Source organism: Rhodococcus spelaei, from assembly GCF_006704125.1.
In the GTDB taxonomy this organism is placed as follows: domain Bacteria; phylum Actinomycetota; class Actinomycetes; order Mycobacteriales; family Mycobacteriaceae; genus Rhodococcus_G; species Rhodococcus_G spelaei.
This window is the reverse complement of the sequence record NZ_VIGH01000003.1, coordinates 114782-568355: the sequence shown is the minus strand read 5'-3', so window position 1 is coordinate 568355 and position 453574 is coordinate 114782. Positions and strand designations below refer to the sequence as shown.

The 453574-nt window shown below is 69.1% G+C and carries 429 protein-coding genes, 7 tRNA genes, 1 other RNA gene, 4 pseudogenes and 3 riboswitches (1 of these 444 only partly in view); of the genes and pseudogenes, 178 read left to right on the top strand and 263 right to left on the bottom strand.

The genetic code is table 11. The features are described 5' to 3' along the window. Positions 1-129: 129 nt before the first annotated feature. From FK531_RS09400 to nadA, 4 genes are all read right to left on the bottom strand, one after another. The gene (locus FK531_RS09400; protein WP_142098096.1) at positions 130-543 is read right to left on the bottom strand and encodes a VOC family protein; all 414 of its coding nucleotides are present in this window, start codon (positions 541-543) and stop codon (positions 130-132) included. Between the two features lie 127 nt (positions 544-670). Further along, complete coding sequence (nadC, locus tag FK531_RS09395; RefSeq protein WP_435531033.1) at positions 671-1537, bottom strand: carboxylating nicotinate-nucleotide diphosphorylase; 867 nt, start codon at positions 1535-1537, stop codon at positions 671-673. After that, positions 1534-3123 (bottom strand): L-aspartate oxidase, encoded by a 1590-nt coding sequence (locus tag FK531_RS09390; protein ID WP_142098090.1) that lies wholly within the window; start codon positions 3121-3123, stop codon positions 1534-1536. The genes nadC and FK531_RS09390 overlap by 4 nt, the downstream gene beginning before the upstream one ends. Continuing rightward, on the bottom strand, positions 3123-4154 hold the full coding sequence (nadA, locus tag FK531_RS09385) for a quinolinate synthase NadA (protein WP_142098087.1): 1032 nt from the start codon (positions 4152-4154) through the stop codon (positions 3123-3125). Before nadA ends, FK531_RS09390 begins: the two co-directional genes overlap by 1 nt. A gap of 96 nt (positions 4155-4250) precedes the next feature. On the opposite strand from nadA, the gene FK531_RS09380 reads away from it, so the two are divergent. Beyond that, a complete protein-coding gene (locus tag FK531_RS09380) occupies positions 4251-4958 on the top strand; it encodes an NUDIX hydrolase (RefSeq protein WP_142098084.1) in 708 nt (235 codons plus the stop codon). Positions 4959-4979: 21 nt separating this feature from the next. Here FK531_RS09380 and FK531_RS09375 read toward each other — a convergent pair whose 3' ends face one another. Continuing rightward, entirely contained in the window at positions 4980-5576 is a 597-nt protein-coding gene (locus tag FK531_RS09375; protein WP_142098081.1) for a TetR/AcrR family transcriptional regulator, read from the bottom strand. 127 nt (positions 5577-5703) lie between these two features. Between FK531_RS09375 and FK531_RS09370 the strand changes: the two genes are divergently transcribed. Further along, positions 5704-6516 (top strand): SDR family NAD(P)-dependent oxidoreductase, encoded by an 813-nt coding sequence (locus FK531_RS09370; RefSeq protein ID WP_142098078.1) that lies wholly within the window; start codon positions 5704-5706, stop codon positions 6514-6516. On the opposite strand, the gene FK531_RS09365 is transcribed toward FK531_RS09370, so the two are convergent. The 3 genes from FK531_RS09365 to bioB are packed head-to-tail and all read right to left on the bottom strand — an operon-like array spanning position 6475 to position 8346. Further along, entirely contained in the window at positions 6475-7053 is a 579-nt protein-coding gene (locus FK531_RS09365; protein ID WP_246098039.1) for a DUF2567 domain-containing protein, read from the bottom strand. The genes FK531_RS09370 and FK531_RS09365 overlap by 42 nt on opposite strands. A gap of 17 nt (positions 7054-7070) precedes the next feature. After that, the gene (gene bsaP, locus FK531_RS09360; protein WP_246098037.1) at positions 7071-7322 is read right to left on the bottom strand and encodes a biotin synthase auxiliary protein BsaP; all 252 of its coding nucleotides are present in this window, start codon (positions 7320-7322) and stop codon (positions 7071-7073) included. Positions 7323-7332: 10 nt separating this feature from the next. Further along, positions 7333-8346: a biotin synthase BioB gene (gene bioB, locus FK531_RS09355; protein ID WP_142098075.1), complete on the bottom strand. Its 1014-nt coding sequence runs from the start codon at positions 8344-8346 to the stop codon at positions 7333-7335. A gap of 128 nt (positions 8347-8474) precedes the next feature. On the opposite strand from bioB, the gene FK531_RS09350 reads away from it, so the two are divergent. The 3 genes from FK531_RS09350 (at position 8475) to FK531_RS09340 (ending at position 11129) form a co-directional block, all read left to right on the top strand. Next, positions 8475-9059: a TetR/AcrR family transcriptional regulator C-terminal domain-containing protein gene (locus FK531_RS09350; protein WP_142098072.1), complete on the top strand. Its 585-nt coding sequence runs from the start codon at positions 8475-8477 to the stop codon at positions 9057-9059. Positions 9060-9171: 112 nt separating this feature from the next. Continuing rightward, positions 9172-10290 (top strand): lipase family protein, encoded by a 1119-nt coding sequence (locus tag FK531_RS09345; RefSeq protein WP_142098070.1) that lies wholly within the window; start codon positions 9172-9174, stop codon positions 10288-10290. Positions 10291-10343: 53 nt separating this feature from the next. Continuing rightward, a complete protein-coding gene (locus tag FK531_RS09340) occupies positions 10344-11129 on the top strand; it encodes a lipase family protein (protein ID WP_181762875.1) in 786 nt (261 codons plus the stop codon). Between the two features lie 20 nt (positions 11130-11149). On the opposite strand, the gene FK531_RS09335 is transcribed toward FK531_RS09340, so the two are convergent. Genes FK531_RS09335 through FK531_RS09320 form a run of 4 tightly spaced genes read right to left on the bottom strand, consistent with a single transcriptional unit; the run spans position 11150 to position 14954 of the window. After that, the gene (locus tag FK531_RS09335; RefSeq protein ID WP_142098065.1) at positions 11150-11902 is read right to left on the bottom strand and encodes a succinate dehydrogenase/fumarate reductase iron-sulfur subunit; all 753 of its coding nucleotides are present in this window, start codon (positions 11900-11902) and stop codon (positions 11150-11152) included. Next, on the bottom strand, positions 11899-13833 hold the full coding sequence (locus FK531_RS09330) for a fumarate reductase/succinate dehydrogenase flavoprotein subunit (RefSeq protein ID WP_142098062.1): 1935 nt from the start codon (positions 13831-13833) through the stop codon (positions 11899-11901). The genes FK531_RS09335 and FK531_RS09330 overlap by 4 nt, the downstream gene beginning before the upstream one ends. Before the next feature lie 18 nt (positions 13834-13851). Next, on the bottom strand, positions 13852-14670 hold the full coding sequence (sdhC, locus tag FK531_RS09325; RefSeq protein WP_142098059.1) for a succinate dehydrogenase subunit SdhC: 819 nt from the start codon (positions 14668-14670) through the stop codon (positions 13852-13854). Then, positions 14667-14954 (bottom strand): Rv0250c family protein, encoded by a 288-nt coding sequence (locus tag FK531_RS09320; RefSeq protein ID WP_142098056.1) that lies wholly within the window; start codon positions 14952-14954, stop codon positions 14667-14669. Before FK531_RS09320 ends, sdhC begins: the two co-directional genes overlap by 4 nt. A gap of 105 nt (positions 14955-15059) precedes the next feature. Between FK531_RS09320 and FK531_RS09315 the strand changes: the two genes are divergently transcribed. After that, positions 15060-16319 (top strand): cytochrome P450, encoded by a 1260-nt coding sequence (locus FK531_RS09315; RefSeq protein ID WP_290367616.1) that lies wholly within the window; start codon positions 15060-15062, stop codon positions 16317-16319. A 5-nt stretch (positions 16320-16324) separates the two neighbouring features. On the opposite strand, the gene FK531_RS09310 is transcribed toward FK531_RS09315, so the two are convergent. The 5 genes from FK531_RS09310 to FK531_RS09290 form a co-directional block, all read right to left on the bottom strand. Beyond that, the gene (locus FK531_RS09310) at positions 16325-17716 is read right to left on the bottom strand and encodes an FAD-dependent oxidoreductase (RefSeq protein ID WP_142098053.1); all 1392 of its coding nucleotides are present in this window, start codon (positions 17714-17716) and stop codon (positions 16325-16327) included. Between the two features lie 13 nt (positions 17717-17729). Further along, the gene (locus tag FK531_RS09305; protein ID WP_142098050.1) at positions 17730-18617 is read right to left on the bottom strand and encodes an AurF N-oxygenase family protein; all 888 of its coding nucleotides are present in this window, start codon (positions 18615-18617) and stop codon (positions 17730-17732) included. A gap of 395 nt (positions 18618-19012) precedes the next feature. Then, positions 19013-19729 carry a dethiobiotin synthase gene (gene bioD, locus FK531_RS09300; RefSeq protein ID WP_142098047.1) on the bottom strand — a complete coding sequence of 239 codons (717 nt, stop codon included), beginning with the start codon at positions 19727-19729 and terminating at the stop codon, positions 19013-19015. Continuing rightward, the gene (locus FK531_RS09295) at positions 19726-20865 is read right to left on the bottom strand and encodes an 8-amino-7-oxononanoate synthase (RefSeq protein ID WP_142098044.1); all 1140 of its coding nucleotides are present in this window, start codon (positions 20863-20865) and stop codon (positions 19726-19728) included. Before FK531_RS09295 ends, bioD begins: the two co-directional genes overlap by 4 nt. Positions 20866-20940: 75 nt before the next feature. Then, complete coding sequence (locus FK531_RS09290; protein WP_142098042.1) at positions 20941-22227, bottom strand: adenosylmethionine--8-amino-7-oxononanoate transaminase; 1287 nt, start codon at positions 22225-22227, stop codon at positions 20941-20943. An 81-nt stretch (positions 22228-22308) separates the two neighbouring features. Here FK531_RS09290 and FK531_RS09285 point away from each other — a divergent pair, with 81 nt between their 5' ends. The 4 genes from FK531_RS09285 to FK531_RS09270 all read left to right on the top strand — a co-directional run bounded on the left by FK531_RS09285 (position 22309) and on the right by FK531_RS09270 (position 28010). Beyond that, positions 22309-22581, top strand: a complete 273-nt coding sequence (locus FK531_RS09285; protein WP_142098040.1) for a putative quinol monooxygenase — start codon at positions 22309-22311, stop codon at positions 22579-22581. A 54-nt stretch (positions 22582-22635) separates the two neighbouring features. Beyond that, on the top strand, positions 22636-24756 hold the full coding sequence (glgX, locus tag FK531_RS09280; protein ID WP_142098037.1) for a glycogen debranching protein GlgX: 2121 nt from the start codon (positions 22636-22638) through the stop codon (positions 24754-24756). A gap of 2 nt (positions 24757-24758) precedes the next feature. Further along, on the top strand, positions 24759-27098 hold the full coding sequence (gene treY / locus FK531_RS09275) for a malto-oligosyltrehalose synthase (RefSeq protein WP_142098034.1): 2340 nt from the start codon (positions 24759-24761) through the stop codon (positions 27096-27098). 102 nt (positions 27099-27200) lie between these two features. Continuing rightward, a complete protein-coding gene (locus FK531_RS09270) occupies positions 27201-28010 on the top strand; it encodes a mycofactocin-coupled SDR family oxidoreductase (RefSeq protein ID WP_142098031.1) in 810 nt (269 codons plus the stop codon). A gap of 105 nt (positions 28011-28115) precedes the next feature. Here FK531_RS09270 and FK531_RS09265 read toward each other — a convergent pair whose 3' ends face one another. Beyond that, positions 28116-30728 (bottom strand): helix-turn-helix transcriptional regulator, encoded by a 2613-nt coding sequence (locus FK531_RS09265; protein ID WP_142098028.1) that lies wholly within the window; start codon positions 30726-30728, stop codon positions 28116-28118. A gap of 277 nt (positions 30729-31005) precedes the next feature. Next, the gene (locus FK531_RS09260) at positions 31006-32010 is read right to left on the bottom strand and encodes an alpha/beta hydrolase (protein ID WP_142098025.1); all 1005 of its coding nucleotides are present in this window, start codon (positions 32008-32010) and stop codon (positions 31006-31008) included. Positions 32011-32222: 212 nt separating this feature from the next. Between FK531_RS09260 and FK531_RS09255 the strand changes: the two genes are divergently transcribed. After that, positions 32223-33512, top strand: coding sequence for a hypothetical protein (locus FK531_RS09255; protein WP_142098022.1), 1290 nt, complete (start codon positions 32223-32225; stop codon positions 33510-33512). Positions 33513-33759: 247 nt separating this feature from the next. After that, positions 33760-33963 carry a hypothetical protein gene (locus FK531_RS09250; protein WP_142098019.1) on the top strand — a complete coding sequence of 68 codons (204 nt, stop codon included), beginning with the start codon at positions 33760-33762 and terminating at the stop codon, positions 33961-33963. Between the two features lie 555 nt (positions 33964-34518). Here the strand turns inward: FK531_RS09250 and FK531_RS09245 are convergent. After that, entirely contained in the window at positions 34519-35097 is a 579-nt protein-coding gene (locus FK531_RS09245) for a hypothetical protein (RefSeq protein WP_142098016.1), read from the bottom strand. A gap of 961 nt (positions 35098-36058) precedes the next feature. Here FK531_RS09245 and FK531_RS09235 point away from each other — a divergent pair. From FK531_RS09235 to FK531_RS09225, 3 genes are read left to right on the top strand one after another with little or no spacing between them, the layout of a single operon-like run. Beyond that, positions 36059-36478, top strand: a complete 420-nt coding sequence (locus FK531_RS09235; protein WP_142098279.1) for a hypothetical protein — start codon at positions 36059-36061, stop codon at positions 36476-36478. Beyond that, positions 36475-37314 carry a hypothetical protein gene (locus tag FK531_RS09230; RefSeq protein ID WP_142098013.1) on the top strand — a complete coding sequence of 280 codons (840 nt, stop codon included), beginning with the start codon at positions 36475-36477 and terminating at the stop codon, positions 37312-37314. The genes FK531_RS09235 and FK531_RS09230 overlap by 4 nt, the downstream gene beginning before the upstream one ends. After that, on the top strand, positions 37311-39185 hold the full coding sequence (locus FK531_RS09225) for a serine/threonine-protein kinase (protein WP_142098010.1): 1875 nt from the start codon (positions 37311-37313) through the stop codon (positions 39183-39185). Before FK531_RS09230 ends, FK531_RS09225 begins: the two co-directional genes overlap by 4 nt. Before the next feature lie 15 nt (positions 39186-39200). On the opposite strand, the gene FK531_RS09220 is transcribed toward FK531_RS09225, so the two are convergent. Both FK531_RS09220 and FK531_RS09215 read right to left on the bottom strand, forming a co-directional pair. Continuing rightward, positions 39201-39824: an FHA domain-containing protein gene (locus FK531_RS09220; protein ID WP_142098007.1), complete on the bottom strand. Its 624-nt coding sequence runs from the start codon at positions 39822-39824 to the stop codon at positions 39201-39203. A 605-nt stretch (positions 39825-40429) separates the two neighbouring features. Beyond that, complete coding sequence (locus tag FK531_RS09215) at positions 40430-41227, bottom strand: hypothetical protein (protein WP_142098004.1); 798 nt, start codon at positions 41225-41227, stop codon at positions 40430-40432. 627 nt (positions 41228-41854) lie between these two features. On the opposite strand from FK531_RS09215, the gene FK531_RS09210 reads away from it, so the two are divergent. Then, on the top strand, positions 41855-42385 hold the full coding sequence (locus FK531_RS09210; RefSeq protein WP_142098000.1) for a hypothetical protein: 531 nt from the start codon (positions 41855-41857) through the stop codon (positions 42383-42385). A 276-nt stretch (positions 42386-42661) separates the two neighbouring features. Next, on the top strand, positions 42662-43066 hold the full coding sequence (locus tag FK531_RS09205) for a hypothetical protein (RefSeq protein ID WP_142097997.1): 405 nt from the start codon (positions 42662-42664) through the stop codon (positions 43064-43066). A gap of 56 nt (positions 43067-43122) precedes the next feature. On the opposite strand, the gene FK531_RS09200 is transcribed toward FK531_RS09205, so the two are convergent. The 6 genes from FK531_RS09200 to FK531_RS09175 all read right to left on the bottom strand — a co-directional run bounded on the left by FK531_RS09200 (position 43123) and on the right by FK531_RS09175 (position 47676). Then, entirely contained in the window at positions 43123-43806 is a 684-nt protein-coding gene (locus FK531_RS09200) for a hypothetical protein (RefSeq protein ID WP_142097994.1), read from the bottom strand. 253 nt (positions 43807-44059) lie between these two features. Further along, positions 44060-45016, bottom strand: coding sequence for an alpha/beta fold hydrolase (locus FK531_RS09195; RefSeq protein WP_246098034.1), 957 nt, complete (start codon positions 45014-45016; stop codon positions 44060-44062). A gap of 267 nt (positions 45017-45283) precedes the next feature. Continuing rightward, on the bottom strand, positions 45284-45718 hold the full coding sequence (locus tag FK531_RS09190; RefSeq protein ID WP_142097991.1) for a hypothetical protein: 435 nt from the start codon (positions 45716-45718) through the stop codon (positions 45284-45286). 58 nt (positions 45719-45776) lie between these two features. After that, positions 45777-46379 (bottom strand): DUF8020 domain-containing protein, encoded by a 603-nt coding sequence (locus FK531_RS09185; RefSeq protein WP_494338128.1) that lies wholly within the window; start codon positions 46377-46379, stop codon positions 45777-45779. 248 nt (positions 46380-46627) lie between these two features. Next, positions 46628-46903, bottom strand: coding sequence for a protease inhibitor I42 family protein (locus FK531_RS09180; RefSeq protein WP_181762874.1), 276 nt, complete (start codon positions 46901-46903; stop codon positions 46628-46630). Beyond that, positions 46900-47676: a C1 family peptidase gene (locus tag FK531_RS09175; protein WP_142097982.1), complete on the bottom strand. Its 777-nt coding sequence runs from the start codon at positions 47674-47676 to the stop codon at positions 46900-46902. The genes FK531_RS09180 and FK531_RS09175 overlap by 4 nt, the downstream gene beginning before the upstream one ends. 297 nt (positions 47677-47973) lie before the next feature. Here FK531_RS09175 and FK531_RS09170 point away from each other — a divergent pair, with 297 nt between their 5' ends. The 3 genes from FK531_RS09170 (at position 47974) to treZ (ending at position 52575) form a co-directional block, all read left to right on the top strand. After that, positions 47974-48735, top strand: coding sequence for an adenylate/guanylate cyclase domain-containing protein (locus tag FK531_RS09170; RefSeq protein ID WP_142097979.1), 762 nt, complete (start codon positions 47974-47976; stop codon positions 48733-48735). A 74-nt stretch (positions 48736-48809) separates the two neighbouring features. Continuing rightward, the gene (locus FK531_RS09165) at positions 48810-50666 is read left to right on the top strand and encodes an HNH endonuclease signature motif containing protein (RefSeq protein ID WP_142097976.1); all 1857 of its coding nucleotides are present in this window, start codon (positions 48810-48812) and stop codon (positions 50664-50666) included. A 160-nt stretch (positions 50667-50826) separates the two neighbouring features. Further along, positions 50827-52575 carry a malto-oligosyltrehalose trehalohydrolase gene (gene treZ, locus FK531_RS09160; protein ID WP_142097973.1) on the top strand — a complete coding sequence of 583 codons (1749 nt, stop codon included), beginning with the start codon at positions 50827-50829 and terminating at the stop codon, positions 52573-52575. Here treZ and FK531_RS09155 read toward each other — a convergent pair. Next, a complete protein-coding gene (locus tag FK531_RS09155) occupies positions 52572-54101 on the bottom strand; it encodes an MFS transporter (RefSeq protein ID WP_142097970.1) in 1530 nt (509 codons plus the stop codon). The two genes, treZ and FK531_RS09155, sit on opposite strands and share 4 nt — an antisense overlap. A gap of 117 nt (positions 54102-54218) precedes the next feature. On the opposite strand from FK531_RS09155, the gene FK531_RS09150 reads away from it, so the two are divergent. Next, positions 54219-54824 carry a TetR/AcrR family transcriptional regulator gene (locus tag FK531_RS09150; RefSeq protein ID WP_246098032.1) on the top strand — a complete coding sequence of 202 codons (606 nt, stop codon included), beginning with the start codon at positions 54219-54221 and terminating at the stop codon, positions 54822-54824. Here the strand turns inward: FK531_RS09150 and FK531_RS09145 are convergent. From FK531_RS09145 to FK531_RS09115, 7 genes are read right to left on the bottom strand one after another with little or no spacing between them, the layout of a single operon-like run. Continuing rightward, the gene (locus FK531_RS09145; protein WP_142097964.1) at positions 54821-55276 is read right to left on the bottom strand and encodes a hypothetical protein; all 456 of its coding nucleotides are present in this window, start codon (positions 55274-55276) and stop codon (positions 54821-54823) included. The two genes, FK531_RS09150 and FK531_RS09145, sit on opposite strands and share 4 nt — an antisense overlap. A 4-nt stretch (positions 55277-55280) precedes the next feature. Further along, positions 55281-56837: an APC family permease gene (locus tag FK531_RS09140; protein ID WP_142097961.1), complete on the bottom strand. Its 1557-nt coding sequence runs from the start codon at positions 56835-56837 to the stop codon at positions 55281-55283. Then, complete coding sequence (locus tag FK531_RS09135) at positions 56830-57714, bottom strand: universal stress protein (protein WP_142097958.1); 885 nt, start codon at positions 57712-57714, stop codon at positions 56830-56832. The genes FK531_RS09140 and FK531_RS09135 overlap by 8 nt, the downstream gene beginning before the upstream one ends. A gap of 50 nt (positions 57715-57764) precedes the next feature. Further along, positions 57765-59222: an NAD-dependent succinate-semialdehyde dehydrogenase gene (locus FK531_RS09130; protein ID WP_142097955.1), complete on the bottom strand. Its 1458-nt coding sequence runs from the start codon at positions 59220-59222 to the stop codon at positions 57765-57767. Further along, entirely contained in the window at positions 59215-61194 is a 1980-nt protein-coding gene (locus FK531_RS09125; RefSeq protein ID WP_142097952.1) for a primary-amine oxidase, read from the bottom strand. The genes FK531_RS09130 and FK531_RS09125 overlap by 8 nt, the downstream gene beginning before the upstream one ends. After that, complete coding sequence (gabT, locus tag FK531_RS09120) at positions 61187-62542, bottom strand: 4-aminobutyrate--2-oxoglutarate transaminase (protein ID WP_142097949.1); 1356 nt, start codon at positions 62540-62542, stop codon at positions 61187-61189. Before gabT ends, FK531_RS09125 begins: the two co-directional genes overlap by 8 nt. Positions 62543-62592: 50 nt before the next feature. Next, positions 62593-64023, bottom strand: a complete 1431-nt coding sequence (locus FK531_RS09115) for a gamma-aminobutyraldehyde dehydrogenase (protein ID WP_142097946.1) — start codon at positions 64021-64023, stop codon at positions 62593-62595. Positions 64024-64228: 205 nt separating this feature from the next. Between FK531_RS09115 and FK531_RS09110 the strand changes: the two genes are divergently transcribed. Continuing rightward, positions 64229-65758 carry a PucR family transcriptional regulator gene (locus FK531_RS09110; protein ID WP_142097942.1) on the top strand — a complete coding sequence of 510 codons (1530 nt, stop codon included), beginning with the start codon at positions 64229-64231 and terminating at the stop codon, positions 65756-65758. A gap of 10 nt (positions 65759-65768) precedes the next feature. On the opposite strand, the gene FK531_RS09105 is transcribed toward FK531_RS09110, so the two are convergent. From FK531_RS09105 to FK531_RS09090, 4 genes are all read right to left on the bottom strand, one after another. After that, positions 65769-68816, bottom strand: a complete 3048-nt coding sequence (locus FK531_RS09105) for an NAD-glutamate dehydrogenase domain-containing protein (protein ID WP_142097939.1) — start codon at positions 68814-68816, stop codon at positions 65769-65771. Between the two features lie 122 nt (positions 68817-68938). Then, a complete protein-coding gene (gene ilvA, locus FK531_RS09100) occupies positions 68939-70279 on the bottom strand; it encodes a threonine ammonia-lyase IlvA (RefSeq protein WP_435531032.1) in 1341 nt (446 codons plus the stop codon). A 60-nt stretch (positions 70280-70339) separates the two neighbouring features. Continuing rightward, positions 70340-72115 (bottom strand): pyruvate dehydrogenase, encoded by a 1776-nt coding sequence (locus FK531_RS09095; RefSeq protein WP_142097933.1) that lies wholly within the window; start codon positions 72113-72115, stop codon positions 70340-70342. A 49-nt stretch (positions 72116-72164) separates the two neighbouring features. Next, the gene (locus tag FK531_RS09090) at positions 72165-72599 is read right to left on the bottom strand and encodes a nitroreductase family deazaflavin-dependent oxidoreductase (RefSeq protein WP_142097931.1); all 435 of its coding nucleotides are present in this window, start codon (positions 72597-72599) and stop codon (positions 72165-72167) included. A gap of 112 nt (positions 72600-72711) precedes the next feature. Between FK531_RS09090 and FK531_RS09085 the strand changes: the two genes are divergently transcribed. Further along, positions 72712-72957 carry a hypothetical protein gene (locus tag FK531_RS09085; RefSeq protein ID WP_142097928.1) on the top strand — a complete coding sequence of 82 codons (246 nt, stop codon included), beginning with the start codon at positions 72712-72714 and terminating at the stop codon, positions 72955-72957. Positions 72958-73048: 91 nt separating this feature from the next. Further along, the gene (locus FK531_RS09080; RefSeq protein ID WP_142097925.1) at positions 73049-73432 is read left to right on the top strand and encodes a CD225/dispanin family protein; all 384 of its coding nucleotides are present in this window, start codon (positions 73049-73051) and stop codon (positions 73430-73432) included. 45 nt (positions 73433-73477) lie between these two features. Here the strand turns inward: FK531_RS09080 and dnaE are convergent, their stop codons facing one another. The 5 genes from dnaE to lspA all read right to left on the bottom strand — a co-directional run bounded on the left by dnaE (position 73478) and on the right by lspA (position 80250). Beyond that, positions 73478-77017 carry a DNA polymerase III subunit alpha gene (gene dnaE / locus FK531_RS09075; protein WP_142097923.1) on the bottom strand — a complete coding sequence of 1180 codons (3540 nt, stop codon included), beginning with the start codon at positions 77015-77017 and terminating at the stop codon, positions 73478-73480. A 136-nt stretch (positions 77018-77153) separates the two neighbouring features. Continuing rightward, positions 77154-78083: an EamA family transporter RarD gene (gene rarD / locus FK531_RS09070; RefSeq protein WP_435531039.1), complete on the bottom strand. Its 930-nt coding sequence runs from the start codon at positions 78081-78083 to the stop codon at positions 77154-77156. Positions 78084-78105: 22 nt separating this feature from the next. Beyond that, complete coding sequence (locus FK531_RS09065) at positions 78106-78765, bottom strand: hypothetical protein (protein WP_246098030.1); 660 nt, start codon at positions 78763-78765, stop codon at positions 78106-78108. Further along, positions 78758-79684, bottom strand: a complete 927-nt coding sequence (locus tag FK531_RS09060; RefSeq protein WP_142097920.1) for an RluA family pseudouridine synthase — start codon at positions 79682-79684, stop codon at positions 78758-78760. Before FK531_RS09060 ends, FK531_RS09065 begins: the two co-directional genes overlap by 8 nt. Beyond that, positions 79684-80250 carry a signal peptidase II gene (gene lspA, locus FK531_RS09055; protein WP_220126939.1) on the bottom strand — a complete coding sequence of 189 codons (567 nt, stop codon included), beginning with the start codon at positions 80248-80250 and terminating at the stop codon, positions 79684-79686. Before lspA ends, FK531_RS09060 begins: the two co-directional genes overlap by 1 nt. 157 nt (positions 80251-80407) lie before the next feature. Here lspA and FK531_RS09050 point away from each other — a divergent pair, with 157 nt between their 5' ends. Continuing rightward, entirely contained in the window at positions 80408-81370 is a 963-nt protein-coding gene (locus FK531_RS09050) for a hypothetical protein (protein WP_435531031.1), read from the top strand. Positions 81371-81480: 110 nt separating this feature from the next. Beyond that, the gene (locus FK531_RS09045) at positions 81481-82110 is read left to right on the top strand and encodes a sensor domain-containing protein (RefSeq protein WP_246098028.1); all 630 of its coding nucleotides are present in this window, start codon (positions 81481-81483) and stop codon (positions 82108-82110) included. An 87-nt stretch (positions 82111-82197) separates the two neighbouring features. Here the strand turns inward: FK531_RS09045 and FK531_RS09040 are convergent, their stop codons facing one another. The 25 genes from FK531_RS09040 to FK531_RS08920 form a co-directional block, all read right to left on the bottom strand. Then, positions 82198-82686, bottom strand: coding sequence for a WKL family lipoprotein (locus tag FK531_RS09040; RefSeq protein ID WP_142097911.1), 489 nt, complete (start codon positions 82684-82686; stop codon positions 82198-82200). A gap of 176 nt (positions 82687-82862) precedes the next feature. Further along, positions 82863-84182, bottom strand: coding sequence for a DNA polymerase IV (locus FK531_RS09035; RefSeq protein WP_494338130.1), 1320 nt, complete (start codon positions 84180-84182; stop codon positions 82863-82865). Positions 84183-84229: 47 nt separating this feature from the next. After that, positions 84230-84565, bottom strand: a complete 336-nt coding sequence (locus tag FK531_RS09030; protein WP_142097908.1) for a TfoX/Sxy family protein — start codon at positions 84563-84565, stop codon at positions 84230-84232. A gap of 40 nt (positions 84566-84605) precedes the next feature. Beyond that, positions 84606-87821: an isoleucine--tRNA ligase gene (ileS, locus tag FK531_RS09025; protein ID WP_142097905.1), complete on the bottom strand. Its 3216-nt coding sequence runs from the start codon at positions 87819-87821 to the stop codon at positions 84606-84608. Between the two features lie 290 nt (positions 87822-88111). Beyond that, on the bottom strand, positions 88112-88312 hold the full coding sequence (locus FK531_RS09020; RefSeq protein WP_142097902.1) for a hypothetical protein: 201 nt from the start codon (positions 88310-88312) through the stop codon (positions 88112-88114). A 50-nt stretch (positions 88313-88362) separates the two neighbouring features. Then, the gene (wag31, locus tag FK531_RS09015; protein ID WP_142097899.1) at positions 88363-89196 is read right to left on the bottom strand and encodes a DivIVA-like cell division protein Wag31; all 834 of its coding nucleotides are present in this window, start codon (positions 89194-89196) and stop codon (positions 88363-88365) included. Positions 89197-89342: 146 nt separating this feature from the next. After that, a complete protein-coding gene (locus FK531_RS09010) occupies positions 89343-89630 on the bottom strand; it encodes a YggT family protein (protein WP_142097896.1) in 288 nt (95 codons plus the stop codon). Positions 89631-89735: 105 nt separating this feature from the next. Then, positions 89736-90362: a cell division protein SepF gene (locus FK531_RS09005; protein WP_142097893.1), complete on the bottom strand. Its 627-nt coding sequence runs from the start codon at positions 90360-90362 to the stop codon at positions 89736-89738. 45 nt (positions 90363-90407) lie between these two features. Continuing rightward, the gene (locus tag FK531_RS09000) at positions 90408-91130 is read right to left on the bottom strand and encodes a YggS family pyridoxal phosphate-dependent enzyme (RefSeq protein ID WP_142097891.1); all 723 of its coding nucleotides are present in this window, start codon (positions 91128-91130) and stop codon (positions 90408-90410) included. Further along, positions 91123-91878 carry a peptidoglycan editing factor PgeF gene (gene pgeF / locus FK531_RS08995; protein WP_142098262.1) on the bottom strand — a complete coding sequence of 252 codons (756 nt, stop codon included), beginning with the start codon at positions 91876-91878 and terminating at the stop codon, positions 91123-91125. The genes FK531_RS09000 and pgeF overlap by 8 nt, the downstream gene beginning before the upstream one ends. 2 nt (positions 91879-91880) lie before the next feature. Next, on the bottom strand, positions 91881-93131 hold the full coding sequence (gene ftsZ, locus FK531_RS08990; RefSeq protein WP_142097889.1) for a cell division protein FtsZ: 1251 nt from the start codon (positions 93129-93131) through the stop codon (positions 91881-91883). Between the two features lie 304 nt (positions 93132-93435). Further along, positions 93436-94359, bottom strand: coding sequence for a cell division protein FtsQ/DivIB (locus FK531_RS08985; RefSeq protein WP_142097886.1), 924 nt, complete (start codon positions 94357-94359; stop codon positions 93436-93438). Further along, positions 94356-95855, bottom strand: a complete 1500-nt coding sequence (murC, locus tag FK531_RS08980; protein ID WP_142097883.1) for a UDP-N-acetylmuramate--L-alanine ligase — start codon at positions 95853-95855, stop codon at positions 94356-94358. Before murC ends, FK531_RS08985 begins: the two co-directional genes overlap by 4 nt. Further along, positions 95852-96994, bottom strand: a complete 1143-nt coding sequence (gene murG, locus FK531_RS08975; RefSeq protein ID WP_142098259.1) for an undecaprenyldiphospho-muramoylpentapeptide beta-N-acetylglucosaminyltransferase — start codon at positions 96992-96994, stop codon at positions 95852-95854. Before murG ends, murC begins: the two co-directional genes overlap by 4 nt. A 107-nt stretch (positions 96995-97101) precedes the next feature. After that, positions 97102-98622, bottom strand: a complete 1521-nt coding sequence (gene ftsW, locus FK531_RS08970; protein WP_142097880.1) for a putative lipid II flippase FtsW — start codon at positions 98620-98622, stop codon at positions 97102-97104. Further along, a complete protein-coding gene (gene murD / locus FK531_RS08965; RefSeq protein ID WP_246098026.1) occupies positions 98619-100142 on the bottom strand; it encodes a UDP-N-acetylmuramoyl-L-alanine--D-glutamate ligase in 1524 nt (507 codons plus the stop codon). Before murD ends, ftsW begins: the two co-directional genes overlap by 4 nt. Before the next feature lie 4 nt (positions 100143-100146). Then, positions 100147-101226, bottom strand: coding sequence for a phospho-N-acetylmuramoyl-pentapeptide-transferase (mraY, locus tag FK531_RS08960; protein WP_142097877.1), 1080 nt, complete (start codon positions 101224-101226; stop codon positions 100147-100149). Then, complete coding sequence (locus FK531_RS08955; protein ID WP_142097875.1) at positions 101223-102734, bottom strand: UDP-N-acetylmuramoyl-tripeptide--D-alanyl-D-alanine ligase; 1512 nt, start codon at positions 102732-102734, stop codon at positions 101223-101225. Before FK531_RS08955 ends, mraY begins: the two co-directional genes overlap by 4 nt. Continuing rightward, the gene (locus FK531_RS08950) at positions 102731-104317 is read right to left on the bottom strand and encodes a UDP-N-acetylmuramoyl-L-alanyl-D-glutamate--2,6-diaminopimelate ligase (protein WP_142097872.1); all 1587 of its coding nucleotides are present in this window, start codon (positions 104315-104317) and stop codon (positions 102731-102733) included. Before FK531_RS08950 ends, FK531_RS08955 begins: the two co-directional genes overlap by 4 nt. A 110-nt stretch (positions 104318-104427) precedes the next feature. Then, complete coding sequence (locus FK531_RS08945; protein ID WP_246098063.1) at positions 104428-106266, bottom strand: peptidoglycan D,D-transpeptidase FtsI family protein; 1839 nt, start codon at positions 106264-106266, stop codon at positions 104428-104430. A gap of 29 nt (positions 106267-106295) precedes the next feature. Continuing rightward, positions 106296-107048 (bottom strand): cell division protein FtsL, encoded by a 753-nt coding sequence (gene ftsL / locus FK531_RS08940; RefSeq protein ID WP_246098024.1) that lies wholly within the window; start codon positions 107046-107048, stop codon positions 106296-106298. Continuing rightward, the gene (gene rsmH, locus FK531_RS08935; protein ID WP_142098251.1) at positions 107045-108061 is read right to left on the bottom strand and encodes a 16S rRNA (cytosine(1402)-N(4))-methyltransferase RsmH; all 1017 of its coding nucleotides are present in this window, start codon (positions 108059-108061) and stop codon (positions 107045-107047) included. The genes ftsL and rsmH overlap by 4 nt, the downstream gene beginning before the upstream one ends. Before the next feature lie 170 nt (positions 108062-108231). After that, positions 108232-108663: a division/cell wall cluster transcriptional repressor MraZ gene (mraZ, locus tag FK531_RS08930; RefSeq protein WP_142097867.1), complete on the bottom strand. Its 432-nt coding sequence runs from the start codon at positions 108661-108663 to the stop codon at positions 108232-108234. Between the two features lie 500 nt (positions 108664-109163). After that, positions 109164-109586: an SCO2097 family morphological protein gene (locus FK531_RS08925; protein WP_142097865.1), complete on the bottom strand. Its 423-nt coding sequence runs from the start codon at positions 109584-109586 to the stop codon at positions 109164-109166. A gap of 169 nt (positions 109587-109755) precedes the next feature. After that, a complete protein-coding gene (locus FK531_RS08920; protein WP_142097862.1) occupies positions 109756-110154 on the bottom strand; it encodes an SAV_6107 family HEPN domain-containing protein in 399 nt (132 codons plus the stop codon). A gap of 153 nt (positions 110155-110307) precedes the next feature. On the opposite strand from FK531_RS08920, the gene FK531_RS08915 reads away from it, so the two are divergent. From FK531_RS08915 to FK531_RS08895, 5 genes are read left to right on the top strand one after another with little or no spacing between them, the layout of a single operon-like run. Beyond that, positions 110308-110922: a GNAT family N-acetyltransferase gene (locus tag FK531_RS08915; RefSeq protein WP_246098022.1), complete on the top strand. Its 615-nt coding sequence runs from the start codon at positions 110308-110310 to the stop codon at positions 110920-110922. A gap of 31 nt (positions 110923-110953) precedes the next feature. Next, positions 110954-112531, top strand: coding sequence for a phytoene desaturase family protein (locus FK531_RS08910; RefSeq protein WP_142097853.1), 1578 nt, complete (start codon positions 110954-110956; stop codon positions 112529-112531). Beyond that, on the top strand, positions 112528-113355 hold the full coding sequence (locus FK531_RS08905; RefSeq protein WP_142097827.1) for a carotenoid biosynthesis protein: 828 nt from the start codon (positions 112528-112530) through the stop codon (positions 113353-113355). The genes FK531_RS08910 and FK531_RS08905 overlap by 4 nt, the downstream gene beginning before the upstream one ends. A 31-nt stretch (positions 113356-113386) precedes the next feature. Then, positions 113387-114106 (top strand): LppM family (lipo)protein, encoded by a 720-nt coding sequence (locus FK531_RS08900; protein WP_142097825.1) that lies wholly within the window; start codon positions 113387-113389, stop codon positions 114104-114106. After that, positions 114103-115254: a glycosyltransferase family 2 protein gene (locus FK531_RS08895; RefSeq protein ID WP_246098020.1), complete on the top strand. Its 1152-nt coding sequence runs from the start codon at positions 114103-114105 to the stop codon at positions 115252-115254. The genes FK531_RS08900 and FK531_RS08895 overlap by 4 nt, the downstream gene beginning before the upstream one ends. A gap of 49 nt (positions 115255-115303) precedes the next feature. On the opposite strand, the gene FK531_RS08890 is transcribed toward FK531_RS08895, so the two are convergent. Continuing rightward, positions 115304-116227, bottom strand: a complete 924-nt coding sequence (locus FK531_RS08890; RefSeq protein WP_142098245.1) for a methylenetetrahydrofolate reductase — start codon at positions 116225-116227, stop codon at positions 115304-115306. Positions 116228-116329: 102 nt separating this feature from the next. Here FK531_RS08890 and FK531_RS08885 point away from each other — a divergent pair, with 102 nt between their 5' ends. From FK531_RS08885 to FK531_RS08870, 4 genes are all read left to right on the top strand, one after another. After that, positions 116330-117418 (top strand): polyprenyl synthetase family protein, encoded by a 1089-nt coding sequence (locus FK531_RS08885; RefSeq protein ID WP_142097822.1) that lies wholly within the window; start codon positions 116330-116332, stop codon positions 117416-117418. Then, positions 117418-118953, top strand: a complete 1536-nt coding sequence (crtI, locus tag FK531_RS08880; RefSeq protein WP_142097819.1) for a phytoene desaturase family protein — start codon at positions 117418-117420, stop codon at positions 118951-118953. Before FK531_RS08885 ends, crtI begins: the two co-directional genes overlap by 1 nt. Positions 118954-119137: 184 nt before the next feature. Beyond that, complete coding sequence (locus FK531_RS08875) at positions 119138-120724, top strand: alpha-(1->6)-mannopyranosyltransferase A (RefSeq protein WP_142097816.1); 1587 nt, start codon at positions 119138-119140, stop codon at positions 120722-120724. Position 120725: 1 nt separating this feature from the next. Then, positions 120726-121700: a phytoene/squalene synthase family protein gene (locus FK531_RS08870; RefSeq protein ID WP_142097813.1), complete on the top strand. Its 975-nt coding sequence runs from the start codon at positions 120726-120728 to the stop codon at positions 121698-121700. Here the strand turns inward: FK531_RS08870 and FK531_RS08865 are convergent. Then, positions 121697-122584, bottom strand: a complete 888-nt coding sequence (locus FK531_RS08865; RefSeq protein ID WP_142097810.1) for an SDR family oxidoreductase — start codon at positions 122582-122584, stop codon at positions 121697-121699. The genes FK531_RS08870 and FK531_RS08865 overlap by 4 nt on opposite strands. A gap of 108 nt (positions 122585-122692) precedes the next feature. Continuing rightward, complete coding sequence (locus FK531_RS08860) at positions 122693-123061, bottom strand: Rv2175c family DNA-binding protein (protein ID WP_142097808.1); 369 nt, start codon at positions 123059-123061, stop codon at positions 122693-122695. Between the two features lie 89 nt (positions 123062-123150). On the opposite strand from FK531_RS08860, the gene FK531_RS08855 reads away from it, so the two are divergent. Both FK531_RS08855 and FK531_RS08850 read left to right on the top strand, forming a co-directional pair. Continuing rightward, positions 123151-125202, top strand: a complete 2052-nt coding sequence (locus FK531_RS08855) for a Stk1 family PASTA domain-containing Ser/Thr kinase (protein ID WP_246098019.1) — start codon at positions 123151-123153, stop codon at positions 125200-125202. Between the two features lie 135 nt (positions 125203-125337). Then, positions 125338-125748, top strand: a complete 411-nt coding sequence (locus FK531_RS08850) for a hypothetical protein (protein ID WP_142097802.1) — start codon at positions 125338-125340, stop codon at positions 125746-125748. Positions 125749-125763: 15 nt separating this feature from the next. On the opposite strand, the gene FK531_RS08845 is transcribed toward FK531_RS08850, so the two are convergent. From FK531_RS08845 to FK531_RS08835, 3 genes are all read right to left on the bottom strand, one after another. Next, positions 125764-126522, bottom strand: a complete 759-nt coding sequence (locus FK531_RS08845) for a VOC family protein (protein WP_142097799.1) — start codon at positions 126520-126522, stop codon at positions 125764-125766. 186 nt (positions 126523-126708) lie between these two features. After that, positions 126709-128094, bottom strand: a complete 1386-nt coding sequence (locus tag FK531_RS08840; RefSeq protein WP_142097797.1) for a class II 3-deoxy-7-phosphoheptulonate synthase — start codon at positions 128092-128094, stop codon at positions 126709-126711. A gap of 76 nt (positions 128095-128170) precedes the next feature. Continuing rightward, positions 128171-128662, bottom strand: a complete 492-nt coding sequence (locus FK531_RS08835; RefSeq protein ID WP_142097794.1) for a polyadenylate-specific 3'-exoribonuclease AS — start codon at positions 128660-128662, stop codon at positions 128171-128173. Between the two features lie 78 nt (positions 128663-128740). Here FK531_RS08835 and FK531_RS08830 point away from each other — a divergent pair, with 78 nt between their 5' ends. Further along, positions 128741-130072, top strand: a complete 1332-nt coding sequence (locus FK531_RS08830) for a glycosyltransferase 87 family protein (RefSeq protein ID WP_246098017.1) — start codon at positions 128741-128743, stop codon at positions 130070-130072. A 20-nt stretch (positions 130073-130092) separates the two neighbouring features. Here the strand turns inward: FK531_RS08830 and FK531_RS08825 are convergent, their stop codons facing one another. The 6 genes from FK531_RS08825 to FK531_RS08800 all read right to left on the bottom strand — a co-directional run bounded on the left by FK531_RS08825 (position 130093) and on the right by FK531_RS08800 (position 134463). Beyond that, positions 130093-130881 carry a lysophospholipid acyltransferase family protein gene (locus tag FK531_RS08825; RefSeq protein WP_142097791.1) on the bottom strand — a complete coding sequence of 263 codons (789 nt, stop codon included), beginning with the start codon at positions 130879-130881 and terminating at the stop codon, positions 130093-130095. An 82-nt stretch (positions 130882-130963) separates the two neighbouring features. Continuing rightward, positions 130964-131932 (bottom strand): ROK family protein, encoded by a 969-nt coding sequence (locus FK531_RS08820; RefSeq protein WP_142097789.1) that lies wholly within the window; start codon positions 131930-131932, stop codon positions 130964-130966. A 2-nt stretch (positions 131933-131934) separates the two neighbouring features. Further along, a complete protein-coding gene (locus FK531_RS08815; protein WP_142097786.1) occupies positions 131935-132324 on the bottom strand; it encodes a hypothetical protein in 390 nt (129 codons plus the stop codon). Next, positions 132321-133544 carry an ArsA family ATPase gene (locus tag FK531_RS08810; RefSeq protein WP_142097784.1) on the bottom strand — a complete coding sequence of 408 codons (1224 nt, stop codon included), beginning with the start codon at positions 133542-133544 and terminating at the stop codon, positions 132321-132323. Before FK531_RS08810 ends, FK531_RS08815 begins: the two co-directional genes overlap by 4 nt. Before the next feature lie 29 nt (positions 133545-133573). Beyond that, positions 133574-134011, bottom strand: a complete 438-nt coding sequence (locus FK531_RS08805; RefSeq protein WP_142097781.1) for an SRPBCC family protein — start codon at positions 134009-134011, stop codon at positions 133574-133576. Between the two features lie 53 nt (positions 134012-134064). Next, a complete protein-coding gene (locus tag FK531_RS08800) occupies positions 134065-134463 on the bottom strand; it encodes a polyketide cyclase / dehydrase and lipid transport (protein ID WP_142097778.1) in 399 nt (132 codons plus the stop codon). A 114-nt stretch (positions 134464-134577) separates the two neighbouring features. Between FK531_RS08800 and FK531_RS08795 the strand changes: the two genes are divergently transcribed. Next, positions 134578-136383: an AMP-dependent synthetase/ligase gene (locus FK531_RS08795; RefSeq protein ID WP_142097775.1), complete on the top strand. Its 1806-nt coding sequence runs from the start codon at positions 134578-134580 to the stop codon at positions 136381-136383. 69 nt (positions 136384-136452) lie between these two features. Here FK531_RS08795 and FK531_RS08790 read toward each other — a convergent pair whose 3' ends face one another. The 4 genes from FK531_RS08790 to FK531_RS08775 all read right to left on the bottom strand — a co-directional run bounded on the left by FK531_RS08790 (position 136453) and on the right by FK531_RS08775 (position 140932). Then, the gene (locus FK531_RS08790; RefSeq protein WP_142097773.1) at positions 136453-137580 is read right to left on the bottom strand and encodes a glycosyltransferase family 4 protein; all 1128 of its coding nucleotides are present in this window, start codon (positions 137578-137580) and stop codon (positions 136453-136455) included. A 48-nt stretch (positions 137581-137628) separates the two neighbouring features. After that, positions 137629-138930 carry a hypothetical protein gene (locus FK531_RS08785; RefSeq protein WP_435531038.1) on the bottom strand — a complete coding sequence of 434 codons (1302 nt, stop codon included), beginning with the start codon at positions 138928-138930 and terminating at the stop codon, positions 137629-137631. Between the two features lie 62 nt (positions 138931-138992). Then, a complete protein-coding gene (locus tag FK531_RS08780) occupies positions 138993-140045 on the bottom strand; it encodes a C40 family peptidase (RefSeq protein WP_220126934.1) in 1053 nt (350 codons plus the stop codon). Positions 140046-140392: 347 nt separating this feature from the next. Next, positions 140393-140932, bottom strand: a complete 540-nt coding sequence (locus FK531_RS08775; RefSeq protein ID WP_142098237.1) for an NlpC/P60 family protein — start codon at positions 140930-140932, stop codon at positions 140393-140395. Positions 140933-140971: 39 nt separating this feature from the next. Continuing rightward, positions 140972-141134: riboswitch (cyclic di-AMP (ydaO/yuaA leader) on the bottom strand. 546 nt (positions 141135-141680) lie between these two features. Between FK531_RS08775 and FK531_RS08765 the strand changes: the two genes are divergently transcribed. Further along, a complete protein-coding gene (locus FK531_RS08765) occupies positions 141681-143381 on the top strand; it encodes a DEDD exonuclease domain-containing protein (RefSeq protein ID WP_142097768.1) in 1701 nt (566 codons plus the stop codon). Positions 143382-143474: 93 nt separating this feature from the next. Continuing rightward, positions 143475-143750 carry an Lrp/AsnC family transcriptional regulator gene (locus tag FK531_RS08760; RefSeq protein ID WP_142097766.1) on the top strand — a complete coding sequence of 92 codons (276 nt, stop codon included), beginning with the start codon at positions 143475-143477 and terminating at the stop codon, positions 143748-143750. Positions 143751-143828: 78 nt separating this feature from the next. Here FK531_RS08760 and trpD read toward each other — a convergent pair whose 3' ends face one another. Together trpD and FK531_RS08750 are read right to left on the bottom strand one after the other, a co-directional pair. Continuing rightward, positions 143829-144863 carry an anthranilate phosphoribosyltransferase gene (gene trpD, locus FK531_RS08755; protein WP_142097763.1) on the bottom strand — a complete coding sequence of 345 codons (1035 nt, stop codon included), beginning with the start codon at positions 144861-144863 and terminating at the stop codon, positions 143829-143831. Between the two features lie 44 nt (positions 144864-144907). Next, positions 144908-145369 (bottom strand): hypothetical protein, encoded by a 462-nt coding sequence (locus FK531_RS08750; RefSeq protein ID WP_142097761.1) that lies wholly within the window; start codon positions 145367-145369, stop codon positions 144908-144910. Positions 145370-145496: 127 nt separating this feature from the next. On the opposite strand from FK531_RS08750, the gene ctaE reads away from it, so the two are divergent. The 5 genes from ctaE (at position 145497) to FK531_RS08725 (ending at position 151635) form a co-directional block, all read left to right on the top strand. Further along, positions 145497-146108, top strand: a complete 612-nt coding sequence (gene ctaE, locus FK531_RS08745) for an aa3-type cytochrome oxidase subunit III (protein WP_142097759.1) — start codon at positions 145497-145499, stop codon at positions 146106-146108. Between the two features lie 63 nt (positions 146109-146171). Next, a complete protein-coding gene (gene qcrC, locus FK531_RS08740) occupies positions 146172-147023 on the top strand; it encodes a cytochrome bc1 complex diheme cytochrome c subunit (protein ID WP_142097756.1) in 852 nt (283 codons plus the stop codon). Beyond that, positions 147020-148156, top strand: coding sequence for a cytochrome bc1 complex Rieske iron-sulfur subunit (gene qcrA, locus FK531_RS08735; RefSeq protein WP_142097753.1), 1137 nt, complete (start codon positions 147020-147022; stop codon positions 148154-148156). The genes qcrC and qcrA overlap by 4 nt, the downstream gene beginning before the upstream one ends. Continuing rightward, the gene (gene qcrB / locus FK531_RS08730; protein ID WP_142097751.1) at positions 148153-149841 is read left to right on the top strand and encodes a cytochrome bc1 complex cytochrome b subunit; all 1689 of its coding nucleotides are present in this window, start codon (positions 148153-148155) and stop codon (positions 149839-149841) included. Before qcrA ends, qcrB begins: the two co-directional genes overlap by 4 nt. Before the next feature lie 237 nt (positions 149842-150078). After that, complete coding sequence (locus FK531_RS08725; RefSeq protein WP_142097748.1) at positions 150079-151635, top strand: acetolactate synthase large subunit; 1557 nt, start codon at positions 150079-150081, stop codon at positions 151633-151635. Between the two features lie 93 nt (positions 151636-151728). Here FK531_RS08725 and FK531_RS08720 read toward each other — a convergent pair whose 3' ends face one another. Continuing rightward, on the bottom strand, positions 151729-152145 hold the full coding sequence (locus tag FK531_RS08720; protein ID WP_142097745.1) for a cytochrome c oxidase subunit 4: 417 nt from the start codon (positions 152143-152145) through the stop codon (positions 151729-151731). A gap of 49 nt (positions 152146-152194) precedes the next feature. Continuing rightward, positions 152195-153265: an aa3-type cytochrome oxidase subunit II gene (gene ctaC, locus FK531_RS08715; RefSeq protein WP_142097743.1), complete on the bottom strand. Its 1071-nt coding sequence runs from the start codon at positions 153263-153265 to the stop codon at positions 152195-152197. Positions 153266-153482: 217 nt separating this feature from the next. Between ctaC and asnB the strand changes: the two genes are divergently transcribed. Then, positions 153483-155408 (top strand): asparagine synthase (glutamine-hydrolyzing), encoded by a 1926-nt coding sequence (gene asnB / locus FK531_RS08710; RefSeq protein WP_142098234.1) that lies wholly within the window; start codon positions 153483-153485, stop codon positions 155406-155408. Between the two features lie 70 nt (positions 155409-155478). Here asnB and FK531_RS08705 read toward each other — a convergent pair whose 3' ends face one another. The 3 genes from FK531_RS08705 to FK531_RS08695 all read right to left on the bottom strand — a co-directional run bounded on the left by FK531_RS08705 (position 155479) and on the right by FK531_RS08695 (position 158151). Further along, entirely contained in the window at positions 155479-156444 is a 966-nt protein-coding gene (locus tag FK531_RS08705) for a carbohydrate kinase family protein (RefSeq protein ID WP_142097741.1), read from the bottom strand. Positions 156445-156574: 130 nt separating this feature from the next. Then, positions 156575-156928, bottom strand: coding sequence for a HesB/IscA family protein (locus FK531_RS08700; RefSeq protein ID WP_142097738.1), 354 nt, complete (start codon positions 156926-156928; stop codon positions 156575-156577). A 140-nt stretch (positions 156929-157068) separates the two neighbouring features. Further along, positions 157069-158151: a glycerate kinase family protein gene (locus tag FK531_RS08695; RefSeq protein ID WP_142097735.1), complete on the bottom strand. Its 1083-nt coding sequence runs from the start codon at positions 158149-158151 to the stop codon at positions 157069-157071. An 82-nt stretch (positions 158152-158233) separates the two neighbouring features. Between FK531_RS08695 and FK531_RS08690 the strand changes: the two genes are divergently transcribed. From FK531_RS08690 to FK531_RS08675, 4 genes are all read left to right on the top strand, one after another. After that, entirely contained in the window at positions 158234-158890 is a 657-nt protein-coding gene (locus tag FK531_RS08690; RefSeq protein ID WP_142097732.1) for a DUF3043 domain-containing protein, read from the top strand. Positions 158891-158982: 92 nt separating this feature from the next. Continuing rightward, positions 158983-159528: a bifunctional adenosylcobinamide kinase/adenosylcobinamide-phosphate guanylyltransferase gene (locus FK531_RS08685; RefSeq protein ID WP_435531030.1), complete on the top strand. Its 546-nt coding sequence runs from the start codon at positions 158983-158985 to the stop codon at positions 159526-159528. Between the two features lie 32 nt (positions 159529-159560). Beyond that, positions 159561-160646 carry a nicotinate-nucleotide--dimethylbenzimidazole phosphoribosyltransferase gene (cobT, locus tag FK531_RS08680; RefSeq protein ID WP_142097730.1) on the top strand — a complete coding sequence of 362 codons (1086 nt, stop codon included), beginning with the start codon at positions 159561-159563 and terminating at the stop codon, positions 160644-160646. Positions 160647-160648: 2 nt separating this feature from the next. Further along, entirely contained in the window at positions 160649-161419 is a 771-nt protein-coding gene (locus FK531_RS08675; protein WP_142097727.1) for an adenosylcobinamide-GDP ribazoletransferase, read from the top strand. Between the two features lie 89 nt (positions 161420-161508). On the opposite strand, the gene FK531_RS08670 is transcribed toward FK531_RS08675, so the two are convergent. Further along, a complete protein-coding gene (locus FK531_RS08670; protein WP_142097724.1) occupies positions 161509-162612 on the bottom strand; it encodes a branched-chain amino acid aminotransferase in 1104 nt (367 codons plus the stop codon). Positions 162613-162695: 83 nt separating this feature from the next. Then, positions 162696-163796 (bottom strand): glycine cleavage system aminomethyltransferase GcvT, encoded by a 1101-nt coding sequence (gene gcvT / locus FK531_RS08665; RefSeq protein ID WP_142097721.1) that lies wholly within the window; start codon positions 163794-163796, stop codon positions 162696-162698. Between the two features lie 161 nt (positions 163797-163957). Here gcvT and FK531_RS08660 point away from each other — a divergent pair, with 161 nt between their 5' ends. Beyond that, positions 163958-165472: a leucyl aminopeptidase gene (locus tag FK531_RS08660; RefSeq protein WP_142097718.1), complete on the top strand. Its 1515-nt coding sequence runs from the start codon at positions 163958-163960 to the stop codon at positions 165470-165472. A gap of 61 nt (positions 165473-165533) precedes the next feature. Here FK531_RS08660 and FK531_RS08655 read toward each other — a convergent pair whose 3' ends face one another. Beyond that, entirely contained in the window at positions 165534-165863 is a 330-nt protein-coding gene (locus tag FK531_RS08655; RefSeq protein WP_142097715.1) for an oxidoreductase, read from the bottom strand. A 277-nt stretch (positions 165864-166140) separates the two neighbouring features. Here FK531_RS08655 and sucB point away from each other — a divergent pair, with 277 nt between their 5' ends. The 5 genes from sucB to FK531_RS08630 all read left to right on the top strand — a co-directional run bounded on the left by sucB (position 166141) and on the right by FK531_RS08630 (position 171597). Continuing rightward, positions 166141-167868 (top strand): 2-oxoglutarate dehydrogenase, E2 component, dihydrolipoamide succinyltransferase, encoded by a 1728-nt coding sequence (gene sucB / locus FK531_RS08650; RefSeq protein ID WP_142097712.1) that lies wholly within the window; start codon positions 166141-166143, stop codon positions 167866-167868. Between the two features lie 139 nt (positions 167869-168007). Continuing rightward, positions 168008-168898 carry a TIGR01777 family oxidoreductase gene (locus FK531_RS08645; protein ID WP_142097709.1) on the top strand — a complete coding sequence of 297 codons (891 nt, stop codon included), beginning with the start codon at positions 168008-168010 and terminating at the stop codon, positions 168896-168898. 47 nt (positions 168899-168945) lie between these two features. After that, complete coding sequence (gene lipB / locus FK531_RS08640) at positions 168946-169725, top strand: lipoyl(octanoyl) transferase LipB (protein WP_142097706.1); 780 nt, start codon at positions 168946-168948, stop codon at positions 169723-169725. A 63-nt stretch (positions 169726-169788) separates the two neighbouring features. Next, positions 169789-170802 (top strand): lipoyl synthase, encoded by a 1014-nt coding sequence (lipA, locus tag FK531_RS08635; protein ID WP_142097703.1) that lies wholly within the window; start codon positions 169789-169791, stop codon positions 170800-170802. 54 nt (positions 170803-170856) lie between these two features. Beyond that, complete coding sequence (locus FK531_RS08630) at positions 170857-171597, top strand: DUF4191 domain-containing protein (RefSeq protein ID WP_142097700.1); 741 nt, start codon at positions 170857-170859, stop codon at positions 171595-171597. A gap of 84 nt (positions 171598-171681) precedes the next feature. Here the strand turns inward: FK531_RS08630 and FK531_RS08625 are convergent, their stop codons facing one another. Next, positions 171682-172155, bottom strand: coding sequence for an RDD family protein (locus tag FK531_RS08625; RefSeq protein ID WP_142097697.1), 474 nt, complete (start codon positions 172153-172155; stop codon positions 171682-171684). A gap of 191 nt (positions 172156-172346) precedes the next feature. Here FK531_RS08625 and glnA (FK531_RS08620) point away from each other — a divergent pair, with 191 nt between their 5' ends. The 5 genes from glnA (FK531_RS08620) (at position 172347) to FK531_RS08600 (ending at position 177653) form a co-directional block, all read left to right on the top strand. Further along, positions 172347-173783, top strand: coding sequence for a type I glutamate--ammonia ligase (glnA, locus tag FK531_RS08620; RefSeq protein WP_142097694.1), 1437 nt, complete (start codon positions 172347-172349; stop codon positions 173781-173783). Positions 173784-173972: 189 nt separating this feature from the next. Then, positions 173973-174626: an ABC transporter permease gene (locus tag FK531_RS08615; RefSeq protein WP_142097691.1), complete on the top strand. Its 654-nt coding sequence runs from the start codon at positions 173973-173975 to the stop codon at positions 174624-174626. Continuing rightward, entirely contained in the window at positions 174623-175897 is a 1275-nt protein-coding gene (locus FK531_RS08610; protein ID WP_142097688.1) for an ABC transporter ATP-binding protein, read from the top strand. Before FK531_RS08615 ends, FK531_RS08610 begins: the two co-directional genes overlap by 4 nt. Further along, positions 175894-176655: an ABC transporter permease gene (locus FK531_RS08605; RefSeq protein WP_142097685.1), complete on the top strand. Its 762-nt coding sequence runs from the start codon at positions 175894-175896 to the stop codon at positions 176653-176655. Before FK531_RS08610 ends, FK531_RS08605 begins: the two co-directional genes overlap by 4 nt. 44 nt (positions 176656-176699) lie before the next feature. Further along, positions 176700-177653, top strand: coding sequence for a glycine betaine ABC transporter substrate-binding protein (locus FK531_RS08600; RefSeq protein WP_246098057.1), 954 nt, complete (start codon positions 176700-176702; stop codon positions 177651-177653). 19 nt (positions 177654-177672) lie between these two features. Here the strand turns inward: FK531_RS08600 and FK531_RS08595 are convergent, their stop codons facing one another. From FK531_RS08595 to FK531_RS08580, 4 genes are all read right to left on the bottom strand, one after another. Then, entirely contained in the window at positions 177673-178221 is a 549-nt protein-coding gene (locus FK531_RS08595) for a C40 family peptidase (protein WP_142097680.1), read from the bottom strand. A gap of 191 nt (positions 178222-178412) precedes the next feature. After that, entirely contained in the window at positions 178413-181430 is a 3018-nt protein-coding gene (locus tag FK531_RS08590) for a bifunctional [glutamine synthetase] adenylyltransferase/[glutamine synthetase]-adenylyl-L-tyrosine phosphorylase (RefSeq protein ID WP_142097677.1), read from the bottom strand. A 7-nt stretch (positions 181431-181437) separates the two neighbouring features. Then, positions 181438-182778, bottom strand: coding sequence for a type I glutamate--ammonia ligase (glnA, locus tag FK531_RS08585; protein WP_142097674.1), 1341 nt, complete (start codon positions 182776-182778; stop codon positions 181438-181440). A gap of 55 nt (positions 182779-182833) precedes the next feature. Next, complete coding sequence (locus tag FK531_RS08580; protein WP_142097671.1) at positions 182834-184417, bottom strand: alpha/beta hydrolase; 1584 nt, start codon at positions 184415-184417, stop codon at positions 182834-182836. Positions 184418-184576: 159 nt separating this feature from the next. On the opposite strand from FK531_RS08580, the gene FK531_RS08575 reads away from it, so the two are divergent. The 5 genes from FK531_RS08575 to FK531_RS08555 all read left to right on the top strand — a co-directional run bounded on the left by FK531_RS08575 (position 184577) and on the right by FK531_RS08555 (position 188923). Further along, entirely contained in the window at positions 184577-185470 is an 894-nt protein-coding gene (locus tag FK531_RS08575; protein ID WP_142097668.1) for a type IV toxin-antitoxin system AbiEi family antitoxin domain-containing protein, read from the top strand. Between the two features lie 154 nt (positions 185471-185624). After that, positions 185625-186476 (top strand): 3-methyl-2-oxobutanoate hydroxymethyltransferase, encoded by an 852-nt coding sequence (gene panB, locus FK531_RS08570; RefSeq protein ID WP_142097665.1) that lies wholly within the window; start codon positions 185625-185627, stop codon positions 186474-186476. Between the two features lie 116 nt (positions 186477-186592). Next, positions 186593-187027 carry a hypothetical protein gene (locus FK531_RS08565; RefSeq protein WP_142097662.1) on the top strand — a complete coding sequence of 145 codons (435 nt, stop codon included), beginning with the start codon at positions 186593-186595 and terminating at the stop codon, positions 187025-187027. Positions 187028-187032: 5 nt separating this feature from the next. Next, the gene (gene pip, locus FK531_RS08560; RefSeq protein ID WP_435531029.1) at positions 187033-187992 is read left to right on the top strand and encodes a prolyl aminopeptidase; all 960 of its coding nucleotides are present in this window, start codon (positions 187033-187035) and stop codon (positions 187990-187992) included. Positions 187993-188038: 46 nt separating this feature from the next. Beyond that, positions 188039-188923 (top strand): CHAD domain-containing protein, encoded by an 885-nt coding sequence (locus FK531_RS08555; protein WP_142097659.1) that lies wholly within the window; start codon positions 188039-188041, stop codon positions 188921-188923. Here the strand turns inward: FK531_RS08555 and FK531_RS08550 are convergent. Both FK531_RS08550 and FK531_RS08545 read right to left on the bottom strand, forming a co-directional pair. Next, positions 188898-190319 (bottom strand): RNB domain-containing ribonuclease, encoded by a 1422-nt coding sequence (locus FK531_RS08550; RefSeq protein ID WP_142098225.1) that lies wholly within the window; start codon positions 190317-190319, stop codon positions 188898-188900. The two genes, FK531_RS08555 and FK531_RS08550, sit on opposite strands and share 26 nt — an antisense overlap. 29 nt (positions 190320-190348) lie before the next feature. Further along, entirely contained in the window at positions 190349-190534 is a 186-nt protein-coding gene (locus FK531_RS08545; protein ID WP_142097656.1) for a hypothetical protein, read from the bottom strand. A 439-nt stretch (positions 190535-190973) separates the two neighbouring features. Between FK531_RS08545 and FK531_RS08540 the strand changes: the two genes are divergently transcribed. Continuing rightward, positions 190974-191462 carry a DUF2231 domain-containing protein gene (locus FK531_RS08540; protein ID WP_142097653.1) on the top strand — a complete coding sequence of 163 codons (489 nt, stop codon included), beginning with the start codon at positions 190974-190976 and terminating at the stop codon, positions 191460-191462. A gap of 40 nt (positions 191463-191502) precedes the next feature. Here FK531_RS08540 and rnpB read toward each other — a convergent pair. Continuing rightward, positions 191503-191933: RNase P RNA component class A (gene rnpB / locus FK531_RS08535), an RNA gene on the bottom strand. Positions 191934-191975: 42 nt separating this feature from the next. Between rnpB and FK531_RS08530 the strand changes: the two genes are divergently transcribed. Beyond that, a complete protein-coding gene (locus FK531_RS08530) occupies positions 191976-192503 on the top strand; it encodes a DUF1697 domain-containing protein (RefSeq protein WP_142097651.1) in 528 nt (175 codons plus the stop codon). Positions 192504-192530: 27 nt separating this feature from the next. Beyond that, positions 192531-193772: an SLC13 family permease gene (locus FK531_RS08525; RefSeq protein WP_142097648.1), complete on the top strand. Its 1242-nt coding sequence runs from the start codon at positions 192531-192533 to the stop codon at positions 193770-193772. Between the two features lie 64 nt (positions 193773-193836). Here the strand turns inward: FK531_RS08525 and FK531_RS08520 are convergent, their stop codons facing one another. The 5 genes from FK531_RS08520 to cobC form a co-directional block, all read right to left on the bottom strand. Next, positions 193837-195282 (bottom strand): dicarboxylate/amino acid:cation symporter, encoded by a 1446-nt coding sequence (locus FK531_RS08520; protein ID WP_142097645.1) that lies wholly within the window; start codon positions 195280-195282, stop codon positions 193837-193839. A 277-nt stretch (positions 195283-195559) separates the two neighbouring features. Further along, positions 195560-196672, bottom strand: coding sequence for a bifunctional RNase H/acid phosphatase (locus FK531_RS08515; RefSeq protein WP_142097642.1), 1113 nt, complete (start codon positions 196670-196672; stop codon positions 195560-195562). Beyond that, complete coding sequence (locus tag FK531_RS08510; RefSeq protein WP_142097639.1) at positions 196669-197406, bottom strand: zinc ribbon domain-containing protein; 738 nt, start codon at positions 197404-197406, stop codon at positions 196669-196671. Before FK531_RS08510 ends, FK531_RS08515 begins: the two co-directional genes overlap by 4 nt. Positions 197407-197545: 139 nt before the next feature. After that, on the bottom strand, positions 197546-198676 hold the full coding sequence (locus FK531_RS08505) for a Nif3-like dinuclear metal center hexameric protein (protein WP_142097636.1): 1131 nt from the start codon (positions 198674-198676) through the stop codon (positions 197546-197548). Continuing rightward, positions 198673-199698: an Rv2231c family histidinol phosphate aminotransferase CobC gene (gene cobC / locus FK531_RS08500; RefSeq protein ID WP_142097633.1), complete on the bottom strand. Its 1026-nt coding sequence runs from the start codon at positions 199696-199698 to the stop codon at positions 198673-198675. Before cobC ends, FK531_RS08505 begins: the two co-directional genes overlap by 4 nt. 71 nt (positions 199699-199769) lie before the next feature. Here cobC and FK531_RS08495 point away from each other — a divergent pair, with 71 nt between their 5' ends. From FK531_RS08495 to FK531_RS08485, 3 genes are read left to right on the top strand one after another with little or no spacing between them, the layout of a single operon-like run. Continuing rightward, a complete protein-coding gene (locus FK531_RS08495; protein WP_142097631.1) occupies positions 199770-200465 on the top strand; it encodes an HAD hydrolase-like protein in 696 nt (231 codons plus the stop codon). A 7-nt stretch (positions 200466-200472) separates the two neighbouring features. Next, a complete protein-coding gene (locus FK531_RS08490; protein WP_142097628.1) occupies positions 200473-200946 on the top strand; it encodes a low molecular weight protein-tyrosine-phosphatase in 474 nt (157 codons plus the stop codon). A gap of 35 nt (positions 200947-200981) precedes the next feature. After that, positions 200982-201917, top strand: coding sequence for an SURF1 family cytochrome oxidase biogenesis protein (locus FK531_RS08485; protein ID WP_142097626.1), 936 nt, complete (start codon positions 200982-200984; stop codon positions 201915-201917). On the opposite strand, the gene FK531_RS08480 is transcribed toward FK531_RS08485, so the two are convergent. From FK531_RS08480 to FK531_RS08460, 5 genes are all read right to left on the bottom strand, one after another. Then, positions 201846-202832 (bottom strand): cobalamin biosynthesis protein, encoded by a 987-nt coding sequence (locus FK531_RS08480; protein ID WP_246098010.1) that lies wholly within the window; start codon positions 202830-202832, stop codon positions 201846-201848. The two genes, FK531_RS08485 and FK531_RS08480, sit on opposite strands and share 72 nt — an antisense overlap. 148 nt (positions 202833-202980) lie before the next feature. Next, positions 202981-203742: an ABC transporter permease gene (locus FK531_RS08475; RefSeq protein ID WP_142097621.1), complete on the bottom strand. Its 762-nt coding sequence runs from the start codon at positions 203740-203742 to the stop codon at positions 202981-202983. Next, positions 203742-204551 carry an ABC transporter ATP-binding protein gene (locus FK531_RS08470; RefSeq protein ID WP_142097618.1) on the bottom strand — a complete coding sequence of 270 codons (810 nt, stop codon included), beginning with the start codon at positions 204549-204551 and terminating at the stop codon, positions 203742-203744. Before FK531_RS08470 ends, FK531_RS08475 begins: the two co-directional genes overlap by 1 nt. Continuing rightward, on the bottom strand, positions 204548-204916 hold the full coding sequence (locus tag FK531_RS08465) for a DUF1048 domain-containing protein (RefSeq protein WP_142097615.1): 369 nt from the start codon (positions 204914-204916) through the stop codon (positions 204548-204550). The genes FK531_RS08470 and FK531_RS08465 overlap by 4 nt, the downstream gene beginning before the upstream one ends. A 2-nt stretch (positions 204917-204918) precedes the next feature. Continuing rightward, positions 204919-205248 carry a PadR family transcriptional regulator gene (locus FK531_RS08460; RefSeq protein WP_142097612.1) on the bottom strand — a complete coding sequence of 110 codons (330 nt, stop codon included), beginning with the start codon at positions 205246-205248 and terminating at the stop codon, positions 204919-204921. Between the two features lie 248 nt (positions 205249-205496). On the opposite strand from FK531_RS08460, the gene FK531_RS08455 reads away from it, so the two are divergent. After that, positions 205497-205847: a hypothetical protein gene (locus tag FK531_RS08455; protein WP_142097610.1), complete on the top strand. Its 351-nt coding sequence runs from the start codon at positions 205497-205499 to the stop codon at positions 205845-205847. Here FK531_RS08455 and FK531_RS08450 read toward each other — a convergent pair. Continuing rightward, the gene (locus FK531_RS08450) at positions 205810-206331 is read right to left on the bottom strand and encodes an acyltransferase (RefSeq protein WP_142097608.1); all 522 of its coding nucleotides are present in this window, start codon (positions 206329-206331) and stop codon (positions 205810-205812) included. The genes FK531_RS08455 and FK531_RS08450 overlap by 38 nt on opposite strands. Positions 206332-206440: 109 nt before the next feature. On the opposite strand from FK531_RS08450, the gene FK531_RS08445 reads away from it, so the two are divergent. Then, positions 206441-207262: an alpha/beta hydrolase gene (locus FK531_RS08445; RefSeq protein WP_246098008.1), complete on the top strand. Its 822-nt coding sequence runs from the start codon at positions 206441-206443 to the stop codon at positions 207260-207262. Positions 207263-207267: 5 nt separating this feature from the next. On the opposite strand, the gene FK531_RS22315 is transcribed toward FK531_RS08445, so the two are convergent. After that, complete coding sequence (locus tag FK531_RS22315) at positions 207268-207429, bottom strand: hypothetical protein (RefSeq protein ID WP_181762869.1); 162 nt, start codon at positions 207427-207429, stop codon at positions 207268-207270. 199 nt (positions 207430-207628) lie between these two features. On the opposite strand from FK531_RS22315, the gene FK531_RS08440 reads away from it, so the two are divergent. Next, positions 207629-207934, top strand: a complete 306-nt coding sequence (locus FK531_RS08440) for a type II toxin-antitoxin system Phd/YefM family antitoxin (protein ID WP_142097602.1) — start codon at positions 207629-207631, stop codon at positions 207932-207934. 209 nt (positions 207935-208143) lie between these two features. Here the strand turns inward: FK531_RS08440 and FK531_RS08435 are convergent. The 3 genes from FK531_RS08435 to FK531_RS08425 form a co-directional block, all read right to left on the bottom strand. Further along, a tRNA-Val gene (locus tag FK531_RS08435) sits at positions 208144-208218 on the bottom strand. A 34-nt stretch (positions 208219-208252) separates the two neighbouring features. Beyond that, the gene (locus FK531_RS08430) at positions 208253-208717 is read right to left on the bottom strand and encodes a peroxiredoxin (protein ID WP_142097599.1); all 465 of its coding nucleotides are present in this window, start codon (positions 208715-208717) and stop codon (positions 208253-208255) included. A gap of 25 nt (positions 208718-208742) precedes the next feature. After that, positions 208743-209165 (bottom strand): DUF3052 domain-containing protein, encoded by a 423-nt coding sequence (locus FK531_RS08425; protein ID WP_142098222.1) that lies wholly within the window; start codon positions 209163-209165, stop codon positions 208743-208745. Between the two features lie 279 nt (positions 209166-209444). Between FK531_RS08425 and aceE the strand changes: the two genes are divergently transcribed. The 6 genes from aceE to FK531_RS08395 all read left to right on the top strand — a co-directional run bounded on the left by aceE (position 209445) and on the right by FK531_RS08395 (position 217972). Next, positions 209445-212264, top strand: a complete 2820-nt coding sequence (gene aceE, locus FK531_RS08420; protein ID WP_142097596.1) for a pyruvate dehydrogenase (acetyl-transferring), homodimeric type — start codon at positions 209445-209447, stop codon at positions 212262-212264. Positions 212265-212373: 109 nt separating this feature from the next. Further along, positions 212374-213723: a PucR family transcriptional regulator gene (locus FK531_RS08415; protein ID WP_142097593.1), complete on the top strand. Its 1350-nt coding sequence runs from the start codon at positions 212374-212376 to the stop codon at positions 213721-213723. Between the two features lie 128 nt (positions 213724-213851). Next, positions 213852-214760, top strand: a complete 909-nt coding sequence (locus FK531_RS08410; protein ID WP_142097590.1) for an ACP S-malonyltransferase — start codon at positions 213852-213854, stop codon at positions 214758-214760. A 118-nt stretch (positions 214761-214878) separates the two neighbouring features. Beyond that, a complete protein-coding gene (gene acpM, locus FK531_RS08405; protein WP_142097587.1) occupies positions 214879-215187 on the top strand; it encodes a meromycolate extension acyl carrier protein AcpM in 309 nt (102 codons plus the stop codon). Beyond that, a complete protein-coding gene (locus FK531_RS08400) occupies positions 215184-216434 on the top strand; it encodes a KasA/KasB family beta-ketoacyl-ACP synthase (RefSeq protein ID WP_142097584.1) in 1251 nt (416 codons plus the stop codon). Before acpM ends, FK531_RS08400 begins: the two co-directional genes overlap by 4 nt. Positions 216435-216538: 104 nt before the next feature. Then, positions 216539-217972 (top strand): acyl-CoA carboxylase subunit beta, encoded by a 1434-nt coding sequence (locus FK531_RS08395; protein ID WP_142097582.1) that lies wholly within the window; start codon positions 216539-216541, stop codon positions 217970-217972. Between the two features lie 76 nt (positions 217973-218048). On the opposite strand, the gene FK531_RS08390 is transcribed toward FK531_RS08395, so the two are convergent. Continuing rightward, positions 218049-218249 carry a cold-shock protein gene (locus FK531_RS08390; protein WP_142097579.1) on the bottom strand — a complete coding sequence of 67 codons (201 nt, stop codon included), beginning with the start codon at positions 218247-218249 and terminating at the stop codon, positions 218049-218051. Between the two features lie 244 nt (positions 218250-218493). After that, a complete protein-coding gene (locus tag FK531_RS08385) occupies positions 218494-219126 on the bottom strand; it encodes an NAD(P)-dependent oxidoreductase (protein WP_181762868.1) in 633 nt (210 codons plus the stop codon). A gap of 98 nt (positions 219127-219224) precedes the next feature. Between FK531_RS08385 and FK531_RS08380 the strand changes: the two genes are divergently transcribed. Further along, entirely contained in the window at positions 219225-219596 is a 372-nt protein-coding gene (locus tag FK531_RS08380) for a winged helix-turn-helix transcriptional regulator (protein ID WP_246098006.1), read from the top strand. 8 nt (positions 219597-219604) lie between these two features. Here the strand turns inward: FK531_RS08380 and FK531_RS08375 are convergent, their stop codons facing one another. The 3 genes from FK531_RS08375 to FK531_RS08365 form a co-directional block, all read right to left on the bottom strand. Then, positions 219605-220126 (bottom strand): DUF3145 domain-containing protein, encoded by a 522-nt coding sequence (locus tag FK531_RS08375; protein ID WP_142097576.1) that lies wholly within the window; start codon positions 220124-220126, stop codon positions 219605-219607. A 137-nt stretch (positions 220127-220263) separates the two neighbouring features. After that, positions 220264-221073, bottom strand: coding sequence for a serine hydrolase domain-containing protein (locus tag FK531_RS08370; protein WP_142097574.1), 810 nt, complete (start codon positions 221071-221073; stop codon positions 220264-220266). A gap of 83 nt (positions 221074-221156) precedes the next feature. Next, positions 221157-222284, bottom strand: a complete 1128-nt coding sequence (locus tag FK531_RS08365) for an NDMA-dependent alcohol dehydrogenase (protein WP_142097571.1) — start codon at positions 222282-222284, stop codon at positions 221157-221159. 390 nt (positions 222285-222674) lie between these two features. Between FK531_RS08365 and FK531_RS08360 the strand changes: the two genes are divergently transcribed. Then, positions 222675-223748: a ParB/Srx family N-terminal domain-containing protein gene (locus FK531_RS08360; RefSeq protein WP_142097568.1), complete on the top strand. Its 1074-nt coding sequence runs from the start codon at positions 222675-222677 to the stop codon at positions 223746-223748. Positions 223749-223838: 90 nt separating this feature from the next. Here FK531_RS08360 and FK531_RS08355 read toward each other — a convergent pair. Both FK531_RS08355 and FK531_RS08350 read right to left on the bottom strand, forming a co-directional pair. Further along, positions 223839-223912: transfer RNA gene (locus tag FK531_RS08355), tRNA-Ile, on the bottom strand. Between the two features lie 311 nt (positions 223913-224223). Then, positions 224224-224296 (bottom strand) — tRNA-Asn (locus tag FK531_RS08350). A gap of 136 nt (positions 224297-224432) precedes the next feature. Here FK531_RS08350 and FK531_RS08345 point away from each other — a divergent pair. After that, on the top strand, positions 224433-224672 hold the full coding sequence (locus tag FK531_RS08345) for a hypothetical protein (RefSeq protein WP_142097565.1): 240 nt from the start codon (positions 224433-224435) through the stop codon (positions 224670-224672). A 16-nt stretch (positions 224673-224688) separates the two neighbouring features. Here FK531_RS08345 and dnaG read toward each other — a convergent pair whose 3' ends face one another. Beyond that, positions 224689-226596 (bottom strand): DNA primase, encoded by a 1908-nt coding sequence (gene dnaG / locus FK531_RS08340; RefSeq protein WP_142097562.1) that lies wholly within the window; start codon positions 226594-226596, stop codon positions 224689-224691. A gap of 68 nt (positions 226597-226664) precedes the next feature. Here dnaG and FK531_RS08335 point away from each other — a divergent pair, with 68 nt between their 5' ends. Continuing rightward, on the top strand, positions 226665-227849 hold the full coding sequence (locus FK531_RS08335; protein ID WP_181762867.1) for a dipeptidase: 1185 nt from the start codon (positions 226665-226667) through the stop codon (positions 227847-227849). A 67-nt stretch (positions 227850-227916) separates the two neighbouring features. Here FK531_RS08335 and FK531_RS08330 read toward each other — a convergent pair whose 3' ends face one another. The 6 genes from FK531_RS08330 to FK531_RS08305 form a co-directional block, all read right to left on the bottom strand. Next, entirely contained in the window at positions 227917-229188 is a 1272-nt protein-coding gene (locus FK531_RS08330; RefSeq protein ID WP_142097559.1) for a deoxyguanosinetriphosphate triphosphohydrolase, read from the bottom strand. Then, positions 229185-229862, bottom strand: coding sequence for a YdcF family protein (locus FK531_RS08325; RefSeq protein WP_142097556.1), 678 nt, complete (start codon positions 229860-229862; stop codon positions 229185-229187). Before FK531_RS08325 ends, FK531_RS08330 begins: the two co-directional genes overlap by 4 nt. A gap of 73 nt (positions 229863-229935) precedes the next feature. After that, complete coding sequence (locus FK531_RS08320) at positions 229936-230550, bottom strand: response regulator transcription factor (protein ID WP_142097553.1); 615 nt, start codon at positions 230548-230550, stop codon at positions 229936-229938. After that, positions 230547-231692 carry a sensor histidine kinase gene (locus tag FK531_RS08315; RefSeq protein WP_246098004.1) on the bottom strand — a complete coding sequence of 382 codons (1146 nt, stop codon included), beginning with the start codon at positions 231690-231692 and terminating at the stop codon, positions 230547-230549. Before FK531_RS08315 ends, FK531_RS08320 begins: the two co-directional genes overlap by 4 nt. 20 nt (positions 231693-231712) lie before the next feature. Beyond that, positions 231713-232498 carry an ABC transporter permease gene (locus FK531_RS08310; protein WP_142097546.1) on the bottom strand — a complete coding sequence of 262 codons (786 nt, stop codon included), beginning with the start codon at positions 232496-232498 and terminating at the stop codon, positions 231713-231715. Positions 232499-232500: 2 nt separating this feature from the next. Then, entirely contained in the window at positions 232501-233421 is a 921-nt protein-coding gene (locus FK531_RS08305) for an ABC transporter ATP-binding protein (RefSeq protein WP_142097543.1), read from the bottom strand. Between the two features lie 132 nt (positions 233422-233553). Here FK531_RS08305 and FK531_RS08300 point away from each other — a divergent pair, with 132 nt between their 5' ends. Further along, entirely contained in the window at positions 233554-235584 is a 2031-nt protein-coding gene (locus tag FK531_RS08300) for a TPM domain-containing protein (RefSeq protein ID WP_142097540.1), read from the top strand. Then, positions 235585-236325, top strand: coding sequence for an ABC transporter permease (locus FK531_RS08295; RefSeq protein ID WP_142097537.1), 741 nt, complete (start codon positions 235585-235587; stop codon positions 236323-236325). 62 nt (positions 236326-236387) lie between these two features. Here the strand turns inward: FK531_RS08295 and FK531_RS08290 are convergent, their stop codons facing one another. After that, on the bottom strand, positions 236388-237779 hold the full coding sequence (locus FK531_RS08290; protein WP_142097534.1) for a glycine--tRNA ligase: 1392 nt from the start codon (positions 237777-237779) through the stop codon (positions 236388-236390). Between the two features lie 189 nt (positions 237780-237968). Here FK531_RS08290 and FK531_RS08285 point away from each other — a divergent pair, with 189 nt between their 5' ends. Genes FK531_RS08285 through FK531_RS08275 form a run of 3 tightly spaced genes read left to right on the top strand, consistent with a single transcriptional unit; the run spans position 237969 to position 239552 of the window. Beyond that, on the top strand, positions 237969-238337 hold the full coding sequence (locus FK531_RS08285) for an ArsR/SmtB family transcription factor (RefSeq protein ID WP_435531028.1): 369 nt from the start codon (positions 237969-237971) through the stop codon (positions 238335-238337). A 2-nt stretch (positions 238338-238339) separates the two neighbouring features. Beyond that, the gene (locus FK531_RS08280) at positions 238340-238786 is read left to right on the top strand and encodes a Fur family transcriptional regulator (protein WP_142097532.1); all 447 of its coding nucleotides are present in this window, start codon (positions 238340-238342) and stop codon (positions 238784-238786) included. 31 nt (positions 238787-238817) lie between these two features. After that, on the top strand, positions 238818-239552 hold the full coding sequence (locus tag FK531_RS08275; RefSeq protein ID WP_142097529.1) for a Clp protease N-terminal domain-containing protein: 735 nt from the start codon (positions 238818-238820) through the stop codon (positions 239550-239552). Here the strand turns inward: FK531_RS08275 and FK531_RS08270 are convergent. From FK531_RS08270 to FK531_RS08250, 5 genes are all read right to left on the bottom strand, one after another. Further along, complete coding sequence (locus FK531_RS08270; RefSeq protein WP_142097526.1) at positions 239549-240952, bottom strand: aldehyde dehydrogenase family protein; 1404 nt, start codon at positions 240950-240952, stop codon at positions 239549-239551. The genes FK531_RS08275 and FK531_RS08270 overlap by 4 nt on opposite strands. Before the next feature lie 78 nt (positions 240953-241030). Next, positions 241031-241432 carry a hypothetical protein gene (locus FK531_RS08265; RefSeq protein WP_142097524.1) on the bottom strand — a complete coding sequence of 134 codons (402 nt, stop codon included), beginning with the start codon at positions 241430-241432 and terminating at the stop codon, positions 241031-241033. A gap of 28 nt (positions 241433-241460) precedes the next feature. Further along, positions 241461-242267: an isoprenyl transferase gene (locus FK531_RS08260; protein WP_142097521.1), complete on the bottom strand. Its 807-nt coding sequence runs from the start codon at positions 242265-242267 to the stop codon at positions 241461-241463. Beyond that, positions 242224-243033, bottom strand: coding sequence for a DNA repair protein RecO (recO, locus tag FK531_RS08255; RefSeq protein WP_142097518.1), 810 nt, complete (start codon positions 243031-243033; stop codon positions 242224-242226). The genes FK531_RS08260 and recO overlap by 44 nt, the downstream gene beginning before the upstream one ends. A gap of 98 nt (positions 243034-243131) precedes the next feature. After that, positions 243132-244532 (bottom strand): NAD(P)-binding protein, encoded by a 1401-nt coding sequence (locus FK531_RS08250; RefSeq protein ID WP_142097515.1) that lies wholly within the window; start codon positions 244530-244532, stop codon positions 243132-243134. A gap of 147 nt (positions 244533-244679) precedes the next feature. Here FK531_RS08250 and FK531_RS08245 point away from each other — a divergent pair, with 147 nt between their 5' ends. From FK531_RS08245 to FK531_RS08235, 3 genes are all read left to right on the top strand, one after another. Beyond that, positions 244680-246095: an amidase gene (locus FK531_RS08245; RefSeq protein ID WP_142097513.1), complete on the top strand. Its 1416-nt coding sequence runs from the start codon at positions 244680-244682 to the stop codon at positions 246093-246095. An 85-nt stretch (positions 246096-246180) separates the two neighbouring features. After that, complete coding sequence (locus tag FK531_RS08240; RefSeq protein ID WP_142097510.1) at positions 246181-246717, top strand: TetR/AcrR family transcriptional regulator; 537 nt, start codon at positions 246181-246183, stop codon at positions 246715-246717. Positions 246718-246763: 46 nt separating this feature from the next. Beyond that, positions 246764-247498 (top strand): polyprenol monophosphomannose synthase, encoded by a 735-nt coding sequence (locus tag FK531_RS08235; protein ID WP_142097508.1) that lies wholly within the window; start codon positions 246764-246766, stop codon positions 247496-247498. Positions 247499-247509: 11 nt separating this feature from the next. On the opposite strand, the gene era is transcribed toward FK531_RS08235, so the two are convergent. The 5 genes from era to FK531_RS08210 form a co-directional block, all read right to left on the bottom strand. After that, positions 247510-248430 (bottom strand): GTPase Era, encoded by a 921-nt coding sequence (gene era, locus FK531_RS08230; protein WP_142097505.1) that lies wholly within the window; start codon positions 248428-248430, stop codon positions 247510-247512. Then, the gene (locus FK531_RS08225) at positions 248420-249757 is read right to left on the bottom strand and encodes a hemolysin family protein (RefSeq protein ID WP_142097502.1); all 1338 of its coding nucleotides are present in this window, start codon (positions 249755-249757) and stop codon (positions 248420-248422) included. Before FK531_RS08225 ends, era begins: the two co-directional genes overlap by 11 nt. After that, on the bottom strand, positions 249754-250296 hold the full coding sequence (ybeY, locus tag FK531_RS08220) for an rRNA maturation RNase YbeY (protein ID WP_142097500.1): 543 nt from the start codon (positions 250294-250296) through the stop codon (positions 249754-249756). Before ybeY ends, FK531_RS08225 begins: the two co-directional genes overlap by 4 nt. Before the next feature lie 47 nt (positions 250297-250343). After that, positions 250344-251345, bottom strand: a complete 1002-nt coding sequence (locus FK531_RS08215) for a PhoH family protein (protein WP_246098051.1) — start codon at positions 251343-251345, stop codon at positions 250344-250346. A gap of 172 nt (positions 251346-251517) precedes the next feature. Next, the gene (locus FK531_RS08210) at positions 251518-252240 is read right to left on the bottom strand and encodes a TetR family transcriptional regulator (protein ID WP_142097497.1); all 723 of its coding nucleotides are present in this window, start codon (positions 252238-252240) and stop codon (positions 251518-251520) included. A 3-nt stretch (positions 252241-252243) separates the two neighbouring features. On the opposite strand from FK531_RS08210, the gene FK531_RS08205 reads away from it, so the two are divergent. Continuing rightward, positions 252244-253209 carry an aldo/keto reductase gene (locus FK531_RS08205; RefSeq protein WP_142097495.1) on the top strand — a complete coding sequence of 322 codons (966 nt, stop codon included), beginning with the start codon at positions 252244-252246 and terminating at the stop codon, positions 253207-253209. A gap of 60 nt (positions 253210-253269) precedes the next feature. Here FK531_RS08205 and FK531_RS08200 read toward each other — a convergent pair whose 3' ends face one another. Next, positions 253270-253911, bottom strand: a complete 642-nt coding sequence (locus tag FK531_RS08200; protein ID WP_142097492.1) for a TetR/AcrR family transcriptional regulator — start codon at positions 253909-253911, stop codon at positions 253270-253272. Between the two features lie 123 nt (positions 253912-254034). On the opposite strand from FK531_RS08200, the gene FK531_RS08195 reads away from it, so the two are divergent. Then, positions 254035-255615: an MFS transporter gene (locus FK531_RS08195; protein ID WP_142097490.1), complete on the top strand. Its 1581-nt coding sequence runs from the start codon at positions 254035-254037 to the stop codon at positions 255613-255615. A 5-nt stretch (positions 255616-255620) separates the two neighbouring features. Here FK531_RS08195 and FK531_RS22985 read toward each other — a convergent pair whose 3' ends face one another. Together FK531_RS22985 and FK531_RS08185 are read right to left on the bottom strand one after the other, a co-directional pair. Then, the gene (locus FK531_RS22985) at positions 255621-255923 is read right to left on the bottom strand and encodes a SpoIIAA family protein (protein WP_354003509.1); all 303 of its coding nucleotides are present in this window, start codon (positions 255921-255923) and stop codon (positions 255621-255623) included. Then, positions 255850-256401 (bottom strand): TetR-like C-terminal domain-containing protein, encoded by a 552-nt coding sequence (locus FK531_RS08185; RefSeq protein ID WP_246098002.1) that lies wholly within the window; start codon positions 256399-256401, stop codon positions 255850-255852. The genes FK531_RS22985 and FK531_RS08185 overlap by 74 nt, the downstream gene beginning before the upstream one ends. 254 nt (positions 256402-256655) lie before the next feature. Between FK531_RS08185 and FK531_RS08180 the strand changes: the two genes are divergently transcribed. From FK531_RS08180 to FK531_RS22310, 4 genes are all read left to right on the top strand, one after another. Beyond that, the gene (locus FK531_RS08180; protein ID WP_142097485.1) at positions 256656-257906 is read left to right on the top strand and encodes an NAD(P)/FAD-dependent oxidoreductase; all 1251 of its coding nucleotides are present in this window, start codon (positions 256656-256658) and stop codon (positions 257904-257906) included. 37 nt (positions 257907-257943) lie between these two features. Further along, the gene (locus FK531_RS08175) at positions 257944-258357 is read left to right on the top strand and encodes a RidA family protein (RefSeq protein WP_181762865.1); all 414 of its coding nucleotides are present in this window, start codon (positions 257944-257946) and stop codon (positions 258355-258357) included. Positions 258358-258622: 265 nt separating this feature from the next. Next, positions 258623-260101, top strand: a complete 1479-nt coding sequence (locus tag FK531_RS08170; protein ID WP_142097479.1) for an MFS transporter — start codon at positions 258623-258625, stop codon at positions 260099-260101. Positions 260102-260226: 125 nt separating this feature from the next. After that, a complete protein-coding gene (locus FK531_RS22310; RefSeq protein WP_181762864.1) occupies positions 260227-260364 on the top strand; it encodes a hypothetical protein in 138 nt (45 codons plus the stop codon). Positions 260365-260444: 80 nt separating this feature from the next. On the opposite strand, the gene FK531_RS08165 is transcribed toward FK531_RS22310, so the two are convergent. From FK531_RS08165 to hrcA, 4 genes are all read right to left on the bottom strand, one after another. Continuing rightward, a complete protein-coding gene (locus FK531_RS08165; RefSeq protein WP_142097476.1) occupies positions 260445-261215 on the bottom strand; it encodes an alpha/beta hydrolase family protein in 771 nt (256 codons plus the stop codon). 2 nt (positions 261216-261217) lie between these two features. Then, the gene (locus tag FK531_RS08160) at positions 261218-261979 is read right to left on the bottom strand and encodes a 16S rRNA (uracil(1498)-N(3))-methyltransferase (RefSeq protein ID WP_142097473.1); all 762 of its coding nucleotides are present in this window, start codon (positions 261977-261979) and stop codon (positions 261218-261220) included. 14 nt (positions 261980-261993) lie between these two features. Then, complete coding sequence (gene dnaJ / locus FK531_RS08155; protein ID WP_142097470.1) at positions 261994-263148, bottom strand: molecular chaperone DnaJ; 1155 nt, start codon at positions 263146-263148, stop codon at positions 261994-261996. Between the two features lie 102 nt (positions 263149-263250). Then, positions 263251-264276, bottom strand: coding sequence for a heat-inducible transcriptional repressor HrcA (gene hrcA, locus FK531_RS08150; protein ID WP_142097468.1), 1026 nt, complete (start codon positions 264274-264276; stop codon positions 263251-263253). A gap of 144 nt (positions 264277-264420) precedes the next feature. Here hrcA and FK531_RS08145 point away from each other — a divergent pair, with 144 nt between their 5' ends. From FK531_RS08145 to FK531_RS08135, 3 genes are all read left to right on the top strand, one after another. Beyond that, positions 264421-264726 (top strand): type II toxin-antitoxin system VapB family antitoxin, encoded by a 306-nt coding sequence (locus FK531_RS08145; RefSeq protein ID WP_142097465.1) that lies wholly within the window; start codon positions 264421-264423, stop codon positions 264724-264726. Then, on the top strand, positions 264723-265148 hold the full coding sequence (locus FK531_RS08140) for a hypothetical protein (protein WP_142097463.1): 426 nt from the start codon (positions 264723-264725) through the stop codon (positions 265146-265148). The genes FK531_RS08145 and FK531_RS08140 overlap by 4 nt, the downstream gene beginning before the upstream one ends. A gap of 147 nt (positions 265149-265295) precedes the next feature. Next, on the top strand, positions 265296-265601 hold the full coding sequence (locus FK531_RS08135) for a hypothetical protein (RefSeq protein WP_142097460.1): 306 nt from the start codon (positions 265296-265298) through the stop codon (positions 265599-265601). 88 nt (positions 265602-265689) lie between these two features. Here FK531_RS08135 and hemW read toward each other — a convergent pair whose 3' ends face one another. Beyond that, positions 265690-266919, bottom strand: coding sequence for a radical SAM family heme chaperone HemW (gene hemW / locus FK531_RS08130; protein ID WP_142098206.1), 1230 nt, complete (start codon positions 266917-266919; stop codon positions 265690-265692). A gap of 143 nt (positions 266920-267062) precedes the next feature. On the opposite strand from hemW, the gene FK531_RS22980 reads away from it, so the two are divergent. From FK531_RS22980 to FK531_RS08100, 7 genes are all read left to right on the top strand, one after another. Continuing rightward, a complete protein-coding gene (locus tag FK531_RS22980) occupies positions 267063-267152 on the top strand; it encodes an Ms4527A family Cys-rich leader peptide (RefSeq protein WP_354003508.1) in 90 nt (29 codons plus the stop codon). A gap of 123 nt (positions 267153-267275) precedes the next feature. Then, positions 267276-268979, top strand: a complete 1704-nt coding sequence (locus FK531_RS08125) for a nitrite/sulfite reductase (protein WP_142097459.1) — start codon at positions 267276-267278, stop codon at positions 268977-268979. Beyond that, positions 268976-269695, top strand: a complete 720-nt coding sequence (locus FK531_RS08120; RefSeq protein ID WP_181762863.1) for a phosphoadenylyl-sulfate reductase — start codon at positions 268976-268978, stop codon at positions 269693-269695. Before FK531_RS08125 ends, FK531_RS08120 begins: the two co-directional genes overlap by 4 nt. After that, entirely contained in the window at positions 269692-270627 is a 936-nt protein-coding gene (cysD, locus tag FK531_RS08115; protein ID WP_142097456.1) for a sulfate adenylyltransferase subunit CysD, read from the top strand. The genes FK531_RS08120 and cysD overlap by 4 nt, the downstream gene beginning before the upstream one ends. 1 nt (position 270628) lies before the next feature. Next, complete coding sequence (locus FK531_RS08110; RefSeq protein WP_142097454.1) at positions 270629-271912, top strand: sulfate adenylyltransferase subunit 1; 1284 nt, start codon at positions 270629-270631, stop codon at positions 271910-271912. 4 nt (positions 271913-271916) lie between these two features. Then, complete coding sequence (locus FK531_RS08105) at positions 271917-272675, top strand: sirohydrochlorin chelatase (protein WP_142097451.1); 759 nt, start codon at positions 271917-271919, stop codon at positions 272673-272675. Between the two features lie 205 nt (positions 272676-272880). After that, the gene (locus FK531_RS08100) at positions 272881-273486 is read left to right on the top strand and encodes a DUF998 domain-containing protein (RefSeq protein WP_435531027.1); all 606 of its coding nucleotides are present in this window, start codon (positions 272881-272883) and stop codon (positions 273484-273486) included. Between the two features lie 9 nt (positions 273487-273495). Here the strand turns inward: FK531_RS08100 and FK531_RS08095 are convergent, their stop codons facing one another. The 6 genes from FK531_RS08095 to FK531_RS08070 all read right to left on the bottom strand — a co-directional run bounded on the left by FK531_RS08095 (position 273496) and on the right by FK531_RS08070 (position 278021). Next, complete coding sequence (locus FK531_RS08095; protein WP_142097450.1) at positions 273496-274488, bottom strand: sulfate/molybdate ABC transporter ATP-binding protein; 993 nt, start codon at positions 274486-274488, stop codon at positions 273496-273498. 19 nt (positions 274489-274507) lie between these two features. Beyond that, positions 274508-275284 carry a sulfate ABC transporter permease subunit CysW gene (gene cysW, locus FK531_RS08090; RefSeq protein WP_142098197.1) on the bottom strand — a complete coding sequence of 259 codons (777 nt, stop codon included), beginning with the start codon at positions 275282-275284 and terminating at the stop codon, positions 274508-274510. A 26-nt stretch (positions 275285-275310) separates the two neighbouring features. Further along, complete coding sequence (gene cysT / locus FK531_RS08085; RefSeq protein ID WP_290367617.1) at positions 275311-276165, bottom strand: sulfate ABC transporter permease subunit CysT; 855 nt, start codon at positions 276163-276165, stop codon at positions 275311-275313. Positions 276166-276226: 61 nt separating this feature from the next. Next, positions 276227-277279, bottom strand: a complete 1053-nt coding sequence (locus FK531_RS08080; RefSeq protein ID WP_142097443.1) for a sulfate ABC transporter substrate-binding protein — start codon at positions 277277-277279, stop codon at positions 276227-276229. A gap of 171 nt (positions 277280-277450) precedes the next feature. Further along, positions 277451-277540 (bottom strand): Ms4533A family Cys-rich leader peptide, encoded by a 90-nt coding sequence (locus tag FK531_RS22975; RefSeq protein ID WP_354003507.1) that lies wholly within the window; start codon positions 277538-277540, stop codon positions 277451-277453. Positions 277541-277808: 268 nt separating this feature from the next. After that, positions 277809-278021 carry a hypothetical protein gene (locus FK531_RS08070; protein WP_142097437.1) on the bottom strand — a complete coding sequence of 71 codons (213 nt, stop codon included), beginning with the start codon at positions 278019-278021 and terminating at the stop codon, positions 277809-277811. 66 nt (positions 278022-278087) lie between these two features. Between FK531_RS08070 and FK531_RS08065 the strand changes: the two genes are divergently transcribed. Beyond that, a complete protein-coding gene (locus FK531_RS08065) occupies positions 278088-280064 on the top strand; it encodes a glycoside hydrolase family 15 protein (RefSeq protein WP_246098000.1) in 1977 nt (658 codons plus the stop codon). Between the two features lie 15 nt (positions 280065-280079). On the opposite strand, the gene FK531_RS08060 is transcribed toward FK531_RS08065, so the two are convergent. The 7 genes from FK531_RS08060 to lepA all read right to left on the bottom strand — a co-directional run bounded on the left by FK531_RS08060 (position 280080) and on the right by lepA (position 289327). After that, positions 280080-280874, bottom strand: a complete 795-nt coding sequence (locus FK531_RS08060; RefSeq protein WP_142097434.1) for an IucA/IucC family C-terminal-domain containing protein — start codon at positions 280872-280874, stop codon at positions 280080-280082. Beyond that, a complete protein-coding gene (locus FK531_RS08055; RefSeq protein WP_142097431.1) occupies positions 280871-281629 on the bottom strand; it encodes an ABC transporter ATP-binding protein in 759 nt (252 codons plus the stop codon). Before FK531_RS08055 ends, FK531_RS08060 begins: the two co-directional genes overlap by 4 nt. Further along, positions 281616-283403 (bottom strand): dipeptide/oligopeptide/nickel ABC transporter permease/ATP-binding protein, encoded by a 1788-nt coding sequence (locus tag FK531_RS08050; RefSeq protein WP_142097428.1) that lies wholly within the window; start codon positions 283401-283403, stop codon positions 281616-281618. The genes FK531_RS08055 and FK531_RS08050 overlap by 14 nt, the downstream gene beginning before the upstream one ends. After that, on the bottom strand, positions 283400-284353 hold the full coding sequence (gene nikB, locus FK531_RS08045; protein ID WP_142097425.1) for a nickel ABC transporter permease: 954 nt from the start codon (positions 284351-284353) through the stop codon (positions 283400-283402). The genes FK531_RS08050 and nikB overlap by 4 nt, the downstream gene beginning before the upstream one ends. A gap of 6 nt (positions 284354-284359) precedes the next feature. Then, entirely contained in the window at positions 284360-285778 is a 1419-nt protein-coding gene (locus FK531_RS08040; protein ID WP_181762862.1) for an ABC transporter substrate-binding protein, read from the bottom strand. 426 nt (positions 285779-286204) lie between these two features. Further along, a riboswitch (cobalamin riboswitch) is annotated at positions 286205-286389 on the bottom strand. A gap of 44 nt (positions 286390-286433) precedes the next feature. Next, positions 286434-287363 (bottom strand): NAD(P)H-dependent flavin oxidoreductase, encoded by a 930-nt coding sequence (locus FK531_RS08035; protein ID WP_142097418.1) that lies wholly within the window; start codon positions 287361-287363, stop codon positions 286434-286436. A gap of 80 nt (positions 287364-287443) precedes the next feature. Further along, on the bottom strand, positions 287444-289327 hold the full coding sequence (lepA, locus tag FK531_RS08030; protein WP_290367612.1) for a translation elongation factor 4: 1884 nt from the start codon (positions 289325-289327) through the stop codon (positions 287444-287446). A gap of 95 nt (positions 289328-289422) precedes the next feature. On the opposite strand from lepA, the gene FK531_RS08025 reads away from it, so the two are divergent. Next, positions 289423-289983, top strand: a complete 561-nt coding sequence (locus FK531_RS08025; RefSeq protein ID WP_142097415.1) for a type II toxin-antitoxin system PemK/MazF family toxin — start codon at positions 289423-289425, stop codon at positions 289981-289983. Positions 289984-289992: 9 nt separating this feature from the next. On the opposite strand, the gene FK531_RS08020 is transcribed toward FK531_RS08025, so the two are convergent. Together FK531_RS08020 and FK531_RS08015 are read right to left on the bottom strand one after the other, a co-directional pair. Beyond that, a complete protein-coding gene (locus FK531_RS08020; RefSeq protein ID WP_142097412.1) occupies positions 289993-290406 on the bottom strand; it encodes a DUF3224 domain-containing protein in 414 nt (137 codons plus the stop codon). 135 nt (positions 290407-290541) lie between these two features. After that, on the bottom strand, positions 290542-291315 hold the full coding sequence (locus FK531_RS08015; RefSeq protein ID WP_142097409.1) for an aquaporin: 774 nt from the start codon (positions 291313-291315) through the stop codon (positions 290542-290544). 305 nt (positions 291316-291620) lie between these two features. On the opposite strand from FK531_RS08015, the gene rpsT reads away from it, so the two are divergent. Beyond that, a complete protein-coding gene (gene rpsT, locus FK531_RS08010; RefSeq protein WP_142097406.1) occupies positions 291621-291881 on the top strand; it encodes a 30S ribosomal protein S20 in 261 nt (86 codons plus the stop codon). Positions 291882-291958: 77 nt separating this feature from the next. On the opposite strand, the gene holA is transcribed toward rpsT, so the two are convergent. The 11 genes from holA to FK531_RS07955 all read right to left on the bottom strand — a co-directional run bounded on the left by holA (position 291959) and on the right by FK531_RS07955 (position 303365). Then, a complete protein-coding gene (gene holA, locus FK531_RS08005) occupies positions 291959-292927 on the bottom strand; it encodes a DNA polymerase III subunit delta (RefSeq protein WP_142097403.1) in 969 nt (322 codons plus the stop codon). Continuing rightward, positions 292924-295275, bottom strand: a complete 2352-nt coding sequence (locus FK531_RS08000) for a DNA internalization-related competence protein ComEC/Rec2 (RefSeq protein WP_142097400.1) — start codon at positions 295273-295275, stop codon at positions 292924-292926. Before FK531_RS08000 ends, holA begins: the two co-directional genes overlap by 4 nt. Then, a complete protein-coding gene (locus tag FK531_RS07995; RefSeq protein WP_142097397.1) occupies positions 295275-296111 on the bottom strand; it encodes a ComEA family DNA-binding protein in 837 nt (278 codons plus the stop codon). Before FK531_RS07995 ends, FK531_RS08000 begins: the two co-directional genes overlap by 1 nt. A 125-nt stretch (positions 296112-296236) precedes the next feature. Further along, positions 296237-297094, bottom strand: coding sequence for a DegV family protein (locus FK531_RS07990; RefSeq protein WP_142097394.1), 858 nt, complete (start codon positions 297092-297094; stop codon positions 296237-296239). 5 nt (positions 297095-297099) lie between these two features. After that, positions 297100-297885 (bottom strand): diglucosylglycerate octanoyltransferase, encoded by a 786-nt coding sequence (gene octT, locus FK531_RS07985; RefSeq protein WP_142097391.1) that lies wholly within the window; start codon positions 297883-297885, stop codon positions 297100-297102. Further along, the gene (locus FK531_RS07980) at positions 297875-298456 is read right to left on the bottom strand and encodes a histidine phosphatase family protein (protein WP_246098047.1); all 582 of its coding nucleotides are present in this window, start codon (positions 298454-298456) and stop codon (positions 297875-297877) included. Before FK531_RS07980 ends, octT begins: the two co-directional genes overlap by 11 nt. Positions 298457-298527: 71 nt before the next feature. Then, on the bottom strand, positions 298528-298947 hold the full coding sequence (gene rsfS / locus FK531_RS07975; protein ID WP_142097386.1) for a ribosome silencing factor: 420 nt from the start codon (positions 298945-298947) through the stop codon (positions 298528-298530). Beyond that, positions 298948-299670: a nicotinate-nucleotide adenylyltransferase gene (gene nadD, locus FK531_RS07970; RefSeq protein ID WP_290367611.1), complete on the bottom strand. Its 723-nt coding sequence runs from the start codon at positions 299668-299670 to the stop codon at positions 298948-298950. A 36-nt stretch (positions 299671-299706) separates the two neighbouring features. Further along, the gene (locus FK531_RS07965; RefSeq protein WP_142097383.1) at positions 299707-301143 is read right to left on the bottom strand and encodes a vWA domain-containing protein; all 1437 of its coding nucleotides are present in this window, start codon (positions 301141-301143) and stop codon (positions 299707-299709) included. A gap of 8 nt (positions 301144-301151) precedes the next feature. Beyond that, positions 301152-302033 (bottom strand): AAA family ATPase, encoded by an 882-nt coding sequence (locus FK531_RS07960; protein ID WP_142097380.1) that lies wholly within the window; start codon positions 302031-302033, stop codon positions 301152-301154. A 39-nt stretch (positions 302034-302072) separates the two neighbouring features. Next, positions 302073-303365, bottom strand: coding sequence for a glutamate-5-semialdehyde dehydrogenase (locus FK531_RS07955; RefSeq protein ID WP_142097378.1), 1293 nt, complete (start codon positions 303363-303365; stop codon positions 302073-302075). Positions 303366-303464: 99 nt separating this feature from the next. Here FK531_RS07955 and FK531_RS07950 point away from each other — a divergent pair, with 99 nt between their 5' ends. Beyond that, positions 303465-304871 (top strand): amino acid permease, encoded by a 1407-nt coding sequence (locus tag FK531_RS07950; RefSeq protein WP_142097375.1) that lies wholly within the window; start codon positions 303465-303467, stop codon positions 304869-304871. Positions 304872-304890: 19 nt separating this feature from the next. Here FK531_RS07950 and FK531_RS07945 read toward each other — a convergent pair whose 3' ends face one another. Continuing rightward, positions 304891-305325, bottom strand: coding sequence for a hypothetical protein (locus tag FK531_RS07945; protein ID WP_142097372.1), 435 nt, complete (start codon positions 305323-305325; stop codon positions 304891-304893). Between the two features lie 85 nt (positions 305326-305410). Here FK531_RS07945 and FK531_RS07940 point away from each other — a divergent pair, with 85 nt between their 5' ends. The 4 genes from FK531_RS07940 to FK531_RS07925 all read left to right on the top strand — a co-directional run bounded on the left by FK531_RS07940 (position 305411) and on the right by FK531_RS07925 (position 309587). Further along, positions 305411-306097 carry a helix-turn-helix transcriptional regulator gene (locus FK531_RS07940; protein WP_142097370.1) on the top strand — a complete coding sequence of 229 codons (687 nt, stop codon included), beginning with the start codon at positions 305411-305413 and terminating at the stop codon, positions 306095-306097. Positions 306098-306107: 10 nt separating this feature from the next. After that, positions 306108-306980: a ribokinase gene (locus tag FK531_RS07935; RefSeq protein ID WP_142097367.1), complete on the top strand. Its 873-nt coding sequence runs from the start codon at positions 306108-306110 to the stop codon at positions 306978-306980. A 101-nt stretch (positions 306981-307081) separates the two neighbouring features. Further along, positions 307082-308872, top strand: coding sequence for an AMP-dependent synthetase/ligase (locus tag FK531_RS07930; protein WP_142097364.1), 1791 nt, complete (start codon positions 307082-307084; stop codon positions 308870-308872). Between the two features lie 268 nt (positions 308873-309140). After that, a complete protein-coding gene (locus FK531_RS07925; protein WP_142097361.1) occupies positions 309141-309587 on the top strand; it encodes a pyridoxamine 5'-phosphate oxidase family protein in 447 nt (148 codons plus the stop codon). A 52-nt stretch (positions 309588-309639) separates the two neighbouring features. On the opposite strand, the gene FK531_RS07920 is transcribed toward FK531_RS07925, so the two are convergent. Both FK531_RS07920 and FK531_RS07915 read right to left on the bottom strand, forming a co-directional pair. After that, positions 309640-309981 carry a hypothetical protein gene (locus FK531_RS07920; RefSeq protein WP_142097358.1) on the bottom strand — a complete coding sequence of 114 codons (342 nt, stop codon included), beginning with the start codon at positions 309979-309981 and terminating at the stop codon, positions 309640-309642. 222 nt (positions 309982-310203) lie between these two features. Next, entirely contained in the window at positions 310204-311445 is a 1242-nt protein-coding gene (locus FK531_RS07915) for an amidohydrolase (RefSeq protein ID WP_142097356.1), read from the bottom strand. Between the two features lie 65 nt (positions 311446-311510). Between FK531_RS07915 and FK531_RS07910 the strand changes: the two genes are divergently transcribed. The 5 genes from FK531_RS07910 to FK531_RS07890 all read left to right on the top strand — a co-directional run bounded on the left by FK531_RS07910 (position 311511) and on the right by FK531_RS07890 (position 316939). Further along, entirely contained in the window at positions 311511-313616 is a 2106-nt protein-coding gene (locus FK531_RS07910) for a RecQ family ATP-dependent DNA helicase (protein ID WP_142097353.1), read from the top strand. A gap of 121 nt (positions 313617-313737) precedes the next feature. After that, the gene (ectA, locus tag FK531_RS07905) at positions 313738-314256 is read left to right on the top strand and encodes a diaminobutyrate acetyltransferase (RefSeq protein WP_142097350.1); all 519 of its coding nucleotides are present in this window, start codon (positions 313738-313740) and stop codon (positions 314254-314256) included. Positions 314257-314303: 47 nt separating this feature from the next. After that, positions 314304-315581 (top strand): diaminobutyrate--2-oxoglutarate transaminase, encoded by a 1278-nt coding sequence (gene ectB, locus FK531_RS07900; protein ID WP_142097347.1) that lies wholly within the window; start codon positions 314304-314306, stop codon positions 315579-315581. Positions 315582-315594: 13 nt separating this feature from the next. Beyond that, positions 315595-315993 carry an ectoine synthase gene (locus tag FK531_RS07895; protein WP_142097344.1) on the top strand — a complete coding sequence of 133 codons (399 nt, stop codon included), beginning with the start codon at positions 315595-315597 and terminating at the stop codon, positions 315991-315993. A 70-nt stretch (positions 315994-316063) separates the two neighbouring features. Next, positions 316064-316939, top strand: a complete 876-nt coding sequence (locus FK531_RS07890; RefSeq protein ID WP_142098185.1) for a D-isomer specific 2-hydroxyacid dehydrogenase family protein — start codon at positions 316064-316066, stop codon at positions 316937-316939. Positions 316940-316967: 28 nt separating this feature from the next. On the opposite strand, the gene FK531_RS22305 is transcribed toward FK531_RS07890, so the two are convergent. Beyond that, on the bottom strand, positions 316968-317138 hold the full coding sequence (locus tag FK531_RS22305) for a hypothetical protein (protein WP_181762861.1): 171 nt from the start codon (positions 317136-317138) through the stop codon (positions 316968-316970). A gap of 83 nt (positions 317139-317221) precedes the next feature. Here FK531_RS22305 and FK531_RS22300 point away from each other — a divergent pair, with 83 nt between their 5' ends. Continuing rightward, positions 317222-317389: a hypothetical protein gene (locus FK531_RS22300; RefSeq protein ID WP_181762860.1), complete on the top strand. Its 168-nt coding sequence runs from the start codon at positions 317222-317224 to the stop codon at positions 317387-317389. A gap of 72 nt (positions 317390-317461) precedes the next feature. Next, on the top strand, positions 317462-318328 hold the full coding sequence (locus tag FK531_RS07885) for an NAD-dependent protein deacetylase (protein ID WP_142097341.1): 867 nt from the start codon (positions 317462-317464) through the stop codon (positions 318326-318328). 36 nt (positions 318329-318364) lie between these two features. Here FK531_RS07885 and proB read toward each other — a convergent pair whose 3' ends face one another. The 10 genes from proB to FK531_RS07835 form a co-directional block, all read right to left on the bottom strand. Continuing rightward, positions 318365-319474, bottom strand: a complete 1110-nt coding sequence (gene proB, locus FK531_RS07880; protein WP_142097339.1) for a glutamate 5-kinase — start codon at positions 319472-319474, stop codon at positions 318365-318367. Then, on the bottom strand, positions 319471-320931 hold the full coding sequence (gene obgE / locus FK531_RS07875; protein ID WP_142097337.1) for a GTPase ObgE: 1461 nt from the start codon (positions 320929-320931) through the stop codon (positions 319471-319473). The genes proB and obgE overlap by 4 nt, the downstream gene beginning before the upstream one ends. Positions 320932-321065: 134 nt before the next feature. Next, positions 321066-321329: a 50S ribosomal protein L27 gene (gene rpmA / locus FK531_RS07870; RefSeq protein WP_142097335.1), complete on the bottom strand. Its 264-nt coding sequence runs from the start codon at positions 321327-321329 to the stop codon at positions 321066-321068. Positions 321330-321360: 31 nt separating this feature from the next. Continuing rightward, complete coding sequence (gene rplU / locus FK531_RS07865) at positions 321361-321672, bottom strand: 50S ribosomal protein L21 (RefSeq protein ID WP_142097333.1); 312 nt, start codon at positions 321670-321672, stop codon at positions 321361-321363. A 200-nt stretch (positions 321673-321872) separates the two neighbouring features. Then, positions 321873-324896 carry a translation initiation factor IF-2 N-terminal domain-containing protein gene (locus FK531_RS07860; protein WP_142097330.1) on the bottom strand — a complete coding sequence of 1008 codons (3024 nt, stop codon included), beginning with the start codon at positions 324894-324896 and terminating at the stop codon, positions 321873-321875. 414 nt (positions 324897-325310) lie between these two features. Further along, positions 325311-325730 (bottom strand): nucleoside-diphosphate kinase, encoded by a 420-nt coding sequence (gene ndk / locus FK531_RS07855; RefSeq protein ID WP_142097327.1) that lies wholly within the window; start codon positions 325728-325730, stop codon positions 325311-325313. 19 nt (positions 325731-325749) lie between these two features. Beyond that, positions 325750-326163 (bottom strand): DUF4233 domain-containing protein, encoded by a 414-nt coding sequence (locus tag FK531_RS07850; RefSeq protein ID WP_142097324.1) that lies wholly within the window; start codon positions 326161-326163, stop codon positions 325750-325752. After that, on the bottom strand, positions 326160-327596 hold the full coding sequence (folC, locus tag FK531_RS07845) for a bifunctional tetrahydrofolate synthase/dihydrofolate synthase (RefSeq protein ID WP_435531026.1): 1437 nt from the start codon (positions 327594-327596) through the stop codon (positions 326160-326162). Before folC ends, FK531_RS07850 begins: the two co-directional genes overlap by 4 nt. Continuing rightward, positions 327593-330277 carry a valine--tRNA ligase gene (locus FK531_RS07840; protein WP_142097322.1) on the bottom strand — a complete coding sequence of 895 codons (2685 nt, stop codon included), beginning with the start codon at positions 330275-330277 and terminating at the stop codon, positions 327593-327595. The genes folC and FK531_RS07840 overlap by 4 nt, the downstream gene beginning before the upstream one ends. 31 nt (positions 330278-330308) lie before the next feature. Further along, positions 330309-331169, bottom strand: a complete 861-nt coding sequence (locus FK531_RS07835) for an alpha/beta hydrolase family protein (protein WP_142097319.1) — start codon at positions 331167-331169, stop codon at positions 330309-330311. A gap of 42 nt (positions 331170-331211) precedes the next feature. On the opposite strand from FK531_RS07835, the gene FK531_RS07830 reads away from it, so the two are divergent. The 3 genes from FK531_RS07830 (at position 331212) to FK531_RS07820 (ending at position 332411) form a co-directional block, all read left to right on the top strand. Then, positions 331212-331538 carry a DMT family transporter gene (locus FK531_RS07830; RefSeq protein ID WP_220126932.1) on the top strand — a complete coding sequence of 109 codons (327 nt, stop codon included), beginning with the start codon at positions 331212-331214 and terminating at the stop codon, positions 331536-331538. Beyond that, complete coding sequence (locus tag FK531_RS07825; RefSeq protein ID WP_142097316.1) at positions 331535-331933, top strand: DMT family transporter; 399 nt, start codon at positions 331535-331537, stop codon at positions 331931-331933. Before FK531_RS07830 ends, FK531_RS07825 begins: the two co-directional genes overlap by 4 nt. Positions 331934-332027: 94 nt before the next feature. After that, positions 332028-332411, top strand: a complete 384-nt coding sequence (locus tag FK531_RS07820) for a hypothetical protein (RefSeq protein ID WP_181762859.1) — start codon at positions 332028-332030, stop codon at positions 332409-332411. A gap of 41 nt (positions 332412-332452) precedes the next feature. Here FK531_RS07820 and FK531_RS07815 read toward each other — a convergent pair whose 3' ends face one another. Next, positions 332453-333244 (bottom strand): SDR family oxidoreductase, encoded by a 792-nt coding sequence (locus FK531_RS07815; RefSeq protein ID WP_220126938.1) that lies wholly within the window; start codon positions 333242-333244, stop codon positions 332453-332455. Between the two features lie 127 nt (positions 333245-333371). Between FK531_RS07815 and FK531_RS07810 the strand changes: the two genes are divergently transcribed. Beyond that, positions 333372-334250 carry an alpha/beta fold hydrolase gene (locus FK531_RS07810; protein ID WP_181762858.1) on the top strand — a complete coding sequence of 293 codons (879 nt, stop codon included), beginning with the start codon at positions 333372-333374 and terminating at the stop codon, positions 334248-334250. Positions 334251-334291: 41 nt separating this feature from the next. Here the strand turns inward: FK531_RS07810 and FK531_RS07805 are convergent, their stop codons facing one another. Further along, a complete protein-coding gene (locus FK531_RS07805) occupies positions 334292-335299 on the bottom strand; it encodes an iron-siderophore ABC transporter substrate-binding protein (RefSeq protein ID WP_142097307.1) in 1008 nt (335 codons plus the stop codon). A 108-nt stretch (positions 335300-335407) separates the two neighbouring features. Between FK531_RS07805 and FK531_RS07800 the strand changes: the two genes are divergently transcribed. The 4 genes from FK531_RS07800 to FK531_RS07785 all read left to right on the top strand — a co-directional run bounded on the left by FK531_RS07800 (position 335408) and on the right by FK531_RS07785 (position 341316). After that, a complete protein-coding gene (locus tag FK531_RS07800; RefSeq protein WP_142097304.1) occupies positions 335408-337720 on the top strand; it encodes an FdhF/YdeP family oxidoreductase in 2313 nt (770 codons plus the stop codon). After that, positions 337720-338544, top strand: a complete 825-nt coding sequence (gene fdhD / locus FK531_RS07795) for a formate dehydrogenase accessory sulfurtransferase FdhD (RefSeq protein WP_142097301.1) — start codon at positions 337720-337722, stop codon at positions 338542-338544. The genes FK531_RS07800 and fdhD overlap by 1 nt, the downstream gene beginning before the upstream one ends. 147 nt (positions 338545-338691) lie before the next feature. Next, positions 338692-339393: a hypothetical protein gene (locus FK531_RS07790; RefSeq protein WP_142097299.1), complete on the top strand. Its 702-nt coding sequence runs from the start codon at positions 338692-338694 to the stop codon at positions 339391-339393. 93 nt (positions 339394-339486) lie between these two features. Continuing rightward, positions 339487-341316, top strand: coding sequence for an HNH endonuclease signature motif containing protein (locus tag FK531_RS07785; protein WP_142097296.1), 1830 nt, complete (start codon positions 339487-339489; stop codon positions 341314-341316). 25 nt (positions 341317-341341) lie between these two features. Here FK531_RS07785 and FK531_RS07780 read toward each other — a convergent pair whose 3' ends face one another. The 4 genes and pseudogenes from FK531_RS07780 to FK531_RS22970 all read right to left on the bottom strand — a co-directional run. After that, the gene (locus FK531_RS07780) at positions 341342-341971 is read right to left on the bottom strand and encodes an MBL fold metallo-hydrolase (protein WP_142097293.1); all 630 of its coding nucleotides are present in this window, start codon (positions 341969-341971) and stop codon (positions 341342-341344) included. Continuing rightward, the gene (locus tag FK531_RS07775) at positions 341968-343053 is read right to left on the bottom strand and encodes an S-(hydroxymethyl)mycothiol dehydrogenase (protein ID WP_142097290.1); all 1086 of its coding nucleotides are present in this window, start codon (positions 343051-343053) and stop codon (positions 341968-341970) included. The genes FK531_RS07780 and FK531_RS07775 overlap by 4 nt, the downstream gene beginning before the upstream one ends. Positions 343054-343190: 137 nt before the next feature. Then, positions 343191-344465: a LuxR C-terminal-related transcriptional regulator gene (locus FK531_RS07770; RefSeq protein ID WP_435531025.1), complete on the bottom strand. Its 1275-nt coding sequence runs from the start codon at positions 344463-344465 to the stop codon at positions 343191-343193. Between the two features lie 58 nt (positions 344466-344523). Beyond that, positions 344524-344702: pseudogene (locus tag FK531_RS22970) on the bottom strand (CoA-transferase); the annotation flags it as partial. On the opposite strand from FK531_RS22970, the gene FK531_RS07765 reads away from it, so the two are divergent. The 5 genes and pseudogenes from FK531_RS07765 (at position 344676) to FK531_RS07745 (ending at position 347652) form a co-directional block, all read left to right on the top strand. Next, a complete protein-coding gene (locus FK531_RS07765; RefSeq protein ID WP_181762857.1) occupies positions 344676-345053 on the top strand; it encodes a peptidase associated/transthyretin-like domain-containing protein in 378 nt (125 codons plus the stop codon). The pseudogene FK531_RS22970 and the gene FK531_RS07765 overlap by 27 nt on opposite strands. 104 nt (positions 345054-345157) lie before the next feature. Next, positions 345158-346336 carry a bifunctional 3-oxoadipate enol-lactonase/4-carboxymuconolactone decarboxylase PcaDC gene (gene pcaDC / locus FK531_RS07760; protein ID WP_142097280.1) on the top strand — a complete coding sequence of 393 codons (1179 nt, stop codon included), beginning with the start codon at positions 345158-345160 and terminating at the stop codon, positions 346334-346336. Beyond that, a pseudogene (locus FK531_RS07755) lies at positions 346333-346629 on the top strand (helix-turn-helix domain-containing protein); the annotation flags it as partial. The gene pcaDC and the pseudogene FK531_RS07755, both read left to right, overlap by 4 nt. A gap of 8 nt (positions 346630-346637) precedes the next feature. Then, a pseudogene (locus FK531_RS07750) lies at positions 346638-346831 on the top strand (acetyl-CoA C-acyltransferase); the annotation flags it as partial. A 161-nt stretch (positions 346832-346992) separates the two neighbouring features. Next, entirely contained in the window at positions 346993-347652 is a 660-nt protein-coding gene (locus tag FK531_RS07745; protein ID WP_142097277.1) for a TetR/AcrR family transcriptional regulator, read from the top strand. Positions 347653-347739: 87 nt separating this feature from the next. On the opposite strand, the gene clpX is transcribed toward FK531_RS07745, so the two are convergent. The 5 genes from clpX to FK531_RS07720 form a co-directional block, all read right to left on the bottom strand. After that, positions 347740-349017, bottom strand: a complete 1278-nt coding sequence (gene clpX, locus FK531_RS07740) for an ATP-dependent Clp protease ATP-binding subunit ClpX (protein ID WP_142097274.1) — start codon at positions 349015-349017, stop codon at positions 347740-347742. A 216-nt stretch (positions 349018-349233) separates the two neighbouring features. Then, the gene (locus FK531_RS07735; RefSeq protein ID WP_142097271.1) at positions 349234-349896 is read right to left on the bottom strand and encodes an ATP-dependent Clp protease proteolytic subunit; all 663 of its coding nucleotides are present in this window, start codon (positions 349894-349896) and stop codon (positions 349234-349236) included. 41 nt (positions 349897-349937) lie between these two features. Then, a complete protein-coding gene (locus FK531_RS07730; RefSeq protein WP_142097268.1) occupies positions 349938-350528 on the bottom strand; it encodes an ATP-dependent Clp protease proteolytic subunit in 591 nt (196 codons plus the stop codon). Between the two features lie 147 nt (positions 350529-350675). Continuing rightward, positions 350676-352031, bottom strand: coding sequence for a trigger factor (gene tig / locus FK531_RS07725; protein WP_142097265.1), 1356 nt, complete (start codon positions 352029-352031; stop codon positions 350676-350678). Positions 352032-352109: 78 nt separating this feature from the next. Continuing rightward, positions 352110-352186: transfer RNA gene (locus FK531_RS07720), tRNA-Pro, on the bottom strand. Between the two features lie 154 nt (positions 352187-352340). Here FK531_RS07720 and FK531_RS07715 point away from each other — a divergent pair. After that, a tRNA-Gly gene (locus FK531_RS07715) sits at positions 352341-352414 on the top strand. Between the two features lie 140 nt (positions 352415-352554). After that, positions 352555-353691 carry a nitronate monooxygenase gene (locus FK531_RS07710; protein ID WP_142097262.1) on the top strand — a complete coding sequence of 379 codons (1137 nt, stop codon included), beginning with the start codon at positions 352555-352557 and terminating at the stop codon, positions 353689-353691. Here the strand turns inward: FK531_RS07710 and dinB are convergent. Beyond that, a complete protein-coding gene (dinB, locus tag FK531_RS07705) occupies positions 353688-354929 on the bottom strand; it encodes a DNA polymerase IV (protein WP_142097260.1) in 1242 nt (413 codons plus the stop codon). The two genes, FK531_RS07710 and dinB, sit on opposite strands and share 4 nt — an antisense overlap. A 100-nt stretch (positions 354930-355029) precedes the next feature. On the opposite strand from dinB, the gene FK531_RS07700 reads away from it, so the two are divergent. After that, complete coding sequence (locus FK531_RS07700) at positions 355030-355842, top strand: GA module-containing protein (RefSeq protein WP_142097257.1); 813 nt, start codon at positions 355030-355032, stop codon at positions 355840-355842. A gap of 71 nt (positions 355843-355913) precedes the next feature. On the opposite strand, the gene FK531_RS07695 is transcribed toward FK531_RS07700, so the two are convergent. Together FK531_RS07695 and FK531_RS07690 are read right to left on the bottom strand one after the other, a co-directional pair. Further along, positions 355914-356711 (bottom strand): Fpg/Nei family DNA glycosylase, encoded by a 798-nt coding sequence (locus FK531_RS07695; RefSeq protein WP_142097255.1) that lies wholly within the window; start codon positions 356709-356711, stop codon positions 355914-355916. Continuing rightward, positions 356712-357185, bottom strand: a complete 474-nt coding sequence (locus FK531_RS07690) for a ribose-5-phosphate isomerase (protein ID WP_142097252.1) — start codon at positions 357183-357185, stop codon at positions 356712-356714. A gap of 70 nt (positions 357186-357255) precedes the next feature. Here FK531_RS07690 and FK531_RS07685 point away from each other — a divergent pair, with 70 nt between their 5' ends. Next, entirely contained in the window at positions 357256-358137 is an 882-nt protein-coding gene (locus FK531_RS07685; protein ID WP_435531024.1) for a M48 family metallopeptidase, read from the top strand. A gap of 1 nt (position 358138) precedes the next feature. On the opposite strand, the gene FK531_RS07680 is transcribed toward FK531_RS07685, so the two are convergent. Together FK531_RS07680 and FK531_RS07675 are read right to left on the bottom strand one after the other, a co-directional pair. Continuing rightward, on the bottom strand, positions 358139-358339 hold the full coding sequence (locus FK531_RS07680) for a hypothetical protein (protein ID WP_142097249.1): 201 nt from the start codon (positions 358337-358339) through the stop codon (positions 358139-358141). Between the two features lie 43 nt (positions 358340-358382). Continuing rightward, a complete protein-coding gene (locus tag FK531_RS07675) occupies positions 358383-359000 on the bottom strand; it encodes a DsbA family oxidoreductase (RefSeq protein WP_142097246.1) in 618 nt (205 codons plus the stop codon). Positions 359001-359144: 144 nt separating this feature from the next. Here FK531_RS07675 and FK531_RS07670 point away from each other — a divergent pair, with 144 nt between their 5' ends. Continuing rightward, positions 359145-360380 (top strand): NAD(P)/FAD-dependent oxidoreductase, encoded by a 1236-nt coding sequence (locus tag FK531_RS07670; RefSeq protein ID WP_142097243.1) that lies wholly within the window; start codon positions 359145-359147, stop codon positions 360378-360380. A 75-nt stretch (positions 360381-360455) separates the two neighbouring features. After that, positions 360456-363035, top strand: coding sequence for an aminopeptidase N (gene pepN, locus FK531_RS07665; protein ID WP_142097240.1), 2580 nt, complete (start codon positions 360456-360458; stop codon positions 363033-363035). 86 nt (positions 363036-363121) lie between these two features. On the opposite strand, the gene FK531_RS07660 is transcribed toward pepN, so the two are convergent. From FK531_RS07660 to FK531_RS07650, 3 genes are all read right to left on the bottom strand, one after another. After that, positions 363122-363592 carry a DUF5130 domain-containing protein gene (locus tag FK531_RS07660; protein ID WP_142097237.1) on the bottom strand — a complete coding sequence of 157 codons (471 nt, stop codon included), beginning with the start codon at positions 363590-363592 and terminating at the stop codon, positions 363122-363124. Further along, the gene (gene ctaJ, locus FK531_RS07655) at positions 363579-363839 is read right to left on the bottom strand and encodes an aa3-type cytochrome oxidase subunit CtaJ (protein ID WP_142097234.1); all 261 of its coding nucleotides are present in this window, start codon (positions 363837-363839) and stop codon (positions 363579-363581) included. Before ctaJ ends, FK531_RS07660 begins: the two co-directional genes overlap by 14 nt. 71 nt (positions 363840-363910) lie before the next feature. Further along, on the bottom strand, positions 363911-364570 hold the full coding sequence (locus FK531_RS07650; RefSeq protein ID WP_142097231.1) for an HNH endonuclease: 660 nt from the start codon (positions 364568-364570) through the stop codon (positions 363911-363913). 177 nt (positions 364571-364747) lie between these two features. Here FK531_RS07650 and FK531_RS07645 point away from each other — a divergent pair, with 177 nt between their 5' ends. Both FK531_RS07645 and FK531_RS07640 read left to right on the top strand, forming a co-directional pair. Continuing rightward, positions 364748-365143 carry a globin gene (locus FK531_RS07645; RefSeq protein WP_142097228.1) on the top strand — a complete coding sequence of 132 codons (396 nt, stop codon included), beginning with the start codon at positions 364748-364750 and terminating at the stop codon, positions 365141-365143. A 54-nt stretch (positions 365144-365197) separates the two neighbouring features. Continuing rightward, entirely contained in the window at positions 365198-366829 is a 1632-nt protein-coding gene (locus FK531_RS07640) for a glycoside hydrolase family 13 protein (protein WP_142097225.1), read from the top strand. A 25-nt stretch (positions 366830-366854) separates the two neighbouring features. Here the strand turns inward: FK531_RS07640 and FK531_RS07635 are convergent, their stop codons facing one another. The 11 genes from FK531_RS07635 to FK531_RS07590 form a co-directional block, all read right to left on the bottom strand. Beyond that, positions 366855-367508 carry a DUF8185 domain-containing protein gene (locus FK531_RS07635; protein ID WP_142097222.1) on the bottom strand — a complete coding sequence of 218 codons (654 nt, stop codon included), beginning with the start codon at positions 367506-367508 and terminating at the stop codon, positions 366855-366857. Further along, positions 367501-367950, bottom strand: coding sequence for an acyl-CoA thioesterase (locus tag FK531_RS07630; protein ID WP_290367609.1), 450 nt, complete (start codon positions 367948-367950; stop codon positions 367501-367503). Before FK531_RS07630 ends, FK531_RS07635 begins: the two co-directional genes overlap by 8 nt. After that, positions 367947-372854 (bottom strand): NAD-glutamate dehydrogenase, encoded by a 4908-nt coding sequence (locus FK531_RS07625; RefSeq protein ID WP_142097219.1) that lies wholly within the window; start codon positions 372852-372854, stop codon positions 367947-367949. The genes FK531_RS07630 and FK531_RS07625 overlap by 4 nt, the downstream gene beginning before the upstream one ends. Before the next feature lie 116 nt (positions 372855-372970). Beyond that, positions 372971-373393 (bottom strand): acyl-CoA thioesterase, encoded by a 423-nt coding sequence (locus FK531_RS07620; RefSeq protein WP_142097215.1) that lies wholly within the window; start codon positions 373391-373393, stop codon positions 372971-372973. A gap of 4 nt (positions 373394-373397) precedes the next feature. Further along, the gene (ettA, locus tag FK531_RS07615) at positions 373398-375077 is read right to left on the bottom strand and encodes an energy-dependent translational throttle protein EttA (protein WP_142097212.1); all 1680 of its coding nucleotides are present in this window, start codon (positions 375075-375077) and stop codon (positions 373398-373400) included. Positions 375078-375151: 74 nt separating this feature from the next. Continuing rightward, on the bottom strand, positions 375152-375283 hold the full coding sequence (locus FK531_RS22870; RefSeq protein ID WP_290367608.1) for a hypothetical protein: 132 nt from the start codon (positions 375281-375283) through the stop codon (positions 375152-375154). A 58-nt stretch (positions 375284-375341) separates the two neighbouring features. Next, the gene (locus FK531_RS07610; protein WP_435531037.1) at positions 375342-376484 is read right to left on the bottom strand and encodes a lipase family protein; all 1143 of its coding nucleotides are present in this window, start codon (positions 376482-376484) and stop codon (positions 375342-375344) included. A 118-nt stretch (positions 376485-376602) separates the two neighbouring features. Further along, positions 376603-377745: a lipase family protein gene (locus FK531_RS07605; protein ID WP_246097996.1), complete on the bottom strand. Its 1143-nt coding sequence runs from the start codon at positions 377743-377745 to the stop codon at positions 376603-376605. Positions 377746-377796: 51 nt separating this feature from the next. Then, positions 377797-378927 carry an alpha/beta hydrolase family protein gene (locus FK531_RS07600; RefSeq protein WP_142097209.1) on the bottom strand — a complete coding sequence of 377 codons (1131 nt, stop codon included), beginning with the start codon at positions 378925-378927 and terminating at the stop codon, positions 377797-377799. Positions 378928-379012: 85 nt separating this feature from the next. Continuing rightward, on the bottom strand, positions 379013-379507 hold the full coding sequence (locus FK531_RS07595) for a single-stranded DNA-binding protein (RefSeq protein WP_142097206.1): 495 nt from the start codon (positions 379505-379507) through the stop codon (positions 379013-379015). Positions 379508-379673: 166 nt separating this feature from the next. After that, positions 379674-380327 (bottom strand): TetR/AcrR family transcriptional regulator, encoded by a 654-nt coding sequence (locus FK531_RS07590; RefSeq protein WP_142097203.1) that lies wholly within the window; start codon positions 380325-380327, stop codon positions 379674-379676. Positions 380328-380522: 195 nt separating this feature from the next. Between FK531_RS07590 and FK531_RS07585 the strand changes: the two genes are divergently transcribed. Next, positions 380523-381467 carry an oxygenase MpaB family protein gene (locus tag FK531_RS07585; RefSeq protein ID WP_142098165.1) on the top strand — a complete coding sequence of 315 codons (945 nt, stop codon included), beginning with the start codon at positions 380523-380525 and terminating at the stop codon, positions 381465-381467. On the opposite strand, the gene FK531_RS07580 is transcribed toward FK531_RS07585, so the two are convergent. Next, the gene (locus FK531_RS07580; protein WP_142097200.1) at positions 381461-383488 is read right to left on the bottom strand and encodes a bifunctional copper resistance protein CopD/cytochrome c oxidase assembly protein; all 2028 of its coding nucleotides are present in this window, start codon (positions 383486-383488) and stop codon (positions 381461-381463) included. The two genes, FK531_RS07585 and FK531_RS07580, sit on opposite strands and share 7 nt — an antisense overlap. Before the next feature lie 123 nt (positions 383489-383611). Between FK531_RS07580 and FK531_RS07575 the strand changes: the two genes are divergently transcribed. Further along, positions 383612-383688 (top strand) — tRNA-Arg (locus tag FK531_RS07575). On the opposite strand, the gene FK531_RS07570 is transcribed toward FK531_RS07575, so the two are convergent. The 12 genes from FK531_RS07570 to FK531_RS07515 all read right to left on the bottom strand — a co-directional run bounded on the left by FK531_RS07570 (position 383654) and on the right by FK531_RS07515 (position 393113). Then, positions 383654-385360, bottom strand: coding sequence for a recombinase family protein (locus FK531_RS07570; protein ID WP_142097198.1), 1707 nt, complete (start codon positions 385358-385360; stop codon positions 383654-383656). The two genes, FK531_RS07575 and FK531_RS07570, sit on opposite strands and share 35 nt — an antisense overlap. Beyond that, complete coding sequence (locus FK531_RS07565) at positions 385357-385989, bottom strand: ImmA/IrrE family metallo-endopeptidase (RefSeq protein ID WP_142097195.1); 633 nt, start codon at positions 385987-385989, stop codon at positions 385357-385359. Before FK531_RS07565 ends, FK531_RS07570 begins: the two co-directional genes overlap by 4 nt. Positions 385990-386030: 41 nt before the next feature. Next, positions 386031-386411, bottom strand: a complete 381-nt coding sequence (locus FK531_RS07560) for a helix-turn-helix domain-containing protein (protein ID WP_142097192.1) — start codon at positions 386409-386411, stop codon at positions 386031-386033. 119 nt (positions 386412-386530) lie between these two features. Continuing rightward, on the bottom strand, positions 386531-387136 hold the full coding sequence (locus FK531_RS07555; protein ID WP_142097190.1) for an antirestriction protein ArdA: 606 nt from the start codon (positions 387134-387136) through the stop codon (positions 386531-386533). A gap of 146 nt (positions 387137-387282) precedes the next feature. Next, entirely contained in the window at positions 387283-387627 is a 345-nt protein-coding gene (locus FK531_RS07550) for a hypothetical protein (protein WP_142097187.1), read from the bottom strand. An 80-nt stretch (positions 387628-387707) separates the two neighbouring features. After that, positions 387708-388730, bottom strand: a complete 1023-nt coding sequence (locus FK531_RS07545) for a DNA-methyltransferase (protein ID WP_142097185.1) — start codon at positions 388728-388730, stop codon at positions 387708-387710. Further along, on the bottom strand, positions 388727-389497 hold the full coding sequence (locus FK531_RS07540) for a replication-relaxation family protein (RefSeq protein ID WP_181762856.1): 771 nt from the start codon (positions 389495-389497) through the stop codon (positions 388727-388729). Before FK531_RS07540 ends, FK531_RS07545 begins: the two co-directional genes overlap by 4 nt. Before the next feature lie 197 nt (positions 389498-389694). Continuing rightward, positions 389695-391857, bottom strand: coding sequence for a type IV secretory system conjugative DNA transfer family protein (locus FK531_RS07535; RefSeq protein ID WP_142097180.1), 2163 nt, complete (start codon positions 391855-391857; stop codon positions 389695-389697). Continuing rightward, the gene (locus FK531_RS07530; protein WP_142097177.1) at positions 391850-392062 is read right to left on the bottom strand and encodes a hypothetical protein; all 213 of its coding nucleotides are present in this window, start codon (positions 392060-392062) and stop codon (positions 391850-391852) included. The genes FK531_RS07535 and FK531_RS07530 overlap by 8 nt, the downstream gene beginning before the upstream one ends. Positions 392063-392231: 169 nt before the next feature. After that, entirely contained in the window at positions 392232-392429 is a 198-nt protein-coding gene (locus tag FK531_RS07525) for a hypothetical protein (RefSeq protein ID WP_142097174.1), read from the bottom strand. Beyond that, positions 392426-392716 (bottom strand): hypothetical protein, encoded by a 291-nt coding sequence (locus FK531_RS07520; RefSeq protein ID WP_142097171.1) that lies wholly within the window; start codon positions 392714-392716, stop codon positions 392426-392428. Before FK531_RS07520 ends, FK531_RS07525 begins: the two co-directional genes overlap by 4 nt. An 88-nt stretch (positions 392717-392804) precedes the next feature. After that, a complete protein-coding gene (locus FK531_RS07515) occupies positions 392805-393113 on the bottom strand; it encodes a hypothetical protein (protein ID WP_142097168.1) in 309 nt (102 codons plus the stop codon). Positions 393114-393243: 130 nt separating this feature from the next. Here FK531_RS07515 and FK531_RS07510 point away from each other — a divergent pair, with 130 nt between their 5' ends. The 9 genes from FK531_RS07510 to FK531_RS07470 all read left to right on the top strand — a co-directional run bounded on the left by FK531_RS07510 (position 393244) and on the right by FK531_RS07470 (position 405122). Continuing rightward, entirely contained in the window at positions 393244-393918 is a 675-nt protein-coding gene (locus FK531_RS07510) for an NBR1-Ig-like domain-containing protein (RefSeq protein WP_142097165.1), read from the top strand. 201 nt (positions 393919-394119) lie between these two features. Continuing rightward, positions 394120-396552, top strand: a complete 2433-nt coding sequence (locus FK531_RS07505) for a type I restriction-modification system subunit M (RefSeq protein ID WP_220126931.1) — start codon at positions 394120-394122, stop codon at positions 396550-396552. Continuing rightward, positions 396549-397754, top strand: coding sequence for a restriction endonuclease subunit S (locus tag FK531_RS07500; protein WP_142097158.1), 1206 nt, complete (start codon positions 396549-396551; stop codon positions 397752-397754). Before FK531_RS07505 ends, FK531_RS07500 begins: the two co-directional genes overlap by 4 nt. Next, on the top strand, positions 397751-398695 hold the full coding sequence (locus FK531_RS07495) for a GIY-YIG nuclease family protein (protein WP_142097155.1): 945 nt from the start codon (positions 397751-397753) through the stop codon (positions 398693-398695). The genes FK531_RS07500 and FK531_RS07495 overlap by 4 nt, the downstream gene beginning before the upstream one ends. Next, positions 398688-401774 (top strand): type I restriction endonuclease subunit R, encoded by a 3087-nt coding sequence (locus FK531_RS07490; protein WP_142097153.1) that lies wholly within the window; start codon positions 398688-398690, stop codon positions 401772-401774. Before FK531_RS07495 ends, FK531_RS07490 begins: the two co-directional genes overlap by 8 nt. Next, positions 401761-402483, top strand: coding sequence for a M48 family metallopeptidase (locus FK531_RS07485; RefSeq protein ID WP_142097150.1), 723 nt, complete (start codon positions 401761-401763; stop codon positions 402481-402483). The genes FK531_RS07490 and FK531_RS07485 overlap by 14 nt, the downstream gene beginning before the upstream one ends. After that, positions 402480-403304 (top strand): SMODS domain-containing nucleotidyltransferase, encoded by an 825-nt coding sequence (locus FK531_RS07480; RefSeq protein ID WP_142097147.1) that lies wholly within the window; start codon positions 402480-402482, stop codon positions 403302-403304. The genes FK531_RS07485 and FK531_RS07480 overlap by 4 nt, the downstream gene beginning before the upstream one ends. 16 nt (positions 403305-403320) lie before the next feature. Then, the gene (locus FK531_RS07475; RefSeq protein ID WP_142097144.1) at positions 403321-404256 is read left to right on the top strand and encodes an S-4TM family putative pore-forming effector; all 936 of its coding nucleotides are present in this window, start codon (positions 403321-403323) and stop codon (positions 404254-404256) included. Continuing rightward, positions 404253-405122 carry a nucleotidyltransferase domain-containing protein gene (locus FK531_RS07470; RefSeq protein ID WP_290367607.1) on the top strand — a complete coding sequence of 290 codons (870 nt, stop codon included), beginning with the start codon at positions 404253-404255 and terminating at the stop codon, positions 405120-405122. Before FK531_RS07475 ends, FK531_RS07470 begins: the two co-directional genes overlap by 4 nt. Positions 405123-405139: 17 nt before the next feature. Here FK531_RS07470 and FK531_RS23055 read toward each other — a convergent pair whose 3' ends face one another. The 3 genes from FK531_RS23055 to FK531_RS07460 form a co-directional block, all read right to left on the bottom strand. After that, positions 405140-405601: a helix-turn-helix domain-containing protein gene (locus FK531_RS23055; RefSeq protein ID WP_435531036.1), complete on the bottom strand. Its 462-nt coding sequence runs from the start codon at positions 405599-405601 to the stop codon at positions 405140-405142. A 141-nt stretch (positions 405602-405742) separates the two neighbouring features. Beyond that, a complete protein-coding gene (locus tag FK531_RS07465) occupies positions 405743-406696 on the bottom strand; it encodes an esterase/lipase family protein (RefSeq protein ID WP_142097138.1) in 954 nt (317 codons plus the stop codon). A gap of 81 nt (positions 406697-406777) precedes the next feature. After that, positions 406778-407254 (bottom strand): SRPBCC domain-containing protein, encoded by a 477-nt coding sequence (locus FK531_RS07460; RefSeq protein WP_142097135.1) that lies wholly within the window; start codon positions 407252-407254, stop codon positions 406778-406780. 16 nt (positions 407255-407270) lie between these two features. Here FK531_RS07460 and FK531_RS07455 point away from each other — a divergent pair, with 16 nt between their 5' ends. Further along, complete coding sequence (locus tag FK531_RS07455) at positions 407271-407597, top strand: ArsR/SmtB family transcription factor (protein ID WP_142097132.1); 327 nt, start codon at positions 407271-407273, stop codon at positions 407595-407597. Positions 407598-408405: 808 nt separating this feature from the next. Here FK531_RS07455 and FK531_RS07450 read toward each other — a convergent pair. Continuing rightward, a complete protein-coding gene (locus tag FK531_RS07450) occupies positions 408406-410112 on the bottom strand; it encodes a sulfatase family protein (RefSeq protein WP_142097130.1) in 1707 nt (568 codons plus the stop codon). Positions 410113-410608: 496 nt separating this feature from the next. Between FK531_RS07450 and FK531_RS22295 the strand changes: the two genes are divergently transcribed. Further along, on the top strand, positions 410609-411151 hold the full coding sequence (locus tag FK531_RS22295; RefSeq protein ID WP_181762855.1) for a hypothetical protein: 543 nt from the start codon (positions 410609-410611) through the stop codon (positions 411149-411151). Between the two features lie 18 nt (positions 411152-411169). Here FK531_RS22295 and FK531_RS22290 read toward each other — a convergent pair whose 3' ends face one another. Together FK531_RS22290 and FK531_RS07440 are read right to left on the bottom strand one after the other, a co-directional pair. After that, the gene (locus FK531_RS22290; RefSeq protein WP_181762854.1) at positions 411170-411337 is read right to left on the bottom strand and encodes a hypothetical protein; all 168 of its coding nucleotides are present in this window, start codon (positions 411335-411337) and stop codon (positions 411170-411172) included. 54 nt (positions 411338-411391) lie between these two features. Then, positions 411392-412927, bottom strand: a complete 1536-nt coding sequence (locus tag FK531_RS07440; RefSeq protein ID WP_142097127.1) for an FUSC family protein — start codon at positions 412925-412927, stop codon at positions 411392-411394. Between the two features lie 50 nt (positions 412928-412977). On the opposite strand from FK531_RS07440, the gene FK531_RS07435 reads away from it, so the two are divergent. Further along, complete coding sequence (locus tag FK531_RS07435) at positions 412978-413490, top strand: MarR family winged helix-turn-helix transcriptional regulator (RefSeq protein ID WP_142097124.1); 513 nt, start codon at positions 412978-412980, stop codon at positions 413488-413490. A gap of 70 nt (positions 413491-413560) precedes the next feature. On the opposite strand, the gene FK531_RS07430 is transcribed toward FK531_RS07435, so the two are convergent. The 3 genes from FK531_RS07430 to FK531_RS07420 are packed head-to-tail and all read right to left on the bottom strand — an operon-like array spanning position 413561 to position 416081. After that, complete coding sequence (locus tag FK531_RS07430; RefSeq protein WP_142097122.1) at positions 413561-413815, bottom strand: hypothetical protein; 255 nt, start codon at positions 413813-413815, stop codon at positions 413561-413563. Between the two features lie 14 nt (positions 413816-413829). Beyond that, positions 413830-415002, bottom strand: coding sequence for a fatty acid desaturase family protein (locus FK531_RS07425; RefSeq protein ID WP_142097120.1), 1173 nt, complete (start codon positions 415000-415002; stop codon positions 413830-413832). A gap of 41 nt (positions 415003-415043) precedes the next feature. After that, entirely contained in the window at positions 415044-416081 is a 1038-nt protein-coding gene (locus tag FK531_RS07420; RefSeq protein WP_142098162.1) for a ferredoxin reductase, read from the bottom strand. Between the two features lie 229 nt (positions 416082-416310). Here FK531_RS07420 and FK531_RS07415 point away from each other — a divergent pair, with 229 nt between their 5' ends. After that, positions 416311-416949, top strand: a complete 639-nt coding sequence (locus FK531_RS07415; protein ID WP_142097117.1) for a TetR family transcriptional regulator — start codon at positions 416311-416313, stop codon at positions 416947-416949. A gap of 64 nt (positions 416950-417013) precedes the next feature. On the opposite strand, the pseudogene FK531_RS07410 reads toward FK531_RS07415, so the two are convergent. Both FK531_RS07410 and FK531_RS07405 read right to left on the bottom strand, forming a co-directional pair. After that, positions 417014-417703, bottom strand: a pseudogene (locus FK531_RS07410) (HNH endonuclease family protein); the annotation flags it as partial. Positions 417704-417857: 154 nt separating this feature from the next. After that, a complete protein-coding gene (locus FK531_RS07405; protein ID WP_142097114.1) occupies positions 417858-418358 on the bottom strand; it encodes an anthrone oxygenase family protein in 501 nt (166 codons plus the stop codon). A gap of 201 nt (positions 418359-418559) precedes the next feature. Here FK531_RS07405 and FK531_RS07400 point away from each other — a divergent pair, with 201 nt between their 5' ends. After that, a complete protein-coding gene (locus FK531_RS07400; RefSeq protein ID WP_142097111.1) occupies positions 418560-419501 on the top strand; it encodes an AraC family transcriptional regulator in 942 nt (313 codons plus the stop codon). Between the two features lie 5 nt (positions 419502-419506). Here FK531_RS07400 and FK531_RS07395 read toward each other — a convergent pair whose 3' ends face one another. Further along, entirely contained in the window at positions 419507-420469 is a 963-nt protein-coding gene (locus tag FK531_RS07395; RefSeq protein ID WP_246097993.1) for an endonuclease/exonuclease/phosphatase family protein, read from the bottom strand. Between the two features lie 63 nt (positions 420470-420532). Next, positions 420533-421765, bottom strand: coding sequence for a PucR family transcriptional regulator (locus FK531_RS07390; RefSeq protein WP_220126930.1), 1233 nt, complete (start codon positions 421763-421765; stop codon positions 420533-420535). A 241-nt stretch (positions 421766-422006) separates the two neighbouring features. Here FK531_RS07390 and FK531_RS07385 point away from each other — a divergent pair, with 241 nt between their 5' ends. Next, on the top strand, positions 422007-422855 hold the full coding sequence (locus FK531_RS07385; protein WP_142097105.1) for an alpha/beta fold hydrolase: 849 nt from the start codon (positions 422007-422009) through the stop codon (positions 422853-422855). Beyond that, positions 422852-423433: a TM7S3/TM198-like domain-containing protein gene (locus FK531_RS07380; RefSeq protein ID WP_142097101.1), complete on the top strand. Its 582-nt coding sequence runs from the start codon at positions 422852-422854 to the stop codon at positions 423431-423433. The genes FK531_RS07385 and FK531_RS07380 overlap by 4 nt, the downstream gene beginning before the upstream one ends. On the opposite strand, the gene FK531_RS07375 is transcribed toward FK531_RS07380, so the two are convergent. Continuing rightward, a complete protein-coding gene (locus FK531_RS07375) occupies positions 423406-424782 on the bottom strand; it encodes an MFS transporter (protein WP_142097098.1) in 1377 nt (458 codons plus the stop codon). The two genes, FK531_RS07380 and FK531_RS07375, sit on opposite strands and share 28 nt — an antisense overlap. A 146-nt stretch (positions 424783-424928) precedes the next feature. Here FK531_RS07375 and FK531_RS07370 point away from each other — a divergent pair, with 146 nt between their 5' ends. Next, the gene (locus FK531_RS07370) at positions 424929-425852 is read left to right on the top strand and encodes a GDSL-type esterase/lipase family protein (RefSeq protein ID WP_142097095.1); all 924 of its coding nucleotides are present in this window, start codon (positions 424929-424931) and stop codon (positions 425850-425852) included. A gap of 46 nt (positions 425853-425898) precedes the next feature. Here FK531_RS07370 and FK531_RS07365 read toward each other — a convergent pair whose 3' ends face one another. Further along, positions 425899-426801, bottom strand: coding sequence for a hypothetical protein (locus tag FK531_RS07365; protein WP_246097991.1), 903 nt, complete (start codon positions 426799-426801; stop codon positions 425899-425901). A 130-nt stretch (positions 426802-426931) separates the two neighbouring features. On the opposite strand from FK531_RS07365, the gene FK531_RS07360 reads away from it, so the two are divergent. The 5 genes from FK531_RS07360 (at position 426932) to FK531_RS07340 (ending at position 433682) form a co-directional block, all read left to right on the top strand. Further along, positions 426932-427459, top strand: coding sequence for a PadR family transcriptional regulator (locus tag FK531_RS07360; RefSeq protein ID WP_142097092.1), 528 nt, complete (start codon positions 426932-426934; stop codon positions 427457-427459). A 163-nt stretch (positions 427460-427622) separates the two neighbouring features. After that, positions 427623-429629 (top strand): NADPH-dependent 2,4-dienoyl-CoA reductase, encoded by a 2007-nt coding sequence (locus FK531_RS07355; protein WP_181762879.1) that lies wholly within the window; start codon positions 427623-427625, stop codon positions 429627-429629. Positions 429630-429676: 47 nt separating this feature from the next. Then, positions 429677-430480 (top strand): mycolate reductase, encoded by an 804-nt coding sequence (gene cmrA / locus FK531_RS07350; RefSeq protein WP_142097087.1) that lies wholly within the window; start codon positions 429677-429679, stop codon positions 430478-430480. A gap of 110 nt (positions 430481-430590) precedes the next feature. After that, positions 430591-431934 (top strand): diaminopimelate decarboxylase, encoded by a 1344-nt coding sequence (gene lysA / locus FK531_RS07345; protein WP_142097084.1) that lies wholly within the window; start codon positions 430591-430593, stop codon positions 431932-431934. A 104-nt stretch (positions 431935-432038) separates the two neighbouring features. Beyond that, positions 432039-433682, top strand: a complete 1644-nt coding sequence (locus FK531_RS07340; RefSeq protein WP_142097082.1) for an AMP-binding protein — start codon at positions 432039-432041, stop codon at positions 433680-433682. A 62-nt stretch (positions 433683-433744) separates the two neighbouring features. On the opposite strand, the gene FK531_RS07335 is transcribed toward FK531_RS07340, so the two are convergent. Next, positions 433745-435559, bottom strand: a complete 1815-nt coding sequence (locus FK531_RS07335; RefSeq protein ID WP_142097079.1) for a helicase HerA-like domain-containing protein — start codon at positions 435557-435559, stop codon at positions 433745-433747. Positions 435560-435643: 84 nt separating this feature from the next. Here FK531_RS07335 and orn point away from each other — a divergent pair, with 84 nt between their 5' ends. After that, positions 435644-436243 (top strand): oligoribonuclease, encoded by a 600-nt coding sequence (gene orn, locus FK531_RS07330; protein WP_142097076.1) that lies wholly within the window; start codon positions 435644-435646, stop codon positions 436241-436243. Between the two features lie 92 nt (positions 436244-436335). Next, a tRNA-His gene (locus tag FK531_RS07325) sits at positions 436336-436408 on the top strand. Between the two features lie 149 nt (positions 436409-436557). On the opposite strand, the gene FK531_RS07320 is transcribed toward FK531_RS07325, so the two are convergent. Beyond that, positions 436558-437514 carry an electron transfer flavoprotein subunit alpha/FixB family protein gene (locus FK531_RS07320; RefSeq protein WP_142097073.1) on the bottom strand — a complete coding sequence of 319 codons (957 nt, stop codon included), beginning with the start codon at positions 437512-437514 and terminating at the stop codon, positions 436558-436560. A gap of 47 nt (positions 437515-437561) precedes the next feature. Further along, positions 437562-438362 (bottom strand): electron transfer flavoprotein subunit beta/FixA family protein, encoded by an 801-nt coding sequence (locus FK531_RS07315; protein WP_142097070.1) that lies wholly within the window; start codon positions 438360-438362, stop codon positions 437562-437564. Between the two features lie 179 nt (positions 438363-438541). On the opposite strand from FK531_RS07315, the gene FK531_RS07310 reads away from it, so the two are divergent. From FK531_RS07310 to FK531_RS07300, 3 genes are read left to right on the top strand one after another with little or no spacing between them, the layout of a single operon-like run. Beyond that, entirely contained in the window at positions 438542-439372 is an 831-nt protein-coding gene (locus FK531_RS07310) for a class I SAM-dependent methyltransferase (RefSeq protein ID WP_435531035.1), read from the top strand. Between the two features lie 23 nt (positions 439373-439395). Then, complete coding sequence (locus FK531_RS07305) at positions 439396-440922, top strand: 1,4-alpha-glucan branching protein domain-containing protein (protein WP_142098148.1); 1527 nt, start codon at positions 439396-439398, stop codon at positions 440920-440922. Positions 440923-440936: 14 nt separating this feature from the next. Next, the gene (locus FK531_RS07300) at positions 440937-442181 is read left to right on the top strand and encodes a glycosyltransferase family 4 protein (RefSeq protein WP_142097067.1); all 1245 of its coding nucleotides are present in this window, start codon (positions 440937-440939) and stop codon (positions 442179-442181) included. Between the two features lie 70 nt (positions 442182-442251). On the opposite strand, the gene FK531_RS07295 is transcribed toward FK531_RS07300, so the two are convergent. After that, on the bottom strand, positions 442252-442995 hold the full coding sequence (locus FK531_RS07295; RefSeq protein WP_142097064.1) for an acyltransferase: 744 nt from the start codon (positions 442993-442995) through the stop codon (positions 442252-442254). An 18-nt stretch (positions 442996-443013) separates the two neighbouring features. Beyond that, positions 443014-443256: a hypothetical protein gene (locus FK531_RS07290; protein WP_142097061.1), complete on the bottom strand. Its 243-nt coding sequence runs from the start codon at positions 443254-443256 to the stop codon at positions 443014-443016. A 354-nt stretch (positions 443257-443610) separates the two neighbouring features. On the opposite strand from FK531_RS07290, the gene FK531_RS07285 reads away from it, so the two are divergent. Next, positions 443611-444912 (top strand): outer membrane protein assembly factor BamB, encoded by a 1302-nt coding sequence (locus FK531_RS07285; protein WP_142097058.1) that lies wholly within the window; start codon positions 443611-443613, stop codon positions 444910-444912. On the opposite strand, the gene FK531_RS07280 is transcribed toward FK531_RS07285, so the two are convergent. The 8 genes from FK531_RS07280 to FK531_RS07245 all read right to left on the bottom strand — a co-directional run bounded on the left by FK531_RS07280 (position 444902) and on the right by FK531_RS07245 (position 452301). Next, positions 444902-446065, bottom strand: a complete 1164-nt coding sequence (locus FK531_RS07280; protein WP_142097055.1) for a THUMP-like domain-containing protein — start codon at positions 446063-446065, stop codon at positions 444902-444904. The genes FK531_RS07285 and FK531_RS07280 overlap by 11 nt on opposite strands. 9 nt (positions 446066-446074) lie before the next feature. After that, positions 446075-447055: a class I SAM-dependent methyltransferase gene (locus FK531_RS07275; protein ID WP_142097052.1), complete on the bottom strand. Its 981-nt coding sequence runs from the start codon at positions 447053-447055 to the stop codon at positions 446075-446077. A 64-nt stretch (positions 447056-447119) separates the two neighbouring features. Further along, positions 447120-447899, bottom strand: a complete 780-nt coding sequence (locus FK531_RS07270; protein WP_142097049.1) for an enoyl-CoA hydratase/isomerase family protein — start codon at positions 447897-447899, stop codon at positions 447120-447122. 9 nt (positions 447900-447908) lie between these two features. Continuing rightward, entirely contained in the window at positions 447909-448718 is an 810-nt protein-coding gene (locus FK531_RS07265; RefSeq protein ID WP_142097046.1) for an NUDIX hydrolase, read from the bottom strand. A gap of 59 nt (positions 448719-448777) precedes the next feature. Continuing rightward, the gene (locus FK531_RS07260) at positions 448778-449608 is read right to left on the bottom strand and encodes an ABC transporter ATP-binding protein (RefSeq protein WP_142097042.1); all 831 of its coding nucleotides are present in this window, start codon (positions 449606-449608) and stop codon (positions 448778-448780) included. 109 nt (positions 449609-449717) lie between these two features. Next, positions 449718-450356: a TenA family protein gene (locus FK531_RS07255; protein WP_142097039.1), complete on the bottom strand. Its 639-nt coding sequence runs from the start codon at positions 450354-450356 to the stop codon at positions 449718-449720. Further along, a complete protein-coding gene (locus FK531_RS07250) occupies positions 450353-450958 on the bottom strand; it encodes a TenA family protein (protein WP_142097036.1) in 606 nt (201 codons plus the stop codon). The genes FK531_RS07255 and FK531_RS07250 overlap by 4 nt, the downstream gene beginning before the upstream one ends. Beyond that, on the bottom strand, positions 450955-452301 hold the full coding sequence (locus FK531_RS07245; protein WP_142097033.1) for a purine-cytosine permease family protein: 1347 nt from the start codon (positions 452299-452301) through the stop codon (positions 450955-450957). The genes FK531_RS07250 and FK531_RS07245 overlap by 4 nt, the downstream gene beginning before the upstream one ends. After that, positions 452293-452403, bottom strand: a riboswitch (TPP riboswitch). (Overlaps the previous gene by 9 nt.) Before the next feature lie 171 nt (positions 452404-452574). On the opposite strand from FK531_RS07245, the gene FK531_RS07240 reads away from it, so the two are divergent. Both FK531_RS07240 and FK531_RS07235 read left to right on the top strand, forming a co-directional pair. Continuing rightward, positions 452575-453396, top strand: coding sequence for an ABC transporter permease (locus tag FK531_RS07240; RefSeq protein WP_142097030.1), 822 nt, complete (start codon positions 452575-452577; stop codon positions 453394-453396). 32 nt (positions 453397-453428) lie between these two features. After that, a protein-coding gene (locus FK531_RS07235) for an ABC transporter ATP-binding protein (RefSeq protein ID WP_142097027.1) crosses the window boundary here: on the top strand, positions 453429-453574 show its 5' end (the start). 586 nt of this gene lie beyond the right edge of the window; 146 of the gene's 732 nt are visible here — the first part of the coding sequence; the start codon lies at positions 453429-453431; its stop codon lies beyond the right edge, outside the window.

The following is a 453574-nucleotide window of genomic DNA, read 5'->3' as shown; positions in this document are numbered from 1 at the left end:
AGGTCTCCTGTCGGTGTAGTGGGTGTCTAAGCAGCTCCACTTCACGACAGGAGACCTTCGCTGTTCAACGACCAGCTACAGCGTGTCGTCGCAATCTCTCAACCAACCTGCCTGGGCAGTACATCTAGCTCAGCCCTGTTGCGCGCCGATGTTGACCATCCAGCCGATGCCGAACTTGTCGGTGCACATACCGAATTCGTCGCCCCACATCTGCTTCTCGAGCGGCACCGCGACCGCGCCGCCGTCGGTGAGCTTCGCCCAGTAGCCCCGCAGTTCGTCGGCGTCGTCGCCGCTCAGGCTCACCGCGATGTTGGTGCCCGGATTGTGTTCCATGCCAGGCGGTGTGTCGGCGCCCATCAGCGTGAAGCCCGCCGGTGTCTCCAGCATGCCGTGCATGATCAGGTCGGCGCCGGGTCCGTCCTTGTCGCCGAACTCCCCGAAGGTACTCAGGGTGAGGGTGCCGCCGAGGACGTCCTTGTAGAACTCCATCGCCTGGCGGGCGTTGTCAGTGAAGCTGATGTACGGGTTGAGACGAGAGGACATGGGAACTCCTTCAGCCTGTGGCCAACGTTCAGTCCCTTGCAGACTATCCCGCCCGTTCGGCTCCGCCGACTGTGCGCGGCGTTCACCCCAGGCGGGGTGAACCGCGCGCACGGGCGGCGCAGCCGCCTCACATGTCCAGGCCGAGGTCCAGCACCGTCACCGAGTGGGTCAGCGCGCCCACCGCCAGGTAGTCGACGCCGGTACGCGCGTAGTCGGCGGCGACGTCGATCGTCAGTCCACCGGAGGACTCGAGCCTGGTCTGCGGCGACCGCGCGTTGCGACGCTGCACCGCCGACTGCGTCTCCCAGAGTTCGAAGTTGTCGAGCAGCACAAGTTCGACGTTCTCGGCGAGCACGTCGTCGAGCTGGGCCAGGCTGTCGACCTCGACCTCGCACTCGATGTCCGGGGCGACGGCCCGCACCGCGTTCAGAGCCGCGACCACCGAGCCGGCGGCGGCCACGTGGTTGTCCTTGATCAGCGCCGCGTCGCCGAGGCCCATCCGGTGGTTGACGCCGCCGCCCATCCGGACCGCGTACTTCTGCAGCGCCCGCAGTCCGGGCAGCGTCTTGCGACTGTCGCGGATCTTGCACTGCGTACCATCCACGGCCGCAACCCATTCCGCGGTCGCGGTGGCGATCCCGGACAGGTGGCAGACCAGGTTCAGCATGGTCCGCTCGGCAGTGAGCAGGTCCCGGGTCGGTGCCGTCACCGTCAGCACCGAGTCGCCGGAACGCACTGCCGCGCCGTCCTCGACCCGCCCGAGCACCTCGTAGTTGCCGGCGCCGACGACCTCGTCGAGCACCAGCAGGCCCACGTCGAGTCCGGCGATCACCCCGGCACTGCGCGAGACCACCGAGGCCTTCGCGACGGCCCCGGCGGGAACCGTGGCCACCGAGGTGATGTCGGGCCCGTACCGCAGGTCCTCGTCCAACGCCACCCGCACCAGCGTGGTGATCTCGTCGCGGTCCAGGCCGTCGGCCAGCGTGCTCATCATGCTCCTGTCACCAGTTCGGGTAGGTCGAGTGCGCCGTCGGCGTCCATCCGCATCACGATGCTGCGGCGTTGCACCTCCGAGGTCTGCGGGAAGTCGCTGCGGGTGTGGCACCCGCGACTCTCGGTCCGCGCCCGCGCCGCCAGCACCAGCGCCGAGGCGGACACTGTGAGCGCGGCATCCTCCAGGTCGGCGACCGACGACGCGATCACCACCGGGGCCTCGTCGAGTTCGGCTGCCGCCGTCGACAATCCGTCGCCGTCTCGTACCACCGATGCGTGCGCGGTCATCAGTGCCTGCACATGCGAACGGTCGGCGCGCGGCAACGCAGGCAGGGTCGCCTCGGCGACCTCGACGCGTCGCTGCGCACGCTCGGCGGCCGCGGTCCCGGCCCGCTCCCCCACGACGAGGCCCTCGAGCAGGCTGTTCGAGGCCAACCGGTTAGCGCCGTGCAGTCCGGTCCGCGCGACCTCGCCCGCCGCCAGCAGTCCCGGCACGGCGGTACGGCCGTGTACGTCGGTCACCACGCCGCCGCACGCGTAATGTGCCGCGGGCGCAACGGGAATCAGCTGTCGCGCCGGGTCGATGCCCGCCGCCAGGCAGGACGCGGTGACGGTCGGGAAGCGCGCAGCGAAGCCGTCGATCGCGCGGGCGTCCAGGTACACGTGGTCGGTGCCGAGGGTGCGGATGCGGTCGGCGATCGCCCGCGAGACCACGTCGCGCGGGGCGAGATCACCCATCGGGTGCACCCCCGCCGTCACCGAATCTCCGTTGCCGTCCACCAGGATCGCGCCCTCGCCGCGGACGGCCTCGCTGATCAGTGGGCGGCGGCCGACGCCGCCGGGGCTGAACAGGACGGTCGGGTGGAACTGTACGAACTCCACGTCCGCGACGGTCGCGCCCGCCTGCAACGCCAAGGCGACACCGTCGGCGGTCGCGCCGGGCGGGTTGGTGCTGCACGCGTACAACTGCCCGAGTCCACCGGTGGCCAACAGCACGGAGGGGGCGTGGATGACGCCGACTCCCTTGTCGGACAGCACGATCAGTCCGGTGACGCCGTCCGCGTCGGTGACGACACGCGCCGCGGCCGCCCCGAACAGCACCGGCATGCCTGCCGCGCCGAGCGCGCGCTGGACCTCGGCGCCGGTGGCGTCGCCACCGGCATGGATGATCCGGCGGGTGCTGTGCCCGCCCTCGCGGGTACGCGAGACCGCACCGTCGCGCCCGAGGTCGAACACCGCCCCCAGGTCGGTGAGCGCGGCGACCGCGGCCGGACCGCCCGCGACGATGGAACGGACCGCGTCCTCGTCGCACAGGCCGGCGCCTGCCGCGCAGGTGTCCGTGACGTGCGAGTCCACCGAGTCCGTGCGCAGGTCCCCGACCACCGCGATGCCGCCCTGGGCGTACTGGGTCGCGGTATCGGTGGGCCCGCCCTTGCTGACGGTGAGCACCTTCAGTCCCCGCAGCGAGGCAGTGCGGGCGGCGGTCAGTCCGGCGACGCCGCCGCCCACGACGACCAGGTCGGCGTACGCCTCCCAGGCCACAGCGGCAAGTCCCCCCGTCGCTGCGCTCGCCCCGGGCCCGGTCATTACTCGCCGCCGCCCGGGTTGCCGATCTCGATCATCCGCTGCACGGACTTGCGGGCGCGGTCGGCGACCGCATCGTCGACGTGCACCTCGTCCTTGCCCTCGACCAGGCACCGCAGCAGCGCGGCCGGGGTGATCATCTTCATGTACGGGCAGGACGCGCGGTCGTTGACGGCCTGGAAGTCGATCTCCGGCGCGGCCTTGCGCAGCTGGTGCAGCATGCCGACCTCGGTAGCGACGAGCACCTGCTTCGCGTTGCTGGCGCGGGCTGCGTCGAGCATGCCGCCGGTCGAGAGGATCTTCACCTTGTCGTCGTCGACGATGCCCTCGCCCGCCAGGTACAGCGCCGAGGTCGCGCAACCGCACTCCGGGTGGACGTACAGCTCCGCGCCGGGGTGCGCCTTCGACTGGGCGGTCAGTTCGTCACCGTTGATGCCGGCGTGCACGTGGCACTCGCCCGCCCAGATCTGCATGTTCGTCCGGCCCGTGACCCGCTTGACGTGCGCGCCGAGGAACTGGTCCGGCAGGAACAGCACCTCACGGTCGGGGTCGATCGAGTTGACCACGTCGACCGCGTTCGAGGAGGTGCAGCAGATGTCCGTCAGGCCCTTCACCTCGGCGGTGGTGTTGACGTACGAGACCACCACCGCGTCGGGGTAGTCGGCCTTCCAGGCGCGCAGGTCCTCGGCGGTGATGGAGTCGGCGAGCGAGCAGCCGGCCCGCTCGTCGGGGATCAGGACCGTCTTGTTCGGGCTGAGAATCTTCGCGGTCTCGGCCATGAAGTGGACGCCGCAGAACACGATGGTGCCCTCGGGGGCCTCGGCCGCGATCCGGGACAGTGCCAGCGAGTCGCCGACGTGGTCGGCGACGTCCTGGATGGCGGGCAGCTGGTAGTTGTGCGCCAGCAGCGTCGCGCCGCGTTCCTTCGCCAGCCGCCGGACCTCGGCAGCCCATTCGGGGCCGGCCTCGATTCCGGTGTAGCCACCGGGACCGTCGATGATCTGACCTGCACCTGCCCACAACGTTGATGTCATGGCCGTTCTCCTTCACCGCGAACCAGGTTCGCTGTAAATGCCGGGCGGGCTGGCCCGGATTTCCGTTCAAGGGGTTTTCGACTTACGATCGAAAACGTGCCCCATCGTAACACTCTCCACGAAGTGCTCACCGCGGTGTTCCAGGTTCGCACCGTTCCCGCAGGTGACAACCGTGAGGACGGCGAAGAGCTCTGCGTGCTGTTGTGGCAGCGCGCACTCGATCCGCAGCGAGGCGCCTGGGCGCTGCCGGGCGGAATCCTGCGCGACGACGAGGACCTCACCACCTCGGCGCGGCGCCAGTTGGCCGAGAAGGTCGACGTGCGCGAGGTCGCGCACCTCGAGCAGCTGTCGGTGTTCAGCGACCCCCAGCGGGTGCCGGGCGTGCGGCTGATCGCCTCGACCTTCCTCGGACTGGTCCCGCTCGACGCCGACCCCGACCTGCCCGCGGACACCGCCTGGCACCCGGTGTCCGCACTACCGCCGACCGCCTTCGACCACGGCGTCGTCGTCGAGCACGCCCGCACTCGACTGGCCGCCAAGCTCTCGTACACCAACATCGCCTTCGCCCTCGCCCCCGACGAGTTCGCCATGTCCACCCTGCGCGAGATCTACTGCGCGGCCCTGGGCTACCAGGTCGACGCGACCAACCTGCAACGGGTCCTCGGCCGCCGCGGCGTGCTCACCGCGACCGGCACCACCGCGCCGTCCGGCAAGTCCGGCGGCCGTCCGCCCGCGCTGTACCGGTTCGCCGAGTCGCGGCTGCGCGTCACCGACGAGTTCGCCGCGCTGCGTCCACCGACCTGAGCACCCGCGGCCCGAGGGCCGTCAGGCCTGGGCCAGACCGCGCCAGAACAGGTCCGAGGCGGCCGTGACCACCTCGTCGACCGGGGCACCGTCGAGCATGCCGCCCGCCGCGAGGGTCGCGATGCCGTGAAACGCCGCGAACGCGACGAGGGCGATCCTGTCGGCATCGCCCGGCCCGATGTCACCGGCCGCCTGCGCCTCGGTGACGATCCGAACCGTCAGGTCCATCGACTCGTGGCCCGCGGCGAGCAACTGCTCGGTGGCACCCGGCGCGTGCTTGGTCCCGTACATCAGTGCCAGCAGGGCGGGATGCGCCAACGCGAACGTGACGTACGCGTCCGCCAGCGCAACGAAGCGAGCGCGCGCGTCCGGCCGCGCGCCGGCGACCGCCTCCGCCAGCGTCCCAGTCAGCCGGTGGAAGCCCGACTCCGCCAGCGCATCCAGCAGAGCTCGCCGGTCCCGGAAGTGCTTGCTCGGTGCCGCGTGACTGACGCCGGCCTCGCGGGCGAGTTTGCGCAACGAGAGCCCGTCCACGCCTTCTCTCTCGAGGGTGTTCTCGGCGCTGGCGAGCAGCACCTGACGGAGGCTGCCGTGGTGGTACGGCTGGTCGGCGAGCATGCCGCCAGGATAGCAAAATGTTGTCGTTGACTACATTGGTGACAGTGACTACATTTGAGCACGCTCGGGCCTCGCCACGAGCTCCTGAATCCAGTGACCGAAATTCCGTCAACCCCGAGGAGCAGACATGTCCATCGACGTAGCCGGTACGACCGTCCTCGTCACCGGAGCCAGCGCCGGCCTCGGCGCCGAGTTCGCCCGACGTTTCGCCGAGCGGGGCGCCGACCTGGTCCTCGTCGCCCGGCGGGCGGATCGACTCGAACAGCTCGCGGACGAGCTGCGCGGCGCCCACGGCGTCACCGTCACGGTCCTGCCGGCAGACCTCGCCGTCACGGGCGCCGCGACCCGACTGCGAGACGAGCTCACCGAGCGCGGCATCCGGGTCGGCTCGCTGGTCAACAACGCCGGATTCGGTACCCACGGGGACTTCGCGTCCGCGGACCTCGGGCGGCTCGGCTCCGAGATCCAGCTCAACGTGAACAGTCTCGTCGACATGACGCACACCTTCATGTCCGACCTGCTCGACGGCGGCGGCGCGCTCGTCAACGTCGCGAGCACGGCCGCGTTCCAGCCGACCCCCGGGATGGCCGTCTACGGGGCAACCAAGGCGTTCGTACTCAGCTTCACCGAGGCACTGTGGGCCGAGGCGCGTGGCACGAGGCTGACTGTCCTGGCCGTGTGCCCCGGGGCCACCCGGACCGAGTTCTTCGACGTGGTCGGCACCGAGGACGCGGCGGTGGGCCGCATGCAGACGGCCCAGCAGGTGGTCGCGACCACGTTCCGCGCGCTCGACCGCCGCAGCTCGCCGCCCAGCGTCGTCTCCGGCTTCGCGAACTGGGTGACCTCGCTGAGTACCCGTCTGGCCACCCGACGCCTCGGCGTCATGGCGTCGGCGCGGCTACTCGGTGACGTGCGCCTGCGGGCTTCCGTCGATCGCTGATGCAGAGTCGGGGCCGGCGGCAGCGGGAGCGGGCGTGACACCGAGATCGTCGCGCGGGTTCAGCGAGACGAGCAGCAGGTACACCAGGGCCGCCGCGAAGGGCTGCAGGATCAACGCCATCGGGGTGCCGATTCCCGGTGTCGCGGGCACGATCTGTCCCACCGTGACGTCGGTGACCTCGGGGAACCGCAGCCTGGCCACCCCCAGCCCGACCAGTGCGGCAGCGGCCGTCCCGACCATCGACCCGATCAGCAGTCCGGCCAGCACCACCGCGCCGCGGACCGACCGCCACAGCCAGACCGCGACCGCCGAGAGCACGCCGAGGATCAACCCCAGGCACAGGAACAGCGCGACCGCGTCGAACTGGTGGTTGCTCTCGGAGGTCAGTGACGTCGCGCGACCCCCGGAGAGCACCAGGAAGTGCTGCGCCGGAACGAGCATGCCCCAGCCGATGCCACCGATCGCGCTGGCGAGGACCACCGCGACGACGATCCGCGCGGCGGCCCTGACCTCCGACGGGTCGAGCTTCGGCCTCACGATCCGGGCCCGCACGGTCACCTCAGGCCGAGTGCGGTCGAGTCGGTCACACCGTGCCGCGAACACTTCGCCCACCAGCCGTCGGGGCTGACCTGCACGATCATCCGACGACCGCACTCCTCGCAGAATCGCGGCGGTTCGAGGCCGAGCAGGGCAGCGGCGGGGACGGCGTCGTCGACGCCGGGCACGACGCGGCGGCCGGTGAACGGGTTGTAGCGTTCCGGGAAGTCGACGACCTCGGAACGGTTCAGCTCGTGCGGAATCGTCACGTGGTCAACCCTAGATGGTGTCGTTGAGGGCCTTGATCGGCATCTGCAGCTCACCGAGCAGATCCAGGTCCGCTTCGGCAGGCCTGCCCAACGTGGTGAGGTAGTTGCCGACGATGACGGCGTTGATGCCGCCGAGGATGCCCTGCTTCGCGCCGAGGTCGCCGAGGGTGATCTCGCGGCCGCCGGCGAAGCGCAGGATGGTGCGCGGCAGCGCGAGCCGGAACGCCGCGACGGCCCGCAGTGCGTCGGAGGCCGGCAGCACCTCGAGGTCACCGAAGGGGGTCCCCGGGCGCGGATTGAGGAAGTTCAGCGGCACCTCGTCGGGCTCGAGTTCGGCCAGGTTCGCGGCGAACTCCGCGCGCTGTTCGAGGGTCTCGCCCATGCCGAGGATGCCGCCGCAGCAGACCTCCATGCCGGCCTCGCGGACCATCTTCAGCGTGCCCCACCGCTCCTCCCAGGTGTGCGTGGTGACCACGTTCGGGAAGTGCGACTTGGAGGTCTCGAGGTTGTGGTTGTAGCGGTGCACACCCATCGCGGCGAGCTGGTCGACCTGCTCCTGGGTGAGCATGCCGAGCGAGCAGGCGATCTGGATGTCGACCTCGTTGCGGATCGCCTCGATACCGGCCGCGACCTGTGCGAGCAGCTTCTCGTCGGGCCCGCGGACGGCGGCGACGATGCAGAACTCGGTGGCGCCGGACTTGGCCGTCTGCTTGGCGGCCTCGACGAGGCTCGGGATGTCGAGCCAGGCGGCCCGGACCGGGGAGGCGAACAGCCCGGACTGCGAACAGAAGTGGCAGTCCTCGGGGCAGCCGCCGGTCTTGAGGCTGATGATGCCCTCGACCTCGACCTCGGGTCCGCACCACTTCATCCGGACGTCGTGCGCGAGGCCGAGCAGTTCCTCGAGGTTCTCGTCGGGCAGTTGCAGCACCTGCAGGGTCTGCTCCTGCGTCAGGCCCTCGCCGCGCTCGAGGACCTGCTCCCGCGCGAGCGCGAGAATGTCGGTGCGGACGGGGGCCTGGGTCACTTCGAACTCCTCGGGCTGACGGACACGCTGAACAAAGACTTGAACACCGTACAAGTTGAACGGCGTTCAGGTTAGGTTCGTGGTGAAATGGTGTCAACAACCGACGACCGGCAGGGAGAACGAGCACAGTGCAACTGCGACGGGGTGACGTCCTCGACGGCGCGATCGCGATTCTCGACGAGTACGGCCTCGGCGACCTCACCATGCGCAGACTCGCAACCTCGCTCGGCGTCCAGCCCGGGGCGCTGTACTGGCACTTCCCCAACAAGCAGACGCTGCTCGCCGCGATCACCGACGCGATGCTCGCCGGCGTCTCGGCCCCGATGGCGGACCGTGGCTGGGACACCCGCCTGCGGACGCTCGCGCATCGGATCCGTGACGCCCTGCTCGCGCATCGCGACGGCGCCGAGCTCGCGGCGGCGTCGTACTCGGCACGACTGGCCACCAACGACGCCCACGACACCCTCGCGCAGTCCTGCGCGGAGGCCGGACTGCCCCGCGACGAATCCGAGCTCGCGGCCGACACCCTGCTCTACTACATCCTCGGCCAGACCATGGACGAGCAGTCCCGGATGCAGATGGACTCACACGGCGCGCTCGCCGAGGAGGCCTCACCGCTATACGACATCACCAGCGGCACAGCACGATTCGACTACGGCCTGAGCCTGTTCGTCGACGGCGTCCGCAGCAGGCTGCAAGCCGTCGTCGACTGATCCGACGTCGATCCCGCACGGATCGCAGCCTCCGAACCGGGAAGACGTCCCAGCCGAACATCACCGTGCGCTTCGCGAGGTCTCGCGGGTCGAGAGCTGACACAATGACGTGATGGTCGCCTCGCTGCGAGCGTGCGCCGCCGTGGTGGTCGCCGCGGCGGCGATCACCCTGGCCGCACCCGCCGCCGCGACCGGCACCTCCGCGGCCGATCCCGTCGTCGCGTCCCGTCCGCTGCCGCAATCGTCCTGGATTCCCGGCGCGGCAAGCGGCACGGCCCTCACCTACCGCACTCTCGGACCGCGCAGCGCGCCCGCGACCAGCACGGGTGCGGTGTTCCTGCCGCCGGGCACTCCCCCTCCCGGCGGGTGGCCGGTCATCTCCTGGGCGCACGGCGCGGTCGGGATCGCGGACGCGTGCGCGCCGACGGTCACCGGGAAGATCGGCGGCCCCTACCTCGGCCGGTGGCTGGCTCAGGGGTACGCGATCGTCGCAACCGACTACGTCGGTCTCGGCACCGAGGGTGTGCACCCGTATCTGGACGGGATGTCGGAGGCGCACGCGGTCGTCGACATTGTCCGGGCCGCCCGGGTGGTCGAGCCCAGTCTGTCGAATCGCTGGGTGGCCCTGGGCCAGTCGCAGGGCGGACAGGCGGCGATGGTCACCGCGACGATCGCAACGTCGTACGCGCCGGAACTCGACTACCGCGGCACCATCGCGCTCGGAGTGCCGTCGAACATCGAAAACCTTGCGCCGCTGGGTGGTCCACTGTTCCCGCCGTTGCCGCTGACCGGTACGACGACGTTCATCGCCTACATGCTGGCGGGCCTGCGCGCGGCCCGGCCGGACGTCGACGTGGACGCCTACCTGAGCCCGCGGGGACGTCAGGTGCTCGCCCAGGCCGAGCAGCTCTGCTACGAGGAGGCGGACGCCGCGTTCGGCTCCACCTCGATAGGCGCGCTGTTCTCCCGGCAGCTGGACGGCCCGATCCTGGCCGCGGTCCGGAAGATGCTCGAGATCCCCACCCGGGGCTACGACCGGCCACTGTTCCTCGGCCAGGGCCTACTCGACACCATCGTGCCCGCGCCGCTGACCTTGAAACTGGCCGCGGACCTGGCCGCGGCCGGGCAGCGGTTCACCTTCCGGGTGTACCCGAAGGGACACCTCGAGACGATGCTCGCATCGGAACCCGAGGCCAACGCGTTCGTGCAGCACCTGTTCGCGCCGACATGAACGGATCGTCAGCAATCACACCGTGTTTCACCGAACCCAGCAAGGAGGCCGTCATGCCACTCGTCCCGACCGACCCGACGTCCGCAGTGGTCCTGGGGCCGTTCGTCGCGGCCGCCTTCGACCAGTTCAACAGCCACCAGGACGAACTCAACCCGGCGACGATCCCGCTGCCCGCGGGGTACACCCTGGTGCGCAACATCCAGATGAGCGACATCCTGGGGGGTGCGGGCACGCCGAGGTTCTTCGGATACCTCGCGGCCGGGCCGACGATGCAGGTGGTCGCGCTTCGTGGCACCGACACTCTCACCGAGTGGTTCGACGACGTGCAGTGGGATCTCGTGCCGTTCACCCCGGTCGCGAACGGCGGCAACGTCGCCCAGGGGTTCTTCGACATCTACACGACGATGACGACGATGACGCCCGGCAACGCCGCAACCACGCCCGGGATCGCCGGGTTCACCGCCGCAGTCGATCCCGCTGTGCCGCTGGTCGTCACCGGCCACAGCCTTGGTGGACCGCTGACAACCATGCTTGTTGCGGACCTGACCGCAAACTCGGCGCTCAAGCCGCAGGCGTGGTCGTTCGCGTCACCGAAGGTCGGCGACGCCGCGTTCGCCGCCCGGTACGGCGCGCTGAGCACGGTGTCGTGGCGGTTCTACAACACCGTCGACCTGGCGACTCACATCCCGTTCGGTGAAGACTACGAGCACGTCAACACCGGGTACGGACTCAACTCGCTGACCTACGCCAAGTGGAGCGTCGGCTGCGCGCACGCGCTGAACACCTACCTGCACGGTCTGGACCCGTCCATCGCTCTCGACCCCGGCTGCGTGCCCTGAGACGCCGCACCGCGAGACCTTCAGCGGCCCCGACGGAACAGCTTGTTGCCCAACCACACCACCGGGTCGTAGCGCCGATCCACCACCCGCTCCTTCATCGGGATGAGCGCGTTGTCGGTGATGTGGATGTTCTCCGGGCAGACCTCGGTGCAGCACTTGGTGATGTTGCACAGCCCCAACCCGTGCTCGGTCTGGGCCGCCTCACGCCGGTCCGCCACGTCGAGTGGGTGCATCTCCAGCTCGGCGATCCGCATCAGGTAGCGCGGACCGGCGAAGGCCTGCTTGTTCTCCTCGTGGTCGCGCACCACGTGACAGGTGTTCTGGCACAGGAAGCACTCGATGCACTTGCGGAACTCCTGCGAACGTTCGACGTCCACCTGCGCCATCCGGTACTCCCCCGGCGCCAGACCCGGTGGCGGCGTGAACGACTGGACCTCGCGGGCCTTCGTGTAGTTGAAGGACACGTCGGTCACCAGGTCGCGGATCACCGGGAACGAGCGCATCGGCGTCACGGTGATGACCTCGGCCTCGGTGAACGTCGACATCCGGGTCATGCACATCAGTCGCGGCCTGCCGTTGACCTCGGCCGAACACGATCCGCACTTGCCGGCCTTGCAGTTCCACCGCACCGCGAGGTCCGTGGCCTGGGTCGCCTGCAGGCGGTGGATGATGTCGAGCACCACCTCGCCCTCGTTCACCTCCACCGAATAGTCCTGCAGGTCGCCGCCGTCGGCGTCGCCGCGCCACACCCGGAACGCTCCCTGGTAGCTCATCGCGGGTCTCCCTTCCCCGGGTGCTCAGCCAGCTCGGCGTCCGTGTAGTACTTGGACAGTTCGCCGAAATCGAAGAGCGAGAACAGGTCCGGTCGCATCGGCTGCTGCGGCTCCGGCGCGACGGTGACGTCCGGGACCGCCCGACCACCGGAGTCCGCGCCGCCGACCACACTGCAGACCAGAAGCGTGTTCCGCCACGGCGCTTCCATCGCCGGATGGTCGTCGCGGGTGTGTCCGCCGCGGCTCTCGGTGCGCAGCAGCGCCGCCTTCGCGACGCATTCGCTGACCAGCACCATGTTTCGCAGGTCCAGCGCCAGGTGCCAGCCGGGGTTGAACTGCCGATGCCCCTCGACGGTGACGGAGGAGATCCGGTGGCGGATGTCCTCGAGCTTGTCCAGCGCGAGCCGGATCTCGCTGTCGGTGCGGATGATCCCGACCAGGTCGTTCATCGACTGCTGCAGCTCGGTGTGCAGGGTGTACGGGTTCTCCCCGACCGACCCGACCTCGGGTGGATCGAACGGCGCCAGCGCCATCGCCGCGGCGGCGTCGACGTCGGCCGCCGAGACCGCCGGACGGCGATCGAGGGATTCGACGTAGGTGGCGGCACCGAGGCCCGCGCGGCGGCCGAACACGAGCAGGTCCGACAGGGAGTTGCCGCCGAGCCGGTTCGATCCGTGCATCCCACCGGAGCACTCGCCTGCCGCGAAAAGTCCGGGCACGCTGGACGACCCGGTGTCCGGGTCCACCTCGATGCCGCCCATCACGTAGTGGCAGGTCGGCCCGACCTCCATCTGCTCCTTCGTGATGTCGACGTCCGCGAGCTCGAGGAACTGGTGGTGCATCGACGGCAGCCGGCGCACGATCTCGTCGGCCGGCATGCGGGAGGCGATGTCCAGGTAGACGCCGCCGTGCGGCGTGGACCGACCGGCCTTGACCTCCGAGTTGATCGCCCGCGCCACCTCGTCACGCGGCAGCAGGTCCGGAGTGCGGCGCGCGCTCTCGTTGTCCTGCAACCACTTGTCGGCCTCCTCCTCGGTCTCCGCGTACTGCCCCTTGAAGACCGACGGGATGTAGTCGAACATGAACCGCGCGCCGTCGGAATTCTTGAGCACGCCGCCGTCGCCGCGCACGCCCTCGGTGACGAGGATCCCCTTCACGCTCGGCGGCCACACCATCCCGGTCGGATGGAACTGCACGAACTCCATGTTGATCAGGTTCGCCCCGGCCCGCAGCGCCAGCGCGTGCCCGTCGCCGGTGTACTCCCACGAGTTCGACGTCACCTTCCACGTCTTGCCGATGCCACCCGTGGCCATCACGACCGCGGGCGCCTCGAAGATCGCGAACCGGCCGGACTCGCGCCAGTAGCCGAACGCGCCGGCGATCTTCCCGTCCTCACGCAGCAACTCGGTGATCGTGCACTCGGCGAACACCTTGATCCGCGCCTCGTAGTCACCTGTCTGCGCGAAGTCCTCCTGTTGCAGCGAGACGATCTTCTGCTGCATCGTCCGGATCAGTTCGAGACCGGTGCGGTCGCCGACGTGCGCGAGCCGCGGATAGGTGTGGCCGCCGAAGTTGCGCTGGCTGATCCGGCCGTCCGCGGTGCGGTCGAACAGCGCGCCGTAGGTCTCGAGTTCCCACACGCGGTCCGGCGCCTCCCGGGCGTGCAGTTCGGCCATCCGCCAGTTGTTGAGGAACTTCCCGCCGCGCATGGTGTCCTGGAAGTGCACCTGCCAGGAGTCCTTGGAGTTCGCGTTGCCCATCGCCGCGGCGCACCCGCCCTCGGCCATCACGGTGTGTGCCTTGCCGAACAGCGACTTGCAGACCACCGCGACCCGCAGCCCACGCTGGCGGGCCTCGATGACCGCTCGCAGACCGGCGCCGCCGGCCCCGATCACCACCACGTCGTAAGCGTGCCGTTCGACCTCGGCCACGGGCGATCCCCCTTCGAGTCAGTTCACGAATCGCAGGTCAGAGATGGTGCCGCTGGCGACGAGCATGATGTAGAAGTCGGTGATCATCAGCGTCGCGAGCGTCGTCCAGGCCAACTGCATGTGCCGGGTGTTGAGTGTGCTCACCCAGGTCCACAGCCGGTATCGCAGAGGGTGCGCGGAGAAGTGCTTGAGCCGGCCGCCGGTGACGTGCCGGCAGGAGTGACAGGAAAGTGTGTACGCCCACAGCAGGATCACGTTGACGGTGATGACAATGTTGCCGAGACCGAAGCCGAAGCCACCCGACGACCCGTGGAAGGCCATCACCGCGTCGTAGGTGTTGACCACCGACACGATCAGCGCGACGTAGAAGAAGTAGCGGTGCGCGTTCTGGACGATCAGCGGGAGCCGGGTCTCGCCGGTGTAGGACCCGTGGGGTTCGGCGACCGCGCAGGCGGGCGGTGCCAGCCAGATCGAGCGGTAGTAGGCCTTGCGGTAGTAGTAGCAGGTGAGCCGGAATCCGAGCAGGAACGGCAGCACCAGGAACCCGAGCGGAATCCACATCGGCAGCGCGCCGACCCAGGTGCCGAGGTGGCTCGAGCCCGGGACGCAGGAGTCGCTGATGCAGGGCGAGTAGAACGGCGTCAGGTAGTGGTACTGGTCGACCCAGTAGGCGGACCGGACGAACGACCGGACGGTCGCGTACACCACGAACGTCGCGAGGCCGAGCGTGGTGAGCAGCGGCGGCAGCCACCAGCGGTCCGTCCGCAGCGTGCGCGCGGAGATCGCCGCACGAGCGGGCGAACGGACCCCGGAGTTCGGTCTGGCCGGGGCACTCACCGGTGCTCGTGCGGGTGTCCGCCGACGCCCTCGTCGTCGGCGCCCAGCCAGAGCGTCTGGTCGTACGGGCCCTCGGGCACCGCGACCCGCTCGGCCTCCGACGGGGTGCGCGACATCCGCGGCGGCGACTCGTCGAGCTCGCCCGCGTCGATGCCGAGACGCTCCACATCGTTGGCGAGACGGCGGACCGCCGATGCGTCACCGTAGACGGTGCGCAGTGAGCCGACGCACTGGCGCAGGTGGCCGATCGTGCGGTGCAGCTCCATCATTTCGCTGGTGGACATCAGAACCTCCGAGCACAGATGATGTGATACTGCTCACGTTACGGTATTCATGCTGCGCTCGGAGCAGATCAGGATGCGCCGGGCGTGCGACCCGAAGGGGACGCGATGACGTCGCTGCACCACACGGACCTGCCCGCGGGATTCGACTTCACCGACCCCGACCTCTACGTCACCGGGGTCCCGCACGCGCAGCTCGCGGCGCTGCGACGGAACTGCCCGGTGTGGTGGAATCCGCAGCCACCCGGCATCGGAGGCTTCCCCGACGAGGGGTACTGGGTGGTCACCCGCCACGCCGACGTCCGCGAGATATCCCGCGACAGCGGGCTGTTCTCGAGTTGGCGCAGCGGCGCCCTGGTCCGCCTGCGGGACAACGTCGACCGGGAGACGTTCGAGATGCAGCGGCTGATCATGCTCAACAAGGATGCGCCCGAACACACCAAGCTGCGCAAACTGGTGGCTCGCGGTTTCACTCCCCGCGCGATCGAGAACCTGCGCGGAGCGCTCACCGACCGAGCCGAGCGAATCGTCGCCGAGGCTGCGGCCACCGGAACCGGCGGGGACTTCGTCACCCAGATCGCCGCCGAACTGCCACTGCAGGCAATCGCCGAACTCATCGGGGTTCCGCAGGAGGACCGCGGCAAGCTGTTCGACTGGTCCAACGACATGATCGGTGACGACGACCCCGAATACGACCTGGATCCGCTGGAAGCGGTCTCGCAGCTACTCGGCTACGCCTACGGGATGGCGGACGAGCGCCGACGCTGCCCCGCCGACGACATCGTGACGACGCTGATCCAGGCCGATGTGGACGGCGACGCGCTCACCCCGGAGGAGTTCGGATTCTTCGTGCTGCTGCTGGCAGTAGCCGGCAACGAGACCACCCGAAATGCCATCACCCACGGCATGATCGCGTTCCTCGACAACCCCGACCAGTGGGAGCTGTTCAAGCGCGAGCGACCCGCCACCACCGCCGACGAGATCGTCCGCTGGGCGACCCCGGTGACCGCGTTCCAGCGCACCGCGACAGCCGGCACCGTCCTCGGCGGGCAGCAGATCCGCGCGGGCGACCGGCTCGCCATGTTCTACGGATCCGCGAACTTCGACGAGGAGGTGTTCGACAATCCGACCGCCTTCGACATCACTCGGGATCCCAACCCGCACTTGGGATTCGGCGGATCGGGCGCACACTACTGCCTCGGCGCGAACCTGGCGCGGATGGAGATCGACCTGATCTTCGGCGCCATCGCGGACCACCTCCCGGACATCACCCGACTCGGCGATCCGCAGCGGCTGCGGTCGGGCTGGCTCAACGGCATCAAGCACTTCCCGGTCGGATATTCGGGCGGATGCCCGGTGCCGCACTGAGCTGGTCACACCCGAGCGCGCAGGTCCGCGGCGAGTTGGGTCACGGTTTCGGCCGCGCACGTGCGGTTGTCGCCGACGCCACCGGACGCGCCCCGTTTCGCCCAGCCGACGACGTACAGTCCCTCGAGCGGTTCACCTGTGTCCTGCGAGATCACCTGTCCTCGTCGGTTGGGCACGACGCCGCGATTGTCGAGTGGGACGCCGTCGATCCGTTTGGTGGTGAACCCGGTGGCGCAGATCGCGGAGTTCGTGTGGAACGTCCGACCGGCGGTCGTGGTCACCGCGACAGCGCCATGGTCTGTCGTCGCGAGGTCGGCCACTTCCTGCCCGAACGACAGGACGATGCGCAGGGGGCCTGCCGGATCAGTCGGCAGTGCCTGCCTGCCGCGGACTTCGGTGGAAGGCAGGCGCGACAGCGCGCGTGACAGCGAGTTGTCCGCGCCGGCGCGGGGCGCGCTACCGGTGCCGTCGATCAGCACCTCGGCGTGCTCGAGGTCGAGAAGCTCGTGGAACGCGGACGGAGTGAACGACGCGCAGTCCGGGGCCGACCGCGACAGGACCACCAGTTCACCGACCCGTTCGCTCGCGGAAGCCCGGTGGCGGGTCTTCGCAACCCATCGGACGACATCGAAGGCGACATTTCCCGCGCCGATCACGACGCACGCGGGTCCGGAGGGCGCCGGCACATGGAAACCGGACCCGCAGTTCTCGGCGACCAGGATGTCGATGGCCTGGTAGATACCGCCACTCGCGATGGAACCGCCGACTCGGCGCGGCTGCGAGGCTCCGCAGGCGAGTACAACGGCGTCGAACCTCGTCCGGAGTTCGTCGATCGGCAGGTCCACGCCGACTTCGGTGTCGGGAACGATCGTGACGCGGTCGTCGCGAAAGGGTACGTCGAACAGTCGGATCATCTCGCGCACGCCGACGTGGTCGAGAGACACCCCCCGATGCAGCAGGCCCCCGATGGTGTCGTACTGCTCGTAGACGGTGACGCGGATCGACGTCGATCGCCGTAGCAGCTCGCGAACGGTGTACATCGCCGCCGGCCCCGACCCCACGACGGCGACCTCGAGCCGGTCGGTCGGGCCCGCCAGCGGCAGTTCGAAGACGACCCGCGGCCGTGCCCGCGGCACCGCGGGCACCTGCGCGAAGAACTCCCTGTTGCGGGTGGCGTAAGGGCGCTCGGTCAAGGTCAACGCGTGCTCGGGTTTGACGGCCGAGGCCGGGCAGGCCTCGACGCACGCAGTGCAGTCGATGCACGAGTCGGGGTCGATGAAGAGCGTCTCTGCGGAGGCGAAGCCGTCCTCACCCGGGGCCGGGTGGATGCAGTTCTGCGGGCACACCCGCACACACGAGGCGTCCTTGCAGCAATTGCCCAAGATGACGTGGGTCACGACAGACTCCTGCTCAGAGAAGGTTTGACTTTCGGTAGATCCATCGAGCGCCGAAATTCAAGAGTCCTTCTCTGCTCAGGAATTCGATGAACGGCTCCGCGGCCTTCCGGAACATCATCCGGTGGTGTTCGTTTGAACCGATGGTCGACTTGACGACGTCCCAGTCGAGTCCGAGGTCGTCGTACACCCGGCGATTGATCAGACTCTTCGCGATGAGGTGCGTTCCCACCGCGATGATCAGGGTGCTCATGCATCGCCTGAAGCGGGAGAGTCCGATCAATCGATCACGGATCTTTCGACGTGCATACGCCATGTGCCGAGACTCCTCGACTACGTGGATGTAGGCGGCACGACGAATGGGTGCCGCGACGTCGTCGCTGGTCATCCAGTCACGTTGCATGACGTCGAAGATCTCTTCACCGGCGAGGACGACTCCGTACGCCACTTCCTCCCAGACGATGTGTCGGAACAACCAGCCGAAGATGTCCAGCATGCGGTCGCGCGGATAGAACCGCGATCCGATGCTTTCGACGGCATTCGCGAACATCAGCGAGTGCAGGTTCTCGTCCGCACATTCGTTGAAAAGGAATTTGATGTCAGGTCGTGCCGGATTCGCACTGTGACTTGCCCTCAGCAATGCCACCTGCAAACCCACCTCCAGCCAGATACCGACGCCCAGGAATTGCGCCACTTCGCTCCGGGTGAGTCGAATACGCTCCGATTCGGACATCCCGTCCCACATCGGGGTACCGAAAAGGGGTGACCATTGCGGCGTCATGCCGTGACGTTCGTCGTCGCCAGGTTCAGGCTGGTAGACCAGTGGACTCCGCGAATCGAAGGACAGCCGCTTGGCAGATTCCAGAAGGGTGTCGAATATTGCGTCGCTTTCGGAAGCTGTCATCCTTCCTCACTCCTCGATTCGGCTGTAATCGCATATTTCGATTCGACCACTGTGTCGATATGGATACTCGGGTTCCGGCCCGCTGTTCGTGCGAGCATGAGACCACATGTCCGGGTGCCGTCGCGGCGGTGTCTCGAACACCGGGATGGGATTCTCTTTACTGTCACATTCACGCGGGCCGAGCATTGCCCGAATCATACGGGCATTCCTGCGGGGTGGCGCATGAACACTCTGCGCCGAATATCAGCGGACCGCACCGAATTTACTGTTACCGGCCGTGAACATGAATTAGATAGAACCCGATAATGCAATTCTTGCCTGGCGGAGGCCCGCTTGTGCGCCGCGCGGACAGCGACGGCCGGCGCCGACCGACAGCCGTGTGAGGCTCCGGCCTGTCAGCGGTCCGTCTCGCCGGAAGGCTCCGCCGCCTCGAACCAGCACTGGACCGCGGTGTCGAACCAGTGCACCGCCTCGGCGGTGAAGGCGGTCCGGTCGAGCCGACCCGAACCCTCCGGGATACGCCCCAGCACCCGGATTCCGGTGACGTCCGCGAGATCATCGAGGTTGCACCGCATCGCGAGGTCCGGCTCCGCCGGCCACGACCCGATCACCGTTCCGGCGCACCGGACCCCGGCCTGCCGGGCGGCGGCGACGGTCAGCGCGCTGTGATTGAGCGTGCCGAGTCCGGCGGCGGCGACCAGCAGCATCGGGGCACAGAGGTCGGCGGCGACGTCGGCGAGGGTGAACCCACCGACGCCCAGTCGCACCAGCAGACCGCCGGCCCCCTCGACGAGGGTCAGGTCGTGGGTGGCGTCCAACTCCCGGACCGCGGCGACCACGTCGGCGATACCGAGCAACGGCATCCCGGCCCGCCGCGCGGCGGTGTCGGGTGCGAGCGGCTCCGGATACCGAGCCAGTTCGACGACGGTCGTGACACCCGAAAGCCGTTGCACCTCGGCCAGATCGCCCGACTCACCGGTGGCGACGCCGGTCTGCGCGGGCTTGCAGACTGCAACGGAGAGACCCTCGGCGAGCGCACAAGCCGCAATCGCCGCTGTGGTCACGGTCTTGCCGACGTCGGTGGACGTGCCGGTGACGCAGAGGATGCTCACGCGTGTGCCGCCGCGAGCACATCGGTCAGCACGGACTCGATCACGCTCATGTCGGAGTCGTCGAGGTTCGCGCGCGAGGTCAGCCGCAGCCGCGAAGTGCCCTCGGGCACTGACGGCGGACGGAAACAGCCGACGTGCAGTCCGCGTTCGCGGCAGGCTTGGGCGGCGTCGTACGCGACCTGCGGGTCCCCCAGGATCACCGACACCACCGCGGACTGCGGCTCGGCCGCGCCGGTGATCCGGGCGAGATCGCGGGCGCGGCCGAGCACCGCGACAGCCCGCTCCGGTTCGCGGCGCAGCACTGTCAGTGCGCCACGGGCCGCGCCGACCGCGGCCGGCGCGAGCCCGGTGTCGAAGATGAACGTGCGGGCCGCGTCGATCAGGTGGGCGCGGACCCGCTCGTCGCCGAGCACCACACCACCTTGGGAGGCAAGCGATTTCGACAGCGTCGCGGTGACCACGACGTCGGGTTGCCCGGCGAGACCGGCCTCCTGCACCAGCCCGCGACCGCCGTCGCCGCGGACCCCGATGCCATGTGCCTCGTCGACGAGCAGCAGCGCGCCGTGCTCGCGACACACTCGATGCAGCGCTCGCAGCGGCGCGAGGTCGCCGTCGGCGCTGAACACCGAGTCGGTCAGCACCAGCGCGCGGGGCTCGGTGCGGGAGGCGAGTGCGGCGCCGACCGCCTCGACATCCGCATGTGGGGTGATCACGACGCGCGAACGCGAGAGCCGACAGGCGTCGACGAGCGAGGCATGGCAGCCGGCGTCGGAGACGATCAGTGCGTCGCGGCCTCCCAGCGCTGTGACTGCACCGAGGTTGGCGGCATAGCCGCTGGCGAACACGAGTCCGGATTCGGCGCCGACGAAGCCGGCGAGCTCACGTTCGAGGAGTTCGTGTTCGGTGGTGGTGCCGGTGACCAGCCGCGAGCCGGTGGCGCCGCCGCCCCAGCGACGCAGCGCGGTCGCGGCGGCGTCGAGGACCTCGGGGTGCCGGACGAGGCCGAGGTAGTCGTTGGACGCGAGGTCGACGAGCGCCGAGCCGGGGGTGCGCGAGCGCAACGTGCGCCGCAGACCGGCCGCGCGGCGCGCGTCGGCGATGTCGTCGAGCCAGCTCAGTGCGTCATGGTGTCCCACGACTGTGCACCATACGCGGTTACTTGAACGGTGTTCAAGGATGGGCCGCGCCGGTGGGTGCACCCGCCACCTCGGTCAACCTTGACTGCGAGCGGCCGCGACCATCCCGGCGCCGATCGCCCGGACGTCCTGCGGCGTGCAGACGTACGGGGGCATGGCGTAGATCAGCTTCCCGAACGGACGTAGCCACACCCCCGCGTCGACCGCGGCGTCGGTCGCCGACCGCATGTCCACCGGCTCGGCCATCTCGACCACGCCGATCCCGCCGAGCACCCGCACGTCCGCGACCCCGGGCAGCTCGCGCGCCGGGGCCAACGACTCCCGCAGGCCGTCACCGACCGCTGCGACCTCCGACCGCCAGTCCCGCGAGAGCAGCAGTTCCACCGCGGCGACTGCGACAGCGCACGCCAACGGGTTCGCCATGAACGTCGGCCCGTGCATCAGGCCGCCGGCCTCGCCCGCGCTGATCGCCGACGCCACCGCCGTGGTGCACAGCGCGGCGGCGAGCGTCATGTATCCACCGGTCAACGCCTTGCCGACGCACATGACGTCGGGCGTGACTCCGGCGTGGTCGGCGGCGAAGAGCTCCCCGGTGCGGCCGAATCCGGTGGCGATCTCGTCGAAGACGAGCAGCAGATCGTGCTCGTCGGCGAGGCGCCGCAGCTCGCTCAGGTAGCGCGGGTCGTGGAACCGCATGCCGCCGGCGCCCTGCACGACCGGTTCGACGATGATCGCGGCGAGCTCGTGTCGGTGCGCGAGCAGGACGCGCTCGAACTCCGCGACGTACGCCGCGTCGTACTCGGCCGGCGGAATCGGCGCGAAGACCTGCCGGGCCAGCACGTCGGTCCACAGCGCGTGCATGCCGCCGTCCGGGTCGCACACGCCCATCGGCGCGAAGGTGTCGCCGTGGTAACCGCCGCGCCAGGTCAGCAGCCGGGTGCGCTCGGGCCGGCCGACCGCCCGCTGGTACTGCAGGCACATCTTGACCGCGACCTCGACGGACACCGAGCCGGAGTCGGCGAGGAACACCTTGTCGAGACCTGGCGGAGTGATCCGCACCAGCAGCTCGGCGAGCCGGGCGGCGGGTTCGTGCGTCAGGCCGCCGAACATGACGTGGCTCATCTTGGCCATCTGCTCGGCGGCCGCGGCGTCGAGCACCGGGTGCCGGTAGCCGTGCACCGCGGCCCACCAGGACGCCATGCCGTCGATCAGCTCCCGGCCGTCGGCGAGGGTGAGCCGAGTGCCGCGGGCGCTCTCGACGACCAGCGGCTCGGTGGACGCCGGGAATGCGCCGTACGGATGCCAGAGGTGCGCGGCGTCGATGGCGGCGATGCGGTCGGACGAGTAGCGGTCGGTGCTCACGCGGCCGACGATAGCGACCAGCGATGAATCTGCGGGGGCCGGGAGGTCTACCTGTGGACACCGACTCGACGAGGAGAACAGATGATCATCGTTGCGGGACCCCTGTACGTCGACCCGGCGCGGCGCACCGCCTACCTCGACGGGTGCACCGAGGTCGTCGGCCTGGCCCGGCAGGCCGACGGTTGCCGGGACTTCGCCGTGTCGCCGGACCTGGTCGACCCGAGCCGGATCAACGTGTTCGAATGCTGGGAGTCCGAAGAACAGCTGCAGCGCTTCCGCGGGTCCGGCCCCGATGCGGGCCAGCAGGAGTCGATCGTGAGCGCCGACGTCCGCGAGTATCCGGTCAACGGGTGAGCCTCCGCCCGATCCGGCAGGAAGCGCGCCCACCCGACCACTACTGTCGAGCACATGGCAGAGCCCGCGCACGACCCGGACCGGCGCCCTGCGCCCACGGTGTGGCCCGGCAGTGCCTACCCGCTCGGCGCCACCTACGACGGCGCGGGCACCAACTTCTCACTGTTCTCCGAGGTCGCCGACGCCGTGGACCTGTGCCTGATCGACCGCGACGGCAGCGAGGTCCGGGTACCGCTGACCGAGGTGGACGGGCACGTGTGGCACGCCTACCTGCCGACGGTGGTGCCGGGACAGCGCTACGGCTACCGGGTGCACGGACCTTTCGAACCGGAGACAGGGCATCGTTGTGACCCGAGCAAGCTCCTGCTGGATCCCTACGGCAAGGCCTTCGACGGCTCCTTCGACGGTGACCGGTCGCTGACCACGTTCGGCGCGGACTCCCTGGGCCACACCATGACCACCGTGGTGATCAACCCGTTCTTCGACTGGGCATCCGACCGGGCACCGAAGCGGCCGTACCACGAGACGGTGATCTACGAGGCGCACGTCAAGGGCATGACGGCCACCCATCCCGGTGTCCCGGAAGAACTTCGGGGCACCTACGCCGGCCTCGCACACCCGGCGGTCATCGACCACCTGACCGCGCTCGGCGTCACCGCGATCGAGCTGATGCCGGTGCACCAGTTCCTGCACGACCAGATCCTGATCGACCAGGGACTGCGAAACTACTGGGGCTACAACACCTTCGGCTTCCTGGCACCGCACGGCGAGTACTCCTCGGCGGCGAAGGCGAGCGGCGCGGTCGCCGAGTTCAAGGCGATGGTGCGGTCCTTCCACGCCGCCGGGATCGAGGTGATCCTCGACGTCGTCTACAACCACACCGCGGAGGGCAACCACCACGGCCCGACCATCTGCTTCCGCGGCATCGACAACGCCGCCTACTACCGGCTCGACGACGACGATCCCGAGCTCTACAGGGACTACACGGGCACCGGCAACAGTCTCAACGCCCGGCACCCGCACACGCTGCAGCTGATCATGGACTCGCTGCGGTACTGGGTGACCGAGATGCACGTGGACGGTTTCCGTTTCGACCTGGCGTCCACCCTGGCCCGCGAACTGCACGACGTGGACCGGCTGTCCGCGTTCTTCGACCTCGTCCAGCAGGACCCGGTGGTCAGTCAGGTCAAGCTGATCGCCGAGCCGTGGGACGTCGGCGAAGGCGGCTACCAGGTCGGCAACTTCCCCGGTCTGTGGACCGAGTGGAACGGCAAGTACCGCGACACCGTGCGCGACTACTGGCGTGGGCAACCGGCGACGTTGGGTGAGTTCGCATCCCGGCTGACCGGATCGTCGGACCTGTACGAGTCCACCGGTCGCCGCCCCAGCGCGAGCATCAATTTCGTGACCGCCCACGACGGCTTCACGCTGACCGACCTGGTGTCCTACGACGAGAAACACAACCAGGCGAACGGCGAGGACAACAAGGACGGCGAGAGCCACAACCGGTCCTGGAACTGCGGAGTGGAAGGCCCCACCGACGACCCCGCGATCCTCGAGCTGCGCGCCCGGCAGCGTCGCAACATCCTCGGCACCCTGATGCTCAGCCAGGGCACCCCGATGCTCGCGCACGGCGACGAGATCGGGCGAACCCAGCTGGGCAACAACAATGTGTACTGCCAGGATTCGCCGCTGTCGTGGATGGACTGGTCGATGGTGGAGTCCAACGCGGACCTGCTCGAATTCACCCGGCGCGCCATCGCGCTGCGCACCGCCCATCCGGTGTTCCGGCGACGGCGATTCTTCGAGGGCAAGCCGACCCGGTCCGGCGAGCAGGCCCGCGACATCGCCTGGCTCACCCCCGCCGGGGTGGAGATGACCCCGGAGGACTGGGGCAGCGGGTTCGGCAAGTCGCTGGCCGCCTTCCTCAACGGCGACGCCATCGCCGAACCGAACGGTCGGGGCGAGCGCGTCGTGGACGACTCGTTCCTGCTGTGCTTCAACGCCCACGACCAGTCACTCGAATTCACCGTCCCCGCCGACGGTACCGACGCGCACTGGATGGCGGTGCTCGACACGGCAAGTCCCACCGGACTGTCCGACGCCGTGGTCGGCGGTGGAGCGAGCCTGAAGGTCGAGGCCCGGTCGCTGACCGTGCTCAGACGGGTGAGCTGAGCGTGCAGCCGATCACCGGGACGTACCGGCTGCAACTGCGGGCGGACGCGCTGACCCTGAACGACGCGTGCGAGATCGCCGACTACCTCGACGACCTCGGCGTCTCGCACCTGTATCTGTCCCCCGTGCTGACCGCGGCCGAGGGCTCCGTGCACGGCTACGACGTCACCGATCCGACCACTCTCGCACCGGGTCTCGGTGGCCGGAAGGCACTGGTGTCGTTGGTGACCGAGCTGCGCCGGCGCGGGATGGGCATCGTGGTGGACCTGGTCCCCAACCACGTCGGCGTGGCCGACGCGTGGCAGAACCGCTGGTGGTGGGACGTGCTGACGCACGGCCGCGACTCCGAGTACGCCCGATACTTCGACATCGACTGGGAACGGGGACGATTCGCCCTGCCCGTGCTCGGCGACGACGGCCTCGCCGCCGTGACGATCGACGACGACGGGCCCGAGCCGAGGCTCGCCTACCACGAGCACCGCTTTCCCATCGCACCGGGCACGGAGGCATTCGACCCGCGGAGGGTCCACGGCCGTCAGCCGTACGAGCTGGTGCACTGGCGGTCCGGCCGGGTGGGCTACCGACGCTTCTTCACCGTGAATTCCCTTGCCGCACTGCGCCAGGAGGACCCGACGGTGTTCGCGGCCACCCACCGTGAGCCGGCGTCCTGGTTCGCCGAGGACCTCGTCGACGGGGTGCGGGTCGACCACCCCGACGGACTGGCCGACCCCGCCGACTACCTGGCGCGGCTGCGCGGATTGCTCGGCCCGGACCGCTGGCTCGTGATCGAGAAGGTCCTCGCCCCCGGAGAACCGCTCGATCCGGCGCTGCCGGTGGACGGAACCACCGGCTACGACGCGCTCGCCGAGTACGGCGGCGTGTTCGTCGACCCGTCCGGCGCGGAGGAGCTCGGTCGCCTGCATGCCGAAGGCACCGGCGACAGCGGCGACGCGCGGGCGCTCGCGCGGAGCGAACACGAACTGAAGGGCGCGGTGCTGCGCGGTGCGCTCGCGCCGGAGGTGCGCCGGCTCGTCGGCGCGGTGCGCCGCGAGAGCGCGGCCGCGATGCGCGGCGAGGGCGCGGCCGCGCTCAGCGACGAGGCGCTGACCCGCGCGGTGGTCGCGACCGTGACCGAGGTGCCCGTCTACCGCACCGACTACGGTCCGCTGGCCGGGACGCTCGGCGCGGCGGTCGCGCGTGCGGCGGAGTCCGATCCGACTCTCGCCGAGCCTCTTTCGGCGGTGGTCGCGGCCGTCCTCACCGGCGGCGAGGCCGCCGTTCGACTGCAGCAGGTGTGTGGAGCGGCGATGGCCAAGGCTGTCGAGGACCGGCTGTTCTACCGGACTGCGCGACTGGTGTCGCTGCAGGAGGTCGGCGGCGATCCGGGGTCGTTCGCCCTGCCCGTCGCGCAGTTTCACCTGGCGCAGGCCGAGCGCGCACGTCGGTGGCCCGCAGCCATGACGACGCTGTCCACCCACGACACCAAGCGTGGGGAGGATGTTCGCGCCCGGATCGGCGTGCTCTCGCAGGTCCCGGCGACCTGGTCGGCGTCGGTCGGCGAGTGGGAGTCCACGACCCCGAGCCCGGACAGGGCGACCGGATTGTTCCTGTGGCAGAACATGTTCGGCGTGTGGCCTACCCACGGCAGTCCCGATGCCGACGTCCGACGCCGTCTGCACGACTACGCGACGAAGGCGATTCGCGAGGCCGGCGTGCACACCTCGTGGGAGCGGGTCGACGCGGACTTCGAGGCGCGGGTCCACGAGTGGCTGGACGCCGTGTTCGACGGTCCGGTCGCGGCGTCGATGTCGACGTTGGTCGACCGCCTCGCGCCGCACGGGCGGATCGTCGCCCTCGGCCAGAAGCTGCTGCAGCTCACCGGCCCCGGCATCCCCGACGTGTACCAGGGCACCGAACTGTGGGAGGACTCGCTGGTCGACCCGGACAACCGCCGGATCGTCGACTTCGACCGGCGCCGGCGACTGCTCGCGGAACTCGGGCCGGGCGCGACCGGTGAGGCCGCGAAACTACTCGTCACCCGGGAGGCGCTGCGCCTGCGCCGGGAGCGGCCGGATTGCTTCGTCGGCGGGTCGTACCGGCCGATCCTCGCCGGGGACTCGGCGTCCGGGCACCTGCTCGGCTTCGCCCGCGGCGGCGAGGTGATCGCGTTGGCGACCAGGCTGAGCGTACAACTGACGGCGGCCGGCGGCTGGACCGACACGACGGTGACGCTGCCAGCCGGCACCTGGACCGATACCCTCACGGGGACGTCCCACACCGGGGAGGTCCGGGTTGGCACGATGCTCGACGCGTTGCCGGTAGCACTGCTCGTGCGCGCGTGACCAGCCGCGTTCCGATCAGCGAGACATTCCGGCACGCGATGACGAAACAACGCCTACCGTGACGGGGAACACATCGTCGAAGCACTCGGAGGATCTCGGCACATGAGCAATCGGTTCGAAGGCAAGGTCGCATTCATCACCGGCGCAGCGCGCGGTCAGGGCAGGGCGGAGGCGGTCAAGTTCGCCCAGGAAGGCGCGAACATCATCGCGCTCGACGCCTGCATCGACTTCGCCTCGACGTCGTACGCCGGCGCCACCGAGGAGGACTTCGCCGAGACGGTCCGCCTCGTCGAGGAGCAGGGCCGCAAGATCGTCGCCACCAAGGCCGACGTGCGCGACTTCGCCGCGGTGACCGCGGCGCTCGACGCGGGCATCGAGGCGTTCGGCCGGCTCGACGTCGTGGTGGCGAACGCGGGCATCTGCTCGGCCGCCCTGTCCTGGGAGATCACGCCCGAGCAGTGGCAGGAGACCATCGACGTCAACCTGACCGGCGTCTTCTACACCTGCAAGGCCGCCATCCCGAAGCTGATCGAGCAGGGCGAGGGCGGCTCCATCGTCGTCACCAGCTCGGTCTCGGCCCTCAAGGGCGCCCCGTTCGTCGGTCACTACGTCGCCACCAAGGCCGGTATTGCCGGCCTCACCCGGACGATGGCGAACGAGCTGGGCATGCACAAGATCCGCGTCAACAGCGTGCATCCGTACGGCGTCAACACCGGCATGATCATGTCCGACATGCTTCCACTGCTGGAAAAGTTCTCCGACACCCTGGCGCCTGCGTTCATGGCCTCGCTGCCCTACGGCTTCAGCGAGCCGGAGGACGTCGCGAACGTGGTCGCATTCCTCAGTTCCGAAGAGGCGCACCACATCACCGGCATCAACATGCCGATCGACCTGGGCAACGCCGCCCGCTGACCCACCTGATCTCCGACGCCGCTCGCCCACTCTGCTCGCCGGGCGAGCGGCGGCTTTCGGTTTCGCTCTTGCCCCGCAACCACCAGCGACCCACCCTGGCAGCGATCACACGCCCAACACTGCGCGGGCGAGTTCGTCACGTGTGGAAAGTCCGAGCTTGTGCCCCGCCCGGTAGACGTGCCCCTCGACGGTGCGCACCGACATCACCAGTCGCTCGGCGATCTGCTGGTTCGTCAGTCCCTGCGCGACGAGGGTGGCGATCTCGCGTTGTCGACCGGTGAGCGGGAGCGGACAATCCACCACCGCCAGGGCCGGCGTGCGGGCGCCACCACACTCCACAGCCAGGCGACGGGCATGGGCTGCGGAGGCGAGAGCCGATCCGCGACACCCGCGGCGACCGTGTGCCTCGGCTGCGTGTGCCGCCGCATCGATGGCCACCAGCTTGTCGCCTATTCGCTCGAAGGTCGCCGCGACATGGTCCAGCGACCGGCCGTCGCCCGCCGCTGACGCGCGGGCGTACTCGGCTGCCGCGGGCGCACGGGGTCCGTCAACCGAACGGGCCAGGCAATCCAACCTGTCGCCGCAACCCCTGTCGCCGAGTCGCACCGCCGTGAGCAAGGCAAGGACTTCGAAGCTGGGTTCACCGAGCGCCACAGCACGATTCGCCGCGCTGTACGCGGACATGATCGCTTCGGTACTCTGCCCGCGCGCGGCAAGCACCCAGCCCCGCACCCGACACAACTCTGGGTCCAGGAAGGTGTAGGCGGGGTGCCGAAGATCCTCGGCCTCGGCCAGTACCTCGACGGCAGCTTCGGTGTCACCGCTGGCGACGAGGGCTTGAGCAAGAGTGAGTCGGCATGCGTACGCCATCCCAAGCGCCCCGTGACCGCCGAGTCCGGCCCGTGCCTCACGCAGCGCACGCACCGCAGCGTGCAGATCACCGCAGCGCAACGCAACCCGACCGCTGACGAAGATCGCCTTGAGGCGCGTCGGGGCGGGCGCGTTGGACGACTCCGCGAGAGCGAGCTCTGCCAGATTCATTGCTTCACAGAGGTACCCAGCGTCGACCAACGCGTTCACGTGCTGCAGCCGCAGGCTGACCTTCGAGATGGCGGTGCAGTGCGTGGACGCCGCGGCCGCGTACCCACGCTCGGCAATGGAGCCGACGCAGTCGGTCTTCCCGAGCAGCCCCAGAGCACCGATCAGTGCATAACATGATTGCAGCACAACAGAACTCGACGGTCTGGTGCAATCGAGAGCTCGCTCCGCCTGCCGAACGGCAACCGCCGGCCGACCCAGGCAGAAGTCCATGTCCGCGGAAAGCGAGACCAGCGCCCGCCGCGCGTCGGGATCTGCGATGGCCGCCAACGCCTCGTCCACCGCTCGCTGTGCCTCGCCGACGCGCCCAAGATCCCAGAACAGATTGACCACCTGCGGTATCGACACCCGCAGACGCTGATCGTCGGTGGCCGCACGGCGGCGCAATGCCGTCAGCTCGGTGGCCGCCTCCGTTCCCCGCCCCGAGCTGCTCAGCGCCCGGGCCCACAGCAGCCGCGCCTCGAAGCCACCCTCCGACTCCCCGCAGGCGTGCGCGAGCCGCTCGCACAGGTCTGCATCCCCGAGCGCGAGGGCGATCTGAGCGCCCGCGGTGAGCAGCTGCACGTCGGGAGGCAGGTCCGACTCGCTGGCCAGTACCGCCCGGCGAAGGACCATTTGGGCATCTCGTCCCTCGCGGCCGGCCAACGCGGTCGCGACCCGGCCACGCAGCCGCCGAGCCTGCACGGTTCCGATTCGCGCGCGTCGCACCTCTCCGTAAAGGGGGTGCGCCAATCTCGCCTGCAGATCCGGTGCGTCCACCGTGACCAACGCTCGAACCTCGGCCCGCTCGACCGACTGCGAGCTGGTCAGCTCGTCCATTACCGCCATGTCCAGCGGTTCCCCGACGGCAAGGAGATCCACCACCTCACCCAGCTGCGGGTCGAGGTCACCCATCTGCGCCTCGACGAGGTCCGCCAACGCCGCGGAGACGCCCGGATCTCCAGACCAACGCCAGATCCCCAACTCGCGGCGCAATCTGCCGGCGGTACGCTCCGCGTCGACCAGGTGACGTAGGAACAGTGTCGTACCCGCGGTCAGGCTCCACAATCGCTGGGCGCTGGCCCTGTCGACGGCGCCGCCCAGAACGACCTCGAGAAGGCCCGCTGTCTCCGCCTCGGAGAGTGACTGCATTTCGAGCCGGTCGAGGTAGCCGTCCTTCCACAATGCGGTGACCGCATCGGGCGCAGGTTCGCCGGTCCGAACGGTGATCACCACCGGTGCCATCGCATCGAGAACGATCTGGTGCACGACCAGCGCCGACGTCGCATCGAGCAGGTGCGCGTCGTCGACCCCGATCACCACCCGGCTCCCGCCGGGACCGCTCGCCAGTGTCCGGCTGGCCCGCGACAGCATCCGGCCGGGCTCTCCGGTGGTATCCCCGAGGTATCGGCTCAGCGCACCGAGCGGCACTGCACGGGCGGAGTGGGTGGCGACCACCCATCGCACGGTCGCACCCTGTCGTGCGGCCGCGGCCAGCGCGTCTCTGGCCAGTCGGGTCTTGCCCACGCCCGGCGCGCCGGCAAGTACCACGCCGGATCCCCGTCGATGAATACCGCCGAGCGCCTTCCCGACGAACGCCAGCTCGTCGTCCCTGCCGACGAGCGGCCATCGCTCGGACATCACAGCCTCACCAAATCTCTACCATCCCCGGCAGTTGCGCCACGACAATCGTGGGTGTGTTCGACCACCGGACCGCCCTCCGCATCGGTGTCACCTCGACTCTGTGGATTGCGGGACCTACTGATTAGGCGACGACGGCGACTGCCCGGACAAGGACTCGGTCCACCCAGCGGACTGGCGGTGCAAGCCGGATCCGGTGTACCGAGCCGCCCTGACGACCAGACCCGCGGTGGCGATCGGCAGCGTCGCGGAAATAGACAAGCGCGACACCCCACCCTCACGCCCCCAGCGCGGCCGCGATCACCGGCCAGGACCTGTGCAACTCGTCCTGCCAGTACCCCCACGAATGGGTGCCCGTCGGTGGAAAGTCGACGGTCACCGGAATGCCAAGTGTGGCCAGCCGGCCCACCATCAGATGCGTACAGGCATTCGTCGCGGCCTCGATCACCCCGCCGACCACGTCCTGATCCCCCAGCATGGTCGGGTTGCCGTTGATCCGTGGGTCCGTGAGGGTGTCGTATGGTCCCGGCAGTCCATTCCCGCTGGACAGGTAGAGCGTCACCCCGCGCAGGCGCTCTGCGTTGACATACGGATCGTTGTTCACCCAACCGGGACCACCGACCGGACCCCACATGTTGGTGATGTCTCCCCCGCCCCGCTCGACGACCAAGCGCACGAATTCCTGTCCCACCGGATCGCTGGTCGACGCGCATCCGCTGTAAGCAGCGACCGCACGATAGAGCCCCGGCGCGTCGATCGCGAGGTTGAGCACCGACGTCCCGGCCATCGACAGGCCTGCGATCGCGTTGACCCCGTTGGCGTGCAGGGCCGAATCGACCACGGGCGGAAGCTCTTTGGTCAGGAAGGTCGTCCATTCGTTGCGACCGAGCACCGGATCGACCCGCTGCCAGTCGGTGTAGTAGCTGAACGCTCCCGCGTCCGGGATCACCACGTTGACATTCTTGTCCGCGAAGAAGGACTCCACGTCGGTGCGCTGCCGCCAGTTCGCCGAGTCCTCCCCGCCGCCCGACCCGTTGAGCAAATACAAAGTGGGGCGGCCTGCGCCGCCACCGGCGGCGGTGAGTACGTCGACGGGGATCGTGCGCTTCATCGACGGTGAGTAGACGGACAGCGTCCGCTCGGCCCCGACTGCGAGGGGATCCGACGGCCCGGCACCGGCCGAGGGACTTGTTACCGCGGGCTCGGCGGCAGCCGTTGGCCCCGCGACCGTCACGACGGCGAGCGCCGCTGCCACCAGTGAGGTGGCCAGAGTGCGCTTCATGGCACGTCACTCCTCACCCGTCACGCTTGGCTGCTGGATCCGACTGTGTCCACCCTCCGCCGTGCGGGTGCGGGCCGCGTGCGTAGTCGACTACCTCACTTCACATGGGGGTCGCCGGATCCGATCGGGGCAACCCATAGGGCTGCAACTCTCCGCCCGCGGGTGGGAAATTCCAACACACGGTGGGGTTTCCGTGCTCCCTCACGCTGGCGATGCTGATCGAACGCACCCACCCTACGAATCGAGAACCCGACATGCATCAATCGCGCCGCACCCCGGCCACCACGCGCTTCCATTCCACGTCATCGCCGTCGCGACTGACCGACTGCTTCGAACTGAAGTTGACCAGTCCATTGATCGACCCTGACTGTTCGTGGGGGCACGTGGCCGCCGTCGCCAAGGTCTCGCCGAATCACGGCAGCAACCTTCCCTACGCACTCGCCGAAATCCGGGTCGCCGATCCCTATGTCGACGCCGATCCGGCGACGCATCGGACCGTCAACGCCTATATCGCCGGCATCGAGGACCGACTTCGCCTTGACGGGTTCGATCCCACCGTCGACCGCGTCGAGGCGATGGATTCGAGTGAATGGAACCCGTACACGAAGGCGTGGTTGAGGAGTAAGCCGGTCGAGGGACTTGCCGTGTGGCGGACCATGGTTCCGAGTGCCGAGGCATTGCTGTACCTGACAAACCCCCAAGTCGGCACCGTCATCAGCAATCGGCGGGGGGACACCGCGACGATTTCGCCGGAGACGGTCGCACACTTCCGGTTCGGCGACGACGCCATCGGCATTCGCGACCGGGGCGTGGCGATGGGCTATCTTCTGGCCGACCACTTTGCACAGCAAGGAGGATCTGCCCCACTCGACGTGCTGAGTCTGGCGAGCGGCACCGCCGACCCCGTCATCGGCGCGGCCCAACGGGCTGTGGAGCTGACGGGCAGAGCGATCCGCTTGACGGTCGCCGATATCGATGGACGGGCCCTGTCCATGGTGCGGAACAACGCCGTGCGACAGGGCTTCGGTGGTGCCGTCCGCACCATCCGTACGAACATCCTCGATCCGGCCCTTCCGGATGTGCTCGAACGCGACACCGGGGTCGCTCATTTCGACCTGGTCGAGAACATGGGTTTCGAGGAGTACCTCCCAGAGGACGGCGACGAACTGGGTGCGTTCAGGGGACGCGGGTTGCCGCAGGCGAGCGCGTTCACTCGCCGCGCATTCGACCTGGTCAAGCCGGGCGGCGCGTTACTGTCGGGAAACATGGTCCTGGACAGGACCCAGTCAGATTTCGTGTTCGGGGTGGTGGACTGGCCGCTGATCAACGCCCGGTCGGAGGCATCCATCATGCGGGTGTACGAACGAGCCGGTCTACTCGGGGATCCGACCGTGAAGATCGAAATGTTCCGCGTCCGTAATGCGAGCGCGGGTACGCATCTGTACAACATCGTCAAGGCGACGAAGCCGGATACCTCCACCCGGCCTGCACGCGTCCCGTGACATCGGGGACGCGGGCCGCATTCGGGTAGTCGACTACTCACCCGGGTTCTCGTCGCGGCGGTGAAGATTGATTCATTCGAGGAAGTGCACCCGATACCCAGTGCGATTGTCAGGTTGCGGCGGACCGCGGCTCGGGTCGCGAAATGTGTTCGGCCAAGTGAGGAATGCCATGACCTCCCCGCCCCCGACAACGCGCCGACCGCGCCGCTGACCGGCATGACCTTCGTTCGCCCCCAAGGAGTTCGACATGATCGCGGCAAACGAGCAGCGGGCAAGAGCGCTCGAGCGGCTTCCTGTCACCTACTCGCTCGCACTGCGATTGCGCGACGCTGGTCTGTCGCGGGAGCTGATCGCCGAGTGCCTCAGGATCGAGCCAGAGGCGGTGGGCCCGATGATGACCATCGCGGAGGCGAAATTGGCAGCGATCCTGGACGAGTCCGGACCGAGGTGATGCTTTCGCCTACCGTTCCGACCAGCTCACACCAGTCTGATCGATGGATAGATCGGAGAGGACACCATGAGCATCATCCGGAGAATTCGCCCCGCCGTCGCGTTGCTCCTGCTCGCCGGTGCGGCGGCCCTTGCCGCACCGACAACAGCGAATGCAGGCACGGTCTTCCCGGACCCGGCGGCGGATGCGGCACGGTCGCGCCCAGAACGTTGGCGGCGCTCGGATTTGTCGGGGTTCAGGACCCTTCCGTCACCGCGACGACGACGAACAACCTGTCCTACAGTTGGATCAGTCTCGCCGCACCCTTCACCGGAGCGAGCTCATTCACCGTGTTTCCCGGGTCAGGGCTGACGAACACCGTCGCCGCGCCTAACGCCGCGGGCCTCGGCATCCTGTCGGGGTCGTACACCAGCGGCACGACGGTCTGAACGCTCACTACGGCCGTCGTCGTCCAGCCCTGACCCGAGGCAGGCTCGCCCCGGGTCCCCCGCCCCTCGGAAGAAGCACGAGGGTGGCCGGGCCCATCGGGCCCGGCCACCCTCGCCGTCGGTGTGGTCACCTCCGGAGTGGACCCTTGACCGTGATGGGAAGTCGCACACCGGATTCCTGGCCGACGAGGGCCGCGAAGTACGCGAGTGCCCCGGTGGCCACCAGCGCGGCGAACACGCCGAACGACGGACCGGCGGACACCGCGGAACCGATGAGCCCGCGACCGGATCCGAGCGTGACGGTGTCGAGCACCGCGAGCAGCGTCACCACGAAGGACCCGAGCGCGCTGTAGACGAGGACGACCGGCATCTTCGGGTGCGATGCGATCACCTTGAACGCCGACAAGCCGTACGTGGCGCCAACGCCGAGTGCCGCGAGCAGCCCGATCCACCAGAACCGATGCCAGCCGTTCACCGAGTCGGACGTGTCGTAGCCCATCACCGAGACCGACATCGACCACCACGGCAGGAAGCCCGCAATTGTCGTCATCAGCGCGGCGCCCAGCAGGCCCCAGCCTGCCATCGACACGTCCTTCATCGCCTTGCCTGGGGTCACCGCTCGTCCCGGTCCGCCCGCCCCTTGCGGAGGGGGCGGTGGCGGCACGTAATAGCGGTTCTGGTCGGGGGTTCCGTCGGGTGTGGACATGATGACGCCTTTCTGGTTCGTGTGGACTGCGTTCCCGGTACAGCCTCGATTCGAGGTGCCAGTTCATGGTCGTGCGCAGGCTCGATCACGCATACCGACCCCGGGGCTGAATGGACGCACACCCGCAGGCATGGATTCGGCCCCGGAGGTAGCGGCGATCCTCGTCTCGTTCCCCGAGCAAGCCGATTGGAGTAGCGGACTACTCGTGTGCGGCGACGGTGCGAGCACCACGATTGGAGGGCCGGGACACACGGCACGCAGATGCCCCCACACCACGGATGGTCGATTTCCTACGTGGGGGTGAAGGTGTCCACCCCGCGGGCGGCTGGCCGCTGCCTCGACCCTAGGTCCACGCTGGTTGAGTTCACAACGGACACAAGGTCGTTCGTCCAGCTGGCCGACCGACCGGAGCTGAGGAAGGGAGATCGGGACGATGCGCCAGTCCTCGCGTTCGCGCCGAGCAGCTGCGATCGGCTGCCTCGCGGCCGCGCTCGCCGGTGTCGGCGGCGTGACCGTGTCGGCTGTGTCGCCTGGGCACGCGGCGGGTTTGTGCATTGGCGCGGAGTGCGCCCCGTCGATCCCGATCAGTAACTGCGGATTTGTTGATGTCTGCCCGCCCCCACCCCCGCCACCGCCACCGCCGCGCAACCCCTGTCTAGCCAACCCCTCCCTCTGCCAACCGCCACCCCCTCCGCCGCCGCCGCCGCCCCGAGACCCCTGCCAAGCCAACCCCTCCCTCTGCCAACCGCCGCCACCTCCACCTCCACCTCCGCCTCCGCCTCCGCCTCCGCCCGAGGTTCCGCCAGCACCGCCCGAGAATCCTGCTCCGGTGCCTGTCCCACCTGCGCCCGTACCCGTTCCTGTACCCGCGCCCGAGGCCCCGCCGCCCACCGGCCCGGCACCCGCCCCTGCCAGCGAGCCTGCCCCGCGACAGCCGGCCGCTCCCCCGCTCCCGCCGGCAGTGAATACACCCCCGCCCCAGCCCAGCCCGGCGCCCGCGTCACCCCAGGCGCCCACCAAGGACCTGTCACTGAGCAGTCCCGCGGTCGATCCCGGCGGTGAGGTGACCGCGATCGGCGAAGGGTGCCCGGCCGGCTCGAACGTCGCGCTCACCCTGCAGGGCCAGCCCGTCGGCCACACCGTCGCCGACGGGGCAGGCGGATTCCAGGCGCCCGTGGCCGTCGGTTCGGTCGACGTCGGGCGCTACCAGGTCGCGGCGAACTGCGGGCCCATCCTCCTGGCCTCGCTCGACGTCGTGCAGGCCAGCCAGGTCAGCACCGACACGTCCACGGTGACGGTGATCGTCTTCTTCCTCTTGATCGGCATGTTGATCTATCGGCGGAGGCTGCTGCCGCCGCCCTCACCCCGGGAGCGCTCATGAAGCACTGGTGCCTGGCGGTCCTGACCGCCCTCGCGTTCGCCCTGACGTTCGCAGGCCCCGCGCACGCCGAGCCCGCGCCCGGTTCGGTCCAGCTCTCCGCAAGAATCAACGACCAAGGCGCGGGCGACGCCACCGCCGCGCAACCGGTACGACTGGACCCGTCCCACCCGGCGCACTTCTCCCTGACCGTCAGCAACGGCACGGCGGCGCCGGTTCTGCTGCGCCGCATCGACTTCGCCGGCCACGTCGTCGGGCTGTCGTTCTACTCGTACTCGACCGCGATCAACCTGTCGGTCGCGCCCGCCGCGACCGAGACCGTGAGCTACGCGCTGGACATGTCCGGACTCGACGGCCAGGCAACCGGCCTCATCGGCAGCACCCTGACCGCCGTCGACGACCAGGGGCACGTCGCGGCAACCCTGTCCACGGTTGTCGATGTGCGGGGTTCACTGCTCTCGGTGTACGGCCTGTTCGGACTGGCGCTGTTGATCCTGACCGCGCTCGCGATCGCCGACTCGGCACTGGCGATCGCCCGGCATCGCCTGTCCCCCAACCGGTGGCGGCGCGGCACCCGACTGCTCACCCCGGGCATCGGCATCGGGCTGGTACTGGTCTTCACCGGGTCGGTCGCTCGGTGGTGGGTACCGAACTCCACCCACTGGCTACTCGCCGCAGCCCTGTTCGCAGTCGTCTTCTTCTTCATCGGCTACCTCTCGCCGACCCCGGATCGCGACGACGAACTCGACGCCGACGAACTCGCGAGCGAGCCAGGTTCCGAGGGCACCGCCGACATCGTCACCACTGCGCTTCCCACCCAGGACAGGGAGCGACGATGAGCATCGAGACCGAACAGGTTCGGTTGGCGCTGCCGGCCTACGAGGTCGGCGACGAACTGGGGCACGGCGGCTGCGGGGTGGTGCTCTCCGGCCGTCACCGGCGGCTCGGCCGCCCGGTGGCGATCAAAGAGTTGCCGTCCCAGTTCGCGTCGGACGTCGATGTCCAGCGGCGATTCGCCGCCGAGGCGAGGTTGCTCGCCTCGATAGATCACCCACACGTAGTGCCGGTGTACGACTTCGTCGAACACGACGGGCTGTGTCTGCTGGTGATGGAGTACCTCCCCGGAGGCACGGTGTGGAGCCGGTTCACCCACGACGGGTTCGACGCGCACGCCGCGGTCGCGGTGGCCCTCGCGTGCGCCTCAGGTTTGCGGGCCGCCCACGAGCACGGCATCCTGCACCGCGACGTCAAACCCGAGAACGTGATGTTCGCGGCGACCGGCGCGCTGAAGATGACCGACTTCGGCATCGCGAAGGTCGTGGGCGGCGAGGAGACGCTCGCGACCCGCACCGGCGACGTGCTCGGCACCCCCGCGTACATCGCCCCCGAACAGGCCCGCGGCGAGCCGCTCTCGCCCGCCACCGACGTCTACGCGTTGACCACGATGCTCTACGAACTGCTCGCAGGCACGCTGCCCTTTCCGAGGGGTGAGGGCAGCATGGCGATGCTGTTCATGCATGCATACGAGTCCCCGACCCCGATCGGCGAGGCCGCACCGACGATTCCCGATTCGGTGGCCTCGGTCGTCATGCGTGGGCTCGCGACCGACCCCAACGACCGGTTCGCCTCCGCGGAGTCGTTCGGCGTCGCGCTCGCCGAGGCCGCCGCCGAGTGCTGGGGCCCGGACTGGCTCGCCGCGTCCGGCATTCCGGTTATGGGCGCGGACACGATCGTCACCGCGGCCGGGGCCACCCTCGGCGGCCCCACCACCACCCGCGCGGCCACCGCAGCCGCCTCCGATCCGACCCGACCGGCGCCCCCGACCGGCTTCCCAGGTCCCACGGTGCGTCCCGACGTACCGACCGTGCGACCGTCCGTCACCGTGCACACCCGGGGTGTCCAGCTCGCCGACGCCCAGGTCGAGGAGCTCGTCCCGGTCCGTTCGCTGGTCGACGTCAAGTCCCCTCGGGTGCCGTTCGCGCTGGCCGCGGGCCTCGCCCTGCTCGCGGTGCTGATCGCGCTTCTCGGCTTGGGCTCTCCGTCGACCGGAGGATCGCTAGCTCCGGGCACGACAACGATCGCGGGCGTCGACCCGACCACGGGCGGCGCAGTGCCCATCGACCTGTCGCAACCCGTGCCGGTGACGACCACCGGCGACGGCCTCGCGGACACCGCGCAGGTCACCCTGCGGGTGCTGGGCGCGACCGTCGGCCGCCAGAGTGCCCCGATCGTCTGGTCCGGCGGCACCGGCGTCGCGGCGGTACCGCCGCCAGTCAACCGGTACCTGCTGGCCGGGCGGATGAGCGGCGAGTTGACCCTGCTGCACGCGGGTGCCCCCGTCGCGAACTCCCAGTTCGCCGTGCGGACAACGCAATCGGCGAGCACCACGGCGGTCGGCGTGGGGTTCGTCGTCGTGCTGCTGTTCGCCGCGGCGTACATCGAGTCCTTCGTGCGCTCGCTTCGGCGCGGGCGCCGTCGCTACTCGGCGTCCGCCGGGACGATCGCCGGTGCGGCACTGCTCGGTGTCGTGCTGGTCGGCGCCGCCTGGGTGCTGGCCGGCCGCGTTCCGACGATTCCCACCCTGATCATGTGCATGCTGCTCGCCGGCGGAGCCGGGGCTTCGGCCGCAATTGCGGAGTGGCGCATCGGAACCCGGCGACGGTACCGGCGACCGCACGCACCGCAACGCCAACCCGTGCAGGCCTCGTGAGCGGCCACCGCCGGATCACAGGTCCCGGTCGGTGACGATGCCGGTCTGCATCGCGCGCTCGACCAGCCGCACCCGCTTCTGATTCGGCGGCAATTGCTCCACACCGAACTTGGTGAACAGCTCACGCATGTGGGACTTGATCGTGTCGACGCTGAGGAACAGTTCCTCAGCGATCTGTTGATTCCCAGGGGGACTGGCGAAGGCGGCGCTGTGCTTGTACGGCCGGCACAGGCTGCACAGCACGGCGTGCTGGATCTCGGTAAGCGACCGTCTGGTGATCACGGCCCCGGAGGAGACCCGCGTCGCCCTCGACGCGGACATGTCGACGCTCTGGAAGGTGAACAGTGTCGAGCCGATCCGGATTCGATCGCCGGGCCGCAACAGCAGTCGCCCGGCGAGGCGATCACCGTTGACGAAGGTGCCGTTGCGCGACAACCCGTCGTCGACGACCACCCAGTGCCCGCCCACCTTGTCGACGGTGGCGTGCAACTGGGAGACCTCCGCGTCGCCGGTGAGCGCGATGTCCGAGTGTGGCGAGCGCCCGATGGTCACGTGGCTCAGCCCGTCGGACAGGGCCAGTCGTCTCGGGATCCCGTCGGCGTCGGTGTAGCTCAGGCGCGGGTCGTCATCGGAGCTCATGTCAACCTCCCGGGGAGTCTTTCCATCGTCCCGCGACGCGTTGCGGCAGGCAAGGGTGCCAATCGGTTGTTCGACAACACGACCACGCGGCCACCAAGGGAGCAAAGAATCCTCCCTCGGTGGCCGCGTGGCAACCTGTTGATCGAAACCGACCCCGGTGGGGATCAATCCGCGGCGCCTGGAAATCCGATCGGGATTCCGGCAGCGTTGACACCACCAGGACCGACCGCCACGCTGGGAATCGTCAGGCAGCCGACAGTGGGTCCCTCGGCATGCACGCCATGGAGGCTGACGCCCGGCCCCGGAATCGAAGGATCGGTCGGATTGGGACAGGACGCTGCCGACGGCGGAGACAACTGCCCAACGGGTGAAAGGGCCGCTGGATCGACTCCTGCACCGCCGGCAACCGCCGACGCAATTCCTGCTCCACCACAGATGGCGCAAGTGGCTATGGCCGCAGTGAACGTGGCACGCTTCAGTAGATTTGACATGTGTGACTCCTTGAGTTGGCGAAATGCTTCGTGACGGCAGGGCGACCTGCCGCAGGCGACGGGCCGGTGATCCAGCTGTGTGGGAACTCATCGGCCCGTCGGCGCGCATGACGATCAGTGCGGGCAGAAGACGGTAACGCCGGCGACGCAGAGCTGGTAGCCATTGTCGGTGAGGTTGCCGCCGTTGCCATTGCTGACGTCGCCTCCATTTCCGTTGCCGGTCAGGCTGATTCCCGGTCCGCCGATCCCGGGGTCGAACCAGCCTCCGCCCCCGGTGGTGTCGGCCGATGCGATTCCGGCCCCGGCTCCGAGTGCGAATGCAGCGATGGCGAATGCGGTGACGGTGCGCTTGATGGTGTTCGACATTTCAGTTACCTCCGAGTGGTGGGTTTGTCTTTCTGACCATTCAAGATTCGCGGAATCGCGCGGCTCCAAACAGGGGTCCAGCGGTGGAGCATCGGTAGCCACCGGTGGTATGTCCCTCATCCCGGGGTGTGGGACACCGGATACGTCGTCGACATTCGACCAGAATCTTCCTGCCCGCCGATCGCAGCGGAGACGGCCAAGGGGTGCAGAGCCGAGAGCCAGGGAGTATTCGCCTTCCAATTGCGGCGAACTGCCGGTGAACTCGCCGAGTTCACCGGCGCTGATCCATTGGTTGAGGCCGATCCGGCGACGCAAGCCGAAGCGGTATTCGACGGCTGACGGAGAAGCAAGCGCGTGGCCGGACTTGCGCTGTGGCCCAGCAGGGGTTCCGTGGCCGAGTCGTGGCGCAGTGAGAATCCTCTGGACGGCATCGGCGGCAACCGTTGCTCCAGTGGCCGCCGATGCCGAACGACACGGCGCCACACCTTCTTCCGGTTCGCCTGCGACGCAATCGGAATCAACGACTTCGGCGTAGCGATGAGCCACCTAATTGTCCGGTCACCGTCGGTCGACGCAGCGACTGGCTCCATCAATGCGGGCAGTCCTACCCTCTGAACCCCGTGAAGGCGAGCCCCCCTTCGGTCGAAAACTGGTACTCCACTGAGGACGCGGGACACCCGCAGGGTATCTACTCCCGGCAGCGCATCTGACGAACTCTGGCCAATGCAGGCATTCCCGAACTGCAACGCAACCACTCAATTATCAAGGGACACCACAATGATCACTCAACTCTGCAAGCCAATCGTGCACTGCTGCTCGTCGGAGCTACAGCCTTCGTTGGGCCCCTATCTCCCGAGCCGACCGAGCCTCCCGATCCGGGCAGCACCTGGGTCTGCGCGCAGCACTACACCCGCAACTGCGACACCGGAGTGCCCGCCCCGACCGGTCCGCGGCAGTGGTACGAGAACTGCGATCCCCTGTATCAGGTCAGGCGATTGCGCCGACTCCCCTGTCGACAGGCCGCCCTTCTCCGACACCAAGTCGGGTAGCGCACTACTCGAACCTGCACCGCCAATGAGCCCGATGATTGACGCAAGGCAGAGCCACGCACGCGCGGGTGTCGCACCTGAAATGCATGCACCACAGACGATCTAACCAGCGAAAGGTAAACCAATGTTCAACAGCAAGGTCCAGAATCGACACTCGCATAGCGGGTCGACGAAGGTGAAGGCCTTTGGGGCGGCCGCGACTTTCGCGCTGGCGCCAATCGCGATGTTGGCGATCGGCACCGGCACGGCATCCGCCGATATGCAGGGCAGACAACCCGCAGTTACGGTCAACCCTGACAATACGGTCATCGTGACCTGTACGGACACAGGCTACGGGACTCCAGACACCAGTTTTCAGGTCGTGGTCTGGGACCCGAATCAAGTATGGGGTGTAACCAATCAACCCGCTGGGGTTCCAACACGCCGGATTGGACCGCTTGCGCCGGGCCAGGAACATGCCTGGTGCAGTGGGGATCAATCGGGTAACGATTCGCAGACTGTGTACTTCTCAGTACCCGCCAACAGCTCGACCAATCCGGGCGCCAACAACCCGGGCGCCAACAACCCCGGCCCCAGCAACCCCGGCACGTCAAACCAAGCCACGACGGTCATCAATCAGATTCTCGGCATGCTCGGCATGCCGCAGAGCGCCTGATCCGCTTCGGAGGCCATCGCTCTGGAGGTGAACGCTCACCGTCAACGAAGGGACAGACGCCGACGGATCAGCGCTTCCGCTCCGTCGCGTCGGTTCCGCATACCGCCAGTAACGCAGTCCCGACAGGACTTCAGAAGAAGCGCGGCTGAATTCGGTGCCTAGCTAACTTCCGATGCCCTGACCGCGATCAATTGCTCGCCTGGACGTGGCAGTCATGAACCGCATCCGGCATCGGCGCCGACCGCGGCACTCATTACGATTCGAGGAGTATTGATCATGATCAAGAACACCGGTCAGGCAACCGGCGGTTTGGCGGTAGCGACGATCGCTGCAATTGCACTGGTTGGCACCGGAATCGCGCATGCTGACAACTCTTTCGGTCCGACGAGCAACTCCTGTCCAATCAGCGCGGGCGCCCAAGCACCGGTCGGACAGCCTGCGGGGATCTTCGTCGCCGATCCATTCGCCCTGCTACCCCCGCCGCAGCGCACCGACAATCTTGACCTCAGCCCGCTAATGGGGAGCAGCGCCGGCAGCGGCAAGGTGCAGATTCTGCCGGGGCAGGGAGTACTGCTACCCACACACGGCATGGGCGTGGGCATCCTGAAAGGCAGCTACTGGCGCGGGGTGACCGGTCCCACGACCGAATGCGCGGTCGCAGGCACATTCATCGTCAACTGAATTCACGGGTCGTGCAACTTCACCGGAATACCTATCGGGTGACCGTGCACGACGGCTCACGCAGCCCCTACGAAGGAGGCGGCGGCAACCGTGTGTGTGCTCAGCGGTCCGTTGGCGTCGCCTACCTGGACAGTCCAGCCGTCCACCCCCTTGGTGATCCCCTGCGAAGTGCCGGAAGGGCCCCACACAGCAACAAAGTCATTGCCGCGCATTGGGCAGGAGTAGTAACCGAAGTAGTCCGGGTGCGCGGCCGGCCGCCCCCACGATCCTCCGACACGGGCGCGGCACTGGAGGCCGTTGTCGAGTTCGAGTGCGATCGGGGTCGGATTTGCGGGCATCGGTTTATCCGCAATCGGCCCGCCCGTGCGGTACATCGTCAACCTCGTCGAGAATGGGTCGGTCAGGCACAGGATGTCGCTGCTCCCGGCGGTCGGCCAGCACGCGTCCCCGGCCAACGCCGAAGCACCACAGTCGTAGACGCCCGCCGAAACCGTGTGAGGCGAGGGGCCGGCGCACCCGTCCGCGCTCTCGTTCGCGTGCGACCTGTCGATGGTCCACCCCGGCGCCGTGACGCCCGCCGCGTTCACCGGCCGCAGCACGACAATCCTGGTCGCACCAGATCCACCACCCTGTGACAGCATTCCCGCGGACCGGGAGGCCGCTGTGGCCGGTCCCGACGCCAGGGCCAACAGCGGGACGCTCGCCGCGACCGCGGCGGCAATACGAATCGATGACTTCATGGCTCGCTCATCTCCTGGATCCCTTGGGGTGGTTGACAACAATCATCCCGGGCCAGGGCGGATCCGACGCGGGTAGTGAAGTACCCCAATCACGATTCCGGGCGAACCTACGACCAGTCGCAACGCAGCATCGACAGCGTGGCGAGTCCAATACCCCGCTGACGTCAACCCGGCACGATTGCCGGGCCGGCCGGCTACACCGTCCAGATGGACTACTTCCTGATCGGAACCACGAACGCCGCGGCGGGGATCTTCAACGTACCCGCGCAACGCAGAGTGCGTCGTCGACGGGGGCGAACTTCGCGTCCTCGCGCACCCTCGACACCAGTCGGGCGATCGCTGCGGCCACCACCTGCGGGCACTCCAGCAGTGGCAGGTGTCCCGCGCCGTCGACCCGAACCAGCTCGGCGAGCGGCAACTGTTCCGCCAGATCCTCCGAATGATGCTGTGGCGTAACACGGTCGGCAGACCCGTACAACACAAGAGCGGGAATGCTCGCGAGCAGGGGAAGCGCCCGGCGTTCATCGAGGCTTGCCAGCGCAGGGAGAAATCCGGCGACGGTGCGCGCAGGCGTCCGACCGAGCATCGAGCCCGCGCCCGCCGCCATGGCGACGGTGCCGGTCCGCGACCCGCCCCTGGCAACCGTCGCGCTCAGCTTCCGCGCCCCACCGATCACCGCGTCCACCATCGACGGCGACCACCGCACGCCAAGGCGCAGCGCGGCGCTCAGTGGACTGCGCAGCGCGCGGCCGAGTCCCGATTCCGCCACACCCGAGGCCGCGGTGGAGAGCAGACCGATCCCCGCCACCGTCGATCCGAGCTGACGCGGATGCTGGCGGGCCCACGCCATCGCCACCATCCCGCCCATGGAGTGCCCCACCAAAACGATGCGCGTGTGCGTCCCGAGGGAGCGGATCACGGCGTCGAGATCACTGCCGAGCTGGTCGATGGTGTAGGTCTCGTTGCCGCCCTCCCCCGACCGACCGTGCCCCCGCTGGTCGTAGAACACAACTTGGGTCTGGGCACCCAGCACGGAGCCGAGGCGGAGGCGGATCCACGATTCCATGCGCAGGCAGAAGCCGTGGATGCAGATCACCGTCAGCGGCGCATCGGCGGAGCCGAAGGTCCGAACTGCCAGTGGCACACCATCATCGGCGGTCACCGTCATCCGGCGTCCCCTGCGATTCGCGGCGGCTCGGGTGCTCGACATGGCCATCACTTCCCTCGACTGATCCTCGATTTCGCGGTCACCTACAAATCTGGCGGACACGAATACGATCGACGAGGGACCCCGGGATTGGTTCTGTCTGAGGGAGGGTGGACAACACTCACCCCGTGGTGTCGGTAACACACAGCGAGCCGACTGCCACAAATCGGAGTTTCCACTCCGTCGCAATCGGCCCGCCCGGACTATCCGCATGCATCCACCGCGAGGTGCCTCGTCTGCACTATTCAGGGTCGATGCACGTCACGCACATCAAACGACCACTGTCGCAACACCCCCGTTGATCCAGCAGCTCCCACCTGACGACAGTTGCATCGTGACGGTATCTCCTGCAACTACGCCGGGCATCGTGAATGTACTGCCGGTCACCGTCGCAACCTGTCCGTGAACGCTCGCACTACCGGCCTGGCTGAGAGCGGTATCTGTCCAATTGACCGTCGCACCTGTGAGCGAGACAGCGCCAAATGACGAAGTAAGCGTGACGGTAGGCGTGCCCGCGGTGTTCGCCGTCAGCCCGAATGGCATGCTCAGAACTGACGGAAATGGGCAGAGTCCCAGGCCTGCCTGGGGCGTGAACGGTCCGGGGGTCGACGCATGCGCCACCGGCGACACCAACAGTGCAACGGCGCTGGCGCCTGACACAGCGATCATTGCCGAGGCAATGCGGATCTTCTTCTTGGTGAACATTGGTTCGTCCCTTCGTCGATCGCCACGGCCACCATTGCTGTTCAGTTCGGCGTGCCTTCTAGAACGTCGACATGAACGCGTCGACCGCGGGCTGGAAGTTCGGGTTGAACATCGAAATACCCACGTATGCACCGATTGCGGCGGCGGTTAGCGGAACAACACAACCCACCACGGTGATACAGATTGGTCCCGCGATCGCACCGGCTACGGCCGCGCCCATCCATCCGCCGGCCGCCCATCCGACCTCTGCCTGGTACACGAGATTGCGGTACGCCTCGTCGCGCGTGGGCTTGTCGACGTTGCGCGTCCCCGGCTCGACCGACATCGGCACCGTGTCGGGCGTCAGCGTGAGTTGACCGCCGCCGTTTTCGATGTCAGGAGTGAGTCGATACACATCGCCGTTGGCCGGGTACAACAGCGGAAGGCTCACCAGCGTGGTGCCCGTATCGTTGACCACGTCGACCGACCAACCCGACGGGTCGACCTTGAACGCAGCACCGTCGAGGGTGGCCCGCGCGGAACGGCCGTCCGGCGCCACACCGATGTGATAGTTCACGATCGCGCCGGGCGGGGGCGCTGGATCGGCAAACGACGTCCCACCGCCGATTCCCAGCGCTGCGACAGTGAGCACCGAGGCGGCGGCAGCTCTCTGGAGCTTCATCAGAATTCCTTTCGAGACAGATCCGACCGCGTTGGCATCCGTGCGGATGAGCGGAGTGGGATCACCGATACAGCGGATCGTGTGCCGAGCACCGCTCCCCCAACCGGTCCCCGGTCACCTTCCGACACATTCATCGTTCGCCGCAGGACGTGACCCGTCATGCGTAGTCGACTACCTCAACGTCGAAATCGGGCAATCTCGATGGCGCCGGCTCGCCCGTATCCCGGCCTGACCCCACGCCACCGCCGTCAACTCACCTCGACGTCTACGACTCGAGAATCGACAGCAGTCGCCTCCCACGACCGCTCGAGGGTGAAGGTGAGGGAAAACCTGCCGGCCACCGCGGCTCTCAGCTCGAAGTGCTGGATTCCCCCGGCGCCGAGACGGGCGTTCGACGCCGGGGTGAAATCGGCGTCGACCAGTTCGATGCCGTCCGGCAGTTCCCGAAGCCGCCATCGATAGCCGGATACCGGCGTCGAGTCCAGATCGACACGGAAGGCCCCACCCACCGTCGCGCGGATCACTGTGTGGCAGCAGACACGGTGCGGATCGTCCAGAAGTCACTGGAGAGTCCGGGCGAGAGGAGATACGCATACGGCATGGTGGCGTAACCCTTCTGGCCCCAGCCGGGACCCCAGGAGTTGCGGATCAGGAACTGCGACGTGGAGTCGTCGTACCCGACCGCCACCACGCAGTGACCGCCCAAGACCTGCTCGCCCGCGCCCGGCATCGGGACTTCACCGGTCGTCGCGACCTGTCCCGACTCGAAGCTCTCGTACACGGTGAAGCCGAAGACGATCGGGTATCCGGCCGCGAGGCAGCCCTTCATCTGCGGCAGCGTTCGAGCCACCCGGGAGTAGCCGATTGCGCGGAACTTCGCGGCGTCGGCGTAGCACGAGTCCGGAGGTTTGGTCGCGAATGCCTCTACGTTGTACGGCCATTCGGTTTCGGGACACGCTCCGTCCGAGTTGACGGTCTTGATGCCGTCACGAATCTGCGCACCGGCATCCTGGTTCACGGTCCCTTCCAGCGCTCGTTCGTTGTAGTAGATGAACAGCCGCGACGGCGTGCTCTGGTCGGGCAGCTTCTGCTTCATCGCGTCGAACTGCAAGGCCGCCGCGATCCCGTTTCCGGTGCAGCTGCCCAGTTGCCCCTGGTCGTACACCGGTGGGCAGTCCGTGGACAGGTCGACCTTCGCAGGCATCTCACCGAGGATCGCCGGGGGCGCCGCGTACACGTGATCGCGTTGGTCGGGCAGGTCCGGCAGCCATCCGTATCGAGCAATTCTCCGCGTCATGACCAACAACCTCCTCCGCATGGGGCAGGCCCTGGCGGGCCCCACGACCGCCACGCGACACGACGAACGCTATGGCGCCCGCGCGTGCCCGTCGCGAGTACTCGACTACCCGATTGCCGCGACATGGTCGTGTCCGGACCCGCGGCACATTCCAGGCCCACTACGCAGCGACAGGAGGTGAGCCGGGAGCGAAATGCGTAGTGGACTACTGGCTACTTCCGGGCGACCACGGCCCAGGATTTGAGCTGTGAGCGCACCGGGACGGCCGGTCGCCCGCACGGGAAGGAAGTAGGAGCAATGTTCAGCGACGAGCGGCCCCACACGAAGGCCGGCGCCTCGATCACCTCAGCTCCCGATGCCGCTCACGAGGCGGCACGGTTCACCGAGATCGTGCGTGGGTTGGCCGAGCGCGAGCGCCTGCACGACCTGCTCTGCCGCCACGTCGGCCGCGACGTCGCCCGCCGGGCACTCGAATACGATGCGCTACCCGAGCGCAATGGGCTGGCCGGCGGCGAGGTCGTCGAGGCGGCGGTGCTGTTCATCGACCTCGTCGGCTCGACGACACTGGCGGCGACCCGCCCGCCGAACGAGGTGGCGACCGTACTCAACGAGTTCTTCCGGGTCGTGGTCACCGCCGTCGAGGGCCACCACGGCTTCGTCAACAAGTTCGAGGGCGATGCGGCCCTGGCGATCTTCGGCGCACCGCGGCCGGTCGCCGACCCGGCAGGCCTCGCGCTGGCGACCGCCCGGAGCCTGCGGCACACCCTCGGCGCACTGCACTCGATCGACTTCGGCATCGGAGTCTCGTTCGGCGAGGTCTTCGCAGGCAACATCGGAGCCGAAGAACGCTACGAGTACACCGTCATCGGCGACCCGGTGAACGAGGCCGCGCGGCTGACCGGTGTCGCGAAGACCTGCGAGACCCGGACCTCCGCGTCGGGGCACGCCGTCGACGCCGCGGCCGAGGTCGAGTCCCGACACTGGACGACGAGACGCAGCATCACACTGCGGGGCCGCACGGAGCCGACCGTCCTCGCCGAGCCCGTCGAGCACAAATAGATCCGGCGCTCAGTTCAGCAGGGCATCGGGGACAGTGCGGAAAGTTGTCGGACCCCACACATACAATCGCAAGTATGTTCGATACGACGATCAGATCCCACGCAGAGGCGGAGACCGCATCGCTGGTGGCCGACGTCGCCGCACTGACCGGCGTGGCCTGGTCAGGCCGGTCGGAGAACATGTTCGCGGCGAGGAAGGTGCTCGCGGCAGGCCGCTTGTGGGAATCGTGGATCGAGCGGGACGTGCGGTTGGGATCGGGGGCGATCGTCGACTGCGGTAACGGGGCGATCGCGGAACTGTCGGTGCGGCTGGGATGTTCGAAGACAGTCGCCGAGTCGCACGCGTCGCTGGGGATGGACCTCCGGCTGCGGCTGCCGGAAACTCGGACGTTGTTCGAGGCGGGATTCCTCGACCTGGCTCGGGTCCGAGTGATCGCGCGGGAGACGACGGGGCTGTCGCCGGAGACGGTGGCGGCAATCGAGCCGGAGATCGTCTCGGCGGCGGAGCAGTTGACGCCGGGCCCCCTGGCCGCCGAGATCGGCCGACTGGTCGCCGAGCGGTCCCCGGCCGAGGCAGCACAGCACCGGGCCGACGCGGTCGAGTACGGTCGACGGATCGTCAAGCGCAGCCGTGGGAATCTGTCGACGATCGAGGTGTCCGTATCGCCGGAGGAGGGCGAGGCGTTCATGCAGTTGGTCGCCGAGTTCGCGGCCACGGTCTGCCCACACGACAAACGCGGCAAGCAGTGCCGGCTGGTGGATCCGCTGATGGGCCTCGTGCACGGGGAGCCGTATCTCGAATGCACCTGTGGCCGCGACGATTGCGCGGCCGCGGGCCGGGCGGGACTACCGAGTCGACGGGCACCGCTGACGCAAATCACCATGGACGTCGCGACGCTACTCGGGTTGCTCTCGAAGCCGGCGTACCTGCACGGTCATGGGCTGTTGGACCCGGAGCTGGCGCGGCAGCTGGCCGCGGACGGGACGTGGCAGGCGATGCTGACGGAGGTCCTCGACCTGGCCGAGCAGCTCGGCCTCGTCGTCGATGACGAGGCCAGAGCGGCCGACGCGGTCGAGAACGACCAATTCCGCGATACCGAGACTGCTCGCGCAGAGAGGTCGACCGAACCGCAGGCGCCGAATGAACCGCCCGCGCAACCGCCATCCGTGACCTCACCGCTGCCGCCACGGTTCTGCCTGCGGTCGTATCTGGCACGCGGGGCCCGCCGAAGTGCCGGATACGTACCCGAATTCGGATCACTACCCGGGCTCGGTTCCCCGCCATCGACAACGACACGCCCGAACCCGGCAGCACCAATCGACGAAACACCTACCACCGCACCAACACCAACACCAACACCCACAGGCACAGGCACAGGCACATCGACAGTACAACTACGCCCGGCAAGCGCCGGCACCGTCGCCAAGGCGATCCTTGCCGCGATCGAGGCCGACCCGACGTTGGCCCTTGGCGCCCATCCCGACGGGCACGGCGGACTGGCCGCACCACCCGATGGCGCCCTGACCTATCGACCCGACGCCGCCACGGCCGCACTGGTACGCGCCCGCGACCAGCACTGCCGGTTCCCGGGTTGCACCCGCCCGGCCGCGCAGTGCCAACTCGATCACATCGTCGAATACCGATCCCACGAACCACTTTCCGGCGGTTGGACGATCGTCACTAACCTCGAGTGCCTGTGCCAGTTCCACCACCAGCTGAAGACCCTCGGATTCTGGGACGTCACCGCACTCGCCGGGCATGCGCTGCTCTGGACCTCGTCCACCGGAGCCACCGCCGTCACCCTGCCGGCGGGGGCACATCACGGGAACCACACCCTCGCCACCCCTGCTCCGGTCGTGACGGGACGGCGCGGCTCCCCGCCGACGACCCGACAACGCGCGCCGGCGCACCCGGACCCGCCGCCGTTCTGAGAGCCACAACGGTCACCTCCGCCGCCCGAACCGGCCGGGGTCGGCTGCGCCTCTCCGAGCCGTGCGGCATGCTGGAACCGTGACCGATTCTGGCGCAGTGACCACCGCGCACCCAGGGACCACCGCGCACCCAGGGACCACCGCACACCCAGAAACCACGGTGCGCCCGTTCGAAGTCTGGGCGCCGCTTCCGAACCGGGTTCAGCTTCACCTGGACGGGAACCTGCATTCCATGACCCGCGGCGACGACGGCTGGTGGCGCACCGACGCGCCCGCCGTCCCGGGCAGCCGCTACGGATTCGTCCTCGACGACGACCCGACCGTGCTGCCCGACCCGCGCTCGCCGCGTCAGCCCGACGGTGTCCACTCCCCCTCGCAACTGCACGGTCTCGACCCCGACGCGTGGACGGACCGGAACTGGTCCGGACGTCAGCTCGCCGGCAGCGTGATCTACGAACTGCACGTCGGCGCTTTCACCCCCGACGGGACCTTCGACGCTGCGATCGCGCACCTCGATCACCTCGTCGACCTCGGCGTCGGGTTCATCGAGCTGATGCCGGTCAACGGGTTCAACGGCGACCACAACTGGGGCTATGACGGCGTTCTCTGGTACACCGTGCACGAGCCGTACGGCGGACCGGATGGCCTGCAACGCCTCGTCGACGCCTGCCACCGCCGCGGCATCGGCGTCATCCTGGACGTCGTCTACAACCACCTCGGACCGTCCGGGAACTACCTCGACCGCTACGGGCCGTACCTGTCCGAGACCACCAACCCGTGGGGCCGCGGAGTCAACATCTCCGGACCGTCCTCGGGCGAGGTGCGCCGCTACATCATCGACAACGCGTTGCGCTGGCTGGGCGAGTTCCACATCGACGGACTGCGCCTGGACGCGGTGCACGCCCTCGATGACCGCACTGCGACCCACCTGCTCGAGGACCTGGCCGTGGCAACGCAGACGCTCTCCACTCACCTGCGCCGGCCGCTCACACTGATCGCGGAGTCCGACCTCAACGACCCGACGCTGATCGCGCCGAGGTCGGCGGGTGGCTACGGACTCGACGCGCAGTGGAACGACGACATCCACCACGCGGTGCACGCCGCCGTGTCGGGTGAACGTCAGGGCTACTACGGCGATTTCGGGTCGCTGCAATGCCTCGCGAGCACCCTGCGGCAGGGCTTCTTCCACGCGGGCACCTACTCCAGCTTCCGGGGGCGCACCCACGGCCGACCACTCGACGTGCGACGCACGCCGGCGAGCGCCCTACTCGCCTACACCTGCACCCACGACCAGGTGGGAAACCGGGCCGACGGCCAGCGCCCCGGCCACTACCTGTCCGCGGGACAGCTCGCGGTCAAGGCCGCCCTGGTGCTCGGATCCCCTTACACGCCAATGCTGTTCATGGGCGAGGAGTGGGGCGCGAGCACCCCGTTCCAGTTCTTCACCTCGCATCCCGAACCGGAACTGGCCCGGGCGACCGCAGTGGGCAGGCGCGCCGAGTTCGCCGAGCACGGCTGGGACAGCGAGGCGGTCCCCGATCCGCAGGACCCGCAGACCTTCCTGCGGTCCAAACTGAACTGGGACGAGGTGCCCGAGCCCGATCACCGGCGCCTGCTCGACCTCTACCGCGCACTGATCGCGTTGCGGGGCGAGCGGGCCGAGCTCACCGATCCGTGGCTCGAACACCTCGGCGTGGACTACGACGAGGGCGAACGCTGGATCGTGCTGCACCGCGGCGACATCCGACTCGCGTGCAACCTCGGCCCCGACCCGGTGACGGTCCCGGTCGGCGGGCGCCCACTCCTGTGGTGGGACCCGCCGACCCAGGCCGAGGCCGGTGCGGCGACCGTCGTCCCCGGCCACTCGTTCGTGGTCCTGGAGGCGAATCCGGCCCGAACGGCGAACTAGCGGGTGCGCATCATCCGGTGGACGAGAACCGCGTTGGCCACCAGGATGATCGCCGTCGCGACGGCCGCGACATGCATGCCGCCGACGAAGGCGTGCTGAGCCGATTCCAGCAGTGCGGATCCGACCGACTCCGACGACGACTGCGCCACCGCGACCGCGCCACCCAGCGTGTCCTGGGCGACGTGACTCTCCTCGCCGCTCAGGGCCGACACGTCGAGCCCTGTACGGAAGATCGCCAGCACGACGCTGCCGAGGATCGCGACGCCGAGGGCGATACCGAGCTCGTATGCAGTCTCGGACACCGCCGACGCGGCGCCCGCTCGCTCCGGCTCGACCGCGCTGACCACCAGGTCGGAGGTCAAGGTGATGGCGATGCCGATGCCCGCGCCGACGAACGTGAAGCCGAGTACGAACAACCCGGCGCCGCCGTCCGCGCGGAGCCCGATCAGCATCGCGGCACCGATGGCCGAGGCCACCAGCCCCGCACTCAACACCGTGCCCGCGCTCCACCGCCGGACGAGCCAGGCCGCCAGCAGCGGCGTGATCATGCTCATCACCATCCCCGGCAGCATCAACAGCCCGGCCCGCAGCGGGGCGTTGCCCAGCACCAGCTGCAGGTACTGCGAACCGAAGAAGAGCACACCGGCGAGGGCGAACACCCCGAGCAGGTTGGTCAGCACCGCGGTCGAGAACGACCGGTTCCCGAACAGGCTCAGGTCGATCATCGGATGCTCGAGGCTGCGCTGACGGCGGACGAAGGCACACGCCGCCCCGGCGCCGACCAATGCCACGACGGTCAGCGTCAGGCTCGGCCCGTGCACCACCGATTCCTTGAGCGCGTACACAAGAGGAACCATCGCGAGCATGGACAGGCCCGAGCTCACCAGATCGAAGCGGCCCGGGTTCGGGTCCTTCGCCTCCCGGATCACCATGGGCCCGAAGACGAGCAGCACCAGCATCACCGGGATCGCGATGAGGAACACCGAACCCCACCAGAAGTGTTCGAGCAGCCAGCCGCCGACCAGTGGACCGGCCGCGGCGCCGCCGCCGGCCATCGCACCCCAGACGCCGATCGCCGCCGTGCGCTGGCGCGGGTTGACGAAGGTGGTGCGGATCAGACCGAGCGTCGCCGGCATCAGCGTCGCACCCGTGACGCCCTGCAACGCACGCGCCGCGATCAGCATCTCGGGGTTGACGGAGAACGCCGCGAGCACCGAGGCGAGACCGAACCCGGCGGCGCCGATCAGCAACAACCGTCGTCGACCGATGCGGTCGCCGAGGGTGCCCATCGTCACCAGCAGGCCGGCGAGTACGAACGAGTACACGTCGATGATCCACAGCAGCTGCGTGCTGCTCGGCGCGAGGTCCTCGCTGACGAACGGCAGTGCCAGGTCGAGCACGGTGGCGTCGATGGAGATCAGGAGGACGGCGAGGGCCAGCACAACCAGGCCCACCCAGTCGCGCGCGCTCGCCCGCACGGTCGTCGGATCGAAGGTCGGTTCGGTTCGGTCTGCGGTGACAGACACGGTCTCCCCCAAGTGGTCGAAGCATGAATTCAGTCAATGCGGCCTACTGAACCGTCCAGCCGGTACAGTGCCCCGACCAGGTTAACAGTTAACCGTCCAGCCGGTACAGTGATTTCTGTGACAGACACAAGCCGTGACAGGAGCCCCGTTGCGACCGAGCCTCCCGCGGCAAGTACCCGCGACCGGATCCTCGACGCCCTCGAGCGACTTCTGCTCGGGCGCGGACTCTCCCAGGTCACCCTCGAATCGGTGGCCGCGGAAGCCGGCGTCTCCAAGGGCGGCCTGCTCTACCACTTCCGCAGCAAGGACGCACTGCTCGCCGGGATGGTCCGCCGACTCGGCGAACGCTCCGATCAGCAACTCCAGGAGGCGGGAACCTCGGTCGCCGAGTGGTACCTGCAGACGATGAACGTCGGCACGACCAACGAGCTCGCCCTGTTCCAATCCACCATCGCCGCCTTGCGGTCGGTCGACGGTCAGCAGGGCGAGGTGCAGCAGGCGGTCATCGAGATGATGCGGACGTGGGACGACGGCCTGCGCGCCGAGTTCGACGACCCGGTCCAGGCCGAGATCGTCCGGCTCGCGGGCGACGGCATCTACCTCGCCGCCCTGATGGGCCTGCCGCAGCCCGATCCCGAACTGCACCGGCAGGTGGTCGACCGGCTACTGGGCCGCATGCCTGCTCGGTCCCCCGGACTCCCGGACGAGGGCGACTCGGTCTAGACGGAACCGTCGAGCTGACCTTCGCGGCGCCCGACCGCCGTAGCCGCTGCACCCGCGAAGAGGAGCGCCTCCGCGACCAGGACGGCGACCATCGACATGGTCATCAGCCCACCGAGGTCGACCCGCTGATCGGCCACGGCGCTCGGGGCGTCGACCATCCCGGATCCGCCGTGATGATGCATCGACGTGCCGTTCCCCAACAACGGCATGACGGCCATCAGACCGACGTGCACGGCGAGCATCGCCGCGCCGCCGGCCGCCGCGACCGTCCACGCGCGCACTGTCGGCGTCCGCCAGAGATGCCCGGCACAGTTCAGGCACCAGCCGGCCATCACCCCGAGAACCGTTGCCGTCACAAGGGACTGACCGAGCAGCAACACCGCCAGCACCAGGTGCGCGCCCGCCGCAACGCCACTGGTCGCCGCGGCCACCCGACCTGCGAGCTCCGCCATCCGCTCAACCGCGCGTCACGGCGGCGACGTCTTCCTCGCCGGCGAGCGCCGGGGTGTCCCGGGTCAGGGTCCGGCCGAGGAAGAAGTCCGGCTGCCTGATCCGCATCACGATCATCAGCACCGCACCGAGCAGTAGCACGCCGAAGCCCATGAAGAACACCAGCCCGATGCCGCCGATGGACGCACCACTGCCGTTGTCCGGATTCATGGACTCACCGATCGAGATGACGAACACCGCGGCCAGCATGAGTCCACCGAGGAGTGGGAACAAGAACTTGAACACGACATTGCGTGCACTGGTGAACAACTCGCGACGGAAGTACCAGACGCAGGCGAAGGCCGTGATGCCGTAGTACCAGCAGATCATGATGCCGAGCGCGGCGATGGTGTCGAGCAACGTCCGCTCCGAGAGCAGCGTGACGACCGTGTAGAACACCCCGGTGACCACGCCGGCCACCACCGTCGCGTAGGTCGGGACCAGGAATCGCGGATTCACCTCGGCGAGCTTCTTCGGGAACGCGCGGTACGCACCCATCGCCAGCATGGTGCGCGCGGCGGGCAGGAACGTCGTCTGCAGGCTCGCCGCCGACGACGCCAGCACGGCGAGGAAGAGCAGCAGCCCCGCCCAGTGGCCCAGCACCGGCTCGGCCAGCGCACCGAACACGTTCTCCGAGTTGTCGGGGTTGCCGAGGCCGAGGCCGTCCTCCCCGACACCCGCGTACATCATCACCGCGACCGCGACGAGCAGGTAGGTGATCAGGATCGACACCACGCACAGCAGGCCCGCCCGGCCCGGAGTCTTCTTGGGATCCTTGGCCTCCTCCCCCAGCGTCAGACAGGTGTCCCAGCCCCAGAACGCGAAGATCGACCCGGTCAGACCCACCACGAAGGCGCCGATGGCGAGACCGCTGAACGGGTTGAACCACGACAGGCTGAAGCTGAGGTTCGCCGGCGCGGATCCGTTCGCCACGTGCACGAAGGCGGTGATCACGAAGGCGAGCAGCACCACCATCTGGAATCCGACGAGGACGAACTGAATCCGCTCACTGGTGGTGATACCGCGGCCCGAGATCCACGTGGCTATCGCAAGGAAGGCCAGTGTGGTGACGATGTTGACCGCCTTGTTCCCGGCGAGGTCGGCGATCGACGGAGTGTCGAACACCCGGGCCAGGAACAGGTAGAAGAACTGCACCGCGATCGCGGCCAGGTTGGACAGCACGATGATGGTCGCCATCACCATCCCCCACCCGCACATCCAGCCGACATACGGCCCGAATGCCTTGGTGGACCAGGTGAAGGACGCCCCACAGTCGGGTGACTCGGAATTGAGCTCCCGGTACGCGTAGGCGGTGAGGAACATCGGGATGAATCCCGCGATGAAGATCGCGGGCATCTTCAGTCCCACCGCGGCCACGATCAGGCCGATGCTGGCGGTGAGTGTGTAACCGGGTGCCACACAGGAGATCCCGATGATCGCGCCCGAGAGGGTGCCGACCTTGCCTGTCGCGAGCCCCTTCGAGATGAGGCCGCCGGTCGCTGCGCGTTCCGCGTCGTCAGTCATTGTCGGAGAACTCCTCTTTCGGAACTACGATCATGGGGACCGGAACAACGCGAAGCATCTTGGCCGCCGTCGAACCGAGGAAGAGGTGACGCGGGCGCGCGAGCCGGCTCGAGCCGACCATCATCACGTCGCCGTCCACCCATTCCAGCTTGCTCACCGCGGACTCGACGGTGGTCCCGTCCGCAACCTGCGACTCCACGGAGATACCCTCCGGCAGAGCGGACTTCGCGGACTCGAGCACCGCGCCCGCGTGCGCGAGGCTGCGTTCACGCGCCGCGGCCTGGGTGTCGGACCGCCGACGCGTGGACGCGTCCAGCGGCACCAGCGACACCAACCGGAGCGGTGCCTGGGTCAACTCGGTGACCCGCACCGCCTCCTGCAGCAGCACCTCGGCGCCCGGCCGGGTACCGAGTGCACAGGTCACCTGACCGATCCGCTTCGCGGCCGAGTGCCGCATCCCCCTCGGCGCCAAAGCCATCGGCAGGTGGGCGCAGTGCAGGAGTTCACCGGTGACCGACCCGATCGAGTGCCGGCCGAGCAGCCCGTCCCCCGCCGCCCCGATGACGATCAACGAGGCGTCCAGTTCGCGGGCAGCGTCGAGCAGGCCCTGCGCGAAGGACTCGTGGTACCGCAGATGCGTACGTGCCACCACATCGTCCGGGACCGTGGCGCGGGCCTCGATCAGCCATTCCACTGCCTGATCGGCGAGCAGGTCCTCGTACGCGGACTCGGTCGGAATCCGCACACCCACGGGCTCCTCCGGCGGGAGGACGAGGCAGATGTCGATCTCGGCGCCGAGGCTGCGGGCGAGCAGGACTGCGAGCGCGAGACCGTCGGCACCACTGGGGGTCGCGAGATAACCAACTACCAAACGCATGTCGGCCAACCTTCGTTGAGCGTAGGGGCGAAGTGGTCCCGATCGGACAACTACAGGGTCAGTGCCACGTACTTGGTCTCGAGGTACTCCTCGATGCCCTCGGTGCCGCCCTCACTGCCGAGGCCGGACTGCTTGACGCCGCCGAACGGGGCGGCCGGGTCCGAGATCACACCGCGGTTCACCCCGACCATCCCGGACTCGAGAGCCTGCGACACCCGCATCGCCCGGTCCAGACTCTGCGTGTAGATGTAGGCGGCCAGGCCGAACTCGGTGCCGTTCGCGGCGGCGATCGCCTCGTCCTCGGTGTCGAAGCCGGTGATCGCGGCGACCGGTCCGAAGATCTCCTCGGCGACGATCCGCGAGTCCGCGGGCACATTGTCGAGGACGGTCGGCTGGTAGAAGTAGCCCGGCCCGTCCACGACGCCGCCCCCGGTCCGCACCCGCGCTCCCGCCGCGATCGCATCGTCCACCAGCGCGGCGACGCTGCCCCGCTGACGTTCGTTGATCAGCGGACCGATCTGGGTGCCGTCCTCGTAGCCGGCGCCCACGGTCATCGCGGCGATCCGCTCGGTGAGCTTCGCGGTGAACTCCTCACGCACCGAATTCGCCACGATCAACCGGTTGGCCGCGGTGCAGGCCTCGCCGCCGTTGCGCATCTTCGCGGCCATCGCGCCGTCCACCGCGGCGTCGACGTCGGCATCGTCGAACACCACGAACGGCGCGTTGCCACCGAGCTCCATCGACGTGCGCAGCACCTGCTGGGCAGACTGTTCGATCAGGAGTTTGCCGACGCGGGTCGATCCGGTGAAGGTGACCTTGCGCAACCGCGGATCGGCGAGCAGCGGCGCCGTCACCGAGGCGGCGTCCGACGCGGGCAGCACCGAGAGCACCCCGGCCGGCAGCCCGGCCTCCGCGAAGATCTCGGCGAGCAGCAGCATCGTCAGCGGGGTGTCCTCCGCCGGCTTGACGATCATCGTGCAGCCCGCGGCGAGCGCGGGCCCGATCTTCCTGGTGCCCATGGCCAGTGGGAAGTTCCACGGCGTGATTGCCAGGCAGGGCCCGACCGGCGCCTTGGTCACCAGGATCCGGCCGTTGCCGGAGGGCGCCGTCGCGTACCGACCCTGGATCCGCACCGCCTCCTCGCTGAACCAACGCAGGAACTCGGCGCCGTAGGCCACCTCGCCGCGGCTCTCCGCCAGCGCCTTGCCCATCTCCAGGGTCATCAGCAGTGCCAGGTCCTCGGCCCGCGCGGTGGCGAGTTCCCATGCCGCGCGCAGGATGTCCGAACGCTTGCGCGGCGCGGTCGCAGCCCACTCCTGCTGGACCCGGCATGCCGAGTCCAGCGCGCGGAGCGCGTCCTTGCCGGTCGCGTCCGCGACGTCGGCCAGCTTCTCGCCGGTCGCGGGGTTGAGCACGGCGAAGGTGCCGCCGTCGATCGGGTCGACCGGCCCGCCGTCGATCCACAGCCCGGTCGGCACTGTGGCGAGGAGTTCGTCGAAGTTACTCATGATCGTCCTTTGCGTGACACGGATCGGATACATGACAGGCCTTCGTCGGAGTCGGGGCGACGTCCAGCGAGGGGTTGCGGTCGAAGAAGCCGACCGGTTTGAGCCAGAAGTTGACCGTGTCCGCCGGCATCACCGGCCAGTCCTCGGGCCGGGTGATGTGGTGGATGCCGAAGACGTACCACACGACCACGTCGGTGTTCTCGATGTTGCGGTTGGCCTTGGTCCACTCGGGAAGGCCGTGGTCGGCACTGCTCTGGTTGACGAATTCGCCTGCGGGCCAGCGCTCGTCCTCGGCGTTGGGCGTCACCCACACGGTGTGTCCGATCGCCTGACTGCGCTGGAAGATCGGGGAGGCGGGGTCGAACATCGACGGGATCGCCCCGCCGGGCACCAGCTTGTACGCGGGCGCGGTGCCCAGTCCGTTGGTGGTGTTGTCGTTGACCACCTTCCAGGCGCGCTGGGTCTGCCAGTCGAAGTCCTGTTTGCCCTCGTCCTCGGTGCGCAGTGGAGTGCTGATCTGACGCAATGAGAGGCCGTAGGGATTGTCCGGACCCATCGGGACCATCTCGGTCTCGCTGGCGTAGACGGTGTTCTCGGTGCCGTCCACGTCGAGGTCCATCCGGGCGACCAGGAAGTGCTGGTGGTACGGCGCGTAGGTGCGCCGGTCGACGAGTGTGCCGTGCGGGTGCGCGGCACCCTCGTCGAAGTGGCTGACCACCATGATTCCCGTTGCCCGGACCTCACATTCGATGTTGCCGTCCTGGTAGAAGCGCCAGTACGTGAGGTACTCGTAGTTGGCGACGGTGACGTGGAACGAGACCGTCAGCCGCCGCATCCGGCGCACCTCGGCGCCGTCGTGGTCCACGTGCTTCCACAGGACCGCGTTGTCCTCCTCGTGGATGCAGATCGCGTTCTTGATCGTGTACGGCTCGCCCTTGCTGTTGTGCAGCGTGGCGTCCAGGTAGCGGATCTCGCCGAGGCAGTCGCAGCCCAGCTCGAGCGAGGTGGTCATGAACCCGATGCCCCACTCGCCGATGTCGAACGCGGTGCGCCGGTAGTGGTCGTCGCAGTGGTCGCGGTAGGGCACGATCATCTCGGCGAAGGACAGCCGGTTCGCGATCGAGCGCCGACGGCCGTTGTCGTTGTAGGACACCGCGTGCAGAGTCATGCCCTCGCGGTAGTTGAACCCGACCCGCAGCGACCAGTTCTGCCACTCGAGCTTGTTGCCCTCCAGCGTGAACGACGGCCCGTCGGGCTGGGTGATCTCCAACGGCTTCAACGGTTCCCGGGTGCTGGCATTGCGGATCCGCTCGGGGATGTGCCGCGGGACGTACTCCCCCATGATCTCGGGACGGTCGACACGGAAGGTGTCCTCGATCTCGAGCAGCTCCATGCTGTTGACGTCGATCACGCAGTGGAAGCCGTTGACCGGTCCCGCATACGGGTTCGCGCCGTCGGCCGCCTTGACCCAGGTGTCGGACCAGCCGAGCCTGCGGCCCTTGTACTTCTCCGGGATCACCGCGTCGCCGTAGGTCCAGGTGTCCATGAACACCTTCGACATGTCGGTGATGCCCCGCTCGGCGAGCGCGGCAATGACGTCCGGGTGGCCCCGCAGGACCTCGTCGCACTCCTCCCACTCGTCGACGGTGAAGTTCGCCTGCACGCCGGGAATGTGCTTCCAGGACACCACCGAGTCCGAGGTCAGCGAGACCAGCGCCTTGTACGTCTTGTTCTCGGCGCGCTCGAAACACACCACGTGCGCGCGCCGGTCCGGCACCGCCCCGTCGGCGTCGAACGCGGCGACGGCGGCCTTGCTCGGTTCGGCGAGCTCGATCGACGCGTACCGCCAGCCCGGGCCGACCCCGTGCTCGCGGGACAGGACGGTCGCGACCTTGGTGAACTCCGCGGCGACGAGCGGGTCGAGCGGGTGGAAGGTAGCCGGCGCCGGAGGCGTCGTCGAAGTATCAGCCACGGGTACTCCCTGCCAGAGTGCGGATGGTGGCCTCGACGACGTCGAGCGCGTCGCCGAGGAGTTCGTCGCCGATCACCAGCGGCGGCAGCAGCCGAATCACGTTGCCGTAGGTGCCGCAGGTGAGCAGGATGACGCCCTGCTCGAGCGCCCTGGCCGCGATCGCCTTGGTGATGTCGGGGTCCGGTTCGGTGCCGCCCGCCTTGACGAACTCCATGGCCAGCATGGCGCCGCGGCCGCGAACGTCGCCGATGACGTCGAGATCGGCGGCCAGTGCGCGCAGCCGACCGAGGGCGACGTCGCCGATGTGGCGGGCGCGGGCGGGCAGGTCGAACTCGCGCATGGTGTCGATCGCGGCGAGGGCGGCGGCGCAGGCGACCGGGTTGCCGCCGTAGGTGCCGCCGAGGCCACCGGGGTGTACCGCGTCGAGCAGTTCCGCCCGGCCGGTGATGGCGGCCAGCGGCATGCCGCCGGCGATGCCCTTGGCCATGGTGACGATGTCCGGGACGATGCCCTCGTCCTCGCTGGCGAACCAGGCGCCGGTGCGGGCGAAGCCGGTCTGCACCTCGTCCGCGATGAACACGACGCCGTGCTCGCGTGCCCATCCGACCAGGGTCGGCAGGAATCCCCGTGCGGGCACGATGAATCCGCCCTCACCCTGGATCGGCTCGATGATGATCGCGGCCACGCTGTCGGCGCCGAGCTGCTTCTCGATCTGGCTGATCACCCGGCGCGCCGCCTGCTCGCCGGTGAGGCCGGCTTCGTCGCGGAACGGATACGACATCGGCATCCGGTAGATCTCCGGGGCGAACGGGCCGAAATGCGCCTTGTACGGCATCGACTTGGCGGTCAGCGCCATCGTCAGGTTGGTCCGGCCGTGGTAGGCGTGGTCGAACGCGACGACGGCGTCGCGACCGGTGGCCAGCCGGGCCACCTTGACCGCGTTCTCCACCGCCTCGGCGCCCGAGTTGAACAGTACCGACCGCTTCTCGTGGTCGCCCGGGGTCAGCGCGGCGAGCTCCTCGGCCACCCGCACGTAGCTCTCGTACGGCGTGACCATGAAGCAGGTGTGGGTGAAGTGCGCCGCCTGCTCCGCAACCGCCTGCGCGACAGCGGGATTGGAGGCACCGACGCTGGTCACCGCAATGCCGGCACCGAGGTCGACGAGGGAGTTGCCGTCCACGTCGACGACCACGCCGCCGTCCGCGTCGGCGGCGTAGACGGGCACGCTCGACCCGACCCCGGCCGCCACCGCGGCCTTGCGCCGTGCGGTCAGCGCCTGCGAACGCGGGCCGGGCAACTCGGTGACGAGAGCCCGCGTCTGCGGGAGGCGGTACTGAAGTTCACTCATTGGTTCTTCCCTCGAATGTGAAGTAGGCGTGCCGTAGTCGTCGCACGCGGTCAGTCGTGCGAGCTCATGACGTGCTTGATGCGGGTGTAGTCCTCCACCCCGTACGCGGACAGGTCCTTGCCGTATCCCGAGTACTTGAACCCCCCGTGCGGCATCTCCGCGACCAGCGGGATGTGGCAGTTGACCCAGACCGCGCCGAAGTCGAGTGCGGCCGACAGCCGCTGCACGGTCCCGTGATCGGTGGTCCACACGCTCGAGGCGAGGCCGAAACGCACGTCGTTCGCCAGTTCGACGGCCTGTTCCTCGTCGCTGAACGACTGCACCGTCAGCACCGGCCCGAAGGTCTCCTCCTGCACGATGTCGTCGTCCTGGCGCACCCCCGTCACGATCGTCGGTTCCAGGAAGAACCCCTTGTCCCCGATCCGCTTCCCCCCGGTGACGACGGTCGCGTGCGGCGGCAGCGCGGCGATCTTGCCGGTCACGGCAGCGAAGTGGTTGACGTTGTTGAGGGGGCCGTAGAAGGTGTCGGGGTCGTCGGGCAGCCCGGTCTTGAGGGTCTTCGCCTTGGCGACCAAGGCGTCGACGAGTTCGTCGTGGATCGACTCGTGCACCAGCACCCGCGTCACCGCGGTGCAGTCCTGGCCGGCGTTGAAGAAGGCGGCCTCCGCGATCCCGTCGGCAGCCTTGGCGATGTCGACGTCGCCGAACACGACCGCCGGCGCCTTCCCACCGAGCTCGAGGTGCGCACGCTTGAGCTGCTTGGCGGCCGACACCGCCACCGCGATGCCCGCCCGGACCGAGCCGGTGATCGAGACCAGCCCGATCGCCGGATGCTCGACGAGGGTTGCACCGGTACCGCCGTTCCCCAGCACCACGTTCAGCACGCCGTCCGGCAGGATCCCCTTGCTCAGGCGCGCGAGCACCAGGGTGCTCTCGGGCGTGGTGTCGCTCGGCTTGAGCACGATGGTGTTTCCCGCCGCGAGCGCCGGCCCGATCTTCCAGATCGCCATCATGAACGGGTAGTTCCAGGGCGTGACCTGGCCGACGATGCCGATCGGCTCGCGGCGGACGTACGAGGTGAATCCCTCCATGTACTCGCCCGCCGACTTGCCCTCGAGCATCCGCGCGGCGCCCGCGAAGAAACGGAGTTGGTCGGCGCCGACCTTCACCTCCTCCGCCGCGATGACCGCCTTGGGCTGCCCGGTGTTACGGCTCTGGGCCTCGACCAACTCGTCGCTGTGTGCCTCGATCGCATCCGCCAGCGCGAGCAACGCGGACTGCCGCACGCCGGGCGTGGTCTTGCCCCACGTCGTGAATGCCTTCTTGGCGGCGTCGACCGCCGCGTCGATGTCCGCCTTCGTCGAGATCGGCGACCTCGCCACGACAGTCTCGTCGACCGGATTGATCACCTCGATCGTCTCCGTCGCGGACGACGGAACGAATTCGCCGTTGACGAAGTTCTCGAGCAACTCGATTCCCATGGATTCCCATTCCTCCTACGGCGATGGCGGGCACAGCAGCGTTCGCTCTGACGGGTTGTGACAAGTGTGCGCCACGTCACTCACCTCGACACGTGCCAAAATGGTGCGTGCGGGACTGTTCATCGCACCGTTTCGTCGAGGGTCGGTCCGCTGCGACGCTGACACGGTTGCGCTGACGCCCGGCAGGGCGAGATCAGGAGGAGCGATGGCGGTCCCGGTGCGGTGGATCCTGGCCCAGCGTGAACTGGCACTCGAGTTGAAAGCAGGCGCCACCGGACTCGACCGCGAGGTGACACTCGCCCTGACGACGGAACTGCCCGAACCGTTCCAGTGGCTCTCCGGTGGCGAGTTCGTCCTCACGACCGGACTCCGCCTGCCGCTGACCAGGTCCGGGAGGGCCCGCTACCTTGCCAGACTGCACGAATCCGGTGTAGCGGCAGTCGGTTTCGGCACCGGCCTCACCCATCCCACGGTGCCGGAGGACATGGTCGCGGCCGCGGACGGTCTGGGCCTTCCCCTGCTCGAGGTACCCCTTGCCACGCCGTTCAACGCGGTCACCAAGCGCATCATGGGCAGGCTTGCGGAACTGCAGTACGAGGCCGTGTTGCGGGCGTCCCGCGCCCAGCCCCGCATGACCAGAGCGGTGGTCCAGGGCGGCGCCGCCGCGATCCTGCGTGAACTCGCCGGGGCCACCGGCGCGACGGCCGTGCTCCTCGACCGGCGGGGACGATCCGTCGCGTCGCATCCGGCGCGGGTCGACGAGGCGACCGCCGCCGAGATCCAGACCGTGCTCACGACGCTGACCGGCCCCGCGTCGTCGGGGGTCTCACTCGGCAGGTCCGGCTCCTCCATCACGGTGCAGCGCATCGGCGTGGGGACCGCAACGCATGGTCACCTGGCACTGCTGAGCCCGGCGCCGCTCAGCAGCGTCGACCAGATTCTCCTCGGCCACGCCAATTCCCTTCTCGCCCTCGACTACGAGAAACCGCAGCGACTACTCGCCGCGCAGAACCGGCTCAACGGCTTCGCGCTCGCCCTGGTGCTAGCCGAAGCCGGGGACACCTCACCGGCCCGCTCCCTCCTCGGCCCCGCCGCCGACGACCGCGACGCGGTCCGCGCGCTCACCGTGATGTGCGAACACCCTAGTGCCGTCGCCAAGGTCGCCGACGCCGTCGAGCGGGCGATGCGGGAAGCCGATCGACCGCTGTTCATGACCGTTCGCGAGACCGACCTCGCCGTCCTGCTGCGCGGCTCGGACACTCCCGACACCGCCCGTGCGCTGCTGCGCGGGTTGTCCAAGCCAGTCCTGAGGTCCCTCCGGGTAGGCGTGAGCACCCCCCTGCCGCTGGCCGAGGCGGGCGCCGCGGTCGGGCAGTCCCGCCGTGCCGCCTCGGCCGCGGAATCGGGCGGGACACCGCTCGAGTTCTCGGCGCTCGCCGGCAACGCGCTGCTCGCCACGCCGGCGTCCCGGCAGGTGCTCGACGACCTGGCCCGGGACACCGTCGCCGACCTCGCCGAGCACGACCGCCGGCACGGTACCGAGCTCGTGGTCTCGCTGCGGGCATACCTCGAGGCCAACGGTCACTGGGAGTCCGCCGCAACGAATCTCGGTGTGCACCGGCACACCCTGCGTAGCCGGATGGCCCGCGTCGAGGCCCTGCTCGACTGCAGGCTCGACGTGGCCCGAGTGCGGGCGGAACTGCTGCTCGCGACCATCGCCTGGCAGTCGAAGTAGGCGGCGGGCGCTACGCGGCGGCGTGGATCGCGCGGCCGAGTTCGGCGTTGACCACGCACACGTGCGCGAGCTCCACCCGGTCGAACCCGCGCAGCTCGTCGACCAGCGCACGCACCCGACCGGCGCGCGCGGCGTCCACCGGACCGCCGTTGGCGAGCTCTTCCCGCAGCAGCCCGTGCCACCGCGCCGTGAGGTCGTCGCGGGCCGCGCCGGCGGCACGCGACTCCCAGTACTCCCGACCGACCTCGAGGTTCTCGGTGAGCCAGTCCAGTCCGAGCCGGCGTCCGAGTTCGCGGTGCGCCTGCGCGACGAGCGGCACCGGCAGCGCGAACCTTTCGGCGGTGACGGACAACGGCAGCGCCTCCCCGAGCGTCCGCAGCGCCGCGAGGTCCGCGTCGAGCACCCCCGACGGTCCCGGTAGGGCGCGCCGCAGTTCGGCGATCCCGGCGGCGAACCTGGTCACAGGCGCGCCCGATGCGCCGACCCGCAGCAGCCAGGACACCGCCCCCTCGATCACTTCCTGCACGCCCGCCAGCAGGCGGAACCGGGCGGCGGGCGCGACGTCGCGAAGATCCACCACCGACTCCCACAGCTCGTCGACGCCGAGCACCTCCGAGACCGCTGCATAACCGCGCACGATCTCCGCGGTACTCGCACCCAGTCGCTCCTCGAGTCGCCGGATCATCCCGGGACCGACGCGGTCCACCAGCTCACCGGCGAGCCGGACCGCGACGATGTCCCGCGCGAGTCGATGCCCGGCGATCTCGACGGGCACCCGGTCCCGGACCAGCTGCGGGAAGTAGCGCGACAGCGTCGCGGAGAAGTCCCCGTCGTCAATCATCTTGGAGGACAACAGCTCCCGTCGCACCAGGTTCTTCGACTGGGCCAGCAGCACCGCGATCTCGGGCCGGGTCAGCCCCGATCCCTGCCGGGCCCGCGCGGCCAGCTCGGAGCGTGTCGGCAACGCCTCGGCGGTCCTGCTGATGCCGGCCTCCGACTCGAGGTTGGCGATCAGGCGGTCGTGGCGACTGAGCAGGAAGGGTGCATGCGCCTCGGCGAGACTGATGGCGAGCGTCTGGCGCCGGGCATCCGCGAGGACCGCGTCGGCCACGTCGTCGGTCACGGCGGCGAGCAGCGTGTCCCGCTCGGCGGCGTCCAGGCTCCCCGCGCGCACCGCCGCGTCCAGCGCGACCTTGATGTTCACCTCGAGGTCCGAAGTGCAGACACCGGCCGCGTTGTCGATGAAGTCGGCGTTGATCCGACCGCCCCGTCGCGCGAACTCGACCCGCGCCGCCTGGGTGAATCCGAGATTGCCGCCCTCTCCGACGACCCGGCACCGCACTTCGTCGGCGTCCACCCGCACCGAGTGATTGTGCGGGTCGGCGGCGTCCGGATCGGACTGCGCCGACGCCTTGACGTAGGTACCGATGCCGCCGTTCCAGAGCAGGTCCACCTCGGTGCGCAGCAGGGCCCGCACCACCTCGCTCGGCGGCAGTTCGGTCGCGTCGACGCCGAGTCGCCGCCGGACCTGCGGGGACAACGGGACCGACTTCGCCGAACGCGACCACACCCCGCCGCCGGCCGAGATCGCGGCCCGGTCGTAGTCGTCCCAGGATCCGCCCGCGATCGTCGCCAACCGGGACCGCTCGAGGTAGGACTGCTCGGCGTCGGGTTCCGGATCGAGGAAGATGTGCCGGTGGTCGAACGCCCCGACCAGTCGAATCTTTCTCGACAGCAGCATCCCGTTGCCGAAGACGTCGCCGGACATGTCCCCGATGCCGACGGCGGTGAACTCGTCAGTGTCGACGTCGAGGCCCGCCTCCTCGAAGTGTCGGCGCACCGAGACCCAGGCGCCGCGCGCGGTGATGCCCATCCCCTTGTGGTCGTAGCCCGCCGAGCCGCCGGACGCGAACGCGTCGCCGAGCCAGAATCCGCGTGCCCGCGCGACCTCGTTGGCGGTGTCGGAGAACCGTGCAGTGCCCTTGTCCGCGGCGACGACCAGGTACGGGTCGGGACCGTCGTAGGCCACGGTCTCCGGGTCGGACGACACCGCCGAGTCCAGCATGTTGTCGGTGACGTCGAGCAATCCGTTCACGAACGTCACGTAGGCCTCGCGCGGAGAGGTCGCGGCGCCGCGGACCACGAAGGCTCCCTTCGCGCCGACCGGGACGATCAGCGCGTTCTTCACCGTCTGCGTCTTCATCAGTCCGAGGACCTCGGTCCGGTAGTCGTCGGCACGGTCGGACAGCCGCAGCCCGCCCCGCGCTACGGCGCCGCCGCGCACGTGGGAGCCCTCGACGACGGTCGAGTGGACGAAGATCTCCCGGTAGGGCACCACCGGCGTGCTGATGGACAGCAGCGACGGGTCGAGCTTGAAGGACGCGTACGCCTTGTGCCCCGATCCGTCCCCGGTCGGTGACTGAAACCAGTTGGTGCGCACCGTTGCCGAGACGAACGATGCCATGGCGCGCAGCACCAGGTCCTCGTCGAGGGTGGTCGCGGCCGCGACCGCATCGGCGACCCTGCCCGCGGCGGCCGACGCTGTCGCCTCCCGGTCGTCGACGCCGGGAGCGAACCGGGCTTCGAAGTGCGCGACGAGGGCACGAACGAATCCGGTGTGCGAGCGCAGAATTGCCACCAGGCTCGGCTCGGACACGCGCAGGCCGACCTGGCCGAGGTAACGGCCCGCCGCCCGAACCAGGGCCGCCTGACGCCACGACAATCCGGCGGCCGCCACCAGACCGGTGAAGCCGTCGAACTCCGTCTCGCCGCGACATCCGGCCTCGAACGCTCCCTCGACCAGCCTCGCCGCATTCTCACCGAGCACGAAATCCGTTGCCTCGAAACCGAAACGGTGCACCGAGGCTGCGCCTCCGTCCATCACGCGGTCCGGCAGCCTGTCGTGCGAGGCGACCCGGAAGCCGAGATGACCGAAGGTCGACACCAGGTCGGCCAGAACCGGCTCGGCCCCGGGCCACACGACGACCGCGCTCCGTCCCTCCCCCGAGTCGGCGGTGTCGAAGTGCAGTGTCGGCTCGAATTCGGTCGGTTCGGTCATGCTGGCTCCTCGCCCGTCGTCACACACCTGATCTCGAGGAGTGTGCCGCGGGTCACGCCGAGGGCACACCCGACGAAGCGGTGGGCGGACAGGTGGGAGGGGACGCCGTTCCGGCAGTTGCCCTACGTGAGGTAGCGGTATGCAGGCGAACCCGGCTCGAGCTGCTCGACGTTCATCCCCGAGTCGGCCATCCGCTCGAGCAGCGCGGGCAGCCCGGCGGCCGAGCCCAACTCGATACCGACCAGCGCGGCGCCGATCTCTCGGTTGTTGCGCTTGACGTACTCGAAGAGGGTGATGTCGTCGTCGGGCCCGAGCACCTCGCCGAGGAAGCGGCGCAACGCGCCCGGCTCCTGAGGGAAGTCCACCAGGAAGTAGTGCTTGAGCCCGAGGTGCACCAGCGAACGCTCGAGGATCTCACCGTATCGCGAGACGTCGTTGTTGCCGCCCGAGATCAGGCACACCACAGTCGAATCCGGCCGCACCTTCACCAACTCGAGTGCAGCCACCGACAGTGCACCCGACGGCTCGGCGATGATGCCCTCGTTCTGGTACAGCTCGAGCAGCGCCGTGCAGACCGCGCCCTCGTCGGCGTGGATCATCGCGAACGTGCCCGCACCGGCCCCCGAACGCGGCTCGGCCACCAGCGGCAGCGAGCCGTGCGAGACCACGTCGGCCCCGAGCGCTGACATCACCTCGAACGGCAGGTCGCCGATCCGGCGGACGGCCGTGCCGTCGACGAAGGGGTCGATCTCGGGGAGGGTGACCGGCGCCCCCGCGACCAGGGCCGCGGTCATGGACGCCGCACCGCTCGGCTCGACGCCGACGATCGCGGTGCTCGGCGAGCGCTCGTGCAGGTAGGTGGCGATGCCGGCGATCAGCCCACCGCCGCCGACCGGGACGATGACGGTGCCGGGCTGCTCGCCGAGCTGGTCGAGGATCTCGGCGGCGATGGTGCCCTGGCCGGCTGCGGTGCGCGGATCGTCGAACGGCGGCACCATCACGGCGCCGGTGCGGCGCGCGTCGGCGGCGGCTGCCGCGGCCGCCGCGTCGTAGGTCTCGCCCGTCGCGATCAGCTCGACGAACGTGCCGCCGTGCGCCCGGATCCGGTCACGCTTCTGCCGCGGGGTGTTCGTGGGCACGTAAATGCGGCCGCTGATGCCCATCGTGCGGCACGCGAACGCGACGCCCTGGGCGTGGTTGCCGGCACTCGCGCAGACCACACCGGAGGCGCGTTCCTCGTCGGTGAGCTGCACGATCAGGTTGTAGGCGCCGCGCAGCTTGAACGAGCGCACCACCTGCAGGTCCTCGCGCTTGAGGTAGACCTTCGCGCCCGTCGCCGCCGACAGTCGCGCGCTGAACTGCAGCGGGGTCGCCTCGATGACGTCGGAAATTCGCGCCGCGGCAGCATCGATTTCGCGCGCGTCGAGCGGCAGCGCGGCCTTCAGGTCAGCGAGTTCCGGCATGTTGGACACCCCCGTAATGCTGCCACTCGACCGGTCGACGCGACCAATCGGCCCGGGCGCTCACCCGCGCGGGTCGAACTGGGACGGGCGCGGGATGTTGCGCAGGTTCGACTTCGCCATCTTGACCGCCTCACCCACCCCACCGTTCATCACCATCTTGGACATTGCCAGGGCGAACCCCTTGACCTGTCCACCGGTGATCGTCGGCGGCAGCGACAGCGCCATCGGGTCGGTCACCAGGTCCACCAGCGCCGGACCGTCGTGGTCGAAGGCCGCCCGCAGCCCGGTCTCGATGTCGGCGGGGTCCGCTATCCGGCGCGCGAAGATCCCGAGCGCCGAAGCGACGGCCGCGTAGTCGACGGCGGGCACGTCCACCCCGAAGTCGGGCAGACCGTCGACGAGCATCTCCAGTTTGACCATGCCGAGGGTGGAGTTGTTGAACACCACGATCTTGACCGGGAGCCGGTACGCCGCGACCGTCACCAACTCGCCCAGCAGCATCGCCAGCCCACCGTCTCCGGACACCGAGACCACCTGTCGGCCCGGCGACGCGACCTGGGCGCCGATCGCATGCGGCAGGGCGTTGGCCATCGATCCGTGCAGTGCGGAGGAGAGGAATCGGCGCGAGCCGTTCGGAGTGACGTAGCGCGCCGTCCACACATTGCACATGCCGGTGTCCGCGGCGAACACCGCATCCTCGGCGGCGACGTCGTCGAGGATCGACGCCGCGTACTCCGGGTGGATGGGCGCGCGCTGCTTGACGTCGCCGGTGTAGGCGCCGACCACCTTCTCCATCAGGGTGCGATGCCGGGCGAGTTCGCCCTCGAGGAAGGCCCGATCGGGTTTGCGCCGGACCAACGGGGCGAGCGCACGCAGGGTGCTCAGGGTGTCGCCGTGCACGGCCAGGTCGAGGGTCGTGCGTCTGCCGAGCTTCTCCGCGGCGACGTCGATCTGCGCGGTCGGCACGTCGGAGGGCAGGAACTGGTCGTACGGGAAGTCGGTGCCGACCAGCAGCAGCAGGTCCGCGCCGCGCATGCCGTCGTGCGCGGCGCCGTAGCCGAGCAGTCCGGTCATCCCGACGTCGAACGGGTTGTCGTACTGGATCCATTCCTTGCCGCGGAGGGTGTGGCCCATCGGCGCGCCGACCGTCTCGGCCAGCGCGATGAGCTCGTCGCGGGCGCCGCGGACGCCTGCTCCGGCGAAGATCGCGACCCGCTCGGCCGAATTGATCGCGTCGGCGAGCGCGCGGACGTCCTGCTCTGCGGGCACCACAGCGGGCGGCCGGGTCCGCACCGGCGTCGGCGCTGTCCCCTCGGCCGGGCAGTCCGCGATGTCACCGGGCAGCGTGACGACCGCGACGCCGGAGCGCGCGACGGCGTGCTGCATCGCCGAGTGCACCACCCGCGGCGCCTGCGCCGGGGTGCTGATCAGCTCCGAGTACTGCGCGCACTCGACGAACAGGCGGTCGGGATGGGTCTCCTGGAAGTACCCGCTGCCGATCTGCGCGCTCGGGATGTGCGAGGCGATCGCCAGCACCGGCGCCCCGGACCGGTTGGCGTCGTAGAGGCCGTTGATCAGGTGCAGGTTGCCGGGGCCGCAGGATCCCGCGCAGACCGCGAGCTCCCCGGTCACCTGCGCGTCGGCAGCCGCGGCGAACGCGGCGGCCTCCTCGTGCCGGACGTGGATCCAGTCGATCCCGCCGGCGGCAGCGCCCCCGGACCGGCGGACCGCGTCGACGACCGGGTTGAGGCTGTCGCCGACGATGCCGTAGATGCGGCGCACCCCCGCCCCGACGAGTTGGGCGACGAGCTGGGTGGCCACCGTTGTCGGCGCCATGGCGACCTCCGGAGGGTCGGCGGGTACCCGGGCTACTACGTGGCCACCACTACTGCGCGGTCAGCACGAACACCGGGATCTGACGGTCCGTCTTGAGCTGGTAGTTCGCGTAGTCGGGCCACGCCGCAACGGCACGCTCCCACCACACCGCCTTCTCCTCGCCGGTCACCTCACGGGCGGTCATGTCCTGCTTGACCGGGCCGTCCTGAAGTTCGACGTGCGGGTCCGCGATGACGTTGTGGTACCAGACCGGATGCTTCGGCGCGCCGCCGAGCGAGGCCACCACGGCGTACTCGCCATTGTGCTCGACCCGCATCAACGGGCTCTTGCGGAGCTTGCCCGACTTGGCACCCCTCGTGGTGAGGATGACGACGGGTTTGCCCTGCATCACCGTCCCCTCCGTGCCACCGGACCGCTCGTACAGATCGACCTGGTCGGCGGCCCACGTACTCGGACTCGGTTCGTACTCACCGGCGAGAGGCATGGTCGTCAGTCAACACCACGGCGCCGACACCTGCAGCCCGACGCACTGATCCAGCCGCCCGGAAGACAATTGTTCGGTGGACCGAAACTGAATCTGCTTGTACCCTGAACTGATGACGACCGCCGGATACTCCCCCGCACAGCCGCGCCGCGGCAGGTCGCGGTCCGGCGCGACCGTCGAGATCGCGGGCACCCGCTGGCCTCTGTACAAACTCGAGGCACTTGTCGTCGGCCTGCTGACGTTCCTCGTGGTGCTCGCGCTCGCCCAGGCACTGCAACCGGCGGTCCTCGCGGCCGCGGCCGTCACCGTCACCGTGTGGTGGGCGCGCCGCCTGTACTGGAGCAACAGCAGTAGTTAGCGCGCATCACTCTCAGCCGATCCACAGCGACGGCTCGTAGCCTGGTGAGTGGAATCCTCACCCCTGGAGCCCTCACCCCTGGAGCGCTGCCATGACTTCTCCGACCGACGATTCACCCAGCACAGGATCTGCCCCGTCCGCACCGACCCCGCCGCCGGGTCCGACCGGCCCGCCCGCCTACCCCGCCAGGCCGCCGAGCAATGCCGGCTGGGCGGTGGCGTCCCTACTCTTCTTCTGGCCGCTGGCGTTCTCCGCCTTCACCCACGCCTTCGAGGTGTATCCGCTGTGGGCCGGCGGTGACCCGCGGGCCGCACAAGACGCGTCGGACCGGGTACGCCGGCTCGGACAGTTGTCGCTGTGGCTCTTCGGCGCACTGCTGGTGCTGTTCGCGATCGTCTACACCATCGTTGCCCTCGTCGTCATCACACACGGCGGCGACGACGAGATGTTCCGGCACCACCGCATGCGGATGTGAGTGCCGCCGCACCCCGTCCACGACAGCAACTACCCGCGAAATCCGCTACCCGCCAAGGCAACTCGGGCCGAGTAGCGCCTTCAGGTCGCCCATCAGTGCCGAGGACGGCTCCACCCGGAGGCTGTCGTCGAGCTTGAGCATGGTGATCCGGGTGCCGCTGATCAAGCGCAGGTGCACGTCCGAGGTGCCCGGGTGCCGGGTCAGCACCTGCTTGAGCGCCCCCACCTTGTCCGGGGTGCACAGCCGGGTCGGCAGGCTCACCGCGATCGGCTTCGCCACCCCGACCGCCGAGAGGTCGGGCACGGCGAGGTCGTTGCCGATCAGCGACATGCGGTCGTCGCGGATCGAGACCCGCGCCTTGACCAGCACGATCGAGTCCTCGGAGATGTCCATCCCGTACACCGCATAGGCCTGCGGGAAGAACAGCACCTCGATCCCGCCGACGAGGTCCTCGAGCTGGATGATGGCCCAGGTCAGGCCGTTCTTGTTGATCCGACGGTCCACCGAGGCGACGATGCCGCCGATGGTCACCTGGGCGCCGTCCTTGACCTCGCCCTCGAGGATCGACGCGATCGAGGTGTCGGACTGCTGCCGCAGGATGTGCTCGACACCGTTGAGCGGATGCCCGGACACGTAGAGCCCCAACATCTCTCGCTCGAGCGCCAGGCGGTGCTTGGTGTCCCACTCCTCGTCCGGGACCCGGATCGCGAACACCGACGACAGCGACTCGTCGCCGCCGCCCGCGTCGCCGAACAGGTCGAACTGGCCGACGGCCTCGGCCTTCTTGGTACCCAGCACCGACTCGATGGCGTCGGTGTGGATCAGGAACAGGCCCTTGCGGGGATGGTCGAGGGAGTCGAACGCCCCCGACTTGATCAGCGACTCGGTGACCTTCTTGTTGCAGGCGAGCACGTCGATCTTGTTCAGGTAGTCGGAGAAGTCGGTGAACTTCCCCTTCTCGGTGCGCGCCTTGATGATCGACGCGACCACGTTGGCGCCGACGTTGCGCACCGCACCCATGCCGAAGCGGATGTCGCTGCCGACCGAGGCGAAGTTGACCGCAGACTCGTTGACGTCCGGCGGCAGCACGGTGATGCCCATCTTCCGGCAGTCCGCGAGGTAGACCGCCGACTTGTCCTTGTCGTCGCCGACCGAGGTGAGCAGGCCGGCCATGTACTCGGCCGGGTAGTTGGCCTTGAGGTAGGCCGTCCAGTACGAGACCAGCCCGTAGCCGGCGGAGTGCGACTTGTTGAACGCGTAGCCGGCGAACGGGAGCACTGTGTCCCACAGCGCGGTGATCGCGGGCTGGGAGAAGCCGTTGTCCAGCATGCCCTGCTGGAAGCCGCCGTAGGCCTCCTCGAGGATCTCCTTCTTCTTCTTGCCCATCGCCCGGCGCAGCAGGTCGGCCTGACCCAGCGAGTACCCGGCCACCTTCTGCGCCAGGTGCATGATCTGCTCCTGATAGATGATCAGCCCGTACGTCTCCGAGAGGATCTCCGCCAGCGGCTCTTCCAGCTCGGGATGGATCGGGCTGACGTCCTCCAACCCGTTCTTGCGCTTGGCGTAGGAGGTGTGCGCGTCCACACCCATCGGGCCCGGGCGGTAGAGCGCCAGTGCGGCGACGATGTCACCGAAACCGGTGGGCTGCATCAGCTTCAGCAGTTCGCGCATGCCGCCGCCGTCGAGCTGGAACACACCCAGGGTGTCGCCCCGCGACAGCAGCTCGAACGTGGCTGGATCGTCCATCGGCAGCGAGTCGAGGTCGAGGTCGATGCCCCGGTTCGTCTTGATGTTCTCCAGCGTGTCGCCGATGACCGTCAGGTTCCGCAGCCCCAGGAAGTCCATCTTCAGCAGGCCGATGGCCTCACACGACGGGTAGTCCCAGCCGGTGATGATCGCGCCGTCCTGGGCCCGCTTCCACACCGGGATCGCATCGGTCAACGGCTCCGACGACATGATCACCGCACAGGCGTGCACGCCCGCGTTGCGGATCAGACCTTCGAGACCCTTCGCGGTCTGGTAGATCTTCGCGACGTCGGGATTCGAGTCGATGAGCGTCCGAACCTCGACGGCCTCCTTGTACCGCTCGTGCTCGGGGTCGGTGATGCCGGCGACCGAGATGTCCTTGGCCATGATCGGCGGCGGCAGCGCCTTGGTGATCTGGTCGGCGATCGCGAACCCGGGCTGACCGAACTGCACCCGGGCCGAGTCCTTGATCGCGGCCTTCGTCTTGATCGTGCCGAACGTGATGACCTGAGCGACGCGGTCACTGCCCCACTTCTCGGTGGCGTAGCGGACCATCTCGCCGCGGCGACGGTCGTCGAAGTCGATGTCGATGTCGGGCATCGAGATGCGTTCGGGGTTGAGGAACCGCTCGAACAGCAGCCCGTACGGAATCGGGTCGATGTTGGTGATGCCCATCGCGTAGGCCACCAGCGAACCAGCGGCCGATCCACGACCGGGACCGACCCAGATGCCGACCTCCTTGGCGTGGTTGATCAGGTCACCGACCACCAGGAAGTAGGCCGGGAAGCCCATCTCGTTGATGACGCCGATCTCGTAGTCAGCTCGTTCGAGGTACTGCTGCGGCGGGCCGTCGGGGAACCGCCGGTCCAGGCCGCGCATGACCTCGTGCCGCAGGAAGCTCTGCTGGGTGTGACCCTCCGGAACCGGGAAGATCGGCATCCGGTCCCGGTGCTCCCACACCTCGTCGTAAGGCTGGACGCGCTCGGCGATCAGCAGCGTCGAGTCACACGCCCCCGGCACCTCGTCGTCCCAGATCGCGCGCATCTCCTCCGCGGACTTGAGGTAGTAGCCGTCGCCGTCGAACTTGAACCGGGTCGGGTCACTGAGCGTCTTGCCGGTCTGGATGCACAGCAGCGCCTCGTGGTTCTCGGCTGCGTCCTTGGTGACGTAGTGGCAGTCGTTCGTCGCCAGCGGCGGGATGCCCAGCTTGCGGCCGATGTCGAGCAGACCCTCACGCACCCGCCGCTCGATGGACAGCCCGTGGTCCATCAACTCGAGGAAGAAGTTGTCCTTGCCCCAGATCTCCTGCCACTTCGCGGCGGCCTCGAGAGCCTCACGGTCGTGGCCCAGCCGCAGCCGGGTCTGCACCTCGCCGGACGGGCAGCCGGTCGTGGCGATGATGCCCTCGTGGTGCTCGGCGATGATCTCCTCGTCCATCCGGGCCCACTTGCCGAGCTGACCCTCGACGGACGCCCGCGAGGACAACTTGAACAGGTTCCGCACGCCGGTCGCGTTCTCCGCGACCATCGTCATGTGGGTGTACGCGCCGCTACCGGAGACGTCGTCCGACTTCTGGCTGCGATCACCCCACAGCACACGTTTGGTGTTGAAGCGGGACTCCGGCGCGATGTACGCCTCGATGCCGATGATCGGTTTGACGCCGTGCTTGCGCGCCTCGTTGTAGAACTCGCTGGCGCCGAACATGTTGCCGTGGTCGGTCATGCCGACGGCCGTCATCCCCAGTCGCTGAGCCTCTTTGAACATCGGGCCGACCTTCGCCGCGCCGTCGAGCATCGAGTACTCGGTGTGATTGTGCAGATGAACGAACGAGTCAGCCACGCGCGCCTCTCCGTGCTCGGTTTCACCGGTCGCGTCGACCGGGAGGACTGGGGTGCCCCGAGTGTAGGCGGTGCCCCCGACAGCACCGGGCATGCGCGCCGAGGTGGGCGCGAACTGGCGCGTGGTATGCCCGAGCTCAGCGCGCCGGGACCAGGACCGCGCGCCTGGTCCGTCGCACCCGACGGACGGCGTCGCCGGTGAAGACGACCAGCGCCAGCCAGATCAGCGCGAAACCCAACCAGCGCGAGGCGGGCATGTCCTCGTGCAGCACCGCCACGCCCCACGCCATCTGCAACGAAGGCGTCAAGTATTGGATGATCCCCAGCGTGACCAGCGGCACCCGCTGGGCCGCCGCACCGAAGAGCAGCAGCGGCGCCGCGGTCACCACGCCGGCCGCCATCAGCAGCACGGTGTGCCCGGCGCCGTGGCCGAGGAAGGTGCCGGCCCCGGTGACGGCGAGGAAGATCACGTACCCGATCGCGAACGGGGCGGTGACCAGTCCCTCCGCGGTGAGGCTGGTGACCGGGTCCAGCGGGACCACCTTCTTGATCAGCCCGTAGGTACCGAAGGACAGCGCCAGCGTCAGCGCGATGTAGGGCGGGCGGCCGTAGTCCACGGTGAGTACCAGCACCGCGACCGCGGCCAGGGCCAGTGCGCCCGCCTGCCAGCGGTTGACCCGCTCCCGGAAGATCACCATGCCCAGGAGCACGCTGACGAGCGGGTTCACGAAGTAGCCGAGCGCGGTCTCGACCACCCTGCCCGACGTCACGCCGTAGATGTAGACACCCCAGTTGATCGAGATCATCGTTGCCGCCGCGGCGACCAGGAGCATCGATCGCGGTGTCAGCGACCGCAACCGCACGATCCGGCGGGTCGCCAACCCGACCGCCAGCATCAGCACCAGGGTCCAGAGCATCCGGTGCGCCAGGATCTCCACCGCCCCCGCCGGGGCGAGCAGGCCGAAGAAGATCGGGAACATTCCCCACATCAGGTGCGCGCCGACACCGGCGGCGACGCCGACCTCTGCGTCGGAGCGGCGGGACCACCTCGACGCGTCGACGCTCACTGCTCGGGCCACTCGGCGAATTTCACTGTGCGGGTACCTCGCCGTCGTCCGGTCCGGGCGCCGCCGTCTGCGTTTGCTCGGGAAGCAGCGGGTTGACCGCGAACCGGCCGAACACCGCGTCCGGCGGCAGCGCCTCGACGGCCCGCACTCCGGGCGTACCGGCGAGCGCGCGCAGTCGGTCGAGGTCGCCACGCACCGTCAGTCCCACCACGCACGCGCAGTCCTGCGCGAGCCGCGTGGCCGACACCGCGTCTATCTGCGCCTGGCGGTCCCATTCGCCGGTGCTGCCCTGCGACCGGTCGGCCGCGACCGCGGGTGCCCGCAGAACGGACTCCTCGCCGGCGACGTCCACGACGATCAGCGGTGTCTGCACCCGGTCGAGCGGGACCCGGAACAGGACCTGCGAGACGCGCACTCCGTCGGCCAACGTGTAGGCCTGCCGTGCGGTGGTCTCGGGCGCGAGCGACACCAGCGCCCAGCGCGGGTCCCCGGACTCCGGTTCGGCCAGGCTCGCCCGCGCACGGTCGAGGTACTGGGCGACCTCCTCGCCCGAGTCCGGGCCGAGGCGGTCGGTCGCGATGGACGACGGTCGCGGCGGCGTGAGGACTCCCAGCACGACGACGAGCACGACCAGGGCGACGACGCAGGCAGCTGCTGCTACCAGGCCGGCCCGCTCACGCACTCCTGAGGACCTCGAGTGCGTGTTGCAGGTCCTTCGGGTACTCGCTGGTGATCTCGATCCAGCGACCGTCCGCGGGATGCGCGAAACCGAGCGAGCGGGCGTGCAGCCACTGCCGCTCGAGGCCGAGGCGTTCCGCGAGCCGGGGGTCGGCGCCGTAGGTCAGGTCGCCGCAGCACGGGTGGCGCAGTGCCGCGAAGTGCACCCGGATCTGGTGGGTGCGGCCGGTCTCGAGATGGATGTCGAGCAGGCTCGCCGCCTGGAACGCCTCCACCGTGTCGTAGTGCGTGATGGACGGCTTGCCGTCGGCGGTGACCGCGAACTTCCAGTCGTTGCTGCGGTGCCGCCCGATCGGCGCGTCGATGGTGCCGCTGCTCGGGTCGGGGTGACCCTGTACCAGTGCGTGGTAGCGCTTGTCGATGGTGCGCTGCTTGAACGCCCGCTTGAGCACCGTGTACGCGCGCTCGCTGGTCGCGACCACCATCACCCCGGAGGTCCCGACGTCGAGCCGGTGCACGATGCCCTGCCGCTCGTGGGCGCCGGAGGTCGAGATGCGGTACCCGGCCGCGGCCAGTCCCCCGACCACCGTCGGTCCGGTCCACCCGACGCTCGCGTGCGCGGCCACCCCGACCGGCTTGTCGACCGCCACGATGTCGTCGTCGGCGTAGAGGATGTCCATGCCCTCGACCGGCTGGGCCTCGACCGTCAGCGGTCGGGCCGGCTCGGGCAGTTCGACCTCGAGCCATGCGCCGGACGGCAGCCGGTCGGACTTGCCGACCGCGGACCCGTCGACCAGCACGGCGCCCTCGTCGGCGAGCGAGGCGACCGCGGTGCGGGACAGTCCGAGCAGGCGCGCGAGTCCGGCGTCGACCCGCATGCCTTCGAGTCCGTCCGGCACCGGCATCGACCGTGTCTCGCGCATCAGGAGTTCCCCTCGGTGTTCTGGTCGGTGCCGGTGTCGTCTGTGTTGTCGGTGTTGGTGGTGTCGGTTGTAATGGTGCTGCCGTCGGAGTCTGACTCGTTGCCACGGGTGCCGTCCGGGTTGAACCCGAACAGGGTCAGCACGACCAGCAGCACCGCGCCGCACACGATTGACGAGTCGGCGACGTTGAACACCGGCCACCAGCCCACCGACACGAAGTCGACGACGTGCCCCTGCAGCGGGCCGGGGGCCCGGAAGATGCGGTCGATCAGGTTGCCCAGCGCGCCGCCGAGGACGAGCCCGAGACCGAGCGCCCACCACGGCGAGCGCAGCGTCCGGCCGATCTTGATCACGCCGATCACGACGCCGATCGCGACGAGTGTCAGCAGCCAGGTCATGCCGGTGGCCATCGAGAACGCGGCGCCCGGATTGCGGATCAGGTTGAGGGTGACGACGTCGCCGATGATCCGGATCGGCTTGCCCGGGTCGATGAACCGCACGACCGCGATCTTGGTGGCCAGGTCCAATCCGAGGATCACCACGGCGATCGAAATCAGCAGTCGCATCCGTAGCGGTGCCGCGCCGGACACCTCGCCCGGTGCGAACTTCTCGGCCTTATCCGCTTCACTCACACCGCCATCATCCCTTATCGCGGCGTTGTCGAACGCAGCCCACCCGAGCCGTGGCTAACCTGGTCGGGTGCCAGTGTTCTCGAATCGGTCCGTGCCCTCGCCCGCCGCGCGTACCGCGCTCGCCGTCACCGCTGCGCGTACCGCGTCTCTGGTCGCCGCGGGGCTCGCCGCCCTCACCCTCGTGTCGGCCTGCGGCAGCGGCGACGACTCCGCTCCCACGACCACCACGACGGCCGCGTCCAACGAGACGACCGTCCCGGTCTCCGCCGTCACGACACAGGTTCTCGACCCCGGGGTGGAGCCGCGGGAGAAGGTGACGTTCCACCCGGCGACGAACGTGCCGCAGCACGTGTTGCTGACGACCACCTCGAAGGTGTACCAGCAGATCGACGACCAGGCGCAGCAGGACTTCTCCACCCCCGATCTCGGCATGCCGCTGACCGCGACGGTCAACGGCGGTCAGCACGATCCCGCGTCTGCGGTCGACCTGACCCTCGGCACCCTCACGACTCCCGACGCCCGGTTGCAGGACGCGCTGAAGGTCTCGGACGGGTCGAAGGCCGGCCTGACGATCACCCCGTCCGGCTCCGTGACGGCGCTGCGCATCACCCCGGCACCCGACTCCAAGGACATTGCCCGCTCCGCTATCGAGCAGGCGTTCTACCAGGCCGTGTACCGGACGGTCGCGTTCCCGGACGCCGAGATCGGCGTCGGCGCGGTCTGGACCGTCGCGCAGCAGGTGACGAGCGGGATCGCGCTGAACCAGGTCACCACCGCGACGCTCAAGGCACGCGACGGCGACCGGCTCACCGTCGAGGTCTCCGTCAACCAGACGCCTGCCTCGAAGGTCTGGGATCTGCCCGGCGAGGCGGGCACCCTCAACATCGACACCTACGTGATGGCGGGCACCGGCACCCTGGTCCTCGACCTGTCCTCGCCGCTGCCGGTCGACGGCACCGTCAACGTCGGGGGCGAGCAGACGTACAGCGACCCGAACAGCACCACACGGTTGCGCCAGGCGACCTCGAGCCAGGTCAAGTGGGCCTCCCGGTGACACGGCGACGTGCCGCAGGCGCGGGCGTCCTCGTGCTGACTGCTCTCGCCATGACTGCGTGCGGGGGCGCCGGCGAGGCAGAACCGGCCGCGTCGGCACCAGTGGTCACCGTGACCGCCCCCGCTACTCCGAACGCCGGACCCGTCGCCGACGCCGCCCGACTGCAGGCCGCCCTGCTCACCGCCGCGGACCTCCCGGCCGGTTTCGTCGCACTCCCCGACCCGGTCCGCGACCTGGGCCTGCCTCCCGCGACCGCCGCGGCCGGCGCCGACAAGTCGAGCACCACGCCGCAGGCGTGTGCCGAGGTGTTGCGCGAGGTGGCCGACCAGTCCCCCGGCTCCCTCACTCGGGCGGCGGTCCGCTTCGGCGGCCCGAGCTTCACCAGCATCGACACCGATGCGGCGAGCTTCCCGGCTACCGGTGCGTCGCAGGCCTTCACGCGCATCCAATCGACGCTGACGCAGTGCACCGAGTACCGCGGCACCGACGCCGACGGGGTGCAGGTCGGCTACCGGCTCGGCGGCCTCGACCAGTCGAAGGTCGGCGACGCCTCGACCGCGGTCCGGCTGACCACCGCCAGTGACGGCGTGACGATGACCTCGGACGTGGTGATCGCGATGGTCGGGTCGACCGTGCTGCAGGTGGTCGCGTCCGGACAGCAGCCGGTCGAGCCGGAGGTGCTGACCGGCCTGGCCAGCACCGCGGTCGACCGGATCCGCGGCGCCGTCGTCGCGGGCTGACCCGGGACCACCCGGAACGCCGAATGCCGGCGCCCCGCAAGGGACACCGGCATTCGGTCGAGGTGAGCGGAGTCCGCTCGGGGTGGATCAGGCGCAGGCGGGCGAGGTGAGGTTCGCCAGCTTGACGATGTTGCAGGCGTACTCCTTCGAGAGGACCCAGTGGCCGTTCTCGACGACGAAGTTCGCGGTGCCCGGGTTGACCTGGCCGCCAATGTTCATGTTCACGGTGGCGGTCAGGGTGCCGTCGCCGTTGTCGAGGATCGGGTCGACGATCGTGACGGTGGCGTTGGACTGCTTGGCGGCCGCGGCGACCTGGTCGAACAGGCCGGGATCGGCGGCACCGTCCTGCACGAGGGTGATCTTCTCGGCGACCGGGGTGGCCGGGTCGAGGCCCTTGACCAGCATCGCGTTGAGCTCGGCGGCGGTCGGCACCGGCGGGGTGCTGACCGAGGTGGTGGCGGCCGCGGTGGTCTTCTTGGTGGTGGTGGAGCTGGCGGTGTTGTCGCTGGAGCTGCAGGCGCCCAGCGCGAACACGGCCGCCACAGCGGCACCGGCGACGAGGGTCTTACGGAGCATCAATTGCTTGTCCTTCTCTTCGGATGAACTACTTCTGACGATCTTCCGGGGCGCTCGTTTCTACCCCAGAGCGATTCGGGTTGCTCTGCTCGGGTCGCGCGGGGCGGGTGTGGCGCAGGCCGGTCCCCCCACGGACGCCTGTCACGATAGTTAACAGGAAGAAAATAAGGGCTTCCTTAACGAAGACTGTCGGCGGGATCGGCGAGCGTCAACCCCGCGTCGGACTCCGAAAAGGTGCGCGCCTGGCCCGGTCCGGTCGACCGGGTTTCGAACCGGACGGTGACCACACCGTGCCCGCAGCCCTGTACCCAGCCGTGACCGAGCTCCGCGTGCGCGACGTCCTGGCCCGGACGCCACCGCGAACCCGCGTCCGTTGTCGGGGTCGGCGCGGCGACCTGAACCGACTGCGCTGGCGCCGCTGTGTCGAGAGTCACAGCCTCGTCGGTGGGTGCGCCGTGGTCCAGATCCGGGAACAGCGAGCCCTGCGCGGTCGAGGAGAGCCCGCCGAGCGAGACCCCGACCAGTCGCACCGGACCCAGCTCGAGGGGGTCGATCACCTGCCGCTGAGCGGTGGCCACCAGCGTCTGCCGGTCCGCGGTGGCGTAGGGCAGCGTCGCCGAGCGGGTCACGATGGACATGTCGGACTTCTTCAGCTTGAGCACGACCGTGCGGGCCGCGCGGCCGTCGCGGAGCAGTCGGGCATGCGCGCTGGACCCGGTCCGTTCGACCGCCGCACGCAACTGGTCCAGGGTCACCAGGTCGGCCGCGAAGGTGGTCTCCGCGCTGACCTGTTTGGCGTCCGCACGCTCGGCGACCGGACGGTCGTCGATGCCGCGGGCGAGCCGATGCAGCCCCGGCCCCAGCGTCGCCCCGAGCACCGAGACGACCTCGGTCTCCGACGTCGCGGCCAGGCCGCCGATGGTCTCGATGCCCAGGCGACGCAGCCGCTCCTCGGCGACCGGCCCGATCCCCCACAGCTTGCGCACCGGCAGCGCCTCGAACAGTGGTGCCTGCTCGTCCGGGGTCACCACCCGGACTCCGTCCGGCTTGGCCAGGCCCGAGGCGATCTTCGCGATCTGTTTGCCCGAGCCCGCCCCGATCGACGCGACCAGGCCCGTCTCGACGTATACCAGCGCCCGGAGTTCCTCGGCGAACGCCCGGACGGTCCCGGCATCGGCGCCCGCCAGTTCGGCCGGCTCGCCGAACGCCTCGTCCATCGACAGCATCTCCAGCACAGGCATTTTCGTGCGCAAGGCATCGAACACCGTCTTGCTCAGCGCGGAGTACAGGCCGCCACGCGGCGGCAGCACCACCGCCCCGACCCCGACCATCCGCCGGGCCTGGTGCATCGGCATCGCGGAGCGGGCCCCGAACGCTCTGGCCTCGTAGCTGGCGCCGGCGACCACCCCGCGGCCACCGAGGCCGCCGACGAGGACCGGCCGCCCGCGCAGCGTCGGCCGGGTCAGCTGCTCGACGGACGCGAAGAACGCGTCCATGTCGAGGTGCAGCACCCAGCGCGTACCGCGAATCCGGTGGTGGTCGCTCACTGCTTCCGTGCTCTGGACTTCCTCGGCTTCGGCGCCGGTAGGACGTCCGCGGTGCGCTGGATGAACTCCTGCAACCAGTCGACGTCGTCGATCCGTTCCTCGGGTACCGCGTGATAGTCCTTGGCGTCCGGGTAGGGCCGGCCCAGCGGAAGGTCGGCGGCGTACTCGGCAGAGATGTCGGACACCTTGACGAGAAGCGTGTCGTCGCAGACGAAGCCGACCACCTTGCCGTCGCAGTACACGGCGTACTCACCGAACATCGACCGGGCGCGCACGTCCAGGGGCTCGAGCTGCCCCAGGACGTACGCGACCGTCTCCTTGCTGGTGCTCATGACAGCAACCTACGCCGCCGCACCGACAGTTCGGCTCCGCTCAGGCCTTCGCCACGCTCGCCCGCACGCCCTCGCCGAGCTCGACCGCGTCGGCACCGGCCACGCCCAACTCCAGTGAGGTGGCCAGGATCTCGCCGGCGATCAGGTCGCGATGGAGCCGCGCCCAGTCGACCCGTTCGGCAGGCACTTCGAGCGTCACCACGATCCGATCGGAGACGTCCAGGCCGGCCGCGCGGCGGGCGTCCTGCAGCTCGCGGATCCGGTCCTTGGCCCAGCCCTCGGCCTCGAGCTCCTCGGTGACCTGGGAGTTCAGCACGACCAGGCCGGCATTGGCGGGCAATGCCGCGGTCGACTCCGGTTCGGCGGCGACCAGGCGCTGTGTGTACTCCTCCGGCAGCAGCGCGATGCCCGCAGCGCTCACGACGCCGTCGGTCTCGGTCCAGTCGCCGGCCTTGACGGCCTTGATCACGGTCTGCACGTTCTTCCCGAGCCGGGGGCCGGCAGCGCGGGCGTTGACGACGAGCTCGAACCGGCCGTGCACGTCGACGTCCTCGGTCAGGTCGACCTTCCGGACGTTGACCTCGTCGGCGATGATGCCGAGGAACGGGCGCAGCCTCTCGGCGCCCGCGGCCGCGACGGTGACCTCCGGCAGCGGCAGCCGCACCCGCAGGTTCTGTGCCTTGCGCAGGCCGAGGACCGCGCCGCAGACGGAGCGCACCTCGTCCATCGACTCGACCAGTTCGGCATCGGCCGGCAGCTCGTCGGCGCCCACCCAGTCGGTCAGGTGCACGGACCGGCCACCGGTCAGCCCGCGCCAGATCACCTCGGTGGCCAGCGGCAGCAGCGGCGCGCCCAGTCGGCACACCACCTCGAGCACCGTGTGCAGTGTGTCGATCGCGTCGCGGTCCTCGTCCCAGAACCGCGAACGCGACCGGCGCACATACCAGTTCGTCAAGGCGTCGCAGAAGGTGCGCAGCTCGTCGCAGGCACCCGCGATGTCGTTGACGTCGAGCGCCTCGGTGATCGCGTCCCGGGTGGCCGCCAACTTCGCCAGGATGTACCGGTCCAGCACGTTCGGCGAGTCGGTACGCCAGGTACCGGGCTTCGAAGCGTACAGCTGCAGGAAGCTCCACGCGTTCCACATCGGCAGCAGGGCCTGGCGCACACCCTCCCGGATGCCCTGCTCGGTGACGACCAGGTTGCCGCCGCGCAGGATCGGCGAGGACATCAGGAACCAGCGCATGGCGTCGGAGCCGTCGCGGTCGAAGACCTCCTTGACGTCCGGGTAGTTGCCCTTGGACTTGCTCATCTTCAGGCCGTCGTCGCCGAGAACGATGCCATGGGCGGCAACGGTTTTGAAGGCCGGACGATCGAAGAGCGCGGTCGCGAGCACGTGCAGCGTGTAGAACCAGCCGCGGGTCTGGCCGTTGTACTCGACGATGAAGTCGCCGGGGTTACGCGCCTCCTGACCATTACCGCCGTCGAACCACTCCCGGTTCTCGAACGGGTAGTGCACCTGGGCGTACGGCATCGAGCCGGACTCGAACCAGCAGTCCAGCACCTCGGGAACGCGCCGCATCATCGACTTGCCGGTCGGGTCGTCCGGGTTCGGCCGCACCAGGTCGTCGATCATCGGCCGGTGCAGGTCGGTCGGCCGCACCCCGAAGTCCGCCTCGAGCTGATCCAGCGAACCGTAGACGTCCAGCCGCGGGTAGGCCGGGTCGTCGGAGCTCCACACCGGGATCGGGCTGCCCCAGTAGCGGTTTCGGCTGATGTTCCAGTCGCGGGCACCCTCGAGCCACTTGCCGAACTGGCCGTCCTTGATGTGCTCGGGCACCCAGGTGATCTCCTGGTTCAGCTCGACCATCCGGTCGCGGAACTTGGTCACGGCGACGAACCACGACGGCACAGCCATGTAGATCAGCGGCTGTCCGGACCGCCAGCTGTGCGGGTACGAGTGCTCGATCGTCTCGTGCCGCAACAGTTTTCCGGCGGCCTTGAGGTCCTTGATGATCACCGGGTTGGCGTCGAAGACCTGCAGGCCCTCGTACGGCGGGACCATCGACGTGAACTTTCCGCCCGGGTCGAGCGGCTGCACGATCTCGATGCCGTTGGCCGTGGCGACATCCATGTCCTCCTCACCGAAAGCCGGTGCGAGGTGGACGATTCCGGTGCCGGAGTCGGTGGTGACGTAGTCGGCGGAAAGCACCCGGTGCGCGTTGGCGTGACCCTTGTCGGGGCCGTGGAAGAAGTCGAACGGCGGCTCGTAGGACAGTCCGACCAGGTCGGCGCCCATGTACTCGCCGAGCACCTCGGGGGTCTCCCCGAGCTCGCGGGCATAGTGGCCGACCCGGGCCGCGGCGAGCACGTAGCGCTTGCCATCGAGACCCTTGACCTGCACGTAGTCGACCTCGGGGTGCACCGCGACCGCCAGGTTGGACGGCAGCGTCCACGGCGTGGTGGTCCAGATCAGGGCGTTCGCGCCGTCCAGGTCGGCGAGCCCGGGGGCAGGAGCGGAGCCTGCGGAGTGACCCGAAGGCACTGTGAGCACCATGTCGACCGTGACGGCCGGGTCCTGGCGCATCTTGTAGGCGTCGTCGAGCCGGGTCTCCTGGTTCGACAGCGGGGTCTGCTCGTACCAGCTGTACGGCAGTACCCGGAAGCCCTGATAGATCAGACCCTTGTCGTAGAGCTCCTTGAACGCCCACATGACGGACTCCATGAAGTCCAGATCCAGGGTCTTGTAGTCGTTGTCGAAGTCCACCCAGCGGGCCTGCCGGGTCACGTAGTCGCGCCACTCGTCGGTGTAGCGGAGTACGGACTGCTTGCAGTACGCGTTGAACTCGGCGAGACCCATCGCGTCGATCTGCGACTTGTCCTTGATCCCGAGCTGCTTCTCCGCCTCGAGTTCGGCGGGCAGGCCGTGGCAGTCCCAGCCGAAGCGCCGCTCGACCTTCTTGCCGCGCATGGTCTGGTAGCGCGGGATCAGGTCCTTGACGTAGCCGGTGAGCAGGTGGCCGTAGTGCGGCAACCCGTTCGCGAAGGGCGGGCCGTCGTAGAAGACGAACTCGTCGGCATCGGCGCGGTTCTCGACGGATGCGTGGAAGGTGTCGTCGGCATCCCACGCGGCGAGCACACGCTGCTCGAGTTCCGGGAAGTTGATGCTGGCGCCGGCCTTGCCACCGCCGAGGTCCACGCGTGGATAGGTGGCGCTCACGTCGGCTGCGCCGTTCGTCGACTCGGTCAACTCCGTCATCTCCCTCGTGCCTGCTGTTCGGCACGGGGACGACGTGGGCGCCTGTGCGCCTGGCCGCGGTACCACCCCGCTTGCCCACCGGAGACGGGTATCCGTCGGCGGACCTCTCACACGGGCTGTGACGGGCCCACCCGTTCGGTTCTAGTGAGCGTGCGTGCACGCCGTTCTTCCGAAGACTCCCCGGTGATGGCCGGATCGATGCCTGGACCCGATTCTAGTCGGACCCGTCAAATCACCCCGAAACGGGGCAACCGCAACGACCGAACTCGAAGTTCGGTCGTTGCGGGTGGTCAGGTGGAGCTGTGTCGGCCGCGGCTCTGCGAGTCCTCGTCGGACGCCGTACCGCCACGCAGCGACCCGACGAGCAGCAACACCGCACCGATCACACAAACCACGATGCATCCCCAGGCCCACACAACCGAGCCTGTCATCAGGGCGAGCACTAGTAGGGCGAACCCCACCGCCGCCATCGCGAGCGTCAGGACCAGCACGACAATCCCCTGAGGTGGACCGGATCGAGCACGGACCTAGCGGAACCCGATCAGTTGCTTCCCTTGGCGAAGGACTGGCCGACGCCGGGCTTGGACTCGCCACCGAAGGCGTCCTGGCCACCGTCGACCGGGACAGCCGAACCGCGCTGCTCGAGCTCCTCGAGCTGCGACTCCAGGTAGGACTTCAGCCGCACCCGGTACTCGCGCTCGAACGTCTTGAGCTGCTCGATCCGACCCTCCAGCACGCTGCGCTGCTGATTGATGGTGGCCATGATCTCGGTGTGCTTCTTCTCGGCGTCGGCCTGCAGCGCGTCCGCCTTCTCCTTCGCCTGACGCAGCTGCGTCTCGGACCGGGTCTGGGCGTCGGAGAGAAGGGCCTCGGACTTCTGCCGGGCGTCGGCGATCATCGACTCCGAGCGGGTGCGCGCGTCGCTCACCAGCTGCTCGGAGTTGGTGCGCGCGGTGGTGACGAGCTGCTCGGACTCGGTCTTCGCGTCGCCCGTGAGACGGTCGGCCATCTCCTGCGCCAGACCCAGGATCTTGGCGGCCTGCAGGTTCGCTTCCTCGGTGCTGCCGGTACGGGCCACGGGAGCAGCAGCGACGGGGGCCGCGACGGGCGCGGGCGCCACCGGCTTGGGCGGCTCGACGACGCGGGCCGGCTCGGGGGCCGCACCCGCGGGGCGGGGAGCCTTCTTCGCATCCGCGAGCTCCTGGTCGAGCTCACCCACGCGCTGGCGGAGGTCCGCGTTCTCCTCGATCAGTCGCGTCAGCTCCTGCTCGACGAGGTCGAGAAACGCGTCTACCTCGTCCTCGTTGTAGCCCCGCTTACCGATAGGCGGCTTGCTGAACGCGACGTTGTGAACATCAGCTGGTGTCAGCGGCATGGAAGGATCCCTTCACGCATCTGTTGGCGGTCTAGCAAGCATTCAGTTATAGCGCATCCAGTGCTGCTCCACGCATTCGCACTGTAACTGGCGTCCATTCTGTCACACCAGACCCGGAGGTTGCGCCACAAGCTGATTCGTGCGCGTCATACTGCAAGCCTCTGAACGACCTGCATCAGGATGAACACGACGAAGAGCAAGACCATGATTGAAAGATCCAACCGAACTCCACCGAGCGATACCGATGGAATAAGTCGCCGCAGCAACTTGATCGGAGGATCCGTGACCGTAAATATGGCTTCGAGAATGACGACCACAAAACCGGTGGGCCGCCAATCCCTCGCGAATGTCCGGATGAACTCGACGATGATTCGTCCGATGATCAGCAACCAGAAAACGAACAGCACGAAGTAGATCACCGCGAACAAGGGCACGCCACCACTCTGCCTGACACATCGGGAGCAATCAAAACCAGGTGCGGCCGGGAACCCCCGACCGCACCTGTCCGGACCCGCCCGAGGCGAGCCCCCGACGACTCGTTATTTCTGATTGTAGAAGCCGTTCTCGGCGATCCGGCGGCGCTCCTCAGCCGACACGTCGATGTCCGCGGGTGAGAGCAGGAACACCTTCGTCGCCACCTTGTCGAACGAACCGCGCAGCGCGAACGCGAGGCCGGCGGCGAAGTCCACCAGTCGCTTGGCGTCGGCATTGCTCATCTCGACGAGATCCATGATGACGGGCGTTCCGTCACGGAACCGCTCACCGATGATGCGCGCCTCGCCGTAGTCGCGCGGACGCAGCGTGGTGATCTTCGACAGCGGTCCCCCCTCGTCGAAGACCGGGGCACGCCTGCTCTCGATGCGAGACTCGGTGCGCGCGTCGACCGCGAGCGCGCCACGAGTGGACGTGACACGCGGTGCGGGTCCCGCGGAAACTCCCGGACGGGCGCTGCGGGAGGGCAGCGGCTCCATCCGTCGCGGTGCGGGCTGCCGCTCGATGTCGTCGAGTCCGCGGTCCGGGTAGCCGTCGTCCTCGTAGCCGCCGTCGAGACCGTCCTCGTACCGGCCACCGCGCGGCGAACGACGCGGCTCCTCGAGATAGTCGTCTTCGTAATCCTCGAGCGGGACCATGCCGAAGTAAGCCTTGAACTTGTGCAGAGTGCTCATCGATCGACCTTCCTTGGCGTGGCGGCGAATCGGTCGGGACGCCGATCAATCCGAGGTTATCGGCCGCGAGCCCAACAACGCGGTTCCGACACGCACGCAGGTGGATCCGTGTCGGACGGCACTCTCGAGGTCGCCGGTCATGCCAGCCGACAGCGTGGTCGCGTCCGGATGCTCGTGCAGCAGCTCCCGATGCAGGCCGGACAGCGTCTCGAAGGCCGCGTCGGGATCGGCACCGAGCGGGGGCACCGCCATCAGTCCGGCCAGTGCCAGCCCCCCCGCGGTCGCGGTGTGGCGCGCCAACTCGGGCAACTCGGCGGGCGGCACCCCGCCGCGTCCGGGGTCCGCGTCGAGGCTGACCTGGAGCAGTACCCGCAGCGGCTCGGTTCGTGCACCGTCCGAGAGGGCCGCGACGGCGCCCTTCGACAGCGCCTCCACCAACCGGCCACTGTCGACCGAGTGGACGGTATGGGCCCACCCCGCGACAGCGCGGGCCTTGTTGCGCTGCAGGCTGCCGATCATGTGCCAGCGGACGCCGGGCAGGTCGTCGAGCTCGCGCACCTTCGCCGACGCCTCCTGCTCGCGGGACTCGCCGAAATCGCGACAGCCCAGTGAGTACAGGATCCGCGCGTCGGACGCCGGGAAGTACTTGGTCACCGGGAGCAGTTGCACCTCGGCCGGCTCCCTGCCCGCGTCGACGCAGGCACGCGACAGTCGGGCCCGGACCTCGCCGAGTGCGGTCGCGATCTGCGCGGCGCGGTCGTCACTCACCGTCGATCGGCTCCATCCACACAGCGCCCGCGATCCGGCCGGTCGTCCCCGACCGCCGGTAGCTGAACAGGGTGCGGTCCTCGATCGTGCAGCGCGGGTCCTCGGCGATGCCACCGACGCCAGCCTCGGCCAACTGTCGGCGCAGGCCGGCCCGCAGGTCGAGACCCGGGGTGCCGCGCACGGTCGTGGTCGCGCTGCCGGGCAGGTGCGCCTCGACGTCGGCCCGCATCGCCGCGGGCACCTCGTACTGGCGTCCGCTGGCGGCAGGACCGAAGAAGGCACCGATCCGCTCCACGGCGGCACCCTTGGCGACCATCGCGTCGAGCACCCGAGGCACGATGCCGATCCGGGCGCCGACCCGACCCGCGTGCACCGCGGCGATCACCCCGGCCACGTCGTCGGAGAGCAACAGCGGCACACAGTCAGCGGTCAGAACCACCAACGCCAGGTTCGGAACGTCCGTGACCAGCGCATCGGTCGCCTCGACGGGCCCGTCGACCGGGCCGTCGACGACGGTGACGTTGCGGCTGTGGATCTGTTCCATCCACACCAGACGCTCGAACGGCAACCCGATACCGGCCGCGAGCCGACGCCGGTTGGCGTCGACCGCGGCCGGGTCGTCGCCGACGTGGTCACCGAGGTTGAACGAGTCGTAGGGGGCCGCCGAGACGCCGCCGGTCCGCGAGGTGACGACCCGGCGGACCCGAACGCGGGCAGGAGTCGAGCCTGCGGAACGACCTGAGCGCACCGTCACCGACGCATGAAGTCGGGCACGTCCACCTCGTCCTCGCCTTCCTCGGTCGGGACCGGAACGGCCCGAGTCGAGGCGCCGACCGGGATCGGCGGCAGGCTGGAGGCGCCCGTGTCCCGAGCCTCGCGACGGTCGCGGGTCTCGGCGCTGTGCTGGGGCGCACGCTGCTGCGGGGCCGCTGCCGGCGCCGCGGCGGATTCCTCGGGCGAACCGGCGGGCGGGCGTCCGATCTCCCCCGCCCGACCGACACCGATGTTTCCGCGGCCCGCGTTGGGCGCGGGCTCGACCGCCCGGCGCACCGGGGCGCCGCCGTCGAAGCCGGCGGCGATGACGGTCACCCGGACCTCGTCACCGAGCGAGTCGTCGATCACGGTGCCGAAGATGATGTTGGCGTCGATGTGCGCGGCCTCCTGCACGAGCGAGGCCGCCTCGTTGATCTCGAACAGACCCAGGTCGGATCCGCCCGCGATCGAGAGCAGCACGCCCCGCGCGCCTTCCATCGAGGCCTCGAGCAGCGGCGAGTTGATCGCCGACTCGGCCGCCTTGATGGCCCGACCCTCACCACGGGAGGAACCGATGCCCATCAGGGCGCTGCCCGCACCGGACATGACGCCCTTGACGTCCGCGAAGTCGACGTTGATCAGACCCGGAGTGGTGATCAGGTCGGTGATGCCCTGCACGCCGTTGAGCAGCACCTCGTCTGCGGAGCGGAACGCATCCATCAGGCTGACCGCGGCGTCGCCGAGCTGGAGCAGCCGGTCGTTCGGGATGACGATGAGGGTGTCGCAGGACTCGCGCAGCGCCTGGATGCCACTGTCGGCCTGGCCGCCACGACGCTTGCCCTCGAAGGAGAACGGGCGCGTGACGACGCCGACGGTCAGGGCACCGAGCTTGCGCGCGATGCTGGCGACGACGGGCGCGCCGCCGGTGCCGGTGCCACCGCCCTCGCCTGCGGTGACGAAGACCATGTCGGCACCCTTGAGCACCTCTTCGATCTCGTCCTTGTGGTCCTCGGCGGCCTTTCGGCCGACCTCCGGATCGGCGCCTGCGCCGAGACCGCGGGTCAGTTCACGTCCGACGTCGAGCTTGACGTCGGCGTCGCTCATCAGCAGCGCCTGGGCGTCGGTGTTGACGGCGATGAACTCGACTCCCTTGAGTCCCTGCTCGATCATGCGGTTGACCGCATTTACGCCGCCGCCGCCGATGCCGACGACCTTGATAACGGCGAGGTAGTTGTGCGGGGGCGTCATGGGCTCTCGCCTTCCGTGTGTGTGAATTCGCACTGGGTGTTGCTAGCGGTACTGATGTTGCTAGCAGTACTGACGTTGCTTGTCGTACTGACGTTACTGGTGCTGCTGAGGTTACTGATGATGCTGGTGCAATCTGCGTGGCGCTTGTGCAAATTGTGACCGTGTCGGGTCGAATCCCTAAACCCTCAACCTCAACCATAGGCTTACAGTTATGTCAAGTAGCTGACTGAGGCGAAACGCTATGCATGCGGACCACGATCCGCCAGCAGGCGCGCCGACGAGCGCGGCGATTTGTCGCGAGCCGTCACCGAATTGTCGGCAGGTCCGGACTCGACACGTCGTAGACCTTGCCCGGCTGACTCAGCAACGGCGGAGCAATTGCCGCCTTGCGCGCCGAATTCGCCGCACTCCCCCAGATCAGTTGCCGGTCGTCGGTCAACGCCAGCCGAATGTCGTCCAACGACCCGACCGCTACCTCGGTCACCTGCCCACGCAACTCCGGCGGCAGTGCCGTGACAGCCGCCAACGCGTCGACCGTGGCCGGATCGTCGCGGCCCGGATGCTCCGTCTTCAGTCGCGGCACTCCCGGCGGCGCCGGCTCGATGGCGTAGGCCACCCCGGACGCATCCATCAGGTGCGTGCCCTCCGGAGCGTCGTAGAACACCGCGGGGGCCCGCTCCACGACCGTCACCCGGACGGTCGACGGGTAGGCGCGCTCGACCCGCGCGTGGTCGACCTTCGCGATCGAGGCCACCCGCTGCGCCGCCGCACCGGTGTCGATGCGCAACAACGGCTTTCCGACCGGGACGGCCAGCGCCGACAGGATCTCGTCGCTGGAGACACCGACGTTGCCGACCACGGTGATCTTGCGGGCGGACAACACCGGCGTGAACCATGCCGCGACGCCGAGCCCGACGACGACCACGACGGCGAGCGCCGTCAGCAGGATCGGCTTGCGGTTCCGTACGCGGCGGACCTTCGGGCGACGCGTCCGGCGCGACTTCTTCGGCGCCGGGCCGGCTTTCGCGGCCGAATCCGCCGGTCGGCGCTGATCCTGGCGCCCGTCCCGGTCCCGCTCGGCACCCTGACCGGGCTCGTCGACTCGGGCCTCGCGTGCCTGATCCGGCCGCGCCTGCCGCCGCGTCCCGGGCCGCGCGGACCGCTCGGCCCCGGCCCGTCCCGGCCGACCGGCGCGCTCGGAACGCCCCGAGCGCCGGTCCGCGCTCACGACGACTCCCCGGCCCGCCCCGAACCGGTCCGCGACCGTGCCACCGCCGGCGAGGCGGCCAGCGCGCCGAGAATCTCCTTGCCCAGCATCGTCACGTCGCCGGCGCCCATCGTGATCACGATGTCGCCGGAGCGCGCCAGCGAGGCCACCTGACGCGGCGCGACCGACAGGTCCGGCTGGTAGTGCACCGGCCGCGAGACCGCCTGCGCGACAAGCGCGCCGCTCACGCCGGGCAGTGGCTCCTCGCGGGCGCCGTAGACGTCGAGCACGACCACCTCGTCGGCGAGGTCGAGTGCGGCGCCGAACTCGGTCGCGAACGCCGCGGTCCGTGAGTACAGGTGCGGCTGGAAGGCCACGATCACGCGGCCGCCACCGGCGCGAACCAGTTCGCGTGCGGCGCCGAGCACGGCCCGCACCTCCGTCGGGTGATGGGCGTAGTCGTCGAACACCCGCACGCCGTTCTCGCGGCCGGTGTACTGGAAGCGGCGGTGCACCCCGCCGAATCCGCCGATGCCCTCGAAGATTTCGTCGACCGACGCACCCACCTCGCGGGCGGCCAGGATCGCGCCGAGCGCGTTGAGTGCCATGTGCCTGCCAGGGACGGCCAGTCGCAGTGTGCGCGAACCGCTTTCGCCGGACAACTGGACCTCGGCGACACCACCGACATCGCGGGCCTCCCAGCTGAGCAGGCGCGCACCGAGTTCGACGCCACCTCCCGCCGAGCCACCGGTCGCGTCACCGCTGCCGTAGCCGAGAACCCGGATCGGCAGCCCGCGCGCCGCGACCCGCTCGGCCAGGGCCGCCGACCCCGGGTCGTCGAGGCAGACCACCAGCAACCCGCCGGGCGCGATCCGCTCGGCGAAGTCGTCGAAGACCTGGACGTACGCCTCGGTCGTGCCGAAGTAGTCCAGGTGGTCGGCCTCGACGTTCGTCACGATCACGACGTTCGGGTCGTACTGCAGCAGTGAGCCGTCGCTCTCGTCGGCCTCCGCGACGAAGACGTCCCCGGAGCCGTGGTGCGCGTTGGTGCCTGCCTCGTTGAGTTCGCCACCGACCGCGAAGGAGGGGTCCACACCGCAGTGCTGCAGCGCGACCACCAGCATCGACGTGGTCGAGGTCTTGCCGTGGGTACCCGCGACCAGAAGCGTGCGGTGACCGCGCATCAGCGACGCCAGCACCGCCGGTCGCAGGATGACCGGGATGCCGCGGGCCGCGGCGGCGACCAGTTCGGGGTTGTCCTTCGGGATCGCGGCGTGGGTGGTGACCACCACCGTCGGCCCGCCGGGCAGGAGGTCGAGGGCGCCGCCGTCGTGTCCGATGCGTACCTGTGCGCCGCGGGCCCGCAGCGCGAGCACCGTCCGGCTCTCCTTGGCGTCGGACCCGGACACCTGCCCGCCGCGCGCCAACAGGATTCGCGCGATGCCCGACATGCCCGCACCGCCGATACCGACCATGTGCACGCGTTGCAGGTGTTCGGGCAGATCGGTCTCGTTCATCGTTGTCCCCCAGCCTTGTCGGTCGGCCCGGCGTTCTCCGCCGCCCGGGCCACCTCGAGCACGATCGCGGCGACCGTGTCCGCTGCGTCCCGGTGCCCGGCACCCGCGGCGGCCGCGCTCATCGCGGCGAGCCGGTCGGGATCGGTGAGCAACGGGATCACGGTGTCTGCCACGTACTTCGGCGTCAGGTCGGCGTCCGCCACCAGCATGCCGCCACCCGCGGCGACCACCGGCCGGGCGTTGAGTTCCTGCTCCCCGTTGCCGTGCGGCAGCGGGACGTAGACGGCGGGCAGCCCGACTGCGGACACCTCCGCGACGGTCATCGCCCCGGACCGGCAGACGGTCGCGTCGGCGGCCGCGTAGGCCAGGTCCATCCGGGACAGGTATGGCACCGCGACGTACGGCGCCGCCGCGTTGGACTGCTCCACGTCGAGGGTGTTCTTGGGACCGTGTGCGTGCAGCACCGAGACACCTGCTGCGGCAAGCGCTTCCGCGGCACCGGAGATTGCCTCGTTGAGGGACCGCGCGCCCTGTGAGCCACCGGTCACGAGCAGCACCGGGCCGTCGGCGGGCAGTCCGAAGTGTGCGCGGGCCTCGGCGCGCAGCGCGGTGCGGTCGAGTCCGGTGATCGAGGCTCGGACCGGGATGCCGACGATCTCGGCATCCTTCGCGACGCCGGAGCCGGGCACCGCCGCGAGCACCCGTGTTGCGAGCCGCGCTCCGATCTTGTTCGCGATGCCCGCGCTCGCGTTGGCCTCGTGCACCACCACCGGAACGGCACGGCGCCGGCGCAGGACTCCCCGTCCCGCCGCGAGGTACGCGGGCAGCGCCACGTAGCCGCCGAACCCGACGATCACGTCGGCCTCGGCGCGGTCGAGGACCTCGCGGGTGCGGCGGACGGAGGCGCGCACCCGGCCGGGCAGGCGCAGCAGGTCCATCGTGGGTTTGCGCGGTAGCGGCACCGGCGGGATGAGTTCGAGCGGGTAGCCCCGCTCCGGCACGAGGGTCGTCTCGAGGCCGCGCGCGGTGCCGAGCGCGGTCACGGTGACGGTGGGGTCCAGCCGGCGCAGCGCGTCGGCGACCGCCAGCGCGGGTTCGATGTGGCCTGCGGTGCCGCCGCCGGCGACGACGACGGACAGCGATCCTGAGCGGGGTGACGTGACGGGTGGTGTCCCCGAGGCGGGTGAAGCGACGGGTGGTGTCCCCGAGGCGGGCGAAGCGACGGGTGGTGTGTCTGATGTGCCGCTCACCTACGAAATCCTCGCTCTCCTGTGCGGCCGCTCGACCGTCGTGTCCGCTCGTCCGATGGTAGTGCCTGCCTGCCGCGGGCATCGCCGCGCCGAGGGTCGGCCGGACGGCCACGGGCCGGGGCCTGCCGGCGCGGTGCTTCGGCGAGCCTGCGCTGCGCCGCCCGCTCCTGCGCGGCACGCTGCTGGGCCGCCCGCTGCTGGGCCGCCCGCTTCTGCGCGGCCTTGGCCTGCGCCGCCCGGCGGGCCGCCTCGGCGCGCTCCGGCGAGTACTGCTCCGGCTTGGGCAGTCGCAGCAGCCTGGCGAAGCGTCCGTCCTGACCGGCGTGCAGCGCGGCCACGGCCTCCGGCTCGTGCCGCGCGGCGTTCGCGATGATGCCGAACATCAGCAGGGTGATCGCGATCGAACTGCCGCCCGCGGAGACCAGCGGCAGCTGCAGTCCGGTGACGGGCAGCAGGCCGATGACGTAGCCGATGTTGATCATGGCCTGAGCCAGGATCCAGGTGGTCGCGGTGGCGGTCAGCAGTCGCAGGAAGGGGTCGATCGAGCGCATCGCGATGCGCAGTCCCGCGAAGACGAACAGCGCCAGCAGGATGATCACCGCCAGGCAGCCGATGAACCCGAGTTCCTCGCCGATAATCGCGAAGATGAAGTCGTTGTGCGCGTTCGGCAGGTAGCTCCACTTGGCCCGGGACTGTCCGAGGCCGCGCCCGAACAGCCCGCCGTCGGCGAGTGAGAACTTCGCCTGCCTGCCCTGGTACCCGATGCCCTGCGGGTCGTCGCCCGGGTTGAGGAACGCCTTCACTCGCGCGGACCGGTAGCCGGCGGTGAACGCCAGCACCACAGCGATCGCACCGCCGGTGGTGATGATGCCGAGGAACAGCTTCAGCGGCAGACCGGCGAACCACAGCAGGGCGGCGAGGATGATGCCGAGCGCGATCGTGGTCGACAGGTTCGGCTGCATCACCACCAGCGCGAAGGCGATCAACGCGGCCGGCACCAGCGGGATGACGAGTTCCTTCAGGCTCGCGTGCTCGGCGCGTCGGGACGCGAGCAGGTGCGCACCCCAGATGACCAGCGCGACCTTCGCCAGCTCGGACGGCTGGAACGACAGTCCACCGAACTCGAACCAGCGTCGGGCGCCACCGGACTCCTTGCCGATGCCGGGTATCAGCACCAGCACCAGCATCACCAGCGAAGCGACGTAGCCGGGCAGGGCGAGCTTGCGCATCAGTCGCACGGGCATCCGCAGCGCCACGTAGAACAGCACCGCACCCAGCGCCGCGAAGATCACCTGGGTGGCGAACATGCCGTAGGCGGAACCGGTGTCCGCGTACGCCTCCACGCTGGAGGCGGACAACACCATCACCAGGCCGAGCACCGTCAACAGGATGGCGATGGTGACGATCAGGTGGAACGACGCCAGCGGCCGGGCCAGCCAGGCACCGAATCGGGTGCGCGGGCCGGTCGAGGTCTTCGACGCCCTCGACCGAGCGCGCGGACCCGCTGGGGTCTTCATCCGGCGTCCTTCGGTCGCTGCGCAGGCTCCGCTCCGGCGTCCTTCGGTCGCTGCGCAGGCTCCGCTCCGGCATCCCCGGGCCGGTCGAGGGCGCGTACCGCATCAGCGAAACTGCGGCCGCGGTGGCCGTAGTCGGCGAACATGTCGAGCGAGGCGGCCGCCGGCGCGAGCAGCACGGTGTCCCCCGGGCCGGCCAGCGCGGCCGCGGCCTCGACCGCGCGCGCCATCACGGCGTCGGGCGCGTCGGTCGTGGTCACCCGATCATCGTGCCCCCGGTCGACGCGGACGACGGGGACCTGCGGCGCGTGTCGGGCCAGCGCGGCTGCGATCTGCGCCGCATCGCGGCCCAGCAGCACCGCCCCGACCAGTCGGTCCGCGACCTCCGCGACCAACTCGTCCACGCTCGCACCCTTGAGCAGTCCGCCGGCCACCCAGACCACCCGCGGATGCGCGAGGATCGACACTCGCGCCGCGTGTGGGTTGGTCGCCTTGGAGTCGTCGATGTACGCGACGCCGCCGACCTCGGCGACCAGCGCGGCCCGGTGCGGGCCCACCTGGTAGCGGCGCAGACCGTCCCGCACCGCGGCCGGGGACACCCCGATCGACCGGGCGAGCGCGGCCGCGGCCAGCGCGTCCATCAGTCCGGCGGGTCCGGGCGGGGTGATCTCCTCGGTCAGCGCGAGGGTCTCGTCGGTGGCGAACGCCCGATCCACGAGGCGGTCGCCGTCGATGCCGAATTCGCCGGTCGTCGGGACCCCGAGGCGGAATCCGACGGTGCGGCCGACGCCGCTGCGCCCGGCCAGGCCCGCGGCGACCGGGTCGTCCAGGCCGAGCACGGCGACCTCCCCGGTCAGCGCCCGCGCCTTGGCGTCGACATAGCCCTGCATGCCGCCGTGCCAGTCCAGGTGGTCCTCGGCGATGTTGAGCACCGCGCCCGCCGCCGGGTGCACGGACGGCGCCCAGTGCAGTTGGAAACTGGACAGTTCGACGGCCAGCACGTCGTTGCGGGTACCCGGTGTCTCCCTCGTCCCGGCGCGGAGCGCGTCGGTGATCGGGAGGCCGATGTTGCCGCACGCCACCGCGGGAATCCCGGCAGCGCGCAGGATCGACTCGAGCATCGAGGTGGTGGTGGTCTTGCCGTTCGTCCCGGTCACCACCAGCCAGCGGCGGGCGGGTCCGTAGAACTCGGCGAGGTCGAGCCGCCAGGCGAACTCGACGTCCCCCCAGATCGGGATGCCGGCCCCGGCCGCGGCGGCGAGCACCGGGGCGTCCGGGCGCCACCCCGGGCTGGTGACTACCAGCGAGAAGCGGGCGATGTCCGCGACCGCCTGGTCGGGCGTGCACACCCCGACCCCGTGTTCGGCTGCGGCCGCGTCGAGCAGGCCCTGGTCGCCGTCCGCGAGGGTCACCTCGGCGCCGAGGTCCCGCAGCGGCGCGATCAGTGCCAGGCCGGACACCCGTGCACCGGTGACCAGCACGCCGCGCCCGGCCAGGCGGCTGATGTCGTCGGGAAGTGCCACTGCGTCAGTCCCCGACGACGGCGAGGTACTCGCTGTAGAACAGCGCGAGGCCGACCGCGGAGGCGATGGCCGCGAGTAGCCAGAATCTGATGATCACCGTGGTTTCCGCCCAGCCACCGAGTTCGAAGTGGTGGTGGAACGGTGCCATCCGGAACACCCGCCTGCGGCTGGAGCGGAACACCGCGACCTGCACGACCACCGACGCGGCCTCCGCGACGAACAGCGCGCCGACGACGACCATCAGCAGTTCGGTGCGGGTTGTGATGGACAGGCCGGCGAGCAGGCCGCCGAGCGCGAGGGAACCGGTGTCGCCCATGAAGATCTTCGCGGGCGCCGCGTTCCACCACAGGAAGCCGATGCACGCGCCGGCCGCGGCAGCACAGATCAGTGCCAGGTCGAGCGGGTCGCGCACGTCGTAGCAACCCTTGCCGGGGTTCGTCTCGCACGCGTTGCGGTACTGCCAGAAGGTGATGACGGTGTAGGCGCCGAGCACCAGCGTCATCGACCCGGCAGCGAGCCCGTCGAGACCGTCGGTCAGGTTCACCGCGTTCGACCACGCGCTCACCAGCAGGTACACGAACAGGATGAACACGACCGAGCCCATCGTGACGGTCGTGATGTCCCGCACGTAGGACAGGTGCGTGCTGCCCGGGGTCAGGCCGGTGGCGCCGCGGAACTGCAGGGCGAGGATGCCGAACAGCACCGCCGCCACGAGCTGACCGACCAGCTTCGCGGTCTTGTTCAGCCCGAGGTTGCGCTGCTTGCGGATCTTGATGAAGTCGTCGAGGAAGCCGACACCGCCGAGGACGGTGGTCAGACCGAGCACCAGCAGCGTCGAGGCGCGCGGACCGTCGGCGTCGTACCCGATGCCGACCAGGTGCGAACCCCAGTAGCCGGCCCAGATGCCCGCGATGATCGCGACGCCACCCATCGTCGGGGTGCCGCGCTTGGCCTGGTGGCTGGCCGGACCCTCGACACGGATCTCCTGGCCGAAACCCTGACGCGAGAACAGCTTGATCAGGACGGGGGTCAGCAGGATGGACACCGCCAGCGCGATGCCTCCCGCGAAGAGGATCTGTCTCACCGGTCACCCTCCAGGTCTTCCGCCAGCAGCGCATCCGCCACGGTCCACAACCCCACCGACTGCGAGGCCTTCACGAGCACGATGTCGTCACCGCTCACCTCGGCCCGCAGCACCGCGAGGGCCGCCTCGGCATCGGGCACGAGCATCGACTCCTCGCCCCACGAGCCTTCCATGACGGCGCCCTGATGCATGCCGCGCAGCGGCCGATCGGTACCGACCACGATCAGCCGGGTCACGTCGAGGCGCACCACGAGCCGTCCGATGCCATCGTGCTCGATCACAGATTCTGGCCCGAGCTCGGCCATTTCCCCGAGTACCGCCCACGTCCGGCGCGGCGCGCCCGCACCGGAACGGCTCATGGTGACCAGGGCTTTGAGCGCGGCCCGCATCGAGTCGGGGTTCGCGTTGTACGAGTCGTTGATCACCGTGACGCCGTCCGCGCGGGTGCGCACGTCCATCCGCTTGGCGGAGACCGCACGCGCCTGCGTCAGCGCGGTCGCGACCTGCTCGAGGCTCGCGCCGCACTCGAGCGCGACCGCGGCGGCCGCGAGCGCGTTGCCGACCTGGTGTTCGCCGTGCACGCCGAGCCGGACGTCCACCGACCCGTCGGCGGTGACCAGGGTGAAGGCGGCGCGGGCCTCCTCGTCGAGCGCGACGTTCACGGCGCGGACGTCGGCGGTGCCCGACTGCCCGACCAGCACGACCCGCGCCCGGGTACGCGACGCCATCGCCGCGACCAGCGGGTCGTCGGCGTTGAGGACGGCGACACCGCCCCGGTCCGCGGGCGGAAGTGCTTCGGCCAGTTCGCCCTTCGCCAGGGCGATCGCCTCCCGGGAGCCGAATTCGCCGAGGTGCGCGGTGCCGACGTTGAGGATCACGCCGATCCGCGGTAGCACCGTCTCGGCGAGCGCGGCGATGTGCCCGACGCCGCGGGCCGACAGCTCGAGCACCAGGTAGTCGGTGCCGGCGTCGGCGCGCAGCGCGGTCCAGGGATGGCCGAGTTCGTTGTTGAAGGAGCCCGGCGGCGCGACGACCGACCCGAGCGGACTCAGCACCGCGGCGAGCAGGTCCTTGGTCGAGGTCTTCCCCGACGAACCGGTCACGCCGACGACAGTCAGTCCCCGCCCGTCCGCGTCCGCGTTCGCGAGCTCGTCGGTGCTCGCGCGCGCCAACTTCGCCAGCGCCGCCAACACCGCGGCGCCGGAACCGTCGGTGTCGTGTTCGAGGGCCATCGCGTTCGTCTCGGCGGGCGGCAGTGGGGTCACCACGATCGCGGGCACGCCCACCGGTCGGGCGGCAAGCACCGCGACCGCACCCGCCGCGACGGCCGCCGCGGCATGCTCGTGCCCGTCGACGCGCGCACCGGGGAGCGCGAGGAACAGTCCCCCGGGACCGATCTTGCGGGAGTCGAACTCGACGGTCCCGCTGACGACGGCGTCCGGGTCCGGCACGTCGTGCAGGGTGCCGCCGACGATCTCGGCGATCCGGGCGAGGCTCATCGGGATCACTGTGTCGTTCCCCCCAGCCGCTCGTCGATGGCCTCCGCGAGGACCTCACGGTCGTCGAATGGGTACTTCACCCCGTTGATCTCCTGCCCGATCTCGTGTCCCTTGCCTGCGACGAGGACGACGTCCCCGGCCGCTGCCCACCGCACCGCGTCGGCGATGGCCGCCGCGCGGTCCGCGAACTCGCGGACCTCGGCCCGCTGGTCCGCGGGCACGCCGAGCGCGCCTTCGCGCACCGCGGCCCGGATGGTCGCCGGGTCCTCGGTGCGCGGATTGTCGTCGGTGACCACGACGAGGTCGGCGCCGCGCGCGCTCGCCTCGCCCATCATCGGCCGCTTGCCGTGGTCGCGGTCTCCGCCGGCTCCGACAACCACGGCGATCCTGCCCCGGGTCTGTCCGCGCAGGGTTGCGATCACCGCCTCGAGGGCCGCCGGCTTGTGCGCGTAGTCGACCACCGCGAGGAAGTCCTGCCCGCGCTCGACGCGCTGTACCCGGCCCGGCACGTCGACCGACCCGATGCCGTCGACGGCGCGCTCGAGGTCCACCCCGCAGGCCTGCAACGTGGCAAGGGCGAGCAGCGCGTTGGCCACGTTGTAGCGGCCCGGCAGTCGCAGTCCGACGCGGCGGACGGCCCCGTCCGGACCGGTCGCGACGAACTGCTGCGAACCGTCGTCGGTGGCGTCGATCTCGGCGACCGTCCAGTCGGCGGGCCCGGTGGTCGACACCGTGGTCGCGCGCTCGGCGAGGGCTGCCATCCGCGCGCCCCACTCGTCGTCCACACAGACCACCGCGCGGTCCGCGTGGACGGTCGAGTCCGGCGCGAACAGCCGGGCCTTGGCGCCGAAGTAGTCGTCGAGGTCGGCGTGGAAGTCCAGGTGGTCCTGGGAGAGATTGGTGAAGGCGCCGATCGCGAAGTGGGTGCCGTCGACGCGGCCGAGCGCGAGCGCGTGACTGGAGACCTCCATCACCACGGTGTCGATGCCTCGTTCGAGCATCGCCGCGAACAGCGCGTGCAGTTGCGGCGCCTCGGGCGTGGTCAACGCGCTGGGCACCCGGCGACCGTCGATGCGTGTCTCGATGGTTCCGACCAGTCCGGCGCGGCGACCCGCGGCGGTCAGGCCCGCCTCCACGAGGTACGAGGTGGTGGTCTTGCCGGAGGTGCCGGTGATCCCGACGACCTGCAGTCGCTCGGAGGGGTTGCCGTAGATCGTCGCGGACGCGGCGCCGAGCACGGCCCGCGGGTTCGGGTGCACCAGGACCGGCACCGGGCCGGCGTGGGCTGCCTCGATCACCGCGAGGCCCGCCTCGTCGGTGAGCACCGCGGTAGCGCCGCGCTCGAGCGCGGTGCCCGCGAACTCGGCGCCGTGTGCCCGCGCTCCCGGCAGTGCCGCGAACAGGTCACCCGGTTCGATGCCCTGGGCGCGCAGTTCCACCCCGGTCACGGTCGGGCGCTCGGACGGGTCCCCGATCCAGCGGAGGTCGGCGCCGATCAGCTCGGCCAGCGCCGCGACCTCGGTGGTCGGCGGATGCGCTGGTCGCAGGCCACCCGGCCCGTTCGAGTGCTGCGGAGCGGTGATCCCATGCACGGGCAGGTGACTCCTCTCGAGAATTGACGTTCGATGGCGGTGCACGCCACGGTCGCAAGCCGACGTGTCAGGTTACCGGCGGACGGTCCCAGGCGGAGACTCGGCGTGGATCAGTCCGCCTGCAACACCAGGCGGCGGCCGGGATCCGCGGACAGCGGCACCTTGTCCCGCTGCAGCATCCAGGACGCAATGCTGTGGAACAGCGGGGCCGCGGACATGCCGCCGGTGCCGTCGGCGCTGCGTTGTGGCGCGTCGAGCATGATGCCGATCACGAACCGGGGGTTGTCGGCGGGCGCGATGCCGGCGAAGGTGATCCAGTAGTTCGAGTTCGAGTAGCACTTGCAGGCGGGGTCCACCTGCTGCGCGGTCCCGGTCTTACCGCTGACCTGGTAACCCTCGACGCCCGCGGAGACGCCGGTGCCCTGCTGGTAGCCCATCGGGTCGCGCTGGATCACGGCCCGGAACATGTCCCGGACGGTAGCGGCGGTCTGCGCGCTGACCACCTGGACACCGTCGGGACGGTCCGCCTCGGTGCGGTTGCCGTCGGCGTCGACGGTGGCCCGCACGATCCGCGGCGGAATCCGGACACCGTCGTTGGCGATCGCCTGGTACATGCCGGTCATCTGCAGCAACGTCATCGAGAGACCCTGTCCGATAGGCAGGTTCGCGAAGGTACCGCCGGACCACTGGTCGCGGCTGGGCACGTCGCCCGCACTCTCTCCGGGTAGTCCGACATCCGAACGCTGGCCCAACCCGAAGCGCGAGAGCATGTCCGCGTACCGGTCCTCCCCGACCCGCTGAGCGAGCATCAGGGTGCCGACGTTGGACGACTTCCCGAACACACCGGTGGTGGTGTACGGGGCCACTCCGTGGGCCCAGGCATCCCGAACACTGACGCCCGCCATCTGGATCGACCCCGGAACCTGCAGCACCTCATCGGGTTTGGTCAACCCGTACTCGATCGCGGCGGAAGCGGTGACGATCTTGTTCACCGATCCCGGCTCGAACGGGGTGCTGACCGACAGGTTCCCCATCTCGGCCTTGCCGTTGTTGCCCACGCCGATCGCCGGGTTGAAGGTGTTGTCGTTGGACATCGCGAGCACCTCGCCGGTGTGCGAGTCGAGGACCACTGCGGAGGCGTTCTTCGCACCGGACAGGTCCTTGGCCTGCTGCACCTGCTGCTGCACGTAGTACTGCAGGTCGGAGTCGATGGTCAGCTCCACACCGGACCCGTTGACGGCCGGTTGCTTGTCGCGCCAACTGCCCGGGATGACTGCGCCGTCGGAACCGCGGTCGTAGGTCTGCGAACCGTCGGTACCTGCCAGAGTCGAGTCCATCGAGTCCTCGAGACCGAGCAGTCCGTGACCGTTCCAGCCGGTCGCGCCGACCAGGTTCGCGGCCAGCGCGCCGCCGGGGTACTCACGGATGTCCTGCCGCTCGAGGCCCACCTCGGGGAAGTCGTCGACGATCTTCGCCGCCACGTTCGGGTCGACGCTGCGCGCCAGGTACTCGAACGTCTCCTTGCTCTTCAGCTTGGCGAGCACGTCCTTCTCCGGCGCGCTGTCGCCGAGCTTGTCGTGAATGCCCTTGGCGATGGCGGCGAGTCGCTCGTCGACCTTCGGATCCTTGCCGGCCTTCTTCGCCGCCTCCTCGATCTCCTTACGCACCTTCGGCGGCTGGAAGGTCAGCGCCTTCGCCTCCATGGTGAACGCGATCGGGTTGCCACGACGGTCGGTGATCGACCCGCGCGTCGCGGGGTCGATCATCGTGGTGGAACGCTGATTGGCGGCTTCCGCGGACAGCGACGGCGCCTGGACGCCCATGATCCACAACAGCTGGAGCACCGCGATGCCGAGCGCGACGAACATGACGATACGACCCGTTCGGTACCGGAACCGGAACGACGAGGTGTCGTCGGGCCGGGCGGCACCGCGCGGGGCCTGGCGGATACGGGGTGGAGCAGCGGAGGGACCTCGCGTCACCGCTGACCGCCCGCGCTACCTGCCTGTCCTGACGTCGTGCGGGCCTGGTTCATGGGAACCAATTGTTCACCCTGCGGGAGCAGTTGCGGCTGATTGGCTGCCAGCGGCGTGCCGGGCCGCGTCGCGACCGCCGTCGGGGCGGCACCCCGGGGCGTCTGCGCAGCTGCGGCCGGGTTGGCCACCTGGAGACCGGTGTTCGCCGCGGTGTTGCCGGGCTGCTTGTTCAGCGGCGGCACCGGGGCACCCTGCGCCGGGGTCGGCTTGCCGACGACCTGGACGCCGCCGTGGTCGTCGACGACCAGTCGCGCGACGTCCTTGGCCGGGATCATGCCGAGGTCGGCCGCCTTGCGCGCGAGTTCCGGTGCCGAGGTCGCGACCTGGTAGTCGCGCTCGAGCGCGGCGCGCTGCTCGATCAGGCTCTGGTTGTGCGCCTTCGCCGCGCTCAACTTGTACGAGTCCTCCGCGGCACGCGTGGTCAGCAGCAGGGTGACGGCCAGTCCGACCGACAGCAGCCCGATGATGCTGGCGACGAACGGGATTCGCGCCTTGAACGAGCCACGCTTGACCACCTCGGCAGCTGTCCCGGTGGAGGCGCGCTGGCTGCGCTTGGCGTAGGCGCGCTGTGCGGCAGTCTTCTTCGTGGACTTGGCGGGAGCATTCGAACGGGACGGGATGGTCGCGGGCGCGCGGCCGTGCACCTTCGGCCGAACGGTCGTGGCACTGCTGCGATCACGCACGGGAACTGTCATGCCGTCACCCTCCTCGAAATCCGTTCAGCGCTCCGCAGTCGGACCGGTGCCGACCGCGGGTTGTCCTCGATCTCCTGCTCGCTCGCCCGTTCCGCGCCGCGGGTGAGCAGTTCGAACTCCGGTCCCATTCCGGGCAACTCCACCGGAAGCCCTTCCGGGCTACGGGATTTGGTGCGCGGGGTCAACTCCTGCTTGACCAGGCGGTCCTCGAGCGACTGGTACGACATGAACACCACCCGCCCCCCGACCGCGAGAGCGTCCAGGGCCGCCGGGATCGCGGCGCGCAGCGAGTCGAGTTCACCGTTGACCTCCACCCGCAGCGCCTGGAAGGTGCGCTTGGCAGGGTGACCGCCGGTACGGCGGGTGGCCGCCGGAATCGCCGCGTAGAGCACCTCGACCAGCTGGGCGCTCGTGGTGAACGGTTCGATCTGCCTGCGCCGCAGTACCTCCGAGGCGATTCGCCCCGCGAAGCGCTCCTCGCCGTAGGTGCTCAGCACGCGGGCGAGTTCGCCGTGGCTGTATGTGTTGAGGATGTCCGCCGCAGTCAGACCCTTGGTCGGGTCCATCCGCATGTCGAGTGGGGCGTCCACCGAGTACGCGAACCCACGGTCGGCCTCGTCCAACTGCATCGAGGAGACGCCGAGGTCGAACAGGATTCCGTGCACCGACTCGACCTGGTCGAGTCCCGCCAGTTCGAGCGCGTCGACAATGCCGTCATACCTGGTGTGCACCAACGTGACCCGGTCCCCGAACGGGGCGAGCCGGGCGCCGGCGATCTCGAGTGCCGCCGGGTCCCGGTCGAGTCCGATGAGCTGCAGGCCCGGGTAGGTCCGGAGAAAGTGTTCGGAGTGGCCGCCGAGACCGAGCGTCGCGTCGATCATCACCGCGCCGTCCGCGTCCGGCGACTCACGGGTGAGGGCGGGGCCGAGAAGTTCGTCGGCCCGGCCGAGCAGGACCGGGATGTGGCCGAACTCGCCGGAGGAGGGGGACGGGTTGACCTCGTCGTCCACGATTGCTACCTCCGGGTTTCGGTCCTGGCTGCGGGTGCTGACGGTCCTGGGAGGGGAAGTGGGGGCGAATGCCTCGAGGTCCCTGTCCGATGGGCCGGACCTGGCGCTGGGGAAGTGCGTCAGGGCCGGCGTCGGGCAGAGGCCTCGCGGCACTCGCCGAAGCGGTGGGTGCGCTAGAGGATCTCGCTCAGTGGCTCGGATCTTGCTTGGGAGTAGCTCTCTTCGTTCTCCTCCGAGTAGGTCTGCCACGCCCCCGCGTCCCAGATCTCGAGGAAGTCGACCGATCCGATCACCACGCACTCCTTGGACAACCCGGCGTAGCGCCGATGGTCCGCGGAGAGGGTGATCCGTCCCTGGGCGTCGGGATGCTGCTCGTCGGCGCCGGCCGCGAGTCCGCGAACGAAGGCCCGGGCTTCCGGGTTGCTCCGCGATGCGGCTGCGGCTCGTCGCGCGAGTGCGGCGAACTCTTCTCGGGGATACACCGCGAGGCTGTGGTCCTGCCCTTTCGTGACCATCAACCCTCCCGCCAGTGCATCGCGAAACTTCGCAGGCAACGTCAGTCGCCCCTTGTCGTCGAGCTTCGGCGTGTAGGTACCGAGAAACACTCGACACCTCCCACTGCGTATCCCGAACTTCGATGAGTCGAACTTCGAACGCCCTATGCCCTCAGCGGTCACCTTGCTCCCCGCTGCGCACCACGTTACCCCACTTTGCCCCACTTTCAAGGCCAACAGGCCGCCAAGTTCGGCCTGTCGCAGGTGAATCCGCAGTTCACAGCGGTGGCGCGCAGTGGGGGAAAAGTTGTGTGGCTTCGGCCACGGCGGCCGTGCTCGACCGTCGACCGGCCAGGTTGGCCGCAAAACTCCCAGGTCAACCGGAGGCTCGGCGACCCGGACACGCGACCGCGGGGCATCGAGGGGGGAATGTGGGGAGCGGAGGGATTCTCGCGAGCGAGGAGGTGCGCGGGAGCACTGGATGCACTGGATGCACTGGATGCACTGGATGCACTGTGCCCGAAACAAAGAAATGGCGCGGCACCTGTCGGTGCCGCGCCGATCGAACCGTAGCTACCACGACCCGCCCCGACGGACGGGGCCGAAGCGACCTATTCCTGCTCGAACCTTCTCTTGAACCGATCTTCCATGCGCGACGAGAACCCACCGCCGGCCTTGCGGCCGCCCGAGGGCTTGCCTGCGCCCGAACCCGATGCGGGACCGGACTTCTCGTCTCGCACTGCCGCGTGGCCCTTCTTGGTTCCTCCCATGAGGAACAGGACCCCGGCTCCAAACATCACAAGGAAGCCGAGCAGGCTGACGATCAGGAGCGCGTCCGCCTTCGCCGCAAGCGGAATGCCCGCGACAAGTAGGACGAGCCCGAGAACGAAGAGGGCCCCCGCCTGCAGCCGTCGCTTGCTCGAGGCGGCTCGCATTCGGCCTCCCCTCACAGAGGAGGCGAACTTGGGGTCTTCGGCGTAGAGAGCGCTCTCGATCTGATCGAGCATCCGCTGCTCGTGCTCGGAGAGTGGCACGGTACCTCCCCCGGCACTGAAATGGTGGCGGCCGTTTCGTTGGGTCGAAACGACCGGTTGCCGACGATCGCGGCTACCTGTCGTCAATGATACGAGTACGCGGGACGGCGTACCACCTAGTCCAACAACGAGTTGAGAACCAATTTCTCGACCGGCCGCAATCCCGCTGCTAGGCAGACCTCCCCACGATCACCACGGGCGCCATGTCGAGACGGTTCTCACCCCCCAGATGATCCTCGACCGCGGTGAGGAAACGGGACACCTCACGATGGAAACGATCCGCCTCGGCCGCGGTGACGGTGCGGGAGATACCGGCCTCGATCGCCGCCCTCGTCGCGGAATGGCCCGCGAAGAACTCGGCCCACGCCGCGAACGTCGGTTCCACCTTCGCCAACTGGACCCAGGCACTGCGCGAGCCCGATCTCGAACGACGACCGGCGAGCGCCGCACCCGCGCCCCGCAGCGCCGCCAGGTAGGCGGCCCGGAACCGATCGGAGGGATCACGCGCGCCCGCCGCCTCAGCCAGCAGCGAGTCCGCCCGATCGAGCAAGTTCACTCGTAGTGCCATCTTCCGCACACCTCCCGCATGCACAGGGTTGGCCTTAGGCTCGGCAATCCGGAGAAGCCCGCTTCCCTCGCGCTTCGCCGGATTGCCGACATCGAACATTCGTTCGATGTATTCAATATAGCTGCACCCACCGACACGTCGTCAAGAGAGAGGGTGAGTCCGGTCGACACCAACGCCGCGCCACGACTGGTCGAACTGTCCGCCCACGAACTGCGCCGCCGCCTCGACGAGGCTCTCGCCATCTATGTCGAGGCGATGGGCTATCCGAGGGGCACCGAGTTCCACCGCGCACCGATGTGGACCGAGCACACCTCGCGGCCCGGCTGGCGCGCCGTCGCGGCCCTGTCCCCTGCCGCACCCGGTCAGCACGAACGGATGGTCGGCATCGCCTACGGCTACCGCGGCGCCGCCCATCAGTGGTGGCATCAGCAGGTGCGCGACGGCATGAGCCGCTCCGGCGCCGACGACCAGCAGATCCACGAGGTTCTCGGCGACTACTTCGAGCTCACCGAACTGCACGTCTCCCCCGGCGCCCAGGGCCACGGCACCGGCGAGGCGATGCTGCTCGCACTGCTCGCCGGCCGGCCCGAGCGAGGCGTGCTGCTGTCGACGCCGGAGGTGCCCGAGGAGGACAACCGCGCGTGGCGGCTCTACCGCAGACTCGGATTCACCGACGTGGTACGCCATTTCACCTTCACCGGCGACAGCCGGGCGTTCGCCGTGCTCGGCCGCCCCCTGCCGCTCGACCACCACAGCCTGCCTCGATAGCGGTGTCGGAGCGCCGCGCTAGCCTGACCTGATGATCGACGCGGTAGTGGTGGGTTCCGGGCACAATGCGCTGGTCTCGGCGTGCTACCTGGCCCGGGCCGGCTGGTCGGTGGAGGTGCTCGAACGCGACACCGTCCTCGGCGGCGCGGTCTCGACCGTCGAACGCTTCCCCGGCCACCAGGTCGACCGGGGATCCTCGGCGCACATCATGATCCGGCACACCGGCATCGTCGAGGACCTCGAACTCGCCGACCACGGACTGCGCTACCTGGACTGCGACCCCTGGGCATTCGCCCCCGCACCCGCCGGGTCGGGACGGCCCGGCATCGTCTTCCACCGCGACCTCGACCGGACCTGCCGGTCCGTCGCCGAGTCCTGCGGCGCGGCCGACGCACACGCCTACCGTCGCTTCGTGGCGGACTGGGGGCCGCGCTCCGCCTCGGTCATGCGGTCCTTCGGCGGCCCGCCGACCGGCGGCCGACTGGTCCGCTCGTTCTGGGGCCTGGACACCGGTGCCGGCGCGGCAGCACTGTCCCGCGAGTTCCTGTCCTCGGGGGATGCCTTGTTGGACAACTACTTCGACGACGAACACCTGAAGGCTGCGCTGGCCTGGTTCGGCGCCCAGTCCGGACCGCCGATGTCCGAGCCGGGCACCGCACCGATGGTCGGGTTCGCCGCACTGATGCACACCCTGCCGCCGGGTCGTGCGGTCGGCGGCAGCGGGTCACTGACGCGGGCGCTGGCGTCCCGACTGGCCGCCGACGGCGGGACCGTCCGGCTCGGCGACGCGGCGGTCGAACTGCGTCGCGACTCCGGCGGCTGGACCACCCGCACCGCGTCCGGCCGCGAGGTGCGCTCCCGGGTGGTCGTCGCCGGCTGTCACATCCTGACCACCCTGGACCTGCTCGACCGCGGCGGCCACGACCGCGGCCAGATCGACGACTGGCGGCGCCGGATCCGGGTCGGGCCCGGAATCGGGATGGTCGTGCGCCTGGCCACCGACGCCCTGCCCGAGTATCCGAGCGCCCCAGACGGCGAGACTGTCACCTCGGGTCTGCAGCTGCTGGTCTCCGACCGCGCCCAGCTGCGCCTCGCACACGGCTCGGCGCTCGCCGGCGAGTTGCCGCCCACTCCGGCGGTACTCGCGATGAGCTTCAGCGGAATCGACCCGAGCCTGAGTCCGCCCGGCGAGCACCAGGTGACACTGTGGTCCCAGTGGCACCCCTACGCACTCAGCGGCGGGCGACGCTGGGCCGACCTGGCCGAGGCGGAGGGCGATCGCGTGGTGGCCGAGATCGAGCGGCTCGCACCGGGATTCACCGCGTCCGTGCGCCATCGCCTGGTCCAGTCCCCCGTCGACATCGAGTCGGAGATGGGCCTGATCGGCGGCAACGTCATGCACGTGGAGATGTCGCTGGACCAGATGTTCATGTGGCGTCCACTGCCCGAACTGTCCGGGCACAGAGTGCCCGGCGCCACGGGGCTGTACCTGACCGGCGCGTCCACCCACCCCGGCGGCGGCGTCTCCGGCGCGAGCGGGCGCAGTGCGGCATCAGTGGCGTTGTCCGACGCACGATTCGGGCGGCTGCGGCGCATACTGCACCGATGACCGGCCGCGCGGTTCCCGCCGCACTGGCAGCCCTCGCCGTCGCCGCGCAGATCGCCTACCCGCTCGTCGCGGGCACCGCACGGGACGACGTGACCGTCGTCGTGGTGCTGGCTCTCGCGGCCGCGGCGCTGGCGCACGCCTGGACCGTTCGGGGCGCACGCTGGACGATCGCCCTGCTGGCCGTCACCGCGGGGCTCGGTCTGGCATCCGAGTTGGTCGGCACCGCAACCGGATTCCCGTTCGGCTGCTACGACTACGCGGTCGGCAGGCTCGGCCCCGCCGTCGCCGGCGTGCCGCTGGTGGTGCCGCTGGCCTGGACCGCGGGCAGCTACCCGGTGTGGTGCGCGGTCACCCACCTGGTCGGCCGGGACCGCCCCGGCCCGCGCATCGCGCTCACCGCGGTCGGGATCGTCGGCTGGGACCTGTTCCTGGACCCGCAGATGGTCGTCGACGGCCAGTGGCGATGGTGCTCACCGCACACCGGGCTGCCCGGACTGGGCGAGATCCCGTGGACCAACTACGTCGGCTGGCTGCTGGTCGCGATCGCGATGGCCGCGGCCCTCGCCTCCGTCGACGCGCGACTGGCCGTTCGTGAGCCGACCGTCGCGGACGACGCGGTACCGCTGGCACTGTTCCTGTGGACGTGGCTCGGCTCCGCGCTGGCGCATGCGGTGTTCCTGGGACCGCAGCTGCGGTGGTCGGCCGTGTACGGGCTGGTCGGGATGGGCGTGGTCGGTGTTCCGCTGCTCGGGCGGCTACTGCGGCGGGCCGGGCCCCGCGCGCGCGACACCCCTTCCCGGCGCGCCGCGGACCCTACCGCCTGACACCGCGAGGGCGGGCTGGCACCATGTCGATGTGCAGCCGCCCCTCACTCGCGCCCGACCACGGTCCCGCGCACGCCTGTTCGCCCTGTCCGCGCTCCTGCTGATCTGCGTCCCGCTGCTCAGCGGATGTCTGCGGGTCCAGGTGTCGATGGGGGTGTCCTCCGACGACCGGGTGTCCGGCCAGATCGTGGCCGCCACCGTGCCCGCCAACGACAAGGACACGGGCCCGCAGCTGACCGCGCCGAACTCGCTGGCCAACAAGATCCGGGTGCAGGAGTACAAGCAGGACGGCTATGTCGGCAGTCAGGCGTTCTTCAGCAACCTGACCTTCGGTGAGGTGCAGCAACTCGGCTCGATGTCCGGGCAGGTCGGCAGTGCCGTGCAGTTGAACTTCCAGCGCTCCGGCGACGTGGTCGTCCTCGACGGCAAGGCCGACCTCAAGTCCGTCCCCGACGGCAGCGACGTCCAGTTCAGTGTCGCGTTCCCGGCGCGCGTCGCGACCACCAACGGCACCCGCGACGGCGATTCCATCGTCACGTGGAAGCTGCCGCCCGGCGAGGTCACCGCCATGCGCGCGGAGGTCCGCTACGCCGATCCGAACACCCGCAGTTTCGCCGGCTGGGCAGGCATCGTGACCGGGGTGGCCCTCGGCGTCGCCGTGATCGTCGGCGCCATGGCCTACCTCGGCCGCAACCGCTCGCCACGCTTCGAGCACCCCGACGCAGCGGGCAAGGACAAGCAGAAGGTGTGAGTCGGCTGCTGCGGGTGCTGGTCCGGTCCGGGGCGGTCCTGTCCGGGTCCGGCGTGGCGATCGCGGCGCTCAACGCCCGCACGCTTCCGCGCCTGGACCGGCGGGCCGCGGCGACGACCGAACCGGTCACCGTCTGCATTCCCGCCCGCAACGAGGCCGCCGCCGCGCCTGCGTTGATCGCAGACCTGCGCGCCCAACGCGGCGTCGCCGACCTGCGCGTGCTGATCCTCGACGACGACTCCACGGACGGCACCGGCGCGGCGGTGCACGACGCGATCGACGGCGACGCCCGCTTCGCCGTGCACCGCCGCGACGGGGATCCGCCACCCGGTTGGGTGGGCAAGCCCGCCGCCTGCGCCCGGCTCGCCGAACTGTCCACCGCCCGCGACGGCGTGCTGGTGTTCCTCGACGCCGACGTGCGGCTGGCACCGGAAGCGCTCGCCGCGTCGGTCGTCGAACTGCGACGGTCGGGCGCGGACCTGTTGTGCCCGTGGCCCTTCCAGGTGGCGGTCAGCGCGGCTGAGCGCGTCCTGCAACCGCTGCTGTGCTGGTCGTGGTTCGCCACCGCCCCGGTGCCGGTCGCCAATCGCAGCGCCCGCCCCTCGATGGCGATTGCCTGCGGGCAGTTCCTGGTGTTCGACGCGGCCGGGTACCGGGCGGTCGGCGGTCACCGGGCCGTGGCCGGCAGCGTGGTCGAGGACCTGGACCTGGCTCGGGCACTGCGACGGTCCGGCGGGCGGACCGTGGTCGTCGCTGCGGGCGACCTGGCGCACTGCCGGATGTACGACGGGGCGCTGCAGGCGCGCGCCGGTCACGGCCGATGGTTGTGGACCGCATTCGGGTCACCGGCAGGCGCGAGCGCGGTGCTCGCCGCGGCGCTGGCGGCGTACCTCGTGCCGCCGTTGGCCGCGGTGTTCGGCCGGGGCCGTGTCCGCCGGTGGGGGCTGGCCGGGTACGGGTGCGCGGTCACCTCCCGACTGCTGGCCCGGCGCACCGAGTCCGGCGGCAGGCTCACCGCCCGCGACGGTGTGGACGCGCTCGCTCACCCCCTGTCGGTGGTGGCGCTGACCGCGCTGACCGCGGACTCGCACCTGCGCCACCGCCGCGGCGGCCACACCTGGAAGGGCAGGCGGCTGCGCCACCTGTGAGTCCTTCCGGCCCCCACACGGGCCAGAAGGACTCACGGGCGCGGAGCGCCTAGTGCACCGTCGCGGCCATGCCGAGGTTGGTCAGCACCTCGCTGGTCGCGCGCGCGAAGTTGAGCGTGATGAAGTGCAGGCAGGGGGCACCCTCCGCAATCAACCGCTCACTCATCTCGGTGGCAACCTCGATGCCGATCTCACGGACCGCGGCGCGGTTCTCCTCCGGACCGTCGCCGGCGGCGCGGGTGAGCCGTTCCTCGAGAACGGGGGGCAGCTTCGATCCCGACAGTTCGAGGCTGCGGCGCGCCGACCGCAGCGAGGTGATCGGCATGATCTCCGGGATGATCGGCTTGGCGCCCTGCTCGGCGTCGAACTTCGCGACCCGGTCCCGCAGCCGCAGGTAGTCCTCGACGTCGAAGAACATCTGGGTGATCGAGTACTCGGCGCCCGCCCGCAGCTTCGAGACCAGGTACTTCGTGTCGTGTTCGAGGTCGGGCGCGCGGTAGTGCCCCTCCGGGAACGACGCCACCCCGACGTGGAAGTCGCCCATGTCCCGCACCAGCCGGACCAGGTCCTCGGCGTACTCCACGCCGTCGGGATGCTTGACCCATTCGCCGAGTGGGTCACCGGGCGGGTCGCCGCGCAGCACCAGGATGTTGCTGATGCCGCGGTCGGCATAGGCGCCGCACATCGCACGCAGTTCGTCGATGCTGTGGCCGACCGCCGTCAGGTGCGCGACCGGAAGCAGCGTGGTGTCCTCGGCGAGCTGTCCGGTGACCCGGACGGTGCGGTCCCGCGTCGACCCGCCCGCGCCGTACGTCATGGACACGAAGGCCGGACCGAGCCGCTCGAACGCGCGGACCGCGCGCCACAGCCGCGCCTCGGCGTCGGCGTCACGCGGCGGAGAGAACTCCACCGAGAACGGGATTCGACCGTTGCTCGCACCGATCCGGTCCACGATGGACGGGGTGTGGGTCACCCAGCCCTCGCTCGAGCGTCCCCTGACGCCATCAAAAGTCACCGGTCAATCATAGTGGCGGCCGTCCGGGTCGATCCCCGGCGGACTACTAGGGTGTCGGTCATGAGTACCCCTCCCGACCCGATGACCTCGGTACCCCCGGCCGTCGAGTCGGCTCTGCGTGAGTTCTTCGCCAGCCGCCGCCCCGGCACCGACGCCGTCGGCGGGACGTTCACCGACGCGGTCGCGGCCCTGGAGGCCTTCGTGCTGCGCGGCGGCAAGCGGGTACGACCGGCATTCGCCTGGACCGGCTGGCTCGGCGCGGGCGGCGACCCCGCGGGACCCGACGCGGCGGCGGTGCTGCGCGCCTGCTCGGCGCTGGAGCTGGTGCAGGCCTGCGCCCTCGTGCACGACGACATCATCGACTCGTCTCGGACCCGGCGCGGCTTCCCGACCGTGCACGTCGAGTTCGCGGACCGGCACCGCGCCGGCCGGTGGTCGGGCGAGCCGGGCCGGTTCGGTGAGTCGATCGCGATCCTGCTCGGCGACCTCGCGCTGGCCTGGGCGGACGACATGGTCCGCGAGTCCGGGGTCGACGCGGCCGCGCAGACCCGGCTCGGGCCGGTGTGGTCCGCGATGCGCACCGAGGTCCTCGGCGGGCAGTACCTGGATGTCAGCACCGAGGTCACCGCCGACGAGTCGGTCGCCGCGGCGCTGCGCGTCAACCGGTACAAGACGGCGGCGTACACGATCGAGCGTCCCCTGCACCTGGGTGCGGCGCTGGCCGGCGCCGACGACGACCTGATCGCGGCCTACCGCGAGTTCGGCACCGACATCGGCATCGTCTTCCAGCTGCGCGACGACCTGCTCGGCGTGTTCGGCGATCCGGAGGTCACCGGCAAGCCGTCGGGCGACGACCTGCGCGAAGGCAAGCGGACCGTGCTGTTCGCCGAGGCACTGTTGCGGGCCGACGAGAGCGACCGCGGCACCGCGGACGTGCTGCGCCGCAGCATCGGCACCGACCTCTCCGACGAGCAGGTGCACCGGCTGCGCACGATCATCACCGACCTGGGTGCGGTCGACGCGGTGGAGCGTCGCATCGACGAGCTGACCTCCTCGGGCCTGCGGGCGCTGGAGTCCTCGTCGGCGACCGCGGAGGCCAAGGCCAGCCTGCGGGCGTTGGCGATGGCCGTCGCCCGCCGCGACGCCTGATGCGGGTCGTTTCCGGGCGCACCGACCGGGTGGTGGTCGTCGGCGCGGGGCTGTCCGGGCTCGCGGCGGCGCTGCACCTGCGCGGGTCCGGCCGCGAGGTGACGGTGCTCGAGCGAGATCCCACGGTGGGTGGCCGGGTGGGCATCCACACCGGTCCGGGTTACGAGATCGACAGTGGCGCAACGGTTCTGACGATGCCCGAGCTGGTGTCGGAGGCGCTCGCCGCGGTCGGCGCGGACTTCGAGAGCGTCGAGCCGCCGCTGCGACTGCGACAACTCGAACCGGCCTATCACGCACGGTTCGCCGACGGCACCGCGCTCGAGGTGCACTCCGACGCCGAGTCCATGGCCGCGGAGGTCGCCCGGGTCTGCGGGCCCGCGGAGGCGACGCGGTACCGCAGACTGCGGGCCTGGCTGGCGCGGCTGTACGCCGCCGAGTTCGACCGCTTCATCGACGCGAACTTCGACTCCGCCCTGGACCTGGTCTCCTCGCGTCCGGCGTTGGCCGACGTGAGCACCCTGGTCCGGATCGGCGGGTTCGGCAGGCTGGGGCCGAAGGTCGCCCGTTTCGTGCGGGACCCGCGCCTGCAGCGGGTGTTCACGTTCCAGTCGCTGTACGCCGGTACCAGTCCGGCGACGGCGCTGGGCATCTACGGGGTGATCGCACACATGGACACCTCGATGGGGGTCTACTTCCCCGACGGCGGGATGCGCACGATCGCCGAGGCGATGGCGAGCGCGTTCACCGCGGCCGGCGGCGTGCTGCGACTCGACAGCGAGGTCACCCGCATCGAGTACGACGGCGATCGCGCCCGACGGGTGCACACCGCCGACGGCGTGAGCCACGAGGTGGACGCCGTCGTACTCACCGCCGACCTCGGCGGTGCGCAGTCACTGCTACCGCCGCCGCGCCTCCCGCGCAGGCCCGTGCGGCACTCGCCGTCCGCAGTGGTCGCGCACGGCACGATCCCCGTCGAGGTGACCCGACGGTGGACCGGCAGCGGCCACCACACCATCGACTTCGGCGCCGAGTGGGAGCGCACCTTCGCCGAGATCACCGCTCGCGGCGGTCGCGGCCGGCTGATGAGCGACCCCTCGCTGCTGCTGACCCGACCGGCGTGCACCGACGAGAACCTGCTGCTGACCCGCGACGGACAGTCGCACGAACCGCTGTCGGTGCTCGCGCCCTGCCCGAACCTCGACAGCGCGCCGCTGGACTGGTCGGCGCTCGGCGGCCCGTACGTCCGGGAACTGCTCGCCGAGCTCGAGCGGCGCGGCTACACCGGCATTGCCGAGCACTTCCGGGTCGATCTCGTCGACACCCCGCAGACCTGGGCGGACCGCGGCATGTCCGCAGGCACCCCGTTCGCGGCCGCGCACACCTTCGCCCAGACCGGACCGTTCCGGCGCGGCAACCTCGACACCGGCGCGTCGAACGTCGTGCTGGCGGGCTGCGGTACCACCCCGGGTGTCGGCGTCCCGACCGTCCTCGTTTCGGGCAAGCTCGCCGCGCAGCGGATCAGCGGCAGTCGCTGAGGGTGTCACCCCGCCGAACGGCAGGTGAACTGTGTGAAGGCACGCCCGACAGGCACCGCTGATCACGCCGTTTCCCGGGCCCGAGCGCCGAGCTACTAAACTGGGCCACCGTCCACACCTGCCGCGGCCGTTCCGGACGTCCGCGGCGGCCGCGCCGCGCAACCTTGGGGGAAGATCCGCACCGATGACGTCCCCCACTCCCGCTGCCGACGGACGCCCGGCAACCACCGGTGGCCGGCCGCGCGCGATCGCGGACTTCCTGCGCTGCGACGCCGGGCACGCCGCCGTCCTCGGCTTCATCGGCGCGGTGATGATCACCTTCGGCGGATTCGGGTCCGGGGCGGTGCGTCGACAGGATCCGCTGCTCGAGGACCTGCACCTGTCGTGGTTGCGGTTCGGCCACGGGCTCGTCCTGTCCACCGCGATCGTCTGGATCGGTGTGCTGCTCATGATCGCGGCCTGGGTGCGCCTCGGCCGCGCCGTGCTGGCCGACGACGTGACTGTCGGCGAACTGCGCTGGACCGTCCCGGCCTGGACCGCGCCGATGCTGCTCGCCGTCCCGATGTTCAGTCGCGACGCGTTCTCCTACCTGGCCCAGGGCGCACTGCTGCGCGACGGCTACGACCCGTACGCGGTCGGTCCGGTCGCCAACCCCGGTGTCCTGCTCGACAACGTCAGCAACGTGTGGACCACCACGACCGCCCCGTACGGCCCGATCTCCCTGCTGCTCGGCCAGGGCATCACCACGATCACCGGCGACAACGTGATCGCCGGGACGATGCTGCTGCGCCTGACCATGCTGCCGGGCCTGGCCCTGATGATGTGGGCGCTGCCGCGGCTGGCCCGCCAGCTCGGCGGCAACCCCGCGGTCGCGCTGTGGCTGGCGGTGCTCAACCCCCTGATCCTGATCCACCTCATCGGCGGCGTGCACAACGAGATGCTGATGGTCGGCCTGATGGTCGCCGGCATCACGCTGGTACTCGACCGGCATCACGTCGCGGGCATCGCCTTGGTCGCGCTCGGTGTCGCCGTCAAGGCGATGGCCGGGGTGGCGCTGCCGTTCCTGGTCTGGATCTGGATGATCCACGAGCGTGACCGCGCGAGGGACGAGGGCCGCGAACCCCCGTCGCCGCTGGCACTGTTCGCCAGGACCGCGGGCGCCGGGGTCGGGGTGTTCGCCGCGATCTTCGCGGCGGCCTCGCTGATCGCCGGGGTCGGCCTCGGCTGGCTCACCGCGCTGTCCGGTTCCGCGAAAATCATCAACTGGCTCTCGCTGCCGACGATCATGGCGCACGCCGTGACGGTCGGGACGTCCTGGTTCACCGGTCTCCGGCTGGGACCGGTACTCGAGGTGACCCGGGCGATCTGTGCGGTCGCGATGGTGGTCATCCTGGTCGCCGTCTGGTGGCGGTTCCGCAAGACGCCGCGACAGGCCGTGCTCGGCATCCTGGTCGCGCTCGTGGTCATCGTGGTGCTCTCCCCCGCCGCGCTGCCCTGGTACTACTCGTGGCCGCTGGCGATCGCCGCCGGTTTCGCCATGTCCACGACGACGTTGGTGATCCTGGTCGGATTGTCGACCTGGCTGATGCTGGTGTTCCAGCCGGACGGCTCGATCGGCCTGTACACGCTGCCGCACGTGCTGCTCGCGACGTTCGCCGCGGTCGTGGCAGCGCGGTCGCTGGTCACGGTGGACCCGCTGCGGATCCGGTCCGTCAGTTCCACCGCGGCAGCCGACGCACCGGTGTCCGACCTGGCCACCGTCCGGGACTGACATGACCGCGCTGCACGACGCCGGGCCAGGGGCGGACCTGGCGGGCGGCGACCCGGCCGACAGCGACCTGGCCGGGGCCTACCGGTACTGCCGACAGCTGGCCGCCGAGCACGGCAAGAGCTACTACCTCGCGACCCGCCTGCTGCCCGAGCAGCGTCGCCCGGCGGTCCACGCCCTGTACGGATTCGCCCGGACGGTGGACGACCTGGTCGACGTCGAGGCGGGGGCCGGTCGCCCGGCCGCGGACTGCCTGGCCGAGCTCGACCGGATCGAGTCCGAACTGCTGGCCGCCGTCGCCGGGGCGCCGCGGACGGGCACCCGCGCGGTGGTGCTGGCCGTCGCAGACACCATCGGCCGCTACTCGATCCACCTCGACCATTTCACGGACTTCCTCGCGTCGATGCGGATGGACCTGCCCGGAGCGCCCGACTACCGCGCTGTCTACGCCACGATGGGCGAGCTACGCGGGTACATGCACGGTTCGGCGGCCGCCATCGGATTGCAGATGCTGCCCGTCCTCGGCACCGTCACCGCGGTCGCGGAGGCCGAACCCGCAGCCGCGGCGCTGGGTGAGGCGTTCCAGCTCACCAACTTCATCCGCGACGTCGGCGAGGACCTGCGGCGCGGCAGGGTCTACCTCCCGGCCGACGAACTGTCGGCGTTCGGTGTCGATCCCGACCTGCTGCGCGACTGCCAGGGCGCCGGGACGTCGGATCCGCGGATCGAGCGCGCGCTGGCCCATTTCGTGGCCGTCAACCGCGACTACTACCGGCGTGCTCGGCCCGGGCTGGCGATGCTCGAACCCCGGGTGCGGCCCGGGATGACCGCGGCCTTCGAGCTGTACTCGGCCATCCTCGGCGAGGTCGAGGACGGCGGGTATCGGGTGCTCGACCGGCGCGCGGTGGTGGCGCCGCGGCGACGGGTCGCGCTCGCGGCGCCGCGGCTGCTGGGTTCGCTCGTGGCCGCTGTCCGCTAGCGCTTCGGGTCGGCTTCGTCGAGCGCCTGCATGCGGGCGCTGACCGACCGGCCGAGACCCGCGACCTCCGCGTCCATCTCGGGCAGCAACGTCCCGGCGTTGTTGCGGATGTCGCGTTCGGCGAGCGTGGTCTGCATGAGCGGCTTCAGCCAGCGGGCCACGCCGACCCAGCCGGGCACGTTGATTCGCTTCGCGCGGCGCTCGATGCCCCGCTCGAAACCGCGCCCGCACACCTCGACACTCGTCGTCTTGCCGAGCGGCCCCGGCAGCGCGGCGAGCATCTTCCTGAACGCGGGCAGGTCGGCCTTCGCGTCCTGGACCATCGGGGTGTCGATCCAGGACATGTGTGCCGAGCCCACGTCGACGCCGAGGTGCGCGACCTCGAGGCGCAGCGAGTTCGCGAAGTGCTCGACCCCAGCCTTGGACGCGCAGTACGGGGCCAGCCCCGGCGCGGCCGCGTACGCCGCGGCCGACGAGACGATCAGGACGTAGCCCCGACGTTCGACGATCGACGGCAGTGCCGCCCGCACCGTGTGGAAAACGCCGACGACGTTGACGTCGATCAGGCGCCGGAACGCCGCCGGGTCGACGGCCAGGACGCTGCCGTAGCTGGCAATGCCCGCGTTGGCCATCACGATGTCGATGCCGCCGAATCGCTCGATCCCCTGCGCCACCGCGGACTCCATGGCCGGCAGGTCCCGCACGTCGGCCACGACGGGAAGCGCGTCAGGTCCGAGTTCCGCGGCCATCGCCTCGAGCGGCGCAGCGTCCAGGTCCACCAGGACCAGTCGTGCGCCGCGCCGGTGCACCCGCCGGGCGACCTCCGCGCCGACCCCACGCGCGCCACCGGTGATCAGGACGACCTTGCCCGACAGACTGGTCATGACTGTCGAGCCTAGTTCGCGCGGGCCGGGCCCGACCGGGAATCGGCGTGGCGACCTGGGCGCAAAATCGCCGACCTGGGTCAGTCGGAAAACCCGACCTGGGTCAGGTCAGAAGGCCATCGCCTGGGCTCGGCGGACCACCTCACGCGCGAGGTCGCCGTGCAGGGCGGCCGCCGGGGTGCCCGGCAGCGTCTCGTCCTCGGTGAACAGCCAGCGCAGGATGTCCTCGTCGCTGTACCCGCCGTCACGCAGGACCACCAGCAGTCCGGGCAGGAACCGGACGACCTCACCCTCCTCGACGAAGAAGGCCTCGGGGACGCCGAGCACGCCCGACCGGCGGACCGCGATCAGTTCGCCGTCGCGGAGCATCTGGTGCACGCGCGTGACGGCCACGCCGAGCAGCTTGGCCACGTCGGGCAGCTGCCACAGCTCCACGGAGGGGTCGAGGACGTCGTCGCTATAAGGGATGGCACTCACACCGCTAACGGTATCGGGTGCCGCCGCGGGTCCGTGCCGCTGGCTACCATCGATGCGTACATTGTCGACGGGAAATGGGGTATCTGCGGGTGGGGCCAGGAGATCAGCGACTGATCGGCACACTGCTCGAGCGCCGCTATCGGGTGGACTCCCCGATCGCACGCGGCGGCATGTCGATGGTGTACCGCGGGATGGACCTGCGGCTGGACCGTCCCGTCGCGATCAAGGTGATGGATCCGAAGTTCGCTCAGGATCCGCAGTTCGTGGCCCGGTTCGAGTTCGAGGCGCGGGCGGTGGCCCGGCTCAGCCACCCCGGCCTCGTCGCGGTGTACGACCAGGGCGTCGACGGCGAGCACGCCTTCCTGGTGATGGAACTGGTCGCCGGCGGCACGCTGCGCGAGCTGCTGCGCGAGCGCGGACCGATGCCACCGCACGCCGCCGCCGCCGTCACCGGTCCGGTGCTCGACGCGCTGGCCGTCGCGCATCGCGCGGGACTCGTCCATCGGGACATCAAGCCGGAGAACATCCTGATCTCGGACACGGGCGAGGTGAAGATCGCCGACTTCGGTCTGGTGCGCGCCGTGGCCGGGTCGAACGCGACGTCGAGCAGCGTGATCCTCGGCACCGCGGCGTACCTGTCGCCGGAACAGGTCACCACCGGCAACGCCGACGCGCGCAGCGACGTCTACGCGACGGGCGTGCTGCTGTTCGAAATGCTCACCGGGCGAACGCCGTTCACCGGCGACACCTCGCTGTCCATCGCGTACCAGCGGATCAACGCCGACGTGCCCAGCCCGGGTTCGGTGATCCCCGGAGTGCCCGAGGAGTTCGACCAACTGGTCCTCGACGCGACCGCACGCAATCCCGACGAGCGCTTCTCGAACGCCGGCGACATGTCCGCGGCGCTGCGGTCGGTGAGCCACCAGTTGCAGCTCCCGGCGTACCGCGTGCCCGCCCCGCGCCGCTCGGCACAGCATCTCAGTGCGGCGATGCAGGTGGCAGGCGCCGTCGCCCCCGAGTCGCGTCCCGCCGCCCCGACCGCGGTCGATGCCGCCGCCCCCACCGAGGTGACCGCGGCGCCCGCGACGGTGGCGCTGAGCGCGCATCCGGCGGTCGAACACGCGGCGCCACAGCACACGAAGGTCGTCACCGCCGCGACGCCGCGCTCCGACGACCCGAACGAGCCACCCGCCGAGGCGACACGGGTCCACCGCCACGACGGGGCGCAGTACGACTACCCGGACATCGAGACGCAGCGGCACCGGTCGCGGCGAGCGATGCTGGTGTGGCTGACGGTGATCGTGGTGCTGGCACTGGCGGTCGGGTTCGGCGGCTGGTGGATGGGGTCCGGCCGGTACTCGGCGGTGCCCGCGGTCAACGGGATGGACAGGGCGACCGCGGCGTCCACGATGGCCGCGGCGGGCCTCGACTCCGAGGTCCGCGGCCAGTACTCGAACACCGCTCCGGTGGACGCCCTGCTGGGCACCGACCCGGCCGCGGGCTCTCGGGTGGCCCGCAACGGGTCGGTCGCGCTGCTGGTGTCCCTCGGCCGCCCGGCGGTCCCCGCCCTGACCGCGGGCGAGGATCGCAGCCGGGTCGAGCAGGAGTTGAAGGACCGCACCTTCGTGCCGGTGGACGGCGGCGAGGCCTTCAGCACGAACGCCCCGACGGGCGCGGTCGCCGCGCTCGACCCCGGACCGGGCACGGTGCTCGATGTCGGGTCGCAGGTGCGGGTCGTGCGGAGCAAGGGCTCGCCGCCCGTGCAGATCCCCGACCTGCGCGGCAAGACGGTCGACCAGGCCCGAGCGACGCTGGACGGACTCGGCATCGCGGTGTCCGGCACCGAGGAGGTCTTCGACTCGGGCGTCGACGCCGGCGAGGTGGTCGGGACCGACCCCACAGCGGGCCGCACCGTCGGGGCGGGCTCGACGGTGAAGCTGACCGTCTCGACCGCGGTGAAACTGCCCTCGATGCTCGGGCGCACGGTCGGGTCGGCTCGCGACGAGCTGACCAAACTGGGACTCGACGTGCAGGTCAAGCAGGCGGTCGAGACGGACCGGTCGCTGGTCCTGACGCAATCGCCGGGGGCAGGCGAACGGGTCCGGCCCGGCAGCAAGGTCACGCTGAAGGCATTGCCGTAGCCGGCACCGGGCGCTGAAGCGTGATCGCGGTGCACCAGTGTCGATAACGGCGAGCGGGATGATCGCGATGATCACACCAGCGGGTCTCGTGCCGCCCAGGTATCCGAACCCGCGACCGGAGGAGATGAGGAAATGATGCGCACTTCCGCTCGCCGCACTGCCCAGCTCGCCGCAACCACCACCCTCGCCGCCGCCGCGATCCTCGCTGGGTCCGGCATCGCCTCGGCCGACGAGTGGCCGCCGATCCCGGACTATCCGTCTCCGTCGGTGCCGTTCGACAACACCAACTTCCTGACGCCGGACAATCCCGAGTACTGGAATCCCTTCGTCGCGAAGGACCGGCTCACCTCGCCGTACGGAACGAGCACCCGCATCGTCTGCACCTCGTTCCACGGGGTGCTGACGGGATGCTGGCAGGCCGACCGGGCCGGCAACCCGCATCAACTCGTGCGGCTGCCGGCGGACTTCCCGAACGTCTCCGGATCGTCCATGCCCGGCGGAGGCCCCGGCCACTACGTCTACCCGGTGTGGAACACCGGTAGCTGACAGCGGGCCGCCGGATCAGGACTTCGGCGTGTACACCGCGAACGCTCCGCCCTGCGGATCGGTCAGCAGCGCGAACCTGCCGGTGTCCGGGATGTCGGTGCCCGGCACGTGTACCTGCGCACCGAGAGAGGTCGCCCTCGTCACCGCGGCATCGACGTCGTCGACCCCGAAGTACAGCGCCCAGTGCGGCGGAATCCCGTCCGGGAAGTCGTCGCCCATCGCCATCATCCCGCCGAAGTCCTTGCCGTCCACTCCGAACTGGGTGTAGGCGTCGCCGGCGTTGACCGTCCAGCCGAACACGCTCGTGTAGAACGCCTGCGCCGCGGCGGTGTCCCGGGTGCGCAGCTCGATCCAGCACAGCGCCCCGGTCTCGTTCAGCCGCCCCGCACCCTGGAATGCACGTCCCTGCCAGATCGAGATCACCGCACCGGCCGGGTCGGCCAGGACGGCGAACCGCCCGAGGTCGAACACGTCCATCGGTTCGGCGATCAGCACACCGCCGGCCTCCGTGGCCGCGCGCACGGTCGCGTCGACATCGGCGACCGCGATGGATGCGGTCCACGCGACCGGCTGCCCCTCCTGGTACAGCGGGGTCACCGCGGCGACCGGATCGTCGTCCAGCAGCATCATCGTGTAGCCGCCCGCCTCGGTGTTCGGTTCGGCCTCCGGCTGCCAACCGAGCAGCCCGCCGTAGAACGATCCGGCGGCGTCGATGTCGGTGGTCCCGAGCTCGGCCCAACAGGGCGCGCCGAGCTGCGTTTCGGTGATCTTCATTGCGATTCCCTCACTGACGGTGGTCGGGTGTCGAACGGTCAGATGTGACAGTGATCACCGTGACGCTATCGCCGGGCACCGACAGGTTCGACCCGAGCGGCGAAGTCGTCCGAGATGTCCGGGACGCAGCCCGACGGCCCGCCCCCGGAGTGGGGGCGGGCCGTCGGGCGAGCGGGTCGGGCGGGCTCAGCCGCGCAGCATCTCCGCGACCAGGAACGCCAGCTCGAGCGACTGCTGGGTGTTCAGCCGGGGGTCGCAGGCGGTCTCGTACCGACCCGACAGGTCCAGGTCCGAGATGTCCTGCGCGCCGCCGAGGCACTCGGTGACGTTCTCGCCGGTGAGCTCCACGTGGATGCCGCCCGGGTGGGTGCCCAGGCCGTTGTGCACCTCGAAGAAGCCCTGCACCTCGTCGACGATCCGGTCGAAGTGGCGGGTCTTGTAGCCGGTGGACGCCTCGTGGGTGTTGCCGTGCATCGGGTCGCACTGCCAGATCACCTGGTGACCGGTGGCCTGGACCTTCTCGATGATCGCGGGCAGCAGATCGCGCACCTTGCCGTTGCCCATCCGCGAGATCAGCGTGAGCCGGCCCGGCTTGTTGGTCGGGTCGAGCCGCTCGACGTACTCGACGGCCATCTCCGGCGTGGTGCTCGGACCGATCTTGAGGCCGATCGGGTTCGACACCAGTTCGGCGAACGCGATGTGTGCGCCGTCGAGCTGACGGGTGCGGTCGCCGATCCAGAGGAAATGCGCCGACAGGTCGTAGAGCTTGGGGTGGTCGTCGTCGTTGTCGAGGCGCAGCATCGCGCGCTCGTAGTCGAGCACCAGCGCCTCGTGGCTGGCGAAGATCTTCGCCTGGTGCAGCGTGGGGTCGGTGACGCCGCACGCGCTCATGAACCGCAGGCCGTGGTCGATCTCCTTGGCCAGCGACTCGTAGCGGGCGCCCGCCGGCGAGGACGCGACGAACTCGCGGTTCCAGTCGTGCACCTTGTGCAGGTCCGCCATGCCCGCGCCGGTGAGGGCGCGCACCAGGTTCATCGCGGCGCTGGCGTTGGCGTACGCGCGCACCAGCCGGGACGGGTCGTGCTCGCGCACGGCCGCGTCGGCGACCAGCGAGTTCACCATGTCACCGCGGTACGACTTCAGCCCGAGGGAGTCGACGTCCGCCGAGCGCGGCTTGGCGTACTGGCCGGCGATCCGCGCGACCTTGACCACGGGCAGGCTCGCACCGTAGGTCAGGACGACCGCCATCTGCAGCAGGGTGCGGATGTTGCCCTTGATGTGCGGCTCGGTGTTGTCGGCGAACGTCTCCGCGCAGTCACCGCCCTGCAGCAGGAATGCCTCGCCGCGCGCGACGTCGGCGAGGTTGGCCTGGAGCTGCTCCACCTCGCTCGCGACGGTGATCGGCGGCACGCTCTCGAGCACGGTGCGCATCGCCGCGGCCTGGTCCTCCGGCCAGGACGGCTGCTGAGCGGCGGGCTTGCTCAGCGCATCGTCCAGCTTCTGACGCATCGCTGCGGGCAGCGGCGGAAGTTCGGGCAAGCGGTCGATCGGCACGTCGACAGTCCAGTTCACCCGTACAGGATATTCGTTAACCGGATCGCGGGGCGCAAAGGGTGCGATTCGACTGGCCGAATCGACCGTTCGACTGTCAGCGAAGCGCCAGCGCGACGCGCACGGCCTCGAACTTGACCAGGTTGTGGCGGGCGTCCGCGAGCGCGTCGTGCGCATCGCCGGGGGCCGCGGGCAGCGCCGGACGCCCCGCGTCCTCCCAGTACTGCTTGAGTTCCCGGGTGAACCGCGGCAGCGACTGCGGCAGCGCGGTCATGTCGCCCCACAGCTGACACAACGCAACGTGGTCGTAGGCGGCCACCCAGGCCCACAGTTCGGGGGTGATGCCCGGCCTCGGGATCAGGAACTTCAGCAGGTCGTTGCGGATCTGCTCGCGGGACCGCCACAGCGGCGACGACTGCGGCGGCAGCTTCGGCAGCACGTTCGCCCGCACCCACTTTCCGGCCCGGGTGGGGTCGAACTCGGTGGAGACGGCGTAGAACTCCCGACCGTCCTCGGCGGCCACACCGATCGACACCAGGTCGATTGTGCGACCATCCTCGATGAACTCGCAGTCGTAGAAGTAGCGCACGGGGGCAGAGTAGTGCGCCCGGCACACCGGTGCGGCGACCGCCCCCGACCCTCGACCGCCCGACCGTAAGGATGACTGGTGCAGACTCCCCCCGACGCTGGGACCGACGCTGCCCGCACCGCCGACGAACCCGGCGCCCGGTCGACGGGCATCACGACGGTCGGTGTGCTGGCCCGGGTCGCCGTGCTCGTCGCGGTCGTCGCGGGGGTGGCGTACAACCTGGTGGGCTTCCCCCGACTGCGCGAGCTCGGCAGCTTCTACCGGATCGACCTCGACGTGTACCGAATCGGCGGCACCGCGTTCGCGCACGGCGTGCCGCTGTACGGCCAGCTGCCCGCGACCGCGTTGGGCAACCCGTTGCCGTTCACCTATCCCCCGCTCGCCGCGATCGTGTTCAGCCCTTTCTCCGCGATGACCCTCGACCAGGCGAGCGTCGCGCTGACCACCGTGTCGCTGGTCGCCCTCCTCGCGACGGTGGTGCTGACGCTGCGCTCCCTCGGGCTGGTCGACACCGCCGTGACCTGGTGGACGGCGGGAGCGGTGTTCGCGGGGGCCCTGATCCTCGAACCGGTGTACTCGACCTTCGACTACGGCCAGGTCAACATCGTGTTGATGGCGCTCGTCGTCGCCGACTGCCTGCTGCCGAAGACGCCGTGGCCGCGCGGACTGCTGGTCGGCCTGGTCGCCGCCGTCAAGCTGACCCCCGCGGTGTTCGTGCTGTACTTCCTGCTGCGCAAGGACATTCGGGCCACCGTGTGGACGGCGGTCGGGTTCCTCGGCGGCACCGCCGTCGGGTTCGCCGTCACCTTCTCGGACTCGAAGCAGTACTGGACCGACACGCTCATCGACTCGAACCGGATCGGCAAGCCCGCCTACCCCGGCAACCAGTCGATCACCGGAATGCTCGCGCGACTCGGGCTCGACGCGTCGGTGCGGACTCCGGTGTGGGCGCTGTGCTGCGTACTCGCCCTCGTGGTGACGGTGATCGCGGTGCGACGCGCGTTCGCGTCGCGGCAGCCCGCGCTCGCGCTCACCGCGACCGCCCTCTTCGGCCTGCTGGCCTCGCCGGTGTCCTGGTCACACCACTGGGTGTGGGTCGTGCCGATCCTGATGATCTTCGGGCACCTTGCCCTGGGTCGGACCCCGCAGGACCCCTGGCGGCGAGCAGTGTGGGCGGGCTGGACGATCGGTGGAGTCGCCCTGATGGTGATCGCGCCGCACTGGCGATTGTCGCCCGGCCGCAGCAGTGGCCTCGACTGGCCGCTGTGGGACCAGTTCCTCGCGTCGTCGTACGTGTGGTGGGGGCTCGCGACCCTCGCCCTGATCGCGGTGATCCGGATCGCGCCGGCACCCTCCGGGCAGGCGAGGACCGTCGACGACGAGAACCTGACGCCGGTCCCGGTCGGCTGACTCGCGACGGGCCGGCGAGCTCAGCTGGCCTGGGTGTCGGGAAGCTGGTCGTCGCCACCGGTACCGGAATCGCGGTCGGCGACGGGAGATTCGGCGGGTTCGACGGGCGTGGACGAGGGCGATGCCGCGACGCCGGCCGGCTTGTCCTTGACGGTTGCGGCGTAGATGTCGACGTACTCGCGGCCGGTGAGCTTCATCAGGGCGTACATCACCTCGTCGGTGACGGCCCGCTCGACGAATCGGTTGCCCGCCATGCCGTTGAAGCGGGAGAAGTCCAGGGGTTCGCCGATCTTCACCACGATCTTCGTCGGCCGAGGCCACCTGGATCCGATCGGGTTGAGCTTGTCGGTGCCGACCATCGCCACCGGAATCACCGGAACGCCGGCCTGCAACGCCAGCCGGGCCATGCCGGTCTTGCCCTTGTACAGCCGCCCGTCCGGCGAGCGGGTGCCCTCGGGGTAGATGCCGAGCAGATTGCCCTCCCCCAGCACCCGCAGACCGGCAGTCAGCGCATCACTGGCCGCGTCGGCGCCGGTCCGGTCGATCGGCACCTGACCGACCGCGGAGAAGAACCACTTCTGGAATCGGCCCTTGAATCCGGTGCCGGTGAAGTACTCGCTCTTGGCGAGGAAGGTGATCATCCGCGGGGCCATCAGCGGCAGGTAGAACGAATCCATCACGGCCTGGTGGTTGCTCGCCAGGATCGCGGGCCCCTTGACCGGAAGATGCTCCGCCCCTTCGATGCTCGGGCGGCCGAGGGCGAACAGGATCGGTCCGAGAAGAACGTATTTGAACAGCCAGTACCACATGGCGCCTTCCCGAAGTCAGCCGTGCTCACACCATATTTTCGTGTCCGATGACTGTACCGAACCGGCAGCGGCGGTGCGCGCGTCAGTCCAGCGCGACGCGGGCCAGTTCGGCGGCGCCGATCATCGCCGCCGCCTCCCCGAGCTGGGTGCGCCTGATCCGGGCCCGCGGCCGGTGCCGCGCACCGGTCGACAGCCGCGTGTAGTGCTCGCGCGCGTCGTCGAGGTAGAGCCCGGCCGAACTCGCCACGCCACCCGCGATCACCACCAGGTCCGGATCGAAGACGTCCCCGACCATCGCGAGACCGACGCCCAGCCACTGCGCGAAGTCGGCCATGGTGCGCAGCGCCAGCTTGTCGCCGTCCTGGGCCGCTCCGGCGACCCGCCGTCCGGTCAGCGAGCCCGGATCGCGAGCGACCTCGGACGCGAGGACGGTCGACTCGTCCGGGTTGGCGGCCAGCATCTCGATCGCCGTCTGCACCAATGCCGTTCCGCTGCAGTACCGTTCCCAGCATCCGCGCTTGCCGCACGCGCAGGCCCGGCCGTCCGGCACCACCTGCAGGTGACCGAGTTCGGGTGCGACTCCGTGGCTGCCGCGATAGAGCGCGCCGTCGATCATCAGTGCCGCACCGATTCCGGTGCCGATCGCGACCGTGACCACGTTGCCGCCCCCGGACGCGGCGCCGAAGCGGTGCTCCGCCCAGGCGGCCGCGTTCGCGTCGTGTTCGAGGATCACCGGCAGCCCGATCCGGTCGGACAGTTCGCTCGCCACCGGCACATCCGCCCACGGCAGGTGCGGCGCGAACCGGAGCCGGGAGCGGTCCCGGTTGACGAAGCCGGCCACCGCGAGCCCGACCGCACCGATGCGGTGCCGGTCCACCAGCTCGCGCACGGTCCGGTCCAGAGCCTCGTCGAGTGGCCCCGCGGACTGCGGGGTCGGCGCCTGGGCCGAGTCGAGCACCTGCCCGTCCGCGTCGACCACCGAGGCCCGGATGCTGGTTCCGCCGACGTCGATCCCGATCGTCAGTGCCGAGGTGCCCGCGCGAGTGCCCATGGTCAGGGATTCTCCTCGACCTGCACGGTGATCGGGACGAATGCGCGCGGTCGGTCCGTCGGCGCGCCGCCCGGACCGGCCCCACCCGGTCCGTCGTCGCCCGGACCGGGGTGCGAGCCGTGTTCGTCGAGCAGGGCCCGGACCAGCGCGAGCAGGACCGAGGCCTGCGACGCCAGCATGGTGACCAGGTCGTGCTGCTCGCCCCGGGCCAGCGCTGCCAGTGCGCAGACCGGGCACCAGGCGCACCCGTAGGGACCGGGCTCGCCGTCCGCGGGGTCGGCCGCGTTCGCCGCCGCCTCTGCTGCCCGGTCGAGCATCGGTTCGAGCCGTTCGAGGGCGAGATGGGTCAGCGCGCGCAACTCCGCGATCAGGTCCGCGTGGTCGCCGCTCACGTCGGCCACACCCCGGGGTCGGGGCGGAAGCGCACCACCAGGTCGCCGCCCTCGAAGCCGGCGCTGTCGGTGACGCACCGCCGCAGCACGGATGCGAGCGTGACCCGGCGGCGAACACCCGCCGCACCGATGAGCAGGTCGTCCTCGACCCGGCCGACGGTCAGCGTCGACGGATCGACCAGCGGCAGCGGCAGGCGAAGCGCATACACCGACTCCACTCCCACCCCCGATTCCAGTACGACAGTCGGAGCCGCCGCAGCCTCGCCTGCGGGCAACGGTTCGCTCGCACCCGGGAAGAGTGCGTCGGCCAGCGCGGCGAGAGGGGTCAACCCTACCGGCTCGCTGCCGCAATCCATCCCGACGAGCACCGGAACGTCACCGAGTGCGTCACGCAACCCGTCGACGGCGGCCCGCTGATCGGCGCACCGGTCCGCGTACCACCGCAGGACGGGATGCTCGAAACCCCCGGACGGCTGCGAATCATACAGCGGCAGAACATTGTTCACGATGACGCCGTCGAGACGCAGGCCGAGCAGTGCCAGCGCGGTCACGGTCCGGCGCGCCTCCGCCGCCGCGACCGACTGCGCGGTGACAACCAGCCGCACGCCGGTCCTGGTGCCGTCGGCCAACAGTGCACGGATCGGCACGGTCGAGTCGAGGAGGCGGTCGACCAGCAGCGCCGCGAGCAGCTGCCACTGCGCCGCACCCGCACCCGACATCACCCGGCGGTGCCGGGGCCAGATCCGTTCGACCGCATCGGAAACCAGCTCGGGAACGGTGAGCAGGCGCAGCGCGTCCGCGGTCGCCGGGCAGTCCACGAGCACCACGTCCCAGTCCCCGGACCCGGCCAGCCGGGTCACCTCGGCGAGACCGACGAGTTCCTGCGCCCCCGGCAGTCCCGTCAGCTCCTCGGGGTCCGGCAGCGTGAGTGGCGACCCGTGCTCGTGGTCGCCGCCGGCCGGCACCATCGCGGACAGCGCGGCCAGCCGGTGTTCCAGCAACGCCAGCGTGTCGAGTTCGAGCACCTCGACGCCCTCGGTTGCCTCGCTCACGGTGTCCGCACCACCGGGACGCCATGGCAGTCCGAACACCTCGCGCAGTGAATGGGCCTGGTCGAGCGACACGACCAGAACTCGCATCCCCTTGCACGCCAGCGCGATTGCGGTGGCCGCCGCGATCGTCGACTTGCCGACGCCGCCCTTGCCGACGATCAGCTGCACCCGGGGGTACGCGTCGGAGTCGAGCGCGGTCAGCCCTCGACCCGCTTCTTCAGTTCCTTGAGCGCGGTGTCGGTGATGGCCTTCTCTGCCTTGCGCTTGAACAGGCCGATCATCGGGATGTTCAGGTCCACCGTCAGCTCGTAGGTCACCACCGTCGAGCCGTCGGGTGTCGGCTCGAGACTGTAGGAGCCGGACTGCGCCTTCTGGATCTCGCCGGAGAGCAGTTCCCAGGTCACCGAGCGGCCGTCCGCGGCCCAGTCGAACTCGAGCACGTAGGTGTCCTTGACCATGCCCGCGTCGAGCACGAACCGCACCTGCTTCGCGCGCCCGCGCGGGCCGGTCGAGAGCACCTCGACCGACTTCGCCGCAGCCACCCATTCGGGGTACGCGTCGTAGTCGGCGATCACGTCCATCACCCGATCGGGCGGTGCGGCGACGGTGATCGACATCTTGGTCTTGTCGGCCATACGGCGAACGCTTCCTTTCCGACGGCCCGCGTTCACGGGCCGCGTAGTGCGTACTACCCCGCGACGGCGGCGGGCGACTCGCCCGCGGCCCGGCCCGCCTCGAGGGACTTCTTGGCTTCGAAGGTCACGTCCTTGCCCGCCACGCGACGCGCGCGGTTGGCGGCCGCGAGATCCATCTTCGCCAGGTCGGCAGGACCCACGCCCGTCGGTTCGGCGTGCAGGAAGTAGTGCACGATGGTCCCGTCCAGGACCGGCTCCAGCCAGACTTCCATGGTTCCGGTCAGCGCACCGGTGACGGTCCAGCGAATCCCCTTGTCGGCGCGGTCTTCCCGCACGGCGACCTGGAGATCCGGCCACCAGCGCCGCCATTTGGACGGGGCGCCGAGCCACTCTGCGACCCGCGCCGGGGCCGCCGCGATGAAGGTCTGGTCCGCGACCTGAATGCTGCTCACCCGGTTAGCTTCACATACGCGGTGCGCTGGGCGTGGCGCAGGTCGCATCCGCAGGCGTTACAGTGGAGCCGAGTAGAAACCTACTCGTCAGTATCCTCAGTGTCGGAGGCCTTCGTGCGTGAGTTCAGCGTTCCCTCAACTTTCACCGTTCCCGAGGACGCATCCGCTGTCGACGCGGTCTACACCCACGCCGCACAGCGACCCGACCTCGTCGTATTCAAGCGCCTGGTCGGGTCCACCTGGACGAACGTCACCGCCCGCGACTTCGCGGCCGAGGTCACCAAGGTCGCCAAGGGTCTGATCGCGCTGGGCGTGCAGCCCGGTGACCGCGTCGCGCTGATGTCGGCCACCCGCTACGAGTGGCCGCTGATCGACTTCGCGATCTGGTCCGCGGGCGGTGTCACCGTGCCGATCTACGAGACCTCCTCCGCCGAGCAGGTCCGCTGGATCCTCGAGGACTCCGCCGCCGTCGGACTCGTGGTCGAGAACGACGCCCACGTCGAGACCGTCGGTCAGGTCGCCGCCGAGTCGCCTGCCCTGCGCAAGGTCCTGCAGATCGAGGGCGGCGACGGCGCCGGAGCGGTCGCCGAACTCGTCGCACTCGGCGCCGAGATCACCGACGAGCAGGTCCGCACGCGCGCCGACGCCCTGTCTGCCGCCGATCCGGCCACCCTCATCTACACCTCGGGCACCACCGGACGCCCCAAGGGCTGCCAGCTCACCCACTCGAACCTGATCGCCGAGTCCCGCGGCATCACCACCTCCGGCTTCGGCTCACTGCTGCAGCCCGGTCGCCGCACCCTGATGTTCCTGCCGATGGCGCACGTCCTGGCCCGTGCCGTCAGCCTCGCCGCGTTCGACGCCGGCGCCACCGTCGGGCACACCGCCGACATCAAGAACCTCGTCGCGACCTTCGGGGTGTTCAAGCCGGACTTCATCCTGTCGGTGCCGCGGGTGTTCGAGAAGGTCTACAACACCGCCCGGCAGAAGGCACACGGCGACGGCAAGGGCAAGATCTTCGACGCCGCCACCGAGGTCGCCGTGCAGTGGAGCCAGGCGCAGGACACCGGCGGCGCCGGGCTGATCCTGAACGTCAAGCACGCCGTGTTCGACAAGCTGGTCTACGGCAAGCTCCGGGCCGCGCTCGGCGGACAGTGCCAGCTGGCCATCTCCGGCGGCGCACCCCTCGGCGCCCGGCTCGGACACTTCTTCCGCGGCATGGGCGTGACGATCTACGAGGGTTACGGGCTGACCGAGACTTCGGCCGCGGTCGCGGTGAACACCCCCGGCCACCAGAAGATCGGCACCGTGGGCAAGCCGCTGGCGGGCAACGCCGTTCGCATCGGCGAGGACGGCGAGATCCTGTTGTCCGGCCCGGTGGTCTTCAGCGAGTACTGGCGTAACGAGGCGGCAAGCAAGGACGCGGTCGAGGACGGCTGGTTCCACACCGGCGACCTGGGATCGGTCGACACCGAGGGCTACATCACCATCACCGGCCGCAAGAAGGAAATCATCGTCACCGCCGGCGGCAAGAACGTCGCCCCGGCCGGCCTCGAGGACCACCTGCGCGCCCACCCGCTGATCAGCCAGGCCCTGGTCGTCGGCGACCAGAAGCCGTTCATCGGCGCCCTGATCACGGTCGACCCGGAGGCATGGCCGGGTTGGAAGGAGCGCAACGGCAAGTCCGCCGACGCGACCGTCGCCGACCTGCTCGCCGACGCGGACCTCGTCGCCGAGGTCGACGCGGCGATCGCGGAGGCCAACAAGCTGGTCTCGCACGCCGAGTCGATCAAGAAGTACCGCATCCTGCCGGTGGACTTCTCCGAGGAGACCGGCGAGCTGACGCCGACGATGAAGCTCAAGCGCAACGTCATCCACCAGAGCTTCGCCGCGGACATCGACGCCATCTACGCCAAGTAGGGCGGCTCCGCCGCCTGTGAGTCCTTTCGGTCCCCTGGCGGGCCGGAAGGACTCACAGGCGCGAAGCGCCTAATGCAGCAGTCCGGACAGCTTGGCGGCCAGCGCGTCCCAGCGCCACTGCTCCGAAACCCACTGCCGCCCAGCGGCGCCCATGGCGGCCGCCCTGTCACGGTCGGCCAGAACCGAGACCACCGACTCGGCGACGGCGGCAACCTTCCGCCCGTCGACCACGTGCCCGGTCTCCCCCTCGCGCACCGTTTCCGGCGCGCCGCCGGAGTCGCCCGCGATCACCGGAACCCCTGTTGCCGACGCCTCGAGGAACACGATCCCGAGGCCTTCCACGTCCAGGCCCGCCCCGCGGGTGCGGCACGGCATGGCGAACACGTCCGCGATGGTGTGGTGGGCGGCCAGTTCCGCCGACGGTGCGGTCCCGGTGAACACGACGTGCTCCTCGACGCCGTGCTCGCGCGCCAGCGTCCGCAGCGCGCCCTCGTACGGTCCACCCCCGACGATCACCAGCACGGCGCCGTCGATCGAGCGACGGATCTGCGGCAGCGCCTTGATCAGCACGTCCTGACCCTTGCGCGGCACGAGCCGGGACAGGCACAGGATCGTCGGCCGGTCCCCCAGCCCGTAGCGGGCCCGCAGTTCCGCCCGGGCCGCCGGATCCGGCCGGAAGACCTCGGTGTCGACCCCGGGCGGCAGGTGCTCGAGCGCGGCGTTCGCACCGAAGGCGGCCGAGAACCGGCGCCGGGTGTACTTGCTGACGTAGGTCACCGTGTCGGTGGTGTCGCCGATCCGGCGCAGCGACTGCCGGGCGCCCGGCAGCATCGACCAGCCGACCTCGTGGCCGTGGGTGCTCGCGACGATCCGCTCCGCGCCGGCGCGGCGCACGGTCGGGGCGAGCAGCGCCAGCGGAGCCGCGGCGCCGAACCAGACGCTGTCGCACTCGCGCGAGCGCACCAGCTTGGCGGCCCGCCGGGCGACCAGCGGGGTCGGCAGCATCAGCGTGGTCGGATGCCGGACGACCTCGAACGGCTGGCGGGCGTCGAACTTCGTGTGACTGTCACCGCGCCAGCGCGGGGCGTAGACCACCAACTCGTCCGACGGCAGCGCGTTCGCGAACGACTGCAGGTAGGACTGGATACCTCCCGGCCGAGGCGGAAAGTCATTCGTCACCAACAGGGTTCGACGCATGTGTCCACCGTAGGGGTAGCCCGCCCGCGGCCCACCCACAGGGTCACGTCACTGCAGGTGCGCAACCATCCACGAGCCCCACTGTCCGACCAGCTCGCGCTGCGACAGTCCCAGGACCGTACCGAGGCGCTCGTCGAGCCCGGCCGAGTCGACCGGTCCGGCGGCCAGCGCATGGTAGAGCTCACGCAACCGATCCTCACCGAACCGCTCCGCGACGAAGGCATTGACCGACCACGCCAGCTCGTAGGCCACCAGCGAACGTTCGCCGCCCGCGGCGAAGTCCGCATCCGACGGCAACCGCGCCGGCGGGCCGTGCACCGCGACCGCGGCGGCGACGGTCGGTGCGCCCGCCGCGACGGTGATGCCCGATCCGCGGTGACCCGAGTAGTCGGCGAAACCCTCGAGCATCCACAGCGGCGAGCCGTCGATGGTGACCGCGCGCGACGCGATGTGGGTCAGCTCGTGCCGCAGCACCGACCTCCGGGTGTCCGCGGTGAGCCGCTCCGCCGAGGCCGGACTGAACACGACCCGCTGCCCGGTCACGACGGTCGACCCGGGCACGACCGCGTCCGACACCGCGACCGCGGCGATGTCGGAGCCGCTGTGCCCCGAGCCCGCCTGCTCGGTGAACTCGTCCTGGCTCGACGAGACCATGACCACCGTGCGACGCGACCACTGCTCGCCCCACAGGTCGGTCACCGCCGGCACCGCGGTCCGCAGCTCCCCGGCGAGCGAGTCGACCCACTGCTCCTGGTCCGGGTGGCCGAGCACCACCGAGGTGTGCGAGTCCGTGTCCACCCTGCGCGCAATCACCGGACCGAAATCCCAAGGCCCCCGCCAGGTCTGGCGACCGTACTCGGGCAGCGGACGATCCGAGACCAGCTTCCAGTCGTCGCCGCGACGGGCGACCACCAGCGAGACCGGCTTACGGGTCGGCCCGGGGTCGGCGCCGTCGATCGCGTACCGCAGGTACACCGGCGGCGCCCACACGTCGGTCGCACCCAGCTGCTCGGCGAGGTCCGTCGGCACGGGCGTCTCCGGGTCGCCGCCGATCTCGTAACCCCAGTCCGACAGCGGTACGCCGGACAGGTTGTGCATGCGCGCGATCTCGGCGTCGCGAAATCCCGGCAGCGCACGCTGGTCGAACAGCGCGGCCAGAGCCGCGGCGTCGCCGTCGCGCACCGCTCCCGCCCACCGGTCGAGCAGGGTCTGCACGCCGGCCCGACGCGCCTGTTCGAACGGGTTGACGGTGGCCGTGGTGCTCGCCGAGCCGGACTGGGCGTCACCCGGCCGATGGGAGTGCAGCGTGAGCGCACCCGCCGCCGCGACCGCGCACAGCAGTCCGACCAGGGCCGCCGCCTCCCAGGGTCGGATCCGGCGTCGCGGCGGCGCCGGGATCTCCCGATCGGTGCTCAGTACCGTCGGGCACCGTAGAACGGGTACGCATCCACCGGCGCGACCTTGACCGGAACCCCGAAGGTAGACGCGTGCACGATGTTTCCGTTGCCGACGTACATGCCCACGTGCGATGCGTCGGAGTAGAACAGCACCAGGTCGCCGGGCTGCAGTTCCGACTTCTGCACCGGGATGCCGCTCGCGGCCTGGGCCTGGCTCGACCGCGGCAGCGCCTTGCCGATCTGCTTGTACGCCCACACCATCAGGCCCGAGCAGTCGTAGCCGTCGGGACCGGTGGCTCCCCACACGTACGGCTTGCCGATCTGCGTCATCGCCGCCTGCACCGCGCCGTTGTTGGCCCCGGGCACGAGGCTCTTGAGGATCGTCGCGGCGTCGACTCCGGGCGGGAACGACGAGCCGCTCAGTGAGGAGCGCTCCGAGTTGGTGAGCGCGCCGAACGCCTGGGTCACCTGGGCGATCTGCGCCTGGAGGTCGCTCTGCGTGCGCTGCAGTCCGTCACTGATCGACTTGGCCTGCTCGGTTGCGCTGCGGGCGGCGTCGGCCGACTCGCGGGAGGCCTGCTCGGCGGCCACGGCCTGGTCGGTGGCCTCCTTGAACTGGCCGACCTGGGCGGCCGTGTCGGCGGAGATCACGCTCAACGCGGACATCTGGTCGAGGAGCTGCTGCGGGGAGTCGGACACCATCACCGCGAACAGTCGGTTGACCCGGCCACCCTGGTAGTTGGCGGCGGTGAGCTTGTCGACCGCGGGCTGGAACTGGGCGACCTTCGCACGGGCGGCGTCGAGCACCCCCTGGTCGGCGACGTGCCGGGCTTCGGCGTCGCGCTGGACGGCGACCTTGGAGTCGAGGTCGATCTGCGCGTTGTGCATCGCCTCGGTGGTCTGCTCGGACTTGCGGGAGAGATCGGAGAGCTTCTCGAGCGCGGAGGTCGGGTTGTCGGGCGCGGGGTCGGCACCGGCGGTGCCCGTGGCGGCCACGACCAGTGCGATGGACAGCACGCCGGTCACCAGGGCTCCGCCCCTGGACCGCTTCGATCTCTGTGACGCCACGAAGACTCGTACTCCTTCTTCCGCTGTTGCTGCCGACCCGGTCGGCGATCGGTGGAGTCCACGCGGGATCCACCCGATGCAGTGCTGGGTTCTCGGTGCGGCCCCGTGTTCGACGATCTCGACGACGCGGGACCCGCTCTGGCGGTGACCCCCGATTCCGCTCCGGACGGAGCGAGGAGGTTCGGAAGGTCTCGACCAGGTTACGGAATGGCATACGGCGGTGTCCACCCACACGGACACCCGATTCGTCGCACCACTCGACATACCGGACAGACCCGACCGGCGGACGCACGAGGGCCCCGATCCGAACCGGATCGGGGCCCTCGTGCGCTCGACGTGGCGTCCGCTCAGTAGCGGCGGGCACCGTCCATCGGCATGGAGGCGATCGGCGCGCGCTTGACCGGGGTACCGGAGGTCGCGGCGTGGATGACCTCACCGTTGCCGGCGTAGATGCCCGAGTGCGAGCCGCCGTAGAAGGAGACGACATCGCCGACCTGCAGTGCGGAGGTCGAGACCGGGGTGCCCGCGGCGGCCTGGTCGTAGCTCGTGCGCGGCAGGTTGAGGCCGGCCTGCTTGAACGCCCACTGGACGAGGCCGGAGCAGTCGAAGGAGTCCGGACCGGCAGCGCCCCACACGTAGGGGGCACCGATCTTGCTCGCGGCGGCCTGAACGGCCTTCTCACCTGCGGTGACGACGGGCGCGGGCGCCGGAACGGCAGGGACACCGGGCACTCCCGGCAGTGCGGGGAGCTGAATGGTCTGGGCGGGAACACCCGGGATGTCGAACGTGCCGACGCCGGGGACCGTGACCGGCTCGGCGAGTGCCGGGGCCGCGGTGACGGTGATCGCGCCGAGCGTCATTGCGCTGGCGACGACGATCCGTCGCATCGAGCGCTTGGTACTGAGTGTTGCCACGAAAGGAGGGGCCTTTCTTCCATTCTTCCGCCGACCGAGTTAGCTGACGGGTTCGGACTGGGAAGATCAGCCCTACCCGGCGGCACGCTGTCGCGCTCCGACGGGATTCACCCCAGAGAAACTTGGGTTCCCGGCACGATTCCCTTGCGGGAGATCGATTAGGCGGTACCTAGCGATGCCGCGCCGGTGTGGCGAGGCAAGACTCCGCTAGGTCTCAGGAAGATTACGAAAGGCCATCCCCCGTGTCGACTCACCCCGTGGGGAAAGTCGGACAATTCACGCATTTCCGGCCTCGAATTGCCATTACGCCGCTCCTGTGTCACGAGAAGATAACGACCGACTGGTCTGTGCGAGGTCGGCCGCGCGCACGAGGCGCAGCCTGGGCACCATCCCGGCCTCGGCGAGCGCCTCCATCGCCGCTCGTTCGTCCTGCTCAATAGTTATCCGGGCCGGATTCCCGGGCGCGCCGTCCGACCGCCCCGGGCCGACGCCAGGGTGGCCGAGCAGGACCGTCACCACGCAGTCGCCGCACGCAATGCCCCGAACCCCACAATCGCTGCAATCCACGATCACTGTGACCCTCGTCTCTTTCGCCGGTCCGGGCGTTTCGGCGGCCCTGCAGACGGACGGTAGCGAAGGGCTCCGACATGCCGAATCCGCCCGAATCCCGACCATTCCCCGTATCGGAAGCCTGTCGGTACCACCCCCTAGCCTCGGACCGGTGAGTCAGAAGAGCGCAACCGCCCGCCAGCTGACGTTCGACGAGCTGGACACCCCGTTGCGCGAGACCACGTTCGTCGTCGTCGACCTCGAGACCACCGGCAGCCGCTCGGGTGACGACGCGATCACCGAGATCGGTGCGGTCAAGATCCGAGGCGGCGAGGTCATCGGCGAACTCGCCACCCTTGTCGATCCGGGCCGGACCCTGGCCCCGTTCATCGTCGAACTCACCGGGATCACCTCGGCCATGCTCGTCGGCGCCCCACGCATCGAGCGCGTGCTGCCGAGTTTCCTCGAGTTCGCACGCGGCGCGGTGCTGGTCGCCCACAATGCGCCGTTCGACATCGGGTTCCTCAAAGCCGCCGCCGCGCAGTGCGAGATCGCCTGGCCTCCGTTCCAGGTCCTGTGCACCGTCAAGCTGGCTCGGCGTGTGCTCTCCCGAGAGGAGGCGCCGTCGGTCAAGCTCTCCGCACTCGCGTCGCTGTTCGACGTGAGCACCCGTCCCACGCACCGTGCCCTCGACGACGCCAGGGCCACCGTGGACGTGCTGCACGGACTCTTCGAGCGGGTCGGCAACCTCGGTGTGCACAGCTACCCCGAACTCGTCGACTACCTCCCCAATGTCTCGTCCGCGCAACGCGGTAAGCGCGGCCTGGCCGCGAACCTGCCCCGCACGCCCGGCGTGTACCTCTTCCGCGGCCCGTCCGAGGAGGTGCTCTACGTCGGCACGGCCGTCAATCTGCAACGGCGGGTGCGGGGCTACTTCACCGGCTCCGAGACACGCGCGCGGATGAAGGAGATGGTCGCGCTGGCCACCCGCGTCGACCACGTCGAGTGCGCTCACGGACTCGAAGCCGCGGTCCGCGAACTGCGACTGCTCGCCGCGCACGCGCCGCCGTACAACCGGCGGTCGAAGTTCCCGCGACGGGCCTGGTGGATCACGACGACCGACGAGCCGTTCCCGCGCCTGTCCGTGACCCGTCGGTCCACCGCGGACGCACTCGGACCGTTCGGCAACCGCACCGACGCCACCGACGTCGCGGCAATGATCTCCGAGGTGTGCCGAATCCGCAGTTGTACCAAGAAGATTCGACGCGACCAGGTACACGGGCCGGACTGTCCCGAGACCGCGGTCGGTGGCTGTCCGGCCGGCAGCAGACCACAGAGTCCGGAGGAGTACGGCGCCGTCGTGGAGGCCGCGCGCCGACTGATCCGCGGCGCGGACGACGAACCGCTGCACCGGTTGCGCGAGCGCATCGAGGAACTCGCGGCCGCCGAACTGTTCGAGAACGCGGCCCGGTTACGGGATCGGACGGCCGCACTGGCCACCGCCCTCCGGCGGGCGCAGCGGCTCGCCAGTGTCGCCGCGATCGACGAACTGGTCGCCGCCCGGCCCCGTGACGGAGGCGGGTGGGAACTGGCGGTGATCCGGGCCGGACGGCTCGCCTCGGCGGGCGTCGCGGCCCGCGGGGTCCCACCGATGCCGGTGGTCGACGCGCTGACCCTCGCCGCGGAAACCGTCATCGACGAACCCTCACCGTTGCGGGGGGCGATGGCAGGCGAGGTGGGCCTCGTCGCCGGTTGGCTGGACACGCCTGGTGTGCGGATCGTCCGCGCCAGCCACGGCTACGCCGAACCGAGCCGCGGGGGCGGCGCGTGGCAGCAGTGGTGCGCCCTCGCCCGCGGCGCCAGCCTAGGCTGAGGCAGCGAGCGGAGCCTGCGGAGCGACCCGGAGCCGCGAGCGGAGCCTGCGGAGCGACCCGGAGGCACCTCCGACTGTTGTACAAGGAGCGAGATGATCAACGCCATCGTCCTCATTCATGCCGAGGCCAGCCGGATTCCGGAAACGGCTCAGGCCGTCGCCGACATCGCGGGTGTCTCCGAGGTGTACTCGTGTGCGGGCGACGTCGACCTGATCGCCGTCGTGAAGGTCCGCGACCACGAGCAGATCGCCGAGGTCGTGACAGGCGGGATCAACAAGGTGGACGGGGTCGTGCAGACGACGACCCACATCGCGTTCCGGTCCTACGCCAGCGCCGACGTCGAGGCCGCGTTCTCCATCGGCGAGTGACGGGTGATGGGAACCTTCATTCGGTCCACCTGGCTGATGGTTCCCCTCACCATGCGGATGTGAGTCCCGTGGAGGACGTCAGTGCGCCAGCGCGGCGCTGACCGCGACCCAGCGGTCGAGCAACGCTGCGGCGGCGCCACTGTCGATCGCCGAGGTCGCGCGCGCCAAACCGTCCCGGAGAGCGGCGTCGAGGCCCACCTCGAGGCCGCTGTACGCCGCGATCGCGCCAGCCGCGTTCAGCACCACCGCGTCGTGCACGGCGCCTCGCTCGCCCCCGAGGACGGCGCGGGCGATCGCGGCGTTGGCCTCGGCGTCGCCACCGCGCAGCGCCTCGAGCGACACCCGCTCGATCCCCAGTTCCGTCGGGTCGATCCGGTCCTCGCGGACCCGGCCGCCGGAGACCACGAAGACCGTGCTCGTCGTCGAGGTGGTGATCTCGTCGAGGCCGTCGTCGCCGCGCACCACCAGCGCCGACACACCGCGGCCGGCGAGCACACCCGCCACCACCGGCTGCAGGTCGGTGAAGGCGCACCCGATCAGGCCCGCCTTCGGGCGCGCGGGGTTGGTCAGTGGGCCGAGCACGTTGAAGACGGTCGGAATGCCGATCTCCTTGCGGGCCGCCGCGGTGAACCGGAAGGCCGGATGGAACGTCGGGGCGAAGCAGAATCCGATGCCGACCTCGCGCACGCACTGCGCGACCGCCTCGGGGGTCAGGTTGATTCGCACTCCGAGCGCCTCGAGCACGTCGGCGCCGCCGCTCTTCGACGAGGCCGCGCGATTGCCGTGCTTGACGACGCGGACTCCGGCGGCCGCGACCACCACCGACGCCATGGTCGAGATGTTGACGGTCTGCTGACGGTCGCCGCCGGTGCCCACCACATCCACCGCGTCGCCGTCGAGGTCGATGGTCCGGGCATGCTCGAGCATCGAGTCGGCGATGCCGGTCACCTCGGCCGGTGTCGCGCCCTTCATCTTCAGCGCGATCCCGAAGGCAGCGATCTGGGCGGGCGTCGCGTTGTCCGACATGATCTCGTTCATCGCCCACGAGGTCGTCGCGGAGTCGAGGTCACGTCCGTCCGTCAGCGATCCGAGAACTTCCGGCCAACTCCCCATCGCAACTGCCTCTTCCCTCGCCGCCGGCACAATCCCGATGCAGCTTAGCCAGTGCCGCCAACCGGATTTCGCGGCGGCTGCAGCGCGTCCCATCCCAGCACCCGCCCGCCCCCACGCTGGGCGAGTCCCGCCATCCGGGACCGCTCCTGCGAGCAGTGCAACGCGTCGAGAATCTGGGTCCGCTGCAGCACCAGCGCGACCAGTGCCCCGTCCTCGGGCACCTCTACCTCCGCGGAGCGACCGGTCGCCATCGAGTAGTCGTCCTGGGCGGCGATCTCGACGGCCCACTGCACCCGGTCCGCCGGCAGCAGCAGATGGTGTCTGAGGACCGCCTCGTCCCGGGCGATCCAGCGGGGGTCGAACTCGGCCGCCCGCTCCAACGCAGTACTGCACGACTCGACGTCGTCGAAGCCCGATGCGACGACCACCAGATCGGTCCGTTCACGCTCCAACGGGACGGGCCGCCGACCCCCGAACAGCCTGCGCCACCATCGCACTCGTTCCATGTGCACACCCTCGCACGAGCGCCGACCTGCACAATCGACGGGCACAGGCATACTGGTCACGGGCCGCGACGCGCCCATGACGGACCCGGGTGGCCGTCTCGTACGACAGCGCGTCATACTTCTGTCTGTGACGAGCGCAGTAGGGACCCAAGGATCCGCAATCACCCAGCGCGTGCACTCGCTGAACCGGCCGAACATGGTCAGCGTCGGCACCATTGTCTGGCTGTCCAGCGAGTTGATGTTCTTCGCTGGTTTGTTCGCGATGTATTTTGTCGCGCGCGCGCAGGCGAACGGCAACTGGCCGCCGGAGCCCACCGAGTTGAATCTCAAGCTCGCGGTCCCCGTGACCGCGATTCTGGTGGCCTCCTCCTTCACCTGCCAGATGGGCGTTTTCGCCGCTGAGCGTGGCGACGTGTTCGGCCTCCGCCGGTGGTACACCATCACCCTGATCATGGGCGCGATCTTCGTCGCCGGTCAGGCGTACGAGTACTACCACCTGGTTCACGAGGGCACCACGCTGTCGAGCAGCTCCTACGGATCGGTCTTCTACATCACGACCGGATTCCACGGCCTGCACGTCATCGGTGGCCTCGTCGCCTTCATCTTCCTCATCGCGCGTACCAAGGTCAGCAAGTTCACCCCCGCGCAGGCAACCGCTGCCATTGTTGTCTCGTACTACTGGCACTTCGTCGACATCGTGTGGATCGGCCTGTTCGCCACCATCTATTTCATCCGTTAGAAGCTGAACGCAGTACCCAGCCCAAGCCCGTTCAGTCCGTCCCGCGAGACCAAAGGGATACAGATGAGTTCATCCCCCCCTTCAGCAGCCGCCGACAGCGCGACTGCCTCGAAAGCCCGTCGTCAGCGAAAGATCCGTCGGCGCGTCACCGGCGCCCTGGTCCTGATGATGGGACTTGTCGGTGCAGGCTTCCTCGCCTCGGCCCTGACTCCGACTCCGCAGGTCGCCACCGCGTCCGACGATTCGGCAGCGCTGATCCGCGAGGGCAAGCAGCTCTACGACACGTCCTGCATCACCTGCCACGGCGCGAACCTGCAGGGTGTGCAGGACCGTGGTCCCAGCCTCATCGGCGTCGGCGAGGCAGCCGTCTACTTCCAGGTCTCCTCCGGCCGCATGCCCGCGGCCCGCAACGAGGCCCAGGTGTTGCGCAAGCCCCCGAAGTTCGACGACAAGCAGATCGACGCGCTCGGCGCGTTCGTGCAGGCCAACGGTGGCGGCCCGACCATCGTGCGTGACGCCGACGGCTCGATCGCGTCCAGCTCCCTGCGCGGCGACGACGTCGCCCGCGGCAGCGAGCTGTTCCGCCTGAACTGCGCGTCCTGCCACAACTTCACCGGCCGGGGCGGCGCGCTGTCCTCCGGAAAGTTCGCTCCGCCGCTCGACCCGGCCAGCGAGCAGCAGATCTACCAGGCCATGGCGACCGGACCGCAGAACATGCCCAAGTTCTCCGACCGTCAGCTGAGCCCGGAAGAGAAGCGGGACATCATCGCCTACGTCAAGTCCTCGGGCGAGACCAAGAACCCCGGCGGCTACGGCCTCGGCGGCTTCGGACCCGGTCCCGAGGGCCTGGCCATGTGGGTCATCGGAATCGTTGCCGTTGTCGGCGCAGCACTGTGGATCGGAGCAAGGTCATGAGCGACGCCGGTCACGGCGACACGCCGAAGAAGTACACCGAGGACGAACTCGCCGCGATGAGTCGCGACGAGCTCGTCGAGCTCGGTACCAACCTCGACGGCGTCGACGTTGCGTTCCGCCGCGAGCGCTGGACGGTCGAGGGCACGAAGGCCGAGAAGCGCGCCGAGCGCAGCGTCGCCTTCTGGTTCGCTCTCGCCGGCGTCTCGGCCATCGCGTTCATCGCGATCTACCTCTTCTGGCCCTGGGAGTACAAGGGCATGGGCGAGGAGGGCTACAGCGCGTACAACCTGTACACCCCGCTGATCGGTCTGACCATGGGTCTGGCGATCCTCGGTCTCGGTGTCGGCGCGGTGAAGTTCACGAAGAAGTTCGTTCCCGAAGAGGTCTCGATCCAGGACCGCCACGACGGCGGCTCCGCCCTGGTCGACAAGAAGACCATCGTCGCCGAGCTGAGCGACTCGCTCGACACCTCGACGATCGGTCGCCGCAAGCTGATCAAGCGCAGCCTCGGCTTCGGTGCGGGCGCACTCGGCATCATGGCGATCATGCCGCTCGGCGGCATGATCAAGAACCCGTGGGCCAAGGGCGACAAGTCCGACCTGTGGACGTCCGGCTGGACGCCGAACTTCCCCGGCGAGACCATCTACCTGCGACGGAACACCGGACGCCCGGAGGACATCGTCCTCGTTCGCCCCGAGGACCTCGACGCCGGCGCGATGGAGACCGTGTTCCCGTTCCGTGAAACCGAGCGTGGCAACGAGAGGGCCCTGTCCCACGCACTCAAGCGTGCCGACAACCCGGTCATGCTCATTCGCCTGCGGACCGAGGACAGCGACCGCGCAGTTCGCCGCAAGGGCCAGGAGAGCTTCAACTTCGGCGACTACTGGGCCTACTCGAAGTTGTGCACCCACCTGGGCTGCCCGACCTCCCTGTACGAGCAGCAGACCAACCGGATCCTCTGCCCGTGCCACCAGTCCCAGTTCGATGCTCTGCAGTACGGAAAGCCGATCTTCGGTCCTGCCGCTCGCGCACTCCCGCAGTTGCCGATTACTGTCAACAAAGAGGGCTTCCTCGTCGCCAACGGTGACTTCATCGAGGCTCTCGGCCCCGGATTTTGGGAGCGTCGTTCATGACAACCACAGTTGGCGGCCAGTCCAAGGTCGCAGCCCACGCCGCGAAGGCCGGCGAGAACCTCGATTCGCGCTACCACCTCGCCTCGGGCATGCGGAAGCAGATCAACAAGGTCTTCCCGACCCACTGGTCCTTCATGCTCGGCGAGATCGCGCTCTACAGCTTCGTCATCCTGCTGATCTCGGGTGTGTACCTGACGCTGTTCTTCGACCCCTCGATGTCCGAGGTCGTCTACAACGGCGCCTACCAGCCGCTGCGCGGCGTCGAGATGTCGCGGGCGTACGAGACCGCACTGAACCTGTCCTTCGAGGTCCGCGGCGGTCTGTTCGTCCGTCAGATCCACCACTGGGCCGCGCTGATGTTCGCCGCGTCGATCATCGTGCACCTGCTGCGCATCTTCTTCACCGGCGCGTTCCGTCGCCCGCGTGAGGCGAACTGGGTCATCGGCTGCCTGCTGCTGATCCTGGCGATGTTCGAGGGCTTCTTCGGTTACTCCCTGCCCGACGACCTGCTGTCCGGCACGGGCCTGCGCGCCGCGCTGTCCGGCATCACGCTGAGCATCCCGGTGATCGGTACCTGGATGCAGTGGCTGGTCTTCGACGGTGACTTCCCCGGCGAGCTGATCATCCCCCGCCTGTACGTCGCGCACGTGCTGCTGCTGCCCGGCATCATCCTGGCCCTGATCGGCGCGCACCTGGCGCTGGTCTGGTACCAGAAGCACACGCAGTTCCCCGGCACCGGTCGCACCGAGCAGAACGTCGTCGGTGTCCGCATCCTGCCCGTGTTCGCCCTCAAGGGTGGCGCGTTCTTCGCCTTCACGTTCGGCATCCTCGCGGTGATGGGCGGCGTGCTGCAGATCAACCCGATCTGGGCAATCGGCCCCTACAACCCGTCGCAGGTGTCGGCCGGCAGCCAGCCCGACTTCTACATGATGTGGACGGACGGCCTCGCCCGACTGTGGCCGGCGTGGGAGGTCTACCTCTTCGGCCGCTACACGATTCCTGCGGTGTTCGCGGTGGCCCTGATCATGGGCCTCGTCCTCACGGTGCTGATCTGCTACCCGTGGATCGAGAAGAAGTTCACCAAGGACGACGCGCACCACAACCTGCTGCAGCGTCCTCGTGACGTGCCGGTTCGTACGTCGCTCGGCGTCATGGCGATCACCTTCTACGCGATCCTGACCATCATGTGCGTCAACGACATCATCGCGTACAAGTTCGACATCTCCCTGAACGCGATGACCTGGATCGGTCGTATCGGTGCGGTTCTGCTGCCCCCGATCGCCTACTTCGTCACCTACCGGTTCTGCCTGGGACTTCAGCGCAGCGACCGCGGGGTGCTCGAGCACGGCATCGAGACGGGCGTCATCAAGCGCCTGCCGCACGGCGAGTACGTCGAGGTTCACCAGCCCCTCGGACCCGTGGACGATCACGGCCACCCGCTCCCGCTGGAGTACCAGGGCGCACCGGTCCCGAAGAAGATGAACAAGCTCGGCTCGGCCGGCAAGCCCGGCTCCGGCAGCCTGCTGGTCGCGGATCCGTCCGACGAGGCATCGGCCCTGCTCGCGGCCGAGCACCAGAAGGAGCACGAGCAGCTCGCGATCCTGAAGGACTACCAGGACAAGACGCACGGCCACGGGTCGTACGCCGACGGCCAGGAGCCGTCGGGAGACGGCAGCAAGCACTGAGCCGACGCTAGCTCGACACAACGAGGAAGGCCCCGAACCCACCAAGGGTTCGGGGCCTTCCTCGTTGTGTCGTTCACACCCCCACGCTCGGTCACCCGTGCTTGGATTCGATACACGGATGTATTCGACGGGACGAGGTGAGCGCGTGCACGTACCCCCGCCTGAACCGCACCGCGACGTTGCCGGCGCCGTTCCCCGATCTGACCGCCGCGTCGCCTTCGGATGAAAGGTAGTCCCATGAGCAACGGTGCGCAGGCACTGATCACCACACTCGTCGACTCGGGAGTCCGGGTGTGCTTCGGCAACCCCGGCACCTCGGAGATGCACTTCGTCGCCGCGCTCGATTCAGTGCCGCAGATGCGGGGCGTGTTGTGTCTGTCCGAGGGTGTGGTGACCGGCGCGGCCGACGGCTACGCCCGCGTCACGGGTCGGCCCGCCGCCACCCTGCTGCACCTGGGCCCCGGCCTGGGCAACGGCCTGGCCAATCTGCACAACGCGCGCCGCGCCCACGTCCCCATCGTCAACGTCATCGGCGACCACGCCACCTGTCACAAGAAGTACGACGCGCCGCTCGAGTCGGACATCGAGCCGCTGGCCGAGTGGAGCCACGGATGGGTACGCCGCACCGAATCCGGTGCCGACGTCGGCCGGGATGCGGCGGAGGCGGTCGCGGCGTCGCTGTCGTCCCCCGCCAGGATCGCGAATCTGATTCTGCCGGCCGATATCTCGTGGGACGAGGGCGCCGAAGCTGCGGCGCCGATCACACCGTCCTCCCCCACCGGACCCGACCCTGCCGTCGTCGCCGATCTCGCCGAACTCTTGCGCTCCGGGCAGAACTCGGTGCTGCTCGTCGGTGGCCCGGCAACCACCGCGCGCGGCCTCGCGGCCGCCGACCGCATCGCCGCCGCCACCGGAGCCCGCGCGATGGTCGAGACGTTCCCTGCCAGGCTGACCCGCGGCGCCGGTGTCCCCGCACTCGAGCGAATCGGCTACCTTGCCGAGCAGGCCGCGTTCCAGTTGGACGGGGTCGAGAACCTGATCGTGGCGGGCACCCGCGCACCGGTGTCCTTCTTCGCCTACCCGGGTAAGCCGAGCGACCTGGTCCCCGAGGGTGCGACCGTGCACCACCTCGCGGGTCTGGACACCGACGTGGTCGCCGCGCTGGAACACCTCGCGGACCTGCTCGGCCCCGGCACGGAGCCTCGGCTCGCGCCCGCGACCGACGTCGCGGTACCGTCCGGCGAGTTGACCGCGCAGAACTGGGTTCAGGTCATCGGCGCCCTGCTACCCGAGAATGCGATCATCTCCGACGAGTCGAACACGTCCGGCATCCTGCTGCCGACGGCCACCGCCGGGTCACCGCGCCACGACGTGCTCACCCTCACCGGTGGCGCGATCGGGCAGGGACTGCCGGTCGCGGTCGGCGCCGCGGTCGCCGCTCCGGATCGTCCGGTGATCGCGCTGCAGGCGGACGGCAGCGCGGCCTACACCATCTCGGCGCTGTGGACGATGGCCAGGGAGAACCTGAACGTGACGACCGTGCTGCTCAACAACAGCGCGTACGCAATCCTGAAGCTGGAACTGTCCCGCGTCGGTGCGCAGGCGGGTGGACCGAAGGCGAACGATCTGCTTGACCTGACCAGGCCGACGATGGACTTCGCGAAGATCGCCGAGGGTTTCGGTGTCCCGGCGAGTGCGGCAACCACCTGTGAGGAGCTCGCCGCGCAGTTCGCGGCGGCGTTGGCCGAGCCCGGTCCGCATCTGATCGACGCCCGCATTCCGGCGCTGTTCTGAGTCGAAGGCCCGCCCCGACAGGAGCTTCAGCGACGCCGAGGGCCCCGAAACTCCTGGTGGGAGTTCGGGGCCCTCGGCGTCGTGGGTGTACTGCTAGTGCTTCTCGGGTCCGACGTGGTACTCGAACACCAGGCCCGCGGCCGACGCGAGGATCAGCGCCACTGCCACGACGATCAACCACGGCTGGAAGAACGCGAGTGCGATGGCGGCGAATCCGGCGGACGCGGCGACCAGGATCGGCCAGAAGCTGCCCGGGCTGAAGAAGCCCAGATCGCCTGCGCCGTCAGAGATCTCGGCGTCGTCGTAGTCCTCGGGGCGGGTATCGAGGCGACGCGCCACGAAGCGGAAGTAGGTTCCGACGATGAGGGTCAGTCCGGCCGACAGCGCGATGGCGGTCAGGCCGGCCCACTCGATGCCCGTCCTCGATGCGGCGGTGAACACGCCGTACACGATTCCGACGAGGATGAAAAACACCGTCAAAATCTCAAAGAGCTTGGCTTCGATCTTCATATCAGCTCGTCCTTCAGCGGTTGATGGGTCTTGGGTGCCGTCGGCACGACTACTGGTACTCGCCCTGGAGGACGTCGGTGGCCTGGCGGTACGTCCGCTCGGTGTTGAACGGATGCGTCGACGTCGCGACCGGCGACTCGCCGATCTCGTTGAGCGCCTCCGCAGTGGTCAGCGCGCGTCCACCCTCGTCCGCCGGCTTGCGCAGCTCGACGTACTTGGCGAACTTCTCCGGGCTCACGGCGCGGACCTCGAAGTTCATCATCGCGTGGTAGGTACCGCACATCTCGGCGCAACGTCCGACGAACGCGCCTTCCTTCTCGATCTCGCTGATCTGGAAGACGTTGTCCGAGTGGTTCTCCTTCGGGTTCGGCATGACGTCCCGCTTGAACAGGAACTCCGGAACCCAGAACGCGTGGATGACGTCGGCCGAGGCGAGCTGGAACTCGATACGCTTGCCGGTCGGGAGCACGAGGATCGGGATCTCGTTGCTGGAGCCGACGGTCTCGATCTTGTCGTAATGCAGGTACGACAGGTCGTTCTTGCTCTTGCCGTTGATCGGCCCGGGCACCAGGTTGCCGTGGACTTCCTGCTCCTCGGCCGGACGCTCGGCCGCGGCCTGTGCCGCCACGTCAACGCCGTCGTACTTGGCGCCGCCCTCACGCAGATCGATGCTGCGGTAACCGAACTTCCAGTTCCACTGGTACGCGGTCACGTCGACGACCACGTTCGGGTCGTCCTTCTTCTCGTGGACGTAGTTCTGCACGACCACGGTGAAGTAGAAGAGCACCGCGATGATGACGAACGGCACCGCCGTGTAGAAGAGCTCCAACGGGACGTTGTACGCCGTCTGCCGGGGGAACTCGGGAGAGTCCTTCTTCTTCCGGTGGAAGATCACCACCCAGAACGTCAGGCCCCACACGATCACACCCATGAACAGGGCGGCGATGACCGACCAGGTCCACAGCTCACGCATCCGCTCAGCCTGCGGGGTAATGCCCGACGGCCATCCGAACCGAAGCACCGAATTGTCGATCGAACATCCCGACAGCAGCATGGCGGCTAGGCCCAAAGATGCTGCTAGCCCCGCTCGCCGAAGGATCCGACTCTGCGCCACGTTCACGCCTTCCTGATCGCCGCAAAATGAATAGGGGCAGCCCAGCGGGAAGCCCGAATACTACGCAGCGTAGACCAAAGCTGGCGCCCATCCACCCTCGGGTCACAACCAACAGTTCGGCGAGTCTGCGGCATACTCGGGCAGAGTTATTCGGCAATCCGCTCCATACCTGTTCCAACCAGCATGGAGCCTCCCCCAGGACTGAATTGAGGTATTGGACGCTGTGTGCGGACTGCTCGGGCTACTGACTTCCGAAGGAACCACGGACGACGGCGTCGCGCGCGTCGATTCCGCGATGCACTGCCTGCGCCATCGGGGTCCCGACGAGCACGGCACCTGGCATGACGGCGACCTGGTGTTCGGCTTCAACCGGCTCTCGATCATCGACATCGAGCATTCGCACCAGCCGCTGCGCTGGGGTCCTCCGGAGAACCCGACGCGCTACGCGCTGACCTTCAACGGCGAGATCTACAACTACCTGGAGATCCGTGCGGAACTCGCCCGCGACCACGAGGCACAGTTCCACACCGAGGGCGACAGCGAGGCGATCGTCGCCGCATTCCACTACTGGGGTGCGGACGCGGTGCGCCGGCTGCGAGGCATGTTCGCCTTCGCCGTCTGGGACACCGAGACCCGCGAACTGTTCATCGCCCGCGACCCGTTCGGCATCAAGCCGCTGTTCATCGCTACCGGTTCGGCCGGCACCGCGTTCGGCAGCGAGAAGAAGAGCCTGCTCGAACTCGCCGACGTGATCGGCATCGGGACCGAACTCGATCCGCGCGCGATCGAGCACTACACGGTCCTGCAGTACGTCCCGGAGCCCGAAACACTGCACGCCCAGATCCGCAGGCTCGAGTCGGGCTCGTACGCATGGGTCCGCCCGGGCGAGGCGCCGCGCATCACCCGCTACTTCACCCCGAACTTCCCGGTCAAGCCGTTCGCGGCGGGCACCGAGCAGGCGCGCTACCGCGAGATCGCCGAAGCGCTCGAGGACTCCGTCGCCAAGCACATGCGCGCGGACGTGACCGTCGGCTCGTTCCTGTCGGGCGGCATCGACTCGACCGCCATCGCCGCGCTGGCGATGCGGCACAACCCGAACCTGATCACCTTCACCACCGGGTTCGAGCGCGAGGGCTACTCGGAGGTCGACGTCGCCGCCGAGTCCGCCGCCGCGATCGGTGCGCGCCACATCGTCAAGGTCGTTTCCCCGGCCGAGTTCGCGGCCGCGATCCCGGAGATCGTCTGGTACCTGGACGACCCGGTCGCCGACCCGGCGCTGGTCCCGCTGTGGTTCGTCGCGAAGGAGGCCCGTAAGCACGTCAAGGTGGTGCTCTCGGGCGAGGGCGCGGACGAGCTGTTCGGCGGCTACACGATCTACCGTGAGCCGCTCTCGCTCAAGCCGTTCGAGTACCTGCCGAAGTCGCTGCGGCGCGCCGCGGGCAAACTGTCGGACCGGATCCCTGACGGCACCCGCGGCAAGAGCCTGCTCAACCGGGGTTCTATGACGCTCGAGGAGCGGTACTACGGCAACGCGCGCAGCTTCAACGACGCGCAACTGCGGGCCGTGCTGCGCGACTTCCGTCCCGAGTGGACCCATCAGGACGTGACGGCGCCGATCTACGCGCAGTCACGGGACTGGGACCCGGTGGCCCGCATGCAGCACCTGGACCTGTTCACGTGGCTGCGCGGCGACATCCTGGTCAAGGCCGACAAGATGACGATGGCGAACTCGCTGGAGCTGCGGGTGCCGTTCCTCGACACCGAGGTCTTCGACGTTGCCTCGCGGGTGCCGCTGGACCAGAAGATCACCAAGACGACGACGAAGTACGCGCTGCGGCAGGCGCTCGAGGGCATCGTGCCGCCGCACGTGCTGCACCGGGCCAAGCTCGGCTTCCCGGTCCCGCTGCGGCACTGGCTGGCGGGCACCGAGCTGTTCGACTGGGCGCACCAGCAGATCGCGGACTCGCAGACCGACCACATCTTCGACAAGGCGGCGGTCGCGTCGATGCTGAACGAGCACCGCGCGGGTACGTCGGATCACAGCCGTCGGCTCTGGACGGTGCTGTGCTTCATGGTGTGGCACGGCATCTTCGTCGAGAAGCGCATCGTGCCGCAGATCCAGGAACCGGTCTACCCGGTCCACGTGTAGAAGCGCTTCGCGCCCGTGAGTCCTTCTGGTCCCGGTCGGGGCCAGAAGGACTCACGGGCGCCGGAGGCGCCTACTTCAGCAGGGCGCCGATCTCGTCGGCGGCCTCGGGGCCGTAGGCCTCGGACAGTCGCTTGACGGCGTCGTCGCGGTCGAGGGTCCACTCCTGCGTCCCGACCGTCTCGAGCACCAGCACCGCGACCAGCGAGCCGAGCTGCGCCGACCGCTCCAGGCTCAGGCCCGCGCTCTGGCCGGTGAGGAAGCCGGCCCGGAACGCGTCGCCGACACCGGTCGGGTCCACCTTCGCCTTCTCGGGCACCACGCCGACACGCACGAAGTTGCCCTCGCGGTCGACGATCTCGACGCCCTTGGCACCGAGCGTGGTCACCCGGAGCCCGACCTGCTCGGCGACCTCGGTCTCGGTGAGCTCGGTCTTCTGCAGCAGCAGCGCCCACTCGTACTCGTTGGTGAACAGGTACTTCGCGCCGCCGATCAGTTCGCGGGCCTCGGCGCCGGACAGTCGCGCCAGCTGCTGTGACGGGTCGGCCGCGAAAGGCAGTCCCAGCTCGCGGCACTGCTCGGTGTGCCGGGCCATCGCGGCGGGATCGTTGGCCCCGACCAGCACGAGGTCGACGTCGGCGGGCAGGTCGGCGAGGGAGATCTCGCGGGCCTCGCTCATCGCACCGGGGTAGAACGACGCGATCTGTGCCATGTCCTCGTCGGTGGTGCAGACGAACCGCGCGGTGTGGGCGGTCTCCGACACGCGCACCGGCTCGCAGTTCACGCCGTTGCCCTCGAGCCAGGTGCGGTACTCGGCGAAGTCGGCGCCCACGGCCCCGACCAGTAGCGGGGAGCCGCCGAGGACGCCCATCGCGTACGCGATGTTGCCGCCGACGCCCCCGCGCCGGACCACCAGGTCGTCGACGAGGAAGCTCAGCGAGACGTGCGCGAGCTGATCGGCGAGGAGCTGATCGGCGAAGCGTCCGGGGAACCGCATCAGGTGATCGGTGGCGATGGAGCCGGTGACCGCAATTGTCACGCGAGGGACCTTTCAGTTTCGACGGTGCACGTCCCATCGACGGCACAAAGTCCCTAGGCTACCCGCCGCACCCCACACACAACTCTGGCGCGGCACCCGAGAGGGATGCCGCGCCAGAGGTTGGTTCAGATCAGTTGAACGAGTCTCCACAGGCGCACGAGCCGGTGGCGTTCGGGTTGTCGATCGTGAAGCCCTGCTTCTCGATGGTGTCGACGAAGTCGATGGACGCGCCCTCGACGTACGGTGCGCTCATCCGGTCCACGGCGAGGCTGACGCCACCGAAGTCGACGACGAGGTCGCCGTCGAGGTTACGGTCGTCGAAGAACAGCTGGTAGCGCAGTCCGGCGCAACCACCGGGCTGCACGGCGATGCGCAGTGCCAGGTCGTCGCGGCCCTCCTGGTCGAGCAGGGCCTTCGCCTTGGCCGCGGCGGCATCGGTCATGACGACCTTGTGCGCGGTCGTCTCTTCGTTCTGGACTGTCATGGGCTCTCCCTGTTCGCTCGTACCAAACCCGTGAACGCTTCAACGGTACTCCGCCGCGCGGTATTCCTGCCGATGCGGCGTTCCTGCCGGTGCAGTATTCCTGCTGCTGCCCGCCCGACTGCCACCGCCCCCGTCGCCGATCACCTGCCGCTCGACCACCGCCGCGCGACCGTCTCGGCCAGGTCGCCGAGCTGTCGGGCGGCATCGGACATGGCCAGCGTCACCGAACCGGCGTGCTCGGCGACCGAATGCACCTCGACCACCCCGAGCGCGGCGAGCTCCGCGTCGTCGGGGTCGAGGTGGACCTGGCCGGCGAGGACCAGTACCGGGACCCCGCTCCGCCGGGCCGCCTGCGCCAGCGCCACGACCAGCTTGCCGCGCAGCGACTGGTGGTCGAACCGGCCCTCGCCGGTGAGCACGACGTCCGCCGACGCGAGCAGGTGATCCTGTGCGGTGAGTTCGGCGACCACCTCGGCGCCGGCGCGTCGGCTCGCCCCGACCGCCAGCAGGGCCGCCCCGATTCCGCCCGCCGCGCCCGCGCCGGGCTCGTCGGTCACCGCGCGCCCGGCGACCGAGTCGAGGATCGTCGCCCACGTGGCATTGCGCTGCTCGAGCACAGTCACGGTCGCGGGATCGGCACCCTTCTGCGGGCCGAACACCGCCGCGGCGCCGTGCGGCCCGAGCAGCGGGTGCTCGACGTCGGTCGCCGCGATCAGCCGGTCGCCGCGCAGCCGGTCCCTTGCCGCGCGGACCGCCGCCTCGTCCTCCACCCCGCCGGCGAGCGCGGCGATCATGCCGCGGCCGCCGTCCGTGCAGCCGCTGCCACCGAGGCCGACGACCACCGTCGTCGCGCCGGCGTCGAGCGCCGCGCCGATCAACTGTCCGACCCCCCGACTGTGCGCGGCGACTGCGGTGTCCGGGTCCGGCGACCGGCCCAGCAGGTGCAGCCCGCAGGCCTGCGCCGACTCGATGTAGGCGACGCCGTCGGCGAGCAGCCAGCGCGCGCTCACCTCGGCGGTGAGGGGGCCGGACACCGTCGCGGTGTGCACCTCGCCGAGCCGGCCGGCGAGAACGTCGACGAAGCCCGGACCGCCGTCGGACTGCGGTGCCTGAATCAGCTGGTCGCCGGGTCGCGACCGCGCCCAGCCCGACGCCATCGCGGACGCGGCCGCGGGCGCGGTGAGCGTGTCTCCGAACGAGTCCGGGGCGATCAGTACTCGCATCGGCAGAGTGTAGGACCGGTCGGGAGGGGCGGCGCGGCGGCGCGTTTCGTGTCCCCACCGGCACAGGAAGTAGCCTGGTGGGGTGAAGCTGCTGCGCCGAGGAAACGCCGACAATTCCGACAACGGGGACCACGAGGTCGTCGAGTCGACTGCCGTCGAGCCGTCGCCGTCCGCCGAGACGGCAGGCAAGGGACGCCCGACGCCCAGTCGCCGCGAGGCCGAGGGCAGGCGCCGCGGCCCCGTCGCGCCCGCCCCGCTGACGGCCAAGGAGGCGCGCGACCGCCGCAAGCAGACCCGCGGCTCCAAGGAGGATCGCAAGCAGGCCTCGGTCGAGCGTCGCGCCGACGCCGCGGACCGTCGGGCGCGGATGCTCGCGGGCGAGGACAAGTACCTGCTGCCCCGCGACAAGGGTCCGGTGCGCGCCGACGTTCGCGACCTCGTCGACTCGCGGCGCCACCTGGTGGGGTTGTTCATGCCGTTGGCGATCCTGCTGATCCTGGCGATGTTCCTCAACCCGGCGATCCAGGCCATCGTCACGCTCGCGATGCTGATCATGATGCTGTTCATGTTGGTCGAGGGTTACCTGATGGGCCGCCGGATCAACCGGCAGGTGCGCGAGCGCTACCCCGACAGCATCGACGGCGGATTCAAGCTCGGCTGGTACGCGTTCGTGCGGGCCTCGCAGATCCGCAAGATGCGGGCGCCGCAGCCGCGGGTCTCCCCCGGCGACGCCGTCTGACGCGGAAATCCACCGAACGCCGCATCGCTGAAAGGCGGTGCGGCGTTCGGCGTCTCGCGTCCCGCCCCGCGGCCGTTGGTAGCGTCTAGCCCGTGTCCTCCCCCGCCGCACCCACCCGCACCCTGGTGCTCGGCGGGGCCCGCTCCGGCAAGTCCGGGCACGCGGAGGCCCTGATGCCCGCCGACGCCGCCGTGCGCTACGTCGCGACCGCCCGCCTGGACCCGGGCGACCCCGACTGGACCGACCGCATCCGTGAGCACCGCGTCCGTCGACCGTCTCGCTGGAGCACGGTCGAGAGCGCGTCCGGGCCCGGCCTCGCCGAGATCCTGAGCTCCGGCGACGGCCCGACCCTCGTCGACGACCTGGGCACCTGGCTCACCGCCGAGATGGACGCCGCGCAGGCGTGGGAGTTGCCTCGAGGCACCCTCGGTCCGCGCTGCGACGACCTGGTCGACGCGGTCGCCGGATACCCGGGCAGACTCGTGCTCGTCAGCCCCGAGGTCGGCCTCGGCGTGATCCCGGAGACCCGCTCGGGGCGATTGTTCCGCGACGAGATCGGCGCGCTGAACGGCCGCCTCGCGGGGGTCTGCGACGAGGTCCTGCTCGTGGTGGCGGGCCTGGCAATGAAGCTCAAGTGACCAATGTCGACATCTGCACCGAAAGGCCCACTGTGACAAGCGAACCCGACGTCATCTTTGACGCGATCACGCCTCCCGACGCCGCTGCCCGGGCCGCCGCGGACGCTCGACAGGCGCAGCTGACCAAGCCCACGGGCTCGCTCGGTCGGCTCGAGACGCTCGGCGGATGGGTGGCCGCCTGTCAGGGCCAGTGCCCGCCGGCGCTGTTCACCCGGCCCCGGGTGGTGGTCTTCGCCGGCGACCACGGCGTCGCACGCCACGGCGTGTCCGCGTACCCGGCCGAGGTCACGGCGCAGATGGTGGCGAACTTCCTCGCCGGCGGCGCCGCGGTGAACGCGCTGGCCACGACCACCGGCGCGAGCGTGCGGGTGGCGGACATCGCCGTCGACGCGGACACCGACCCTGCCGTCTCCACCCACAAGGTGCGGCGGTCGAGCGGATCCATCGACCGCGAGGACGCCCTCACCGAGGACGAGGTGGCGCGCGCGATCGCGGCCGGCCGGGCCATCGCCGACGAGGAGGTCGACTCCGGGGCGGACCTGCTGATCGCCGGCGAGATGGGCATCGGCAACACCACGCCCGCGACCGTGCTGATCGCCTCCCTCACCGACACCGAGCCGGTCGCCGCGGTGGGCCGCGGCACCGGCGTCGACGATGCCGGCTGGGCCCGCAAGACCGCCGCGATCCGCGACGCGATGCGCCGGGTGCGGCCGGTGGTCGCGGACCCGGTCGCCCTGCTGCGGGTCGGCGGCGGCGCCGACCTGGCCGCGATGGCCGGCTTCCTCGCACAGGCCGCGCTGCGCAAGACGCCGGTGATCCTCGACGGCGTGGTGGTGACCGCGGCGGCCATGGTCGCCGAGGAGCTCGCCCCCGGCGCCCGGGAGTGGTGGGTCGCAGGCCACAAGTCCACCGAGCCCGCTCATGCGGTGGCCCTGCAACGACTGCACCTGGTGCCGATCCTGGACCTGGGCATGCGCCTCGGCGAAGGCTCGGGAGCGCTCGCCGCGCTGCCCGTCCTGCAGGGCGCGGTGACCACGCTGGCGAACATGGCGACGTTCGCCGACGCCGGCGTGAGCACCGGCGAGGACGCCGACGTCGAGACCCCGGCCACGGACTGACGGTGCGCGCCGCACTCGACGGCTGCCGGCTCGCGCTGTCCTGGCTGACCGTGGTTCCCGGCCTGCACCGGCCGGGCGGTCCGGCGATCGACCGCACCGCGGGACGTCGGGCGATCGCCGCGACCCCACTGGTCGGCCTGCTGCTCGGACTGGTCGCCACCGGTCTGCTCTGGGTGCTGCTGCGCGCCACCCTGGACCCGGCACTCGCCGGCCTGCTCGTCGTCGCGACACTGGCCCTGCTGACCCGCGGTATGCACGTCGACGGACTCGCGGACACCGTCGACGGCCTCGGGTGCTACGGCCCGCCCGAGCGTGCCCTCGAGGTGATGCGCGGCGGTGGCGTCGGCCCGTTCGGTGTGGTTGCACTGGTGGTCTGTATTGGCGCACAAACACTTTCGTTCGGCGCGCTGGCGAACTCGGGTCAGTGGGTTGCGGTCGTCCTCGCGGTGGCCGCCGGTCGGGTGGCGGTCGTGCTGACCAGCCGACGCGGCGTGCCCGCCGCCTCCGCCACCGGGTTCGGCGCGTTGGTCGCCGACAGTCAGGGGCGTTGGGCGTGCGCCCTGTGGTCGCTCGCACTGCTGACCGCATCGGCCTGGTCGGTGCCCGGACGCTGGTGGCAGGGTCCGGTCGTGGTCGTCATTGCCCTCGCCCTGACCGTCGCGCTGACCCGGCATTGCGCGCGCCGGTTCGGCGGCATCACCGGGGATGTGCTCGGCGCGTCGGTCGAGGTCGGCGTGACGGTCGCCGCGGTGGGCCTGCTGGTCGGCGGCTGAGCCCCGAGCGATCCCGGAAACGACTGCCGACGCCGGAAACGACTGCGGCCCACGACCGTCGAGGCCGTGGGCCGCAATCGATGCGTCGATCAGGCCAGCGTGCTCATCCACCCGTGGGTGTCGGCGAAGGTGCCGCGCTGGATGCCGGTGAGCGTGTCGCGCAGGGCCATCGTCACCTCGCCGGGCTCGCCGCCCCCGATGCTGAACTCGCCGGTGGCGGACTTGACCCGGCCGACGGGGGTGATCACGGCGGCGGTGCCACAGGCGAAGACCTCGGTGATCTCGCCGGAGGCCGCCTTCTCGCGCCACTCGTCGGTGCTGATCTTGCGCTCCTCGACCGCGAAGCCGGCATCGGCCGCGAGCGTGAGCAGCGAGTCGCGGGTGATGCCGGGCAACAGCGAGCCGGACAGCTCGGGAGTGACCAGCTTCGCGTCCGGACCGGAACCGAAGACGAAGAACAGGTTCATCCCGCCCATCTCCTCGACGTACCTCCGCTCGATCGCGTCCAGCCACACCACCTGGTCGCAGCCCTCGTCGGCGGCCTGCGCCTGTGCAACCAGCGACGCGGCGTAGTTGCCCGCGAACTTCGCCGCGCCGGTGCCGCCCGGGGCGGCGCGCACGTACTCGGTCGAGAGCCAGACGCTCACCGGCTTGACGCCCTGCGGGAAGTACGCGCCCGCCGGCGAGGCGATGAGCAGGTAGCGGTACCGGTTCGCCGGGCGGACCCCGAGACCCACCTCGGTGGCGATCATGAACGGCCGGATGTACAGCGCGTCCTCGCCACCGGCCGCGGGCACCCAGTCCTTGTCCACGGCGAGCAGCTCGGTGATCGAGCGCAGGAACAGCTCCTCGGGAAGCTCCGGCATCTCCAACCGGCGCGCGGAGGTGCGCAGCCGCTCGGCGTTGGCCCCGACCCGGAAGGAGGAGATGGTGCCGTCCTGCTGCCGGTACGCCTTGAGTCCCTCGAAGATCGCCTGCCCGTAGTGCAGCACCATCGACGCCGGGTCGAGCGTGAGCGGACCGTAGGGCTGCACGGTGGCGTCGTGCCAGCCCTCACCCTCGGTGTAGTCGATCGTCACCATGTGGTCGGTGAAGAACTTCCCGAATCCCGGCGACGCCAGCACCTGCGCTCGCTCCGCCTCGGAGGCGGGCGAGGGATGCGGGACACGCGTGAATTCGAGGACACCAGTCATGCCGCGATCCTATCGAACGCACTGCGCACGACTTTTCGCCACCGGACGATTCGGTGCACCACGTCACTCGCCCCGGGTCACGGTCACTTGGTGTGCAGCGGCACGAACGGCGGCGTGACCACCTCGCACCGCAGCGCGCGCCCGCGCACGTCGACCTCGACCTGGTCGCCCGCTGCGATTCCCGAATCGGTGTCGATCAACGCCAACGCGATACCCACCTTGAGGGTCGGCGAGAAGGTGCCCGAGGTGGTCTCGCCGACCGGCGCACCGTCACGGAGCACCGACTGGCCCTGGCGCAGGACGCCGCGGTCGAGCGCCTTGATGCCCCACATCTTGCGGCCCGGACCGGCCTCCTTCTCCGCGAGCAACGCCTCGCGACCCCAGAACTGCGGCTTACGCCACCCGATCGCCCACCCGCACCGAGCCTGCAACGGCGAGATCTCCGTCGACAGTTCGTGACCGTGGAGGGGGTAACCCGCCTCGGTGCGCAGGGTGTCGCGGGCGCCGAGGCCCGCGACCTCGCCGCCGGCCGCCCGGACCGCCGTCACCAGCGCCCGGAACACCGCCTCCGCACCGTCCCAGGTGGGCAGCAACTCGTAGCCGTGCTCGCCGGTGTAGCCGGTTCGGCACACCCGCACCGGCGTGCCACCCACGCTCGCGTCGGCGAACGCCATGTAGTCCATGTCGGTCGGAAGGCCAAGCACGGCAAGGATTTCCGCTGACTTCGGGCCCTGGACCGCCAGCACCGCGAAGTCCCGGTGCTGATCGGTCACACTCACCCCGGCCGGCGCGCGGGCGGCCAACTCGGCAACCACGGCCGCGGTGTTCGCCGCGTTGGGCACGAGGAACACCTCGTCGTCGCTGACGTAGTAGGCGATCAGGTCGTCGACCACCCCACCGGACTCGGTGGCGCACAGCGTGTACTGCGCCTGCCCGGGTCCGATCTTGCCGAGATCGTTTGTCAGCGAGGCGTTCACGAACTCCGCGGCGCCGGGCCCGGCCACCAGCGCCTTGCCGAGGTGGCTGACGTCGAACACACCGACCGCCTCCCGGACCGCGGTGTGCTCGGCCACCACACCCGCGTAGGACACCGGCATCTGCCAGCCACCGAACGGGGCGAACGTGGCGCCGAGCTCGGTGTGCACGGCATGGAGGGGTCCCTGCTGGAGTTCCGCATCGCTCATGGGGCACCACGCTAGTCGACGTCGAACCGGGTCGGCTCATCCGAACCACGAGGTCCACCCGTACCGACACCGCGGGTACACGCCCGCCGAGCGTCCCCCCCGGCGCAAGGGACCGAACTACAGTTGCGGGCAACCGATCACCGACATTTCAGGAGTACACAGTGAGCCCTGCCAAGTCCGACTCGCCGCTCGGCCCCGAGCTCGTCCTCGCGGGCTCGGTCGCCAAGCGCGTCGACGTCCTCGTCATCGGCCTGACCACCGGTCCGGACGGCCCCGAGGCGTCGGTCGGCGACGTGCTCGACGACGCGACCGCCGAGGCCGTGCTCGCCGGGCTGGTCGCGGTGGGCGCGACCGGCAAGGCCGAGGAGATCACCCGGATTCCCGCGCCGGCCGGTCTCACCGTGTCGAGCGTGCTCGCGGTCGGTCTCGGCGCACCGGACGCCGTCGACGCCGAGCAGGTCCGCGAGTCGGCCGGCGCGGCCGCCCGCGCCCTCGCCGGGACCGCCGTCGCCGCGACGACCCTGTCGACGATCGACCTGGGCGCGGCCGCCGAGGGCTTCTACCTCGGCGCGTACACCTTCACCGAGTTCAAGGCGAAGTCCGCGCCGGGCGCGAACGGTAAGCCGCTCGGCCGAGTCGAGTTGCTGGTGTCCGCGCCGCGCACCGCCGCGGCGAAGAACACCCTGACGCGTTCGGCCGCCGTCGCCGAGGCCGTCGCCGTCGCCCGCGAGTTCGTGAACACCCCGCCGAGCCACCTCTACCCCGAGGAGTTCGCCGCCCGCGCCAAGGAATTGGGCACCGCGGCCGGGCTGAAGGTCCAGATCCTCGACGAGAAGGCGCTCGCCAAGGGCGGGTACGGCGGCATCCTCGGCGTCGGCAAGGGCTCCTCGCGTCAGCCCCGCCTGGTGCGGCTGACCCACGCGGGCACCGGCCGCTCTCCCAAGAAGGTCGCCCTCGTCGGCAAGGGCGTCACGTTCGACACCGGCGGCATCTCCATCAAGCCGGCCGCGGGCATGGAGAACATGACCTCCGACATGGGCGGCGCCGCGGCCGTCATCGCGACGGTCGTGCTCGCGGCAAAGCTCGGGCTGAAGGTCGCCGTCGACGCATACGCGCCGATGGCCGAGAACATGCCCTCGTCGACCGCTCAGCGGCCCGGTGACGTGCTCACCCAGTACGGCGGCACCACGGTCGAGGTGATCAACACCGACGCCGAGGGCCGGCTGATCCTCGCCGACGCCATCGTCAAGGCCTGCGAGCAGAACCCCGACTACCTGATCGACACCGCAACCCTCACCGGCGCACAGATGGTCGCGCTCGGCAATCGCACCCCCGGTGTGATGGGCACCGACGAGTTCCGCGACCGCGTCGCCCGCATCTCCCAGGAGATCGGCGAGAACGCGTGGGCGATGCCGCTGCCCCGCGAGTTGCGCGGCGACCTGAACTCGAAGGTCGCGGACCTGGCGAACGTGACCCCGCACCGGTGGGGCGGCATGCTCGCGGCCGCGATCTTCCTGAAGGAATTCGTCGCCGAGGGCGTCCAGTGGGCGCACATCGACGTCGCGGGCCCGTCCTACAACACCGGCGGCCCGTTCGGCTACACCGGCAAGGGCGGCACCGGCGTTCCGGTGCGGACCATGATCAGCGTCCTCGAGGACATCGACGAGAGGGGCTGACCCCTTGTGCGCGCCGTGCACCCTCACCGGGGTGCACGGCGCGCACGGGCAGCGGAGCTGCTCACGCCTCCCGGGCGCGGTTACGCAGGATCTTCTGGCGCGCGTCGTGGTCCCGCATCCGCTGCGGATAGCCGGTCTTACGGACGTCGTAGACCGGGATGTGCAGGTCTTCGCCGAGCCTCCGGGCCCCGCGTTCCCCGCCGACAGCCCGACGGGTCCATTCACCGTCGTTCGCGACCAGCACCACCGTCACCGGTGTGACCGTGGTCTGTGGCTCCACGAACGCCTCGACCCCGACGTGGGTGCGCACCCAGTTCGCCAGGTACTGGGTGTCGACGCCGTGGTCACGCTCCCCGCGCGGCCCCTTCGAAAACCAGCTGAGCAGTCCCACGTCCTTGCCTCCTCACACGGCGTCGACACCTGTTCCGGTCTCAGTTTCGAGTTTGCCAGCCGATGCTGTGAGCCGAATGAGGACGATGTGACCAGCCCCTCATCGGACGCCGAAAAACGATCAATGGAAAGATGGACGAGCACCGTCGCGGGCCGCCTCGGTCGGGGAATACCTGACCGCATCCGACTCCCCGACACCTGCACTAACTGCACAATGAATTTCGACCACAAGTCGACAAACTCAACAACCCGAACACAACTGTCGAGGAGTCAAAAGCATGGCCTTCTCCGTCCAGATGCCAGCTCTCGGTGAGAGCGTCACCGAGGGAACTGTCACGAGGTGGCTCAAGCAGGAGGGCGACACGGTCGCGGTCGACGAGCCACTGCTCGAGGTCTCCACCGACAAGGTCGACACCGAGATCCCGTCCCCCGCAGCCGGTGTCCTGACCAAGATCGTGGCCCAGGAGGACGACACCGTCGAGATCGGCGGAGAGCTCGGAATCATCGGTTCCGCTGACGAGGCCCCCGCGGCCGCCCCCGCGCCTGCCGCCCCTGCGGCCACCCCCGAGCCCGCCCCCGCCGCCGCTCCGGTCCCGACCGCCGCACCGGCCCCCGCCGCCGCACCGGCCCCCGCGCCCGCAGCCGCCGCTGCACCCGCCACCGGCACCCCGGTCACCATGCCGGAGCTCGGCGAGTCGGTCACCGAGGGCACCGTCACCCGCTGGCTCAAGGCCGTCGGTGACGAGGTCGCGGTCGACGAGCCACTGCTCGAGGTCTCCACCGACAAGGTCGACACCGAGATCCCGTCCCCCGTCGCCGGCATCCTGCTGGAGATCAGCGCACAGGAGGACGACACCGTCGACGTCGGCGGTCAGCTCGCCGTCATCGGTTCGGGTACCCCGGCTCCCGCCGCGCCGCCCGCTCCCCCGGCCGCCCCGGCGCCTGCTCCGGCACCCGCCGCCGCACCGGCACCGGCCCCCACACCCGCCCCGGCCGCGGCTGCTCCGGCACCTGCCGCGCCGGCCACCGCTCCCGCCCCGTCGGCTCCGTCGACCGGTGCGGACTCCGGTGCGTACGTGACGCCGCTGGTCCGCAAGCTGGCGGCCGAGAACAATGTCGATCTGGCCACCGTCACCGGCACCGGCGTCGGCGGCCGTATCCGCAAGCAGGACGTGCTCGCCGCCGCCGAGGCGAAGAAGGCACCGGCCGCCACCCCCGCGGCAGCCCCCGCGGCCTCCGCAGCGCCCGCCGCCACCGCAGGCGTGCGCCCGGAGCTCGCGAACCTGCGCGGCACCACCCAGAAGGTCAACCGGATCCGCCAGATCACGGCGGTCAAGACCCGGGAGTCGCTGCAGACCACCGCGCAGCTGACTCAGACCTTCGAGGTCGACGTCACCAAGATCGCCGCCCTGCGCGCCCAGGCCAAGGCCGGGTTCGCCGAGCGCGAGGGCGTGAACCTGACCTTCCTGCCGTTCTTCGCCAAGGCCGTGGTCGAGGCGCTCGGGGCCCATCCGAACGTCAACGCCAGCTACAACGAGGACGCCAAGGAGATCACCTACCACGCGGCCGAGCACCTGGGCATCGCCGTGGACACCGAGCAGGGCCTGCTCTCCCCGGTGATCCACAACGCCGGCGACCTGTCGCTGGCCGGCCTGGCCCGTGCGATCGCGGACATCGCCAAGCGCGCGCGCTCCGGGGGCCTCAAGCCCGACGAGCTCGCCGGTGGCACGTTCACGATCACCAACATCGGCAGCCAGGGCGCCCTGTTCGACACCCCGATCCTGGTGCCGCCGCAGGCCGCGATGCTCGGCACCGGCGCAATCGTCAAGCGCCCCATGGTGATCACCGACGAGAACGGCAACGAGTCCATCGGCGTCCGGTCGATGTGCTACCTGCCGCTGACCTACGACCACCGCCTGATCGACGGTGCCGACGCCGGTCGGTTCCTCACCACGATCAAGCAGCGGCTCGAGGAAGCGGCCTTCGAGGCCGACCTCGGCCTGTAGTTCGCGCACCATCCCGCGGGGGCACCATCGATACTGATGGTGCCCCCGCGACGTTCGGGTGAGGGGAACCTTCTACCAGGTAGACCGAACGAGGGTTCCCTTCACCCGGAGGCGAGCGGCCACCCGAGGAGGTTCGACCATGCGAGTGACGGTCGCCGGTTCGTCCGGCCTGATCGGGACAGCGCTCGTCGCTTCGTTGCGCGCCGACGGTCACGAGGTGCGGCGCCTGGTGCGCAGGCCCGCCGCCGCCCGCGACGAGTTCAGCTGGTCGCCCCCGGACGGCGAGATCGATCTGCGCGCGCTCGCCGACGTCGACGCGGTGGTCAACCTGTGCGGGGCGGGCATCGGCGACCGACGCTGGTCCGCCCACTACAAGCAGGTCCTGCGGGAGAGCCGGATCGACGCGACCGGCGTCGTCGCCGACGGCGTTGCCCGGGCCGGGGTGCCGACGCTGCTCAACGCCAGTGCTGTCGGCATCTACGGCGACACCGGGGACCGCGCCGTCGACGAGTCGGGCGCGCTCGGCATCGGGTTCCTCGCCGACCTCTGCCGGGACTGGGAACTGGCCACCGAGTCTGCCCGTACCGCGGGGGTCCGCACGGTACTACTCCGCAGCGGCACCGTCGTGTCGCCACACGGCGGGTTGCTGGGCAGGCTCCGCCCCCTGTTCGGACTGGGCCTCGGCGGCCGGCTCGGCAGCGGCAGGCAGTACCTGTCCTGGATCTCGCTCGAGGACGAACTCGAGGCGATCAAGTTCGCGCTGCGCACCGACACTGTCGACGGACCGGTCAACTCGACCGGACCGTCGCCCCTCACCAACGCCGCGTTCACGGCGGACCTCGGTCGCGCACTGCACCGCCCGACCCCGTGGATCGTCCCGGGATTCGCCGTCCGTGCACTGGTCGGGGAGTTCGCGGACGAGGCGGTACTGACGGGCCAGCGAGCGCTGCCCACCGTGCTGGAGGGCGCCGGATTCACGTTCCGCCACAACACGTTCGGCGAGGCCCTCGATGCCGCGCTGGCGCACTGACCGCGCCCCGGACGAGGCCGCCCACCGGCGGGCGTAACGTGTCCGGAATGACCAGCACCGCCTCCTCGATCCGACTCGACGGCGACCCGCTCGACGTCCGGCACCTCGGCCGGATCGAGTACCTCGAGGCCTGGGACCTGCAGCGGCAACTCGCCGACGAGCGCGCCGAGGACCGCGGCCGTGACGCCCTGCTGCTGCTCGAGCACCCGTCCGTCTACACCGCGGGACGCCGCACCGCGCCGGAGGACCGCCCCTCCGACGGCACCCCCGTCATCGACGTGGACCGCGGCGGCAAGATCACCTGGCACGGCCCCGGTCAGCTGGTGGGCTACCCGATCGTGAAACTCGCCGAACCGGTGGACGTGGTCAAGTACGTGCGCCGCATCGAGGAGGCACTGATCTCGGTGTGCGCCGGGCTCGGCGTCGACTGCGGGCGCGTGGACGGACGCTCCGGTGTCTGGCTGCCGGCCTCGCTCACCGACGGGACCTGGCTGCCCGAACGCAAGATCGCAGCGATCGGCGTGCGGGTACAGCGCGGTGTCGCGTTGCACGGGTTCGCGCTCAACTGCGACGCGGTGCTCGACGCCTTCGACGAGATCATCCCGTGCGGCATCGCCGACGCCGGCGTCACCTCCCTGACCCGCGAACTCGGGCGCGAAGTCACCGTGGCGGAGGTAACCCCGGCCGTGATCACCGCGATCACCGCGGCCTTCGACGGGTCGCTGCCGGTCACCGAGCACGACATCGAGCGGGTCACGTTCGATGTCGCAGCAGGCGCCGCACGGCCGGTCAGCACGCCGGACTTCACCACGCACCGCTTCGGCTGAGGGCGCCGTTTGCGGCCGCGCCCGGTCGGAGACCGTCGTCGTCGCGGGCGTAGCATCGAACGCGTGACTGTGGCCCCAGAAGGACGCAAACTGCTCCGCATCGAGACCCGAAACGCGGAGACCCCGATCGAACGCAAACCCAACTGGATCAAGACCCGCGCGAAGATGGGCCCGGAGTACACCGAGCTCAAGTCGCTGGTCCGCAGTGAGGGTCTGCACACGGTCTGCGAGGAAGCAGGCTGCCCCAACATCTACGAGTGCTGGGAAGACCGCGAGGCGACCTTCCTCATCGGCGGCGAGCAGTGCACCCGCCGCTGCGACTTCTGCCAGATCGACACCGGCAAGCCCGCCGCACTGGACCGGGACGAGCCGCGCCGTGTCGCGGAGTCCGTGCAGTCGATGGGTCTGCGCTACTCGACCATCACCGGCGTCGCCCGCGACGACCTGCCCGACGGCGGGGCGTGGCTGTACGCCGAGACCGTGCGCCAGATCCACGAGCTGAACCCCGGCACCGGCGTCGAGAACCTGATCCCCGACTTCAACGGCAAGCCCGACCTGCTGGCCGAGGTGTTCGAGTCCCGCCCCGAGGTGCTCGCCCACAACGTCGAGACGGTCCCGCGCATCTTCAAGCGGATCCGCCCGGCGTTCCGGTACGACCGCTCGCTCGGCGTCATCACCGCGGCCCGCGACTTCGGCCTGGTGACCAAGTCGAACCTGATCCTCGGCATGGGCGAGACGCCCGAGGAGATCCGGCAGGCGCTGGTCGACCTGCACGAGGCCGGCTGCGACATCATCACCATCACCCAGTACCTGCGTCCGTCGCCGCGGCACCACCCGGTCGAGCGGTGGGTCAAGCCCGAGGAGTTCGTCGAGCACTCCGCGTTCGCCACCGACCTCGGCTTCGCCGGCGTGATGGCCGGGCCGCTGGTCCGCTCCTCGTACCGGGCCGGGCGGCTGTACGCGCAGGCGATGGCCCGTCACGGTCGCGCGCTGCCGGAGGGCCAGGCGCACCTCGCTGACGGGGGCGACGCCTCCCAGGAGGCCAGTTCGCTGATGGCACGCCTGGCCCGCGCCTGAGCCGGCGGCGGTCGGGTGCGATTCGCGCGCGGCGCGAGACGTATCCTGTGAGGTATGGCGAACGGCAAGGGCAAGGAATCCACAGAGGCGAAGGCCGCAGCGAAAGCGGCCCGCCGACAGGCATCGAAGGAGCGGCGTAGCCAGCTCTGGCAGGCCTTCCAGATGCAGCGCAAGGAAGACAAGCTGCTGCTGCCGTTGATGATCGGCGCGGTGGTCGGCCTCGCGGTGGTGTTCTTCCTCGTCGGCCTGATCTTCGGGATCGAGTGGTTCCTGCTGCCGGTCGGCATCCTGCTCGGCGTGCTGGCCGCATTCATCATCTTCGGTCGCCGCGTGCAGAAGTCCGTCTACGGCAAGGCCGACGGCCAGGCCGGTGCGGCCGCGTGGGCACTGGACAACCTGCAGGGCAGCTGGCGCGTCACCAACGCGATCGCCGGTACCACTCAGCTCGACGCCGTGCACCGGGTGATCGGGCGGCCGGGCATCATCCTGGTCGCCGAGGGCGCGCCGCAGCGAGTGAAGTCCCTTCTCGCGCAGGAGAAGAAGAAGACGGCGCGACTGGTCGGCGACACCCCGATCTACGACATCATCGTCGGCAACGACGAGGGCCAGATCCCGCTGTCGCAGCTGCAGAAGTACATGGCGAAGCTGCCGAAGAACATCGACACCAAGCGGATGGACACCATCGAGTCACGCCTGGCCGCACTCGGCACTCGCGGCGGGCCGGCGATGCCGAAGGGACCGATTCCCGGCGGCGCGAAGATGAAGGGCGTGCAGCGCACCATGCGTCGCCGCTGACGCCGGCCTCGCTGATCTCAGACGACCGAAGGCGCTCTCCGTGTGGAGGGCGCCTTCGTCGATTCCGGGACTTCGTCGCTGCTGTCAGCGGGAGCGGATCAGCATCGTGCCGGTGGCTCGGTCGTGCATGCCGCGACCGTCGTGATCGGTGATCAACGCCGGCACCACGAACACCAGCAGCACCTGCCGGGCCAGCGCCCGGACGAATCCCACCGGGACGGGGCGGTCCACGCGTGCCACGCCGATGCCGACGGCGAACTGTCCGGGCGTGAACGCGAACAGCGACACCGTGCCGACTCCGACCACGAACCACAGGATCAGTGCGACGGTGTTGATCACCCCGCCGGTCCAGTCGCCGCGGACCAGCAGCGAGGCCACGCCCACCGAGATCGCCCAGTCGATCACGAGCGCGAGCACGCGACGTCCGGAACCCGCGGCCGCACCGGGACCGCTCTCGGGCAGCCCGAGCTTCTCTCCGCGGTACCGGCCCACCTCGTGGTCGTCCTTCGGCAGGGCCGCCGTGGGGCCGGAGAGCCAGGATCCAGTCATGCGCGCCATGGGTCCAGGATAGGCGCGGACCCGACTCCTCACAGAAACGGCCTCCCCGGTGTGACGTACGTCGTTTTTCGGGACGTGTAACACTGACGAAACACAGCCTTGATTGCTGGGCAACACCGAGTCCTTACCGTCGCCTCGACGAAACCCGCCGCAATCACTACTGGCTGGGACCCAACTGAAGGAGCACAAGCGTGGCGTTCAGCACGGCCGAAGAGGTCATCAAGTACATCGCTGACGAAAAAGTCGAGTACGTGGACATCCGGTTCAGCGACCTGCCCGGCGTCCAGCAGCACTTCTCGATCCCGGCCTCCGCGTTCAACAAGGACGTCTTCGAGGATGGCCTCGCGTTCGACGGTTCGTCCGTCCGCGGCTTCCAGTCGATCCACGAGTCGGACATGATGCTCCTGCCCGACGTCTCGACCGCGCGCATCGACCCGTTCCGGCACGCCCGCACGCTGAACATGGACTTCTTCGTCCACGACCCGTTCACCCGCGAGTCCTACAGCCGCGACCCCCGCAACGTCGCGCGCAAGGCCGAGGAGTACCTGGTCAGCACCGGCATCGCCGACACCGCGTACTTCGGCGCCGAGGCCGAGTTCTACATCTTCGACTCGGTCCGCTACGACTCCGGCATGAACGGCGCGTTCTACGAGCTGGACTCCATCTCCGGCTCCTGGAACACCGGCAACGAGGTCAACGCCGACGGCAGCCCGAATCTCGGCTACAAGGTCCGCCCCAAGGGTGGCTACTTCCCCGTCGCCCCGTACGACCACTACGTCGACCTGCGTGACGAGATCTCCACCAACCTGACCAACGCGGGCTTCGAGCTCGAGCGCGGCCACCACGAGGTCGGCACCGGCGGCCAGCAGGAGATCAACTACAAGTTCAACACCCTGCTCGCGGCGGCCGACGACCTGCAGCTGTTCAAGTACATCGTCAAGAACACCTGCTGGCAGAACGGCAAGTCCGCCACCTTCATGCCGAAGCCCCTCTTCGGCGACAACGGCTCGGGCATGCACGTGCACCAGTCGCTGTGGAAGGACGGCAAGCCGCTGTTCCACGACGAGTCCGGCTACGCCGGCCTGTCCGACCTGGCCCGCTGGTACATCGGCGGCATCCTGCACCACGCACCGTCGCTGCTGGCGTTCACCAACCCGACGATCAACTCGTACCACCGCCTGGTGCCGGGCTACGAGGCCCCCATCAACCTGGTGTACAGCCAGCGCAACCGCTCCGCGGCCGTGCGCATCCCGATCACCGGCAACAACCCGAAGGCCAAGCGCCTCGAGTTCCGCGCGCCGGACTCCTCGGGCAACCCGTACCTGAACTTCGCCGCGCAGATGATGGCCGGCCTGGACGGCATCAAGAACAAGATCGAGCCGATGGCGCCGGTCGACAAGGACCTCTACGAGCTCCCGCCGGAGGAGGCCCGCAACATCCCGCAGGCCCCCACCAGCCTGAACGCCGTCATCGACCGTCTCGAGCAGGATCACGACTACCTCACCGAGGGTGGCGTATTCACCACCGACCTGATCGAGACCTGGATCTCGATCAAGCGCGAGCAGGAGATCGCCCCGGTCAACCTGCGTCCGCACCCGTACGAGTTCCAGCTGTACTACGACGTGTAAGTCGGCACCGCCGACGCGACGTGTAAGTCGTTGAACCACTGAACGCCTGACCACAACGGCGCCCCGACCTTCCGGTTGGGGCGCCGTTGTCTGTTACCTCCCGACACGCCGCTTTCACGCTTCTTTTGCGCGGAGACCGATCTGCGAGCAATGTGGTGATCGGAGAGCACGCGATCGGAGGTGTCGCCGGTGGACTTCCAGGCCTGGTGGGACTTCATGTCCGCACGCCGCAGCCAGCTGCTCACCGACTCCTATCTCCACGTCAGCGCGGTCGTGCAGTCGATCGTGCTCGCGACGATCATCGCCGTCGGCATCGGCATCCTCGTCTACCGCAGCCCGATCGGCTCCGCCGTCGCCACCGGCCTGGCCAGCACCATCCTCACGGTGCCCTCGTTCGCCCTGTTGGGTCTGCTCATCCCGATCCTCGGCCTCGGTGTGCGCCCGACCGTCACCGCACTGGTGCTCTACGGCCTGCTACCGATCATTCGCAACACCATCATCGGCCTCGCGTCGGTGGACCCGGCGATCACCGACGCCGCACGGGGAGTCGGGATGAACCGCCTGCGCGTGCTCGGACGGATCGAGATGCCGCTCGCCTGGCCGTCGATCCTGGCCGGCATGCGGGTCAGCACCCAGATGCTGATGGGAATCCTGGCGATCGCCGCCTACGCCAAGGGTCCCGGCCTCGGCAACCTGATCTTCTCCGGTCTGTCCCGAGTCGGCAGTCCGACCGCGGTGCCGCAGGCACTGACCGGGACGGTGCTCATCGTCATCCTGGCCCTGATCCTGGACGCGCTCTACGTCCTGCTCGGCCGACTCACCACCTCGAGGGGGATCCGTTGACCGACACCGCATCACGCGACGACACCGCATCGCACAACGGCCACGTGCACGGGGTCGAGATCGTGCTCGAGGACGTGGTCAAGCGCTACCCGGGGCAGGAGTCGGCCGCCGTCGACGGGGTGTCGATGACCATCCCGGCCGGAGAGACGGTGGTCTTCGTCGGCCCGTCCGGCTGCGGCAAGACCACCACGATGCGGATGATCAACCGCCTCATCGAACCCACCTCGGGCAAGATCACCATCGGCGGACGGGATGCACTGTCGATCGACCCCGACCGCCTGCGTCGCGGCATCGGCTACTCCATCCAGCAGGCCGGCCTGTTCCCGCACCTGACGGTCGCCAAGAACGTCGCTACCGTGCCCGGCCTCATCGGCTGGGACCGCAAGCACATCTCCGAGCGCACCGACGAGATGCTCGACCTCGTCGGCCTCGACCCCGACACCTATCGGGATCGGTTCCCCCGACAGCTCTCGGGAGGTCAGCAGCAGCGGGTCGGCGTGGCCCGCGCGCTGGCGGCGGATCCGCCGGTGCTGCTGATGGACGAACCGTTCGGAGCCGTCGACCCGATCACCCGCGGACTGTTGCAGGACGAGCTGATGCGCCTGCAGTCCGAACTCGGCAAGACCATCGTGTTCGTCACCCACGACTTCAACGAGGCCGTCAAGCTCGGTGACCGAATCGCCGTGCTGGGCAGCCAGTCCCACATCATGCAGTACGACACCCCGGAGGCGATCCTGGCGAATCCCGCCAACGACATGGTCGCCGGGTTCGTCGGGGCGGACGCCTCCCTCAAGCAACTGACCCTCAGCCGGGTCCGGGACGTGCGCCTGCTGCAGTGCCCGACCGCCCACGACGGCGATCCGGTCGACGAGTTCCGGCGCGCCCTGCTCGCCCGCAAACGGCAGTGGGGTCTGATCCTGGACCGCCGCGACCGCCCGATGCGCTGGGTCTCCCCCGCGCACCTGACCGGTGTGAACTCGTTGCGCGACATCGGCGATCCGGTCGGCGAGATCGTGTCCGTGCAGTCGACACTGCAGGACGCGCTCGAGGCGCTGCTCGCCGAGTCGAGCGCGTCCACCGTCGTGACGGGACTGCGCGGCGAGTACGCCGGGCTGATCACGATCGACACGCTGGTCGACGCGCTGCGCGAACTGCGTGAGGAACACGCGCACGACCACGACGACGATCTCGACGAGGCCGTCGCGAGCGGGTCGGCTCCCGACGACGTCCCGCACGGGCGGCACGAGGCACCCGAGGACACCGCGCCGTGACCGCGGGCATCGACACCAGCTCCACCGGCCGCGCGGACCGGGTCCGTCTGCTGGCGCAGCCGGTACTGGTGCTGATCCTGGTCGGCGGCGTGTTGGGCTGGGCGTTCAGCCGCGACCTCACCGCCACCCAACAGGCCAGCATCAGCGTGTCCAACCTGGCGCACCTGACCTGGCAGCACGTACTCATCACGGTCGCGGTGGTGGTGATCGTGCTGGTGCTGTCGGTACCGCTGGGCACGCTGCTGACCCGTCCCGGTTGGACCCGCCTCGCTCCGGTGTTCGTCGGGATCGCGAACATCGGCGCCGCCGCCCCCGCGATCGGCCTGCTGGTGCTGTTCTACCTCGCCACCCGGACCACCGGATTCTGGATCGGCGTACTGCCGATCGCCTTCTATTCGCTACTTCCGGTGCTGCGTAACACGATTCTGGGCTACCAGGAGGTCGACCGCACGCTGATCGACGCGGGTCGAGGCCAGGGCATGTCGGCGATGACGGTCCTGCGCCGAGTCGAGTTCCCGATGGCGGTGCCGTACATCCTCGCCGGCCTGCGCACCTCCCTGGTGCTCGCAGTCGGCACGGCCACTCTCTGCTTCCTGGTCAGTGCGGGTGGGCTCGGAATCCTCATCGACACCGGATACAAGTTGCGCGACAACGTGACCCTGGTGGTGGGCGCGGTCCTCGCGGTGTCCCTGGCGCTGCTCGTCGACTGGCTCGGCGCCCTGGCGGAGACCTACCTCGGGCCGAAGGGGTTGCGATGACCCGCCCTCGAAAGGGCCTGCTGCGCAAGGCCGTGACCTATGCAATGGTCGCGGCAACGGCGTGCGCGCTGACGTCCTGTGGGCTCGAGTCCGGAGGGGCACTCCCGTTGAAGGTCGGGCCGGGCAGCATCACGCCCGTCGAGGGACTGGACGGAGTCCCGATCACGGTGGGCTCCAAGGACTTCACCGAGCAGATCATTCTCGGGTACATCATCGAGTTCGCGCTCTCGGCCGCCGGAGCGGACGTCCGCGACCTCACCAACATCCAGGGCTCGAACAGCACCCGCGACGCACAGGTGCACGGCCAGATCGACGTCACCTACGAGTACACCGGTACCGGCTGGATCAACTACCTGGGCCACGAGCATCCGATCCCCGACCCGACCGCACAGTTCGAGGCGGTGCGCGACGAGGACCTCGCGCGCAACGGCCTGGTCTGGACCGACCCCGCACCGATGAACAACACGTACGCGCTGGCCACCAGTCGAGCGACCGCAGAGGCCACCGGGGTGCGGACGCTGTCCGAGTACGCCGATCTGGTCAAGCGCGACCCGGCGGCGGCAGCCACCTGTGTGGAGACCGAGTTCAACGTCCGCCAGGACGGCTATCCCGGCATGGCCGCGGCCTACGACTTCGATCCGGCCAAGGCGCAGAAGCAGATTCTGCAGACCGGCATCATCTACCAGGCCACCGCGGACGGCACACAGTGCAAGTTCGGCGAGGTCTTCACCACCGACGGCCGGATCATCGCGCTGGACCTGGTGCTGCTCGACGACGACCGGTCCTTCTTCCCGAAGTACAACCCCGCCCTGATCATGCGCGAGTCCTTCGCACAGGACCACCCCGAGGTCGCGCAGGTGATGGCGCCGATCTCCGCGGCGCTGACCAACCAGGAGATCACCGAGTTGAACCGCCGGGTCGACGTCGAGGGACTCGAACCCGCCGACGTGGCGCGACAATGGTTGGTGGACAAGGGTTTCGTCACCGCCGTGGACTGACCCGAACGGCCGGTAAGTGTCAGTAGCGGCGGGCGGCGTAGAACGGCATCGAGTCGAGCGGGGTCTTCTTGACCGGCTGCCCCTCGGTGGGGGCGTGTACGACCATGCCGTCGCCCGCGTACAGCCCCACGTGCTCGGCGCCGTAGAACAGCACCACGTCACCGAGTTGCAGGTCACCCCTGCCGACCGGCGCTCCCGCGTTGACCTGGTCGTACGTGGTACGCGGAACGGAGATCCCCGCCTGTCGGTACGCCCACTGGACCAGACCGGAGCAGTCGAAGGCGTTCGGGCCGGTTGCTCCCCAGACGTAGGGCGAGCCGAGCTTGGACTGGGCGGCGTCGAGCGCCTGCTGCCCATGGGTCAGCGGCGCGGCAGGTGCCGCAGGCAGACCCGGTGCGGCCGGCAGACCCGGGATCTCGAAGGCGCCCACCCCCGGGATCGTGATCGGCGCTGCCATCGCCGGAGCCGCAGGCAGTGCCAGTGCTCCGCCGGTGATCGCGGCACCGACAGCGATGACGCGAACCGATCGCCGCAGTCGGTGATCCTGCTTCGCCCTGTGCTTTGCCATGTGACCTGGTCCTCCGAGTTTCTCCGCCGGACCGGGGTGGCCTCGACTTCGAAACACAGAGTTCCTGTCGCTGGGTAACGAAACAGCGGCAGATGTACCTACAGGTATACCTGTTTCCGTTTTGCATTCGTGACACAAGCGTGGTATACGCCGTAAGGAATCGTCCCGGCGGGCACGGACACGTCGGCCGGCTACTCGCCCCCGAACACCCGCTCGACCACGGCCTTCGCCCGACGCGTCACCCGAAGGTAGTTGTCGAGGAACTCCCCCGCGTCCGCGCTGTTCCAACCGGCGACCTGCGCGACCGCCGAGAGCACCCGTCCCGGTCCGGGCAGCTGATCGGACGGCTTGCCGCGCACCAGCACCAGCGCATTGCGCGCCTTGGTGGCGGTCAGCCAGGCCTCGCGGAGCAACTCGATGTCGGTCTCGCTCATCAACTCGGCGGCACCGATCGCATCGAGCGTCTCGAGCGTCGACGTGTTGTGCAACGCCGGCACCTCGTCCGCGTGCCGCAACTGGATCAACTGCACCGTCCACTCGATGTCGGCGAGGCCGCCGCGACCGAGCTTCGTGTGCGTGGCCGGGTCGGCTCCGCGCGGCAGTCGCTCGGAGTCCACCCGCGCCTTGATCCGGCGGATCTCGCGGACCGCCGTCTCGGACACGCCGCCCTCCGGGTAGCGGATCTCGTCGATCATGTGCAGGAACCGCAGACCGAGGTCCGCGTCGCCCGCGACCGTGTGGGCACGCAGCAGCGCCTGGACCTCCCAGGCCTGGGCCCACTGCCGGTAGTAGGCCTGGTACGAGGCGAGGGTGCGCACCACCGGACCGTTGCGGCCCTCGGGGCGCAGCCCGGTGTCCACCTCGAGCGGCGGATCGGTGCTGGGAGCGCCGAGCAGTTTGCGCACCCGGTCGGCAATGGTGTTGGCCCACTTGACCGCCCGCACCTCGTCCTGGCCGGGCAGGGGCTCGCACACGAACAGCACGTCGGCGTCGGAGCCGTAGCCGAGTTCCCCGCCGCCGAGCCTGCCCATACCGATCACCGCGAAGGACGCCGGCGCGGGCTCGCCGCGCTCGGCCTCGCTGGCCCGGATCACCGCGGCCAGTGCCGCACCGAGCACCGCCGCCCACACCGAGGACAACGCGCGGCAGACCTGCGGCACGTCGAGCATGCCGAGCACGTCCGCCGAGGCCACCCGCGCGAGCTCGTGTCGACGCAGCGACCGCGCCGCCGCCACCGCCCGAGCCGGGTCGTCGTAGCGCGCCGAGGACGACAGGATGCCGCGGGCGACCTCGTCGGGGTCGTTGTCGAGCAGTCGCGGGCCGGTCGGTCCGTCGGCGAACAGCCGCAGCACGTCGGGGGCCTTGATCAGCAGATCCGGGATGTATGCCGAGGACCCGAGCACGATCATCAGTCGTTGCGCCACGGCACCCTCGTCGCGCAGCACCCGCAGGTACCAGTCCGCGTCGACCATCGCATCGGACAGTCGGCGGTACGCCAGCAGTCCGGCGTCGGGATCGGGTGTGTCGCTGAGCCATTCGAGAAGAGTCGGCAGCAGCAGGGCCTGGATGCGCCCCTTGCGCGAGGCCCCACCGGTGAGCGCCTTGAGGTGGCCGAGGGCGTTCTCGGGCGCCGTGTAGCCGAGGGCCGCGAGCTGACGGGTCGCCGCGTCCGGGCTCAGCCGGATCGCGTCCTTGTCCAGGCGCGCAACCGATTCCAGCAGCGGGCGGTAGAACAGCTTGGCGTGCAGTCGACGGATCCGCAGCGCGTTGCGCTTGACCTCGGCATTGAGCACGCCGAGCGAGTCGGTGCGACCGTCCGGACGCATGTGGGCGGCGCGGGCGAGCCAGCGCAGTCCCTCCTCGTCGTCGGCGGGCGGCAGCGTGTGCGTGCGCTTGAGCTTCTGCAGCTGCAGTCGGTGCTCGATCAGTCGCAGGAACTCGTACGACGCAGTCAGATTCGCGGCGTCGTCGCGGCCGACGTAGCCGCCCGCGGCGAGCGCGGTCAGTGCATCGATGGTGCTCTGCACCCGTAGCGACTCGTCGGCCCGGCCGTGCACCAATTGCAGGAGCTGGACCGCGAATTCGACGTCCCGCAGGCTGCCGCGCCCGAGCTTGATCTCGCGCTCGCGCAGCTCCGGCGGGACCATCTCCTCGACCCGGCGACGCATCGCCTGGAGGTCGGTGACGAAGTCGTCGCGCTCCGAGGCGGTCCACACCATCGGGTTCAGCGCGTCGACGTACCGCTTCCCCAGTTCGAAGTCGCCGGTGGCGGGGCGCGCCTTGAGCAGCGCCTGGAACTCCCACGTCTTGGCCCAGCGCTTGTAGTAGGCCACATGCGATTCGAGGGTGCGCACCAGCTCGCCGCGCTTGCCCTCGGGCCGCAGCGCGGCGTCGACCTCGAAGAACGCGGACGAGCCCACTCGCATGAGTTCACCGGCGAGCCTGCTGGTGGACGCGTCGGACGGTTCGGCGACGAAGACCACGTCCACGTCACTGACGTAGTTCAGTTCGCGGGCACCGCATTTGCCCATCGCGATCACCGCGAGCCGGGCCGGGCACGGCCCGTCCGGGTAGATCGTCGCCACCGCGACCGCCAGCGCCGCGGTGAGCGCCGCGTCGGCCATGTCGGAGAGCTGGTGGCCGACGGTCTGGTACGGCAGTACCGGTTCGTTCTCGACGACGGCCGCCAGGTCCGCCGCCGCCAACACCATCAACTGGTCGCGGTACGTCTTGCGCAACGCGGCGACCGCTGCGGGGCCGGTGACCCCCGCCCGGTAGACCAGATTCGTCGGGGAGGCCGACCCGTCGGGCTCGGCCTCGACCGCGGCGAGCAGTTCGTCGGTGAGTTCCTTCCGGGAGGGCAACCCCTTGTCCCCGCGCAGCAGTCGCCAACCGGACGGATTCGCCACGAGGTGATCGGCGAACGCGCTCGAGGCACCGATCACCCCGAGCAGTCGGCCGCGCAGCGCACTGTCGCCGCGCAGCGCGGAATCGAGCTCGGCCCAGTCGTCGCCGAGTCCGTCGCGCAGGCGGACCAGGGTGCGCAGTGCCAGGTCCGCATTCGCAGCCCGGGACAGCGACCAGAGCAGTTCGACGCTCTCGGTGTTGACCCAGCCCAGCGCGGCCAAACCCTCGGGCGCGGTCGGTTCGACCAGGCCGAGGCGGCCTGCTCCGGGGATCGTCGAGCGAGCAGTAGGCGGCTTGACCATCGGCGATCTACAGACCGAGGTAGGTCTCGAGCTCGAACGGCGTCACCCGACTGCGGTAGTCCTCCCACTCCCGCCGCTTGTTGCGCAGGAAGAAGTCGAACACGTGCTCGCCCAAGGCCTCCGCGACCAGTTCGGAGCGCTCCATCTCGCGCAGCGCCTCGTCGAGGCTGCCGGGCAGCTCCTTGTAGCCCATCGCGCGACGCTCCGCGGAGGTCAGCGACCACACGTCGTCCTCGGCCTCCGGCGGCAGTTCGTAGCCCTTCTCGATGCCGCGCAGGCCGGCGGCCAGGAGCACCGCGAAGGACAGGTAGGGGTTGCAGGCCGAGTCTGGGCTGCGGATCTCGACGCGGCGCGAGGACGCCTTGTTCGGGGTGTACATCGGCACCCGGATGAGCGCGGACCTGTTCGACGGTCCCCAGGAAGCGGCGGTCGGGGCCTCGCCGCCGTGGATGAGCCGCTTGTACGAGTTCACCCACTGGTTGGTCACGGCGCTGATCTCGCCGGCGTGCTCGAGAATGCCCGCGATGAACGCCTTGCCGGTGTCCGAGAGCTGCATCGGGTCGTCCGGGTTGTGGAAGGCGTTGTTCTCGCCCTCGAACAGGCTCATGTGGGTGTGCATCGCCGAGCCGGCCTGATCGCTGAACGGCTTGGGCATGAACGTCGCCCGCACGCCCTCGGCGATCGCGACCTCCTTGACCACGTAGCGGAAGGTCATCACGTTGTCGGCCATCGACAGCGCATCGGCGTACCGCAGGTCGATCTCCTGCTGTCCGGGCGCGGCCTCGTGGTGGCTGAACTCCACCGAGATGCCCATCGACTCGAGCGCGTCGATCGCATGCCGGCGGAAGTTCGGCGCGGAGTCGTGCACGGCCTGGTCGAAGTAGCCGCCGTTGTCGGCGGGGATCGGCACGCTGCCGTCGTACGGACCGTTCTTCAGCAGGAAGAACTCGATCTCGGGGTGCACGTAGCAGCTGAAGCCGAGGTCGCTGGCCTTGCCCAGCTGGCGACGCAGCACGTGCCGCGGGTCGGCCCACGACGGCGTCCCGTCCGGCATCGCGATGTCGCAGAACATGCGCGCCGAGTGCTGGGCCCCGTCCTTGTGCTCCCACGGCAGGATCTGGAAGGTCGACGGGTCCGGCTTGGCGACGGTGTCCGCCTCCGAGACGCGCGAGAATCCCTCGATGGCCGAACCGTCGAACCCGATGCCCTCGCTGAAGGCACCCTCGAGCTCGGCCGGGGCGATCGCCACGGACTTGAGGTAGCCGAGCACGTCGGTGAACCACAGTCGAACAAAACGGATGTCGCGTTCTTCGAGGGTCCGAAGCACGAATTCCTTTTGGCGATCCATGTCCGCGAGAGTAGGCAAAGTCCGTTAAATCTGTGTTACATCGTGAAATCGGTTACTAACACGTGAGGTCGGGCCGCGGCGCCGTGAGGTTGATCAGGTACTCGACCACCGGGTCGTCGACGCAGGCGACCCCGCTGAGCGCCACCGTGTGCTGGGTGCCGCGATAGGTGATCAGCGATGCCCCGAGCTGCTTGGCCAGGTCCACTCCCGCCTGGTACGGCGTCGCCGGGTCCTCGGTCGTCGAGACCACCACGACCTGCGGCAGTCCCGCCGCCTCGATGGTGTGCGGATTCCCGGTGTGCGGCACCGGCCAGAACGCGCACGCGTCGAGTGGAGCGTTGCCTGTCCCGCGACCGTCGTCGAGGAACGGCGCCGCCTTCCGGTACGCCGAGTCCCCCGCGCCCGCCTCGGCGCGGTCGGTGACCGGCGGGTCGTCGACGCAGCGGATCGCGTTGAAGGCGTCGTTGATGTTGCTGTACTTGCCGTCGTCGGCGCGACCCTCGTACTGGTCGGCCAGCAGAAGCAGGCTGTCGCCACGTCCGTCGGCCAGCGCCGACAACCCACTGCGCAACGCGCCCCAGAGGTTCGGCGAGTACAGCGCCTGCTGGACGCCGGTCGTCGCGTCCTTGTAGCTCAGTCCGCGGGGATCGGTGGTCGCGGCGGGATGGTCGACCAGGGGATCGAGCAGTGCCCGCAGCCGCGCGACCGCCTGACCCGGGTCGGCGCCGAGCGGGCACTGGGACTTCGTCACGCAGTCCGCGACGAACGCGTCGAACGCCTCCTGGAACCCGCCCGCCTGCAGCACCGTCTCCTGGACCGGGTCCTGCGCCGGGTCGATCGCACCGTCGAGCACCAGCGCCCGCACGTTGGCGGGAAAGGTCTCCGCGTAGGTGGACCCGAGCCGGGTCCCGTACGAGAACCCGACGTACGTCAGCTTCTCGTCGCCGAGCACCGACCGGATGACGTCCATGTCCCGCACCACCTCGCGCGTACCCACGTGGGCGAGGAACCCGGCCCCCGAGCGCTGGGCACACTTGCTGGCGTAGTCGGTGTTGCGGGCCTCGGTCTTCGCGATCCCGGCCGGGCTCATGTCCACGTCCGGCTCGGCGCGAACCGCGTCGGACTCGGCGTCGGTCAGGCAGCGGATCTGCGGGGTCGACGCGCCGATCCCGCGCGGGTCGAAGCCGATCACGTCGAATCGCGCGGCGAGGTCGGTGTCCTCGCCCGTGGTCGCGAGGGACAGCCCCGACGCCCCCGGCCCACCCGGGTTGACCAGCATCGAGCCGATCTTGTCGCCGGTCGCGGGGTTGCGCGAGATCGCGATCTCGGCGGTGTCGCCGGTCGGGTTGTCGTAGTCCACCGGGACGGTGACGCGGGCGCACTCGAGCCGGCTGGCCAGCGGACCGTCGGTCTCGAACTCCTCGCACGACCCCCACTGCGGTACCTGCGTGTAGAACTTCTCGAGCCCGGCCGGGACCACCCCGGCGCCCGGCTCGAAGTCCCCCGCCGGGCGCTGCTGCGCGGTCCCGGTGGTCGCGCCGGTGGCCGACCCGTCGACGGCGCTTCCGCAGCCGGCGACCAGCGCCGCGGCGAGCGCTCCCGTGGCCAGGACGAGGGGCAGGCGGCGGTTCGGCGGCATTGGTCGATGGTGCCACGGGTTGCTGAGGATCCCCTGGGAGCGGCTCGTGGCGGACCTGCCGACCCATTTCGGAAGCGTCGGCCCCGGATTCCGGGGCTCAGCCTTCCCAATCGCACACAGGTAGGAACCGGGGACGGTCCGACCGACGTCCAAGACCGCATGACTCCCACTGCAGTGCACGCCATGATGGCGAAGCAGGACGGCATCGTCACGTTGGATCAGGCACTCGCGGCGGGGATGAGTCGAACCGCAGTCGACCGCCGGGTCAGCGGCGGGAGCTGGCGCCGCCTGCACCTAGGCGTGTACCTGCACGCCGACCGTCCACTCACCCACGCCGCGCGGCTGCGAGCAGCCGTGTTCGCCGCAGGTCCGGGCGCGGCGGCCAGCGGCACCAGCGCGGCCTGGTGGCTCGGCCTCACCGACCGGCCACCCACGGACGACTGCGTCACCATTCCTCGCGCCCGCGTCGTGAAGAACCGAGCGGGACTCCGTGTCCGCAGGCGCGACCTCGACTGGACCGACGTCGGAACGGTGCGCGGCCTACGGATCACCGAACTGCCCCTGACCGTCCTGGAAGCGGCCGTCGAACTCCGCGACGGCTCGGTCCTGATGGACCGCGCACTGCAACGACACACGACGTTGCCCATCCTCGAGGCGGTGCACGAACGACATCGCGGACGCCGCGGATCCTCCGCCGCCGCTCGACTGCTGCGGTCAGCAGGCGAGGGCGGGCACAGTGAGGCGGAACGGATGCTGCTGCGATTGCTCCGGGCAGCGGGCCTGACCGGGTGGCGTCCACACGTGTGTAGCTGCGGGTACGAGATCGACGTCGCGTTCGTCCGCGGCCGGATCGCGATCGAAGTCGACGGCTGGGCCTGGCACCGTGACGTGACCCGGTTCAACGACGATGCGAAGCGCCAGAACCGCCTGATCAACTCCGGCTGGCACGTGCTGCGGTTCACATGGCACCAGCTCCGACTCGAACCCGACCTGGTGATCGCGCAGATCACCGAGGCGCTCGGCGACCGCGCCAGGCTGATTCGGGAAGCCTGAACCCCGGTTTCCGGGGCCCAGGCTTCCCGAAACCCTCCCTGCCGGGTGTGACCAATTGCACCGCCGGCGCCGCAACCCGAAATGGCAGACTGAGCGTGTCATCACCCACAACCCGGGGACCCGCACTGGGCCTCGAGGCACGAAAGGGACCCTGATGTCCGACAACACTGCGTCCTTGTACGGTTCCGCGCCCGCTCAGCCGGCCGCGAAGCGAACCAAGATCCGCACCCACCACCTGCAGGCCATGAAGGCCGAGGGCGAGCGCTGGGCCATGCTCACCGCCTACGACTACTCGACCGCCCGGATCTTCGAGGAGGCGGGCATCCCCGTTCTGCTCGTCGGGGACTCGGCCGCGAACGTGGTCTACGGCTACGACACCACCGTGCCGGTCACCATCGACGAACTGATCCCGTTGGTCCGCGGGGTGGTCCGGGGCGCCCCGAACGCGCTGGTCGTGGCCGACCTGCCGTTCGGCAGCTACGAGTCCTCCCCCGAACAGGCCCTCGCGACGGCCACCCGGTTCATGAAGGAGGGCCTCGCGCACGCCGTGAAGCTCGAGGGCGGCGAGCGCGTCGCCCCGCAGATCGCCGCGATCACCGCGGCCGGAATCCCGGTCATGGCGCACGTCGGCTTCACCCCGCAGTCCGTCAACAGCCTCGGCGGCTTCCGCGTGCAGGGCCGCGGCGACGGCGCCGAGCAACTGGTCGCCGACGCCATCGCGGTCCAGGAGGCGGGTGCGTTCTCCGTGGTCATGGAAATGGTGCCGGCCGAGATCGCCGGGCAGGTCACCCGGAAGCTGACGATCCCGACAGTCGGCATCGGCGCGGGCGTCGAGTGCGACGCGCAGGTCCTGGTCTGGCAGGACATGGCCGGCTACACCAGCGGCAAGACCGCGAAGTTCGTCAAGAAGTTCGCCGCTGTCGGCGACGAACTGCGCGGGGCGGCCGCCGCCTACGCCGCCGAGGTTCGCGCGGGCACCTTCCCCGCCGAGGAACACAGCTTCTGATCGCGGCGCGCTCGCGCCGCCGTTCCCCGGCCGGATGGCACACTCGGAGTGTGTTCACCCGACCGGGGAACTTGTTCCGCCTTCCACTGACATCCGCCGACAGACAGGGTGCCCACATGTCCTACCGCCGTATCGCGTTCGCCGTCGCCGGTGCCGCCGCCGTCCTCGCGGTCACCGCCGGATGCGCCGGCGACCCGGCGCCCACCCCGGCACCGAGCGGCAGCGACCACGCGCTGCCCGGCACGACCTCTCCCGGCTCGACCGGCACCGCGGACGTCGAGGGTGTGACGGCCGCGCAGGCGGCCAAGCTGTGCTCGGACATGCAGGCACAGTTGCAGAACTGGCGGACCTACACCCCGACGATCGGCAAGGGCGGGTTGAACACCGTCGTCGGCACCTGGGCCGCGCAGAACGGCATCAACATGATCGACCTGATCGCGCACAAGTCCCGGATCGACGCGATCACCCAGGCGAACTGCGCCGACGTCCGGCAGGGCGCGATGTACGCGCTCGAGATTCCCGACCTCGCCGCCGGGCTGATCGGGTTCTGACGGCCGTGCGGGCACCGTACCCGGCGATCGAGCCGTACGAGTCCGGTCTGCTCGACGTCGGCGACGGCCAACGGATCCACTGGGAGGTCTGCGGCAGTCCCGACGGCAAGCCAGTGGTGTTCCTGCACGGCGGCCCGGGCGGCGGCATCCACGAGGAGCACCGGCGCTTCTTCGACCCGGACGCCTACCGGATCGTGCTGTTCGACCAGCGTGGCTGCGGGCGTTCGACGCCGCACGTCGCGGACGGTGCCGACCTCTCGGTGAACACCACCGGCCACCTGATCGGCGACATCGAGGCCCTGCGTGAGCATCTCGGCGTCGAACGGTGGCAGGTGTTCGGCGGGTCGTGGGGTTCGACGCTGGCGTTGGCCTACGCGCAGACCCATCCGGACCGAGTGACCGAGATTGTGCTGCGCGGGGTGTTCCTGTTGCGCCGCAGCGAGATCGACTGGTACTACAACGGCGGCGCGAGCGCGATCTACCCCGACCTGTGGGAGGGTTTCCTGGCCCCGGTCCCGGAATCCGAGCGCGCCGGCGATCTCGTCGAGGCGTACCACCGACTGCTGCACTCCCCCGACCCTGACGTCGCGCTGAACGCGGCGGTCGCGTGGTCGGCCTGGGAGGGTGCGACGAGCGCGCTGCTACCGAAACCCGAACACGTCGAGCAGAACTCGCAGTCACGCTTCGCGTTGGCGTTCGCGCGGATCGAGAACCACTACTTCCGCCACCGCGGCTTCCTCGACGAGGGCCAACTGCTGCGCGACATCGACGCGATCGCCTCGATACCGGCGGTGATCGTGCAGGGACGCTACGACGTGGTGTGTCCCGCCACCAGCGCCTGGGCCCTGCACCGGGCGTGGCCGTCGGCACGCCTCGTCATCGTCGACGACGCGGGCCACGCGGCCGGCGAGCCCGGCATCACCCATCACCTCGTGGAGGCGACCGACAGCTTCCGCGGGCGTTGACGCCGAGGCCGTGCGGCACCGCCGCCGGTGCGGTAGACCTGAGGACATGGGGAACGCACGAAAGCGGGCCGACGCCGACGCCGTGCTGGACTCGGTCCGCCGCCACAGCGAGCGCCTGACGACGCTCGCCGACCCGGTTCGCCGGGACGAGCCGGACGCGGTGCACCAGATGCGAGTGGCGACCCGCCGGTTGCGCAGCGTGCTCGGCACCTACGACTCGGTGTTCGCGCGCCCGCTCGCGAATCCGGTTCGGGCCGAACTGCGATGGCTCGGCACCGTTCTCGGCGACGCGCGCGACGAGGAGGTGCTGGCCGAGCGGTTCGACGCGCTGCTGGCGGCGCAGCGAGCCGAACTGGTCCGGGGTCCCGTGCGGCACCGGCTCGTGGCCGCCCACCGGACGGGCTACCGCACCGCGCACGAGGAGGTGGTCGCCGCACTCGACGAATCGCGCTACCGGGACCTGCTCGCCGCCCTGGGCGAGCTGTGCACCGGACGGCGACCGTCCGGGAACGGGTCGGTCGCGAAGTCGCTGCGGAGGGCGTACCGGCGACTCGACCGGGCCGGCCGCGACGCCGGGCTGCGACGCGGCTCGAGGGAGTCGGGTCGTCAGCCGGAGCCGGAGCTGGTGCACGCGGTCCGCAAGCGCGCCAAGGCGTTGCGGTACGCGGCCGAAGCCGTCGCGGACAGCCGCCCGAAAGTGGTCCGGGTCGCGGCCGCCGCCGAGGACCTGCAGACAGTGCTCGGCGAGCACCAGGACGCGGTGGTCGCGCAGCGCCACCTCCTCGCCGCAGCGGACCGGGCCCGGGCGGCCGGCGAGGACACCTTCACCTACGGACTGCTCACCGCGGACGAGGCCGAGCGGGGACGGTCGGCGCGCACCGCCGCGCGCGATCGCCTGCGGTCCGTCAGGAAGCGGAGGGACCTGCTGTAGCCGGATACCCGAACGTGACGGTGCGCGCGGCCACGTCCGCCCTCTCGAGGCGCACCGTCACCGTCTCGCCCTCCGGTGGCCCGCCGGCACACTTGGCGATCACCGCGGGCTGTGCGGCGAACACCTCGGCGTCCCGCTTGCCCTCCGCGCCGCGCAGGACCACCGCCTCGAAGTGCTCGCCCTCGCGACCGGCGAGCAGGGTCGCCTCGGTCAGGTCCACACCGGCCCGGTCCACCTTGTTCGCCAGCGAGTCCGACCCCCGCATCACTTCGGGCAAGGTCGGGAGGGCGTCGCGAACCCACTGCGGCACTTCGGTTCCCGCGCAGATCGCGAGGCACACCTCGGTGCTGAACCGGTCCGACAGTCGGCGCAGCGGCGCCGTGACGTGCGCGTACGGGGCACCGATGCCGGCATGGTCCACGAGTTCGGGGACCGTGCCGTCGAAGGCTGCGTAGTCGGCTCCGCGCAACAGCGAGGTGGCCTCGCTCATCACGACCAGCGTGCTCGGGCTGCTCGGGGTGAGCCGGGCCAGGAGCGCACCGACCGGCATCGACGCCGGCCAGTCGATCCCGAGTGCCCGCGCCGTACCGCGCAGGGTGCGGATCGCGGATTCGGCCGGCGGCGGCAGCGTCCGGAGCAGCCCGACCCGGGCGTCGATCATCAACCGCGCCGCGCACATCCCGGTCAGCAGCGAGACCTCGGCGTTCCAGTCGTCGGCCTCGGTGCGCGGATGCAGCTCGAGGCGGAAGCCGTCGCCGTCGGACGCCACCTCCTGCTCGGGCAGCTTGAGTTCGATCGCGCCGCGCTCGAGTGCGGAGGCGAGGCGCAGCTTGCCGAACTCGGGCAGCGCGGCGATCGACGGGTGCAGGGAACCGGACTCCGAGTCGGCCTGCACGCCCGCGTAGTCGAAGCGCGCGACCGAACGGACAAGCGCGCGGGTCACTTCGAACGTCACCGGCTCGGCACGCTCGTCCAGGTCGATCCGCCACAGCGCCGCCGGACGCGTCTGTCCGGGCAGCAGACTCGCCGTGCCCTCCGACAGGATGCGCGGGTGCAGCGGCAGCGAACCGTCGGGCAGGTAGAAGGTCTGGCCGCGACGCCGGGTCTCGCGATCGAGGTGACCACCGGGCACGACCACCGCGGCGACGTCCGCGATCGCGTAGTGCAGCACGAAGCCGGTCGGGGTGCGTTCCAGGTGCAGCGCCTGGTCGAGGTCCATCGACGTCGGCGGGTCGATGGTCACGAGCGCGAGGTCGGTCCGGTCGGTTCGGGTTTCCGCGCACCGGTCCGTCGCCGCCTCGGCCTCGGCGAGTGCGCCGGCCGGGAAGTCGGCAGTCAGCGAGAAGTCGGCCCGGATCGCGCCGAAATCGATTCCGCGCGCAGAGATACGAGTCATCACGAGTGCCGAGCCTATGGCCGGGACGATCAGTTGTTCCAGTCGTCGTCGGACTTGTCCGCCGCCTTGTTGCGTTCGGCGGCGATCTCGAGGGCTCGGGCCGCGGTGGCCCGGTCCGGATAGGGACCCATTCGGTCGACGCCGCGGGCCTCCTTGCCCTGCCGGACGGAACCGTCGGAGATGCAGTAGAACCAGAGGTGGTCGTCGTCGGTCATGGTTTTCAGTGTGCCCGCTGGAGGACCGCCGGGCCATCCGAATCGACACGCTGAAACCAATTCTGGGACTTCCCTTGAGGACGGCTCACAACCGTGAGATTCTTACCCGGCAGCGAGCCACGGTCAGCCGGATTCGGACCCGTGGCTATTGCCGTTTCCGGATTCGCTGTATCGCACCCCCCGCACGAAGGAGAAACCCCCGCATGGCCCCCATGTCCTACCTTCTCTACGACGCACTGCTCCCGCACCTCGGCGACGAGGACGCAAAGCACTGGGCAACCCTCCTGGTGATCAACCCGGTCGGCCCCGGGGAGTAGAGACCCCACACGCTGCGCCTCAATGCCCCCGTCCGGTTCAGACGGGGGCATTGACGTTGTCGCGGCCGCGTCCCGCATCCGCTTCACAGCGGGCTCACAGCACCCGGCCCGATACTGGCGTCATGTCGACGATCAACGGACTTCCCGCACACGTCCTGCTCGTCCATTTCGTCGTGGTGCTCGCACCGCTGACCGCGATCCTGCTGATCCTGTGCAGTGCGTGGCCCGCCGCGCGCCGGCGGCTCGTGTGGCCGACCCTGGCGCTCGCGGCGGTGACCACTGCGCTCACCCCACTCACGACCGACGCCGGTGAATGGCTCGAGCGGCACGTCGACCGCACGCCGGCGGTGCACACTCACACCGACCTGGGCGACACGATGATCTACTTCTCGGTCGCCCTGCTCGCGACAGCCGTGGTGATGGCGATCGTGCACGTCCGCGAGCAACGCTCTGGTGCCGCGGGGCGGGTCGTGACCGCAGTCGTCGTGGCGGTCGCACTGCTCGCGGGCGTGTCGACGATCGTGCAGGTCTACCGGATCGGTGAGTCGGGCACGCGAGCGGTGTGGGGCGATCAGGTGAGCGCGACGGCGACGACGGAGCACCCGCGGTAACGCCGGCAGGCGCACCCGACGGGGTCGGGTTCGCGTGGGGCGGACGAGTTGGTCTGTAAGCCGGATCCTGTTCCCGGCGCCGTGAAGCGCCGGGCGGCGACCATCCATCTGGGCACACCGTCGCCGGGTACCTCGAGCGGTCCACCCGCAGGCTCGGGCGAGCAGCCCTCGAACACCTGCGCAGCCGCACCTTCGAGAAGGTGCGGCCTTCGACCTTGCTCCGGGCGGGGTTTACCTAGCCACCCCAGTCACCTGGGGTGCTGGTGCGCTCTTACCGCACCGTTTCACCCTCACCGGCACCACGCCCCGAAAGGCGCGGGCCGGCGGTCTGTTTTCTGTGGCACTGTCCCGCGGGTCACCCCGGGTTGCCGTTAGCAACCGCCCTGCTCTGTGGAGTCCGGACTTTCCTCGGCGCGAGGCCTGCACGCTCACGCGCACGGTTCCCCTCGCCGCGGCCGCCCGACCAACTCGTCCGCCGGTCCAGACTACTGGGTCACCGCTAGGCTCTGCGCCATGGCTCGATACGTAGCGCTGTTGCGCGGTGTCAACGTCGGTGGCATCAACATCAAGATGGCCGACCTGAAGGCGGCGATCGTCGCCCTCGGCCTCGCGAACGTCAAGACCGTGCTCGCGTCCGGCAACGTCGTGTTCGACACGGACCGAACCGATTTCGCGGGCCTCAAGTCCGACATCGAGAGCTGCCTGCGCCGGACGTTCGGCTACGAGGCGTGGATCGTGCTGCTCGACCAGCCGACGCTCGCGCGGATCGTCGAGGACTTCCCGTTCGAGGCCGATCGCGAGGGCTGGCATCCGTACGTGCTGCTCTCCTCCGACCCGGCCGCGCTCGACGAGCTGTACGCGAACGCCGAGACGCTCGAACTCGCCCCGGGCGAACGCGTCCAACTGGGCGACGGGGTGCTGTACTGGCACGTCGAACGCGGCCAGACCCTCGACAGCCCGTTCGGCAAGAGCACAGGCAAGGCGAAGTACAAGTCCAGCACCACGAATCGGAACCTGCGCACTCTGCGCAAGCTGCTCTGACGGCGTGCCGCCTGGAATACTCGCCCGGTGATCGTCGTGGTGGCCGTCCTGGTCGCATTGGTGCTCGCGGCCGCCATCGCGCGGCCGCACGGACTGCCCGAGGTGGCGGTCGCGGCGCCGGCGGCCGTCGTCGTGCTGGCCATCGGCGCCCTCTCCCCCGCCGAGGCCCTCGACCAGCTCCGGGCGCTCGGGCCGACGGTCGCGTTCCTCGCGGCGATCCTGGTGCTCGCGCACCTCGCCGATGCGTGCGGGGTGTTCCGTTGGACGGCCGCACTGCTGCGCGCGGGCGCGACCGGTAGTCCGACGCGACTGCTCGCTCTGGTGTTCGCCGCGTGCGCGGTGACCACCGCGGTACTGAGCCTCGACGCGACGGTGGTACTGCTGACCCCAGCGGTGCTGGCCACCGCCGTCTCGATGGGGGTGTCGGCACGCCCGGCGAGTTACGCGTCAGCGCACCTTGCCAATTCGGCGTCCACATTGATGCCGGTGTCGAATCTGACCAATCTGCTTGCCTTTTCGGCGACCGGACTGGGCTTCGCCCATTTCACCGCGCTGATGGCGTTGCCCTGGGTCGTCGCGATCGGTCTGGAGTTCGCGGTGGCGCGGCTGTTCTTCGCCCGCGAACTGCGTGGCACGGCAACGACTCCCCCGCCTCCCGCCGGAACGCGACCGGTGCCCGCACCGCGCTGGGCGTTGGCGGTGCTGGCGCTGACCCTGGCCGGCTTCGCGCTGTCCGGGTTGCTCGGTGTGGCGCCGGTGTGGTGTGCGGTGGCCGGGGCCGCGCTGCTGGCGGTCCCGGCGCTGCGGGAGGGTCGGACGAGGCCGCGTCGCCTGCTGGCCGCGGCCGATCCCTTTTTCCTGCTGTTCGTACTCGCGCTGGGTGTGGTGGTCGCCCCGCTCACCGGCGGCGCGGTCGGCGACTGGCTGGCGGGTCTGCTGCCGACCGGCGAGTCCTTCGGCGCGCTGCTGCTCATGGCGGTGGTGGCGGCGGCGGCCGCGAATCTCGTCAACAACCTGCCCGCCACCCTGCTACTGATCGCGGCCCTCGGCCCCGCGGCGCCGACGGGCCTGCTGCTGGCGATGCTGATCGGGGTGAACCTCGGCCCGAACCTCACCTACACCGGATCGCTGGCGACCATGTTGTGGCGACGCGTGGTCGCCCGCGCCGGCCAGCCCGCGGAGATCGGCACCTTCACCCGGTTGGGCCTGGTGACGGTTCCGCTGACGCTGGTCGGCGCGGTCGCCGCGCTGTGGCTCGTCACGCGCTGACGCGCCCGTGCGCGGCGTTCACCCCTGCTGGGGTGCACGCCGCGCACAGTCGCCGAAGGCGCTCTCACACGGTCGCGGGCACCTTCTCGCCGACCGACCGCTCGGCGACGGCACGCTCCTCCGCGTCCTCCTCGATGTCCTCCTCCGCGAACGGGTCACCGTTCCGGGGCGCGTTGTAGAGACCCTCGTCCAGGATCCCCTCCCGCTTGGCGACGATCACCGGGACCAGCGCCTGGCCGGTGACGTTGACCGCGGTGCGGCCCATGTCGACGATCGGCTCGACCGCCAGCAACAGTCCGACTCCCGCGAGCGGCAACCCGAGGGTGGACAGGGTCAGCGTCAGCATCACGGTTGCGCCGGTGGTGCCCGCCGTGGCGGCGGACCCGATCACCGACACCACGACGATCAGCAGGTAGTCGGTCAGGCTCAGGTCCAGGCCGTAGAACTGGGCGACGAAGATTGCGGCGATGGCCGGGTAGATCGCGGCGCAGCCGTCCATCTTGGTGGTCGCACCCAACGGCACGGCGAAGGACGCGTACGCCCGCGGCACGCCGAGGTTGCGCTCGGTGACCCGCTCGGTGAGCGGCAGGGTGCCGATCGAAGAGCGCGACACGAAACCGAGCTGGGTCGCGGGCCACACCCCGGAGAAGAACCTGCGCACCGAAAGGCCGTGCGCGCGAATCAGAATCGGGTAGACGACGAGGAAGACCAGGGCCAGGCCGATGTAGATCGCGGCGGTGAACCAGCCGAGCTGGCCGATCGCGTCCCAGCCGTAGGTGGCGACGGCCTTGCCGATCAGCGCCGCGGTACCGATCGGAGCGATCCGGATGATCCACCACAGCACCTTCTGCACGATCGCGAGCAGCGACGCGTTGAGCTTGAGGAACGGCTCCGCCTTCTCCCCGACCTTGAGCGCGGCGATACCGATCGCGATGGCGATGACCAGCAACTGCAGCACGTTGAAGCTGAGCGAGGTGGTGCCGGTCAGCGCGGTCACCTTGTCCCCGACGACGTCGCCGGCGGTCACCGTGGTCTTGGCTCCGAGTGCGAGGAAGTTCTGCGGCACCAGTCCGGTGAGGAACGCCCACCAGGAGCCCGAGCTCTTCGGCGCGGCCGCCGCGCCGGCGTCGACGGTGGTGTTCGAACCGGGATGCATCACCAGGCCGACCGCGATCCCGATGACGACGGCGACGAAGGCCGTGATCGCGAACCACAGCAGGGTCTGGACGGCGAGGCGGGCGGCGTTGGCGACCTGACGCAGGTTCGCGATGGAGCTGACGATCGCGGTGAACACGAGCGGGATCACCGCGACGGTGAGCAGTGCGACGTAGCTCGATCCGACTGTGGTGAGTGTGCTCGCGAGCCAGTTCGGGTTGCCGTCGTCGGCCTTGGGCATGGAGCGGGCGAGCAGTCCGATCAGGACTCCGGCGACGAGGCCGATGACGATCTGGGTGCCGAACGAGGTTGCCCAGGCGGGCAGGCGCCGACGAGCGGCGGTGGGGGCCGACATGGATGCGGGCCTTTCACTTCGGGGGCGCAGCAGCAGGCACGCTCGAGGTGAGCGTGGGGTGCGCGAGGATGGCTGACGGGGGACGTCCGGCGACGGGTGGCCGGGGGTCAGCGCATACAGACAGCGCTCGACTGCAGACAGTTGTCGACATAGCGTCGACTGGTCAGCAGCGAGTTCACCCGAGAGATGTTACTCCTGCTAAAAATGGCGCTCCGCGACTGTGCGCGATTTGTACCCCAACCGGGGTAAACCGCGCGCACGGGCGGCGAAGCCGCCCCTACAGGTGCGAGGTGTCGTTGACCAGGCGTACCGAGGCTCCACCATCGGGGTAGAACTCGGCGATCGAGAGCGATGCGAGATCGAGGTGAAGGCGGTACAGCAACGACGGCCCGACGTCGAGCGCCAACTGCAGCAGCGTCTTGATCGGCGTGACGTGCGAGACGACCAGCACGTTCTGCCCCGGGTAGTCGCGGGTCAGGTCGGCACGCACACCCTCCACGCGGCCGCGGACCTCGTCGAAGCTCTCGCCCCCCGGCGGGCGCAGCGAGGTGTCGGTGAGCCAGCGACGGTGCAGGTCCGGGTCGTGCTCGGACGCCTCGGCGAAGGTCAAACCCTCCCACTGTCCGAAGTCGGTCTCGGTCAGCCCATCGTGCACCGTGACCGGCAGGCCCAGCGCCGACGCCGCCGCCGCCGCGGTCTGGCGGGCCCGGCCCAGCGGCGACGACACGACGGCCGCGATGCCACCGCGCTCGGCGAGCCGGGTCGCGGCGGAGCCGGCCTGCGCGAGCCCGAGCTCGGTCAGCTGCGGGTTGCCGCGGCCCGAATACCGACGCTCCACCGAGAGCGGGGTCTGGCCGTGCCGGAGCAGCAGCAGTCGGGTCGGCTTGCCCAGTGCGCCAGTCCAACCCGGCGCCGACGGCTGCGCCGGAGCCGGAGCTGCGGCGGTCGCGGGCGCGGTCCGAGCCAGGTCGGCGGGCGCGAGCCCGTCCATCGCCTCGTTCGCCAGCCGGTCCGCGTGCGAGTTCTCCGCGCGCGGAATCCAGGTGTAGGTCACCGAGTCGAACCCCGCGGCCAACTCCCCGGCGCGGCGGGCGAGCGGAATCATGTCCGGATGCTTGACCTTCCAGCGTCCCGACATCTGCTCGACGACGAGCTTGGAGTCCATCCGGACCGACACCGCGCGCGCGCCGAGTTCGGCGGCGGCGGTCAGTCCGGCGATCAGTCCGCGGTACTCGGCGACGTTGTTGGTCGCGATCCCGATGTCCTCGTTGCGCTCGGCCAGCACCGCCCGGTCGGTGGCGTCGAACACGACCGCGCCGTAGCCGGCCGGGCCGGGGTTACCGCGCGAGCCGCCGTCCGCCTCGACGATCACGCTCGCGGCGGAACTCACAGACCGGACTCCTTGGTACGCACCATGATTGCGCTGCACTCGGGGCAGCGGACGACCGTGTCCGCGGCGGTCGCGGCGATCCGGGCGATCTCGCCGCGGTCGATCTCGATCCGGCAGGCTCCGCACCGGCGGGCCTGCAGCAGTGCCGCGCCGACCCCGCCGCCCGACCGCTGGCGGTCGTAGACGGCGAGCAGGTCGGCGGGGAACTCCCCGACCAGCGCGGCCCGGTCGGTCTCGCACCGCTGCTGCGCGGCGTCGATGTCGGCCACCGCGTCGTCGCGGCGACGGGTCGCGTCGATCAGCGCATCGTCGATCTGGCTGAGCTGCCCGCCCGCGTGGTCGTAGTCGGCCTGGGTGGCCTCGCGACGCTCCATCACCTCGAGCAGTTCGTCCTCGAGCACACCCTGCCTGCGGGCGAGGCTGCCGAGCTCGTGCTCGAGTTCGGTGAGGGCCTTGGCGGCCACCGTCCCGGACTCGAGCATCTTCCGGTCGCGCTCCTCGCGCTTGCGGACGGCGTCGACCTCGCCCTCGAGCTTCTTGATGTCGCGGTCGAGGTCGTCGAGGACGATCTGCACGGCGACGGCGGCATCCTTGCGGCCCACCTGATCGGACTCGAGGCGCGCGAGCTCCTCCTGCTCAGGCAGCGTGCGGCGGCGGTGCGCGATCCTCGTCAGCTCGGTGTCGACCGCGGCGAGGTCGAGCAGCTTGGCCTGAATCCGGGGTTCGACGTTCACGCGTGCTTCGCTCCTGCTGTCTAGCGGGTGGGAGGGGGGTGTGCATACCGTACCGCCCGCGACGCCATCTCCAGAACGGGTGATGGGAACCATCAGCCAGTCAGACCGAATGCTGGTTCCCGTCGCCCTGGCGTGGACGCTAGCCGCAGCCGACCGTCCACGGGTCGGTCCGGACCGCCGAGATCGCGGTGGCCCAGCCGGGGACGGTCGCGAACCGCGCCTCGAGCACTCCCCTGGCCTGCGCGCACCAGGGGAACTCGCTGGCCCAGTGCGCGACGTCCACCAGCACCGGGCCGCCCCCGCGCAGGTGCTCGTCGGCCGGGTGGTGACGCAGGTCCGCGGTGACGTACGCGTCGACGCCCGCCGCCCGCGCCGCGCCGAGCAGCGAGTCGCCGGAGCCGCCGCACACCGCCACCGTGCGCACCGGGGTGTCCGGATCGCCTGCCGCGCGCACCCCCCACACCGTCTCGGGCAGGGCGCGGCGCACCCGAGTGGTGAACTCGCGCAACGACTCCGGCTGGTCGAGCTCGCCGATCCGCCCGATCCCGCGCGCCGACCCGGTGTCGGCGAGCTCGAACACGTCGAAGGCCGGCTCCTCGTACGGGTGGGCCGCCCGCAGCGCGGCGAGCACCCGCCGGCGCAGCGACCGCCGGGCGACCACCTCGACGCGGTTCTCGGCGACCTCCTCGAGTCGGCCCGGCTCGCCGAGGGTCGGGTTGGCCGCGTCCCCCGGCAAGAACTGACCGGTGCCCGCGACGGTCCAACTGCAGTCGCGGTAGTCGCCGACCTCCCCGGCACCGGCCGCGAACAGCGCGTCGCGCACCACACCGGTGTCGGCGAGGGGGACCATGACCACCCACTTGTCCAACGGTGCGGACGGCGCCGGGTCCAACGGTCCGGTGACGGTGAGGCCGAGGGCGTGCGCGAGCGCGTCGGAAACACCCGGGTCCGCGGCGTCGGCGTTGGTGTGCGCGCTGTACAGCGCGCAACCGGAACGGATCAGCCGGTGCAGCAGCGCCCCCTTCGGGGTGTGCGCGCCGACGGTGTCCACTCCGCGCAGCAACAGCGGGTGGTGCACGACCAGCAGCTGCGCGCCCCAGGCGAGGGCCTCGTCCACCACGGGCGCGGTGGCGTCGACGGCGAACATCACCCGGGTGGCGGCGTCGGCCGGATCACCGCAGACCAGGCCCACCGAGTCCCAGCTCTCCGCGAGCGACGGCGGGTACGCCTCCTCCAGCACGGAGATCACCTCGGACAGGACAACACTCATGTCAACACCTCCGTCAACGCCGCCACCAGCATGCTCACGGGCTCTGCCGCCCGCACTGCCACTCTCACGTGGTCGGGGCCGAGTCCGGGGAAGGTGTCCCCGCGCCGGACCGCGATCCCCCTCTCCCGCAGTTTCTTTCGGACCAGGTCACCGTCCGGCACCCGCAACAGCAGGAATGGTCCGCACGCCGGACCGGACACCGAAATGCCTGCGGCGGTCAGCATCTCGACCATCTCGGCACGCTCGATCTCGATGGTCCGCGCCTCGCGCTGGGCCCACTCGACGGCGGCCGGTTCGCAGCAGGCCCGGATCGCCTCCACCTGCAGGCTGCCCAGCGGCCAGTGCGGCCGACCGACCTGCAACTGCGCCAGCAACTCCGGCGGCCCGAGGACGTACCCACACCGCAGGCCGGCCAGGGCGAAGGTCTTCGTGAGGCTGCGCAGCACCAGCACGTCCGGCAACGACATCCCGGCCAGCGACTCGGGTTCGCCCGGCACGGCGTCGGCGAACGCCTCGTCCACCACCAGGATCCGTCCGGGCCTGCGCAGTGCCAGCACGTCGGCGGCCCGGTGCTGCACGGAGGTCGGGTTGGTCGGGTTGCCCAGGACCACCAGGTCGGCGGACCCGGGCACCGACGCCGGGTCGAGGCGATACGGCGCGTCCAGGACCACCCGCTCCACCGGGACACCCGCCTCGCGCAGTGCCCACTCCGGTTCGGTGAACGAGGGGTGCAGCAGCACCGCCGCGGACGAGCCGAGCCGCGGCAGCATCGCGAACCCCTCGGCGGCGCCGGAGAGCAGCAGCACCTCCTCGCGGCGGCGGCCGTGCCGCGCCGCGACCTGGTCCCGCGCGGCCTCCTCCGCCGCGACCGACGGGTAGCGGCCCAACGTCGCGATGCCCGCGAGCAGACGCTCGGCGAGCCAGTCCGGCGGGCCGTCCCCGCGCACGTTCACCGCGAAGTCGAGCAGTCCGGGCTCGGCGTCGACGTCGCCGTGATGTCGCAAATCGGTCCGCTCGTCCACGGGGGCAGTTTATGGCGGCGGTGTCCTGGGCGTGCATGGGGTGACCGTGCGCCAACGGGCAGGATGGAAGGGTGACCCCGACCGACACCACGGTGACGCTGTTCGACCTCGACGGAACGCTCACCGACTCCGCACCCGGCATCCTCGCCGGCTTCCGGCACGCCCTCGCCACCGTCGGCGTCGCCGCGCCGGAGGGCGACCTGCTCGATCGGGTGGTCGGGCCGCCGATGATCGACACCCTGCGCTCGCTCGGCCTCGACGAGGCGGCCGCGCAGGCCGCCCTGACCGCCTACTTCGACCGCTACGACCACATCGGCTGGGCGGAGAACGCGGTCTTCGACGGGATCGAGGAGCTGTTGACCTCGCTCGCCGAGAGCGGGACGCGTCTGGCGATCGCGACCTCCAAGTCGGAGCGCTTCGCCAACCGCATCCTCGAGCACTTCTCGTTGGCTCGGCACTTCGAGGTGATCGCCGGCGCCAGCGACGAAGGCACCGGCCGGCGGGCCAAGGCCGACGTCATCGAGCACGCGCTGCGCGGGCTCGGCGTCGAGCCCACCACCGCCGCCGACGGCGGCACCGCGGGTGTGGTGATGGTCGGTGACCGCGAACACGACGTTCACGGCGCCGCGCACTGGGGTATCCCGACTGTGTTCGTCGGCTGGGGGTACGGCACCGATCGTGAGGCCGCCGACGCCCACTGGAGCGTCGACAGCGTCGACGAACTCGGACGGGTCCTCGACGAGCGACGGGTCCGCGATGAGCACTGAGTCCTCGATGCGCACTGACCGCGTGCTGCACATCACCTTCGTGTGCACCGGCAACATCTGCCGCTCCCCGATGGCGGAGAAGATCCTGCTCGGCAGCCTGCGCGAGGCGGGCCTGGACGCGCAGGTCCGGGTCAGCAGCGCGGGCACCGGCGACTGGCACGTCGGGCACGAGGCGGACGAGCGCACCAACGAGGTGCTGCGCGCGCACGGCTACCCGACCGGGCACCGGGCCGCTCAGCTCGACGACGACCACCTGGGCGCCGACCTGGTGGTCGCGCTGGACACCGGGCACGACCGCGCCCTGGCCCACCTCGGGGTGCCGACCGAACGGCGACGTCTGCTGCGCAGCTTCGACCCGGATGCGGACGGCGACTCGGTGCCCGACCCGTACTACGGCGACACCGACGACTTCGAGTTGGTCCGCGAGCAGATCGAGGCGGCGGTGTCCGGGCTGCTGGCGTGGGTGCGCGACCACCGGTAGCTCGGGCCGGTCCGTTCGACAAGTACCGTGGACGCGTGCGAAGGCTGAAGTTTCTGCTGCGTCCGGGCTGGTTGATCCTGGCCGTCATCGTCGCCGGCTTCGCCTACCTGTGCTTCTCCGTGCTCGCCCCGTGGCAGCTCGGCAAGAACACCAGTACCTCCGAGCGCAACCAGCTGATCTCGGACTCGGTGTCCGCGGATCCGGTGCCGGTCGAGTCGATCCTGCCGGCGTCGGGCCCGCTCGCCACCCACGACGAGTGGCGCCAGGTCAGAGCGACGGGCACCTACCTGCCCGACAAGGACGTGCTGATCCGGTTGCGCACCATCGAGGACTCGCCGGCCTTCGAGGTGATCACCCCGCTGCAACTGTCGGACGGCCGGGTCGTGCTCGTCAACCGGGGGTACGTGCGGCCGGTCGAGGGCGGCAGGCCGCCGCAGTTCGCCGCGGCACCGACCGGTGAGGTCACGATCGCCGCCCGCCCGCGACTGTCCGAGGGCACCATCCCGGGCAAGGACCCGATCCGGGAGAACGGGTACTCGCAGGTCTACTTCATCAACCCCGCGCAGATCGGCACCGCGGCCGGGGTCACGCCGGTCGACCTCTACCTGCAGCTCGCCGGCGACCAGCCCGGCTCGCTGGGCACCATCCCGCTGCCGCAACTCGACGCCGGCCCCTACCTGTCGTACGGGCTGCAGTGGCTGGCGTTCGGGATCATGGCCCCGCTCGGGCTGGCGTACTTCGTACGCGCCGAGCTCCGGGAGCGCCGCCGCGACCGAGCGGACACCGAGGCCACCCCCCCGGTTGCCGCCGAGCCGACAGCCACCGAGCCGGTTGCCACGACCAAGGCCGAGGCCGAGGCCGAGGACGACATCGTGCTGCCGCGGCGCGGGCTGCGACGGTCAGCGCCCGAGCCCACGACGTTGACGGCGACGGAAGCCAAGCTCGCCGACCGCTACGGCAAGCGCCGCTGACCCCAGCGCGGCGCCGACCTGCACCGCGGACGAGAGGCGCACCACCCGGCGCAGGTCCGCGACCGCGGGGGCGGGTCCCTCACCGAGACTCGGCCGCTCTTCGACGCCGTGAGGGTACTCGGTGCGCCCTCCGAGGGTGACTCCGAGCGCGCCGGCCATCGACGCCTCGGCGACGCCCGCGTTCGGGCTCGGATGGCCCGCGGCGTCGCGTCGCCAGGCCCGCAGCGCCGCGCGGGGCGACCCGCCGACCACAGGCGCGACGGCCACCGCGAGCAGTCCGGTGGCCCGGGCCGGTGCCAGGTTCACCAGGTCGTCGATCCGCGCCGCGGCCCAGCCGAAGCGCAGGTACCGCGGTGAGCGGTAGCCGATCATCGCGTCGAGGGTGTTGATCGCGCGGTAGCCGAGCACCCCGGGCGCCCCGGCGACGGCCGCCCACCAGAGCGGCCCGACCGTCGCATCCGACGTGTTCTCCGCGACGGATTCGACTGTGGCCCTGGCTATTCCGGTACCGTCGAGGGAGTTCGGGTCCCGACCGCACAGGGACGGCACCAGCGACCGGGCGCCATCGAGGTCGTCGCGCTCGAGCCGGCCGGCCATGTCGGCGCCGACCCGGCTCAGCGAGGTCCCGCCGAGCGCGGTCCACGTCGCCGCCGCGACCACCGCACTCTCCCCCACCCAGCCGAGGCGGCCCGCAGCGCGACCGGCGAGGACCGCTCCGCCGGTGACCGCGGCGACGAGCAGTCCGGTGTGCGCGAGTCCGGCCACGCGGCCGTCGCGGTAGCTGCGGCGCTCGAGCGCCGCGGCGGCGCGACCGAAACCGGCCACCGGGTGCAGTCGCGCGGGATCGGCGAAGGCCCGGTCCGCGGCGAAGCCGATCAGGATTCCGGTCGCTCGTGCCGTCCCACGCAAGTTCACGTCGGTATGTCTACCAATCGACGGCGCCGTCGAAGGTGCGTGGGTCATACCCGGGTATGACCCACGCACCTTCGACGGGACAGTCCGCGCTGCTGCACTGCCTGGCGCGGATCGTGTAGGTGCTCACTTCGCCGACACGATCGGTGGATCAGGCGAACTTGCGCCGGTAGATCGCGATCGCGGCACCGTACGAGAGGACGAGGATGCCAGCGCACCAGCCGAGGGCGACCCAGATGTCGGAGCCCACAGCCTGGCCCGCGAGCAGGTTACGGATCGCGTTGACGATCGAGGTCACGGGCTGGTTGTCGGCGAAGGCCCGCACCGGCCCCGGCATCGACTCCGTGGGCACGAACGCGGAGCTGACGAACGGCAGGAAGATCAGCGGGTAGGCGAACGCACCCGCGCCGTCCACCGAGTTCGCCGAGAGGCCGGCGATCACGGCGAGCCAGGTCAGCGCCAGCGTGAACAGGATCAGGATGCCGGCGACCGCAAGCCATTCGAACGCGTTCGCCCCCGACCGGAACCCCATGAGGAGGGCGACGGCGACGACGATCAGCACTGCGGTCACGTTGGCGACCAACGAGGTCAGCACGTGCGACCACAGCACCGACGCCCGGGCGATGGGCATCGACTGGAACCGTTCGACGATCCCGCCCTGCAGGTCGTTGAAGAGCCGCACGGAGGTGTACGCGACACCCGAGGCGATGGTGATGAGCAGGATGCCGGGCAGCAGGTAGCTCACGTACGACTCGGCGCCGGTGTCGATGGCGCCGCCGAACACGAACACGAACAGCAGCATGATCGCGATCGGTGTGACCGCGGTCGTGATGATGGTGTCCGGACTGCGGGTGATGTGACGCAGGGATCGGCCGGTGAGGGCGGCGGTGTCGCCGAGGACATGCGTGGTCATCATCGTTCCTTTCGGTCGGCGCCGACGGCGCCCGCGGTGTCGGCACCCGCCGGTGCGTCGGCACCGACGATGCTGAGGAAGACCTCCTCGAGGGTCGGCTGCTTCTCGACGTACTCCACCTTCGCGGGCGGGAGCAGCTGCTTGAGTTCGGCGAGGGTGCCGTCGACGATGATCCGGCCCTCGTGCAGGATCGCGATCCTGTCGGCGAGCTGCTCGGCCTCCTCCAGGTACTGCGTCGTGAGCAGCACCGTGGTGCCACCCCGAGCGAGGTCCCGCACGGCCTGCCACACCTCGTTGCGGGCCTGGGGGTCGAGTCCCGTCGTCGGTTCGTCGAGGAAGACGACCGGCGGGTTCCCGATCAGGCTCATCGCGATGTCGAGGCGCCGACGCATGCCGCCCGAGTACGTCCCGACCTTCCGGTCGCCGGCGTCGGTCAGCAAGAATCGCGCGAGCAGCTCGTCCGCGATCGCCCCGGGATTCGCCAGGTGCCGGAGCCGGGCGACCAGCACGAGATTCTCCTTGCCGCTGAGGATCTCGTCGACCGCGGCGAACTGCCCGGTGAGACTGATGGATTCGCGCACGTTCGCCGCCGCAGTGGCGACGTCGAATCCGTGGACCGTCGCCGTGCCGGCGTCCGCCCGCAGCAACGTCGCCAGGATCTTCACCAGCGTGGTCTTGCCGGCCCCGTTCGAGCCGAGCAGGGCGAAGATGCTGCCCCGCTCGACCTCGAAGTCGACGCCGCGCAGCACGTGGAGCTGCTCGTACGACTTCTCGACGCCCTGCACCCGGATGGCCGGTTGGGCGGTCATCGCTGCTCCCTCCGCTCGACGTCCGCGATCGCCTCGATGAGGCGGGCGCGCTCCTTGTCGATCCACTGCTTGCCGGAGTAGGCCTGCGCGAACGTCTCGGCGAACTCGACCGGGTCGTCGCCGATGATCGCCCGCACCGGGGTGCCGTCGGCTGCGGCGCGCTCCCACAGATCGACGGAGTCGCTGAACATCGTGAGGAGGGTGTCGCCGTCGGTGACGCCGCCGTAGTAAGTGAGGTACCGCTGGAACGCGTTGGCGGCGGTCGCATACGGTTCGGGCAGGGTCTCGAGGCGGGCCTTGCACTGCTTGTACTGCTTCTTCTGCTCGAGCGATCCGGTGAGGGTCTCGATCCACTTGGCTGCCATGGTCACTTCTCTCCTTCGTGTAGATGTTCGATTCGTTCGGCGAGGAAGCTCCAGTTCCTCCAGAATTCGCCCAGTTGGTCCCGCCCCCGCGTGTTGAGGGTGTAGACCTTGCGCGGCGGCCCCTTCTCGGACGGGACCTTCTCCACGTCGACGAGGTCACGCTGCTCGACCCTGACGAGCAGGGCGTAGACGGTGCCTTCTGCGATGTCCGCGAAGCCCTGATCGCGCAGCCTTGCCGTGATCTCGTATCCGTAGGCGGGTCGCTCCGACAGAATCGCGAGCACGATGCCCTCGAGGACTCCCTTGAGCATCTCGGTAGCTTGCTTGCTCATCGAACCTCCTCCCAGTACTCAGTGTTGCCAGGTACCGGTAGAAAGTAACACTGAGTACCGGTACTTGGCAACACTTAGTAGCAACCGGCCTGACCGGTCCCGTCGTCCCAGGTCGAGGGGTCACCGAACACCGGGTTCCGCCCGATCGGCGCGGCGGTGACCTGCCGATGAATTCTTCGGATCGTCCTGGGAAGACATCGAATCCGCGCGATTTCAGGTCTACGCAACGGGCGTCCCGACTGCTATCCATGACAGTCGTGACGAAACTTCTCGCCGCACTCGTGGGTGTCGGCATCGTGGTCGCCGCGATGGCGGGCACCCATTCCGCCGAACCCGACCGCGGGCTCAGCGAGTCCCAGCTGGACCTGTTGGCCGACGTGCGGTCGGAGGTGCCGACCCTCGGCGGGAAGTCGGACCAGCGGATCGTCGAGCACACCGCGCTGGTGTGCGAGAAGCTCGCGCTGCCGCGCCGAAACCGGTACGACATCGCGCTGAGCGCGCTGCGGAGCCTCGGCTACCGGGAGAGCGACGCCGAGACGTTCGTCCTGTACGCGGCCGGGATCAGTTGCCCGGAGTCGCTGCCGCGGATTCCCCGCTGATCGCACGCGGCGCGTCGAGCGGCAGGTCGCGAATCCGTCGGGCGGGATTGCCCGCGTAGACGCCGTTCGGTTCGCAGTCCTTGGTCACCACCGCGCCCGCACCGACGATGCACCCCGACCCGATCGTGACGCCGGGCAGGACGGTCGCGCCGGCGCCGATCCAGCAGCCGTCGCCGACCACGATCGGGCGGTGGTAGACGCGGCCGCCGCGACCGTCGGCGGGGCCGATCTCGTGCGTGCTGGTGATGAACTGCGCGCGGTGGCCGACCGCGACCTGCCGGCCGAGGGTGATCGGCGCGGTGCAGTCGAACAGCACGCCCCGGTTGACGAAGGTCCCGAGGCCCATCCGAATGTCCTTGCCCCCGAAGTGGCAGCCCGAGTAGATCCCGGCACCCCACACCTTGGCTCCCCCGGCGAGCAGCAGCAGGATGCGCAGCCACACCGGGACGAGGGCGGAGGACTGGATGATCGTGATCAGGCGCACACGACGACCCTATCCGCCGACGTCCTCGATTCGGCGGGTCCACCAGCCCTAGACTTCGGGTCGGATGCCGCTGGCCGGCGCCGTCCCGCGCACTCTCGAGGAGCCATCCGTGTCGCAGTCCCGAGCGGTCCCCGTCGTCTTCGTCCACGGACTGTGGATGCACCCGATCAGTTGGGGCGAGTGGGTCGATCTGTTCACCGCAGCGGGCTACGACGCGATCGCCCCGGGCTGGCCCGGCGACGCGACCACGGTCGCGGCGACCCGCCAGGACCCCGACGCGCTGAACAAGAAGGGCATCGGCGAGGCCACCGAGCACTACGCGGCGATCATCTCGCGACTGCCCGACGCCCCGATCGTGGTCGGGCACTCGTTCGGTGGACTGATCGCGCAGCGACTGCTCGGTCGCGGACTCGCCCGCGGCGCGGTGGCCCTCGCTCCCGCCCAGTTCAAGGGGGTGCTGAGGATGTCCCCGACCCAGATCCGGTCGGTGCTGCCCGTCCTGAGCCGACCGGGACTGCGGACCAAGACCTGGTCCCACACCCCCGAGACGTTCCACACGACCTTCGCCAACGGGGTCCCCCGCGACGAGTCCGACCGGATCTACGAGGACTTCTCGATCCCGGCGCCGGGCCGGCCACTGTTCCAGGCCGGGCTCGCGAACCTGGCGCCCGGCAGCCCGGCGAAGGTGGACACCCGCAGCGCCCGCGGACCGTTGCTGATGGTCGCCGGAGGGCAGGACCGCCTGGTACCCGAACCGTTGGTGCGCTCGGCGTACCACATCCAGCGCCGCAACCTCGGGGTCACCGAGTACCAGGTGTTCCCCGACCGGGGCCACTCGCTGGTGGCCGATTCGGGCTGGCGTGAGGTTGCCGACGCGGCACTGGACTTCCTGGGTCGGCACGACCTGGCGCCGTCCACACCCGAGTCGTAGCGCGGTCAGCACCTCGGGCGCTTGGCAGGGCCCGGGGCGGGTTTGTGGTGGTCGAGGCGGTCGCGGCGGCGCAGCTCGGTGAGAAAGAGCGCGCACACCGTGAGGTACGCGCCGAGCACGCCGACCGGAGCGGCGGCGATCAGAGCAAGAGCGGCAAGGAATTCCATCTGGTCTCCCCACGGGCGTCATGCACGTTCGGAGGCAATCGATCTCTGCCACGGCCCTCGCAGGGCCGTGGCTCCACGGTAGGAGGCGTCATCCGGGGGCGGGTGAAGCCTGAGTGAACTCTGATTGTGACCTCGCACACGGCCGCCGCCTCGAATCCGACCGCCGGATGGCAAGATTCGCAACGCAGTTACTCAGCGAATGGAGTCGGCCGTGGCGGCAACGAGCGTGAAATCAGCGCGCAAACAATTGAACAAATTGATCGGCGCCGTCAACCACGACACCGTCGCGGTCGAGATCGCGGGCAAGCACGGCAATGCCGTTCTGATCTCCCGCGACCGGTTCCTCGCCCTGCAGGAATCGACCTTCCTGCTCCGGTCACCCGAACTGATGGACAGCCTGCGCCGGGCCGCGGCCCGCACCCTCCACGAGGACGCCGCCGCGCCGAATGAGAATGTCGTCAAACGCAAGCCCGCCAGACGGCGTAAGAAGGCGAAGAAGAAGTAGGCAACGCCCCCACGAAACAGATTTGTCCGCCGCTGTTCTCACCCGCCGACATCGCAGTTGAGCCCTCACGCTCCGGCCCGACACGATTTCTTCTGTCCGACAACGTGAATCGCCCACTTCATGACCTGAACATGAGCAGGAAGCCCCCACCTCCTCGAGGTGGGGGCTTCCCCTGTCCGACAGCGAGATTGCCGTCTCACCTGCCGCCGTGGTGGGCGCGGAGGGTTTCGAACCCCCGACCGCTGGTGTGTAAAACCAGAGCTCTACCACTGAGCTACACGCCCGAAATTCGGCGGGCCACTGCCCGCCGAATCGCACTCAGGAATCTAGCGCGGCGAGCGCGTTCTCCCAAGCTGCCTGGTCACGGGCCTCGCCGGGCTGGTTCATCTCGGCGAACCGGATGATGCCCTCCTTGTCGACGACGAAGGTACCGCGGTTGGCGAACCCGGCCTTGTCGTTGAACACGTCGTAGGCCTGCGCGACCGCACCGTGCGGCCAGAAGTCCGACAGCAGCGGGAACGTGTAGCCCTGCTCGGCGGCCCAGATCTTGTGGGTGGGCGGCGGGCCGACCGAGATCGCGAGCACGGCGGCGTCGTCGTTCTCGAACTTCGGCAGCCCGTCCCGGACCCGGCACAGTTCGCCCTGGCAGGTTCCGGTGAACGCGAGCGGGTAGAACACCAGCAGCACGTTCTTCTTGCCCCGGTAGTCCGCGAGCGAGACTTCCTGGTTGTTCTGGTCCTTGAGCGTGAACTCGGGCGCGGGTGCGCCCACATCGAGCGGCAAGACGACTCCTAGGTCGGGGTGGTGGTCAGCGCTTGGCCGGGCGGGCCTTGGGCTGCACGAGCCGACTGCCCGACCACGCTCCGAGGTTCGCGGCCGAGGTCTGCGTCAGGCCGGCGGTCGGGGCGGACTCGGCGATCTCGCTGGGCTCGACGTGTCCCGGCTGACCGGTCTTGGGGCTGAGCACCCACACGAAGCCCTCGTCGGCGAGCGGGCTGATGGCATCCATGAGGGCGTCGACCAGGTCTCCGTCGCCGTCCCGCCACCACAGCAGGACCACGTCGATCACCTCGTCGGAGTCCTCGTCGAGGAGTTCCGTGCCGATGGTCTCCTCCACCGATGCCCGCAGGGCATCGTCGGTGTCCTCGTCCCAACCCAGTTCCTGAACAACCATGTCATTGGTAATGCCGAGTTTCTGGGCGTAGTTCTGGGCGTCGGCCGCGGCGACCACGGTGGTGTCCTCCTCTTGTTGAACGAGCTTCAAAGCCAGCACCGGTCGGTGCGGATCAGTAGTGAAAGCGAACATGCTCGACGGCTCTCGCGCAAGCGGACCGCGCCGAAAAGGGCACAAAATATTCGGATCCAGGCGAATCAGCCTCGACTGCACCGCCGCCGGAGCGGTTTGGCAGGATTGACGTAGATCACCGTCATGTTGAAACCGAGCCGCCGTCACACTGGCGACTCGGCAGGATTGGACGCCGCACCGAGCGTTCACCGCGATGAGGAGCAAATGTTGTCCGAGCACACCCAGGACCCGGTATCGCACCCCACGCCGCATCCCGCCCCCGGCGCCGACGGCCGGGTACGCGTGATCCGTGAGGGCGTCGCCTCCTACCTTCCCGACATCGATCCGGACGAGACCGGCGAATGGATCGAGAGCTTCGACGAACTTCTGCGGCAGTCGGGTCCGTCCCGCGCCCGCTACCTGATGCTGCGACTGCTCGAGCGCGCCGGCGAGCGGAACGTCGCGATCCCCGCGCTCACCTCCACCGACTACGTCAACACCATCCCCACCGAATCCGAGCCGTGGTTCCCCGGCGACGAGGAGGTCGAGCGCCGATTCCGCGCCTGGATCCGCTGGAACGCGGCCATCATGGTGCACCGCGCGCAGCGCCCCGGCGTCGGCGTCGGCGGCCACATCTCCACCTACGCGTCCTCGGCCGCGCTCTACGAGGTGGGCTTCAACCACTTCTTCCGCGGCAAGGACCATCCGGGCGGCGGCGACCAGATCTTCATCCAGGGCCACGCCTCCCCCGGCATCTATGCCCGCGCGTTCCTCGAGGGCCGCATCCCGCCCGAGCAGATGGACGGCTTCCGTCAGGAGCACAGTCACGCGGACGCCGGCGGTGGACTGCCCTCGTACCCGCACCCGCGACTGCTGCCCGACTTCTGGGAGTTCCCGACCGTCTCGATGGGCCTGGGCCCGATGAATGCCATCTACCAGGCGCGGTTCAACCACTACCTGCACGACCGCGGCATCAAGGACACCTCGGACCAGCACGTGTGGGCGTTCCTCGGCGACGGCGAGATGGACGAGCCCGAGTCACGGGGCCTCGCACACGTGGCCGCGACCGAGGGTCTGGACAACCTCACCTTCGTGGTCAACTGCAACCTGCAGCGCCTCGACGGCCCGGTCCGCGGCAACGGCAAGATCATCCAGGAGCTCGAGTCGTTCTTCCGCGGCGCCGGCTGGAACGTCATCAAGGTCGTGTGGGGCCGTGAGTGGGACGCGCTGCTGCAGAAGGATCGCGACGGCGCCCTGGTGAACCTGATGAACGTCACCCCCGACGGCGACTACCAGACCTACAAGGCCAACGACGGCGCGTTCGTGCGCGACCACTTCTTCGGCCGCGATCCGCGCACCAAGGAACTGGTCAAGGACCTGTCCGACCAGGAGATCTGGAACCTCAAGCGCGGCGGCCACGACTACCGCAAGGTCTACGCCGCGTACGCCGCGGCGATGGCGCACAAGGGCCAGCCGACGGTCATCCTCGCCAAGACCATCAAGGGCTACACCCTGGGCAAGCACTTCGAGGCGCGCAACGCCACGCACCAGATGAAGAAGCTGACCCTCGACGACCTCAAGCGCTTCCGCGACCTGCAGCGCATCCCGATCTCCGACGCCGAGCTGGAGAAGGACCCGTACCTGCCCCCGTACTACCACCCCGGGCCGGACGCTCCGGAGATCCAGTACATGCTCGACCGGCGCAAGCAGCTCGGCGGGTTCCTGCCGTCGCGCCGCACCGATGTGGCGCCACTGAAACTGCCCGAGGACAAGACCTACGACGCGGTGCGCAAGGGGTCGGGCAAGCAGGAGGTCGCGACCACGATGGCGCTGGTGCGCATCCTCAAGGAGCTGCTGCGCGACCCGGAGATCGGCAAGCGGATCGTGCCGATCATCCCGGACGAGGCCCGCACCTTCGGCATGGACTCGTGGTTCCCGTCGCTGAAGATCTACAACCGCAACGGCCAGCTGTACACCTCGGTGGACGCGGACCTGATGCTCGCCTACAAGGAGTCCTCGATCGGGCAGATCCTGCACGAGGGCATCAACGAGGCGGGATCGACGGCCTCGTTCACCGCGGTCGGCACCTCGTACGCCACCCACGGCGAACCGATGATCCCGCTGTACATCTTCTACTCGATGTTCGGCTTCCAGCGGACCGGTGACGGCCTGTGGGCGGCGGCCGACCAGATGGCCCGGGGCTTCGTGCTCGGCGCCACCGCGGGCCGGACCACCCTGACCGGCGAGGGCCTGCAGCACGCCGACGGGCACTCGTTGCTGCTGGCGTCGACGAACCCGGCGGCGGTCACCTACGACCCGGCGTACTCCTACGAGATCGCGCAGATCGTCAAGGACGGCCTCCGCCGGATGTACGGCGGGACGCCCGGCGTGGACGGCTTCGGCGGCGAGAACATCTTCTACTACCTGACCATCTACAACGAGCCGTACCAGCAGCCGGCCGAGCCGGAGAACCTCGACGTCGAGGGCCTGCTCAAGGGCATCTACCTGTACAGCAAGTCCCAGGGCACCGGGCCGCGGGCCCAGATCCTGGTCTCCGGCGTCGCGATGCCGGAGGGCCTGCGCGCCCAGCAGTTGCTGGCCGACGACTGGGGTGTGTCCGCCGACGTGTGGTCGGTGACCTCGTGGGGCGAACTGCGTCGCGACGGCATCGAGTGTGAGAAGGCCGCCCTGCGCAGCCCCGACCTCACTCCCCCGACCCCGTTCGCGACCGCGGCCCTGTCCGGTGCCGAGGGTCCGTTCGTGGCGGCCTCGGACTGGATGCGCGCGGTGCCGGACCAGATCCGGCAGTGGGTGCCGGGCGACTACACCACCCTCGGCACCGACGGGTTCGGGTTCTCCGACACCCGGACCGCAGCGCGGCGCTACTTCAACGTCGATGCCGAGTCCATCGCGGTGGCGGTGCTGTCCGGGCTGGCCCGGGCCGGCAAGGTCGAGCACAACACGCCGGCGGCGGCGGCGCGCCAGTACCGGATCGACGACGTGCTCGCGGCACCGAAGTCACTGAAGGATCCCGGCAGCGCGTAGTAGTCGGCATTTCGGCAGGGGCGTCCCGGCACCGTTCACTGTGCCGGGACGCCCCTTTTCGGTGCGCCGGAATTCGGGTCCACCCCCGCTGGGCGTAGGTTTCGGTGTTATGGGAGAGCAGGAGTCCGCCGCGGCAACACCGCCGGGCGGCGACGCGAAGGCAGTGGCGCCGATCGACGAAGCCCACCACCCCGCCCCCGTCCCGGCCTTCGCACGCACGCGCCAGACCCGGGATCCACTGCCCGACGCGCTGCTGCGTCGCGTCAAACAGTTCTCCGGCCGACTGTCCACCGAGGCCGTGACCTCGATGCAGGACCAGTTGCCGTTCTTCGGTGACCTCGACGCCGACCAGCGCGCCAGCGTCCAGTTGCTCGTGCAGACCGCCGTGGTCAACTTCCTCGAGTGGCTGCAGAACCCGCAGAGCGACATCCGGTTCAGCCTCGACGCTTTCCAGGTCATCCCACAGGACCTGGCCCGGCGGCTGACCCTGCGACAGACGGTCGACATGGTGCGTGTCGCGATGGAGTTCTTCGAGCAGTGGCTGCCCGCGTTGGCCCGCAACGACCAACAACTCGTCGCCCTGACCGAGGCGGTCCTGCGCTACGGGCGCGAACTCGGCTTCACCGCCGCCTCGGTGTACGCGAGCGCCGCCGAATCGCGCGGCGCCTGGGACACCCGACTCGAAGCACTCGTGGTGGACGCCGTGGTGCGCGGTGACAGCGGTCCGGACATGCTCTCGCGTGCGGCGACGCTGAACTGGGACGCGACGGCGCCCGCCACGGTGCTGGTCGGTACCCCGCCGCCCGACCAGGGCGTCTCGGTGGTGTCGACGGTGCACACCACGGCGCAGAAGCACGGCCGGGCCGCGCTCGCCGTGGTCCAGGGTTCACGGTTGGTCATGGTGGTCAGCGGCGAGATGCAACCGTCCCAGGCCAACCGCCCGTTCCTGGGCGACCTGCTGACCAACTTCTCGTCCGGTCCGGTTGTGATCGGCCCGACCACCCCGACGCTCGGCGCGGCACACTTCAGCGCGGTCGAGGCACTGGCCGGAATGGAGGCCGTGGCCGGCTGGCGCGGGGCGCCGCGGCCCGTACACGCGGCCGAACTGCTCCCCGAACGCGCACTGCTCGGCGACCGCGCCGCACTGGACGCTCTCAACGACCTGCTCGTCCAGCCGTTGGCCACCTCGGGTTCGGCCCTCACCGACACCCTCGACGCCTATCTCGACTGCGGTGCGGCGGTCGAAACCTGCGCCCGCCAACTGTTCGTCCATCCAAATACTGTGCGGTACCGCCTGAAGAAGATCGCCGAGGTCACTGGGAGGGATCCGACAAACCCTCGCGATGCGTACGTACTCCGAGTCGCAGCAACAGTGGGAAGACTGGCTCAAACTCGTCACGAATCGTCCAGTTCCACCACTTCAGTCACATCCGCAACAATCCATGGGATCGGGTTGTAACGGACGACCGTCCAGGCGCGATGGCGAACGGCGACGTGCCGTTTTGTGGGATCCCCACAAAACACTTGTCCAAGGTTCATTGCCAACAACACCCCACGGAGACGCCTGAACGGTGTTCCCTTAACCCTGTGATTGCGTTGCTTGCCCCGGGTCAGGGGTCCCAGACTCCCGGCATGCTCAGCCCCTGGCTGGAGCTGCCGGGCACGGCCGATCGTCTCGCCATCTGGTCGAAGGCGTCCGGCCTCGACCTCGCCCGTCTCGGCACCACCGCGACCGCGGAGGAGATCACCGACACGGCGGTCACCCAGCCACTGGTCGTCGCGGCCGCGCTGCTGGCCTTCGAGGAGCTCGACCGACGCGGCGAGGTGCCCGCAGACCTGGTCGCCGCCGGCCACTCGGTCGGCGAGCTGGCCGCCGCCGCCATCGCCGGTGTCATCTCCGCCGACGACGCAGTCGCGCTCGCGGCGCTGCGCGGCTCGGAGATGGCCAAGGCCTGCGCGCTCGAGCCGACCGGCATGTCCGCGGTGCTCGGCGGCGACGAGGAGGCCGTCCTCGCCCGCCTCGACGAGCTCGGTCTCGCACCCGCGAACCGCAATGCGGCCGGTCAGATCGTCGCAGCCGGCCTGCTGAGCGCGCTCGACGAGCTGGCCGCGAATGCGCCGGAGAAGGCACGCGTGCGGGCACTGCCCGTGGCAGGTGCCTTCCACACCAGGTTCATGGCCCCCGCCCAGGACGCGGTCACCGAAGCGGCATCGCGGATCTCCCCCTCGGAACCGACTCGCACCCTGCTGTCCAACTCCGACGGTCAGCCGGTCACCTCCGGCGCCGACGCGCTGGCCAAGCTGGCCGCACAGGTGACCAAGCCGGTGCGCTGGGACCTGTGCAGCGCATACCTGCGCAGCGCCGAGGTCTCCGCGGTCGTCGAACTCCCGCCGGCCGGCACCCTCGTCGGTATCGCCAAGCGGGAAATCAAGGGCACCCCCACACTGGCCCTCAAGACCCCCGACGACCTCGCCGGTCTCGCGGAGTTCACCTGAACCGGGTAGAAACCCACACCGTTCCACATAGGGACGCGAAAACTTGCACATGTGTCCGGTTCTCCCGAACCTGGCACGGCAGGACCCCAGAAAACACAAACAAGAAGGGAGCCACCCAGTGGCCGCCACCCAGGAAGAACTCATCGCCGGACTCGCGGAGATCATCGAGGAGGTCACCGGCATTGAGCCGTCCGAGGTGACCATCGAGAAGTCGTTCGTCGACGACCTCGACATCGACTCCCTGTCCATGGTCGAGATCGCCGTCCAGACCGAGGACAAGTACGGCGTGAAGATCCCGGACGAGGACCTCGCAAGCCTGCGCACCGTCGGCGATGCCGTCGGCTACATCCAGAAGCTCGAGGCCGAGGGCGGCGACGTCGCCGACGCCGTCAAGGCCAAGCTCGACGCCTCCAAGAACGAGGAGTGAGCTCGCCCGTGACTTCCACCAGGAACTTCCCCAACATCGTCGTCACCAGCCTCGCGGCCACGACGTCGATCGCTGGTGACGTGGATGCCACGTGGAAGGGCCTGCTCGCCGGCGAATCCGGAATCGGGATCCTCGAAGATCCGTTCATCGAGGAGTACAACCTCCCCGTCCGAATCGGTGGCCACCTCAAGGTGAGCCCCGACGATTCCCTCTCCCGTGTAGAGATCCGACGGATGAGCTACGTGGAGCGTCTCGCTCTCGTGCTCGGCCGCCAGGTGTGGGAGAACGCGGGCAGCCCCGAGGTCGACAAGGACCGTCTCGGCGTCGTCCTCGGCACCGGGCTCGGCGGCGGCGAGGCCCTCCTCGACGCCGTCGACAAGATGAAGGACGGTGGCTACCGCAAGGTGTCGCCGTTCGCCGTCCAGATGGTGATGCCGAACGGTCCGTCCGCGGTGGTCGGGCTCGAGCTCGGCGCCCGGGCCGGCGTCATCACGCCCGTCTCGGCATGTTCGTCCGGTTCGGAAGCGATCGCGCACGCTTACCGGATGCTGGTCATGGGCGACGCCGACATCATCGTCACCGGCGGTGTCGAGGGCATCATCGACCCGGTCGCGATGGCGAGCTTCACGATGATGCGTGCCCTGAGCTCGCGTAACGACGACCCGAAGGCTGCGTCGCGTCCGTTCGACAAGGATCGCGACGGCTTCGTATTCGGCGAGGCCGGGGCCATGATGGTCCTCGAGACCGAGGAGCACGCGAAGGCGCGCGGTGCCACCATCCATGCACGACTGCTGGGTGCGGGCATCACCTCGGACGGCTACCACATCGTGGCGCCGCACCCCGAGGGCACCGGCGCGGCACGGGCGATGACCCGGGCCATCCAGACGGCCGGCCTGACCAAGGCCGACATCAAGCATGTGAACGCGCACGCGACCGCAACGCCGATCGGTGACACTGCCGAGGCGTCGGCGATCAACTCCGCGGTCGGTACGCATGCTGCGGTGTACGCACCGAAATCCGCGCTCGGGCACTCGATCGGCGCCGTCGGTGCGCTCGAAGCGGTGCTCACGGTCCTGAGTGTGCGTGACGGGGTCATTCCTCCCACGCTCAATCTCGAGAATCAGGATCCAGAGATCGACCTCGACGTTGTCAAGGGCGAAGCCCGCAACGGCGATTTCGATTTCGCCATCAACAACTCGTTCGGATTCGGTGGGCACAACGTCGCGCTCGCCTTCGGCCGCGCCTGACAGGTCGGCACAGTTCGACGGTGGGGTCCGGACCCGGTGTCATCCGGGACCGGCCCCACCCCGACCACCGCCACCGGCGGCTCAGCACTTTAGGAGGACCGGCGATGACCATCTTGGCTCCGATCACCAGATCCGATTCCCAGCTCGATCCGCGCGATCCTCTGACGAGGCTCGAGAGCCTGTTCGACGCCGGGACCACCGTCACGCTGCATCCCCGCGACAAGTCCGGCGTGCTCGCCGCGTCCGGCGAGATCGACGGCGTCCGCACCATCGCCTACTGCTCCGACGCCACCGTCATGGGCGGCGCGATGGGGGTGGAGGGCTGCAAGCACATCGTTGCGGCCATCGACACCGCCATCGAGGAGAAGGCCCCGATCGTCGGCATCTGGCACTCGGGCGGGGCCCGCCTGGCGGAGGGCGTCGAAGCCCTGCACGCCGTCGGCCTCGTGTTCGAGGCCATGGTCCGCGCCTCCGGCCTGATCCCCCAGCTTTCCGTCGTCCTCGGCTTCGCCGCCGGCGGCGCCGCCTACGGTCCCGCGCTCACCGACGTGGTGATCATGGCGCCCGAGGGCCGCGTCTTCGTCACCGGACCCGACGTGGTGCGCTCGGTCACCGGTGAGCAGGTCGACATGGCCTCGCTCGGCGGCCCGGACACCCACACCAAGAAGTCCGGTGTCGCACACATCGCCGCGCACGACGAGCTCGACGCCCTGCACCGGGCCCGCCGGCTGGTGTCGATGTTCTCCGACCAGGGCACGTTCGACCAGGCCGCCGCCGAGCACGGCGACACCGACCTGCGGGCCATGATGCCCGAGTCGGCCAAGCGCGCATACGACGTCCGGCCGATCGTGCACGAACTGCTCGACAACGTCGACGGCGAGTCCAGCTTCGAGGAACTGCAGGGCAACTACGCCCGCAGCATCGTCACCGGCCTCGGCCGGATGGGCGGCCGCACCGTCGGCATCATCGCGAACAACCCGCTGCGCCTGGGCGGCTGCCTCAACTCCGAGAGCGCCGAGAAGGCCGCCCGGTTCGTGCGGCTGTGCAACGCCTTCGGGATCCCCCTCGTCGTGATCGTCGACGTCCCCGGCTACCTGCCCGGCGTCAGCCAGGAGTGGGAGGGCGTGGTGCGCCGCGGCGCCAAACTGCTGCACGCGTTCGCCGAGGCGACAGTCCCCCGCGTCACGGTCGTGACCCGCAAGATCTACGGCGGCGCGTACATCGCGATGAACTCCCGCGCTCTCGGCGCCACCGCCGTGTACGCCTGGCCGGAGGCGGAGGTCGCCGTGATGGGTGCCAAGGCCGCCGTCGGCATCCTGCACAAGCGGGCCCTCGCCGCCGCATCGGACGAGGATCGCGAGGCACTGCACGACCGCCTCGCCGCCGAGCACGAGGCGATCGCGGGCGGCGTCGGCCGGGCGATGTCGATCGGGGTGGTCGACGAACTGATCGATCCGGCCAAGACCCGCAGCACAGTCACCGCCGCCCTGGCCGCGGCCCCCGCCCGCCGCGGGGCGCACAAGAACATCCCGCTCTGACCTGGGCGTCACACGACGAAAGGCCCCGACCGTGAGGTCGGGGCCTTTCTCTTGTCGGCGAGGTTTCGCCCGACGATCAGACCGGGCGAACCGCGGTGGCCTGGGGGCCCTTGGCGCCCTGACCGATCTCGAACTCCACCTGCTGGTTCTCCTCCAGGCTCTTGAAGCCGGAACCCTGAATCTCGGAGAAGTGCACGAAAAGGTCCGGTCCATCTGCCTGAGCGATGAAGCCGAAGCCCTTCTCTGCGTTGAACCACTTGACTGTTCCCTGAGCCATGAAAACTCCTTACATGGGCTGGTCGGGCACACACCGTGTGCGCCCGGGCCGGTTTTTCAGACGCGACGCGGCGTCTCCAGACACCGAAGGGTTATGACCCAGATTCCTGAAGGGCTGCACAGCGCCCGCAACGTTGTTCCTTGCGAGCGTGCAGAAGACACAAACACTCAAAACTTGCGGCCACCGGCTTCAACGACGCTGCTGCTCGATTAATTCCCGCCGGCCCCGACGTGTTCCCGGCAGATCAGCCGACCGCTACCAGCTCCCTGCTGTGCCGGGGCCTCTCGGCCTCGTCGACCAGCGCCACCGCGAGGTCGGCATAGGAGAACGCATCCGCGGCGAGCACACTCGTCCCGCCGATCCGGTAGCGGCCGGTGCGCTCCGCGGTCTCGTCGAGGACGATCGGCGGCGGCGCGAACATCACCCAGTCGAGGCCCTCACCTGCGCCGCGCAGCAGTTCGAGTTCGGCGACGTGACCGAGGGAGAACTCCCGTGCCTCCGCCGGGAACTCGGGCGCGTCCAGCACCCGCACCCCCGGGGCCGTCTCGAGCATCGTGCCGATACCGAGGGCCAGCAGTCGCCGCACCCCGGCCCGGCCGAGTCCGTCGACGAGCGCGTGCGCCGCCGCGGTGTAGAACTCCGCCGACCCGATGTCCAGCCGGGCCGCGACGCTGATCGCGACATCGTGGCCGGCGGCGAGCGCGGCCACACTGTCCGCGCTGGTGACGTCGCCGGACCGCACGTCCGCGCCGGCCGGGTCTGGGTTCGGGTGTGGATCACGGACCACCGCGGTCACCTGGTGGCCGCGCGAGCGTGCCTCGGCCACGACGCGGCGGCCGGCGCGACCGCCGGCACCGAACACGATGATTCTGCTCACGAGTGGACTCCGTTCGACGGGGCCGGCGAGTGCCGACCGATGCCGCCGAACGTAGCGAGTGGGGTGCCGGTTACCGCAACGATAGTTACGCTGGCCAGGTGAGCAATCGACTCGATCGGGACATGTTCGCGGACTGCACGCCCGGCCCCACGCCGATCCGGATCGGCGACAAGTGGACGGCCCGGATCATTGCGTGCCTGCACGAGGGTCCGCGGCGCTTCTCGGAACTGCAGGTGCCCCTGCACATGGTCAGCCCGAAGGTGCTCACCGAGTCGCTGCGCGCCATGGCGCGCGACGGCCTCCTCACCCGCACCGCGTATCCGGAGATCCCCCCGCGGGTCGAGTACGAACTCACCGTGCTGGGGCGTTCACTGCTCGAGCCGATGGCTGCGGCCTGTGCATGGAGTCGCGAACACCTCGGCGAGGTCCTCGGCGCCCGGGCCGCGCACGAGTCGCGCACGAGCGCCTGACCGACCGGCTATCCGACGTTGCGGTGCAGCCAGGTCACCTCGGCGCCGCCCTCGCCGCCGCTACGGTACGGCTCGAGTGCCTGGTCCCAGGCTGATCCGAGCGCGTTGTCCAGTTCGGACGCGAGTGCGTCGCCGGGACCGTGTTCCTCGATCAGGGCGCGCAGCCGCATCTCGCCGAGGATGACGTCGCCGTTGGCGCTCGTGGACCCGCGCCAGAGGCCGAGACCCGGTACGTGACTGTATCTTTCGCCGTCAACACCCTCGCTCGGGTCCTCGGTCACCTCGAAGCGCAGCATCGGCCAGGCGCGCAGCGCGTTCACCAACCGGGCCGCCGTCCCCACCGGGCCGACCCAGTTGCTGGTGGCGCGCAACTGACCTGGCGAGGCCGGCTGTGAGGTCCACTTGAGGTTCGGGCGGGAGTCGAGGGTCGCGACGAGGGCCCATTCGACGTGCGGGCACAGCGCTGCTGGCGACGAGTGCACGTGGAGTACACCGTTCGTCGCATCGGCGAACTGATTCAATGCGCGCACAAGGCACCTCCGGCTTCGACGAGGGACGTCTTCCCCAACGGCCTCATGTCGCAGCCATGTCTTGCGCGGTACCAGTGTGCCCCGTGTGCACCCTGTGCGCCACTGGAACTGATGAGACGGGTGTTGTTTGCCCGTATTCAGGCGATTTCGGCCAGTACCGCGTCGCTCAGCGCAGGCCAGGCATCCTTCGCCCAGTCGCCGAAGTCCCGGTCCGCCAACGCCACACACGACAATTCCCGGGCCGGGTCGACCCAGAGGAACGTGCCCGACTGCCCGAAGTGGCCGTAGGTGGCCGACGAGTTCGCCCGACCGGTCCAGTGCGGCGACTTGTCGCCCTTGATCTCGAACCCGAGCCCCCAGTCGTTGGGGCGTTGGGTGCCGTAGCCGGGCAGCAGGCCGGACAACCCGGGGTACTGCACCGTGACGGCATCGCGAACGGTGTGCTCGGACACCAGGGTCGGCCGCAGCAGTTCGGCGGCGAAGCGCGCCAGGTCGGCGGTCGACGAGCGGGCGCCGTGCCCGGCCGGGCCCGTCAGCTCCGAACTCCCCATGCCGAGCGGGGCGAAGACCGCGTCGCGCAGGTACTCGGGGAACGCGATGGCGGTCTCGGTCTCGACCAGGTCGGCGAGCACCTCGAATCCCGCGCTCGAGTAGATCCGCTTCTCCCCCGGCGCAGCCTGGACCCGATGCTCGCCGAACGCGAGCCCGGACGCGTGCGCGAGCAGGTGTCGCACGGTGGCGCCGGGTGGTCCGGCCGGCATGTCCAGCTCCAGTGCACCTTCCTCGACCGCGACCAGCACCGCGTAGGCCACCAACGGCTTGGTCACCGACGCCAGCGCGAACACCCGGTCCGGCTCCCCCGCGACGCCGATCGGCCCGTCCGGACCGACCACCGTCGCGGCGGCATGGTCGACGGGCCAGTCTTGGATCGCGTTGAGGCTGTGCACCGCGTCAGCCTACGAGCCGGCCGCACAGACGACGGTGCCGGGCGACTCGATCGAGTCGCCCGGCACCGTGGTGCGTTCGCGGTCTAGCGGTCCGCGTCGGTGTACTTGATGACGCCGCGCAGGTTCTTGCCGTCCAGCATGTCCTGGTAGCCCTCGTTGACCTGCTCGAGGCTGTAGGTGTTGGAGATCATGTCCTGCAGGTTGAGCTGACCCGACTTGTACAGGTCGAGCAGCATCGGGATCTCGTGCCGCGGGTTGGCGCCACCGAAGACGTTGCCCTTGAGTGTCTTCTGCAGCATCGCGAAGAGGAAGAGGTTCATCTTCACATCCATGTCGGACATCTTGCCCATCGAGGTCACGACGCAGGTGCCGGCCTTGGCGGTCAGGGTCAGCGCCGGATCGACGAGCGCGCCGTCCATCTCACCCATCGTCAGGATGACCTTGTCACACATCTTGCCCCAGGTCAGCTCCATGACCGGGACGATGGCCTCCTCGAGGCTCGCGTAGGCGTGCGTGGCACCGAACTTGAGGGCCTGCTCGCGCTTGAACGCGACCGGGTCGATGGCGATGATGTTGCGCGCACCCGAGACCACCGCGCCCTGCAGCGCGGCCATGCCGACGCCGCCGACGCCGGCGATCGCGACGGTGTCGCCGGGGCGGACCTGCGCGACGTTGGTCGCCGAGCCCCAACCCGTCGTCGTGCCGCAGCCGACGAGCGCGGCGATCTCGAACGGGATGTGCTCGTCGATCTTGACCGCGGAGTACTCGTGCACGGTCATGTACGGCGAGAACGTGCCGAGCAGGGCCATCGGGATGACATTCTGGCCGCGGGCCTGGATGCGGTACGAGCCGTCGGAGATGGACTGTCCTGTGAGCAGGCCCCCGCCCAGGTCGCAGAGGTTCTGGTGCCCCTGGGTACACGGGTCACAGGCGCCGCAGGCGGGGATGAAGGAGAGGACGACGTGGTCGCCCTCCTTCAGCCTCTTCACGTTCGGGCCGACCTTGGTGACCACGCCGGCGCCCTCGTGCCCGCCGAGCACCGGGAAGGACGGCATCGGAGTGGCACCGGTGACGAGGTGGTAGTCGGAGTGGCACATGCCAGCCGCCTCCATGCGGATCTGGACCTCGCCATCTCGCGGATCACCCAGCTCGATCTCCTCGACCGACCACGGCTCGTTGAGACCCCACAGGAGCGCGCCCTTTGTCTTCATTTCGTTCCGGCCTTTCGTTCCGCGTCAGCTTCTCGTGATCGAGGTGACGGTGATCACAAGGGCACACGATAGCCCGAATCCGGCGGAATTGGAACACGTTCTAAGGGAATTTCGTAGCAAGGTCTAACGGAGTTCCGAAATGCCAGGTGAAAAGCGGTTACCGGACAGTCAGGTCGGCGTGTCGACACAGCCGACGGGGCACCGAACGCGTCGCGAACTGGACGTTCGTCCGTCAGTCGCCCCCGTCGTCCAGATGATGGACGGGATCGGTCGACGGTCCCTGCCGTTCACCCACCGGCCAGGGGTCGTCCATCACCAAGCGGTCGCTCGGTCACCGGGGCAGATCAGGGTGACTGCACACCGCCCCGTCGATCAGGAGATCACCCACCCATGCCCCTCACCACGCGCACCGCGTTCACGACGCTCGCCGCGTTCGCCCTCGTCGGTGCCAGCGCCCTCGGCACGGCGAGCACCGCCGCCGCCGCGCCCACGACGCGGGTCTGCGGTCCGTCCGCCGGCAGCCTCGCCGAACTGCTGTCGAGCGGGTCCGCGCTCGACTACCAGTACCGCTGCGCCCAGACCGGCGATCTGCTCGACGTCCGGATCGGCGACGTGCGCGCCACGCAGCCCTCGCTCGGCTACGACGAGGTGTACTACAAGCTCGGCCGGTACACCCTCGGCAAGGACACGATCAACAAGAAGTTCGACGACTGGTGCGAGGCGAACGGACAGGTCAAGGCCGTCTCGGTGACGCCGGCCGCCAAGATCGCCGACCCCGGTTCGTTCACCTGCGAACTGCCCGTCGGCCAGGAGACCGCCGATTCCATCGCGCCGATGAAGACGGTCGTGGTCGGTCCCGCGGGCAAGCTCTACCTGACCGACGGCCACCACACGCTGACCTCCTTCTACGAGACCGAGGGCCCCGACGTGCACGTGCGCCTTCGCGTGCTCGGCAACCTGAGCGCTCTGTCCGTCAACGATTTCTGGGCCGAGATGCACAAGAACGGGTGGGTCTGGAACCGCGACGTGAACGGCAAGGAGGTCGCAGTCGACACCCTCCCCGCCGGTGTCGGCCTCGCCAACTTCGCCGACGACAAGTACCGCAGCCTCATGTACTTCGCGCGGGACATCGGCTTCACCGCCGGCACCATCCCGTTCCAGGAGTTCTACTGGGGCGCGTGGTTGCGCGACAAGGACGCGGCCGACATCAGCGGCTGGAACCCGCGCGATCTGACCAGCTACCTCGACACCGTCAAGCGAGTGACCAAGGCGCAGACCGCCCTCCCCACCGGCACGGTCGTCGACAGCGGCTTCACCGCCGGCCAGCTCGGCGCCCTGGCGCAGTGGAACGACGGCAAGGCCGAAGGCAAGGGCGAGTTCGCCAAGCTGTCGGTACCGTACTCGGACGCCAAGCCCGGCAAGATCGCGTACGCACTGGAATACAAGGCCGCACACGGGAAGTGAGCGCCTGACGCCGAACGGGCGGTCGCCGCGAGCAGTCGCGGTGACCGCCCGTTCTGCGTTGATGCCGCAGCAGAGGATCGCACGGCCGAGTGGGGCGGGCGGGGCTCGAACCCGCGACCAATGGATTATGAGTCCACGGCTCTAACCGACTGAGCTACCGCCCCATTCGTCCCTCACACGCGCTCTGACGCGCACATTCGGACGGCCAAATGCTACCGGCACCGGTGCCGACCCCGTGCGGCGAGGGTCTCGGACGATCTCCGGCTCCCACGATAACCACGAGGGCGGCCGGGTAGCGGTCGAGGACTGTGCGTCATGGCAGCGCCGCGGGATCTGAACTGTCGCCGCCGACATCGCCGAAGGGCCCGTCCCGCGCCGCTCTCGACGACGATGCTCACATGACGCGGAATCGGGCGGCCGGAGACACGAAAAAGGCCCCCGACCAGGCTTGCACTTGGTCGGGGGCCTTCTGAAGCTCCCCCGGCTGGACTCGAACCAGCAACCGTCCGATTAACAGTCGGAAGCTCTGCCAATTGAGCTACAGGGGATTACCTCAGCAGCCGTCGCTCTCGCCTGGCTGCGGAACAGACTTTAACCCATAGACCCACCCTGGTACCAAATCGCCTGCCCGCAGGCCCATCAGGCACACTGTGTCAGGCCGTTCGACAGGAGGGAAAGCAGTTCATGATGCGCTTGTTGATCGGGGTCGCGGCGGGGTACGTGCTGGGCACGAAGGCCGGCCGCGCCCGCTACGAACAGATCAGCCGGACGACCAAGGCGATCGTCGGGAGCCCCGCGACGAAGAAGGTCATCGAGGTCGGCCGCCAGAGACTCTCGGACAGCCTCAACACCCAGCCGAGGCTCGAACCGCTCGAGGCCATCGACAAGGACACCACTATCTACGTCCCCCGCGACCGGAAGTAGCTCAGCACTCCCCAGCTCAGTAGTCGTCGGCGCTGTCGCCGACGGCCTGCTCGAGCAGGCTCCGGCGGTACTGCTCGAGCGCGACCAGGTCACCGAACAGCGCCATGTAGTCGTCCGGCTGATCGGCCTGCGACATCCGCTGCAGCTTGGACTTGAGGTCGGCCACCTGCTGCCCGACCCACACCTCCTGCAGCCGCGCGAGCACCTGCGGGATGTACCGGGGCACGTCGGACGCCCGGATCGGTTCGACCGCGAGCTCGGTCACCAGCGACTGCAGCGGGTCCGCGAGCTTGCCTACCGCGTCCATCCACTCGGCACCACCGAGTCCGGCCGCGGTGCCGCCCGCGTCGGACATCGCCTGACGAACCAACGCGTAGGCGGGGTGGGTGAACGTCTCCGTCGGCAGCGAGTCGAACACCGAACCCGCGACCTCCGGGTACTGCAGCGCGGCCTTGAGCGCGTCCCGCTGCGGCCACAGCGCGGGATCGCGGGGGTTGGGGCGCGCCGGGCCCGCGGGCGCTTCCGCGACCGGCTGAGAGTCCTCCCGGAATCGTCCCGGCCGCTGCGGCTGCCCGCGCCGCGACGATTGGCGCCGGCTCTCCTCCCGGACCCGCTTGATCACGGTCGGGATGTCGTCCCACCCGATCCACCCGGCGAGCTGGCGGGCGTAGTCCTCGCGCAGCGCGGCGTCCTTGATCTGGGCGACGACCGGCACCGTCCGCCGCAATGCCTCGACCCGACCCTCGCCGGTGTCGAGATCGTGCTCGGCGAGCAGCGACCGGATCACGAACCGGAACATCGGGATTCGCCGGGCCACCAGATCGCGGACGGCCGCGTCGCCGGACGCCTGGCGCAACTCGCACGGGTCCATGCCGTCCGGGGCCACCGCCACGTAGGTCTGCCCGGCCATCTTCTGGTCGCCCTCGAACGCCTTCATCGCCGCCGCCTGGCCGGCCGCGTCACCGTCGAAGGTGTAGATCACCTCACCGCGAAAATAGCTGTCGTCCATCAGGAGTCGGCGCAGCATCGCGAGATGGTCCTCGCCGAAGGCGGTACCGCAGGCGGCGACGGCGGTCTTGACCCCGGCCAGGTGCATGGCCATCACGTCGGTGTAGCCCTCGACGATCACCGCCTGGTGTCCCTTGGCGATGTCCCGCTTGGCCAGGTCGAGCCCGAACAGCACCTGAGACTTCTTGTACAGCATGGTTTCCGGTGTGTTGATGTACTTGCCGGGCATGGTGTCGTCGTCGAAGAGCTTGCGGGCGCCGAAACCGATGACGTCGCCGCTGAGGTTGCGGATCGGCCACACCAGCCGACGCCGGAACCGGTCGATCGGAGTGCCGCGCTTGCCCGGGGTGGCGAGACCGGCGTCGATGATCTCCTTGGCCTCGAAGCCCTTCGTCAGCAGGTGCTTGGTGAGGGTGTCCCAGCCGTCGGGGGCGTAGCCGCAGCCGAAGGTGACGGCGACCTGGCCGTCGAAGTTGCGCTCGGTCAGGTAGTCGCGGGCGGTCTGGGCGTCGGGCTCGCGCAGCCGGGCGGCGTAGAACTCCTGGGCGGCCGCGTTGGCCGCGACCAGCCGGGCCCGGGTGCCGCGGTCGCGCTGAACAGACGGCCCGCCGCCCTCGTAGGAGATGGTGTAGTTGATCCGGTCCGCGAGCTGCTCGACGGCCTCGACGAACGAGATGTGCTCGATTTTCTGCAGGAACGAGTAGACGTCGCCGCCCTCGCCGCAGCCGAAGCAGTGGTAGGTGCCGTGGTTGGGCCGGGCGTGGAAGGACGGAGACTTCTCGTCGTGGAAGGGGCACAGGCCCTTCATGGAGTCGCCGCCGCTGCGCTTGAGCGCGACGTACTCGCCGACGATGTCCTCGATGTGGGTTCGCTCGCGAATGGCCGCTACGTCTCGTTCAGGAATTCGGCCGGCCACGGGGACAGTCTAGGGCCTGCACGGCGGCGTCCCCGCCGCTCGGCGGACGACCACCTAGGATTCGCGCCATGTCGTCACCGAAGCGCAGATGGCTGCGTCGCATTCTGATCGGTCTGCCCGTCGTGGTCGCCGCAGCCGCGGTCGGCTTCTTCACGATCGCCCCCGGTGCCGTCGAGCGCAGCATGAACAAGGTCGAGGCCGGTGACCTGCCCGAGGTCACACCCGAGACGCAGCGGCTCCACGACAGCCTGCAGATCGCCGACATGCACTCGGACACCCTGATGTGGGATCGCGACCTCCTCGAGCGGTCCTCCCGCGGCCACATGGACCTGCCCCGCCTGCAGGAGGGCAATGTGGCCCTGCAGGTGTTCTCGTCGGTGTCGAAGTCGCCGAAGGGTCAGAACTACGACTCGAACTCCGCGGAGTCCGACAACATCACGCTCCTGACCTTCGCCCAGTTGCAGCCGCCGCGCACCTGGGGCTCGCTGCTGGAGCGGTCGCTCTACCACGCCGACAAGCTCGCGACCGCCGCCGCCGACTCGAACGGCCAGCTCCAGCTCGTGCGCACGCGCGCCGACCTGGAGACACTGCTCGCCGATCGGGCGGCCGGCAAGAACGTGACGGGGGCGCTGTTCTCGGTCGAGGGCCTGCAGAACCTCGAGGGCCGGATCGAGAACTTCGACCGGCTCTACGACGCAGGCATGCGGATGGCGGGCTTCACCCACTTCTTCGACAACGAGGTCGGCGGCTCGATGCACGGGGAGGTCAAGGGCGGGCTGACCGATCTCGGCCGGCAGGTGTTCGCGGAGATGGAGCGGCGCGGGGTGATCGTCGACATCGCGCACGCGAGCCACCCGGCGATCGCGGAGATGCTCGCCCGCGCGACCCGTCCCGTCGTCGCCAGCCACGGCGGCGTGCAGGCGACCTGCGACGTCAACCGCAACCTGACCGACGACGAGATCCGCGGGGTGGCGGCGACCGGCGGGGTGGTCGGCATCGGCTACTGGGACGCCGCGGTGTGCGAGTTGACCCCGGCCGCCGTGGTCGACGCGATCGAGCACGTCATCGCCGTCGGCGGCCTGCAGACCGCGGCGCTCGGCAGCGACTACGACGGCTCGACCACGGTCGCCTGGGACACCAGCGAGATCGCGGTGATCACGCAGGAGCTGCGCGACCGCGGCCACAGCGACGACGACATCCGGGCGATCATGGGCGGCAACACCCTGCGGGTGATGGCGCAGGTGCTGCCGTAGGCGCCTTCGGCACTGTGAGCGCTGTGCACCCCAGTTGGGGTAAACGGCGCGCACGGGCGCGCAGCGCCTACCCCCAGGAGGCCTGGGCGCCGAGGCTCTGCTTGTCGACGCGCTCGAGCCGGCTCTCGGTGTAGGAGGCGATCTGGTCCACGATCACCCGGGTGCGGGCCGCGTCGTCGTGTGCGCGTTCCCAGGCCGGCAGCAGGATCGGATCGAGGCAGCTCGGCGCGGTCTGCATCAGCCACTGCGCGACCCGGTGAATGCGGTCGCGCTGGCGGTCCTGCTTCGTCTTGTGCCCGGCGTCGGACATCACGTATCGCAATGCAACGGTCTTGAGCAACGCGACCTCGGCCCCCACGACCGGTGGGATCTCCAGGTCGGCGGCGTACCGGGACAGCGGCGCCCCGCCCGCGACCTCCCGGGTCGCGGTGACCGCGGCGGTGGCGAACCGCCCGACCAGCTCGCTGGTCAGGTTCTTCAGCGCCACCGAACTGGCCAGGGTGCCGTCGAAGTTGCCGCCCGCGGCCACCACGACGGGCAGCACGGACAGCCGGCGCGCGGCTTCGACGAGGTCGTCGACGACCAGGCCCCGGAACTCGGCGGCCCCCATCTCGGCGAGTGCACGCCGCTCGGCGGGGTCGGCCAGAGCGCGCAGGTCGATGCGGCCGGCGATCACCCCGTCCTCGACGTCGTGCACCGAGTACGCCACGTCGTCCGCCCAGTCCATCACCTGGGACTCGAGGCACCGTCGGGTCCCGGGCGCGCCCGCACGCACCCAGGCCAGGATCTCGGCGTCGTCGTCGTAGGCGCCGAACTTGGCGCCGGGTGACGGCCGCGTCCACGGGTACTTGATCGACGCGTCGAGCGCGGCGCGGGTGAGGTTGAGTCCGACGCTGCGGCCGTCGCCGCCGAGGACCTTCGGTTCGAGGCTGGTGAGGATCCGCAGGTTCTGCGCGTTGCCCTCGAACCCGCCGCACTCCGCGGCCACCTCGTCGAGCGCCTTCTCCCCGTTGTGTCCGTAGGGCGGGTGCCCGATGTCGTGCGCGAGGCCGGCCAGGTCCACCAGGTCGGGGTCGCAGCCGAGGCCGTCGGCGATGCCGCGACCGATCTGCGCGACCTCGATCGAGTGGGTGAGACGGGTGCGGGGGGTGTCGCCGTCGCGCGGGCCGACCACCTGGGTCTTGTCGGCGAGCCGGCGCAGTGCGGCGCTGTGCAGCACGCGGGCACGGTCGCGGGAGAAGTCGCTGCGCGCGGCGGTGGTGCCGGGCAGTCCGCCGGTCTTGGGTGGCTCGACGACGCGGCGCTCGAGGGCGTGTTCGGTGTAGGACACGGAGGTCACTGCCCCGCCGTGTACGGGAAGTCCGCAGAGAAGTGGGTCAGCTGATACCACACCAAAGCACCTGTCTCCCTGGCAATTCCGTGGATCTGCGACTCGCGGGTGAAGACCGCCGGCCCCTGCCGGGTCGGCGCGGTCCAGGCCTCGAGCCCGGCGTCGCGGGCCATGGTGCGGGTCCGAAGGGAGTGCCACGGGTCGCTGACGAGCACGGCGGAGTTCATCGAGTGCTCCCCCATCACCCGGCTGACGCCCTCGATGCTGCGGAGGGTGTCGGAACCCTCCTCGACCGCGATGATCCGGTTCCCCGGCACGCCGCGACCGATCAGGTAGTTGCGGCCGGACGCCGCCTCGGTGTACTCGTCGCCGACCTGTTTGCCGCCGACCGTGACGACCGTGGGCGCGACACCCTCCTCGAACAGCTTCGCCGCCTGCTCCAGTCGGGCTTCGAACACCGACGAGGGTGTCCCCGAGTACTGCGCGGCGCCGAGCACCACGATCGCGTCGGCGTGGGTGAGGTCGTTGATCCTGGCCACCTGCCACACCCGGAACGCGGTACCGCCGACCAGCAGCACGGCGATCAGGATCACCCCGACCACGACGCGACGCGTCCACCGGGCCAGGGTGCCCCCGAACCCGAGACGATCGGTGTCGCGTTCGCCTGCTGCTGAGTAACTCACTCCGCAAGTCTGCCAGCCGGCCCGCACTGCACCGACCAACGGCACGCGCGGAGCCGGTGTTCTCTGCCAGGCACTACAGCCAGCCGAGCCGTTCGGCGGCGCGGACGGCCTCGCCGCGGGTGCTGGTACCGGTCTTCCCGATCGCCGAGGACAGGTGGTTGCGCACGGTGCCCTCGGACAGGTGCAGGGTCTTCGCGATCACGCCGGTGCTCGCACCCCCGGACGCCGCCCGCAACACGTCGCGTTCGCGCGCGGTCAGCGGCGAGGAGCCCGTCGCCAACGTCTCGGTCGCGAGCGTCGGGTCGACCACCCGCAGACCCAGGTGGACCCTGCGCACCGCGTCCGCCAGTTCCCGGGCGGGGGTGTCCTTGACCACGAATCCACTCGCGCCCGCGTCGATCGCGCGGCGCAGGTACCCGGGCCGCCCGAAGGTGGTGACCATGAGGATCCGCACATCCGGACACTCGCGCCGCAACTGCTCGGCCACCGCGATGCCGTCCATGCCCGGCATCTCCACGTCCAACAGCGCGACCTGCGGTCGATGCGTCCGCACCGCGGCCAGCACCTCGTCGCCGCGTCCGACCTCCGCGACCACACTGAGGTCGGACTCGAGGTCGAGCAGGGCGGCCAGGGCGCCGCGGACCAACGCCTGGTCGTCGGCGATCAGCAGGGTGATCGGCTCGGTCATCGCCGGCCCCGCTCGGGTGCGACCTCGGGAAAGACGGCCGACAGGCAGAAGCCGCCCGTCTCCGGGCGCGACAGTCGCAGTGCGCCACCGGCTCCGCCGATCCTCTCCCGCAGGCCCGCGATCCCGTTGCCGCGCTCGGCGCCGTCCACGGACGGTCCGATGCCGTCGTCGCAGATCTCGATCGTCGCCGCCGTGAGACGGACCTCGCAGCGGGTCGCCCCGCTGTGCCGCACCACGTTGGTCACCGCCTCGCGCAGCGTCCATCCGAACACCTCGCGCCGCGCCGGCGGGACCGCCGAGACGCCGTCGGGGAGCACCGCCTCGATGCCGGCGGCGGTCAGCGCCGACCGCGCATTGGCCAGTTCCCCGTCGAGGCTGACCTCCCGCAGCCTGCCGACGGTGTCCCGGACCCCGGCGAGGCCTTCGCGGGCGAGCGCCTCGATGTCGTCGAGTTCGGCTCGCGCACGGTCGATGTCGACGTCGAGCAGCCGGCGGGCGAGTTCGGTCTTGACGGTGATCACGGTGAGTGAGTGTCCCAGGATGTCGTGCACGTCGCGGCCGACGCGCAGCCTCTCCTCCGCCACCGCCATGGTCGCGAGCTGCTCGCGGGCGGCGGCCAACTGCATGTTCCGGAAGATGACCTGGCCGATCCCCCAGGCCGCGAACGCCGCGACGACGAGCTGGAAGGCGAGGAAGTCCTGCGGCTGCTCCGACTCGACCAGTCGCGGCATGGCGAACACCGTGGCCGCCAGCACGGCGATGATCGTCCACACCTGCACAGTTGGCAGGGTGATCGCCGCCAGCGCCGCGATGTAGATGGCGAGTGCGAACGCGTCCGAACCCAGCGGGATCGTCGCCGCGGCCATGATCACGGTCAGGCCCGCCAATCCGGCGTACACGATCCTCGGCTCGGGGCGCGGCCACTGCTGGCGGATCCCGTCGATCGTGCGGAACGCCACGAAACACCCGACGTACGCGACACCGAACAGCCCGATCAGCACCAGCGCGAACACCTTCGCCGCGGTGTCCGTCAGCCGCAGCGCCGAGGACACCGGATACGCGAGGTAGACCAGCCAGATCGCCGCGAAGAGGAAGCCCCACCGACCGGGCGCCCGGGGCTCTCCCACACTCGTCTCGTTCACCGGCCCCACGCTAGCGCGACCTACACCCGCGCGGTGTCCCGGCGGAACAGCACCGCCGCGCCGACCACGAACACCGTCGCCCACAGCACCAGGTTCACCAGTGCCACCGCGAGCGTCCCGCCGCCGATCTCGCCGAGCGGCGAACGGGCAAGGGCGGCAACACCGTAGGTCGGGAAGAACTTCGAGACCGTCTCGAACCAGCCGGACGGCGGGACGAACAGACCACCGGCGAACGCGAGTACCGCGAGGCCGGGGCCGATGATCTGCATGACGTTCTCGGACGGCAACAGGTAGCCCATGAACAGTCCGAAGGCGGCGAACACGAGCGACCCGAGCCAGGCGAGCAGGAAGCACCCGACCCACGCGGCGGCCGGCAGGTGCGCGCCGACCACTCCCCCGACCACGAAGACCACCGCGACCGACGCCAGCCCGAGCGTCATCGCGACGGCGATCTTGGTGGCGACGTAGGCGATCGGGCGCAGTGGGGTCAGCCGCAACTGCCGGCTCCAACCGAGCGCCCGCTCGATGGAGACCATCGCCCCGCCGCTGGTGGTCGCGAGCATCGCACCGTACACGGCCATCGAGATCATCACGTACGCAGTGACATTGCCGGAACCGTAGGTCTGCGTGCGGAAGTCGGACTGGATGCCGAAGATCACGAAGAACACCGGCGGCATCACCAGGGTGAAGATCAGGGTCCGCTTGTTGCGCAGCATGCGGCGCAGCTCGAGTGCGAGAAAGCCGAGGCTGAAGCCGCCCGCGGCGGGCAGCCGGCGGGCCGACGGGTCGGCGGTGGTGACGGACATGATCAGGCCTCCTGAGTGGCGAAGGGACGGTCGGTGGTCAGGGCGAGGAAGGCGTCCTCGAGTCCGCGCGAGACGATCTCGAGGTCGCGGGCATCGGTGTGGCCGAGCAGGTAACGAGCGACCGCGTCGGAGTCCTTGGCGTGCACCACGACCCGCTCACCGCGCACTTCGACGGAGTCGACGCCGTCGATGGCGAGCAGCCGATGCTGGTCCGCCCCGGGCAGATTCGCGCTGATCACCCGCCCCGACGCGAGGTTCTTGATCTCGGCGGCGCTGCCGTCGGCGACGACGCGGCCGTGGCTGACCAGCACGATGCGGTCCGCGTAGGCGTCCGCCTCGTCGAGGTAGTGGGTGGCGAACAGCACGGTCCGACCCCGGCTCGAGTCCTCCCGCATCGCGTTCCAGAAGTCGCGCCGGCCCTCGACGTCCATCCCGGTGGTCGGTTCGTCGAGCACGATCAGGTCCGGGTTCGGCAGCAACGCCAGCGCGAACCGCAGCCGCTGCTGTTGCCCGCCCGAGCACTTGCCGACCATCCGGCCCGCGATGTCGGCGATGCCGGCCCGGGCCAGCACCTCCGAGACCGGCGCCGTGGTGGCGAACAGCGAGCCCACCAACTGGACGGTCTCCTCGACGGTGAGATCCTTGAGGAGGCCGCCGCTCTGCATCACCGCCGAGACCCGGCCGGTGGCGATGGCGTCCTCCGGGCTGCCCCCGAACACCGAGACGCTGCCGGAGTCCGGACGGGCCAGCCCGAGCAACATGTCGATGGTGGTGGTCTTGCCCGCACCGTTGGGTCCGAGGAACGCCACGATCTCGCCGGGCGCGACGGTCAGGTTCAAGCCGTCGACGGCGTGGACGGGTGGCGCCCCGGCCACCGCGAACCGCTTTCGGAGATCTCGGAGGTCGATCGCTGCTGTGGTCATGACTCCACCCTGCTCGGTGGCGGCCCGCCGAGCCTCGGCCGTCCGTCACGACCTGACCATGACAGGTGTCACGGGCCGACCGGAGGCCGCCGGTGACGGCGCAATCGCGGTCGGTACCGATAGATTCATGCCATGTCACTCGCACATCCGCGCGTTTCCGGTCGACCCGGTCCCCGCAACGTCTCGATCGCCGGAGCCGTGACGGCCGTGGCGGCGCTGCTGGCCCTGCTCTGCCTGCCCGGCACCGCGGCGGCCGATGCCCCGCTCCGACTGCCCTCACAGATCACCGATTCCGCGGGGGTGCTGGACGCGAACCAGCGCACCGACGTGCAGACCGCGCTGGACAGCCTGTTCGACGAGCACCGCGTGCAACTGTGGGTGGTCTACGTCGACAACTTCGGCGGCATGAACGCCGACCAGTGGGCGAGCAAGACCGTCAAGTCGAGCGGACTCGGTGACGAGTCCGCGCTCCTTGCCGTGGCCACCGGGGACCGCGCGTACGCGCTGAACGTGCCGGGCAACCTGTCCGGGGTGAGCGCGTCGGACATCGCCGCCATCGAGCGCGACGCCGTGGTTCCCGCGCTGCGCGAGGACGACTGGTCCGGCGCGGCGATCTCGATGGCGGGCGGTCTCGGCGACGCGATGAGCGGTTCGGGTGGCGGCGGCACCGCGAAGTACCTGCTGATCGGCAGCGGCGTGGTGATCGTCGGCGCGAGCGGGGTCGTGCTCTACACCCGCAGGCGCCGTAGCGAGCGGGTCCGCAAGGGAATCGACGCCGCGAAGGACCTCGACTGGACCGATCCCGCGGCGATCGCCGCGCTACCGGTCGAGACCCTGGACGCGCGTGCCAAGGCGGTACTCGTGGAGACCGACAACGCGATTCGCACCAGCGAGGAGGAGTTGAACCTCGCGCGAGGCGAGTTCGGCGACGCGGCCACCGCGCCCTTCATCACCGCGTTCGACACCGCCAAGTCCACCCTCGCGGCCGCGTTCACGATCCGCCAGCGCCTCGACGACGACATCCCCGAGACCCCGGATCAGCAGCGGGACATGCTGATCGAGCTGATCTCCACCTGCAGCCGCGCGGACAAGGAACTCAATGCGCGCGTCACCGAGTTCGACGGTATGCGCGATCTGCTCATCGACGCACCCGCGCGACTCGACGCCCTCACCCAGCACATCGTCGAACTGACGGTACGGATACCCGAGTCGGAGGCGACACTCACCGCGCTGCACGGCGAATTCCCCGGCCCCGCACTGGCTTCGGTGGCGAACAACGTCACCCTGGCCGGCCGGCAGCTGGCCTTCGCGGATCAGAATGTCACCGCCGGGCGGGCCGCGATCACGCTGCCCGCAGGCAAGCAGGGCCCCGCCGTCGTCGCCATCCGGGCCGCCGAGTCCGCCGTCGACCAGGTCCGCGAACTTCTCGACGGCGTCGACCACGCCGCGGAGAACATCCGGGCCGCCATCGCGACACTGCCCGACGCACTCGAGGACGCACGCAAGGACATCGCCGCGGCGGAAGCCCTGGCCGCGCACGGCGGTCCGGAACTGGTCGCGGCCCGGACGGCTGCTCAGGCGGCGCTCACGAAGGCCGACGCCGGCAAGGACACCGACCCGCTGGGCTCGCTGACCGAGCTCGCCGGCGCCGACGCCGAGCTGGACCGGGTGCTGGCCGCCGCCAACGAGTCCAAGCAGCGGTCCGAACGCGCCGCACAGAAACTGACCCAGGACATCACCGCCGCGAACGCACAGGTCACCGCGGCGGCCGACTTCATCGGCACCCGGCGCGGGGCCGTCGGTGCCGAGGCCCGCACCCGAATCTCCGAGGCGCAGCGCCATCTCGAGGCCGCCCGGCAGCTGGCCCAGACCGACCCGTCGAAGGCGTTGCAGCACGCGCAGGCGGCCGGCGACCTCGCGTCCCGGGCCCTGCGCCTGGCGCAGTCCGACGTGCAGCAGTGGGAGGCGAGCCGGCGCCCACCGAGTTCCGGCTCGAACACCGGCGCGATCCTCGGCGGAATCCTGATCGACTCGATGATTCGCGGCGGGATGAGCGGCGGCTGGGGCAACCGTGGTGGCGGCAGTGGCGGCGGCAGTCGCGGTCCCGGCTCGTTCGGCGGGCCGAGCAGCTCCGGTCGGATCGGCCGCAGCGGCCGGTTCTAGGTGAGCACCGCGCTGGCGCACCCCGGGCTCGCCCTGGCGGTCGTCTGCGCGGTGATGGCCGCACTCGCCGCGGTGGTCTACCGGGTTGCCGCGCTCGACCGCCCGCTGACCGTCCCGCGCGCGGCGATCCGGGGCGCCCTCCAGCTCGCGGCCGTGTCGCTGGTGCTGACCGCTGCGCTGAGGCACCTGTGGTCGGCGGCGCTGGTGCTGCTGCTGATGTTCGTCGCGGCGGCGGTGACGTCGGCCCGCCGCGCCGATGCGGGGTGGTCGGGCACGTGGCTGGCCGTGGCGCTGGCGGTCGGGGTCGGGGCGGTACTGCCGCTGCTGCTGGTCAGCGGCGTCGTCCCGCTGCAGGGGGTCGCGATCATCCCGATCGGCGGCATCGTGCTCGGCGGCGCGATGACGGCCACCTCACTCGCCGCCAAACGAGCCCTCGACGCCATCACCCAGCGGTACGGGGAGGTCGAGGCGGCGCTGAGCCTGGGTCTGAGTGTGCGCGACTCGCGGATGGAGGTGATCCGGACCGCAGCCGCTGATGCGCTGCTTCCCGGCCTGGACCAGACGCGGACGGTCGGGCTGGTGACCCTGCCGGGCGCATTCGTCGGCGTCCTGCTGGCCAGCGGGTCGGCCGTACAGGCCGGCGCGGTGCAGATCCTGGTGCTGGTCGGGCTGTTGCTGGCGCAGACGTGTGCGGTCGCGGTGACGATGGAACTGGTGGCCAGGGCCCACGTCAGGCGCTAACGCACCTGTGAGTCCTTTTGGCCCCGTCCGGGACCAAAAGGACTCACAGGCAGCGAAGCTGCCTACGCGCCGAGGAGGCGCTGGGCCAGGTAGCCCTCGACCTTGTCCAGCGAGACCCGCTCCTGCTCCATGGAGTCGCGCTCGCGCACCGTGACGGCCTGGTCCTCGAGGGTGTCGAAGTCCACCGTGATGCAGAACGGGGTACCGATCTCGTCCTGACGGCGGTAGCGGCGACCGATCGCGCCGGCGTCGTCGAACTCGATGTTCCAGTTCTTGCGCAACGTCGCGGCGAGGTCCTTGGCCTTCGGGGTCAGGTCCGCGTTACGCGAGAGCGGCAGCACCGCGGCCTTGACCGGCGCGAGACGACGGTCCAGCCGCAGCACGGTGCGCTTGTCGACGCCGCCCTTGGCGTTGGGCGCCTCGTCCTCGGAGTAGGCGTCGACCAGGAAGGCCATCAGCGAGCGGGTCAGGCCGGCCGCGGGCTCGATGACGTACGGGGTGTACCGCTCGCCAGACGCCTGGTCGTAGTACTTGAGGTCCTGACCCGACGACTCCTCGTGCACCCGAAGGTCGTAGTCGGTGCGGTTGGCGACGCCCTCCAGCTCGCCCCACTCGCTGCCCTGGAACCCGAAGCGGTACTCGATGTCGACGGTGCGCTTCGAGTAGTGCGAGAGCTTGTCCTCGGGGTGTTCGAGCAGTCGGAGGTTCTCCGGGTCGATACCGAGGTCGGTGTACCAGGCCAGGCGGGTGTCGATCCAGTACTGGTGCCACTCCTCGTCCTCACCCGGCTTGACGAAGAACTCCATCTCCATCTGCTCGAACTCGCGGGTGCGGAAGATGAAGTTGCCGGGAGTGATCTCGTTGCGGAAGCTCTTGCCGATCTGGCCGATGCCGAACGGCGGCTTCTTGCGCGAGGTGGTGAGCACGTTCGCGAAGTTGACGAAGATGCCCTGGGCGGTCTCCGGCCGCAGGTAGTGCAGGCCGTCCTCGGACTCGACCGGACCGAGGTAGGTCTTGAGCATCATGTTGAAGTCGCGCGGCTCGGTCCACTGCCCGACAGTGCCGCAGTCCGGGCAGGCGAGCGCATCCATCGCGACGTCGTCGGGGTTGTCGATGCCCTTCTTCTCCGCGTAGGCCTCCTGCAGGTGGTCCTGGCGGTGCCGCTTGTGGCAGTTCAGGCACTCGACGAGCGGGTCGTTGAACACGCCGACGTGACCGGACGCCACCCACACCTGGCGGGGCAGGATCACCGAGGAGTCGAGGCCCACGACGTCGTCGCGGCTGGTGACCATGCTGCGCCACCACTGCTTCTTGATGTTCTCCTTGAGTTCGACGCCGAGCGGGCCGTAGTCCCAGGCGGACTTGGTTCCGCCGTAGATCTCACCGCAAGGGAAGACGAGTCCTCGGCGCTTGGCGAGGTTGGCAACGGTATCGACCTTGGACTTGGGTGCCACTGGGGAAGCTCTCCATCTGGGTAATAGATGCTGCGGTCACGTGCGGTTTTCTCGTACCAGACTATCGGTCGCCGCGAGCGTGACCCAACCGGTGTTGACATGCATACTCATGCATATCAAAATGGAATTGATTTGCAATAAGGTTGGCGGGGCCGACACGTTGGGGACCGAACACGAGGAGCAGCCCGAGTGAGCATCACCGACGCCGACGACCTGCACGCCGACTCCACGACGCACGAACCGTCCGGCTCCGCTCCGCCCGCAGCGCTGCCGAGCAAGGACACGATGACCGCGGCGGGCGACATCCTGCGCGCCCTGGCGGCGCCGGTGCGGATCGCCATCGTGTTGCAGTTGCGCGAGGAGCAGCGCTGCGTGCACGAACTGGTCGAGGCGCTCGGCGTCACCCAGCCGTTGATCAGTCAGCACCTGCGCGTGCTCAAGTCGGCGGGGGTGGTGCGCGGCGACCGCAACGGTCGCGAGGTGTTCTATCGTCTCGTCGACGACCACCTGGCACACATCGTGGTCGACGCCGTCGCCCACGCCGAGGAAGGTAAGTGACCGTGACCGAGAAGACCGGCCAGCGCAGCCCCGTCGCCGTCGGCGTGCGCGCCACCAAGCAGCGCAGCGCGATCTCGGCACTGCTCGACGAGATCGACGAGTTCCGTTCGGCACAGGACCTGCACGACGAGCTGCGCAAGCGCGGCGAGGGCATCGGGCTGACCACCGTCTACCGAACCCTGCAGACACTCGCCGAGGCCGGCACGGTGGACATGCTGCGCACCGACTCCGGGGAATCGGTGTACCGGCGCTGTTCGTCGGGCCACCACCATCACCTGGTGTGCCGCCGCTGCGGTTACACCGTGGAGGTCGAGGGGCCGACGGTCGAACAGTGGTCGCACACCATCGCCGAGGACAACGGGTTCACCGACGTCAGCCACACGGTCGAGATCTTCGGCACCTGCCGCAACTGCGCGACCGCCCGAGCGGCATCGTCAACCAACGGTTGACGGCTCAGCGTCGTCAACCTAGAGTTGACGCATGACCGAACCGCTGCAGTTCACACCTTCCGTCCGCCTCGACGACCTGATCGACGCGATCAGGAAGGTCCATGCCGATCCGCTCGACCAACTGTCCGACGCCGTGCTCGCCGCCGACCACCTCGGCGACGTCGCCGACCACCTCATCGGCCATTTCGTCGACCAGGCCCGCCGCACCGGTGCGTCCTGGACCGACATCGGCCGCAGCATGGGCGTCAGCAAGCAGGCCGCCCAGAAGCGGTTCACCCCGAAAGACCCCGGCCAGGCCGCAGACCTCAACCCGAACCAGGGCTTCAACCAGTTCACCCCGCGGGCGCGCAACGTTGTCGCCGCCGCGCACAACGAGGCCCAGGCCGCCGGCAGTCCCGCGGTCACGCCCGCGCACCTGACCCTCGGACTGCTCGCCGAACCGGAGTCCCTGGCGCTGATGCTGCTCGCCGCGCAAGGCGTCGACCCCGACGCCATTCGGAACGCCGTCACCGCGACGCTGCCCGCCCCGGCCACCGATGTACCCGAACTGATCCCCTACGACGCCGCAGCCCGCAAGGTCCTCGAACTCACCTTCCGACAGGCACTTCGGCTGGGCCACAACTACATCGGCACCGAGCACATCCTGCTCGCCCTGCTCGAGATCGAGGACGGCACCGGCCCGCTGAGCGGACTCGGCGTCGACCGCGACCGCCTGGAGGCGGACCTCGCCGAGACGCTCACAGCTCTGACACCGAAGCACGATTAGAAGAGTCGGCGCATGATCGCCTTGGCCCGGTCGGTGTACGGCGGGTAAGCGAACCGCGGGTCCGGCTTGAACGGCTTGACCAGCACCGCTTTTCGGTGACTGAGGGCCTCGAAACCCCACTTCCCGTTGTACCGGCCCATCCCGCTCGGTCCGACCCCGCCGAACGGCAACTGCGGGGCCGTGTAGTGGTAGATCAGGTGGTTGACCACGATCCCACCGGCACTGACTCCGGCGAGCACCCGACGCCGAGAGTCGCCCGAGCGGCTGAACAGGTACGCGGCGAGTGGTTTCGGCCGGGCGGTGACGAACGCGATCGCCTCGTCGAGGGAGTCGACGGCGAGTACCGGCAGGATCGGCCCGAAGATCTCCTCGGTCATCAGCGGTTCGTCGAGCTCGGGGTCCACGAGCACGGTGGGTTCGACCGTCAGGCTCGCCCGGTCCGTGCCGCCGCCGACCGCGACGGTCGCACGGGTCGAGGCGAGACACCTCGCCAATCGGTCGAAATGGCGTTCGTCGACGACCCGCAGGCCGCGCTCGGGAGCCTGGGCACGGAACTCCTCGACCGTGGACACGAGGCGGGCGACCAGGTCGTCTCGGACGGACCTGTCGACCAGCAGGTAGTCCGGCGCGATGCACACCTGCCCGGAGTTGAGCAGCTTCGCCCACACGACCCGGCGGGCAGTCACGTCCAGGTCCGCGTCGGCGGCGACGATCACCGGAGACTTCCCGCCCAGTTCCAGCGTCACCGGGGTGAGATGCGGTGCGGCGGCGGCCATCACCTTCCGGCCGATCTCGGTGCCGCCGGTGAAGAAGCAGTGGTCGACCCCCTGCGCGAGCAGGTCCTGGGTGACCGCCCCGTCGCCCTCGACCACGACCACCGCCTCGGGGTCGAGGTACTCGGGGATCAACCGCGCCAGCAGCCGCGACGTCGCGGGAGTCAGCTCGGACGGCTTGATCACCGCGCAGTTTCCGGCCGCCACCGCCGCGACCAGGGGGTTGAGCACGAGGGTCACCGGCGCGTTCCACGGTCCGACGATCAGCACCACGCCGAGCGGTTCGTACTGCACCCAGCCGAGGGCGGGCAGCATGTTCGCCGACAGCGGGCGCAGGCTGCGGCGCATCCACCAGCGCACCCGGGCGCGCGCGTAGGCGGCCTCGGCGCGGGGCGCGGTGATGTCCAGCAGCCACGAGTCGAACGCGGTGCGCCCGAGATCGTCCGCGAGCGCGGCGGCGATGTCACTTTCCCGCTCGTCGAGCAGCCGAATGACGCCCTCGAGTTGCGCGATCCGCCACGCCGCGGGTCTGGTCCGGCCGGTCGCGAACACCTCGCGCAACCCGGCGACCACGCCGGCCGCGTCACTGCGCGCTGGCACCGGTTGGGTTTCCTGGTCGAGTCCCATCCTCGGCACCCCCAGATTCGGCTGTGGGAACTCGAACCAACGCTACGCCCGCCACGGAGCGACCGACAGTGTCATTCGCTACGGCAACAGCCCCTGACGCCCCTGGTCCGCTCCGGAGAGCACCAGCAGCAGCATCGTGGTCAGCGCCTCGTCACCGAGTCCGGCGGCGGGGAAGGTGTAGCGCAGGATGACGTCAGCCAGCTTGCCGCGGGTGATCACCGTGATCGACCCGAACTGCATCATCGAGTTCTTCTCTGCCACCTTCTTGTGCAGCGCCGGCTTGACCGGACGGTCCCAGGCCAGCACGGCCGTCACAGACAGCACGTCCAGACCCGGTGCCAGGTTCACCGCACGAAGTGAGCACAGCGCCCCGGCGTACTCGAAACCCAATGAGCCGTCGTCGGATTCGCGCACCTCGACGAAATGCGCCAGGGCGTCGCGGGCACGGTCCTGCAGCACCTGGGCCGTACCCGCACTCACTGCTGCTTCACCCCACCACTGTGCCCGTTCATTTGACTCCGCCGAAGCGGCGGTCGCGCGAGGCGTACTCCACGCACGCGGCCCACAGGTCGCGGCGGTCGAAGTCGGGAAACAGCTTCTCCTGGAACACCATTTCCGCGTACGCCGACTGCCAGATCAGGAAGTTGGAGGTCCGCTGTTCACCGGACGGACGCAGGAACAGGTCCACGTCGGGCATGTCCGGCTCGTCGAGGTACTTCGCGACCGTCGCCTCGGTGACCTTCTCGGGATTGAGTTCGCCCGCCGCCACCCGGCGTGCGATTTCCCGTGCCGCGTCGGCGATCTCGGCGCGACCGCCGTAGTTGACGCACATGGTCAGCGTCATGGTGGTGTTGTCCTTGGTCAGCTCCTCGGCGACCTCGAGTTCCTTGATGACGCTGGCCCACAGTCGCGGTCGGCGTCCTGCCCAACGCACCCGCACACCCATCTCGTGCATCTCGTCGCGGCGCCGGCGAATCACGTCCCGGTTGAAGCCCATCAGGAACTTCACCTCCTCCGGGCTGCGCTTCCAGTTCTCGGTGGAGAACGCATATGCCGAGAGCCATTTCACGCCGATCTCGATGCAGCCCTCGAGGGTGTCCATCAGCACCGCTTCGCCGCGTTCGTGGCCTGCCGTGCGCGGCAGTCCGCGGTCCTGCGCCCAGCGACCGTTGCCGTCCATCACCAACGCGACGTGCCGCGGGATCAGTTCGGGCTGCAGGATCGGGGGTCGCGCTCCCGACGGGTGCGGGCTCGGTGGCCGGATCGCACGGTCAGGCCGAGCTTGCGGTTCGCGTCGTCGAATCACGGTCCCCATCCTGCCTGACGAGCTCCTCCGGACGCGCATGCGGTCGGGACCGCTCGATCAGCGGCAGGGTCCGCAACTGGCGCTCGAGATGCCACTGCAGATGGGCGGCCACCAGACCGCTGGCCTGGGCACGCACCGCCGCGGACGCCGTCTCGGTGTACGCCCAGTCGCCGCGTTCGAGGGCGCCCATCAGATCCAGCACCCCCGGCGACGGGGTGGCCGCCCCGGGCGGGCGGCAGTGCACGCACACCGCGCCGCCCGCTGCGACGTGGAAGGCCCGGTGCGGGCCGGGGGCCGCGCAGCGGGCGCACTCGTCGAGCGCCGGGGCCCAGCCGGCGAAACCCATGGCGCGCAGCAGGTAGGCGTCGAGGACCAGTTCGGCGGGCCGGACCTGCTCTCCCAGCGCACGCAGCGCGCCGACCGTCAGCCGGTGCAGCCGCGGCGCCGGCGCCCGCTCCTCCCCCGACAGTCGCTCAGCGGTCTCGAGGACCGCGCAGGCGGTGGTGTAGCGGCCGTAGTCGTCGACGATGTCCCCGGCGAAGGCGTCGATGGTCTGGACCTGGGTGACGATGTCGAGGTTGCGGCCGGGGTAGAGCTGGACGTCGATGTGCGCGAACGGTTCGAGCCGTGCCCCGAACTTCGACTTGGTCCGGCGCACACCCTTGGCCACCGCCCGCACCAGCCCGTGCTGGCGGGTCAGCAGGGTGACGATGCGGTCGGCCTCGCCCAGCTTGTGCTGGCGCAACACCACCGCATGATCCCGGTACAACCTCACCCGGAAAGTGTCCCACGGTGCGGGGACAAACCCGGACTGCTCTCACACTCTGTCGCCGAATCGGCGGGAATCACGCACAGTGCGCGCAGAGTGTGCGCTCACCCCGGGTTCGTGCGACCACCCACCAGCTCGGCGAGACGGGCGCGAGCGGGACGCACGTTCTCGCCGAATCGCTGCAACGCCTGCTGCACCGTCGGGTCCCCGAACCGATCGCGAAGGCCGCTCATCGGATTCAGCCGCGACCGTTCGAGCCATTCCGCGATGTCCGGTTCCTTCGACAACGCGCGATCGGCCCGCATCTGGATCAGCGTCGCCCGCGCCCAGTCGAGGGCGACGTGCGGGTACGGGTTCGGCGGACACAGTCGATTCTTCTCCGCGTCGTCGTCCCGGTGGGCCTCGACGAACCCGACGAGCGCCGCGTTGAACGGGACGAGGCCGGTCCGGACGGGCTGCAGGGTGATGCGGTCAGCGCCGAAGATCGGCCGGGCGGGCGGACGCGGCAGACCGTCGGCCGCACAGTGAACGTGCAGGTGGTCGGGACTGGTGGGAATCGCGCCCTCGTCGAGGACGATCCGGTCGCGCTCGATCCGGCGAACGTGCCCGAACCGGACGACGTTCTCGATGCGACGCAACAGACCGAGCTCCCAGTCGCCGATGGTGGCGGACTTGTACATCGTGGGCCGCACGCCCTCGTCGACACGCCTGAGCTGCTCGGCCGCATCGAGGCGGTCGAACAGCTCGTCGACGGACAACGCGTGGGCGGCGGCCTCCATCTGCAGCGCAAACCCGTGGAACATCCTTCCGACGAGTTCGCCCGGCTGGGCGTAGCTGCGCCCGAGCAGCCACGCTTCCCTGGGCTTGATCCATTGGATCTCTCCCGGATCGACACCCCTTTCGAGTAACCAGACACAGGCATCCATGGCCGTCTTGCCCGCACCGACGATCACGAATCGCTCGGGCTTCGCGGTGATGTGTGCCAGCTGGTTCACGGGGATCGCGACGGCGCCCTCTCCGATCTCGAATGGCGGAGGCGTGTCGACGGGAATCGAGGGCGAGAGGTACCGGGCGTCGACGACGTTCGTGCGGACCGTGACGTCGAACGTCGCGCCGGAGACGCGGGACACGATGCGCCGGTCGCCCAGGTAGTCGCATTGCGGAAAGTACCGGACCCGACCCGTGGGGATCAGGCTCCCGTACATCACGCGCTCGTAGTATGCGCGGATCTCGGCGCCGGTCGCGCGCTCGTACATTCCGGCCTCGGGGCCGCTCGTCTCGACAGCCTCCCTGCCGAGCGGCATCGAGTTGACGCCGTAGTAGCGCGACGGCTGATGCAGGCGGACGAAGGAGTACGCATCGTTCCAGTGACCGCCGGGCGCACTTCGCCTGTCGACGATGACGACCCGGGCGCCGGTCTCGGTGACGAGCGTGTCTGTGAACGCCATGCCGGTCGCGCCTGCGCCGATGACGAGATAGTCAGCTTCGAGTGTGCGGACGGACATGGGCCTTCCCTTGCCGCTCCCCCGACCTGCCAAGAAGGGGGCCGCGTCAAACATTACGCCGACAGATCTCCAATTCCGGCGTCGTTCCACCCTCCCGGGCGCTACTGTTCGTTCGAACGAACAAGTGACAGGGAGACGGAGCGGACCGTGACCACGCGCATCGAAGACACCCGCCAACTGGGCCTCGAGGACACCGCGAAGGCCCTAGCCGACGGCACCGCGACCTCGGTCGAACTGGTCCGGCGCAGTCTCGCCGCGATCGAGGCCAGCCAGCCGACACTCAACGCCTTCAAGGTCGTCCGCCGCACGGCCGCCCTCGCCGAGGCCGCCGACGCGGACCGTCGCCTCGCCGCCGGCGAACGCCTGCCCCTGCTCGGTGTCCCCATCGCGGTCAAGGACGACGTCGACGTCACCGGCGAGCCGACCGCATTCGGCTGTCCCGGGGAGTTCCCCGCCAAGTCCGCCGACTCCGAGGTGGTGCGCCGACTGCGCGCTGCGGGCGCAGTGATCGTCGGCAAAACCAACAGCCCGGAGCTGGGCCAGTGGCCGCTGACCGGCGGCGAGTTCGGGCACACCCGCAATCCGTGGGCCCACGACCGGACTCCCGGCGGCTCGTCCGGCGGCAGCGCGGCGGCGGTCGCGGCCGGCCTGGTGCCGGCCGCACTCGGTTCCGACGGCGCCGGGTCGGTGCGCATCCCCGCGTCCTGGACCAACCTCGTCGGCATCAAGCCGCAGCGCGGACGCATCTCCACCTGGCCGGACGCCGAGGCGTTCTACGGCATCACCGTCAACGGCCCGCTCGCCCGCACCGTCGCCGACGCGGCGCTGCTGCTGGACCTGGTCTCCGGCAACCACGAGGGCGACCTGCACCAGCCTCCGCCGGTGACGGTGCGCGACACCGTGGACCGCGAACCCGGACGGCTGCGTATCGCCCTGTCACTGAAGATCCCCTACACCGCGACGCCACGGACGCTGCACCCGGAGATCAGGGACGCGATCGGTGCCACCGCCCACACGCTGCGCAGACTCGGCCACGAGGTGGTCGTCGCCGATCCCGCCTACGGCATCCTGTTCGGCCTGAACTTCCTGCCGCGCTCGATGGCCGGCCTCGAGCAGTGGCGCGGACGCGTCCCCGACCCCGACCTGCTCGATCCGCGCACCCTCGCCAATGCGCGCACCGGCCGCCTGCTCGGCGGCCTGCCCCTGCGTGCGGCGCGCGCCGCCGAACCGCGCATGCGCCGGCGAATCGGGGCCATCTTCGACGACTTCGACGTGATCCTCGCGCCCACCACCGCCACCCCGCCGCCACTGGTCGACGCCATCGACGGGATCGGCAACGTCGAGACGGACAAGGTGGTCACCGCAGCCTGCCCGTACGCCTGGCCGTGGAACGTCCTCGGCTGGCCCAGCGTCAACGTGCCCGCCGGCTTCACCTCCGACGGACTGCCCCGCGGCGTGCAGCTGATGGGTCACGACAACACCGAGCCGATGCTGGTCTCCCTCGCCGCCCAGCTCGAACGCGAACTACGGTGGGACCGTGAATGTCCCGAGCAGTGGTGGTGAAGTGGCCGAGCAGGCGCGGGAGGGGAGCCCGCGGAGCGACCCTAAGGCGCGGGAGCGGAGCCCGCGGAGCGACCCGGGGGCACCGGTGCGCGAGCGGATCCTGAACGCGGTGCTGCATGTCATCGGCACCGACGGCATCGCCGCCGTAACCAACCGGCGGATCGCGGCGCAGGCGCAGGTCTCGCTGGGGTCGATCACCTACCACTTCGCCAGCCAGACCGACATGCTGCGCGACGCGATGCTCGGCTTCGTCACCGAGGAGACGGCCCGACTGACCGAGCTCGCCGAGAAGTACCGGGACAAGGGGCTGTCCGTGCAGGACGCGGCGTCGCTGACCGAGCAGGTCGTCCGGGACCTCGGGTGGGCCGCCGAGCGGGTCGCGCCGTTCGAGCTGTACATCCAGGCCGGCCGCGACCCGGCGCTGCGGGCGGCCGCCGACGAGTGCTTCGCCGCCTACGACACGCTGACCGTGACCATCCTCGAGGGACTCGGTGTGCCGAACGCCACGACGATCGCCCCGACGCTGGTCGCAACCATCGCCGGCCTGCAGTTACGTCGGCTCGCGACCGGCGCGGACAGCCAGGACATCTCCGCGGCGATTCTGATGCTGCTGCCCAGGTAGTAAAATCGGCCGATTGCTCGCGGACAACAGATTGCGTAAAGGTGCCATGGACAGCGTCGCCCAGAAGACCACCATCGTCGTTCCGACATTCAACGAACGCGAGAACCTGACGAAGATCGTCGGCCTGCTCGCCACGCTGGAGATTCCGGGACTGCACGTCCTCGTGGTGGACGACAACTCCCCCGACGGCACCGGCGATGTCGCCGACGCCCTCGCGGCCGACGGCCCGCTCCCGGTGAGCGTGCTGCACCGGACCGAGAAGAACGGACTCGGCCGCGCCTACGTCGCCGGGATGACCCGCGCACTGGACGAGGGTGCGGACGTGGTGATCCAGATGGACGCCGATCTCTCGCATCCGTACCAGGTGGTCCCGGACATGCTCGCGGCGCTGGCCACCACCGACGCTGCGGTCGTGCTCGGCTCCCGCTACGTCGACGGCGGCGCGGTCGCCGAGGACTGGCCGTGGCACCGCAAGGCCCTCTCGGCGTGGGCGAACTTCTACGTCAACGCGATCCTGCGTCTGGGCGTCAAGGACGCGACGGCCGGCTTCAAGGCCTGGCGTGCGTCGACCCTGCGGACCATCGACGTGACGTCGGTTCAGTCCAACGGCTACTCGTTCCAGGTCGAGATGAACTACCGGACCGTCCAGCACGGCCTCACCATCGCCGAGGTCCCGATCCGCTTCGAGGAGCGCACCGACGGGGTGTCGAAGATGAGCCTGGGCGTGCAGCTCGAGTCGGCGCTGGTGCCGTGGAAGCTTCGGTTCGGCCGCAAGCGCTAGCAGCCGAGCTGTCAGAAGCCCAGGCGGCCCAGCTGCTTCGGGTCGCGTTGCCAGTCCTTGGCGACCTTCACGTGCAGCTCCAGGAACACCTTGGTGCCGAGCAACTTCTCGATCTGGGTGCGTGCCTTGGTCCCGACCTCCCGCAGTCGGGCACCGCCCTTGCCGATGACGATGCCCTTCTGGCTGGGCCGCTCCACGTAGAGCAGCGCGTGCACGTCGAGCAGCTCACCCTGCTTCTCGGTACGGCCCTCGCGCTCGATGACCTCCTCGATGACGACTGCCAGCGAGTGCGGCAGCTCGTCGCCGAGGCCTTCGAGCGCCGCCTCGCGGATCAGCTCCGCCATCAGGGTTTCCTCGGGCTCGTCGGTGAGCTCGCCGTCCGGGTAGAACGCGGGCCCCTCCGGCATCGCCTTGGCCAGCACGTCGACCAGCAGCTCGACCTGCTCCCCCGATGCCGCCGAGACCGGGATCACCTCGGTCTCGGGCCCGAGCACCTTCGACAGCGCCAGCAGCTGCTCGGCGACCTTCTCCTTGCTGACCTTGTCGATCTTGGTGACGATGCCGATCAGTGTGGTCTTGGGAGCCATCTGCCGGACCTGGTCGAGGATCCAGCGGTCGCCCGGACCGATCTTCTCGTCGGCGGGGATGCACAGGCCGATCACGTCGACCTCCGAATAGGTGTCGCGCACAAGGTCGTTGAGGCGCTGACCGAGCAGGGTCCGAGGCCGGTGCAGTCCCGGGGTGTCCACCAGGATCAGCTGCGCGTGGTCGCGGTGGACGATGCCACGAATGGTGTGCCGGGTGGTCTGCGGCCGCGAGGACGTGATCGCGATCTTCGTGCCGACCAGCGCGTTCGTCAGGGTCGACTTGCCGGTGTTCGGCCGGCCGACGAAACAGACGAAGCCGGAACGGAATTGGGTGTCAGTGCTCACGTTCGGCTCCTGAGTCGGTGGTTGTCGAAGTGTCGGCGGGGTGCGGCTCGGGTGTGAGTTGCGGTGCCCGCCAGGCTAGAACTGTACTGATCCGGACCCGGCCGCGGACGTCGCTGCCGCCCTCGGCGCGCAGCACCAGACCCGCGACGGAGACCTCCGAGCCGGGCAGCGGGACTCGGCCGAGCTCGTATCCCAGTAGCCCGCCGACGGTCTCGACCTCGTCGCTGTCGATCTCGAGGTCGAACAACTCGCCCAGATCCTCGATCGGCAGCCGGGCCGAGACCCGGTACCGGCCGTCTTCGAGGTCCTCGACCGGCGGCGTCTCGTCGGTGTCGTACTCGTCGGCGATCTCCCCGACGATCTCCTCGATGACGTCCTCGATGGTCACCAGTCCGGCGATGCCGCCGTACTCGTCGACCAGCAGCGCCATGTGGTTCCGGTCGCGCTGCATCTCCGCGAGCAGGCTGTCGAGCGGTTTGGAGTCCGGCACGAACACCGCCGGCCGCATCACCTCGCCGACGGTGACGCCGCGGCCGCCGTCGACGTCGTGGTAGGTCTTCTGCACCAGGTCCTTGAGGTAGACGACGCCGAGCACGTCGTCGACGTTCTCCCCGATCACCGGAATCCGGGAGTGACCGCTGCGGACCGCGAGCGAGGTCGCTTGTCCCGCAGACTTTCCCGCCTCGATCCACACCATCTCGGTGCGCGGCACCATCACCTCGCGAGCGGGAGTGTCACCGAGCTCGAACACCGACTGGATCATCCGGCGTTCCTCGTCGGCCACGACCCCGCGCTCCTGCGCCAGGTCGACCAGCTCGCGCAGCTCGATCTCCGAGGCGAACGGGCCGTTGCGGAAACCCTTGCCGGGGGTCAGCGAGTTGCCGACCAGGATCAGCAGCCGGCTCACCGGGGACAGCAGCACGCCGATCGCCTGCAGCGGCAGGGCAGCGACCAGCGCGATCGAGTACGCGTGCTGGCGACCGACCGTGCGTGGGCCGACGCCGATGGCGACGTAGTTGATCAGCACCATGACCACGGCGGTGATCACCAGCGCCCAGCCGCGGGCCAGGAGGTCCAGCAGCGCTGCCGCCAGCAATACCGTGGCGCAGATCTCCGCCGCGATTCGCAGCAGCACCATCAGGTTCACGTAGCGCGGGCGGTCGGAGACGACGGCCAGCAGTCGCGCCGAGCCGGGCCGGGCATCCTTCGCCATGTCCTCGACCCGGGCCGGGGACACGGTGTTCAGGGCGGAGTCGACGGCGGCGAACAGGCCGCCGAGTGCAACGAGGACGGCGGCGAGCAGGATCAGGACTATGTCACCGGTCACTGCTCGGGGCCGTCGACGAACCCGGTCTTGCCCAACAGCCGCCGGTCGCGGGCGGCGAGTTCGGCCTCCCGCTCGGCCCGGGCCAGGTCCTCGTACCACTCGGCGAGGAGGCTGTTCTGCAGCGCGAACATCTCCTTCTCCTCGTCCGGTTCGGCGTGGTCGTAGCCCAGCAGGTGCAGCACACCGTGCACGGTGAGCAGCGCCAGTTCGTGCGCCGTGGAGTGGCCGGCCTTCGCGGCCTGGTCGGCGGCGAACGCCGGGCACAGCACGATGTCGCCGAGCATGGCCGGTCCGGGTTCCGGCGCGTCCGGGCGTCCGCCGGGCTCGAGTTCGTCCATCGGGAACGACATCACGTCGGTCGGGCCGGGCAGGTCCATCCAGCGCATGTGCAGGTCCGCCATGGTGTCGAGGTCGACGAGCACCATCGACAACTCGGCGGCCGGATGCACGTCCATCCGGGAGATCGCGAACCGGGCGACGCTGATCAGCTCCGCCTCGGAGACGTCCATCCCGGACTCGTTGGATACCTCAATGCTCATGAATGCAGTTTCTCCTGTATTGCCGGTACCGCGCCGCGGTGGGGTGGTCAGTGCCGGGCCGCGCGAGCCGACGACGACCGACGCTGCGCCCGATTGCCCAGCTTGACCTCGCCGAGGCGGTCGGCATCGAAACGCTCGTAGGCGTCGACGATGTCGGAGACCAGCCGGTGCCGGACCACGTCGGCGCTGGTGAGCTCCGAGAAATGGATGTCGTCGATGTCGGTGAGGATCTCGGCGGCCGCGCGCAGCCCGGACCGGGCGCCGCCCGGCAGGTCCACCTGGGTGACGTCGCCGGTGACCACGATCTTCGAGCCGAAGCCGAGCCGGGTCAGGAACATCTTCATCTGCTCGGCGGTGGTGTTCTGCGCCTCGTCGAGGATGATGAACGCGTCGTTGAGGGTGCGGCCCCGCATGTATGCCAGCGGTGCGACCTCGATCACCCCGGCCGCCATCAGCTTCGGGATCGCCTCGGGATCCATCATGTCGTGCAGCGCGTCGTGCAACGGGCGCAGATAGGGGTCGATCTTCTCGTGCAGCGTGCCGGGCAGGAAGCCGAGCCGCTCGCCCGCCTCGACAGCCGGTCGGGTGAGGATGATCCGGCTGACGTTCTTCGACTGCAGCGCCTGCACCGCCTTGGCCATCGCCAGGTAGGTCTTGCCGGTGCCCGCGGGCCCGATGCCGAAGACGATGGTGTTCGCGTCGATCGCGTCCACGTACCGTTTCTGGTTCACCGTCTTGGGACGAATCGTCTTGCCGCGCCTGGACAGGATGTCGAGGCTGAGTACCTCGGCCGGCGACTCACCCGCGCCGTCGGTCAGCATGGCGACACTGCGCCGGACCGCGTCAGGGCTCAGTGACTGGCCGCGACCGACGATGGCGACGAGTTCACCGATCGCCCGCTCGGCGAGCGCCACGTCGGACGCCTGGCCGGTGAGGGTGACGGTGGTGCCGCGCACGTGGATGTCGGCGTCGAGAGCGCGTTCGAGGGCCTTGAGGTTCTCGTCGGTCGAACCGAGCAGGGGCAGAACCGCGTCGGGCGAGATCTCCATACTCGACCGCACCGAGCGTCGCGCCGGGCGCTCCTGCCTGTCTGCCGTCACTGCGGTCCCACCCATATCGCTGTCTGCACTCACGTGGTTGCTATGGCCTACTTCCCTGATTCGACGATGATGTACGCAGTCTATCGCGCACCCGTGCGGCCGCCCACCGAGTTCTCCCCGGTCAGGACCCGTGCGGCGAGGCGGGTGCTGCGGCGCCGCACATGGTGTCGAAAGCTGCGTCGAGGACGTCGCCGAACGGGACGGTGGCATTCGCTTCGGTCCAGCTGGTGAGCGCCACGTCGAGGCATGCGAACGCGCTGGCGACAAGCGCCCGGGCGGGAAGATCACCGAGCCTGCTGTCCGGCTCTGTGTGCTCGGCGATGACGGGGACGAGGAGCGCCGACCACGCGAGGTGTTTCTCGAGATTCCGTGCCCGGAGCGATGCCGCGCTGTTGATGACGCGCATGACCCTGAGCCACCGGGTCGGATCGGCGTCGGCCTGTTCGGCACCCTCGCGCATGCCCAGGTGCAACGCCCGCCAGGGTGTCTCTTCGGGCAGCCGTTCGGCCACGTTGTCGCGGAGCTGAGCGCCGGCAATGACGAGGTCCCCGATCACGGCGTCTTCCTTGCTGGGGAAATAGCGGAAAAAGCTGCGTCCGGAGATGCCGACGGCGGCGGCGATGTCGTCGACCGTGGTCTCGTCGAAGCCGTTCTCGTCGAACAGGACCAGCGCCGCATCGGCGATGCGAGCGCGCACGGCCTCCCGGGTCAGCGCTCGGAGCCCACCTGGTGAAGACGACGCCATCATCGCCACAGCATACCGCGAATAACAACATGAAACGACTAACTTGACAGTGACTGACAAAAGCGTCGTATGCTGATATCCACGTTCGAGAAGGGACACATCATGGACAAGCGCATCCTCGGCAGCGAGGGATTGTCGACCTCCGCCATCGGCTACGGCTCGATGGGAATCTCCATCGCCTACGGCGCCGCCGACCCGGCGGGCGGAACGTCCGCGATCCGACGCGCCCACGAGCTCGGCGTCACGATGTTCGACACCGCAGAGATGTACGGGTGGGGCGAGAACGAGAGGATCGTCGGTGACGCCGTCGCCGGCTTCCGCGACGACATCGTGCTCGCGACCAAGTTCGGCTTCACCGCACGCGACTTCGGTGTCGACAGTCGCCCGGACCACATCCGCGAAGTCGTCGACAACAGCCTCCGTTACCTCAAGACCGACTACATCGACGTGCTCTACCAGCACCGTGTCGACCCGAACGTTCCCATCGAGGACGTCGCGGGCACCGTCAAGGAACTCGTCGACGCGGGCAAGGTGAAGTACTTCGGCATGAGCGAAGCCGGCGACAAGACCATCCGCGCCGCCCATGCAGTACAGCCCGTTTCGGTGCTGCAGACCGAGTACTCCCTGTTCGAGCGGGACGTCGAGCAACTGTTCCCCACACTCCGCGAACTCGGAATCGGCTTCGTCGCCTACTCGCCCCTCGGCCGCGGATTCCTGACCGGGACCGCGAAGCCCGCCGACCGGTATCCGGCCGATGACATGCGCTCCAACGACGCCCGCTGGCAGCCGGGCAATTTCGAGAAGAACCTCGAGGCCACGCGCCGGCTCACCGAATTGGCTGCGTCGAAGGACGCCACCGTGTCCCAGCTGGCCCTGGCATGGATCCTGGCCCAGGGTGACGACATCGTCGCGATCCCCGGCACGCGCAGCGCCGAGCGGGTCGAGGAGAACGTCGGCGCCGCCGATCTGAACCTCAGCTCCGCCGACCTCACCCGGATCACCGAGATCCTGCCCACGGGCGGATTCGGAGCCCGGTACCACGAGAGCATGCTCCCCACCTGGGAATAGGGCATCAACACGGGTGGTCGCCGGCAAGGCCGGCGACCACCCGCCCGAGGTGTCGGTAGGTCACGCCGGGTAATTCTCGGCGCTACGCAGCCATACCCACGCCTCGTCGACCACCTCGGCGGCGCGGTCGGGCGCGACGCCGAGCAGGACCAGCGAGGCCACCGCGAACGACTCCCCCGAATCGGTGATCGTGCCGGTGTTCGCCGCCTCGAGCAACGTCATGGTGACCGCCTCGGTCATCGTGACCAGTACGTGAGCGGGCAGGTAGGACGAGAACGTTCCGTCGGCCTGACCGCGCTCGACGATCGCCACGCTCGGCGTGCGTGCTGGTTCGAGCAGGTCGTGGATGCGTTCCTCACCGAGTTCCTTGCGCGCGAATGTCAGCAGCATCCGGAACCGGTCGCCGATCGGCCACGTCTGGAGCGCGAGCACCGCCGCGGCGAGGTCCGGGCGCTCGGGTTGCGGTCGCCGGGCGCCGAGAATCGCGACCAGCGCCACGGAAGCCTCGTCGGCGATGCCCTCGACCAGGGCGTCTCGATTCGGGAAGTGCGCGTAGACGGTTCGGCGCACCACACCCGCCGCCCGAGCGACGTCGTCCATGCTCGCGTCCGGGTTCGCAGCGAAAGCGCCGATCGCGGCCTCGATGATGCGCTCGCGGTTGGCGCGCGCCTGGCTTCGCCGGGGCCTCACCGTTTCGGTCACCCCTGCAGTGTTCCACGCCGGAGTGTGATCTACGCCAAAGAAACTTGCACAGCGGTGTGCAAGCAAATAACTTGCACATCACTGTGCAATGACGCGCGGTCCGGTCCTCGAACGGAGCACCCCATGACCATCCTGGCTACCCAGCCGGTCACCGATCAGCAGCGGCCGTACCGATGGCGGTGGGCGGCGCTCGCGGTGCTGTGCCTGAGCCTGCTGATCGTGGTCATGGCCAACACCGCGCTGATCGTCGCGGCGCCGGACATGACGCGTGACCTCAACCTCACCAGTGCGCAATTGCAGTGGGTGATCGACGGGTACACGGTCCCCTACGCCGCGCTGATGCTGCTGTGCGGTGTCATCGGCGACAAGTACAGCCGGCGTGGCGCGCTGCTGACCGGACTGCTCGTGTTCGGCGGCGGCGCGGTGTTCGGCAGCCTCGCCGACACCACGCCCGCGGTGATCGTCGCCCGCGTCGTGATGGGTGTCGGCGCGGCGATCATCATGCCCGCGACGCTCTCGCTGCTCGTCGCGACGTTCCCGAAGTCCGAACGCACCCGCGCCATCGCGGCCTGGGCCGCGACCTCCGGACTGGCCATCGCACTCGGACCGCTGCTCGCCGGCTGGATCCTCGAAAGCCATTCCTGGAGTGCCACTTTCCTGATCAACGTGCCCATCGCCGCGATTGCCGCGGTGGCCGCACTGATCCTGGTCCCGCCGTCCCGGGCGGTCGGCCTCGGCCGCATCGACTGGATCGGCGGCCTGCTGTCGGTCGGCGCGATCGGCGCCGGCGTCTACGCGATCATCAACGGATTCCACTTCGGCTGGTCGGCCGGACCGACAGTGGCCGGCGCCGCCGCGGTGGTCGGGCTCGCCGCGTTCGTCGGCTGGGAACTGCGGCACCCACAACCGCTGCTCGACGTGCGCAAGCTCGGCGACCGGACCGTCGGCGGCGCGACGCTCGCGGTGCTGCTGGTGTTCCTCGCCGCGTTCGGCGCGATCTACTTCATCGCCCAGCAATTCCAGTTCGTGCTCGGATACGGCGCGCTCGAGACCGGGGTACGCCTACTCCCCCTCGCCGTCGCGGTGTCCGTCGGCGCTCTTGTCAGCGGGCGGCTCGCGCCGCGAATCGGGCTGCGCGGCACCGTCGTCGCGGGGATGGCACTCGCCGCAGCGGGCGTGCTGCTGCTCACGAGGGCGGACGGCGGATCGGGCTACCTCGACTTCGCGGTGCCGCTGATCCTGCTGGGGCTGGGCATCGGCATCGGCGAGCCGCCCGCGACCGACGCGATCATGGGGCGCTTCCCCGACAGCGACCTCGGCGCGGCCGGTGGGCTCAACGACACCGCGATCGAGCTCGGGGGTTCGCTGGGCATCGCGATCCTCGGGTCGATCCTGGCCTCCGCCTACAAGCAATCGGTCGCCCCCTACCTCGACGCTGCGCCACTGCCGAAGCTGAGCGGGGACCTGGCCGCCCAGGCCGACCTGGCGATGGAGGTCTCCCGCGAATCCGTCGGCGGCGCAACGATCGTCGCGCAGGAGCTGGCCGCCAACCCGCTGTCCGCCCGGTACGCCGAACCTCTGCACGACGCGGCGTCGGTCGCGTTCGCCGACGCCATCACCCAAGCCAGTCTGGTCGGCGGGCTCACACTGCTGGTCGGGGCGGCACTGGTCGCACTGATCCTGCCGGGCAGGTCCGGGAGCTGACAAAGTCAGTCGCTTGCGATCCACCCGATCGCGTCGGCCTCCCAGTTCGCGGCGAACACCCGAAGCTCGCCGGGGATGAGGAAGGCCGGCAGGTGGCCGGCCTCCCCCAGTCCGGTGCGGTCGGTGACCAGTGCCAGCCGTCCCCCGGCGTCACGCGAAACACCGATCATCCGCGCGTCCCGCCACATCGCTCCGAGCGAGTACCGGCCGAATCCCGCACCGCCGACAGTCCGGTCAAGGACGGCTCCCGGACCCCGGTGCCGGCCGGGTCGCCGCGAGAACGATCCCGACGATCCGTTCGATCTCATCGGGAGATACCTTGCGGCCCAGAGTCATCGGCGCCAGGAACAGGGGCGCTGCGAGCGCGTTGACCATCGCCTCCGGGGTGTGATCCGAGTTGACCTCACCACGCTCGATCGCCCGCTGCGCCATCTGCTGCCACGCCTCGAGAACGGGGCGGTACTGCTCGAGCACGAGCTTGTTGAATTCGGGGTAGCGGTGAGTCGCCATGAGCGCCGTCGATGCCACTTCGACAGGACCGGCGGCGAACTCGGCGATCTGCTCGGCGAAGGCGCGGACGTCCGACTCCCAGGCGCCGGTATCCGGCGTGGCGACTTGTCGCACGTGCATCGACACCGCCTCCACGAGCAGGTCGGTGTGCGTCGGCCACCATCGGTAGATCGTCTTGCGACTGACGCCGGCACGGGCCGCGACCTCGACGGTGGTGAAGTCGAGTCGGCCTTCCGCAAGGAAGGCCAGGCACGCCTCGCCAACGGCAATGCGCACCTTCTCACTCCGACCACCTGTGCGAATCCGCTCAGGTTTGTCACTCGCCTCTGGCCTGTCACCCAACGCTGTTCCCCTTTGCCAAACATTAACGACACAGACTGTTGACTTAGCGTCTCGAGCTGTGGATGATCTACATCACACACCGCCGAAGGCACCGCCTCCAGCCTGTCAGAGCCCAGCGGCGGCTGTGGAATCTCGATCGAGTCTTTCCGGCGGCACACCTGTCCCGAGCCGGCCATTGAGGAGCATTCATGCAGGATAGAAATCACTTCGACGTCGTCGTCGCCGGTGCGGGACCCATCGGCGCGGCCACCGCCCGACATCTGAGCGAGCGGGGCGCATCCGTGCTGGTCGTCGGACCAGACGAGCCGGCCGGCTTCGCCGACCACGACGGCGTGTGGGCCGGCTACTACGACCAGGGGCGTCTGGCACACGTCCTCGAGGTCCCGTTGATGACGTCGATGCTGGCGATGCGGTCGATCCGCCGATTCCCTGAGCTGCAGGAACGCACCGGTGAGCGGTTCGCCACGCCCCGCCATTCGCTGACGATCATGCCGGACGACTCCGAACGCAGCGGTGTGACCGCGTGGTTCAACCGAGCCCTGCTCGCCTCCAACGCCGCCGATCTCAACGTCGAAGTCGAGCACCTGGAGAACGACCAGTTGGAGCGCGAGTATCCCGAATTGCGTTTCGCGCCAGGTCATGTCGGCATCATTCAGCGCGATGATGCCTTCATCGTCAATCCGCGCGGGCTGGTGCGCGCCGAACTGGCCGCCGCCGTCGAGCAGGGCGTCGTGGTGGTCCGCGACATGGTCGACACGATCGACCGGTCCGGCCAGGGGGCGATCGTCACCGCTCGTTCTGGCGAATCGTGGCGCTGTGAACAAGTGGTGATCGCGACGGGGGCCGCGACCAACGTGAGCGGTCTGCTGCCGAGGCCTCTGGACATGCGTACCTACGGTGCAACGGTCGTCCTGGTCGAGGTGTCGGATCCGGCCGAGTTCGACATCCCGGCCATGATGTACCTGAAGGCTTCCGGCGGAGAGGTGGTCTTCGGCGGAATCGTCATGTCGCCCTTGCAGTATCCGGACGGTCGCTGGTACATCAAATGCTCCGGCAAGAGCCTGCTCGACAACCCCCTCGACTCTGCCGACGCGATCGCACGGTGGGTCCGCACCGGCGGCAGGCAGGAGGACATCGCCGAAACGCTCGATCTGCTCACCGAACTGCTGCCCGGAAAGACCTTGGGCCCAGCGCACACCCGGCCCTGCATGGTGTGCGAGACCCCGACGGGGCTGCCCTACATCGACAAGGTGGACGACCGGACGATCGTGGCGGTCGAGGGCGAGCGCGGCGCAATGTCTGCCGACGAGATCGGCAGGCTCACTGCAGGACTCGCGCTCGATGGAGTCTGGACCGACGGTATACCCCACGCAGCCTTCCAGGCCCGCTGGGCGGAAGCCGAGTCGTCGCCTCCGCTGGTCGCGGTCGCCGGTATCTGACCCACAATCAGTCCATCCAGTAGAAATGGCTCACCTGATGCAATGTTCGAGCGGCCCCGTCATCCCCGAAGAACTGACCCACGTCTATCAGCAGTGGCACATCGCCCCGGCCGTGCGCGCAGGCAACCTCGTCATCTGCTCCGGCGTACTCGGACAGCAACTCGACGGCACCATCGCTGACAATCCCACTACGCAATTCACTCTCGCATTCGAGAACCTCCAGCGGGTGCTGGCGGCCGCCGGCGCCGACTTGACGCACGTGGTCGAGTTGGTCACGTTCCACACCGACCTCGAGGGCGACCTCGAATCGTTCAGCGCGGTCAAGGAACGGTTCATCCGCGAGCCGTACCCGGCGTGGACCGCGCTGGGCGTCGCTCAACTCGGCGCCGGGCTGACCCCGACGCCGCGCGTCGAGATGAAGGCGACCGCCTATCTGACCGACACCGTCTGACCACGGCGTCTGCTCCACAACGACCTCTCCGTTTCCCTCCGCGCCCACCGCGCGTCCGGACCCGGAGGGAACCACCCGGCTCGCCCGAACGCGGGCCGCGGGTGGTTCCCTCCGCCGCCGGTGACTTCGCGATCGCCAATCTGAGCGACGCCCACATCTGTTCTGCTGCCACATCCCTTTGGCTCGCTGCGCTCGCACCGCCCCTCGGCCCGAGCGTGGCCGACTCGACCCCAATCCAGGTTCCTACACCTGAAAGGCCTCGCACATGGATCTCGCATCCCACGGTGGTGACACGCTCGTCCTGACATCGGAAAGCCCGCATCCCAGCTCGAGAGGCTGGACGCCACGACTGTTGCTCTCGTTCCTGTCCATGGTCCTCGTCCTGGAGATGCTCTCCTGCAGCTATCTGATGGTTTCTGTTGCACTGCCGCAACTTTCGGAGCACTTCCACACCACACAGGGCGTATGGATCATCACGTCCTTCCTGTTGGTCGGAGCGGTCTCCTCGCCCCTGATCGGTAAACTCGCCGACACGCATGGCAAGCGAAAGCTGCTGCTGTGGTGCGTTGCGCTCGCAGCCGTCGGCGCCCTCGTCTCGGCGCTGGCACCGACCTTCGGGATCGTCGTGGCCGGCTGGGCGCTGACCGGGTTCCTCAGCCCGTGCCTGTTCCTGGTCTACTCGCTGATCCGCGACGTCTACCCGCCGCGTACGGTGACGATGGCGGTGAGCATCTCGACCACCGGAATGGGCCTGATCGCCATCCCCGCGCCGTTCTTCACCGGTTGGATCATCGACCACTTCGGATTTCGCGGAGTCTTCTGGTTCTTCGTGATCGGCCTGTCCGTACTCACGGTGCTGATCCGCGCCACCACCGAGGAGTCTCCGGTCCGACTGCGATCGAGGATCGACCTCATCGGTGCGACACTCCTCGGCGCCGGCCTCGGTGGACTGCTGCTTGCGATCAGTTTCGGACCGGACTGGGGGTGGGCCGCGCCGTCGACGCTGGCCTTCCTGGCCGGCGGCCTGGCGTTCATGGTCGCCTGGTTCGCGTCCGCCCGGATGCTGCGCGACCCCGTCATCAACCTCTCGATCCTGGCGCAGCATCCTGTCGCAATGACGTCCCTGAGCTCGGGTCTCGCCTGGGCCGCCATGGCCGCCTTCGTCATGTTGTTGCCGCTCATGGTCATGACGCCCGGCGACATCGGCCTCGGATACGGGTTCGGAGCCGATGCGAGCGAGTTTGCGTGGTTCAACGCCCCCGAGGCCGCAATGACCCTGGTCGGCGGGTTCATCGTCGGTGGACTGGCCCCGCGGATCAGGCCCAAGCTGATGCTGGTCGCCGGACTCGCCGTCCTCGCCACCGCAAGCCTGTTGCTCGCCGTGTCGCACGACTCGAAGGCGATCGTCATCGTGCTCGCGGCTCTTGTCGGACTCGGCGGCGGCATGGCCTACGCTGCGACTCCGAACCTGCTCATCGAAGCCGTTCCGCCGCAGCAGCTTGCGACGGCAGGGGCCATCGCCTCCACCTCCGGCAACCTCCTGCCCGCCATTCTTCCGGTCCTCGTGTTCTCAATGTTGAACTCCCACATCGCATTCGAGGTGGAAGGCAGTGCACTTTACTCGAACACCGGGGTATCCATCGGCTTCGCGATGGTCGCGGGCGCGGCACTGATCGGCTTGCTAGCCGCACTCGCCATTCCCCGCACGATCCGACAGGCAGACGCGCCCGTCGCGACCGACTGACCAACCCGTGCGGCGCTCACCCAAACGCGGCTCGAGCCGAACACACGGCAAGTCTCGCTCACCGTCGACCGGCGGAGAGCAGTCAACCCTGCACCCATGAGGGCGCAGACACAAAGGAGGAAGAAATGGGTTCTTCGGAATCAGACCTGAAGCTGCTGGGCAACGTCGCCACGATCGGCGGTGCGGCCGCCGGCATCCTGGGCGGGATCGGCGCGGTCGCCGGCCTCGTAGCCTTCTTCGGCGCGGGCGGCGCGCAGAGCTGACCGAGGCGGGCGGGTAGCCCACCACAGGTGCCCTGTCGATCCCGAACGGGATCGACAGGGCACCTGTGGTGGGGGCAGGTTCAGCAACCGAGTGACCAGGGGTCCCGGTCGAGCAGCGCCCGCAGCGACAACTCCCAGCTGCGCGAGGTGCGGTCGAGGAAGTCGTTGTGGCCCTCGCCCGGCACCTCCCAGTACGCCGCTCGGTCGCCCGCCTCCCGCGCCGCCTCGACGTACACCCGGCTCGCCGCGGCCGGTACTTGCACGTCCTCGGCGCCGTGAATGCAGACCGTCGGGACCCCGGTCGGGACGCGGTGCAGCGGTGACGCGTCGAGGTACGTCTGCGGGTCGGTCGCGAAGTCCACCCCGAACAGCGCCTCGAGCACGGCGCCCCCGCGCCGGGTCGCTGCCCGCGACGCCAGGTCCAGCGCGCCCGCCTGGGACACCACCCGCGATGGCCGGACCGGCGAATCGCGTTGTCCGGCAACCCAGACCGCCAGTTGTGCGCCGGCGGAGTGGCCCAGCAGGCGAACGTCGGACACGTCCAGCGGAACCGGGGCGTGCGTAGGCAACAGGTCGCCGACGGCGGCCAGCGCGGCCTGCACGTCGGCGCTCGTCTCCGCCCAGCCGCCGCCCGCACCGACCCGCCGATACTCGACGTTCCACGCCGCCACGCCGGACCTCGCCAACTCCGTCGCGAACGCGGTGGACAGGTTCAGGTGGAAGTCGGCGCTCCAGTAGCCGCCGTGCAGGAGCATGACGACGGGCAGTGGGGCGGCGGAGACCTCGGTCGGCAGGTAGAAGTGACCGAACTGCTGCGGTTCGGGGCCGTAGTCGATGCGGATGCGTGGCATGGCTACTGCAGTGGCGCGGCGGACCAGCGGTCGGTGAGCACGCCGAGCGCGCCGAGCGCCACCGCCGCCGCGGTCGAGGTCCGCAGCACGGTCGGTCCGAGTCGCACGGCAGTGGCGCCCGCCGCGGTCAGCGCGGCGACCTCCTCGTCCGACAACCCGCCCTCGGGGCCGACGACGAGGACGACCTCCGGCGCCGGCCGCAGGTCCAGCGAGGCCAATGCCACGGTCGCCGACTCGTGCAGCACCAGGGCCACGCCGCCCGCGCCGACGACACCCCGCACCCGTTCCAGGACGGCGGCCGTGCGGTGCACCTCGGCGACCTCCGGAATATGTGCTCGCCGTGACTGTTTCGCCGCGGCCACCGCCACCGCCTGCCAGCGCGCGACGCCCTTGGCCGCCTTCGGGCCCTCCCATTTGGCGACGCAGCGCGCGGCCTGCCAGGGCACGATCGCGTCGATCCCGGCTTCCGTCGCCAGTTCGACGGCGAGTTCGGAACGCTCCGCCTTCGGCAGCGCCTGCACCAGGGTCACCGTCGGGCTCGCGGGGGGCAGGTCGTCACGTCCGGTGACCTCGAGGTCGAGGCGGTCCTTGCCGACCTCGACCACCTCGGCCCGCGCGATGCCGCCGCGGCCGTCCGAGAGCACCAACTGTTCGCCGACCCGGATCCGGCGCACCGTGGCGGCGTGCCTGCCCTCCTTGCCGTCGAGGACGGCGATCGCGCCGACCTCGGGCAACGGGTCGAGGTAGAAGACGGTCGCGGCCATCGCCCGGGCCGCCGTCAGCGTCCGCTGAAGGCTTCGCGCAACCGCGAGAACAGCCCACCGTTGTGCTGCGAGCCGGAGGTCACGACTTCGGCGTTGTCCTTCTCGCGCAGATCCTTGAACTCGCGCAGCGCCGCGGACTGCTTGCCGTCGAGACGGCTCGGCACCACGACCTCGAGGTGCGCGTGCACGTCGCCGCGCACCCCGGACCGCAGCTTCGGCATGCCGTAGCCGCGCAGCACCGCGACCGATCCCGGCTGGGTGCCCGCGTCGACGGTGATGTCCTGCGGACCGTCGATGACGGTGTCGATGGAGACGGTGGTGCCGAGTGCCGCGTCGACCATCGGCACCCGGACGGTGCAGTGCAGGTCCTCGCCGTCACGCACGAACACCTCGTGCGGCTGCTCGATGATCTCCACGTAGAGGTCGCCGGCCGGGCCGCCGCCGGGCCCGACCTCGCCCTGCGCGGCCAACCGGATCCGCATGCCGCTGCTGACGCCGACCGGCACCTTCACCGCGATGTCGCGGCGGGCGCGGACCCGGCCGTCGCCGCCGCACTTGTGGCAGGGGTCGGGGATGGTCACACCCGCACCGCGACAGGTGGGGCACGGCCGCGAGGTCATGACCTGGCCGAGGAACGAACGCTGCACGGACTGCACCTCGCCGGCGCCCCGGCAGGTCTCGCAGCTGACCGGCTTGGAGTCGCCGTTGGTGCCGGCGCCGGTGCAGCTGTCGCACAGGATCGCGGTGTCGACGGTGATGTGCTTGGTGACCCCGGTCGCGCACTCGGCGAGGGTCAGCTTGGTACGCAACAGCGAGTCGGCGCCCGGCTGAACCCGACCGCGCGGCCCGCGGGCGCCGCCGCCCGCGCTGCCGCCGAAGAACGCCTCGAACACGTCGCCGAGCCCGCCACCGAAGCCGGCCCCACCGAATCCGGCGCCGGCGCCCCCGCCCTGGGACAGCGGGTCGCCGCCGAGGTCCACGATGCGCCGCTTCTCCGGGTCGGACAGCACCTCGTAGGCGGTGGAGATGTCCTTGAACCGGGCCTGTGCGTCCTCGTCCGGGTTGACGTCTGGGTGGAGTTCCCTGGCGAGCTTGCGGTACGCCCGCTTGATCTCCTGGTCGGTCGCCTTCTGCCCGACGCCCAGCAGTCCGTAGTAGTCCCGTGCCACGTTGTGTCTCTCGTCCTCGTCGTCGATCAAATTCAGGTAATCAGTGAAAGTGGGACCGGCTCATCTCGCCGGTCCTCGTTCGCGCGGGAATCCGCGCACCGTTCAACGCTCGGCCAGTACCTCGCCGATGTACCTCGCAACGGCCGCGACCGAGGCGATTGTTCCCGGATAGTCCATTCGTGTGGGTCCGAGCACACCCATGCCGCCGAACACGTTGCCGCCCGCCCCGTAGCCCGTGGTGATCACCGAGGTACCGCGGATCTGCTCGACCTGCGTCTCCTCACCGATGCGCACGGTGACGGTCCCGGCGTCGCCGGTCGCGGCGAGCAGCTTGAGCACGATCACCTGCTCCTCCAGCGCCTCGAGCACCGAGCGCAGCGAGCCGGGGAAGTCGCCTGCGTTGCGGGTCAGGTTCGCGGTGCCGCCGAGGACGAGCCGCTCCTCGGGGTGCTCGACCAGCGTCTCGACCAGCACCGTCGCCGACCGCACCACCGCGTCGCGGATCTCCGGCGGGGCGTCAGCGGCCAGTTCGGAGACCGCGATCGACGCCGCGGCCAGCCGCTTGCCCTCGAGCGCGCCGCCGAGCAGGTCCCGCAGCCGGGACAGGTTCTCGTCGTCGATCACGTCCCCGAGTTCGACGATCCGCTGGTCGACGCGACCGGAGTCGGTGATCAGCACCAGCAGCAGCCGGGCGGGGTTGAGCGCGACCACCTCGAGGTGACGCACCGAGGACGCGGACAGTGTCGGGTACTGCACGACCGCGACCTGGCGGGTCAGCTGGGCGAGCAGTCGTGTCCCGCGACGCAGCACGTCGTCGAGGTCGACGCCGGACTCGAGGAACTCGAGGATCGCGCGGCGCTCGGCCGGCGAGAGCGGCTTGACCTCGGCGATCCGGTCCACGAACTGGCGGTAGCCCTTGTCTGTGGGCACCCGGCCGGAACTCGTGTGCGGCTGCGCGATGTAGCCCTCGGCCTCGAGTACGGCCATGTCGTTGCGGATCGTGGCACTGGACACGCCCAGGTTGTGCCGCTCGACGAGGGCCTTGGACCCGATCGGCTCCTGGGTGGCGACGTAGTCGGCGACAATGGCGCGCAACACCTGGAAGCGTCGTTCCTCAGTGCTCGACATGCCGGTCACCTCCCTCTCGCGTCACCCGTGGCAAAGACCCAGTCTAATCGTCGGGTCACCCCGACCCGTGGAGGCCTTACTGTGGTGGCGCACGAACTGACAAGTGCCCTGGGCACTCCACCGACAACCGCGACGGATGCATCGATGATTTTCAAGGGCGTGAGGGACGGCAAGCCGTACCCGGAGCACGGAATGTCGGTCCGCGACTGGTCGAAGATTCCGCCTCGGCAGGTCCGGCTCGACGAGATCGTCACCACCACGAAGGTGCTCGAACTGGACCGACTGCTGTCCGAGGACTCCACGTTCTACGGGGACCTGTTCCCGCACGCGGTGCTCTGGGACGGGGTCATCTACCTCGAGGACGGGTTGCACCGCGCGGTCCGCTCCGCGCTGCGTAACAGGGTGGTGCTGCACGCGCGCGTCTTCGACTACGACGCGATCCGCGCGTGACGGCCCGCGGGGTCACCGTCGAGCTGCGCCGAGCCCTTCCGGTGGAGTTGCTCACCGTGATCGCCTGGCCCGAGCGTGTCGTCAGTTTCGGGTTCGGTGAGCTGCGCGACCTCGAGCGCCAGTTCATGGCGACGCTGACGATGGTCCGCGGCGCATTCGACGCGTTCGCGCCCGTCGTCGAACGCGCCCAGCAACTCGGCGCCCTCATCGACCGCCTCGGTCCAGCCCTCGACGACCTGTCGGAACTGCTGGTCGCGGCCCGCCAGATCGCCGAGAGCGCGGAGCGGATCGCTGAGAGCGCGCAGGGCATCGACGGCAGCGCCGCGATCATTGCGCGCGACGCCGAGGTCCTGGCCCGCGACGCCGCCCGGCTGGCCCGGTTCACCGACCGCATCCCCGGTGGCGGCAAACGCCAGGCGTGACCCCGTGCCGGTTGCGTTTAACGGCTGACCTGCGAGGATGCCGATTCCCGAATTCGACTGCCGGCCCGACTGACTCGCCCTACTCTGGCCGATCGGGGGGCGTCCGATGTGGGCCACCCAGCCAGCACATTCGAACGAAGGAACCTCATGTCTCGATCTCTGGCGCGCCGTGGCGCGTCCGTCCTTGTCGCCGCCGCTCTGCTCGGCGGCGGCCTGGCTCTCGGCGGGGGCACCGCATCGGCCGAGGAAGCCACCGGCAGCACCGGCAGCACGATCGCCAACGAGCGCTTTTTCCTCGATCTGCCGGCAGCCCTAGTGCTATCGCTCGGGGAGGCGGCAGGCTCCGTCGACCTAAGTCCCACCTACTGCCCTGCGATTGAAAACCCCAGCCGTCACTGTCCCAGCGCCACGGAGTTTTTGCTCGACTTGTTGCTGGGAAACGAGTCTTCCTGAGTTCCTCGTCAGTTCGTGGCCGCAGCCAGTCGGCCGCAACCCCCGCCCGCCCGGGATCCCCGGGCGGGCGGAGTTGCGTACCGAGGGTTCAGCTCAGGATGTCGCGGATGACGCCGTCGGCCAGCAGCCGACCACGGTCGGTGAGCACCAGCGCGTCGCCGTCGCGGCACAGCAGCCCGTCCGCGACAATCCTTTCGGCACTGGACAATTCGTCGACGGTCAGGTCCGCGACCGGCAGCCCGGACCGCAGCCGCAGGGTCAGCATCACCCGCTCGGTGTGCCGGTCCTCGGCGGTGAGCCGCTCGCTGTCGGCCACCGGCAGCACCCCCGACTCGAGTTGGTCGGCGTAGCGCGCGGGGTGCTTGACGTTCCACCAGCGCACCCCGCCGACGTGACTGTGCGCGCCGGGTCCGGCGCCCCACCAGTCGCCGCCGTCCCAGTACCCGAGGTTGTGCCTGCAGCGTGAATCCCCCGTCGCTTCGCTCGCCCCGTCGGCGCCGCTCGCAGCCCAGTTCGACACCTCGTACCAGCTCAGTCCCGCCGCGCTGAGCGCCGCGTCGATGCGCTCGTACCGCGCGGCGAGCACGTCGTCGTCCGGGGCCGGCAGTTCGCCGCGCCGCACCCGGCGGGCCAGTGCGGTGCCGTCCTCGACGATCAGCGAGTAGGCCGACACGTGGTCCACGCCCGCGGAGAGCACCGCGGCGAGGGTCGCGTCCAGGTCCTCGTCCCGTTCACCCGGCGTCCCGTAGATCATGTCGAGGTTCACGTGCTCGAACCCCGCTGCCCGCGCCTCGAGTGCCGCCGCGACCGCCCGCCCCGGGGTGTGGGTGCGGTCGAGCACGCGGAGCACGTGCTGGGCCGCCGACTGCATGCCGAGCGAGACCCGGGTGTAGCCGGCGCCGCGGATCGCGTCGAAGAACGCCGGCGAGGTGGACTCCGGGTTGGACTCGGTGGTCACCTCGGCGCCGGGGGCCAGCCCGAAGCTGGACCGGATCGCACCCAGCACGTCGGTGAGGCCGTCACCGCCGAGCAGCGAGGGGGTGCCGCCACCGACGAACACGGTCTGCGCTGCGGGCACTGCCCGCCCCGACGAGCCGAGCATCGCCGCGCCGGCGTCCAGTTCCCGGCGCAGGCCCTCGAGCCAGGACTGCGGCGAGGCGGAGGTGCCCAACTCCCCCGCGGTGTAGGTGTTGAAATCGCAGTAGCCGCAGCGGGTCGCGCAGAACGGCACGTGGACGTACACGCCGAACGGCCGCGATCCCACCCCGTCCAGGGCGTCGTCGGGCAGCACGAAGGCGGCCACAGCCGGTTCGGTCATCGGTCCACTCACGCCCTCCAGTGTCCCACCGCCGGACGAGTGGTCTTCCTCACACCCGCCCCTGCCTGCGCATTCCCCCCGATTTCGGGGGAAATCGGTCCCGGGTGTCGGCTTTGCCGATCTGATCTGGCACAATTGCCTGCGTGACCGGACTTGGGATTGTGCTCGTGGCTCGCCGCCATGTGGATCTCAAGCGCGTCTGCAGCTGTTGCTGTCTGCCTTCCACCGCGTAGACGCCATTCCACCAGCCCCCCCTTTTCGTCCCTGGCCGGTCTCGGAGTGTGTCCAGCGGGGACAGCCCTCCCCGTTGACGTCATGCCCGAAGACCGGCGCCCCGAACTTTCTGGAGCGCCCTGATGTCGCAGACTGTCGACTCGTCCCCGCCCACAGCAGCCCGCACCCCGCGCCCGGCCAAGCGCCGGGCCGAGGGTCAGTGGGCACTGGGGTACCGCGAGCCCCTCAACGCCAACGAGCAGGCCAAGAAGGACGACAACCCGCTCAACGTCCGCGCCCGCATCGAGAACATCTACTCGAAGCAGGGCTTCGACAGCATCGACAAGAGTGACCTTCGCGGACGCATGCGCTGGTGGGGCCTCTACACCCAGCGCGAGCAGGGCTACGACGGCACCTTCACCGGCGACGACAACATCGACCTGCTCGAGGCCAAGTACTTCATGATGCGGGTGCGCTGCGACGGCGGCGCCCTGAACGTCGACCAGCTGCGCACGGTCGCGGGCATCTCCACCGAGTTCGGCCGCGACACCGCGGACCTGTCGGACCGCGAGAACGTCCAGTACCACTGGATCGAGATCGAGAACGTTCCCGAGATCTGGAAGCGCCTCGAGTCCGTCGGGCTGCACACCACCGAGGCCTGCGGCGACTGCCCGCGTGTGGTGCTCGGCTCCCCGCTCGCCGGCGAGTCGCTCGACGAGGTGCTCGACCCGACATCCGCGATCGACGAGATCGTTCGGCGCTATATCGGCAAAAAGGAATACTCCAACCTGCCGCGCAAGTTCAAGACCGCCATCTCCGGTCAGCAGGACGTGGTGCACGAGATCAACGACGTCGCGTTCATCGGCGTCAACCACCCGGAGCACGGTCCCGGACTGGACCTGTGGGTCGGCGGCGGCCTGTCCACCAACCCGATGCTCGCGCAGCGGGTCGGCGTGTGGGTGCCGCTCGACGAGGTCCCGGACGTGTGGGAGGCCGTCGTCTCGATCTTCCGCGACTACGGCTACCGCCGACTGCGCAGCAAGGCCCGGCTGAAGTTCCTGATCAAGGACTGGGGCATCGAGAAGTTCCGCGAGGTCCTCGAGACCGAGTACCTGAAGCGCAAGCTCATCGACGGCCCGGCGCCGGAGAAGCCGGCGCGCCCGATCGACCACATCGGCGTGCAGAAGACCCGCAACGGGCTCAACGCGATCGGCTTCTCCCCCATCGCGGGCCGGGTGTCGGGCACCGTCCTGACCAAGGTCGCCGACGCGGTGGCCGCCGTCGGGTCCGACCGCGTCCGATTCACCCCGTACCAGAAGCTGATCGTGCTCGACGTGCCGGACGACAAGGTCGAATGGCTGATCGACGAGCTCGAGCCGCTGGGTCTGCACGGCCGGCCGTCGCACTGGCGACGAAACCTGCTGGCGTGCAGTGGCATCGAGTTCTGCAAGCTGTCGTTCACCGAGACCCGCAAGCGGTCCCAGGTGCTGGCACCGGAGCTCGAGGAGCGCCTGGCGGACATCAACGCCGCCCTGGACGTGCCGATCACGGTGAACATCAACGGTTGCCCCAACTCCTGCGGTCGGTCCCAGATCGCGGACATCGGGTTCAAGGGCATGCTGGTCGACGACGGCGAGGGCAATCAGATCGAGGGGTTCCAGGTCCACCTGGGCGGCAGCCTCGGCCTCGACTCCGGCTTCGGTCGAAAGCTGCGTCAGCACAAGGTGAACAGCACCGACCTCGGCGACTACATCGAGCGGGTGGTGCGTCAGTTCGTCAAGCACCGCAACGAAGGCGAACGCTTCGCCGAATGGGCAGTCCGAGCAGACGAGGAGGACCTGCGATGAGCACGGGTATCGACCTTTCCACCGCGACCGAAGCCGATCTCCGTGAACTTGCCGCACAGGGGGCGGCAAGTCTCGGTGACGCCACCGCACTGGAACTGCTGCAGTGGACCGAGGACACGTTCGGACGCGACTTCATCGTCGCGTCGAACATGCAGGACGGCGTGCTCGTGCACCTGGCCACCCAGGTGCACCCCGGGGTGGACGTGCTCTTCCTCGACACCGGCTACCACTTCGCGGAGACCATCGGCACCCGCGACGCGGTCGAGGCCGTGTACGGGGTCAACATCGTCAACGCCAGGGCCGAGGCCAGCGTCGCCGAGCAGGACGCGGCCGAGGGCAAGGACCTGTTCGCTCGCGAGCCGAACCGGTGCTGCGCACTGCGGAAGGTCGCGCCGCTGAAGAAGTCCCTCGCCGGCTACAAGGCATGGGTGACGGGGATCCGCCGGGTCGAGGCACCGACCCGCGCCAACGCCCCGCTGATCTCGTTCGACGACGCGTTCGGCCTCGTGAAGATCAACCCGATCGCCGCGTGGTCCGACGAGGACATGGCCGCGTACATCGACAAGCACTCGATCCTGGTGAATCCGCTTGTCGACGAGGGCTATCCGTCCATCGGGTGCGCACCCTGCACCACCAAGCCAGCTCCCGGCTCCGATCCGCGTAGCGGACGGTGGGCCGGCAACTCCAAGACAGAATGCGGGTTGCACGCCTCATGACTGCTGAACTGACCGACATCCGACCGCAACTCGACGGCAGCGACTTCGACACCCTCGCCGCGCTCGAGTCCGAGGCCATCCACATCTTCCGCGAGGTGGCGGGCGAGTTCGAGCGCCCGGTGATCCTGTTCTCCGGCGGCAAGGACTCCACGGTGCTGCTGCACCTGGCGATCAAGGCCTTCTGGCCGGCTCCGGTGCCGTTCGCACTGCTGCACGTGGACACCGGCCACAACCTGCCCGAGGTGCTGGCGTTCCGCGACCACGTCGTCGCCAAGTACAACCTGCGACTGCACGTCGCCAAGGTCGAGGATTACCTCGCCGACGGGCGGCTCACCGAGCGCCCCGACGGCATCCGCAACCCGCTGCAGACCGTTCCGCTGCTCGACGCCATCGCCGAGAACCGTTTCGACGCGGTCTTCGGCGGTGCCCGTCGCGACGAGGAGCGGGCCCGCGCCAAGGAGCGGATCTTCTCGCTGCGCAACGCGTTCGGGCAGTGGGATCCGAAGAAGCAGCGTCCCGAGCTGTGGAACCTGTACAACGGCAGGCACTCCCCCGGCGAGCAGGTCCGGGTGTTCCCGCTGAGCAACTTCACCGAGCTCGACATCTGGCGCTACATCGCCCGCGACAACGTGGAACTGGCGAGCATCTACTACGCCCACCAGCGTTCCGTCTACCAGCGCGACGGCATGTGGATGACCCCCGGCGTGTGGGGCGGACCGGCCGAAGGCGAAGAGTTGCAGACCCTCTCGGTGCGCTACCGCACCGTGGGTGACGGGTCGACCACCGGCGCGGTGCTCTCCGACGCCGCCGACAACGAGGCGATCCTCGCCGAGGTGGCCGCGTCCCGTCTGACCGAGCGCGGCGCCACCCGTGGCGACGACCGAGTTTCCGAAGCGGCCATGGAAGACCGCAAGCGAGAGGGCTACTTCTGACATGTCCGACCTTCTGAGGCTCGCCACCGCGGGCAGCGTCGACGACGGCAAGTCCACCCTGGTGGGCCGCCTGCTGTACGACACGAAATCCGTTCTCGCCGACCAGATCGACGCAGTCACCCGCGCGTCGGTGGATCGCGGTCTCGACACCCCGGACCTGTCGCTGCTCGTCGACGGCCTGCGCGCCGAGCGCGAGCAGGGCATCACCATCGACGTCGCCTACCGCTACTTCGCCACGCCCAAGCGCACCTTCGTGCTGGCGGACACCCCCGGGCACGTGCAGTACACCCGCAACACGGTCTCCGGCGCGTCCACCGCGCAGCTGGTGATCCTGCTGGTGGACGCACGCAAGGGCGTCATCTCCCAGACCCGCAAGCACGCAGCGGTGCTGTCCCTGCTGGGCGTGCCGAAGCTGGTGCTCGCGGTCAACAAGATCGACCTGGTCGAGGATCCGGCGACCGTGTTCGCGGAGATCTCAGAGGAGTTCAACACCCTCACCACCTCGCTCGGGTGGGCCTCCGAGGACGTCCTGGAGATCCCGGTCTCGGCGCTGCACGGCGACAACGTGGCCGTCCGCTCCGAGAACACGCCGTACTACGACGGCCCCACGCTGATCGAGCACCTCGAGTCCATTCCGGTGGACGCCGAGCCGCACCGGGTGGGCCTGCGCTTCCCGGTCCAGTACGTGATCCGCCCGCGCACCGCCGAGTTCCTCGACTACCGCGGTTACGCCGGCCAGGTCGCGGCCGGTTCGGTCCGGCCCGGCGACGAGGTGGTGATCCTGCCGTCCGGCACCCGGACCACCGTCACCCGGGTGGACACCGCGGACGGCGAGCTGGACTCCGCGCATGCGGGGCGCAGTGTCACGCTGATCCTGGCGGACGACGTGGACGTCTCGCGCGGCGACACCATCGCTTCCCCGCAGGATGCCCCGGAGCCGATCGGCGAGTTCGACGCGACCGTGTGCTGGCTCGCCGAGAAGCCGCTGCGCCCCGGCGCACGACTGCTGCTCAAGCACGGCACCCGCACCACGCAGGCGATCGTAGGATCCATTGTCGAGCGCTTCGACGAGCAGGACCTCACCACCGAGCAGTCGCCGGAGACGTTGGAGCTCAACGAGATCGGCAAGATCTCGGTGCGCGTGGCCGAGCCGATCGTCGCCGACGACTACCAACTCAACCGGCACACCGGCAGCTTCCTGCTGATTGATCCGGCCGGGGGCAACACCCTCGCCGCCGGTCTGGTCGGCGACGCGATCGCCGCCGTCGAACTGGCGCGCGTCTAGCGTCGTGTCCGTACCGCTGATAGCCGTCGCGCACGGCAGTCGCGACCCCCGCTCCGCGCGGGCGGTCGCGGCCGCCGTGGCCGGCATCAGGGCGAGCAGGTCCGACCTGGACGTGCGCCTGTGCTTCCTGGACCTGTCCGCACCGTCGGCGGACCAGGCGATCGACGCCGTTGCGGCCGAGGGGTATTCGTCGGCCGTCGTGGTACCGCTGCTGTTGGGCAGCGCGTTCCACGCCCGGGTGGACCTGCCGGGCCTGCTCACCGCCGCTCGCGCGCGACACCGCGGGCTCGACCTTGTCCAGGCGGACGTGCTGGGTGACGACGAGCGACTGGTCGACGCCGTGCGGGCCAGGGCAGAAGCGGCCGGCGCCGCGTCGGACGATCCCGAGGTCGGGGTGGTGTTGGCCGCGGTCGGCTCGTCCTCCGGGTCCGCCAACGCTCGCACCGCCCGGATTGCGCCGCGTCTTCTCGCGGGCACCGCCTGGTCCGGCGTCGAGACCTGCTACGCCACCACCGAACCAAGTCTGCCGCAAGCGGTGTCGCGGCTGCGACGGGCCGGGGCCGAACGGATCGTCGTCGCCCCATGGTTCCTCGCCCCGGGACGACTCACCGACCGGCTCGAACTCCAGGCCACCGAGTACACACCGGATGCGATCTTCGCGGACGTGATCGGCGCACACCCCCTGCTCGCGGAGGTCGCTCTCGACCGCTACCACGCAGGGGTCGAGCTCGTAACCGGTACCCGAGCGGCACTGACCGCCTGATCTGCTCCGGCGCTAGCTCGGGCACATCGCACGGCCGTTCACAGGTTGCTGCCAGATTGTTACCGTACCGTTAGATTTGCCAGTCCGACCGGACGCCGGCCTGATCAGATCTTTGGGTGAGATCCCCACAGAGCAACCTGTAGGGAGTAGTCCGATCAAGCACAATCTCAGACTCGGCACCGCCGGGGCGGCCTGGTCACTGTCGGTGCTCTACCTCCTGGCGGAATTCGTCACCGCCGGCGCATGGAAGACCCCGTACAGCTTCGCGCGCGATTCCATCAGCTCGCTGGGCGTGACCACCTGCAGCCCGGACGCATGCTCGCCGATGCACGCCGTCATGAACGCCACGTTCATGGTCCTGGGGGCCGTGACCGTCCTGGGGGCGGCCCTGCTGCACAGGTACATCCCGGACGGGCGCGGCAAGAAGTGGATCCTGGGCCTCGCCGCGGTCGTGGCGCTGAGCACCGCCGCCACCGGGATGGTTCCCGCCAACGACGGCACCTTCGTCCACTGGACCGCCGTCCTGCCCGGCTTCGTGGCGCGCCACGCGGTGCTCGTACTGCTGGCCGTGCAGTTCTGGCGCGAGCGACGCTGGATTGCGATCTGGTCAGGACTGTGTGCCACCACCGGAATCGTCGGCGCCGTCCTGCTTCTCGGCCGCACTCTGACCTTCGGCCTCGGGGAGCGGCTGACCCTGTACCCGCTTCCGTTGTGGATGGCGGGCACCGGCGTCGCTGCGCTCCTCGCCCTCATGCGAAGGACCGTCCTGAGGAAGGCCGATCTGGCGGTCGACGGGGCAGCGACGGTGTGAGTCGGGGCCCTACGCCGGGATGTCGGGGATCAGCGTCGCGCGGGCGTACACGGTCTCGCCCTCCTTGAGCTGCAGCGCCTCGCTGTCGCCGCGGGTCACCTGCGCCGCGAAGATGTCGCCGGTGGCCGCGTTGCGCAGCTCCACCCGGACCTCGAAGCCCAGGTGCACCACCCGCTCGACCGTCGCCCGCGTGACTCCGGCCGACTCGGCGGTGCCCGCCTTCTGCGCGACCGCCATGCTCGGGTCGCGTCCGACACGGATGTCGTGCGGGCGCACCAGCTGCCCGTTGAGCTTGGCGACCGGCCCGAGGAAGGACATCACGAAGTCGTTGGCCGGGCGGTCGTACAGGTCGCGAGGCGTTCCGACCTGCTCGATCCGGCCTTTGTTCAGCACCGCGATCCGGTCGGCGACGTCGAGCGCCTCCTCCTGGTCGTGGGTGACCAGCACGGTGGTCACGTGCACCTCGTCGTGCAGCCGCCGCAGCCAGGTCCGCAGGTCCTCGCGGACCTTCGCGTCAAGGGCGCCGAACGGCTCGTCGAGCAGCAGCACCTGCGGGTCCACCGCGAGCGCGCGGGCCAGGGCCATCCGCTGGCGCTGACCGCCCGACAGCTGCGCCGGGTAGCGGTGCTGGAAGCCGTCGAGGCCGACGATCTCGAGCAGCTCGTTGACCTTCTTGTCGATCTCCGGCTTCGGGCGCTTGCGGATCTTGAGGCCGAAGGCGACGTTGTCGCGGACGGTCATGTGCTTGAACGCCGCATAGTGCTGGAACACGAAGCCGATGTCCCGCTTCTGCGGCGGCACGCCGGTGACGTCCTTCCCGGCGATGGTGATCGTGCCGGAGTCCGGGTGCTCGAGGCCGGCGATCGAGCGCAGCAGCGTCGACTTGCCCGAGCCCGACGGCCCGAGCAGCGCGGTCAACGACCCGGACGGGATGTCGAGGGTCAGGTTGTTCAGCGCCGCGAAGTCGCCGTAGTTCTTGTGGGCGCCGATCACGGAAATCATGTGTTGCTCCTCGACGTGATCATGCGTTGCTCCTCTTCCGGTCCAGCAGCGTCATCAGCAGCAGCGTCACGAGGGCGATGCCCATCAGCAGTGTCGCCGCGCAGTACGCGCCGTAGGTGTTGTGGTCGTCGATGTAGCGCGAATGCACCAGCAGCGTCAGGGTCTGCGATACGCCGGGGAAGCCGGACGAGACCATGATGACCGCGCCGAACTCGCCGAGCGAGCGGGCCACGGTGAGCACCACGCCGTAGGTCAAGCCCCAGCGGATGGCGGGCAGCGTGATCCGCCAGAACGTCTGCCACTTCGACGCGCCGAGGGTCGCGGCGGCCTGCTCCTGCTCGTCGCCGATCTCGTGCAGCACCGGTTCCACCTCGCGCACCACGAACGGCAGTGTCACGAAGATGGTGGCCAGCACCATGCCGGGCAGCCCGAAGATCACCCGGAAGCCGAGCGAGTCCAGCGCGCCGAACCACCCGTTGACGCCCCACAGCAGGATCAGCGAGACGCCGACGACGATCGGCGAGACCGCGAACGGCAGGTCAACCACGGCCTGCAGCAGCCCCCGTCCGGGGAACCGTCCGCGGACCAGCGCCAGCGCGGTGACCACGCCGAAGATCACGTTGATCGGCACCACGATCGCCACGATCAGCAGCGACAGGTTCAGCGCCGAGATCGCGGCCGGGGTGGAGATGGACTCGATGAAGCTGCCGATGCCGCGCTCGAAGGTGCGCCACAGGATCACCACGATGGGCACCAGCAGCAGCGCGACCAGGTAGCCGAGCGCGACCACCCGCATGCCGATGCGCGCCGGCGTCGAGACGTTCACAGGGACTGCTCCTCACGCCGCTGCGCACGGCCCGCCAGCACCCGCAGCACCAGCAGCGTGGCGAAGGCGATCAGCAGCAGCACCACCGAGATCGCGGCCGCATCCACCGGCCGGTCGATCTCGATCTTCTGCTGGATCAACTGCGAGGCCATCTGGGTCTCGCGTGGGATGTTGCCGCCGATCAGGACGACCGACCCGTACTCGCCGATCGCGCGGGCGAAGGCGAGGCCGGCACCGCTGATGATGGCCGGCGTCAGGGTCGGCAGCACCACCTTGCGGAAGATGACCCAGTTGCTCGCGCCGAGCGAGGCCGCGGCCTGCTCGACCTCCCGGTCGGTCTCGATCAGCACCGGCTGCACCGAGCGGACCACGAACGGGAGGGTCACGAACGCCAGCGCCACCACGAGGCCGGGCTGGGTCGCGTTGAGGTGCACGTCGATCGGGCTGTTCGGCCCGTACAGCGACAGCAGCACGATGCTGGCCACGATGGTCGGCAGCGCGAACGGAAGGTCGATGAGCGCGTTGACGATTCGCTTGCCGGGGAACTCGTCACGGACGAGCACCCATGCGATCAGGGTGCCCATCACGACGTTGATCACGGCGACGATCGCGGACACCCACACGGTGATCCGCAGCGAGGCGAGGGCCGCCGGGCTGGTGACCGCGTCCCAGAAGCCCGAGAGGCCGTCCTCGAACGACGTCACCGTCAGTGCCGCCAGCGGGAGCAGCACGATGACGCTGAGCCAGAGCATGGCGACGCCGATGCCCAGGGGCCCGACCGTCCCGGTGACCTTGGTCCAGCCGGGGCGGCGCCGGGACGGCGGCGCGGGAGCGGTGCTCTGTTCGGACACCCGTCCCCCGATCTCGGGCACCGGTCCCGCCGCCGCCGTCTCGACAATGCTCACGGTGAGGCTACTTGCTCGCGCCGTCATAGATCACCGCGATGGACCCGGTGTCCTTCTTGAACAGGGTGTCGTCGACCGACTTCCAACCGCCGAGGTCGGCGATCGTCCACAGCTTCGCCGGGGCGGGGAAGTCGCCCGCGAACTCCTTGGCGACCGCCGGGTCGACCGGGCGGAATCCGGCCTGCGCCCACAGCTTCTGGCCTTCAGTCGTGTACAGGAAGTCCTTGAACGCGTTGGCCTTGTCGAGGTTCTTGCTGCTGCTGATCACCGCGACCGGGTTCTCGATCTTGAACGTGGTGGGCGGCGTGACGTGCTCGACGGGGTCGCCGTTGCGCTCGGTGAAGAGGGCCTCGTTCTCGTAGCTGAGCAGCACGTCGCCGGTGCCCTGCAGGAACGTCTCGGTGGCCTCGCGGCCGGACTTCGGCTGCACCTTGACGTGGTCGTGCACCAGCGAGGTGATGTAGTCCAGGCCGGCCTGCGGGTTCGTGCCGCCGTCGCTCTTGGCCGCGTAGGGGGCGAGCAGGTTCCACTTCGCCGAGCCGGAGCTGAACGGGTTGGGGGTCACCACCTCGATGCCGGGCTTGAGCAGGTCGTCCCAGTCCTTGATGCCCTTGGGGTTGCCCTTGCGGACCACCACGGTGACGACGGAGCCGAACGGAATTCCGTTGTAGGCGTCCTTGTTCCAGTCGGGGCTGACCAGTCCGGCGTCGACGAGTCGGGTGATGTCCGGCTCGACGGAGAAGTTCACGAAGTCGGCCTGGGCGCCGTCCTTGACCTTGCGGGACTGGTCGCCGGACGCGCCGAAGGACGGCTGGAACTTCACGCCCTTGCCCGCGTCGGTGGCCTGGAACGCGGGGATGACCTTGTCGAAGCCGGGCTTGGGGACCGCGTAGGCGAACAGGCTGATGGTGCCGCCGCTGCCGTCCGCGCTCCCGGTCGCGTCACCGCCGCCGGCTGTGTCGCTCGAGCCGCCGCTGCAGGCGGTCAGGGCGAGGGCTCCTGCGGTGACGACGGCGGCCAACAGGACGCCGGAGCGGGTGAAGCGGGCGCGAACGCTCATGGAAGATGCCTTTCATGCCTCGAGGGCAGGTGAAATGTGTTCGGTCGTCGGACCGCAGTGAGGACCACAGCCGGCACGGCTGTGGTTCACAGTGACACAGAGGTTGGGGAGATCTGGCCCGCTTCGTGGGGCGCACCGGCCGCGGCCGAAGTGGCTACGCGACGGGAGGGATCAACAACAGTCGATATCGGCGACTGCGAGCATGCCGACAGCGATCAACGCCAGTTCATGGCGGACCTGGTGCACGGCGGTTGCAGACACGCCGACGAATCTAGCAGAGCGGGCGGCCCGAATCGAACCCGAGCCACCGCGTCCGGGAGCGGAGCCTGCGGAGTGACCCAGGACGTCCGGGAGCGGAGCCTGCGGAGTGACCCAGGACGTCCGGGAGCGGAGCCTGCGGAGTGACCCAGGACGTCCGCGAGCGGAGCCTGCGGAGCGACTCAGGACGCCCGTCAGCGGGTCAGCAACCAGCCGACGAGCACGAGGATGATCAGGGCGATCAGGACCAGGGTGACGCGTGAACGGGGCATCAGCGCGCACTCCTCGGGGTGGCCACGGCAGCCGTCTGCGCGCGGTCGCGACCGAGCAGTGCGAACACGCGGGCGAGGAGCTTGTCGAAGCCGCACGCGATGGCGAAGGCGGCGGGCAGCGCGACCGTCATCACCAGCAGGATCTGCGGAATGTACGGCAACCCGATGACCCACAGCTCGAGGCCGTCCCACCAACTGGCGATCTGATTCACGCTGCCCACCCTATCCCGCGGCCGCCTGCGGTGGACGACCGCGCCCGGCGGGCGAATGATGTGCAAATGGCACCCCGCGACGACATCGAAACCGAGGACAACGAGCCAGCCAACCTGCCTGCCGTCGTGGATCCGGGGCGGCACTCCACGTTTCCTCCGATCGACGACTACGCCTTCCTCTCCGACTGCGAGACCACCTGCCTGATCGCGCGCAACGGGTCCGTCGAGTGGATGTGCGTGCCGCGGCCGGACTCGCCGAGCGTGTTCGGTGCGGTCCTCGACCGCAGCGCCGGGCATTTCCGGATCGGGCCGTACGGCCAGAACGTGCCCGCCGCCCGGCGCTACCTACCCGGCGGACTGATCGTCGAGACGACCTGGCAGACCGAGACCGGCTGGCTGATCGTGCGCGACGCGATGGTGATGGGGCCGTGGCACAACAACACCGCGCGCTCGCGGTCGCATCGGCGCACCCCCACCGACTGGGACGCCGAGCACATCCTGCTGCGCACCGTGAAGTGCGTGAGCGGGACGGTGGAACTGGAGATGAGCTGCGAGCCCGCCTTCGACTACCACCGGGCCACCGCGAAGTGGGAGTACACCGGCAAGGTCTACGAGGAGGCCACCGCGACCTGCGAGGGCAGTGCCCTCGGCGAGCACCCGACGCTGCGACTGACGACCAACCTGCGGCTCGGGCTCGAGGGCCGCGAGGCGCGGGCCCGGACCCGGATGACCCAGGGCGACAACGTCTTCGTCGCACTGTCCTGGGGTGGGCAGCCGTGCCCGCAGACGTTCGAGGACGCCGCCGACAAGATGTGGCAGACCGCCGAGTGCTGGCGGCAGTGGATCACCATCGGCCGGTTCCCCGACCACCCGTGGCGCGGCTACCTGCAGCGCAGCGCGCTCGCCCTCAAGGGCCTGACCTACGCGCCGACAGGCGCCCTGCTCGCGGCGTCGACCACCTCGCTGCCGGAAACGCCCGGCGGGGAGCGGAACTGGGACTACCGCTACGCGTGGGTGCGCGACTCGACGTTCGCGCTGTGGGGCCTGTACACCCTCGGCCTGGACCGCGAGGCCAACGACTTCTTCTCCTTCATCTCCGACGTGTCCCAGTCCGACGGCGGCCACCCGACCCCACTGCAGGTGATGTACGGGATCGGCGGTGAGCACACCCTCGAGGAGGAGGAGCTGAGCCACCTGTCCGGATACGACGGTGCCCGGCCGGTGCGGATCGGCAACGGCGCCTACAACCAGGACCAGCACGACATCTGGGGCACGATGCTCGACTCGGTGTACCTGCACGTGCGCTCGCGTGACCAGGTGCCGGCCGCGTTGTGGCCGCTGCTCAAGCGGCAGGTCGAGGAGGCGATCAAGCACTGGCGCAAACCCGACCGCGGCATCTGGGAGGTGCGCGGGGAGCCGCAGCACTTCACCTCCTCGAAGGTGATGTGCTGGGTCGCCCTCGACCGCGGCGCGAAACTCGCTGCGCTGCACCGCGAGAAGTCGTACGCGCTGCAATGGGCCGCGATCGCCGACGAGATCAAGGCCGACATCCTCGAGCACGGCGTCGACGAGCGCGGCGTGTTCACGCAGCGGTACGGCCACCCCTCGCTCGACGCGTCACTGCTCCTGGTGCCGCTGCTGCGGTTCCTGCCCGCCGACGACCACCGCGTCCGCGCGACGGTGCTCTCCATCGCCGACGAGCTCACCGAGGACGGCCTGGTGCTGCGGTACCGGATCGAGACCACCGACGACGGTCTGTCCGGCGAGGAGGGCAGCTTCACCATCTGCTCGTTCTGGCTGGTGTCGGCGCTGGTGGAGATCGGCGAACTGAAACGCGCGAAGCAGTTGTGTTCACGGCTGCTCGGTTACGCGAGCCCGCTCAAGCTGTACGCGGAGGAGATCGACACCCGCACCGGTCGTCATCTCGGCAACTTCCCGCAGGCGTTCACGCACCTGGCGCTGATCAACGCCGTGGTGCACGTGATCCGGGCGGAGGAGGCCGCGGCGGCCGGCGTCTTCCAGCCGGCTCACTCCCCCACGTAGGTCGCCGATTCTCGTTCAGCGCGCCCGGCCCTCCTCGAAGGACCGGGCCGCCTTGTGGAAGTTGGTGATCCGCTCGCCGAGCTCGAGGACGCTGCAGTTGCTGCAGTAGGGATTCTCGCGGGTCTGGTTCACCGTGGTCCGAAAGGCGAGGCAGCACGCGTCTCGCCGAGTGAACATCCACGGTTCGCCGTCGAACTCGGCACTCTCGAAGCTGACCACCCGGCCGATCTCCGGGCGGCAGGCGACGAAGGCACGGGCATCGTCGAGATACCTGTCTCGGTCTGGTGAGGACCAGGACAGCGTGAGCATCGCACTGCCGACCGTCATTCCGACGTTGGACCACAGGCTCCGCAGTCCCGCTCTGGACTGGTTACGCACGGCTCCAAGACACGCATCGATGTTGCCGGCGAAGAAGGCGTCCGCGACGCGCGACGCCAGCCCCGCTTCCTGCCCGGGCGGGCACGGCTGAGGCCCCCGCAGGAACGACAACCGCTCTATCACCCCCGCACGGCGCAGTACCTGCACGTTCCCCAGCGACGGATCCAGAAAGGCGCCGTCACGGTACAGAACGGCCAGCACCGGCGCACTGAGCCTCGCGCAGTACTCGGCCAGCAGCAACGAGCCGGCGACTGCGTCGCTGACCGCCCCGCGCGCCTCCCGTTTCGTCGCGACCGCGTCCGACAGTCCACTCCCGAACAGGTCCGCCGCGGGAATCCATCCCGGCCCGACCTGCGGGCCGACGAAAGCGACGAATCGGTCACCCAACGCCTCTGCGTCCGCGAGAACTCCACCATCGATCACCCGGCTCACGAGTCGGCACCCCGCCGGGGCAGGATCGGGGTGTCCGCAATCAGCGCACGCGTGTGCGGGTGCGCCGACGCAGTCAGAAGCGTGCCCGCCGCCACGTGCTCCACGATCCGACCGTGCTCGAGCACCGCCACCTCGTCACACAGCAGACTCACCACGACGATGTCGTGGGAGATGAACAGGTAACTCAGGTCCCGGACGCTCTTCAGCTCACGCAGCAGGTCGAGCATCTGTGCTTGTGCGGGAAGGTCGAGGGCCGAGAGCGGCTCGTCGAGCAGCAGCAGACGCGGCTCGGGAGCCAGCGCGCGGGCAATGCAGATCCGCTGGCACTGGCCGGTACTGAGCTCGTGCGGGAACCGCTCGAGGTAGTCGCCGCCGAGCCCGACCTGCTCGAGCAGGGACGCTGCTGCTGCGTCCCGGTCGGATCGGGGCCGGTCTGTGAACCATGTGTCCAGCGGCTCCCGCAAGCTTCTGCGAACGGTCCAACGCGGATTCAGGCTTGCCCGTGGATCCTGGAAAACGGTCTGGATCTCACGACGCTGCCTCCTCGACCGGCTGCCTCCGAGCCTCCCACCGTCCCAACGGATCACCCCTCCCGATGGCCGCTCCAGTCCCGAGATGCACCGCGCGACAGTCGACTTGCCGGCACCCGACGTCCCGACCAGACCGATGATCTTGCCCGCACCGACGGTGAGATCGATTCCGGCGAGCACAGCCTTTCCGCGGTAGTTCTTTTCAAGACCCTCAACAGAGAGCATCGTGACGCTCCTTCGGATGTTCGATTCGTGGGATCGCGTCGATCAGTAGGCGCGTGTGGTCGGCCCGCGGGTTGTCGAACAACTCGGCCGTCACCCCCTCCTCGACGACCCTCCCGTCGTGCATGACGACGACGCGGTCGGCCAGGTTTGCCACCAACCGGAGATCGTGGGAGATGAAGAGCATCCCGATTCCCAGTTCAGTTCGGAGAGCGGTCAGTTCCTCCAGGATCCGGGCCTGGGTACTGACGTCGAGTGCTGTCGTCGGCTCGTCGGCGATCACCAGTTGCGGCCGGTTCACCAATGCCATGGCGATCACCACCCGTTGTCGCATGCCGCCGCTGAGTTGGTGGGGGAACTGCCCGAGCACGTCCACGGGCAGGCGCATCAATGCGAGCGTCTCGATCGACCGATCGCGAGCGTCCCGGCCGGACAACCCGTGCGCCGTACCGCACTCGTCGAGTTGTGCGCCGATCCGCAACAGCGGATTCAGCGCGGACATCGGGTCCTGCGTGATCAGCGAGACGTGCCTGCCGCGAACCGGTCGCCAGTCGTCCCAGGACCAGCCGGTCACGTCCTCCCCGAGAAGCGAGACGGTACCCGCACTCACCCGCAGCGGGGCGTGGACCAGACCCAGCAGCGCAGCCGCCAGCGTGCTCTTCCCGGAGCCCGACTCCCCAACGAGTCCAACGCATTCCCCCGCCCGGATGCGCAACGACAGGTCCGCGATCACGGGGGCACCCTCGATCACCTCGACACCGAGGGCACGGACGTCCACCACGATCGGCGGCATCACGTCCGTGCGGTCCCGACACGCACTCGCACGCTCCTCGAGTCGCATGCGCCGCGCCCGTTCCTTGCTGCGCCGCACCGTCCCTCGTCTGCTGCGCCACCGGTCTCGGAATCGGCGCGGAGACAACTGGTGCGCGGCACGGGGGTCGATGGCGTCGCGGACGGCGTCACCGACGTAGTTGGCGCAGATCACGACGAGGAAGATGGTGAGCCCGGGCGCCAGGAACACCCACGGAGCCTCCTCCAGGTAGCCCCTGGCCTCGTTGAGCATCGCACCCCACTCCGGCGTCGGCTGTTGGATGCCGAGTCCGAGGAACGACAGCGCCGCGACCCCCAGGATGACCTCGCCGAAGTCGACCATCGCCACCACCAGGACCGGACCGACGACCGCACCGGATATGTGGGTCCGCAACACCTTGACCCGGCCGCTACCGGCCGCCCGCGCTGCGACGACGTAGCCCTCTTCCTTCGCCTGGAGGACCAGCCCCCGCACGATGCGGGCGTACGCCGGCCAGGACACCACGGACATCGCAATGATCAGCCCCGCCAGGCCGGTTCCGAGCAACGCGGCGATCGCGATGGCCAGGACCAGCCGCGGGAAGGCGAGGAGCACGTCGATCATCCGCGTGATCGCCAGATCCACGACACCGCCCAGGTACCCGGCAAGGCCGCCGAGCACCGACCCGACGGTGACGATGACCAGCACGGCCACGGCCGCGGCGGCCAACGACGCCCGGCCGCCGTACATCAGCCGGGTCAGCACGTCCCTGCCGAAATTGTCGGTGCCGAGCGGGTTTTCGGCAGAGGGTGGGAGCAGCGCCTGCACGAAATCGACCGCGGTCGGATCGTGGACGCTCAACCACGGCGCCGCGACGGACACCGCGACCACGGCGACGAGCAGTGCCACCGCCGGTCCCACCAGTCTGTCGCGGCGGAGCACCGCACCGCACCGCGATGCCAGACCGGCGCGGGTCGTCGTGCTCATGCCCCGACCCCGACTCGCACCCGTGGATCGACGACTCGATAGAGCAGGTCCACCACCAGGTTCACGCTCACGCAGATCACCGCCATCATCAACGCGAACGCCTGGATCACGGGATAGTCCCGGCCTGCGATCGCATCGACGATGTAGCGGCCCACCCCGGGCCACGAGTACACGGTCTCCACGATCACCGCTCCCCCGAGCAGCCCTCCCACGATCAGTCCGGATGCGGTCAGGACCGGAAGTAGTGCGTTGCGCAGTGCATGTCTGAACACTATCGACTGCAGCGGTAGACCTTTCGCCTCAGCTGTGCGCACATAGGGCTGAGCCAATGCGTCGAGCATGGACGCACGCAGCAGCCGCGCCACACCCCCGGCCATCCCGATCCCGAGAGTGATCGCGGGCAACACCAGATGCGCGGGACCGCCCCTGCCGAAGGTCGGCAACCAACCCAGCTGGACCGAGAAGACGTACATGAGGAGCAGCGCCAGGAAGAAACTCGGCATCGAGACGCCGAGGAGCGAGACGACCCGCAGGACGCGGTCCGGGCCGCGGCCGTGATGGACCGCACCGACGATCCCGGTGGGGACAACGATCAACAGCATGACCACGAGCCCGGCCGCCGCCAACTCCAACGTCGCCGGCAGCCGCAGCATCAGCTCGTCCACGATCGGAGTGCCGCTACGGAACGACGCCCCGAGGTTGCCCGTGAGCACGTCGCCGAGCCAGGCAAGGTACTGAACCGGATACGTCCGGTCCAGGCCCAACTGGGTTCTCAGCGCAGTGATGTCGTCTTGAAGCCGACTGATGTCGGCACCCGGTTCCGCCATCGCGAGCAGGATCGCGTGCGTCGGATCGCCCGGAATCAGGCGCAGCAGCGTGAAGAGCACCACCGTGATGCCCAGCAGCACGGGAATCGTGGCGAGCACGCGAACCACCGTGTATCGCACCATGGTCGGCTACTCGGACAGCCACATCGTGGGCAGGATCTTCTTCGACAGGTTAGGGTCGACGCCCTGCACCTTCGTCGAGTACCCGGTGGCCCACTGGGTGGAATTGAACAGGTAGATCACGGCCACGTCGGCCGAGACCTTGTCCTGCACCTGGTGCGCCAGGTCGATTTGCGTGGCCGGGTCGAACTCCGATCCCAACTGGTCGATCAGCCGGTCGACGTCCGGATCGCTGAACCCGCCGTAGTTCGAGACCACGCCGGTCCGGTAGTAGGACTTGAGCTGGCCGGCCAGGTCACCCGTGGCGCTTCCGCAGGAGCAGTAGGTGGCGACTTCGAAGTCGCCGTCGATCATCAGCTGATTCGACGCGGTGGTCTCCACCGAGTTCAACTCGACGCCGACTCCGATGTCCTTCCACTGGCTCTGCAGGGCGATGGCCAACGGCTGGAAGATTGCGTAGGTGAGCATGGAGAACTCGAGGCGATGACCGTCCTTGCCGCGCACACCGTCCGGACCCGCAACCCATCCGGCATCGTCGAGAAGCTTGCGTGCGCCGACGATGTCGGGGCTCAGCGCCGGACCGCTGTCGAGGGCGTACGGCAGACCTGCCGGGAAGTGCCCGGTGGCAGGGGTTGCAAAACCGCGGTTGAGTCCCTCGATGAGGGCGCCTCGATCGACCGACAGGTTCAGCGCCTGGCGCACGGCCTTGTCCTTCAGCGCCGGGACCTTCGCCATGTTCATCCAGACGTTGCGCGTGGTCGGCGCCTGCGCGTAGACGTCGAACTCGTCGGGGCGCTGCTCGTACCGGACTCGCGAATCCACCTCGACGTTGAACTCACCGTCGACGTCACCGGAGAGCACGGCGAGCTGCCGAGCCTGTGAATCGGTGCCGAGACGCGCATCGATGCCCCGCAGATGCGGGCCGGACGGCTGGATCCGGTAGTTCGGATTCCATTCGGCGACAAGCACTTCACCGGGAACGAAGCGAGTCGGCTTCATGTACCCGGTGAGATCCGGTCTCGCGTTGTACTCCGCGCCGAGCCGGTCGGCCTCGGCGGCATTGTGGATTCCGTAGGTGGTCAGGCGGAAGGCAAATCCCGGATCCGGATTCGGCGTGCGTATCTGCAGCGTGCCCGGGTCCTTGACCACGAACTGCAGCCCGCCGAGCACCGACGAGGCACGCTTGTTGAGCTTCTGATGGCGTTCCAGAGCGGCTTTCACCGCGGCCGCGTCGACGGGCGCACCACTCCAGAAGGTGGCGTTCGGCTGAATCGTGAACTCCCACAACGTAGGTTCGACGTTCGACCAGGATGCGGCCAGTCCCGGGGCGAGCGTCGCATCGTCGTTCTGCACGACCAGCGGCTCGGCCAGGCCGTTCTCGATGATCCGCTGTGCGTCGATGTTCGTCGGGTCCAGCGAACGCGGCATGTTGGCGGTGACGAACCGCAAGACCTGCGAATCGGCTGGAGCGGCACCTGTGCCACCTCCGACGGCACCCGAACCTGCACATCCGGTGGCGAACACGGCTAGGGCCGCAACCACAGCGGTCCTGATTGTTGATGATTTGTGAGACAACGAGCACTCCGGGTCACGAAGGCAGCCGACGTCGCGGCGCGGTTGACAGACCTCCGATTCGACAGAATCGGGGGTGAGGGGTGTTGAGAATCGGTAAGCGCGCGCTCAGTGGCGCGCAAGCACCGAACGGCGAAGAATCGCGAGTGAGGGGGCACGTCCGCCGTGACATCGGGGGACGAACGAAGGCGGCACACATCGACGATCGACGTGCGCCGCGGACATCACGTGAGTACGCAACATAGCGGCGAGGCCATCTCTCTCAGGGAAATCCGCCCTGGATTCAGAGGTTGCGATGACGTGAGTCTCCTGGCTCTCGGATCAACGCTCGCCTCGCCTTCCCACCCCGCAGGGTCGTGGCATGTCGAGGTTCGCTTCCCGATCACAGTGGCGGGACCGCACCGGATTCTCACCGGCTTCCTCGTCCGCCATCGCCTGACGTCGAGAAGTTAGCACAGCCTCCACCGAGATCACGGATCAACCCGGCAAACCAGACAGCGACCAAGGCCGCTCAGGCGAAACGGGCGAGCAGCCGCTGCGCGTCGGCCGCGATCTGCCGGACCACGTCCCCGGCCGGGCGCGCGGCATGCACGAGTCCGACGGCCTCGCCCGCGTACACCACACCGAGCGCCGGGTCGGCGGGGTCATATGCCTCCTCCAACCGCTCCACCGGGGTGTCGGTGCCGTGGAAGTCGCGGGTGAAGTCATTGACGACGGCCCTGCCACCCCACCGGTCGGGCCAGGGCTGGTGACGCGCGCGGTCGAACACCGAGGTGTAGACGGTGTCGGCGCTGCCCGCGCTCACCACCCGCTCGCGGGCGTAGTCGGGGCCGACCGTCTCCGGGCTGGCGAGCAGCGCGGTGCCGATCAGCGCGCCCTCGGCGCCCGCCGCGATCACCGCCGCCAGACCGCGGCCGGTCCCGATGCCGCCCGCCGCGGCGACGGGCAGATCGGTCGCGTCGAGCAGTTCCTGCAGCAGCGGAAGCGTGCCGATCCGGCCGGTGTGTCCGCCGGCCTCACCGCCCTGGGCGATGATCAGGTCCACCCCGGCCAGTTCGGCGATCCGCATGTCCTCGAGCGTGTTGACCTGGGAGGCAACGGGAATCCCCGCCGCATGTACCCGCGGGACGTAAGCGGCCGGGTCACCGAACGACAGGGTTATCAGCGCCGGATGCTGTGCGATCGCCGCGTCCAGCAGGCTGTCGTCGTCGTCGAGCGACCACGTCATCAGGCCGACGCCGAAGCGCCCGCCCAGTTCGCGTGCGACGGCGGCCTCCTCGGCCACCCACTGCGCAGTGGCGTACCGCGCGGCGCCGAGCAACCCGAGGCCACCGGCCTTCGACACCTCGCCCGCCAGCGTGCCGCCGGCCCGACCACCCATCGGCGCGCCGAGGATCGGCACCTCGATGTCCAGATTCCGGGTCAACCAGGTCTCGAGCACGTCAACTCCGTTCTGCGACTTCGTCGCCTGTGCGCGCCAATTACCCCAATCGGGGTGCACGGCGCGCACAGGCGCAGCGCCTACTTCTTGGGCTTGTCCGCCACCGATTCGTTGGACAGTGCCGCCACGAAGGCCTCCTGCGGAACCTCGACCCGACCGATGGTCTTCATCCGCTTCTTGCCCTCCTTCTGCTTCTCGAGCAGCTTGCGCTTGCGGCTGATGTCGCCGCCGTAGCACTTGGCGAGCACGTCCTTGCGGATCGCGCGAATGTTCTCGCGCGCAATGATCTTCGCGCCGATCGCGGCCTGGATCGGCACCTCGAACTGCTGACGCGGGATCAGCTCGCGCAGCTTGGTGGTCATCTTGTTGCCGTAGGCGAACGCCGCGTCCTTGTGCACGATCGCACTGAACGCGTCGACGGCCTCGCCCTGCAGCAGGATGTCCACCTTGACCAGCGCGGCCTGCTGCTCGCCCGACTCCTCGTAGTCGAGGCTGGCGTAGCCCTTGGTCCGCGACTTGAGGGCGTCGAAGAAGTCGAACATGATCTCGCCCATCGGCAACGTGTAGCGCAGCTCGACGCGGGTCTCGGAGAGGTAGTCCATGCCGCCGAGCTCGCCGCGCCGGGACTGGCACAGCTCCATGATCGCGCCGGTGTACTCGCTCGGCGCGATGACGGTGCACTTGGCCATCGGCTCGTACACCTCGCGCACCTTGCCCTCGGGCCAGTACGACGGGTTCGTGACCTCGTGCTCGGTGCCGTCCTCCATCACCACGCGGTACACCACGTTCGGCGCGGTGGAGATGAGGTCGAGGCCGAACTCGCGCTCGAGTCGGTCGCGGGTGATCTCCATGTGCAGCAGCCCGAGGAAGCCGCAGCGGAACCCGAATCCCAGGGCCACCGAAGTTTCCGGCTCGTAGGCCAGCGCCGCGTCGTTGAGCCGCAGCTTGTCGAGGGCGTCGCGCAGCACCGGGTAGTCGGAGCCGTCCATCGGGTACAGGCCGGAGTACACCATCGGCTTGGGGTCGCGGTAGCCGGTCAACGGCTCGGTGGCGCCGTTGCGGAAGGTGGTGACGGTGTCACCGACTCGCGACTGGCGGACGTCCTTCACACCGGTGATCAGGTAGCCGACCTCGCCGACGCCCAGGCCGACGGTCGCCTTCGGTTCGGGCGAGATGATGCCCACCTCGAGCAGTTCGTGCGTGGTGCCGGTCGACATCATGGTGATCTTCTCGCGGGGACGGATCTTGCCGTCCACCACGCGCACGTAGGTGACGACGCCGCGGTACGAGTCGTAGACCGAGTCGAAGATCATCGCGCGGGCCGGGCCGTCGGCGTTCCCGACCGGGGCCGGCACCGTCTTGACCACCTCGTCGAGCAACTCCTTGACGCCGACACCGGTCTTGCCCGAGACCCGCAGCACGTCCTCGGGCTCGCAGCCGACGATGTGCGCGATCTCCGCGGCGTAGCGGTCCGGGTCGGCGGCGGGCAGGTCGATCTTGTTGAGCACCGGGATGATGGTGAGGTCCTTCTCCATCGCCAGGTACAGGTTGGCGAGGGTCTGCGCCTCGATGCCCTGCGCGGCGTCGACGAGCAGCACCGCACCCTCACAGGCTTCGAGCGCGCGGGAGACCTCGTAGGTGAAGTCGACGTGGCCGGGCGTGTCGATCAGGTGCAGCACGATCTCTTCGGTGCTGCCGTCCTCCTTCTCGACGGTCCAGGGCAGCCGCACGTTCTGCGCCTTGATGGTGATGCCGCGTTCGCGCTCGATGTCCATCCGGTCCAGGTACTGGGCTCGCATCGCCCGCTCCTCGACCACCCCGGTCAACTGCAGCATGCGGTCCGCGAGCGTGGACTTGCCGTGGTCGATGTGCGCGATGATGCAGAAGTTCCGGATCCGGGCGGGATCCGTGAACGTGGTGTCTGCGAAGCTGCTGATTTCTGGGCCCCTTAGCTGGACTGGCACCGGCCCGGTTCCGGACCACTGTCACCTATGCAGGATATCCAAGTGACCGGGCCGCAGACGCCTCGGTCCCGTCGGAGGCCGATAGATTCGACGCCATGGCACGAAGCTGGACCGCAATCGGCAAGCAACTCGGGGACCTGGCCAAGCGCGAGGGCCCTCGACTGTTCAAGGACCTGCAGCGTTCGGGCGTGCTGCCCGGCGGGTCGCGCACCCCGAAGGCCGTACCGCCGCGGCGGCCGGCGGCCCCCGGCCGCCCGGTGTCGTCGGTCGCGGTGCCGACCGCGCACCGGGCGCGGAAGGTCGAGTACTCACCCGACCTCGACGGTCGCGCCGACCCGGGCGAAGTGGTCTGGACGTGGGTGACCTACGAGGAGGATCCGAGCCAGGGCAAGGACCGCCCGGTACTGGTGGTCGGGCGCGACGGCGCGACGCTGCTGGGCCTGATGCTCTCGTCGAACGCCGGCCGCGAGGGCGAACGCAACTGGATGGGCATCGGCACCGGCGCCTGGGACGGCGAGGGCAGGCCCAGCTGGATCCGCCTCGACCGGGTGCTCGACGTGCCGGAGGCCGGAATCCGCCGCGAGGGCGCGATCCTCGACCACCGGCGCTTCGAACAGGTCGCGGCGCGGTTGCGCCACGACTACAGCTGGAGCTGACCCCTCGAATCAGTCGGTGGTCGAACCGAACTCGACGTCCAGCCGCAGCCGGTGGGTGTCGTCCCCGTCGACGACCAGTTCGCCCGTCCCGGTGATGCCGGCGAGTTCGCCGGTTCCGCTGGTGGGCACGATCACGAGGTGATGGTGCGAGCGGGTCTCGCCGTCGGTCGTCGCCATGTGCGCGAAGTTGAAGGCCCCGCGACGGCCCGCGACCGTGCCCTCGAACGACTCCATCGCAACGTAGGTCCCGGTCCCCGTCTCCTGGGAGAACGCCGAGCTGAACTGGGTGCGAGACTGCCCCTCGAGGTCACCGCTGAACGACTTGGTCATGAACGTGTGTCCGACGTCGAGGCCGGTGCGGATCGGCGAGGTGTACTCGGTGGGCTCGAAGGACGTGACGGCGAAGGTGCTGTTTACCTGCATGGGCTCAGACTAGGTCTCGAACCGGCTGCGGCTATTGAATATTCGCGACACGCCCGGCACCGAAAACGGGTGATGGGAACCGTCATTCGGCCTGACCGAATGATGGTTCCCATCACCGTGCGACTGCCGGTGGTGTCAGTCGTTCATGCGGTTGTACCTGCCGAACAACGCCCGGTAGGCCAGCGCGCCGAGCGCACCGCCGACGAGCGGGAAGACGATGAAGGCCCACAACTGCTTGGGCGCACCGTCCTGGAAGAACGCGACGCCGATGCTGCGCGCCGGGTTGACCGAGGTGTTGTCGATCGGGATCGACATGAGGTGGATCACCGCGAGGGTGAAGCCGATCGAGACACCGGCCATGAACACGTCCGAGATCTGGTCGGTGGACGCCAGCACCACGAACACCAGCAGAGCGGTGAGCAGGATCTCGACGACGATCATCCCGCCGAAGCCGTAGCCACTCTGCAGGACTGACCCGAGAGGTCCCTGAATTGCGGACGGACTGTGATCACCCCATCCGTTGGCCCCGAGTCCGTTGGCCGCCCGGTCGTAGGACGGCAGGCTCTTCGCCACGGCGAACAGCACGACGCCGGCGACGAGGCCGCCGATCACCTGCGCGATCCAGTAGATACTGGCCGTCACCGCACTGATCCGCCCGAGCAGGAGGTGCCCGAACGTCACCGCCGGGTTCACGTGGCAGCCGGAAATGGGGCCGATCGCGTAGACGAGGAAGAGGAGGGTCAGACCGAACGCGAGCGCGACGCCGAGGTTGCCCACCTTGGCGCCGGCGATCACCGCGGTCCCGACGGAGGCGAACACCAGCACGAAGGTGCCGATGCCCTCCGCGATGTACTTCTTGACGTCCGAGATGGGTTCCTTCTCGAACACTTCCTGGGCCGTAGGAGACATGTGCCACCTTTGCTGAATAGGGTCATGTGTAAGGAAACTCTCAAATCGAGACGCTAACGCGGGAAAACCCCCCTGTCCGGGCGCCACGCCGTTCCCGACGGACCGGTAAGTCTGACCAGCGCCGGCAACCGTCGGGTGATGCGGTAACCTCTGGGTCAGCGGGGTGCGACGCGTCGTCGCTTGCCCCACACAAGGCCACTCGGTTTGGGTTGGCCCCGCCATCCCTGGTAGCCTCGAACTTCGGCGCCCGTATGCGCCCGAAGCTTCTTTGACAAGAAACCAGCAAAGACGACAGGATTTTACGCGTGGCCAACATCAAGTCCCAGGTGAAGCGGATCCGTACCAACGAGCGTCAGCGACTGCGCAACCAGTCGGTGAAGTCCTCGCTGCGTACCGCGATCCGTTCCTTCCGCGAGGCCGCGGCTGCGGGTGACAAGGACAAGGCCAACGAGCTCCTGGTCTCCGCGAGCCGCAAGCTCGACAAGGCTGCCAGCAAGGGCGTCATCCACGCCAACCAGGCCGCCAACAAGAAGTCGGCCCTCTCGCTGGCCGCGAACAAGCTCTGATCTGAGACGTCAAGCAAGAACCGCCCGGTCCTCGACCGGGCGGTTTTTCGCGTGTCCGTGGCCCGTCGTGCGGGTCCTCAGCCCCTCAGCTCCGACACCCGGCGCACCGCGAACTCGACGGCGTAGTCCGGGTCGGCGGCGGCGCCCTTGACGTCCGCGTTGAGCTGCGCGACCACCCCGAGCGCGGTGCCGATGGTCTCCGGCCGCCAGCCGCGGGCCTGCCCCTGGGCCTTCTTGATCTTCCACGGCGGCATGCCCAGCTCGGACGCCATCCGGAACGGATCGCCGCGGCCGGCCGAGGCCACCCGCGCGACCGTGTGCACCGCGTCGGCGAGGGCGTCGGCGAGCAGCACGTGCGGCACGCCGCGCAGCATCGCCCATCGCAGCGCCTCCATGGCCGCGACCCGGTCCCCGGAGACGGCGAGTTCGGCGACGTCGAAGCCGGAGACCTCCGCCTTGCCCGAGTAGTAGCGCTGCACGGCAGCGACATCGATCTTGCCGCCGGTGTCCGCCGCCAGCTGGGAGCACGCGGCTGCCAGTTCGCGGAGGTCGGACCCGACCGCGTCGAGCACCACCTGGATCACCTCCGGGGAGGCCCGCACCCCGGCGGTGCGGAACTCGCCGCGCACGAAGTCGGGCAGAGCGGACTTGGCGAGCTTGGCGCACTCGTGCACAGTGGCGCCCGCTTTCTGCAGCGCGCCGACCATCGCCTTCGCGCGACCACCGCCGGAATGCAGCACCACGAGTGTGAAGCCCTCGGGCGGCGCGCTCGCCGCGTCGAGCAGCAGCGTCACCGCATCCTTGCCGGCCTCCGCGGCGGCCTCGAGCACGATCACCTTGTCCTCGGCGAACAGTGACGGGCTGAGCAGTTCGGCCAGTTCGGCGGGGCTGGCGTCGCCGGCCCGCAGCCGGCTGACCGGCACGTCCTCCGCGGTGGCCGAGGCCGCCCGCACCTGCGCGACGACCGCCGCGACCGCGCGTTCGATCAGGAGTTCCTCGTCACCGAGGACGAGGTGGAGCTGGGCGGGCGGGGAGGTCGGGCTCACCGGACGATCGTGCCACGCCGACGGTGGCTGACGGCAGTGGCCCCGCCGCCGGACCTGCTCACCGCGATGTCCCCGCCCTGGTCGGTGCGCGCGACACTCGCACCGCCGTCACGGACGGTCGCGAGCACGCCCGGATTCGGGTGCCCGAAGGTGTTTCCCGCGCCGACCGACACGACCACCACCCGCGCCCCGACCGCACGCAGGAACTCCGGCGTCGTCGTGCGCGAGCCGTGGTGCGGCAGCTTGAGGATGTCGGCGGTAAGCGGCACGTGGTCGCGCAGTAGGTCCCGCTGGCCTTCGGCCTCCACGTCCCCGGTCAGCAGGATCCGGCCGACGGCCGTGTCCACCGACAGCACCAGTGACTGGTCGTTCGCGGCGTCCGCGGCGTCGCGGCGGTCCCGGGGCACGGGCAGCGTCGGACCCAGCACCCGGAATGTCAGCTCCCCCACCCGCAGCGCCTGTCCCGCCCGCACCTCGCGCAGCGGCACCCCGACCGCCGACGACTGATCGCGGACGCGACGAAAACCGTCCTCCGGCAATCGCATCGGCCCGATCACCACCTCACCGACCGTCCGCCCCCGCAACACCCCCGGCAGACCGTCGACGTGGTCGGCGTGCAGGTGGGTCAACACCACCGCCGCCACCGTCCGCACCCCGAGCCGGTCCAGGCAGCCGTCGACCAGGCGTGGCTCCGGGCCCGCATCGACCACCACGACCGCCCCGCCGCCGGCGTCGAGGACCAGCGCGTCGCCCTGCCCGACGTCGCAGGCCACCAGCACCCAGCCGCGGACCGGCCAGCCCGGCCAGAGCACCCGAACGGGCACCCATACCAGTGCCAGTCCGAGCACGACCGCCGCCGTCATTCGCCGCAGTCGCGGTCGCCGCATCGCGACCACCAGTGCCACCACCGCGGCGGCCGTCACCCCGGCACCGAGCAGGCCCGACGGCACGGTCACCGTCGCACCCGGCACCCCAGCGGCCTCGCGCGCCACCCACAGCAGCCACCACAGCGGCGGACCGGTCGCTCGAACCACCAACTCCCCCAACGGCATCCACGCGGTGGCGCCGACCGCCGCCACCGCGCCCACCACGGTCACCAGCGCGATCACCGGGGCCACCGCGAGGTTCGCCACGATCGCGACGGTGCTCACCGTGCCCGACATCGCCGCCACGATCGGCATCGTCACCACGTGTGCGGCGGCCGCCACCGCGACCGCCTCGGCCACCGCCCGGGGCCAGCCGCGGGCGGTCAGCCGCTGCGCCCAGCCCGGTGCGATCAGCACCAGTGCGGCCGTCGCCGCCACCGACAACGCGAACCCGAAGTTCACCGCGAGCGCAGGCGAGAGGGCCAGCAGGACGATCACCGCGGCCCCGAGCGCGGGCATCGCCTGCTTGCGACGACCGGCGACCAGGGCCAGCAGCGCGACCGCGCCCATCACCGCCGCCCGCAGCACACTCGGTGAGGGGCGGGCCAGGACCACGAAGCCCACCAACGCGAGTGCCGCGATCACCGCGGAGGTGCGCGGCCCGAGCGCCAGAGCCCGCACCAGCAGCAGCACCGCGCCGAGGATGATCGAGACGTTGGCCCCGGAGACCGCGGTGAGGTGCGTCAGGCCCACGGTCGTGAAGTCGTCCTTGACGCCGGTCGGCAGGGCCGAGGTGTCGCCGACCACCAGCCCGGGCAGCAATCCGGCCGGATCGGGCGGCAACACAGCCGCGGCCGCCGCCGCGAACCGGGCTCGCACCGCGCCCGCCGCCCGCTGCGGCCACGGGGCCGGCTCGACGTGTCGGGGCGGGCCGACCGCGCGGATCACCGCGACGGTGAGGTCGCGGCGCAGCGGCGGACTGACCGCGCCGCGCAGGGTGACCGGTTGCCCCGGCAGCAGGTCGCTCCAGCCGTCAGCGGGCGCGAACACCAGTACCGCCCCGCCGATCTCGGTGTCCCCCGCGCCGATGCCCGCGCCGAGCGATCGCAGGTTCGCACGGATCATCACGGTGTCCCCGGAGGGCGAGCGCACCGGTTTCGGGTCGTCCACCGGCACGGCGGTGACTGTCGCATTGCCACCCGCCGCGGCGAGTGCGGCCAGCGGATGCGTCGCCACCGCGTGCTCGCGAGCGGCGGTCGCGACCGCGAACCCGGCGCCGACCAGGAGCGCGGCCACCGCGATCGCCGCCACCGCGGTCCGTCGTCCGAGCCAGCCGACCACGCCTGCGACGACGACCGCGCCGAGCGCAAGCCACAAGGACGCCTGCCAGCCTGCCTCGATGCCGGTCACCGTTGCCGCCCAGCACATTCCGGCGGACGGGAGCAGTCGCAGGTCGACCGCCCCGGTCTCCGGTGCGGCCATCAGACGGTCACGAGGTCACGCAGCTTCTGCAGCCGGCCGGGGCCGATGCCGTCCACCTCACCGAGTTGTTCGACATCGGTGAAGCGGCCGTTGGTCTGCCGCCAGGCCAGGATCGCCGCGGCCGTCACCGGGCCGACCCCGGGCAGGGCGTCCAACTGTTCGGCTGTCGCGGTGTTCAGGTTGACCTTCCCGCCGGCGGCGGGGGCGGCGGACGTCCCCGCGGTGGACGATCCGGCCCCGACCGTCGCGCTCCCGACCGTGACGGCCGCACCCTCCGGCGGGGCGAGGCCCACCAGCACCTGATCGCCGTCCGCCAACTTCTGCGCGAGGTTGAGCCCGAGCAGGTCCGCGCCCTCCCGCGCGCCGCCCGCCGCGGCGAGCGCGTCCGCGATCCGCGCACCGGTCGGCAGGTGCACGAGACCCGCGGTGCGCACCAGTCCGACCACGCTGACCACCATGTCGAGGGCGGGCGGTGCGACCGGATCGGCAGGCGGCGTGGGTGCGGGCTGGGGTGCCGATTCGGATACCGGGGCTCCGTCGGCCTCCACCGCGGGCAGCGGCGCGACCGCGTGCGCCACCGGGCGGTCTCGCCACGCCCCGACCACCCCGACCACAGCAGCGACCACCCCGACCAGCACCAGCGCGGCCACCCCGCGTCGTCCCGGCGCGAAGCGCGCCCGCGGCCGGGACGGTGGCGGGCCGGGCTCGAGCCAGTCGGGGCGCCGCCCGGCCTGCTGGTCCGGCTCCTCGGCGTCCTCGTCGCCGGCCGGCGCGACGCGAGTGATCGCGTCGAGTCGCCGCCTGATCTGTTCGCGTGCCTCGTCCGTGCTGCGCATGCCCCGACGCTAGGACCGCGGTCCGCCTCGGCCTGCCGCTCGAACTGCGAAATCGGCTGCCGCTGTGGATAGTTTTCGGCCTGTGGATGAACAGTTTGGCCCGGTCAGTGCGCGGGCCGTAACCACTACTGCGGGTTCGACCGAATTCCCGCGCCCCCGGGTATCACCAGCACCCCGACCGCTCCCGGTCCGACGTGCGCGCCGAGCACCGCCCCGAACTCGGAGACCACGAACTCGCTCGCGTGGGGCAGCCGTTCGCGCAGTGCCGCGGCCACCTCCTCCGCCCGGTCCGCGGCCTGGAGGTGATGCACCGCGACCGCGACGTCGCCGTCACCCGCGAACTCCACGATCCCGTCGACCAGCCTGGCCAGCGCCTTGGTGGTGGTGCGGGTCTTCTCCTTGAGCACCAGCTTGCCGTCCGCCAGGTGCAGCACCGGCTTCATGGCGAGGGCGGTGCCGAGCAGCGCGGCGGCGGTACCGATCCGGCCGCCGCGGCGCAGGTGGTCGAGTCGGTCGACCATGATCAGTACCCGACCACGGTCGGCCACCTCGACCGCGCGTTCGTAGACCGTGCGCAGGTCCCCACCCGCCGCCGCGACCCGCGCCGCGGCCAACGCCGGATAGCCGGTTCCCATTGCGGTGGACTGGGAGTCGACCAGCCGGACTGTCGGTCCCAGTGCCTGTGCGGCCTGCCTGCCCGCCTCCCAGGTGCCGGAGAGCTGGCGGGAGATGTGGACGGCCAGAACCCCGTCGCCGTCACTGTCCTCGAGCGCCCCCGCGTACACCTCGGCCAGCTCGCCGGGGGACGCACCGGAGGTGGTGACGGTCGCGCCGGCGGGCAGGTCGTCGGGCATCGGGTCGAGTCCCTCGCGCAGGTCCCGGCCGTCGACCAGGACGTGCAGGGGCACCACGCGAATGTCGTACTGCGCCACCAACTCGGGGTCGATGCAGGCCGACGAATCGGTGACGACGACAACGGGCATCGGCGTTACCGCGACCCGTCCGCGACGCTCACGCTCCCGGTATCGGCCGCCAGTGCCGTCCTGATGGCGGACAGCATCGCCGCGGCCACCGCCTCGTGCCCGTCCCAGCCCCAGTGGATCCCGTCCGGGTTGCCGCGGTCGGAGAACACGTTGTCCCGCACGGCCTCCGCGAGGTCGACCAGCGGCACACCCTTCTCGGCGCCCCAGGACTCGAGCGCCCGGACCGCCGCGGGGCGGCCCGTGTGCACCTTGCCGTAGGCCTCGCAGTCGTGCACCGACGGCAGGGTTCCGATGACGGGCAGTTCGGGTCGCATGTATTCCAGTGCCGCCCTGGAGCTTTCGAGATACTCGCCGCTCAGCTTCGGCGGCAGTGCCACCGGCCAGCCGAGCGGCGAGAGCCGCGGCTGCAACCACTGGTAGGTCGAGCGCACCACCCGCCGCAGCGCGGGCGGACGGACGTACCGGATCTGTTCGCGCAGCGCGGTCGGCAGCGGCGACGGCAAAGAGTCCATGCCGCCGACGGCGAACACGACCGCACCGGCCCGCGGCACAGCGGCCCACACCCGCGGGTCCTGGATCAGGGCCCAGTAGGCGTCCCGGCTGGTCCAGCCGATCCGCGCGACCAGTTCGACGTCCCAACCCAGCTCCGCGGCGACCAGGCTCGGCCAGATCCGCGGGTGGTCGGCGGCCAGACCGCCCTTCGGTCCGAAGTACGACAGCGAGTCGGCCAGGACCAGCAGGACCGGCCGCTCGGCGGGCGCCGAATCCGACGCCGCGAGGTCAGAGGACATCGCCGGCCACCGTCGCCGAGGCGTTCCACACGTCGAGTCGCCAGTTCACCGCATCCGGCTCCCCATGCCCACTGAGCTGCACCCAGCTGGTGTTACCGAGGCCGCCGAGCACCGGCCACCGCTCCACGGGCAGGTCCAGCAGGGCCGCGGTCAGGGCGGCGATCAGCCCGCCGTGCGCGACCAGCACGATCGGGTCCTCGCCCCACTGCTCACGTGCGGCGACCAGTTCGGCGACCACCGGCGTCGACCGCCGGGCGACGTCGATGCGGCTCTCGCCGCCGGGCGGTGCCCAGCGGGCGTCGGCACGCCAGGCGGCGCGAGCGCCGGGATCGCGCTCGTCGACCTGGGTGTGCGTCAGGCCCTGCCACTGCCCGAGGTGTGTCTCGCGCAGTCGCTCGTCGCGCGCGACCGTCAGCCCGGTGTGCTCACCGAGCGCGGTGGCGGTGTCGAGGGCACGGCGCAGGTCCGAACTGATCAACGCGACGGGCTCCCGGTCGGCGAGCGCGCGGGCCGCGGACTTGGCCTGGACGCGACCGAGTTCGGACAGGTCCGTGTCGAGCTGGCCCTGCATGCGGTCGTCCGCGTTGTACTCGGTCTGGCCGTGCCGGAGCAGGATCAGCCGCCGGGCGGGGCGGCCGGACGTCACTGCTCGCTCTCCCCGTCGGTCGCAGCGCGCTCGGCAGTACCCTCGGTCGCGGTGCGCTCGATGCCCTCGACGGCGATGACCGGGCAGTCCTTCCACAGTCGCTCGAGGCCGTAGAAGTTCCGCTCGTCGTCGTGCTGGACGTGCACGACCATGTCGATGTAGTCCAGCAGCGCCCAGCGCCCCTCGCGGGTGCCCTCCTTGCGGACCGGCTTGTGCCCCGCCTCGCGGAGCTTGTCCTCGATGTTCTCGACGATCGAGTTGACCTGACGCTCGTTCGACGCGGAGGCGATGACGAAGCAGTCGGTGATGACCAGCTGCTCGGAGACGTCGAGGACGACCACATCGTTGGCCAGCTTCTCGTCTGCGGCCAGCGCTGCGATGCGCGACATTTCGGTGGCTTCGGCGGATGCGCTCACTTACGTGTTCTCCCGGTTCTGCGGTTGGATGTGACTCTTGTCCGGTGCCGGTTGCGACACGGTGACAGCCCCGTCGAGGCGCTCGGCGTCGAGCGGTCGGTAGAGGTTGCGTTTGGAGATGTACTGCACCACCCCGTCCGGTACCAGGTACCAGACGGGCCGGTTCTCGCTGGCCCGTCGGCGACACTCGGTCGAGGAGATCGCCAGGGCGGGGATCTCGACGAGCGTGAGCGCGTCCTTCGGCTGGCCCGTGAGGTGCTCGGCGAGGTGCTCGATGCCGAGTTCGAAGCCGGGCCTGCTGACGCCGACGAACTTCGCCAGCCGGAACAGCTCCTCCCAATCCTGCCAGGACAGGATCGTTTCCAACGCATCGGCGCCGGTGATGAAGTAGAGGTCCGCGTCGGGATTCTGGGCGCGCAGGTCGCGCAGGGTGTCGACGGTGTAGGTGGCCTTCTCCCGGTCCACGTCGACGCGGCTCACCGAGAAGCCGGGGTTCGAGGCGGTCGCGATGACCGTCATCAGGTAGCGGTCCTCGGCGGGACTGACCTCCTTGCCCGCCTTCTGCCAGGGCTGGCCGGTCGGGACGAAGATCACCTCGTCGAGACCGAACCTGTCGGAGACCTCGCTCGCCGCGACCAGGTGACCGTGGTGGATGGGGTCGAAGGTGCCACCCATCACCCCCAGCCGCCTGCGGCGCCTGCCGACTGTCTCTGCGCTTCGCACAAGGATCGAGCTTACTGGCTTGCCCGACCGCCAAGCTCAGACGGGCAGCAGGCCCGCGACCACGTCCGCGAGCTGCTGCGCGGAACGGCACTCGTGCATGGTCACCGCGTCGGCGTAGACGTGCGCGGCGGAGTCACCGCTGCCCCACTGTCCGCGCGGTTCGGGATTGAGCCAATGGGTGTGCTTGGCGACCGAGGCCAGGTGGGTGAGCGCGGCGAGATTCGGGTCGCGGTAGTTGTTGCGTGCGTCGCCGAGGATCAGCAGCGAGGACTTGCTGGTCAGGCTGTGCGAGAACCGCTCGGCGAAGACCCCGATCGCGTTGCCGTAGTCGGAGTGGCCGTCGTAGCAGATCAGGTCGGCCTCGCGGATCATCCGGGACATCGACGAACCGAGGTCGGCGCCCGCGTCGAAGAACCGGGTCACCTCGTCGGTGGTGTCGATGAACGCGAACACCCGGACCCGGGAGAACTGCTCGCGCAGCGCGTGCACCAACAGCAGCGTGAAGTTGCTGAAACCGGCCACCGATCCCGACACGTCGCACAGCACGACAAGTTCGGGCCGGGCCGGCCGTGGCTTTCGCAGCACCAGATCGATCGGTACCCCGCCTGTGGACATCGACTTGCGCAGCGTCTTGCGCAGGTCGATCGCGCCCGCTCGGGAACGCTTGCGTCGAGCCGCCAGCCGGGACGCCAGCTTCCGAGCCAGCGGGGTGACCGTGCGGCGCAACGCCACCAGCTCGGAGTCGGAGGCGCGCAGGAAGTCGACCTCCTCGGCCAATTTCGGCACCCCGTAGGTCGCGACGCGTTCGCGGCCGAGCTGTTCGGCCGAGCGGCGGCGGGTCTCGATCTCGACCATCTTGCGGAAGTCGGCCACACGCTGCCTCGCGGTGCGCCGGGCCACCTCGGCGGCGTAGTCGCCGCCCGGGTGCTCACCGGTCACGGCATTTCCGAGCAGACCGTCGAGGATCCGGGACACGAGCGTCTCCGGGGCGACGTCGCGCAGCGCCTGGTAGGCGGAGAAGGACGGGCCCTTGGACGATTCGTACTTGCCGAGCTCCTCGACCAGCTGTGCAGTGAGCTGCTCGATCAGCTGGAGCGACTCCGGTGAACCGTCCACCAGCAGTCCGGCGATCAGCTCCCGCAGCGCCTCGAGGTCCACCTCGTCGTCCTCGGTGCGCGGGATCGCGACCTCGGCAGTGCTGCCGTCAGCGCGTTGCCCGACCGCCGCCGGGAACCACAGGTCGAACAGGGCGTCGAAGGTGGCGCGGTGGGTGGGCCGGCGCAGCAGCGAGCACGCGAGACCCTCCCGCAACGCCTCCCGGTCGAGCAGGTCGAGGACGGACATCACCTGGCCGGCGTCGACGGTCTCCGACGGTCCGACCGGAATGCCGCGCTTGCGCAGCGCCTCCACGAAGTCGACGAGGTGCCCGGGCACTCCGTGCGGCGCGGCGAGGCGTCCGGGGTCGACGACCATCAGGGCTCCTAGTTCAACCGCAGCTCGGCCGCGGCCCGCTGCTGGTCTGCTCGGTGCTTGAGGATCACGCCCATGGTGGCGCGGACCGCGTCGTCGTCGAGGGTGTCCATGCCGAGTGCCAACAGTGTGCGGCCCCAGTCGATCGTCTCCGAGACCGACGGCACCTTCTTGAGCTGCATGGCGCGCAGCACACCGACGGTCCGGACCAACTGCTCGGCGATCGCCTCGGGCAGCTCGGGCACCCGGCTGGCCAGGATCCGACGTTCGAGGTCGGCGTCCGGGAAGTCCAGGTGCAGGAACAGGCAGCGGCGTTTGAGCGCCTCGGACAGTTCGCGGGTGGCGTTCGAGGTGAGCACCGTGAACGGCTTGCGGGTGGCCACGATGGTGCCCAGTTCGGGGACGGTCACCGCGAAGTCGCTGAGCACCTCGAGCAGCAGGCCCTCGATCTCGACGTCGGCCTTGTCCACCTCGTCGATCAGCAGCACGGTCGGGTCGTCGCGGCGGATCGCGGTGAGCAGCGGTCGCGCGAGCAGGAACTCCTCGGAGAACACGTCCTGCTTCGCCGAGTCCCACGAATGCTCGCTGCTCGCCTGGATCCGCAGGATCTGCTTGGCGTGGTTCCACTCGTACAGCGCGCGCGACTCGTCGACGCCCTCGTAGCACTGCAACCGGACGAGTTCGGCGGCGGAGGTCTGCGCGACCGCCCGCGCGAGTTCGGTCTTGCCGACGCCGGCCGGTCCCTCGATGAGCAGCGGCTTGCCGAGCCGGTCGGCGAGGAACACCGCGGTGGCGGTCGCCTTGTCGGCGAGGTACCCGGTCTCGGCGAGTCGGGTGATCACGTCGTCGACGCTCGCGAAGGTCGGCGGCGTCGTCGGAAGTGCGCGGTCCACACTCGCTCCTTGGTTGTTCGGAAGATTCTTCGGCGGGGGCTACACCGGTCGGGTGTGCCCGTCGCCCCAGACGGTCCACTTGGTGGAGGTCAGCTCGGGCAGCCCCATCGGTCCGCGGGCGTGCAGCTTCTGGGTCGAGATGCCGATCTCGGCGCCGAAGCCGAACTGCTCGCCGTCGGTGAACGCGGTCGAGGCGTTGACCATCACGGCGGCGGCGTCGACGCGGGCGGTGAACTCCCGGGCGGCGGCGAGGTCGTCGGTGACGATCGCCTCGGTGTGGCCGGTGCCGTACCGGTCGATGTGGTCGATCGCCTCGTCGATGTTCGCGACCACCTTCATCGCGACGTCCAGCGACAGGTACTCCTCCGACCAGTCCGCCTCGGTGGCGGGCACCATGTCGGGCAGGTCGCCGTGGATGACGACGCTGTGCGCCTGCAGGGCCTGCGTGAGTGCGGGCACCGCGGTGTCCGCGATCGCGGCGTCGACGAGGATGGTCTCGGCGGTGTTGCAGACGCTGGGCCTGCGGGTCTTGGAGTTCAGCACGATCTTCTCGGCCTTGGCCAGGTCGGCGGCGGAATGCACATACACGTGGCAGTTGCCGACGCCGGTCTCGATCGTCGGCACGGTCGCGTCCCGGACCACCGCGTTGATCAGTCCGGCGCCGCCGCGCGGGATGACCACGTCGACGAGGCCGCGGGCCTGGATCAGGTGGGTGACGGACGAACGGTCCGCGCTGGGCAGCAACTGCACCGCGTCGGCGGGCAGGCCCTGCGCCTCGAGTGCGCCGCGCAGCACCTCGACGAGGGCGGCGTTGGAGTTCGCCGCCGAGCTCGAGCCGCGCAGCAGCGCCGCGTTCCCGGACTTGAGCGCCAAGCCGAACGCGTCGACGGTCACGTTCGGGCGGGCCTCGTAGACCATCCCGACCACGCCGAGCGGTACCCGCAGTTGCCGGATCTCCAGGCCGTTGGGCAGCGTCGATCCGCGCAGCACCTCGCCCACCGGATCGGGCAGTCCCGCAACCTGCCGGAGCCCGGACGCGATGCCTTCGACGCGCGCCGCGGTCAAACGCAGCCGGTCGAGCAGGCTCTCCTCGGTTCCGGTGGCGCGGGCGGCGTCGATGTCCGCCCCGTTCGCCGCGAGCACCGTCTCGGTTGCGGCGAGCACCGCGTCGGCCGCGGCATGGAGCGCCGCGTCCTTCTGCGCTGTGGTCAGCAGGGCGAGCACCCGCGACGCCACCCGGGCGCGGCGGGCCGCCTCGTGCACCGCCTCACGCACCTCGTCCCGGACGGGGATATCGGCATTCACCTGTGCAGTCTCGTTCACCGCGGTCATGAGTACAGGGTAACGACAGGTCGCCGAGCGACGCCGCCGCGGGCGGCGCGCGCATAATCGACCCCGCCCGACACTCCTGAGCGAACCCGAAGGCGGCCTATGACCCAGCCCCACGACGACGTGCTCACCGACGCCCAGCCCGACGACCCGTCGGAGGGATACAGCCGCGGACTCAACTCGCGGACGATCCAGATGATCGCGATCGGCGGCGCCATCGGCACCGGTCTGTTCTACGGCTCCGGCGCGGCCATCGAGTCGGCGGGACCGTCGCTGATCCTCGCCTACCTGGCGGCGGGTCTGGCGATCTTCGTGATCATGCGGGCGCTCGGTGAACTGCTCACCTACCGTCCCGTCTCCGGCAGCTTCGGCGAGTACGCCGAGGAGTTCCTCGGACGCTTCTTCGGCTTCGTCACCGGCTGGACCTACTGGGTGGTGTGGGTCGCCACCTGCATGGCCGAGATCACGGTCGCGGGCAAGTACGTCGAGTTCTGGTGGCCGTCGGTCCCGGTGTGGCTGACCGCCCTGGTGGTGCTGGTGATCCTGTTCGGCGCCAACCTGATCTCGGTGAAACTGTTCGGCGAGGCCGAATTCTGGTTCGCGGCAATCAAGATCACCGCGATCATCGGGATGATCCTGATCGGCATCGGCGTGCTCACCCTCGGGATCGGGCACGCTACGAACCCGACCGTCACCAACCTGTGGGCGGACGGCGGGGTGTTCCCGAACGGGTTCGGCGCGGCACTGATGAGCCTGCAGGTGGTCATGTTCGCGTATGTCGGTGTCGAACTCGTCGGAGTGACGGCGGGCGAGGCCCGCGACCCGAAACCGACGCTGCGCAAGGCGATCAACACGTTGCCGTTCCGGATCGGTCTGTTCTACATCGGTTCGCTGGTGGTGATCCTGAGCGTCGCGAGCTGGCGCGACTTCCATGCTGGGGTCAGCCCGTTCGTGGAGGTCCTCCAGCAGATCGGCATTCCCGCTGCAGCGGGGATCATGAACTTCGTGCTGCTGACGGCGGCGCTGTCATCGTGCAACTCCGGCATCTACTCCACCGGGCGGATGGTGCGCAGCCTGTCGCTGCGGCACGAAGCGCCCGAGCGGTTCGGCCGGCTCAGCGGCCGGTCGGTCCCGTTGGCGGGAATCACCCTCTCGGCCGCGGCGATGCTGATCGGCGTGCTGGTCAACGTGATCTCGCCGGAGCGCGCGTTCCTGTACATCACCTCGGTGTCGACGGTCGGGATCATCTTCGTCTGGGGCACCATCCTGGTCTGCCACCTCCGGTACCGGGCGGCAGTCTCCGCGGGCCGGCTGCCCGCAGTCGACTACCGGCTGCCGGGCGCGCCGGTCACCAACTGGCTGGCCCTGGCCTTCCTTGCCCTGGTGGTCGTGTTGCTGTTCTTCAGTTCGGCAGGCCGGACCGCGCTGGTGGTCGGGGCCGTGTTCGGCGCGCTGGTCAGTGCCGGCTACTACCTCGTACACGCTCGACGCGGCGCCGAGGTGAACTGACCGTCGACGATGGGGACGCTCACCGGGTGGCCCCGTGTCCTCCGGCGTACTTGACGGCGAGTCGGCCGAGCGCAGCGGCCGCGACCAGCAGTCCGAAGTCCCTCAGCGCGATGTCGTAGTAGCCCGGCAGGGTCAGCAAGTTGACGATGATCCCGGCCAGCCAGGCGACGACCAGCCACGCGCCGAACCTGGGGGCGATCGCGACGACCAGTCCGGCGACTACTTCGATCACACCGACGATGTACATCCCCTGCTGAGCATTGCCGGGCAGGATGCCGTCGATCCAGGGCGCCAGGTACTTCGGCCAGTCGGTCATCACGTTGGCGAACTTGTCCAGGCCGAAGAGGATCGGCGCGATGGTGAACACCGTCCGTAGCGCCAGGAAGGCCTGGTAGCCGGGGTCGGCGAGGTGTGCACGGCCCGTGTCGACCTGCCTTGTCATATCTGTTGACATGGCTCCTCCTTCTAAAAGTAGTGACAGTTAAATATAGAATCCCGGCCGGTATTACGTCAACGTTGATTGGTTTTACAATGGGGTCATGGATCCGGATCCGCACTCGGACATCTCGGCCGTCTCCGCGCTCGAAGAACCGGCGCGTCGGCGGCTCTACGACTACGTCCGTGCACACCACGACCCGATCAGTCGCGACGAGGCAGCCGAGGCACTGGGCATGGCCCGACCGACCGCGGCCTTCCACCTCGACAAGCTCGCCGACGAGGGGCTGCTGACCGTCGAGTTCGCACGGCGCAGCGGCCGTTCCGGCCCCGGCGCGGGACGCCCGTCCAAGCTGTACCGGCGTTCCGACCGCCAGGTGGTTGTGCAACTCCCCGAGCGCTCCTACGAACTGGCCGGACAGTTGCTCGCCCAGGCCATCGACGACTCCGAACGCACCGGCGAGCCGCCGCGAACCATCCTGGGACGGCGGGCCAGGGACCTCGGCCGAGCGGTCGGCACCGAGGCTGGACCCAGCGACGCCGACCTGCTCGCAACGCTCGAGCGCTGCGGCTACGAACCGCGTGACGAGGGTCGCGACATCGTCCTGGCGAACTGCCCGTTCCATACGCTCGCCAAGGCACACACCGACATGGTCTGCGGCATGAACCTCGAGCTCATCGAGGGACTGATCGACGGCACCGGGTGCGCGGGCCGTGCCGCCCGGCTCGCGCCCGCCGACGGATACTGCTGCGTCCGGATCGAGACCACACCGGCCGCCCCCGACCGATAGCGTCGGGTCCATGCCCGCTACCCGCGTGACCGTGCTCGGCAGCATCAACATGGACCTCGTCGCGGCGACTGCCAGGCGACCCGCTCCCGGCGAGACGGTTCTCGGCGCGAGTTTCTCGACCGGCCCGGGCGGCAAGGGTTCCAACCAGGCCATCGCGGCCGCCCGTGCCGGTGCCGCCGTGAACTTCGTCGGCGCGGTCGGCGACGACGCCTTCGCCCTCGAGTTGCGGCAGGCCCTTGTCGACGCCGAGGTGGACACCGCGCTGCTACGCGAAGTCGAGGGACCGAGCGGCGTCGCGGTGATCGTCGTGGACGAGTCCGGAGAGAACTCGATCATCGTGGTCGGCGGGGCGAACTCGACGGTCCGCGACCTCACCGACCTGGACCTGTCGGCGATCGCGGACGCGGACGTCCTGCTGTGCCAGCTGGAACTGCCGCTCGGGGCGGTCACCGCCGGTGCCCGCCGCGCCAAGTCCGCGGGCACTACCGTGGCCCTCAATCCCTCACCGGTGCAACCGCTCCCGGACGACCTGCTCGACGCCGTCGACGTCCTGATCGTGAACGAGACCGAAGCCGAGCAGATCGGGGAATCGGTCCTCGCACGAGTGCCGCACCTGGTCGTCACGCTCGGTGCGAGGGGCGCCACCCTGCGCGGGCCCGACGGCCGTACGCAACACGCCTCTCCCCCGGTGGTCGAGGTGGTGGACACGACCGGGGCGGGCGACGCCTTCGCCGGCACCCTCGTCGCGTCCTGGCACCTCGGTGCGGCCGCTGCACTGGACCGGGCCTGCGCTGCGGGCGCGCTGGCGACCACCCGAGGCGGAGCCGCCGCCTCCGCTCCGACCCGGGCGGCGGTGGACGCCGCACTGCGACGCACCGATTGAATGCCCGAAGCGGCACCCCGGGGCGCGAACCGGACGTAGCATCGCCCCAACGCGACCGACTGCCGGGTGTGCGGTCGCACCGGCTGGACGGAGCGGGTCGAATGAACCGGACAATCGCGGGAAACACCCTCGCAGACCTCACTTTTCGTGCCGCCGAGGCATACGGCGACCGGCCAGCGGCGCGCTACCAGTGCGAGCCGGACACCTGGGAACAGGTCACCTACACCGAGCTCGCCGACCGGGTCGCCGACTTCGGCGCCGGGCTGATCGACCTCGGCCTCGCCGTCGGCGATCGGGTCGCGGTCCTCGGCAGCACCCGCCTCGACTGGTCGGTCGCGCATCTGGCGATCGTCGCCGCGGGCGCAGTGCACGTGTCCGTCTACCCCACCAACTCCCCCGAGGAATGCGCCTGGGTGCTGGGCAATTCGGAGGCCCGGGCGGTCGTCTGCGAGAACGCGGAGCAGGTCGCGAAGGTCGCCGCCGTCCGCGACCAGCTACCGGCGCTGGAATGGGTGATCGTTCTCGACGGCGAGGCCGGCGGCGCGGTGACCGCCGACGAGATCCGCCGCCGGGGCCGCGAATGCGGGCCCGAGGAACTGCACCGCCGTGCCGGCGCCGTCACCCCCGACGACCCCTACGTGTTCATGTACACCTCTGGAACCACCGGCCCGCCGAAGGGATGCGTTCTCTCGCACGCGAACTACCGCTCGATCATGACGGCCAACACGGCACTCGAGGAGGCCGAGGGGTCGTCTTCCGACGCGGACATGGTGCTCTACCTGTTCCTGCCGCTCGCGCACGCGTTCGCGTTGCTGTTCCAGCTGCTGGCGTTCGACCGCGGCGGGGTGATCGCGTACTGGGGCGGCGACACCGCTCGGATCGTGCCCGAAGTGATGGCGGTCCGGCCGACCCACCTGCCGTCGGTCCCCCGAGTGTTCGAGAAGGTCTACACCCTGGCCGTCGGGTCCAAGCCAGCCGAGGAGCGCGAACGCATCCTCGCCGCGGCCGCGCTCGGCGTGCGGGTGCGTGACCTGGTCGAGGCCGGCGAGGAGGTTCCCGCCGAGTTGCAGACCCGGTTCGACGCGGCCGACACGGCCCTCTTCCAGGGGGTGCGGGCGCTGTTCGGCGGCAACGTGGAACTGGCGATCACCGGAGCCGCCCCCATCGCCAAGGAGATCCTCGAGTTCTTCTACGGCTGCGGCGTTCCCGTGATGGAGGGCTTCGGAATGACCGAAACCTCCACCGGCGCGACGGTGAACACCCCACGCCACCACCGCTTCGGAACCGTCGGCCGCCCGCTGCCCGGCATCGAGGCGAAGACCGCCGAGGACGGGGAACTGCTGCTGCGCGGCGGCAACATCTTCCAGGGCTACTACAAGATGGCGGACGCGTCGTTCGGTGCGGTCAGCGACGGCTGGCTGCACACCGGCGACCTCGCCTCCATCGACGAGGACGGCTACGTCTCGATCATCGGCCGCAAGAAGGACATCATCGTCACCTCGGGCGGCAAGAACCTGACGCCGGCCAACCTGGAGAACGACCTCAAACGCTCGCCGTGGATCAGTCAGGCGATCATGCACGGCGACCGCAGGCCCTACCCGGTGGTGCTGGTGACCCTCGACCCGGAGACCGTGCTGCCGTGGGCGCAGGCGCAGGGACTGCCGGACTCGATCGCCGAATTGTCCCGGCATCCACGAGTTCTCGAGCTGGTGGCCGAGGCGGTCGATGCCGCGAACGCAAAACTCGCCCCGCCCGAGCAGGTGAAGAAGTTCGCCGTCGCCGAGCGCGACCTGTCGCAGGAGACCGGCGAGCTGACCCCGACCCTGAAGATCAAGCGGAAGGTGGTCGGGGAGAACTTCACCGCAGAGTTCGACGCGCTGTACGGCGACTGAGGTTCGAGGACCGCGCTTCTTCGCGGGTCCCTCGAAAGATTCCTCTCGCCGAAGGAACGCGGGATGCACGCAGTCCGACTGTGCGGGCTACATGCCCGAAGCCTTCAATCGCAGGTTCCGGATGGAAGGGTTTCGGCCGGCGGATTCACCCGGCCGGCTTCGCAGGTGGCAAGCGACCGATTCGGTGGCCGGAATGGCTCAATTCCGTACCGGACAGCGCTACCGTCGAAGGGCGGGCGACCCTTTCGTCGATCCACCGGAGGTACACGTGAACGACCTAGAACGGTTTTCAGAACTGGTGCCGCTTGACCACGGCCTCAGTGTCGTCGTCACCGTCCGCGCCAACCACACCCCGCACACCGCGGTCGTCAACGCCGGCGTGCTGGCCCATCCGACCACAGGTGAGCGCGTAGTCGCGTTCGTCGCCGTGGGCGGCACCCTCAAACTCGCCCACCTGCGCGATAACCCCACCATCGCCGTCGTCGTCCGCGCCGGCTGGCAATGGGTCGCCGTCGAGGGCCGCGCACAGCTGATCGGACCCGACGACCCTCACCCCGAAGTTGACGCCGAACGACTCCGGCTCATGCTTCGCGACATCTTCAGCGCAGCAGGGGGGACCCACGACGACTGGCCCACCTACGACCGGGTGATGCGCGAGGAGCGCCGAACTGCCGTATTGGTCTCTCCCACTCGGGTCTACTCGAACCCGACATAAGTGCCGACAGCACTCGGCGGCGTCCCTGGGCCACCGTCAGCCAGGCCGCTGTTCACGGGGTCAGTAGCCTCCGCGGCGGGCATGAGGGACCCATCGGTCCGACCGGCGTCGAACGAAGGATGTACACGTCCCCGTGCTGTTCCAGCCAGTGCCGGTCCCGAAACCCAGCGACCGAAGTCACCCAGTCGACAGACCTCGGCAGACCTCGGCAGACGAACCACTCCTGCGTGCCATCGGGCAGCCCTTCGACGATGTCGCGAGCCTGCTGCATCGCCATTCCAGACCACCTGGAAAGCACCTGGCCGCGCATGCCGATGAACACGTCCGGGTAGATCTCACACGCCGCCTCCCCTGTCGACGTCACCCGATGAGTGGCCTTCACCTCGAACACCATCTCCCACAGCCCTTCCTGCCCGTGTTGGGAGCATCCCGCATCTGGGCGTGCCCGGTACGGCGATTCAACGCCAGCGCACCGACAACTCGCCCCACATAGCGTGGGGACAGGTGGAATGTGAATCCCTCATTCACCAATACGTTTGAACCGACGGTCGAGGAGATCACGATTGGCGGACGTCGTGTTTCCCACTCGACCTCGCGCGACGCGGAGGCAGGACGCTCAGTCGAGCCACTCCACCGCAGCCGCAATCAGCGCCGCCACGCCGGTGTCGAGCGTCGGCCTGATCACCGGCGCGAACTTCGGCGAGTGGTTCGACGGCAACGGCTGCCCGTCCGTCACGTCGAAACCGCCGACGAACCAGTAGACCAGCGGGACCCCGGCCGCCTTGGCCAGGTCGCCGACGTCCTCGCTTCCGGAGACGGGTCCGATCTCGAACACCTTGTCGCTGCCCAACTGTGCGCCGAGCGCGGCGAGGGTTCGCGCGGTCCCCGGAACATCGTTGACGGTGACCGGGAAGCTGTTCAGTTCGGTGATCTCCGGCGGCCGAGGCGCGCCGGACGCCTCCGACTCCGCGTTGACGACCCGAACGATCCCCTCCCGCAACCGATCCGAGACATGCGACTCGAAGGAGCGCGTGTTGACCTTGAGCACCGCCTCGTCCGGAATCACGTTCTCCTTGGTCCCCGATTGGAACGAACCGACGGTCAGCACTGCGGGCGTGGACGGGGAGATCTCCCGCGAGACCACGGTCTGCAGCCGCATCACCGTCGCCGCACCCATCACCACCGGATCCACGCACGCGTCCGGCATCGAGCCGTGTCCGCCGCGACCGAACATCCGGATCTGCAGGCTCTGCGCCGCCGCCATCGCGGTGCCCGGGCACACGAACGCGGTACCCACGGGGCCCGGCATCACGTGCTGTCCGAGCACCACGTCGGGCGCCGGCACCTTGTCCAGCAGTCCGTCGTCGAGCATGCTGCGGGCACCGTCGCCGAGTTCTTCGGCCGGCTGGAACAGCGCGATCAGCGTGCCCGACCAGTGCACTCGTCCGTCGGCCAGCAACGCCGCCGCGCCCAGCAGACAGGTCACGTGCATGTCGTGGCCGCAGGCGTGCATGACCGGCACCGTCTCACCCAGGTGGGTGGTCGCGGTGACCGTCGAGGCGTAGTCGAGCCCGGTGTCCTCGCGCACCGGCAGCGCGTCCATGTCGGCCCGCAGCAGCACCACCGGGCCGTCGCCGTTGCGCAACACCCCGACGACCCCGGTCCCGCCGAGACCGGCGGTGACCTGGAAGCCCGACACGGTCAGCCGCTCGGCCACGATCTCCGCGGTCTCGTGCTCCTGATACGACAGTTCCGGGTGCGAATGCAGGTGCCGGTACAGCTCGACCAGGTCGGTGGACACCGCCTCGAACCCGGAGAGGATCGCGGTCACGGTCGGGTCGGGCACTGAGGCGTCCATCACCCAGGCGTACCACAACGGGCACGGGCGAGCAGTGTGTCGGTCCCACCCGGCAGGATGGACCCATGTCGACGGACGTGAAGGACCAGGCCGAGTTGCGCGGCGAGGCAGAGGAGCTGCTCCGTGAGCTCGCCGGACCGCAGGCCCGGCTCCGCGAGGACCAGTGGACGGCCATCGAGGCACTGGTCGTGCAACGCCGACGCGCGCTGGTCGTCCAGCGCACCGGCTGGGGCAAGTCCGCCGTCTACTTCATCTCCGCCAAGCTGCTGCGGGCCCGCGGGCACGGCCCGACCGTCATCGTCTCGCCGCTGCTCGCCCTGATGCGAAACCAGGTCGCGTCCGCCGAACGCGCCGGCGTGCGCGCCGCGACCATCAACTCCGGCAACGTCACCGAGTGGGACGAGATCCACCGGCAGGTCGCCGACGGCGAGGTCGACGTCCTGCTGGTCAGCCCGGAACGACTGAACAATCCCGACTTCCGGGATCAGGTTCTGCCCTCGCTCGCGGCGGACGCCGGACTGGTGGTCGTCGACGAGGCTCACTGCGTCTCCGACTGGGGCCACGACTTCCGGCCCGACTACCGGCGGATCCGCACACTCATCGGCGAACTCGGCGACGGCATCCCGGTGCTCGCGACCACCGCGACCGCGAACGACCGGGTGGTCGCCGACGTGTCCGCGCAACTCGGGGTCGGCGGGGGCGAGACTCTGGTGCTGCGAGGCGGACTCGAACGCGAGTCCCTGCGACTGTCGGTGGTACACATCGACGAGGCGACCAAGCGCGCGGCGTGGCTCGGCCAGCAACTGAACTCGCTGCCCGGATCCGGCATCATCTACACCCTCACCGTGTCCGCGGCCCGCGACCTGGCCGGTCTGCTCACGGACCAGGGACATCGGGTCGCGGCGTACACCGGCCAGACCGACCCGGCCGAACGCGAGTCCCTCGAAGCCGACCTGCTCGGCAACCGGGTCAAAGCACTCGTCGCGACGTCGGCACTCGGCATGGGTTTCGACAAGCCGGATCTCGGTTTCGTCGTGCACCTGGGCGCGCCGTCCTCCCCCATCTCCTACTACCAGCAGGTCGGACGCGCGGGCCGTTCCACCGACCGCGCCGAGGTGGTGCTGCTGCCCGGTCACGAGGACCGGCAGATCTGGAGCTACTTCGCGTCCGTCGCGTTCCCACGCGAGCACGTCGTGCGCCGGGTGATCGAGGTCCTCGACACCGAGCGCCCGCAGTCCACGCAGGCGCTCGAACCGCTGGTGGAGCTGAACCGGTCGCGGCTCGAGATGGTGCTCAAGGTCCTCGACGTGGACGGGGCCGTCAAGCGGGTGCGCGGGGGCTGGATCGGGACGGGGCAGCCGTGGGAGTACGACGCCCCGCGCTACGAGCGGCTCGAGCAGGCCCGACAGTCCGAGCAGCAGGCGATGGTGGACTACCAGCGGACGACCATGTGCCGCATGGAGTTCCTGCGTCGCCAACTCGACGACCCCGAACTATCCGATACTCCGCAGCCGTGCGGTCGCTGCGACAACTGCACGGGCGAGGCACTCAGCGGCGAGGTCGACGCCGGTGCCGTCGAGCAGGCCCGCGCGCGGCTGGACCGGCCGGGGATCGACCTCGCGCCACGCAAGCAGTGGCCGACCGGACTGGCGAAGCTCGGCGTCGCACTGTCCGGGAGGATCACCGACGGCCCCGAGCCCGGTCGAGTGCTCGGCCGGCTGTCCGACCTGGGCTGGGGCCAGCGGCTGCGCACGCTGTTCGACGCGCCCGACGCCCCCGTCCCGGACGCGGTGGTCGACGCCTGCATCTCGGTGCTGGCCGCCTGGGACTGGGAGCGCAGGCCGGTCGCGGTGATGTCCCTCGAATCGGTCTCCCGCCCGCAGCTGGTGAGCTCGCTGCGGCAGCGACTGGCCCAGGTCGGACGGCTCACCGACCTGGGGACGCTGTCGCGCACCCCCGGACATCCGCCGGTCTCGGCCGCGAACTCCGCCTACCGGGTGGCCGGTCTCGCAGGCGCCTGGCTGGCCCCGGACCTGACCGAGGTGGACGGTCCGATCCTGCTGCTCGACGACCTCGCGGACACCGGCTGGACGCTGACCATGGCGGCCCGCGAACTGCGCGCCGCGGGCGCGGCGACGGTCCTGCCGTTTGCCCTGGCGAGCATCAACTGAGCACGACGTTGTGACCAGGCTCACATAGCATCGCTAACCAGTGCGGGAGCCATGGTTCTCCAGCACTGGTCGATAGAGGTGGCTGAAATCCGTTGCCTCCATTGATACGTTCGAAATCTCTATGACGCCTGTTACAAACAGCACGACCCCGAACTCCGGACCCGTCGCGGTCACGTTCAGAGCGCCCGAAGTCGGCGACGCCGCAAGGCTCTGGGAGATCGCCCGCGACTCCCAGGTGCTCGATCTGAACTCGAGCTACTCCTACCTGCTGTGGTGCAGGGATTTTCACGACAGCTCGGTCGTCGCCGACCACGGCGGCCGGGTCGGTGGCTTCGTCACCGGCTTCGTCCGCCCGCAGGACCCGCGCACAGTGTTCGTGTGGCAGGTCGCGGTGGACGAGGAACTGCGTGGCCACGGACTCGCCGCATCCATGCTGAACCACCTCCTCGATCACCTTGCCCGCCAGGGCGTCACCCGCCTCGAAACGACGATCAGTCCGGACAACACTGCCTCGCAGGCCCTGTTCACGGCGCTGGCTCGCACCCGCTACACCTCGATCACACGTCAACGCCTGTTCGAGCCGAACCATTTTCCCGATCAGCACGAATCGGAAGAGCTCTACATCATCGGCGATCACTGAACCCGAGATCACTGAACCAGGCGAGCCCCGAAGCCCCAAGGAGAGCCATGACAGCCACTCCCGACAGCAGTACCCCCGACAACAGCGTCTTCACCAACCTCGAGTCCGAGGTCCGCAGCTACAGCCGCACCTGGCCGACCGTGTTCAGTTCCGCGTCCGGATCGTGGTTGCGCGCCGAGGACGGCACCGAGTACCTCGACTTCTTCGCCGGCGCAGGCGCATTGAACTACGGCCACAACAACCCGGTACTCAAGTCCGCACTGCTCGACTACGTCGCTTCGGACGGCATCACACACGGCCTGGACATGTCGACGGTCGCCAAACGCGAGTTCCTGCACAGCTTCCGGCGCAACATCCTCGAACCACGCGGGCTGGACTACAAAGTGCAGTTCCCCGGCCCCACCGGAACCAACTCCGTCGAGGCCGCACTGAAGCTTGCCCGCAAGGTGACCGGACGCGAGTCGATCGTCAACTTCACCAACGCTTTTCACGGCATGACCCTCGGCGCACTCTCGGTCACCGGCAACTCGATGAAGCGCGCGGGCGCGGGCGTCCCGCTGGTGCACGCCACCCCGATGCCGTTCGACAACTACTTCGACGGAGCCACCGAGGACTTCCACTGGTTCGAGCGGGTGCTCGACGACTCCGGCAGCGGACTGAACCGCCCGGCCGCCGTCATCGTGGAGACCGTGCAGGGCGAGGGCGGGGTCAACGTCGCCCGCCCCGAGTGGTTGCGCGGGCTCGCGGCCCTGTGCGCGGACCGCCAGATCCTGCTGATCGTCGACGACGTGCAGATGGGGTGCGGCAGAACCGGCCCGTTCTTCTCCTTCGAGGTCGCCGGCATCACCCCGGACATCGTCACGCTCTCGAAGTCGATCGGCGGCTACGGCCTGCCGATGGCACTGACCCTGTTCAAGCCGGAACTCGACGTCTGGTCCCCCGGCGAGCACAACGGCACCTTCCGCGGCAACAACCCGGCGTTCGTCACTGCCACTGCCGCGCTCGACCACTACTGGTCCGGCGACGCCCTGCAGCGCTCTACGCTCGCGAAAGGCCAACGGATCCACCAGATCTTCGCGAACCTGTCCGACCAGTTCGACGGCGTCAGCACCCGCGGCCGCGGTCTGGTCCAGGGCCTGGTGTTCGACGATCCCGGCAAGGCCGTCAAGGTCTGCGGGCTGGCCTTCGACGAGGGGTTGCTGGCGGAGACGTCGGGTCCGTCCGACGAGGTGGTCAAACTGCTTCCGCCGCTGACCATCACCGACGACGAGCTCGACCACGGCCTGAGCATCCTCGCCGAGGCGACCGCCAAGATCTGCGCCTGAGGAGGCGATTCGCATGATCGTGCGCACCACCGACGAGATCACCGACACCGACCGTGACGTCGTCAGCGAGGACGGCAACTGGCGCAGCAAGCGCATCGTCCTCGGCGGCGATGGCGTCGGATTCTCCTTCCACGAGACCACCATTCGCGCCGGCTCTGTCAACGAATTCCACTACGCTCACCACGTCGAGGCGGTCTGGCTGGTCGAGGGCGACGGCATTCTCACCGACCTGGACAACGGCGAGGTGCACCAGCTCAGGCCCGGCACCATGTACCTGCTCGACGGCCACGAGCGGCACCGGGTGGAACCGGTCACGCAGATGCGGATGCTGTGCGTGTTCAACCCCCCGGTGACCGGTCGCGAGGTGCACGACGAGAATGGTGTCTACCCGCTGATCGAAGTCCCCAGCTGAAGTCGTTCGAGGAGTGACCGTCGTGACCCCAGTCCCCATCGCCCTCGGCCCGCACGCCGATCCGCTCCTGATGGACGCGATCACCCGCGGCGGCGGCGAGTGGTCGCCGATGGGCGGCGCACACGGGCTGATCTGGGCGGCCGAACCGGACCGCTTCCCCGACGACCTGCCCGAGTCGATCCGCTGGGTGCAGTTGTACTCGGCGGGAGTCGAGCAGTGGTTCGCGTCCGGGGTGATCGAACGCCACCCGGAGGTGGTCTTCACCTCAGCCGCGGGGGCCTTCTCGGCGACGGTTGCCGAGCACGCCCTCGCGCTGCTGCTCGCGGGCGTCCGTGCGCTCCCCGAACAGTGGTCGACGACCACCTGGCGTCAGGACGAGTTCTTCGGCAAGGTCGGCACGCTGCGCGGGTCCCGGGTCGCCATCGTCGGTGCGGGTGGCATCGGCCGGGCGCTGATCCCGATGCTCGCCGCGGTCGGCGCGCGGGTGGTCGCGGTGAACCGGTCGGGAGTCGCGGTCCCGGGCGCCGAGGAAACCCTGCCCGCCGACCGCACCGACGAGATCTGGGACCGCGTCGACCACGTGGTGATCGCGGCGCCCGCCACCGCGGCGACACGGCACCTCGTCGGGGCGGAGCAGCTGAGCCGGCTACGGCCGCACTCCTGGGTCGTCAACGTCGCCCGCGGGTCGCTCGTCGACACCGACGCACTCGTTACCGCCTTGCGGGACAGGACGATCGGCGGTGCCGGGCTGGACGTCACCGATCCGGAGCCACTGCCGGACGGTCACCCGCTGTGGTCCCTGCCGAACGCCGTCGTCACCCCGCACTGCTCGAATCCGCCAGCGGTCCGGCCCGCGGCCTTCGCCGACCACGTGGCCCGCAATGTCGCCCGGTTCGCGGCCGGCGAGCGATTGAACGCGGTGATCGACCCGGTCGCCGGCTACTGAGCCGGCGCCGTGGGGCGGGACAATCCCGTCACTCGCCCGACTGCTCCTGCGGGCCGACGGCGGGCTTCGCCGGCGACACCCGGATCACACCCGCGTCCAGGTCGAGTTCGATGCGGGGCTGATACGTCTGCCCGCCGCCGTCCTGACTTCCGTCGTTCTCCAGCTTCTTCCCTGGGAACAGCTCACCGATGACACCCATACGATCGACCGTACTCGCGACCCGAGGGCTCCACGCGGTTCACAGGGCGGGCCCGCAGGTCACCGCGGGGCTAGGGTGAGGGCATGCCGAGATTCAGCGAGAAGGTGAAGTCGCTCTTCAGCAGGCGCAGGCCCGTCACCCCGGAGGAGGCCTCGGACATCGCCGACTGGGTGAACGAGGGCGGTGCGTTGCACCCCGACGGTCCGCCGAAGGTCGTCGACGACCCGCGGCAGAAGCCCGGGACCGACTGACCAGGCGTCACTCCCGGTCACCTACCGTGCCATCCAGATCTCGAGGATTCGCGCCGGGTTAGCCTGGATGGCATGTCCGCTCCCCCGGTCGACGCCGCACCGGTCGGCGTCGACCGTCTCGTCGATCTGGTCGCCGGCCGCCGAGTGGTCGCGCTCACCGGCGCCGGCATGTCCACCGACTCGGGCATCCCAGACTATCGGGGCCCGGATTCGCCGCCGCGCACCCCGATGACGTACCAGCAGTTCATGGGCGACGCGGCGTTCCGACGGCACTACTGGGCCCGTAACCACCTCGGGTGGCGGCACATGGACGGCACCCGACCGAACGCCGGTCACCGCGCTCTGGCGGCTCTCGAACGCGGCGGCACCGTCACGGGGGTGCTGACCCAGAACGTCGACCTGCTCCACACCAAGGCCGGGAGCAGGCGGGTGATCGACCTGCACGGCAGCTACGCCCAGGTCCGGTGCATGGCCTGCGAGCACCGCATCTCGCGATTCTCCCTGGCGGACCGACTCACCGCAGCCAATCCCGGCTTCGCCGAATCCGTCTCCGCCGCAACGGGTGTCGAGATCGCGCCGGACGCCGACGCGGTGGTCGAGGAGACCGCGCACTTCCGCGTCGTCGACTGTGAACGGTGCGGCGGCATCCTCAAGCCGGACATCGTCTACTTCGGCGAGTCCGTCCCGCGCGACCGGGTCGACGCCGCGTTCGGTCTCGTCGAGTCGGCGGACCTCCTGCTGGTGCTGGGCTCGTCGCTGACCGTGATGTCCGGACTGCGGTTCGTGCGCCGGGCCGCGAAGCTCGCCATCCCGGTCGCGATCGTCAACCGCGGCGCCACCCGGGGCGACGAATTCGCCACCTTGAAACTCGAAACCGGTTGCTCGGAGACCCTCGCAGCCTTCAACACCCAGGGTGACGGGAACCTTCGTTCGGTCTGACCGCCACCCGGATCCCCTCACCCTGGCAACGAGGGATCAGAGGCGAACCAGGTCGTCCGCGTGCACCACCGGTCGCTGCAGCTCGGACGGCAACTCCATCGTCGAGCGGCCCAGCATCTCGTCGAGTTCGGCGGCGTCGAAGGCCACCACACCGCGGGCCACCGGCACACCGTCGGGCCCGGTCAGCGACACCACATCACCGCCGTAGAAGCGTCCGGTCACCGCGGTGATCCCGGCGGGCAGCAGCGATCGGCGGCGGTCCACGACCGCCCGGACCGCGCCGGCGTCGAGGTGCAGCACACCCTGGGTGTCGGCGGCGTGCCGCACCCAGAACTTGCGCGCGGACAGTCGCGCCGGCCGGGCCGCGAACGCGGTGCCCACGCCCGCACCGGACAGCGCCTCGGCCGCGTCCGAGGCCGCCGCGAGCAGCACCGGCACACCGGAATCCGCCGCGAGGCGGGCCGCCGAGAGCTTGGAGGCCATGCCGCCGGTACCGAGCGCTCCCCCGGACCCGGCGACCACACCGTCGAGGTCCTCGGGACTGGTCACCTCGGGAATCAGCGTCGCGCCGCCCTTGCGGGGATCACCGTCGTAGAGGCCGTCGACGTCCGAGAGCAGCACCAGCGCATCGGCGCTCACCAGGTGCGCGACCATCGCGGCCAGCCGGTCGTTGTCGCCGAAGCGCAGTTCCGCGGTGGCGACGGTGTCGTTCTCGTTGACGATCGCGACCGCGTGCAGGGCGCGCAGCCGGTCGAGGGTGCGCTGCGCGTTGCGGTACTGCGTGCGCCGGGCGATGTCGTCGGCGGTGAGCAGCACCTGCCCGACCGTCCGTCCGTACCGCGCGAACGACGTGCCCCAGGCGTGCGCCAACGCCAACTGTCCGACGCTGGCCGCGGCCTGCTTCGTCGCCAGGTCGCGCGGACGCTTCGACAGCCCGAGCGGCGCGATGCCCGCACCCACGGCGCCGGACGAGACCACCACGACATCCGAGCCGGCCCGCATCCGCGACTCGATCGCGTCCGCGAGCGCATCGAGTTTGCCTCGGTCCAAACCGGTTTCGAGGCTGGTCAGCGCCGAGGATCCGATCTTCACGACGACGCTACGCGCGGTCGCGATCTGGGCGCGGGTACTCGAAACCGCGGTCACTGCTCGTCGGGATCCAGGCCCTCGAGCCCGCGCCGGATCCGGTGCGCGTGCTTGCGCTCGCTGGCGCCGATGCGATCGACCTGGTCGAGTCGCGGATCGGTGCCGCGGCCCGTGCGCGTGAGGTCGATGCCGGCGGGGGTCTGCGGTTCCCACTCGAAGCTCACGTTCCCGATGGTCACCGAGCAGCCGGGCTCGGCACCCTGCTTGACCAGCGCGTCCTCGACGCCGAGCCGGGCGAGACGGTCGGCCAGGTAGCCGACGGCCTCGTCGTTGTCGAACGCGGTCTGGCGGATCCACCGCTCCGGCCGGGTGCCGCGGACGATGAACCCACCGGGGGTCTCGGGGTCGGCGATCACGCTGAAACCGGTCTCGTTCTGCGCGATCGGACGGATCACCTGCCGCTTCGGCTCCGCCTTCGGGTGCGCGAGTCGGTACTCCTCGACCATCTTCGCCAGAGCAAAGGTCAACGGGCGCAGACCTTCCCGGCTGACCGCCGAGATCGTGAACACGGGCCAGCCCCGCGCCTCGAAATCGGGGGTCACCATCTCCGCCAGTTCCGCAGCCTCGGGCACGTCGGCCTTGTTCAGGATCACGATCCGCGGCCGGTTCGCCAAGTCGCCCAGACTGACGTCGTCCGACAGTGCCGGCTTGTACGCGGCGAGTTCGGCCTCGAGTGCGTCCACGTCCGACACCGGGTCGCGACCCGGCTCGAGGGTGGCGCAGTCCACGACGTGCGCGAGCACGGCGGTGCGTTCGATGTGCCGCAGGAAGTCGAGTCCGAGTCCTCGGCCCTGGCTGGCGCCGGGGATCAGACCCGGCACGTCCGCGACGGTGAAGGTGGTGTCGCCACTGGAGACCACGCCCAGGTTCGGCACCAGCGTGGTGAACGGGTAGTCGGCGATCTTCGGCTTGGCCGCGGAGAGCACCGAGACCAGCGAGGACTTACCGGCGGACGGGAAGCCGACGAGGCCGACGTCGGCCACCGACTTGAGCTCGAGCACCAGGTCGCGCTCGACACCCTCCTCGCCGAGCAGGGCGAAGCCGGGAGCCTTGCGTGCCTTCGAGGACAGCGCCGCGTTGCCGAGGCCGCCGCGCCCGCCGGGAGCGGCATCGAAACGGGTGCCCGCCCCGATGAGGTCGGCCAGGATGTTGCCGTCGGCGTCGAGGACCACGGTGCCGTCGGGGACCCGCAGGATCAGGTCCTCGCCGTTGGCGCCCTCGCGGTTGCTGCCCGCACCCTGCTTGCCGTTGCTCGCCTTGGCGTGCGGGTGGAAGTGGAAGTCCAGCAGGGTGTGCACGTTCTCGTCGACGACGAGCACCACGTCACCGCCACGGCCCCCGTTGCCGCCGTCCGGTCCGCCGAGCGGCTTGAACTTCTCGCGGTGGACGGAGGCGCAACCATTGCCGCCGTTTCCGGCGCTGACGTGCAGCACCACGCGGTCAATGAATCGGGACATGACTGCCGGATCCCTTCCTCTGTGTGAAAACAAAATAGGGGCGAGCAGGGTCTTCGAGACCCACGCCCGCCCCTACTGGGAGCTTAGAACTGTCAACGGTCACCGCAGGGGCGACACGATCGACCGGAGCAGAATCAGGCCTGCGCCGCGGCCGGAACGATGTTGACGGTCTTGCGTCCACGCTTGGTACCGAACTCCACCGCACCGGCGGAAAGCGCGAACAGCGTGTCGTCGCCGCCACGTCCGACGTTCACGCCGGGGTGGAAGTGGGTTCCGCGCTGACGCACCAGGATCTCACCGGCGCTGACGGACTGGCCGCCGAAGCGCTTCACGCCGAGGCGCTGTGCGTTCGAATCGCGACCGTTACGGGAGCTGGATGCACCCTTCTTATGTGCCATGTCGAACCCTCCTGGGAACTAAAAGCTCTAGTTACTTGATGCCGGTGACCTTGAGGACCGTCAGCTTCTGACGGTGACCCTGGCGCTTGTGGTAGCCGGTCTTGTTCTTGAACTTGTGGATGCGGATCTTCGGGCCCTTGGTGTGCTCGACGACCTCGCCGGTGACCGTGATCTTGGCCAGCTTGTCGGCGTCGGTGGTGAGCTCGGATCCGTCGACGACGAGGACCGGGGCCAGCGAGACTGCAGTGCCGGGCTCACCCTCGATCTTCTCGACCTTGACGAGGTCACCAACAGCGACCTTGTACTGCTTTCCGCCGGTCTTGACGATCGCGTACGTTGCCATCGGAGGGCTACCCCTTATTTCTTCGAACGTGCTCGCGCAGCAGTAGCCGCGCGACTGGTCTGGTGTACTTGCTTTCTCAGGCGCGCCCGCCGCCGCCCTAGCGGGCGCAGCAGAGCGTTATCGCCGAGTAGCGACCGGTCAAGATTACGGGATGGAGAACCGTAGGGTCAAACTGGCCCACTCCCCTCGACCGGTCGCGGTCAGGCGTCGACGTCCGCGGGCGGACCTGCCGGTCGGGCCGCGGCCCGACGTCGAGGTCGCCGCTTCGGTGCGACCGCCTCCGCTTCCCCGTCCGCGACGACCACCGGCTCGGCCGGCGCCACCTCTGCGGGGATCGTGACCGTCACGACCGCAGCTGCGGGTTCCGGCTCCGGTTCGGTCGACGCCGGGATCACGACCACGGCTGCGGCGTCCTCGGCCTCGGCCACCGGGGCCGCTGCCGCGCGCGACGCCCGCCGCGAACGGCGACGCCCCTTCGCCGGAGCCTCGGCCGGTGCGGCCTCGGGCTCTGCGACGGCCTGCGTCTCCGCAACCTCGGACTCCTCGACGACCTTCGGCTCCGCGACGACCGTCGGCTCCGCGGACTCCACCGCGGCGGTGACCGTCGGCTCCTCGGCCGCCGGCTCCTCGTGGTTCACCGCCTCGCCCGCATGCTCCTCGTCGTGGTGGTGCGCCGCCATCGCGAGTGCGACCGGGTGCGCACGCTTGACGGTCGCGTCCACGTCGGGTGCCGCGTGCTGCTCGTTCTTCGGGGCCTGCTGCTCGTTGCCGCCCGAGGACTTGTCGCGGCCGCGCTTCTTGCGACCGCCGCCGGACTCGCCCTTGCCGGACCGCGATCCGCTGTCGTCGCCGGAACGCACCTCGACGGGATCCGCGTGCACGATGATGCCGCGGCCGTGGCAGTGCTCACAGGTGGTGGAGAAGGCCTCGACCAGTCCGGTGCCCAGCTTCTTGCGGGTCATCTGGACCAGACCGAGCGAGGTGACCTCGGAGACCTGGTGGCGGGTCCGGTCGCGACCGAGCGACTCCGTGAGCCGGCGCAGGACCAGGTCCCGGTTCGACTCGAGCACCATGTCGATGAAGTCGACGACGATCATGCCGCCGATGTCGCGCAGCCGCATCTGCCGCACGATCTCCTCGGCCGCCTCCAGGTTGTTCCTGGTGACAGTCTCCTCGAGGTTGCCGCCGGCACCGGTGAACTTGCCGGTGTTGACGTCGACCACGGTCATCGCCTCGGTGCGGTCGATCACCAGGGTGCCGCCGGACGGCAGCCATACCTTGCGGTCGAGCGCCTTCGCGAGCTGCTCGTCGATGCGCTTGGCCTCGAAGACGTCGGGGCCGCCGTTGCCCTCGTACTTCTCGACCCGCGGCAGCAGGTCCGGAGCGACGGTCTTGATGTAGTTCTCCACCGTCGACCAGGACTTCTCGCCCTCGATGACGATCTTCGCGAAGTCCTCGTTGAAGAGGTCGCGCACGACCTTGACCAGCAGGTCGGGCTCCTCGTACAGGGCCTTCGGGTTGCCCGACTTGCCCTTGTCCGCGGCGGCTGCCTGCTCCTCGATGTCCGACCACTGGGTCTGCAGACGCTTGACGTCGCGGGCCAGCTCCTCCTCGCTCACGCCCTCGGACGCGGTGCGGATGATGACACCGGCCTCCGGCGGAACGATCTCGCGCAGGATCTCCTTGAGCCGCTTGCGCTCGGTGTCGGGCAGCTTGCGGCTGATGCCGGTGGAGCTGCCGCCCGGCACGTACACCAGGAAACGTCCGGCCAGCGAGATCTGCGTGGTCAGGCGGGCACCCTTGTGTCCGACCGGATCCTTGCTGACCTGGACCAGCACCTGATCGCCCGGCTTGAGGGCCTGCTCGATCTTGCGGCTGTTGCCGCCGAGGCCTGCGGCCTCCCAGTTGACCTCGCCGGCGTACAGCACACCGTTGCGGCCCCGGCCGATATCGATGAACGCGGCCTCCATGGACGGCAGCACGTTCTGCACGCGGCCGAGGTAGACGTTGCCGACCATCGACGCCGAGGCGGAACTGGTCACGAAGTGCTCGACCAGGACGCCGTCCTCGAGCACCGCGACCTGGGTCAGTCCCTCGGGATGCGAGCCGCCGGTCTTCTCCCGCACCACCATGACGCGGTCGACGGCCTCGCGGCGGGCGAGGAACTCGGACTCGGTGAGGATCGGTGGCCGACGGCGACCGGCGTCGCGGCCGTCACGCCGGCGCTGACGCTTGGCCTCGAGGCGGGTGGAACCGGAGATCCCCTGGACCTCATCCTTGACGCGGGCCTTGGTCCGCGGCTCACGCTCGTGGACGACGGTCGTGACGCCGTCTTCCTCGGCTGCTCCGCCCTCGGCGCCCTCGCCGGTGCCCTTGCGGCGACGACGGCGGCGACGGCGACGGCTCCCCGCGCCCTCCTCGGACTCCTCCGCCTCGGTGGTCTCGGCCTCCTCGGCGGCGGCCTCGGCACCCTCGGTCTCGCGCTCGGCCTCGGTCTCGACCTCGGCGACCTGCTCCTCGTCCGCGGCGACCGCTTCGGTCCCCTCGGTCTGCTCGCCCTCGCCGGCCTGCTCGCCACGGCCACGGCCACGGCCACGACGGCCACGACGCCTGCGACGACCCTGGCCCTCGCCGTCGTCCTCGGATTCGGCGTGCGACCGCTCCTCGACCGCTGCGGTCTCGGCGGCCTCCTCGACGACCTCGGCGCGCACCGGCTCGACGGTGGTGACCTCGATGGGGGCGGCCTCGTCCGGAGCGGCGGCCTCGCGGCGCGCCCGGCGACGACGCGGCGCGGGCTCGGCCTCCGGCTGGAGGAAGAGCGGTGCCTGGAAGACCGGTGCGGCCTCGGCTGCGGGGGTGTGCACGTGCGGCTCGTCGACGTTGGTGAAGAGAGCCGGCGGGGTCTCGGGCGCGGGCGCCTCCGCGGCCGGCGTCTCGGCAACAGCCACCTCGACGGCGGGTGCCTCGACCGCGGGCGCTTCGGCCGCCGGGGTCTCGACGGGACCGGCGAGCGCGGCGTGCACTCGCTCGGCGAGGGCCCGGTCGACGCTCGACTGGGCGCTGCGCAGTTCGGCGCCGAACTCGGCCACCTTGGCGAGCACCTGCTTGCTGGTCAGGCCCAGCATCTTGGCGAGCGCGTGTACCCGGATCTTGTCCGGGAACACGGGTGCCGCGTTCTCTGCGGCGGAATTCTGTGAAGTTTCGGGCGGCGCTTGATCGGCCACGTAAGTCTCCTCGGGCCCCCGGGCGCGTCCACCTTGGCTAACCGGGTGTGACGCGGCCACTCGAGAGCACTGCTTGTGTGCTCGCACCGGGTAGGCGCGAGTGTGTATGGTCTCGCCCCGCGCGGTTGTCAGTGATCCGTTAGTCACTGGCAACTCGTACGGCGCCTGGCTGGATGGCTGTGCTCCGTGGTCCGTGCGCCTGATCATCCAGCGTGTCGTGGGCGAGGGATTTCCTCCATGCCGCGACAGCGATGAGGGCATCGAACCGTGGTGTCATCCGGTCGGGTCCGCACCGAACCTGGGAAATACGGAACAAATGCGGATCCGACCACTGCCAGTATCCCACACGTGCGCGACGGCCCGCGCCAACGGCGCACCGCGGCGGCTGATGGAGTTACGGCCGTGCGGGGATTGTCAGCCCCGCGCGAGGTGCGGGAACCAGAGCGCGATCTCCCGCTCCGCCGATTCGACCGAATCGGAGCCGTGCACCAGGTTCTGCTGACCGTCCAGGGCCAGGTCGCCGCGGATGGTGCCGGGAACGGCCTTCTCGACGGGGTCGGTGCCGCCGGCGATCTGCCGGAAGGCCGCGATCGCGCGGGGGCCCTCGACCACCGCGGCGACCAGCGGCCCGGAGGTGATGAAATTGAGCAGTCCGGGGTAGAACGAGCGCTCGGCGTGCTCGGCGTAGTGCTTGCCCGCGACGTCGACGTCGGCGGTGCGCATCTCGAGCGCGGAAATGGATAGGCCCTTGCGCTCGACTCGCGCAAGAATGTCTCCGACGAATCGGCGGGCGACGCCGTCGGGCTTGATCAGTACCAGGGTGCGCTCAGTCACGGGTGAACAGCCTAAACGTTCAGTCTCGTTGCCCTGGAAGCAGACCCTGTTCGATCCGCTCCTGGATGTCTCGTCGCAGGTACAGCATGTACACCCACACCGCGGCGAAGAGCAGTCCGAGCGCGCCGACCACCGGGTGCACCAACCACCCGGCGATCATCGCGACCTGCAATGCCAGGTCGAATCCGATCGCCCACGACCGACCCTGGACGCCGCACCCCAGAATCATCAGGCCGGCGAGAACGAGGATGTAGGCGACGGCGCCGCCGCTGATGCCGTCGCCGAGTTTCGCGACCGCCGGGATCGCGAGCAGCACCACGATCGCCTCGAGGATCAGCATGCCCGAGCAGACCCCGCGGAAACTCTTCCACGGATCCTTCGCCGGAGGCTTGAAGCCACCAGGCTCGGGGGCCGGTTGATCGGGAGTGCTCACGCGGGGTCCTTTCCGAACAGAGTGCGGGCGACGCCTGCGGTGACCACGGATCCGGTCACCACGACGCCTGCCCCGGAGACTGCTTCACCGGGCTCGGCGACCTCCTCGGCCAGGCCGATCGCGGTCTCGAGCGCGTCAGGCAGCGTCGGGGCCACCACGACGCGTTCGTCACCGAATCGGGCGACCGCCAGATCCGCGAGCTGATCGACGTCCATTCCACGCGGGGACCCGTTGTGGGTCACCACGATCTCGTCGAGCACGGGTTCGAGGGCGGTCAGGATGCCGTCGACGTCCTTGTCCCCCAGCACGGCGACGACGCCGACCAGTTTCCGGAAGTCGAACTCGGCGGCCAGCGCCGCGGCCAGCGCCCGCGCGCCGTCCGGATTGTGAGCGGCGTCGAGGAACACCGTCGGCGCGGTGCGCACCCGTTCGAGCCGACCCGGATTGGTCAGCGAGGCAAAGGCTTCGCGGACGGCGTCGATCTCGAGCTGACGGTCGGCGCCGGCACCGAAGAACGCCTCCACTGCCGCGAGCGCCAGCGAGGCGTTGCGCGCCTGGTGCTCGCCGTGCAGCGGCAGGAAGATGTCGCTGTACACGCCGCCGAGGCCCTGCAGTTCCAACTGCTGCCCGCCGACCGCGACCTGACGTGCCAGCACCCGGAACTCGGATCCCTCGCGCGCGACCGCGGCGTCCGCCTCGACCGCGCGGCGCAGCAGCACCTCACCGACCTCGGGGACCTGCTCGGCCAGGATCGCGACGGTGTCACGCGGCACCAGCGACTCGGGGGCCTTCTTGATGATGCCCGCCTTCTCCTCCGCGATTCCGGCGAGGTCGCCGCCGAGGAACTCGACGTGATCGAGGCTGATCGGGGTGATCACCGCGACCTGTCCGTCGATGACATTCGTTGCGTCCCAACGCCCACCGAGGCCAACCTCGACGACCGCGACGTCCACCGGCGCCTCGGCGAAGGCGGCGTACGCCATCGCGGTGAGCACCTCGAACTTGCTCATCGCGGGACCGCCCGCGGCCTCGGACTGGGCGTCGACCATCGCGATGTACGGCGCCAGCTCGTTGTACGTGTCGACGTACAGCCGCGGGGAGATCGGCTTGCCGTCGATGCTGATCCGCTCGGTGGCCAGCTGCAGGTGGGGGCTGGTGGTTCGGCCCACCCGCCGGTGCAGCCGGGTCAGCAACGCGTCGATCATCCGGGTGACCGAGGTCTTGCCGTTGGTGCCGGCGACGTGGATCGCGGGATAGCTGTGCTGCGGCGAGCCCAGCAGGTCCATCAGCGCCGCGATCCGCGTCAGCGACGGCTCGATCTTGGTCTCCGGCCAGCGCTTGTCGAGTTCGGCCTCGACGAGCGCGAGCTCCGCCATGTCGACCGGTGTGGGCCGGCCGGCCCGGGCCGGTCCGACGGGTTGTTCGTCGCTCACGCCTGCACCTGACTGTCCATGTCCTTCAGCCGCGCGGTGATCCGCTCGACCTCTTCGGCCGCCAGCGTCTGCCGGGCCCGGATCTTGTCGACCACGTTGTCCGGGGCCTTCGCGAGGAAGGCCTCGTTCGACAGCTTGGCGGCGGTGCCCGCGAGCTCCTTCTGCGCGGCGGCGAGGTCTTTCTCGAGCCGCTTGCGCTCGGCGACCAGGTCGACGGTGCCGGAGGTGTCCAGCTCGACGGTGACGGTGGCCCGGCTCAGCCGGATCTCCAGCGACGCGGTCGCGGTGAAGTCGTCGGCCGGGTCGGTCAGCTTGCCCAGCGACGCGACGGCGGCCTGCTTGCCGTCCAGGTCGGCCTCGGCGACGCCGGTCAGGCGGGCGGAGACCTTCTGCTTGTCGTTGAGGCCCTGGTCGCTGCGGAACCGGCGGATCTCGGTGACCAGTCGCTGCAGGTCGGCGATGCGGGTGGCGGCGACCTCGTCGGCGGCGTCACCGGTGGCGGCGGGCCACTGCGCGATCACCACGGACTCGCCGCCGGTGAGCACCTTCCACAGCGTCTCGGTGACGAACGGCATCACCGGGTGCAGCATGCGCAGCAGCGCGTCGAGGACGTTGCCGAGCACGGCTCGCGTGTTCTCCGCCTCCTGGCCGGCGAACTGCACCTTGGCCAGCTCGAGGTACCAGTCGCAGACCTCGTCCCACGCGAAGTGGTACAGCGCCTCGCAGGCCTTGCCGAACTCGTAGCGGTCGAACGCGGCGTCCACCTCGGTGCGCACCTGCTCGAGCCGGTCCAGGATCCAGCGGTCCACGTCGGTGAGGTCGGCGCGCGGCGGCATCGGGGCCGGCGCCGCACCGTTCATCAGGGCGAACTTGGTGGCGTTGAACAGCTTCGTGGCGAAGCTGCGCGAGGACTTGGCGTGGTCCTCACCGACCGACAGGTCGCTGCCCGGGTTCGCACCGCGGGCGAGGGTGAAGCGCAGCGCGTCGGCGCCGAACTCGCGCACCCAGTCCAGCGGGTCGATGCCGTTGCCCTTGGACTTGGACATCTTCTTGCCGAACTCGTCACGCACCAACCCGTGCAGGAAGACGTCCTCGAACGGCACCTGCGGTCCGCTCTTCGCGCCGCCGGCGGTGACCGCCTCGTCCTCGGAGACGAACGTGCCGAACATCATCATCCTGGCGACCCAGAAGAACAGGATGTCGTACCCGGTGACGAGAACCGAAGTGGGATAGAACTTCTCGAGTTCCGGAGTCTTGTCCGGCCACCCCATCGTGGAGAACGGCCACAGTCCGGACGAGAACCAGGTGTCGAGGACGTCGGGGTCCTGCTCCCAGCCCTCGGGTGCGGTCTCGTCCGGTCCGACGCAGCGCACCTCACCGTCGGGGCCGTACCAGATCGGGATGCGGTGACCCCACCACAGCTGACGCGAGATGCACCAGTCGTGCATGTTGTCGACCCAGCCGAACCAACGCGGCTCGAGGCTCGCCGGGTGAATCTTGGTGTCACCGTTACGGACCGCGTCGCCCGCGGCCTTGGCCAGCGATTCGACCTTGACCCACCACTGCAGCGACAGCCGCGGCTCGATGGACTCGCCGCTGCGCTCGGAATGCCCGACGCTGTGCAGGTAGGGACGCTTCTCCGCGACGACTCGACCCTGCTCGGCCAGTGCCTCGCGCACCTTGACGCGGGCCTCGAACCGGTCCATGCCGTCGAACTGCGTGCCAGTGTCGGCGATCTTGCCGGTCTTGTCCATGATCGTGGGCATCGGCAGGTTGTGCCGCAGGCCCATCTCGAAGTCGTTGGGGTCGTGCGCGGGGGTGATCTTCACCGCGCCGGTCCCGAACTCGGGGTCCACGTAGTCGTCGGCGACGATCGGGATCTGACGACCCGTGATCGGGTGCTCGAGGGTGGTGCCGACCAGGTGCTTGTAGCGCTCGTCCTCCGGGTGCACCGCGACCGCGGTGTCGCCGAGCATGGTCTCCACTCGAGTGGTGGCGACGATCACGTGCGGCTCGGAGTCGTCGAGCGAGCCGTAGCGCAGCGAGACCAGCTCGCCCTCGACGTCCTCGAACTTGACCTCGATGTCGGAGATCGCGGTCTGCAGCACCGGCGACCAGTTGACCAGGCGCTCGGCGCGGTAGATCAGGCCTGCGTCGTACATCTTCTTGAAGATGGTCTGGACGGCGCGGGAGAGACCCTCGTCCATGGTGAACCGGTCGCGGCTCCAGTCGACGCCGTCGCCGAGGCTGCGCATCTGGGTGCCGATGGTGCCGCCGGACTCACGCTTCCAGTCCCACACCCGGTCGACGAACGCCTCACGGCCGAGGTCTTCCTTCTTCTTGCCGTCCGCGGCGAGCTGCTTCTCCACCACGTTCTGGGTGGCGATACCCGCGTGGTCCATGCCCGGCAGCCACAGCACCTCGTAGCCCTGCATCCGCTTGCGGCGGGAGAGCACGTCCATCAGGGTGTGGTCGAGCGCGTGGCCCATGTGCAGGCTGCCGGTCACGTTCGGGGGCGGCAGCACGATCGAATAGCCCGGCTTGTCGCTGGTGGGGTCGGCCGTGAAGTAGCCGGCGTCGACCCAGCCCTCGTACAGCTCCTGCTCCACGGAGCTGGGGTCCCAGCTCTTCGGGAGGGCGTCGGCGGGATTCTTGGGGTCTTGCGGCGCGGCACTGGTCACCCAGTGATTCTAGAGAACGGGCGGGCGACACTCAGCGGCGCGGCCCCCAGAAGTTGAGGTAGCCGGCAGAGTAGGCGAGCGCGGTGCTGCCGGGGATGATGTCGCGGGTGCCGTACCGCACGTGTGGGTCGTCGTGCAGGAACTGTGCCAGCACCGCCGCGGTGGTCGCGGTCTTGCTCAGCATCGTCAGCGGGTCCTCACCGAGGTCCAGGATCGCCTGCCGGAGCTGCCCGTGGACGAGGCTCTCCGCGATCCCGGCGACCATCGCGACCGGATCGGAGAGGGTCAGTTCGGTCGCGAGCTCGTAGCCCAGTTGCAGGTAGGTGTGTGCGAGGTCGGCGTCGCCGTAGATGTCGCCCGGCAGGCAGAAGTCGAACCAGTCGACGATGCCGGTCGCGGTGATGTCGTCCCCGGAGATGCCCTGCCCGGCGAGCCGATTGCCCAGGGGGAAGGTGCGGCCGAGGCCCCGGTGCGGTGACGCGACCGCATGCAGCCACAGGCAGTCGCGCTGACGGTCGCGCAGTGCGCCGGAGACGAGTTCACGGCCGACGAGGGAGACCACCGCGCCGCCCTGGCTGTAGCCGAGCAACCCGAAGGTGCCCTGGTGGGCGTTGATCAGGCGGATCACCTCGGCGATACCCATGTCCCGGGACTTGCGGTACGACGGGTCCCCGAGCGCCGCCAGGACTCTCTCCCCGCCACCCGGGATCGGACCGAAGCTGGCCGGATAGTTCACGTAGACGACGTCGAAGACGGTGCGGTTCAACAGATCCGTGACGCCGCGCAGCATCCCGATCTCGGCGCTGGGCGTCACTCCACCCGAGTTTCCGTCGGCGGCCGCGACCGCCTCCCACGTTCCCGGCACCACGAAGAGGGTGTGCTTGGCTGCCATGCGAGGACTCCTCTCGGAACGTCGACCCTCTAAGTTGACCACATGACCGTGGCGTGGTTCTTCCTGTTCGTGGCGATATCGGCGGAGGTGCTGGCCACCAGCCTGCTGCCCAGAACCGAGGGATTTCGGCGACCGGTACCGACCGCGGCGGTACTGGGTTTGTACAGCGTGGCGCTGTACCTGCTGTCCAAGACATTGCGCACGCTCGACGTGGGGGTCGCCTACGCGGTCTGGGCGGGCGTCGGCACGGCCGCCGTCGCGGCGATCGGCATGCTGATCCTGCACGAGCCGCGCTCCGCCTCGAAGGTGCTCGGCATCGGCCTCGTCGTCGCCGGAGTGGTCGCGCTCAACGTGGGCGGCCTCGCGTGAGCGAAACCCGCCGCGCCTGGGCATTTCTCGCGGTCGCGATCACCTCCGAGATCCTCGCGACGGTCTTTCTGGGCCGGACCGAGCAGTTCACCCGCCCGCTGCTGACCGCCGCGGTGCTGTGCGGGTACGTGGTGTCCTTCACGTGCATGGCACAGGCCCTGCGCGCGCTGCCGGTGAGCCTCGCGTACGCGCTGTGGTCGGGCATCGGGACCGCGTCGGTCGCGGTGATCGGTATCGCCTTCCTCGGCGAGGGGCTCTCGGGCTGGAAGGTGCTGGGGCTGGTGCTGATCATCGCCGGGGTGGTCGTGCTCAATCTGCGACAGTCGGGCCCCGAAGTCCGCGAGGCGGTCTCCCGTCCCGGCGCTCGATCCCCCGCGCCACCATCACGGAATTGATCCAAAGCAGCCGCGAAATCGTGTCTTGTGCATGGGTCGCAAGTCGCGGGTTCGCACGCGCACTCGATCCTTCAGCAGCGATCGAGGACACATCATGAACATCTCCGCAAGGCCGTACCGCAGGGCACTCGCTGCCGTGGCGACCGCGGCCCTGGTCCTGGCTCCCGTCGGCATCGCCGTCGCCAGTGCAGCCCCTGTATCGGCGTCGCCGGTCTCTGCCGGCGCACTGGCCCGAGCGGACAACGACCGCGGGCACGGCGACAACGACCACTTCTCCGACAACGACCACTTCTCGGACAACGACCACGGGCGCGCGCACCAGGACCGGGATCGCTTCTTCGACAACGACCACCGGGACGACAACCACTTCTTCGACAACGACCGCCGGTGCGGCGACAACGACTTCTTCGTCGGGAACCACTTCTTCTTCGGAAACCACCGCTGCGACGACAACCACTTCTTCGACAACGACAACTGACGCGGGTCGAGTGCAACCGGGTCCGGCCGCCGCCGCAGTCGCTACAGTCCGTGCCTGCGCGCGACGATCCGCTCCACGACCGTCCGCGGGACGATCCGGCGCAGGGCGAACACGAACGGGGCGCCGCTGCCCACCGCGTACAGCTGCTTCGGACGGTCGGCGTCGATTGCCTTGACGATGGTCGCGGCGACCTCGGCCGCAGAGATGCCGCCCGCCTCGTTGGCGTCGAGCCGCGAGATCATCGTGTTGTACTCAGCGGTGTAGGGCGAACCCTCGGCAAGGTAGTGCGTGCGCCGCAACCCGATTCCGGTGCTGATCGCGCCCGGCTCGACCGTCGTGACGCCGACGCCGTAGGGCGCCACCTCGCGCCGCGCGGCGTTCGCGAAGCCCTTGATCGCCGCCTTCGTCGCCACGTAGGACGACCGGTAAGCCAGCGGGAAACTCGCGAGCATCGACCCGACCATCACGATCCGTCCGTAGCCGCGCGACCGCATCCCCGGCAGCACCAACTGGGTCAACCGGACAGCCCCGAACACGTTGGTCTGGAAGAGCCGCTCGATCGCCTCCATCGGCAGTTCCTCGATCGGACCACTCTGGCTCTCGCCGGCGTTGTTGACGAGCACGTCGACCTCACCCGCGGCGGCGGCGCAGGCCTCGATGCTCGCGCCGTCGGTGAGGTCGAGCGGGAGGTACTCGACTCCCGGGATCGGGTCGGCGATGGTGGACGGATCGCGACCGGTTCCGTAGACCCGCCAGCCACGGTCGACGAGGGTCTCGGCCACGGCGGCACCGATGCCCGACGAGGCACCGGTGACCAGCGCGGTGCGAGTGATGCTCACGATTGCAGTCCTTTGTTCGTCGGAACGCCCGAGCCGGATACTGCCACGAGACCGGCGCGGCGTGCCGACATGTCCGGCAGACTGTCCGGTACAGGCACGACGGACAGAACGGAACGGGCCGATGAGCAGTCCCCTACCACCTGTGTTGGCGGCCTGGCGTCACCTCGGCCGCCACCTCACGGTCGGCGCGAACACGATCTTCGTCGCCGAACTGGGTGCAGGCGCCGGGCCGCCGATCGTTGTCGTACACGGGTTCCCGGGCTCGTCGCACGACTTCGCCGCGGTCGCGGACCGCCTCGCGTCGTCGGGTCGCGTGGTGCTGCTGGACCTGCTCGGATTCGGCTTCTCCGACAAACCTCCGACGGCGCGGTATTCGCTGTTCGAACAGGCCGATCTCGTCGAGTCGACGTTGGCGCAGTTGGGGATCGGGCGATGTGTGCTGCTGGCACACGACATGGGCGACACCGTCGTCGCCGAGATACTGCACCGCCACAACCACGGCGACCTCGGGTTCGTTCCGGAACGGGTCATCCTGACCAACGGCTCGATCTTCATCGACCTGGCCCACCTGACGGGCGGGCAGCGCGCGATGCTGCGGATGCCGGCGAGACCGCTGCCCGTCGATCCCCCCGACTGGGTGATCGCCCGCGCGCTCGCGCGCAGCTTCGGCCCCCGCTCCCCCGCACCGGACGGGGCGATCGACACGTTGGTGCGCATGATCCAGCACGGTCGGGGCGGGCGCCTGCTGCCTCGACAGAACCGCTACCTGCTCGAACGTCGGGCACACCAGGCGCGGTGGACGGCCGGGCTCGTCGAGTACACGGGTCCGCTGACGTTGCTGTGGGGCGCGGACGATCCGATCGCCGTGGTGGACATGCCGGCACGGCTGTCCGCGCTGCGACCGCGCACCGAGGTGACGCTGCTCCCGGACGTCGGACACTGGCCGATGTTGGAGGCGCCGGCCACGCTGGCCGAACTCGTCGCGCGGAGCGTCGGGTAGCGGTCCAGGACCGCGCGCGGCGGTGTCGGTGATCGCGACCGTTACTTGGTGAGCAGCGGCGCGATCCGCGGCGGGATCTTGTCGAGCGCGTACGGAAGCGACAGCACGGTGCTCCACGTCATCGCCTCGGCGGCCTCGTCCTCGAGGATAATGGTCCGGCCCTCCTTGACCGAGCGCAGCTCCTTGTAGACGGGCGTCTTGTCGAGCTCGGCGCGCAGCTTGTCGCCGAAGCCACCGCCCGCGTACCAGACGAGCAGGTCGGCGTCGGCGAGCGAGAGCTGCTCGGTGCTGATCGGCGCGAAGTTGGTGTTGTTGATCTGCTGCGTGACAGGCGGATTGACGAATCCGAGCTCGGTGAAGAACCGGACCTTGGGGTCCTCCGGACCGTAGACACCGAACTGGCCGGGGCCCTTCAGCGCGCCGACGATCACCGTCTTGCCCTTGAACGCGGGGTTCGCGGCGGCCACGGACGTGAACTTGTCCTGCACGGCGGAGACGACCTCCTCGGCCTTGTCCGAGCGTCCCAGCGCCGTGCCGATGATCCGGGTCTGGTCCTGCCACGGCACACCGTAGTCGGCGAACTCCTTCGGCTGGGTGACGGTCGGCGCGAGCGCGCTGAGCTTGTCGTGCTGACTCTGGGTCACCCCGGAGTACGTGCCGAGAATGAGATCGGGGTTGGTGGCCGCGACCTTCTCGACGTCGATACCGGTGTTGGCGGTGCCGACGATCGCGGGGTGTGCGCCTCCGAGCAGGTCGTGCGCCCACGGCCAGGTCGCGTCGGGCTGGTTGCCGTACCAGTCGAACACCCCGACGGGGACCACGCCGAGCGCGAGGATGGCGTCCTGGTCGTTGTATCCGACGCTCACGACCCTCTGCGGGTTCGCTCCGACCTGGGTCTGCCCGTACTTGTCGGTGACCGTGGCACCCGCGGATCCGGTCGAGCCGCCTCCGTCACCTCCGCTGCTGCAGGCCGCCGCCGCGAGCGCCAGCAGCGCACCGGACGTTCCGACCAGAAACCCACGACGCGTGATGCGACCGGCGTCTGCCATCGACTCTCCTCCATAAGACGACCAAAGCTAGGTAAGGCTAGCCGAAACAGTAGGACATTCGGGGCGGTACGACTTTCGGCAGGTAGCCGACGAGTCCACTATGGAGACATGACGCGCAAGGGACCCGAAAGCGACATCGACGAAACCCAACTCGAAGTCACCGGCATCGAGGACCACGCGGCCGGTCCGCGTGCCGTCGTCGTCTCCCTGCAGCGGGCGTTCGAGCAGATGGGCGCTGTCCGGACTGCGAAGACGCTGACCCGCCTGAACCAGCGCCACGGCTTCGACTGCCCGGGATGCGCCTGGCCCGAGACGCCCGGCCACCGCAAGCCCGCCGAGTTCTGCGAGAACGGCGCCAAGGCCGTCGCGGAGGAGGCGACCCTGCGCACCGTCACCCCCGAGTTCTTCGCCACCCACTCGGTCGCCGAACTGGCCGACAAGACCGACTACTGGCTCGGGCAGCAGGGCCGCCTGACGCATCCGATGGTGCTGCGCGAGGGCGCAACCCACTACACGCCGATCGGCTGGGGCGAGGCCTACCGACTGATCGCCGACGAGATGCGCTCGCTGGCCGGCCCCGACGAGGCCGTCTTCTACACCTCCGGCCGCACGAGCAACGAGACTGCCTTCCTGTACCAGTTGATGATCCGCAGCTTCGGCACCAACAACCTGCCCGACTGCTCGAACATGTGCCACGAGTCCTCGGGCAGCGCACTGAGCGAATCCATCGGCATCGGCAAGGGCTCGGTAACGGTGCCCGACCTCGAGTACGCCGACCTGATCCTCATCGCCGGCCAGAACCCGGGCACCAACCACCCACGGATGCTCTCGACCCTGGAGGCCGCGAAGCGCAACGGCGCCAAGATCATTGCGATCAACCCGCTGCCCGAGGCGGGCCTGCTGCGGTTCAAGGACCCGCAACGGGTCGGTGGGGTGGTCGGGCACGGAATCGACATCGCCGACGAGTTCCTGCAGATCCGCCTCGGTGGCGACATGGCACTGTTCCAGGGACTGGGCCGTCTGCTGCTCGAGGCGGACGACGCCGCCCCCGGCACGGTCGTCGACCGGGACTTCGTCGACGGGCACTGCGCTGGCTTCGACGAGTACGAGCGGCAGGTACGCGGCGTCGATCTCGACACCGTGCTCGAGGCCACCGGCCTGACCATGACCCAGCTGCGGGACACGGCCGACGCGATGATTCGCTCGGAGCGCACGATCGCCTGTTGGGCGATGGGACTGACCCAGCAGGCGCACGGCGTGGCCACCATCCAGGAGATCACCAACCTGTTGCTGATGCGCGGCATGATGGGCAAGCCGGGCGCGGGCGTGTGCCCGGTGCGCGGCCACTCGAACGTGCAGGGCGACCGCACCATGGGCATCTGGGAGAAGATGCCCGATTCGTTCCTCGACGCACTCGACCGCGAGTTCTCCATCACCAGTCCCCGCACGCACGGGTGGGACACCGTCGAGGCGATCCGCGGCATGCGTGACGGCAAGGCGCACGTGTTCATGGCGATGGGCGGCAACTTCATTCGGGCCACCCCGGACACCGCAGCCACCGAGGAGGCGCTGCGACGGTGCGCGCTGACCGTGCAGGTGTCCACGAAGCTCAACCGCTCGCATGTGGTCACGGGTCGCACCGCCGTCATCCTGCCCACCCTCGGCCGCACCGACAAGGACGTCCAGGCCGGCGGGAAACAGCTTGTCTCCGTCGAGGACTCGATGTCGATGGTCCACCTCTCCCGTGGCAACCTGACCCCCGTCAGCGAGCACCTGCGCAGCGAGGTCGCGATCGTGTGCGACCTGGCCCAGGAACTGCTCGGCCGCGACCACTCGGTGCCCTGGGCCGCGTTCACCGCCGACTACGACCGCATCCGTGACTCGATCTCACGGGTGGTGCCGGGCTGCGAGAACTACAACGAGCGGGTCCGCCAGCCCGACGGGTTCCAGCTGCCGCACCCGCCGCGCGACCGTCGCGAATTCCCCACCCGCACAGGCAAGGCCAACTTCGCCGCGAATCCGCTGCAGTGGGTGCCCACTCCCCCCGGCAAGTTGATCCTGCAGACGCTGCGCAGTCACGACCAGTACAACACCACCATCTACGGCCTCGACGACCGTTACCGCGGCGTCAAGGGCGGACGCCGGGTGATCTTCGTGTCCGCCGCCGACCTCGCCGAGCAGGGCCTGACCGACGGCGCCGCGGTGGACATCGTCTCCGAGTGGACCGGCGCCGACGGCACGGTCGAGGAACGCCGCGTCAGCGACTTCCGGGTGGTCGAGTACGACACCCCGAAGGGCAACGCGGCCGCGTACTACCCGGAGACCAACCCGCTGGTTCCACTCGATCACGTTGCGGCGAAGTCGAACACACCGGTGTCCAAAGCGGTGCTGGTGCGACTCGAGCCGGTCAGGAGCAACTGATGGGCCGCGTCACCGCCCGTCGGTCGGTGTTGCGGATCGGTCAGAGCGGGAGCGTCCGCCGGCCGGACACCCTCGCGGTCGAGGAACCGCTGGAGATCCGGACCGCCGGGCGAGCGCTGACCGTCACGATGCGCACCCCCGGCAACGACATCGACCTGGTGCACGGCTTCCTGCTCGGCGAGGGCATCATCTCCTCCGCGCGGGACGTCTCTGTGATCCGGTACTGCGACGGCGTGGACGACGAGGGCGCCAACACCTACAACGTCCTCGATGTGGCGCTCGCCCCCGGCGTGCCGGAGCCCGCGAACGCCGACCGGAACTTTCTGAGCACCTCCGCGTGCGGGGTGTGCGGCAAGGCCTCACTCGACGCGGTGCGGGTACGCGCGCCGTACGACCTGGCCGACTCGCCGCTCACCGTCGCGACCGCCGTGTTGTCGTCGCTGCCCGCGACAATGCGTGCGCGGCAACGGGTGTTCGACTCCACCGGTGGCCTGCACGCAGCCGGCCTGTTCACCGCCGACGGCGCACTGCTCGCGCTACGCGAGGACGTCGGGCGGCACAACGCCGTCGACAAGGTGCTCGGCTGGGCGCTCACCGAGAACCGGGTGCCGCTGTCCGAGTCGATCCTCGCTGTCAGCGGTAGGGCGTCGTTCGAACTGGTGCAGAAGGCCGTGGTGGCCGGCGTCCCGATGCTCGCCGCGGTGTCCGCACCGTCCTCGCTGGCCGTCGACCTCGCCGCGGAGTCCGGGCTGAGCCTCGTCGGGTTCCTCCGCGGCGAGACCATGAACGTCTACACCGGCGAGCAGCGGATCAAGCTGGCGTGAGTCGGCGATCGACCCGCTGCTCGGCGCTGCGACACGCCATGTGACGCACGAACGCCCATTCCCTGAGACGATCACCATGTGGAGCCCGCTGCGGATGTGTCTGTCGGTGAATGGATTCGTCCACGGTTGACGGGGCGGCGGGGATCGGTGACGGGTGTTGTTCCCGATGGGTTCGAGGCCTACGTGCGGGTCTTGCACCCCATCGATGTCGACGACCACCGGGTCGTGCGGTGGCGTGATGTGGCTGCGGCGACCGGGCGGCAAGTTCATCCCTTGGTGCAGTGGTGGCGTCTGATCGACGCGCAGGGTCCCCTGAATCCACACAGTGAGTTGTGGGACGGCGACGACCCGGAGACTGGTGCGCTGGACCAGCCTGACTGCCATGTGCTGGTCGAACTGCTGGCGCGCCGCACCACCACCCCGGACGACGCGTACTTCGCGCTGTGGGAAGGGTCCGGACACCTCAACGGGAGCGGGATCATGTTCGGGATCGACGAAGCCGGGCACTCCTTCTCCACGCCCATTCCGGTGGCTGCGACGGCGGCTCGACTTGTCGCGGGGCCGCGCCTGCAGCACCCGGGCCGGAACTACCTCGTGTTGGCCGGCGCCTTGGCCGAGGCATTCACGATTGCCGAACTGCTCGGGGCACAGCCGTGGGCATTGTCCGGCAATCTCGTGTGGCCCGCAGATCACGCGTGGTGTATCGGTACCGAAGTCGATTTCGACTCGACCATCGTCGGATGTAGTCGCGCGGCCGCCAACGAGATCCTCTCGTGCGCGGAACTGGAAGCGCTGCCGATCGGTCCCGCCGATTCGCTTCAGTACGACGCCGACCGGATCAACCGGTGAGTTCTGCGCATTCTTCGTAGTTGCCCTGGCTGCACAGTGTTCTGGTGGTCGATTTCGCTGCACATGTCAGCCGGGTGACGTAAGATCGAATGTATGTTCGAATCCGGTGTGGGGCTGAAGGACGGGTCGCGATGCGGCGACCTGAGGGCGAGCGCCACCCACTTCCCCCTACCGGTCGACGCCGCACTGCTCGTCGAGGTAGCGGACAGTGCGCGAAGCGAGAATCGGGCCGCGGCACGGAAGGTGCTGGCGGCGGGCGCGTTGTGGGATGCGTGGATCGAGCGAGATGCGGAGTTGGGATCGGGGAAGATCGCCGACTGCGGCAACGCGGCAATCGCCGAACTGGCTGTCCGGTTGGGGTGTTCGAAGACGGTCGCCGAGTCGTGGGCGGCATTGGGGATCGATCTGCGGTTGCGGTTGCCGCTCACGCGGACAGAGTTCGAGGCCGGGGACATCGATCTTGCTCGGGCGCGGACGATCTCGCGAGGGATGACCGGGCTTTCCCCCACAACGGTGACCGCCCTCGAACCTCAGATCCTTGCCGCGGCGCTGCACCTGTCACCCGGCCCGCTGGCGACGGAGATCGAACGCCTGGTCGCCCTGCACAACCCCGACGAAGCAGCCGCCCAGCGTGAGGATGCGCAGAGGTTCGCGCGGCGGATCGTCAAGCGTCGCGGCACCGGATGCGCGACCGTCGAGGTGACCGTCTCGCCGGAGGAGGGCGAGGCGCTCATACAGTTGGTCGCCGAGTTCGCCGGCACAGTGTGCCGGCGCGATCGGCGCGGTGCCCAGGAACGCCTGGTCGACGCGGTGATGGCGCTCGTGCACGGCGAGCCGTACCTCGAGTGCACGTGCGGCCGCGACGACTGCGACGCGGCGAAGGAGGATGCCCTACCGGGACGACGGGCGCCGCTCACCCAGATCACCGTCGACCTGCCGACGCTGCTCGGATTGCTGTCCGAGCCCGCATACCTGCACGGCCACGGCCTCATAGACCCGGCACTGGCACGGCAACTGGCGGCCAACGGCACCTGGCAGGCGATGCTCACCGAGATGCTAGAACTCGCGGAGGAGCTTGGTCTCGTCGGCCACGACGACGAGGGCATCGGCGCGGCGAATACCGACCTTGCGGATCCTGACGGCGCGGATGCCGGAGACCGGAAACCCGAACCGGAGGAATCTAATTCGGTCGGTGAATGCGGCACCAACTTGCCCGAATCCAACCCAGCCGAGCCGCCGGGATCGGGCCGTGACGACCCATTGCTGTCGAATCCGCCGCCGCCTCGATTCTGCGTCCGATCGTTCCTCGCCCGTGGCAGTCGACGCAGGGCCGCGGGCGTCCCCGATACCCCAGGGAGTGCGGCCTCACCACCACTGCACCTGCCCCCGACCAGTGTCGGCGCGATGGCCGATGCGATCCTCGCTGCCGTGCAGGCGAACCCAGCACTCACGCAGGGCATGCACCGGGACGGGCATGGCGGGCTGCTCGTCCCGCCCGCGGGGGCGTTGACCTATCGGCCCGACGCCGCGACCACCGCACTGGTCCGGGCACGGGACCAGCATTGCCGGTTCCCCGGCTGTAGCCGACCCGCCGCGCAATGCCAGCTCGACCACATCGTCGAATATCTGGCACGGAATCCACGGACCGGAGGCTGGACCATCGTCTCCAACCTGCAATGCCTCTGCGCGTTCCACCACCAGCTGAAAACGCTGGGGCTGTGGAAGGTCGTCACCATCGGTGGCCCCGACATCAGTGGCCACGCCCTCCTGTGGACCTCCACGCTCGGCTCGACCGCGGTCACACTCCCAGGCGGAGCGTCCGGGGCCGCGGACCCCAGCGGCCTGCGGCCACGGATCACCGGACGACGCGGCGCAGTCGCCCCGATCGCGACGAGCCTAGACCCGGAACCTCCACCGTTCTGAGCGTGACTGCCATAAGTTGCCGCCGTCAGCTACCGGCGGCGATCCACTCCTCGAGGTGTGGCGACTCGGTGCCCAACGTGGTCCCGTCCCCGTGCCCGGTGTGCACCCGGGTCTCCGCGGGCAGCGCGAACAGCTTGTCGCGGATCGAGCCGATGATCGTCGGGAAGTCCGAGTACGACCGTCCGGTGGCGCCGGGGCCGCCGGAGAACAGGGTGTCGCCGGTGAACAGCTCCCCCGCCTCCGGCAGGTACAGGCACGTCGAGCCGGGCGAGTGCCCCGGGGTGTGGATGGCCTGGATCTCGGTGCCCGCCACCGTGATCCGCTGACCGTCCTCCAACGACAGGTGTCGCACGCCCGGGTGGGTCATCGCCCACAGCACGTCGTCAGCGGGGTTGAGCAGGATCGGCGCGTCGAGCCGCTCTGCCAGTTCCGGCGCGACGGTGACGTGATCGTTGTGCCCGTGCGTGCAGACGATCGCGACGACCTTCCGGCCGCCGACCGCGTCGACGATCGGCTGCGCGGTGTGCGCGGCGTCCACGATCACGACCTCGCTGTCGTCACCGATCAGCCAGATGTTGTTGTCGACATCCCAACTGCCACCGTCGAGTTCGAACGTCCCCGACGTGACGACCCGATCCACCCGCAGGTCGCTCACAGCACGACCACCGAACGCAGCACCTCGCCGCGGTGCATCGACTCGAACGCCTGCTCCACCTGGTCGAGCGCGATCCGCTCGGTGACGAACTTCTCCAGCGGCAGCCGGCCCTGCTGGTACAGGTCGACGAGCATCGGGAAGTCACGCTCGGGCAGGCAGTCGCCGTACCAGGACGACTTGAGCGAGCCGCCGCGGGAGAAGAAGTCGACCAGCGGCATCTCCAAGGTCATGTCGGGGGTGGGCACGCCGACGAGGACGACCGTGCCGGCGAGGTCGCGGGCGTAGAACGCCTGCTTCCACGTCTCCGGGCGGCCGACGGCATCGATGACGACGTCGGCACCGAATCCGCCGGTGAGGGTCTGGACGGCCTCCACGACGTCGAATTCGGTCGCATTGAGGGTGTGGGTCGCGCCGAGGTCGCGCGCCCACTCGAGCTTCTTGTTGTCCCGGTCCACCGCGATGATCTTGCTGGCTCCGGCGAGGCGGGCACCCACGATGGCTGCGTCACCGACGCCGCCGCAGCCGATCACGGCCACGGAGTCGCCGCGGCCGACGTTGCCGGTGTTCATCGCCGCGCCCATGCCGGCCATCACGCCGCAGCCGAGCAGTCCGACGACGGCAGGGTCCGCCGACGGGTCGACCTTGGTGCACTGACCCGCATGCACGAGGGTCTTGTCGGCGAACGCGCCGATACCCAGCGCGGGGGTCAGCTCGGTGCCGTCCTCGAGGGTCATCTTCTGCTTCGCGTTGTGGGTGTCGAAGCAGTACTGCGGGCGGCCCCGCTTGCACGCGCGACACTGCCCGCACACGGCCCGCCAGTTGAGCACCACGAAGTCGCCGACCTCGACGGAATCGACTCCCTCGCCGACACTCTCGACGATCCCGGCCGCCTCGTGCCCGAGTAGGAAGGGGTACTCGTCGTTGATGCCACCCTCCCGGTAGGTCAGGTCGGTGTGGCACACCCCGCAGGTCGCGACGGCGACGACGACCTCGCCCGGGCCGGGGTCGGGAATCGTGATCTCCACGATCTCCACCGGCGCGCCCTTCGCGCGTGCGATCACTCCCCGTACCTGCTGCGGCATGTCCGTTCTCCTTCTCGTCGCGATAATCAACGCATGCGCACCTGGTTGTGTGCGCGTCCGTCTCGACGGTAGTCGGCACCAGCCCGTCCGGGCCCTGGCCGAAGGAACGAAGTTACCTGGCCGTTCGGCCAGCGGGGTCAGGGCGCGGCCTTCACCCCGGCCTCCGCGCCGACCGCCGCCGCCTCACCCCTGGTGGCCACCTCGAGCTTGCGCAGCACACCAGCCACGTGGAATTTCACGGTGCTCTCGCTGACCCGCAGTCGCTCGGCGATCACCCGGTTGCGCCGCCCGGCCACCAGGTGTTCGAGGACCTCCGCCTCCCTCGGCCCCAGCGCCGCGAGGGCGGGGCGGTTAGGCGCGACCACCGGCAGGTCCAGTGGCAGCACCGACCGCAGACTCGATCCCCACCCGACCGTCGACTCGGATTCGAGTGTGCCGCCCAGGGTTTCGACCCGGGGACGCAGCTGACGGCCGAGCTCGGCCAGGTCCGCCGCACCCCGGCCGTCGTCGCGGATGTCGATCAGCAGGTTCGAGCCGTCGCAGTCCCACGCGATCCGGATCCGGCTCAGGTCGGGTTGGGTGGACAGCGTCTGGACCGCGCCGCGGACCACCGCCCTCGCCGCGTGCGCGACCTCGCCGGGCAGGCCACGGCCCCCCACCGGCGGTTCGACGAGTTCGAGTTCGACGCCGCCGCTGGGCACCAGCGCGCGCAGTTCGCCGCGCAACCGGGCGAAGGCGGTGGTCGCCGCCTCCTCCGCCATCTCCCGGTGCTGATCCACGGCCGAGCGCAGGCCGATCAGCGCGGAGGTCGCGGTCTCGCGGGCGGTGTCGCGGGCGCGGGCGTCGTCGAGGTCTCGAGAGCGCAGCGTCGCGAGGATCGTCTCGAGGGTGATCGCGTGCGTCTCGGTGAGTTCGGCGACGGTGCGGGCCCGCTCGGCGGACGCCGCCCGCGACTCCGCGAGGTAGGCGGGACTGGCCTGCCGGACCTGCAACTGGATCGCCAACGCGACCACCCCGAACAGCGACCGCACCAATCCCAGGTTCGCGGAGGTGAACTCGGCTCGCGGAATCAGCACCAGCAGTGTGTCGGTGCGGTCGAGGAGTGCGTGGACGGGCCGTTCGCGGCCGGCGAGGGTCGCGGATCCCCGGTAGAGCCGGGTGTTGTCGGGTTCCGGCGGACCGAGTTCGGTGCGCAGTCGATCGAGTTCGGCGACCGTGACCCGATCGACGACCTTCGGATCGCCGGCGACCTTGCGGGGCCGCCCGGTGCACTCACGGGTGAAGATCACCAGCGCCGAGTGCGGCGCCAGCTCCGCCACCAGGGCCGAGAACCGGCGTCCGATCTCCGGCAGCGGTCCGGTCAGCACCGCACGCAGGCCCTCGAGCCGGGCTCCCTCGTCGGACACACTCACCTCGTCGACGATATCGAAGGCACAGGAACACAGAACGCCCCGCACCAGGATGGGGTCGTCACCTGGCGCGGGGCGTGGTCTCGACCAGGACGAGTCCGTCGCGGTCACGTCCAGCACGGCCAGGTCGGTGATGATGCGCTGCACGCAGCGTTCACCGGTCAGCGGCAACGAGCACTCGGCCACGATCTTCGGCTCGCCCTTCTTGCTGCAGTGGTCGGTCAGCACGATGACCCGCATGGAACGCAGGTCTGCACCTTCCGTGAGTTCGGGAGGGTTGCCGCCGACGAGACCGGCACGGTTCGGATCAACACCGTCAAACCGGGTGAACTGCCCGCAGAGGACGGGCTGACCGAGGCCCCGCGGCTCAACGTCTCCGTGTTCGCCCTCGGCATGCTCAACCGCGCCGTGACCAGGCTGTATTTCCCCGACGAAGCGCACACCAACGCCGCCGACCCGGTACTGTCCTCACTACCGGAAGCCCAGCGCGCCAAGCTCGTTGCGGCCGCGACCGCCGACGGGTACCACCTCGACATCGTGGTGCAGGACGCCGACCCGAATGGCGCCGAGACGCTGTTCCTCTACCTCTAGGAGCGGCACGCGCGGACTACTCGACCCCCACGCTATCTCGGCCACGCCGGCGACCTCGTCGACCGCGTGCCGACCGCCCGCACCCCCGTGAAGGAGAAGATCCCGTGACGGTCGCCCTCGCCCACCAGATCACCGGGCCCGGCCCCGGCGCACCGACACTCGTCCTACTCGGTTCGCTCGGGTCGGACCGGTCCATGTGGGACCCGCAGGTGCGGGCGCTGTCCGCGGACGCCAACGTCGTCGCAGTCGACCTGCGCGGGCACGGCGGCTCCCCCGTCCCCGAAGGCCCGTACACGGTCGCCGAGCTCGCGGGCGACGTGCTCGCGCTGCTCGACAGCCTGAAGCTCGCCGCAGTGCACCTGGTCGGACACTCGCTCGGCGGCGCGGTGTCGCAGTGGCTCGCCGCGCACGCCCCCACCCGGGTGCAGACCCTCACCCTGCTGTGCACCTCCGCCAGGTTCGCTGAGCCGCAGAGCTGGCTGGACCGCGCCGCTGCAGTGCGCTCGGAGAGCACCGCGTCGATCGCCGAAGCCGTGGTCGGGCGCTGGTACACAAGCGAACTCGCTGCCCGCGACCCGGAACTGGTCGCGAGCTCGCGAGCCATGGTCGAGGCGACCGCGGACGAGGGATATGCCGCGTGCTGCGAGGCCCTGTCGGGCTGGGACGGTCGGGCCGACCTGGCACGGATCTCCGCGCCGACCCTGGTCATTGCGGGCGAGCAGGACCCCTCCACCACGCCGGCGGATCTCCGGTACATCGCCGAGCACACCGCCAGTTCCACCCTGTACGTGCTCGATCCGGCCGCACACCTCGCCAATGTCGAGCAGGCAGGCCGGGTCACCGCGCTGATCGCTGCGCACGCCGCCGGGCCCGCGCAGCGCACCGAGACCTACCAAGCGGGGATGCGGGTGCGCCGCAGCGTGCTCGGCGACGCCCACGTGGACCGCGCCATCGCCGAGACCACCGAGTTCACCGAACCGTTCCAGGACTTCATCACCCGCACCGCGTGGGGCGACGTCTGGTCCAGGCCGGGCCTTGACCACCACACCCGCCGCCTGCTGACCCTCGCGATCCTCACCGCGGTCGGGAACGAGCACGAGCTCGACATGCACATCCGGGCGGCCCTGCGCGACGGCATGGTCCCCGACGAGCTCGTCGAGGTGTTCCTGCACACCGCGGTCTACGCGGGCGTGCCGAACAGCAACCTGGCCTTCGCACTGGGCAAGAATGCACTCGCGGAGGGTGTCGGCAGCGTCGACACCGAGGAGCAGGCAGGCCCATGACCGAATCGTCACCCGCCTACGTGCAGTCCCTCGCGCGGGGACTGGCCGTCATCCGCGCCTTCGACGCCCAGCACCCGTCGCAGACCCTCAGCGAAGTCGCCGAATCGACCGAGCTGACTCGGGCCACCGCACGCCGGTTCCTGCTCACCCTGGTCGAACTCGGCTACGTGCGCACCAACGGATCAGTCTTCTGGCTCACCCCGCGGGTGCTCGAGCTCGGCTACAGCTACCTGTCGTCGCTGACCCTGCCGGAAGTGGCGGGCCCGCACCTGGACTCGCTCGCCAAACGGGTGGCCGCCCGCTCGATCCCACCGACGAGCGCCTGAACCCCAACGGGTCGGGCATTTCGTTGGGTCACCCCGTCGGGCGACCGGTGCCCGCATCCTGGCCACCCTGCTGCGCGAGATGGACCGCCGCGAGTCGCGGTACGGCCTCGAGACCATGTGCATCGACGGCGGCCAGGGCCTGGCCGCCGTCTTCGAGCGCCTCGCGTAACCCCACCCAACCGTTCCCCAATGTCACATCGATGCCCTCCTGGGGAACCAATGCGACATTGGGGAACCCCGGGGAAGGCGTCAGTTCCCGGCGCGGAGCTGAGCACAGTCGGACGGCAGCGGCGCGAGGAGACCGCGGGTATCGAGCGCTAGAGTGTCGCCATGTCGCCCACCGAGCCGAGCGCAGCCGGACCCAGCAAGCGCCGACGCAACAGCGACCTCACCCGCGAGAACATCCTCGACGTCGCGACTACCGAGTTCGCCGACAAGGGCTTCGCCGGCGCCCGGGTGGACGTCATCGCCGAACGCACCCACACCACCAAACGCATGATCTACTACTACTTCTCGGACAAGGAAGGCCTGTACCAGGCGGTCCTCGAACGGGCCTACGGCGAGATCCGTGAGCACGAAAGACAACTCGACATCAGCGGCCTCGACCCGATCGGCGCGATCCGGGCCCTCGCCGAGCTGACCTTCGACCATCACGAGCAGCACCCGGACTTCGTTCGACTCGTCGCCGGCGAGAACATGCTGCGCGGCCAGCACATTCGCAAGTCCGACGCCCTGAGCGGCCTCGGCGCCCCCGCCGCCGACCTGGTCTCGCGCATCCTCGTCGACGGCCAACGCCAGGGACTGTTCCGCACCGACGTCGGCGCCCTCGACGTCCACATGATCCTCAGCAGCTACGCCGGATTCCGGGTGTCACACCAGTTCACCTGGGACGCCCTGTTCGGGCAGAACCTCGTGGCGCCGGAGTTGCGCGAACACCAGCGAAAGATGCTGGGCGACATGGTCGTCGCCTTCCTGCGCGACAGGACATGACGTGAAACGGCGAGGACCCCCACTCGATCGAGTGGGGGTCCTCGCTGAAAACTTGAACTACGCCGACTTGTCGCGGCGCTGTGTCAATTACGCCGACTTGTCGCGGCGTTCCCGCTCCGGTTTGCGCGGCACGATGGTCGGCAGCACGTTGTCGTTGACGGTCTCCGCGGTGACGACCACCTTGGCGACGTCGTCGCGGCTCGGGATGTCGTACATCACCGGCAGCAGGACCTCTTCCATGATGGCGCGCAGGCCGCGGGCACCGGTCCCACGCAGGATCGCCTGGTCCGCGACCGCGTCGAGGGCGTCGGCGGTGAACTCGAGCTCGACACCGTCCATGTCGAACAGCCGGGTGTACTGCTTGACCAACGCGTTCTTCGGCTCGGACAGGATCTGGACCAGCGACTCCTTGTCCAGGTTCGTCACCGAGGCGACCACCGGCAGACGGCCGATGAACTCGGGGATCAGACCGAACTTGATCAGGTCCTCGGGCATCACCTCGGCAAAACGATCCTGCGCGTCGAGCTCCGCCTTGGACCGCACCTCCGCGCCGAATCCGATGCCCCGCTTGCCGACCCGATCCGAGACGATCTTCTCGAGCCCGGCGAACGCACCCGCCACGATGAACAGCACGTTCGTGGTGTCGATCTGGATGAACTCCTGGTGCGGGTGCTTGCGTCCACCCTGCGGCGGCACACTCGCCTGGGTGCCCTCGAGGATCTTCAGCAGCGCCTGCTGGACGCCCTCGCCGGAGACGTCACGGGTGATCGACGGGTTCTCGGACTTGCGGGCGATCTTGTCGACCTCGTCGATGTAGATGATGCCGGTCTCGGCACGCTTGACGTCGTAGTCCGCGGCTTGGATCAGCTTGAGCAGGATGTTCTCGACGTCCTCGCCGACGTAGCCGGCCTCGGTCAGTGCGGTCGCGTCGGCGATCGCGAACGGAACGTTGAGCATCTTCGCCAGAGTCTGCGCCAGGTACGTCTTGCCGCACCCCGTGGGGCCGAGCATGAGGATGTTCGACTTGGCGAGCTCGACGCTCTCGCCACGCACATCGTGACTCTTGTTCCCGGCCTGGATCTTCTTGTAATGGTTGTAGACGGCCACCGCGAGCGTGCGCTTGGCGGCGTCCTGACCGATCACGTAGTTCTCGAGGAAGTCCCGGATCTCCGCGGGCTTGGGCAGCTCGTCGAGCTTGACCTCGCTCGACTCCGCGAGCTCTTCCTCGATGATCTCGTTGCACAGGTCGATGCACTCGTCGCAAATGTAGACCCCGGGGCCCGCGATGAGCTTCTTCACCTGCTTCTGGCTCTTACCGCAGAAAGAGCACTTCAGCAGGTCCCCGCCGTCACCGATGCGTGCCATCTCGTCAGGTCCCTACTTCCTTCTCAGCTGCACTAGCGTCGGGTGCCGATGTCGCCGCGGGTGTCGAATTCTCGACGAACTGCTCTCTCCGCGGGCGAAAGCCCCTCATGTGACCGTACCCGTTGTCTCGGAACCAGGTCGACTTGTTGACGGTGTTTCGCCCCGCCGGCGACGACCGCATGCGCCCGGACCACCCGGGTCCGGGCGCACCGCGCCCTACTTCTGGGCGGAGAGCTTGCGGTAGGCGAGCACGTCGTCGATGATCCCGTACTCCTTGGCCTCCTCGGCCGTGAGGATCTTGTCGCGATCGGTGTCCTTGCGGATCACCTCGGCGTCCTTGCCGGTGTGCTTGGCCAGCGTCGTCTCCATGAGCCGGCGCATGCGCTCGATCTCCGCGGCCTGGATCTCGAGGTCCGAGACCTGCCCCTGGATGCCTCCGGTGGAGGGCTGGTGGATCAGCACGCGCGCGTTCGGCAGGGCGAGACGCTTGCCCGGGGTACCCGCGGCGAGCAGCACCGCCGCCGCGGAAGCGGCCTGGCCGAGGCAGACGGTGGTGATGTCGGCACGCACGTACTGCATCGTGTCGTAGATCGCCATCAGCGACGTGAACGAGCCACCGGGCGAGTTGATGTACATCGTGATGTCGCGGTCGGGGTCGAGCGACTCGAGCACCAGCAACTGGGCCATCACGTCGTTCGCCGAGGCGTCGTCGACCTGCACGCCGAGGAAGATGATGCGCTCCTCGAACAGCTTGTTATAGGGGTTCGACTCCTTGACGCCGTAGCTCGAGTGCTCGATGAACGACGGCAGGATGTAGCGGGACTGGGGTGCAGCGGGGGCTTGTCCACCCAGCGCACGGGGATCGAACAAGTTGGTCATCTTCTTCTCCAAAGTGTTGAGGGGCGTCGGGGCGGACTCGGCTAGTTGCTGCCGGTGCCGCCGGCCTGCCGCGCGCGGGAGATGACGTGGTCGACGAAGCCGTAGTCCTTGGCCTCGGTCGCCGTGAACCAACGGTCGCGGTCGGAGTCGGTGTTGATCCGCTCGACCGTCTGGCCGGTGTGCTCGGCGATCAGCTCGGCCATCTCGCGCTTCGTGTGCTTGAACTGCTCGGCCATGATCGCGATGTCGCTCGCCGAACCGCCGATACCCGCTGACGGCTGGTGCATCATGATCCGCGCGTGCGGCAGGGCGTACCGCTTGCCCTTGGTGCCGGCCGAGAGCAGGAACTGCCCCATCGAGGCGGCCAGGCCCATCCCGAAGGTGGCGATGTCGCACTCCGCGAACTGCATGGTGTCGAAGATCGCCATGCCGGCGGTGACCGAGCCGCCCGGAGAGTTGATGTAGAGCGAGATGTCGCGGGTCGGATCCTCCGCGGAGAGCAGCAGGATCTGCGCGCACAGCTTGTTCGCGATGTCGTCGTCGACCTGGGTACCGAGGAAGATGATGCGCTCGCGCAGCAGGCGCTCGTACACCGAGTCGCTGAGATTCAGACCTGACGTGGCCGAAGTCATGGCGGGGCCCTGCGAAGCCGCCGGGTTCTGTGAAGTCACGGTACCTGCCTTCTCCATCACTGAAACGTTGGTTCTTGACACAGACACTAACGAACAGGGGCGGCCCCGGAGTCCCGGTGCCGCCCCTGTTCGCTATTGGCGTGAAATCTAGCTCTCGTCGGACTCCGCCGCGTCCTCCGACTCGCCGCCGCCGAACAGCTCGGCGGTGTCGACGGTGGCACCGTCGGTGTCGGTGACGGTGAACTTCTCGACGACGCCGGCCAGCGCCTTGCCGCGACGAACGTCGGCGAAGACGGCGCCGAGCTGGCCCGCCTGCTGGATCTGCTGGATGAACTGATCCGGCGACATGCCGTACTGCTGCGCCTGGAAGATGATCCGCTCAGTCAGCTCCTGCTGTCCGACCTGGGTGCCGTCGGCCTCGGCGATCGCGTCGAGCAGCAGCTGCGTCTTGACGGACTTCTCGGCGGACGCCTTGGCGTCGGCGTCGAACTCTTCGCGGCTGGTGCCCTGCGCCTCGAGCAGCTCGGCGAGCTTCGCCTCGTCGTGGTCGAGACCGTGGATGGCGTCGTGCAGCGCCGCGTCGACCTCGGCCTTGACGACGGCCTCGGGCAGCGGGACCTCGACGGTCTCGAGCAGGGTCTCGAGGACCTTGTCGCGGATCTGGCCGGCCTGCTCGACCTTGGCGACGCGGCCGACGCGCTCACGCAGGTCGTCCTTGAGGGCGTCGAGGGTGTCGAACTCGCTCGCCAGCTGGGCGAAGTCGTCGTCGGCCTCGGGGAGCTCGCGCTCCTTGACGGTGCCGACGGTGACCGTCACGACGGCCTCCTTGCCGGTGTGCTCACCGGCGACCAGCTTGGTGGTGAACTCCTTGGACTCGCCGGCCTTCAGACCGACGACGGCCTCGTCGAGACCCTCGATCAGCTGGCCCGATCCGACCTCGTGGGACAGTCCGGCGGCGGTGGCCTCCGGGACGGCCTCGCCGTCGACGGTGGCGGACAGGTCGATGGAGACGAAGTCACCCTCGGCCGCGGCCCGCTCGACACCGGTGAGGGTGCCGAAACGCTGGCGCAGCGAGAGCAGCTGCTCGTCGACGGCCTCGTCGGTGATCTCGACCGGGTCGACCGTCACTGCGAGGGTGGCGAAGTCGGGCAGGGCGATCTCGGGGCGGATGTCGACCTCGGCGGTGAACTCGAGCAGCTCGCCGTCCTCGATCTTGGTGATCTCGATCTCGGGCTGGCCGATGACCTTCACCTCGCCCGAGGTGACGGCCTCCTGGTAGCGGGTCGGCAGTGCGTCGTTGACGACCTGCTCGAGCACGGCGCCACGACCGACGCGGGCCTCGAGAAGCTTGGCCGGGGCCTTGCCCGGACGGAAGCCGGGGAGACGGATCTGCTGAGCGAGCGCCTTGTACGCCTTGTCGAAATCGGGCTTGAGCTCCTCGAAGGGCACCTCAACGTTGATACGGACCCGCGTCGGGCTCAGCTGCTCGACGGTGCTCTTCACGGACATGCTCCTTCGTGTGGTCTATCTCGTTGGCCGCGTGGCCTGGTCTTCAGGCGCACGCTTTCCTTACGTTGTCCCTGGTCGGGGTGACAGGATTTGAACCTGCGACCCTCCGCTCCCAAAGCGGATGCGCTACCAAGCTGCGCTACACCCCGTTAGGTCCGCGAGCATCGGCGACCGCGGATCGAGAACCGCGGGCCGCTACCGAATGGGAATCCTACGGCCACCCGATTGGCGAATCCAAAGCGAGGTTATGTACAGTCTCCAACGCAGACGACAGTCATGGCGATCCCGTGACGTCGTGTGCTCGGGGATGTAGCTCAATGGTAGAGCCCTAGTCTTCCAAACTAGCTACGCGGGTTCGATTCCCGTCATCCCCTCCAGCAGGCAAAGCCCGCCACCGCACGGTGGCGGGCTTTTTCGTGTTCCGACGTGATTTCCCGGACAACGCCCCGCCGAGCGCGCCGCGACCTATGGTGGAACCTGTTACAACTCTGCCATCTATTCAGCGAAGGAACCGCGCATGCACACCCCGCTCTGCGATGACCTCGGCATCGAGTTCCCCATCTTCGCGTTCACCCACTGCCGCGACGTCGTGGTCGCCGTCAGCAAGGCCGGCGGCTTCGGCGTGCTCGGCGCGGTCGGGTTCACGCCCGAGGAGCTCGAAATCGAGCTGAACTGGATCGACGAGCACATCGGCGACCACCCGTACGGCGTCGACATCGTCATCCCGAACAAGTACGAGGGCATGGACTCGAACCTGTCCGCCGACGAGCTCACCACGATGCTGCAGAACATGGTCCCCAAGGAGACCCTCGACTTCGGCCGCAAGATCCTCACCGACCACGGGGTGCCGCTGCCCGACGACGGCAGCGAGAACGCGTTGCAGCTTCTCGGCTGGACCGAGGCCACCGCCACCCCGCAGGTCGAGGTCGCGCTACAGCACCCGAAGGTGACGCTCATCGCAAATGCGCTCGGCACGCCGCCGGCGGACATGATCAAGCACATCCACGACGCCGGCCGCAAGGTCGCGGCACTGTGCGGCTCGCCCTACCAGGCCCGCAAGCACGCGGACGCGGGCGTCGACATCATCATCGCGCAGGGCGGCGAGGGCGGCGGCCACTGCGGCGAGGTCGGCTCGATCGTGCTGTGGCCGCAGGTCGTCAAGGAGGTCGCACCCGTCCCGGTGCTCGCCGCCGGAGGCATCGGCAGCGGCCAGCAGATCGCCGCGGCGCTGGCCATGGGCGCACAGGGCGCCTGGTCCGGCTCGCAGTGGCTGATGGTCGAAGAGGCGGAGAACACCACCGTCCAGCAGCAGGCGTACATCGACGCGTCCAGCCGCGACACCGTCCGCAGCCGGTCGTTCACCGGCAAGCCCTGCCGGATGCTGCGCAACGACTGGACCGAGGCGTGGGAGAAGGAAGGCAACCCCGAGCCGCTCGGCATGCCGCTGCAGTACATGGTCTCCGGGATGGCCGTCGCCGCCACCCACAAGTACCCGGACGAGACCGTCGACGTCGCCTTCAACCCGGTCGGCCAGGTCGTGGGCCAGTTCGCCAAGGTCGAGAAGACCGCCGCGGTCATCGAGCGCTGGGTGGAGGAATACCTCGACGCGACCGGCACCCTCGAGCAGCTGAACGCGGCGGCCGCGAACGCCTAGTCCGGCAGGATCGGCAGGCTCTCGCCGCGATCCTTCCCGAGCAGTGCGGCGCGCGTGACCGCGACCGGACCGAATCGGTCCCGCACGGCATCGAGCGCGCCGTCGAGCCGGACACCGTGGGGCACCTCGGCGGTGACCCCGGTGTCCGGCTCGAACGGCAGCGACAGTTGCTCGCCGCCCATCTCGTCGAGGTTGGTCAGCGCGACGCCGACGAGGGTCAACCCTCCGTCCGCGATGATCGGCCTGGCATCGGCCAGCAGCGTCCGCACCGCGACGAGGATCACCTCGGTGCGCGCGGTGGCCTGGACCAGCGTGTGCGAGCGGGTGGCGCGAGTGAAGTCGTCGAAGCGCAGCCGCAGCACCACGGTGCGGCACACCCGCCCGGCCCGGCGTAGCCGCCCGGCGACACGATCGACCAGTCCGGCGAGAGTGGCGTCGATCTCCTCGAAGGACCGCGGCCTGCGCCCGAGTGCGTGCTGGGCACCGATCGAGCGCCGCCGCCCCGTCGTCTGCACCCGCCGCGGATCGCGCGCCCAAGCGAGTGCGTGCAGATGCCTGCCTGCGGCCTGGCCGACGACGGCTGCAAGTTCCCGCTCGGGCAGGGTCGCCATCTGGCCCACGGTGTCGATGCCGTAAGCGTGGAGCTTGCCGGAGGTGACCTTGCCTACGCCCCACAACCGTTCGACCGGCAGCGGATGCAGGAACGCGAGCTCGCGGTCGGGCGGGACCAGCAGCAGCCCGTCGGGCTTGCCGACCGCGCTGGCCACCTTCGCGAGGAACTTGGTCCGGGCGATCCCGACCGTGATCGGCAGCCCGACCTGCTCGCGTACCTCGCGGCGCAGCCGGGTGGCGATCTCGACGGGACTACCCGCGAGCCGTGACAGTCCTCCGACATCGAGGAACGCCTCGTCGATCGAGATGCCCTCGACCAGCGGGGTGGTGTCGCGGAACACCTCGAACACGGCCCGGCTGGCCTCGGCGTACGCGGACATGCGCGGTCGCACGACCACCGCGTGCGGACACAGCCGGAGTGCCTGCGCACCACCGCTGGCGGTCCGGACCCCGTACGCCTTCGCCTCATAGCTGGCCGCCAGGACCACCCCACCGCCGACGATCACCGGTCTGCCCCGCAAGGACGGGTCGTCACGCTGCTCGACGGAGGCATAGAACGCGTCGAGGTCGGCATGCAGGATCGTCGCCTCTCCTGCGGTAGGCCGCTCGAATGTGGACACGAACATATGTTCGCATCGGCCACCGACACGGTCCACCCCCGGGGAGCCCGCCGCAAATCCCGGTAAACTGACAGGTGTCCGGTTTGTCCCTTCAGGAAGGTCTCCTGTGGAACTCCTTCTGATCCTTGTGATCATCGCCGCCGTCGTCTTTCTGGTCATGAAGAGCCAGAGGAAGTCGGTCGGCAACACCGCTCACCAACTCGAGGACGCGAAGGCGGACGCCCGGCAGGCGATCGAGCGCCTCGGCGGGCAGGTGTACAACCTGACCGGCACCGACACCGCCTCCAAGCAGGCGCTGGCCGACGCCTCCGAGCGGTACACCGCGGCCGGCTCGCAGATCGAGCAGGCAGGCACCCCCGCCCAGGCACGGCTGGCCAAGCAGACCGCGCTCGAGGGCCTCTACTACATCCGCGCCGCCCGCACCGCGATGGGCATGGACCCCGGTCCCGAGGTGCCCAGCATCGACGGCCAGAAGTCTGCGGGCGAGGTCACCGAGAACCGTGACATCGAGTTCGAGGGGCGTCAGGTCTCGGCATCGCCGAACCCGTCGGCGCAGACCCCGAACTACTACCCCGGCGGTCGCGTCGCAGGTCGGCCGGTCCCGGCCGGGTGGTACTCCGAACCGTGGTGGAAGCCCGCACTGGTGGCCGGCGCCTGGGGTGTCGGCTCGATGCTGCTGTTCTCCGCGATGTTCAGCGGCATGTCCGGTGTCGGGTACGACGCGCAGGCCTTCGAGAACGGCTACGGCGACGGTTACCAGGACGGCCTGGACGCGGCCGGCGGAGACATGGGCGATCAGGGCGGCGATATGGGCGACATGGGCGACATGGGCGGCGACACCGACTACGGCGCAATGGGTGACGGCGGGTTCGACGGCGGTGGATTCGACGGCGGCGGATTCGGCGACTTCGACTTCTGAGTCACGAACCTGATGCGGCCCGGGTCATTCGACCCGGGCCGTTTCCGTTCGCCCTGCGCGTCGCGCGTGCGTCAGGACGCCTGACAGGTGGGACACCAGAAGAGGTTGCGCGCCTTCATGACCGAGTGCAGGACCGGCGTGCCGCACACTCGGCAGGGCTCCCCTGCACGGCGGTAGACGTAGGTCCGCGGCCGGTCCACCGCATACGACGGCGCGCCGGTGTCGTGCTCGGGCCGCACCACGTGCATCACCCCGGCGTCGACACCGATCGCCATCAGTTCGACCAGATCCGCCCAGACGGCGTCCCATTCGGACCGGCTGACCCGTTTGCCGGGACGCTCCGGGTCGATGCCGTGCCGGAACAGCACTTCCGCCCGGTACACATTGCCCACCCCGGCCAGCACCGCCTGGTCCATCAGTAGCGCACCGATCACGGTCTGGGACTTGGAGATTCGGCGCCACGCACGGTCGGGGTCGGCGTCGGGCCGCAGCGGGTCCGGTCCGAGACGGTTCTCCAGCGCGGTCAGTTGCGGCTCGTCGTAGATCTCACAGGCGGTCGGGCCGCGCAGGTCGGTACCGATCTCGGCACCGACCATCCGCATCCGTACCTGCCCGACCGGCACGCCCATCGGCAGCGGCAGGTCGGTGAACTTGCCATACAGCCCGAGGTGCACGTGCACGACGCGCCCGTTGTCGTAGTGGTGCAGTAGGTGTTTGCCCCAGGCCTCGGCCGTCACCAGCACCGCCCCGTCGACCAGTGCTGCGCCCGCCTCGAACCGACCCTGCGGGCTGGAGACGCGGACGGGAGCACCGGCGAAGTGTCGCTGGTGCTCCCGTGCGAGTCGATGGAGGGTGTGCCCCTCGGGCACTCAGGCCTCGGGCAGCGCGGGCGGGACGCCGGTGCGCTCGTACTCGGAGAGGATGTCGATGCGGCGCTGGTGCCGCTCCTCGCCCGACCACGGGGTCTCGAGGAACGCGTCCACGATCGCGAGCGCCTCCTCCGTGGAGTGCATGCGCCCGCCGATGCCGATCAGCTGAGCCTTGTTGTGCTGGCGCGCGAGCTGCGCGGTCTCGACGCTCCAGGCCAGAGCGCAGCGGGCGCCGGGCACCTTGTTCGCCGCGATCTGCTCGCCGTTGCCGCTGCCGCCGAGCACGATGCCGAGGCTGCCGTCGTCCGCCACGGTCCGGCGCGCCGCCTCGACGCAGAACGCCGGGTAGTCGTCGAGCGCGTCGTACTCGTGGGCGCCGCAGTCGACCGCCTCGTGGCCGTTCGCGACGAGGTGGTCCTTGATCAGATTCTTGAGTTCGAAGCCAGCGTGGTCGGCACCTAGGTATACGCGCATGTGCCAATTCTGTCAGACCACCTCCGACCGACCCGCGGACGGCATGCGCCCACGCCTACAGTCTGTTCCCATGGAGCAGTTCTCACCGGTCACGGCGCACCCTGTGCCACCCGTCACGTCGCCGGGGTTCCCTCCGCCGCAGGCATTTCCACCGCGCGGCCTCTCCCCGTGGGGCATGCCGGCGCGGCACCGGTTCGAGATCGCACTGCTTGTCGTGTCGGTCACCGTGACCGCCCTCGCCTATCTGACGGCGATCGCGCTGCTACTCCTCGGCAGGCTCGACTACTGGGTGGTCCTGCTCCTGCTCGCCCCCGCGGTCGTGTTCCTGGCACGTGGGCAGATGTACGCGTCCCAGCGGGTCAACGGCGTGAAGATGACGCCCACCCAGTTTCCCGACGGCTACCGGATGCTGGTCGAGGCGGCGGCACGGTTCGGCATGCGTGAGGTGCCCGACGGCTACGTGGTGCTGGGCAATGGTCGGATCAACGCGTTCGCGTCCGGTCACGGGTTCCGCCGGTACGTCGTGGTCTACAGCGACCTGTTCGAGATCGGCGGTCACGCGCGCAACCCGGACGCGCTCGCGTTCATCGTCGGCCACGAGGTCGGGCACATCGCCGCGGGCCACGCCTCGTACTGGCGTCAGCTCGGCATGTTCGCGTCGAACTACGTCCCGGGACTCGGCTCGTCGCTCTCGCGGGCGCAGGAGTACACCGCCGACAACCACGGTCTCTGCAATCGCCCCGACGGAGCGGTCGGGGCGATCGGTGTCCTCGGCGCGGGCAAGTACCTGATGAACCTGGTGGGCTTCCACGAGATGGCCGACCGGGCCGTCACCGAGCGCGGATTCTTCCCCTGGCTGGTCAACCTGCTGGCCGGGCACCCCGTGTTGACCTGGCGGGCGCACGCGTTGCGGGACCGCTCGCGGCACGGCCGACTGTTCTTCCGGCCCTGAACTAGTCGCGGCCGGCCCGCTCACGGTGGGCGCGCACCCGCCGGTTGTGCCCGTCGACCCAGCCCTGGGACGCGGCGTACTCGATCATCACGACGAATCGTGGCAGCCAGTCGGGCAGCCGCCCGGGATGCACGCTCACAGCATGCTCGAGTGCGGCGATCTCGGATCCTGATGCTGCCGTAGGCAGCAGTGGTGCGGACACGGAGTGCAGGAACGCCGTATCCGCACCACTGCGCGTCAGCGCATCATTCGAAGGACGGGTCCTCGGTGCGGCTGCGCTTGAGCTCGAAGAAGTGCGGGTACGAGGCCAGGGCGACCGTTCCGTCCCACACCCGGCCGGCATCCTCGCCGCGCGGGATCCGCGAGAGGACGGGGCCGAAGAACGCGACGCCGTTGACGTGGATGGTCGGCGTACCGACGTCGGGGCCGACCGCATCCATGCCGGCCTTGTGGCTGGTCCGCAACTCCTGGTCGTGGACGTCGGTGTCGGCCGCGGACGCCAGGTCGGCCGGCAGGCCCACCTCCGCCAGCGCCTCCGAGATCACGGCGGGCAGGTCCTTGTTGCCCTGGTCGTGAATGCGAGTGCCCATCGCGGTGTACAGCGGCAGCAGCACCTCGTCACCGTGGTCCTTCGCCGCGGCGATCGCCACGCGGACCGGGCCCCAGGCCTTCTCCAGCAACTCGCGGTACTGCTCGGGCAGGTCGTCCTTGCCCTCGTTCAGCACGGCCAGGCTCATCACGTGAAAGTTGGCCTCGATGTCGCGGACCTTCTCGACCTCCAGGATCCAGCGCGAGGTGATCCAGCACCACGGGCACAGCGGGTCGAACCAGAAGTCTGCGGTGTCCTTCGTCGTCTCAGTCACTTGGCGCTCTCCATCGGTCGGGTCAGCGGAACGAATTTCGGCTCCTCGTCACACGACAACCACGGAGGCTCGCGATAGCTTCCCGGGGCGGGTGCGGGGCAGTACCGTCGACGATACGAGACCCCCGGGAACGGAGCGTGGCAGATGTCACCGAACCGTACGTTCGTCATCGTCGGCGGCGGGCTCGCCGGAGCGAAGGTCGCGGAGGGTCTGCGCGACCGGGACTTCGACGGCGAGATCGTGCTGCTCAGCGAGGAGGACCACCTCCCCTACGAGCGGCCGCCGCTGTCGAAGGAACATCTCGCCGGCACCAAGTCGCTGCCCGACTTCACCGTGCACCACGGCGACTGGTACCGCGACCACCATGTGGACCTGCGACTCGGCACCACCGCCACCGCCCTCGATGCCGCCGCGCACCGGGTGACGCTGCCGGACGGCTCGACCCTCGGCTACGACAAGCTCGCCCTGGCCACCGGGTCCCGGTCGAGGCGACCGCCGATTCCCGGTTCGGACGCCGAGGGCGTGCACTACCTGCGCACCGTCGACGAGTCCGACGCACTGCTCGCCGCGCTGACCCCGGGTTCGCGACTGGTGGTGATCGGCGCCGGCTGGATCGGCATGGAGGTCGCCGCGGCCGCGCGCGGGCACGACGTCACCGTCACCGTCGTCGAAGCTGCGGAGCTGCCGCTGCTCGGCTCGCTCGGCCCCGAGATGGGCACCGTGTTCGCCGAACTGCACCGCGAGCACGGCGTGGACCTGCGGGTGAGCGCGACGGTCGAGGAGATCACCACCGAGGCGGGCCGGGCCACCGGGGTGCGCCTGGGCACCGGCGACGTGCTGGCCGCGGACGCGGTGCTGGTCGCGGTCGGTGCCGCGCCGAATGTCGAACTGGCGCAGCAGGCGGGGCTCGCCGTCGACGGCGGCGTCCTGGTCGACGCCCGACTGGTCAGCAGCGATCCCGACATCGTGGCGGTCGGCGACATTGCCGCGCAGCAGCATCCGGTACTGGGCGCCCGCATCCGCGTCGAACACTGGGCGAACGCGCTCAACCAGCCCGCGGTCGCGGCGTCGACGATGCTCGGCGGCAGCGAGGAGTACACCAACCTGCCGTACTTCTTCACCGACCAGTACGACCTCGGCATGGAGTACGTCGGGCACGCGCCGCCAGGCAGCTACGTCCGAGTCGTCGTCCGCGGGGACGCGATCCGCCGCGAGTTCGTCGCGTTCTGGCTGGACGTCGACCACCGGGTACTGGCCGGGATGAACGTCAACGTCTGGGACGTCACCGACGCAGTGAAGTCGCTTGTCGCATCCAAGGTCCCGGTGGATCCGGCGGCGCTGTCGGATCCCGCCGTGCCGCTGAGCGAGGTCGGCGCCTGAGCGGTCGTGGCTGTCCGCGCGTCGTGATGGGATAGAGCGCGAGTACCCGTCCCCCAACCCGAGGAGCGTCCCCCCGTGGCCCCACCGAACCTGACCCGCGACCAGGCAGCGCAGCGCGCGGAGCTGTTGACGGTCGACAACTACAGCATCGAGTTGGACCTGACCGACGGCAACGGGGCACCCGGCGAGCAGACCTTCCTGTCCCGCACGACGGTGACGTTCGGCGCGAAGGCGGGCGCGCAGACCTTCGTCGACCTCGTCGCCCGCGGGGTGCGCACGGCCACCCTCAACGGTCGCGCGCTCGACGTCAGCGGCTACGACGAGTCCGAGGGCATCACCCTGACCGATCTCGCCGAGCGCAACGAACTGGTCGTCGAGGCCGACTGCGAGTATTCGAACACCGGCGAGGGCCTGCACCGGTTCGTGGACCCGACCGACCAGGCCGTGTATCTGTACTCCCAGTTCGAGACCGCGGACGCCAAGCGGATGTTCGCCTGCTTCGACCAGCCGGATCTCAAGGCCACCTTCGATATTCGCGTCACCGCGCCGGACGACTGGAAGGTGATCTCCAACGCCGCGCTCGTCGAAACCCTGGCTCCGACACCGGGCGAGCACCACTTCCGGACCACCCCGCAGATGAGCACCTACCTGGTCGCGCTGATCGCCGGACCGTACGCGCGGTGGAGCGACTCGTACAGCGACGACCACGGCCACATCCCGCTCGGCATCTACTGCCGCGCCTCCCTCGCCGAGCACATGGACGCCGAGCGGCTGTTCACCGAGACCAAGCAGGGCTTCGAGTTCTACCACCGCAGCTTCGGGGTGCCCTACGCGTTCGGCAAGTACGACCAGCTGTTCGTACCCGAATTCAACGCGGGCGCAATGGAGAACGCCGGCGCGGTGACCTTCCTCGAGGACTATGTCTTCCGGTCCAAGGTCACCCGCTACTCGTACGAACGGCGCGCCGAGACGGTGCTGCACGAGATGGCGCACATGTGGTTCGGCGACCTGGTGACCATGAAGTGGTGGGACGACCTGTGGCTCAACGAGTCCTTCGCGACCTTCGCCTCGGTGCTGTGCCAGACCGAGGCCACCGAGTACACCAATGCCTGGACCACGTTCGCGAACGTGGAGAAGTCGTGGGCGTACCGGCAGGACCAGCTGCCGTCGACACACCCGATCGCCGCGGACATCCCCGACCTCGCCGCGGTGGAAGTCAACTTCGACGGCATCACCTACGCCAAGGGCGCGTCGGTGCTCAAGCAGCTCGTCGCGTACGTCGGGCTCGAGCCGTTCCTGGCCGGCCTGCGCGCGTACTTCACTGAACATGCCTTCGGCAACGCCACCTTCGACGACCTGCTCGCCGCACTGGAGCGCTCCTCCGGACGGGACCTGTCCGACTGGGGCGCCCAGTGGCTCAAGACCACCGGCCTGAACATCCTGCGGCCGGAGTTCGAGCTGGACGCCGACGGCAAGTTCACCTCGTTCGCGGTGATCCAGGAGGGTGCCGAGCCCGGCGCCGGCGAGACCCGCGTGCACCGGCTCGCCATCGGCATCTACGACGACAACCCGCACGGCAAACTGGTCCGCACCGAGCGGATCGAGCTGGACGTCGAGGGACCGCGCACCGAGATCCCGGAACTGGTCGGGGTCGAGCGCGGCAAACTCGTGCTGGTCAACGACGACGACCTCACCTACTGCTCGGTGCGGCTGGACCCGGAGTCCCTGGAGACGCTGATCGGGCGGATCGGCGACATCGCCGACCCGCTGCCCCGCACCCTCGCCTGGTCCGCGGCCTGGGAGATGACCCGCCAGGCCGAGCTCAAGGCCCGCGACTTCGTCGCCCTCGTCCAGCGCGGTATCGGCGCCGAGACCGAGGTCGGCGTTGTGCAGCGACTGCTGATGCAAGCGCACACCGCGCTCGCCGCCTACGCCGAGCCCGGCTGGGCGACCGAGACCGGGTGGCCCGACTTCGCCAACCGCCTGCTGGAACTGGCCCGCGAGGCCGAGGCCGGCTCCGACCACCAGTTGGCGTTCGTGAACTCGCTGACCGGGGCGCAGCTGTCGGCCTGGCACACCGAGGTTCTCGCCGAACTGCTCGACGCCGATCCGGAGACGGTCGGCCTGCCGGGCCTGGAGATCGACACCGACCTGCGGTGGCGTCTGGTGCAGGCGCTGGCCGTCGCCGGGGAGGTCGACGCAGACGGGACGGCGAGCCCGTTGATCGACGCCGAGGCCCAGCGCGACCCGACCGCAGCGGGAGCGCGGCAGGCCGCAGCGGCGCGGGCGTCCCGGCCGCAGGCCGCGGTCAAGGAACAGGCGTGGTCGACGGTGGTCGGCGACGACACGGTCCCGAACATCACCGCCCGCGCGATCATCGGCGGCTTCTCGGGGCCCGGTCAGGGCGCGCTGTTGGAGCCGTACGTGGCGCGCTACTTCGCGGACATTCGGGGTGTCTGGGAACGCCGGTCGAGCGAGGTGGCGCAGACGGTGGTCGTCGGGCTGTACCCGGCGTGGTCGATCAGCGACGCGTCGATCGCGGCGGCCGACGAGTTCCTCTCCGGTGAGTTGCCGCCCGCGCTGCGCCGGCTGGTGGTCGAGGGCCGCGCCGGGATCGTGCGGTCGCTCAAGGCGCGCGCGTTCGACGCCGGCTAGGAGCAGCCACGAAAAAGGGTGATGGTTCCCTTCATCCGGTCTGACCGGATGAAGGGAACCATCACCCTTCGTTGTCGGTGCGGCGGCTAGCGGGCCACGATGGCCGCGCTCATGACGCGGACGGCGCTGACCAGTCCGTCGATCAGGTTCGCCTCGCCGAAGGAGGAGACGGCCGCGGTCACGCCGAGCTGCGCGACGCGGTCGGTGACCCGGTCCGCGACGGCCTTGCCGGAGCGGACCTCGACGGCGCGCTGGTTCGGCGACACCGCGATGAGGACCGAACGCTCGGCCTCGGGGGTGCTCGGGAACAGCTCGTCGACGCCGGTCGCGGGGTCCTCACCGAGCGGTCCGATGTACGCGTTGAAACGCACCTTGGTCGAACGGGTCGCGTCGGTCAACGCGTCGTCGAGCGTCACCAGCTCGTCGACGCTGAACGGGAGATCGTCGTACGGATCGCCGATGCGGTGCACCGAGGAGACGCGACCACTGGAGGTCACGACGGACCCCACGGGAAGGTCGGCCTCGATCACTGCCGGGAAACGGTTACCACCTGCCACTTGCCGAACCTCCGATCAGATCTGCGGAACCGGCCGCGATGGCCTTGTGTCCGCCATGGTGTCCCGCCACGGTGACCTCGTCGACGGCGGACCACAGCACGGGCTTGTGGGTCCATTCCTTGTCGAGCGAGTAGTGCGCGGGCGTCGAACCCGCGACCGGCTTGGCCAGGAAGCACAGTCCCGCGATGATCGCCGTGGCGACCACGGGGATCCCGACGAAGATCAGCACTGTCTCAAGAATGCTCACCTGCCAAACGGTAGCCCAGTCGTCCGGCAAAGGTGACATGACCCGCACGAAAAGCCCGCAGGGACCACCCGCTATGCCGCGCCCTCGCCGAGGTACCGCAACCAGATCGGGTCGAGGTCCTTGGTGGCCGCGAGCAGGCGCCAGTGCTGGCCCTTCGGCGGAACCAGCGCGGCGCGCAGCGTCCAGCCGAGTTCGCTGAGCAGTTTGTCGGCCTTGCGGTGGTTGCACGGCGCGCAGCAGGCGACGCAGTTCTCCCAGGAATGACCGCCACCGCGGCTGCGCGGGATCACGTGGTCGATCGTCTCGGCCTTGTCGCCGCAGTAGGCGCAGCGGAAGCGGTCGCGGTGCATCAGCGCGGCGCGGGTCATCGGGATCCTGGCGCGGTACGGCACCCGTACGTAGTTGCGCAGCCGGATCACCGACGGCACCTGCACGGAGCAGCCGGCGGAATGGATCACCTGTCCGAGCGGGTCCTCGTGGACGGCGTCGGCCTTGTCGCAGACCAGCAGCACAACGGCCCGGCGGACAGGAAGTGCGGTGAGTGGCTCGAAGGTGGCGTTGAGAAGCAGCACCCGGCGTTTCACCCAGGCAGGCACCGCGTCCTCACCCGGGATCGAGGGTCTCAGGCCCTCGTCTAACACTTGCAGCGTGGAAGCCCCCGCCCCACGCGTGTCGCGCGGGCCAGTGGGCTCGAGTTGTCGATGCGCTCGCGCGCTCTGTCGGTGCTTCATGCCACCTCCGGAAATGACCCCACCCAGTGGACCACGGATGCGACGTCGACGCACGCCCATTTCGGCACAAAACCTGCAGGACATTCGGTGAACGGCGGGCAACGACGCGGGTGCGGAGACGCGATCCGACCGGCCCGGCGGCACACCCACGCCGGGACGGGCACAATGGTGGGCGCCATGACTGATGCCGAGATGAGCTTTTACGACGCGGTGGGCGGCGCCGAGACGTTCCGCCGCCTGACCGCCCGGTTCTACGAGGAAGTCGCGAAGGACGAGATCGTCCGGCCGCTGTATCCCGAGGAGGACCTCGGTCCGGCCGAACGCCGCATGCGACTGTTTCTCGAGCAGTACTGGGGTGGACCGCGCACCTACTCCGACGAGCGCGGGCACCCCCGACTGCGGCTGCGGCACCAGCCGTTCACGATCGGCCCCCTCGAGCGCGACGCCTGGCTGCGCTGCATGCACATCGCGATCGATTCGATCGACGAGTCGACGCTCGACGCGCAGCACCGCCGCGCGCTGACCGACTACATGGACATGGCCGCCGCGTCGATGGTGAACTCGCCGATCTGACCGCCCCGCGCCACGAGTCGTGATGGTCGGCCGGGTTTGGCACTATGTGAGCTTGTGAGCACTGACGGGGCTGTGAGCACTGCCGAGATCGGGCCGGAGGCCACGGATCCGTGGTGGACGAACGCCGTGTTCTACCAGGTCTACCCACGATCGTTCTCCGACTCGAACGGTGACGGGGTCGGCGATCTGGGCGGCGTCCGCGACCGCCTCGGCTACCTCGAACTGCTCGGGGTGGACGCACTGTGGCTCAGCCCGGTGATGCGATCGCCGATGGCCGACCACGGGTACGACGTCTCGGACCCGCGCGACATCGACCGCCTCTTCGGGGACCTCGCGGTGATGGACGGCCTGATCGCGGAGGCACACGACCGCAAGATCAAGGTCACGATGGACCTGGTCCCCAACCACACGAGCTCGCGGCATCCGTGGTTCGTGGCAGCGCTCGCCGCCGCGCCCGGCAGCCCCGAACGAGCCCGATACATCTTCCGGGACGGTCTCGGCGAGGACGGCTCCGTACCTCCGAACAACTGGCCGTCCATCTTCGGCGGACCGGCCTGGACCCGCGTCACCGAGTCCGACGGCACCCCGGGCCAGTGGTACCTGCACATCTTCGCCCGCGAACAGCCCGACCTGAACTGGGACAACCCGGAGGTCGCCGAGGACCTCGAGCGGACGCTGCGGTTCTGGCTCGAACGGGGCATCGACGGCTTCCGCATCGACGTCGCGCACGGCATGGCCAAACCCGAGGGCCTACCGGACCACGACTGGGACACCAACGAACTGATGCGCAACAGCGACACTGAGCTGCTCGGCAGCGGCGACGACGATCCGCGATTCAACAACCCCGGGGTGCACGCGATCCACCGCGGCATCCGCGCAGTGATGAACGAGTACCCGGGCACCATGTCGGTCGGCGAGATCTGGGTCCGCGACAACGAACGCTTCGGCGAGTACATCCGGCCGGACGAACTGCACCTGGGATTCAACTTCCGGCTCGCGGAGGCCGAGTTCGGGGCGGAGACCGTGCGGGCCGCGATCGAGCACTCGATGGCGGCGGTCGCGGCGGTCGGCGGCACCCCGACGTGGACGCTGTCGAACCACGACGTCGAGCGGGAGGTGACCCGCTACGGCGGTGGTCGGGTCGGCCTGGACCGGGCCCGCGGCATGGCGCTGGTCGAGCTTGCCCTGCCCGGCGCGACCTTCATCTACAACGGCGCCGAACTGGGCCTGCCGAACACCGATCTGCCCGACGACGCGTTGCAGGACCCGGTGTGGGAACGCTCCGGGCACACCGAACGCGGCCGCGACGGCTGCCGGGTACCGATCCCGTGGGAGGGCACCGCGCCGCCGTACGGATTCACCGCCGGCTCCGACACCTGGCTCCCGATGCCGCCTGACTGGGCGCCGCTGACCGTCGAAGCGCAACTCGAGGACCTCGAGTCGACGCTGTCGCTGTACCGGACGGCGATCGAACTGCGGTCACACCGCCCGGAGTTCTCGGGAACCGAGATCGACTGGTACGGAAGCCCGCCCGGCTGCCTGGCCTTCCGGCGCCGGGGCGGGCTGACGTGCGCGCTCAACGCCACCGACGCGCCGATCCCGCTGCCGCCGGGCGAGGTGCTGCTCTCCAGCGCACCACTGGTGGACGGGGCGCTGCCGCCGAACGCCGCGGCCTGGCTGGTCTGAGCCGTCCGTAAGAGCTCGCTGTCCGTCAGAGCACCGAGATCGGGATCTCGCCCCCACGCCGGGCGAAGACGGAGCCGTAGCGCGCGTCGAGCCGCAGCCAGGTCCGGCTCGCACGCACCCGCACGAGCTCGGCCGGATCCACGGCCGCCGTCTCGGTATCCGCACCGGGGACGAATCCCATTGCGGCGAGGGCGAACACGGTCCGCATGCTGACCACGACGTGCTCGCCGCCGCCGTCCACCGCGAGTACCTCCTGCGCGAGCAGCGAGGCGGGTGGGCCCTTCGGCCCGCCGTGCTCGGCGGCGACCTCGGCACCCTGCCTGGCCAGCTCGATCAGCGCCGCGGCGGGCACGTCGTCGACGTGCACGTAGCCCTCGTCCGGAGGCAGCGCGCCCCGCCAGGCCGAGTCCATCGCGTAGCCGGGGTCCACTTCGTCGCCGGCGTGCAACGCCCCCAGCAGCCCGTCGGCCGCGACCACGGTGTCCTGCGGCCGGATCAGGCCCGCCACCACCCGCGCGGCGAGCGCCTCGAATCCCGTTGCCGCCCATGCCACCAGATGTGTGTCGTCGCGTTGGCGCAGCCGCACCACCGCGGCCTCGTCGAGACGAACGGCCCGTGCCAGGAAGGCCGCGAGATTCTCCCGTTCCCCCCGGTCCGCCGTCAGTACCCGGTCACCCACGCTTCCAGCTCTCCAGGTACTCGCGTTCGGGGGCGGTGAGTCGGCGCAGCCGCTGGGTGTCGATGTCGAACGCGGCGATCTGCGTGGACGCGACGATGGCGGGCGCGGATTCCGGGTCGGCCCCACCGGCCCGCACCTCGTATCCGATGGTGAAGTCCACCGCACGCACAGCCTCGATCCACATCAGCACGTCGAGGGGCCCGTCGTCGTGGCGCAACTGACCGCGGTAGCGCACGTGCAGGTCCGCAATGACCGCGCCATTGCGTAGCGACACGGTCGGGCGGTCGTCCTCGAACAGCCACGGAATCCGCGCCTCCTCGAGCAGCGTCACCATCCTGGCGTGGTTGATGTGCTGGAAGACGTCCATGTCCGACCAGCGCACCCCGACCTTGGTGTGGAACCCCACCGCCGCCTCCGTGGCCTCCACCGCTTCGACCTTCACCGCATACCCTCCGATCGGGTGCCCGCTCCGCGCACCATGCTCCGTACCTGCCGCGCCGCCACCGAGAGCGTCGCGAGGTCAAGGGTCCCAGACTCCACGATCTCACCGAGCGCTGCCCGCGCCCTCGCGAGCCGCGACGAGTTCGTCGACTCCCAGTCCTCGATCTTCTCCTCGGCGCTCTCGTACGGTTCACCGGCTACGAGCACATCCGTGGTCAACGACCGCAACGAGCCGTACAGGTCGTCGCGCAGGGCCAGCCGCGCCAGCGAGTGCCATCGGTCGCCGCGTTCGAGACCCGAGATCGCGGTGAGGAACTCGTCGATGCCGAGGTGCTCGTCGAGCGCGTAGTACAGCGTGCCGACCTCGTCATGGTCGCGCTCGGCGATGTCGGCGATGTCGATGATGTCGAGCGCCGGGAACGCATCGAGCATCCCGTAGACCCGGCGTGCCAGTTCGCGCGGACAGCCGCGCTCGAGAACCGGCGCCATCCGGCGGTCGATCTCGGTCAGGTGGTGGCCACGCAGCCACCCCTGAACCTGCGGCATCAGCGTACGGACGCGGGCCGCGTACCGGTTGATCTCGGCGCCCACCGCGATCGGTTGCGGCCGGTTCGAGAGCAGCCAGCGCGACGCCCGGTCCAACATCCGCCGCGATTCGAGCACCAACTCGTCCGCGACCGACGCGGCCACCGGCGCCTCGCGGATCTCGGACCAGACCGAACGCAGGTCGAAGATCTCGGTCGCGGCGGTGAACGCCCGAATCGAGTCGGTGCTGCCGGCTCCCGTCTCCTCGGCCAGCCGGTACGCGTAGCTGATACCGCCGAAGTCGATCGCCTCGTTGACGAGCATGGTCGCCACGATCTGCCTGCGCAGCCGGTGCGTTCGGATCTGCGGTGCGAACCGCTCGCGCAGCGGCCGCGGGAAGTAGCGGGGCAACCGGGTCGCGTACGTGTCGCTGTCGGGCAGCTCGCTGGCCAGCAGGTCGTCCTTGAGCGCGAGCTTGACGTGCGCGAGCAGCGTCGCGATCTCCGGCGACGTGAGGCCCCGGCCCTCCTCCCTGCGCAGCTCGATCTCCGCGGGAGTGGGCAGCACGTCGAGCTCGCGGTCCAGTCCCCTGGTGCGCTCGAGGTCCGCCAGCTGCCGGGCGTGAACGCCCAGCATCCCGACGGCATCGGCGCGCGAGGTGCCCATCAGATTGTTCTGGTCGATGTTGTCACGCAGCACCAGTCGCGAGACCTCGTCCGTCATCGACGCGAGCAGCTCATTGCGATCCGGGCGCGCGAGTTCGCCTGCGCTGACGGCGGTGTCGAGAAGGATCTTGATGTTGACCTCGTGGTCGGAGCAGTCGACACCCGCCGAGTTGTCCATCGCGTCGGTGTTGATCCGGCCACCGGACAGGTCGTACTCGACCCGCCCGCGGGACGTCACACCGAGGTTCCCGCCCTCACCGATCACCTTGGCGCGCACCTCGTTGCCGTTCACCCGGACGGTGTCGTTCGACTTGTCGCCGACGTCCGCCTGCGATTCGCTGCTCGCCTTGACGTAGGTGCCGATGCCGCCGTTCCACAGCAGGTCCACGGGCGCTCGCAGGATGGCGCGGACGAGTTCGGGCGGGGACAGTTCGGTCACGGACTCGTCGAGGCCCAGCGCAGACCGGGCCTGCGCGGCGATCGGAACCGACTTCACCGACCGCTCCCACACTCCGCCGCCCGCACTGATCAGCGAACGGTCGTAGTCCGCCCACGACGAACGGGGCAGCCGGAACAGGCGCTCACGCTCCGCGAACGACCGTCCCGCAACCGGATTCGGGTCCAGGAAGACGTGCCGGTGGTCGAAGGCGGCGACCAGTCGGATGTGCGGGCTCAGCAGCATGCCGTTGCCGAACACGTCGCCGCTCATGTCGCCGACCCCGACCACGGTGAAGTCGTCGGCCGAGGGATCGAGGCCCATCTCCCGGAAGTGCCGCTTGACCGACTCCCAGGCTCCCTTGGCGGTGATGCCCATCGCCTTGTGGTCGTAGCCGATGGAGCCGCCGGAGGCGAACGCGTCACCGAGCCAGTAACGGTACTGCGCGGCAACCTCGTTCGCGAGGTCGGAGAAGGACGCGGTGCCCTTGTCCGCCGCGACGACCAGGTACGTGTCGTCGCCGTCCCGGCGGATCACCCGCTCCGGCGGCAGCACTGCCCCGGTGCCGGGATCGACGTTGTCGGTGACGTCGAGCAGTCCGGAGATGAACAGCCGGTAGCACGCCTGACCCTCGGCGAGCGCGGCCTGCCGGTCCGCCGCCGGGTCACCGGTCGGTTGCGGTGGGCGCTTGACGACGAATCCGCCCTTGGCCCCGACCGGGACGATCACGGCGTTCTTCACCGCCTGCGCCTTCACCAGGCCGAGGACCTCGGTCCGGAAGTCCTCCCGGCGGTCCGACCAGCGCAGCCCGCCACGGGCGACCGCGCCGAACCGCAGATGCACGCCCTCGACCCGAGGAGAGTAGGCGAAGACCTCGAAACGCGGACGCGGACGGGGCAGTTCGGCGATCTGCCCCGGATCGAGTTTGAACACCAGGACATCGCGATGGCCGTCGTCGGGGCCGGTGACGTAGGCATTGGTACGCAGCGTCGCCAGGACCAGCGAGAGCATTCCGCGCAGGATCCGGTCCGCGTCGAGGCTGATGATCTCCTTGATCTGCGCCCCCAACTCCCCGACCAGATGCTCGGCCCGTTCGGCAGAGGCCACATCCGGGTCGAAGATGGCAGTGAACAGCTCGACCAGCAACCGCGCGGTGTGGGCGTGCTCGAGCAGCACGCCCTCGATGTGGAACTGACTGTAAGGAAATCCGGCCTGGCGCAGGTACTTCGCGTACGCACGCAGCACCACGGCCTGACGCCATTCGAGCCGCGAGCGCAGCACGAGTTCGTTGAACTTGTCGGGCTCGGAGCGGCCGAACCAGACCGCGGTGAAGGCGTCCGTGAAACGGCGGTGCAGCGCACGGGCCTCCTCCGACTCCGCGATGTCCTCGGCCTCGCCGATCTCGCGGTCCAGGTTCTCCTCGACGGCGGCGTCGATCAGTTCGGGCGCTGCGGACAACCCGAAATCGTAGATCCAGCAGGTGGTCCCGTCCGGTCGGCAGACGGAATAGGGCCGTTCGTCGATCACCTCGACGCCGAGGCTCTGCAGCACCGGCAGCACCTGACTGAGTGAGACCCCCTCCCCGCAGATGTACAGGGTGAAGCGCCACTCCCCGGGCGGTGCATTGCGCCAGCGGTACAACTCGAGGTCGATCTCGTCGGCGCCGAGGACCTCGAGCCGGGCGATGTCGCGAACGGCGCGAGCCGCGCCGAAGTCCTCCTTGTAGCTCTCCGGGAACGCGGCGGCGTACCGCTGCGCGGTCAGCGTGCTCACCAGCGGTTCGGCCGCTGCCACGTCCGTCAGGTCGTCGTCCCAGGACCGACTGGCCGCCGCGAGCAGCGACTCGATCCGGTCCCGATTCGCGGACGAGGTGTCGATGATGGCGGCATCACCGTCGGCCGGATTTCGGATCGTGAAATGCACCATGGCAAGGTCGGATTCGGTGACCCTGGCGCCGTACTCGAGTGTCCCGCCGCCGAGCTCGCGCAGCAGGATGGCCTGCATCGCCAGGCGCGCCCTGGTGTTGTACCGGTCCCGTGGGAGATACACCAGTGCGGAGACGAAGTGTCCCGCGTGGTCGTGGCGCAGGAACAGCCGAGCCTGCCTGCGCACACCGATGGCCAGGACCGCGGTGACCGTCTCGAACAGGGCGTCCGCGTCGATGGAGAACAGTTCCGTGCGCGGGAATGACTGGATCACCTCCAGCATCGCCTGCCCGGAGAACGAGTGCAGCTCGAACCCTGCGCGCTCGATGACCGCCCGCGCCCGCCCGGAGATCACCGGGATGTCGAGGACGTTCTCGTGCAGGGCGGTCACCGTGAACACCCCGAGAAAGCGGTGTTCTCCGGTGATCCGGCCGTCGTGACCCACCTCGGTGACGGCCACGAACGAGGGGTACACCGAACGGTGCACGGTGGCGGGCATCGGCCCCTGCGCGAAGGTGAGCAACGGCCTGTCGGTGCCGAATTCCGGTGCCGGAAGGTCAATTCGATGATCGGTCCGGGTCTTCGCCCCGAGCACCCCGAGACCACTGTCCGCGACGATGTGCGCGGCGGGGGTGCCGTGCACCCCCGGGTCCCCGAACTCGTAGCGGCGATACCCGAGCAACGCGAAGTTGCCGGCGGCGAGCCAGCGCAGCAACGCAGCGCACTCCCGCATCTCCCGCTCGGGGTAGCCGCTGTCACCCCGATCGGCGAGCTCCTCGAGTTGTTCGGCGAGCGAGGCCTGGGTGTAGCGCATCGCCTCGGTGTCCGAGATGACATGTCGCACATCGGCGAGCACGTCCTGCACGGCGCCGGCGATCGTGTCGAACTGCGCGGGGTCGGTCGCCGGATGCAGTTGCAGGTGCATCCACGACTCCGACCGCGTCGACCGCTCGTGCTGGCCGCCGTCGACCAGGACGTCGACCAGGTCACCGCCGTCGTCGCGCTGCACGCGCAGCACCGGGTGCACGATCTCGACGACGGTGACACCGAGCCGGGACAGCATCGCGGTCACCGATTCCACGAGCATCGGCATGTCGTCGGTGACCACCTGCACCGCAGGGGCCCCGACCGTCGGCACGCACACACGCGACACCGAATGCTCGGCCGGCCTGTGCAGAGCGAAGGTCAGGTGCTCGCCGAACGCGGCCGTCGCGACGTCGGTGATGGCACCACCGGTCCACGCGAAATCGGTGTTCCGGAAGTAGGCGGCGGCGACCTCCGACAGGTGTGCGGCGAGCCCGGTGGGCAGGCTCGCCGTCCACGCCGCGTCGAATCGGTCGGCGGATACGGTCATCTCGCGGTTCACCCCCTGGTCGATACGACAGGTGTGCCCCCGAGCCTAACCGCGGCAGGACCGAGACAGCTTCATATGCGCCCGAGGCTTCGCCCGAGAGGTTGCCAACCGCAGACCTACAGCGCGGCCCCCGCCGGCACGTACTGCGACAGCAGCTCGCGGGTGCGCTCGCCCAACGGAACCGACTTCTCGGTCTTCGGATCGAAGCCGACCATCACGCCGTCCGCGGCCACGCAGACCGCGCCGTGCCGGTCACGCATCACGTGCCGCACGGTGAACGACGAGTTCCCGACGCGCAGGATGCTCACCTCGACGGTGAGCGGTCCGGTCGCGTCGGTCACCGGACGCAGGTAGTCGAACTCCATCCGCCGCACCACCATCGGGGCGGGCGGCGCGCCCACCCCGATGATGCAGTCGCGGAAGAACCTGGTCCGGGCCTCCTGCGCGTACTCGGCGTACAGCACGTTGTTCACGTGGCCGAGGCGATCGGAATCGCCCCAGCGCACCTGGACTTCACAGGAGTACGTCTTGTCCGACACTCGGTCAGTCCCGGGTGAGCTTGCGGTGCGTGACCCGGTGCGGGCGGGCCGCGTCGGCGCCGAGCCGGGCGACCTTGTTCTCCTCGTAGGCCTCGAAGTTGCCCTCGAACCAGTACCAGGCCGCCTCGTTGTCGCCGAACGCGCCCTCCCACGCCAGGATGTGCGTGCAGGTCCGGTCCAGGAACCAGCGGTCGTGGGAGATCACCACGGCGCAGCCGGGGAAGTCCTGCAGCGCGTTCTCGAGGGAGCTGAGGGTCTCGACGTCGAGGTCGTTGGTCGGCTCGTCGAGCAGGATCAGGTTGCCGCCCTCCTTGAGGGTCAGCGCCAGGTTCAGTCGGTTGCGCTCACCACCGGAGAGCACACCGGCCGGCTTCTGCTGGTCCGGGCCCTTGAACCCGAACGCGGAGACGTAGGCGCGCGACGGCATCTCGTTCTGGCCGACCTCGATGTAGTCGAGCCCGTCGGAGACCGTCTCCCACACCGTCTTCTTCGGGTCGATGTTCGCGCGGGTCTGGTCGACGTAGCTGAGCTTGACCGTCTCGCCGACCTTCACGGTGCCCGAGTCCGGCTCCTCGAGCCCGACGATGGTCTTGAACAGTGTCGTCTTGCCGACGCCGTTGGGACCGATGACGCCGACGATGCCGTTGCGGGGCAGCGTGAAGGACAGGTCCTTGATCAGCAGGCGGCCTTCGAAGCCCTTGTCCAGGTTGTCCACCTCGACCACCACGTTGCCGAGGCGCGGCGGGGTCGGGATCTGGATCTCCTCGAAGTCGAGCTTGCGGTGCTTCTCGGCCTCCGTGACCATCTCGTCGTAGCGGTCGAGGCGGGCCTTGTTCTTCGCCTGCCGGGCCTTGGCGCCGGAGCGGACCCAGGCGAGCTCCTCCTTGAGGCGCTTCTGCAGCTTCTGGTCCTTCTTGCCCTGCACCTCGAGCCGGTCGGCCTTCTGCTCCAGGTAGGTGGAGTAGTTGCCCTCGTACGGGTAGAGCCGGCCGCGGTCGACCTCACAGATCCACTGCGCGACGTGGTCGAGGAAGTAGCGATCGTGGGTGACGGCCAGGATGGCGCCGGGGTAGGCGGCCAGGTGCTGCTCGAGCCAGAGCACCGACTCGGCGTCGAGGTGGTTGGTCGGCTCGTCGAGCAGCAGCAGGTCGGGCTTGCTCAGCAGCAGCCGGCACAGCGCGATGCGACGCTTCTCGCCGCCGGACAGGTGCGTGACCGGCTCGTCGGCCGGCGGGCAGCGCAGGGCGTCCATGGCCTGCTCGATCTGGGAGTCGACCTCCCAGGCGTCAGCGTGGTCGAGCTTCTCCTGGAGTTCGCCCATCTCTTCCATGAGCTCGTCGGAGTAGTCGGTGGCCATCAGCTCGGCGATCTCGTTGTAGCGCTTGAGCTGCACCATCGTGTCGCCGAGGCCCTCCTCGACGTTCTCGCGGGCGGTCTTGGTCTCGTCGAGATGCGGCTCCTGCATCAGGATGCCGACCGAGGCGCCGGGGGCGAGGAACGCCTCACCGTTGCCCGGCTGGTCGAGGCCGGCCATGATCTTGAGGATGGAGGATTTACCCGCACCGTTCGGGCCGACGACACCGATCTTCGCGCCCGGGTAGAAGCTCATCGTGACGTCATCGAGGATGACCTTGTCGCCGTGCGCCTTGCGCACCTTCTTCATCGTGTAAATGAACTCCGCCATGGGCACCAGAGTATCGGCAGACGTGGCGGCGCCCCAATCCACGCCGCCGCAGGCGCCCGTCGACGCGCCGCAGGTCAGATGTGCGCGCGAGCGAACGCGATCGCGTCGGGCAACGACTGCGTCAGGGAGACCTGGTGGTCACTCCGGTAGGAGCGGACCGTGACGTCCTGCCCGTTGCCGTAGAGGTCGGCCCGCCAGCTTCGCACCCAGCGGGTACGGCACCGGTGTCATGGTGTGGTCACCGCCGCGAGGCGGCTCGAAACGTCAGCGGCCGAACAGCGACCGCACGAACGTCGAGGTGTCGGGCAAGGCCTGGAAAACCGAGTCGCCGTGGTTGCCCGGGTAGGGCCGGAACGTGACCGGCTGGCCGGCGACCTGGAGGTCGAGCGCGAGCTTCGCGCCGAGCGGGAAGGGGACCGTCTGATCGGTCAGGCCGTGCCCGACGAACACCGGCCGGTCGTAGCCGGTGGTGGGGACCGCGAGGTAGTCGCGCAGGGCCGAGCGGACCTGCTCGTTGTCGAGGGGACGACTGAGCATCTCGCCGACCCCGAGGGTTCCCGCGTGCTTGAGGAGCGGAACGAAGCACATCGTCTCCGAGGCCTTGACCAGCTCGCGGCCGGCCGGGGTGAGGTAGTCGTCGATAGGCAGGTCCGGTCGTGCCACCTTCAGTCCGTCGATCACGTACGCCGCGAAGGCGGTCAGGCCGTTCAGACCCAGGTTGGGGAATCCCGGCCCGCCGAACGGGAACAGCTGTTCGAGGTTCGCCGGGGTTCCCGTGGCGACGGCGCCTCGGTAGTCCAGCTCCGGCGCGTAACTGGTCGCCTCGTGCGCAGCGAACATCACTGCGTGGCCGCCCTGCGAGTGCCCGAAAGCCACCCAGGACTTCGACAGCGACGGGGTGACCGCCCGGGCCGCGCGGACCATGTCGATCACGGCCCGACCCTCGCTACGACCGTGCAGGTACGCGTGCTCGCCCTCGGTGCCGAGTCCGACGTAGTCGGTGGCCACCACCGCGTAACCCTGCGCCAACCACGCGGAAATGTAGTCGCGGGTGAGCGGTGTGACATCGTACCCCGACGAGGGCGCGCAGTCGTCACCGACACCGGTGGTCCCGTGCGCCCACGACATCACCGGCCAGCCGCCCGGCGGCGGCGTGCCCTCGGGCAGGTACACCGCGCCCGCGCTGCGTGCCGGCGTGCCGGTCGGGCCCTCCGTCCAGTACACGAGCCGGTAGCTGTCCGCGGTGTCCGGCAGCTCCGCGATCGGGGCCAGCGCCCCACGTGAGACCACCACTCCCGGACCGGTGTCAGCCTCCTGGGCCACCGCGGGGACAGGGGCGACGACCACGGCGAACGCGAGGCCCAGCGGAACCGCCGCGACAATCCACCGCCGAACCCGGTGCAGCACACCGATTGTCGATCCGGATTCGGTGGGCGTGTTCACAGTCGTCTCTCGCACGCGTCCTGTTCTACCGCACCGGCTCGCCGAATTGTCGACTTCTGTGACACCCGGTGCCACGGGTCGACTACTGCATGACGCGCTGGACGAAGGGCACTGAGTCCTCGAACGAGGCCGCCGGGGTGCCCATGTGGTCCGCGCCGGCGTATGTCCGGAAGGTGAGGTCGGTGCCGGACGCCGCGAGTTCACCGGCGAACGCCAGCGTCAACGGGATCGGTACCACCAGGTCGCCAACGCCCTGACCGAGGAAGACCGGCCTGTCGTAGCCGGAGGTCGGGATGCCCAGATACTCCGTCATCGCCCCGCGCATCTCGTCGGTCCCGAGCGGCCGAGCGAACAGGTCGCCCACCGAGACCCCGACCACGTGCTGACCGAACGGCACCGTGCACATCTGCTCGGCGAGTGCGGCCAGCTCGCGCCCCTTCGGGGACAGGTACTGGTCGACTTTCAGCTCCGGCCGCGCATCGCGCATGCCGATCATGGTGAACAGCATGAACTTCGTGAGCCCGACCAGACCGAGGTCGGGGATTCCCGGGCCGGCCAGCGGGAACAGCCGGTCCAGGTTCGACGGGACACCCATGGCGACCGCGCCGCGGTAGTCCAATTCGGGCGCGTACGCGGTGGCCAGCCGGGCGGTGAGCATCGAGGCCTGCCCGCCCTGCGACAGCCCGGCGACCACCCACTTCGGCGAGAGGTCCGGGACCACGGACCTGGAGGCCCGGACCATGTCGATCACATTGTGAGCGGCGGCCACCCCGTCGAGGTAGGCGAGCCGCCCCGGCGTGCCGAGCCCGACGTAGTCGGTGGCAACCACCGCGTAGCCGCGGGCCAACCAGCGCGCGAGATAGTCGGCCTCCGCGGCGGTCTCCCCCGCGAGCGACGGCGCGCACGACTGCGCTACACCGACGGTGCCGTGCGCGTACGAGACCACCGGCCAGCCGCCCGCGGGGACCGGGCCCGCGGGCACGTGGATCGCACCGCTGCTCACCGTCGGCGCACCGTTGTGGTCGGTGCTGCGGTAGGTGACGCGGTACTCGCGGTCCGCGCCGGGGATCGACGCGACCGGCGCGAGATCCGACGTCGACAGCACCTCGCCGCGATCCACCGGTCCGGCGAGCGCAGGCATCCCGACCATCGAAATGATCGCGACGCCGACGGCAGCGACTAGTACCCGGATCCTGGTGTGCGGCATCGCGATCGTCTCTCCCACTGTGTTGACGGAATGACCCTGTCTACCGCACGGCGCCTCGGATGCGGCGGCTTATCCCATCACCCGGTCGACGAACCTCGTCGAGTCCGCGAACGAGGCGGCGAGCGTCTCCACGTGCCCGGTCCCCGGGTAGGCGACGAACGTGAGATCGGTCCCTGCCCGTTCGAGGTCCGCGGCAAGTGCGAGGGTCAGCGGAATCGGCACGGTCACGTCGTCGAGCCCATGCCCGACGAACAGCGGCCGGTCGTACCCGTCGGTCGGCACCGCGAGGTAGTCCGTGAGCGCGCTGCGCATCTCGGGATTGTCGAGCGGCCGGGAGAACAACCGTCCGACCGAGATGCCGTCGACCTCGCGACCGAGTTGGGGCGAGCACAACTGCTCGGCCCTGGCCGCCAGTTCGAGCCCCAGCGGGGACAGGTACTGGTCGATGTCGAGGTCCGGACGCGCGGCCCGCAATCCGACGACCGCGAACAGTCCGAAGGTGGTCAGTCCTCGTATCCCCACGTCCGGGAAGCCCGGTCCACCCAGCGGGAACAGCTTCTCGAGATTCGCGGGCGCCCCGAGAGCGACCGCGCCCCGGTAGTCGAGGTCGGGCGCATACCGCGTCGCCTCGTGCGCGGTGAGCAGCGCCGCCTGCCCGCCCTCGGACAACCCGACCACCACCCACCTGGGTGCCAGATCGGGCTCGACCGCACGGCCGGCCCGCACCATGTCGATCACGCTGTGTGCGGCGGCGCGGCCGTCGAGGTACGGCAGGACCCCGGGCGTGCCGAGGCCGAGGTAGTCGGTGACCACCACCGCGTACCCGCGGTTCAGCCATCGCCCGAGGTAGTCCGCCTCGGGTTCGTACAGGCCCGCGCTCGAGGGTGCGCACTGGTCGGCGACCCCGATCGTTCCGTGCGCGTAGGACACCACGGGCCAGCCGCCCACGGGCGGGCGACCCGGTGGCAGGTACAGCGCCCCGGTACTGGTCGCGGGCGCGCCGACGTGGTCGGTGGTGGCATAGGTGATCCGCTGGGCCTGCCCGGCGCCGGGCAGCCAGCGCTCCCGAGGCATGTCCTCCGAGGAGATCACCGACCCGGGTGGAGCCGGTGCCGCGGTCGCGGTGACGGGCAGTCCCGTCACCGCGCCGAGCACCGCCACTACCGTCACGAACAGCGCCGAGACTCTCGTGCGCAGCATTGCGCTCGCCTCCCCAACATTGCCGGTCGGCTGTCACAACCGTAGGCCTGTACCGGGTCGCGCCGAGGTGGTTTCGGCCTGTCACTCAGCCGACCGAGACCGCCTCGAACACGCTCTCGGTGGCCGCGTCGGGCGCCGGCTCGGCATCCGGGTCCGGCGAAGTCGCGTCGGGGTCCTCCCCCTGACCGGTCCCCGGCTCCTGACCCGACTGTCCGGCGCGCGCGGACCGGTCGAGCTTCGCGATGCACCGCGCGAGGTCCGGCCCCAGCGCGCTGGCCCGCATTTCGAGATCGGAGCGGTCCACGCCCTCGCGGGTCGTGTACTCGTTGGTGCGCAGCTGCCCGTACGCGATGATCGGGTCGCCCTTCATCAACGTCGCACCGACGCCGGCGACGAGGCGTCGCCAGCAACTGACCGTCAGGTACAGGGTGCCGCCGTCGGTCCACTCGCCGGTGGACTGGTCGCGGCGCCGGGTATTACTGGCCATCCGGAAGCTGATCACCTCCTCACCGGAGTTGGTGAGCCGCTTTGCCGGGATGGTGATGACGGTGCCGACCACCGCCGTGTGCGTCTCGTACATGTTCCGCCCCTTTGCATCCGGTGGACCCGAGGGCCCCTCGACTGCAAGCCTCCATCGGGCACCCACCGGATTCCAGGGTCGCGGCGAATCTGTGGACAACCACGCGACTACTCCACAGGCGACGCGAAAACCGGTGCGCGGAGCCGTCGTTCGTCGGAGGGTCGTGCTATGCGCCGGGACGGCGCGTCACCGACCCGGCGAGGGCTCGTGCGTAGGCCTCGAGCCGCTCACTCGAGTACGTCACGGGGTCGCTGACCGCGAGCCTGCCGAGCATCTCTGCGAACGAGAGCATCGTGTGCGCCAGCAGCTCCGGATCCAGTCCCGCGAGGTTCGGCTCGAGTGCGATCCCTGCTCGCGCGAGGCCCTCGGCACGGGCCAGCACGGTGGACCTGGAGGCGCGCAGATGCTCGCGATATTCGCTCGGCGCCTGGTCGGGAGCGGTGAGGATCAGCCGCCACCGGGTGGGATTCGCGAGTACCACACCGACGAACGCGGACACGGTGCCCGCGTACGCGGCGGACGGCCCGAGGACGCTCAGGTCCGTCGGCATGGTCGCGAGGACCTGATCGAGAGCGCGGTCGTTCTCGCGATCGAGTAGCGCAGCGACCAGCTCGGCCCTGGTGCGAAAGACTGTGTACAACACCGGTTTACCCACACCGGCTTCGGCAGCGACGGCCTCCATGCCGAGCTCGTGCAGGCCCACCCTACGCGTCACCGCGAACGCGGCGTCGAGCAACTGCTCGCGTCGCTCTTCGGGCGGCAGCCGCGGGGCGTACCTGCGGCGAGGCCGCCCAGCTGCGGTCGTGTCCGCCTCCGTCATCCATCCACCTCCATGTCCAGCCTACGGTTTCCCCGACCACGATCCCGGCACTGCCCCAACCAATGCTACGGAACCGTTGTATTCACGACCCGCAATTGCTACGGTCTCGTTGTATTCACTGCGAGGGTGGTACACGACCGCCCGAGGATCGAGGGAGACGACATGACGGCGATAGAGGACGGGACGTCCACCCGCATGCTCGCCGAGCGGGGATGGCCGTTCGACGCTGCTCGCCGACGCGAGGACCAAGGCTTCTTCGGACCCGGATCGCCGACCTGGAAGGTGTGGACCAACCCGACCGCCCTGCTCGGGTTCCAACGTGCGGTCACCCTCGAGCACTTCGACCCCTTCCTCACCGCCGCGGTCGCCGATGCGAAGGGGATCTATCTCGACCCACGCGGACGTCTGGACGGCACCCTCTCCTACTTCCTCATCGTGGCGGTCGGCGACAGCCGCTCGGCGATCGAGACGTCCGAACTGTTGATGCGCGTGCACACCAAGGCCACCGGGATCGAACCGATCAGCGGAAAGCGATACAGCGCCAACAGTCCCGAGAGTCAATTGTGGATCCACGTCACCGGGTGGCATTCGGTACTCAAGAGCTACGAGAGGTTCGGGCCCGGACCACTGGCACCGGAGGAGGAGGACCGCTACTGGGCCGACTGCGTCGTCGCCGCCGAACTGCAGACCTGCAGGGTCGAAGACGTCCCGCGTTCGCGCGAGCAGGTACGCGAATACTTCGCCGAGGTACGGTCGCGGCTCTGTGTCAGTGAACCGGCCGTCGAAGCCATGCACTACCTGCTGCGCACCAGGGGTGGGCGGGGCCGGTGGCCGCTGTGGGCGATGAGCCGGCTGATGGCGCCCGCCACCGTTTCGACGCTGCCCGACTGGATGCGCCGGCTCGGCGACTTCGACCAGCCCGCACTGGTCGACCGGGCGGTCGCCCCACTGACCCGCGCCGTCGTGCGGGCCGCCAGCAATCCAAGGGTCGAACTGGCGGTGATCAAACACCTACTCCCGATGACGCACGCGGTGCTCGATCAACACTTCAACGGGCAGGACCCGGTGCACACACAGACCGTGACGCCGGCGCAGGCCCGCGACAGGGCCGCCCTCGCCGCCATGCCCTCAGGTCATTGACCCTCTCGATCCCGCCGCGCGAGTTCGGCGAACATCGCGTTGTGCGAGGCGAGTTCGGCGTCGTCGTCGCGGTCGGCAGCGCGGTCCACCCGCTTGGCCGTCTTCTGGTCGGCCCGCGACCACTGCACCAGCAGCGCCAGCATCACGAGCACCAGTGGGATCTCGCCGGTCGCCCACGCGATGCCGCCGCCGAGCCGCTGATCGCCGATCAGATCGTCGTTCCAGCCGAGCGCGAGCGATCGGTAGTACCAGCCGCCCATGACTTCGCCCATGCTCATCAGCGCGATGCCGAAGAACGCGTGGAACGGCAGTGAGCCGAAGACCATGGCGAGCTTGGTGATCGGGGTGAGATTCCGCGGGGCGGGGTCGATGCCGATGACCACCCAGTAGAAGAGGTACCCACTGAGGATGAAGTGCAGGTTCATCAGCAGGTGAGCGCCGTGCGAGTCCAGCGTCGCACCGAAGATCCCGCCGAGGTACAGCGCGTAGAAGCCACCGACGAACAGCACCGACGCGACCAGCGGGTGGGTGAGGAACCGGGAGACCGGGCTGTGCAGCGCGGCGAGCAGCCACTCGCGCGGTCCCGGCACTCCGGTCGGTCCGGCGGGCTTGAGGGCGCGCAGCGCGAGGGTCATCGGACCGCCGAGCACCAGTAGCACCGGGGCGAGCATGGACAGCGCCATGTGCGCGCCCATGTGCACGCTGAACACCGCGGGCGAGTACCGGCCGAGGCCAGAGGACGTCGCGACGAGCAGGGTCGCGCAGCCGAGCACCCACGCGATCGTCCGGCCGATCGGCCAGCTGTCGCCACGCTTGCGCAGGCGGCGCACACCGATCACGTAGACCACGGCCGCGACGATCGCGGCGGTCCCGAAGATCAGGTCGAAACGCCAGTCGAAGGCAAGCCGCGCCAAGGTGGGGGGGCCGTCCAGGTTGTAGCCCAACTGCACCTCGGCCGGGGTGGGCTGCAGGTCCTCCGGCGGCGGCGGGGTGCGGCCGAGGCCGACGGCGATACCTATGGTCGCGGCGAACACGAGCGCCTCGGCGCCCGCGAACCGGATCAGCGCGCCGCGCGAGGTGGGGTCGGCGGCCAGCGCGGGCAGCGCTCGGCGACGCTGTGCGAATCCGAACACGCCGAGCACCACCAGCGCGACCGTCTTCGCGACGAGCAGCCAGCCGTACGTGCTGGTGAACAGCTCGGCGATCGGCAGTCGGACCAGGCCGTTGAGCACGCCGGAGATCGCCATGATCACGAACGCGACGATCGCCAGCGCGGAGAATCGGCGGGCCGCGACGTCGGTGTACGCGCCACGCCGCCGTGCGTGTGCGAGCAGCGCGATCAGTCCGCCCGCCCACAGCGACGCCGCGATGAGGTGCCAGAGCAGGCTGTTGGTCGCGAGGTCGTGCGAGCCGCCCGCCGACGAGTGCCCGGACAGTCCGAGCGGGATCAGGGTCGCGATCCCGAGCAGCAGCAGCACCGGAGTCCACCCCCAGCGCAGCACCAGCCGGGTGCCGACCGCGAGGAGCACCGCCAGGATCGCGGTGTTGCGCCAGGCGCCCGCGAGCTCGATCTGCGGGATGGCCTTCCAGAGGTTCTGCGGCTGCAGGGCGGTGCCCAGCGGCTGCCCCGACGTGTCCGAGACCGTCAGCGGAACGAGCACGATGGCGCAGGCTGCCCAGACGATCGCGGCGTGCGAGGCGATCCGCACCGCACGGTAGCCGTCAACGTCGAGGACGCCGTTGCGTTGCGGTGGCACCAGGAATGCAGCCAGCAGCAGCGAACCGATCGCGATGACGGCGGCGACCTCACCGATCCCCTTGACCGCCGGCAGTCCGTAGGTGGTGAGCGGGCCCGGGTCCGGGATGCCGAGGCGGATCAGCGCCTCCGAGGCGGTCAGCCCGACGACGATCGCCGCGACCAGGCCGGCGATGATCCCGAGAGTGACGAAGACGGGAACCGAGGACTCCCCTGCCTTGCGGGTCTGCGGCGTGTCGGAGGGGGCGAGCTCGGGTGTTGCCATAGCTACCAGGGTAGGAGGCCCGCGCCGATGCGGTTCGGTCAGGTTCGAAGCGCCCGCCCTCGCGCCTGGCCGGAACCACCCCCGCGAGCCGGTAGACTTCTGAGCCGATCCCCCGCGGATCATGCCTCCGTAGCTCAGTTGGATAGAGCAAGAGCCTTCTAATCTCTAGGTCGCAGGTTCGATTCCTGCCGGGGGCACCAAAACGTGCTGTTTCAAACCTTCGTCGCGAGACGAGGGTTTTTTGTTGTCTCGACTAAGGATGTCAGTAAGGGAAGGCGCACCTTCGTCGCGGCTGTTCGTCGCGAGCGATTCGGCGTAACGCCGGGCCGAGCTCGCAATCTCCCCGCCCATCAAAGTCGAAAACGGTTCGCTCAGCTCAACGCGTACTTGGTCGTCGTCAACGAAGATGCGTTCGAAGAAAGCCTGGTTGTAGAGCCTGCGGACGTGATGGCCAGCAACCAGGTAGCCCTTGTAGCAGTTGCTGGCGTAGGCCAGTGCGGTCCGCAGGTTCTGTTCGATGGTTTCGAACTCGACGCCGGTGACCACAAGCCGGTCCTCGATGTTGGCGAGGTGCCGGGCAATCCGATCCTGTTCGGTCTTGAGCAGGTCAAGCGGCACTGCACCGGCGTAGTGCGCTTGCAGTAGTCGGGCGCGTTCGTTGGTCAGTCGCTCCTTCTGTGTGGTCAGGTCGCGCTGCTCAGCCTCAGCGCTGTCGCGCGTCGATTGCAGATCTTGGCGGAGCATGGCCTCGACCTGGCCTCGGATTTCAGGAGCGAGCTGGACGGTGCGGTAGACGTCTTCGACGAGTTCCTCGACGACATCGATCAACACCGCCTTTCGCGTGCAGCCGTTGACCTTCTGATGGCGACCCATGCAGATGAAGTACGGGTAGACAGTTCCGTATCGATTCTTGGACATCGTGACGATTAGCCGACTACCGCAGCCGCCGCAAAAGACGCTGGACTTGAGATAGTGCGGGTGCTCGCGCTGCTTCTCCCCCGTGGCGTGCGAGCTGAGCACGTCTTGCACGCGCGCCCAGGTGACCTCGTCGATCAGCGGCAGATGGCGCCCCGGATAGTTGACCCCGCGGTAGGTGACATCACCCTTGTAGTACGGCGTGGTCAGGATCTTGTGGAGTGAGTTGAACTTGATCGGCGAGGCTGGCCGCTTCGGGGTCGGCACTGTCGTCAAGCCTCGATCTTCGAGCGCGGCGGTGAGTGATTTCAGTGTCCAGTCACCAGTGGCATATGCCTGAAAGGCCCAGGTGATCAGCGGCGCGCGCTCCGGGTCGACGGCCACCGTCCGAACTTCGCGTCCGTCGGGATTCAGCGCACCGACGTTGCGGTAGCCGAGTGGCGCTTTGCCGGGCGTGCCGCCGGTCTTGGCCTTTTGTTCCATGCCCTTGTTGACCTCAGCGGCGAGGTTCCGGGAGTAGAACTCGGCGATCGAACTCATGATGCCGTGCAGCAACATGCCCGAGGCTGTCTCGTCGATGTTCTCGGTCGCCGAGACAAGCGTGGCTCCGGCGTTGCGCAAGGCGAGGTTGATTTCGACGTCGTCAACGCGGTTGCGCGCCAGGCGGTCGACCTTATGGACGATCACGAAGTCGATCTGATTCGCCTTGACGTGGGCGAGCATCCTCTTGAGCTCCGGGCGGTCCGCCGACCGCGCTGACTCGCCTCGGTCGACAAACTCCTCAATCACTACCGCACCGATTGAGGCCGCCTTACGACGGTTCGCGTCACGCTGCGCCGGGATCGAGTAACCCTCGGGGTCGCCGTCGCGCTCGGCCTGCTCCTTGGTAGAGACCCGAATGTAGGACACCGCAGCCTTTGCTTCTGTGGCTTCTATCTGTGCTGCGGTTGCGGTCATGACCAAGCTCCTTGCAATCTGCGGACGGTGCGGTAGTAGGTGCGAAAGCGCGGTGCCGCGCAGCGGGCGGTTCGTTTGACCAGCCCGGTTTGGGCCAGTCGAACGGTGATGGCCTGTTCGGACACTTGGAAGTAACGCGCCAGATCGCGGGGGCGCTGCAGCCCGGTGCCCCAGGCCCGCTTGAGGAGGCGCTTCGGCACCAGCAGGCAGCCCGCAAAGTAATCGGCGGCCTGTTCGGCTTGCTTGGCGGCCGTCGCCTTGGCGGTACCGGTGTAGAGGGTCGTGGCCGATCCATGGTCGATGATGTGCTTGTACTCGTGGGCCAGAGTGAAGCGCTGGCGCGTCCAGCTCTCCTGACGATTAAGCTGGATCACCCAGGCTCGGCCGTTCCAAAAGCTGGCGCCCGAGACTGGCGCGTCGACGTATTCGATGCGGAGCTTGGGCAGTTCGGTGATGATCTCGCGCGGCGTCGGGCCGCTGGTGATCCGGTGGAGTTCGAGCAGTCGGTTGGCGTGCAGCTCCGCGATGCGGAGGGCTTCATAGAAAGTCACATTGTCGCGAGTAGGGATGACCGCGCGGAGATTGGCCAGCACACTGCGGTTCTCGATTGAGGTGTTGTTGTAGTGCATAACGGTTCTCCTTTCACGGTGAGAGTTATTGCGCTCGTTAGCTATTCATCTTCATTGCCCACTGGTCCGTTGACGGTAATGCCGTGCGCCTGAGCGACCTTGGCGAAGTGCTGTTCAATCTCAGCGATGGCTTCGGGTGGCATGTCGCGGTATTTGCTGCGCAGGTACGGGGTCATGCTCGGCAGGTCGCCTTCCGGCATCCAGCCGACGGTCGCGAAGAGGTCAGCGCTGGTGATCCCGAGGACCGCGCCAAGGGCTTGCAGGTTGGCGGCGGTCGGGGCGACGATCTGACCGAGTTCGAGTCTAGTCAGAGTCGACGGTTGGATGCCCGCCCGTCGAGCGGCTTCGCTGGCAGACAGTCCCAGTGCCGTGCGTTTGGTGCGTAGTAACTCAGCCAGTATTTCCGATTGCTTTTCGTTCATTGTCGTCTCCGTTTCTACTCCTATTTTATGGTGAATGTTGCACGTATGCAATGATTTTCACCTTTTCTACAACGCAATCCCTTGGCAGCCAAGGCTTTCCTTGCGTTTCGAATTGCGGGCTATATCCGGCCGTCGAACAGCCAGACGCCGCCGTCGTCAGTCGGCATGAAATGCAGGTCGCCTTCGAGGTGCATGTCACGAGCCAGGGCCTCGGTGTCGATGCGGGCATAGGGACGCAGCGACTCCGGGATTGCATCGTCGAGCAGACGCTGATAGCCAAGGTCGTCGATGAGCTGTTCGGCGTAGGCCTCCATCGAGTCGTAGTGTCCCAGGTAGGCGTCCTCGAAGCGGTCAAGGGCGTCGTCGTTGCCTTCTTGGACGCTGGCCCAGGCGGCGAAAGCCAGGCCATGCTCGGCGATACCCCGGGCGATACGGGTGACGAGTTCGATCGAGTCGTACTCGTAGATTTGGGCGTCACCGAAGTTGTCGTAGTCGTGGATGGCGAACTCTTCGGCGTCTGGCTCTGGCGAGGCGGCCAGCATGGCCTGAATGTCGGCCTGGACATCCGCCGCTTCCCTGGCCGCGTCCAGCCAGACGCCGTGCAGGCGGCCGTTGTTGTAGTCGGACAGCGAGGCGACATAGATGCGCGGCGCCGGTGGGTCGATGCGCTCTCGGCTGGCCTCATGTTCGCCTGAATTACTGTGTGGTTCATGTTCATTGGTCATAGTCACCTCCTTTGTCGTTGATGGTTGTCGTGTTGGGTGATGGGGCGACGGGAGCGTGCAGACGAGTAGTGACTCGACCTGCTGCTCCCGTCGCACCCGGTGTCCCTCGTGTAATGGAGGGACGACACCGAGATGCCGAACGGCGGTTAGCTCTCGTCTGGCGAACTGTCGCCTGCCCCCTTGCGAGTGGGGCGTGAGCGGCTACCCGTGGCGGGTGGTTGCTCAGCCCCGAACAGGGAGGCAATGGCGTCGCGCCTGAGGGCGGCCTCGCGTTCGATGTCGGCGAGCGCGGTGTCGGCCTTGTTGGCGAGTTCCGGTGCCTGCTTGGCGGCCGCGATATGGGCGACCAGTGCGCCCCGGAATTCGTCGGTGACGGTGCTGCCGCGCAGTCCCGCGATAAGCGTGAGCTGCGCGTGCATTTCTGGTTCCAGCCGGATCGCGAGCGTCTTGACACCCGTGTTCTTGCTGGCTGCCTCGTCCGGTGCGGACATGGCTCCTCCTCGGTGTTGGTGCGGTCGGCGATCGACGGGGTGTCGATCGCTCTGGCCGCAGGGCACCGACGAGGTACCGGTCAGGCCGCTGCCTTGTCGGGGTTGGCTCTGGGATCGGCGACCCGCTGGGCTTCGATTCGATCCTTGGCAAGTGCTGCGAAGTCTGGGTTGAGTTCGATGCCGAGCCAATCCCGTTGGAGCTGCTGCGCGGCGACGGCGGTGCTGCCGCTGCCGATGAACGGGTCGAGGACGAGGCCGGGCTCGGACGGAGACCCGCAGTCGCAGGACGGTCCCAGAGTGGCGCGGGTGGCGACGCCGCCGAGCGCTCGGATAAGCCTCCTCGTCCAAGGCAAGCGGCACCGGCGGCAGCGCGCCTCCGGACACCCGGCAGCTATGGCGCGGGCTGCCAGAGTGACCGGGAAGGTGGCGTGATGACCGCCGCGGAAGTTGCTGGTGGCGAGGTGCCAAACGTCGCCGGGATTCTTGCCGAGCGGATGGCCCACCCGCCCCGCCGCTTTCATGGCGGCCAGTCCCGAGGCATCGTCACCGTTCGGTCCGCGCCAGACTTCCCGCTGCCTAGTCACTGCCCGGCGGTGCTTCGCTGCGGTCGATCGATGCGGCACGCGGATACTGTCGAGGTTGAAGTGGTAGGCGGGGTTTCGCGCCAGGGCGTAGATGACCTCGTGGGTGCAGGCCAGTCGATCACGGGCGCTGGTCGGCATGGGGTTGGTTTTGGCCCAGACGATCTTGTTACGCAGGATCCAACCGTCGGCTTGCAGCGCTATGGCTAGCTGTTCCGGCGCCAACACCAGGCTCTTCGGCTTGGCCCCTTGCGTGGCGTCGGTGGCATAGGTGTCGCCTAGATTCAGCCACAAGGTGCCGGTCGGCACGAGGACGCGGCCAATCTCAGCGCACACCGCCGTCAGCGAGGCCACCCAAGCGTTGACGTGGCCTTCGAGCCCGATCTGGCCATCGACGGCGTAGTCCCGTAGTCGGAAGTACGGCGGACTGGTTAGCGCCATGTCGACGCTGTTGTCCGGCAATTGGCGAAGCTGTTCGAGCGCGTCGCCCACCAAGACCCGGTTTCGTGGCAGCCGACTCATGACGCACCCCCACTGACCAAGGCGCCCAGCTGATCCGGGGCGATAACCCGATAGAGGTCAGACCGCAGGTTGGCGTCGGTGGCGATTGCCGCTAGCAGTGCCTCGCGGCGACGCTCGGTTTCGATGGTCCACACCACGATCGGGAAGACGCCGCGGGCGGCCTCTTCGACACCGCTGCGCCGGTAGGCCTCGTACTCCTGGCATTTGGCGACCAGTCGGGGCAGGCTTTCGGTGGCCAGATCGACTTCGATAAACCAGCTGTCCTCGAACTCACCGCTGACTGTGACGGCGAACAGGTCCGATTTGAGGGTGATCGTCCCGCCGCCAAGCCCTGGGTAGCGGCGATGGCAGGCCGGTTCGGCATCGACCTGGATCAGCTCGACGCGGCCGTCACGACTGAGCCGGAGCAGGCTGAGGTGGGTGTCGACCACGGCCAGCGTATGGCGCAGAAAGTGCAGCGACGGTTCGTAGCGTCGGCGCCGGGTCCGACGAGGCTCGGCGTCTCGCAAGAGGCGGTCACCGACCGCGTCGACGTGCCAGACATACGAGGCCGAGCCGGCTCGGATCCCGCCGACGCGGCGCTCCAGGGTGCCGAGGACCCGCTCGCGGCGTAGCCGTTCCAGGACGCGGCGGCAGACCCGGGCGCCGGACATTTGGCTGGCGTGCCCGGCGAAATGGAAGGCCTCCAGCTGGGCGGTCGTTACGAAACGATGGGCCGCCACTGTGGCGAGGATTGCCCAGTCCCGTTCGGACAGATGACCGCGCACCGCCTCTAGCCTCCGGCGCCCGACCCGCGCACTCCGAGAACGGGAAGGAACGGACAGATCCTGACGAGTCGCCGCCATTAATCCGCCAGATTCGGCCCCGACCTGCGACGACCCCTGTCGGTTCGACCACGCGACCGGGCGGCCGACCGGTACGGCGCCGGCCCAGTCCTGATCCGTCTGTCTGGCCGGGTTTTCGGTCATGACGACCCCCGGCGACGACGGCCGATCACCGATTCATCCCGATCGCCGACTAGAAGCTCCGCGAAGCCGGCTTCGATGTCGTCGAGCGGCTGCCCGAACCGTGCCCGGCTCCGTGCCCGGATATCGAGCGGATCGCTGCAGACCGGCGGTGGTGGCAGGGTCACGCCGGAGGCCCACGGCTGCAGGGTGTTGTCTTGCAGCAGACTGGCGTAGACGTGGTAAGCGGGCAGTGCGCCAAAGTCCTCTGGTGTCAGCACCTTCTGGCCCGCACTCATCGCTTTGGCGTCAGAAGCATTCAGTTGAAAGCAGATGCGTGAGCGAGCGTTGGCTTCGAACGCGGCGCGCATCGACGGCGACAGCTGTTCACGGAACTGGTGAGCCAGATGAAAGCCGGCGCCGAGACTTCGCGCGGTGGCGAGAGCGTCGCTCAGATCAGTCGGCAGGCTCAGGTAGTCCTGGACCTCGTCGACGTAGACCATGACCGGATGGCGCTGGATCACTGGCAGGGCGGCCCGTTCGCGGATCGCCTGCCACAGCTCGGCCAGGATGATGGCGCTCAGCAGCCGGGCGGCCTCCGGTCCGAGGACACCTTTTTGGAGTGGCACCAGCAGGATCTTCTTCTCCATCAGCACATGGCGGATGTTGAATCGGGGCGAGCGCTGCGCGAGCGACGCCCGCAATCCCGGTCGCAAGAGCGGGCGGAGCTTGTTCTGCAGCGGCGCCACGACCACGCTGCGAGCGTCATCCGACAGGCCCTCGAACCACTGCCAGAACGGACCGGAGGCGATCGGGTCGTCACGCATGGCGTGCTGGGTCAGTGAGCGCCGGAAGCCCTGGTTGGTCAGGAGTAACGGCAGCATCACCAAGCTGGCATCGTCGCGGCGGGCCAGAACTGCCAGCGCATTTTGCAGAATGTCCGAGCTGCGCGGGCCGAGGCCATCGCCGTGCAAGGCATGGAACACCCCGAAGAGGGTGTCGGCCACCAGCTCTGCACTGCGGCCCCCGGATCGCATCAGCGGATTGATTCCAACCGGTGCGCTATCGAGTGGGTCGAAGACGACCACGTCGTCGCGGCGATTGGCGGGGATTCGCGCCAGCACATCAGCCACCAGATCTTTGGGCTCGATCACGACGACGGCACGTCCCGCCGCCATGTCTTGATAGATCAGATTGAGCAGCAAGGTCGACTTGCCGGTGCCGTTCGGTCCGAACACCCAGGTATGCCGCAGGGCGTCCGTGACGCTGTATCCAAGCTTCCCGCTCACGCCAGGGGCGTTCGTGGTCGCAACAAAGCGGTCAGTCTTACTCGCGATCTTGGCTGGTCGCACGAGCTTTGGGTGCCGTGACGGCTGACCCGGGAATTCGGTGTCGGTCTCTCCGACCGGCCAGCCCAACAGCTGGCAGATTTCAGCGATGCTCAGCTGCAGCGGCCATATCCAGGGCGAGCGGGCCTCGTTGATGCCCCGTGGTTGTTCGGCGGTGATGGACACGCGAACGTCGGGGGCTTCGGCCGTGCCGAGGGCGCCCAGTAGCCCGAGCAGTAGTGCCTGGCGGCGCTCGACGGTGCTGGCTGTGACACCGAGTCGCATGGTCAATGCGAAGCCGTGTTGGCCGAGCTTGGCCTTCACCGCTGCGCGCCGGTCGGTGTCGCGCTCCGGCGTGACACCGTGCAGCACCTTGGACGTCAGCGACTGACGGGCTGGCAGCCCAAGGCTAGGCAGGGCACGGGGTGATCGCCGCGGCCCGAGCACAACTTGGATGACGAGTAGTTCAGCGCCGTTGACAGCGGCGAGTGCGCTGAGGACCGAACGAGTAGTCGCGATCGGGTCGAGTGTCTGGACTGGGCGACTGCTGTCGCCGAGGCGTATGCGGCGAGATGTCGCCACCTTGCCGCGCTCATCGTCGCAGTCGACGACGGTGGCGCCGGTTACCATCTCCTGGATATGCCGCCGCACGGTCTGCCGGTAGCCGAGGGGCGTGCCCACCAGGTAGCGGACACCGCCGCGATCCGCCCGGGCCTCCAGTACCAAGCGTGGTGCCCGACGCTCGGCGGCCAGACGCCGCAAGAGCCCGAGCGCTGCCTCCTCTGGCAGCGGTGACGGCCAGAAGATTTGCTGCCAGGCAAGCCCATGACGTGTCGTTGTGTCGGACTTAGTCATCGGACACCTCAGCCGCAGCGTCGTCCTGGGTTGCGGCTTCGGTCACCTGTGCTTGTTTGGCGGCTTCCGCCTCAGCCAGCGCGAGGGTGATCACGGCGCGGCTCAGCTTGCGCAGATCGGGCGGGTCGCGGCGGACCGCCCTGATGGAGATGTGTCGTTCTCCTCGGCCATTCTTGCGGCATGAATTTCTTCGTGTTTGTGACATAGCTATTCCCTCCTTCCCATTACTGGATTGTTTCGTGTTGCTTTGATGCAACGTGCGATATATCTATTTAACTTTGCATTGATGCAACGGTCAATAACTTTGCTGCATTCCACAACACCGACCGGAACACGGTCACAGATTGCGATTTCCCACCTATTCCGGCTGGCCATCACCAGCGTTGGCGATACCACTGAAACGCGGCAATGGCGCCCGCAGTGAGCGTGGCGATTCCGATGACCGCCACGAGAAACGGCAGAACCGCCTCGATGACCTGGACCGCGCAGTACAGCGCGATCGCCCCGCCCAGGAGGCCGAGGCACGCTCCGACGAGCTGGTCGATCCACGACTTCGGGTCGGAGGCGCTCATGTCGGGTGTCGCGGTGCGCGGGCGATACGGCGCATCGACGCCTGGGCCTGCGTGTAGGCGGATTCCAGGCGCTGGATCGATTGATCCGCTTCGAGGGTGATGCGTTCGATCGCTGCGGCCGCCTGGGCGTCCCGCCTACGAGCCTGTCGGCGGTGGTCCAGCCACTGTTCGATCGGATCGATGATGAGCACGATGAACGCCACGGCTAGCACCATGCAGATCGCCCACATGGCGAGCCACAGGACGCAGAACTCGATCACGAGGCCAACGGTGGTCACGACGGCCACCCTTCGATCCGGTCCCGCACGTCACGCGCGATCGAGCTCGCGACACCAGGACGTCGGGCTGTCAACGACATGGTGAACTGCCTCCTGGTCAGAAGCGGAATCGGGCGACTTCGGCACCGACGTATTCAGCAAAGCAATCGACGATGTGATCGAGGCGCGCAGCCACCTGGGGGTCGCCGTTGCTCTGAAATGTTGCCTCGCGGCTGAGCATGCCGGTGATCTGTAGGCCAGTTGCCGCGACCATGCCAGCGGCCTGCACGCGGGTACTAGCGATGAGGCCACGGGCGACCTCACGGTTTTGCAGACGAGCGAGATCCCTGCCTTCGGTGCGGGTGAAGGTGTCGGGCATTTGGGCGGCGACAAGGCTGCTGTTGGGACGGGAGACGATGGTGGACATGGGATTGCCTTCGCGTTTGAGGTCTATCGGATCATCGAGATAAGTCAGTGACTCCGACCCGATACTTCGACTGATTGCGAACGTAGGCCGGGTACTTGGCGTTGGGCGAACTCCAAACCATGCTGGTGGTATGGGCAGTGGAGCGGCACTGACCGCACTGGGACACCAACTGCGATACCTGCGCCAGTCAGCCGGCATGACGCTGACCGAAGCAGCTCGACAGCTGCGCACCACCAAGGGGCACCTCAGCAATGTCGAGCGGGGGCGAGACCGTCCCGGGCTGGCGATCGTGGCCTTCTACGAGGACCGCTTCAACGGCGATGGGCAGGCCTTCGGGCTGTACGTCGAAAGCGTCACGTCTTGGCGACCACGGCAGCGTCAACCGGTCGCGTCGCGTCCGCGCTTCCCGATACCCGGCGATGCCTCGACATTCGTCGCCGACATAACGGTGCCGGACGGCACGATCATGCCGCCATTCTTCATCTTCAAGAAGGTCTGGCGAGTACGGAACAGTGGCACCGTGCCGTGGATCGGTCGGTGGTTGGTACGGGAAGGGGCACCAGGTGGCTACGGCGTGCCACGATCGCCTTACCGGGTGCCGATCCCTGATACACAGCCGGGTGAGGAGGTCGACCTCATGGTGCCGGTGCGGGCCCAGGCACTGGAGGGATCGTCTCAAGCCCATTGGAAGATGAAAGACGATGATGGCTGGGAGTACTTTCCGGACCGCTACCCTGCGGGGATCGTGCTGTCGATTGTGGTGCGCGCGGGGGTACCAGGACCCGAAATACAACGTCGAGGATAACTGGCAGCCTCAGGGTTCTGTGGTCGACTTGCGCATCATGTCGGCCTTGCCGATCGACACCCTGACATCAGCCGCATTGTCGGTGCCCTCTGGCATGCTGAGACGCGATCAAACGGCGAGGTAAGCAATCTTCGCACATATGTTCGAATAAATGGTAAAATGGCATCACATATGCCTACAGACACAACAGGAAGACCAGCTGTGGCGCTTAAGAAGTCCGACCTCTACTCATCACTGTGGGCAAGTTGTGATCAGCTTCGTGGCGGCATGGACGCCAGCCAGTACAAGGATTACATCCTGACGCTGCTGTTCGTGAAGTACGTGTCCGACAAGGCCAAGACCGACGCGAATAGCCTCATCGAGGTACCTGCGGGCGGCTCGTTCGACGACATGCTCGCCGCCAAGGGCGACAAGGAGATCGGCGACCGCTTCAACAAGATCATCGCCAAGCTCGCCGAAGCCAACGACCTGCGCAATGTCATCGATCAGGCCGACTTCAACGACGAGGAGAAGCTCGGCAAGGGCAAGGAGATGCAGGACCGCCTCTCTAAGCTGGTCACCATCTTCAACGACCTCGATTTCCGCGGTTCGCGCGCCGAGGGCGATGACCTGCTCGGCGACGCCTACGAGTACCTGATGCGCCACTTCGCCACCGAGTCCGGCAAGAGCAAGGGTCAGTTCTATACGCCGGCCGAGGTCTCCCGCATCCTCGCCAAGGTGGTTGGCATCGGACCGAACACGCGTCAGGACCAGACGGTCTACGACCCGGCTTGCGGTTCCGGCTCGCTGCTCCTCAAGGCGGCCGCCGAGGCGCCGCGCGGCATGACGATCTACGGCCAGGAGAAGGACAACGCCACCTGGGCGCTGTCCAAGATGAACATGATCCTGCACGGCAACGAGATCGCTGAGATTGAAAAGGGCGACACCATTACCAGCCCGCAGTTCACCAAGGGTGACAACCTGCGGACCTTCGACTACATCGTCATGAACCCGCCGTTCTCGGTGAAGTCCTGGAACAACGGCCTCGAGAACGACTACGGCCGCTTCGAATACGGTCGCCCGCCAGAGAAAAACGGTGACTACGCCTTCCTGCTGCACGCACTCACCTCACTCAAGAGCACCGGCAAGGCCGCCATCATTCTGCCGCACGGCGTGCTGTTCCGCGGCAACGCCGAGGCCACGATCCGCACCCGACTCCTGAAGCAGGGCTTCATCAAGGGCGTCATTGGTCTGCCGGCAAACCTGTTCTACGGCACCGGCATTCCGGCTTGTGTGGTCATTCTCGACAAGGAGAACGCCCAGGCGCGCACTGGCGTCTTCATGATCGACGCCTCCAAGGGCTTCGTGAAGGATGGCAACAAGAACCGCCTGCGCAGCCAGGATCTGCACAAGGTTGTCGACACCTTCAACAAGCAAATCGAGATCGAGCGTTACTCACGCATGGTGCCGATGAGCGAGATCGCCGACGCCAAGAACGACTACAACCTCAACATCCCGCGCTACATCGACTCCTCCGAACCCGAGGACCTGCAAGACCTCAGCGCCCACCTGCACGGCGGCATTCCGGAACGCGATCTCGATGTGCTCCAGAGCTACTGGGATGCTTTCCCGTCGCTCCGCAGCCAGATCTTCACCGCGAATCGTCCGGCCTACAGCGGCCTGGCTATCGACGTCAGCGCCGTACAGCAGGCCATCTTCGACGCACCCGGCTTCCACAAACTCCGCGATGAAGCCACCGGGATCATCGAGGACTGGTTCACCACGCACCGCGACGCGCTCGCCGGCATCACTGCCGACACAAAGCCGAACGACCTGATTACGACCATCGGCGACGATCTCCTCAAGCGTTTCAAGCCGATGCCACTGCTCGACGAGTATGACATCTACGAGCAGCTCATGACGTATTGGCACGACACCATGCACGACGACGTCTACCTGGTCATGGCCGACGGCTGGCTGAATGCGGCCAAGCCACGCAAGACCATCGACGACAAGGAGCGCAAGCTCACTGAGACGCCTGATCTGGTTGTCGGCTCGGGACGTAGCGCCACCAAGTACAAGATGGACCTCATCCCGCCGGCACTCATCGTGGCGCGCTACTTCGCCGACGAACAGGCCAAGATTGACGACCTCACTGCCGCCGCCGAGGAAGCCGCCCGCGCCGTCGAGGAGTACATCGAAGAACACTCCGTCGAGGACGGACTGCTTGCAGACGCCATGGACGACGACAAGATCTCCAAGGTCCTCGTCGCTGCGCGACTGAAGGCGATCAAGACCGGCGGTGACCCCGACGAGGTCAAGGCACTGCAGCACGCCACTAAGCTGTACAACGCCGAAGCCGTCGCCAAGAAGGCCGTCAAGGATGCACAGGCCGACCTCGACCTCGCCACACTCAAGAAGTACGGCGATTTGACCGAGGGAGACGCTAAGACGCTAGTACTTGATGACAAGTGGCGGGCCGTTGTGGTGCATCGCGTGGCTGGCGAGGTTGAAGCTCTTACGCTCGACCTTGTTATTCGTATTCAGCAACTCGGAGAACGCTACACGGACACAGTCGGCGACATGGAGGCTGAATTGCAATATCTCGAAGCGAAGGTTGCAGTCCATCTTTCCGCGATGGGGGTCGAGGTATGACGGCCACGCTAGCCTGGCGGCAATCGACTGTTGCTGACGAGTTCGAGGTGCAGCTCGGTAAACGACTCGACGCCGCAGTGAATCGCGGCGAACTCAAGACGTGCATCAATAATCGCGGTGTGCGCTGGGGACGGGTGCGGGTCAGCGAGGCAATCGTGGCTCCGTTGACAGGTGCGGACATTCGAGATCTGCGACTAACTACTGGCGACGTTCTAATGTGCGAGGGTGGTGAAATCGGGCGTTCCGCAGTTTGGAGCAACGAGATCCCTGAAGCATACTTCCTGAACACGCTCCACAGACTACGGTCGAAAGGGCAATATAATCCGAATCTCTTAGTCGCATTCTTCGAAAGATGGGCCAGTACCGGCGAGCTATCAGCCGTGGTTGGAAAAGCGACGTTGGCGCATCTCACGAAGGAAAACCTCCTCCGCGTGCCCCTGCCGACACCCACGCGAGCTGAGCAGAATCGCATTGTTGACGCACTAAACGCAGCGGATGATCAGATCACGACCCTCGAACGCCTCATCGCCAAGAAGCAGGCAATCAAGCAGGGCATGATGCAGCAGCTCCTGACCGGCCGCACCCGTCTGCCAGGATTTAGTGATGACTGGGAGTTGACGAAGCTGGGAGCTGTCGCCAGCATGGGGAGTGGAGGCACTCCGCTTTCATCTGTCACCAAGTACTACGGAGGCGGCATTCCTTGGGTCTCTATTTCCGATATGACACGAGGCGGAAAATATATCGCTCAAACTGAAAATACCCTCACAGAGGATGGACTTGCATCAAGTTCGGCCAAGCTATACGAACCGGATGTAGTTCTCTATGCGATGTACGCATCGATTGGTGAGTGTAGCCTCGCTGTGGGGCGGGTGGCGTCAAGTCAGGCAATTCTAGGAATAAAGACGGGTCCGAGGCTTGACCGAGAGTTCCTATACTACTGGCTACAGCATCTTAAGCCCCAAGTGAAATTGCTCGGCCAGCAAGGGACGCAGTCCAACCTTAACGCGGGGATGGTACGCAACTTCGATCTGCAGCTTCCGCGGATCGACGAGCAAGCTGCAATCAGGTCGACGCTCACCGATGTAGATGCTGAAATTTTGACTTTTGAGCGCCGTTTAATTAAAGCCCATGCCATCAAGACTGGCATGATGCAACAGCTCCTGACTGGCCGCACTCGTCTGCCCGTGGAGGCTACATCGTGAGCGGCGGCAAATCGGTTCGCCTGTTCCTCGCTGACGGCACGCCTGGTGGTCTGCTCACGGCCGAGATCATGAACTGGACCGGTCACGTCGTGGCTGCGCCACGTTCGGACCTGGCTGCACTCCTGAAGCGTCCCGAGGCGACCCGCACCGGCATCTACATCCTGCTCGGCGATGACCCGGACAGTCTCGGTGGGCAGATGGCCTACATCGGTGAAGGTGACGACATCAGCAAGCGCCTGTACCAGCACGCTCGCTCGGAAGACCAGAGCGGCAAAGACTTCTGGGATCGAGCCATCGTGCTGACCAGCAAAGACACCAACCTGACAAAGGCGCATGCCCGCTACCTGGAGAGTCGTTTTATCACGCTGGCCTTGCATGCAAGTCGAGCTCGGCTCACCAATGGCACTGCGCCACCGCCGATCGCCCTGCCCGAGGCCGACGTGTCGGACATGGAGTATTTCATCGAGCAGGCCAAGATTGTGCTGCCGGTGCTCGGGGTGAACCTCTTCCGGTCACCACGTGCGACTTCAGTGGGATCAAGCTTCGAAACTGCCGATACCCGGACGGATTCTCCGCTGTTCGAGATGGCACTGAAGAAGTTGGGCATCACCGCGACCGCTCAGGAGGTCGACGGCGAGTTCACTGTGTTCGAAGGTTCCAGCGCACGACTGAAATGGACCGGTGGCGAGAGCCACAGCTACACCGGTCTGCGGGCGAAGCTGGAGCACGATGGGACGCTCGTGCCGACGCCCGATGGCTCGGCGATGCGCTTCACCCGCAACCATGTGTTTGCTAGTCCGAGCGCCGCGGCCGCCATCGTTGCCGGCCGCGCCGCTAATGGACGCAAGGACTGGCAGATTCAGGGCATACAGACAAGCTATGGGCAGTGGGAAACCGAAGGAGTCGAGGAGGCGATGAAGCAGGAGGTGAGCAATGAGTGACGTAGGACAGATTGAACGGAAGGCGCAAAACCGCGTCGTCGCGCTATTCCGCGACCAGCTCGGGTACGAGTACCTCGGCAACTGGGAGTACCGCGAGCACAACGCCAACATCGAGACTGATCTGCTAACGCAGAACCTGACGGCGCGCGGCTACGACGACAACCTTATCAACCGCGCTCTCGACCAGCTCGGCAAAGCTACCTCGGTCGGTGCCGGCCACGACCTGTACGAGGCGAACAAGGACGTCTACGGGCTGCTGCGCTACGGCGTGAAGGTCAAGCCTGGCGTCGGCGAACAGACCGAGACGGTCTGGCTGATCGACTGGAAGAACCCCGAGGCCAACCACTTCGTCGTCGTCGAGGAAGTCACCATCGCGGGCCAGCACACCAAGCGCCCCGACGTGGTGCTGTACGTCAACGGCCTGGCGCTCGCCACGCTGGAGCTGAAGCGCTCCAAAGTCGCTGTCTCGGAAGGTATCCGGCAGACCATCGGCAACCAAAAGCCAGAGTTCATCCGGTCGTTCTTCTCGACAGTGCAGTTCGTCTTCGCTGGCAACGACGTCGAAGGCCTACGTTACGGCGTCATCGACACGCCGGAGAAGTACTGGCTGGAATGGAAGGAACCCTCCGACGTCGGCGACCCGCTTGACCGGTCACTCCTACAGATGTGCAGCAAGCCGCGTCTACTCGAACTGATCCACAACTTCATCGTCTTCGACGCGGGCGTCAAGAAGGGCCCACGTCACAACCAGTACTTCGGCGTCAAAGCCACCCAGGACCGCATCGCCAAGCGCGAGGGCGGCATCATCTGGCACACCCAGGGCTCGGGCAAGTCCTTGACGATGGTGTGGCTTGCCAAGTGGATTCGAGAGAACCAGCCTGACGCTCGCGTACTCCTGATCACCGACCGCACCGAACTCGACGACCAGATCGAGAAGGTCTTCAACGGCGTCAATGAGCAGATCTACCGCACCAAGAGTGGTGCCGACCTAATCAGCACGCTCAATGCCAGCGAGCAGTGGCTGATCTGCTCCCTCGTCCACAAGTTCCGCGCTGCCGACAGCGACACCGCGGACGTTGAGGCGACCGCCGAGTTCATCAAGGAACTGCACGCGACCATCCCGAAAGACTTCAAGGCCAAGGGAAACATCTTCGTCTTTGTCGACGAGGCCCACCGCACCCAGTCCGGCAAGATGCACACCGCCATGAAGGCGCTGCTGCCCGAAGCGATGTTCATCGGCTTCACCGGTACGCCGCTACTGAAGGCCGACAAGGCCACCAGCATCGAGACCTTCGGCTCGTTCATCCACACCTACAAGTTCGACGAAGCTGTCTCCGACGGTGTAGTGCTAGACCTGCAGTACGAAGCCCGCAACATCGACCAGAATCTGACGTCGCCCGCACAGGTCGACAAGTGGTTCGAGGTCAAGACCAAGGGCATGACCGACCTCAGCAAGGCCGAGCTCAAGAAACGCTGGGGCACTATGCAGAAGGTTGTCTCTAGCGAGCCGCGCGCCAAGCAGATCGTCAACGACATTCTGCTCGACATGGAGACCAAGCCCCGCCTGATGGACGGGCGCGGCAACGCCATGCTCGTCGGCTCCAGCATCTACCAGGCCTGCAAGTTCTACGAGATGTTCGTCGCGGCCGGCTTCAAGGGTAAGTGCGCCATTGTCACCAGCTACACCCCGAATGCCAGCGACATCGCCAAGGAAGACTCCGGCGCAGGCAAGACCGAGAAGATCCGCCAGTACGACATCTACCGCAAGATGCTGGCCGACTACTTCGACGAACCCGAAGATTCCGCCGTGAACAAGGTCGAGGAGTTCGAGCAGGCCGTCAAGAAGCAGTTCATCGAGAACCCCGGCCAGATGCGACTGCTGATCGTGGTCGACAAGCTGCTGACCGGCTTCGATGCGCCGAGCGCGACCTACCTCTACATCGACAAGAAGATGCGCGACCACGGCCTGTTCCAGGCCATCTGCCGGGTCAACCGACTCGACGGCGACGACAAGGACTACGGCTACGTCATCGACTATCAGGACCTATTCAACTCCATCGAAGACGCCGTCGGCGACTACACATCCGGGGCGCTGGACGGATACGAGAAGGGTGACATCGAAGGGCTGCTCTCCGACCGTATCGAGAAGGCCAGAGAGAACCTCGACGAAGCCCTCGAACGCATCCGCGCCCTTGTCGAACCTGTTGCGCCACCGAAGAACACGCTGCAGTACCAGCAATATTTCTGCGCCATGGAGCAGGGCAACGCCGATCAACTCAAGGCCAACGAACCGAAGCGCGTCGAACTTTATAAGGCGGTCGCTGCCGTCACCCGTGCCTACGCCAACCTCGCCAACGACATGGCTGCGGCTGGCTATGGAGCTGTCGAGGCCGAGGCGATCAAGAAGGAGATCGCGCACTACGTCGACGTGCGTGCCGAGGTGAAGCTCGGTGCTGGCGAGGACGTCGACTTCAAGCAGTACGAAGCCGGCATGCGGTTCCTGCTCGACACCTACATCCAGGCCGGCGCCTCCGAAGTCGTCTCCAACTTCGAAGACACGGGTCTGATCGATCTGATCGTCAAGCTCGGTGACGGTGCGATCGAGAAGCTACCGGCCGGGATCAATAAGGACCCCGAAGCAGTCGCCGAGACGATCGCCAACAACATGCGCAAGGTGATCATCGACGAGCACGCGCTGAATCCGAAGTACTACGACAAGATGAGTGAACTGCTCGACGCGATCATCGAACAGCGCCGCCAGCAGGCCATCGACTACCAGGAGTATCTGGCGAAGCTGCTCGATGCCGCCAAGAAGCTCGGCGCCAAGGAGTCGGACACGAAGTATCCCGACTGGGCGGATAACGGCGCCCGTCGCGCCCTGATCGACTTCGGCTGGTCCGATCCGGCGACGCCGATCCAGGTGGATACCGCGATCCTGACGAGCAAGCCGCATGACTGGGTTGGCAACACGATGAAGGAGAAGGTCGTCAAGCGGGCGATCAGCCGCACGCTTGACGACAGCTTCGACCGCCTTGACGAACTGTTTGACCTAGTGAAGGCGCGCGATGAGTACCGCTAACGCCTACCTCACCATCCGCGGCATCGATATCGACGTCATCTACAAGGACATTAAGAACCTGCATATCGGTGTCTACCCGCCGCTGGGCCGCGTCCGCGTCGCAGCCCCGCAGCGGCTGGACGACGACCAGGTGCGACTGGCGGTGATCCAGCGTCTGTCGTGGATCAAGCGTCAGCGCGACAAGCTGCGATCTGTCGAACGTCAGTCCAAGCGTGAGATGGTGACCGGCGAATCCCACTACGTCTGGGGTGTTCGTCGCCGGCTCAAGGTCGTCGAGCGGCCAGGTCGGGCTCACTTCGAGATCGACGGCGAGCGGCTCGTGCTCTACGTGCCCGCTGATACTTCGGCCGAGAAGCGACGCGACTACCTCGACAAGTGGTACCGCGACCAGCTCCGGCGAGCGATTCCTGAGCTCATCACCAGGTGGGAGCGGGCGCTCAACACGACGGTGCCGAAGTGGACTATCCGGCGCATGAAGACCAAGTGGGGCTCCTGCAACCGCGAGAGTCGACACATCTGGTTCAATGCCGAACTCGCCAAGAAGCACCCCGACTGCCTGGAATACATCGTCGTCCACGAGATGACCCATTACTTCGAACGCAACCACGGCGAGAGGTTCACCAGTCTGATGGATAAGTACTTGCCCGATTGGCGCAGCCGGCGAGACCAACTAAACAGGGCGCCACTCGCCGAGGAGTTGTGGGCATGACGCAATCCGCACGGGCTTGGCTCGACGAACTCACCAGTCTCTACACGCCCACTTCGACCCAGTTCGATTCTGCGCGGGGGCATCGCGCGGCAATCGAAGCGCGCCTTGACCTATATCTCGGCGTACACGAAATGTTCGAGATCGGCTCGCTAAAGCATGGGACCGGCGTATGGAGGCATAGCGATGCGGACTTCCTTGTCTCCATGAAGGGCGCGCGCCCCGAGTCTCCGTGGACGATGCTCAACAAGGTCAAGGAGACGCTTCAGGCGCGCTTTCCAAGCACGACCGTCGTTGTTCGCCGACCTGCGGTCGTTTGCAGGTTTGCCGACGCCGATGTCGAGGTCGTGCCAGCATATCCCGGCGTCACTGGCTACTGGATCGCCGACCCGACTGACGGTTGGATGAAGACCTATCCGAAGGATCACAACCGGTACGTCACCGACATCAACAACAAGCACGGCGGCGCCGTCAAGAAACTTGCGCGCCAGGTCAAGGTCTGGAAGTACCTGCGCAACGTTCCTGTCTCATCGTGCTATGTCGAAATGCGGACCGCAAAACACATGGACGGCGAAAATGGCTATTCGCCACTCTGGGACCTTTACTTGTCGCTGAAGAAGATGCATGAGGCCGAACTTGCCGCCATGAACGATCCGACAGGTCTCGGTTCACGATTTGGCGCGTGCTCCTCGGAGTCAACCCGGCTTGATGCGATGTCGAAGCTGGCCACGGCCGTGACTCGATCTCGAAGAGCCAAAGACTACGATCAAGACGGAGATAACGAAAGGTCGATTGAACAGCTAAAACTGCTGTTCAATCAGTAGGACTGATGATACGAAAATGACTCCCACTAACCCCCACGACTATTCCGCGCCGTCCAGCGCATCGATGCTCCGAAGACAGAATGAGCAGGACGCGCTCCGCCTGTTAATAGCTCAGAGGCGTATTCACTCGAAGGCAAAATTCTGGCAGAGCTTGCGCTGGACCGGATTACTATTAATCGGACTGGCTGCGCCGGTCATTTCGGCAGCTTGGCCTGGACTTGCAGTGTTGATGGGTGCTATCGCTGGCGGCTGGCTGTTTCTGGGGCGAACGGCGCTGGAGTGGCGGATCTCCGCACTCACTACTCGCGCAGCTGCAACACAGGAAGCATTTGATTTTTTCGTTTTCGCGATGCCACGGACCGTCATCCGATCGACACTTCCCTCTATTGAGGATATCTCGAAACTGGCAGGGCCTGACGCTGAACTTCTTTCCGTAGCGGATCGCGAGGAGCTTCTCGGATGGTATCCGATCAACGAGGCAGACTCAAATGAAGTGGCGGTTGCGATCGCCCAACGAGCAAATGCCTCGTACTCCGATCGATTGCTGAGGACAACGGTGACTCTATGGATCGCATCATCGATTGTCTGGGGTATCGCATTGGTAGTGCTTAGTGTCATCGCGAAGCTCCCGTTACCAACCTTTCTCGCCGGCGTGCTACTCCCTGTACTTCCCGCCTCTCTCGACGTAGTCGAGTACATCGTAAGTATCCGGCGTGCGGCGCGGGACCGAGGAGATCTTGCTCGTTCGATTGAGGGTCGACTTACGAACACATCGGGCCAAGCCTTGGAAGGGCAAGATCTACTGGTCTGGCAGGACCGCATGTTCGAATTGCGGAGGTCAACGCCACAGGTACCTGATCTGCTTTACCGGCTCACGCGCAGAAGCAACGAGGCCGCAATGAAGTCCGCTGCAGATCAGCTCGGCCGCCATGCACGGGAGTTCCACGGATGACATTGACGACGAGCCAAGCAATGGCACAGTTCCTCGACGATATCTCCGTCACGGACTATCAAAAGACCTCGATCATCGAGGCTCGCAAGAATCGTGTCATCGAGAACTTGACGACGGCCTTTCCCGCGACGAGCGATCTTCCATTCTCTCGCGCTGTCCTAATGGGTTCAGCTGCAAAAGGAACCATTATTCGACCTATCGACGACGTCGACGTACTGGCTGTCTTTTCCAATGTCAACAACGCTTGGAGTAAGTACCAATACGACTCCCAATCGTTCCTCTATCGGATTCGCAAGGCGTACGACGGGTTGTCCACTGCGCAGGTTGGAGCGCGCGGTCAGGCAGTGCGCATCTTCTTTCAGAGCGGTGGACACGTTGACGTTGCACCTGTGTTCTCTCATGGCAATGATGTCTATGGCCTTCCGAAGGGCGATGGCGGGTGGATCAACACGTCGCCCACAGTGGCAAATAGCTGGTTCACGAAGCGCCATGCCGAACTCGGCTACAACTTGTCCCCGCTGGTTCGACTGCTCAAGAAATGGAATGGGGCACACTCTAAGCGATTACGCTCGTTCCACCTCGAAACGATGGCTGCGCATGTCTTCAGTACGCTGGGCAGCAATCGACAGAGTGGGCTGACCAGCTTCTTCGAGTGGGCGCCGAACCACATCGATGTAAGTGACCCGGGTGGACAGTCGGGATCGTTGAGTGGCTATCTCTCGTGGACCGCGCGCCAGGAGGTTATCCAATCATTCCGAACCGCCGCCGATCGCGCTGCGAAGGCGAGAGCGGCCGAGGCAGATGGCGACCACGAGGAGGCCAAGAGGTTGTGGCGCATCATTCTTGGTTCGACGTTCCCAAACTAAGGTATCGAGGTTCGGACCTATTTCCATCTATTTGCCACGGGTGGTCGCATTTCAACGCCGGCTCGCTTGAGTGCCTTGCCAACCGTGCTCGTCCCGATGTTCAGTTCCTTGCCGATCTGCACTGTCGACATCCCTTCGCGGTAGAGCTGCGTTGCTCGATCAACCACTCGCGGCGTCATCTTCAATGATGGTCGAGCTGCCACGCCAGCGCGTCGTAGGTGGGCGCTGACGGTTTGCCGATGTATTCCAAAGTGGTCAGCTAGCTCGTAGATGGACGCTCCACGTCGGTACCTGTCCGCCAACTCCAGCAACTCGTCTGGCTGAAGCTTTCGATTTGCTCGATGTGCCGCCCTGTCGCTCGCAGGTCCTGTAGATCGCCCGATCTCCGCTGGAATCGACGCCCTCGGATCGACGCCAATCTCACCGATAAGCCGCTGAAGTGGGGTTCTTTGGCTTGAGACGGCTTCACGCAGGCGCACTGAGACACTGCCGGCCTCCAGCCGGGGTGCGCCCGCGCGAGGGTGTGAAAGCGTGTCACGCAGGCGCACCGTCACACTGCCGACGTCCGGTCGGCATGCGACCTCCGACTCACTGCAGCCGCCGAGTCGGCGCGGTTCCCTTCACCGAAGTGGCGCCCCCGTGTTCGGCTGTACGGCCAGGCACGGCACCGGGCGCTGGTGTTCGGGATCGAGCGCGTTGAGCACGTGCCCGGCCGCGACGGGCGAGCCGGCCATGCCCATGTGGTGCGACATGTCCTGCGGGCACTGGTCCTGCACGACGATGTTCGTCGTGTTCGGCCCGGGGACGAAACCGCTGGTGTAGGGAACGACGATGTCGTCGTAGCGGGTCATGATGTTCGTGTAGGTCACGCCGGGCGCGTACAGGCCGCCGTCGTTAATCTGCCGGATGAACTCGGACCCGGGTTCCATCTCGAGGCAGGCCGCGCACGCTCGGCCGATGAGTTCCCGCTGCGCCGGGTCGAGGGCGTAGGGCGCACCGATCTCCGGGTCGTCGACGGCTGGCGACTGCCCGCCTCCGCGCCACAGCGGGGTCAGCGACACGTACTTGTCCACCTTCGCGGCTCCACCGAGGAACTTGACGTAGTAGTTCGGCATCAGCGTGCCCTGGGAGTGGGCAACGACGTCGACCTTGTCCGCCCCGGTCGCGGCGAGGACGTCGTCGACGAAAGCGCCGAGCTGGTGCGCGCTGTCCTTCATCGAACCGATGCCGCCGATCGCACTCAGCGGCCAGGCCGTGCCGGGGATCGTCCCGTACGTGAGCGCGAACACGCAGTAGCCCTCGTTCCGCAGCAGCGGCACGTACGTCGACCAGTTCACCTGGCGATTGAGAAACGTCGCGTGCACGAGGACGACGGGACGAGGATGTTCGGCGGTCGGTTTGCAGGACCAGTCGTTCGAGTCCGGTAGCGATCCACCGGGGTTGGCCGCTTCGGCCCGCACTCCGACGGTGATGTCGTGAGGCACCGGAAGCGGCGCTGCGGAGACCGGGCCCACGAGCGCGACCAGCGCCGTGGATACCGCGAGCACGATCGACGCCACGAAAGATGCACGCATGGACACCCTTTCACCAGATCCGACCCGGCGCTCCCGGCAGTTGGAAGCTACCACCGCACCACACCGGCAGTCCCGTCGCCGCTACTTGTAGAAGCCGTCGCGAAGGTTGATGCCGTGTTCGACCCAGACCTTCAGCGCGGCGAGCATGCCGGTCCAGCCCTGGCAGTTCCCGAATGCGTGCGTCGCGCCGTCCTTGGTTGGCAGCCAGGCTGATTCGGTGATCGTCACGAGGGTGCGGGTGTCGTCGTCCACGGGTTCGAACTCGAAGGTGGTGGTGGTCTTCCCGGTGTCGCCGGCGGTCGCGGTGCCGTCCCACTCGATGACGATGCGCCGTGGCGGCTGAGCATCGATGACGGCGACGGGGAAGGCACCGGGGAAGTCGTGGAAGTCCCAGGTGACCTCGGCCCCAGCCTCGAGTCGACCGCGTGCGCCGCCGGTAGTGAAGTACTTCGAGAGTTGCTCCGGGTCGGCAACGACCTCGTATACCTCCGAGCAGGGGCGCGAGACATGGCCGGAGACAGTGAACGTGAGCTCGGTCAGGCTGGTCGAGTCATTCATGTTGTAATTTTACAACATGAATGTGGACGGCGGCGAGGGCGCGGACGACGACATGGTCTTCAAGGCGCTGGCCTCCCGCACCCGACGCCGGATGCTCGACGCCCTCAAGGACTCCCCCTGCACGACCGGCGAACTCTGTGCCCACTTCCCCGAAATCGACCGCACGACGGTGCTGCAACACCTTCGAGTGCTCGAACGGGCGGCGCTGGTCACCGGCCGCAAGGTCGGACGCGAACGACGGCTCGCACTGGCACCGATGCCGATCAAGCGAATCCACGACCGCTGGATCGGCGAGTACACCCGCGCCGCCGTCGAGCTTCTACACCGACTCGGCGGCGAATGAGGGAGCCGCCTCGGGGCAAATCCCCTATGCCGCCGAGGCCCCCGTACTTTCCCCTAATCTGCCGCTCAACCGTTCCCATCCGAGACCGCGCCCGGTACTAATTGAGCCGATGGCGCTGCCGGACCCCCGACCCGGCGGCGCCATTTCCATGTCGCGGCAGGCTTCGACCGCGGCGGTCTACGAACGGCGACCCCACCGCTCCCCACCTTGTCGTGCTGTACGCCGTACAGCGCCCCTGACATGCGAAAGCTCGACCGCCGTAACCCCATTGGAGTGGGTCGTCCCGAATCTCCAACGGCCGATTCCCAACTCGTCGCCGTCGTCGAACCAAAGATCCAACCGAATCAGACAAGGTGATGTGCAACGCAACGCCGTCCGCGGACGATAGTCCTGGGTGAGGTGAGTTTCATGGCAGGACACTGCACCGACCGGTCCGGTCGGCCCGACCGCGAGAGCGTGGCGGCTCTCCCCTGCCGCTCACCACCGATCCCGCCGCCACGGCGACGACGGAGTCACCCCGCGCGCGGTCGCGGGGAGCGAGGATCCGTCGCCGCGCTCGTCGACAGGTGCGGTCCAATCCCGCGCCGGCCGCCGATCGACGCCGCGTCACCAAGCAGGACCCGATAGCGAAGGCGATACGACAATGGAATTTCTCAACAGCCTGGTCGACATTCTGGGCAAGCTCATGACCATGATGGGCAACAAGCCTGGCGGCGGCGGCAGTACCGGCAGCCTCGGCGGAAGCCTCTAGCGCTCGACCCGTCGCGGGCCCCGGCAAACCTGCCGGGGCCCGCGCCCCTTCGCCGTGTCACCCCGGCGGCGTCGTCCCGGTCGCCGCCATCTTCGCGTACAGCTTCCCGTGCATCTGCGCCTGCAGGTCCGGTTGGTAGTGCCCCGTGTTCGCCGGATTGGCCAGATTGTGCAGCTCCTGCGGATCGGCCTGAAGATCGTAGAGCTCGTACTGAGACGGCGCGATCCGCGCGGGGTCGAAATACATCGCGTACTTGTACCTGCGCTCCCGGATGCATCGCATGTGGTTCGGCTGGGTGACGATGAACTGACCGTCCGGGGTGGCGCAGTTCTGGTCGTCGTAGGTGAACAGGACGTTGTCCTGCACGGTCACGCTTGGCGACGCGGGGTTCGCGGCGGCGTCGTCGATCACCGGCGTCAGGTCGGTTCCGAGGAAGTTCCAGGCGCCGCGGTCGGGCACCCCGGCCAGCGTCGCCAGCGTCGGCATCACGTCGATCAACGACGCGAGGGCACCGGTCCGCACGGCCTGCGGGAACATCACGGGATTGCTGATCACCAGCGGCACCCGGAGCGTCTCCTCGTAGGCATTGAAGATCTTCTGCCGCAGGCCGCCGTGCGAGAGCCCCATCTCCCCGTGGTCGGAGATCCGGACGATCACCGTCTTCTCGACCAGACCGGGTTTGGCCTCCAGCGCGTCGAGCACGCTGCCGATGTGACGATCCACCACCTTCTGCAGGTAGCCGTAGAAGTTGACGTAATTGTGCGCGGACTGCGGACCCAGCAGCGGTCCGAGTCCCGCCGCCAACAACACCTGCGACTGCACCTGCGCGGTGGGCTTGTAGTTCGTCATCAACGATTCGTCGATGGTCGGCGGCAGGTCGATGCCCTGCTCGAAGCAGCCCGGCGCCGCCGAACCGTAGTTGTCACAGTCCCCCTCGGCCGCGTTCCAGGTCTGCGGGTAGGCCAGCAGGTCGTGCGGGTTCGCCATCGACACGACCAGCGCGAACGGAGTATCACTGTGTGGGTCAACGGAATTGAGGAACTCGACCGCCTCGTCGGCGATCTTCTGGTCGCGGTTCGCGCAGCCGCCACCGAAGTTCGCAGGATTGGTGTCCTGACCCGCCTCCGGCGGCTGCCATCCCCTGAACCCGTAGGCCGCCACGTCGTCGGGACTCGCGTCGCCGCCGTCGACACCCTTGCTCATGTGCCACTTGCCGCGGAACTGGACGTCGTAGCCCGCCGACGCCAGGACCCGGGCCATGTTCTGCGTGGCAGTGGACAGCACCGGTTCGGTCGGCGACACCGTGCCGCCCGTGGTGAGTGTCGCGACCACCCCGTGCTGCGCGGGATACAGCCCGGTGAAGAACGTGCTGCGACTCGGCGAGCACATCGCGGCCGCACAAAAGGCGTTGTCGAAGGACAGGCCGCGGTCCGCGATCCGTTGCCGGTTCGGCAGATTCCGCTCGGCCCAGCCCGGCGGCCAGTACATCGGGGGGCGTTCCTGGTCGGTGACCAGGATCAGGATGTTCGGACGCTTCGGACGATTGCCCGATGCCGCGCGGGAGAGCGGTTTCGCCTGTGCAACACCGGATTCCGCGACGACGCCAGCGGCCACGCCCGCTGCGAGCAACGCACCCGCACCACCGAGGAAGGTCCGACGCGGCACATCGCCACCCCCGGCGCCGCCGTTGCCGGTCGCCGGATCGCCGCGCCCCGAGTGTCTGCGCTCCGCCTCCACCGCACCACCTGTCACCTGAGTCGTCATGACGAATTCCTCCTCGAAACGAAGCGGAAAGGCAGTGAACGTGGACGGTCGATCAACACGTGTGCGCTTGCGCAGGTTACCAATTCGAATCGCCCGCCGGTGCGGGTTCGCGAGGCGGGGGACTGCACCGCGCTCCCCATTCCACCAACGGGCCGCCCGCGGGCGCGGTACAGTCGAACTCTGATTTTTGGCGACCCTCCGAGGAGCGCTATGGAAGCAGACCGAGCTGCGGGCACCGGCGCGTGCGCCGAACGGCATACGTAGGTTTTCGCTCAACGCGAGCTCAATCGCGAAACTCCGAGCTCAATCGCGGACTCCGAGTTCGCTCGCAAATTCTCTGATGTGGGTGGCCGCAAGTGGCGCGGCGCCCAAGGGTCGGGCCCAGGCATCGGGCCCGTCGTCGTGTTCGACTCAGTGTCGCGTCCGACTCGGGTCGTGTCTGGATAGCCGTCGAGATCAAATGGGGATCGCCGTGAAAATGGCCAAGGCTCTTGTCATGCCCGTGCTCATCGTCGCCGCACTCGGATCAGGCGTGGGAACCGCTGCCGCACAACCACAGCTGCCACCGCTGCCGCCGCTGCCCGAGCTGCCGACGCTCCCGCCCATGCCGCCGCTCCCGACGCTCGAACTCCCCGTTCCCGCACAGGTGGACCTGCCGCAACTTCCGGCCCCGCAGCTACCGGCCCTGCCTCAACTGCCGGGCCTACCCCAGGTCCCCGCCCCGCCCCAACTCCCCTCCGCCGCAGAGGCCTCCGGCATGGTCGCCGACCGCGCCTGGCCCGACAACCAGCCCAAGCGCGAGGCCTTCCAGACCATGACCAACGAGATCGGCATCGGCTGGGCGAACGGCGGTCAGCAGAGGATGATGGCCGGGTCGGTCGTCGGCCTGCTCATCGGCTGCGTGTCGATCTTCCCGAACTTCATGGCCGGCTGCATGATCGGCAATGTCGTAGGCGCCGGCATCGGTGCGGTCATGGGCATCGACGAGGGCAACCCGAAGGCGCGGCCCTCGGTGGAGAAGTTCCTCGCGACGCCGTGACGTGCGTGAACGACCGGGTCAGGCGGCGCCCTTGCGCACGACCGTCAGCTTCGACAGCCGCGACGAGATACGCCGGTCCTCGCCGTCACGGAGCAGGGCCATGCCCGACCTGACCTCTTCCACGACCCAGGTGCCTGCCGTGTCCGAAATATGGACCAGGTCTCCGGCCTGCACACTCTCGCTCATCGGATCATCGCCTCCACGCTCGACGGGCGCACTCGACGACCGCGCCCCCAGTTTTCAGGTACGAACAATTTTGACATCTTCCCCCGCATCGGCGGCAGGGGAGGCTGGAAGATGCTGCCGATCCGAGCGACTGATGGTCACGGCGGCGACAATGACGCCCACCGCAACCCCGACCAGGGTGTCCACGACGCGGCTGACACCGATCTCGGGCGAGATGTCCGACCCGAGCCCGACCATGAGCAACGCCATCGGGGTGACCGCGAGCGAGGTGAGCGCGTAGTTCCGGGCGGCCGTCAACTCGGCGGTCACCTGCAGCACCACGATCGCGACCACCGTCTGCCAGTACCCGAGGCCCGCCCCGATCAGGACCGCGGCGACAACGGCGCCGCCGACGTTGCCCAGCAGCCGCTGAATCCCGCGCTGCACCGTCAACGCGTACGTGACGCCCTGCATGGCCGCCATCGCGCCCATCGACGCCCACAGCGGATGGTCGAGCCCGACCGCCGCGGCGAACCAGCCGGCGCAGACCGAGGCGAGCCCGATGCGCATCGCATTGCCGAGGACCACCGGCGACCGCACCCCGGCACGGCCGACCGTCAGGAACCCCTCGGGCCGCGGCAGCGCCAATGCCCGGACGCTCGCACTACTGTCAAAAATTGTGCTGCGGCGCTTGACCTTCCGCAGTTCTGCCTCGTGCCGGACCACGTCGCGCAGCCGCGCCGAGTCGCCTGTCGCCCACTCGTCGACCGCCGCCTCCGCTTCGTCCAGCAGCGCGACCAGGTCGCGGTGGTGCCAGGACGCAGCGCCCCGAGCACCACTGAGCGCCAACTTCTCCCGAGCATGCGCGATCGCGGCGCGCGCCGGCCCGGCTACCTCGCCCGCGGCGCCGCCGGACGACGGCGCCGGTGACGCGCCGCGCTCGAGCGCGGCGACCGCAGCGAGCGCACGCGCGACAGCCAGTCGGGCGGGGCCGAGCGGCAGCACCAGCAGTGGCGCCGCGGCCGCGAGCAGTCCCACCGTGGACCCGATCGCCGCTGCCAGGCAGGACCCCACGAGATCGCCGGGTGCCGTGACATGGCTGACCGCAGCGGTGGCCGCGAACACGAGGATCACCGGGCCCGGGCCGGCGATTCGGAAGGCCGAGACCGCGGCCGCAGCGACCGCGGCACCGACCGACATGAAGGCGACCTCGGCCCACATCGGCGGGTGCGCGAGCGCGAGGAGTCCGCCGCCGGCGACGAAGACGACGAGCAGCGCTCCGACCAACGTCACCTTGGCCGCGACCCGGACCAGCGGCTCGTGCCGGGCGAATGCGGAGGCCAGCGCGCCGAGCACCGCGAAGCCGGCGTACTGCCGCAGGTCCAGCAGCCCGCAACCGACGAACACCAGCGCGGCCGCGATGCCCACGCGCATCGAGGCCGCGACAGTCGCGTCCGCGGGCCGCACCTCGAGCGCACTCCGCCAGGTGGATACGGAGACCGAGTGCGCGAGCGCGCCACGGGACTGCCGCAGCCGGTTCGCGGCGGCGTCGGGGCGGACGGAGGCGTCGGGAGTCGTGGTGCGCACGCACCCATGGTAGATGTATTTCATTTGTAAAATACATATGAAACAGTGTGAAACCGGTCGCTTAGGATGTGCGCATGGGCGACACCGGTAACTCCCCCGACTTCGTCGACGGCGTGCGAGCCGAATGGGCCCGGACCTATCCCCAGGTGGACACCTCCCCGATCGAGGTGATCGGGCGAATCACCCGGATCGGCTCGCAGGCACTGCACCAACTCGACCGAGCGCTGTCGCCGACCGGTGTCACCCGCGTCGAGTTCGAGATCCTGTGCGCCCTGGCCCGCGCGGACCGGCCGCTGCGCGCCAGCGAGGTGACCGCGGTGACCATGACCAGCGGTGCGTCCACGACAAAGCACGCCGACCGCCTGGCGAAGGTCGGACTGCTCGAGCGGCTGCCGTTCGAGCGCGACGGCCGAGTGGTGCTGCTGCACCTGACCGAAACCGGGCGCGCCCTCGTCGACAGCGAACTGCCGCGCCGTGTCGAACGGGACCGCCGACTACTGGACGGACTCGACGACCGGGAGCGCGAGACCCTCGCGGCGCTGCTGCGGCGGGTGTCACGCAACGCCGAGGCCACCACCGGACCGTGAGATGACGAACGGGCGATTCCCGGAGTATCGGCCGACAGCCGACACCGGGAACCGCCCGTTCGCGGGACCGCTACTTCCGCGGGTCGGACTCCCCCGCGCCGAACTCCTCGTCGGGGTCCGTGCGTGCGGCCGTCCGCCCCTCGTCGGCCTGCGCCTTCTTCGACGCCTCGCGCATCTCGATGCCGTCGCTGATCCAGTCGCCGATCTCGCGGGTCACGTCGCGCACCGCGCCCGCGATGATCATCGCGATCTTGCCGACGTGGGTGGCCCCGGACTCCGTCAACTCCTGGACGGTGTCCTTGCGTCGCTCGAACTTGCTCACCATGGACGCGTCACCTCTCACACTGTGGCCTTCCGACGTTCGACGATAACACCGGTCGGCGGGGTCGAACCGGTCAGAAAGTCGGGCAGCGCGAGCGTGAAGATCTTGCCCCACACCGAGCCGATCTGCTTGAAGAAGCCGCCGGTGTTGTAGGGCAGGCCGTTCTTCTCGCAGAGCGCCCGCACGCGCGGCGCCATCTCCGGATAGCGGTTCGCCGGGATGTCCGGGAACAGGTGATGCTCGATCTGGTGCGAGAGGTTGCCGGACATGATGTGGAACAGCCGGCTGCCCTCGATGTTCGCACTGCCGAGCATCTGCCGTACGTACCACTGGCCGCGAGTCTCCTCGGCGGTCTCCTCCTCGGTGAAAGTCTGTACGCCGGTAGGAAAATGACCGCAGAAGATGATCGAGTACGTCCACACGTTGCGCACCAGGTTCGCACTCGCGTTGCCCAGCAAGGTCGTGACGAAGAGCGGCCCCGTCAGCAGCGGGAAGACGACGTAGTCCTTGAGCACCTGGCGGCCCGCCTTGCGCCGCATCCCCTGCAGCAGCGGCTTGACGTCGTGCCACTTGCGCTTGCCCTTGATCACGTTCTCGGTCTCGAGGTCGTGCAACATCACGCCCCACTCGAAGAGCATCATCAGCGCGAACGCGTAGACCGGGTTGCCGAGGTAGTAGGGGTGCCACTTCTGCCCCTGGTCCATCCGCAGGATGCCGTAGCCGATGTCGCGGTCGCGGCCGACGATGTTGGTGTACGTGTGGTGCATGTAGTTGTGCGAGTGCCGCCACTGGTCGGCCGGACACACGGTGTCCCACTCGAACACCCGCGAGTTCAACCCCGGCTCACGCATCCAGTCGTACTGGCCGTGCATGACGTTGTGGCCGATCTCCATGTTGTCGAGGATCTTCGAGACGCCGAGCGCGCCGACCGCCGCGAGCCAGAACGGCGGGAGGAAGCCGAGGTACATCAGGCCGCGACCGGCAACCTCGAAGCCCCGCTGCGCCTTGATGATCCGGTAGATGTACTCGCGGTCCTTCGCGCCGAGATCGGCGACGACCTCGGCTCGCAGGGCGTCGAGGTCGCGTCCGATCTCCTCGACCTGCTCGTAACTGAGCACGACGGGGTCGGTGGACGGGTCGTGCTTCGCGCCGCCGAGCAGCGGCAACGTCGGGAGGGAAATTCCGAGCATGGGAGTTCTCCTTGATCGGTGTGGAGTCAGATGTCGACGACTCAGATATTCAGAGATACGTCGCCGACTGGCGCGTTGACGCACAACTGGATCGGCTGGTCCGGATCGGAATCGAGTTCGCCGGTGCGCAGGTTGCGGGTGCACCCGGAGGTCTTGACGGCAGTGCAGGTGAAGCAGATACCCATCCGGCACCCGAATTCGGGTGTCAGACCGGCAGACTCGGCCTGCTCGAGCAGGCTGGCCCCCGAGTTGTCGGTAGTGACCCCAGACGCCGTGAAGGACACTTCGCCGGTGGCGTCGTCGTCGGCGGGGGCGAGCGTGGGCGTGAACTCCTCGACGTGCAACCGGTCGCCGAGACCGACTGCGTCGAAATGCTCACGCACCGACCGCATCAGCCCGGACGGCCCGCACAGGTAGGTCTGCCCGTCGGCGTGCCACGGGGCGGCCGCGTCGAGGTGGCCCGGCCCGAAGTACCCGTGCAGGTCGCCGTCCCCGGAACGCGTGTACGCGAGGAGCAGACGCAGATTGTCGTGCCGGGCAGCCAGATCTGCCAGCTCGGCGCGGTACACGACGTCGCCCTCTGCGTGCGCGTAGTGCAGGAAGGTGACGTCGCCGGCATACCCCTCGTCGAGCAGGGTCCGCAGCATCGACATCACCGGGGTGATACCGCTGCCGCCGCTGATCAGCAGGACCTTCTCGGGACGCTCGACGGGCAGCAGGAACACCCCGTCGGCCTGCGACAGACTGACCACCAGGCCGACCTCGGCGTGCCGGTACAGATGCTGCGAGACCAGGCCCTCGGGATGTGCCGTGACCGTGAGTTCGATGCTGCCGTCGGCGCGGTGCTCCGAGCACGCGGGCGAGTAGCAGCGGGTGTGCCGGACACCGTCGATAACCACCCCGACCTGGACGAACTGCCCGGCGGCGAAGCCCTTCCACTGCCGGGTGGGCCGCAACACGAGGGTGACGGAGCCTTCCGTGGCACGGCGCACAGCGGTGACCTCGGCGCGGAGGTCACGGACGGTGGCCATCGGGTTGACGAGTTCGAGGTAGCGGTCGAGCTGGTGCGGCGTCGCCATCGCCTCGAGCAACGACACCAGCGACGGCCGGCGCCGGCGGGTTCGGGTCTGCACGGTCACTGCAACCTCCTGCTGTGGGCCTGTGGCGTACGGTCGATCCACTTTTCAGTGCACACTCGTACACAAACAAGTGTGACAGGAAGTCCCAGGTAGATGTCAACCCCTAGCAGGATGTGACGCCGATTACAGGGTCGGTGCAGCCTTTGACGGTGTACAGCCATACACTCGAATGGTGAGCGAGCCCGAAAGCAGAGCCGAACGCAAGGAGCGCACGCGGCAGGCGCTACTCGATGGCACCCTGGAACTGCTCGAGGAGCGCAGCTTCGCGAGCCTGAGCCTGCGCGAGGTGGCCCGTTCGGCGGGGATCGTCCCGACCGCCTTCTACCGGCACTTCGCCTCGATGGACGAACTCGGCGTGGCACTGGTCGAGGACAGCATGCGCATGCTGCGCCGGATGCTGCGAGACGCCCGACGCGACCCGAGCACCAAGAACGCGAGCGTCTCGCTGGACATCCTGCTGCGGCAGGTTCGCGCCCACGAGGGCCAGTTCCGCTTCCTCAGCCGTGAACGCTACGGCGGCGTCACGGAGGTGCGCCGGGCGATCGCAGCCGAACTACGGCTGTTCTCGAGCGAACTCACCATCGACCTGTCGCGCATGCCCGCGCTCGCGAGCTGGGAGGTCGAGGATCTGGAGATGGCGGCCGACCTGATCGTCGGCGCGATGATGTCCACGGTGATCGACGTGCTCGAGGTGGATCACCCCGGCGGCCGCGAAGAGCGTGCGGTGATCGACCGGGCCGAGCACCAGCTGCGGCTCATCATGATCGGCATGGGCGGCTGGCGCCCGACCCACCACCGAACAGGGTGATGGGGGCCTTCAGCCTGTCAGACCGAACGAAGGTTCCCATCACCCTGATCTGAAGGCGCCGTCAGCAGGAGCCGAGCTCGCGCGCGATCGCGTCCTTCTCCGCCTGGGTCACCCACAACTTGTAGGCGGCCTTGACCTCGACCTGCTTGGCGACGTAGGTGCAGCGGTACGACTTGTTCGGCGGCAGCCAGGTCGCCGCGTCGCCGTCGGACTTCTGCTGGTTGGTCGGACCGTCGACGGCGAGCAGGTTGCGCGGGTCGTTGGCCAGGTTCCGGCGGGTGTCGACGTCGAGCTGCTGGGCGCCCTTCTGCCACGCGTCGCTGAGGGCGACCACGTGGTCGATCTGCACCGCGGTCGAGGTGTCCTGGCCGCGGGTGAACTGGATCCGCTTACCGGTGTACGGGTCGTTCAGGGTGCCGGTCAGCACGATGCACTGCTTCTTACCCTCTTTGTACGTCTTGTCCGTCAGGTCACGGTCGAGAATGTCGTTGCGGGTGTCGCAACCGTTGTGACCGCCCGCGACGGCGACATCGTCCGACCAGGCCTGCCCGAACTCGTCGCGACTGTATCCGGTCTTGGGCGCGCGGCCCTTGACGGCGAGGGTGTCGAGCAGCGCCAGGGTGGCGGACTGCTCGACCGCGGGCCCGCCGCCCGAACTACCGAAGTTCGAACTGCCGGTGGGCGCGGCGTCGGCCTCGGCCAGCTGCGCACTGCAGCCGGTGAGGGTCAGTGCGGCCGTACACGCGGCAATCATGATCAGGCGCGGGCGGGCCACAGTGTGGAAACTCAAGGGGGAACTCCTTACTCGGGAACAGACCGAGAGGAGTATGCCGGGTTCCGCACCCCGAGCAGGCACGGCACGCGGCGGAAGACTTTGGGGTGATGCAGATTACGAGTCTGCCGGGACCTCAATCTCGAACGGCGAGCACCCACTGGGCCACTGCAAGGCACGCGAACGCCGCCGTGGAGGTGACCGCACGAACCACGTTCCAGCGCACCCACGTCGACTCGAAATGTGCACGGACGGAGCCGAGATCAGCGATATGGTCGAGTGATCCGGCTGCCGCGAGATCGTCGTTGAGTGGAACGTTGACCACGGACGTCACGACCAGAACCACGAGGTAGAGCACCAGGGCGGCCACGACCCACGGCAGTGCCGGACGCCACGGCGCACGCAGGTGCATTCCCACCGCGAGAACCGTGAAGGCCAGGGCGCCACCGAAGGCGAGGGCGAACCAGCCGTTGAGGATCGCGACGTTGATCCGTTGCATCGCCTCGACGAAGGTTCGGTCGTCGGACGCATGCAACCCGAGCATGACCGAAACCGCAAAGCTGTAGAACAGGCCGGCGATCAGTCCGGTACAGACGGTCGCCCCGAACAGCGCACCACCACGAATGAGGGAGAACATGATTCGTCAGCCTTCCGACACGCCGGTGGTCGCGGCGTCGGGCGCCGCCCCCTGACGTCCGGTCTTCCCGGTGCCGCCGAGCACGAGTGTTGCTGTGGTGTCCTTCGCATTCGTTGTCATGCATCCAGTCAATCGTCCGAAGGCGAGACGATCCATAGTCGACAGGCGCATTTACATACGCAAGCGTCTAGGCTCGATCCCATGGACCCACTCGCCGGACTCCTCGACGGACCCCGCTCGCGCGGAGCCTTCCTGCTCCGCTCGATTCTGTCCCCACCCTGGTCGCTGCGCATTCAGGACCACGCGCCGCTGACCCTGGTGGCGATGGTCCGAGGTCGGGCATGGGTCGCGCACGACGGCGCAGACCCGGTGCCGATGCACCAGGGCGACGTCGCGGTGGTGCGCGGACCCGACCCCTACACCGTCTCGGACCGTCCGGGCACCACCCCGCAGGTGATCGTCCATCCGGGCCAGATCTGCACCACACCGGATGGCGAATCACTCAGCGAGGCAATGGACCTCGGCATCCGAACCTGGGGAAACAACGCCCACGGCGAGGTCGTGATGATCACCGGCACCTATCAGGTCGGCGCCGCGGTCGGCGATCGACTGCTTCGCGCCCTACCCCGCCTGCTGACGGTCCGCCGTGACGAGTGGGACAGCCCACTCCTCCCCCTGCTCGGCGACGAGATGGCCAAGGACGAACCCGGCCAGGACGTCATGCTCGACCGTCTGCTCGACCTCGTGCTCATCACCGTGCTGCGGACGTGGTTCGCCCGGCCGGAATCCTCGGCCCCCGCCTGGTACCGCGCGCACGGCGACGACGTGATCGGCCCGGCCCTGCGCCGACTACAGAACAATCCCGCGCACCCGTGGACGGTCGCCTCACTCGCGTCCGAGGTCGGCGTCTCCCGCGCGAGCCTGGCTCGGCGGTTCACCGAGCTGGTCGGCGAACCGCCGATGTCCTACCTGACGGGGTGGCGCCTCACCCTTGCCGCGGATCTCCTGCGGACACCCGAGGCGACGATCGGCGCGGTGGCACGCAAGGTCGGCTACGGCAGTTCGTTCGCGCTCAGCGCGGCCTTCAAACGCGTGCACGGCATGAGCCCACGGGAGTACCGACAGTCGCTCGACGCAGCGTGATTCGATCAGCCGAGTCCCGCGGTGCCCTCGAGCGCCGGCACCGCGACCGTGGCGACCACCCCGCGATGGTCCGAGCCGGGCAGGTCGACGACGCCGGCACTCGTGGCCGTCGCACCCGCGACGAGGACGTGGTCGATCGCGAGTACCGGCGGCCACCAACGGTCGGCAGGATAGGTCCGGAGCGCACCCGCACCGGATTGCTCTGCGGCGTCACGGTATCCGTCTCCGAGCAGCTCGCGGAACTGGGCATTGTCGTAGGTCGAGTTGAAGTCGGCACCGACGATCACCGGCTCGGCATCCTGGTAGAGGCGCTGCAGGATGTCCTTCACCTGCACCATCTCACGCGCCCAGATGCCGGTCTGCGCACGCGGCACCGGTGGCAGCGGGTGCGCAGCGACCACCACGAACGGCCGCTGCCCGGGCGGAATCACCCGTACCGACACCATGTTCATCACGAACCCCATGTGCTCGGTCTGCCCGGAAATCGGGTGGCGACTCCAGATCCCGGTCCCGCCGCCCAGTTCCGTCGGACGCAGGTACCGGAACGGCAGCACCTCGTCGAGTCCCACCTCACCGAGCCGGGGCACCGCCTCGGGCGTCAGCTCGTTGACCGTCAGGATGTCGACGTTCCTCGACTTGACCTGCGCGACAATACCTTCCATATCGCTGTTGCCGAAGTAGACGTTCGCCTGCATGACGGTCAGATCGGACGCCCCGTCCGGCCGCGCGTCCCCGACGTACAGGGGGAGCTGGGTCCACACCGCCACGGCCAGCACCGCCGCCGCCACGACCGATCCGATCCACCGCCTGGTGGAAACGAGCGCGAGCAGGCCGGCCGCAGCGCAGGCCATCAGGACCGGCGCGAACGAGGCGAGCACGACGAGCGTGGTCGCGGTGGTGTCGAGATAGTGCGCCCCGACTCCGACCGCGGCCGAAAGCACCGCCAGCCAACCGAGCACAATCACCACACGTCGGACCCACACCATCGAATTCCCCCTCGAGATCGGGTCCAGCATGCCCGATGCCGACTCTCAGCCCAGCGCCCGCCGGGCCACCAGTGCCGCGCCGATGTGAGGGAGGTCCGCCGGGTCCGACGGAGTGCGACCGATGAGCTCGGCCACCCGGCGCATCCGGTAGTCGACGGTATTGGCGTGCACGTCGAGGGCGGCGGCGGTGGCGCGCCGGTTCAACCCGTTCGCCACGTAGGTCTCGAGGGTCTGCATCAGCTCGGGCTTGCCCACGAGCGGGTCGAGCAGCGTGGCCAGTTCGCGATGCGCGGCACTCGGCCTGCTCAGCTGATACTCGAGCAACACGTCCTGCAGCCGGTACAGGCCGGGCGGTCGTCCCGCGCGCCCCACGAGCGCGACGATGTCCGCGGTCAGGGTCACCGCGTCCGGCACCTCTCCCGGGGCCGCGACCACTCCCGCGACCCACATGTCGGCACCGATCACCACACGCACCCGCTCGATCGTCGCGCGCAGTTCGTCCCAGTCCGGCGGCGACGCGGAACACGGGATCAGCGCGGTGCCGCCCCCGCTGTCGATCACGGTCAGCGCCGGCTCCCCCGTGATCCGGTCCAACTGCCCCTGCAGGCGACGCAATTTGCGGCGGCTCGCAACGGTGCCGCTCACCCCCGACCCGCGCTCGTCCGCGTTCTCACCGATCGCCAGGGTCAGCGCGAGGTAGTGCGGAGCCAGCCGAAGTCCGGTCCGGTGCACGACGGCGTCGAGCGGATCGCCCGCCACGAGCGCCGACATCAGCGAGCGCCGACCCGAGTTCTCCTGACTCTCCATGATCTGGCGTTCCTCGAGGTACGCGGCGCTCACCGCGATGGTGAGCCTGCGCAGGAAGTCCAGGACCATCGTCAACAGGACCTGCACGTCGCGCATGTCACCCGGCTGTGCCGCAGCGAACAGATCCTGCGAGGACATCCCGATCCCCAGGTGATATGCGTGCAGGACCGCCTCGAGCGGCACGCCCTCCTCCGCCCTCCGCGCCGCGGAGTTGCGTTGCTCGACGAGCTCGGAGTCGTACGCGGCACGCCGCTCGAACACCAGCGTCGCGAAGAGCTCCATGTTGCGGTGCACGATCTCGGCGATCTCGCCGTCCACCTCTTCCCGGGGCAACGCGCGGTACACAGGCGACTCGTCGACCAGACGGGCGATCACCCGCGCGGTCAGATCCGCCGCGCGCGCGGACAGCCACTGCGACGCCGGGCGTCCGGCAATCTGCAGCGGTCGGTTGGTCCGACTGTTATCCGTCACAACTCCCCTTCGCTCATACCGGACAATACGACCCTTCGACGGACTGTGTGTGATTGACGTCACGTAGTGCGCACGATATGCCACCGCAGCGTCGCGCGGTCGAGAGGTTCGGTGTCGACACCCACGGTCGCCGTCACGCAATTGACCGGACGGTGACACGCGTCGCGGTAGTGTTCCGGACAGGCATGTGCGAGCAGCCGCCACCGGCACCGCAACGACCGCGAGTGATCTTGGGGGACACATGGATCCGACCGCCTTCGCCACCACCGTCGAGGTCGGCGACTACACCTTCGACGTGACGACCGCCGGTCCGGCGGACGGCGCGCCGGTCCTGATGCTGCACGGCTTCCCCGAGACCGCCGCCTGCTGGCGCCCGATCACCCCACTGCTCACCGCGGCCGGACTCCGGGTGATCGCACCCAGCCAGCGCGGGTACTCCGCCGGCGCCCGGCCGGTCGGCGTCGAGCACTACGGAATCGCCAACCTGGTCGGCGACGCGGTCGGCCTGCTGGACACGTTGGGGATCGAGAGCGCCCACCTGGTCGGTCACGACTGGGGCGCCGCGGTGGCCTGGGTGGTCGCCGCGGGCCACCCCGACCGGGTACGCACGCTCACCGCGGTGTCGGTGCCGCACCCGGCCGCGTTCGGCTGGGCGCTCCGCGAGGACGAGGACCAACGCCAGCGGTCGCGCTACATCGGAGTGTTCCGGCACGGCGACTCCGCCGAGCGGGCGCTGCTCGCCGACGACGCCCACCGCCTGCGGGCGGTCTTCGGCGACGTCGACCCCACCCAGGTCGCGGAGCACGTGCGCACCCTCGCCGAACCGGGCGCGCTCACCGCCGCCCTGTCCTGGTACCGGGCCATGGGCCGCGAATTCGGCGACATCGCGCCGGTGACCGTGCCCACCACCTACGTCTGGAGCAACGGCGACGAGGCACTCGGCCGGGCGGGCGCGGAGCGGTGCGGCGAATTCGTCGACGCTCCATACCGTTTCGTCGAACTGGACGGCATCAGTCACTGGATCCCCGAACAGGCACCCGGCGCGCTCGCCGACGCGGTCCTCGCACGAATCGAAGGGAACGGGAAATGAGCGGACTGGCGGTAGTCCTGGTCGGAGCCCTGCTGTGCTTCTGGGGCATCCGGTCGTTGCACCTGGCGGTGCTGGCCTCCGGCTTCGGCCTCGGCTGGTTGATCACCGACCTGTTCAATCCATCGCTCTGGACGTCGTTCCTCTTCGCGCTGATCGGCGCGGTTGCCGCGTGGGTCGTCACCACCCTCGTCTTCAAGTTCTCCGCCTACTTCATCGGCGGGCTCACGGGCGCGATGGCGGGCGCGAAACTCGCGGACGTACTGCAACCCGGTGACAAGAACTGGGCGCTCGGCGCGATCGTGGTCGTGGCCGTCGCGGTCGCCGGGGCCTTCCTCGCCGACAAGTACCGGGCCCGAGCACTGCTGTGGCTGACCTCGATCGGCGGCGCCAGCATGATCCTGAGCGGCCTCGGGAGGATGACCAGCGCGCTCACCTTCCTCCGGGACCCCAATCCGGGCTGGCAGCAGGTCACCTCGACGCTGATCTGGATCGCGCTCGCTGCGGCCGGCTGGATCGTGCAGCGCCGACTGTTCGCGGAAAAGCTCGGGATTCAGCGCGCGGAGGGCGCCAAGCGGTAGTCGGGCTGCGCACCACGTGCCGGTGCACGCACCGGGAGCAGCGCCGCGAGACCGACCGCGAGCACCACGAGCAGTCCGATGATCCCGGCTCGGTCGCTGGCGAACATCCACGCGAACAGCCCGAACAGCGTCGGCGCCAGAAACGAGACCGCCCGGCCGGTCGTGGCGTACAGGCCGAACATCTGCCCCTCCCGGCCCACCACCGTGATCCGGGTCAGGAAGGTGCGCGCCGCCGACTGCGCCGGGCCGACGAACAGGCACAGCAGCAGTCCGAAGATCCAGAACCCGACCGGCCCCGACACCACGAGCAGCGCCGCCCCGACCGCCAGCATCGAGCCGAGCGACCCGACGATCACCGCCTTCGGTCCGAGTCGGTCGTCGACGCGACCCGCCGCCAACGCCCCGCCCGCCGCCACCACGTTCGCTGCGACACCGAACAGCAGGACGTCCGAGGACGCGATGCCGTAGACATTGACCGCCAGCACCGCGCCGAAGGTGAACACGCCTGCGAGCCCGTCCCGGAACAGCGCGCTGGCCACCAGGAAGTAGATGGTGTGCCGGTCGGCGTTCCACAGCTCGCGCAGGTCCCGCCACAGCACCCGGTACGAGGCGAGGAACCCCACGTTCCCTGCAGTCACAGCTCCCGAGGCCGCACCCGAGAGGTCCGGACCCGTCTGCGTGCGCGGCAGTTCCGGAACGGCGAACAGCACCGGGATCGCGAACACGGCGAACCAGACCGCCGCCAGCACCGCCACCAACCGGATGTTGAGTCCGCCGTCGGTGCTCAGCGCGAAGAGCCCGCGGGTGTCGCCGTCACCGGTGATGAATCCGAAGTAGCACACCAGCAGGAGCACGATGCCGCCGAAATAGCCCATCGCCCACCCGAACCCGGAGACCCGACCGATGTTCTCCGGGGTGGACACCTGGCGGAGCATCGCACTGTAGGGCACCTGGGCGAGCTCGAAGATCACCGACCCCACACCGAGCAGCAGCAGTCCGAGCCACAGGTACTCGTAACTGTCCCGCACCAAGAACATCAACAGCATGCAGACGACCACCGCGGCGGTGAGCAGCGCCAGCGAACGCCGTCGGTGCCCGGTCGCATCCGACCGCTGGCCCGTGACGGGGGCGAGCAGTGCGATGCACAGTCCCGCGGCACCGAGCGACCAGCCCAGCCAGCTGCTCGCCGACACCGAGCCGGGCAGGTTCTCCCCCACCGCGTCGGTGAGGTAGACCGAGAACACGAAGGTGACGATCACCGCGTTGAACGCGGCCGAACCCCAGTCCCACAAGCCCCAGGCGAATACCTGCCTGCGGGTGACGCCGTCGCCGACCACCGGTGCGCTCATACGGCGAGCCTAGGCGAGCGAGTGCCGCCGGTACCCGTCACCGCGACGTAACGATTTCCCCAGTTCGCGTCGTGGGCGGCGGTGCCGGCCATACCCTTTCGAGCGGTCCGTCATTCTGGTCGGTTCACACAGATCTGGAGGCACCCATGCTCTCTCGACTTCTGCCCGTCGCCGTTGCCGTCGCGGCCGTCTCGATCGGATTCGCCGGCGCTCCCGCCGTCGCCGCGCCGACCGTCCCGCCGGAGAATCCGACCGACACGTACTACGTCTCGATGGGTGATTCCCTCGCCGCGGGCTATCAGCCGAACACGAAGAAGGACGAACCCGTCTCCTACAGCGATCTCCTCTACAAGACGTTGAAGGAATCCGACCCCAACCTGCAGTTCGTGCGCATCGGATGCGATGGCGAGACCACCGTGTCGATGATCAACGGCGGCAAGTGCGTCTACCCCGACGCGAGTTCCCAACTCGACTTCGCCACCAAGTTCCTGGCGGCACATCAGGGGCGGGTCAAGTACCTCACCCTCACCGTCGGCGCCAACGACATCTACCACTGCCTGACGGCCGGATCCGGATCCGCGGGCCTGCCCGATGTCGGCTGCATCGCGCAGAGCCTCGGCACCATCGGCACCAACCTCGGGAAGATCACCGGCGAACTGCACAAGGCCGGCGGCAAGGACCCGCACTACGTCGGGATGAACTACTACGACCCCGCACTCGCCAGCTGGCTCAAGGGCGGCACGTCCCAAGTGGTAGCGCAGGGCACCGCCGCCGCGAACAACCTGCTCGCCGCGACCATCACCACTGCGAACAGCGCGAACGGGTTCAAGACTGCCGATGTTCTGAACGCGTTCTCCAACAACGACGTCCTCACCACCGTCGACGTCCCGCCCTTCGGAACTCTGCCCCGCAATGTCGCGAGAATCTGCGAATGGACGTGGATGTGCTCGCTCGCCGACATCCACGCGAACCCGGTCGGGCATCAGGTCATCGCGGACACGTTCCTGCCGCTGCTGACCACGAACGCGGCCGGCACGGTCACCAAGTCGGGCGGGTCCAGCGGGTCCTGAACCCGCACACCGCCGGCAGCGCCGGGCAACTTGCATGCAGATCGCCTCACCACGTCGGACTCAGTCGAGGCGGTAGGCGCCTGGCGTTGTTTGCGGCGATCAGCGTCGCAATCCGTTCCGCGTCCCGGCGTGACCAGGCGTCGTCAGCAAGGCCCGTGACGAGGAACCCCGACAGCGCCCGGCGGAACAGTTCGGCGCCGACGAGGAACAGTTCGGGCAGCCCACAGCCGTCGGTGGAGAACAGCACCGACCGCAGCGGCGCGAGTTCGAGCAGTTCCGCCAGCACCCGACCCGCTCCGGTGACGACGTTCGACGCCCACCGTGCGGCTGCGTCGGCGACCTCGCTCGCGGCCGGGCGATCCGGCGCCAGGTCGAGGCCGACCCGGTACCCGGCGATCGACTTGAACGCGACCGCGGTCACGGCCGCGGTCGCCAACGCGTCCCGGCACGACTCGGCGAACTCGGTGGCACCGCACCCGACGATCATCCGCTCGGCCACGGACTCCAGCCGGACGATCTCCCGCGCCGGCGCACCCGCGAGGGCTGCCAACTCGTTCGGCAGCGTCAGACTGTCTCCCCGAAAACCGGTGTCCACCAGGAACTCTGATATTCCAGCAGCGCGCAGCAACCGCCGGGCCACCTCGTCGGGACCGAGTTCGGCGCGGCGCGCGAGGTAATCCTCGGCGCCCGCGTGCGGCGCCAGGCCGAGCGGCGCGGCGCAGAAGCGGCGGACCGCGAGGCCGGCCTGGGTGTCGAACATGGTGCCGTGCCAGCGTCCGGGACCGTCGGCCTCGCACAACCAGGACTCGAACCCGTCGCGATCGAGAGGGTCGCGCAGCACGCCGTGGCAGTGATGGTCGACCAGACCGATCCGCCCGACGAACCGCGCAATGTCCTGTTCGCCGGATCCCGCGGATCCGGCCGGCGCTCCGTCGGATGACCGTGCCATCGGTGCCATTCTGCCGCTGATTCGATCCGCACGGAGGAGATCGCGACGGCGCGCCCGTCGGGCCACGGAGGCCCCTCGACGCCTATACATCCAGTTGCATAGTCACCTCGTTGCATAGATACTGAGTCGCGTGGCACTCGAACACGCACTACTGGTCTCGCTGTCGGAACAGTCCGGCTCGGGATACGAACTCGCGCGCCGATTCGGCAAGTCCATCGGCTTCTTCTGGAACGCCACCCACCAGCAGATCTATCGCGTGCTCAAGCGGATGGACGAGGCGGGCTGGGTGGACGCGCGGACAGTCGGCCAGGACGGCCGTCCCGACAAGAAGGTCTACCGCGTCAGCGACGCGGGCCGCACCGAACTGCAGCGCTGGATCGCCGAGCCGACCGAGCCGGGCCAGTTGCGCAACGAACTTGCCGTCAAGATTCGCGCCGCCTCCCTCGGTGATCTCGCCGACGTCAAGGCGGAGGTCGCCCGACACCGCGACGACCACGCACGCCGCCTCGAGGTCTACCGACTGATCGAGAAGCGCGACTTCCCCGCACCCGACCGGCTTTCCGGCCCCCAACTGCACCAGTACCTGGTCCTCCGCGGCGGCATCCGCGTGGAGGAGGGCTTCACCCTGTGGTGCCAGGAGGTCCTCGATGCCCTCTAGTTCCGGTCGCTCCGCAGGCTCCGCTCCTGTCAACCCTGGTCGCTCCGCAGGCTCCGCTCCTGCCAACCCTGGTCGCTCCGCAGGCTCCGCTCCTGCCACCGATCACCGTCCCGAACCCGACGACCGAGAGGCCGCCCCCGTGAGCAACCCGTACCCGAATCTGATGTCCCCGCTGGACCTGGGGTTCACCACCCTGCGCAACCGCGTCGTCATGGGGTCGATGCACACCGGGCTCGAGGACCGCGTCCGCGACATCCCCAAGCTGGCAGCCTATTTCGCCGAACGCGCCCGCGGCGGCGTCGGGCTGATCGTGACCGGCGGCTACGCGCCGAACCGCACCGGATGGCTGGTGCCGTTCGGCGCCGAGATGATCACGAAGGCGCAGGCCCGGCGACACCGCACGGTCACCGACGCCGTGCACGCCGAGGGCGGCAAGATCGCACTGCAGATCCTGCACGCCGGCCGGTACTCGTACAACCCGCTCAGCGCCTCGGCCTCCTCGATCAAGGCCCCCATCAACCCGTTCCGACCGCGCGCACTCACCGGCCGCGGCGTCGAGTCGACCATCGGCGACTTCGTCCGCTGCGCGCGACTCGCCCGATCTGCCGGCTACGACGGCGTCGAGATCATGGGCGGCGAGGGCTATTTCATCAACCAGTTCCTCGCCCCGCGCACCAACAAGCGCACCGACAAGTGGGGAGGCTCGGCGGAGAACCGTCGCCGCATCGCGGTCGAGATCGTCCGACGCACCCGCGAGGCCGTCGGCCCGGACTTCGTCATCCTGTTCCGGCTGTCCATGGCGGACCTGGTCGAGAAAGGCCAGACCTGGGACGAGATCGTCACCCTCGCACGCGAACTCGAGGCCGCCGGCACCACGATCATCAACACCGACATCGGCTGGCACGAGGCGCGGGTCCCGACCATCGTCACCTCCGTGCCCCGCGCGGCGTTCGTCGACTTCACCGAGCGCCTGGCCCGCGAGGTGACCATCCCGGTGTGCGCGTCGAACCGCATCAACATGCCCGAGACCGCCGAGGAGATCCTCGCCCGCGGTGACGCACAACTGATCTCGATGGCCCGGCCGATGCTTGCCGACCCCGACTGGGTGCGCAAGGCCGAGGCGGGACGCAGCGACGAGATCAACACCTGCATCGCCTGCAACCAGGCCTGCCTCGACCACGCCTTCGGCAACAAGAAGGTGTCCTGCCTGCTCAACCCCCGTGCGGGCCGCGAAACCGACCTCGTGCTCTCCCCCACCCGGCGACGCAAGAACGTCGCGGTGGTCGGGGCCGGACCCGCCGGACTGTCCGCGGCACTGAACCTGGCCCAGCGCGGGCACGAGGTGAACCTGTACGAAGCCGGCGACGAGATCGGTGGCCAGTTCGGCATCGCGCGTCGGATCCCCGGCAAGGAGGAGTTCGCCGAGACGATCCGCTACTACACCCGCCAACTCGAACTGGCCGGGGTCGAGGTGCACCTGGGCACCCGGGTCGACGCGCGGCGGCTGATCGACGGCGGCCACGACGAGATCGTGCTCGCGACCGGCGTCACCCCGCGGATTCCCGCGATCCCCGGCATCGAGCACTCCAGTGTGCTGTCGTACGCCGAGCTCGTCCGCGACGGCCGACCGGTCGGCGAGCGGGTCGCGGTGATCGGGGCGGGCGGCATCGGCGTCGACGTCTCCGAGTTCCTCACCCACGAACGTTCCCCGGCGCTCGATCTCGAGGAGTGGAACCGCGAGTGGGGCGTGACCTCCGACGAGTCCGCCGCCGGCGCGCTCACCGAACCGCGGTCCACCCCGTCCGCACGCGAGGTGTACCTGCTCCAGCGCAAGACCACCCCGATCGGCGCGGGCCTCGGCAAGACCTCCGGCTGGGTCCACCGCGCCGCGCTGAAGAAGAAGGGCGTGCACCAGATCTCCGGCGTCAACTACGAGCGGATCGACGACGAGGGCCTGCACATCACCTTCGGTGAGAAGCGGGAACGGCCGCAGGTGGTCGCCGTCGACAACGTGGTGATCTGCGCCGGCCAGGAGTCGGTACGCGACCTCGAAGCCGACCTGACCGCGGCCGGGTTGCCCGTCCACGTCATCGGCGGCGCCGACGTGGCCGCCGAACTCGACGCGAAGCGGGCGATCGAGCAAGGTACGCGGCTCGCGGCTGCGCTGTGACAGGGCACCGCGCTCGCGGCGACGGTGTAGCGGTTAGCCTGACCACCGTGAGCCTGCCTACCCCCACCCCCGACACCCGCGCGGTCGTGACCGGCGCCTCCTCCGGCATCGGCGAGGCGCTGGCCACCGAGCTGGCCGCACAGGGCCATTCGTTGATCCTCGTCGCTCGCCGCGGCGACCTGCTCGATGCCCTGGCCGCGAAGCTGACCGCCGCCCACGGGGTCACCGTCGAGGTGCGGGCGGTGGACCTGTCCGACCGCGACAAGCGCGCCGCGCTCACCGAGGAACTCGCGCACCGCCCGGTCAGCATCCTGTGCAACAACGCCGGCATCGCGACCTTCGGGCCGGTGTCCGAGCTCGACGCCGGCTACGAGCGGGCCCAGGTCGAGCTCAATGCCGTTGCCGTGCACGACCTCACGCTGGCGGTCCTGCCCGGCATGATCGAGCGCCGCTCGGGCGGCATCCTCAACGTGGGGTCCGCGGCCGGCAACATGCCGATCCCCAACAACGCGACCTACGCCGCCACCAAGGCCTTCGTCAACACCTTCTCCGAGTCGCTGCGCGGCGAGCTGAAGGGGTCCGGCGTGCACGTGACGCTGCTCGCGCCGGGCCCGGTGCGCACGGAAACGCCCGACCCCGCCGAGGCGTCCATCGTGGACAGGCTGGTGCCCGACTTCTTCTGGATCTCGAGCGAGTACACCGCGAAGGTCTCGCTCGACGCACTCGCGAAGAACAAGATGCGCGTGGTGCCGGGCATCCTCAGCAAGGGCATGTCGGTCGCCGGGCAGTACAGCCCGCGGGCGGTGGTGGCCCCGATCGTCGGCACCTTCTACAAGAAGCTGGGCGGCTAGTCGGTTCGCGTCAAAACCGCCCCCGCCGGCGTCAAGGGCCCGTCAAGGGTGCGGTGAGCGGGGATCTCGGGGAGTACTCCGGAGGGTGACATCCACCCAAGGAGACCACGGTGACCCTGCTCGAGATCTTCCCGTCGCTGCGCTCGGCAATGACCCCGCGCCTCGACCCCGCCGTCTGGCCGGACGGCACCCACGTCGACGACCACGGTCGCATCACAGTGGCCGGGGTGGCGCTGGCGGACATCGCCGACCAGTACGGCACGCCCAGCTACGTCCTCGACGAGATGGACCTGCGCGGCCGGTGCCGGACCTACCGGGAGGTGTTCCCGGAGGCCGAGATCGCCTACGCCGGAAAGGCGTTGCTCACCCGCGCGGTGGCGTCCTGGGTGACCGAGGAGGGGCTCGCACTCGACGTGTGCTCGGCGGGGGAACTGGCCATCGCACTGTCCGCCGGCGTCGACCCGCGGCGAATCATCATGCACGGCAACGCGAAGACGCCCGCTGAACTGGCTGCGGCGCGGACGGCCGGGGTCGGTCGGATCGTGTTGGACTCGGTCACCGAGATCGCGCTGCTCGCTTCGTCGCTGACCCGCAGGCAGAACGTCCTGATCCGGGTCACGCCCGGCATCGACGCGCACACCCACCCCGCGGTGGCCACCGGCGTCACCGACCAGAAGTTCGGTTTCCCGCTCGCCCACGGTCAGGCCGACGACGCCGTCCGGCGGGTACTCGGGCAACCGCGACTGAACCTGGTCGGCCTGCACTGCCATCTGGGCTCGCAGATCACCGACGCCGCACATTTCGCGACCGCAGTGCACCTGATGGTCGGGCAGATGGCGCAGATCCGGCTCGACCACGGGCTGATCCTCACCGAGCTCGATCTCGGTGGCGGACACGGTATCTGCTACCGGCCCGACGATCCGCAGCTGGACCTGAGTACGTTGGCCGGCGCGATCGAGAACGCGCTCGACGAGGCGTGCGCTCGGTACCGGTTCCCGCGCCCGCGAATCACTCTCGAACCCGGCCGCGCGGTCGCGGGCAGGGCGGGAGTGACCGTGTACCGGGTGGTGTCGGTCAAGCACATAACCGGCGGCCGGACCTTCGTCTGCGTCGACGGCGGCATGAGCGACAACCCGAGGGTCGCGCTGTACGGTGCCCGCTACAGCGTCGCGCTGGCGAATCGGCACTCGTCGGCGGCGCCCGCCGTCGTCACGGTCGCGGGCCGGCACTGCGAGTCCGGCGACGAGCTGGCGGTCGACGTCGAGCTGCCGTCGGATCTGCACCCGGGTGACGTCCTCGCCGTCCCCGGGACCGGGGCCTACCACCACAGCCTCGCCTCCACCTACAACGCGGTCGGCCGGCCGCCGATCGTCGCGGTGCGCGACGGCCGCAGTCGCGAGTTGATCCGGCGCGAGACGGTCGAGGATCTGCTGCGCCGCGAGGCATCCCGCTAGCAACATCGGCACCCACTGGCGCCAGTCCTTACCGACGAGTAAGTTGACTGTGCTGTGGTCGGAACCACAGCACAGTCCCGTTGCCGCCAGGAGGACACTGCCCGATGCCGAGCCTTGCCGGAGCCACCGACCTGATCAAGGGGCTCGTCCCCATCACCAAGGCCGGCATCGTCGGACCGATCGGACCGAGTGCCCTCACCGGCGTGGTCTCCGCCTGGTTCCAGTGGGACTTCACCGCGGGCGGCTTGCTTGCCGTCGCCGCCCGTCGCAGCGGCGACCGGATCGCCGTCGTCGACGATCTCGGCTCGGTCAGCTACCGCCAGCTCGACACCGACGCACACGCGCTCGCCGTCGCCCTCCGCGACCGCGGCCTGCGTGAGCGCGGCCGGATCGGGATCCTGGCCCGCAACCACCGGGGCTTCCTCGTCGCGATGGGCGCATCGTCGCGGCTCGGCACCGACCTGGTGCTGCTGAACACCGGCGCGTCGACCACTCAGCTCGCCGAGGTGGTCGTCGAACAGAAACTGGACTGGCTGCTCGTCGACCCCGAGTTCACCGGGCTGATCCCCGACAGCACGCTGCGGGTCGCGGTGTTCGAGGACCCCGGGCACGTCGAGGACGGGACCTCCGGCGCCGAGGGCTGGGCACGATTCGACGGGCTGATCGAGGACGGCAGGCGCGGCGGCGCGGGATCACTCGACCGCCGGCCCCGACGCGGTCGGATCATCGTGCTGACCTCCGGCACCACGGGCACCCCCAAGGGCGCCTCGCGACCCGAGCCGCGCAGCTGGATGCCCGCGTCCGCGGTGCTGTCCCGACTGCCGCTGCGCAGCACCGAGACCACCGTCGTCGCGTCCCCGATCTTCCACACCTGGGGTCTGGCCGCCACCCAGATCGCGTTGGCCTTGCGGTCGACGATGGTGCTGAGCCGCCGGTTCGACCCCGCCGCGACGGTCGCGTCGGTCGCCGAGCACGAGGCGAGCGCGCTGTGGGTGGTGCCGACGATGCTGCAGCGGATCACCGACCTGCCGTCCGGCACCCGCGACGCGGACCTGTCGTCGCTGCGGGTGATCGCGGCGAGCGGATCCGCGATCCCGACCGGCGTCGTGCACAAGACCCTCGAGGTGTTCGGTCCGGTGCTCTACAACTTCTACGGCTCCACCGAGGTGAGCTGGGCGTCGATCGCGCAGCCGCACGAGATGGCGCAGCACCCGGCCACCGCCGGCCGCCCTCCGCTCGGGACGGTGGTGCGGATCCTCGACGAGGACGGGAACCCGGTCCCGGACGGCGAGGTCGGCCACGTCTTCGTCGGCAACGGGATGCTCTTCGAGGGCTACACCCGCGCCGGCAGCGACAAGCAGGTGCGCGACGGTCTGATGTCGACCGGCGACCTCGGACACTTCAACGAGGACGGTCTGCTCTTCCTCGACGGTCGCAGCGACGACATGATCGTCTCCGGCGGCGAGAACGTCTACCCACGCGAGGTCGAGAACCTGCTCAGCGAACTGCCCGGCGTCCTCGAGAACGCCGTGGTCGGGATCGAGGACCCGGAGTTCGGTGCCCGCCTGGCCGCCTATGTCGTGCGCACCGACGACGCCGCCGGCGGCGCCCTGACGTCCGACGACGTGCGCGCCCACGTCAAGGCCCACCTGGCCCGGTTCTGCGTGCCGCGGGAGGTCGCGTTCCTCGACGAACTGCCGCGCAACCCGACCGGGAAGGTCGTGCCCCGACTGCTCCCGCCGGTGTGAGGCGGCTCCGCCGCCCGTGCGCGCCGTTCACCCCGGTTGGGGTGAACGGCGCGCACAGTGCGTCAGCGCCTGCGGCGGCTGGTCCCGAAGATGGACCGCGAGATTTCTCGTCCGGCGACAGTCGCCGCGGACCGCAGGAAGCTCTTGACCGCGGTGTTCTCCATGATCCGCTCCACGGCACTGGGCTCGTCCGGGGCGGGCGGCGGCAGGTCGGGCAGGTCCGGTAGCGCAGGCGGTAGGTCGAGCCCGTCGCTCTGTGCTCCCGACACCTTCGCGGTCAACCGCTCGTAGGCCGACTCCCGGTCGATCGTCTCCCCGTACTTCGCATGCAGCGGGCTGGCCGCCGCCGCCACCCGGATCGCCGGTTCCCCGATGGTGTCCATCAGCGAACGCGGCGGCGGAATCTTCGCCCATGCCACCGGAGTCGGCGCGCCCTTCTCGGAGAGCACGGTCACCACGGCCTCTCCGGTGCCCAACGAGGTGAGTGCCTTCTCGAGGTCGTAGTGCTCGGTCTTCGGGTAGGTCCGGACCGTCTTGGTGAGCGCCTTCTGGTCGTCCGGGGTGAACGCGCGCAGCGCGTGCTGGATGCGCGCGCCGAGCTGCGAGAGCACGTTGTTCGGCACGTCCGTCGGCAGCTGCGTGCAGAAGAACACGCCGACGCCCTTGGAGCGGATCAGCTTGACGGTCTGCTCGACCTGCTGCAGGAAGGCCTTCGACGCGTCGGCGAACAGCAGGTGCGCCTCGTCGAAGATGAACACCAGCTTCGGCTTGTCCACGTCGCCGACCTCGGGCAGCGTCTGGAACAGGTCGGCCAGCACCCACATCAGGAACGTGGAGAACATCACCGGCCGGGCGGCCTGCGCGCCCAGCTCGAACAGCGTGATGACGCCCTTGCCGTCGGGGCCGACCCGCAGCAGGTCCGCCGTGTCGAGTTCGGGTTCGCCGAAGAAGGTGTCGCCGCCGTCCGCCTCGAGGTTCGCCAGCGCCCTCAGGATCACCCCGGCCGTCGCCGACGACACCCCACCGATGCCCTTGAGGTCGGCCTTGCCCTCGTCCGAGGTCAGGTGCGCGATGACCGAGCGAAGGTCCTTGAGGTCCAGCAGCGCCAGGCCCTGGGTGTCGGCCCAGTGGAAGATCAGTCCCAGGGTGGACTCCTGGGTGTCGTTGAGGCCCAGCACCTTGCTGAGCAGGATCGGCCCGAAACTCGTGATGGTCGCGCGCACCGGGATGCCGATGCCACCGGTGCCGAGCGACAGGAACTCGACCGGGAACGCCGTCGGCGCCCAGTCTGCGATGCCGGTTTCGACGGCCCGTGCGGCGATCTTCTCCCCCGCCTGGCCGGGCGCGGACAGTCCGGACACGTCACCCTTGACGTCGGCCATCACCACGGGAACGCCTGCGGCGGAAAGCTGTTCGCAGATGCCCTGCAACGTCTTGGTCTTGCCGGTGCCGGTCGCACCCGCGACGAGCCCGTGCCGGTTGAGCGTTGCCAGCGGAATACGCACGCGCGCTGTGGAATCGACGACACCGTCGACGATGATCGTGCCGAGCTCGAGCGCCCCGCCGTCGAAGGAGTAGCCGGCCGCGATCTCCTGGGCCGCGCCGCCTGGTGCGCTCGGCGGCGATGGGGACGGGGCCGTGGGCGCGGTGGCCGGAGCGGGCTCCTTGGCCGGTGTCTTCGCCGCGGCCACCTGCGCGGCGTGCTGCTTCTCCGCGTCCTGCGCCTGCTGCAGCGCGGCCTCCGCCGCTGCCGCCGCTTCGGCCGCAATCCGGGCCGCCTCCTCGGCTGCGGCCTTTGCCGCGGCCGCCTTCGCCGCGAGCTCGTCCGCGCTGCTTGTCTGCCCGGAATCCCCGGATGCGGTCGGATCCACCGTCATTCATGCCCTCCTCGGAGCAGCAACTGCCGCGAATGTGTCCACCGCGAACCCTAGCCGAGATCACCGTGACTACTGTGGATGCTCGTGCAGGACAAACTTGTGTGGATCGATTGTGAAATGACCGGACTGCGGCTCGGCACCGACAAGCTGATCGAGGTGGCCGCACTGGTCACCGACAGCGACCTCAACATCCTCGGCGACGGAGTCGACATCGTCATCCATGCCGATGACGACGCGCTCGCCGGCATGCCGGACGTGGTCAAGGAGATGCACGCCAAGTCCGGACTCACCGAGGAGGTCCGCGCTTCTACCGTGACCCTCGAGGAGGCCGAGCGGCGCGTGCTCGAGTACATCAGGGAACACATCCCCACGGCGGGCACCGCACCGCTGGCGGGCAACTCGATCGCCACGGACCGCGGCTTCCTCACACGGGACATGCCGCTCCTCGACGAGTACCTGCACTACCGGATGATCGACGTCAGCTCGATCAAGGAACTGTGCCGCCGCTGGTACCCGCGGATCTACTTCGGCCAGCCGGAGAAGGGTCTCTCGCACCGGGCCCTCGCCGACATCAAGGAGTCGATCCGCGAGCTGAAGTACTACCGACGCACGGCGTTCGTCGCCGACCCCGGCCCCTCTACCAGCGATATCGCCGCAGTGGTCAAGGATTTGGTCGCCGAATAGATACCGATTGGCAACTTGGCCCCGGAACACGCTAGTATCGTCCACGCTGCTGACGCACAGTCCCGCAAGGGGCGGAGCGTCGGAAAGCGATGGTGACCGTAGTTCAGTTGGTAGAGCACCAGGTTGTGATCCTGGCTGTCGCGGGTTCGAGTCCCGTCGGTCACCCGAAGAAAGGCCCCCGACTCCGGTCGGGGGCCTTTCTCGTTGTGTAGGCGATCTCCTCACGTTGGGCCGTCGAAAGAGGAACGCCCGCCGTTCTCCCTCGAGGGAGAGCGGCGGGCGTTCGAAGTCGTGCAGATGAAACTGTGCAGGCGTCAGCCCTTGTGAGCCTTCACGGCCTCGGTGAGCTGCGGTGCGACGTTGAACAGGTCGCCCACGACGCCGTAGTCCGCGATCTCGAAGATCGGGGCCTCTTCGTCCTTGTTGACCGCGACGATGGTCTTGGACGTCTGCATGCCGGCGCGGTGCTGGATGGCACCGGAGATGCCGAGTGCGATGTACAGCTGCGGAGAGACCGTCTTGCCGGTCTGACCGACCTGGAACTGACCCGGGTAGTAGCCCGAGTCGACCGCGGCGCGCGACGCGCCGACTGCGGCACCGAGCGAGTCGGCGAGCGCCTCGACGACCGAGAACTTGTCGGCGCTGCCGACACCGCGACCACCGGAGACGACGACCGACGCCTCGGTGAGCTCGGGGCGGTCGCCACCGACGATCGGCTGACGCGAGGTCACCTTGACGGCGCTCTCGTCCTGGGCGGGCACCTCGACGGTGACCTGCTCGGCCGCGCCGGCCTGCGGCTGGGCCTCGACGGCACCCGGGCGAACCGAGATGACCGGGACCTCGCCGTTGGCCTTCGCCTCGACGGTGAACGCGCCACCGAAGATCGAGTGCACGCCGGTACCGTCGGCCTTGACGTCGATGACGTCGGAGAGCAGACCGGAGCCGATGCGCGCGGCGAGGCGGCCCGACACCTCCTTGCCCTCGGTGCTGGCGGCGGTGATGACGGCGGCCGGGCTCGCGGTCTCGACGAGCGCGGCGAGGACGTCGACCTTGGGGGTGATCAGGTAGCCGTCGATGTCGTCGGACTCGGCGACGTAGATCTTCGCGGCGCCGGCTGCGGCGAGCGCATCGGCGAGCTTGGCCGCAGTGCCGGCCGGACCGGTGACGACCGCGGCCGGCTCACCGAGAACGCGGGCTGCGGTGATGAGCTCGGTGCTGACCTTCTTGAGCGCACCCTCGTTGTGCTCGACGAGCACGAGTACTTCTGCCATGGCTTACTTCTCTCCTACGTCTGTGTCTGCTGGTTGAGGGGCGCGGATCAGATGATCTTCTGGCCGACGAGGTAGGCGGCGATCTTGGTGCCGCCGTCGCCCTCGTCGCTGACGCGCTCGCCAGCGGTACGCGGGGGCTTGGGGATCGAGGCGGTGACGGTGGTGCCCGCGTTCGCGACGCCCACGGTCTCCGGGTCCACGCCGAGGTCGGCGAGGGTGAGGACCAGAACTTCCTTCTTCTTCGCGGCCATGATGCCCTTGAAGGACGGGAAGCGCGGCTCGTTGATCTTCTCGGTGACCGAGACGATCGCGGGCAGGGAGGCCTCGAGGCCGAAGATGCCCTCGTCGGTCTCACGCTCGCCGGTGGCCTTGCCGTCGGCGACGGTCAGCTTGCGCAGCTGGGTGAGCTGCGGGATGCCCAGGTACTCGGCGATGATCGCGGGCACGGCGCCGACGCGACCGTCGGTCGCCTCGTTGCCGGCGATGACCAGGTCGGCCGCCTCACCGTTCTCGAAGCTGATCTGGCCGAGCGCGGCAGCGAGGGTCCAGCCGGTCTGGATGGCGTCGGAGCCGTGCAGCGCCGGGTCGTTGACGTGCACGGCCTTGTCGGCACCCATGGACAGCGCCTTGCGGATGGCGTCGGTGGCGCGGTCGGGACCGGCCGACAGCACGATCACCTCGCCGCCCTGGGCCTCCTTGATGAGCAGTGCCTCCTCGACGGCGCGCTCGTTGATCTCGTCGAGCACGGCGTCCGCTGCCTCGCGGTCGAGCGTGAAGTCACCATCGGTGAGCTTGCGCTCGGACCAGGTATCGGGGACCTGCTTGATCAAAACGACGATGTTCGTCATGGGTCTTCGTCGACCTCCTGTGTCTGTCTTCTCAGCGAGCGGCGCCGGATGGGCCGAGCTCTGGGTATTCATCTGTTCGCACGATGACCGTGCGTGACATTACCTCACACTAAGTTACCCGCAGGTAACTTATGGCGAAATCCCGTTCACCATAACGGCCGGGAGGACCATTGGCGGCTGTGATGTGGACCACCCCGCCACCGAATGGAACACGTGGCACTAATCTCGAACCGGTGAGTAACACATCAGTGCCGACTTCAGCCGACGCGACCCTGCCGCTGACCGGCGAGCGCACCGTCCCCGGCGTGCCCGAGGAGAACTACTGGTTCCGCCGCCACGAGGTGGTCTACCGACAGCTCCTGGAACGCACTGCCGGTCGGGTCGTGCTCGAGGCCGGATCCGGAGAAGGCTACGGCGCCAACATGATTGCCGACGTTGCCGACAAGGTCATCGGCCTCGACTACGACACCTCCGCAGTCGAGCACGTGCGCGCCCGCTACCCCCGCATCGACATGCGCCAGGGCAATCTCGCGGACCTCCCGATCGAGGACGCGAGCGTCGGGACCGTGGTCAACTTCCAGGTGATCGAGCACCTCTGGGACCAGGCCCAGTTCCTGGCCGAGTGCTTCCGCGTGCTCACGCCGGGCGGCGAGTTGCTGATCAGTACCCCCAACCGGATCACCTTCTCCCCCGGCCGGGACACCCCGCTCAATCCGTTCCACACCCGTGAGCTCAACGCCGCCGAGATGACCGAACTCCTCGAGGAGGCGGGATTCGTCGTCGATCTCATGACCGGTGTGCACCACGGCCCCCGGCTGCGCGAGCTGGACGCCAAGCACGGCGGCTCGTTCATCGACGCCCAGATCGAGCGGGCGCTCGCGGGCGAGCCCTGGCCCGCCGAGCTGGTGAGCGATGTCGAGTCGATCACCGTCGACGACTTCGCGCTGGTCTCGGCCGACATCGACGCGAGCCTCGACCTCGTCGCGATCGCCCGGAAGCCCACGCCGTGAGCGACGCATCACAGGAACCGGGCATGTTCTGCCTCGTCCTGCACTCGCACCTGCCGTGGCTCGCCAACCACGGCAGGTGGCCGGTCGGCGAGGAGTGGCTCTACCAGTCCTGGGCGGCGTCGTACCTGCCGCTGACCCGGGTGCTGCGCACCCTCGCCGACGAGGGTCGCGCGAACCTGCTCACGCTGGGCATCACTCCGGTACTGGCGGCGATGCTCGACGACCCGCACAGCCTGTCGGGGATGTACCACTGGCTCGGCAACTGGCAGCTGCGTGCGCACGAGGCCGCGCTGATGCCCGACCAGCCGCGCCGCGACCTCGGCGCCCGCGAACACCGACTGTCCGCGCAGGCGCTCACCGAGTTCGAGGAGCTCTGGGCGCACGGCGGCTCGCCGGTGCTGCGACGCCTCGTCGACGCGGACACCATCGAACTGCTCGGCGGTCCGCTCGCGCATCCCTTCCAGCCGCTGCTGCACCCCCGCCTGCGGCGGTTCCAGCTGTCCGAGGGCCTGGCGGACGCCCGGTCCCGGTGGGGCACACAGCCTTCCGGAATCTGGGCACCCGAGTGCGGCTACACCCCCGGCATGGAACGCGAGTACCAGGCCGCGGGCATCACGCACTTCATGGTGGACGGACCCTCACTGCGCGGCGACACCTCGCTCGGCCGTCCGGTGCGCGAGTCCGACGTGGTGGCCTTCGGTCGCGACCTGCAGGTCTCCTACCGGGTCTGGTCCCCGAAATCCGGCTACCCCGGCCACGGCGCCTACCGCGACTTCCACACCTACGACCACGACACCGGCCTCAAGCCGTCGCGGGTCACCGGGCGCACCGTCGACTCGAAGGACAAGGCACCCTACGACCCGGAGCTCGCCGCCGCCGCGGTCGACCGGCACGTCGCGGACTTCGTCGACACCGTCAAGGCCCGCATCCGCGCCGAACGCGACCGCACCGGACGGCCCGCGCTGGTCGTCGCGGCGTTCGACACCGAACTGTTCGGCCACTGGTGGTTCGAGGGTCCGCAGTGGCTCGAGAAGGTGCTGCGGGCGCTTCCCGAGGCCGGCGTCGAGGTCGGCACCCTGTCCCAGGCCCGCGCGAAGGGGTACGTCGGCGAGCCCGTCGAACTCACCGACTCGTCCTGGGGCAGCGGCAAGGACTGGCGAGTGTGGGCGGGCGACCAGGTCTCCGACCTCGTCCAGCTCAACTCCGAGGTGGTCCAGACCGCGCTCGACACCGTCGACAAGGCCCGCGGCTCCCAGCGCGCCCCCGGCAGGCCCGAGCTGCGGGACCGGGTGAACGACCAGATCCTGCGCGAGGCGATCATGACCGTGCAGAGCGACTGGGCGTTCATGGTGAGCAAGGATTCCGCGGCCGGATACGCCCGCGACCGAGCCCACAAGCACGCCCACGCCACCCGCGAGATCGCCGACGCCGTCTCGTCCGGGCAGACCGAACGGGCCCAGCGCCTCGCGGACGGATGGCACCTGGCCGACGGCCTCTTCCCCGGCCTCGACGCACGACGCCTGCCCGACCACGCCGAGAGTTCGACATGAACCGGGAGTGCCCAATGAAGGTCCTGATCGTCTCGTGGGAGTACCCGCCGGTGGTCGTCGGCGGGCTCGGCAGGCACGTCCACCACCTCGCGACCGAACTGGCCGCGGCCGGGCACGAGGTGGTGGTGCTCTCGCGCCGCCCCACCGGCACCGACGCGTCCACCCATCCGACGATCACACACGTCTCCGAGGGTGTGCTGGTGGTCGCGGTGGCCGAGGACCCCGCTCACTTCGTGTTCGGCGAGGACATGCTGGCGTGGACGCTGGCGATGGGTCACGCGATGGTCCGGGCCGGAGTCGGACTGGCCAAGCCGGGACTCGGGGAAGGCTGGCGGCCGGACGTCGTGCACGCGCACGACTGGCTGGTCGCGCACCCGGCGATCGCGCTGGCCGAGTTCTACGACGTGCCGCTGGTCTCCACCCTGCACGCGACCGAGGCGGGCCGGCACAGCGGCTGGATCTCCGGGACGATCAACCGTCAGGTGCACTCGGTGGAGTGGTGGCTGGCCAACGAGTCCGACGCGATCATCACCTGCTCGGCGTCGATGGAGGACGAGGTCACCGAACTGTACGGCCCGCAGCTCGCGCCGATCACGGTGATCCGCAACGGAATCGACGTCGCGACCTGGAACTACCGCGAGCGAGCGCCACGGTCGGGTCCGCCGCGACTGCTGTTCGTCGGCAGGCTCGAGTACGAGAAGGGCGTGCAGGACATCATCGCCGCCCTGCCACGGATCCGGCGCAGCCATCCGGGCACCACGCTGGCGATCGCGGGCGAGGGCACCCAGTACGAGTGGCTGCGCGAGCAGGCCCGCACGCACCGGGTGGTCCGGTCGGTGAGCTTCCTCGGCTCGCTCGACCACGCGGAACTGCTCGGCTGGCTGCACGGCGCGGATGCCATCGTTCTGCCGAGCCGCTACGAGCCGTTCGGCATCATCGCCCTCGAGGCGGCGGCCTCCGGGACACCGCTGGTCACCTCGACGGCCGGAGGACTGGGCGAGGCGGTGGTCGACGGCGTGACCGGTATGTCGTTCCAGCCCGGAGACGTCGACGGGCTGACCTCCGCGGTGCGCGAGGTGCTCGACGATCCGGCCGCGGCGCAACGACGTGCGGCCGCGGCGCGGGAGCGGTTGACGTCCGACTTCGACTGGCATCAGGTCGCGCAGGACACCGCCCAGGTGTACCTGAGCGCCAAGCGGCGCGTGCGGCACCCGCTCGCGCGCCCGGACATCCCGCTGCGCCCGCTCCCTGGTCGCTAGGCGACTCCGTCGCCCGTGAGTACTTCTGGTCCGCAGTGGGGCCGAAAGGACTCACGGGCGCCGGAGGCGCTTATCCCGCCGCGGCGGCCTTCTTGCGCTCGATGTCCTCGAGCGCGGCGATGTACTTCGCCCGGTCGGCGGCGCCCGCCTCCCAGGCCTCCTTGCGGTTCTTGACGACCTTCGCAGGCGCGCCGACCGTGATGCTGTAGTCGGGCACCTCGCCCTTGACCACCGCGTGCGCGCCGAGCACGCAGCCGCGGCCGATCTTGGTGTTGCGCAGCACGGTCACCTTCGCCGCAACCCAGGTGTCGGGACCGATGCGGACGGGCCCCTTGACGATGCCCTGGTCCTTGATGGGGGTGTTGACGTCGTCCATCCGATGGTCGAAGTCGCAGATGTAGCACCAGTCCGCCACCAGAGTCGAGGCGCCGATCTCGATGTCGAGGTACGTGTTGACCACGTTGTCCTTGCCGAAGACGACCTTGTCGCCGATGCGCAGGGAGCCCTCGTGGCACCGGATCGCGTTGCCGTCGCCGATGTGCACCCACCGGCCGATCTCGAGCCGGGAAAGGCCCGGCGTCGAGTGGATCTCGACTCGCTTACCCAGGAAGACCATGCCGCGCAGGATCACGTGCGGGTTGGCCAGTTTGAACTTCGCCAGGCGGTAGTAGCGGACCAGGTACCACGGTGTGTACGCCTTGTTCGCGATCACCCAACGCAGCGAGTCCTTGGTCAGGAATCGAGCCTGCTCACTGTCGTTTCGACGGGATCCACGCCACCTCGTGCGCAACGGTGCGCCCCACATGCTGGTCATGGATCGACAGCCTACGTATCAGTGCCAGTGAAGTCTGCCGCGACCCATCCAGCCGTGACCGCCAAGCCACCCTGTCCCGCTGAGCAACAACACTGCGACCAGTGCCCCGACGAGCACGACGACGACGGCGAGCAGCGACGCGGTCATCGCGCCGATCAACGTCGCGCCACCGACGACGAGGGCGACCACGATGTACACCCCCGCGGCGGGTGAGCCCAGGAGGTATCCCTCTTCGTTACCGCGCGCAGAGGGAGTTCGCACCTCGTGCGCTGCGTGGCTGTGCCGTGCATGGCTGGACTGACCCGTGGACCCGCTCTGACGCCGTCCCATGTTTCCATTTGAACACAATTGCGCACCGAATTACATATTTCATTTGAATGACACCGATCCCACCGCATCGGGAATAGCGTTTAATCACGAATTCATAACATCCGCTGGACGTCGATATTCAACCGAAATTACATTCATGGCGTTCCCTCCGAATTGGAATATCGGCTACGCACGTGCACGCGACCGGAGGGCACCTGGGGCAGCCCGCGACGCGGGGCGGGTGCCGGGTGCGGCCGGGACTGCCGGATAGTGTGCATCGAGCGAAAACCACACGAGGAGTGACGAATGCGGCGTGTCCTACGGTCGGCGGCAGTGTCGCTGGCGACGATCTCGGCACTGGTCGTCGGCGGCTGCAGCAGCGATTCGCAGGTCGACAGCATCTACTCGACCGGGGGTTGGCCGGGCATGCACGCCGACGCCCGCAACAGCGACACCAGCCCCGTCGCCGGATCGAGGTCCCTGTCCTTCGCCTGGTCACGCCCCCTGGGCGCACCGACCGCCACGGCGGCCTCGATCTCGTCCGGCGGGCAGATCTTCGTCACCACCCGCAGCGACAACGGTTGCAACCTCTACTCGTTCGAGATCGAGAGCGGCCGCAAACGCTGGTGCACCCGACTCGGTCCCGGCGTCGCGGCCGCCACCCCCCTGGTCGACCACAACACGAACGTGTACATCGGCGAGGACGGCGCGATGAACTCGTTCAACGAGCACGGTCAGCTGCGCTGGCGCACCGTTGTCAGCGGCACCCCCATGTCGGCGCAGTTCACCGGCGACGGCAACGTCCTGTTCGTCACCCAGTTCGGGGTGATCTCGGTGCTCAGCCCGCAAACCGGCAAGGAGATCGTGCCCTCCTACCAGCTGATCCCGGCACCGACCGCCGACCAGGCGCAGGACGTGCCGCTGCCGGCCGCGGCGAAGGGCCTCGACCAGTGCTTCTTCGGCTCCCCCGACTGCCCGGTCCCGCACACTCCCGCGATCGACCTCGAGTCGGGTCGGTTCTACGTCGACGTGTGGAGGCCGGGGCGCTCGCAGTCCGAGATCGTCGCGATGCGCTATGCCGACGGCGCTCTCTCCGAGGAGTGGTCCAGCGACGCTGTACCCGGCGGCAGCTCGTCGAGTCCGGTGCTGTCCGCCGACGGCGGCACCCTCTACGCCAACGACACCAAGGGCACCCTCTGGGCGCTCGACACCGACACCGGCAAGTCGCGGTGGAGCCACGACATCGGATACGTGGCCGCCGAGGGTCCGTCCGTGACCGCCGACGGACTCATCGTCCCCGCGGGCGGACGCGACGGACACCTGCTCGCGCTGCGCGACCGGGGCGACCACGCGGAACTCGTCTGGGAGCGCAAGGACGTCCTCCAGCTCGGTGTGCCCGCACAGACCGCAGGCGGGACCGGCTACACCGTCGTGCGCGACGGCACGGCGGGACTGGCGGTGCTGGCGTTCGACACCGGCACCGGCGAGAGCGCGAGTCAGACCGTGCTGCCCGGCGCCGCCGGCTTCACGGTCGGCACGTCGATCGGACCGAGCGGTGAGGTGCTCACCCCGACCCTGCTCGGCGAGCTGTTCGTCCTCAAGCCCTGACCCCGGCCTCGCAGACGAAGGCCACCGGCGTGCGCCCGACGCGGGTGAGGACGACGCTGAGCGAGGCCGACCCCCGTAGCTTGAGCCTGGGCCGCAACACCGCCGGGTCCACGTCCACCCCACGAACGAGGATCTCCGCCACCCCGCAGTCCAGGCGCGCGAGCTCCTGACGCAGGGCCTTCTCGGTGTACTTGAACTGCTCGACGATCCGGAACCCCCGCACACCCGCGGGGACCGCGTCACCGGTCAGGTAGGCGATCCGCGGGTCGAGCTGCCACAGTCCGTGCCGGGCCGCGTAGTGCCGCACGAGGCCCGCGCGCACCACCGCCCCGTCCGGGTCGACGATCCACTGTCCCGGTTCGCGGTCGGGGATGTCGTCGGGCTCCGCGTCGGTCAGTTCCCAGCCACAGCCGTCCGCGGACAGGACCGTCGCCCGGCGCCGCACCCCGGTACCCGCGAGCCCCGGCGACCACAGGCATGCCTCGCGGACGCCGCCGTCGAGCGAGACCACCTCGACCTCGCCGTCCCAGTCCAGGGCGTCGTAGTCGAGGCCGGGCGCGCACTTCACCGACAGGTCGCGCCCACGGTAGGCATCCAGGAGGTCCGGCAGCGGCGGCACCAGCGCGGCCGGGTCGTGCCTGCGTTTGCCGCCCGACCGCCGCGCCGGGTCGGCGAGGACGACGGTGTCACGGGTGCACGGGACCAGCGCGTCGGCGCGAATCACCGTGGCGCCGGGCACGTTCCGGGCCGCCATCGCCAGCCGCACCGGGTCCAGGTCACTGCCGACGACGACGTCCGCGACGCCGACCAGTGCGGACAGTTCCGCCCCGACCGAGCAGGTGACGTCGTGCACGGCCCGGCCCGCCACCCGGCCGGCGCGATGGCGAGCCACCACGGCAGGGGTCGCCTGCTGGAGCGCGTCGTCGGTGAGCAGCCAGTCGGGTGCGGGGTCGAGCTTCACCTCGGCGCGGCGTCGCAGCAGTGTCGTCTCGACCAGGGCGGCGGTTCGGTCGCCGAAACGGGCACGCACCCGGCCGATGTCGGCCAGGTGCGTGCGCGCGGAGAGTTCGAGCTGATCCACCTCGGTCAGGGCGGAGGTACCGTCAGCGGAGCTCAGGTACCGCACGTCCTCCAGGGTGAAGTCATATCCCACCGAGATCTGTTACTTCGCTTCCGGCTTCACGCCGGTGATCATCACGTTGTAGAAGAAGTTGCGCGGGACGACGTGCTTGAGCACCTTCTCGTCGACCCAGCTGAGGGTCTTGAACCCGCCGAACGCGAACTTGGCCCAGCCCCAGCCGAGCTTCTCCGGCGGTACCGCGGCCTCGAAGGTCCGGACCGGCCAACCGAGCAGCGCCGCGGCGAACTCCTCGGTGATGGCACGCACCTCGACGCCACCGGCCGACTTGGCCATGTTCTCCAGGTCGGTCGGGTCGAAGGTGTGGATGTCGACGACGGCCTCGAGCGCGGCAGCGCGGGAGGACTCGTCGAGCTCGGCCTGCGGGCGGCGCCAGTCCGCCAGGAACGGCAGCTTGGTCACCCGGGTGGTGGCCTCCCAGGTGGCCCGGCCGAGCCAACGCGCGTAGAAGTTGCCGATCGTGGACGGCTCGCCGGCGAAGACGAACCGGCCGCCGGGCTTGAGCACCCGCAGCACCTCACGCAGCGACTGCTCGACGTCGGGGATGTGGTGCAGCACCGCGTGCCCGACGACGAGGTCGAAGGTGTTGTCCTCGTAAGGGATCCGCTCTGCATCGGCCACGCGACCGTCCACCGACAGGCCGAGGTTCTCGGCGTTGCGGAGGGCGACCTTGACCATGCCGGGCGACAGGTCGGTGACCGAGCCGGTCTTGGCGACTCCGCCCTGCATCAGGTTGAGCAGGAAGAAGCCGGTGCCGCAGCCGAGTTCGAGTGCCCGCTCGTAGGGCAGCGGGAGGTCGCCCGCAACGGCGTCGAAGCGACCACGGGCATAGTCGATGCAGCGCTCGTCGTACGAGATCGACCACTTGTCGTCGTAGGTCTCCGCTTCCCAGTCGTGGTAGAGCACCTGGGCGAGCTTGGTGTCCTTACGAGCCGCCTCGACCTCTTCGGCGGTGGCGTGCGGGCGCGGCGCGGGATCGACGCTGTCGTTAGGGCTTGCAGTCATGGGTGAGAGCCTACTAGGTAGTAAGGAATGAACAAGTTCTAGTTTTTCGGCGGTAGATGCGCTACTACTCGCCCGTGAACTGCGCCTTACCGGGACCGTTCGCGATGAAGGACTCCATGCCGATCGTCCGATCCGCGGTCGCGAACAGCTGCGCGAACTGCTGTGCCTCGATCTTCAGGCCGGTGTTCAGGTCGGTGTCGAGACCCTGGTCGATCGACGCCTTCGCGGCGGCCAACGCACGGCTCGCGGCTCCGGTGAACTGCGAGGCCCACTTCCGTGCCGCGTTGTACACCTCGTCCGGGGCGACCATCTCGTCGATCAGACCGATCGCGAGAGCCTCCTCGGCGCCGACGAACCGTCCGGTGAAGACCAGGTCCTTGGCCTTGCTGGGGCCGATCAGTCGGGCCAGACGCTGGGTGCCGCCGCCGCCGGGGATCACGCCGAGCAGCACCTCGGGGACGCCGACCTTCGCGTTGTCGCCTGCGATCCGGCGGTCCGCGCCGAGCGCGATCTCGAGGCCGCCGCCGAGGGCGTACCCGGTGATGGCGGCGACCGTCGGCTTGGGGATCTCGGAGATGCAGCCGAGCGCCGACTGCAGGTCACCCGCGACGGGGCTCATCTCGGCGAAGGACATCTCCGCCATCTCCTTGATGTCCGCGCCCGCCGCGAACACCTTCTCGCCGCCGTACACGACGACGGCCTTGACCTCCGCGTTGACGGTGGCCTCGCGGGCGGCGGCCCGGAGTTCCTCCTGCAACTGTCGGTTCAGGGCGTTCATCGGGGGACGGGCCAACCGGATGGTGCCGATGCCGTCGGATACCTCGAGAGTCACAAACTCAGCCATGCGCGAAGGCTACCGCTCTGCCCACGGGTGCATCCCGGCGGCGTAGTACGGCTCCTGTCCGGGGAAGCGAACCCGCAGCGAGCCGTCCTCCTCGTAGAGCGTCGGCAGAATCGCCGGAATCTCCGGCTGCGCGGCGAGAACGTCGGCGACGGAATCGAACTGGTCGATCGAGCGCAGCTGCGTCCAGGTCGGCGGGAGCAGCATGGTGCGGCCCTGCGACCAGTCCGCAACGGCCTGCTCGGGCGTCTGCCAGGCGACCTCTTCGGCCTCCGAGGTCGCGCCGTCGGCGACCTGACCGGTGGGCGCCGCGGCCACGAAGAACCGGGTGTCGTAACGGCGGTGCTCGCCGACGGGGGTGATCCAGTTCGCCCACGGCCGAAGCAGATCCGCACGCAGCACCAGGTTCTCGCTCGCCAGGAACTCACTGAAGGACAGCTCGCGCGCCTCGAGCCGGCGGCGAGCGTCCGCGTACCCCGTCGTGTCGGCGACCACGGTCTCGGCGGTCGGTCCGGCCAGCAGGACGCCACACTCCTCGAAGGTCTCCCGCACCGCCGCGCACACCAGAGCCTTCGCCTTGGCCTCGTCGACGCCGAAGCGCTCCGCCCACCAGGACACCGGCGGGCCGGTCCAGGCGACGTCGGCCTCGGCGTCCTGCGGATCGACTCCGCCACCGGGGAACACGGTCATGCCGCCGGCGAACGCCATGCCGCCGACGCGGCGCAGCAGGAACACCTCCGGCCCGGATGCGGAGTCGCGCACCAGGATGACTGTGGACGCATCCTTCGGCGGGACATCGGGGTGCAGATCGTGTGAGGCCATGTGTCGGACGTTACAACGCGGCCCGCACCGGACGTTCGCGCGGCCACGGAAAACGCGGTTCAGCGGCGGTGCTGGCCGGGCAGTCGGGTCCGCCGCGCGAAGAACCGTCCGTCGACCCGGTCCAGGGTGATGGACTGGCTGAACGCCATCGTCAGGTTCTCCGCAGTGATCACGTCGTCGATCAGACCCTGCGAGACCACCTGCCCCTCCTTGAGCAAGAGCGCGTGGGTGAACCCGGGCGGGATCTCCTCGACGTGATGGGTGATCAGCACGGTGGCGGGCGCGTCCGGGTCGGCGGCCAGGTCGGACAGACGCGCGACGAGTTCCTCGCGGCCACCGAGGTCCAGGCCGGCGGCCGGCTCGTCGAGCAGCAGGAGTTCGGGGTCGGTCATCAGGGCGCGCGCGATCAGCACCCGCTTGCGCTCGCCCTCGGACAGGGTGCCGTAGGTGCGGTCCGCCAGGTGCTCGGCGCCGAGGCTCTCGAGCATCTCCACCGCACGGGTCGTGTCCATCTCCTCGTACTGTTCGCGCCAGCGACCGAGCACCGCGTAGCCGGCTGAGACGACGAGGTCCCGGACCGTCTCGTCGGCGGGCACCCGCTGCGCGAGCGAGGACGACGACAACCCGATCCGCGGCCGCAACTCGTTGACGTCGACACGACCGAGCGTCTCGCCCAACAGGTTCGCGTGCCCGGAGGTCGGGTGTACCTCGGCGGCCGCGATCCGCAGCAGCGAGGTCTTGCCCGCGCCGTTGGGGCCCAGCACCACCCAGCGCTCGTCGAGCTCCACCTTCCAGGTCACCGGACCCACCAGGGTCACGCCGCCGCGGCGGATCACAACGTCGTCGAAGTCGATGAGCAGATCGGGATCAGGTTCGGACACGGCAGCCATCCTCTCGCACCGGCACAGCGCACACGCAACAGGATCGCCGCGCGTGTCGGCCGCCCGCGTCTGGGCGTGAACGGACCGTTCAGGTTCATGGTGAACCTGAACGGTCCGTTCATGCCGCGGGTGGGGTGGGGGGCAGGGCGCCGCACTCGTCCCAGAACGCGACCTCGAACTCCGCCACCCGGCCGAAGGCCGCCCTCTGACGTGCGGTGGGTTCCCCGGCGCCCAGCAGCTCGCCGAGGTCGGCGACGTAGCTCGCGAACGGCGGCGCGCTCCAGTTGTCGATGAACGACCGGTACCGCGAGTCGGCGGCCGCGGCGCGCTCGCGGACCGTCGTCCACGCGTCGAGGTACGCCTTCTCCACGCCGTAGAGGACCACCGAGGCGACCTCGTAGCCGTCGTGCAGGCTCGCCATCATGAACGAGGTGTACGACGCGCACCCGAGGCTGGGCCGGTAGCCGTCTCGGTCCAGGCCGCGACGGTCGAGCTCGACACGGAACAGCTCGAGTTCGGGTGTGAGAGCGGCGATCCCGCCGGCCAGCACGTCGCGGGAGCGTTCGTCGGGTGCCAGGGTCAGGACGCCGGCGAGGAACCGGCGGAACTCGACCACGAACGCATGGTCCTCGAGCAGCCAGCGGTCGAACGCCCCGACCTCGAGCGTCCCGTCCGCGGTGGCCAGCACGAACGGGTGCTCGGCCAGCCGCCGCCAGCGGTCCGACTCGCCCTCGACCAGCGCCACGGCCCGGCTCATCGGGCGTCCCAGAACGCGAGTTCGTGCCGCATCGCCGCCATGAAGGCCTGCTCCGCGACCGCGGGATCGGGAGCCGCCTCGTCGAGCATCGCCGCGCACCGGTCCGCCAGCTCCGCGAACGCGGGGTCTGCGTAGGTGTCCACCCACCGGCGGTACCGCGGGTCGGCCGGCGGGTTCACGGCCAGTGCCTTGCCCAGCTCCGAGTACCCCCACATGCACGGCAGCAGTGCCGCCAACCCGCGACCGTAGTCTGACGCCGCGTCGAGCAGGAAGTCCGTGTACGCCTCGCACTGCGGACTCTTCACCGCGGAGTCGAACTGCGCACCAAAGGGTTCGGACAGTTCTCGGTGCAGGCTCAGTTCCTCGTGCAGGGTCGAGTGCGCGAGGTCCACCAGGTATCCGAGGTGACCGTCGGGCGCCTGCCAGGCGAGCCGCGCGAACACCCTGGTGTAGTCCAGCAGGTACAGGTAGTCCTGTTCGAGCCAGCCGCGGAAGGTCGCCGGGTCGAGGTCGCCCCGCGCGATTCCGGCCACGGTGGGATGCGCGAGTTGCTGCGCCAGCACCGGCCGACCGAGTGCCTGCAGTCGTGCCGAGAGACTCACGCCCGCACCGCCTTCCGGGCCCGCACCAGGCCGATCAGTGCGGTCAGCGCCCCGGCCACGACCAGTGAGGCGAGCGACGCCGACCACCCGGCAGACGAGATCCCCAGCGAGGACTGCAGGTTCGTCCACCACTGCGTCCATCCGGAACCGAATCCGGTGAAGTAGGTCGGCGTCACCAACTGGTAGACGACGAATCCGATCACCCACGGCACCAGCATCTCCCAGCGTGAGGGCGCCGACTCGGACACGTCCCAGACCCCGCGCTTGATCAGGTAGAAGGAGACCAGGAAGGTCGCGGTCAGTGGTACGAACACGGCGCCGATCAGGAACAGGAAGGGCTCGTAGCTGTAGGCGTCGACGCTCAGCGCGAGCAGGGTCGCGACGGCGCCCACCCCGACCACCAGGTACCGGCGGTCCAGCGACGGTCGAAGATTCTGCGCGCTGATCGCGGTGGAGTAGATGTTCGCGAACGCCTCGTCCATCTCGTCGATGACCAGGATCAGCAGCGCCACCCCGGCCAACGGGAGCACCAGCAGACTGCCGATGATGTCGAACCCGGGATCCAGGCCGAACGCCACGAACGCCAGTACGCCGAGCGCGAAGAACGCGATGGTGGCGCCGCCGTAGCCGACCGTCGCGCCGAGGAAGGCGGCCCGCGGCGAGCGCGAGTGCCGGGCGTAGTCGGCGGCCAGCGGCACCCACGAGATCGGCATGGCGATCACCAGGTCCACGCTGGTCCAGAAGCCGGAGAAGGTTCCGTCGGTAAGGGAGGGCAGATCCTTCATCAGCACGTTCACCAGCAGGTACACCGTCGAACCGATCGCCGCCCACACCGCGTACCTGGCGAGGATGTGTACGACCTTCAGCGGTCGCAACGCCATCAGGGTGGCGAGCACACCGGCGACGAGCACGAACGGCCAGCGCTGCCACCCGGTCAGCCTGGCGGCCGCCTCGGCCATGACGAACACCTCGAAGGTCGCCCACCCGACGCATTGGACCAGGTTCAACACCGTCGGCAGGGCGGAGAGCCTGTTGCCGAGCAGGCCCCGCATCATCACCATCGCCGGTGCCCCGACGGAGGCGCCCGCGGACGCGGTCAGTCCGAGCAGCGCCGAACCGATCAGCGCGCCCACGACCACCGCGAGCAGCGTCGCGAGCAGCGACTGACCCTGCAGGACGGTGTACGTCGCGGCAACCGGCAGCAGCAACGAGATGCCGAGGTTTCCCCACAACCCGATCTGGGCACCGAGACCCAGAGTGCGGGTGGGGTTCTCGTCGAGGGTGAAGGACGGCTCCGACGATTCGAGGGACGACTCCCCCGATTCTGGACGCACAACAGACATCGCGCTGCTCCCTACGCCGGAATGACCCGGATCAGGTGTGACGGTCGGAGCAGCCGTGCTCCCTCTCAGCCCTACGACGCCAGGGCTCCCGTGCTGGACGCGCTCACCTTAAGCCCGTTTCGCCGTCAAACCAAGCCACAGGCACATCACTCGCACCGGGCCAACACATCACGTCCGGCTGATTCCAACTCTTCCGGAGTACCCCAGCGCACCCGGATGATTCGGCATCGGCCCCGCCAACCGGGCGGGCCGGAACCGCCAGGGGGACCACCCATGTCCGTCATCACCCGCCGCGGCGCCGACCGCGTACCCGGCGGCGACACCGCAGTGCCGTTGTATCGCCGACCGGGGTTCCTGCGTGCCCTCACACCGCTGGCGTTGCTGATCACCTGGCAGGTCGGCAGCCAGTCGGGACTGCTGTCCGAGCGGACGCTGCCTGCGCCCTCGGTGGTCCTGTCGGCGGGACTGGAGGTGTACCGGTCCGGCGCGCTCGGCGACGCCCTGGTGGTCTCGGGCCAGCGGGTGCTGCTCGGATTCGCCCTCGGCGCCGCTCTCGGTCTCGGACTCGGCATCGTCGCCGGGCTGGGCAGAGTGGGCGAGTACGTCGTGGACCCGCCGCTGCAGATGCTGCGGACCGTGCCCCTGTTCGGACTGATCCCGCTGTTCATCATCTGGTTCGGCATCGGCGAGGAGCCGAAGGTCTACCTCATCGCGCTCGGCGTCGCGGTGCCGCTCTACCTCAACACCTATGCCGGGATCCGCCAGCTCGACCCGAAGCTGCTCGAACTGAGCGGGGTCCTCAGGCTCAGTCGCGTCGAGCGACTGCGCTACCTGGTGGTGCCCGGAGCCCTCCCCCAGATCCTGGTCGGCCTGCGCCTGAGCCTCGGCGTCGCCTGGCTGTCGCTGATCGTCGCCGAGCAGATCAACGCCGGCAAGGGACTCGGCTACATCGTCAACAACGCGCGTGAGTTCCTGCGCACCGACATCGTCATCTTCGGACTGCTCGTGTACGGCCTGCTCGGCCTGATCACCGACTCGATCGTCCGCTGGTTCGAACGGCGCGCGCTGCGCTGGCTGCCGGCCGCGGCGCTGTAGCGAACAACCGACACGAAGGGACCGACGTACCGATGACCGACACCCTCACCCGACCGACCGCACCCGCGGCCCGAATCTCGGGTCTGCGCAAGAGTTTCGGCGGCAACACCGTCCTCGACGGGATCGACCTCGAGATCGGCCGCGGCGAGATCGTCGCCCTGCTCGGCCGGAGCGGGTC

Excerpts from the sequence above, each read along its gene's own strand:
- FK531_RS09400 (WP_142098096.1), bottom strand. The coding sequence starts at position 543 with ATGTCCTCTCGTCTCAACCCGTACATCAGCTTCACTGACAACGCCCGC.
- nadC (WP_435531033.1), bottom strand. The coding sequence starts at position 1,537 with ATGATGAGCACGCTGGCCGACGGCCTGGACCGCGACGAGATCACCACG.
- FK531_RS09390 (WP_142098090.1), bottom strand. The coding sequence starts at position 3,123 with ATGACCGGGCCCGGGGCGAGCGCAGCGACGGGGGGACTTGCCGCTGTG.
- nadA (WP_142098087.1), bottom strand. The coding sequence starts at position 4,154 with ATGACATCAACGTTGTGGGCAGGTGCAGGTCAGATCATCGACGGTCCC.
- FK531_RS09375 (WP_142098081.1), bottom strand. The coding sequence starts at position 5,576 with ATGCTCGCCGACCAGCCGTACCACCACGGCAGCCTCCGTCAGGTGCTG.
- FK531_RS09370 (WP_142098078.1), top strand. The coding sequence starts at position 5,704 with ATGTCCATCGACGTAGCCGGTACGACCGTCCTCGTCACCGGAGCCAGC.
- FK531_RS09345 (WP_142098070.1), top strand. The coding sequence starts at position 9,172 with ATGGTCGCCTCGCTGCGAGCGTGCGCCGCCGTGGTGGTCGCCGCGGCG.
- FK531_RS09340 (WP_181762875.1), top strand. The coding sequence starts at position 10,344 with ATGCCACTCGTCCCGACCGACCCGACGTCCGCAGTGGTCCTGGGGCCG.
- FK531_RS09335 (WP_142098065.1), bottom strand. The coding sequence starts at position 11,902 with ATGAGCTACCAGGGAGCGTTCCGGGTGTGGCGCGGCGACGCCGACGGC.
- FK531_RS09320 (WP_142098056.1), bottom strand. The coding sequence starts at position 14,954 with ATGTCCACCAGCGAAATGATGGAGCTGCACCGCACGATCGGCCACCTG.
- FK531_RS09315 (WP_290367616.1), top strand. The coding sequence starts at position 15,060 with ATGACGTCGCTGCACCACACGGACCTGCCCGCGGGATTCGACTTCACC.
- FK531_RS09305 (WP_142098050.1), bottom strand. The coding sequence starts at position 18,617 with ATGACAGCTTCCGAAAGCGACGCAATATTCGACACCCTTCTGGAATCT.
- FK531_RS09285 (WP_142098040.1), top strand. The coding sequence starts at position 22,309 with ATGATCATCGTTGCGGGACCCCTGTACGTCGACCCGGCGCGGCGCACC.
- glgX (WP_142098037.1), top strand. The coding sequence starts at position 22,636 with ATGGCAGAGCCCGCGCACGACCCGGACCGGCGCCCTGCGCCCACGGTG.
- FK531_RS09270 (WP_142098031.1), top strand. The coding sequence starts at position 27,201 with ATGAGCAATCGGTTCGAAGGCAAGGTCGCATTCATCACCGGCGCAGCG.
- FK531_RS09265 (WP_142098028.1), bottom strand. The coding sequence starts at position 30,728 with ATGTCCGAGCGATGGCCGCTCGTCGGCAGGGACGACGAGCTGGCGTTC.
- FK531_RS09260 (WP_142098025.1), bottom strand. The coding sequence starts at position 32,010 with ATGAAGCGCACTCTGGCCACCTCACTGGTGGCAGCGGCGCTCGCCGTC.
- FK531_RS09255 (WP_142098022.1), top strand. The coding sequence starts at position 32,223 with ATGCTGATCGAACGCACCCACCCTACGAATCGAGAACCCGACATGCAT.
- FK531_RS09250 (WP_142098019.1), top strand. The coding sequence starts at position 33,760 with ATGATCGCGGCAAACGAGCAGCGGGCAAGAGCGCTCGAGCGGCTTCCT.
- FK531_RS09245 (WP_142098016.1), bottom strand. The coding sequence starts at position 35,097 with ATGTCCACACCCGACGGAACCCCCGACCAGAACCGCTATTACGTGCCG.
- FK531_RS09230 (WP_142098013.1), top strand. The coding sequence starts at position 36,475 with ATGAAGCACTGGTGCCTGGCGGTCCTGACCGCCCTCGCGTTCGCCCTG.
- FK531_RS09225 (WP_142098010.1), top strand. The coding sequence starts at position 37,311 with ATGAGCATCGAGACCGAACAGGTTCGGTTGGCGCTGCCGGCCTACGAG.
- FK531_RS09220 (WP_142098007.1), bottom strand. The coding sequence starts at position 39,824 with ATGAGCTCCGATGACGACCCGCGCCTGAGCTACACCGACGCCGACGGG.
- FK531_RS09210 (WP_142098000.1), top strand. The coding sequence starts at position 41,855 with ATGTTCAACAGCAAGGTCCAGAATCGACACTCGCATAGCGGGTCGACG.
- FK531_RS09205 (WP_142097997.1), top strand. The coding sequence starts at position 42,662 with ATGATCAAGAACACCGGTCAGGCAACCGGCGGTTTGGCGGTAGCGACG.
- FK531_RS09200 (WP_142097994.1), bottom strand. The coding sequence starts at position 43,806 with ATGAAGTCATCGATTCGTATTGCCGCCGCGGTCGCGGCGAGCGTCCCG.
- FK531_RS09195 (WP_246098034.1), bottom strand. The coding sequence starts at position 45,016 with ATGTCGAGCACCCGAGCCGCCGCGAATCGCAGGGGACGCCGGATGACG.
- FK531_RS09190 (WP_142097991.1), bottom strand. The coding sequence starts at position 45,718 with ATGTTCACCAAGAAGAAGATCCGCATTGCCTCGGCAATGATCGCTGTG.
- FK531_RS09185 (WP_494338128.1), bottom strand. The coding sequence starts at position 46,379 with ATGAAGCTCCAGAGAGCTGCCGCCGCCTCGGTGCTCACTGTCGCAGCG.
- FK531_RS09175 (WP_142097982.1), bottom strand. The coding sequence starts at position 47,676 with ATGACGCGGAGAATTGCTCGATACGGATGGCTGCCGGACCTGCCCGAC.
- FK531_RS09170 (WP_142097979.1), top strand. The coding sequence starts at position 47,974 with ATGTTCAGCGACGAGCGGCCCCACACGAAGGCCGGCGCCTCGATCACC.
- FK531_RS09165 (WP_142097976.1), top strand. The coding sequence starts at position 48,810 with ATGTTCGATACGACGATCAGATCCCACGCAGAGGCGGAGACCGCATCG.
- FK531_RS09145 (WP_142097964.1), bottom strand. The coding sequence starts at position 55,276 with ATGGCGGAGCTCGCAGGTCGGGTGGCCGCGGCGACCAGTGGCGTTGCG.
- FK531_RS09140 (WP_142097961.1), bottom strand. The coding sequence starts at position 56,837 with ATGACTGACGACGCGGAACGCGCAGCGACCGGCGGCCTCATCTCGAAG.
- FK531_RS09135 (WP_142097958.1), bottom strand. The coding sequence starts at position 57,714 with ATGCGTTTGGTAGTTGGTTATCTCGCGACCCCCAGTGGTGCCGACGGT.
- FK531_RS09130 (WP_142097955.1), bottom strand. The coding sequence starts at position 59,222 with ATGAGTAACTTCGACGAACTCCTCGCCACAGTGCCGACCGGGCTGTGG.
- gabT (WP_142097949.1), bottom strand. The coding sequence starts at position 62,542 with ATGAGTGAACTTCAGTACCGCCTCCCGCAGACGCGGGCTCTCGTCACC.
- FK531_RS09115 (WP_142097946.1), bottom strand. The coding sequence starts at position 64,023 with ATGGGAATCGAGTTGCTCGAGAACTTCGTCAACGGCGAATTCGTTCCG.
- FK531_RS09110 (WP_142097942.1), top strand. The coding sequence starts at position 64,229 with ATGGCGGTCCCGGTGCGGTGGATCCTGGCCCAGCGTGAACTGGCACTC.
- FK531_RS09105 (WP_142097939.1), bottom strand. The coding sequence starts at position 68,816 with ATGACCGAACCGACCGAATTCGAGCCGACACTGCACTTCGACACCGCC.
- ilvA (WP_435531032.1), bottom strand. The coding sequence starts at position 70,279 with ATGCCGGAACTCGCTGACCTGAAGGCCGCGCTGCCGCTCGACGCGCGC.
- FK531_RS09095 (WP_142097933.1), bottom strand. The coding sequence starts at position 72,115 with ATGGCGCCGACAACGGTGGCCACCCAGCTCGTCGCCCAACTCGTCGGG.
- FK531_RS09090 (WP_142097931.1), bottom strand. The coding sequence starts at position 72,599 with ATGCCTCTCGCCGGTGAGTACGAACCGAGTCCGAGTACGTGGGCCGCC.
- FK531_RS09085 (WP_142097928.1), top strand. The coding sequence starts at position 72,712 with ATGACGACCGCCGGATACTCCCCCGCACAGCCGCGCCGCGGCAGGTCG.
- FK531_RS09080 (WP_142097925.1), top strand. The coding sequence starts at position 73,049 with ATGACTTCTCCGACCGACGATTCACCCAGCACAGGATCTGCCCCGTCC.
- FK531_RS09060 (WP_142097920.1), bottom strand. The coding sequence starts at position 79,684 with ATGCGCGAGACACGGTCGATGCCGGTGCCGGACGGACTCGAAGGCATG.
- lspA (WP_220126939.1), bottom strand. The coding sequence starts at position 80,250 with ATGCGACTGCTGATTTCGATCGCCGTGGTGATCCTCGGATTGGACCTG.
- FK531_RS09040 (WP_142097911.1), bottom strand. The coding sequence starts at position 82,686 with ATGCTCCGTAAGACCCTCGTCGCCGGTGCCGCTGTGGCGGCCGTGTTC.
- FK531_RS09035 (WP_494338130.1), bottom strand. The coding sequence starts at position 84,182 with ATGGACGCGTTCTTCGCGTCCGTCGAGCAGCTGACCCGGCCGACGCTG.
- FK531_RS09030 (WP_142097908.1), bottom strand. The coding sequence starts at position 84,565 with ATGAGCACCAGCAAGGAGACGGTCGCGTACGTCCTGGGGCAGCTCGAG.
- ileS (WP_142097905.1), bottom strand. The coding sequence starts at position 87,821 with ATGACGGAGTTGACCGAGTCGACGAACGGCGCAGCCGACGTGAGCGCC.
- wag31 (WP_142097899.1), bottom strand. The coding sequence starts at position 89,196 with ATGCCGCTGACACCAGCTGATGTTCACAACGTCGCGTTCAGCAAGCCG.
- FK531_RS09005 (WP_142097893.1), bottom strand. The coding sequence starts at position 90,362 with ATGAGCACTCTGCACAAGTTCAAGGCTTACTTCGGCATGGTCCCGCTC.
- ftsZ (WP_142097889.1), bottom strand. The coding sequence starts at position 93,131 with ATGACGCCCCCGCACAACTACCTCGCCGTTATCAAGGTCGTCGGCATC.
- murC (WP_142097883.1), bottom strand. The coding sequence starts at position 95,855 with ATGAACGAGACCGATCTGCCCGAACACCTGCAACGCGTGCACATGGTC.
- ftsW (WP_142097880.1), bottom strand. The coding sequence starts at position 98,622 with ATGAAGACCCCAGCGGGTCCGCGCGCTCGGTCGAGGGCGTCGAAGACC.
- ftsL (WP_246098024.1), bottom strand. The coding sequence starts at position 107,048 with ATGACAGTTCCCGTGCGTGATCGCAGCAGTGCCACGACCGTTCGGCCG.
- FK531_RS08920 (WP_142097862.1), bottom strand. The coding sequence starts at position 110,154 with ATGGCACTACGAGTGAACTTGCTCGATCGGGCGGACTCGCTGCTGGCT.
- FK531_RS08910 (WP_142097853.1), top strand. The coding sequence starts at position 110,954 with ATGATCGACGCGGTAGTGGTGGGTTCCGGGCACAATGCGCTGGTCTCG.
- FK531_RS08905 (WP_142097827.1), top strand. The coding sequence starts at position 112,528 with ATGACCGGCCGCGCGGTTCCCGCCGCACTGGCAGCCCTCGCCGTCGCC.
- FK531_RS08885 (WP_142097822.1), top strand. The coding sequence starts at position 116,330 with ATGAGTACCCCTCCCGACCCGATGACCTCGGTACCCCCGGCCGTCGAG.
- crtI (WP_142097819.1), top strand. The coding sequence starts at position 117,418 with ATGCGGGTCGTTTCCGGGCGCACCGACCGGGTGGTGGTCGTCGGCGCG.
- FK531_RS08875 (WP_142097816.1), top strand. The coding sequence starts at position 119,138 with ATGACGTCCCCCACTCCCGCTGCCGACGGACGCCCGGCAACCACCGGT.
- FK531_RS08870 (WP_142097813.1), top strand. The coding sequence starts at position 120,726 with ATGACCGCGCTGCACGACGCCGGGCCAGGGGCGGACCTGGCGGGCGGC.
- FK531_RS08865 (WP_142097810.1), bottom strand. The coding sequence starts at position 122,584 with ATGACCAGTCTGTCGGGCAAGGTCGTCCTGATCACCGGTGGCGCGCGT.
- FK531_RS08850 (WP_142097802.1), top strand. The coding sequence starts at position 125,338 with ATGCGCACTTCCGCTCGCCGCACTGCCCAGCTCGCCGCAACCACCACC.
- FK531_RS08845 (WP_142097799.1), bottom strand. The coding sequence starts at position 126,522 with ATGAAGATCACCGAAACGCAGCTCGGCGCGCCCTGTTGGGCCGAGCTC.
- FK531_RS08825 (WP_142097791.1), bottom strand. The coding sequence starts at position 130,881 with ATGTGGTACTGGCTGTTCAAATACGTTCTTCTCGGACCGATCCTGTTC.
- FK531_RS08820 (WP_142097789.1), bottom strand. The coding sequence starts at position 131,932 with ATGGGCACTCGCGCGGGCACCTCGGCACTGACGATCGGGATCGACGTC.
- FK531_RS08805 (WP_142097781.1), bottom strand. The coding sequence starts at position 134,011 with ATGGCCGACAAGACCAAGATGTCGATCACCGTCGCCGCACCGCCCGAT.
- FK531_RS08790 (WP_142097773.1), bottom strand. The coding sequence starts at position 137,580 with ATGCGTCGAACCCTGTTGGTGACGAATGACTTTCCGCCTCGGCCGGGA.
- FK531_RS08775 (WP_142098237.1), bottom strand. The coding sequence starts at position 140,932 with ATGCGACGGATCGTCGTCGCCAGCGCAATGACGCTCGGCGCGATCACC.
- FK531_RS08760 (WP_142097766.1), top strand. The coding sequence starts at position 143,475 with ATGATCAACGCCATCGTCCTCATTCATGCCGAGGCCAGCCGGATTCCG.
- trpD (WP_142097763.1), bottom strand. The coding sequence starts at position 144,863 with ATGGGGAGTTGGCCGGAAGTTCTCGGATCGCTGACGGACGGACGTGAC.
- FK531_RS08750 (WP_142097761.1), bottom strand. The coding sequence starts at position 145,369 with ATGGAACGAGTGCGATGGTGGCGCAGGCTGTTCGGGGGTCGGCGGCCC.
- qcrC (WP_142097756.1), top strand. The coding sequence starts at position 146,172 with ATGAGTTCATCCCCCCCTTCAGCAGCCGCCGACAGCGCGACTGCCTCG.
- qcrA (WP_142097753.1), top strand. The coding sequence starts at position 147,020 with ATGAGCGACGCCGGTCACGGCGACACGCCGAAGAAGTACACCGAGGAC.
- qcrB (WP_142097751.1), top strand. The coding sequence starts at position 148,153 with ATGACAACCACAGTTGGCGGCCAGTCCAAGGTCGCAGCCCACGCCGCG.
- FK531_RS08725 (WP_142097748.1), top strand. The coding sequence starts at position 150,079 with ATGAGCAACGGTGCGCAGGCACTGATCACCACACTCGTCGACTCGGGA.
- FK531_RS08720 (WP_142097745.1), bottom strand. The coding sequence starts at position 152,145 with ATGAAGATCGAAGCCAAGCTCTTTGAGATTTTGACGGTGTTTTTCATC.
- FK531_RS08700 (WP_142097738.1), bottom strand. The coding sequence starts at position 156,928 with ATGACAGTCCAGAACGAAGAGACGACCGCGCACAAGGTCGTCATGACC.
- FK531_RS08695 (WP_142097735.1), bottom strand. The coding sequence starts at position 158,151 with ATGCGAGTACTGATCGCCCCGGACTCGTTCGGAGACACGCTCACCGCG.
- FK531_RS08670 (WP_142097724.1), bottom strand. The coding sequence starts at position 162,612 with ATGACTGGTGTCCTCGAATTCACGCGTGTCCCGCATCCCTCGCCCGCC.
- gcvT (WP_142097721.1), bottom strand. The coding sequence starts at position 163,796 with ATGAGCGATGCGGAACTCCAGCAGGGACCCCTCCATGCCGTGCACACC.
- sucB (WP_142097712.1), top strand. The coding sequence starts at position 166,141 with ATGGCCTTCTCCGTCCAGATGCCAGCTCTCGGTGAGAGCGTCACCGAG.
- FK531_RS08645 (WP_142097709.1), top strand. The coding sequence starts at position 168,008 with ATGCGAGTGACGGTCGCCGGTTCGTCCGGCCTGATCGGGACAGCGCTC.
- lipB (WP_142097706.1), top strand. The coding sequence starts at position 168,946 with ATGACCAGCACCGCCTCCTCGATCCGACTCGACGGCGACCCGCTCGAC.
- FK531_RS08630 (WP_142097700.1), top strand. The coding sequence starts at position 170,857 with ATGGCGAACGGCAAGGGCAAGGAATCCACAGAGGCGAAGGCCGCAGCG.
- FK531_RS08625 (WP_142097697.1), bottom strand. The coding sequence starts at position 172,155 with ATGGCGCGCATGACTGGATCCTGGCTCTCCGGCCCCACGGCGGCCCTG.
- FK531_RS08600 (WP_246098057.1), top strand. The coding sequence starts at position 176,700 with ATGGTCGCGGCAACGGCGTGCGCGCTGACGTCCTGTGGGCTCGAGTCC.
- FK531_RS08595 (WP_142097680.1), bottom strand. The coding sequence starts at position 178,221 with ATGGCAAAGCACAGGGCGAAGCAGGATCACCGACTGCGGCGATCGGTT.
- FK531_RS08590 (WP_142097677.1), bottom strand. The coding sequence starts at position 181,430 with ATGGTCAAGCCGCCTACTGCTCGCTCGACGATCCCCGGAGCAGGCCGC.
- glnA (WP_142097674.1), bottom strand. The coding sequence starts at position 182,778 with ATGGATCGCCAAAAGGAATTCGTGCTTCGGACCCTCGAAGAACGCGAC.
- FK531_RS08580 (WP_142097671.1), bottom strand. The coding sequence starts at position 184,417 with ATGCCGCCGAACCGCCGCCTGCCCCTCGTCCTGGCCACGGGAGCGCTC.
- FK531_RS08575 (WP_142097668.1), top strand. The coding sequence starts at position 184,577 with ATGACTCCCACTGCAGTGCACGCCATGATGGCGAAGCAGGACGGCATC.
- panB (WP_142097665.1), top strand. The coding sequence starts at position 185,625 with ATGTCCGACAACACTGCGTCCTTGTACGGTTCCGCGCCCGCTCAGCCG.
- FK531_RS08565 (WP_142097662.1), top strand. The coding sequence starts at position 186,593 with ATGTCCTACCGCCGTATCGCGTTCGCCGTCGCCGGTGCCGCCGCCGTC.
- FK531_RS08555 (WP_142097659.1), top strand. The coding sequence starts at position 188,039 with ATGGGGAACGCACGAAAGCGGGCCGACGCCGACGCCGTGCTGGACTCG.
- FK531_RS08550 (WP_142098225.1), bottom strand. The coding sequence starts at position 190,319 with ATGACTCGTATCTCTGCGCGCGGAATCGATTTCGGCGCGATCCGGGCC.
- FK531_RS08545 (WP_142097656.1), bottom strand. The coding sequence starts at position 190,534 with ATGACCGACGACGACCACCTCTGGTTCTACTGCATCTCCGACGGTTCC.
- FK531_RS08540 (WP_142097653.1), top strand. The coding sequence starts at position 190,974 with ATGTCGACGATCAACGGACTTCCCGCACACGTCCTGCTCGTCCATTTC.
- FK531_RS08530 (WP_142097651.1), top strand. The coding sequence starts at position 191,976 with ATGGCTCGATACGTAGCGCTGTTGCGCGGTGTCAACGTCGGTGGCATC.
- FK531_RS08520 (WP_142097645.1), bottom strand. The coding sequence starts at position 195,282 with ATGTCGGCCCCCACCGCCGCTCGTCGGCGCCTGCCCGCCTGGGCAACC.
- FK531_RS08505 (WP_142097636.1), bottom strand. The coding sequence starts at position 198,676 with ATGAGTGTTGTCCTGTCCGAGGTGATCTCCGTGCTGGAGGAGGCGTAC.
- FK531_RS08490 (WP_142097628.1), top strand. The coding sequence starts at position 200,473 with ATGCGCACTGACCGCGTGCTGCACATCACCTTCGTGTGCACCGGCAAC.
- FK531_RS08475 (WP_142097621.1), bottom strand. The coding sequence starts at position 203,742 with ATGACCACGCATGTCCTCGGCGACACCGCCGCCCTCACCGGCCGATCC.
- FK531_RS08470 (WP_142097618.1), bottom strand. The coding sequence starts at position 204,551 with ATGACCGCCCAACCGGCCATCCGGGTGCAGGGCGTCGAGAAGTCGTAC.
- FK531_RS08465 (WP_142097615.1), bottom strand. The coding sequence starts at position 204,916 with ATGGCAGCCAAGTGGATCGAGACCCTCACCGGATCGCTCGAGCAGAAG.
- FK531_RS08460 (WP_142097612.1), bottom strand. The coding sequence starts at position 205,248 with ATGAGCAAGCAAGCTACCGAGATGCTCAAGGGAGTCCTCGAGGGCATC.
- FK531_RS08455 (WP_142097610.1), top strand. The coding sequence starts at position 205,497 with ATGACAGTCGTGACGAAACTTCTCGCCGCACTCGTGGGTGTCGGCATC.
- FK531_RS22315 (WP_181762869.1), bottom strand. The coding sequence starts at position 207,429 with ATGGAATTCCTTGCCGCTCTTGCTCTGATCGCCGCCGCTCCGGTCGGC.
- FK531_RS08440 (WP_142097602.1), top strand. The coding sequence starts at position 207,629 with ATGGAGTCGGCCGTGGCGGCAACGAGCGTGAAATCAGCGCGCAAACAA.
- aceE (WP_142097596.1), top strand. The coding sequence starts at position 209,445 with ATGTTGTCCGAGCACACCCAGGACCCGGTATCGCACCCCACGCCGCAT.
- FK531_RS08415 (WP_142097593.1), top strand. The coding sequence starts at position 212,374 with ATGGGAGAGCAGGAGTCCGCCGCGGCAACACCGCCGGGCGGCGACGCG.
- FK531_RS08395 (WP_142097582.1), top strand. The coding sequence starts at position 216,539 with ATGACCATCTTGGCTCCGATCACCAGATCCGATTCCCAGCTCGATCCG.
- FK531_RS08390 (WP_142097579.1), bottom strand. The coding sequence starts at position 218,249 with ATGGCTCAGGGAACAGTCAAGTGGTTCAACGCAGAGAAGGGCTTCGGC.
- FK531_RS08365 (WP_142097571.1), bottom strand. The coding sequence starts at position 222,284 with ATGAAGACAAAGGGCGCGCTCCTGTGGGGTCTCAACGAGCCGTGGTCG.
- FK531_RS08360 (WP_142097568.1), top strand. The coding sequence starts at position 222,675 with ATGCCCCTCACCACGCGCACCGCGTTCACGACGCTCGCCGCGTTCGCC.
- FK531_RS08345 (WP_142097565.1), top strand. The coding sequence starts at position 224,433 with ATGATGCGCTTGTTGATCGGGGTCGCGGCGGGGTACGTGCTGGGCACG.
- FK531_RS08335 (WP_181762867.1), top strand. The coding sequence starts at position 226,665 with ATGTCGTCACCGAAGCGCAGATGGCTGCGTCGCATTCTGATCGGTCTG.
- FK531_RS08320 (WP_142097553.1), bottom strand. The coding sequence starts at position 230,550 with ATGACCGAGCCGATCACCCTGCTGATCGCCGACGACCAGGCGTTGGTC.
- FK531_RS08310 (WP_142097546.1), bottom strand. The coding sequence starts at position 232,498 with ATGTCCGTCACCACCGCCGACCCGTCGGCCCGCCGGCTGCCCGCCGCG.
- FK531_RS08305 (WP_142097543.1), bottom strand. The coding sequence starts at position 233,421 with ATGACCACAGCAGCGATCGACCTCCGAGATCTCCGAAAGCGGTTCGCG.
- FK531_RS08300 (WP_142097540.1), top strand. The coding sequence starts at position 233,554 with ATGTCACTCGCACATCCGCGCGTTTCCGGTCGACCCGGTCCCCGCAAC.
- FK531_RS08275 (WP_142097529.1), top strand. The coding sequence starts at position 238,818 with ATGACCGAACCGCTGCAGTTCACACCTTCCGTCCGCCTCGACGACCTG.
- FK531_RS08270 (WP_142097526.1), bottom strand. The coding sequence starts at position 240,952 with ATGGGACTCGACCAGGAAACCCAACCGGTGCCAGCGCGCAGTGACGCG.
- FK531_RS08260 (WP_142097521.1), bottom strand. The coding sequence starts at position 242,267 with ATGGGGACCGTGATTCGACGACGCGAACCGCAAGCTCGGCCTGACCGT.
- FK531_RS08250 (WP_142097515.1), bottom strand. The coding sequence starts at position 244,532 with ATGTCCGTCCGCACACTCGAAGCTGACTATCTCGTCATCGGCGCAGGC.
- FK531_RS08235 (WP_142097508.1), top strand. The coding sequence starts at position 246,764 with ATGGACAGCGTCGCCCAGAAGACCACCATCGTCGTTCCGACATTCAAC.
- ybeY (WP_142097500.1), bottom strand. The coding sequence starts at position 250,296 with ATGAGCATTGAGGTATCCAACGAGTCCGGGATGGACGTCTCCGAGGCG.
- FK531_RS08215 (WP_246098051.1), bottom strand. The coding sequence starts at position 251,345 with ATGGAGATCTCGCCCGACGCGGTTCTGCCCCTGCTCGGTTCGACCGAC.
- FK531_RS08205 (WP_142097495.1), top strand. The coding sequence starts at position 252,244 with ATGGACAAGCGCATCCTCGGCAGCGAGGGATTGTCGACCTCCGCCATC.
- FK531_RS08195 (WP_142097490.1), top strand. The coding sequence starts at position 254,035 with ATGACCATCCTGGCTACCCAGCCGGTCACCGATCAGCAGCGGCCGTAC.
- FK531_RS22985 (WP_354003509.1), bottom strand. The coding sequence starts at position 255,923 with ATGAGATCGAACGGATCGTCGGGATCGTTCTCGCGGCGACCCGGCCGG.
- FK531_RS08180 (WP_142097485.1), top strand. The coding sequence starts at position 256,656 with ATGCAGGATAGAAATCACTTCGACGTCGTCGTCGCCGGTGCGGGACCC.
- FK531_RS08175 (WP_181762865.1), top strand. The coding sequence starts at position 257,944 with ATGCAATGTTCGAGCGGCCCCGTCATCCCCGAAGAACTGACCCACGTC.
- FK531_RS08170 (WP_142097479.1), top strand. The coding sequence starts at position 258,623 with ATGGATCTCGCATCCCACGGTGGTGACACGCTCGTCCTGACATCGGAA.
- FK531_RS22310 (WP_181762864.1), top strand. The coding sequence starts at position 260,227 with ATGGGTTCTTCGGAATCAGACCTGAAGCTGCTGGGCAACGTCGCCACG.
- FK531_RS08165 (WP_142097476.1), bottom strand. The coding sequence starts at position 261,215 with ATGCCACGCATCCGCATCGACTACGGCCCCGAACCGCAGCAGTTCGGT.
- FK531_RS08160 (WP_142097473.1), bottom strand. The coding sequence starts at position 261,979 with ATGGCCGCGACCGTCTTCTACCTCGACCCGTTGCCCGAGGTCGGCGCG.
- hrcA (WP_142097468.1), bottom strand. The coding sequence starts at position 264,276 with ATGTCGAGCACTGAGGAACGACGCTTCCAGGTGTTGCGCGCCATTGTC.
- FK531_RS08145 (WP_142097465.1), top strand. The coding sequence starts at position 264,421 with ATGATTTTCAAGGGCGTGAGGGACGGCAAGCCGTACCCGGAGCACGGA.
- FK531_RS08135 (WP_142097460.1), top strand. The coding sequence starts at position 265,296 with ATGTCTCGATCTCTGGCGCGCCGTGGCGCGTCCGTCCTTGTCGCCGCC.
- hemW (WP_142098206.1), bottom strand. The coding sequence starts at position 266,919 with ATGACCGAACCGGCTGTGGCCGCCTTCGTGCTGCCCGACGACGCCCTG.
- FK531_RS08125 (WP_142097459.1), top strand. The coding sequence starts at position 267,276 with ATGTCGCAGACTGTCGACTCGTCCCCGCCCACAGCAGCCCGCACCCCG.
- FK531_RS08120 (WP_181762863.1), top strand. The coding sequence starts at position 268,976 with ATGAGCACGGGTATCGACCTTTCCACCGCGACCGAAGCCGATCTCCGT.
- cysD (WP_142097456.1), top strand. The coding sequence starts at position 269,692 with ATGACTGCTGAACTGACCGACATCCGACCGCAACTCGACGGCAGCGAC.
- FK531_RS08110 (WP_142097454.1), top strand. The coding sequence starts at position 270,629 with ATGTCCGACCTTCTGAGGCTCGCCACCGCGGGCAGCGTCGACGACGGC.
- FK531_RS08095 (WP_142097450.1), bottom strand. The coding sequence starts at position 274,488 with ATGATTTCCGTGATCGGCGCCCACAAGAACTACGGCGACTTCGCGGCG.
- cysW (WP_142098197.1), bottom strand. The coding sequence starts at position 275,284 with ATGCGGGTGGTCGCGCTCGGCTACCTGGTCGCGCTGCTGCTGGTGCCC.
- FK531_RS08080 (WP_142097443.1), bottom strand. The coding sequence starts at position 277,279 with ATGAGCGTTCGCGCCCGCTTCACCCGCTCCGGCGTCCTGTTGGCCGCC.
- FK531_RS08065 (WP_246098000.1), top strand. The coding sequence starts at position 278,088 with ATGGCACCCCGCGACGACATCGAAACCGAGGACAACGAGCCAGCCAAC.
- FK531_RS08055 (WP_142097431.1), bottom strand. The coding sequence starts at position 281,629 with ATGCTCTCTGTTGAGGGTCTTGAAAAGAACTACCGCGGAAAGGCTGTG.
- FK531_RS08050 (WP_142097428.1), bottom strand. The coding sequence starts at position 283,403 with ATGAGCACGACGACCCGCGCCGGTCTGGCATCGCGGTGCGGTGCGGTG.
- nikB (WP_142097425.1), bottom strand. The coding sequence starts at position 284,353 with ATGGTGCGATACACGGTGGTTCGCGTGCTCGCCACGATTCCCGTGCTG.
- FK531_RS08040 (WP_181762862.1), bottom strand. The coding sequence starts at position 285,778 with ATGCCGCGTTCGCTGGACCCGACGAACATCGACGCACAGCGGATCATC.
- FK531_RS08025 (WP_142097415.1), top strand. The coding sequence starts at position 289,423 with ATGGCACGAAGCTGGACCGCAATCGGCAAGCAACTCGGGGACCTGGCC.
- FK531_RS08020 (WP_142097412.1), bottom strand. The coding sequence starts at position 290,406 with ATGCAGGTAAACAGCACCTTCGCCGTCACGTCCTTCGAGCCCACCGAG.
- FK531_RS08015 (WP_142097409.1), bottom strand. The coding sequence starts at position 291,315 with ATGTCTCCTACGGCCCAGGAAGTGTTCGAGAAGGAACCCATCTCGGAC.
- FK531_RS08000 (WP_142097400.1), bottom strand. The coding sequence starts at position 295,275 with ATGGCCGCACCGGAGACCGGGGCGGTCGACCTGCGACTGCTCCCGTCC.
- FK531_RS07995 (WP_142097397.1), bottom strand. The coding sequence starts at position 296,111 with ATGCGCAGCACGGACGAGGCACGCGAACAGATCAGGCGGCGACTCGAC.
- FK531_RS07990 (WP_142097394.1), bottom strand. The coding sequence starts at position 297,094 with ATGCCCGTTGTCGTCGTCACCGATTCGTCGGCCTGCATCGACCCCGAG.
- octT (WP_142097391.1), bottom strand. The coding sequence starts at position 297,885 with ATGTCCTCTGACCTCGCGGCGTCGGATTCGGCGCCCGCCGAGCGGCCG.
- FK531_RS07980 (WP_246098047.1), bottom strand. The coding sequence starts at position 298,456 with ATGCAGGGCCAGCTCGACACGGACCTGTCCGAACTCGGTCGCGTCCAG.
- FK531_RS07965 (WP_142097383.1), bottom strand. The coding sequence starts at position 301,143 with ATGGTCGTCGACCCCGGACGCCTCGCCGCGCCGCACGGAGTGCCCGGG.
- FK531_RS07955 (WP_142097378.1), bottom strand. The coding sequence starts at position 303,365 with ATGACCGCGGTGAACGAGACTGCACAGGTGAATGCCGATATCCCCGTC.
- FK531_RS07950 (WP_142097375.1), top strand. The coding sequence starts at position 303,465 with ATGACCCAGCCCCACGACGACGTGCTCACCGACGCCCAGCCCGACGAC.
- FK531_RS07945 (WP_142097372.1), bottom strand. The coding sequence starts at position 305,325 with ATGTCAACAGATATGACAAGGCAGGTCGACACGGGCCGTGCACACCTC.
- FK531_RS07940 (WP_142097370.1), top strand. The coding sequence starts at position 305,411 with ATGGATCCGGATCCGCACTCGGACATCTCGGCCGTCTCCGCGCTCGAA.
- FK531_RS07935 (WP_142097367.1), top strand. The coding sequence starts at position 306,108 with ATGCCCGCTACCCGCGTGACCGTGCTCGGCAGCATCAACATGGACCTC.
- FK531_RS07930 (WP_142097364.1), top strand. The coding sequence starts at position 307,082 with ATGAACCGGACAATCGCGGGAAACACCCTCGCAGACCTCACTTTTCGT.
- FK531_RS07920 (WP_142097358.1), bottom strand. The coding sequence starts at position 309,981 with ATGGTGTTCGAGGTGAAGGCCACTCATCGGGTGACGTCGACAGGGGAG.
- FK531_RS07915 (WP_142097356.1), bottom strand. The coding sequence starts at position 311,445 with ATGGACGCCTCAGTGCCCGACCCGACCGTGACCGCGATCCTCTCCGGG.
- FK531_RS07910 (WP_142097353.1), top strand. The coding sequence starts at position 311,511 with ATGTCGACGGACGTGAAGGACCAGGCCGAGTTGCGCGGCGAGGCAGAG.
- ectA (WP_142097350.1), top strand. The coding sequence starts at position 313,738 with ATGACGCCTGTTACAAACAGCACGACCCCGAACTCCGGACCCGTCGCG.
- ectB (WP_142097347.1), top strand. The coding sequence starts at position 314,304 with ATGACAGCCACTCCCGACAGCAGTACCCCCGACAACAGCGTCTTCACC.
- FK531_RS07895 (WP_142097344.1), top strand. The coding sequence starts at position 315,595 with ATGATCGTGCGCACCACCGACGAGATCACCGACACCGACCGTGACGTC.
- FK531_RS07890 (WP_142098185.1), top strand. The coding sequence starts at position 316,064 with ATGGACGCGATCACCCGCGGCGGCGGCGAGTGGTCGCCGATGGGCGGC.
- FK531_RS22305 (WP_181762861.1), bottom strand. The coding sequence starts at position 317,138 with ATGGGTGTCATCGGTGAGCTGTTCCCAGGGAAGAAGCTGGAGAACGAC.
- FK531_RS22300 (WP_181762860.1), top strand. The coding sequence starts at position 317,222 with ATGCCGAGATTCAGCGAGAAGGTGAAGTCGCTCTTCAGCAGGCGCAGG.
- FK531_RS07885 (WP_142097341.1), top strand. The coding sequence starts at position 317,462 with ATGTCCGCTCCCCCGGTCGACGCCGCACCGGTCGGCGTCGACCGTCTC.
- obgE (WP_142097337.1), bottom strand. The coding sequence starts at position 320,931 with ATGTCCCGATTCATTGACCGCGTGGTGCTGCACGTCAGCGCCGGAAAC.
- rpmA (WP_142097335.1), bottom strand. The coding sequence starts at position 321,329 with ATGGCACATAAGAAGGGTGCATCCAGCTCCCGTAACGGTCGCGATTCG.
- rplU (WP_142097333.1), bottom strand. The coding sequence starts at position 321,672 with ATGGCAACGTACGCGATCGTCAAGACCGGCGGAAAGCAGTACAAGGTC.
- FK531_RS07835 (WP_142097319.1), bottom strand. The coding sequence starts at position 331,169 with ATGGCAGCCAAGCACACCCTCTTCGTGGTGCCGGGAACGTGGGAGGCG.
- FK531_RS07830 (WP_220126932.1), top strand. The coding sequence starts at position 331,212 with ATGACCGTGGCGTGGTTCTTCCTGTTCGTGGCGATATCGGCGGAGGTG.
- FK531_RS07820 (WP_181762859.1), top strand. The coding sequence starts at position 332,028 with ATGAACATCTCCGCAAGGCCGTACCGCAGGGCACTCGCTGCCGTGGCG.
- FK531_RS07810 (WP_181762858.1), top strand. The coding sequence starts at position 333,372 with ATGAGCAGTCCCCTACCACCTGTGTTGGCGGCCTGGCGTCACCTCGGC.
- FK531_RS07805 (WP_142097307.1), bottom strand. The coding sequence starts at position 335,299 with ATGGCAGACGCCGGTCGCATCACGCGTCGTGGGTTTCTGGTCGGAACG.
- FK531_RS07800 (WP_142097304.1), top strand. The coding sequence starts at position 335,408 with ATGACGCGCAAGGGACCCGAAAGCGACATCGACGAAACCCAACTCGAA.
- fdhD (WP_142097301.1), top strand. The coding sequence starts at position 337,720 with ATGGGCCGCGTCACCGCCCGTCGGTCGGTGTTGCGGATCGGTCAGAGC.
- FK531_RS07785 (WP_142097296.1), top strand. The coding sequence starts at position 339,487 with ATGTTCGAATCCGGTGTGGGGCTGAAGGACGGGTCGCGATGCGGCGAC.
- FK531_RS07775 (WP_142097290.1), bottom strand. The coding sequence starts at position 343,053 with ATGCCGCAGCAGGTACGGGGAGTGATCGCACGCGCGAAGGGCGCGCCG.
- FK531_RS07745 (WP_142097277.1), top strand. The coding sequence starts at position 346,993 with ATGTCGCCCACCGAGCCGAGCGCAGCCGGACCCAGCAAGCGCCGACGC.
- clpX (WP_142097274.1), bottom strand. The coding sequence starts at position 349,017 with ATGGCACGCATCGGTGACGGCGGGGACCTGCTGAAGTGCTCTTTCTGC.
- FK531_RS07735 (WP_142097271.1), bottom strand. The coding sequence starts at position 349,896 with ATGACCAACTTGTTCGATCCCCGTGCGCTGGGTGGACAAGCCCCCGCT.
- FK531_RS07730 (WP_142097268.1), bottom strand. The coding sequence starts at position 350,528 with ATGACTTCGGCCACGTCAGGTCTGAATCTCAGCGACTCGGTGTACGAG.
- FK531_RS07710 (WP_142097262.1), top strand. The coding sequence starts at position 352,555 with ATGCACACCCCGCTCTGCGATGACCTCGGCATCGAGTTCCCCATCTTC.
- dinB (WP_142097260.1), bottom strand. The coding sequence starts at position 354,929 with ATGTTCGTGTCCACATTCGAGCGGCCTACCGCAGGAGAGGCGACGATC.
- FK531_RS07690 (WP_142097252.1), bottom strand. The coding sequence starts at position 357,185 with ATGCGCGTATACCTAGGTGCCGACCACGCTGGCTTCGAACTCAAGAAT.
- FK531_RS07685 (WP_435531024.1), top strand. The coding sequence starts at position 357,256 with ATGGAGCAGTTCTCACCGGTCACGGCGCACCCTGTGCCACCCGTCACG.
- FK531_RS07670 (WP_142097243.1), top strand. The coding sequence starts at position 359,145 with ATGTCACCGAACCGTACGTTCGTCATCGTCGGCGGCGGGCTCGCCGGA.
- FK531_RS07650 (WP_142097231.1), bottom strand. The coding sequence starts at position 364,570 with ATGAAGCACCGACAGAGCGCGCGAGCGCATCGACAACTCGAGCCCACT.
- FK531_RS07645 (WP_142097228.1), top strand. The coding sequence starts at position 364,748 with ATGACTGATGCCGAGATGAGCTTTTACGACGCGGTGGGCGGCGCCGAG.
- FK531_RS07625 (WP_142097219.1), bottom strand. The coding sequence starts at position 372,854 with ATGACCGTATCCGCCGACCGATTCGACGCGGCGTGGACGGCGAGCCTG.
- ettA (WP_142097212.1), bottom strand. The coding sequence starts at position 375,077 with ATGGCGGAGTTCATTTACACGATGAAGAAGGTGCGCAAGGCGCACGGC.
- FK531_RS07600 (WP_142097209.1), bottom strand. The coding sequence starts at position 378,927 with ATGCTGCGCACGAGAGTCTCGGCGCTGTTCGTGACGGTAGTGGCGGTG.
- FK531_RS07595 (WP_142097206.1), bottom strand. The coding sequence starts at position 379,507 with ATGTACGAGACGCACACGGCGGTGGTCGGCACCGTCATCACCATCCCG.
- FK531_RS07590 (WP_142097203.1), bottom strand. The coding sequence starts at position 380,327 with ATGACGGAGGCGGACACGACCGCAGCTGGGCGGCCTCGCCGCAGGTAC.
- FK531_RS07585 (WP_142098165.1), top strand. The coding sequence starts at position 380,523 with ATGCTCGCCGAGCGGGGATGGCCGTTCGACGCTGCTCGCCGACGCGAG.
- FK531_RS07580 (WP_142097200.1), bottom strand. The coding sequence starts at position 383,488 with ATGGCAACACCCGAGCTCGCCCCCTCCGACACGCCGCAGACCCGCAAG.
- FK531_RS07570 (WP_142097198.1), bottom strand. The coding sequence starts at position 385,360 with ATGACCGCAACCGCAGCACAGATAGAAGCCACAGAAGCAAAGGCTGCG.
- FK531_RS07565 (WP_142097195.1), bottom strand. The coding sequence starts at position 385,989 with ATGCACTACAACAACACCTCAATCGAGAACCGCAGTGTGCTGGCCAAT.
- FK531_RS07560 (WP_142097192.1), bottom strand. The coding sequence starts at position 386,411 with ATGAACGAAAAGCAATCGGAAATACTGGCTGAGTTACTACGCACCAAA.
- FK531_RS07555 (WP_142097190.1), bottom strand. The coding sequence starts at position 387,136 with ATGACCAATGAACATGAACCACACAGTAATTCAGGCGAACATGAGGCC.
- FK531_RS07550 (WP_142097187.1), bottom strand. The coding sequence starts at position 387,627 with ATGTCCGCACCGGACGAGGCAGCCAGCAAGAACACGGGTGTCAAGACG.
- FK531_RS07545 (WP_142097185.1), bottom strand. The coding sequence starts at position 388,730 with ATGAGTCGGCTGCCACGAAACCGGGTCTTGGTGGGCGACGCGCTCGAA.
- FK531_RS07535 (WP_142097180.1), bottom strand. The coding sequence starts at position 391,857 with ATGACTAAGTCCGACACAACGACACGTCATGGGCTTGCCTGGCAGCAA.
- FK531_RS07530 (WP_142097177.1), bottom strand. The coding sequence starts at position 392,062 with ATGTCACAAACACGAAGAAATTCATGCCGCAAGAATGGCCGAGGAGAA.
- FK531_RS07525 (WP_142097174.1), bottom strand. The coding sequence starts at position 392,429 with ATGAGCGCCTCCGACCCGAAGTCGTGGATCGACCAGCTCGTCGGAGCG.
- FK531_RS07515 (WP_142097168.1), bottom strand. The coding sequence starts at position 393,113 with ATGTCCACCATCGTCTCCCGTCCCAACAGCAGCCTTGTCGCCGCCCAA.
- FK531_RS07510 (WP_142097165.1), top strand. The coding sequence starts at position 393,244 with ATGGGCAGTGGAGCGGCACTGACCGCACTGGGACACCAACTGCGATAC.
- FK531_RS07500 (WP_142097158.1), top strand. The coding sequence starts at position 396,549 with ATGACGGCCACGCTAGCCTGGCGGCAATCGACTGTTGCTGACGAGTTC.
- FK531_RS07490 (WP_142097153.1), top strand. The coding sequence starts at position 398,688 with ATGAGTGACGTAGGACAGATTGAACGGAAGGCGCAAAACCGCGTCGTC.
- FK531_RS07485 (WP_142097150.1), top strand. The coding sequence starts at position 401,761 with ATGAGTACCGCTAACGCCTACCTCACCATCCGCGGCATCGATATCGAC.
- FK531_RS07480 (WP_142097147.1), top strand. The coding sequence starts at position 402,480 with ATGACGCAATCCGCACGGGCTTGGCTCGACGAACTCACCAGTCTCTAC.
- FK531_RS07475 (WP_142097144.1), top strand. The coding sequence starts at position 403,321 with ATGACTCCCACTAACCCCCACGACTATTCCGCGCCGTCCAGCGCATCG.
- FK531_RS07470 (WP_290367607.1), top strand. The coding sequence starts at position 404,253 with ATGACATTGACGACGAGCCAAGCAATGGCACAGTTCCTCGACGATATC.
- FK531_RS07465 (WP_142097138.1), bottom strand. The coding sequence starts at position 406,696 with ATGCGTGCATCTTTCGTGGCGTCGATCGTGCTCGCGGTATCCACGGCG.
- FK531_RS07460 (WP_142097135.1), bottom strand. The coding sequence starts at position 407,254 with ATGAATGACTCGACCAGCCTGACCGAGCTCACGTTCACTGTCTCCGGC.
- FK531_RS07455 (WP_142097132.1), top strand. The coding sequence starts at position 407,271 with ATGAATGTGGACGGCGGCGAGGGCGCGGACGACGACATGGTCTTCAAG.
- FK531_RS07450 (WP_142097130.1), bottom strand. The coding sequence starts at position 410,112 with ATGACGACTCAGGTGACAGGTGGTGCGGTGGAGGCGGAGCGCAGACAC.
- FK531_RS22295 (WP_181762855.1), top strand. The coding sequence starts at position 410,609 with ATGCCCGTGCTCATCGTCGCCGCACTCGGATCAGGCGTGGGAACCGCT.
- FK531_RS22290 (WP_181762854.1), bottom strand. The coding sequence starts at position 411,337 with ATGAGCGAGAGTGTGCAGGCCGGAGACCTGGTCCATATTTCGGACACG.
- FK531_RS07440 (WP_142097127.1), bottom strand. The coding sequence starts at position 412,927 with ATGAAATACATCTACCATGGGTGCGTGCGCACCACGACTCCCGACGCC.
- FK531_RS07435 (WP_142097124.1), top strand. The coding sequence starts at position 412,978 with ATGGGCGACACCGGTAACTCCCCCGACTTCGTCGACGGCGTGCGAGCC.
- FK531_RS07430 (WP_142097122.1), bottom strand. The coding sequence starts at position 413,815 with ATGGTGAGCAAGTTCGAGCGACGCAAGGACACCGTCCAGGAGTTGACG.
- FK531_RS07425 (WP_142097120.1), bottom strand. The coding sequence starts at position 415,002 with ATGCTCGGAATTTCCCTCCCGACGTTGCCGCTGCTCGGCGGCGCGAAG.
- FK531_RS07420 (WP_142098162.1), bottom strand. The coding sequence starts at position 416,081 with ATGGCGACGCCGCACCAGCTCGACCGCTACCTCGAACTCGTCAACCCG.
- FK531_RS07415 (WP_142097117.1), top strand. The coding sequence starts at position 416,311 with ATGGTGAGCGAGCCCGAAAGCAGAGCCGAACGCAAGGAGCGCACGCGG.
- FK531_RS07405 (WP_142097114.1), bottom strand. The coding sequence starts at position 418,358 with ATGTTCTCCCTCATTCGTGGTGGTGCGCTGTTCGGGGCGACCGTCTGT.
- FK531_RS07400 (WP_142097111.1), top strand. The coding sequence starts at position 418,560 with ATGGACCCACTCGCCGGACTCCTCGACGGACCCCGCTCGCGCGGAGCC.
- FK531_RS07385 (WP_142097105.1), top strand. The coding sequence starts at position 422,007 with ATGGATCCGACCGCCTTCGCCACCACCGTCGAGGTCGGCGACTACACC.
- FK531_RS07380 (WP_142097101.1), top strand. The coding sequence starts at position 422,852 with ATGAGCGGACTGGCGGTAGTCCTGGTCGGAGCCCTGCTGTGCTTCTGG.
- FK531_RS07375 (WP_142097098.1), bottom strand. The coding sequence starts at position 424,782 with ATGAGCGCACCGGTGGTCGGCGACGGCGTCACCCGCAGGCAGGTATTC.
- FK531_RS07370 (WP_142097095.1), top strand. The coding sequence starts at position 424,929 with ATGCTCTCTCGACTTCTGCCCGTCGCCGTTGCCGTCGCGGCCGTCTCG.
- FK531_RS07365 (WP_246097991.1), bottom strand. The coding sequence starts at position 426,801 with ATGGCACGGTCATCCGACGGAGCGCCGGCCGGATCCGCGGGATCCGGC.
- FK531_RS07355 (WP_181762879.1), top strand. The coding sequence starts at position 427,623 with ATGTCCCCGCTGGACCTGGGGTTCACCACCCTGCGCAACCGCGTCGTC.
- FK531_RS07340 (WP_142097082.1), top strand. The coding sequence starts at position 432,039 with ATGCCGAGCCTTGCCGGAGCCACCGACCTGATCAAGGGGCTCGTCCCC.
- FK531_RS07335 (WP_142097079.1), bottom strand. The coding sequence starts at position 435,559 with ATGACGGTGGATCCGACCGCATCCGGGGATTCCGGGCAGACAAGCAGC.
- FK531_RS07320 (WP_142097073.1), bottom strand. The coding sequence starts at position 437,514 with ATGGCAGAAGTACTCGTGCTCGTCGAGCACAACGAGGGTGCGCTCAAG.
- FK531_RS07315 (WP_142097070.1), bottom strand. The coding sequence starts at position 438,362 with ATGACGAACATCGTCGTTTTGATCAAGCAGGTCCCCGATACCTGGTCC.
- FK531_RS07305 (WP_142098148.1), top strand. The coding sequence starts at position 439,396 with ATGTTCTGCCTCGTCCTGCACTCGCACCTGCCGTGGCTCGCCAACCAC.
- FK531_RS07300 (WP_142097067.1), top strand. The coding sequence starts at position 440,937 with ATGAAGGTCCTGATCGTCTCGTGGGAGTACCCGCCGGTGGTCGTCGGC.
- FK531_RS07295 (WP_142097064.1), bottom strand. The coding sequence starts at position 442,995 with ATGACCAGCATGTGGGGCGCACCGTTGCGCACGAGGTGGCGTGGATCC.
- FK531_RS07285 (WP_142097058.1), top strand. The coding sequence starts at position 443,611 with ATGCGGCGTGTCCTACGGTCGGCGGCAGTGTCGCTGGCGACGATCTCG.
- FK531_RS07275 (WP_142097052.1), bottom strand. The coding sequence starts at position 447,055 with ATGACTGCAAGCCCTAACGACAGCGTCGATCCCGCGCCGCGCCCGCAC.
- FK531_RS07270 (WP_142097049.1), bottom strand. The coding sequence starts at position 447,899 with ATGGCTGAGTTTGTGACTCTCGAGGTATCCGACGGCATCGGCACCATC.
- FK531_RS07265 (WP_142097046.1), bottom strand. The coding sequence starts at position 448,718 with ATGGCCTCACACGATCTGCACCCCGATGTCCCGCCGAAGGATGCGTCC.
- FK531_RS07260 (WP_142097042.1), bottom strand. The coding sequence starts at position 449,608 with ATGGCTGCCGTGTCCGAACCTGATCCCGATCTGCTCATCGACTTCGAC.
- FK531_RS07255 (WP_142097039.1), bottom strand. The coding sequence starts at position 450,356 with ATGAGCCGGGCCGTGGCGCTGGTCGAGGGCGAGTCGGACCGCTGGCGG.
- FK531_RS07245 (WP_142097033.1), bottom strand. The coding sequence starts at position 452,301 with ATGTCTGTTGTGCGTCCAGAATCGGGGGAGTCGTCCCTCGAATCGTCG.
- FK531_RS07240 (WP_142097030.1), top strand. The coding sequence starts at position 452,575 with ATGTCCGTCATCACCCGCCGCGGCGCCGACCGCGTACCCGGCGGCGAC.